Origin of the sequence: Heyndrickxia sp. MSNUG, assembly GCF_049532715.1 — a bacterium.
Taxonomy (GTDB): domain Bacteria; phylum Bacillota; class Bacilli; order Bacillales; family Cytobacillaceae; genus Mesobacillus.
On the sequence record NZ_CP150978.1, the window covers coordinates 761174 to 1222546 of the forward strand.

Sequence of the window (461373 nt, forward strand, 5' to 3'; positions counted from 1 at the left end):
TGCCTGAGGATACAGCGGTCGAAGCGGAAACTTCAAACGATTTGCAGCAGCTTTTAACATATTTGCCCGAGCAGTATCGCGCGATTTTGTATTTGCGCGAGATCGAGCAGTTCAGCTATCAGGAGATACAGGAAGCATTGGATCTTTCCGAAAATCAAGTGAAAGTGACGCTTCATCGGGCGAGAAAACGGCTGGGGGAAATCGCCGAAAAACAAGGTTGGAAGGTGGATGGACATGGAGTGGAATAAGGATCTGGAAAAGAAAATCCTTTATAAATACCGATTTACGTTAACAGTAAGGGTAATCAAGGTCATTGCTGCAACGCTGTTTTTCTTTTGGCTGTATATGCTATTGGTAAGCCTTATTTATGATGGAACGCAGCTAGGGGAAAAGCACGCTTTTTACAGCAAGGTGGCGATGGATTGGACCCAGCCGAACATGGAAGAGGACTTCGGCGGCTTAGATTCGATTGAAATTACACCCTTCCTGACGCAGAAAATTTCTTACCCTATTTACAAAAGGGTAGGAAAAGAAACCGTTCGTGCCGGTGAAATGAAGCAGGCAAAGTCATTGCTTAACACTTTTTCTAAAAGAAATATCGAATTTGCGGAACCGAAAACCGAGAAAGAATACAATTTCTATTTACCAGAGGATCCGAGGACAGGGAAAAGTCTTGAAGAAAATGAAGTTCCCGGTATATGGAACAGACTTGAAAAAGTGGATGAAGGGACGGTAGCGGAGCTCAGCTTTTCAACGAAAACGTTCATGAAGCCTGAGGAGCTTTACGAGATTTTGAAACCATACGATGTCGATGTGCTATGGATGCCATTGTATGCCGGCGAGCTGAAGGATTTTGAAACAAGCTGGGGCGGTGGAGGAGATTCCATTTCGTTATTTTACAATTTTGGTTTTACTGGCGGGAGAGAAACGAACAATGATTTCAATTCTCAAACGAAGCTCAGCTTTGAACCAGATCATCTTAATGAAAACAAAAAGCTGATGCTGAAGCAGATGAACGAGCTCCTCGAAAATGAATCAGAAAGCTATCGGGAAAACTTCCTCGGACTGGACCATTTAGAAGAACGCTATAACTATCTGATGAAAAATGGATTTCAAGTGTACGGAGCCGTCGTGACAGGCCCTGTGAAAGAGCTGCTGAAATTGAGGGATTTGGAACAGATCCAGGGGGCAGACCTGGGAAAAATGACTTATTGGAATTGGGAAGAATAAAATTATGGCGGAAGCAAGAGTCAACCGGGACTTTTGCTTCTTTTTTTGCGTTTGAAAATATACTAAAATAAGTATTTCTAGTAAAATGGAATTAGGGAAAACACATTTGTATTCCGGAAGATTTTTTACAAGAATGACAGCGCGGGCAAATAAAAGCGGGACTGCTAACGACTTAGTTAGTTTGGGAGATGAGTGGGATGTATAAAAAATTCGAGACGATTGAAGAGCTGAAGAGAGGCGTTTACCTTTGGCTACTGCCGGTTATTACGCTTGCTCTGATCATTAACAGCTTTTTGAATAATAATAGCCTTTTTGATACAATCGTCAATTCTACTCTTATTGTCTCGTTCTCAGCCAGCTGGATCATGGCGTGGATGAATCGCGGGGTCCGTTTTACCGAATATTTAAATGTGCTGTTAGTCAGCTTGTATCATGTCATTACCTTGTTTGAAGTAGTCCATAATGATATGTCGAAAACTGGTGGATCCCTCGGTGACTTCATTGTGTGGATGCCGCTGATCATCATGTTTTTCTTTTTGATACTCGGTACGAAAAAGGGATTTTACTTTTCAATTTTTATCTTCCTGACCACAATGGCGATCGGCCTTGCTTATGGCAGCCAGCTTTCACCGGAGGCAATCGATTCACTGACGCAATTCCATGCGGCGAATTTCGTCTATATCCTAGTACTTTACTATACTCAGAATGTGTTCCGTGCTTTTTCAGAGCGTGATTTCTTTAAAAAGCATGCATTTATCGATTCGTTGACAAGAGTCGCCAACAGGCACCAGATTGATATCTGGCTTGAAGAGAAGCTTGAGAACGCAGAAGAAAATGAGCATTCATTCTCGATCATCTTCTTTGATATCGACCATTTTAAAAAAGTGAATGACATCTTTGGCCATAAAATTGGCGATTGTGTCTTAAAGGAACTTTCCGCAATCGTTTCTGGCAAACTATCAGAAGACGATCTGTTTGGCCGCTGGGGCGGTGAGGAATTTATTCTGATCACGAATAGTAACGGGAAACAGGCTTTGGAAAAAGCAGAGCATTTCCGTAAATTAGTTGAAAAGCACCAATTCAAAGAAGCTGGGCAATTGACTGCAAGCTTTGGAGTCACTGATTTTCAGCCTGGCGACAACATAGACTCGCTGCTGAACCGAGCGGATGAAGGCTTGTATTTATCAAAAAATAGCGGCAGGAATAAAGTCAGCATGATTTAACCATTCTCGAATGTGAGGATGGTTTTTAATTGGATAAAAATTATTGATTAAACTCTATAGGAATTGTGGTAAGATAACTATGGTTATCAATCTTTAAAAATGGTTTTATATGTAATCGCTTACATGGTAACTGGGATATATAAAGTTCCAGTTTTAATAGAATATAAGGAGTAGTGCATCATGAAATATCGGTCTGCATTTGATATTATAGGTCCGGTGATGATCGGGCCTTCCAGTTCACATACAGCAGGCGCTGCCAGAATCGGGCGAGTGGCGCGGACATTATTCGAAAAACAGCCGGCGAAGGCAGTCATTTCCCTGTACGGTTCGTTTGCCAAAACATATAAAGGCCATGGAACAGACCTGGCGCTTGTCGCCGGAATCATGGATTTCGATACATTTGACGAACGGATTCCCGATGCGTTAAAAATTGCCGAACAAGTTGGTTTGGAAGTTGAATTTATCACAGAAGATGCCGTGACAGAACATCCGAACACGGTAAAAATAAACCTATTTGATGGCGAAGGCAAAGAGTTAGAAATTGTCGGGATATCAATTGGCGGCGGAACGATTGAGATCACAGAAATCAATTCGTTCAAGCTGAAGCTTTCCGGAGCTAATCCAGCGATCCTGGTTGTTCACCAGGATCGATTTGGACTGATTTCCGCTGTAACGAGCGTCCTGTCAAAATATGAAATCAATATTGGACATATGGAAGTCTCCAGGAAAGAACGCGGAGACGAGGCGGTCATGGTAATCGAAATGGACCATAAAATCGATGACGGCGTGTTTGCGGAATTGAGCTTCTTGCAGGGAGTTACGCAGGTTATTCGGTTGGTGGATTAAATCGGCTGTAGATTGTTCTATAGTGCCGGTTAGCTTAATAGTTTCAGAGTGGAGTATTATTCTCATAGTGTTAAAAGTAAAATTCAGGAGGACAAGCCATGTTTCGGAATGTAGCCGAGCTTGTTGAATTAGCAGAAAAGAATCAAGTGAAAATCGCCGAAATCATGATTCGGCAGGAGATAGAAGTTTCTGGCCGGTCGCGCGAGGACATTATTGCCCAGATGGACAACAATCTGTCTGTCATGGAACGAGCGGTTGAACGAGGCTTGAATGGAGTTAAATCTCATTCAGGTTTAACTGGCGGAGACGCAGTATTACTGCAAAAGTATATTGATAGCGGCAAATCGCTGGCTGGCAATCTATTATTGGATGCCGTCAGCAAGGCCGTCGCTACGAATGAAGTGAACGCTGCCATGGGAATCATTTGTGCAACACCAACGGCAGGCTCTGCCGGAGTTGTACCTGGAACATTGTTTGCCGTGAAGGATAAACTGAACCCAACTCGTATGGAAATGATCGAATTCTTGTTCACGACGGCAGCGTTCGGTTTTGTTGTCGCAAACAACGCTTCCATTTCCGGAGCAGCCGGTGGATGCCAGGCAGAAGTAGGTTCCGCTGCTGGAATGGCCGCAGCCGCAATCGTTGAAATGGCTGGCGGCACGCCGCAGCAATCATCTGAAGCCTTTGCAATTACATTGAAAAATATGCTTGGTTTAGTCTGTGACCCAGTTGCCGGATTAGTCGAAGTTCCATGTGTAAAGCGGAACGCAATGGGCGCATCCAACGCCATCACCGCTGCCGACATGGCACTGGCTGGCGTCACAAGCAGAATCCCATGCGACGAAGTCATCGGAGCCATGTACGCCATCGGCCAAACAATGCCATCCGCACTCCGCGAAACAGCAGAAGGCGGATTAGCAGCCACACCAACAGGCCGCCGCCTAGAAGAAGAAATCTTCGGCAAACCAAAAGCAAAACTAGTCGACTACCTAATAAAATAAAGAACTTTAACACAGTAAAGCGGTGGGGGTCTGACCCCCACCGCTTTACTGTGTTAAAGGGGATATTCTTTTCTTACTATTACTCATTTCTTCTTGCTCTTTACGTTAACGTCAATGATATAATTAATTTACTGATTATTCTGTGAAAAAGAGGTTTTCGCATCATGTATACAATTTCTGATTTGGCTGAGGAGTTTGGGGTGACGACGAGGACGATTCGGTATTATGAAGAGCTTGGTCTTTTGAAGCCTCAGCGTTCTGATGGAGGCCGCCGCTTATACACTGGCAAGGAATACACCCAATTAAAGCTCGTGCTGCGAGGGAAGCGCTTTGGTTTTTCGCTTGATGAAATCAAGGAGATGGTTCTTCTCTTTGACGAGGATCGAACAGGTGAGAAGCAGCTGCATCGTACGATTGAATACGGCAATGAGAAGCTGGCCGAAGTGAACGAAAGAATCGCTGAATTGGTGGAAATCAAAGAGGAGATTGAAAGACTGCTATCAGATTTTAATGGAAAACTCGATGGAATGAAAAGGGGGGTCAAGTAGATGAACTTTTATCAAGACGAACCGCAATTTCGCGCTTTGCTGAAGGAGTTGTTGGATGAGGAATTTTTTAAGTATGCGGACCGGGAACTCGAGGCGTTTGGTGAGAAGTGTGCCAATGAAATTGACCAGCGCGCCAGATTCACCGATCGTGAAGGCCAGCCAAAGCTGATTAAATTTGATGCTTATGGCGAAGACATTTCTGAGGTATGGGTGAATGAGGGCTACCGCCGGACCGTGGAGGAATCCTACAACACCGGGATTGTGGGCTTTGTTCACAAGGAAATTCCCGAGCTGGGCCGAAAAGGAAACTATATCTATTCCTACGCCCAAGGTTACCTGCTTTCCCAGACTGAGCCAGGCTTTTACTGCCCGGTAACACTGACGATGGCCACAGCTTACTTGCTTGATGAATATGCCTCACCAGAACTCAAAGAAAAATTCCTGCCGCACGTGCTATCAACTGGAGAGACCACACTCTTTGAAGGTGCGACCTTTCTGACAGAGAGGCAGGGCGGATCTGATGTTGGAGCGAACCTCGTGAAGGCAGTCAAGGCAAAGGACGGCTACAAGCTTTACGGTGAAAAATATTTTGCCTCCAATGCCGGTATGTGCGGAGTCGCGATGGTTTTAGCAAGAAAAGAAGGAGCCGCAGCCGGCACAAAAGGATTGACGCTGTTCGCAGTCCCATGGCGCAATGAAGACGGTTCGCTGAATGGCATCAAAATTCGCAGGCTCAAGGATAAGCTTGGTGTAAAGGCAGTCCCTTCTGCTGAAGTAGAATTCGAGGGCGCGCAAGCCTATGTGGTCGGCGATCCATCCAAAGGCTTTTATTACATGATGGAAGCACTGAACCTATCAAGGGTGTGCAACACAGTCGCATCACTCGGAATCATGAGGCGCGCCTACAGTGAGGCAAGTCAGTATGCTTTTAAGAGAGATGCATTTGGTAAGAAGCTGGCAGACTTTCCGATGGTTAAAGACTCGCTGGTAAAAATGGCTGTGAAACTCGAGGTGGAAACCCGAACCTTGTTTAAATATCTGCCGCTTTTTGAAAAAGTAATGAGAAACGAAGCGGGAGTTACTGAAAAAGACGTCGTCCTCAACAGGCTTTACATCGCTCTTCTAAAAAAAGAGACCGCAGAGCAGGCCGTCCATTTTGCGCATGAAGCGATTGAAATGCATGGTGGGAATGGCTATATTGAAGACTTTGTCACACCGCGTCTCCTCAGGGATGCCCAGGTACTGACCGTTTGGGAGGGGACCGCAAACATTCTTGGACTTGAAGTTCTGCGTCTATTAGAGAAATTCAACGCGGGAGAGCTATTTTTACAGGAAATGAAAACGCGTATATCAACCATACATGGTAAATTTGCTGAACAAGTCCACACCGGAATGGAGCAGCTGGCAAAGCTGTTAACTGCACTTGAACAGGCCACACCTGATCATAAGACATTTCATTCAAAAAGGGTTGCCGAGCTGATGGTGAATATTTTTGAAAGTGTTACGGCACTTGAGTATGCAGCCAGTGGAGATCAGCGGGCGCCGAAGGTGATGGAAGTGTATATCGAGCATACTTGGGAGACACCATACACGTTTAAACAAAATATGAAAACGGTAGACTATTTTACTGATCTCGTTCAAGTTACAAACTTAGAAAAAATAGGACTTTCATAATAGTTTTTAATTTTACTATTAGCAGGATCATTATTATGATTCTGCTTATTTTATTTTCGACAGGTTAGTAAAGTTATTCTCAGTATCTCACATGAATTTTGCTGAAACTGATAGAATAAGATAGTTTTATCATATACTGTGAAAAATCCGTCTGCTAAATTCCCCATAAACTGATTTTGTCTGTCGGTAAATGAAAAACGAATCTCCTTGTCCCACTATTATTTTCCGAATAGTATGTAATTACGGCCGTAATTAAGAGAATCAGGGAGTGGATAAATTGAAGAAGGTTTTAAAAACTAGTCTATCATCTGTAGTACTTGCTGGTACATTGTTCGCTGGTTTTCCTAGTGCTTATGTACCTAAGGAGATTGATGTTTTACATAAGGCGGAAGCCCAAAAAAGTCACTCTCAAACTTCACTGGATTTAGCAATTATCAATGATGATAAATTGATTGAATCATTTATCAAGCAAGGACTTCTATCAAAAGATGCCTCAGATGCCGAAAAGCAAAAATTCCTTAAAAACTATTTAGCCTTAAAGGGAAAAACAACTGAAAGCAAAGAGTCAGATCCTCTTGCAGCAAAAGTGAAAGCTTCCCAGGCTGAAAAACAAAAGAAATTTAAAGACTTCAACAATGGCTTGCTGAATGGCAAAGGGGAAAAGAAAGGCCATTTGAAGGGGAACCCTGACCCAGTAATTGAAACCGCTTACAATGGTGAAAAAAGAGAAGACAAAGTATTAGTGCTTGCTGTTGAGTATGCAGATTTTGCTCACAATAACATTAAAGCGGATGAAACGGACAATTACTATAAGGACTATCCTCTTTCACACTATGAAGATATGATTTTTGGGGAAAATGGGGTTGAGGGACCTAATGGTGAGGACCTTGTTTCCATGAAGCAATTTTATGAACAGCAATCAGGCGGAACCTATTCTGTTGATGGAAAAGCGTATGGCTGGCTGAAGGTACCAGGAACAGCTAAATTTTATGGTGCTGATAGGGCTACTGGTGGACATGATAATGTTACTCCAGGGGGATCCAAACAGTTAGTAGTTGACGCCTATAAAGCAGCACTGGCGGCAGGAGTCCCTGTAGACGATTATGACTTAGAAGATCCTCATGATTTGGATGGAGACGGAAACCTGCTAGAACCAGATGGACTTGTTGATCACCTAATGATTATCCACTCTGGGGTTGGACAGGAAGCTGGGGGCGGATCACTTGGTAACGATGCAATCTGGTCTCACAGATCAGCAAAATTTGTTGATTTAGACGGACTAGGATCTGGAAAGCCAGGGTTCTATGATTACACAATGATGCCAGAGGATGGCGCGACAGGCGTGTTTGCCCATGAATACGGTCATGACCTTGGTTATCCTGATGAATACGATACGATTTATTCGGGAACAGGTGAAGCTGTAGCTTATTGGTCGATTATGGCAAGCGGATCCTGGGCCGGCAAGATTCCGGGAACAGAACCAACAGGTTTCTCACCAATGGCAAAATCTTATTTCCAATCACAATTAAAAGGAAACTGGACGAATGATACAGTTGAAATTGATTGGGAAGATGTATCTACGAAGGGTACACAAGTATTGCTTGATCAAGCGAATTCGCCAAATGGGAAGAATGCGATTACAGCTAAAATAAATCTTCCACAAAAGAAAACATTCATCAATACACCTGCTACAGGCACCTATGAATACTGGGGAGGCCAGCAGGATGAAATCGATACCAATATGGTCACAACAGTTGACCTAACAGGTAAAAGTTCTGCAACATTAACATTTGATGCCTGGTATGATATCGAAGAACAATGGGATTTTGCTTTTGTTCAAGTTTCAGAAGATAATGGCGCTACATGGAAGTCTATAGGAAATGCAAATACACGTTCAGACGTTGTTCCAGAAGGGTATCCTACGATTCTAAATTCCATGCCAGGATTCACAGGGAATTCTAATGGATGGAAAGCACAATCATTTGATTTAGCTGCTTATGCAGGCAAAAAGGTTCAACTTCGCCTTCGTTATGCTACTGACTGGGGCACTTCAAATGCAGGATTCTACGCTGATAATATTAAAGTCGTTGCCGACGGAAAAACGATTGTGGAAGACGGTGCAGAGGGTACAACATCTTCATTTACTTTAAAGGGATTTGAAAAGTCAGATGGTAACAAGTACTCTGACCATTACTATCTATTGGAATGGCGTAACCATCAGGGAGTCGACACAGGCCTTGCAAATATCAAACGCGGTCAATCCCTAATGAGCTATGACGGCGGATTAGTAGTTTGGTATGTTGACCCAACGTTCACGGATAACTGGACAGGAGTACATCCAGGTGAAGGTTTCCTAGGCGTGGTCGATGCTCATCCAGAAACGAGTCTTGTATGGGATATTAATAATGGCGATGACATGCAAGCATCATCTCGCTACCATATTGCTGACGCTGCATTTGGCTTGAATCCAACCTCAGGTTTAGATTTAATTTATCCGACTCAAACCTTAAACTTGGATTCCCAAGAGAGAGTGACCCTATTCGACGACAGCAATAACTTCCTTAACACATTCATGCCAGATGCAGGCCGCAAGATTGGCAACTATGGCTTGAAGGTTCGTGTTAATGGCCAGGCTACAGATAAGTCTGTAGGCTCAATTGTAATCTATAAATAATACCAGAACCTCTTGTTGTAACTGTTTGTGAAACAGTTACACAGGAGGTTTTTTTGTATGCAGTTAAATATTAAAAACCGGGAAAAGGAATAAACTAACTGCTTGTATCTTTTCCCAGTCATAGGATATAAACTTTTAACAATGCAATTTATTAAAGTCTGCAAACACTTGAGTAGTGCTCCTGGAAGGCACTAAGTAACCAAGTGTTACCACTCCGAATAGAAGAGGGCTAAACCAAACCTTCACTTCCCAATATTAGAAACAATCGATTCAGCCAGTTCTTCTCTTATCCTTGCAATATGCTCCTCCATCAATTCCTTTGCTCTATCTGCATTTCCTGATGCTATGGCCAAATAAATTTCCTTATGTTCATCCATCGTATCTTCGTGGCGATCGGGATCTGTAAAACGATGTCTCCTGGTGGCCCTGATTGTATCTTTCATATGTTCGCTCAAGGTTTGGATCAAATCGATGAATATGGAATTATGGGTGGCCTCAACAATGGCAAGGTGAAAGTCAACGTCTGCGGTTAGGCCCAACTCGGTATTCTGTGCTGATAGAGCCATTATTTCAAGAGCTGATCGAAGCTTTTCCAAGTCTTGCGATGTGGCTCTTTTTGCAGCCAGGAACGCAGATTCTACTTCGATAGCACGCCTTAGTTCAAGCATTTCATAGACAAGATGGTTTTCTGCCTTGATGATAGCGGCCGTGATTTCCTCTTTTCGTGATTGGAAGTCAGAAGCTTTAATATAGCTGCCGCCGCCTTGCCGGATTTCAATAAGCCCACTTAGCTCCATGGTCCTTAATGCTTCCCTGATCGACGTCCGGCTGACTTTAAATTGCCCTGCCAATTCCCGTTCGGACGGCAATTTTTCACCCGGCTTCAAATCTCCCGCGAAAAAAAATTCCGTAATCTTATCCACGATCACTTGATATGTCTTTTTTTTCTCCTGATTCCCCATAGATTACCCCTAATTAAACGACCTAGAAATCTATCCTAAATGTAACAGACATAAAATCCATTAATCAAGACTGAAAAAACAATTAAATTAATTGTTGAATAGTTCAGATAATTTAGTATAATTACGATAATTGGTTGGACCAATCTTAAAAGAGGTACAACCAAATCTTTCAATTAAATCATGTGACAAACAGATGGATCGCAGAAAGAAGGAGAATTCGATGGAAGTAGCTAGTGTAGATCTGGTCAACGCATTAAGGGAGGTTCTTTCTGAAAGTCAGGTAACCGAAAACCAGACAGTAAGAGAATTGCATGGCAGGGATGAATCCTACCATGCGATTAGCCTTCCCGATATTGTTGTTTTTCCTGAAACGGCACAGCAAGTTAGTGAAATTGTAAAAGTGGCAAACATCCACAAAGTTCCGGTCGTTCCTTTTGGGTTAGGATCAAGCCTCGAGGGGCATGTCATACCGTACGATCAAGGGATTACGATCGATTTTTCATTAATGAATAAAATTCTTGAGGTACGTGAAAATGATTTTCTCGTAAAAGTCCAGCCTGGCGTAACCCGTTCCCAGCTGAACAAAGAACTGAAAAAGTATGGTTTGTTTTTCTCAGTGGACCCTGGAGCAGATGCCACTCTTGGCGGAATGGCGGCCACAAATGCCAGTGGAACGACATCGGTAAAATATGGAGTTATGCGTGACCAGGTACGTGATCTTGAAGTGGTTCTTGCTGATGGGTCGATCATACATACTGGCAATTTGGCCGCTAAATCGTCATCCGGATACCACCTTAACGGTCTATTCGTAGGCTCGGAGGGAACGCTGGGCTGCTTTACCGAATTGACGTTAAAAGTTTACGGAATTCCAGAGCATGTAATGGCAGCAAGAGCATCATTTCCGGCATTGGATGATGCGGTTGAGGCTGTAGTCTCCATTCTGCAGGCAGGTATTCCAATTGCCAGGGTGGAACTCGTCGATAAACCTTCAATGAAACAGGTGAACCATTTTAGTGACACAAACTATAAAGAAGGCCCTACTCTTTTTTTGGAGTTTCATGGGAATGAAGCAGGCCTCAAGCAGGATGTAGAGTTCACAAAAGAAATTGTTGCAGACCATCATTGCCTCGATATTGAATTTGAAACAGACAATGCTGCGAGGAACCGGTTATGGGAGGCCAGGCACAATCTAGCCTATGCCTATATTCACGGCTATCCTGGAAAAAAAATGATGGTGACGGATGTCTGCCTTCCTATTTCAGAGCTGTCTGGTGCCATTCGTCACGCAAGAGAAGCGGTTGATTCCCTTGGCCTTACCGGTGGAATCGTCGGGCATGTAGGAGATGGAAACTATCACGTACTCTTGATGATCAATATGAATGATCAAGAAGAGATTGATCGTGCTGAGCAGCTAAATGAAGAAATTGTCCTATACGCCCTGGAGCGTGGGGGGACATGCACTGGAGAGCATGGAGTCGGAATCGGCAAACAAAAGTATCAGCAAAAAGAGCATGGTGACGCACTGCTCGTTATGGAAAAAATCAAACAAGCTCTTGATCCACTTAATCTCTTTAATCCAAATAAAATTCTAAAGCCAAAAGAAAGAGTGTGATGAAATGAAAGTGATCGAAGCAGTCAGTACCATAGCCGGAAAATATTTTGCTGTATGGGTGATCTTAACATCTGTTATTGCCTTTTTGGTGCCAGAGCCATTTTTAGGATTGGGAGGATATATTACCATCTTGCTTGGCGTTGTCATGTTTGGAATGGGGCTTACGTTGAAGGCAGTTGATTTTAAAATTGTCTTTACCAAACCCATCCCAGTGTTGATTGGCGTGTGCGCCCAATTTATTATCATGCCAACTGTTGCTTTTCTCATTGCGAAACTAATGAATTTGCCAGCTGAATTAGCTGCTGGCCTGGTTTTGCTTGGCTGTGTACCAGGCGGAACAGCTTCTAACGTTATGGTGTACCTTGCAAAAGGAAATGTACCATTATCGATCGCCATGACTTCAGTATCGACACTATTGGCACCGATCATGACACCATTGCTTCTGCTTTTGCTTGCAGGCCAGTGGATGCCGGTTGATCCTGTTGCCATGTTTAAGTCAATTGTTCAAGTCATCATTCTTCCAATTATTTTAGGTTTAGCTATTAAGAAATTTTTCCCTGTGGCAGTTGAAAAAAGCTTAACCGTTTTACCGCTTATTTCTGTGGCAGCTATCATCACAATTGTTAGCGCGGTAGTTTCAGGCAATGCAGCTACCATTGCCGCATCCGGGTTCCTTATTTTTACAGCCGTAATGCTCCACAACGGATTCGGTCTTCTGCTAGGCTACTTTGCTGCAAAAATGGCTGGGCTAGATGAAGTGAACAGAAGAGCGATTTCGATTGAAGTGGGCATGCAAAACTCCGGGTTAGGCGTTGCGCTGGCGACTGCACATTTCGGTCCGCTCGCAGCCCTTCCAAGCGTCCTTGCTGCTGCATGGCACAATATTTCCGGACCAATCCTAGCGACTTACTGGTCAAAAAAGCCTGCGGTTAGCAGTGAAAAAGAGGTGCCAGTTCGCACTGTGAGTGCACGGCTGTAACCCAAGGTTAATCAAAAAATCCTACGCGAGTCGGCGTGGGTTTTTTTTCGGCCAAAATTAACAACCTTTGAAAATGAGCACTTTTATCATTTAGGATTTTTAGTGAAACGAAATTTTTTATCATAGGTAAAAGCCTTGAAAAATATAGCTTTTTACCAATCTGCCGAAAAAAATGAAAATTTTATCGTTGACACAATTTTTTTATTGCCCTAAAATGAGGAACATATTAAAAAACCAAATATAAAGTTTCGTTTTCTTATCCAGAGAGGTGGAGGGACTGGCCCTGTGAAACCTCGGCAGCGGATCTGCGTTTAGCAGACACCGTGCCAATTCCATCAGACTGATTTACAATCAGCCTGGCAGATGAGAAGCAAGCGGGTACATATATACCCTCTTCTTGTCTGTGTTTTTACATGGATAGGAAGAGGGTTTTTTGTTTTCAAAAAGGAGACAGGAGCTGAGGAGAGATTTGATTTTATAACCGAGTAATCCAATGAGTAAAGTGAGGAAAGGAAGTGTAAAGATGATTACATTCGAAAAAGTCAGTAAAAAATTCAAATCAAAGGATCGCGAAATCTCAGCGGTCAATGATGTTTCGCTATCAGTGAACAAAGGAGAAATCTTCGGAGTCATTGGTTTTAGCGGTGCCGGTAAAAGCACACTGCTGCGGCTGGTCAATCTGCTTGAACGGCCAACTGAAGGAAAAGTAATTGTAAACGGGCGGGAAATCAGTTCACTTTCGCAAAAAGAACTGCGGAAACAAAGACAGCAGATCGGAATGATTTTTCAAAACTTCAACCTGTTCAATTCAAGGACCGTGTTTGGCAACGTCGCTTATCCCTTAAAGCTTGCAGGCGCGTCGAAGGACGAAATCAAACAAAAGGTAAATGATCTGCTAAAGTTCGTCGGCCTGGCAGATAAAGCAAACCACTATCCAGAACAGCTTTCAGGCGGACAAAAGCAGCGCGTTGGAATCGCGAGGGCGCTGGCGACTTCCCCAGATATCCTGATTTGCGATGAAGCCACATCAGCACTCGACCCAGAAACAACAGGTGAAATCCTCAATCTGCTGAAGAAGGTCAATGCCGAATACAATGTGACGATTTTGCTGATTACCCATGAAATGCAAGTCATCCGGAAAATTTGTGATCGCGTTGCCGTGATGGAAAATGGCAGTGTCATTGAAGAGGGGACGGTGTTCGACCTGTTCACCACCCCGCAGACAAGTACAACACAGAATTTTATCAGCTCAGTATTGAACGATAACTTGTCCGCTCGTTTACATACAACTCTTTCAGAAAAACAAAGCCGGCTATACAGGTTGATTTTTAAAGGGGAAAGCACGAACAAACCGATCCTTTCAGATATCGCCAAAAAATACGATGTGCATGTCAATATACTTAATGGCAATATCAGCGAGCTTCAGGGAGTGCTGTTTGGAAATCTGATCGTTGAATTACAGGGTGAAAATTCAGAAGTTGATAGAGTGCTAGAAGAGCTGAAGGAGCATGTTGAAGTTAAGGAGGTTACACAGCATGAAGGTTGATTGGATTACATTTTGGCCCCGGATTGTCGAGGCAACCGGGGAAACCGTAACAATGGTTATATTCACACTGATTTTTTCAGCGATTATCGGGATTAATCTCGGGCTGCTGCTGTTCGTGACAAGGAGCGGCAACATCCTTGAAAACAAATGGGTGTTCCGGACGCTGAACGTTTTAATCAATATCGTCAGACCGATTCCATTCATCATTTTCCTGGTGGCGATTGGACCGCTGACCCGATTGGTTGTGGGTACCACGATTGGTACATGGGCAGCGATTTTTCCGATGACGATTGCAGCGTCGTTCGGGATTGCGAGGGTGGTTGAGAACAATCTTGTATCGATTGACCCTGGAATAATCGAAGCGGCAAAAGCGATGGGCGCAAGTCCCCGCCAGATCATCTTTGGCGTATTGATTCCTGAAGCGCTTGGTCCATTGATCCTTGGCATCACATTCATCACAGTCGGGCTGATCGATTTTTCCGCGATGGCCGGAACAGTTGGCGGCGGCGGACTCGGCGATCTGGCGATGACCTACGGCTATCAGCGATTTGATACATCAGTCATGCTTGTTACAGTCGTATTGCTGATCATCTTGGTCCAGGTTGCACAGTTTTTAGGAAACCATTTAGCTAGAATTTTCCTACGCCGCTAAGGTGAAGGGATTTTATAAAAATTATCTATGAAATGAGGAGAAAGAAATGAAAAAAGTATTGTTAACGATTTTTGCGGTATTGTTAGTAGCTGTTCTTGGAGCATGCAGCAAGGAATCATCTGCAGGGGAAACGAAGCATGTGAAAATCGGCGTGACAGGCTCCGACGGCCAAATGTGGGACATCATTAAGGAAAAAGCCGAAAAACAAGGCATCGAGATTGAACTCGTTGAGTTTTCTGATTACACATTACCGAACCAGGCATTGGCAAATGGCGACATTGATTTGAACGCTTTCCAACACATCGCCTTCTTAAACCAGTTCAAAGAAGAGCACAAATTGGACTTAACACCAATCGGGACAACCCAAATCGCGCCAATGGGCATTTACTCTGAAAAAGTAAAATCAGTCGAAGAAATCAAGGACGGTGCAGAAATTGCGATTCCAAATGATCCAACCAACCAGGCACGCGCATTAAAAGTTTTAGAGTTAGCTGGATTAATTGAATTGAAGGAAGACTTTAGCCTGTTTGGTGACCCAAGTGGCATTGAAAAGAACCCTAAGAACCTGAAAATCACGCCAATCAACGCCCAGCAAACACCGCGAGTTCTGAAAGACGTTGCTGCATCCGTCATCAACAACGGAGTAGCCGGCCAGGCAGGATTTGTTCCAACTGAAGATGCCATCTTCCTAGAAGACCCTAAACAGGAAGACGTAAAGCCATACATCAACATCATCGCCGCACGTACAGAAGACAAGGACAACAAGACCTTCAAGAAAATCGTTGAAATTTACCATGAAAAAGAAGTCGTTGAAGCGATCAAGAAGGATACAAACGGCGGATCACTTGTTGTGGATATTCCAATTGAAGAGTTGGAGGATGTTATTAAGTAAGGCTTGATTTGGTGTGGTAATTCAAGATTTCAACAGTAGAGGGAGATGGAGCGAATGTCAGAGCAAAGAGAAAGAATTGTTAAGAGTATTGAGGATTCAAAGAAGCTGTATATTGAAACAAGCCACCGAATCCATGCTAATCCGGAAATCGGTAACCAGGAGTTTTTCGCCTCGAAGCTGCTTACGGCGATTCTGGAGGAAGCAGGGTTTGAAGTGACAAGAGATGTGGCAGGTCACGAGACAGGCTTTGTTGCAAAAAAAGCATCTGGGAAGCCAGGACCAAAGGTAGCGTTTTTGGCTGAGTATGATGCTCTGCCAGGCCTGGGCCATGCATGCGGACATAACATCATCGGGACGACCAGTGTTGCAGCCGGCATTGCATTAGCAGAAGTAATAGAAGAAACTGGCGGCGAAGTAGTCGTATTCGGAACACCAGCAGAAGAAGGGGGTCCGAACGGCAGTGCAAAAGGCAGCTTCGTCAAGCACGGACTGTTAGAAGGAATTGATGCCGCATTAATGATTCACCCAAGTGGAAAAACTGGCCTGACCGGCCCAACGTTGGCAGTGGACCCACTCGACTTCCACTTCTACGGCCAGGCAGCCCATGCTTCCGGTTCACCGGAAAAAGGAATCAACGCACTCGATTCCGTGATTCTACTATATAATGGCATCAACGCACTCCGCCAGCAGTTGCCGGGAGATGTGAGAATCCATGGAATCATCACCCATGGAGGCGATGCACCGAATATCATACCGGATTACGCCTCAGCACGCTTTTTCATCCGCGCAGCCACATGGGCACGCTGTGAAGAAGTGTCCGCGAAAGTGCGGAAGATTGCTGAAGGAGCCGCTTTGGCAACAGGTGCTTCATATAAAATTGAGCGATTCCAAAACGAAGTGCATGACTTTGTATTGAATTCGACATTGGATACCATTTTAGGTGAAGAATTGGAGTTGCTTGGAGAGGTTGTTCATAAAGAGAAAGGAAAAGGGATTGGTTCTACGGATGCGGGCAATGTGAGCCATGTTACTCCGACCGCTCATCCGTATATTAAGATTGGTGCCGATGATCTGATTGCTCATACTCATGAATTTAGGGATGCTGCAGGATCTGCGCGAGGGGACCAGGCTTTAGTGACTGGGGCTAAGGCGTTGGCGTTGGCTGGGTATCGGTTGTTGGTGGATGGGGAATTGCTAACTCAGGTTAAGGGGGATTTTGAGAGAGCGAGAGAAAAGGAAGCCTTAGTCTAATAAGAAAGTAGAAACAGGTCTGAATGTATTCAGTCCTGTTTTTTTTGTCGAATTATAAGAAGTTTTGCCTAATAAAATTATTTATTTTGAATGTGTTGACACCCTTTATAAGAGATGGTATTTTTATCATATGTTCTATATAAAGAACGTGATTATTCTTTATTAAGACTTCGTGCGAATACATATAAATAGGCAATAAAAGCAAGGCAGGAGGAAAAAATGAGCGCAATTGCAGGAATCATTCACTTAACAAAAGAGCCGGTTCCATTTGAGCATGGCAGAAACATAATGAAGGAACTGGAAAAGTTTCCGGCCGATGATATCCAGGTATGGCATAAGCACAACGCCTTCATTGGAAACCATGCACAGTGGATCACCCCAGAATCCGTCGGCGAACAACAGCCATTCTACGATTCCGAAAGACAATGCGTCATCACAGCCGATGCCATCATCGATAACCGAGAAGAGCTATTTGAAAAGCTGCAAGTCGAGCGCTCAAACCAAAAAATCATGCCAGACAGCCAGCTCATTTTGCTAGCTTACTATAAATGGGGAGAAGAATCCCCCAAACACCTAGTAGGTGACTTCGCCTATATGATTTGGGACGAGCGGAATCAGAAGCTTTTTGGTGCGAGAGATTTCTCGGGATCACGGACTTTATATTATTACAAAGATCACGAGAGATTTGCGTTTTGTACTACTATTATGCCGCTGTTTACGCTGCCTGGGGTTAAGAAGGAATTGAATGAGCAGTGGATGGCTGAGTTTTTAGCGATACCTGTAAACTTCGAATCAGTTGATCCTTCTTCTACTACTTATAAACAAGTAGAACAATTAGCACCTTCTTATTCAATATCTGTTCATGAAGGTAGAGTTAAGTTGAAAAGATATTGTTACCTAATGGAAGATAACAATAAATTAAAGCTAAAATCCGACGAGGAATACGAAGAAGCTTTTCGTGATGTTTTCCAAAAGGCAGTCAAAGCAAGAATTAGAACACATCATAATGTAGGGGCTCATTTAAGTGGTGGACTGGATTCTGGGTCAGTTGTAAGCTTTGCATCAAAAGCATTGAAACAAGAAGGTAAAATGTTAAATACTTTTAGTTACGTTCCTGTTGATGGCTTTGAAGATTGGACCCATAAAAGCAGAATAGCCGATGAAAGCCCGTATATAAAAGCAACTGTAAACCATGTTGGAAACATTAATGATCAATATTTAAGTTTTGCAGATAGAAGTCCATTTACTGAAATTGATGACTGGCTTGATACTTTAGAAATGCCATATAAGTTCTTTGAGAATACTTTTTGGCTTAGAGGAATGTATGAACAAGCTCAACAGAAAAATATTGGCGTACTGTTAAATGGTCAAAGAGGTAATTGGACTATTTCATGGGGACCAGTATTAGATTATTATGCTAACCTCATAAAAAAAATAAAGTGGATTAGACTTTATCAAGAATTAAATCAATATAGCAATAACATTGGGGTTAATAAATCAAAAATTATGGCAGCGGCAAGAAAAAAGGCATTTCCCTATATATATGGTTTGATAAAAGCTGAAGAACCCTTTCATTTTCCAATGATAATTAATCCTGAATTTGCAAAACAAACAAACGTTTTCAATAAACTTCAAGATCAGGGCATCGATGTTTCACTTTCTAAACTTCCGACAGCCTATGAAGTAAGGGATAGACAGTTTAGACAGCTTTATTATTGGAGTATAACAGGGGCATACGGAGCAAAATTTTCCTTGCGGTATTCAGTATGGGACAGAGATCCAACCAATGATTTGCGTTTAATTAAGTTTTGTTTATCAGTACCAGAGGATCAATATGTGCGTCAGGGTTTAGATCGTTCGCTTGTCAGAAGGGCAACAAAAGAATATTTACCAGACAAAGTAAGATTGAACATGCGTTCAAGAGGTGTACAAGGAGCAGATGGAGTTCACCGAATGTCTAGTTATTGGAACACGTTTATTGGTGAACTTGAACAAATGAGTAATGATGCTATTATAGGCAATTACCTTAATCCCCAGGTAATTAAAGCGGCGATTATAAAAATTAAAGATAGTACTAATCCCGAGTATGCCTTTGACTTTGACTTTAGGATATTAATGCGGAGTTTAATAGTTTATCGCTTTTTAAAAAAACATCTTGAGAGGAGGTGAAAAAATGAAAAAACAATGGCTAAAACCTGAGTTAGAAGTACTTAATGTTAATATGACGATGGCTGGACCGGGAATTAGAACTCCGGATTCTACACAACCAGACGTTGATGAAGGTGTTCATTACAGCTAATTAGCAATGATGTTTAATGATTATTAGAACAACCGCCCTTATACATTTATTTCAGTATGAGGGCTTTTTTAAAATCTTTCTTTATTGGATTAATTGGAGTGAGTTAAATGATTGTAGCAAAAACAAACATGATTTACCATGCCTTTGGCCTAAAAATTAATAGCACTATTCCATTGCCAGAATTAGTTGCATTACATGAATCAATAGATATGGCAGAAGTGCAGATTGATATTGCTGACTTAACTGAATTGTGGATGAAAAAAGATGTCCAACAAGGGAGATTCCTTGTGGATGATCAGATGGTCATGTTTCAAATCCCTGAAACAGCCACATTTCTAATAGAAACTGGTAAAAAAATAATTGTGTCCCCTATGAAGGATGCTGATCATAATAAGATTCGCCTCTATATTCTTGGAACATGTATGGGTGTCTTACTAATGCAAAGAAAAGTCCTGACACTGCATGGAAGTGCTATTGCAATTGATGGAAAAGCTTATGCATTTATCGGACATTCTGGTGCAGGCAAGTCTACACTGGCTTCAACATTTATTAATAAAGGTTATCAACTGCTAAGTGATGATATTATTCCTCTATTACTGGATGAAGAAGGATGCCCTTATGTAATCCCTACCTACCCTCAGCAAAAATTATGGCAGGAAAGCCTTCAGAAATTCGGGTGGGATTCCTCTGCTTTTAGTCCGTTATTTGAAAGAGAAACAAAGTTCGCTATTCCAGTCCACTCCAGTTACTGGAAGGATCCATTACCTCTTGGGGGAGTATTTGAGATTACAAAAACAGAGGAAGATCATACGGAAATAAAACTAATTCAAAATCTGGATAGGTTTCACACCCTATATAACCAGACTTTTCGCCATACTTTAATCCCGCGTTTAGGATTAAGGGAGTGGCATTTTATTAAATCAGCAAGGGTTATTAATAAAATAAAAATGTACCAAGTACAACGTCCATCAAATGTTTTTACAGCACCTGAGCTATTAGAGAAAATTTTGAAAATAATCAATGAGGAGATGAACTAAATGTTGATAAAGGAAAAAATAATAATGGAAAGTAAAATCGCACAGATGCCGGGAAATATCGTTAGTGACATGGATGGAGAGAAAGTAATGCTTAATATTGATAATGGAAATTATTATAACCTTGGTGAAATGGGTGGGGTTATTTGGGAGATGATAAAAGAACCTAATTCTGTTGATAATTTAATTAATGAGCTTCTTCTAGAATATGAAGTTGAGAAAAAAGATTGTGAGAATCAAGTGATTTCATTTATTAACAAATTATATTCCGAAGGTTTAATTTCCGTTGTAAACAGGTGAGGTAAAATGTTAATTCCTCAGAAACTGGTAACGATATTTAATCTGAGCAGGATGGAAAAATTTCTTTTTTTAGAGGCCATATTGTTCTTAGCATTGGCGCGTTTCCTTAAAGTAATGCCTTTTAAAAGGGTAAAACGTACTTTAGGTAAGCATATGTGCGAATCTTCTTTTCAAGAAGATCCTTCTGTATCAGACACTATCAAATCAATATCTAGTGCAATTCATATTATGAGCAGATATACATTCTGGGAAAGCCAATGTTTAGTAAAAGCGATAGCAGGTATGAAGATGCTCCAAAGGCGCGGAATTGAAAGTACACTGTATCTAGGAACTGCAAAAGATGAGAACGGGAAAATGATTGCCCATGCATGGCTGCGCAGTGGATCCTATTACGTTAGCGGCGCTGAAGAAATGAGACGTTTTACCATAGTAAGCATGTTTGCAAATAAATAAGTTATAGAATAAGAGGAAATTACCATGGAAATGATGGTTGAAAAAAAGCACTTTTCAAAAGAATTAAAGCTACTGCTTTTTTTCCTGGAATCTAAATTTGAAGATAAGGATCTCTCAAAAGAGAAAGAGAGATTTAAAGATATTGATTGGGAACATTTTTTACAGTTAACACTTCATCATCGTGTTTATCCAATTCTTTATAAAAGGATAAAGAAATTAAATGGAGAATTTGTTCCAGCAAAGGTTTTAGGAACACTGCAGAAATATTATCAAAAAAATATTTTCCAAATGCTGATGCTAACGGGAGAATCTGAAAGCATATCCAGAATTTTTAGTGAGCAAAGAATTCGAACATTATTTTTAAAAGGTTCAATTCTCGGCGCGCATTTGTATGGAGATCTTTCTTTAAGGACATCTTCTGATATTGACATACTAATTCCAATTGAAGATTTAGAACGTGCTGAGTCGACGCTCTTAAACCTTGGTTATGTAAAGGATGATTACATACTGACTGTCTTGAATGATTGGAAATGGAGACATCACCATATCACTTTTATGCATCCGCAAAAGAACATAAAGCTGGAAATACATTGGAGACTAAACCCAGGTCCATCATGGAATCAGTCATTTGAAGATTTATGGGAAAGAAAGAAGGAAAGTTCAATCGCGGATTTTCCTTTATATGTGTTAGGCGAGGAAGATTTATTTTTATTTTTGGTTTCACATGGGGCACGCCATGGTTGGTCACGTCTTCGCTGGCTAGTAGATATCGACAGGTTGGTTATTCGAGATTTGGACTGGAGCTGCATTAAAAAACTTTTAAAAAAATATCAGCTTACTCAAGTTGGAGGGCAGGCTCTTCTTCTCTCTTCAGAATTGTTGAATTCTTATAGTCCACCCGAACTAAAGGAAATATCTAATTCGAAGAAATCAAAAAAAATGGCTGAAGGAGCCTTGTTTTACATTAAGCAATTGGTTAACCTCCATGTCGAACCTTTGCCAGAAGAAATCGCAAACTACCATAAAAGCCATTTGTTTTTATTAATGTCGTTTAAGCAAAAAGTATTATTTATTCTTAGTTTCTTATTTCCATATCCGGAAGATGCTCTAGCTTTACCATTGCCAAAGGCACTTCATTTTTTATATTTTCCTTTGAGACCGTTTCTTTGGGCGATAAGAAGAAAAAGGAAGCAGGCAATGTTACAGGAGGATGTTACATGAAACCTTTTTTGTATTATATTAAACAATTATTTAATTACTCAGGTAGCATTCTCTATTGGAATATCGTTGGAATGGCTTTGATTGGTTTTATAGAAGGTCTTAGTATACTGTTACTCGTACCATTACTTAGCTTAAGCGGGATAATGAATTTAGATTCCGGAGGCCATACATTAGAGAATTACCTCGGATTCTGGAATTTGATGCCTGAAGCATTAAGATTCCCATTTATCCTTCTTGCCTATGTATTATTAATCAGTGGACAAAATTTGGTTGACAGGAACTTAAATATAAGAAATGTAAAAATTGCGCATGGATTTATAGGGAAATTAAGAATAGATACCTATGAGGGATTATTAGGTGCTAATTGGGGTTTTTATACAAAGAATAGAAAGTCCGATCTGATCAATATTATGACTATTGAATTGGCAAGAGTTTCGGGAGGAGTTTACCAATTTATTCAGCTATTAACCACTATTATATTTAGTATGATTCAAATTGGCTTCGCCCTTTGGCTTTCTGCAAAAATGACATTATTCGTTCTTTTAAGCGGACTCATGTTATCATTTTTTTCACGAAAATTTATTAAACAATCGAAAGTGCTTGGTAAAAAAACCTCAATGCTGTCTCAGGAGTATTTAGCAGGAATAACTGATCAGTTAAATGGAATTAAGGATATTAAAAGCAATACATTAGAAGAGTCACGAATGAAGTGGCTTCAATCCATTGTTAATGGAATGAATTCTGAACAAGTAGAGTATATAAAAATTAAGGTTTCGTCTCAGCTATTCTATAAGGTTTCCTCTGCAATTTTAATAGCCACTTTTATTTTTTTCACTGTGAAAATGTTCAATACGCAGCCATCACAGTTTCTATTAATTCTAGTGATTTTCTCTCGTCTCTGGCCTAGGATTACTGGAATCCAATCCACTTTAGAGCAACTAGCAACAACAATGCCAGCATTTAAAGCATTAAACGATCTGCGGAGAGAATGTAATACAGCAAGAGAAATATTATCTGATTTTAACAAGTCGAATGTTCTTCCAATGGCTTTAAACAAGAGTATAGAATGCCAAGGTGTTTATTTTAAGTACGATCAATCAAAATCAAATTACGCCGTACGAAATATTAACTTGGAAATCCCTGCATATCAAATGACGGCAATAGTAGGTCGGTCAGGGGCAGGAAAGAGTACATTAATTGATATTATAATGGGTCTTCACTCACCTGAAAAAGGGGAAGTACTCGTTGACAACAAGCAAATTACAGACAAAATGTTAATCTCATTAAGAAAATCTATTAGTTATGTTCCACAGGAGCCCTTTTTGTTTAATACGAGCATAAAAGAAAACTTTAAAATGATTAACCCAGCAGTTACTTCGGAACAGATATGGGAGTCATTAGAATTCTCAGCTGCAGCTGATTTTGTTAGAAAGTTACCTAACGGACTTGATACTGAAATAGGAGATAGAGGGATTAAACTATCTGGTGGTGAAAGGCAGCGACTTGTACTGGCACGGGCAATCATTAAAAATCCTGCTATTCTAATTCTTGATGAAGCAACCAGTGCATTAGATAGTGAAAATGAATCAAAAATACAAAAAGTTTTAGAACAACTAAAAGGAAGGATGACAATAATCGTTATAGCCCATCGTTTGTCGACAATCCGGAATGCGGATCAAGTAATCGTACTGGAAGATGGAGAAGTCATCCAGAGTGGGAAGTTTGGCCAACTTGCGAATGATCCATCAGGAGTTTTTAATGGGCTATTAAAAAAACAGGCTGCGTTGATGTCCTCCTAAAAGGAAAATAAAAACCAAAAACGTATTGACATGTTCTTTATACAGAACTAAAATAGGTATATATTATTAGTGATTGAGAACGGATATTTTTTTTGTATCAAACGTTCTTTATCTAGAACAGATTAAAGTATAAGGTGGTTTTAATGAGCAATGAGTAATGCAAAAAAAGGAATTGCAAAAGAAATTAATCTTAAGGAAATCTTTTCTGTCATAAAAAAGCGCCTTTGGATCATTGCCATTATTACTGTCTTGGCTTCGATTGCTGGATATGTTTATGGGGAGAAAAACACGACTCTCTTATATCAATCTTCTGCTCGCATAATTATTGGTGAAAATGCGGATATGAATACCCTACAGGTAATTTTGAAGGATCCTGTTGTGTTAGAAAAAGTTGTTGAAAAGCTGGACCTCAATCGAAGTCCTGAATCATTGGCTAACCAGATTAGTGTGGGAATACTGGATAGTTCAAAGGTAGTAAACATAAATGTTATTGACACAAATGCCGTCAGAGCTGCTGATATTGCAAATACGACAGCTGAAGAGTTCAAAAATGAAATAAGTACACTGCTAAATTATAGTGATTTGAGAATCTATTCCCCGGCGAAGGTTAATCCCTATCCTATTAATGACAACGGAAATAAAACAGGTATTGTGGGATTAGTGTTCGGTTTATTTGCAGGAATTGGATTGGTTTTCTTCCTGGATTCTTTAGATGACACTGTTCGTTCCCAAAAGGATGTAGAGGATTTTTTAGATCTTCCAGTATTAGGAAGAATCGCGAAGATGAACAAAAAGAATATTAAAAAGCAAAGTATTCATCAGATCGAATTCCCTGGAGGTGGTACCGGTGTTTCAAAGTAAACGTAGAGCTGCAAGGAATCCGCAAAAAAGGAATTTAATAGTATATTCCAATCCTGATTCCATCATTTCTGAACAATTTAGGACCCTGCGTACCAATGTTCACTTTTTAACCGGAGGAAAGAAAAGTATTTTACTTTTGACATCCCCCAGCTCTGGTGAAGGGAAATCTACAGCGGCTGCAAATCTTGCTGTATCAATGGCACAGCAAAAAGAAAAGGTGCTTTTAATTGATGCAAATTTAAGGGATCCAGATGTTCATTTTATTTTTAAGATATCTAACAATATAGGGTTGGCCGATGTTCTAGCAGGACGTGTAGGATTGGAAGACACGGTATATCATACCGAAATAGGAAATTTATCCATTTTAACAAGTGGTCAGCTTGATTCTAATCCCGCTGAACTACTTGGTTCAGAGTCAATGCAGATATTATTTCAAAAAGCCTTACTAGAATACGATGTAATAATCATTGATTCACCACCTGTGCTGGAAGTAACAGATACGAAGTTACTGGCGAATAAGAGTGATGGTGTGATTTTAGTGATAAGTGAAGGAAGAACTGGATTAGAAAAAGCTACAGAAGCAAAAAAAGCACTTGAGTTCGCTAGATCAAAGATTTTTGGGGTTATTTTGAATGAAATGTAGAAGCAGGTATTTTTTTTAATCTTAATGTTCGTTATATAGAATTATTTGTGCGTTGTAAAGTGGTGATGTCTCCTAGCCGTTATCCAAGGAGGCACTCGGTCATGCTGTGGGTTGAAAAACCTTAGACGCGGTTGTCGTCGATAGTGTGATGTGAGGGGGGGTTAAATGCCCCGTTTTTTAATAAAGTTATTACTTATCTGTTTTTTTTAAAAGAACAAATAAGTAAAAACTTTATTTACAAGGAGATGTTAAAGATGAGGGACTTAGACAAATTCCCAAAATCAATAAAAAAGGCAGTCAGATATATCAAGCAGGATGCAAGCAAGGAGCAGCTGGAAGAAATAAGGAAGCTTGTTGATTCTGCCATTAAATTACGAAGTGTGAGGCTTGACTAAAGAGAGAAAGGAGGAAAAGTATGACCTACAGGCAAAGGCTTTCATTATTCATTATTATTGATTCAGCTATCGTTTTAACTGCAATTTTATTAAGTCATTTACTTGTTCGAGGCAATATGGATCTTTCTTCATTGTTATTAATGGTGAATTCAGTCGCCATTTTATTAAGCCATCATTTATATTCTTTTAAATTCAAACTTTACAAAAAGGCATGGGAGTATGCGAGTGTTGGAGAACTGATCATTATTTTAAAGACAGCTGCAGCAACAATTCTCACTGCGGCTTTTTTTCAGGGAATCCTGCTGAATGAATTGTTCTTTAGAAGGCTTTCTGTAACATGGCTGCTATTAGTTTTGTTAATAGGTGGCTCCCGATTTTGCTGGAGAATATATAGGGATTTGTATTTAACAAGATATGCCCAAAACAAAAGAACTCTAATCATCGGTGCGGGTTCTGCTGGAACAATGGTTGCAAGGCAATTAATGAAGAGCAATGAATCGGATCTTCAACCCGTCGGTTTTATCGATGATGATGTAAAAAAGCATCACCTTGATATTTTTGGCTTACCTGTAATAGGTGGTGTCAGCAAGATTGAAAGTATCGTAGATGATTTGCAAATTGAAAACATTGTAATTGCTATTCCTTCTTTAGGAATGAAGGAATTGAATATTATCTTTCAGGAATGTGCAAAAACCAGTGCGAAAACACAGATTCTCCCAATGCTAGAGGATTTAATGACAGGAAAGGTATCAGTGAACCAGTTCCGCGATGTACAGGTAGAAGATTTATTGGGAAGAGATCCAGTAGTCTTAAATAATGACATTATTTCAGAAGATATCACAAATAAAGTGGTGCTAGTTACTGGTGCTGGGGGTTCGATCGGTTCTGAAATCTGCCGGCAAATAGTCCAATTTAATCCTAAAAAATTAGTTTTATTAGGGCACGGCGAAAACAGTATCTATTCAATCGAGATGGAACTAAAGGAAAGATTCCGAAACTCTAATATAGAATTTATTCCTGTTATAGCTGAAATACAGGATGCAAAGAGAATGATGTCCGTGATGGAAACATTCCAGCCACATGTTGTCTACCATGCTGCAGCCCATAAGCATGTCCCATTAATGGAACGAAACCCAGAAGAAGCAGTGAAAAATAATATGATCGGGACGTTGAATGTTGCAAATGCGGCAAGCTGGCATAGGGTGAAAACATTTGTGATGATTTCTTCAGACAAAGCGGTCAATCCTACAAGCGTAATGGGCGCTACAAAGAGACTGGCAGAGATGATCGTACAGCACATGGATGGAACCAGCAATACAAAGTTTGTGGCTGTAAGATTTGGGAATGTACTAGGCAGCCGTGGAAGCGTTATTCCGCTGTTTAAGAAACAAATCGAAAAAGGTGGTCCAGTAACTGTGACTCATCCTGAAATGGTGCGTTATTTCATGACAATTCCTGAGGCATCAAGACTGGTGATCCAAGCAGGTGCTCTAGCACAGGGAGGAGAAATCTTCGTCCTCGATATGGGTGAACCCGTAAAGATAGTAGACCTGGCGAAAAACTTGATAAAGCTATCCGGTTATTCTATAGAAGAAATCGGAATCGAATTTACAGGAACCAGACCGGGAGAAAAGCTGTATGAAGAGCTTTTAAAGGATGATGAGGTAGGAGAGAATCAAATTCATCCGAAAATATATGTTGGTAAAACTTCAGAACTATATATATCCGAGATCGAGGAGATCATTGGCACATTCTCTAGTATGGCAAAAGAAGAGCTGCGAGATAGATTGCTTGCTTTGGCCAATAATAGAGTTGCCAGTTCTCCTTTAATATCAATTTCTGTTTAGGGGTGGAAGTAATATGAAAGTAAAAAAAGCGATTATCCCAGCAGCGGGCCTGGGAACGAGATTCCTGCCAGCGACCAAGGCTATGCCAAAAGAAATGCTGCCGATTGTTGATAAACCCACTATCCAATATATAGTTGAAGAAGCAATTGAGTCAGGAATTGAGGATATTATCATTGTTACCGGAAAAGGAAAAAGAGCGATTGAGGATCACTTTGATCATTCCTTTGAGCTAGAGCAAAATCTGTTTGAAAAAGGAAAATTTGAATTATTAAATGAAGTGCAAAAGTCTTCAAAGCTTGTTGATATCCATTATATCCGCCAAAAGGAACCAAAGGGATTAGGTCATGCGATCTGGTGTGCGCGTAAGTTTATTGGTAATGAGCCATTTGCAGTTCTTTTAGGAGATGACATCGTTCAAGCGGAAAAGCCATGTTTGAAGCAAATGATTGAGCAATATGAAAGGTATAATGCTTCAATTTTAGGTGTGCAAAAGGTAAACCCTGAGGAAGTTTCCAGATATGGCATTGTTGATGGGAATTGTATAGGTGACAGATTCTATAGTGTTAACAGTTTAGTAGAAAAACCAGCCATAGAAGAAGCTCCCTCGAACCTGGCTATAATGGGACGATATATTCTTAATCCACGGATATTTGATATACTCGATCGGCAAAAGCCTGGTGCTGGAGGAGAGATTCAGCTGACCGATGCCATTGCGGGATTGAATGAATATGAAGCGGTTTATGCCTATGATTTTGAAGGCATCAGGTATGATGTTGGTGAAAAAATGGGCTTTATTAAAACGACAATTGATTTCGCATTGCAGCGAGATGATTTGAAATCGGAGCTGCTGGATTATTTTTCTTCTATATTACATTTTGAAAAAGCAAGGCAGAGTTAAGAAGATGGCTGGATCAAAGCGGGTTTTACTTTGTGCGACAGTTGATTATCATTTCAGTGCTTTCCACTTACCGTATATGAAATGGTTCAAAGAACAAGGATGGGAGGTTCATGTTGCCGCAAAAGGGAATATGAATCTCCCTTTTGTTGATAAAAAATATGATTTACCGATTCAAAGATCACCTTTTAGTATGAAAAATGTTCAGGCATACAGGGAAATAAAATCAATTATTGATAAAAATGACTATCAAATCATCCATTGTCACACGCCTGTTGGAGGAGTTCTTGCCAGGCTGGCTTCAAGGGCAGCACGTAAAAAAGGAACAAAAGTGATCTACACTGCCCATGGGTTTCATTTCTGCAAAGGTTCACCGGCAATGAATTGGCTAATTTATTATCCTATTGAAAAATGGCTGGCAAGATATACTGACTGCCTGATTACGATTAATGAAGAAGACTATAACAGAGCTGTACAGCATCGTTTCAAGTCGGAACGAATTGAGCATGTCCATGGAGTCGGAGTGAGTACTGAAAGATTCAAGCCTGCAGAAAAGGAATATAAAAAGGAATTAAGAATCGCCTACGGATACAACGTTGGCGATTTTTTGATGTTTTATGCAGCTGAATTCAACAAAAACAAAAATCAGCAGCTTCTTATCAGGTCACTGGCTGTTATTAAAGAAGAGGTTCCAAACGCGAAGCTATTATTAGCAGGTAACGGACCATTGCTGCAGGAATGCCGGAAGTTGACACAAACTCTTGGTGTTGAGCATATGGTTCAATTCCTTGGGTTTCGAAATGATATCGAACAGTTACTGCAAATCTCTGATGTTGCAGTGGCATCCAGTAACCGGGAGGGACTGCCGGTTAATATAATGGAAGCTATGTCTTGCGGGCTTCCGATAATAGCAACGGAAAATAGGGGACACAGAGAATTAATTGCAGATGATCAGAATGGCTGGATCATCTCAGATATGAATTGTATGATGTTTGCTAAAAAGTTGAAGGTACTGGCAAAGGATTCAGGATTAAGAGCGGTTATGGGATCCAATGGACGCAGGATGATTATGAACAAATACAGTACAAGTAAAATTCTCGAAGAAAAGAGTGAGATTTACAAAACATATATGACTGAAGTGGAGGATGCACAGTGGGCGGTCCTATAAGAATTTTACATGTAGTGGTAAACATGAATCGCGGTGGTGCTGAGACACTGCTGATGAGTCTTTATCGCAATATCGATCGGTCCAAAATTCAATTTGACTTTTTGACTTGTAAAGAGGGGGTTTTTGACCAGGAAATCACCGAACTCGGCGGGAAAGTTCATCGGATTTCTTATGTTTCAGATGTGGGGCACTTTAAGTATGCACAATCTCTTGAAGAGTTTTTTAAATCTCCTCCAACCTATAAAATTGTCCACTCTCATTTAGATAAAATGAGTGGATTGGTATTAAAAATTGCTAAAAAAACAGGCATTCCAGTAAGGATATCTCATAGCCACAATACAAGCAGTGAAGGCGGAGCAGCTGCAAAACTCTATAAATGGTATATGGGGCAGTTCATTAACTCGTATGCTACTAATTATTTTGCTTGTTCCAGTTTGGCGGCGAACTGGCTTTTTTCAAAGAAAGCAGAGTCCGCTTTCATCTTGAAAAACGGGATTGATATTAATCAATTTATTCATTCTCCAAAGATAAGAAGAATGGTAAGAGATGAATTTAACCTGTCTCAAAATGCCGTTGTCTTTGGACATGTGGGAAGGTTTGCACATCAAAAAAATCATGAATTCCTGATTGAAATCTTTGCACAGTTCTGTAAAGACGAAGAAAATTCAGTTTTAATGCTTGTTGGCGATGGTCCATTAAGGAAAGAGGTTGAGAAGAAGATTCTAGACTTAAATATAGTTGAAAAGGTTAAGTTACTAGGAGTTAGAAATGATATTCCGCGCTTACTGCAAGCATTTGATTTTTTCCTTTTTCCTTCTCTTCATGAAGGGCTTCCGGTTTCGTTAATTGAAGCCCAGGGAGCAGGGTTACCTTGTTTAATATCTGATCACATATCTCGTGAAGTTGACATGGGGATGGGTTTGGTAGAATTTCTACCATTAAATAAACAACGAGTTTGGGTAGATCATATAAAGAATAGGCTATCTAGCAAAAATCAAAGAGATGTAGATTTAAACCCTCTCAAACAACAGGGATACTATATAAAAGAAGCAGCGAATCAGCTTGAAGATTTTTACTTATCGGTATAGGGGTGTAAGCAATGAAAGTACTAACGGTATTTACTCCTACTTATAACAGGGCTTACTGTTTGCATCAATGTTATGAGAGTCTGGTACGACAGACATGTAAAGATTTTATTTGGCTGATTGTTGATGATGGGTCCACAGACAATACAAAGGATTTAGTGTGGAAATGGCAGAACGAAAACTTAATAGAAATAAAGTATATCTGGCAGGAGAACCAGGGAATGCATGGTGCTCATAATACTGCGTATGAAGCCATTGAGACTGAGTTGAATGTTTGTATAGATTCTGATGATTATATGCCAGAAGATGCTGTGAAAAAGATTGTTACAATGTGGGAGGAAAATGGGAGTAAAGATGTAAGTGGAGTTATAGGTTTGGATTCTTATGCGGATGGGATGATAATTGGATCGCATTTTCCAAAAAACTTGAAAACATCGACACTCTATGATTTATATCATAAGCATGGAGTAACTGGAGATAAAAAATTAGTTTATCGAACGGAGCTAACCAGAAAGTTTCCTTATCCAACCTTTGAAAATGAAAAGTATGTGGGTCTTGCTTACAAATACCACATGCTTGACCAACAATTTGAAATGCTTCTAATGAATGAAGTATTATGTTGTGTTGAATATTTACCAGATGGCTCTTCGCTAAACATGTTAAAACAATACCGAAAAAACCCAAAGGGATTTGCCTTTTATCGAAAAGAACTCATGAAACTTCCATTCGCAAGCAAAATGTTTAAATATAGACAGGCGATTCATTATGTTTCTAGCAGCCTATTGAGTAAAAATATTCATTTTATTAAGGAAGCACCTAATAAGACATTAACAACAATGGCAATACCTTTTGGTGTTCTATTAGCCCTTTTTATTACCACTAAAACTAGAATGATTTAAGTGAAAGGAATAGAACATGGAACTTCTTTGGTTAAATCTAGTTATCGTGTTTTTCTTTTCTTTCTTTGCGAGGTATTTTGCTAAACCTGCAATCCATGCAGTCTCAATTCCTACTATTTCCTTAAATAAAATTTACGTACTTGGTTCACTTCTATCTTTAGCGTTAATATCAGGATTGCGATCTAATATTGGTGATACCTACTTTTATATGCATGCTTTTGAAGTGAATAACTTAACGTGGGAAAATGTTAAGTCTCAAGAGAATATTGGATTTTGGATTTTTCAGATGTTTTTAAAGAGATTATCAGACGACCCACAAATCTTGATTTTCACTACTGCTATTATCACGAATATTCTTATCGTGTTTGTTTTCATGAAATATTCTAGGCACTATGAGTTAAGCACTTATGTTTATATCACTGGCGGACTATATTTAGTCACAATGAACGGAATTCGGCAGAGTCTTACCGCAGCTATAGTTTTTATGGCTACCAAATTTATCATAAATGGTAATTTCTTAGCCTATGCTATCATAATTTTATTTGCCTCTACCTTTCATGAAAGCGCATTGATTCTTCTTCCTATATATTTCTTAGTGAGATATAAAGCCTGGTCTAAATCAACTTTAATGCTTCTGGTCATAGCTGTGGTTATTGTTGTGGGATTCGATAAATTCTCTTCAATTTTATTTTCTAGCTTAGAAAATACGCAATATGGCCATTACAAAGATTTTCAGGAAGGCGGAGCGAATGTAATTAGAGTAGCAGTTTTTGGAGCACCTTTATTTATTGCGTTTTTAGGTCGAGATAAGCTTAGAGAAATCTTTCCTGAGAGTGATTATATTGTGAATATGTCCCTTCTAGGGTTAGTATTTATGATTGTTTCAACACAGAATTGGATCTTTGCCAGATTTTCAATCTACTTTTCTTTATACCAATTAATCTTAATTGCATGGATAGTTAAATTGTTTAACCAAAAAGAACAGCGATTTGTATATCTAGGAATTCTCGTTTTTTATTTTCTTTTTTATTATTATGAAAGTGTTATTAGTTTAAATATTTACTATAAAAGCGAATATATTAATTTTAAATTATAGCTAATTGATGATGCTATTTTGACCGGGGGAGTGATATATGAAGAAAAAGGTGTTGATTGCTTCATTTGATCTGGCAATTGGCGGAGTGGAACGCAGTCTGATTGGATTGTTGAATAGTATTGATTATCAAAACTATGAAGTTGACCTTATGCTATTTAAGCATGAAGGTGAATTCTTTTCTCTTTTGCCAGAAGGTCCCAGGTTACTTCCAGAAGATCCAATCTACAGTACGTTCAGGAAATCTATTTCACAGATTGTTAAGGATGGCCAATATCCTATTGCGGCTACAAGGTTATTAGCTAAATTCAAAAGCAATTTTGAAGGAAAGTTGAAACGAGTGGAGGAACCGGGATATTTAACGATTCAGTATGGCTGGGAGTTCTCGCGACCATTTTTACCTCAATTAACGAAGGAATATGACCTCGCTATCGGATTTTTATGGCCGCATTATTTTATAGGAGAGAAAGTAAAAGCAAAAAGAAAAGTAGGCTGGATTCATACGGATTATTCAAATATTTTCATCGATAAGAGAACGGAGTATAAAATGTGGAAACAGTTGGATCAAATCGTCGCTGTTTCAGAGGAATGTTCAAACACATTTTTAGAAGTTTTCCCTGATTTAAAAAAGAAAACGATGGTCATCGAAAATATACTCTCACCTGAATTTGTAAAACAACAAGCTGAACTTGGAAGTGCTCTTGAAATGAAGAAATATCCTGGAAAAACAGTTATTGTGTCTGTTGGTCGGCTGTCTCATGCTAAAGGCTTTGATCAAGCCATTAGAGCATGTAGACAGTTAGTAGATAAAGGGTATGATATTGCCTGGTATATTGTAGGATACGGTTCACTGAAAACTGAACTATTACATCTTATAAAGGAGTTAAAACTTGAAGATTATTTCTTCCTTCTCGGTAAAAAAACGAATCCGTACCCCTACATAAAAGCATCTGATATTTATGTGCAGCCTTCAAGATATGAAGGGAAAGCAGTAACCATTCGAGAAGCGCAAATACTGGGGAAACCAGTGGTCATCACCAACTTTCCAACCGCAAAGAGTCAGGCGAATGATGGTAAGGATGCATTGATTACACCTCTTGGAGTAGATGGAATTGTAGCTGGTATCCAAAGATTATTAGAGAATCCACTATTAAAAGATACCTTGTCTAAAAACACAACAAAAATCGATTATGGAAATGAGCAGGAAATCCAGAAGCTGTACAGCTTAATCAACTGAAAAACGGAGGTGTAAAACATGCCAATCTTAGTAACTGGCGGTGCAGGCTACATCGGCAGCCATACCTGTGTTGAATTATTAAATGCGGGCTATGAAATTATAGTTCTAGATAATCTGTTAAATAGTAAGAGAGAGTCACTGAACAGGATAAGCGAAATCACAGGAAAGAGCTTTCCATTCTATAAGATAAACTTATTGAATGAGGGTGAAATTGAGCAAGTTTTTATTGAGAATGATATTGAAGCTGTCATTCACTTCGCTGGTCTTAAAGCCGTTGGAGAGTCTGTTCGATTACCACTCAGGTATTACCACAATAACATCACAGGTACAATCAATCTTCTAAATATAATGAAGAAATACGATGTTAATAGATTGGTTTTCAGTTCATCAGCTACAGTATATGGAATGCCGGAGAAGGTTCCGATTTCGGAAGAGTTCCCTTTGAAGGCGCTGAATCCTTATGGCCGGACAAAATTAATGATTGAGGAAATTTTAAAGGATCTATTTGAATCTGACCCAAACTGGAGCATTGCATTGTTGCGCTATTTCAACCCTATTGGAGCACATGAAAGTGGCACTATTGGTGAGGATCCAAATGGGATTCCAAATAATCTAATGCCTTTTATCACTCAAGTGGCGATCGGTAAAATGCCAGAGCTCAGTGTTTTTGGCAACGATTATCAAACTGCTGATGGAACTGGTGTAAGAGATTACATCCATGTTACGGACCTTGCGAAAGGACATTTGAAGGCTCTGGAAAAAGTGGCTTCCAGTCAGGAAATTGAAGCTTATAATCTTGGTACTGGAAAGGGATATAGTGTTCTTGAAATGGTAGAAGCATTTGAAGTAGCTACAGGAGTCCCCGTCCCATATAAAGTTGTCTCCCCAAGACCTGGAGATGCTGCGATCTGCTTTGCCGATGCATCTAAAGCCAAAAGAGAACTCCAATGGACTGCAGAAAAAAGTCTGCGAGATATGTGTGAGGATTCTTGGAGATGGCAATATAACAATCCAAATGGATTTGACAAAAACTTAATAGCAACAGGAACAGGCAATCCGCACTTATCAAAAAGTGGGGATTTTTTTAATACGAAAATTGAATGAGAAGAGGATTAGGTAATGGGTACGCAGGAAACGCCACAGCAAAGATTCAAGGAATTGCTGCAGGACATTTATGTAATTGGGCAAGAAGCTGAGCATATAGAAACAAATGAATTAATCCTAGAAATAAAAAAGAAGCTTTCAGCAGTGTTAGAGAATACGCATTAATAATAGTCGTTACTAGGGGTTGCATAAAAATGAAAAGACTCTTAGATTTATTTAGTTCCATTTCGCTTCTTATCATGTTATCGCCAATTATCATTTCTACTGCCATTTTTGTAAAAATGAAGTTAGGTTCGCCAGTAATCTTTAAGCAAAAAAGACCAGGATTACATGAGAAGCCCTTTTATCTTTATAAGTTTAGGACAATGACAGATGAACGAGATCGAAACGGAAATTTACTTTCGGATGAAACCCGCCTGACACCAGCTGGACAATTTTTAAGGAAATACAGCCTGGACGAATTGCCGCAGCTTATTAATGTGTTAAAAGGCGATCTCAGTTTAGTAGGTCCAAGACCACTTTTGATGGATTACCTTACGCTTTATTCAGAGGAACAGGCAAAGCGCCATCTCGTGAAGCCAGGGATTACAGGGCTCGCTCAAATAAGCGGGCGAAATACTCTCTCATGGGAAGAAAAATTCAAACTCGATGTTTGGTACGTTCAAAATCAATCATTTCTACTAGATCTAAAAATATTATGGCGAACATTTTATAAGGTCATCCAGTCCGAAGGGGTGACACAGCCAGGCAATGTGACGATGGAACCATTCAAAGGCTCAAACTCTATTGTAAAAGAGGGGCACGGATGAAAATTGCCATTATTGGTCAGGGTGGACATAGTAAAGTCATTAGAGATGTTATTCGAGCAATGGAAGGTGCAGAAATAGTTGGCTGCCTGGACGATAAATTTAAAACTGAATTTTATCATGAGCAAGTCTTTTATGGACCGGTGAATTCAGCTATAAGGTTCGCGAATGATTTTCCCGAAGTGAAATTTATTGTCGCAGTTGGAAATAATCAAGTAAGAAAGCAGATTGTTGATTGTTTGGGTTTACCTTCAACTTTCTATACAACATTGATCCACCCAACAGCTCATATAAGTCCGCACACTTCCATAGGTCCTGGAAGTGTCGTGATGCCATGTGCCGTGGTAAATTCAGATGCTCGAGTTGGAGCTCATGCAATCATTAATACATGCGCGGTTGTCGAGCATGATAGTGATATTGAAGATTTCGTCCATATCTCTCCGAATGCAACGCTCACAGGGAATGTAACGGTGAGGGAAGGCGCGCAAGTGGGAGCAAGTGCAACCATCATTCCTGGTATGGAGATAGGGAAGTGGGCAATAGTTGGAGCAGGAGCGACAGTGATCAACCATATTCCAGCAAATTGCACTGCAGTAGGTGTGCCTGCAATTGTGAAAATGAAAGAAGTTACTGGGGGTGTATAAATGGTAAATACAGCTGTTCAAAAAAGAATCTATCTCTCATCACCGCACATGAGTGGCAATGAACAAAAATATATTAATGAAGCTTTCGAAACAAATTGGATAGCCCCACTGGGTCCAAATGTTGATGCATTTGAAAAGGAAATAGCCGCTTATACAGGAGTCAATGAAGCTGCAGCCGTCAGTTCCGGAACGGCAGCGATTCATTTGGCTCTTTCTTTATTAGGAGTAGAAAAAGGCGATACAGTTTTTTGTTCAACGTTGACCTTTATCGCAAGCGCAAATCCAATTCTATATCTAGGTGCCGAACCGGTGTTTATCGACTCAGAGCCAGAGACGTGGAATATGTCGCCAATTGCACTGGAAAAAGCTTTGAGGGAGGCAGATTCAAATGGCAAACTTCCTAAAGCAGTGATTGTCGTTAATTTGTATGGCCAGAGCGCCAAGATGGATGAATTGACAGCTTTATGCGAGCAGTATGATGTTCCTATGATTGAGGATGCTGCGGAATCTCTTGGTTCCTCTTATAAAGGTAAACCAAGTGGCTCTTTTGGTCAATTTGGAATTTTTTCTTTCAACGGTAATAAGATTATTACCACTTCTGGTGGAGGAATGCTCGTTTCGAACGATGCAGCGTCAATCCATAAAGCCCGATTCCTGGCGACACAGGCGAGAGACCCAGCACCGCATTATCAGCATAGCAAAGTCGGTTACAACTACCGGATGAGCAATGTTTTAGCTGGAATTGGAAGAGCGCAATTGAAGGTATTAGAGGAACGAGTCGAAGCAAGAAGAGCTATTTTTGAGCGGTATCAGCTAGAATTATCAGGAATACCGTGTATTCAATTTATGCCGGAATTAAACGGAACTTATTCAAATCGATGGCTGACAGCAATGACGATTGATGAAAAAGAAGCGGTTATTTCAGTAAACCAACTAATAGAGTTTTTAGCTGCAGAAAACATTGAAGCGAGACCAGTCTGGAAGCCCCTTCATATGCAGCCATTATTCAAGACTGTTAAGTACTATTCGCATTACGAAAACGAAAGTGTTTCAGAGGAATTATTCGCCAATGGAATTTGCCTCCCATCTGGATCAAATATGGAGGAACTGGACCAAACAAGAGTAATCAATCGTATTAAAAATTTTATGACGGTAAAAGAGGTTGAAAGAAGAATAGTTTAATATCCAAAGGATAATGAGGTAACTTTCATGATTGGAAAAAATTTATCTGAACTGAGAAGAAGAAAGAAATTGAGCCTTTCTGAACTATCTGATCGATCCGGCATCTCCAAATCATATTTAAGCAACATAGAACGGGATGTACATAAAAATCCATCAATTCAGATCCTGGAGAAGATATCGGTTGTATTAGATGTTGACCTTAATGCATTGTTGATAAATGGTCATAGTACAGAAAAGGTACTCCAAGACAAAGAGCTTTATGAATTTGTAGAAGAATTGAAAAAAACAGGGATTAAAAAAGATAACATTCAAGAGTATAAACAACTAATTGATTTTATTAAGTGGCAAAATCAAAATGTAGGAGTCAAAAAATAAAATGGCCAGAAAACAAAAAATTCCTAAAATCATCCATTACTGTTGGTTTGGAAGAGGAGAAAAGCCCGAGATTGTTCAAAGGTGTATGAGTAGCTGGAAAAAACATTTGCATGATTATCAATTTGTTGAATGGAATGAAGATACTTTTGATATTAATGCGAACGATTATGTGAAAGAAGCGTACGAATCTGGAAAATACGCTTTTGTTAGCGATTATGCAAGAGTTTATGGGTTATATCGTTATGGCGGAATTTACCTGGATACAGACGTGGAAGTCTTTAAAAGCTTTAATGATTTACTGCATCATGAGTCATTTTGGGGTTTCGAACAAGAAAATTATATCGCCACTAGCACGATTGGAGCAGCAAAAGGAAATCCAATCATTGAGATTTTCTTAGATTCATATAGAGGAAAAAAATTCATTAAAAAAGATGGTAGCTATGATGATCTTACGAATGTAGCTATTGTAACGAAGCTTTTGAGCTCTCAAGGATTAATTATGAATGGAGAGTATCAAGAGTTAGCGGGTTTAGCAGCCTTTTACCCGCAGACTTATTTCTCTCCGTATGATTACATTAATTGTAGAAAGTTTATTTCTGATAACACTTATGCCATGCATCATTTTTATAAGAGTTGGTTATCTGCGAAAATAAGATTGAAGAGTAACTTGAAATCAATAGCGGCAAAGTTAATTGGAGGAGAGAATGTCGCGAAACTAAGAAAAGTTGTCTCAAGGAATTAGGTGAAAAAATTTGCACAGTTACGAAATAGATACTAAATTACCTAGGGTTACTATAATTATACCAGTCTATAATTCTGCAGAATTTATATCTGATTGTTTAGAAAGTGTGTTACAACAATCCTATAAAAATCTTGAAATAATAATTATTAATGATGGATCAACAGATAATAGTGAAAAGATAATTAAAACGTATATGAAAGATAAGAGAATAAAATACTTATCTCAATCTAATAGAGGTCCTGCTGAAGCCAGGAATGCTGGTATTAATTTTGCTAGTGGTGAATATTTAGTATTTATAGATGCAGATGATACAATTGAACAACTTTATATTGAATCCCTTCTAGTGAAAATTCATAATTCAAAATCTGATTTAGTTTGTAGTGGGTATATTGATTTATCAGAATATGGAATAAAAAAACATATAGACTTTGAAATTGGTGAAGAAACATCTGTTCATGATTTTGCGGAAATGGTGTGCCAGGGAACAGGTGGAGTACTTTGGAGTAAAATTTTTAAGAAAGAAATCATCATAAAACACGATCTTCAGTTAGATAAAGATTTATATATGTCAGAGGATTTAGTGTTCGTACTTAGATACGCTTCTCATTGTGAATCCTTTAGTATGATTAATGAATTTCTTTATAAATATAATAGACTTAACCAGAATAGTATTAGTTCAAATGTTTCTATTCATTATCTAGAAAATTACATAAACGTTTGTTCTAGAATAGAAAAAATACTAACAGAAATTAAATTAAGTGATGAAAAAATAACAGGGATAATTAACAAAAGAATGCAAGAAACATTATTACAACTTGTAATTAGAGAAAGTCTAAATTTAGATAAAATCGGATTGGATATAACCGTACAAAACATAAAAAGAATTTATAACAATCAAGTAATACAAATGCACATAGAGAATTATAGAACCCAAAAGATCATTTATAAGCCATTAATTATGTTAATAAAAAGACAAAACTTTAAATTAGGTATTTTTTATAGTTTTAGTTTGAATAAAATTATTAAATTTAAAAAAAATCTTTTAAATGGGTGGATATCTTATGAAACGAAAACTACTCTTCGTAATTGATTCATTAAACATAGGTGGAGCAGAAAAGAGTCTCGTTTCGCTGTTGAATTTATTAGATTATAAAAAATTCGATGTTGATTTGTTAATGTTTAGTACTGGCGGGGACCTGGTCCCCTATTTGCCACAGCAAGTAAATATTTTACCTGTACCGAATTATTTTTGTTATGTGACAAAAGGAAGGAATTATAAAAATGAAAAAATAAAATTACTCTACCCTAAAATAAAAACTTCATTTTTATTAAGAATGAATAATTATAAGAAAATGCCTTTACATACAGAACAGGTGGTCTTCAAAAGTATTTATAAAATTATTTCTCCTCTTACTAATATTTATGATGTTGCAATTGCATACAGTCAAGGAATGCCTACCTACTTTGTTGCAAATAAGGTAACAGCCTATAAGAAAATCGCATGGATAAATACCGATTATGAAAAGACTAAATATAATAAAGATTTAGATTATGAATCATACAAAAAAATCGATTCAATTGTTGCTGTTTCTCAAAATACCAAGGACTCAATTACTAACGTTAAATCTGAATACTTAAATAAGGTTCAAATTATTTTAGATGTGGTAAATCCTAAAATGATAGAAAGAATGGCCGAAGAAATTCAAGTAAATGAATTTAGTGAAGGTCAAATAAACATTTTAACTGTTGGTAGGCTAGTACCAGTAAAATCTTATGATTTAGCCATTGAAGTTGCCAAGCTATTAAAAAATAGTAATTATAAATTTAAATGGTTTTTTATCGGGGAAGGGCCAGAGAGAAAAACTTTGGAAAAGTTAATATCTTCGTATGACTTGAATGAACATATAGTTTTACTTGGGAAAAAGCTTAATCCGTATCCCTATATGAAAAATTGTGACATATACGTTCAGACATCTATTAAAGAAGGTTTTGGATTGACTGTATGTGAAGCAAAGATTTTAAAGAAACCTATAGTATGTACAAATTTCCCTACAGCAAGTGAAATTATTAGTCATAATAAAGATGGATTAATAGTGCAATACGATGCCGAGTCTATTTATAATGGAATAAAAAAATTCATAGATGATTTCAATTACAAACAAAAGATGTTAAGTAACCTCAAATTAGAACTTCCGTACAATTCGGTGGACCAAATTAAAAACTTTCATAATATAGTTGAATTATAAGGGTGGAACTAGATATGAAAAAAATTTTTGTGGAAATTTATCTGCAGTTTAACCTTGGTGATGATTTATTCTTAGATACAATTGCAAAACAGTTTCCTGAATGCGATTTTACAATTAATTATTTAGGCTCGCATTATGATAAATTCCTTAAGAATTATCCGAATGTAAAAAGGAGAAAATATAATATTTTTAATAAACTTGGGCAGAGATTAAAATTAACAGATTCGATAACAAACTATAATGAAGTAGCGAAAGAACATGATGCCTTATTATTTATTGGGGGCTCTATATTTAGAGAGGAAGAGTATCATAAACCTTTGTATAATGATAGGCTGAAATTGATTATGGAATTCAAGAAAAGTAATAAACCAGTTTATATACTGGGTGCTAATTTTGGACCGGTAAAAACTGAGGGCTTTATTAATGACTACAGAAACCTATTTCAACTCTGTACAGACGTATGCTTTAGGGATTTATATTCTTATGAATTATTTAAGGAACTCAAACAGGTTCGATATGCACCTGATATAATCTTTCAAGTAGATTTAACAAAATATAAGGACAAAACAGTGGAAAACCATGTAGGATTTTCAATAATTGATGTTAGACATAAACATGGTTTATCTAATTACTATGAGGAGTATATAAATAGTACAGTAAAGTCTATAACACTTTTAGTTAATAAAGGTTATAAATGTTCATTGATGTCATTCTGTGAAAAAGAGGGAGATCTTGATATTATATATACTATTTTGGATAAATTACATCCTAATATTTCAAGATGCGTAACTATATACAGCTATGACGGGAATTTAAAAGAAGCTATTAACTTAATAGCTTCTTTTAATTTGTTTATAGCTGCTAGATTTCACGCAAATATACTCTCGCTATTATTAGGCATCAAATTATTGCCGATAATTTACAGTTCAAAGACTATTAATATGTTAAGAGATATTAAATTCAATAATTGTAATGTGAAAATGGATAATCTGGAACTACAATACGATGAAAGTGTTCTTAGTAATTTAGATCAAAAAGTGTTAAACATTGGTGACATTATTAAAAATGCAGAGAAACAATTCACTAAATTGAAAGAATTTACCAAAAACGAAACCGGATATAGAGGAATAGTATGAAAAAAAAGGTACTATTTATGGTAATAAACATGAATGTAGGCGGAACTGAAAAAGCTTTATTAAATATGATAGATGTAATGCCAGAGGAGCAGTATGATATTACGATTTTGATGTTGGAACCCTATGGAGGGTTTTTAGGCTCTATTCCTGATGGGGTTAAAGTAGAATATGTAAATGGTTATTCACAAATGAAAGATATTCTTAATAACCCTCCAAAAATAGTTGTTATGAACTTTCTTAAGCAATGGAAACTATTACAAGCATTCTATTATCTTATTTTATTTCTAATTACATCAATCAGTAAGGAGAGGAGTTTGCTTTTTGCTTCCTTATTGCGTCATTACCCTATTAATCAAAATGAATACGATGTTGCAGTAGCTTATGCAGGCCCAATGGACTTCATAAGCTATTTTATTGTGAAAAAAATTAAGGCGAAGAAAAAGTATCAATGGATTCATTTTGATATTAGTAAAATTGGTTTCAATGTTAAGTTCGCATCTCAATTTTTTGTCAAATTCGATAAAGTTTTCGCTGTTTCAGAAGAAGGTAAGAAGGAGATAGTTAACTTAGTACCAACAGTAAAGAATAATACAGAAGTCTTTACAAATATTACGATTCCAGAAAAAATAATCAACCTGGCGAAAGAGGGGAATGGATTCCAGGATAATTTCAACGGATTAAGAATCTTAACCGTAGGACGGCTTAGCAAAGAAAAGGGGCAGGATTTGATCATACCAGTTTTAGCAAGGCTTAAACATGAAGGCTTTAATATACGCTGGTACTGTATTGGGGAAGGAAATGGCAGGAAAGAGTATGAAGCGATGATAAAGGAATATGATGTTGAGAATGACTTTATATTATTGGGGTCCCACTCCAATCCTTATCCTTTCATGCAGCAATGTGACTTATACGTTCAGCCATCCAGGCATGAAGGATACTGCCTGACAATGGCGGAAGCTAAATGCTTCAATATTCCAATTGTCAGTACTAAATTTGCTGGAGTTAGCGAACACATAGCACATGAGAAGACAGGATTAATTGTAGAGTGCAATTCTACTAGTATTTATCAGGCAGTTAAAGTTTTATTACAAGAATCAAGGTTGAAAGATGAACTTAGATTTAATCTTAAATCACTTAATATAGCTTCCCGCCTTAAGAAAATAGATTTATAACCGTTGATGAATTCCATTTTTAAGTCAGAGGTGTGAGTGAATGAAAAAAATTCTTTTTATGTTGAGCAGCATGAATATTGGGGGAGTTGAAAAATCATTGCTCTCCTTATTATCAAATATGGATAAAGAAAAGTACGATATAACCCTCCTATTGTTAGAAAAAAAAGGAGGATTTCTTCCATTTGTACCAGATTGGGTGAAGGTAAAAGAAGCATCTTGGTTCACTAAAGTCAAGCCGGTTATTTTGCATTCGCCACATAAGACGGTTCGTGAATATATTGTAAGAGGAAGCTTTCAAAGAATTCCCGGTTTCGTGACTATATATTTTATTTCAAAGAAATTTGATGATCGATACCTTTATTATAAATATGTAATGAAGAACATTCCGCCAGAATCAACAAAATATGATTTAGCAATAGCTTACCAGGGACCTACTGACCTGATTGATTTTTATATATCTAAAAAAGTCCAAGCAGAAAAAAAAATATCATGGATTCATTTTGATGTGTCCAAACATGAGATAAATAAAAAATTATATGAAAAATTATATTCCAAGTTCCATGAATTAGTTGTGATTTCGGATGAAGCAAAAAAACAGCTAGTACATCAAATCCCATCTACACAAGGTAAGACAAGAATCGTTCCTAACATTATCAATGCTGAATTGATTGAGGAGATGTCAAAAGAAACAATAACTTTTGATGATAAATATAATGGTTTGAAGATTATAACAGTTGGCAGGCTGTCTGAAGAGAAAGGGCAGGATTTAGCTGTAAGGGTGTTATCAAAGCTAAGAGAGAATGGTTTTAATGTTAGGTGGTACTGCATAGGGGAAGGGAGATACAGGGGAAAACTGGAGGCTTTAATTAAGGAGTTTGGACTGGAAGAAGACTTTATCCTCTTAGGTTCAAAAACCAACCCTTATCCTTACATGGCTCAAGCAGATATATACGTACAAACATCAAGGCATGAAGGGTTTTGCTTGACTTTAGCCGAAGCAAAATGTTTGGCTAAGCCAATAATTACTACCAACTTTATTGGTGCATATGAACAAATTGTCGATGGGGAAAATGGTTATATAGTAAATCTAAACGAAGAAGAAATTTATTTAAGGATAAAATTTCTAATAGAGCATGATGGGAAGAGAGTTAGTTTGATAAAAACGTTATCTAAAAACAGAAAAAAGAAGGAGCAACCTCAATTCTCTTTTTTCTAACAGAAGAATATTAAAGATTAAATAGTAGGATGAAGAGGAATAGCCTTTTGAAATAAAGTTTGTGAGGTAATCGATTCAAAGGTATAAGAAAGAAATCATTGTGGAGGTAGTGTGAATGAGATGGTAGCTGAAAGATGAGAACAGAACATTCAATAAAAAACATTTCCATAGGGATCCTGTCCCAAATAATTCTAGTTTTATTAGGCTTTATTACTCGCAAGATCTTTGTGGACAGCTTGGGTATTGAATATCTTGGGATAAATGGGTTACTGACAAATGTACTGTCCGTAATGGCTTTAGTGGAGAGTGGGATAGGGATAAGTATTGTTTATAATCTGTATAAGCCGCTCGCAGATGGTGATAAGCCAAAAATCATAGCTTTAGTTCAGGTTTACAAGAAAGCTTATGGGTTCCTTGCGTTGATAGTAACGCTCTTAAGTATTTTTTTATTCCCTTTTTTGGATTTACTTATGAAGGATGGAGGAAATATTAAGAATTTGGGATTGATATATTTCCTTTTTGTATCCAAAAATATCGTTTCCTATTTAAATGCACATAAATGGTCACTGATCAATGCTGATCAAAGGGGATATGTCCTTGCAAAAGTAAATCTATTGTTTCAGGTAACCACAATGATTGTAAGGATTATAATTTTAATAATCACAAACAGCTTTATACTATATCTGACAATAGAACTGGCATTGTATATTATTCAAACCATTTATAATGGAAAGGTAGTAAATAAAAGATATCCTTATATTAAAACTAATGAGATATATTCTCTGGATATTAAAACTAAAGAAAACTTGGTTAAAAATGTAAAAGCCATGTTTATGCATAATATAGGAGGATTTTTGGTCTTTGGGACAGATAATCTTTTAATTTCTTCATTTATTAGTGTAGCTACTGTTGGTTTGTATTCAAATTATGTAATGATTACCTCACAGTTATCTTCTTTGGTAAATCCAATACTGGGGGGGATTGGTGGAAGTGTAGGGAATCTGATCGCTACTGAAAACGGAGAGAAAAACTATTCGATTTTCAAGGTTTCATTTCTAGTGAACTTCTGGGTTTTTTCACTTAGTGTAATTTTTTTATATAACTTATTAGAGCCTTTTATTAACTGGTGGATAGGTGAGCAATATATTTTAAACCACCTATCATTTATTTTTATTTTGATTAACTTTTACTTAACAGGTATGCGTACAGCGATTGCAACCTTTAAAAATAAAGCAGGTTTGTTCACACAAGATAAATATGTGCCAATCTTTGAAGGCTTAATTAATTTAATTTCTTCATTAATCTTGGTTAAGTTTTATGGATTAGCAGGGATATTCATGGGAACTACTTTAAGTACTTTACTGACTATATTTTGGACACAACCAATTATAGTTTACAAGAATGTTTTTAAGGTAACTGTAAACTCTTATTTTATGAAGTATGCGTTTTATCTATTTTTAACACTGTTTGTTGGTTATATAACCACACTAGTCACCAATACTTTTACAAACGATGAAGGATTATTAGATTTAATATTAAAGGGATTGGTTTGTTTGATAGTGCCGAATCTGTTTTATTTCTCGATTTTTTATAAAACTGAAGAATTTATGTATATTTGGAAGATAGTTAGAAAACGGAAATCCAAACTAGCCCTTCAAAGTGAAACGTTATAGAATTAATTTCCTGAAAATGAAAAAGCAGCACTTTGGATTGCTGCTTTTAAATTTTTACTTAATTACCATTTTTATTTTATAACCAAGTCTATTGTAGGAGAACTTAATTGGAGAAAATAAAGACTTATAAAATTAATAGTAAAGCGTCTAGCCTCTTAGATTATATTAGATTCTTATTTGCTTTGATACTTTTCTTGTTTCATTTCTATGCTCCATTGCCATACTTAGTTTAGTTTTAACACCAAAGTGGACAAAGCTACAGTTGGGGATTTTCGGTGATGACTAAAAACTCCTAGATAATCTATCAACCACACTCCAGTTAAGAATGTTTTTTTAAAACAGTGTTTCTATGAGTATAGTGAGTATTATTTTGCCAATTTATAATCCAGGTGAGATTTCGTATAGCGTATATTTGGTACATATACCAGTAATGGTGTTAGTGCATTTATCATTTAAATCCATTGTATCCAAGTATCTATTATTTATATTAGTACCATTAGTTATTATTCCTATAGCTTATTTAAGTAATAAATTTATTGGAATTCTTTCTATAAACTTTGAGAAAAAATAATTATGAGGATGGAAAAGTATTCTTTTAAGGTGTCTAGTATTAGCAAAATAAAAAATAAAAAAATTTTTAATAATAATTAAGATGAAAATATTTTTTTGGAGGTTAAAATATGAAGGAAAGATTTTATGAATTAGATGCCCTGCGAGGGCTATCAGCACTCGCTGTACTTTTCTTTCATTATACATATTTCTATGAACAATCATACGGACATGTTAAAAATGATTATTTTCTAAGCTTTAAATACGGTAGTTATGGGGTCCACTTATTTTTTATGATAAGTGGTTTTGTTATTTTTATGACACTTATAAATACAAAAGGTCTAACAGACTTTATTTTCAAAAGGATCGCTCGACTTTATCCTGCATATGTTTTTTCAGTAACTTTAACATATACATTTATTGTTTTCATAGGTTTAGAGGGAATGAATATCAGTTTTAAGGATTATCTATTTAATCTAACTATGTTCCAAAGCGTCATTCCTGGAATAGGTATCAATTTAGTGGATGGATCATATTGGAGCTTAGGTATTGAGATAACATTTTAAATAATTAGTATGTTTTTTATCGCTGTAGGTTTAATAAGAAAACCAATACTTTTATCGACTTTATGGTTATTAAGCATTTATATAATAAAAATTCTCTATTTAAATGACCTAATTCACCCTGTTTTAGGGGACTTAGGCATAATAAATTACTCAAATTTATTCATTGCAGGCATACTGTTTTATCTCTTAAGGAATAACAATTTAGTAATTTACCATATCCTTCTTGGATTATCCTTGCTTTACCAATTTGCTTTTTCTAGTTTTTTTTCAGGGATAGTAATAAGTGTTTTTTATGGTGTATTCTACTTACTAATCAATAATAAACTTGGTTTCTTAAAAGGGGAAATTCTTAACTTTTTAGGCACGATATCATATAGTCTATATTTGGTTCACCAAAATATTGGATATATCATTATTGATTCTTTAGAGAATAATGGATTAACTCATGAAATCTATATAATAATACCGTTATTTCTATCTATTGCAATAGCCTCTGTAATAACTTTTTATATAGAGAAACCAATTCAAAAATCTCTTATAAAGAAATATAAATCTAAATCTAGATCAAATGACCATAAAACCATATTAAAGAGAAGTATAAAAATCGTTTAATATCAGTTTTGTTTGGGCAGTCACATATATACCAACTGGATAAATAATGAGAATTATACATACCTTGGTATGATTCTTTTTTCTTATTTAATAATAATATAGAAGGACGTTATTCATGCAATTAATATTAAGAAAATTATTTTTTATATTCCTTACCATTGGATATTTGTCATTAATATGGCTCCAATCAAGCCACTTCGATCCAGAAAGCTTATCTCCCATATCGAGCGCTATTAACAAAACTGTATATTTGCTAGTAGGTGCAAGCCTGGAATTAGCCCATATATTTGAATTCGGTATTCTATACTTATGTATCATACTGGTCTTCCTTAGCTTTGGAACATTGAGGAGATGGCAAGAAGTCATAGCTGTCACCATAGCTCTATCATATGGTCTAGTCGATGAAATCCATCAGCTATATATACCTTTTCGATCTTTTTCTTTAATCGATCTGTTGAAGGATGGTATTGGTGTGTTTGTTTTTTGGTGGGTTATCAACCGCAGCTATTACTATAAAAGGAATTCTCGAGTAGGGCAATGGTTAAGAAGTGTGAATAAAGTATCATGATAAATTATTTGTCGAAAATAAATTCTTTAAAAAGAACGAACGGTGTTTTATAATTCAAAAAGAATAGTAGTTTGAATTGTGCATTTAATACACTATTATTTTGGTTTTGTTGTTCTATATAATGAACAAGAGGGGGATAATAGATGAAAGAGAAAAATGTTAATAGTCGTCCAATCGTATTAAGCCATCAGCCAATTCAGTTTGAAACTTCGCAAAGTTGGAACAAAGGCCATGGACCAGTATCAGGTGATCCTGGAAAAAGTGATGGAGATAAATATCCACATGATCCCTATGACCCGAAAAAGGACCATCCAAATAAGCCATAAGAAATAAATTGAATAAAAGATTAATTAATATTATTGGAGTTAATCATGCATAAATATCTAAGTGAAATTGGAGAACATACTGTAGAGATTTCCATCCCATCGGAAATATCTAAGGAATGGCGAAAGTTTTTTGGAGAGGTTGATACAACTTCTGAAGCAAAAAACCTGAAAGTGTATATTTTTCCAGGCTACGGTACCTCTTTTAAAGATTACCACGTAGCAATCAAAAAAGCTGAAGACAAAATCACCTTCCAAAGATCCGACTACCTAATAGAATCCACCCCAGACTACACATCAGCAACCATCCACGTGCACGACGAACTGGCCTTAAAGCATGCACTGATGAACCTCTACAGTTCCTACATCGTCTATCACAACTGGGGCCTATTGATTCATTCGTCATGTGCAATTGAAAATGGCAAGGCTCATATTTTCGCTGGTCATTCAGGCGCAGGTAAGTCGACAGCTGCAGCCTTGTCCCACCCGCGTGAGTTGCTGTCAGATGAAGCAACAATTGTAAAAATCACTCCGGATGAAGTGACGGTGTTTGATTCGCCGTTTCGCAGTGAGCTGCTATCCACAGCTTATCAACAACCGTGTCCACTAGCAGGCATTCAACTTTTACACCAATCTGAAAAAAACAGACTGGAAAAGCTGCGCAAACCGGATGCACTTTTATCGCTTATGGATAAAGTTTTTTACTGGCACCATGACCCCGCTGAGACGCAGCGAATTATGGGGCTATTGCGGACATTGGTGGAGAAAGTCCCGGCATATGAGCTGCATTTTCGTAAAGATCCTACATTTTGGGAGCTGATTTCATAATGGTCCATTTTAAACAAAAAAATAGCTTTGAGGCGACCCATATTGAGGATGAGTGGATCATTCTGGATACAAATCAATTCACGGTTACAAGGCTTAATGAGCTTGGCGGCTTTTGCTGGCTGAAGCTTAGTGAGGCCCAGACGGCTGAATCTCTCAGAGAGGCGATTGATCAGGAATATGGTTCAACTTGTGAAAAAACTTCTATCGATAAGTTTTTATCCGATTTAATGACTTACGGGCTGATTGACCATGCTATTTGACGAGGCAACGATTTGTTTTTTGAAAAGTGCTGTTGAAAAGGACGGGTTTCTTGAGCTGCCGGCACAAGGGAATAGCATGTTTCCTTTAATCCAGAGAGGGGATGTCTGCAGGTTCATTCTATCCAACCCTGACTCTTTGGAAAAAGGAAACATTGTTTTATTCCATACAGAGCACGGCCAGCTGATTGCCCATCGATTTTTACGTAAGGAATTGATTGATGAAAACCAGCATTACATTTTAAAAGGGGATACGAACCTGGGCTGCGACGTTCCTGTTAAGGAAGGGCAGTTAATCGGGAAGCTTTCTTCTATTAAAAAGAAGGACCGTGAATTATCCGTTGAGAATTCCGCAGCGAACCTATGGGGAATGTTCATCCTGTCATTGCCATTCCTGTCTGGGATGCTAAGAAAGTACCTGAACTGGAAAAATCAAAAATTATGGAGCACCGTATGGCGAAAATTGACCAGCTTATAACCCTTGCAAATCAATATTTTTCAATGAAGGATATCCGCAAAACCTTTTCGATGCTGAAACCGTTTTTTCTTAAGCATTGGAAGGCGTATTCGGTACTCCTTTTTTTATTAGGGTTCGATATTTTTTTCACCTTGGCGTTTGCCTGGTTTTTCGGGAATATTACCGATGCGGCGATTCGCGGGGATTTCACCGAACTGAAAAAGCTGATTCCGATTGGAATTGGGCTTACCATCCTGAATATCATTTCAAATTTCTTTGATATTTATTTTGAAACGATTGCTTCCAACGGCTTGAAAAAGGATTTGAAAGAGCATTTATTCAAGCATATTCTTCGCCTGAGAGCAGGCGATGCCTCTAACATTCGTTCTGGCGACCTTCTTTCGTATTTCACCAATGATATTCATAGTATTGATGGTGTTACGGGAAGCAGTTTGATTAGTTTAATCCGTCTGCCAGTCACCTATATTGCGGTCCTCATTTATTTATTTCAAATCAATTGGGTTTTATGTATGATCAGCGTCCTGATTGCTCCAGTTGCGATTGTTGCTGGCGCTGGTTTTGGCTTGCTTCTGAAGCGTAATGGGCGGAAGCTTCACAGGTTAATTGCCGATATTAACAACACCTTGAATGAGACGTTCCAGGGAATTCAAGTTATCCGATCGTTCACACTCGAAAAGAAGATTTTTGAAAAATTCGCACGGCAAAATGATGACTATTTTAAATTAGAGCTGGAAAACGCAAAGCTTCAAGGCTGGTATTATTCAGGCGGATATCTAATCAGTTCTGTCGTTTTTCTGACCTGTCTTTCGCTTGGTGCGTATTTTGTCTATGAAAAAGAAATGACTATTGGTTCTTTGCTGATTTTTACAAATTTAGTAGGTTATCTTGTCAACCCTTTGACTGGGCTCGCGGGGCAGTGGGCCGGCTTTCAAAGATCAATTACTGCAATTGAGAGAATGATTGATTTGGTCGAAAAGCCTTTGGCCTCAACTGAACTGCCAACTTTCACTCCTGTAAAAAAGAATGTAAAATCAATTGAATTTAAAAATGTAACCTTTGGCTACGATGAAAACAAAACGATTTTTTCTAACTTAAATTTGCAAATACCTCCTGGCAAAATGATTGCCTTAGTTGGACCGAGCGGGGCAGGGAAAACGACGTTGTTCAACCTGCTGCAGGGTTTTTATCAGCCGCAGTCGGGAAAGATTTTAATAGATGGATTGTCATCAGATGAAATGACGCTGTCAGAATTAAGAAGCGCGATTGCTCATGTTCCTCAGGAGACCTTTCTATTTGCAGGAAGTATTCGTGACAATCTGTTAATGGCCCGGCCAGGGATTACAGAGTTGGAAATAATCGAGGCGGCAAAGCAGGCGTGCATTCATGATTTTATTATGGGGTTGGCTGAGGGATATGATTCTGAGATTGGCGAACGCGGGATTAAATTATCTGGCGGGCAGAAGCAGCGGATCGCGATTGCCAGGGCAATTTTAAAAGATGCGCCGATTCTTCTGCTGGACGAAGCGACTTCTGCATTGGATAGCAGTACTGAATCTATGGTGAAACAAGCGCTGGAACATTTGATGACAGGGAAAACAACCATTGTCATTGCCCACAGGTTATCCACAATTCAGAATGCTGACTTAATTGTCCTGCTGGATGAAGGAAGAATTGTTCAGACAGGTACCCATGAAGAACTGATTGCACAGGATGGCTTATACAGGAATTTGAATACAATCAAGCCGAAAAAATCAGAACATTTATATGTTGTATCAAAGTGATTGGAGTTTTGAGAAATGACAAATCAATTGCTGGAAGCACTGTATTTGAAAGAAACGGCTTTGCCCATTGATGAATCCTATTATAAAAAACACATAGATAATAAAGATTTCGATTCCATTGCTCCACAGCTCTACCATTTGTTAAAAGAACAAGATCGACTCGGTGAAGTACCAAACGTTTTCTATCTATATTTGAAAAAGCACTTCTTTCAAACAATGCTGCTTAACTTATTTGTAAAACACCAGATGACTCAAATTCTTCATTCCTTTGAAGAGAACGGTTTAGAAGTCATTCCACTTAAAGGAGTTTTTTTGGCAGAATCCTATTTTGGAAATATTGGCGCCAGACGGACTTCGGATATCGATTTGCTGATTAAGTACCGTGATCTTGAGCAGGCGATAGATATGATCAAGCAGCTTGGTTTCACAACAGAAGAGGAGAAAATCCCAGGCCATTTTCATTGCAGCTACAGTAAACAGCTGCCTGGATCGGAAATTCCTTTGGTTGTTGAACTGCATTGGGATTTGCTGAAGGAGTCGACTGCGAATTTTAATATTGAGGATTTTTGGCATGAAGCTAAACCGTATGGGAAAACGAGTTTTATCAAAGAGTTGAGCAGTTTCCATGTGTTTTACATGATTGTCCTTCATGGCTGGCGGCACAACCTCGACTCCTATAAATATTATTTGGATATTATCCATCTTATTCATTTTTTAAAAGATGAACTAGACTTTGCAAAATTAATGGAAACAGCTAAGGTCCATAAAACTCAAAGAAGAATAATCCGAACACTTACAGCGGTCTATCAGGAATTCCCGTTTTTGGATAAAATAAAGCCTTTTCCATATAAAGCGAATAAGCAATATTTGTATTTAAGCGAGAAGAAGGATGGGCTATCTTTTTACAAAAAATATGCCGATTATATCGACTATCAATATTTCAGCTACGATTCATCCAGCCACATGGTAAAGGAAATCCTGTCAACTATTCTTCCAGCAAAGAAATAGTATGATCAGGCCAGAGGATGGGAAAGTAATTATAAAAGGAAGGTGATTCATTTGGTCCTGTTATTCTATTATTTATCCCTCCTCAATCTTGCCGATGCATTCCTGACCGTAGTCGGAATTGAAAACTCGCTCATTACAGAGGCAAATCCGCTGATGGAGAGGTTATATTCTCTGGACCTTAGTCATTTTATTCTAATTAAGCTTAGTCTATCTCTTGCTTTATTGTTGTTTATCTTTTATAAAAAAGTGCCGGAATCTCAGATAGTAAAAGCTCTCACACTGTTTGCTGCCATATGTTATACCTTCGTATTTGGTCTCCATGGCTTCTGGCTGGTCCGATTAATCTGATCAGCCAGGGCTATATTTTTCTCCTCTAATATATACCTCAAAAAGTTCACTTCTTTTTACTATTTCCATAACAAATATCCCATTATTAAAGAGGCGTATAATTTCCTTATCTTTTATAAAAAGGAAGGCGCATTGCAAATGTTTCACACGCTCAAACATAAGCTGTTCTCCGGGATTACGGTCTCGGTTGTTGCGTTGCCATTGGCATCGGCTCTAGTATTTTTATATTTTAATGTATTAACGCGCTGGGGGTCAGACCCCCGGCAGGTTAATGCGTCAGTGTAATAAAGTGAAACTTCGAAATTGTTTCAAAAAAAGTTTGCCAATATTTTCCCTAACGGTTATAATTTGAAAGTACTTATCAAAGGAGGCAGTCGAAATGATTGACATTACTGTAAAAGCTCAAGCAATTTCATATGTTTCACCTTCGGCCTGCCTGTATTGTGTGTAGTTAAGCCTATTTTTGCCTAAAATAGCTGCGTCAACCACAGACTGCATGTCTGTGGTTTTTTTGTGCTTAAAAAAACGAATGTATGTTCTTGAGTGAAAGGGATGATTAAATAAATGATTTCTGTTGAAAATTTAAAAAAGGAATACAAGTTAGTTAAACGGGATCCTGGTCTTAAGGGAGCGGTCAAGTCGCTTTTTAACAGGAAGTATGAAACGAAGCATGCGGTGAAGGGGATTAATTTTACCATAGAGCAAGGTGAAACGGTTGGCTATATTGGTGCGAATGGCGCTGGAAAGTCAACGACTATCAAGATGCTGACAGGAATTCTGACACCGACATCTGGCAAAGTAACGGTTAACGGTCTGGTCCCTTACGAAAACCGCCAGAAGAACGCGGTCAACATTGGAGCGGTGTTTGGACAGAGGACGCAGCTGTTCTGGGATATTCCGGTGCGTGAATCTTACAATCTCTTGAAGCATATTTACGAGATTCCTGAACATGAGTATCAGGAGACAATTGGTATGTTCACAGAGGTATTGAATCTTGAGCCGTTGCTGGGTATCCCTGTCAGACAGCTTTCTCTTGGACAAAAAATGCGCTGTGAACTGGCTGCGGCTTTCCTTCACAGACCGTCTGTTGTCTATCTTGATGAGCCGACAATTGGGCTTGATATTGCGGTAAAAGTAAAGATACGAAAGTTTATCAAAGAAATGAACCAGCGCTGGGGCACAACAGTGCTGCTGACTACACATGACATGCAGGATATTGAGGAAATCTGTGAAAGGATCATCATCATAGATGGCGGCACGATTTTGTATGATGGTGGCCTGGATGAGATTAAAAAGCAGTTCGGACAAAAGCGGGTTATCCATTTTGAATTGGCTGATGCAGAAAAATTTGTGCTGCCAGCAACACTTGAAGGAGTGGTTTCTATTTTACCGAATGAAGAAGAAACGAAGGTCAGTCTTTCATTCGACCATGAAACGGTGAAAAGCTCGTTTGTCATTTCTGAAATGATGAGTGCATATGAAATTGGTGATTTGAATATTGCCGATCCTAAGATTGAGACGATTGTAGAGGAACTTTACAACAAGCAGGAACAGGGGGGAGAGCATGAGGAAGTATTGGCAAATAGCTAAGGGAAGAATGCAGGAGAGTACTGCCTATTCGGCCTGGTACTGGGCAGGTACGCTGTCATCTGTGATGCGGCTGCTGATCATTTACTTCTTTTGGCAGGCGGTTTACGCGAACCAGTCCACGATCGAAAACATAAATTTAGAAACGATGGTGACCTATATCGTCATTGCGATGCTGCTTCAAGGATTTGTCGGCGGGGTTGGAAATGAACTGGCGGCAAATATTAAGGACGGTCAGGTTGCCATTGAGTTGATGCGACCTTACGATATGATTTTTAAGATGTTTGCGGTCGATGTAGGCAGTAAAATTATGTACTTGATTCAGGGAACGATTCCGATGATTTTGATTGCCTATTTCTTTATGGATCTATCATTCCCTAAATCGCCGGAGACGATCATTTTATTTGTGCTCAGTGCGCTTGCTGGTATTTGGATTGGGACATTTTTTGATTTCCTTGTTGGGGTGCTTGCCTTCTGGACGGTCAATGTGTGGGGAGTTCGTGTGCTGAAGGAATCGTTGATCACGTTTTTCTCAGGGGCACTCGTGCCAATCACATTATTTCCGGACTGGCTGCGTACGATAACTGAATTTCTTCCGTTCCAGGCGATGGTGTATTTGCCTGTATCGATTTATTCCGGGTTGATTACAGGAACTGATGCCTATTTGGCCCTTGGAATTCAGTGTTTTTGGCTGGTGTCATTGTACGTGTTAGTAAGAGTAATCTGGACACAGGCAATTAAGCAGATTACGATTTTTGGAGGTTAGGAGGGGATCATATGCGTCGTTATACGAGATTATATTGGGAATTTGCGAAGAGTCATATGAAGGTGATGATGGAATACCGAATCGACTTTTTGATTGGGATCGCCTCGGTCATGCTTGAGCAGTTCGCCTCCATCTTTTTTGTAAAAGTGGTCTTTGACCACATTGAGCAAATCAATGGATGGAACTTTTACGAAATTCTGTTCATCTACGGAATCGCGGCAACAGGACGGTCAATCCACCAGATTTTCTTTGATAATTTATGGACGTTGGGCTGGCAGTATATCAGGCCGGGGAAACTTGACCGGTTGCTGATAAGGCCTGTGAATCCATTGTTTCACGTTGTGGCAGACCGGCTGCATCAGGATGGATTTGGTCAGCTGATTATCGGATTATTCATACTGGGAACAGCCATTCCGCAGCTTGATCTCGTCTGGGGAGCTGCGGAAATTGCGATGCTCGTCGTGATGGTCATTTCTTCAGGGCTGATCTTTGTAGCAATCAACTTGTTCTTTGCTACGTTCAGCTTCTGGATGATCGACAGCCTGCCAATCGTATGGGCAGTATTCAACATGAGCGACTTTGCGAGATACCCGCTGACGATTTATCACAAGGGCATCCGCATGTTCCTGACATGGATCATCCCATACGGCTTCACAGCATTTTATCCAGCAGCCTATTTCATCGATAAATCAGGCTACAAAGAATTCGCCCTGTGGACACCAGTCGCAGCCATCGTCTGCTGCGTCATCGCCTACGCCTTCTGGAACAAAGGCCTAAAAGCCTTCGCCAGCACAGGCAGCTAGGGTGAAGAGTTAGGTGCTTTAGCACACTACCGCGCCGGGGACGCATCACAGCAGTGGGGGTCTGACCCCCACTGCTTTAATGTGTTAAAGCTGGCCCTTTGTTTGTCGGGTGATAGATATAAATACGTTTTATATCGGATTGATGCTAAATTTTCTAATAGATATGATGTAGATATATTCTGAGGTTGATAGGGGTGTTCTGGATGTTGGAAAGGATGTCGGTTAGGGAGGTTTGGCAGATGATTGAAGGGGTTATGAAAGATAATCCGGAGCCGATTCGGGGATTAAATGTCATTTATCAGTATGAAATCACTGGTGAGGACAGCGGCACTTTTCAGCTGGTAATGGACAATGGCTCTGCAAGGGTAATTGAAGGAGCAATGGAATCTGCAGATTGTACCCTAAGGCTCTCAGATAAAAACTTCAAGAAGATGATTGAGAACAAGCTGAACGGAACGGCAGCCTTCATGACAGGGAAGTTGAGGGTCCAGGGTAGCATGGGACTTGCGCTGAAGCTTGAGACCATCCTTAATGAATATAATTTGAGTGAAACTGTATAAAAACAATGGATCAGGCCTTTAAGGATCTGGTCCGTTGTTTTTTTTTATATGTCATAAAAAGAATCTATGAATCTATAAAGAACTTCTATTGAAAAAGCTTTTCATTTTATGACAAATAGTAACAAAATATGACACACCCTGATATAATAAGGCTAGAAAAAAATGTTACTATTTTACTTAAGGAGATTATGAATGGAGCAATTTAAAAGAAATACAGCCTTGATTTATGAGGAAGTAAAAGCTGTTAAGGTTTTTTTATGGACTTTTTATATAATTTTATTACCCTATGACTTGGCCTACTATTATATCTTTCCACATTTTAGTCATGAGACAACTGGATTTCCTTCAGGCGGAATGGGATTCTTCTTTCACTTCCTTCTTTTTTCTCTACTACCGGTAGCCATTTATTTAGTTAACAAAGGCATGCCCGAAAAAATAAAATACATATATTTCTTTTCCTTTGTTCTTTTAGATATTATAAACAATATTATGATTTACTGGGGTACTAATAAAGAATTTAGCAGTGGACATATATTAGAAGTTTATTTTATATTATTCTCACCTATTTTTGTGAATAAGCGTTTCTTTTGGGTTATTACCCTTGGATTTTTCTTTAAGTACTTAATCACCGGCCTAATTTTCCAATCGGCTAAAGTACTTTTTGCCTTAGGATTAATATTTTTTATTGCAGTGATTGCTTGGATTTTGTTAACTCGTTTTCAATCCTATGTAAATGCCATCAATGAGATTAATGAGGACATGAGGCAAAAAGATAAACTAGCTATTATTGGACAAATGGCAACTGCTATTGCCCATGAGATAAAAAATCCGTTATCTTCTTTGAAAGGTTTCACTCAGTTGCAGCAGGAGAAAGATAAAGGTGATGATCAATATTATCCAATCATGCTTAATGAAATCGACAGGATTAATGCAATCGTTACAGACCTTTTAATCTTGGGAAAGCCCAATACAGCATTAAAGAGCCAAAGTAATTTGTTGGACATTATTCAGTATGTTATAAAAATAATGGAGCCTCACGCTCAGAGAAAAGATATAAATATCAAACTTGATGTCAGTGATTCTTGCGTTATTTTGTGTGATCAAAATCAATTGAAGCAGGTTTTTATTAATCTCATTAAGAATGCTATCGAAGCAATGCCCGGGGCAGGAACAGTAATCATTTGTTCTAACAACAAAAAGGGTTTTGTCGAGGTTACAGTAATAGATGAGGGATGTGGAATAGAGCAAGAGAAGCTAGCTAAGCTCGGAGAACCTTTCTATACAACCAAACAAAATGGCACAGGATTAGGTTTAATGGTTACTAAAAAAATTATTGAAGAGCATAACGGAGTTTTCAGTATAGAAAGTGAACTTGGTAAAGGGACTGTTGTTACTATATCACTACCTTTATCAAATTCCATGTAGAAACATCTTAGATTAATGAAATATTATCCATCAAATAAACCAAAAGGACTATTCTTAGAATAGTCCTTTTGGTTTATAATGGAGAAAAATGTCGATGATTGACGAATCGAAGGTAGGAAAATAGTAACGATTTAATTTAATTTAATTTAAATCTATTAAACCATTTTTTTTTTTGGCGATATGAAGGTAAACAACGTCTAAGGTAATTGACCAGAATCGGGGAATTAAGATGCAAAACATAATAAAAGATTCATCTTTAAACCATGAAGAAAAAAGGGCCATAAAGTGGTTTTTGGCTTTGTTTTATATGATTTTTCTTTCTTTTGAAAGTTTTTATTTTTATATTTATCCAAATTTTATTACTAAGCAGGAATTTCAACCCTTTGACAATACGAGATTTTATTATTACTTCTTAATTATTTTGTTAATGCCCATTGTAATAATTATGATGAAAAAAGGGCGGCTTTTTTGGGTAAAATACTTTTTCTTTATTACTTATACTATTCTAACTACGTTATATGATTCATTAACTTACTTTGGAAGTGGGTTAGAATATAAAAGTGGGAATATTGTGGAAGTTTTTTTAATCCTTTTTGCGCCTATTTTTGTAAATTCACTCTTCTTTTGGGCAGTATCTCTTGGAACAATGTTTAAATATGTTTTTATTGGTTTATTGTTACAAACCACTGCTGTAATATTTCCAGTTGCACTGATAGTAATACTGTCAATGTTAGGATTTATTATATTGAAACGCTTCAAAGGGTATGTTGAGGCAATAAAGACATCATATGATAACCAACTTTCAGGGATTGTAAAAGGTGTAATAGCTACTATCGAACTTAAAGATCCTTATACGAGAGGGCATAGCGAAAGGGTTGCGTTTTATGCAAACTCATTAGCAGCTTTGACTGGAAAATATTCATTAGATCAACTTAGAACTTTTACATATGCGTGCTTACTCCATGATATAGGAAAAGTAAACATACCAGATTCTATCCTAACGAAACCAGGCAAACTAACAAAGGATGAATATGAAGTAATAAAAACGCATCCTGTGGTAGGTGCTGAAGCTATTATCAAAGTAAGAGGACTCGGAGAAAGTATAGACGTTATAAAGTCCCATCATGAAAGATGGGATGGGAAAGGCTATCCAGAACAGCTAAAAGGAGATGAGATTCCCTTCTTAGCGAGAATTGTATCGGTCGCTGATGCATTTGATGCTATGACTTCATCGCGTTCTTACCGCTCGGCAATGCCTCTTGAAGAAGCATATAAAAGGATAATAGAAGGAAAAGGTACACAATTCGATCCCCATTTAGTGGAACTGTTTAAAGAGGTTTTTCCAGAATGGATTGCATTTCATATGAAATATAATTGGTCCGAAGCTCTCCCTATTCAAAATAACATTAGTTGTAGGGAGGTGATATTATGAAAATCCGTAAATTAAAAAAAGTAAAAACAACTTGCTGGTGGTGTGCATATTTACCTTAAATAATGGGAGGGGTGTTAGCGTATTGCTGCATCCCTATTTTACTAAATGGGTGATTATATGAATTTAAGCTATGCGACAAAAGTTTCCTTGCGTCCGTTGAACATAAAAAAAGATAAAAACCACTATATTGTTGAAGATATTGGTTCGGAAGAATTTTACGAGATGCCTATACCCTCTGTCGATGCAATTGAACTGATTAACCAATCTATCAATCTAGAAGAAATTGAATGTACTCTCAAGCTTAAATACCCAGAAGATGAAATCGACATACTGGAATTCGTCAACCAGTTAGTTGAGTTTGAATTGGTAAGCAAACTTGATGGAAAAGAGATTACTAGAAGCAATGGACCTAAGGGGGAATTAGGATATTCATGGATTCCTGTCAACCTCGGCAAATTCTTCTTTAATAAAATAACCGTCAAGCTATACATAGCTTTCCTTGCTGCCAGTGTTGGTCTGCTAATTTTAAAGCCGAATTTATTCCCACAATACAAAGATCTATTTGTCTTCGATCTCATGATTGTAAACGTTGCAGCATGGCTAATCATCACCTTCCTTCTTGTTATCCTTCATGAATTCGGGCATGTGCTGGCGGTCAGGTCGGAGGGGCTGCCTGCGAGGATTGAACTCGGTCATCGGCTATTCTTTGTTGTCCTTGAAACGGACATGTCTCAGGTGTGGAAACTGCCTGCGAAAAAGCGAAATAAGCTGTACCTTGCTGGTATGTATTTTGATATGGCCGTATTGTTCATCGTTTTAACAGCGCAGTTTTTCATGAGTGAAGAATCAATCCTGACAGGGTTGCTGAAATTAGTAGTACTGGATACTTTCATCCGTCTGGTGTACCAGGCAACGGTGTTTATGAAAACGGACTTATATTATGTGTTCGAAAACTGGACGGGCTGTTATAACCTAATGGAAAATGGCCAGAACTATTTAAGTAAATGGCTGCCATTCCTTAAAGTCAGCCGTACAGAAACTTTTGCAGGAGAAGAAAAGGTTGTTCACGGCTATGCTATTTTCTATCTGGCAGGAGTCCTCCTGACGGCTGCCATCACTGCCTATTACTACATCCCGCAACTTATTTTTTCCATAAATCACATCATGCTGCCTGGTCTAACAGAACCATTGAATAGCCTGCGTTTTTGGGATTCGGTTGTCTTTTTGCTGCAAATCATCCTGATGCTAGGTTTGCTCCTTTACTCATGGTCAAAAAAATACCGTTTAAGCAGTTAAAAAGACAGCCGGAGGGCTGTCTTTTGTATTAATTAAAATTCGTTACATAATCAATCAAAATATCTTTATAAGTCTCAATCGACTCAAGTTCCACAAACTCATCGTCCCCATGCCAGTTTCCGCCGCTAGGGCCAAATTCAATTGCAGGAATTCCATGAGCAGAGAAATGCTGGGTATCAGCAGCCCCATGCTGGCCAAACAGAACGGCTTCGCCACCAATATGCTTCTCCAGCACAGGTCTCAGCTGAGTAATAAACCGATTATCCTTCTCTGTTGCAACTGGAATGCCATGGAGTCCAACACGGACTTCCCCGCCTGAAATATTTTCGATTTGCTGAATAATGACATCTGGGTTTTGCCCAGGAAGATACCTAATATCCAGGGACATGACACAGCGGTCTGGCACTTTATTAAAAACCTCTCCGCCAGAGATGATGGCAAGATTAACAGATGGGAATGGGTAGAACTCCGAGTTTTCTTTTGTAAAGGGCAGTTCAAGAAGCTTTTCATAAACCTTATAAGCCTTTACAATCGCATTCTCACCTTCCCATGGCCGGCTACCGTGGGCGGATTTCCCGCTTATTTCCACTTCAAGCCGAAGAACCCCTTTTGCCTGGAGGGCAATCCCTAGCTGGGTCGGCTCTGAGCAAATGACAAAATCACCGCGATAGCCATTTTCGACTAAATATCCCGAACAATTAAAACCGCCGATTTCTTCATCCGAAACAATTTGAAGCTGGATTTTCATTCCAAGCTTGCGATCTTTCAATTCCTTCATCGCGGTCATCATGGCGGCGACGCCAGCCTTCATGTCCGCTGCACCACGGGCATACAAACGCCCATCTTTTTCAACGGGAATAAACTGTTCCTTTTTACCCGAAACGACATCCACATGTCCATTGAAAACAATTGTTGTATCCCCGGTGCCAATCTCGCACACGAGCATTTTATAACCGTTGTTTTCGATTAAATCAGGCTGAAGTCCATGTTCTATCAGCCACTGTTTGCAAAACTCCACAGCCTGATTGGCACCTTCCTTTGTAGAGCTGTCAATAAGCAGTAGTTCTTTTAGCAATTCCTTCATAATGCTCAACACTCCTAATATAAGTATCTATCATTACATTACCACTAGTGATTGGTTTAAACCTTATAAATAAATGGTAGGACTTTCTGAGGAAAAATGATAAATATATTATTCGCAAACTTTGACTTCATTCGAGGAGTTTTTACAAATATTAGGAATTAAGTCCTGATGCTTTACGCGATTTTTACAAAATTTTAAGAAAATTCAGGTCTATCAGTCCATATTCGCTCTCTGTGAATCCTACTATAATTAAATTCGTGTGCTACCAATTTATTCAATAAGGAGATGGATTTCTTGAGAAAGCCTTTGCGCAAGTTTGGAAAATCTGTTGTTGCGACAACAATGGCATTATCCGTTTTGGCAGGACCAGTTTCATGGAAAACAGTTGCGGCTGCTAAGCCTGACAAGGCAGGAAAGCATGAAGTGCAGCTGCGTATTCTCGGAACGACAGATATTCATACGCATTTATATAATTATGACTATTATAAGGATACAGAAACCCTTGAGTTTGGATTAGCAAAAACAGCTACATTGATTAAAAAAGCAAGAGAAGAAGAGGCAGGAAAGAATAACCTCCTTTTCGATAATGGGGATTTAATCCAGGGAAATCCGCTTGGCGATTATAAAGCAAAGGTGGACAAGCTTGAAGATGGTGAATTGCACCCTGTTTTCAAGGCTATGAAACTATTAGATTATGATGGGGCAACAGTTGGTAACCATGAATTTAACTATGGTTTAGACTATCTTGACGAAGTCCTGGATGATGCACCGATGCCATATGTGAACGCAAATGTTTACAAATATGATGGCGATGAGAATCCAGATAATGATGTTAACTATTTTAAGCCTTATAAAGTTTTTAATAAAAAAGTTACAGACGAGAGCGGCAAAACACAGGTTATTAAGATTGGTGTAGTTGGCGCTGTAACGCCGCAAATCGTCCAGTGGGACAAAGCGAATCTGGATGGCAAAGTTATTACGAAAGATATAGTTAAGTCAGTAGAGGCACAAATTCCTAAAATGAAGGAAGAAGGCGCTGACATTATTATTGCACTTGCACACTCGGGAATTGGCGACGAAAAGGTCGTTGAAATGGAAGAAAACGCAGCATACGACCTGACAAAGGTTGAAGGAATCGATGCGATCATTTCAGGGCATAACCATTTGAATTTCCCTGGCGCATTTGTTGGACTTCCAGGTGTAGACCAAGAAAACGGAACAATCAATGGTGTGCCTGTTGTTATGCCAGGCAACTGGGGTAACCAGCTAGGTGTCATGGACTTGACGATTGCCAAAGAAAAGGGCAAATGGAATGTCAAAAGTTCAAAATCTCAATTAAGAGCGATTTATGATAAAGCCAATAAGAAAAGTCTGGCAGAAGCAGATAAAGCTATCTTAGATGCTGTAAAAGAAGACCATGAAGGTACTGTTAATTATGTTCGTCAGCCTGTCGGAACAACTACAGCTGACATCCATAGCTATTTTGCACTGGTACAGGATGACCCATCAATCCAAATCGTAACAAACGCACAGAAATGGTATGTAGAAAAGCAGGTAAAAGGAACTCCTGATGAAAATCTGCCAATCCTTTCTGCAGGTGCACCTTTTAAGGCTGGCGGAAGGAATGGCGCAAGTTACTATACGTATGTACCTGAAGGAACGATTGCGATTAAAAACGTTGCAGACCTTTACCTTTATCCGAACACAGTTTCAACGATCAAAATTAAAGGTGCAGACGTAAAGGAATGGCTTGAAATGTCTGCAGGACAGTTCAACCAAATTAATGAGTCGGTTAGTGGAGAGCAAAATATCGTTAATAATGCTTTCCCTACTTACAACTATGATGTCATTGATGGCGTGACTTACGAAATCGATGTAACTGAACCAGCAAAATATGATATGGATGGCAACCTTAAAAATGCCGATGCAAACCGTATCAAGAATTTAAAGTATAATGGTGAACCGATCAATCTGGATCAGGAATTCCTGGTTGTAACTAACAACTATCGTGCAAATGGAAATTTCCCAGGTGTGAGAAATAAGTCAGCTGTAGAAATGTATCCAGATGAAAACCGTCAGGCCATCATCGATTATATTCGTGAAGTAGGAACAATCGATCCTTCTGCTGATGGAAACTGGAAATTCTCTTCTGTATTGAATGATGTGAACGTTACTTTCGATTCCGCTTTGGAAGCAGTAAATGCTATTGGTGAGGGCAGCAACATTGAATACGTAGGACCAAGCGCAAACAATTTTGGCAAGTATTCTATTAAACTGCCAGTTACAAAACCTTTTGAATTGCAGCTTTTAGGAATCAATGACTTCCACGGACAGCTTGATACGTACAATTCAAAAATCAATGCTGGTGGAATTGAATATCTTGCAGCATATTTGAAGCAGCGTGAAGCCCAAAACCCTAACACATTGATGCTGCATGCTGGGGATGCTGTTGGGGCAAGTTCACCTGTGTCAGCGTTATTGCAGGATGAACCGACAATTGACATCTTAAATAAACTTGGCTTTGATGTTGGTACTGTTGGAAACCATGAATTTGATGAGGGTGTAGATGAAATGATGCGCCTGATCAATGGCGGCAGCCACCCGAAAACAGTTGAAAAGTATGGTGTATTTGAAGGTGCAGACTTCCCTTATATAGCTGCTAACCTAGTTGATGCAGCTACAAACAAAAATATTCTGCAGCCATATCACATTGAAGAGGTAAATGGAGTACCGATTGGTTTCATCGGGATCGTTTTGTCCGATACGCCAAGTATCGTGATTCCAAGTGCTGTTAAAGATGTGAGATTTACAGATGAAACGGAAGCAATCAATAATTACGCGGCGGAATTAAAAGCAAAGGGCGTTGAAACCATTATCGTTTTAGCTCACAACCCTTCTTCATCAGCAGCGGATGGATCTAATGCTGCAGACGAACTTGTTGACATAGCTAAAAATGTAGATGACGAAGTTGACGTGCTTTTTGGCGGGCATAACCATGCATACACTAACACAACTGTAGATGGCAAATTGGTTGTACAATCTTATTCTTATGGCACTGCATTTTCTGATGTAGATCTTTTGATTAATCCAAAAACAAAGGATGTAATGACGAAGAAAGCGGAGATTGTCACTACATACCGTGACAAAATTACGCCTGATGCTGAAATCAAGGCATTGCTTGATAGCTATGTGGCAGATGTGGCACCTATCTTGAATGAAGTAATTGGAACAACTCCTGAGTATATCAGCCGTGACACAAACGCTGCTGGGGAATCGGCAATGGGGAACCTGGTTGCAGACGCAATGCGCGCGCAAACAGGCACTGACTTTGCCTTTATGAATTCTGGCGGAGTTCGTGCTGATATCGATGCAGGTCAAATCACGTGGAAGGAAGCTTTCACAGTACAGCCTTTCGGCAATGATCTTGTAAAAATGAATGTTACTGGAGCGCAGATTAAGACTTTGCTAGAACAACAATGGGGCAGCAAAGTTCGTATTATGCCTATTTCTGGCTTGAAGGTTTCATATGATGATGCAAGAGCTGCTGGAGACCGAATCGTATCAATCTTGAAAAATGACGGAACTCCTGTTGAAATGAATCAAACCTACTCTATAACAGTCAATAACTATATGGCTGGCGGCGGAGATGGATATGCAATCCTTGCAACGATCACTGACAAGACAATTGATGTAGTAGATTTAGATGCATTCGTAAACTATATCAAGGCAAAAGGTAGTGTGAATCCTCAAATAGAAGGCCGTGTAACAAAGTTAAATTAATAGATTGGCAGGAAGGGCGCAATTTGCGCTCTTCTTTTTTTTAACTTATGGCGAATGAAAATTACTATTTTTCGCTATTTTCCATTAATTTACTTATAGTCCATTCGAATCAAATTTAGCATTCCGAAAGAAAATTTCCCAATCAAGAAGTTTACTAAAATAGTTTTATTTACACTAATTTCAAATATTTGGTTGGGCATAAAGACCAATAAGTTGCATAAATATGGTAAACTTCAACTTTTCTATCTATTTTTACAGGTAATTGTTACTATATTTTAAAAATTTACAATATTTCAAAACCTTGCTAAAATTGCAATCAGATTCTTCAGAAAATATGAAAAATCGAAACTATTGAAATAGCAGGGGGAATTCTCTTGAAGAAGAAAAATTCATTAAAGGTTCTATCCAGCATGGCGGCAAGCGCTGTTTTTGCTTCCACATTATTTGCTGGTACGTTTGCAGGAACGACTGCGGCTCCAAAACATGCAGCTGCTTCAACAACGCCTGTATCCGCACCGATAGATTTAAATATTGTCGACCAGGATCGTTTGGCAAAAGCCTTGCAGGAAAGAGGATTGATTGCTAAAGGTGCTTCTCAAGCTGAAGTGACTAAGGCAGTACAAAAGTATATTAAGCAAAAGCAAGGCGAAAAGCCAGGACAAGCTGACAAGGCTTTAACTAAGGAGCAAAAAGAGTTTGATAATAAGGCGAAGGATTTCGTAACAAAGCAAAAGGACAAGCTTAAAAAACAGCTTGACAAGGGTCACGAAAACTTTAAAAAGGGAAAGCCGACTGGTGCAGTCAAAGTTGATTCTGCAAAGCAAGCTCCTTATAACGGTGATGTGCGTGAGGATGAGGTTCTAGTCCTTCTTGTAGAATATGCAGACTTCAAGCACAACAACATTGAACAGGAACCAGGATATATGTATTCTGATGACTTCAACAAAGAACATTATGAAAAAATGTTGTTTGGTGACGAAGATTTCACCCTTTTCAATGGTGAGAAAGTAAAAACGTTCAAACAATATTATGAAGAGCAATCCGGCGGAAGCTATACAGTGGACGGGAAGGTTTCTGACTGGCTGACAGTACCTGGAAACTACAGTGACTATGGCAGCGACAATCCTGAAGGTGGCCATGATAACAAACCAGGAACAAAAGGACCTCGCGGATTAGTAAAGGATGCTTTGAATGCAGCTGTAGCTTCAGGCATTAACTTGGCAGACTACGATAAGTTTGACCAGTATGACCTTGATGGGGACGGAGATCAAAACGAACCGGACGGCTTGGTCGACCACTTAATGATTCTGCACGCAGGTGTTGGACAGGAAGCTGGCGGCGGAGCACTTGGTGATGATGCGATCTGGTCACATCGCTGGAATTTGGGCGGGGTTTATTCTGTACCAAATACAAAGGCAAATGTTGACTATTGGAAAGAAGGAAGAATGGCTGCATTCGATTACACAATTGAGCCAGAAGACGGTGCAGTCGGCGTATTCGCTCACGAATTTGGACATGATCTAGGTCTTCCAGATGAGTATGACACTCAGTACACTGGCCAAGGTGACCCTGTTGCATCATGGTCCATCATGAGCGGCGGAAGCTGGAACGGCAATATCGCAGGAACGGAAGCACCAAGCTTCTCTCCGCAAAATAAAGAGTTCTTCCAAAAGACAATTGGCGGCAACTGGGCCAACATTACGGAAGTAAACTACGAAGACATTGATAAAAATGGTATGGCAGCAGTCATTGACCAGAGTGTTACGAAGTCCAAGAATGCAGGTATTGTAAAAGTTAACCTTCCTAAGAAGGAAGTGAAGGGAATCCAGCCTGAGTTTGGCAGCAAGTACTATTACAGCCAAAAAGGTGATGATCTTCATACTGCGTTGGAAACTCCTGAGTTCGATTTAACAAATGCAGCAAACGCTGAATTTAGTTACAAAGCGAACTATGAAGTAGAATTCGATTATGACTATGTATATGTCACTGCAGTTACTGCAGATGGCGAAGAAGTAGCAGTTGATAAAATCGGCGATACTAACGTTGCAGATGGAATGGATACTACTAAAGGCGAGTGGGCAGATGTGAAATATGATCTAAGCCAATTTGCCGGCAAAAAAGTAAAACTTGTATTTGAATATGTAACAGATGGCGGTTTGGCTCCTGAAGGCTTTGCAATGGACGAGTTGAAGCTGACAGTTGATGGAGAAGAAGCATTCGCTGATGGCGCTGAAGGCGATGCGGCTGTTTCGCTTGATGGTTTCACACAATCAAATGGAATCTTCTTAAAAGACCACTACTACTACCTAGAGTGGAGAAACTACGCTGGTTCTGATAAAGCACTTCTAGCTGGCCGCGGCGTTAAGTACAATACAGGAATGGTAGTCTGGTATGCGGATGACTCATTCACAGATAACTGGGTTGGTGTCCACCCGGGTGAAGGCTTCTTAGGACCAGTCGATTCACATCCAGAAGCGATCGTTGGAACACTAAATGGCCAACCATCAGTAAAACAAAGTACACGATATCAGGTAGCAGATGCTGCATTCTCAATGGATCAGACTCCTGCATGGTACATCGATTCTCCGTCACGTGGAATCTTTGACTACAAAGGACTGCCAGGTGTAACGCAATTTGATGATTCAAAATCTTACATGAACGAATTGATTCCAGATGCAGGACGCAAGGTTCCACAATTAGGCCTTAAGTTCCAGGTTATCGGCGAAGCGAAAGACAACTCAGCCGGTGCTGTCTGGATCCACAAATAAGAAATTACTAAGAAGGACATCGGGCTTTCGCCTAACAGGATCTCCTTTAAGAGTGATAAACTAAATAATTAAAAGACAGACCAAATAGCATTTTATTGGTCTGTCTTTTTTTTATTGATATGGCTCTTTTTAAGCTGAATGTTTTCGCTGTTTAAGCTGCTATTTTTATGTTTATAGTGAATGCCTAATGAAATAGGTTAAAAGGGCTTAAATGAGAAGTGTCGAATATACTTAGAAAAGCAAAATTTTCGGAGGTTCTCAAATGAAAAGAAATTTTGTCATTTTATCTATTTTCACTATTATTTTAATAACGATTACCGGATGTTCAAATGAAGTCCCTGAAGAGTTTGACTTAAACCAACTGACTAGAGTAGATGTTCAAATATTCACAGGTGAAAACAGCGACAATGAAACAATCATTACAGAGGAAGAAAACATTAAAGCTTTAAGAGGGTTATTTGCAAAAATAGAGTGGGAACAGAACGTAAAGTCTGAAATGGCTAGAAAAGAAGATGTGAAAGCCACTTTGTTCTTCACGACTGATAAAAATATGCCAGAAAGATTATTTGATTATTTTATATGGTTTAATCAAGGCGTGGCATCAGCAACGATTGTTGACAGAGAAAAGAAGGCTTTAGGAACCTTAGACAAAGAAGATGCCCAAAAACTAAAAAATATTCTGGTGGAAAATTAAAAGAGCAGGTATGCCTGCTCTTTTTGTTTGACTTAGTATGGTAATATATTTGGGATTTTAATATCAATTTAAACATACAATCTTTGAATCGACTATAAAGGTAAGTGAGGAAGAGCTAAATAAAGATCAATGTTTTATCCCGAAAACTAAAGCTGTAATCTCCATCACGGCTTTTAATTGCAAAACCTCACGGCAATACTGGACTTATGAATCCGTTTTAGCTAGTATCATTACTATGAAGATTTAAGTTGAAGGAGAAAATTATGTCAGACACTCAACAAATTATTGCTCAATTGAAACCGTTCCTCCAGCAGGCCTGGGAAAAAGCAGGCTTCCAAACGTTAACTTCTGTTCAGTCCACAACGCTTCCTTTAATAATAGAAGGAAAAGACGTGATTGCGGAATCGCCGACTGGTACTGGCAAAACGCTAGCATACCTGCTTCCGGTTTTAAATAAAATCGATCCGAAGATGCAGAATACACAGGCAGTCATTTTGGCTTCCTCGCAGGAGCTCGTCATGCAAATCCTTTCTGAAATCCAGAAGTGGGGAGAGGGCACCGAGCTTAAAGCGGCTACTCTTATTGGCGGAGCCAACCTGAAAAGGCAGATTGATAAGCTGAAGAAGAGCCCGCACATCATTGTCGGGACACCTGGCAGGACATATGAACTGATCAAGCAGAAAAAGCTGAAGATGCATAAAGTCCAGACGGTTGTTCTTGATGAAGGGGATCAGCTGCTGACTCCGGAGCACAGCGAAACAATAAATAACATCATCAAGGCTACACTGGCTGACCAGCGCCAGCTGCTTCTTTTTTCCGCGACTCTTCCACCGGCTGTTGAAAAGTCGGTTAAAAATTTGGCGAAAGATCCTGAAGTGATCAAGGTGAAAAAAGACGAAACGATCGAGGCTGCAAACGTGGACCACATCTACTTTGTCAGCGAGCAGCGCGACAAAATTAAAATTCTTGAAAAAATCGCCCGACTTAAAGGGGTAAAGGCACTTGTTTTTATAAAAGATATCGCCAACCTCACAATCGCAGCTGACAAGCTGAAATTCAAGGACATCCATGTCGGCCAGCTTCACAGTGACCTTGGGAAGCAGGACCGCCAGCGTTATATAAAGAAGTTCCGAGAAGGCGACAGTGAAATGCTTCTCGTCACGGATATCGCAGCTCGAGGACTCGATATTAAAGGCGTGACCCATGTTGTCCATTTTGACCTTCCAAGGGAACTGGACCAATACATCCATCGTTCAGGCAGGACTGGTCGTTTTGGAGCAGAAGGAACCGTCATCTCCATCGTCAACGAACGTGAAGAGCGCGATTTGAAGAAGTTCTGTAAAGCGCTCAATATTGAGCCAGTTTTAGCAGAATTTTATCAAGGTAAAATGGTTGAAGCTGCAAAATAATATTTCGTAAAGCTGCGGGGAAACCTGTGGCTTTTTTTATTGTGGGTTTAATGCTGCTTGGAGCGAAAACAATGGGCAAGTTTATCAAAGCCTTTTTAAAAAAGGACTTTCAATAAAAATTAAGAATATATATGTGTAGTTTAAATTGGAAAGGAACCTAAAAATGAATAATCCTCGTTTAAAAAGTTTAATGGAAGAGTGGCTTCCTGAAGCTACTATAGATGATATGCAAGCGAAAATGGAGAGCGGCGAGCTGACTTCGCATGATCTTGTGTTGATGTACCAGGCTAGGATTGCTGTTTTTGATAAAACGATCCATTCTGTCCTTGAATTGAATCCAGACGCATTACATATCGCGGCTGCGCTTGATTCGGAGCGCAAGCTGAAAGGAGCTAGAGGCCCTCTTCATGGAATTCCAGTGCTGCTGAAGGATAATATAGACACACACGATAAAATGCATACAAGTGCGGGCTCGCTGGCGCTGAAGGACTCGATTGCCCCTAAGGATTCTTTTGTAGCTGCAAAGCTTCGGGAAGCAGGAGCGGTCATCCTTGGCAAAACGAATATGACGGAATGGGCAAACTTCATGGCGAATGGGATGAAGAGCGGGTATAGTTCGCGAGGCGGCCAGGTTCTGAACCCTTATGGACATGGAAAATTTGATGTTGGCGGCTCGAGTGCAGGATCTGGCGCTTCCATTGCTGCGAACCTGGCTGCAGTTGCGGTTGGAACAGAAACGGACGGTTCGATTTTAAATCCGGCATCTCAAAATTCTCTTGTTGGAATCAAGCCGACTGTCGGTCTAGTCAGCAGGTCGGGAATCATTCCGATTGCCCATACACAGGATACAGCTGGTCCAATGGCACGAACTGTAAAAGATGCGGTTTACCTTTTAAAAGCAATTGCCGGACAGGATCCAGGAGACCCTGCGACCATGTTGGCATTGCCGGAATTCGAAAACAACGATCTCTTTCATAGTAAAGGGCTGAAGGGCGCTAAAATCGGGATTGCCCGTGAGGAGTATATTGGAAAATTATCAGAGGACCAGGAGCAAATTTTTCAAAAAGCGGTTGATAAGCTTGAAGAGCTTGGTGCTGAAGTAGTCGAAGTGGCGATTCCTGCATCAAAGGCGAAGTGGGGCTATAAAGTGCTTAGCTATGAGTTCAAGGCTGATTTAAATGCTTATCTAAGTAGGTTAACTCCTAACATTCCAGTCAGGACGCTTGCTGATGTGATTGCTTTCAATTATAAGCATGGCGAAAAAACGCTGAAGTACGGCCAGGAGATTTTGCTTGAATCTGAAGAGACAAGCGGAACGTTGACGGAGGCTGAATACCTGAATGAGCTTGAATATAACCTCTATATGTCCAGGGAGCAGGGTGTCGACTACGTATTGAAGGAGTACAATGTGGACGCGATTCTTTTTCCGATGGACGGTTCGACGATTCCTTCGAAAGCAGGGTACCCATCAGTCACTGTTCCCGCCGGATATACATCAGAAGGTGAGCCGGTCGGCATTACTTTTACAGGGACGGCCTTCAGCGAACCGTTGTTGATTAAGCTGGCCTATGCATACGAGCAGGCAACAATGGTACGGAGAGCACCTCAACTCAGAATAAACACCGAGGAAAAAATCCATACTACTTCTTGAATCCACCAAAAGGAGCGAGAGAGCATGGGTAAAACAAAGCTTGGCAATGCAAATGCACAGCGGAATAACAATAAGAAAAAAGGTAATAATACACCTGAAGAACTGGTCGAATTCACAACCGGTCAAAAAGAAAAGAAGATGAACAATCCAATCGATTAAAAGTGAAGTGTCCCGGCGGAATGCGGGGCACTTTTTTACATGCAAATAAAAACACCCTTGTCGTTTGCACAAGAGTGTTTCCAGTAGATGGTGAATGTAGAGATTATTTAGAAACTCCGTAGAAAATACCTTTTATTTCGTAGAGATTATCCAGGATATCGTAGAAAATAAATTATATTCCGTAGAAATTACCTTCCATTTCGTAGAGAACACTCTGTTTACAGCATTGAATGCCTGATTACAGCAGAATTCCCTGTCAAATCAATGCGCATTACTCTTCCCAAAGTTACTTCCCGTTACATCGGCGACATTCTCGATCGCAACTAGCGCATTTGGATCCAAATCATGGACGGTAGAACGCAGTGTGGACAGTTCAATACGGCTCACAATGGTATAGATGATCTTTTTAGGCTCGTTCGTGAAAACCCCTTCGCCATGAATATACGTCATCCCTCGTCCTAGTTCCCTTAATAATGCTTCAGCGATTTCCTCAGGAATATCTGAAATAATCGTCACTGATTTTAATTCCTCCATACCTTCCACAACAACATCGATCATTTTAAATGCTATAAAGTAGGTAATGATGGAGTACATGGCTGTCTCCCAGCTAAACACTAACAAGGCCGCTAAAATAAAGATGAAAAAGTTCATGATCATCACGATTTGTCCGACTGACACGGTACGATTTTTGCTTACGAGGATGGCGATAATTTCTGTCCCATCCAATGCGCCGCCAGCCCGGATCACAAGACCAACACCTGTACCCAGGATTACGGCACCAATAATCGTTGCTAAAAATAAATCATCGGTAACGCGGTCAAAATGGTGCAGGTAGGCAGTGGCCCCTGATAAAATCACAACTCCATATAAAGTGCGGAGCGTAAACTTCCAACCCATTCTCAAATAACCAATATAGAGGAACGGGATGTTGAAGATAATTAAAAAGATACTCATTGAAATGTCGGTTAATTCACCCGCAATAATAGATAGACCGATCACTCCTCCATCCAAAATTGCATTAGGTACGAGGAACATATCAAGCCCAAATGCCGCTACGATTGCCCCAATCGTAATCATGACCACCTGTTTAATTTCTTTTACCAATCGTTTTTTCTTTGTTGTTGCCAAAAAATCCAACTCTTTTCTTTATAAAATTTCAATCAAACCTTCAATATGTTAAATGGAAACCATGTATGTACACCATTAATTGTAACAAACTTTTATAATGAAAAAAAATAAAGAGGCCAACCATCCAGCTGTTCTGGTATTTTTAGATTATATAACCAGGATTACAAAAACAGGTATTTAGGGTAGTAACAATAATGTAAGATGATATGAATTTTGGAGGGACCATTTTGGCTAATGATACTCAAGTTAAAGATAGATCCAATAAAAAGCAAACTGTTTTAAATACACAGGACAAAGAACAAAAGAAAAATAAGAATTCAATTAACAATAAAGATCAGCACGTCAAGGAACACCAACAGGTACAAACGAAAAAAATACGTAATGAAGATGACACCGAAAAGAAAACTCGACAGCCACGCCCAAAAGGCAAGAAACAAAATGGTGTGGAGAAACAAGAGCAAGGGGATAAAAGAAATAAGCAGCAAATCCGCAATAACAAATCCTCAGAACGACCGAATGGAACAGGGGATAACCGGAAGCAAAGATCAAACGTCAATGATGATAAGCAATTAAATCAAAACGAAAATCAGAAGATCAACGCAGAATCTCAGCTCTCACAAGACAATAAAGCTCAAACAAATGACACGAAAAAACAAAGCAGCAACGCAGAAAAAGAAGCAAGCAATGATGAAAAAGCACAAGAGGTCAATCATAAGGAGCAGTCCGGCAAATTCGAGACCGCTTTTAACAGGATTCACAAGGCTTTAAGGGAGATGGTCAAGGAAACAGAAAGCGATGCGTTTGTTGAACTGTTATATTCAGGTCATAAAAACCATTCGCTCATCCGCAAATATAAGAGTGATTTGCACCAGTTCGCAAAGCTTCGTAATGCAATTGTCCATGAAAGAGTGAATGCGGATTTCTATATCGCCGAGCCGCATATCGAGGTCGTTGAACGCATCGAGGAGATTTGCCGGGAGTTTGAAAAGCCGCAGACGGCACTTTCTATTGCGACAAGTCCGGTATTCTACTATTATGAGGATGCTTATCTTAAAGATGTACTTAAAGTCATAAATAAGTTCGATTTTACAAGATTCCCTGTGTACGACAAGGATGATAAGTATGTTGCGCTTCTCACATCCACGGAAATCATCCAGTGGATGGCGAAACACTTCTCAAGTGAAGTCATCCATTTTGAAGATGTACGGATCAAAGAACTTTTAACAAAAGGGAAGAATTACTTCGTCACGTTCGTGACCGAGGATGCGTCACTCTATGAAATTGAAGAATTGTTTGAACGCTATCACACAAGAGGAAAAAAACTTCAGGCTGTCATCATTACGGAAACAGGTGACCGCCATGGCAAGCCGATCGGCGTCATTACACCATGGGATCTTTTAGACAGCGATACTGCAGAAGATTGATTAAAAATTACAATATTTTTTAAAATAACCCTTGCAAACCATTCGACATTATGTTTGCACCCCTATTATACGGGTATCTTTAAAAAGGACAACACGTCCATTAAAAAAGACTACTCGTCTAAAGGAGGCTTTTATTATGTATTATGAACATGAAAAACATCTAGTTGGAGTATACGATAACGAGCGTGAAGCAATCCAGGCTGTTGAGGACTTGAAAAGACAAGGGTACTCAACAGAAGACATCTCTGTTATTAGCAAAAACGATGATGAGGTTGATCACATCAATGAAGCTACCGGTACGAAGACAGAGGAAGGTCTTGCTGCGGGTGCAGCAACAGGCGGCATTTTAGGTGGCCTTACAGGGTTATTAGCCGGAATTGGCGCATTAGCGATTCCTGGTATCGGGCCAATCGTCGCTGCGGGACCAATCGCTGCAACACTTACAGGTGCGGCAGTAGGAGCAGGTGCTGGCGGTTTAGCTGGCGCACTGATCGGAATGGGAATCCCTGAAGATGAAGCAGACCGTTATGAAGGCTATGTAAAAGAAGGAAAAATCCTTGTTGTTGTTGAGCGCGACGAAAACCGTGTTGGCTTTAATGACACAACGAGAACTGGCGTGGTAGATCCAGTCGATGCACCTTTGACTTCGGACAATCCTGCTAACACACGATTAGACAACACTAGAGACTTTTAAGTATATGTCATAAAAGAAGGCTGCCAAGCATTTGGCAGCCTTTTGGCATTTTAATAGAATGATAGACTTCAGGTCTTATCATCCTCATTTCTTGTATCAAGTAAATCAATTCGACTAGCGTCTTCCATTTTAAATGAAGAAAAAATACCGTACATAAATGCTGCGCCAGCCATGCCGAGACAAATGACAAAACCGATGGTCATCACCCAAAGATAGCCCATAATGTGCATTCCTCCCTTATTAAAACTATATGCAGCATATTGATGATGCTTTCTCTTATGAAGGAAAAAAAGCTTGAGTGGCATTTTAAAGTATATTTTCCAAAAAATTTCTCATCCTAACATTCGAGGAGGAATGAATAATGGGAAAGAAAGTAATACTGGCAGTATTCCTGCTATTCTGGCTGGTCCCAGCCATATCGTTTGCACAGCAGGTACATACTGTCCAGCCAGGTGATACTATGTGGAAAATTTCAGTGCGATACCAAGTCGGACTTTCGGAAATCATTGCGGCGAACCCGCAAATTAACAACCCCAGCCTGATCTACCCAGGACAAAAAATCAATATACCAGGCTTAGGTGCCGGCACAGCGATATCAATCGATGATGATGTCATCAGACTGACAAACGCTGAACGTGCCAGGTTTGGCCTCAAACCGCTTGTGCCAGATGGGGAGTTATCAAGGGTAGCCAAATTTAAGTCAGCGGATATGAGAGATAAAAATTACTTTTCCCATACAAGTCCTACATACGGTGATCCGTCCAACATGATGAGGCACTTCGGCGTTTCCTACCGCAGTGCAGCCGAGAACATCGCTGCAGGACAAAGAACAGCAGGGGAAGTCGTCCAGTCATGGATGAACAGTCCTGCTCACCGGAAAAACATCCTGAACGGCACCTACACCCATATTGGAACCGGCTATGCACCAGGCGGAGATTACGGACATTATTGGACACAGCTGTTTATAACGAAGTGAAAGCTTTATTCATAACCCTGCTGCTTGAAATTGCAGGGTTGACTTTTATTTGGTCTAGGTCATTTGGGACTTATGAATTCTGCTTGGGATCATTGTTCCGAAAATTACCCGAAAAGTAATAATTCCTTAACTAGTAATAAAATCCCTACAACAAGTAATAAATTCAACCAAACAAGTAATAAACCAGAACAAACAAGTAATAAACCAGAACAAAAAAGTAATAAATTCAACCAAACAAGTAATAAACCCAACTCAATGGAGCAGAAGTCTTTTTTTGCTCGGACTTTTAAAGGGAAACCGCTCGATTTGCTGTAGAAATCTTTCTTTATAAAAAAAATGCCGGCCCAGATTAAAAATCTGGCCGGCATTTTCAATTTTGATGCTTAACATCTGTACTGGCAGTCAACCGATGAAACACCTCGTTCGCCTTTTTTCCATAAGCGGTACAGGGCTTTGCCATCGCTGTGTGCTCCTCCTGGATAATCCATCGGAAGCAGGGCGAAGAACAAGTAGTAAAACGAAAAATAGATAAATTGGAAAGCCATTATGTTGGGTTCGAATAAGTCGAACCAGATTAAAAGATTAAGCAAGAGCATACTTATCAGGTTAAAAAGTGAGCCTCCTAATAAAATGATGGTCTTTGATAATCGATTATCGAATGTTACATATTCAAATTCACAGTCTCCCGACCAAAAGTAGAATTGGTGTATATCGATTTTCCAAAAAGAAAAGAGTCTTTTCCCGCTGCCAAGTCTTACTCTAATTCCTTTCGCGCCGAAAATAGCTGCAAAAGTAATATGACCAAGTATATGAACGATAATTACCATCGGTAAAATCAAAAAGAATGACCAAAGAAATTTTATGATATCATGCAATCCAAACATGTGATGACCTCCTCTCGATACCTTCTATTTGATACCCGTTAAAACCTCTCTATAACAGCTAATATCTTCCTTTGCCCACAACCCTCTTCATAGCGCAGTTCCGCCAGTCCTGCCCGCATCTAAGCCTCAGGTCTTACTTGAAAATCAAGCTCAGGCACGTTATAGACTTTTCGCGATAAAGGTAAGATTAAACCATAAGAGATAAGGAGGAATTGAAAATGAAAAAATTCGGTTTAGTCGTTGCCGGCGGTATTGCTGCGATGGTGCTGATTTCGAACCTTGGACCGCTTGTGGGGCTGGCAGTCAGCTTGCTCGTGCTGTACTTTGCAGTGAAGCAATTTTTAAAGACAAATTCAACAGCCGGAAAAATTGGCTGGGGAATCGCAGGTTTCATCATCCTGATGGCGACAGCATCTAACGTACCAGCGATCCTGGGAATCGCAGCTGCATATGTCCTTTACCTTGTGTATAAAAACTGGGACAAAAAAGAGAAAGCAGTCTACGAAGAAAATGACCCTTTCGTAAATTTCGAAAAGCAATGGGCTCAGATGAAAAACAACTAAGTTTGACCAGTTACATGAATGGCTGAGCAGTATATTAAAAGCCGGCTTCACCAATTTAAAGGCTGTGTTAAAGGACAATGTTAATTTAACGGTTGTTGATTGGAGCGGAGGGCGCTTGACTCCTGGGGGATTAGCGGCCAAGGTGAGACCCCGCAGGAGCAAAGCGACGAGGAGGCTCACCTGACGCCCCCCGGAAAGCAAGCGCCTGGAGCGGAAATCAACAGACAAGTTTAACACAGACAATTTTTTTAAAAAAATGACCAATTAAAGGAGAGAAACTAAAATGGCAAATCTATTAACAAGAATCAAAAACACGGTAATGGCAGATCTTCACGAGGCACTAGACAAAAAAGAAAATCAAAATCCAATCGCGCTTCTGAACCAGTATCTTCGTGAATGTGAAGTGGAAACAGAAAAGGTGAGGAAACTCCTTGAGCGTCAAAGCCAACTGAAGGACCAGTTCACTCGCGAGCATCATCAGGCTCTTGAGATGGCGGAAAAGCGCAAGTACCAGGCAGAGATTGCGATGAGAGCAGGAGAAGCAGAGCTTCAAGGTTTTGCCAGCCAGGAGCAGGCTCAGTATGAGGAAAGAGCTGCAAGGCTGCAGGAGGCATTAATGAATGCAGCAAAGCAGCAGCTCGAGCTTGAGCGAAAATATGAAGATATGAAGCATAAGTTAAAAGATATGCATATCCGCAGGCTGGAATTGATGGGACGTGAAAATGTCACTCGCGCACACTACCGAATGGATCAAGTACTGGATAACAATTCTTACTCTGACAAAGCATATTCCCGATTTGCTGATATGGAGACGTATCTGGACAATCTTGAGGAAAAAATAAAAACCTCTCACTATCGCAATACGATTGACGGCAGGATCGCCCAGCTGGAAAAAGAATTTAAAAGTAAAGAAACACATTCTATTTAATAGGCAAAACATGGTATTCTAAAGAGGCGCAGGCATCTGCGCCTTTTGGATATCACCCCGAAAGGACTTCATCAAAAATTCCTCAAAAAATGCTTTCCGTTTTAAAAAAGGGGCTGGTTCAAGGTAATTCCAAAAACCTCTGAAGAAGTGTCAATACAGCCATGTAAAAGATTAAGAGGAAAGGAGGAAAGCAGTGTGTTAAACAAAGTGAAGAATGACTATATCAGCTGGATTGCCATTACTGGAGCGATTCTGCTATTGCTGGAAGTCTCGTTTTTTAATGAAGGCTTGATTTTCTCCCTTCTTGCAAGCGGGGCGATGATTTATTTTGGCCGCAGTTTGATGCCAAAGAAGTCGGGGAAGCTCCTGTTCTGGGGAGGAATATTCTTTTTCCTGAGCAGTGTCTTCAGCATGATGACCTTCAGGTTTTTCCTTTTGGCTGTGCTGATTTATCTTGCATACCAGTTTGCTCAGTCGAAAAAGAAGCCGGAGTTCATAACGCCGATTTTACAAGAGCCGGAAATCGAAAAGAAGAAGGAACTGATCATCGAAAAGCCGCCATTGTTTAAAAATCGTCTGTTTGGCCCTCAGGAGACGCCGTCCCATGTGTATGAGTGGAACGACGTCAACATTCAGACAGGTGTCGGTGACAGTGTAATAGATCTTAGCCTGACCGTTCTGCCAAAGGGTGAAACCGTCGTGTTCATACGTAAAATGATCGGGAATGTGAAAATCTTCGTCCCATATGATTTAGAAGTAACCGTTCGACATTCTGCAGTTGCTGGGTCAGCCGAGGTGTTTGAGCATCAGGAAGGCAGGGTGCTGAATCAAAGCCTGTTCCTCCAGACGCCAGGGTATGATGAGGCAGAGCAAAAGGTCAAAATCTTCACGTCGATGGTCATTGGGAATATCGAGGTGAAAAGAATATGACCTCAATCATGCGCCAGATTTTATGGGGATTGACCCTTGGAATTATTCTATTTGCAGCTTTGACTTTATCTTATTTGCTGGTGTTTCCAATCGCCAGGCTTTCTGATTTATGGAACCGTGAGCTGATGGACATTCCTTTCATCATTTTTTCCTTCAGTATTAGCGTCGTGCTCGGAATTGCATTTGGAATTGCGTCTGGGACTTACTGGCGCAGGCAATTTCAAGCCGTTGACAGCTGGCTGTTCGAGCTGGAGGAAGGTCAACAGCCGGAAGTTAAGCAAAACCAGGCTTTCGCGGAAATTTTATCGATATCCAAACGTGTTGAAAAGCTTTATAAGCAGATTTCTGAAAAGGCGATGCTCTCCCAGAAGCTCGCGACTGAAAAAGCGGAAGAGCAGGAATCGCGGATCCAGGAAATCATATCGCAGGAACGGAACCGCCTGGCCCGAGAGCTTCATGATTCGGTCAGCCAGCAGCTGTTTGCGGCATCGATGATGATGTCAGCGATCAATGAAACAAAAGCTCCTTCCGAGGACCGTGAAGCTAAGCAGCTGAAAATGGTCGAGGAAATGATCCATCAATCGCAGCTTGAAATGAGGGCATTGCTCCTGCACCTGCGTCCAGTAGCTCTGAAAGGGAAATGCCTGCAGGAAGGAATCGAGGAGCTTTTAATCGAATTAAAGCAAAAAGTCACGATGAATATAAAGTGGAAGGTAGAGCCATTTCCTTTGGATAAGGGAGTGGAAGACCACTTGTTCCGCATTTTGCAGGAGTCTGTCTCAAATACACTGCGCCATTCAAAGGCAGAGCAGCTTGAAGTGCTGCTGATTAAAAGAGACGACAAGGTAATCATGCGGGTTGTGGATGATGGACTTGGTTTTAAAGTGGAAGAAACGAAAGCAGGATCTTATGGCCTCCAGAATATGCATGAACGCGCCGGAGAAATCGGCGGAACACTGAAGATTGTCAGTGTTGAAAATAAAGGAACCAGGCTTGAAGTCAAGGTTCCAATTTTAGTGGTGGCGGGTGAGAAGCATGATTAAAGTGGTATTTGTTGATGATCATGAAATGGTAAGGATCGGAGTTTCATCGTATTTGTCGGCACAGCCTGATATTGAGGTTGTCGGCGAAGCAGGAAATGGCAAGGAGGGAGTCGAGCTGGCTCTTTCATTGAGACCGGATATTATCCTGATGGACCTGGTCATGAAGGAAATGGACGGAATTGAAGCGACAAGGCAGATTATCGAAAAGTGGCCGGAAGCGAAAGTCATCATCGTAACAAGCTTCCTTGATGATGAAAAAGTGTATCCAGCACTGGAAGCAGGCGCGACGAGCTATATGCTGAAAACCTCGAAGGCGAGTGAAATCGCGAACGCTGTAAGAGTTACATACTCGGGACAGCCGGTACTAGAGCCCGAAGTGACTGGGAAAATGATGATGAAAATGCGCCAAAAAAATACGCTGCTGCCGCATGAAGAGCTGACAGAGCGCGAGATGGAGGTTCTGAAGCTGATTGCCGAGGGTAAGACCAACCAGGAGATTGCTGACGAGCTATTTATAGCTTTAAAGACTGTTAAAACGCATGTCAGCAATATTTTGAGCAAGCTTCAGGTGCAGGACCGGACACAGGCCGTCATCTATGCTTTTAGGCATTCGCTTGTGAAATAAGAGTTTGGCTGATTTTCGATATGCGTTCTAAAGCTCATTGTTGTTTAGAATGAATAGTTTTAAAAGCTATCCTAAACAAAGAGGGAGTATGGTATGGAAGGACTCGTGGGTTTATTTGGTTTCTTTGGAATCATGGCATCAATAGGTGTTCCAATCGTCATGATCGCTTTATTTGTAATGCTGGTAACAAGTACTAAAAGGCAGGAAACGATTTTAAAGGACATTCTTGAAGAGCTGAAAAAGAAAGACCGAAATAAAGATTTCATCGAATAACGGCACAAAAAAGAGGCCGATTGGCCCCCCGGAATCTAAGTCACTTTTTTGTCGATTACGTCTAATTTCAAAAGCATTTCGCTTAAAGCTATGGATATGACTTCCCGTTCCTCAAATTCATTTGGGTAATGGGAAGCGCTATTTATATAGTCATGCTTTTCAGCTAACTTTTCCTTTATTTTTTTACACATCCAGAGCTGGTAATCTGAAAGTTCCACGTGTCTAAGCAATGCCACCCACTCCTTTGTTACTAGTCAATACCCGCGAAGGAAGATGCCTTAAACGCTAAAACCAAAAGATTATCTTAAATGGGAAAAATTGATATTTAATACGAGAAAACCCGAAACGACGGGCTTGGATAGACTTTAATCAAACGTTTGATTAAGGTCTTTTTTATTTGAAAATTTTGAAGGAGGACATTTTTTAGCAGCTATAAATAAAGACCACTCGCTGAGGGTTTTTATGAGAGTGAGTGGTCATAATAAGCCGTGTAATGACCACTCACTGAGGATTTTCACTGATGAGTGGTCATAATAAGCTGTGTAATGACCACACGCAGGAGATTTCAACTGATGAGTGATCATAATAAGGTGTGGAATGACCACTCGCTGGGGATTTTCACTGATGAATGGTCATAATAATTCGTGTAATGACCACTCGCTGGGGATTTCACCTGATGAAAGGTCATAAGAAACCGTGTAATGACCACTCGCAGGAGATTCCCACGGATGAATGGTCATTAAAAGCCATTAAAAAACGATCCCCTGAAAAATCACCCCGTATTTTTCTGTAACATCTGGCAACAATATCAACGTGATTTTCTACAAGAACACTTTTGAAAAAACTTGCTATACTATTAAATGAATAGTAAGATAAGAATGAATATTTAATGAACGGAGGTGAAGAGAGATGATCAAGACTGTTTTTGTACGCGGATTCTGGAATGAATTCCTTTATTTTTGCCGTGCAAAATTTGCTGTTGCAGCTGCCAACGGGATACGTATGCCCTTTTTTAGCAGTTCAATATCAAAACAAAACGGTAGGATCATCTCTTTTCCCGCTTAAAAACAAGCATCGGTGAATAGGGAGGGCACTATGCCCTCCTTTTGTATTCAGTGATATTTGGAGCCAGGAGCAGAGCAGTCTGCCCCTGGCTTTTTTGCGTCTTAACTGGTGCACGAATAGCGTTGGGGAGAGCGAGTGCTCAGGCGAAAGGAGAGGTCCATTAGGAGGAAAACATAATGATAACAGTAAGTGTTAACGATATAAGCAAAATGTATGGCGGAAATACAATTTTTCAGGATTTGAGTTTTGAAATAAATGAAAAAGACAGAGTGGGCCTAGTCGGCAGGAATGGCAGCGGGAAGACCACGCTGTTGCGGCTGATCGCGGGCATGGAAGAGCCAGACGGAGGCAAGATTCACTGGAAGAAAGGTCTAAGGATTGGCTATCTCGCACAGATTCCCGTATATGATTCCAAGATGACTGTCAGGGATGTTTTAAAAACTGCTTTTGATGAGCTAATAATCGTTCAACAGGATATGCAAAAGCTTGAAGAAGAAATGGCAGCTTCAGCGGAAGATTCGGCCATGCTTGAAAGGCTGCTGGCAAAATACGGTGCACTCCAGGAGAAATTTTCTCTTGGCGGCGGCTATGAAATGGATGCCTATGTTGATCGGATTGCTAATGGATTGAATATTGCCGGGCTGCTGGATTCCAATTTTAACAGCCTGAGCGGCGGCGAGAAAACAAAGGCTGGGTTAGCATTAAGCTTGCTGCGTAATCCTGATTTGCTTTTACTCGATGAGCCGACAAACCATTTAGATATCATGGCAGCTGAGTGGCTGGCTGAATTCCTTTCATCTTATGAAGGGACCGTATTCATCATCTCGCATGACCGTTACTTCCTGGATGAAACGGCGACGAAAATCCTCGATATGGAAGATGGGGAGATTGAGCTGTATCATGCTAATTATTCAGGCTTCCTTAAGGAAAAAGAAGAAAAATTACTGCGTGAATTCCAGGCGTATGAAGAACAGCAGAAGAAAATCAAGAAGATGAAGGAAGCGATCAAACGTCTGCGGGATTGGGCAAACCGGTCAAATCCTCCAAGTTCAGCATTGCATAAGCGAGCAACAAACATGGAAAGGGCACTGGCAAGGATGGAAAAGCTGGACCGTCCCATTTTAAACAGAAAGAAAATGAACTTCGAGCTCGAGACCGGTGCCCGAAGCGGGAAGGATGTTCTTGTCATCAAAGATGCCAGGAAAACATTCGGTACACGGGAACTATTCAGCGGTGTGAATCTCCAGCTGCAGTATCAAGACCGAGCTGCGATTGTTGGCGAAAATGGCTCCGGGAAAACAACGCTCCTGAAATTGATCCAGGGTGAGCTGAATCCTGACAGCGGGGTAGCAAGGCTGGGCAGTAATGTGAAAATCGGTTACCTTTCACAGCACATGGAGCTTTCCAGTAAGGATGGCAGTGTGCTGGACGCATTTAGAAACGAAGTGGTCATGAATGAGGGCGAGGCCCGGAATGTTCTAGCAGGCTTTTTATTTTACGGTCCGGCCGTTTTTAAAAAGGTATCACAGTTAAGCGGGGGAGAGCGGATGAGGCTGCGCCTTGCCCAGCTGATGCATCAGGACCTGAACTTTCTTGTTCTCGATGAACCGACGAACCACCTTGATATTGATTCACGAGAAGTGCTCGAGGAAGCGCTTGACGATTTCGAGGGCACGCTGCTCGCTGTATCGCACGACCGATTTTTCCTCAATAAGCTTTTCGATAAAATTTATTGGCTGGAAAGCGGTGAGGTGACGGAAATTGAAGGGAATTATGACAGGGCGAGAGTGAAGATGGCGGAGAAACGGAAAAGTCAGGCGTCACCCACTGTTCCGACTGCGCCAGCAAGGAAACACGACGTTAAGGTAGTGAAAAAAGAAGACGCTGCTTCAGTAGATGAGGACCTGCTCCTGAATCAAATCGAGGCACTTGAAAAAGAGATGGCTCTGCTCGAAAACAAGATGGCAATAGTTGCAGATCTAGAAATATTGCAGGAGCTTTACGCTCAAAAAGAAGAATTAGACCAAGGACGTGAGTCTCTGTATTTAAAGCTTGAAGGCATATCTTAGATCTGATGAAGAACTGCTCAATAGAGTGGTTCTTTTTTTATAATAAACTTATTTTCAGGAAGCTTCCCACATGAAAACAGACTTTCCTTAATATTGTCCGGACTTGTCTCATATGTTTATAAAAGTAAATGAGATAGAAGTGGGAGAGAAGCTATGAATACTTTTTTAAAGGGGATGGCAATCCTTGTAGTTGCTAACTTTCTTGGTGAAGTGGTGGAGTTCCTTGTTAATATGATTCTTGCCAGGGAGCTGGGGGGAAGCGGGATGGGGCACTATATGACCATTGTACCGACGATTTTCCTCATTATGATGCTTGCGAGCTTTGAATTGCCAGTTTCAATTTCTAAAATGGTGGCAGAAAAGGATGACTCCTATCACCGAAGCATGATTAGACACGCGATCCGGCTTGCAATTGTATTCACTGCCATTCTTTTTATTGCAGCTGCAGTGGCACTGCCAGTGATTCCTGTTTTCAAGGACTATCATCCGTTGCTGAAGTGGGTTGTGCTCGCGCTAATACCAGTGATGACAATCTCGGCGATTGCCAGAGGATTTTTTATGGGGAAACAGCAAATGGGCAAAATTGCAGTGTCCCATTTTCTGAGAAGAATCGTCCAGCTCGGTTTGTTAACATTTTTATTCCAATTCTTTGAGTTTGGTAGTGAAACAGCCTTGCTGGTTGCTTTTTGTACATTAGCTGGCAGTGAGCTCGTCGTCTTTCTTTATTTGCTGCACTTATTCATTCTTTCCTATCAAAGGATTAAAAGAGTTCCAGGAAAGCACTTAAGTGGCAGAGAGGTCAGGAAAAATCTTGTTGCTGTTTCGGTGCCTACAACAGGGCTGAGGATCTTTCACTCGCTGACACATGCGGTTCAGCCATTTTTAATCAAGGCCGCGGTCGTCAGTGCCGGACTTTCCCCGGAGATGGCGACAGAGCAGTTTGGAATGCTTGCCGGAGTAGCCATGACGATTGGATTCTTCCCAGCGTTCATTGCCCACTCATTTTTGATTATCCTGATTCCGACCGTGTCCAAGGCCTACGCGGAAAAAGAGTTCCATAAGCTGCAAAAACTGCTCCAGCAGGTGATGCTTCTGACTGTAATATATGGATTGCCTTCCGTAACAGCCTTCTACTTTTTGGCTGAACCTTTAACAAGTAAGTTCTTTCACTCACATGAGGCTGCGGTCTATGTCCAGCTGCTTGCCCCCTATTTCCTGTTTCATTACTTTACGATTCCAATGCAGGCGTATTTAATTGGGCTCGGATTGATAAAAGACGCCTTCATTCATTCTGTTTATGCAACGGCTGTCACCTTTTCGCTCATATATCTTTTAGGTTCCAGGCCGGAATGGCACATGGAGGGAGTCATCTTAGGGATGAATACAGGAAGCCTGGTCATCCTGTTCTTGCATTATTTAACGATTTGCAAAAAAATCGGGATCACGTGGAGGGCTAAGAGTACAATACGGTATCCGCGGTATTAGAGGCGGCTTTTTCTGGATAGTTTTGAAATATTTAAAAAAGGATTTTAATCAATCACTGTTTTTCTGAATAACATTATGACCTATTAAAAAAGGATTTTAATCAATCATGAAGAATGTAACAATATGAAAAACTGTCAGGAGGGATGAAGTGGAAAAGGTACTGCGCGGGCATCATCTCCTTTGTGTCCATGGATTCAGGGGGATGGGGTACAGTCCGGAGTTTGTTAAAAAGATGGAAAGCATCGTGAATGATATACGAGATCCTGAGCAGGATTTTCCCATAAAAGTTGTGGCGGCATTCGATGATGCCTGCATGTCGTGTCCGCACCGGGGGCTTGAAATTTGTGAAGCTGGTGAGGGATCGAATGAGCATGTATTATCAATGGACGGTAAAATCATCCGTCATTTAGGTCTGGAGCCTGGCAACAGCTATTTAAAATCCTCCCTTGTAAAGTTAACTGCTGAAAAGGTCGAACCAGAGGATCTCGATTACCTTTGCAAAAATTGCTCATGGCTGCAATATGGAGTATGCAAGGAAGGAATCACCGATTTGCGTAAAAATAACAAATGCCTGACCAGGGGGAGTTAATCCATTGCCGCTTGGTCAGGCATCTTTAAATTTATCATCAATTAAGGGATTGCTGCCATATAAAACAAGGCGGTCACCTGGCTCGATCTCGGTTTGATACGCTTTATTGCGAATATTAATGTCACCTCTTTTAATGAAGAGTAGAATAAGGTCATCTTCAATACCCACGATTTCATCAAACATTTTTCCGGCAAAGCGAGATTCTTCGCTGATAGAAATTTCCCTTACTTCATCATCGTCCTCCATCAGCAGAACATCCCGGATTGGCAAATCGGCCAGCTCATAAGTTTCCTCCATTTCACTCTTGAGCTTTTCAGACAATCTATTTTTTACGCCTGGTAAGCGAAGGGTGAATAAAATAACGAGCAGTGCTCCTGCTGTATAGGCTATTTCCATGGTATAAAAAGTATCTGATAACAATTGCGTGATAGCGGAAATGATAACCGCAAGTGAGAACGCTCCGAAAAGGATCAAAAAAGCACCTAGTCTTCTCCTGACTGGATGGTCGATGATCAGCTCGGATTCGCCAGTCGTAAACCCCGTGCCGGTAAGCATGGAGATCACCTGGAACCTGGCAACTTTCCGATCAAGTCCTGTGGCGACAAAAATCGAAGAATTGATTTCGATTACGGTAAAAACGATGAAAAGGTAAATGAAAATAAATAAAATACCCATACCTCTGTCTCCTTCAGGAACTTTTCTTTCATTCACTTTATTCTTTGTCACGGAGGTCTGATTTAAACAAAAATAGACCGGGGAGTTAAGTCCCCGGTAAGTTTATTGATGCTGTAAATTCTCGTTGTAATAATTTACTCCGTACATGGAGCCTTCGCTGACCATCTTGTTGTCCTCAACGTCAAGCGGGTCTGGGTTTCCTGCTTTTTCCACAGGTGTGATATCCGTCTTTCCTGATGGCATGATTTTATCCTTCATCTGAGTTGCCATATTTGTAAGTTTCGTTTTATTTTCAGGTTTCATCGCCATCCACAATGCCGCTGCTCCAACACCTAACATGACTGCAGATTTCATTGAGCCAGTTTGCATAGTATAGTCCCTCCTATTAATTACACTTGATTGAAAGTGCATAGAGGCCTAAAGCGATTTTGTCTGCCTCGTATGGTATTGTTTACCCGCTTTATCGAGTTCAAAAACATATTTCGATTGGTAGTATTTCCAAGTTCTTACCGCTGTTCTGTTTCAACATGTTCTTTTAAGGGAAAAGTATTATTTAATTATTACCAGAAATAAGAAAGGTCTGAAACCAATGGAGCACACGTTTAACGAGGGAAAATGGAAGTGGCATGATTTCCAAACCGGACAAGCTTCCGAGCTTAACGAGATCACTGCTAAATATCCTACATGCAATAACTGGTACACCAACATAAAAGAGAATCAAGCTAACTTTCTTCAGTTAAATACACAAACAAGGGGAGAAGAATATATTTGGGGCTCCTTGATTTATCGACAGGATATCGAAGAGAAGCATGAAAAAAATATCTTCCATTTTTATATCTCTAATGATTTCTTTATCACAATCGATTTTGACTTTTCGGTCCTAAAATGCAATCCTGAAAGTGTTCAAAATCAAATGGAGCAAGCCGAAAATGGTGTGGAAGGTTTTTTTATTTTGCTTGGAGAAATCCTCTTGAATTACTTAAAGAAAATTGATGAATATGAGGAGCAGCTGCATGATTTGCTCTGGAAAATGAAAGAACAGAACAATCTCGAGATATTAGAGAGAGTATACGAAAACCGTCATGAACTCTTGATTTGGAGGAATTTGTTAATTCCAATCACAGAGTTGAAGTATATTGCAGAAGAAGCTTATGGCAGTGATATTAATAGGATGTCCGAATTCAGCCGGGTCGCTACCCGGATTGAAAGAATTCAAATGCTTTTAAATGCATACCAGCAAGAAATTGATACAATGATCAACCTTGAGGAAGTCGTATCGACACACCGCGGGAATGAAATCATGAAGACGCTCACTGTCATGACGGTTTTATTTACACCGGTCATGGCCTGGGGAGCACTTTGGGGGATGAACTTTAAGGTCATGCCGGAGCTGGAATGGAAGCTGGGATACGCGATGGCTGCTGCTTTGATCCTTGTATCAACTGTTGGCCTTTACATTTATTTAAGAATGAAAGGCTGGATGGGAGATATCTTAAAAGGGAGGAAGAAGAATTCGTTTTTCAAATAACAAAAAATCGCCTTTTTTATAGGGCGATTTTTTATTGAAAACTATTCAGCCAGCTTTACAAGCATATGTGCAAGCTTGTGCTGCTCTTCTTCTGTGCCAACTTTCCACAGCTCTTTTAATAGCTGTTCCTCACGGTTGCGCGGTTCTACTTTATCAGCAAGATAGTCAGCGATTTTCTGCGCGGTGTTTGCGAGCTGTTCTTCATTTAATCCTGCCGTTTTACCAAGCTGGATTCGTTTGCTTAAATAGGATCTGAATTCATCGAAGTCACCCAGAATCTCATCAGCACGATCGCTGTCCATTCGATTAAGAGTCTCGTCCACCTTGCTAGTATCCACTTCGCCATCTTTATGGATCATATGATCTTTTTCCATGTGAAAAACCTCCTCGTAATTGATAGTTATTAAATATCCATTGCTTGAATTTGATAAACCTTGTGCAGCACATTGGGAAAAAGGATAGTTTTTTGCTTATCAGCTTAATGCTCATTTTTTTTGCAAGGAGGACTCCATTAAAAAAGGTGCGAGCCATCAGGCCAGCACCTTTTTTAAGTCCGACAAACGGACGATGGGAGGAGTATTCAGTTTTTGTTATTCAATTTGCTCACTGGGGTAAATCGAACTTAAATGTATCGATTTAAGACCAGCGTGCCTTGAGACAGCAACGCAAATCTTCCTCCACTTGCTAAGCCAATGACGTATTCCGAAGTCGCCGTAAAGTTCTCCACTTTAACCAGTCCCTTCTATGTTGATCTTGGCGTTGCTCAGGTCGTGCGGACAATTATGGAGTACGTATTCACTTACTGTTTAACCAAGTAAATCACTGGGGCCAATCGATTTTGAGTATATCGATTTAAGACCAGCGTGCCTTGGGACAGCAGCGCGAATCTTCCTCCGTTTGCTAAGCCAATGCCGTATTCCGAAGTCGCCGTAAAGTTCACCACTTTAACCAGTCCCTTCCGTTTTAGTAATTGGCCTATGCTCGGTTCATATGACCGATGATGAAGTCGTATTCGGTTATTGCATACTCAAAAACTCAACTGGTGTGAATCGATGTTACGTCCATCGATTAAAGACCAGCGTGCCTTGAGACAACAGCGCGAATCTTCCTCCATTTGCATAGCCAATGACATATTCCGAAGTCGCCGTAAAGTTCTCCACCTTAACCAGTCCCTTCTTTGTTTTGTATTGGCCTTGCACTATTTATATACCCGGGTGAAATGACTGAAAACTTAATAAACTCAATTAAAAAATGGTTTTTATACCTATTTATGGTAAAAAGTAAAAAGCAGCCCGGAAACGAGCTGCCTGAGTCATGCCTATTTATTAATCCCTGCTTGATAATACACCAAAGAAGCGAAGGATGTATAGGAAGAGATTGATGAAGTCCAGGTACAGGTTTAGAGCCATTAAAGGCACCTCTTCTGGGCTTACACCATAATGCTTCATCCTGTTGATATCAAATAATACATAACCGCTGAATACAAGAATTCCAATAAAAGAATATGCCAGCATTCCTGTCGAGCTAAGCGGCCAGAAAATATTGAAGAGGCTGATTGCGATTAAAGCTAGTAGAGCTGCCATCAGCATTCCGCCAAGGAAGCTAAGGTCGCGCTTTGTTTTTGAAGCGTACAAAGCAAGTCCGCCAAATACCACTGTCGTTGTTCCTAGCGCGTTGATGACTACATTTGCGCCAGAGGTAGCCACATAATGGGCGATGACTGGATACATCGTCATCCCGGAAATAAAGGTGAACGCGTATAAGAACGTATACGATACGGCTTTCTTTCTACGCAAGAAGAATATGCTGATCAGCATCACGACCTCGATAATAACAAGTGGGATGAATAGCGCCGGCGGTACAAACACACCAGCCATCGTGCCAATAAAAGCAATTGCCAGTGAAATCGCAAACGTGCGCATCACCGATGGCATTAATTTTTTTCTGAATAAGCGTACATTCAATGTCACCTCATAAAGTTTGTTTGATAATATATACGGTGACAGGCTCAGGAAGTTTCATTTATTCGTTTATTTTCTTTTAATAAATCGCGAATCTCGATCAAAAGCTCTTCCTTTAAGTCAGGTTTTAGCTCGACCTTTTGTTCCTCTTTCTTCTTTTTAAAACGTGTTATCAGCTTGATAAATAGAAAAATAGCAAAGGCAGTAATGAAAAAGTTTACGACAGATTGTAAAAATGCGCCGTATTTAATTACTTTGTATGATAGCTTCGAAAAGTCCTCGCCGAATGTTACCAATCCGACAATCGGCATAATGATATCATTCACCAGTGAAGAAACAATCTTGCCAAAAGCACCCCCGATAATGACCCCGACAGCCAGATCAAGAACATTGCCCTTCAAAGCAAACTTTTTAAAATCTTCCCACATGAAAAAGCAGACCCCCTAAATAAAAATATGTCACCACCTTATATTTTGCGAGAAACACCATCAAAAATCAATACCGTCAGGCTGATGGAAGGGAAGGAGAGAGAATAGAGAAAAGCTCTTCAACGCATCACCGCGCCGGGGGTCTGACCCCCGGCGCGGTGATGCTTTAAAGCAGTGGGGGTCTGACCCCCACCGCTTTAAAGTGTTACTGTATGAGGCGCATTTTCAGGGCTTTGACGGCTGCTTCGGTTCGGTTTTTGGCGTCTAGTTTTTGGATGATGGCTGAGATGTAGTCGCGGACGGTGTAGCTGCTGAGGTGGAGGGTGTCGGCTGCTTCGTTGATGGATGCTCCTTCGGCGATCAGCTTCAGTACTTCACGCTCACGCAATGTCAGGACGGCACGCTGCACGCCGAATAACTGGACCGCGTCTTCATAGTATTTGTTCAGCAGTTCACCGCCATATTGGCCGAACTTGATTAACGCCGTCAGCGTCTGGTTATTGACGGTAAACGCTGTGTTTTCGCCGCGGTCGAGCAGTGCCAGGCCAATCAGCTTATTTTCGGCAGGTACATAGATTGGCAGGACGACCAGCGACTTTAAACTATATTCTCGCACATATTTATCCGGCAATATCTCGGCCGCTTCTTCTATGAAAATAGGTTTAGAATGGCTGAAATGCTTCAAGTATTTTGTAAGCAGCGGAAACTCGGCTATGCTTTCCTTGATCTGCTGGACGGAGCCGGTAAAGATATTATGGCCATGGACACCGACGCCGCTATGTTCACCCGGCGAATAAATGAATAAAGCACAGCGCGAAAAAGGGAGGTAATCAACCAGTCCCTGGGTAATCATCTTTACTGCGTCTGTGGCGCTCTGAGACTGAAGCAGCCTCTGCTGGAACAGCAAGGTTGAATCCTTCCATTCAAGCTCATTTTCTAGGTGATTGAGTTTCATCTGCTTTAAGTACATCTTCCGCAGCGTTTCGATCTGCTCCGTTGTAATCGTTTCGGCCTGCTCCTTCACACTTATGACCAGTGTCTCCGTTAAAACAGGAATCGTAAGGACCTGACAATCTTCCATTCCTGGCGTCAGCAGACGCGACAAGGCCATGGAAAGATCGCCTGGACCATCAGCCTGCAACCCCTCGCACATCCCTATCAACTGTTCGTTGACCGCAAGCTCATCTGAACAAATAACTTTGCTGACCTTATATTGAGATTTTTCAGCGCTGATGATTGCCAGCCAATTGCTAGGAAACGTCCGCAAATGGAGGATCGTATGAAGCCATTTATCATCCTGGTATTCTAGCTGCTGAGTCCTCAAAACCTTATCGATTATTCTCATAAAAAAGATCTGAATCGCCTGGTGGTCAAGGAAACTAGTATCTTCTTTTTGTTTCAGGACCTTATGAAAAAGATTTTCAACAGCGCTGATTAAAAAGATCGCATCGAAATCATCGACAAATTCGGGATATTTTTTCTGCCATTTATGGACAAGTGCCAGGATGAATTCATTTGAGGATTGAAAAGAAGTACTGGATAAATTCTTAAAGCCAAAAGTAATCATTCCCTCAAATTCCAGGATGAGATCATTTTGCCATGCCTTTAAATCCTTTTTAAAGTTAGCCCACTCTTTAAGAAAGGGTTTCTCGTTTTCTTTTAAAAGTAATAACCCTTTCATAGCCAAATCTTCTATTTTATGTTCCATGGGAGGGTCCTCACTCTCTTAATCCAGGTAAAAGAATATTCGTTTCATAATGCAGATTTTTGTACGTTGATGTTTATATACCCGACAAATGACGGGGTTAACAAATTAGTTACGATATTTTCCGCGGTTATCGTTTTTATTTTTAGGGGATAAGGTATAGGAAATTGAATTAATTTTGAATTTTAAAAATATTTTAACGGAGGTGGCTTCCTTGAATGAAGCTGTCGTAATGGAAAGCAAGATTAATAAGAAAGTTTTTTGGACTTCACTTGCATCTGGAGTCCTGCTCCTTGGGCTGCTGCTTGTTTCTTTTGGCCTGTCAGGAGTAGCGTATGCAGTGCCGATTGCCGGTGTTGGCGATTTTTATGTTGAATTCGATAAGCTGCAGGGAGAAGGATACAAATTTTACCCGAAGATGGGCGAGACGAGCAGCTCTGATTCGGCACCGCAGGGAACAAATTTAATTGAAACCCTTACAATTGATAACCTGAAATTATACAAGGATTTTAAAGTAGGCAGTGATTGGATCCGCGTGAAAATCCAGGCGTCAAAGCCAGTGCAGATATCCGGTCTGCAGCATGATGCAGGTTTGATCGAGGCAAACGCAAAATTCCAGAACCTTGCACTGAAGGAAAATCACAGCGACGACTGGACAAAACAATTCGAACAGACTTCAAGTACCATCATTCTGGAAAATGCGAAGCTAAAAACACACTACTTATTTCAAGAAACAATCAATATGGCAGGGATGAAATTAACCGTCGAGAAAATCGATAAAAAATAATCGGGGTGACGAACGATGGTTTTTAAAAAGTGGAGGCATACTAGGCCTTTTATGGGAGCAATCTTAACCGTCCTAAGCGGGCTGATGATTTTATGGGTGCCGCTGAATCTATATTTGAGTACATTCCTGCCAGGATCCGTTGCAGTTATCGGGCTCCTGTTCGGAGGATTAATTACGCTGATGGGACTGATGTCTTTCTTTTTGCCTAGCGCCTCTAAAGCCTTGGGCATCATTGTCATATTCCTGTCGATTTTATCCGTAATCGGTGCCCTTGGCGGCTTCCTGTTCGGAACGATTTTCGGAATCATCGGCGGTTCGCTGTTAACAGCCTGGCGGGTTGTGCCGGCAACTCAGGTTAAAGCACCGGAAACAGACATAACTGAACAGGCAGTCAAAACAGGGTAAAGGAGAGACAAAATGAAGTTTTCCTGGCTGGTAAAAAATAAACTGATTTTATTTATCTTAATCATTCAGCTTGCCGCCCTGTCATTTTTTCCTTTTATCCAAAAAGCCGGTGCCTCCACCTATGATGCTGGTGGATTTATCATCCAGGCTGACAGAGTGGTCGGAGAAAATATGAAGGCCATGATTATAATGGGGGAGAAAGCAGGATCGGAAGCCGAACCGATGCTGCGGATCACCTATGATTCTGTTCAAATTTATGGAATGAAACTGACGAAACAGCTCCAAACAGCTGGCGGGACTGTCAGTATCACGATGAAAGCGAGCGGACCTGTTCACATTAACGGGATGCAGGTAGATACAAGTGCGATTTCATTTAAGGGTGCTTGTGTGCATGCAGCAAAATTGATGCCAAGCGCGGCGCTTGAAGATGTGACGATGGTCGCCCATTCCATGAATGCTGATAGCAGCAGCCTTGACCAACTTCAGCTGCAAACGATCAACGGGGATGGCGGAGTCCAGAAGCCTGGTAATTTGAAAATATTACAAGATTTGAGTTCCATGCCTTTTGAGCAGATGAAGAAAGAAATCGGGAAGATTACATCTGGTCAATTGCCGTTGACCTGTGATGGAGATTTATTAAAAGACGGAAAAGTTGCGGACGGAATTGGTGGTATAACGGATCCAGTACTTGACGGTGTGACCGACCCTATAAGTGAAGTGACCGATCCATTGGAGGATACGGTCGGGAAAATAACCGATCCTTTAAAAGATACTGTTGGAAAAATAACCGATCCTTTAAAGGATACTGTTGGTAAAGTGACCGATCCACTTAAGGATACAGTGGGCAAAGTGACCACTCCGGTCAAGGACACAGTCGGAAAGGTAGTAGATGGAGTAGTCAGCCCAGTAATAGGGGAAGCAGATAAGGTGACCGCACCTGTCAAAGAAACGGTCAAAACAACTGCTGAAACGGCAAAAGCAGTTACCCAGCCTGCCGTAGAACCAGTAAAGAAAACGGTGGATCAAACCGCTAAAACGGCCTGTGAAAAATTATCCGAAGCTAATGGACAACTGACGAAGGAGCTAAGCCTTGAATTGATTGACCAGGCTTTAAAAGAAAACAAAGCACTTAAGGAACTGTGCCCAGAAGACGCAGCGTTGACAAAGCAGCTGGAAAACTGGACCGAAGGCATGCTTGAATCACTCGGACTGCTATCGCTCTTGGGGGTAAAGCCAAGCGAAGAGGACCAGTTGAAAAAGATGAGAGAGGCCATCTTAAAAGAACCTGATGGGACTGTTATTTCATTTGATTAGGTCAAACACTTGTAGGTAATGCAAATAACAAAAATATATCTAAACAATGTTTGCGATAAAACAAGCCAATCTCGTGCTAATAAGGTGTAGCGCTCCGTTTCCAACTGGAAAAAATAATTGATAATTTCCAGTTGGCGGGATTTCGACAAATACTCGCGGAATGAAGTGGTTTTTTCGCGGAATGATCCCCTCTTTTCGCGGAATCCTGGAAACTTGAAGCAAAGCTATATCATAATAAACCGTATGAGCTAACAAAAATCTAAAAGAATTAAAGTTTGAAAAGTATGCAAAAGGCGCTATTAATAAAGGATGTTGATTAATGCTCTTTTGATTTTAGTGGAAGGCGATACGCCTGAAACAAAAATAAACAGCCTTGTTTAATAGTGCCAAACAAAAAAATAGAACGCAGAGGATCGAGGTCCTCTGCGTTCAATTTTTGTATAAAGACAAAAAGCAGCCTTAGTATTTAATTGCGAATGATCGATAGGTTTCGGTCTTTTCAGTTTCGTTTACTTCAATATGGTCTACGGTTGAGAACGGATTGCCTCTGCGTACTTCATCGATGAAACGTTCGAGGTTATCATTTTCACCGGAAGCGAGGATTTCCACGCCGCCCTCCTGCAGATTTTTAACCCAGCCTGTAATGCCAAATTGAATAGCTTTCATTTGTGTATAATACCGGTACCCCACACCCTGAACATCTCCTGACACAATGATTTGTAATTGAATCAAGACGCCGCCCCCAGATAAACGATTAGGTTAACAATATATCTAATATTTTTTTCACTCTTAGATAAGTTCATTATATCACAATGGGTGGTACCGTATAGAAAAAAAACAGCTGTATCCAGGTTTTATGGATACAGCTGTTTTGTAAAAATGATTAGAATGCCCAATCTCCGTTGCGAAACACTGCTTCAGCATTTCCATCGGCAGAGATGCCGTCGATATCCATTTTGTCGGAACCGATCATGAAGTCAACGTGAGTAATACTCTCGTTTAAGCCATTCTCTGCCAACTCTTCAGAAGACATCTTCTTGCCGCCTTCGATGCAGAAAGCATAGGCGCTGCCAATCGCAAAGTGGTTGGATGCATTTTCGTCAAAAAGAGTATTGAAGAATAGCACGTTTGATTGAGAGATAGGTGAGTTGAAAGGAACTAGTGCCACTTCACCAAGGTAATGCGAACCTTCATCTGTCGCCACTAGGTGCTTAAGGATTTCTTCGCCTTCCTCAGCTTCCACGCCAACGATTTTACCGTTTTCAAACGTCAGCTTGAAGCGGTCGATGATGTTGCCGCCGTAGCTAAGCGGCTTCGTGCTTGATACATAGCCGTTTACGCCAGTTTTTAACGGAACAGAGAAAACCTCTTCAGTTGGCATGTTTGCCATGAACTCATTGCCATGCTCGTTCACGCTGCCAGCACCAACCCAGATATGCTTCTCAGGCAGCTCAACAGTCAGGTCTGTGCCTGGAGCTTTATAATGCAGCTTTTTGTAGCGCTTGCTGTTCAGGTAATCAACTTTTTCGTGTAAGGATGCATCGTGGCCTTTCCATGCAGCAACAGGATCTTCCGTATTCACACGGACAGCTTTAAAGATCGCATCCCAAAGCTTTTGAACACGTGTTTCAGCCGGTTCCTCAGGGAAGACCATCTTTGCCCAGCCTTCTGAAGGAGCAGCAATGACTGTCCAGCTTACTTTATCGGACTGTATGTATTTACGATACTTGGAAAGTGCTGTACCGGCAGCTTTCTGGAAGTTGCCAATTCTCTCAGACTTCACACCTTTTAGGAGGTCTGGACTGGAAGAAACGATCGACATGAAGGCTGCGCCATTTTCAGCTAGTTCTTCCATTTCGCGTGCACGCCATTCTGGATACTCGTTGAAAGCCTGATCAGGTGCAAGCTCATATTTTGTTCTGGAAACGACATCATCATTCCAATTGACAACTACATTTTTAGCGCCCGCTTCGTATGCCTTTTTAACAACAACGCGCACAAACTCAGCTGAATCAAGAGTAGTATTGATCACAAGCGTCTGGTCCTTCTGGATGTTCACGCCAACCTTGACAGCAAGGTCCGCATATTTTTCTAAATTAGTATAAAAATCACTCATCTATTTCGCCCCTTTTCAGAATCTTCTTTTATATTGTAACGATTTTATAGGAAAAAAGAAACTTAAGACATTCGACTAGAACAGACAAGCTCACGTACTGTAAAAACGATCACGTTGTCATTGCATAGCTTCATGGTCTGCCAAACTGGAATCTAGCAGTCTGTTGAGTTAAAATGATACGGTATATAAAAGGGATTCAGGAGGATTTTTTACATGAAATACGATGTTGTCTTATTGAGATTATCAGCCATTTACGCATTGATTGGGGCATTCTTGGGATCCCATATGGCGGGGGCAGGGGACTATGCAATCCGTCCAGTCCACGCACATATATTGGTAGTCGGCTGGTTGAGCCTTTTCGCCTTTTCAAGCTATTACCGAGCTTACGAGGTGCCAAAAACTTCAAAGCTAGCAATCTTCCATGTTTGGACAGCCATCATTGGCAGTATCGGATTGACTGTCGGCATGTGGCTCTATAATGTAAAACCATTCCCGCTGCCGGAAACATTCACGATGGTGTTCTACATTGTCGGCGGATCTACACTCTTGCTGAGCTTTTTATTGTTTGTCTTCATGACATTCAAGTATAGTGATGCTAAAACGAAATAATAAAATTAAAACCATGCAGATGTTGAAATCCGCATGGTTTTTTTGTTCTTCGCAAGATATTATAAGGCTCAAGCTCCCAAAAAAGCACAGGACCAAAATCCTGCGCTCTCACTAAACCACTTTTTCAGAAGCTCTTTTATTTTCATACATCCTAAACATCACCCAATATAAGCCTGCACTAAAGAGTGCCAAAATACTCAGGATGATAAAAGTCCAGCCGTAGCCAATCCAGACTGTCAGCGGTATGCTGATTGGCGCGATCGTCCTGCCAATCGTGTACCGTAATGAGGCGGCTGCAAAGTATTGTCCCCGCATATGCTCAGGGGCGAGATTCGAAATGAAGGTTTGCTGCAGGCCTGCAGTCATCAATTCAGCTAATGTGAAAACGGCCATCGCCGCTATTAAACCCCAAATCCAGCTGGTAGCCCCAAACATTAGAATGGCCGCGGCGTAAACAATCGAAGACAGAACAAATACATTCCGTTCGCGAAAGCTTATCATCCATTTTGTTACGAAAACCGTGAAGAGGGCAACAAAAAGACCATTTTCAGAAAGGATCAGCCCGAAAGCCTGCTCTCCATTCACAGTGAAGACCTTGCTTCCGAGCTCGAACACCGTCTGACTATTGACAGTATCCTTTGTATAAACTGGGAACAACAGATCAAGCTGCATAAAGGTTTGCGCGGCCAAAATACCCGCTACGATAAACATCAGGAAAATTCTATCCTGGACAATGACCTTGTAATCGGCAAGCTGATTTTTCAGGAAGTCGTACCATTTTCCATCAGCGGCCTTTTCTTTTTGAGCGGATGCCGGTACTGTTTCTCTCGTCCACTTGGCGAGAACAAGAGCGAGCAGGATGGAAATAATTCCGACGGCCACCATTAATTCGAATCGGTATTTTACATAAAAAATAGCCCCGAGAATCGGGCCGACAACTACGGCGATATTAATGGATGTGTAAAAAATGGCGAAAACGCTGCTTCGGTCTTTCTCTGGGACCACATCTGCGACCATCGCCTGGCTTGCCGGCCAGTAAATGGATCCGAATACCCCGACAAGCGCAAAACAGATGAAGCCAAGCATCGGCGAGGTGTACCAGGGGGAAACGGCATAGGCAAAAACCAGGAAGGCGATGCCCTGGACGAATGCGGAAATGACCATCATCCGTTTGCGTCCAAACCTGTCAGCCGTGTAACCTCCAAGCAAATTCGCGAAAACCGAGAAAACCTGTGAAAAAATCAGCAGGAAGCCAGCCTTACCTTTTCCAAAGCTTTCGGCAAAATAAATCGTCAAAAACGGGAAAAACATCCAAAAAGTTATATTCATCAAAGCTTCGCCAAACAGGCGAACCTTTAAATTTTGATCCCAATCTCTCAATCTCATGATGTTTCTCCTTTTACCATCTAAATAAGTCCATCGATAATCATACTATTTAAGAGGAAGGATTTTCAAGCAACAACCGTATTAAAAAAAGCGGCACGAGGCCGCTTTTTCATTGATTAGGAAATTGCAAATTTTATCAGGTGTGGATAATTTAAGCAGGATTTGCTTAATCCAGCTCCAGCGCCTAGCCCCTCGAGTCGCTTGTCCAGTGTCGCCTCCTAGAAACTCCGAAACTTCAACTCCGCCGGCAGAAGCAAAAAACGCTTCTTTGTCGGAGTCTCCAGTTTCTGCGTTTCTGGGCAGTCGGCTATACATTTCGATTTCGGTCCGCCCAATGAAGTCAAAGACCAACTTCACTGGTCGGCCCTTCGACGGACAGGACGTCCTAGTGCCGACGTTGCCGCAGGACGCGGCGTTTTTAGTCGACCAGCGCTTGTCGGGGCTGAACAAGGCGCTTGCGCTTTTTGTTATTCTAATGCAAGATTATTCTTTATCCTCCAGCGCTGCCTTGAGAAGGTCGCCGAGGCTCGTTCCAAAATTGGATTCCGCGGGGCTGTATTTCTCCTTCAGCTTCCGTTCCTCGCGCTTCGAAACGCCTTTTTTCTTGTCTTCCGCCTTTTCAACGACATTACAGCGGCGGCATTGGAAGTAGGCGCCTGCCTTGCCATTATGGATTTCCATCCGTTTGTGGCATTGAGGGCAGCGGCGCTGTGACAGCTTCGGATCCTTGTGTTTGCGGAAGCTGCACTCAGGACTTGAACATACGAGGATTCTACCTTCTTTTGTTTTTCGTTCCTTCATGAACTCGCCGCATTCAGGACACTTCGAGCCTGTGAGGTTATGGGCGCGATAAGACTTGTCGCTCGTTTTGATTTCTGTTACAAGACGGGCTGTCTGTTCACGGATCCGCTGCTTGAATGCCTTAGGGTCCCCTTTGCCGCGGGCGATTTCCTCGAGCTCTTTTTCCCATTTTGCCGTGAGCTCAGGTGAAGTTAGTTCGTCGTTTACAAGGTCGATCAGCTGCTTGCCTTTTTTTGTAGGGTACAATCGGCCATTTTGACGTTCAACGACTTCAGATGAGATGATCCTCTCGATAATTTCAGCCCGTGTAGCAGGAGTTCCAAGTCCGAACTTCTCCATTTTTGCAAGAATATCTGATTCAGAAAGGCGAAGCGGGGGCTCAGTCATCTTTTTATTCATAGTTATCTGGCCAACTGAGTAGCTTTTTCCCTTTTCGAGATGGCCAAGGCTTTGTCTAGCTGCATTGTCATCATCGTCTTTACCAAGAACTTTTTTATAGCCAAGATCAAGGATATTCGTTTCGCGCGCGGATAACGCTTCATTCTCGACATCGAAACTGGCATGGATCGTCTCATATTGATATGCCGGGTAAAATAAAGCCAGGAAGCGGCGGACGATTAAATCGTACAGCTTTCTTTCATCTGGCGACAAATCAGCAAGGTGAAGCCGCTCCTCGGTCGGAATGATCGCGTGGTGATCGGTTACTTTTTCATTGTTGAACACACGCCTTGCCAGTACTTTTCCTTTTTGTGCAAGTGCAGGTTTCGCCTCATCTTTATAACCTGACATGATTCCCTGTAGGCGGTCAGCCATCGTTGCTTCCATGTCAGTCGTTAAATAGCGTGAATCTGTCCTTGGGTAGGTGACGAGCTTGTGCTGTTCATATAATCCCTGCAGGACATTGGAAGTTTTTTTCGCTGAGAACCCAAAGCGTTTATTGGCGTCACGCTGCAATTCAGTCAGGTCATATGGCAATGGCTGCGGTTCTGTTTTTTGCTTGCGGTCGATGGACTTCAAGACAGCTTTTTTATTCGTAAGCTTGTTGTGGATTTGCTCAGCTTTCTCCTGTGAAAAAATCCTCTTTTCACCGTTATGCTCCCATTCCGCAGTGAGGGAGCCGACCTTCGCCTGGATTGTCCAGTAATCCTTTGGCACGAACTTATTGATTTCGTCCTCACGTTCAAGGACCATAGCCAGAGTAGGGGTTTGAACACGTCCTGCTGATAGTGGATCCTTGTATTTCGTTGTCAGTGCGCGGGAGACGTTCAAGCCGATGAGCCAATCCGCTTCTGCACGGCAGACAGCCGATTCGTACAGATCCTCAAATTGCTTGCCTGGCTTCAAGTTTTTAAAACCATCCTTGATGGCACGGTCGGTCTGGGAAGAAATCCACAGTCGCTTGATCGGCTTGCGCCAATTGATGCGCTGAAGAATCCATCTGGCCACAAGCTCACCTTCACGCCCCGCATCCGTGGCGATGATGAACTCACCAACATCCTTACGGTCAGCAAGCATTTCAATCGCCTTGAATTGGTAGCTTGTCTGCTTAATGACCTTGAGTCCCATTTTATCCGGGATAATCGGCAGCTCCTCAAGCTTCCAAACCTTATACTTAGGGTCATAATTCTCAGGCATCTTCAATTCAATCAAGTGCCCCAGCGCCCACGTCACAATATATTGATTACCTTCAAAATAGCTTTTATGCGTTTTATTGCAGCCAAGAACACGAGCCAGCTCACGCGCCACACTCGGCTTCTCCGCAAGTACTAATGATTTCATAAAATGCTCCTTTCAAAACAAAACAAGATTCCTTATGCTTAACTTAGTATAATAGAAAAAACGCACCAATGCATTAACGCACTGGGGGTCAGACCCCCAGTGCAATACCGCGTTAAAGTGTTGGGGGTCTGACCCCCGGCGCGGTGGTGTGTTAAAGTGTTTGGGGAGGGTTGTTGTTTGGCTGATTATATTAAGGAGATTCGAAGGCTGATTGGGACGAGGCCGTTTATTTTGGCGGGCTCTGCTGTGCTGGTTTTCAATCTGCGGTATGAGGTTTTGCTGCAGCTGCGTGCTGATACTGGCAGGTGGGGGATTCCTGGCGGAGCGATGGAGCCTGGAGAGAGCTTTCAGGAGACGGCCCGCCGTGAGCTGTATGAGGAGACAGGCCTTCGTTTAAAGAATCTGAAGTTCCTGGATGTACTGGCGGGAGAGGAATATTATTTCCAATATCCGAATGGAGATGAAATATACAACGCGATTGCACTGTATGCTTCTGATGATTGGGAAGGGACCCTGCAGATGCTTGATGGGGAGAGCAAAGACCTCTGTTTTTTCCCGTTGGACAAACTTCCGCCGCTTCAGGGGAGACCTGAGCTGATTCTGAACAAAATCCGTGACTACGCCATTCTCCCGGAAATTAAAGAAATCAGCTTGGCACAAATCATCGCCGCAGCCGAAGTGCTTGAACTTCAAAGAAAATCATACATAATCGAGGCGGAATTAATCGGCACCACTGAGATTCCGCCATTAACAGAAACGTTTGAACAGCTGCAGAATTGCGGGGAAACCTTCATAGGCTATTACATAGATAACAAGCTTGCAGGTGCCGTTTCGTATAAAAGGGAAGCTGGGACACTTGATATACACCGGGTTATGGTCCATCCTGATTTTTTTCGAAGGGGAATTGCTGCCAAACTCATCAAACATATTGAGGCGCATGAAAAAAACACTTCTAAAACCATCGTTTCAACTGGAGCTGCAAATTTGCCGGCTGTTAGGCTTTATGAAAAACTTGGCTTCCATCGGACAGAGGATGCCATTGTCGGCAACGGAATTGTGATTGCCAATTTTATAAAACGTAATGACATTAGTTAGAAAGCTATTCGTCAAATGAATCTGCAATGAAATTCAGCAAACATACAGTGGATAAAGTGAGATTGAATTAGATAGAAGGTGCCATAGTGAATAATGAAAATCAAATGATCTTTGCAGTAAAAGGTGTAATTATAAATGCGGGGAAGGTATTGATTCTCAAAAGGTCTGAGGATGAAGAAGTAGGTGGCGGTTCCTGGGAAAATGTTGGAGGCAAGATCGAGTTTGGCGAGGAACTGGAAGCAGCATTGATGCGGGAGGTAAAGGAAGAAACCGGCCTCGATATTATAGTAGAAAGAATTTTATATGCCACGACTTTTAAAACAAATCCAAAAAGACAAATTGTCCTTCTTACATACCTATGCACTACTGATGGAACCGAAATCAGTTTATCAACGGAGCATATGGATTATTTATGGGCATCGGAAGATCAATTGAAAGTCAAGCTGCCACAAGAGATCCTAAGAGATTTCGAACGAAATGATGTATTCTCTGTATTTAAAATGTGATCAAAAGAGACCAGGCGAATGGCCTGGTCCATCCTGATTATTCTTTTACATATACAGCGGTACCAGTAGCGATGCACATCATCATGCCTTCTCGAAGCGTTTCAAAATCAAGGTCGACAGCAACGACAGCATTAGCCCCCAATCTGCGCGCTTTGTCTTCCATTTCACGGATAGCGATTTCGCGTCCCTCAGCTAACTTATTTTCATAAGCGGAGCTCCTGCCGCCAATCACATCGGTGACACTTGCTAAAAAGTCACGGACCACGTTCGCCCCCATAATCGCTTCACCAGAAACAATTCCTAAATATCGTTCAATCTCTTTTCCTTGCAAAGTCGGTGTTGTAGTGACAATCATCTTTAACTCCTCCTTCTTAAATAGGCTCTTTTCGTCTATATGCATCCCTGCGAAAATAACCTTTGGTACCTACTTATACGATCCCCCTTTAAAAAAGTTTCAAATATAATCTGCAGCAAAAAAAGAACCCGGCGATAGGCGCCAGGTTCGGTTCTGCTTAAACTTCTTCTTCCTCTACGCGGTTTTTAAAGGCTTCCTGGACGACCAGGAATTCTTCATCTTCCTGTGCTTCTGTCGCAGCGCGCTTTGCTTTTTCAGCACCTGCAGGGAAATTGCCTGGATGGCTTTTATTCTTATGGTTGAAATCTTTACCTCTGCCCATCTTAAAACCTCCTTTCTTGTCCCAAGTAGTTTTTCCTGATGCAAGCTGAAATATAAAAAATCAGTTCTTGGACTGCAGCATATACATTGTATAGATAGATATTTTCTTGAAAGGAGGGTGGCTGCAATGGATAAAAAAATCTACGCCAACGATTTGTCTCCAAGCCAAAATGTTTTTTGTGCGACTCATGGTGACAATGCCCCGCTTTTTACTGCAGAAGCAGTGATTAACCGGACAATTACCCAGATAAATTTAGAGGAGTATAAAGGCAAGTGGGTCATTTTATTTTTTTACCCTAACGATTTTACACCTGTTTGACAGACAGAACTGGCGGCGGTCGCCGCTGTTTATCCACATATAAAGGCTATGAACGCTGAATTGGTTTCAATCAGTACTGACAGCGTCCATTCGCACAAGGTATTTCTAGAAACCTCTCCACCCTTGAAAAATGTTACCTTTCCCATGGCCAGTGACAGGACACATATGATCAGCAGAGCCTACAGGGTACTTGATGAAACAACAGGGGAATCTTTCAGAGCATCGGTGTTTATTGACCCTGAGCAAATAATCAGAGCGAAGCTTGTATATCCTCGTAAAATTGGCCGTAATCTGCCAGAGCATGTTCGGCTGTTGCAGGCACTGCTTTATGTAAAACAAACAGGGAAGGGCGTACCGGCGAACTGGATGCTTGGCCAGCAGGGCTTCAATACGGATCAATCGAACATCGGGAATGGATCAGGGCCACCAGTAAATCAGCGCAGATACGGTGACATTTATTAGACTAAAACGGCCTATTAGAAAATCTAATAGGCCTTAAGATTTGCTTATAATTCAGTCGTTCTTGGATTTAATTTCGCGGTTTTATTTTTACCTTTGAGCATCTGTGGTGCCGAAACATTCTCCTTCTGCAAATACCCAGCATAAGATTTGTTCCACTTTTTAATAGTCAGAATGGAGAGGATAAGTGTTACTGCCAGGATACCAACAATGGCCGGCCAGAATGAGTTCGAAACAAATCCACCTGCATAAGCAAGTCCGATCGGTGAGAAAATGACATAGATGATCGCCACAAGTGCCAGCAGTACGACAGATAACGGTAATGAGTATTTCCACGGAATCATGTTAACGACAGCCTCTGAACGAAACGTATATGGTGTCGTTCTTGGCTTCCAGTAGCCGATGGCAATCATGATCACAACTTCAGCCACGAACAGGATTGCATAGATGTGAATGAAGTGGATCGGCACGGTAAAATTGAATAATTGCTGTGTACCCCAGATCAGCATGTAATACGTGATGACGTGGAAGATGATCACCACTTTTGCAGCAAGAGCCGGGACTCGTTTTGTGAAAATACCTACGAGTAAAATGGCGATAATTGGAATGTTGAAGAAGCCGGTAAATCTTCTGATCAAATCCCATAGACCTTCAGGGGCATTCATCAGTAATGGAGCAATACATAGAGAAACCACTGCCAGCAAGGTTCCGGAAATTTTACTTACAGAGATCAATTTCTGATCATCTGCATCAGGATTGAATCGTGCTTTATAAATATCGAGCGCAAACATGGTAGCAGCGCTGTTTAAAAGAGAGTTGAATGAGCTCAAAACCGCACCAAGCAGGACTGCCAGGAAGAAGCCGGACATCCAGGTTGGCAATACATCGGAGATCAAAGCCGGATAGGCCAGATCAACCGATTTCAGGTTGCTGCCGTACATATGGAAGGCAATGACGCCTGGGATCATCATTGCTAAAGGCACCAATAATTTATAAAATCCAGAAATGATGACGCCTTTTTGGCCTTCAGCAAGGTTTTTGGCCCCTAATGTCCGCTGGATAACATATTGATTTGATGCCCAATAGAATAGGTTGGCAAAAATCATTCCTGTAAAAATCGTTCCAAAAGGGACGGAGTCTTTTTCTGTTCCAATTGAGTTCAATTTTTCAGGGTGGACAGTTGCAATTTCCTTCATTCCACTGAACATATTTCCATCACCTAGTGCAATCAAGCCAAGAATCGGAACTAGCAGCCCGATGATGATCAAGCCGATCCCGTTTAATGTATCCGAAATGGCAACAGCTTTTAGTCCGCCGAAAATGGCATAAATAGCCCCGATAATACCGATAATCCAGATGATGATCCAAACGGAAGCCTCATAGGAAATACCGAAAAGTTCCGGGAAATTGAACAGCTGCAAAACAGCAAGAGCACCAGAATAGAGCATGGATGGTGCAGTAACGAAGATGTAACCTAACATGAATAAAAGAACAGTATACTGTCTGACGCCTTCGTCAAATCGCTTGCTCAAAAATTCAGGGAGCGTTGTGAAATTGCCGCCTAGATATTTAGGCAGCAAGTAGATGGCCATAATAATAATGGAGAACGCTGCAGTAACCTCCCAGGCCATGTTTGACAAATTTGTCCGATATGCCTGTCCATTCAATCCGACAAGCTGTTCAGCTGAAAGGTTTGTGAGCAGGAGAGAGCCGGCGATAAAACCGCCAGACAAACCTCGGCCTGCCAGGAAATACCCCGCAGAGTCACTAACCTCGCCCTTCGTCTTCACATACGAATACCACGCGACCAGCCCCATGAAAAAAGTGGCTGAAATCAATGTAAAGCCAATACCCCCAAAGTTCATTAACAGACACCCCTTGTTATGTAATGATAATATATGTTGTTTAATATCCTGCTCGCTAACTTGCTAAACCTTTAACGCGGTAAAATGTGAAACTCTAAACTTTATAATTAGGAAAAAATGGGAGAAAATAATATAATAATAGTAATAAGGTGAAATTGAAGGACTGGAGTGGTTCTGATGGATTTTTCATTTATTGTTTCAGAGGACAGGATTAAGCGGGCCTATAAAGATGGGGAATTTGATAACCTTCCTGGTTATGGAAAACCGCTGAATCTTGAGGATTTATCTGCAGTGCCAGAGGAATTAAGGATGGCCTACCAGCTGCTGAAGAATAGCGGATTCTCTCCTGAGGGAAATAAATTAAGGCAAGAAGTCATGACAATTGAAGATTTGATCCGCAAATGTGAAAATCCAGAAGAAAAAGAGCAGCTCAGCCAGCAATTAGGCCAGAAGCTCCTTAAGTACAACAAACTCATGTCAAGCAGAGGCGGCACCACCAACTCATCCGTATTCAAAAACTACGAACCCAAAATCCAAAACAAACTACTTTAACAAATTAACGCGCCGGGGGTCAGACCCCCGGCGCGTTAACGTTTTAAAGCACTGGGGGTCTGACCCCCAGTACGGTGGTGCGGTGATGTGTTTAGGTGCCGAGTGTTTTGATTTTTTCGGCTGCTGTTGCTGTTTGGTTTACGTAGGCTGCGATGGTTTGGTTGTCGTCGTTTAGTGTTTCGATGGTTGCGTTCATTTCTTCGAGTCCTGCTGTTGATTGTTCAATGATGGCTGCCAGTTCCCTTGTTGATGCTTCGACGTCGCCTGTCTGGTGTTTCACGTCACTTACAGTTAATTCGAACTGATCAAATTGATTGGTAAGCTCGCGCAGTGTACTGCTGACTTCAAAGAAGAAGCCAGAGACTTCGTCTGCCGCGGTTCTGCTTTGTGCAAGCTTTTCACTGCTGTCATTCATTTTCTCAAGGGCAGCTGAGTTTGTTTCATTAACAGCAGCAAGATTTTCAGTGATATGCAAGGCTGTTTCCTTTGTCATTTCAGCCAGTTTGCGAATTTCGTTGGCCACAACGGAGAAGCCTTTACCAGCCTCGCCAGCGCGTGCTGCTTCAATTGAAGCATTCAATGCAAGCAGATTTGTTTGCTCGGTGATATTTCGAATGTTAACGATGAAGCCGTTTGTTTCCTCAATTTTTTGTGTCAGCATGGAGAACGTTTGGCTAAGTTCAGAAATCGATCCGGCAAGCTCTTTCATGTCTCCCTGCAGTTCCCCGATCTTAAGCGAGCCGTTTTCAGATGCCTTCGCAGCCTGTAACGTATTATCAGAAAGCAGCACGGACATCTCGGACATTTCATCCATCCGTTGTCTCGTCATTTCTGCATTTTCAGAGATTTGACTGATTTGTTCTGTCTGAACCTGGCTTCCAGCTGAAATTTCGTTTACCGCTATTTTCATTTCTGTTTGAGATGATAAATGGGTTTGAATCTGGCCGTTTATTTTACCAAGACTTTCTGACACAATGAGAAGCTCATTATGCAGCAATGAACTATGCTCCTCTTTACGGGCTTTTTCCTTTTCCGAATCCGCCAAGAACGTCTCAAGCGACTTGTACGTGTTCCGGTTCAAGCGAATCAAAACGAATAACACTGCACCAAGCAGTATGTAGCAAAGCAAGATTGCAGCAAAGTTAGTGCTTAAGAAATCAACATTTTCAGTTGCCATGAGGGTGTTCATGACAACTGCAGCTAATCCTAAAGTAAAACCTATTACAAAAATTCTTGTATCGAAGTGGATGGCTGCAAAGACTGCCAGGAACAGAAGGACTAACAAGAATGCACCATTGCCGCCAAATTGGCCGATGTATATAAAATGATGAAGATAAATAACGGCCAGTGCTGCGTATGGAAAAAAAGATTCTTTCTTAAACAAAACTTGTAAAATGATATAACTTAGGACAAAAAATAGTAATTCACTTCCATAAACCATCGTTTTAAAAAATGGTTCTTTTTCAATAATGGTATATGCTGTTGTCGCCAGCAAAGATACGGAATAGGTGCTGAGCATCAAGGTGTTCTTCTTTCTCGTATCCTGCCTGCGGAGATTTTCAATAGCCTCCACAATGAATCCTCCTCTGAAGATAAGTGTCTTTACATATGTTATATCGGAATAAAGTTTCTTATTATTAATCTCATAGTTTAAAAATATTTTTAACGATTCATTTTGATAAAAACCTCTCTTACCTCTTAAAATTTCCGAGATTGTGTCGAAATAAATAGAGATACTTGATTACAGTCAAAAAGTTCGACATAGAAATAGATGCAAAGCAGACAGGGGAGTCGTAAATGGATAAGTCATCAATCATTGGTGTCATTTTAGCAATCATTGCGGTAGGAGTTGGGATGGTCTTCAAAGGAGTAAGCCCAAGTGCACTCGTGAATCCAGCAGCCATCTTGATTATCATTGTGGGAACAGTAGCAGCTGTCACAATAGCATTTCCAGCAAATGAACTAAAAAAAGTGCCAAAGCTTTTCGGGATTTTATTTAAGGAAAAAGAAACAGTGGATCTCCCGGCTTTGATCCGATTATTCTCTGAGTGGGCCCAGCTAGCCAGAAAAGAAGGTTTGCTGGCGCTTGAAGCCAAGACAAGCGAAGTAGATGACGAGTTCTTGAAGAATGGCTTATCACTTGCAGTCGATGGTCAAAGTGCAGATTACATCAGAGATGTGTTGACTGAAGAAGTGGAAGCTATGGAAGAGCGCCATTTATCAGGTGCAGCCATTTTCACCCAGGCTGGCACATATGCTCCTACACTTGGAGTACTTGGCGCAGTTGTAGGTTTGATTGCAGCATTAAGCCATATGGATAATACGGACGAGTTAGGAAGGGCGATCAGTGCGGCGTTCGTAGCGACATTGCTCGGTATTTTTACCGGGTATGTACTGTGGCATCCATTCGCAAATAAATTGAAGCGCAAATCGAAGCAGGAAGCAAAAGTGAAATACATGATGGTTGAAGGAATTCTATCAATCCTTGAAGGCGAAGCGCCAAGAGTGATCGAACAGAAGCTTGCCTCTTATCTGCCGGCAGGCGACCGAAAACGAATCCTTGAAGAAAGCAGTGTGGCGAAGGATGAGTAGGAGAAAGAAGAAGGAGCATCATGAGGACCATATGGATGAATCTTGGCTGATTCCTTATGCCGACTTGCTCACACTCCTGCTGGCGCTGTTTATCGTTTTGTTTGCGATGAGTTCTGTTGATGCCGTGAAATTCCAAATGCTATCAAAAGCATTTAACGATGTGTTCTCAGGAGGAACGGGCGTATTTGAATTCCAAAGCCCAATGCCAGAAGGACAGATGGAATCGCCTGATGAACGAAAAGAAGATGTAGAGAAGAATGATCAGCAGGCTGAGGCAGAGAAGGATCAAATGGAACTGCTGGCCTTACAGCAGAAGGTCAATTCATATATAGAGGATAAGAAGCTGAACGATAAGCTTAACACCTCTTTAACAGATGAGGGCCTGCTGTTGACAATTAGGGATAATGTCCTGTTTGAATCGGGAAGGGCAGAGGTCCGGTCCACCGATCTGAACATCGCGAACGAAATCGCTGATTTGCTGATTATGGAGCCTCCGCGGAATATCATCATCAGCGGACACACAGATAATGTCCCAATCAAAAATGCGCGTTATGAATCGAACTGGGAACTGAGCGTCATGCGTGCGGTAGAATTCATGAAAATCATCTTGAAAAATGAAAAGCTTGATCCGCGCTGGTTCAGTGCAAAGGGATTTGGCGAATTCCAGCCAGTGGCTACGAATGAAACAGCAGAAGGAAAAGCAAGGAACCGAAGGGTAGAGATTCTAATCCTGCCTCGAACAAGCAATAATCCAGAGTAATAGGAAGGCCGTCATCATTAATGGATGACGGCTTTTCGTTTGAAAATTTTTATTTTTATGCTATTTTCATAATTTTGGATTTTTGCTATGATTTAGGAATCTAACTTAAGAGGTAAATAATATGAATAAAAAACTTAAAAGCTACTACCGGCAATTCCACCCGATTGTCTGGGTTCTGCTAAGCGGAACAGTGCTGGCGAGGGGTTCAGCATTCGCCACACTCCCTTTCCTGGCTATTTATTTATCAAGGAATCTGGATTTACACCCAGTGCTGATCGGTTTAACCATTGGAATCAGTCCATTGTCCGGAGTGATTGGGGGATTTTTAGGAGGGCATTTGTCTGATCGCTTCGGACGCAAGCCCGTCATGATTGGTTCACTCTTCTCGATGTCGCTTATCTATTTTGGTTTTATGGTTGCGGAAACTCCGGCATGGTTCATTATTCTAAATGCTATGAATGGACTCTCCGGTTCATTTTTTGAGCCGTCAGGGCAGGCCCTGATTGCAGATTTGACGGAAAAAAGCAAGAGAATGAGAGCCTTCTCATTACGCTATACAGCCATAAACATTGGTGCTTCCGTCGGACCGCTGCTAGGCGCTTATCTTGCCGTTGTTTCAGCAAAGTCAGCCTTCATGGTCACAGGAATCATGTACTTCATTTATCTATTGATCTTTGCGGGAATGATGAAAAAGTACAATGTCGGCAATCCAATCAGTAAAGGGGCAGCCAAGGTTACCATTGCCAGCTCCTTAAGGATTATTGGAAAAGATAAAGCCCTGCTATATTTAGTGCTGGGGAGCATCATTATCAACTTCGGATATTCGCAAATTGAATCCAATGTTCCTCAGTATTTGGAATCTTCACTTGCAAACGGGGTCTTCGTTTATTCAGTAATGCTGTCGATAAATGCTGTTATGGTCGTGATTCTGCAAATGCCACTCAGCCATTTCGCAGAACGCTTCAAAACGATGCAGGTCATGATGGCTGGAGCCGTCTTCCTGTCTGTTGGGATGCTGACATTTGGATTTGTTTCTGGCTGGTACACTGGCATTCTGGCTATTTTGTTCGTAACAATAGGAGAAATACTGATCTTTCCTTCGAGCAGCTATCTCGTTGATCAACTGGCCACAGATGAATTGAGAGGGACATATTTTGGGGCAGCCCAGTTCCGCAAGCTCGGCCATTTTATCGGACCGATTGTGGGCGGATTCTTATTGAAGGAGGCTGGCGGCATTGTATTATTTCCGGTCATTGCCGTTGCAGTGCTAGGAAGCATCTTATTCTTTGTACAGGGGAACAAGGTATTTGTGAAAACTTCCCCAGCTATTGTAAAAAATTAATGTGAAAAAGCAGGATTCACTGGAATCCTGCTTTTTTGGTTTCTAAAAAAGAAATTGCTATTCAAATTAAAATTAATAAATCATTCAGCTTCCTGCTCAACGGGATCAGGCTGGCACATCTTATCCACAGTGAATCCAATTACAAGCATCATCGCGATTGGAATGGAGAAGTTTAAAATATGAACAATCGTCATGTCCATGTCCTCCTAATGAATTGATAAGTGTTGCATAGTATTTACATTATATTCTTTTTGTCACAAAATAGACATAATTGAATGTAAAAATTCAGAAAATTATAAAATATAGTTATTTTCCTCTGTACTCTTCTCATTTTTACAGGCAACACACTGGATAACTTCAACATTTCCCCACAATAATTTCAAGTTTCTCTCACAATTATTTGCTAGTTGTAAAATGGACCGTTTTTGAGGGAGAGCAGCCATGAAGTCTTACAAGCCGGCGGTCAAATTGCCATGGTTTTTTGTCTTGTTTTTGCCTTGGGACATGCAAATGAATCGGCTCTTGTACCTTTAAGACTGCGGAGGGCAAGGAGCCGTTCGAAAAGGAACAATCCATGAGAAAATATACATTTATAAAGTTGTGTATATTCTGACAAAGGTTTAAGATTTATATATTGGCTAGTATTTGGAAATAGCGAGGTGCGCATCATGAATGAAAAAGAGGCGCTGATTTTAAAACTGATTAAAGAAGATCCTTTTATCTCCCAAAGCGATTTAGCTGTGAAAGCAGGCTTATCACGTGCAGAGGCTGCAGGCTATATTTCTTCCTTTATTAAACAAGGGAAAATACTTGGGCGGGCCTATATCCTTCCTGAGAAACGTCAGGTATTGTGCGTAGGCGGTGCGAATATCGACAGGAAAATCTGGTCGAAAAACCAGCTCGAACTTGGCACCTCAAATCCTGCAGAGAGTTCTAAATCATGCGGCGGCGTTGCAAGGAATATCGGTGAAAATCTTGGAAGGCTCGGAAGCGATGTCAGTGTGCTGACCGTCGTAGGCGATGATTTTGAAGGTCACTGGCTCATGGAATACACGAAGGCATTTGCTGATGTCAGTCCATCGCAATCGCTTCAGGGGCATTCTACTGGAGCCTACACGGCAGTGCTGGATCATGAAGGGGAAATGGCCGTTGCACTGGCAGAAATGACAATCTATGATTCTATCACTACAGAATTCATTGAGAGTAAATGGGGCTATTTTGCTTCCTCTGATTTCATTATCCTTGATACCAATTTTTCCGCAGATGTCCTCAAGGCAATCATTTTGCGGTGCCGGAAAGAAAACATACCGCTCTGCATAACACCCGTTTCTTCGCCAAAAGCGAAAAAACTGCCAGAGGATCTATCCGGTGTGACCTGGCTGATCGCCAACAAGGAGGAAGCAGAAGCCATTGCTGGAGTCGGCATTGAAAATGAAGGCGACTTCTTTAAAGCAGCTGAGATGATTATACATAAGGGTGTCGAGAAGGTTGTCATTAGCAGGGGAGACAAGGGGCTCGTTTATTTTACATCAAGAGGTGAAGCGGGTGTGCTTATTCCACCGAACATACCCGTCATTGATGTGACCGGAGCCGGGGATTCCCTGGTAGCAGGAATTATTTATGCCCACCTAAATGGGATCCAGACAGAGGATGCATGCAAGGTTGGCATGGCCTGCTCGATACTAACACTGCAGACAATTGAAACAGTGAACCCCATATTAAATAACAAGCAATTGCTCGATACGTACAAACAAAACTTTAAATAAGAGGGATATAGAATGCTAGAGAAGTGGCTTGAATTTTCACATGAAGTACTCGAAGCTAAGGAAAAGGGCAAGCCGATTGTTGCGCTCGAGTCTACCATTATCTCCCATGGGATGCCTTATCCACAGAATATCCACACTGCGAGAGAAGTCGAGGCAATCATCCGGGAAAATGGAGCAGTTCCAGCAACAATTGCCATCCTTAATGGAAAAATAAAGATTGGCCTGTCGAATGAAGAGCTGGAATATTTGGGACAGAGCAAGGATGTTGAAAAAGCGAGCAGGCGTGACATTCCATACTTATTATCCTGCAAGAAAAATGGAGCGACCACAGTTGCGGCGACGATGATCTGCGCGGAGCTTGCCGAAATTGAAGTATTTGTCACAGGAGGAATTGGCGGAGTGCATCGCGAGGCAGAAGTGACGATGGATATTTCCGCTGATCTTCAGGAACTGGCAAACACGAATGTAGCCGTTGTCTGTGCCGGAGCGAAATCAATTCTGGACATTGGTTTGACACTTGAATATCTGGAAACATACGGAGTTCCAGTCGTGGGATTTGGAACGGACACATTGCCTGCATTTTATTCGATGACGAGTCCATTCAATGTGAATTTTCGCCTGGATACGACCAATGAAGTTGCAGATATGATCCGGACAAAATGGGAGATGGGGCTGAATGGGGGCGTCGTGGTGGCGAACCCGATTCCCGAAGAATATGCTCTTGAGGAAAGCCTCATTAATCGTGTCATAGAAAAGGCACTGGCAGAAGCGAAGGAAAATCAAATCGGCGGCAAACAAGTTACTCCGTTCCTGCTGGGAAAAGTAAAAGAATTAACAGAAGGAAAGAGTCTTGCAGCGAATATTGCCCTAGTTAAAAATAATGCCAGGGTGGGGGCGCTGATCGCTGTCAGCCTTGCAAAATAGATTAAAAAAAGAATCAGCCATCAGCTGGTTCTTTTTTTGATGAATAAGAAAGTATAAAATCCACTTCGAGAAATGTCCAGCTCCAGCGCCTAGCCCCTCAAGTCGCTTGGGTCCTGCCAGTGAAGTCAAAGAACGACTTCATTGGCAGGACCTCCAGCGCTTGTCGGGGCTGACCAAGGCGCTTGCGCTTTTCTTATGTCGCTGTTTTTTAAATGGGTTTTTTATGATGGAAATCAACTGCGATGAATTTGAGGCAGAATGATGTTAGTACATTAAATAATAAAAATTGGTCTAAATCGATAGGCGCAGTTGTATTTTATTAGTAACAAAAAGATGGATGGGGGGTGACTGAGTAACCAAAAGTAAAGTTATCATTTGTCGTTATTCATATGTTTCTTGAATTTCACAAAGTCTAAATAAAAGGAAAAATCCTCTTTGCTGATCCCGTTTTTTATCGCTTCATCCACAAGCAAGAGCCATTCCTGATCAATTGGAATACCACTCTTGTTAACCTGTTTCTCTTGCCCCGTTAAATATTCAACTGTAGTATCCAGGGTTTTGGCTAGACGAGTGAGAACTTGCATGGAGGGATTCTTCTGGATGCCTCTTTCAATATAACTAAGATAGGATTTCGACACATTTGCTTTTTCAGATAGCTCAGTGATCGAGTACTTTTTTCTTGTCCGCAAAATTTTAATTTTCTCGCCAACCATCATATTGTTATTCTCCTTAAATCAATTCATCAATTCATTATAACGAACAATCTAGTTCTTTTAAAAATACGTAAATGTATGGAAAACAGAGATAATTCTTTAAAACGAACGATTTGATTGATTTTTTGGGGTTATTCGGCATTTTTCAGACTTTTTCATAAATGATTCTATTGAACTATACTTTATTAAGAACAAATTCGTCGATTTGACTGACCCAGGAGGTTTTGAAGGGTATGTACAGGAAAAACTGTGATCGGTGCAAGCGTCCATCGTATAGCAGCAGTGAGGCAGGGGAATGGCTTTGCCCTGTTTGTGGTCACGATTTAACTAGATATCCCTTTTTTCAAGCAGTTTCTCTTGAAAAAGTGACCATTTTAAACCGGTGGAATAACGCTCCATATAAAAAAGAAACGACTATTAATGAGTCCGCCAATAATTTTTGGGGGTAAGAACAAAAAAACTGTTCAACAATTAGGGATAAAATATGACAAAAAAGCCTCTAAAAAAGCTTGAAATTTCTGAAAACTAACTAAAACAACACGTGTTTTTGTAATTCTGTGGAAAAAAAACGAAATAATCGATAAAAAGTAACCGACAAATACCTACATTATAAATAAAAAGAACCATATACAATGATATTGGGAGTTAAGGATATGATAAAAGGCACAGAAAAAGGCAAACTTGTTGAAAAACTGGGACGCAAAGTCACGGATCTAAGGTGCGAGGTACTATGATGGCCGGACTGCCTGGAATACAAATAGTATTTTGGGGGGAAGAAATTGATTAGTGAGAAGGCAATTTTCGAAGAACTGGATACAGAATGGATGCAGTTAATCATGGAAGCACTGGAAATGGGCTTGAAGAAAGAGGAAATCCGCGAGTTTTTAAAGAACTTCAATGGTCAATCTCCTTGCACTGAGCTTTAAAACCTACATATAAAAATAAAAAATTGATCAAGCAGCTCTTTTTGGAGGTGCTTTTTATTTTTTCTGCAATGTTAACCTTAAATAGTGAGTAGCCCTCCCTTTTACTACTCGGTCACTCCCGGCATATTTGCTAGCTGCTTGCGGAAAAGGTGGGTACCTTTTACACCGTTAAAAGAATGAAAAAAAATGGACAGCTTTTACAGGCTATCCATTTAAACTTATTTATTATGAAGTTTCCATTTATTAAATTCTAAAAACTCTCGGAACTGGTCTTTGGAAATTCCAGAATCCATCGCTTCTTTAACAAGCTTCACCCAATCAGAATCCATATTCTCTTTGTCTGGCTGTTCGTGGATTAAATAGTCAACAGGTATATGGAGGACAGCAGCAATTTTCTCTAAGAATTGAATGGACGGGTTTGTTTGAAGATTGCGCTCCAATGAGCTTAAATATGATTTCGCAACGCCAGCCTGTTCTGCCAGTTCTGATAGCGACATTTTCTTTTCCTGTCGAAGTCGTTTTACTCGTTCACCGATCAAAGTTATCCACACCTTATCAATTTATAGTTATATAATAACAAATCATTTAAAATAGTTCCATATTAAGAACAGCTTACAGAACAATTATAACCAATTTAGTTTTCCCATAGTGTAGATTATTGAAGTTTTTGCTGCGAACAACTTGGGAAAATTAGTGGAATATCCATTGTTTATTTTTATATCGACATTATACAAGATAATTTTAAGTCTGAGGATCGTGATAATGAATGTCCAATTTATTATAAGGTCCAGGGAGAACTCCTTCTTGTGAGCATTATTCCAGATTCAGGCTTTTCCCAATCTTCAATCACACTTTCAGCCCAAGTAGTCACAAAGAACCTTAACAGAACCATCTAATTAGAGCCTTTAGCACCGCATTTGTTCTCAAAACACAGAAAAAAAGGTAAAATGATAGCAATCAGTATAGGCATGGGGGAATAAGATGCAGAAAAAGTATTTATTGATATATGAAGAGATCTCGAGACTGATTCAAGATGGCCATTATCAGCCGAAAACCATCCTGCCATCAGAAAATGAATTCGCTGACAGCTATAAAACTTCGAGGGAGACAATTCGCAAAGCATTAAATTTGCTTGCGCAGAATGGATTCATCCAGAAGATTCGCGGAAAGGGCTCTCTGGTTCTGGATTTAAAAAGACATCAGTTCCCGATTTCCGGGCTTGTCAGCTTTAAAGAACTTGCCGGGAATCTGGGAGGCAAGGCTGAAACAAATGTTGAGGATTTTACATTGGAGCTGGCTGGACGGGAAATTGCCAAAGAACTGCATGTCGATGATGATGAGAAAGTGTGGAAGGTAACAAGAGTAAGGCTTATCGATGGCGAGAGGATCATCCTTGATAAGGACTTTCTTGTGGAGAGATTTGTGCCTGGACTAACAAAGGAAAACTGTCAAAATTCCATTTTTGAATATATCGAGAAGAAGCTTGAAAAAAAGATCAGCTTTGCCAAAAAGGAATTCACTGTTGAGGAACCAACCGAGGAAGACCGTAGGCAACTGGATATGGAAGGTTATCATGCCATCGTTGTAGTAAAGAATTATATTTACTTCGATGACGCTACACAATTCCAGTATACAGAATCCAGGCACCGTCCCGACAAATTCCGGTTCGTTGATTTCGCCCGGCGTATGGATACGAAATCGATATAATATGATATTTTATAAAAAGAACGGCTTCCCATTTGCGGGAAGCCGTTTGCTATTTTGCTTACTATTGCTTTGGATATTTTCCAACCACAGAGATATTACTATTTTTGCTTAATGCTTGGATATTTCCAACCACATGGATTTAACTATTTTTACTTAATGCTTCGGATATTTTCCAACCAAATGAATAGCGCTGATGATTCTTTTATTGATCCAGGCTCTGTTTTCCTGGGTATTTAGCTGCTCAAATACCATTTTTCGGCCATCTTCGGTTGTGACATAATGGCTTGGCAGTGTATTGAGGCTAATGGCGATGATATCATTCCTGCACTTTGAACAATTACAAAAAGTCTGGTAATCAGGACTCATCATCAAAACATTGACAAGAGTAGAAACCACTTCTTCCATTACGTTTACATAGTTTATATTCATGGTGCTCCTTCTCTCCCTATTGAAGTCCTACAATAAATTATAAAGGATTAAATAAATAATAAAATGAAATTTTAAATATTAAAATTAATATGGGTCTTTAGGATTACTTTTATCCTAGATAATGGATGTGCAAAAAGATGTTTTAGTAAGACAGAACAGGGAAACTTTAATAGTGGAGATAAAGTCATATATAAGGAGATGTTGACCATATGTCTAAAAAAATTGCCTGCTTAATAACCGAAATGTTTGAGGACTCTGAATATCTTGAGCCATCAAGGGCTTTTACAGAAGCTGGCCATGAAGTGATGACAATTGAAAAGGAAAAAGGGAAAACAGTCACTGGCAAGCAGAAAAAAGCAGAAGTCAAGATCGATGAATCTATCGACAATGTGAGCCCTGAAGACTTTGATGCGTTATTTATCCCGGGAGGATTCTCTCCGGACCAGCTCCGTGAAGATGAGCGCTTCGTCCAATTCGCCAAATCGTTCATGGATGCAAAGAAGCCTGTATTCGCCATCTGCCACGGCCCGCAGCTGCTTCTAACAGCAAAAACACTTGAAGGCAGAGACGCAACTGGCTATAAATCCATTCGAGTGGACATGGAATATGCTGGCGCGAAATATCAAGACAAAGAAGTGATCGTTTGTCAAAACCAGCTCGTCACTAGCAGAGAGCCAAAGGATATTCCAGCCTTCAATCGAGAAGCTTTAAATTTGTTAAAATAAACACTTAGCTGAAAACCCTTCTGCAGTTTGAGAAGGGTTTTTTTGTGAGTTGGAATTGGAAAAAACAGCTCGGAATTTCCAGTTCGCCAATATACTTTATTTTCGTCAAATAAATTGTGAACTTCGCCAGAAAAAATTTCGCCCCATCACTTGATTGAAATTCACTTACATATTTAAATGATTATATAACTAAATTTCTTCTGGAAAATTAACTGACTGCCATTACTCATCTCAATTTCTTATTAAACTACAAGATTTCAGTTGAAAATCATTTTTCTTCAAACAAATTCCAACTCATTACATAACCACGTGTGGAAATTAATATTCATTTTGCGAAAAACATTGTATAAGATAATATAGAATCAGATTGTATGAATCAGGGAGATGAAAGAATGATTGTTCTAAAATCGGCACGTGAAATCGAGAAGATGAAGGAAGCTGGCAAATTGCTCGCTTCAGTCCATAAAAAGCTTCGTACTTTCATTAAACCCGGTGTAACGACCTGGGAAATAGACGAATTCGTTGAAAATTATTTAAAGAAGCATGGAGCCACTCCGCAGCAAAAGGGCTACCGTGATTATAAATATGCAACATGTGCAAGCATCAATGATGAAGTGTGCCACGGCTTTCCGCGCAAAGAACCGTTAAAAGAAGGCGACATCGTCACAATTGATATGGTGGTGAACCTGAACGGTGCACTTTCGGATTCTGCCTGGAGCTATGCTGTTGGGGAGGTCAGCGAACAGGCACAAAGGCTGCTTGATGTGACGAAGGAAGCATTATACCGCGGGATTGCGGCCTCTGTTCCTGGAAACCGCATCGGTGATATCGGTCACGCCATCCAGTCGTATGTGGAAGCGGAAGGTTTTTCTGTCGTGCGTGAATTCATCGGACATGGAATCGGAACGGTCATTCATGAGAAGCCCGATATCCCACACTACGGATTACCCGGGAGAGGCCCGAGAATTAAAGAAGGCATGGTTTTCACAATCGAACCAATGATCAACATCGGGGAATGGAAAACGAAAATGGACAACAATCGCTGGACGGCTAGGACAATTGACGGAAAGCTGTCAGCTCAGTATGAACATACGATTGCGATCTTGAAGGATGGCCCGGTTATTTTAACAGAACAGGAAGATTAATATTGTAAAATAGAGCCGGCACCAGCTGAGGCTCTATTTTTTAATAGAGGTGAAAAAATTTTTCACCAATGCATAATAAACTTAAAAAAAATTTGATAAAATAAAGGTTGTTCAAAGGGGGCGAAAGAATGGCTGGAGAAATCAGTACCCAAAATGTCATTGTTAAAATAAAAGCAATCTACTCCTCACTGTCTTCCAGGGAAAAAGCTGTGGCCGATTACATATTGAAAAACCCGCAGGAAATTATCCACCTGTCGATCACCGAGTTCTCAGAGAACAGTTCGGTCGCTGAAGCAACCATATTCCGCTTCTGTAAACGGCTTGGATTCCGCGGCTATCAAGCGTTTAAAATTGCCCTTGCAAGCGAAGTGGTGGAGCCAATCAAGAATATCCATGAAGAAATCAAGGAAGAGGATGAGGTCCTCACTCTTGCGGAAAAAGTTTTCACCGGACACATTGAAGCCATCAAGGATACATTGAATCTGCTGGATGGTCAGGTACTTGAAACTATCGTGGAAACATTAAGCCGTGCAACAAGAATTGATTTTTACGGATCAGGAGGATCATCGGCAATCGCGATGGATGCCTATCACAAATTTTTGCGGACAGGCATCAACTGCCACGCTCACAGCGACGGCCACCAGCAAATCATTTCGGCTGCATTGCTTGGTCCTGGTCATGCCGCAATAGGAATTTCGCATAGCGGCAGCAATAAAGATGTCATAGAAGCATTAAGGATTGCAAAAGCTAATGGTGCAGCGACAATCGCCATTACCAATCACTATAAATCTCCTTTGACGAAGGAAGCGGACTATGTCTTATATACAACGTCACGAGAAACTTATTTTCGCTCGGAAGCCCTTGCATCAAGACTTGTGCAGCTTAGCTTGATCGATGTTCTGCATGTAGCCGTATCCGTCAGGAAGCAGGAGGAAACACTAGGCAATCTGCAGAAAATACGTGAAGCAATTTCGATTAAGAGATACTGATTAGTTTTTAATATGATGAAAAAATTTCGCAATTCCGTATACGAGGTACTAATTAGTTTTAAAACGATGAAAAAAATTTTCATATTTACCTATACATATGAAAAAATATTTGATACTATCTGGTTATAACGAAAAAGGAGTGCATCTACGTGAAACTTGGAATGGTTGGCCTTGGAAAAATGGGCTTTAATTTAGTACTGAATTTAATGGAAAACGGCCATGAAGTTGTGGCAAATGATATCAATCAGGAAGCAATGAAAAATATTGAAGCTAAAGGGGCAGAAATTGCCGCTGATTATAAAGCAATGGTGGAAATGCTGCCAACACCACGTGTCATCTGGCTGATGATTCCTGCTGGAGACCTGATCGACCAGGTAATTGAAAGCTTCATTCCACATCTAGAGGCTGGAGATGTTCTGATCGACGGCGGAAACTCAAACTACAAGGATACATTGCGACGTGCAGAAAAACTTTCAACATCAGGCATCCAGTTCATGGATGTTGGTACGAGCGGCGGCATGGAAGGTGCACGAAACGGTGCATGTACAATGATCGGCGGCGATGCTGAAGTGTTCGCACATGTAGAACCAATCTTTAAAGATATTTCAATCGAAAATGGCTACCTTTATACAGGCAAGGTCGGAAGCGGCCACTTCCTGAAAATGGTCCACAACGGAATCGAATACGGCATGATGCAGGCAATCGCTGAAGGCTTTGAGATTCTTGAAAAAAGCCCGTTCGATTACGATTATAAAGAAGTTTCACGCGTGTGGAACCACGGCTCCGTTATCCGTAGCTGGCTGATGGAACTAATGGAAAATGCATTCTCGAAAGAGCCTAAGCTAGAAAGCATAAAAGGCGTGATGCATTCATCTGGCGAAGGAAAATGGACAGTCGAAACAGCACTTGACCTGCAGACAGCTGCACCAGTCATCGCATTGTCATTAATGATGCGCTACCGTTCATTAGAAGACGATACATTCACAGGAAAAGTCGTTGCCGCATTAAGAAACGAATTCGGCGGACATGCTGTTGAACGAAAAGAAAACTAATATTAAGGTTCTCCTCGACAACGAGGGGAGCCTTTTTTCATATTTAAAGACTTTAATAAATACTTCTCGATTTCCTCACACATACCCCAATACGTTCATAAAATTATCCTTTTTTACAAGATGGCAACATTGCATTTTCCGTTATAGTGGAAATGAAGACACGGAATGAAGGGTGTTGTCCATGAAGACAAAATGGTATTTCTTTTTTCTGACGATGATTGCCGTTTCGGCGATTCTATATGCCTGGCTTGGAATTCAGGAGGTAAAACCGGTTAAGATTGGAATCCTGATGATTGGCGAAAACCGATATGAAAAGTTTACCGGCTTACAAGATGGTCTAGAGGATCTCGGGTACAGCCGTCCAGAAGTTCAGTATAGAGTGATGAATGCCAAAGATGATGAAGAGCGGCTAAGCAAACAAATAGATCAGCTTCTTATAGAAGAACCTGACTTGATCGTGACGCTTGGCGGAATTGAGACGCAGAGCTTAAAGAAAAAAATGGATCAGCAGCACAAACAAATTCCTGTCGTTTTTGCTGGCATTGCTGCACCAAAGGAACTCGGTCTGATTGAGGATTACAAGTCTCCTGGAGGACTTTTTACCGGAATCAACAACTACCATGAAAGCATTTCTGGCAAGCGGCTCGAAATGCTGACATCTCTCGTGCCGGAGATTGAAAAGGTTCATGTCCTATTTGACAGTAAAATTGAGGTCAGCAAGTTAAGCCTGCAGGAAACGAAGGCAGCGGCATTGACGTTAGGAGTCACAGTGGTTCCATGTGATGCCAGCTCTAAAGAATGTCTCAACACTTTATGGAAAAATGCAGGGAAGAAGGATGCAATCCTTATCTTGCCAAGCTTCAGAATTGAATCACTCACCGATCAGATCGTGAAGCTTACCGAGGAGAAGAAAATACCTTCTATGGGTCTGTATGATTTTGAAGCGGAAAATGGACTGCTTGCAAGCTACGGTGCCAGTTTTCATTCACAGGGATATCAGGCATCCAGATTTGTCAGCCTCATCTTGCAGGGAAACAAGCCCGCCGATTTGCCAGTTGAACTTCCAGATGGCATTCGCTTCGTGATCAATCAGCAAACAAAGGAATCCCTCGGTGTCACGTATAACCAGGATTTGCTGTATATCGCAGACTTGATTCACCCTGAAGCGCAGGGAGGGCGAAAGCGATGAAGAGTTTGCTGGAATTCATGCATTCACAAACCATCAGAAACAAGGTGCTTGTATTTGGGGTAGTGATGTCCACGATCCCGCTCTTGTTGATCAGCATTTACTACTATTCTTACGTAAAATCGGACCTCGAATCAAGGATTCTTGAAAAACAAAATTTGATGCTCGAAAACCTGTCGCGAGAAATAGAGTTTGACTTCAACCAGACATTCCAGCGGATTCATGTACTGGCGTCAATGAATCAATTAAAGAAGGAAAAGAGCGCTTTGTATGAATTGCTGCAGCAAAGCGATTCCGTCGAGGAAGTCATCGTGGCCGACGATAAAGGCTATGTGGAGAAAAGAGTTTCACGCTATGAACTCAATATTCCAGGGGAAAAAGAAAAGTGGTTCTCTGACGATATGTGGTTCAGTCTGCAAACGGATGATAAGGTTTACGGGCAGGTTGAGTTCAATCAATACGGCCAGCCGGTCATGAAGCTGGCGATTCCATTTTATGAAAATGATACGAAAAAAGCAATCGGGGTCGTAGTCCAGCTGCAAAAGATGATCGGCAAAATATCATCCATGCGCCAGGATAATTCATCCTATATCTACCTTGTCGATGAGAAGGGACGGATCATTGCCCATCAGGATTACAGCAAGCTTTGGCATAAACAGCCTTCTGGTGATGATGACGAAATTGGCGTGACGTCGAAGCTGGACGATTTGAACTGGGTGCTCGTGATGGAGCAGCCGAAGTCGACGGCTTTTGCCCCAATCTACCGGATGCTGCAGAATGGAATCGGTGCGGTTGCATTGCTGATTTTGACTGTCAGCCTGATCAGCGTCTGGGCTGGGCTATATTTTACAAGGCCGATTGAGTTGATTGATCGGGAAATGAACCGTCTCAAACAGGGACGCAACATACGTCCTCTTAAGATGAAAAGAAGCGATGAGCTCGGCAAGCTTGCGGATTCCTTTAACGATATGAGCAAGGAGCTGCTCGAGAAATCCAGGCAGCTTGAACAGGAAAAAGAACGGCTTGATGTCGTCGTGAACGGGATTGGAGCGGGCCTGGCACTGGTCACAAAAGAGTACCGCATTACCTGGATGAATCCAATTTTAAAAAGCTGGCTAAAAGATGAGCTCCTGACGCTGCCATGCTATGCGGTCATTGGCGGCGAGAGCACTCCATGCGTCAATTGTCCGATTACCTGTCCGGACCTGGGGAAAATGGCGGACGAAGTGATGAAATTCAAGGATGGAGCCAATGGTGAGCTGATTTTCAGGCACAGAGTATTTCCGCTCAACCATGCGATTGAAGAAGAAGGTGAATTCCTCGTTGTGCTTGAAGATATCACCGAACAAAAACAGATGGAAGAATCGATGATCCAAACGGATAAGCTCAGCGCGCTCGGCATCATGGCTTCAAGCTTTGCCCACGAGGTTAACAATCCGCTTGCGACCATTAATGTGTATGCAGAGGATTTGATCGACCGTCTCCAGGCTGATGATGAAGATCTGGATGAGGATGAAATGGAGCACTATCTCCGGAAAATAAAAGAAAATACAGAGCGCTGCAAGCGTATCACCGGGAACTTGCTTAATTTTTCCCGGAAGAATGATTGGACCGAGGACCAAATCAATGTAAAAGAAATGATTGAAAACAGCGTCAGCCTTGTTGAGCATCAGCTGAAAAAGCAGCGAATCCAGCTTGAGCTTATGATGGAAGAGGAATTGCCTGCTGTTACGGGTGACGGTTTGAAGTTGATGCAAGTGCTTGTCAACTTGATCAACAACGCGGTTGATGCAATGGAAAGCGAAGGAAGACTCCTTCTTTCTGTTTTCCATAAGGATCATGCCATTTCAATTAAGGTAACAGACAGCGGTCATGGGATTCCGCCGGAAGCAATGGATAAGCTGTTTGATCCATTTTTTACAACAAAGCCGATTGGCAAGGGGACAGGTCTTGGTTTATCGGTATGCTACGGCATCATCCAGCAGTTCGGCGGGAATATCCAGATTGACAGCAAGCCGGGGGAAGGGACGACAGTAGAAATCCAGCTGCCGGCAAAGGAATTCATGGAGGTGGGGGACGATGTCAGCAACCAGATTGCTAGTCGTTGATGATGAACAGGATTTGCTTGAGCTTTTGGTAAGACGGCTAAAACGCAAGGGATTTGAAGTAGACAGCGCCGGCACGGCTGAGGATGCGCTTGAGCTTGTGAAAAAGAACGATTATGACATCGGAGTCTATGATATCCGCCTTCCGAACATGGATGGAATTGAACTGTTAAAAGAAACAAAGAAACTCCAGCCTGACACTGAAGTTCTGATTTTAACTGGCCATGGAACGATCGATACGGCAATCGAAGCGATGAAGGTGGGCGCCTTTGACTATATTGCGAAACCTTACAATCTATCAGAGTTGGAGTTGACCATTGCCAAGGCCGTTGAAAATAAGAGGCTGAAAGAAAAGAATGACAGCATGAAGAAAATCATCGCCCAGCATAATGAATTCAATATTATCGGCGACAGTGCCAATTTTAAAGAAGTGCTGGAGATGACCAGAAGGATTGCCGACAGTGCCGTACCCGTGCTGATCGAAGGCGAGAGCGGGACCGGGAAGGAGCTGTTCGCCAAGGCACTGCATTATTGGAGCAGCCGTTCTGAAGAGCCGTTCGTCCCCGTTAATTCCGGTGCATTGCCTGAGCATTTGCTGGAAAGTGAATTGTTCGGTCATACCCGCGGCGCGTTCACCGGAGCAAGCCAGGATAAGAAGGGATTAGTTGAAGCAGCGAAAGGCGGCACGTTATTTTTAGACGAGCTCGGCGAAATGCCGCTGGCTCTTCAGGTGAAATTGCTGCGCTTCCTCGAGACAGGCGAGTTCCGCCGGGTGGGAGATGTCAGGGAACGGCATATCACCGTTCGGGTCGTCGCCGCAACGAATCGCGATATGGAGAAAGAGGTTGCCGAAGGGCGTTTCCGCGAAGATCTCTATTACCGGTTGAATGTCGTCAAGCTGACGATTCCGCCATTGCGCAAAAGAAAAGGGGATTTGCCTGCGCTGATTGATTATTTTATCGGCAAGACGAAGGACCCATTGCTGCGTCTTTCTTCAGATGCATTGGCAGCGCTCGAAAAATATGACTTTCCCGGAAATGTGCGCGAGCTGAGCCATCTAATTGAGCGCGGCGTGTTACTATCGAGAGGAAACTTGATTGAAGCGGAGGATTTTTTATTGCCGCATGTAAAAATTAGTCATGCTGCACCTGTCCAGACACAGCTCTGCTCGCTCGAGGAATTGGAGAAAATCCATATCGAGAATGCATTGCGACAGATGAATTGGAACAAGACAAAAGCAGCAGAGGTACTAGGAATCAGCGTTCGTAATTTGTATCGGAAAATTGATCAGTATGAGTTGAAGGAATAGTTTTGGGAGAGCGAACTAGAAAAACGATCAATATGGTTTGAAGGAATAGTTTAAGGTGAGCGAACTGGAAAAAAACGAGTAAAATTTCCAGTTCGCTATAATATTTCTTTTTTCGCTATAAAAAGTTTATTTTCGCTATAAAAAAATTTTTTTCGCTATAAAAATGGAAAAATCGCTATAATACTATAATTTTCGCTATAAAATTTTTCGAACAAAAAGAGGTAGTGTAAAATGAAAATAGAATTGTTATTTTGAAGCGAAAAAAATAAAGGAGTGACATGATTGATTGAAAAATACAGAGAATTTCCAAAAGAAATTACTATTTTGAAGACGATTTTGAGGCGATTTAGCTTAGATTTACAGCGCAAGACAGAATTTGAAAACAGATTATCCAGAAAGTTGGCTGGTTATAAAGGTGAAAAAGAGCTAGACTACCATCTTTCGCAATTTGACCATTCAAAATTTAAGATTTTACATGATTTACGAATTCCCCACAACAATACCCACTTCCAAATCGACTCCCTTCTTATATCAAACACATTCATGCTTTCCATTGATTCCAAAAACTACGCAGGCATACTAGATATAAATACAGAATTCAACTATTTGATCCAAACATTAAATGGCAATGAAAAAGTGTATCAGGATCCAATCCTGCAAACAAGAATCCAGGCTTCGCAACTTAAATCCTTTCTTATAAAAAATCAATTCTCCCCTCCGCCAATCGAATTCCTTGTTTCAGTCAGCAACTCGCAGGCTATGATTAGAAATCCTGACAACAATATGGAGGTGAGCAGGAGAGTATGCAAAACGCCAGCCGTTTCTTTTAAGATTCAATCTTTTAATGACAAGTACCAAAAGGAGTTTTTATCAACAAAAGAAAGCAAGAAGATCGTTAAACTGCTTTTGAAAAGCCATGAGCCTTATGTTCCTGATATTAGTACAATGAATTTGCCCATGGAACATATCAAAAAGGGAGTTCAATGTCCGGAATGTGCCCATATCGGCATGAGAAGGATTCATGGCAGCTGGGTCTGTAACCAATGCGGATATCTTTCTAAAAATGCCCATATTGCTACACTCAAGGATTACTTCATCATTTTCGGTCCCGCTATCACAAGCCGGCAATTTTGCGATTTCCTTAATATCTCTTCAATCCACCAAGCTAAAAGAATGCTTTCTACAATGGATTTGGAAAGCCACGGCTCAAAAAAAGGAAAGGTTTATATACCAAGCAAAGACTATGAACTATGGAATTAAACGAAATGCAACTCTCTTCAATATGGCCTTCCCGCACACCTGCAAAAATGTCACATGCCAAATCCCCCAACACCATGACAAAATGTCACATGCCAAGATTGCAACACCATGTCAAAATGTCACAAAACAAAGCGGCGGGTTTGGAGCAAAAAGCTCCAGCCGGCCGCTTTTTTTTGTTCACAGAAGTGTCACGATTCCAACATCCCCAACAGCCGCAAGGGATTGAGGGCTTTCTGAATCTGGAATAAGCGCATGCCAAAAAAGTTGGCACGCCCCTTGCATTATATAAAGGCAAATAAAAATAAAAGGATGTGGCACCATGCTATCCAATATTGGCGTACCTGGTTTGATTTTAATCCTGACACTGGCGTTAATCATCTTTGGTCCGAAGAAACTTCCGGAAATCGGAAGGGCATTCGGGCAGACGCTGAAGGAATTCAAGAAATCTACAAGGGAGCTGACAAGCGATATTACAGACGATATTGCAGACGATCTGAAGGAAATCAAAAAAGAATTATAAATGCATAAAGAGGTGACGAATCATGGGCCTATTTTCAAATGAGAAAAAAGTAGATTATGACAAAATAGTCGACAAGATGCTTCCAGATGCGAAGAAGGAATTGGATGAATCCCAGTATGATACCCAGCTTGGCTTGAATATGGCACGCGATGCCAGGAAGGTCATCAGCGGAAAACTCAAAATAGAGGATTTTCACAGAGTTTATTCCTCTTCACTTACACAGGAATTCGGTAACTACTATGCATCAGGAGCTCCTGAAGAGAAGAAAAAAGGTGACGGGCCGAAATGGGCGATGGTCATCGATCTGAAAAAATGCGTTGGCTGCGATACTTGTACTGTTAGCTGTAAAGCGGAAAACCGCACGCCGCCAGGCATTTCCTACAACGTCGTCATGGAATCGCTTGAAGGAGAATTCCCGAACATCAAGGCGGTGAACCTTCCAAGACCGTGCATGCAATGCGATAAGCCAGCATGCGCCCAGGTCTGCCCAACAAGAGCGACCTACAAAATGGAAAATGGCATTGTCGCCATCGATAATGACCGCTGCATCGGCTGCCGTTATTGCATCGTTGCGTGCCCATATGGAGCGCGTTCCTTCGATTTCGGCGAGAGCTATGAGCAGGAAATGGTTGGCTACAATGATGTAACAAGCCCAGAGTATGGGAAAGAACGCGGCAGCCGTGAAAAAGGCAAGACGCCAATCGGAACTGTCCGCAAGTGCAGCTTCTGCTTCCACCGCCTGCAAAGAGGCGAAGAGCCGGCATGCGTGGAAACCTGCATTGGCGATGCGCGCTTCTTTGGCGACATCAGCGATCCAAACAGTGTTGTGTCCAAACTGGCTGCAAGCCCAAGAGCTTTCCGCCTGAAGGAAGAGCTTGGAACGCATCCAAACGTTATTTACTTACGATAGGAGGGATTGAATATGTCTAATCTCGCTGTTAATTTAAATCACAAAAGTGCTGAAAAACCAGCAGCTATATCCAAAGCCTTTAAAATCTGGATCGCAGCGTTAATCGTTGCCTTGTTGACAGGCGGATACTTTATCGTTGAAAGGTTCATCACAGGACTCGCAGCTACGAATCTATCAAGCATCACTCCCTGGGGAGCGTGGATTGCTTTTTACATCTTCTTTGTAGGCTTGAGCGCGGGTTCATTCCTGCTATCAACTTTAATCTATGTGTTTGGAATGGAAGAATACGAGAGGGTAGGAAAGGCAGCATTGTTCACCGCAATTGTCTGTATGATCGTGGCATTGACCTTTGTCCTGATGGATCTTGGCCGGCCAGAACGCTTGATGAACGCAATCATCTACTGGAATGTCACTTCTCCGCTCGGGTGGGAAGTTCATTTTTACCTTGTGTACATTGCGCTATTAACCGCAGAGCTCTACATCGCAATGAGGGAAGACCTTGTACGCGCTGTTAAAAGTAATACATTAAAAGGCTTTGTTGCAAGACTGATCACTTTCAAGAATGCAACAATTGATGCTGCCACAAAGAAACGTGACCATATGTGGATGAAAATTCTCGGCACAATCGGGATACCGCTGGCAATCCTGGGTGTTCACGGCGGAACCGGAACGATTTTCGCAGTGGTAAAAGCACGTCCGGCATGGAATACCGCGTTATTCCCAATCATTTTCGTTGTCTCGGCAATGGTTTCCGGTACAGCCTTGCTTTTAGCGATGTATATCATCAAGAAAAAAGTCCAGAAGCAGCCGATTAATCAGGGAATGGTTGTTTCCTTAGCTAAATTGATGGTCGGCTTCCTGATCATTGACCTTGGTCTCCAATTCTATGAATATCTGATCGGCTGGTATGGTCTCGAGGCTGAACACCTGGACTCACTGGCAACGATGCTGACAAGTGACAAAGCGTGGTCCTTCTGGATCGTGCAAATGCTCCTCGGTGCAGTCGTACCGATCACAATTGTCTTCTGGAAAAAAACGAGTGAAAACATTAATGCGCTGCTGGCAGCGGCAATCCTGATTGTCATCGGAATCATTGGAGTCCGCTTCAATATCGTTGTACCGCCGCTTGTTGTGCCAGTGTTCCACGAACTGCCAGTGGGCAATTATGCGCCGACGATAAAAGAATGGATGGTCAGTGTCGGCGTGGTTGCGATGGGCCTATTAATCTATTCATTCGGCGAGCTGCTGCTGCCAATCGAAGAAACTTCTGACGAGGTGAGCCATAATGGAAAATAAACCAATGAAACGGCGCGGATTTTTAAAAGCTCTCGGTACCCTTGGAGCGGTCGCTTTTGTGGGGCCTGCTTTCGTAGGGCCAATCAAACAGGTGATGAATGGTGTCTGGATCGACGAAGCGCACGGTGCAGGTACAGACTACCAGGACTATACAGCAGAAAATGTTATTTTTACTTCGTGCCAGCAGTGTAACGCTACTTGCACGATTAAAACATATATCACAGCAGGAGCGGCAGGCGGAGCCTATTCATCGATTGTCCGCAAAATTGCCGGCAACCAATACAGCCCGATGAATATGGTTCCTTATGGACATATCAACTATGACACACCGGTAGCGCAGGCGGTAAAAGGAACTGGTGATGTTGCCAAGCTTGGACGCGGCTTCCGGGGCGGAAGGACTTGCCTGAAAGGTCAGGCAGGAATCCAGACAAATTATGATGCGTTCAGGGTTCAAAAGCCATTGAAGCGTGTAGGGGAACGAGGCAGCGGCGTGTGGAAAACGGTCAGCTGGGAAGAAGCCTATAAAGAAATCCTCGAAGGCAGCAAGGACCTTGGGACACCTGGCTTAAAAGAAATGTGGAAGTACGTACCTGAAGAAGCGGTCATGGCTGATTGGGATCAGCTTAAGGCTGGCAGCATGACAAAGGCTGCTTTTGATCAAAAGTATAAGGATGTCCTAATTGATACAAACCATCCTGACTTTGGGCCAAAGGCTAACCAGATTGCCATCATGGCGGGCCATAGACGTGATTTCATTTCACGCCTTGCAACGGGAAGCCTAGGAACGGCAAATTATTATGATCATGGAGGCGTCTGCGGGGTTCAGAGCGCAGTGGGGAATTCACGGTCTCATGATTCCGAAAAGCCGAAGAAGCGGATGATTCCTGACTATGATAATGCAGAAATGGTCATCATCTGGGGTGCAAACCCGATGGTAGCCAATCGCGGTCCAACGACATTTGCCCCGCAGATCACAAATGCGATTGAACGAGGCATGAAGGTGGTGGTCATTGATCCACGTCTAAGCAAGACAGCTGAAAAAGCGCATGTCTGGGTTCCTGTAAAACCGGGCGGAGATGGTGCCCTGGCAATGGCAATGGGCCGCTGGATCATTGAGAATAACCGTTATGATGTGACGTACCTGAGCAATCCTAACCAGCAAGCAGCAAACCTTGATGATGAGACAACTTGGAGCGATGCATCCTTCCTTGTGAATGTCGGCGACAAAAAACGCCCATTCGTCCGCGCGAAGGATCTCGGAATCGGCGGCGAAGAATTTGTGGTAATGGAGAACGGTCAGCCAGTTCCTCATACGAAAGCAAGGAACGGCGCGCTCGATGTCGAGGCAACGATTAAAGGTATTAAAGTAAAATCAGTTTTTAAAATCTATAAAGACAAAGTAATGGAAAAATCAATTGAGGAATACTCAAAGCTTGCAGATGTTCCGGTTGAGCAAATCATCCAGATTGCCCGTGAATTCACTTCACATGGAAAGAAAGTAGGCATCCATTCTTACCGTGGACCGGCAATGCATACAAACGGATACTACAATGTCCGTGCGATCAACATGCTAAACCATCTGGTTGGAAATCACGACTGGAAGGGCGGGGACACTGTATTAAGCGCGAAGTTCAAGACATTTGAAGGACGCTATGACTTGTTGACCGTTCCGAACGCTAATAAAGGCTGGGGCATTCCGATTACTCGGCAAAAAGTACCTTATGAAAAAACATCATTGTTCGCAAAGGACGGCTATCCGGCAAAACGTCCATGGTATCCGTTTGGGAATAACCTCATTCAGGATGTACTGCCAAGCTCAGCAGAAGGATATCCATACAAAATCCGTGCACTTCTGATTAATAGGACATCTCCGGTAATGAATTCGCCGCGCTCGGATATGCAGGCGAAATTCATCAAGGACCCCAAAGTCGTCGAGCTGGTCGTTTCTTCTGATACGATGATCGGAGAAACTTCAAAGTTCGCTGACTTTATCCTGCCAGATCTTGCATACCTGGAAAGCTGGAATACGGAAGATATTTTCCCGATTTTAAAATATAAGTTTGCTGGAGTCATCCAGCCTGTTACACGGGTAGTACCAGACGCTCGTCCAACCGAACAGGTATATATCGATCTTTTAAAACAAATGGGCCTCCCTGGAGTAGGGGAAAAAGCTTTTACTGATGGATCAGCACTTAACACGCCAGAAGATTACTACTTAAAACGAATCGCAAACATTGCTTATGACGGCAAAAAACCGGTTCAGGATGCAAACGCTGAAGAGTTGGCGATTTTTGAAAAAGCAAGACAGAAAGCGTTAGGGAAATACTTCGATATCCAAAAGTTGAAAAACGCTGTGAAACCAGAAGAATGGAAGAAAGTCGTATACGTATTGAACCGAGGCGGCCGTTTTGAAGCACCTGGCGACGAATATGTCGGCAATAAGCTAAAGTATCAATGGGCAAAGCAGGTTTATTTTTACGATGAAAAAGCAGCAGGCTTCAAGAGTGCCTATACAGGCAAGTTCTTCGAGGGCGTTCCGGTTGCAGAGGAAATCAAGAAATATGATGGCGAGGTTTACAAGCCAAACAAGCCGCTGCAATTCATCAACTGGAAATCAAGGAATATGGCAACGCACCGGACAGAAGGCAACACTTGGCTGCGTGAAATCAAGCCTGAAAATTATTTGTGGATCAATCCAATCGATGCCAGAAAGAAAGGGATCCAGACAGATGATGAAGTTTACATCGTTGCAAGCAGTGCCAAGGTAAAAGGCAGGGCACTCGTCACTCCAGGAATCAAGCCAGGGGTTGTAGGAGCAAATTTCAGCTTCGGGCATAGCGCATATGGCTCGAAGCCGGTGAAAGTGGATGGAAAAACAATCGAGCCGGCCGGAAAATATGGCCATACTGGCTATGAATTCAATCGACCGCTCCACGAAGAATCCGGCTTAGCAAAACAGAGAGGACTTGGATTTTCAGTGAATGCCTTAACGGAACGGGATGGCAGCTACTTCGAGGGTTTTCTCGCTGACCTTTTAGTAGGCGGCCCAGCACAGCAGGATGTATTTGTAGACGTGGAAAAGGTTTAATATCATGGCATTTACGCTGTACTGACTGTATAGAAAAGCTTATATCATCGGGGATTGGCTGACAGAGACATCCCCGAAATTTCTTGGAAAATGAAGGTGGAGACAATGATGGAAGAACGATATGGAAAGCTCGCGATCGCAAATATTTTAACCAGCATTTGGTTTGGGGATTGGAGCCGCTACGAAGATTTCATGAATGACGTCCCTGAAGACATGCAGGCAGAGCTTTCATTTCATTCATTTTACGAACGGGAGGAAGTGAAGCTCTGGCATGACAATCACTTTTTCATACCGGGAGACCATTTTGTCTCCCCTTACTTTTCCTCCTATCCAAAGGAAGGGGAGGATGAAGAAGCCCGCAAGCAGGATTTGCTTTGCCTTATTGGCCTTTATGAAAAAACAGGCTTCTACTTCCCGCTTGAACAGAACAGGCTGCCAGACCATTATGGCAGCATGACCGCATTCCTGAGCTCGATCTTACAGGCAGAAATCAAGGCAGATCAAGAGGGAGACCGCGAGTATTTGCAGCAGTTGGAAGAAATCGAAGCAGAAGTACTGAAGCGTTACATCCAGCCAAGCCTCAACCCTATGCTTAAAGCAGCTGGATTAAAGATAAAGCATCCATTTTTTAAGGAATTCCTCAGCTTTTATGCCGATTTGATGGGCGAGGATTGGCTGGAAGCAGCGTGACAACAAGTGGCTGACTCAAAAGGCCGTTGAATGTGACCTTTTAGTCAGTATTTTAATTTTCAAAAGTGAGTTAAAGGCGTGTAAATTATGAAAAATCTCGAGAACAACTTGGGGAGAAAAAAAGCCGCCGAGTTGTCATGAGAAGGGTTCCGAGAACAACTCAAGGAGAAAAAAAGCTTCCGAGTTGTTATACTACCCCCACTCGACGCACCTAGAAGAATGATGAAATAGCTGGCAGTTGGGCTTTTTCATCATTCTTCCGCAAAAATCAACTGATGCTCATCAGTTACAATAAAAGGGTGTCCCAAGATAATTTCGGGACACCCTCTTTTACATCCATTTTATTTACTTTGCTTAAACAAATCGATAAACGCATGATAAAACTCAATTCCCTGGTAAAGCAAAAAGCTTGAAGCCGTCAGTGAAAAGAAGCCGATCATCAGAAAACGAAACCACATGATTCATTCCTCCTTTGATTTTAAGTTTGCTTAAAATCTCAGAGGCTTGATCACATAATTGGATTGATAAAACACAGCCGTCAGAAAGGCGAAAAAGGCGGTAAAGGCATTTGCAGGAATACGTCTGCTGATATAGGGCTGTATAAAAAGGAGAGCAACAATAGTATAAAAAATGGTAAAGGTTTTTTTATCACTGGTATCTGGATCGGGAAGGTCTTCTGCAGCCTTATCCACTAGGAGGATTGCTTTCGTTTTTGTGCCAAATGCTTTAACCTTTTCAGCAGGAAGCGTTCCGTGGGTGAGTAAGAAAGTAAATAGCAGGAGCAGGCTCAGGGCTGAAGTTCTAAGCTTCTTCACGGTCTTCACTCCCTTGAAAAGTAATAAACCTATCTTATAACATTATATGAATAGTGGAAACTATAAAGTTTAGACATTTTCTGAGATATTTTTCATTCACATAAAAACAGGCACCTGATTTGGCGCCTGTCATCTATTATTGCTTTCTCAAATTGCCCAGTTCTTCTGCAATTGCCTGCAACTCGTTAGGGCTGAAATTATTCTTTTTCATAATCATCTCGTAGATCTCTACAAGTTCTTCATACATTTCGCCGTCAAAGTGCGATGACTTGATGGCGCCGATGTTCATGACATTAAGCTTTTCTTTAATTTTTTCAATCATGAATTCAACGTTTTCAGGTGTGTTTTTAGTTAAGTCCACTCCGTTCATCCTTTCAAGGGTTGTACATTCATCTTTCCATGTTCACTTAGAAAAGTCAATTACAAATCCCGCTCCTTGAAAGGCTTGGATTTATAATTAAGCGCTTAGCGTCATCGCATTTTCCTCTTATCCTTGATTGCATCCGAATAGCTCAATGTACAATTATAAAAAGATTGTTGTTTTATATGGATTGGTTGAAATCAACTTATTCAAAGCAATAAAGTTTATCAAAACAGCCTTAACAAAAAACGAATTTGCAAAAAAGTCCCCTTAGACTTGCATGAAGCAATGGCAATCGTGGAAAATGTTAGATAGGAAGCAGGCAAGACTGAATGTCTGCGTTAGGACAAAACTATTTAGGAGGAGAAGGATATGAGTTCGAGGAGATTTTGGATGGGTATGGTTTTAGGAGCGTTAGCAGGAGGGGCTGTAAGTCTTTTGGATAAATCGACCCGCGACGGTGTTAAAGAAGATTTCAGCAAAGTATCAAGCGGCGTAGCGTACGCGGTTAAAAACCCAAATGAATTATTTGAAGAGATCAAGGATGTAGCGAATAAAGTCCGGTCAACAGTGGAACAAGTAACAGAGGACGTTGCTTTTATTACAGAAAAAGTAGAGGAAATCAGGGATGTTCCACCACAGGTCACCGAGCTTGTAAAAGGGACAAAGGAAACGTTGCGGAAAATTGCATCATCTGACCAAAGTCCGTCGCATATAGATGGAAATGAACTTTAAACAAGCCCTTATTTAGATCACGGAAAGCATATGGTGAGGTGAATCAATGGTTGATTTATCATTTTTCAGGCAAATGTGGCACAGGATTCAGGAGGATGATGTTCCGGCACTTGCTGCCCAGCTTGCATACTTCTTATTGCTTTCCTTATTTCCATTATTGATCTTCCTGGTGACGCTGGTACCGTATCTGCCGATAACCGAGGTGGATATTCTTGCTTTTTTTGACGATTACGCCCCTGGAGAGACAATGGATTTAATCAGGAACAGCCTTGCGGATATTATGCAAAAGGACGGCAAGCTTTTATCTTTTGGTCTGATTGCGACCATATGGACTGCCTCCAATGGAATAAATGCCATTGTAACAGCCTTTAACAGAGCTTATCGAGTAAAAGAAACGAGATCGTTCATCGTAAGCCGATTAATGGCTGTCATACTGACCTTTGCGATGATATTTGTTTTTCTAGTTGCTTTGATTCTCCCTGTGTTTGGAAAAGAAATTGGCATTTGGCTCTTTGCGAATCTTGGCTTAAGGGAAGAGTTTATTCATGTATGGAATATGCTTCGCTGGCTGATCAGTGTCCTGATTCTTTTTATCGTTTTTCTGGGCTTGTACTGGATTGCACCTAACAAAAAGCTGACCTGCATCAGTGGCGTGCCTGGATCTGTCTTTGCGACAGCAGGCTGGGTGCTTGTTTCCATTGGGTTCTCTTACTACGTCAGCAATATTGCATCCTATACTGCTACTTATGGCAGCATTGGCGCCATCATTGTCCTGATGCTCTGGCTTTATTTTTCTGCTTATATCATTATCATCGGCGGAGAAATCAATGCTTATTTCAGTGAGAAGAAGGCTGGATGCTGATTGAAGCCTATCCGTCCGAATGAGTCCTGCATTCTGACAGGTTCAGGGCGAATTCCAAGAAACCTGTCCAAAAGAGGCTTGCATTCTGACAGGTTCAGGGCGAATTCCAAGAAACCTGTCCAAAAGAGGCTTGCATTCTGACAGGTTCAGGGCGAATTCCAAGAAACCTGTCCAAAAGAGGCTTGCATTCTGACAGGTTCAGGGCGAATTCCAAGAAACCTGTCCAAAAGAGGCTTGCATTCTGACAGGTTCAGGGCGAATTCCAAGAAACCTGTCCAAAAGAGGCTTGCATTCTGACAGGTTTGGGGCGAATTCCAAGAAACCTGTCCAAAAGAGGCTTGCATTCTGACAGGTTCAGGGCGAATTCCAAGAAACCTGTCCAAAAGAGGCTTGCATTCTGACAGGTTCAGGGCGAATTCCAAGAAACCTGTCCAAAAGAGGCTTGCATTCTGACAGGTTCAGGGCGAATTCCAAGAAACCTGTCCAAAAGAGGCTTGCATTCTGACAGGTTCAGGGCGAATTCCAAGAAACCTGTCCATAAGAGGCTTGCATTCTGACAGGTTTAGGACGAATTCAAGAAACCTGTCCAAATTACAGGGCAAGACAGTTGTTCTTAATACTTATCCCTATATCCTTAAATTTCCGCGGAATCTAAACCGTTTTTTGCGGAAGATAGAAGGGAGGCAAGTACCTCACTTCTATCAAGGGGGATTTTAAGGATGACCAAGAAAACGAAAAAAGACGGCGGCACAAAACAAAAAGGAAACAAAAGCAATCCTAAGCAGAAAACATCAGGTTCTGCGAATGGATCAAATGGATATCACTAAAAAAAATTCCCGCTGGCACATTTTGGCCGAGCGGGATTTTTTTATCTAGCGCAGCGCCTAGCCCTTCGAGTCTATTCGGGCCAAGGCGCTTGCGCTTTTCTTATTTCAATAACCGTAAGCTATTCAAAATAACCAGGATCGTGCTTCCTTCATGGCCAATTACACCATATGGCAAGTCGAGAAATTGCAGGAAGTTTGAGGCGATCAGCACCATGATGACGAGAATCGAGAAGACGACGTTCTGCTTGACGATTCTGTTCATGCGGCGGGATAGATTGATCGCTTCGGCAATTTTCGGCAAGTCGTTTTTCATCAACACTACATCCGCCGTTTCCAGCGCGACATCTGAACCTTCACCCATGGCGATTCCGACATTCGCAGTAGCGAGAGCAGGAGCATCATTGATGCCATCGCCAACCATCGCCACATTGCCAAATCGTTCTTTCAGCTTCTTCAATTCCTCTACTTTCGTTTCAGGCAGACATTCTGCGATATGCTCATCCACATGGCTCTCAGCGGCAATTGCTTTTGCGGTGTTCCTGCTGTCGCCAGTAAGCATGACCGTAAAGATTCCTTCTGATTTTAACAGGTCAATGGCATGTTTTGTTTCTTCGCGCACGATATCTTTTAAGGCCATCAATCCTGCAAGCTCACCGTTCCGTTCAATGAATACAATCGTTTTGCCTTCACCGGCAAGTTTCAATGAAACCCCATCAGCAAATGTTTCAGCAGCTGAGCGGCCGACAAAATCCGCTTTTCCAATTTTCCAGTCCTCGTTTTCATAATGGGCTTTTACACCCCATCCAGATACATCCTCAATGCTCTCTGGATGAATAAGCTCTTTGCCAAGTGTATCCTTGGCATACTTTACAATCGCATTCGCAAGCGGATGGTTTGAGTGGCTCTCGATGGAAGCGGCTTTTAACAGGACCTCATCGCGGTCGAGTCCATCAGCAACAATCAAGTCGGTTACTTCAGGCTTACCCTTAGTCAGCGTGCCAGTTTTATCAAAAGCAATCGCATTTAAATGGCTCAGGTTTTCCAGATGGACGCCGCCTTTAAATAAGATTCCGTGCTTGGCACCATTGGAAATGGCCGATAAAGTTGCCGGCATGATCGAAGCAACCAATGCACAAGGCGATGCGACAACCAGCAAAATCATGGCTCTATAAAAGGTTTCAGTCCAGCTCCATCCAAGCAGGAAGTGTGGAACAAACATCATCAGCACAACGACTGCGAGCACAACCTTCACATAGGTTCCTTCAAATTTTTCGATAAAAAGCTGGGAAGGGGACTTCTCACTCTGTGCGTTCTGTACAAGCTGAATGATTTTCTGGAACAATGTTTCATTATTTGGCTTCGTAATTTCTACCGTAAGCGAGCCTGTCAGGTTAACCGTTCCTGCGAATACATCGTCGCCCGCATCCTTGGAAACAGGAATGGATTCTCCGGTGATCGCGGCCTGGTCAATCGTTGTCTGCCCTTTAGCCACTTTGCCGTCGGAGGGAATTCTTTCTCCCGGCTTAACCAAAATCAAGTCACCTATTGCCAGCTTTGAGACATGTACTCTTTCCTCTGTACCGTTCGTAATCCGGAGCGCTTCCTCCGGCTGTAATTCCATTAGTGAGGAGATTTCCTTGTGGCTCTTGTTCATCGTGTACGTTTCCAGTGCGCCGCTCATGGCAAAAATAAAGATTAAAATGGCGCCTTCCGTCCAGTAGCCAATGATCGCAGAGCCAATCGCCGCGAAAATCATCAACATTTCCACATTCAATTCTTTTTCCTCGATTGTGGCTTCAATGCCTTCTTTGGCTTTCGCAAACCCGCCAATCACATAAGCGAGGATGAAAGCAGTAACGGAGGCTGTCTCTGAATCTCCTTTGCTGAGGATCCAGCCGAGAGCAATCAATAACCCGCTGATTATCGCGGCAACCAGTTCCGCGTGCGGCTTTACTTTTTCCATTAAACTAACTTCAGGAACAGATTTTTGCTTCATCAAGGCATTCGCTCCTTGAGCCATGTTTCTCTCCTCCTTTTCAACTCCTAATTGATACTAATAATCACAATCAATACCCTTAAAAAACACGAAAGCTGTCATCGGAATGATGACAGCGAAAAGCCAGAGCAAATGGTACATATAGTTTTCACTATTATGTTACCATACAATATATGATTTATAAAAGAATTATGCTATAGCCTAAGGAGACAAATTAATGACAACTAAAGACTTTTTCACCCACCCGCTGGGAATCGCAGTATCGGCAGCTGGGGCTACTCTCCTCTGGGGGAGTGCTTTTCCATTTATAAAATTAAGCTACAAGAGCCTTGATATCAGGCCGGAAGAGATGGGTGAACAGATGCTGTTTGCAGGATACCGCTTCCTGCTTGCCGGACTACTTATCCTTATTTTATTCCTGTTGCTGAAAAGGGATATGAAGTTCAGGCCGGATACGACTCTTCCATTATTAAAAATCGGATTGTTCCAGACCTTCCTGCAATATGTCCTGTTTTATATCGGACTCAGTTACTCAACTGGCATTCAAGGCTCCATTATCGCTGGGACGACTTCATTTTTTCAAATCCTCCTAGCCCATTTGCTTTATCCTGATGACAGGATGAACCGTTTAAAGGTCGCCGGGCTGATGATTGGCTTCACCGGTGTCGTTTTTGCCAACTGGCCGAATGGAGAGTATGAAATACACTTCGGGATTGGTGAAGTCTTATTGATGCTCGCGATGCTTGCAGGAGCCTATGGCAATATTCTTGCCAAGCAAGGCAGCGCAAAAATGGAAGTCATTTATATGACTGCCTATCAGATGATTCTGGGTTCGATTGGCCTTATTGCAATCGGCGGGTTTTCAGTAGGACTGGTGCCTTTCAGTTTTGATCTGAAATCGATAATGATGCTTGTATACCTGGCATTCCTGTCAGCAGCGGGCTTTATTTTATGGAATAACGTCATGAAATACAATCAGGTCGGAAAAGTTTCCTTATATTTATTTTTAGTGCCGGTATTCGGCGTGATCTTATCTTCGATACTGCTCGATGAACCACTGCATTATTTTGTTATTGCTGGATTGATCTTAGTTGTTGCGGGCATCGTGCTTGTGAACCGGCCAGTACGAAAAGCAGCAAAAAACAGCCTCCCTTCGAAATAGGGAGGCTGTTCTGTATGGTTAGGCTGATTTTGGTTCTTGTTGGGATGATCCTTCAGGCCGGACTGCTACAAGTGGGATGAAAATAAGCAGCAGCATCGTGCTGACGACATAGAAAAAGCTGATTCCTTCTAATAGTTCAATTGCTACACCACCGATGAATGGACCGCTGATGCTGCCAAAGCTGAAAAAGATTCCGCACATCAAGTTTCCTGCCGGCAAAAGCTGTTTAGGAAGCAAGTCAGCCATATAGCTGATGCCGAGTGAAAAAGTGGATCCAAGAAGCGTTCCTGCCAGGAAGAAGCAAACCAGCAAGCCTGTTGTGGAATCCTCCAAAAGCCCTGCAACGGTAAAACAGATGAATCCAGACAGTGTAATCGTAATTAATACCGTTCTCCTGCCAAGCTTGTCGCTGAGAATCCCCAGTGGCAGCTGGGAGAGAATCCCCCCTGTGGCAAAAGCGGGCAGCAGGATGGCAACAGCTTCTACTCCAATTCCAGACCTCATCGCATATACCGGGAAATTTCCGTTCAGGCTCGCCTCTAAAAAACCAAATGCGAAAGGCGGAAGAAACGCTACCCAGGCATATTTAAATACTTTTCCAAACCGTTTCATTGTCCCGAAAAAGGAAGTGCTCTCCAGATCGTGTTCCGGGTGCTCATTTTTCAGCAGCCAGACAATCATCCAGGCGGCAAGGCTGACAGCAGATGAAAGGGTGAACGGCAATGTTGTGCTCACTTCAATAAAACGGGTCATCAGAGGACCGGCTGCAAAACCGAGGCCGAAGAACAGTCCGTAAATCGATATATTCCTGCCGATCCTTTCTTTTGGCGTAAATGATGTGATCCAAGTCTGTGTGGCAAAATGAAGCATATGGTCGCCAATCCCGATGGCCAGCCTTAAAAGAAACCAAAACCAGAAAGACTTCCATAACGGGAACAAGGCAAGGGATACAGCCACTGCCAATCCGCCGATTAAAATGATGGGTTTGTAGCCAAATCGCCGGAGTGGCGCTTCCATTAATGGTGAAGCAATCAAAATACCTATATATAATCCCGTGGCATGCAAGCCATTCATTGATGACGATACGCCATCCTGTTCAAAAATAATCGCAATCAAGGGAAGCAGCATCCCCTGCGAGAACCCTGAAATAGCCACAATGATGACCAAAATCCAGAAACGAAGCTTTATGCTGATATTCATGTGGAATCTCCTGACTGATGATTTGTACTTCTATAGATGTTAATGCTATAAAATTTTATGTGCAATGTTTTTTTAGTTTAATTAAGGGAAAAAATAGTGTAATCTCTTTATGAGCAAATGCGGTAAATTTTTCTAAATTGAGTATTTCCGCTATGAATACATATAAAGGATGATAACGAGATGGAATTTAAAATGAAACCAGATGTAGGCTTTTACACGGAAGTTGGCTTTGGAAGGCTGGATGTTGCCGGTGATGACGAGTTTGGATTTAGACCATACCAGCTGCTTGTCTCTTCGGTTGCGGTATGCAGCGGCGGCGTTCTCCGCAAGGTTTTGGAAAAAATGAGAATGGAAATAAAGGATATACATATTACAGCCGAAGCAGAACGTATAGAAGAAGAAGCCAGCAGAGTGAGCAAAATCAAGGTGCATTTTCGCATTGAAGGAAACAATCTTGACGAAAAGAAAATCGAAAAAGCTATGGTTCTGACAAGGAAAAACTGTTCCATGGTCCAATCCGTGATTGGCAGTATCGAAGTGGAAGAAACGTTCGAAATCATTCGCGGCTAATTACTTAATGCGCTTTAGATTCATGAGCGGGAGAGAACTTCGCGAGTACAAGGAATTTAAAAAATGAATAGTGAGGATTAAATGATGGCAAATAAGATTTTTATGATTTTAACATTTATCGGTGTCCCGTTGTCTGTCATCGGGACATTGATGCATTGGCCTAGTATCATGTTATTTATCGTATACTGCTTGACCATTATCGCTTTGGCGAGCTTCATGGGAAGAGCGACAGAAAGTCTGGCAATCGTAACTGGCCCGCGTATCGGGGGATTGTTGAATGCTACTTTCGGAAACGCGGTAGAACTTATCATCTCTATTTTCGCCTTGAAAGCAGGTCTTGTAGGTGTGGTACTGGCTTCTCTTACAGGTTCTGTACTGGGCAACCTGCTGCTGGTAGCCGGCCTTTCCTTCTTTGTTGGAGGAATTAAGTACAAACGCCAGCATTTTAATGTATATGATGCTAGACACAACTCAGCACTTCTGATGTTTGCAGTAATCGTTGCATTCGTCATTCCAGAAGTATTCTCGATGGATATGAATGATACCGCCACACTGAACCTGAGTGTCGGTGTATCGATTATATTGATTGCTTTATATTTGGCGGCTCTTTTCTTTAAGCTTGTAACACACCGCGGGGTATACCAATCTAATTCTGAGAACGGGACTGCGCACCATGATGAAGAACCAGAATGGAGCAAAGGCAAGGCAATCATGATCCTACTAGCGGCAACAGTAGCGGTTGCCTATGTGGCAGAAAACCTGGTACACACGTTTGAAGCCGTGGGTGAGTCATTCGGCTGGTCGGAATTGTTCATCGGAGTTATCATTGTAGCGATTGTAGGTAACGCAGCAGAGCATGCATCAGCAATCATCATGGCATATAAAAATAAAATGGATGTTGCAGTTGAAATCGCAGTTGGTTCTACATTGCAAGTAGCCATGTTCGTGGCCCCGCTGCTCGTTCTTGTTTCTTTATTATTTGAAACGACAATGCCGCTTGTTTTCTCAATGCCTGAGATGATCTCAATGGCGGTATCAGTTCTGTTGATGATCAGTATTGCAAATGATGGGGAAACAAACTGGTTTGAGGGACTTACACTTCTAGGCGCATATGTTATAATGGGTATTGGATTTTACCTGCTTTAATATAATAGAATCAATGAACTCTGTTCTGAGAGGACAGGGTTCTTTTTTCGCTTTTTGACAGGTTCTTCAATCGTTATTTAGAAGGAGATTTAATCATGGCTTTTTTTTATCGCGCGCTATTTTTTATCATTGGGTTGACGATTCTTTCATTTGGGATATCGATGACCATTAAAGCAGGATTGGGTACAGGTGCCTGGGATGCTTTAAACGTTGGGCTTTCGGAAACAGTCGGACTTACACCTGGAAGCTGGGTCGTCATCGTCGGAATCATTTTGATTTTTGTGAATGCAGCCCTGGTAAAAAGAAGACCGGATGTTGCAGCCGTCATTACGCTGCTCATCACCGGAGTTTTAATCGATTTTTGGATTTTGCGAGTGTTTGACGAATTAATTGTGACAGGTTATGTAAAGCAATTTGCGGTATTTTTGCTTGGCATGGTAACCCTTAGTCTCGGCCTGGCCATTTACCTGCAAGCGAAATTCCCGCTGATTCCCATTGATAACTTCATGATGGCATTAAGGGAAAGATTTGGGCTCAACTTAATGGTTGCCAAAACGCTGGGTGAAGTCATTGCCTTATCGGCGGCTTTCATTTTTAAAGGACCGATTGGAATCGGCACTCTGATCGTCACATTCGCGATTGGTCCGCTCATTCAATTTTTCTTCCCGTTTTTTGAAAAATTGATGAACAAGCTGGTACTGTCAGATAGATAGATCGTACAGAAGATAAATTTTTAAACCTTGGATAAAGTTCTGCGACTCCGAAAACACTATAAACAAACGCAAAAGTTTCTTGTAGTGAAAGGAGTTCAACAGCATGAAAAAAACAGCAGCTATCCTTGTCTTGACGATGGTTTTCATGATGTCCATTTTAACACCTGGATTTGCTAAGGAAGATAAGGCGAATAAAGCTCCTCAGCCAAAACAGGCGGAAAAAGCGAAGTATACGATACCTAACTCTGTTACGAACATAACAAAGGATAACACCTATCCTAATCCGACAGAAGATTTGCCGTTTCTTCAGCCAAGCGATCTGACAAAGAGCTTGATTAAAACTTCAAAAGTGAAAATCGAAAACCCTGACTTAATCCGGATGCTTAATGAAACGACGATCAACAGCACACCGTTCGCCATTGGCTACCGGGCGATTGTTTACCTTGGCGAATGGCCTTTGACTTATGAATCAACGGAAACATCGCCAAACTGGGAATTTCAAAAAATCAATACGAATTATTTTGACAATCGAGGCGGCAATGCAATTTATCAAATTCATTATGTCCAGGAGCAGCAAAAGGTTATTAAAGGCGGATTAACCGCAAAAATTAAGAACGCGGAAGATGTCCAGAAAATGATGCTGTTACAAGCAGCAAAGAAAACAGGACTTCCGCTGGCATTCGAAACCATTGTCGGTGGAGGAACGAAGAAGGATCACATCTATAATATCCAGCCAAAGAGGCTCGGTTATCTGTATGCATATGCCCCTGCCATTAATGAAAAAGGTAAAGTCACATATGGTGAAGTCTATCTAATGTTAAAAGGCAGCAAAAAGTTCATCGTTGTCAAAAACGTCGTTACTCAAGGAATCGGTGCCTGGATACCGGTACAGGACCATGTAAGTTTCGGTTTTGTATCCAGTGAGAGACCGAGATAGCTATTAGAAAGATATCCTAAGCCTGATCCACTATAAAATGGATCAGGCTTTTTCTTTTCATATTACCGGTAATTTTTTCCTCTTGACAAAAGGTAGATATATCCTGTTTATTCGTTCTCTAATCCGGGAATTAGATAGGCATAACAAATAAAACAAATTATTCAAACCAAGGAGGAACTATATTATGTCACAGAATATTCTTTCGAACGAAAACAATTCAATGGACAACAATTCAAATTTCACATCTTCAACCGGCAAAAATTCAAATTTCAATTCTTCTACGGAAAATGCTTATTACGATACGACGACAGGCACAACAACTTACGCGAGTACAGCCAACAATGATTCCTACTCAAACAACTTTTCGGGCGGCGGATACTCAGGCAGCAATGCAATGGATTATTCAGGCGGCTCGAACAGCAAGCTGATGAAGGGCGTTCTGATTGGCGCGACAATCGGCGGCGTTTTGGCTATGCTTGATTCCAACACGCGTACTAAGCTGAAGGATACAGCAGTCAATGTAAAAGATACGTCAATGAATGTCATCAGCGAGGTGAAAAATAATCCTACTGATGTAAAAGAATCAATGATGAGCAGCTTTAAAGAAGCGTCCAGCATTTTGAAGGAAGCAATCAGTGATGCTCAAAACCTTTACCAGCGCTTGAATGAGGATGTTTTCAGCAAGATGGGTGATGTGAAATCATTATCCAATGAAGCATTAAACACAGCTTCAAAAGCTACTGAGGGGTTAAAGGATATTGGTTCAAAAGTTAAGGAAGCAGGCACAACAGCAATGGACAACCCTGTGTTGAACTCTGCAACGGATTCAACTTCATCCAGCAGTTCTTCAACAGTAAGCTCAACGAATAGTGCAGGTGCCTATGCAACAGGAATGGACAGCCAGCCTGCTGACACACCAGGATTAGGCAATACTTCCAACACATTTGCAGTATCACCTGAAAAACAGAATAACGACAACAATCGTTAATCTTGCCATCCCAAGCCAGTCCTGATCCCAGGGCTGGCTTTTTAGATGTTATTGCGTATATTATTCGTTCGACAAACCCGCAATCCCATTATTTTGCTTGTTTCTTATATTGGTCGAACGGGTAATTTACTTATACATACTTCAGAAAAGATACTTTGGGAGGATTACGATTATGGGGAAAGATTTCAAAACTCGCTCGAACAGGAGTAAATTTGATAGAGAAACAGCAACAGGGAAAATATCGATGGCCGCCTCGGCCCATCCTGTCGCTACTGATGCAGGAGAAAAAATCCTTAAGGAGGGCGGCAACGCAATCGATGCCGCCATTGCCATCCAATTTGGCTTGAACGTTGGGGAACCGATGATGACAGGAATCGGGGGCAGCGGATTTTTCATGGTGTACCATGCCGAGAGCAAGACCGTTAAAATATTTGATGGACACACAAGGGCACCATCAGCAGCACATTCAAAGCTATTTCTGGATGACAATGATGAAGTCATTCCTTTTCGCAAAAGATCAACACATGCTTCTGCGGTCGGGGTACCTGGTATTTTAAAAGCCATGGAAGAAGCAAGAAAAGAGTATGGAACAAAACCTCTTGCGGATTTGATCGAACCAGCGGCACAGGCAGCAGAAAAAGGAGTAGACGTTAACTGGGTCATGGACCAGTCATTGAAAAACTTCGAATACCGTCTTGGCGATCATGCCAGGGAACTTTTTATGCCAGGTGGGAAGGGCTTATGTGAAGGAGATGTCTACCAGAAGGAACATCTCGCAAAAACCTTCCGCATTCTTCAAAGGGATGGAATTGAATCCTTTTATGAGGGAGAAATTGCGGAAGCAATCGTCTCAACATTAAAAGATCTCGGAGGCATCATGGAGCTTTCAGATCTCAAGAGCTACAGAATATCAATCGACGAACCAGTATGGGGCACGTATAGAGGCCATAAAATTGCTTCTTGCAATATGCCAAGTGCAGGCGGAACAACAATGCTGCAAATTTTAAAGATACTGGAAGGCTTCGATTTAAGTCAGTACAATGCGAAGTCGTGGGAAAAATATTATCTGTTTACAGAAGCAATGAGAATTGCATTTTCTGATAAAATTGCCTTTTCCGGCGATCCGGAGTTTGGCGATATTCCGCTAAAAGGCATGTTGAATGAAGAATATCTTGCGAACCGCCGTGAGCTGATTAATTTTGAACGCAGGAATGACTCCGTTGATTTCGGAAATCCATGGGCCTATTCCGATGGAAAAGAAATTAACGTTGTAAGACAGCCGTTTGAGCCGGATAAGGAACGAAGTGAGACGACACACTTTACGGTTATGGACAAGTGGGGAAATATCGTGGCATGTACTTCAACAGTTGAACATCCATTCGGATCCGGAATCATGGTAAAAGATCATGGCTTTGTTTTAAATAATGAATTGACTGATTTTGATGCTGTACCTGGCGGGCTGAATGAAATACAGCCAGGAAAACGTCCGGTAAGCTGTAAAACACCAACAATCGTTTTCAAGGATGATGAGCCTGTTTTGACGCTTGGTTCGCCAGGCGGTCCAACAATTGTAGGATCGGTATTCCAAACGATCGTCAACGTGCTTGATTTCGGCATGGATCTAAAAGAAGCTATCGAGGAGCCGAGGATTTTCAACAGCTCTGGTCCTTTGATTGGCTGGGAAGCTGGAATCAGCATGGAAAGCAAAGGGAAGATGGAATCTATGGGCTTTGAATTTGCGGATGGCCCCTTCCCAATCGGCAACGTCCAGGCGATACAGATTGACCGTGAAAAAGGTTTACTGTATGGAGCAGCAGATTCAAGCCGTGAAGGTAAAGCAGCTGGACTGGATGACTAAAGTGATGAGCAGGCCTGTGACTTGGCCTGCTCATCTTATTTTTTAGATCGCCTTATAAAAGTGCAAGATAACATTACTCACTTCGATAACTATCAGTTAATATTGCAGAATAACGAATTTTTCGGTAGGATGTAAACGATGGTGAAAGGAGAGATCAGTTTGGGAAATCCGATTAAAGATAACAATACACAAGTAGTGTTTTTGAAACAGCGTTTAGATATGTTCGCTGATTTGCTTGACGCAATTGATCCGGAAGAAGCAGATTTAGAAGACATCGACCGCATGATCCAGATCGTTGAAGAAATGGATGCTAAGTGCCGCGAATTTAAAAATCGCGAGTAGTGAGGAGACCTTTTTGATGAGGTCTCTTTTTTTTGCGTGAAAAATCAATAATGGTGGAAATCCTGTACATTTTTTCCCTTTAAACGATTCCACTTTTCATCTTTAATTCAAAAGATGATAGGAGTATAATGGTAACGAGAAATTGTTATGAAATTTTCACATAGATAAAAGATTGACGAACATGGGAGCAGAGAGAGGGGTAGACAAATGAATATCGAAAAGTTTCAGGAAAGTATGTACCAGCTGATCGTAGAAACATCCACGAACCTTCCTAAGGATGTACGCAGGGCAATCAAGGCTGCGGCAGAACGCGAAAATGCAGGAACTCGTTCAGCAATGAGCCTTGCAACCATTACCAACAACATTAAAATGGCGGATGACAATGTATCGCCAATTTGCCAGGATACAGGACTTCCAACTTTTAAAATTAAGACACCTGTAGGAGCGAACCAGATCGAGATGAAAAAGGCGATCAAAAACGCGATTGCTCTTGCTACAAAAGACGGTAAATTGCGTCCTAACTCTGTTGACTCGCTTACTGGGGATAATAGCGGTGACAACCTTGGCGACGGAACTCCTGTCATTAAGTTCGAACAATGGGAAAAAGATTACATCGATGCCCGCCTGATTTTAAAAGGCGGCGGATGTGAAAATAAAAACATTCAATACAGCCTTCCAGCAGAGCTTGAAGGACTTGGGCGTGCCGGCCGCGATCTTGACGGAATCCGTAAATGCATCCTGCACTCCGTCTACCAGGCGCAGGGACAAGGCTGCAGTGCTGGTTTCATCGGTGTTGGCATTGGTGGCGACCGTTCATCCGGCTATGATCTTGCAAAAGAACAGTTATTCCGTTCCGTTGATGATGTGAACCCAAATGAAGATTTACACGAACTTGAAACATATATATTGAAAAACGCGAACGAACTTGGAATCGGTACGATGGGCTTTGGCGGCGAAACGACTCTGCTTGGCTGTAAAATTGGCGTCATGAATCGTATTCCTGCCAGCTTCTTCGTTTCCGTTGCCTATAATTGCTGGGCATACCGCCGTCTTGGTGTAGCCGTCCACCCCGAAACGGGAGAAATCCAGGAATGGATGTATCAGGAAGGCGAAAAAATCGACTTCGCACAGCCTGTTGCTGCAAAGGAAATCGCCGCAGCTGTTGAAGCACCAGCTGAGCCTGAAGTAATCACCTTGACTGCTCCAATTTCAGAAGAGCAAATCCGTCAGCTTAAGGTTGGGGATGTCGTTAAAATTACTGGCATGATGTATACAGGACGCGACGCGATTCATAAATATCTGTCAGACCATGATTCTCCAGTCGATTTGAACGGCCAGGTCATTTATCACTGCGGACCGGTGATGCTGAAGGATGATGAAGGCAACTGGCATGTGAAGGCTGCAGGACCGACGACAAGTATTCGTGAGGAGCCTTACCAGGGTGACATCATGAAGAAATTTGGCATCCGCGCTGTAATCGGAAAAGGCGGCATGGGCGCGAAGACACTCGCAGCACTTCAGGAACACGGCGGCGTTTATTTGAATGCAATCGGCGGGGCTGCTCAGTATTACGCTGACTGCATCAAGTCTGTCGAGGGTGTTGATTTGATGAACTTTGGAATTCCAGAAGCAATGTGGCATCTGAAGGTAGAAGGCTTTACAGCAGTCGTTACAATGGATTCACACGGCAACAGCCTGCATCGTGACGTTGAAAAATCATCACTTGAAAAATTGGCACAGTTTGCAGACAGAGTGTATAAATAAATCGAAAAAGGAGACTTGCTGATAAATGCAAGCCTCCTTTTACTTTTTCTTCTGTTTAGCAAGCTGATTCCGGTCCACATTACCCGGAGGTCTTTCCATCCATTCATTTTCAATCTGGATATTCCCTCCGTCCTCAGCAAAATTGGCCGTTTCCATCAAGAATCTCGCATAGGTCGAACCCAGATCATGCCGCGGACTGACAGCCATCGAGTCGCCAAAATTACGTACCTTTGCAGAAGACAAATTTGAAATATGGAAAAGCATTAACTTATCAGAGTATGGTGCATCTATGGAATCGGTAAGTTTGAACTGGCTTGGGATAGATACTGGCAAATCTTCTTTGTTCAAGATTTGAGATAGTATATTGTGCTGTTTAATATTAATCTTTTTTCCGCGCAAAAAATAATTCCGTACTTCTTTATTTTTCGCTACCTGGCTGAAACCCATGACCAAAATGGTCTTAATCGCGTTTACCTGGATATTCGAGAATAAGTGTGTGATTTCCAGCGCAGACAGAGGCCTTTTATCTCCAAAATAACCATTGAAATAGCTTTGCTTTTTTACAAAAGCTACCGATTTATGAGCGGGAATGAATGGTGTACGCAAATGCAGCCCCTTTTTAAGCATAACCTCGGTGACCTTGTTAGATAATTGAAGCGTTGAGATATTGAGGTTAGTAATATAATTCCTTAGCTCCATTTTTGAAAATGAAGGAAGTGCGACACTGTAATATAAAGCCCCGTATTTCACCATCATATCAAGGTAATTAATATAGAAGCTATCGGAAAACAATCGCGGCGCATCTTCATTTACATCATCTGCATACGAGAATCCCTGGGGTAAAGCAACCCCTTCCATTTCGAAAAATCCCTTAAGGTCAGACAGGATTTTTTTACTCAGATCATCCGCTGTTGTCAGGCATTCTTTTATTTCCTCATCATCGATATGCAGCAAAAAATGCTTGAACATGCAGATTGCCATCGAATTAGCAATGTAAACATTCCAAAGATTTCCCATTTCTCCGGAGGTCCAATCGATTTTTTGTTCTTCAGTCATGTTATTCTCCTTAGAATTCATATATGTAAATACTATTTGCTAAAAATAACTAATTATACTGATGAGAATTTTTTTCTCTCCCTGACAAACAATAAGAAAAACACCATGGGAGGAACATCATGAAACTGATTTATAAAATTATGCTTGCTGCCAATCTGCTTCTTTTAACAGCATTGCCAGCAGCTGTCCACGCAGAATATTCGAATTCTCCTTTGCATTGGGGGTTCAAAAAAGGCCGGAACGGCAGGCAAGCCGATGCAGGCAGAATGTTTGAAGTAATTATTGAAGAGCAAGGCGCTGTTTATAAAGGCGACAAAAATAAAAAAGACATTTATCTCACATTCGATAACGGCTATGAGAATGGCTACACGGAAAAAATCCTCGACACATTGAAAAAAGAAAAGGTGCCAGCAGCATTTTTCGTAACAGGTCACTATTTAGAAAGTGCCCCGGAGCTTGTAGAGCGAATGGTGTATGAAGGCCATATCGTTGGCAACCATTCATGGCACCATCCTGATATGACACAGATCAGCGATGAAAAGCTCAAAAAAGAATTGGAAATGGTCCGTGCTGAGACAGAAAAAATCACCGGCAAAAAGCATATGGCCTACTTGCGCCCGCCCCGCGGGATTTTCAGCGAAAGGACAATGGCTGTCGCAAAGGAGGCAGGCTATACGCATGTGTTCTGGTCGCTTGCATTTGTTGACTGGAACACAAATCAGCAGCGAGGCTGGGAATATTCGTATGACAAAATCATGAGCCAGATCCATCCTGGCGCCGTGCTCCTGCTTCACACCGTTTCAAAAGACAACGCAGACGCCCTTGGAAAAGTGATCAGAGATCTGAAGGAGCAGGGATATACCTTTAAAAGCCTAGATTATTTAATGGTAAGCCAGCATTTGAAGAATCCGATGCTGTATTAAATAAGCTGTCCCGACACTTGCTGCCGGGACTCTTTGTTTTCCCCTCTCTAAATAATCCGCAATACTTCGTAAAACTGCAGTGAAAATGCTATAATACGGGGAAAATACTTAAGGACGGTTTATGAATATGTGGGAAGAAACGGTGTCGATAACTGGTCCGTATCATTTTGATCTTGCTTTGAGCAGGATGGCATTGGATCCATTGAATGCTGTGGATATCGAAAAGCGCTCTGTTAAAGTGCCATTAGTGATTAATGACACGAAGGTTGTGGCAGAGGTTACAGGAACGGGAACGCTTGAAAAGCCTGAATTCCTTGTCCGCGCGACTCATGAAAAAGCAGAGACAATCCAGCGGCTGACGGAAATTTTTCAATGGAATACTGAATTGATACATATCCATGAACATTACCAGACAACAGAGCTGAAGGACCTATTCAATCAACATTATGGCACTCCGCTCGTACTGGAGTTCGATCCTTTTTCAAGCTTGATAAAAAGCATCATTCACCAGCAGCTTAATCTTAAATTTGCCTTTACATTAACCGAACGTTTTGTGAAGACGTTTGGAGAAGAACTGGATGGCGTCTGGTTTTATCCGACACCGGAAAAAGTGTCAAGTCTCACAGTTGAGCAGCTGCGTGAACTGCAATTCAGCGGGAGGAAAGCAGAGTATACCATTGGTATTGGCAAGCTTGTTGCGATAGGGCAGCTTGATTTTGAAAAATTAAAGTTGAAACCTGATGCGGAAATCGCACAGGAATTAATTAAAATTCGCGGCGTCGGGCCTTGGACGATTGAGAACTTTTTAATGTTCGCACTCGGACGTCCGAATTTATTTCCAATCGGTGATATCGGCATCCAAAACGCTTTGAAAAAATACTTTAACCTTGAGCAAAAGCCAACACCTGCCGAAATGGAAAAATACAAAGAGCCATGGGATCCTTATTTGAGCTATGCTTCGCTCTATTTATGGAGAAGCATTGAGTAATTGGAGTGAAGTTTTATGAAAAAAAGTTTTGAGAAAAAAGATCAGGTAAAAAAAGATTTTACGAAGAGCAAAGACAATGTGAAGAAGCCTCAGGCAAACAAAGGCATTGTGAAGAAAAACCATGCAAAACAAGATGATTCTGTTAAAATCCAGCTAAAGCAGACCTTTCCACTGACGATCAAGCGTCTTGGAATCAATGGCGAGGGTGTCGGATACTTTAAGCGCCAAGTCGTGTTTGTGCCTGGCGCGCTGCCTGGCGAAGAAGTAGTCGTTGAAGTGACAAAGGTGCATCCGAAGTTTTCTGAGGCGAGAATTAAAAAAATCCGCAAACCATCAGAGCACAGGATTAAGCCGCTTTGTCCGGTATATGATCAGTGCGGGGGCTGCCAACTTCAGCATTTGCAGTATGCTCAGCAGCTGAAGGAGAAACGGGATATTGTCATCCAGGCACTGGAGCGGCATACGAAGCTGAAGATAGAACAGCTTGAGATCAGGCCGACGATTGGGATGGAGAATCCTTGGGGTTACCGGAACAAGAGTCAGTTCCAGGTTGGCGAAAAAGACGGGAAGGTGCTCGCGGGCCTGTATGGATTGAACTCCCATAACCTCATCAATATCGAGCAATGTGCCGTTCAGCATCCAGCGACATCAAAAGCAACGGAAGTGGTAAAAGGGATTCTTCAGGAATTAAAGATTCCCATTTACAATGAGAAAAAGCGCCAGGGCTTAGTAAGGACGATCGTGGCAAGAACTGGTGTCCAGACAGGGGAGCTGCAAATCGTGCTGATCACGACGAAAAAAGAGCTGCCGAAAAAGGACACCATCATTCAGGAAATTAAGAAGCGCCTGCCAGAGGTCAATTCGATTGTCCAAAACGTCAATGGTGAAAGAACTTCAGTCATTTTCGGAAAAGAAACTGCTACTCTTGAAGGAAATGACTTTATTCAGGAAACACTGGGAGACCTGCAATTCGAGCTTTCAGCGAGAACTTTTTTCCAGCTTAACCCTGAGCAGACGGTAAAATTATATAATGAAGCAAAAGTGGCTGCTAAGCTGACAGGCAGAGAGAAGCTTGTGGATGCATACTGCGGAGTCGGGACGATTGGCTTGTGGATGGCTGGCCAGGCTGGTGAAGTAAGAGGAATGGATGTCATTCCTGAATCGATTGAGGATGCGAAGAAAAATGCAGAGAAGCATGGTGTAAAACATGCAAAGTTTGCTGTCGGCAAGGCTGAAGAACTGCTGCCAAAATGGCTCAAGGAAGGCTGGCGTCCGGACGTCATCGTCGTAGATCCGCCACGCACAGGCTGCGACCAGGAATTTTTAAAAACCGTCCTGAAAATCAAGCCAAAGACATTCGTCTACGTATCATGCAATCCATCAACGCTGGCAAAGGATATCGAGACTCTGGGCCATCAATATAAAGTAGAATACATCCAGCCAGTGGACATGTTCCCGCATACGTCACAAATTGAGAGCGTAACGAGACTGGTTTTAAAATAGAGGAGGAATTACCTTGTTAAGTGAAAAGCTGGTTAAAGGTTTAACAGAGCAAATGAATTATGAATTTTATTCTGCGCATGCTTACCTGGCAATGGCAGCATATTGTTCAGCTGAAAATTTGGATGGTTTCGCAAACTTCTTTTTGGTACAGGCAGAAGAGGAACGTTTCCATGCGATGAAGTTTTACAATTTTATCAATGATATGGGTGAGCGCGTCACGGTTGAAGGCTTCCATGCTCCTTCCAACGAGTTCTCTTCCGTGTTGGATGTTTTTGAAAAAGGCCTTCAGCATGAAAAAGAAGTGACCCGCCGCATCTATCAGTTGGCAGACATTGCCCTCGATGAGCGTGAGCACGCAACAATGACCTTTCTGAAATGGTTCATTGAAGAACAGGTAGAAGAAGAAGCGATGTTCGACGGGCTGATCCAGAAATTGCGCAGGATCGACCAGGACAGCAATGCCTTCTTCATGTTAGAGAGCGAGCTTGCACAGCGGACTTTTACAGCACCGGAGTAATCGTAATGAATTCAAAAGCAGGGTTTCCTAAAAAGGGAATCCTGTTTTTTTATGCGATTGATTTCGTTTAGCTGGCTTAACCTAGTGGTATACGTCCAATGAGGGGCATGACGGTAAGTGTGTTTATTGTGGCGTCTGCATGAAAGAGCAACCGGTTACAATTACATACATAATTTTGATTAACATGCTCCCACATCATGATCGGGAGGAATGAGCCAGTGAAGAAAGACGATATGAAACAGCCAGTGAACGACTCTTCAAAAGATCAGCAGCTTGAGCAATACAGGTCCGCACACGTTGGGGAAGCGTTGACAACGAATCAGGGTTTGCGTGTATCTGAAGACGAGCATTCCTTGAAAGCGGGGGTCCGCGGACCGACTTTGATGGAGGATTTTCATTTTAGGGAAAAAATGACGCATTTTGATCATGAGCGAATTCCTGAACGTATTGTACATGCCAGGGGATATGCGGCACATGGGTTTTTCCAGGTTTACGAACCAATGGCTGAATTCACGAAAGCGAAGTTCCTTCAGGATCCTAGTGTGAAAACGCCGGTATTTGTGCGCTTTTCAACAGTAGCAGGTTCACGAGGATCTGGTGATACAGTCCGGGATGTCCGCGGTTTTTCAACTAAATTTTATACAGAAGAAGGCAATTACGACCTTGTCGGAAACAATATCCCTGTATTCTTCATTCAGGATGCGATCAAGTTTCCAGACTTAATACATGCAGTCAAGCCAGAGCCGCATAATGAAATCCCGCAGGCGGCGTCAGCACATGATACATTTTGGGATTTTATTGCGAATAACACCGAATCTGCCCACATGATCATGTGGCACACTTCAGACAGGGCCATTCCCCGCAGCTACCGGATGATGGAAGGGTTCGGGGTGCATACATTCAGGTTCGTGAATGAGCAGGGCAAGGCCCGTTTTGTGAAATTCCACTGGAAACCGGTGCTTGGCGTTCATTCATTGGTATGGGATGAAGCGCAAAAAATAGCCGGGAAGGATCCGGATTTTCACCGCCGTGATCTTTTTGAAGCAATTGAAAAAGGGGATTATCCAGAGTATGAGCTGGGCGTTCAGATGATTGAGGAGGAAGATGAGTTCAAATTTGATTTTGATGTATTGGATCCTACAAAACTCTGGCCGGAAGAATTAGTCCCTGTCAAGATCATTGGGAAAATGACGCTGAATCAGAATCCAACGAATTACTTTGCTGAAACGGAGCAGGTGGCATTCCATCCGGGACATGTCGTACCGGGCATTGATTTTTCAAATGATCCGCTTCTTCAAGGACGATTGTTCTCCTATACCGATACACAGCTGAGCCGCCTTGGCGGACCGAATTTCCATGAGCTGCCGATTAACAGACCAGTTTGCCCGTTTCATAATAACCAGCGTGACGGCATGCATCGGATGACGATCGACCGCGGCCAGGTTGCTTATAATAAGAACTCGCTGCAGGGGAATTCTCCAAAGCCTGTGCCTGCAAGTGAAGGTGGATATGAACATTATCAGGAAAAAATGGAAGGCAGAAAGGTTCGCGAACGCAGCGACAGCTTCAAGGACCATTATTCCCAGGCCATTCTTTTCTGGAACAGCATGTCTGAGGTTGAGAAGCAGCACATAATTGACGCCTTCAGCTTTGAGGTTGGAAAAGTGATGAGCAAGGATATCCAGCAGCAGGTTGTTGACATGCTTGGCAATATCGACACATTCCTTGCAGAACAGGTTGCCATCAGTGTAGGGGCAAAGAAACCAGCGAGCAGCAAACCGATGGAAGTAACGCTTTCATCACCAGCGTTGAGCCAGATGAATACAGTTAAACTGCCGAATACGAGGAAGGTCGCCATTCTTGCCGACAATGGCTTTAACGGCGCTGAGGTAACGGGCTTGATGGAAATGCTGAAAAAGAGCGGCATTACAGCCGAAATCATCAGCAAAAACCTTGGAATGATCAAGAGCGATGACGGCAATGAGCTGGAGGTGAATCATACGCTGCTGACAAGCAGTTCAGTGCTATACGATGCCATTTATGTAGCTGGAGGACAGCAAAGCGTTGACAGCCTGATGCAGAAAAAGGAAGCAGTATCATTCATCGACGAGGCCTACAGCCACTTCAAAGCAGTCGGCGCAGGGAAGGAAGCAGCTGAAATGCTTGCGGCAGCAGGAATTACCCTTGAGAGCGGAGCACCGGGTGTGGTCGTGTTCAATAGCGGTAAAGAAGTAACAGGCGACAGCCAGAAGTTTATCGACGCCATCATCCAGCACCGCCACTGGAACCGGAAGATGTAGTCCCAGTCCAGTCCAGCCAAAAAGAAAAGGCAATAAGAACCAAAAAAAGAGAAACGGATCACATCTGTTTCTCTTTTTTCAAAATTCAACACTTTAAAGCGCTGGGGGTCAGACCCCCAGAACAGTAACGCGTTGAAGCGGCGGGGGTCTGACCCCCAGCGCGGTGATGCGGTGAAGGGGAGGGTTATTGATGAGGGTTATTGTTTTTGGGGCGCATAGTGCTGTTGGCGAATTTGTGATTAGTAAGCTTCGGGATAATGGATATAGATCCTGTGCGGTGGTTGGGAATGAAAATCAAATTGAACTGCTTAAAAAGCGAGGCGCAACGGATGTGGTTGTGTATGAAGAGAGCTCCCTCCAGAGCTTATTCCAGGGTTATGATGCAGCGATTTTCCTTACTGGCATCAGTCCGAAAGCGCAGACTGGCAAAACAGTGATGGTGGACCATCAATCCGTCATTGACACAGTTAAGGAAGCAGAAAGACAGGGTGTAGAGCGCTTTGTAATGATGAGTCCAATTAGCGCAAACGAGTCTGTCGGTGATGAAAGCCGGGAAATTGGAGCAAAGGAAATGCCGGATGAGTTTCTAAGGCAGTCGACCCTGACATATACTGTTGTGCAGCCCGGTGCATTGAATGATAAACCAGGAGCGGGAAAAATCTCTGCCGCCGTCACGCTCGAATCTAATACTCTTGAAATTCCAAAGGAGGATTTAGCCGAGGTGCTGGTTTCAGCGCTGGATTCCGAGAGTACCTTTAACAAAACGTTTGAGGTTGGTGAAGGAGATACAGCTATTCAAAAAGCACTTGCTTCAATATAAAAGCGGATAATCAACAGACAAGGGTAACGAAGTAGAATGTAAAAAAAGAGATGCTTACAACTGAAAGTAGTCATTTGAAAGGAGGATTTCAATGGACTTGACTGATTATCTAGTAATAGGATTGTTTGTTTTCATCGCATTGATCATCATCGTACCAATCCTGCTATTTATCTATCTATATTTTAAAGACGACAGGCAGAAGCAGCATTCCATTCTAAGGAATTTCCCTGTGATTGGGAAGGTCCGCTATTTTACCGAGCATATAGGACCGGAAATGAGGCAGTATCTGTTTAATGCTGACAACGAAGGCAAGCCGTTTTCGAGGAAGGAATATCAAGATGTCGTCAAAGCAGGGAAATATAAGGAAAGATTAATAGGGTTCGGTTCTCTTCGCGATTTTGATGCGGAAGGCTTTTACATTCGGAACACCCTTTTTCCAAAGCTGACGGATGAAATGAAGGTCGACAATGCAGATAAAATCAAAACGAGAGTGTATAAGATTGATAACGAATCCCTTTTTTCCCGAAAAGAACATAGCGAGGAAAAACTAGTAGATCCCTATTATCTGAAAGATGAAGACGTTGTCGTGCTAGGGGAAAAAACATGCCACCATCCCTTCAGGGTAAAAGGACTGGTCGGCCAGTCGGCAATGAGTTATGGTGCACTTGGCGAAAGAGCTATCCAGGCGCTTTCAAAGGGGCTCGGCCTTGCTGGAGGAACGTGGATGAATACCGGTGAAGGCGGTTTATCAGACCACCATCTCTCTGGAAATCCGGATATCATTATGCAAATCGGGCCGGATCTATTCGGCGTCCGTAAACCGAGTGGTGAATTTTCCTGGGAAGAATTCAAGCGAAAAAGCGAGCTTCCTCAAATAAAAGCATTCGAAATCAAGCTTGCCCAGGGTGCCAAGACACGCGGCGGGCATGTTGAGGGGGAAAAGGTAACGGAAGAAATCGCAAAGATACGTCTCGTTGAGGTCGGGAAGACGATCAACAGTCCAAACCGTTTCTACGAATTTGGTGATGTCCCATCGATGTTTAATTTTATCGAACAGCTTCGCGACATAGGAGGTAAGCCTGTTGGCATGAAGATTGTGGTCGGTGATTTGGATGCGCTTGAAAATATGATTTCTTATATGAAGGAAAGCGGAAAAGGCCCCGATTTCATTACCGTAGATGGAGGTGAAGGAGGAACAGGAGCAACTTATCAGGAACTGGCCGATTCAGTGGGACTGCCCATCCACTCCGCTCTGCCAATTGTAGATGAAATGCTAAAAGCTTATGGTGTCAGAGACAGGGTGAAGCTGATTGCGTCCGGGAAGTTGATCACTCCAGATAAAATTGCGATCGCACTCGCGATGGGGGCAGACCTTGTGAATATTGCGCGAGGCCTGATGATAAGCGTCGGCTGCATCATGGCCCAGGTATGCCACACGAATAAATGTCCGGCTGGAGTAGCGACGACCGATAAAAAGCTTCAGGACGGCCTGATTGTCGAAGAAAAACATTTCCGTGTCTGCAACTATATCATCTCAATTAGAGAAGGGCTGTACAATCTGGCTGCCGCTGCTGGCATAGACAGCCCAACCCAGTTCGAACGGAAACACATTGTCCATAAAGACAAACTAGGCAGGATATCCCCAGTTGAAGACATCCTCCATGCTGCAAGACGGACACAGCTGCAAAAAGAAGGATAAAAAAGTGCCTGCTCTTAATGGGGGCAGGCACCTTGCTTTTACTGGGTAAAATGACTATGAGAACTGCAAGTACTCAATCACATTCCCGAATGGATCGCGGAAGCTGATGAATTTTCCCGGAGGGCAGTCTGTAGGTACTCCGACAAGCAAATCAACCTTAGCAGCTTTTAGCTGTTCCAGTGCCTGTTCAATATCATCGGTTTTTAATGCCAGCACGACACCAGAAGGATGGCTGTCGGTTTTATATGGAACTTTATCCGATTCCTCCAGGACGAGAGGAAGGTCTCCATTAACGAGGGTGGCAATCTTCGGTCCATACTGTTTGTTTACTTCAAAGTTTAATACCTGGGTATAGAATTCAATGGCTTCCTGCATATTCGGGACATAAATACTGATGACACATACCTGGCTCATAATTCATCTCCTTAAAATTTGAATGTACAGTAATGAATTCTATTAAATGGAAAAAAATCCTTTATATTTTTAAGATTGGCCACCCTCTACTCCATAATCCGAAACCCCCTTGTCTTGCACATTCAAATTTCCGGGTCTAACACTCTCTCCGCTACAATAAGAATCAAAAAGGGGGAGGTTCCATGGTCAAAATTTACGGAATTACCTTTGTCATTTTCCTCATTCTTGATAGTGTCTGGCTGGCGATTATTTCTCCAGGGCTGTATCAGGACCAGATTGGCCATTTGCTTGCGGCACAGGTGAATTGGGCTGCGGCGGTTCTCTTTTATTTATTGTTCATTGGTGGCCTGGTGGTCTTTGCTGTAAAGCCTTCTTTGCAGCAGGATAGCTGGAAGTCTGCACTAAAGACTGGGGCGTTCTTCGGCCTTGTCTGCTATGCGACGTATGACTTAACAAACCAGGCAACGATGCGTGAGTGGCCTGTGATGATTACAGTAATCGATTTATTATGGGGAACGTTCATATGCGGAATGACCACAGCCATCAGCTTTTTCACGATAAAGAAGTTATCAAAATAAAGAAGCCTGCCCATTATCTTCAAATGGGCAGGCCTTTCTAATTATAAATTCAATTTCTTCGGAAACCACGGAATAAAAAGATTTGTTTCCTGCTTATACACTTGATAATCCGTGTTGCCAGCATATCTTTTATCTAAAAATGGAACGCCCGACACTTTTAGCAGCAATAAATTGATGAAGGCCGCGCTGAAAAATGCAGTCCAGCCGTTTTGCACCCCGAGGACAATCAGGAAGAGTCCCCACCACATGGCTGCTTCGCCGAAATAATTCGGATGCCTGCTGTATCTCCATAAGCCGGATTTCAAAATTTCTTCTTTATGCTTTTTCTGCTTTTTGAATCGTTCAAGCTGATAATCGCCAATGCTCTGGAAAAGGAAGCCAATCACCCAGACAATCATGCCGACAACAGCAAAGACATCCATTTCCGCAGATTCAGCCACATTTACCAGAACGATCGGATAAGCAAGCAGCAGCATAATCGCTCCCTGCATCATGAAGACACGGAAGAAGGCAATCACGGTCGCATTCTTTCCCCATTGCTTCCGGAAATTAGCGTAACGGAAATCCTCGCCTCTGCCAATGGATCTTATAAGCAGGTGAAGGAATAATCTTATTCCCCATAAAGACACTAGTGTCAAAATGATGGATTGTCTTAAGGTGTGTGGTCCATCTGTGGAAAAATAACTGACAAAGGCAATGATGACAAAACCCAGCCCCCAGCCGATATCGACAATCGAATTATCCTTTTTAATCTGGGCGATGACAAACATTGTTACCATGAAGGTAAAAATAGCACCGATATTCAGTACGTATAAATCCCACATTTTTATTTGCTCCTTTCGTATTTTGGTTTGTTAAAAAGCATGGCTACGCTGACTGAGCCTTTGCCTGCATGTGCGCCAATAACAGGTGAAACGTTTGATGTATACAAAGGATGTTTGCCAGTCAAAGTAAGCATTTCCCTTTCACATAGTGCTGCTTTTTCAGGATCGTTTGCATGAAGAACCACGTACTGATCAATTATTTGAGTTTTATCCAAATGTCCGATCATGCGGAACATTTTTTTAAGATTGGAATTACGGAAAAAAGTTTTACCGAAAAGCTTAGATTTGCCATGCTTATCCACAGAAACAATCGGCTTCATTTTTAAAAGCGTCGCTATTTTTCCCTGAAGCGGAGTGACTCTCCCTCCGCGGATCATATGCTTTAGAGTAGGGACGCTGACCAAGATCTCGGTCTTTGCCGTCAAATCCTCAGTTAGCTTGATGAGCTCATCTAGGGTTGCACCTTTTTCAAGCTCTTCCGCAACGCGATGGATCAGAAGTCCGTAAGCCCCAGATAGAGTTTTCGTATTCAACACAGTGATTTTTTCAGGGTTCACCTGTGAGGCTGCAAGTTTGCAAGATTCATAGGTCCCACTTAGTTCTTTGGATACGTGGATCGATAAAATATGGTCATACTGCCCAGCTAGCTGTTCATACGTACGGATGATTTGCTCCAATCCAGGCTGCGAAGTTTTAGGAGCTTCTTCAGCGATATCCAATCTGTCATAAAAATTCTCTGGCTTCAGCGTCACTTTATCTAAATACGGAGACTGGTCCATTTCGATGGTGGCTGGTAAAAGAAAAATCTGATGCTGGTCCATGAAATCCTCGGGAAGGTCACAGGCTGAATCGATTACTATAGCGATGGACGATTTTCGCTCATGAAGGCTTTCGTATTGACGTTGCATGTCCTCAACCTTCTGGAAGGTCACAGTCCCAAAGTACGTCAGCATCTCTACCACCGTATGAGGCTCATTTGTATGCAGATGAATCTTCATCAGCTGCTCATCGCCTGCAATCACAACGGAATTCCCGAGCCTGGCGGCAGATTCCTTTATTTTAGTTGTATCCGAGCATCCTTGAATCATAAATTCTGTGCAATAACGAAAGGCAAGCATACTCTCTTTTGAGAAGGAATGATCTTCGAGCGAAAGCGAATGGATATTGTTATGAACAATTTCCATATCATCTTGTGGATGAACTAGTCCTTCCAGAAAATAAACAAATCCTTTCGCCCCGGAATCGACAACTTTCCTGCCGCTGACAGCTTCCATTTTTCCCATTGTGCTTTCAAGAGACTGATAGACATGGGGCAGGGATTGGCAGATCAAGGAAAGAATGCTGGACTGTGCGCCCGTGGTTTGTTTCATCGCTTGGATCCATTCCCTCATGACCGTTAACACGGTGCCTTCTTCGGGGGCCATGACGGAATCATAGGTTTTGTCTGCAGCTGTTTCACACATCAAAATGAAGTCATGCGTGCTAGCAATTGTGCTATTCGACATACTATTTGCAATGTGGATAAAAAACTGAGAAAAAATCATCCCGGAATTTCCGCGTGAGCCTCTTAGAGCAGCCTGCTTCAATGATGTCATTGCTTCCGAGGCATCATCGCTGATATATGTATCCTGTAAAATCGTCCGCATCAAGTGTGACAGATTGCTGCCCGTATCACCATCAGGAACAGGGAAGACGTTGATCGTATTCAGTTCATCACGATGTTCAATCACTCTTCTGGATCCTGAAAAAATCATGTTCAAAAACATTTTGTGATCAAGCATATTCGTTTAGCCTCCAAGTTAGTTGTACATAACTTATACATATGTTATACAAAAGGAGGTTATTTGTAAAAAATGAATGTGCCGGCTGAGGTTGAATCTTTTCAAAGTCATGCGAAGCATAAATTTTTCTATTTCGAACAGATGTGAAATAATAGGTGTATGTTCGTTTACAGGGGGTATTGGCTTGACACGGAAAACCGCTTTGATTGCTGGCTCGACTGGTTTGATTGGAAGAGAATTGCTTCAAGATCTTTTAGATGGAAAAGAATATGATAATGTCGTTGCGATTGTAAGAAGGCCGCTGGGGATACAGCATCGAAAGCTTGAGGAGAAGATCGTGGATTTTGACAAACTTGGTGAAGATAACGATATTTTTGCCGTTGATGACGTGTTCTGCTGTCTAGGCACAACGATAAAAAAAGCGAAAACAAAAGAAGCGATGTGGAAAATTGATGTGGATTATCCAGTGGCTATTGCAAAATTGGCCAGTTCAAAGGGAGCAAAGAAATTTCTGCTGGTCAGCTCAATGAATGCCGATCCGCATTCCCAGATTTTCTATTCTAAAATGAAGGGCAGGCTGGAGGAGAAAATCAAAAAAATTCCGTTTGAGTCTGTAGCCATCTTCAGGCCATCGCTTCTTCTGGGAGAGCGTCAGGAATTCAGGCTCGGAGAAAGAACAGCTGCAGCCATTTTTACGAAGGTTTCCTTCCTTTTTGCCGGCCCGTTCAAAAAATATAAAGCGATAGAGGGTAAAACCGTTGCTTCGGCGATGTACAAGGCTGCTCAGCAGGCCAAATCCGGGATTACGGTTTACCCGTCAGAACAAATACAAGAATTAGGAAGCTGAATTAGATGATAAAAGTTCTTTTGTTTATAGGTATTCTTTTATTAATCGTATATTCTGTGCTGAATTATTATCCGTCGTTTGGCGGCCGGTACTCCAGGCAGAAAAGAGCGGAATATAGCAGATCTCCTCAATACAGAAACGGGAAGTTTGTTAATCAGGTGCCAACCTCATGGGACACCAGTTTTGGCTCCATGCTTTCGATGATGAAGGATTTTATAAAAGGGAATCCCGACAGGAAGCCTAAAACTCATATCCCTATGGTGACTTTCACTCATGATCCAACGACGGATGCAAAGATCACTTGGTTTGGGCACTCGGCCTTCCTCTTGGAAATCGAAGGGAAGTCCATTTTGTTTGACCCCATGTTCGGCAAAGCACCAACACCTTTTCCAATCAGGAATCAGCGCTACAGCGGCAAGCTGCCTTTCGAAATCGAGGAGCTGCCATTAATTGATGCGGTGTTCCTGACTCATGACCATTATGATCACCTCGATTATGGCTCAATCATGAAGCTGAAAGGGAAGGTAAAAAGGTTCTTTACACCTCTGGGAGTGGGCAGTCATTTGAAGCGCTGGGGGATCTCTCCGGAAATCATCAGCGAACATGATTGGTGGAGCGAATTTGAGTTTGATGGGATTCAGTTTGCCTGCACACCGGCCCGCCATTTTTCCGGCCGAGGGCTTACAAATCGAGACTCAACGCTATGGTGCTCATGGGTCATCATCGGCCAGAATACAAAAGTCTATTTTAGCGGCGATGGCGGCTACGGTCCTCATTTTAAGGAGATTGGCAAAAAATATGGATCTTTCGATGTGACCTTAATGGAATGCGGACAATACGACGCACGCTGGGCCGCCATCCATATGCTTCCGGAAGAAACGGTCCAGGCCCATCTCGATGTAAAAGGAAAAGTATTGATTCCTGTTCACTGGGGCGCCTTTACCTTATCGCTTCATTCCTGGCATGATCCGGTGGAGAGGGCTGTCAGGGCAGCAGAAGAATCTGGAGTGGAGATTGCTACACCAAGGATTGGGGAGACAGTCACTGTTGGCTCTAAAAGTTATCCCAATTCAGCCTGGTGGCACTTGGCAGGGGAGGTGGAGTGAATTTACGCTATCCTGTTATTTGTTATAGCCGGCCTGGCGGAAATTGGCGGCGGCTATCTTGTCTGGCTGTGGCTTCGTGAAGGGAAGCCATATTGGTATGGGCTTTTAGGCAGTGGAATCTTGGTTCTGTACGGAATCATACCCACGCTTCAAAAGTTTCCGACTTTCGGAAGAGTTTATGCTGCCTATGGAGGAGTTTTTATCATCCTGTCTGTACTCTGGGGTTGGGGAATTGATAAAAAATCTCCAGATTTATATGACTGGCTGGGAGCAGCAATATGTATTGTTGGTGTTTCAGTCATGCTGTGGGCACCGAGAAATTAGAAAAGCCATGTGAGCAATCACATGGCTTTTACGTACTTCAAAAATAAGAGAGAACATGCACTTCGAGAAAGGTCCAGCTCCTATCCCCTCGAGACGCTTCGGTCCTGCCAATGAAGTCAAAGAACGACTTCACTGTCAGGTCCTCCAGCGCTTGTCGGGGCTGACCAAGGCGCTTACGCTTTTCTAATTACCGTTGGCTGTATCAGCACATCCTCTTTATTTGGAAAGTTCTTTTCGATATGCTGCTCGCCCCAGGCACAAAGGGAGTCGAGAATCTCTTTTAATGTCCAGCCATATTCTGTAAGAGAGTATTCAACCTTTGGCGGGACCTGGTTGTAGACCTCACGAAGAATGACATTATCCTCCTCAAGCTCACGCAATTGCTGCGTGAGCATTTTTTGCGTGATTCCCGGCATTAATTTTTTCAGTTCACTTGTGCGCTTTTTTCCATGAATCAAATGGCAAAGGATGACGACCTTCCATTTGCCTCCGATTACCTCAAGCGCAGCCTCGACTGGAATATTGTATTTTTTCATGACGGCTTATGCCTCCTTTACTTTTATATAGTGCATAAGTGACGGTGATTCGTTACTTTTTAGTGCCTATCGTACTTTAAAGTGTGTACTTCCTTATTATAAAAAATTGATCCATAATAGGTTTCTGTTGGGAAGAGCCAGTTGATTAGGCCTATTATACAACTACCATACAAAAAGTTATATAGGGCACTTTTTGGTACCTATATTACCTGCAGGTATCTGCGGCACTTCAAAGTGCGTACTTCTCAACTTCCTCGGTATGCATCATAATAGCATTCATGTTGGCAAACGGTGAAAGGCGCCTTCACCAGCCATCTTGTAAAATTAGATTTTATCTTTAGGAGGATTGCTTATAATGAGTTCAAATATACAACAAACAAAAAGTAAGGGTGGAACGCTGTCGCTTTTAGCATTGGCAATCAGTGCGTTTGGCATTGGGACAACCGAATTTGTCCCTGTAGGATTACTTTCCACTATAGCAGATGATTTAAATATCTCGATTACATTAGCTGGATTATTGATTTCCGGCTATGCGATGGGCGTTGCGTTTGGAGCGCCGATCTTAACAGCATTAACCAATAAAATGAGCCGTAAAACATTGCTTATGGCGTTAATGGTCATTTTTATCATTGGTAATTCCATTGCCGCTGTATCCACAAGCTTTGGGCTGCTGCTGGCTGCAAGGATCATAACGGCTTTTTCACATGGTGTCTTCTTTTCAATCGGGTCAACAATCGCTGCAGACCTTGTTCCTGAGAATAAAAGGGCGAGTGCAATCGCCTTTATGTTCACCGGCTTGACTGTCGCAACGGTAACAGGTGTGCCGCTTGGAACGTTCATTGGCCAGATGTTTGGCTGGAGAGCTACATTCGGTGGTGTGGCATTGTTAGGGGCAGTGGGAATCATTGCGAGTGCCATTTTAATCCCAAAAAATATTAAAGATGCACCACCTTCAAAATTCAGTGATCAAATGAAGATTTTGCGTAATGGACCATTATTGCTGGCTTTTGCGATTACAGCGCTTGGATATGGCGGAACGTTTGTCGCATTCACTTATCTTACACCGATCCTTCAGGAGATCACCGGCTTCTCACCAAAAGTGGTGAGCGTCATCTTATTGGTATACGGAATTGCCGTTGCCATCGGAAATTCAATCGGCGGGAAAGCAGCGGATAAAAATCCGTTAAAAGCGTTATTGTGGATGTTTATCGTCCAGGCCATCATCCTTGTTGTGCTTACTTTTACCGCTCCGTTTAAAATTGTTGGAGTCGTGACGATTTTTTTGCTCGGGATGTTCGCGTTCATGAATGTACCTGGATTACAGGTGCTGGTCGTGAAATTGGCTGAACGATATGTGCCTGCAGCCGTCAATGTAGCATCCGCTTTGAATATCGCTGCCTTTAACCTCGGCATTGCCATCGGTGCTTTTGTCGGCGGAATCGTTGTTGATACAATTGGGTTGATCCATACACCATGGATTGGCGGTGCAATGGTATTGGGAGCAGTTCTTTTGACAATGTGGAGCATGGCAATTGAAAAAAAGAGAAAATAGGTTTGGAGAGATGGCTGCCCAAAAGTTGGGCAGTCATCTTTTTAAAAAAAATGGAGGCATTCCATGTTACATATTGGTCTGAAAAAATTCTTATTGATGGAGTGATAGGAACTCACGGACTGCAGTATAGGAATAGGCTAAAGTAAAATATATGTAAAGATGAAACGATTCTCTTTTAAACAGAATCGTTTTTTCTATGTCGTCTGTAACCCAGTCAGGAGTATTTTTGGTACTAGGCTTCCAGTTTGGTAGGTAAATTGTTCAGGTTGGGAAATTTCTTTCGAAAATAAACTGCATCAATAGAATCATTTTTCGCAAAATTTACATTTTCATCATATTTCGACAACTTTTTTACATTATGATTATCTTGGATTTATATTTGAGGAGGTAGTCAAAGTTGAAGAAATTGAGTTCTGTTTTACCAGCAATTATCTTATTATTTTCAACTCTTTCCCCGTCTTTCCTGACAAGTGCTCCCACGGTGGATGCAGCTGGAACCACTAATGTGGTGATCAGTGAAATAGCCTGGATGGGAACAAGCAAAAGCTACAGCGATGAATGGATTGAGCTTTACAATAATTCGGGAACCGATGTCATTCTAGATGGCTGGCAGCTGAATGCAGCGGACGGTGCTCCGGCTATTACGCTCAGTGGCACGATTCCAGCTAATGGCTATTTTTTACTCGAAAAAACGGATGATCAATCCGTATCGAATATTCCTGCTGACCTAATATACAGCGGTTCTCTGGGAAACGATGCCGAGGATCTTAAGCTGATCGATCCAAGTGGCGCGGTAATGGATGAAGTTGATACATGGTATGCAGGTGACAATACTGCAAAAGCCACAATGGAACGAATCGATCCGAATGTGGCAGGGATGTCCTCGACAAACTGGGCAAGTGCAACTGCAAGCTATGCTGATGGACTAGGAACTCCAAAGGCGTTCAACTCAACCGGTACGGATGGCAGCGGCTCAGTGGAAGATCCTGGCGGCGGTACAACGACACCTCCTCCAACAAATAATGTTTGTGATGATCGTACACAGCATATTAACAATGTCTCTGAAGCTGAAGGCGCAATGAATGTTTATTTTAACAAATGTGCATTCCCTCAATATGCTTCAGCTGGAAATGAAGCGAACTATAACGTGAATTTTGAAGATATTTTAATTAAGCGGCTTAACTCAGCAACAAAGAGCATCGATTTTGCTACATATGAAATCAATCTGCCGCGTGTGGTGGATACCTTGATCCAGAAAGCAGCCCAGGGAGTAGACGTTCGTGTCATCGCCGATTCAAAGGATGCAGCGGACCCGCATTATGCAGAGCGTTTTGAGACGATGCGTCTTCATCTGGAAAAGATGGTCCGTGGAAAGGATATGAAAATCGGAACAGCTGATGATATCGTCGTATTCTCTGATTCACCAATGTTTGCGGTAGAAGACAGCGCAAAAAGAACGAGCCTTGGACTTCCGGCAAGTGCTGATGATATTGCACAAGTTACGGTCACAGTTGGAACGACTGCTGAAACAGGCCGCCTATTCGTAAATGCGGAATCAAAAGCAGCAGGCAGCTATTTTGGCCCTGGGAACCAGATGCATAATAAATTTGCGGTTATTGATGACCGCTGGGTTTTCACGGGTACATGGAATTTTACCGTGACCGGGTTATATGGCACTGATGAAAATATGCAGCAGGGCATCCTTGATGGCAACCAGAATCAGATTGTGGAAATCAACTGGCCGCAGTTGGCTGGAATTTATGAAACGGAATTCAATGAGATGTGGGGAACAAGCGCGCTGAACCCTGATCCAGTAGTATCGAACTTCAGCAGCCGAAAAACGGATAACACTACACATGTGATTGATATTAATGGAAAAAAAGTTGAGATTTATTTCTCTGCAGGAGATAACGCAGTTGGCAAAATGGCAGATGTGATTCGCGACGAAGCGCAATTCAATACATACTTCACTATTTTCGCCTGGAGTGATCAGAAGATTGCTGATGAATTAAAGAACAAGTGGGAAGGGTCTTACAACGACCTGGAAGGAACATTAACTGGATTCGATGTGAAAGGCCTGTTTGATTCAGATTTCTTTAATCAATGGTGGTCTGCAAGTGTCGATATGACAGGAAGAACGGCTTCGCAAACGAGTGTTAACAATCCTAATACACGCTGGAAGAATCCTGCACCAGTGTACGCCGATGCAGAAGTGCGCAAGCTTCACAGCAAGACCATGCTGATTGACGTTGATACAAACAGTGATCCTACAACAATCGTCGGCTCAACAAACTGGAGCAACAACGGCAACAACGTCAACGACGAAAACATGCTCATCATCCATGATGCAGCCATCACCAACCAATTCGTCCAAGAATTCAACGCCCGCTACACCCAGGCAGGCGGAACCATCCAATAAATATAAAATTAAACATAAAATTAAAAATTAATGATAGGAGCCAGGCCCAAAGGGCCTGGCTCCTATCTGCTTTATCACACCACCGCGCCGGGGGTCGGATCCCCGGCGCATCAACGCATCACCGTACTGGGGGTCTGACCCCCAGTACGGTGATGCGTTAATTGATGTTAGTATTTCGCCTATTTAGCTTAGTGCTTCTGGTACTGGTGTGGCCGTACTCTTGCTTTTGTTGGCTTTTCTGCTCAACCAGCTGCGTTTGACGCTGCTTCTTGTGAAGATGCGGTAGACGGCTGGGATGAGCAGAAGGGTGATCAGGGTTGCAAAGCTCAAGCCGGCGATAATGGCCGTGGCCATTGGTGCCTGGTAATTGCCTGATCCTCCTGCGGCCAATGCTAATGGAAGCATGCCGCCTACTGTTGTCAAAGTGGTCATCAGGATAGGACGGATGCGGTTTTTGCCAGCTTCAACAAGTGCTTCCTGTACACTATAGCCTTCATTTCTAAGCTGGTTCGTGCGGTCAATCAGCAAGATTGCGTTGTTCAGGACGATTCCGATCAGCATGATGATGCCCATGCCTGACATCACGCTTAGTTCACGCTGCGTCAGGAACAATCCAAGAATAACTCCAACGATTGTCATTGGGATGACGGACATAACAATCAGCGGGTGTCCGAAGTGATTAAACTGGACAGCCATGACAAAGTATACGAGGAAGATGGATATAGCCAGTATCAAGATCATATCCTGCACCAATTCCTGCTGCGCCTCAAGGTCTCCAGCTGGAGAAATGCTATAGCCTGCAGGAACATCGTATCGATCCATCAGTTTCTGGACTTCGCGGTTGATCGCTCCGAGATCCTTTCCTTCAATATCAGCTGAAATCGAGACAAAGCGATCGCCATCTCTATGCGTGATTTGATTTGGGTTCTCTTCACTCTTCAGGGTAATGAACGACGATAATTTTTGTTCTCCACTTGAAGTAGGCACCTTCATGTTCAAAAGAGCCGAATTTGTGGCTGTCTTTTCGTCCCACTTCACTGTTAAAGGAACATTCTCCTCATCAATCTTCATTTCTCCTAACGGCATTTGTAAAAAGGCCTGCTCAATATATTGCTTGATTTGCATCTGGGATAAACCAGCTTTTTCCATTTCGGCTTCATTCAATTGTACGACCTGTTCAACTGAAGTTCGTTCAATTGAATTTTCGACACCGACAATCCCATCAATTTCTTTAAGCTCTTTTATGAATCCATCAGAAATGGATTGCAGTTCTTTAAAATCCTCACCAGTGATGTTCACCTGGACTGGGTACCCTCCGCCAGAGGACATCGCAGATTGGACGCTCTTAATCGGCAATTTTTCCTCAAGACTCCGCAAGGCTTTAAAGATTTCTTCATTCACCTCTTTTTGGTCCTTCGTAATATCGTCGCCTTTTGTCATGTTAATGATTGTGTACATCATGCTTCCATTATCCATGACATAATTGGTTTCGACGTCTGTGACCGCCTCCAGCGACCTGCTGATCTCTTTGACGATTTCTTCTTTGTCTTCAACTGTTAAACCGTTCTCCAGATTGACCATGATCTCAGCATAGCGGTTCATCATATCCGGCATGATGGTCATTGGGATTTTTGTCACCAGCAGCAGCGAGCCTGCGAACATGAGGAAAAATAACCCGATGACCGCAAAGCTGTAACGCTTTTTCTTGATTGTCCAAGAGACTGCACGGCTGTAAACACGAAGCAATGGGCCGTCCTTTTTGGCTTTGTCCTGCTTCTTCAGCTTTAAGAATTTCTCTGATAATGAAGGAATCAGGGTAAAAGCGACGATCACTGAGCTAATCAATGTAATGGCAACGACGGCGGACAGCATGATCATGAACTTGCCCATTTCGCCGCCAAGCAAGCCGATTGGAAGGAACACAACAATTGTTGTCAGCATGGATGCAATTACAGCTGCAGAAACTTCCTTTGTTCCTTCGATCACAGCATCAAAATTTGATAATCCAGTTTCTTTTTTTCGGTAAATGGATTCAAGAATAACAATCGATGAGTCCACCATCATCCCGATTCCAAGTCCAAGACCAATCAAAGTTAAAATGTTGAAGCTGTAGCCAAACATCCACATCGCTGCAAAAGTAAGCAATACAGATGTAGGAATCGACAAGCCCACAATCAATGTAGCGCGGATATTTTTCAAAAACAGCAGAAGGACGACAACCGCAATCGCTCCCCCGATCAGGATATTACTCGTCACTCCGTCGATCGATTCCTTTACGTAATCAGCTTGCGCCACCATTTCATTCAATTCAAAGCCTTTAACCAGATTATCTTCACGGATTTTCTTAATTTCAGCACGGACTGCTTCGGCCATCTCAATCTGAGTGGCATCCGATACACGGCCAACCTGGACGAAGACGAAATCCTTCGATCCATTTTTCCAAACAGAAGACGAGCTTTCAACTGGTTTTATTGAGACCTCTGCAAGATCAGCTAACTTAACAAAACCTGCCGCCGTCGGGATTTTTAGTTCTTTTACATCTTCAACCGAAGCCAGCTTTGTATCCCATCTTACTGAGGGTGAATTATTTTCATCACTTAACTGGCCAATAGTTGCTTCCGTATTTACCTGCTGGATGGCGTCGATTACTTGCTGGACATCCAGTCCCTTTTTCACAATCTCATCTCGGTTCAGTTCAATCGAAACCTCATGTTCAACAATCCCGCTTATAGAAACATCTCGAACTTCAGGTAAATCTTCTAACCTAGGTTCAAGAACATCCTTAGCAAAAGCAGTCATTTTCTCCATATCGGTACCAGAAACATCCATGAAAAATTCATAGCTCTGGCTTGTGCCATACTGCCCTGCTGCAACATCCTTCACTCCAGGAAGTTCAGCAGTAGAGGAATTGACGATCGATTCTACTTCCTTGAATAAGTCTTCCCCGCGTCCCCGCTCAAATGTCAGCTGGAAGGAGCTGCGGCCGATGCTGCTGGTCGTCTCGATATCTTCAACGCCCTCAAGACCAAGGATCTTTTTTTCGAGAGGGGTCGTTATGGTACGTTCAACTTCAATAGCAGGCATTTCACCGGCGTTGATTTCAACATATGCACCGTCCATTTCCATGGAAGGAAGCAGCTCCTTATCGAGTTTAAAAACTGCAAAGCTGCCAATCAACAAAACTAATACAACCATTAAACTGATCAAGATTTTTCTTTGCACAATAAATTTTAATAATCCCATAAAATCCTCCTGATATTATCGTGAAATAGGAATGTAAAAAAATTCTAATTTATGCATTCGAAACCCTGGAACGAAAATCAACAGGTATATAACAGAGCCAAGAATATGAATACCTACGCAAGTAATGGACCACAGGTTAAAATTAGATTTATTTAACATTCCTTTAAGATGTTTCCATTTTATCCCTAGAAAGGAAGTTTCATAATGAGCCAGAGACAGATTTTCGTATAAGACTTAAGGCTTAGAAGGAATAGGTATATAAATCGAGAATATATAGTCTTCCATAAAAAAAATTTGAGGTGATTTTATGTTTGACCAATCTCCGTTTGAGTGCCGGGTGGAGTGGGGAAGGCGAGGGGCGCGTGAAGCTGCAGAACGTGGGGACATTGTCATTGTTGTAGATGTCCTTAGTTTTTCCTCAACGGTTGTTTCAGCTTTGAATGTCGGGGCAGTAATCTATCCTTATCCTCCAGACCTTGATGGGAAAAGTTATGCCGAAAGCGTTGGTGCTGAATATATTTTAGGCAGGGCTGAAGCAGCACGGGCTGGGAAGCCTACATTGTCTCCAGTAACCTTCAACAATGACCATCGAAATAACAGTTATGTATTATCGTCGCTTAATGGTGCCTATTGTACCTGGATCGCTTCAAAGGTTCCGGCTCTGCTGATCGGCTCATTGCTCAATGCCTCAGCTGTCGCGTCGGCAGCTAATAAAATAAAACAAGTGTCAGGAGCGGCAATCACGGTCGTGCCAAGCGGTGAAATGTGGAATGATGTAAGGGAAAATGAAGACAGGCTGCGGCCTTCCATCGAGGATTACCTGGGAGCAGGAGCCATTCTCTCCAAATTGGAAGGTGAAAAATCGCCTGAAGCTCAAGTTTGTATTGCTGCCTTTAATGGGACGAAGGAAAAATTATCTCAGCTTATCTGGGATTGCGGCAGCGGACGAGAATTGCGCGAACGTGGTTATGAGAACGATGTCCTCCACTGCGCAAGACTGGATATAACAGAAGCAGTTCCTATTTTAGCAGATGCCCACTTCAAAGCATGGACCATTGATAAATAAAAGAACCTCTAAAATTCATAGGAATACAAGGAGTTTGGGATTATAATAGGTTTTAAAATCAGAACAGGAGTGGACAGCTTGGATCATAGTTTAATTGAAGCTCGTATATTCGAATGGTTCGACCATTTTCATACATATCCAGAGGTAAGCTGGAAGGAATTTAAAACAACAGAGAAGATAGCTGAAATCCTTGATGAGTTAGGAGTCCCGTATAAAAGGTTCGACGATGTGACAGGATTGGTGGCCGAGGTTGGAACAGGTGAGGAAGTCATTGCCGTCAGGGCTGATATTGATGCTTTGTGGCAGGAAGTGAATGGTGTATGGAAGGCAAACCATTCCTGCGGACATGACGCTAATATGTCGATGGTGCTCGGAGCAATGCTCTATATAATGGAAAAAAAGCCATCTAAGAGAATCCGGTTTATTTTCCAGCCAGCAGAAGAAAAGGGCAATGGAGCTATTTCGATGATCGAGCGCGGTGCCATTCAGGATGTCACCCATTTGTTCGGCGTCCATCTTCGTCCTGTGGAAGAACTCCCATTAGGCAAGGTTGCTCCGTCCATCCATCATGGCGCAGGCACCTTCCTTGAAGGCAAAGTTATCGGAGTCGATGCCCATGGGGCGAGGCCGCATCAAGGAAAAAATGCAATCGACGTAATCGTTGCCCTGCAGCAGATGTTGAAATCAATCTATGTTTCGCCATTCGAGCCTCATTCTGCTAAACTGACGAAAATCATCGCAGGCGGGGATAATTTAAATATCATACCAGGCAATGCTGAGTTTGCGATTGACGTGAGAGCCCAGAAAAATCATGTATTGCAGCAGCTGCAAGAATCAATAGAAGAAAAACTGTTAGGACTGCAAAAGCTTTACGGAGTCGAAATCTTATGGAACTGGCTCGATTTAGCTCCTGGTGCAGAAGTGTCATCTGAAGCAGAAGCGATTGCTGCTGAGGGAATTATTGAATCCATAGGAAAGGACTCTCTTGCAGCTCCTGTCGTTACATCAGGCAGTGATGATTTTCATTATTATACAGTGAAGCAGCCGGAATTGAAGGCAACAATGATTGGAGTAGGAGCAAATCTTGCACCAGGCCTCCACCACCCAAAAATGAGTTTTGATCATTCCGCTCTTAACATAGGAGCGAAGGTGCTGGCGGAAACGATTTTAAGAGCGTAGATCGGGAAAGAGGCAGAAACTGTTGGTGAATCCGAAGAACATCAGAAAATAATAAGAGCTTAACTCCGGGGACCATGCAGAAAATGAAGTGAATAAGTCGTGAAGCTGGTTAAGATCTTAATTCCCAGAGCAGAGGGGACCGAATGTACAGATCGGCCTAATAAAACGAGTATCTGGCTGTTGCAGTTGGAATCACCAAATAAGAAATAGTGCCTGGCAAAGCCGCCAGGCACTATTTTACGTTAATTTTTTTATATTAAAATTGTCCTCAAGCAAAGTCCAATTCTGCGGGAATGGATAGCCCAAAACCCAGTAGCTTACTCCTCGAAGGTTGTATTGTTTGATGGTATCAAATTTTGCCTGGGCACTTCGGGCATCCTCGAACCAGACTTCGTGTCCTCGGCCTTGTTCATCTGTATAGCGGAAGAAAGGCGATGCAGCAGCTGAATCATATTGAATCGCTGCGCCGTATTTGATCGCTCGGCTGACAGCTTCCTGAGGGCTGTATGTTTCTGCTTCCTGGCCTTCAACGTGAGGGATGACCCAGTCACGGGCGTACAGCTGGAAGCCCATCAGGATTTTGTTCCTTGGGATGACAGTAACAGCGTAGTCAAGTACACGGGTGATTTCGTTCAATGGTGAAACGGCACGCGGCGGTCCGAAGCGATAGCCCCATTCATACGTCATCAGCACGACGAAGTCTGCAATTCTGCCATGGGCTTGATAATCATGAGCTTCATATAACAGTCCCTTCTGGTCAGCGCTGATTTTTGGCGCTAGAGATGTTGACACGAAATACCCTTCCTTATGCAGGGCATTTACGGCTGCCTGAAGGAATGAATTGTAAAGCTCGCGGTCAGCAGCCAATACATTTTCGAAATCAATATTCAAACCGCGATAGCCTTTTTCACGCATGACGGAAAGAATATTGTCCAGAAGCTTCCCGCGGTGCTCTTCGCTAGCGAGTACTTCATGTGCAATGTTATGCCCTGTTTCGGTGGCGGTAAAATTGGTGATCGACATCATCGGCAATGCTCCTTTTGCAAGTCCTGTCTGGATGGCATCGGTGTCATCCTTCATATACAGGACGAGCGAACCGTCCGGCTGAATGACATAGGCAAAAGGCGCAATGTAGGTCAACAGGTCGGCCACTTCACCGACATACTCCACCGCTTTTTCATCGGAATGGTAGGTGAAGGCGTTCGATTCAATCGTTGGCTTCGGCCTCGGGATGATGAGGATCGTTCCTGGATACAGTACGTTTGGATTCTGAATTTGATTGGCCCTGATGATCGATTGAACCGTAACACCATAGCGCTGGCCAATCTGCCAGAGCGCCTCCCCAGATTGTACAGTGTGCCGGATTGCGGGAATCCGCAGCACGGTACCTGGATAAATTAGTGCTGGATTGGTGATCCCATTCGCCCTGACGATCGCGTCAGCCGTCGTGCCGTAACGCTTTGCGATTGACCAAAGCGCTTCTCCCGATCTGACCGTATGGTATACATCATATGATGGAATGATCAAGGCCTGGCCAACGACCAGTTGATTTGGGTTTTCCAATCCGTTGATTTCTGTAATTTGCGTGATGGTCACTTGATAACGGCTCGCAATCTGCCATAATGACTCTCCTCTTTGGACAACATGAATGAACATAATGAACCTCCCCTGGGAAAAAGTCCTACAATAAGGTATGAGGGAAAAATAAATTATATGTTGGGAGGAGCCCGTTTATTAGCGTTCTTTTCTTTAAAGGATGCAGCATTTTATAAAAGAAAAGGTATAAACAAATTGTTCAGTAATCATCTGGAGATAGACTCTTCTAAATTGCGCTGCATTTTTATAAAAATTAACAAGGACTCACAATTCCATATGGAGTAAAATAATGGAGAAGCAAGTGCCGTTATAACAAAATGTATAAGGAGTGGACACGATGGGAGCATGGGGAACAGAGCTGTGGGAAGATGATTTGGCATGTGATATCCAGGATGAATGGAACGATCTTCTTGATGAAGGGATGAGTCCGCGCAAAGCGGCGAAAATCATCTTGAAATCGTGGCTCGAGGAGTTTGACGATTATGATGATGACATGGAGCGTCAGCCTGATGAATCGATTCTATATATTTCACTTGCAGCCCTTCAAATGAGGCATAGATCATTGACGGTTGGGATTAAAAAGAAGGCAATCGAGCTGATTGATAAAGGGGCGGATCTTGAATTGTGGGAAGAAGGCGACAAGCAGGATTACGAGGAACGAAAGAAGTTTCTCTTTGAATTCAAGGAGAAGCTTCAACAGACACGGGCAAGGTTTTTTTGACAACTATATATCATTCCATTCATGCTCAAAATCAATAGGAATCAATAGAAATACCGATGGGTTATACACATCCTATTTGTACCAGCAAATATGGGTAAGCTGTACAGGAATGTGGATAAGTAAATGCATGAGGTAAAAAGGAGTTAAGTAACTCACCACGGCTTGTGGAAATGCCTCTGTCGAAAGGATTTATTAAGAATGTTATTGCTAAAAAGTATCATCCTTGGTTTTTCAGTATCAGCTCCCGTTGGGCCGATCGGGTTGCTTTGTATTCAAAGAGTCCTCTCCAGAGGGAAAACGGCAGGTATCCTGACAGGATTTGGAGCTGTGACGGCGAATATTATTTATGCGAGTATCGCCGCATTCGGTTTTTCGGTGGTATCGGCATTTTTGATTGAGCAACAGGTTCTATTAAAGCTGATCGGATCTGCGTTTTTATTTTACCTGGGGGTAAAGACATTTTTTAAAAAACCTGCCAGTAAAGCAGCAAATCTGCAGGGTGAAAGCCTTGTGGGCATGTATCTATCTACATTATTATTGATGATTACAAATCCGGTCACTATTCTCAATTTTACCGCGATGTTTGCCGGGCTGGGATTTGATCAGGGTTCAGATAAAGGTTTGACTGCTGTAACGCTGATTGGCGGCGTATTTTTTGGTGCGGCGTTATGGTGGGTAATGCTCAGCTTCATCGTCAGCTTTTTTAATAATAAGATCACTCCACATTTAGGTCTGGTCAATAAGATTGCTGGTTTGCTGATCATTGCACTGGGGATTTTAGCGTTTGTAAAATAAGGTCTTTAGTGGAGAAGCCATTAAAAATATAGGGGGGATGGGTGTGGGTCTTTGGGTAGGTGCTGCTGGAGTCTGTATGAATGAACACGGGGAAGTGCTGATGGTCCGGCAGGGAAAAGAAGAGGAAGAAAAGCTTTGGGCAATTCCTGCAGGTGGGACAGAGCTGAATGAAACTTCTGAAGAATGCTGCATAAGGGAAGTGTTTGAGGAAACGGGATATGAAGTCGAAATCGTCAAGCCATTATACATAAAAACAGGTAAGTCTTTTGGGGTTGATATTAAGCTCCAATATTTTGAAGTGATGATAACAGGTGGCGAATCGCGGATTCAGGATCCGGACGGACTGATCCATGAGGTAGCGTGGAAAAAAGTAGCTGGGATGGTAGAAGCGGATTTTGGTTTCCCGGAGGATCGGGAGTTTCTTCTAAATCTATTGAAAGAAAATGCCTTAAGGTAATAGAGGGATGAATATCCATTATAGCGACAGCCTCCCCGATGCTAGCGCTCTATTTTATTTTATATGAATTTGGCGTCTGGTATTGCTTTTAAAAACCTGCCGAGGGGTTAAATTAATATTCTCATAACTACTAAAAAAAGCTGCCAGGGTGGTCATGACCACCCTGGCAGCTTTTTTTAATGCCGTATGATATCAATGTGGAAAATTATTTATTATCATTATCCTTAATATGATTAACTTCTTCAAAGTCAGGACCGCCGTATAGCTGGTTAATTTCCTCGGTAAGCTTATCTAAAAATTCATCAGATAGTAAGGGTTCATTTTCTTTATACATGTTAATCCTCCTATTTATCTGGATTACTACTAGAATGCACACATGACACAATCATATTCAATTTACTAAGCCATGATAAAAATATTTACTTTTTAAAAACACAGGAGTATGATAATCAACGGTTTCAATTTTCTAAATCGCCGAAACCCATATGGTGCGGGGAAACCATTATTGGATTAGACGTAATCCAGGGGTGAATCCTTAATAGGAAGGGCTACTCAATGGCCCGAATCCGTCAGCTAACCTCGCAGGCGTTATATGAGAAGGAAGGTGGAGCTTGTAAGGCACAGGAATTATGATGTCTACAGGTCTATTAATAATGGCTTGGGGCATTTTTTTATGCCTTTTTAAACGGAAAAAAGAAGATTATTTATGAAAGCAACTGGGAAACATACCTTCATTAATACTAGGCGGTGACGATCGATGATTTCATCGATAAAAAGGTTTTTAATTGGCCGACCCTTGAAATCAACTGAATTAGGGGAACAGAAACTTAATAAAACAAAAGCATTGGCGATTCTTTCTTCAGACGCATTATCCTCAGTTGCATACGGTCCCGAACAAATTTTGATTGTTCTTTTTACAATCAGTGCAGCGGCATTTTGGTATTCGGTACCAATAGCGATCGGGGTTTTAATATTATTGACAGCACTTATTCTTTCATACAGGCAGATTATTTTTGCTTACCCACACGGTGGAGGAGCATATGTGGTTTCTAAAGAAAACCTAGGTGTTAATCCAGGGCTGATTGCAGGTGGTTCACTATTAGTAGATTACATATTGACAGTGGCTGTAAGTGTCTCCGCAGGTACGGATGCCTTAACATCTGCTTTTCCAGGATTGCATAATTACAATGTCCTTATTGCTATTATATTTGTTCTGTTTATTACTACTCTTAATCTTAGAGGAGTTACAGAATCAGCTAGCATCTTGGCTTATCCGGTCTATTTATTTGTGTTAGCATTATTCATCTTAATCGGTGCCGGTGTTTACAAAATCGTTACTGGAGATATTTCGGGAAATCTCCATGAACCTATCGGGACTCCAGTCGCCGGATTAACATTATTCTTGTTGTTAAAAGCATTTGCTTCTGGCAGTTCAGCATTAACAGGAGTAGAAGCCATTTCAAATGCGATCCCTAATTTCAAAGATCCTGCTCCAAAGAATGCAGCTAAAACTCTAACGGCTATGGGTGCGTTGCTTGCCTTGCTATTTTCGGGAATTGTATACCTGGCTTATTATTATGGTATTGCGCCAAATGAAAAGGTAACAGTTGTATCACAGATTGCCGAAGAAACATTTGGACGCAATGCAATGTATTACCTCATACAGGGAACAACTGCGTTAATCTTAATACTAGCCGCGAATACGGGATATACAGCTTTCCCATTACTGGCAGTGAATCTTGCAAAAGATAAATTTATTCCAAGGATGTTTACAGTCAGAGGCGATCGATTGGGATACTCCAATGGTATTATCATTCTGGCATTGGCTTCTATACTTTTAATTGTATTTTTTAAAGGGCAAACAGAACATTTAATTCCATTATATGCAGTTGGTGTATTCATTCCATTCACTTTGTCACAAACAGGAATGATGGTTAAATGGATTCGCGAAAAACCCGAGGGCTGGGTTACCAAATTAATCATTAATTCTACAGGTGCTGTCATTAGCTTTATTGTCATGCTTATGTTTTTCCTGACAAAGTTTGCTCAGGTATGGTCGGTATTAATCTTTTTGCCGCTCATCATCCTTATGTTCCATCGGATTAAAAAACATTATAACGCGGTAGGCGATCAACTAAGGATTACAACCTGTGAACCTGCTCTTGCAGTTGAAGGGAATGTCATTATTGTCCCTGTGGCAGGAATAACTCATGTAGTAGAAAACTCTCTAAACTATGCAAAATCTCTATCTGCAGATCAGATTATTGCTGTTTATGTTGCTTTTGAAAGAGATGAGGAAAAGAAGTTTGAAGAAAAATGGAATGAATGGCAGCCCGATATCAGACTGGTTACACTGCACTCCCATTACAGGAGTATTATAAATCCGCTGACGAAATTTGTTGATACTGTGCAACGTAAAGCGAGTGAAGCGAACTATGTGGTTACAGTAATTATACCACAATTTATTCCTAAGAAAGGCTGGCATAATATCCTTCATAACCAATCTAGTTTGCTAATCCGTTCATTCTTGCTTTATAGAAAAAACGTAATTGTCACCACTGTGCCTTATCATTTGAAAAAATAGTAAAGGTCTAAGGAGACAATAAAAAAGCTTGGACAGAAAAAATGTCCAAGCTTTTTTCATGTTTATCGTAAACAGAGTTAAACCAATTTTTCCAGATTCACGCGCTTGTGGATGGCGAGCATGACGGGGATGCCGATTGCCATCACTGTTAATTCGCCGGCAGCTGTTGTCAGCCAGGTGAACCAGAACGGCAATTGGAATGCAAGGTTCAATTCAATGGCGATCAGGAACATCGTGAAGGTGAAAACCAAAGTGTTCACGGCCATCCGTACGATAATGCTCTTAATATATTTTGCTGTGAAAATTGTAACGAGCAATGAAATCACAGACTGGCCAACTCCGAAAACAAGGTCATAAGCGACCATCGGAGAAAAGAGCAGGTTCGTTAAAAATACGCCTAATACGATTCCATAAAAATATTTCTTATTGAAAACAATCAAGTGGTTGAACATTTCTGATACACGGAATTGGACGTTCGTGAAGCCAAATGGCTGAATAATAGCAGAAACGGCAATATATAATGCTGCGAGGATACCGTTCCGGACAATCGTTCTCGTATTCATTCTTCATCTCTCCTAGTTTTTTAACGTGGGATGGTTACGAACCACGTTTGTTATGAAGTCAATTTAAAATTATATAGGATAAAAGACCTTATCACAATATAATTTTCGGGTTCGAAAATAATAAGAAAAGGAGTTTTCACAAATGGAAATTAGATCCTATTCTACGGCAGATGCCCCTGCATTACTGAAATTGTTCAAAGGAACGATTCTAAGTGTTAACCTCGGAGATTATACACAAGAGCAATGCGGAATCTGGGCTAATAGCTTTTCCAGTATAGAAAGTTTAGACAGCAGGCTAAAAAACAGTTTTGCATTGGCAGCTGAGGTGGATGGGGTATTGGCAGGTTTCGGGAACCTTAACTCCGAGAGGGAAATTGATCTCTTATACACACATAAAAACTATCAAGCGAGAGGCATTGGTTCAGCGATTTTAAAAAAACTGGAATCAGTTGCATGCTTGAAGGGATATGAGGAGCTGACTACAGAAGCCAGCATGACAGCCGTGAACTTTTTTCTTTCAAAAGGATACGTTGAGGTGAAAAAGCAAAACAAGCGGGTAAGAGGAATGGAGTTTATTAATTTTATTATGACGAAAAAACTTCAATAGCGGGATGAACGAACCTAGAACCACAGCTTGATCACAGAATGATTGTTTTGCAATAAAAATCCCTGTCAAAACTCTTGTTTAAGTCTGCCGCTTACTTGAGCAGGATTTTCAGAAAAACAGAGAAACAGACACAAAAACAGGATTGACCTCACTTCTTTTTTAGGTTATCATTATACCAATAGGGGTAATGGTATAAATGGTTCATCAAGACTAAATTTATCCCTGAATAATATCAGGAATGATTTTTAAATATAAGGAGGAATAATAATGAGTAAAAAAGTAGCAATTATCGCAAGTAATGGTGGCTTATTTGATGCTTATAAAGTATTTAATATCGCAACAGCGGCGGCTGCAACTGATCAGGAAGTAGCTGTGTTTTTTACATTTGAAGGCTTGAATTTAATCCATAAGGAAGCATACAAGCAGCTTCCGATGCCTGAAGGAAAAGAACATTTTGCAGAAGGTTTTGCCAAGGCCAACGTTCCTGCTATTCCAGAATTAGTTGAAATGGCTGTAGAAATGGGCGTTAAGTTCATTGGCTGCCAAATGACAATGGATGTAATGGGACTTGAAAAAGAAGCTTTTGTTGATGGAATTGAAGTAGGCGGAGCTGTAACATTCCTAGAGTTTGCAACAGATGCAGATGTTACTTTGACTTTCTAAGTTTTTAACTCTTTTTGTAATCTTTGTTGCTATTGTAACGAGAATAAAATGAGGTACCTTTGTTAAAACAGAACCAGAGTACCCATATCCTTTAAAATAGACCGAAAGAACAATCTCATGTGCGGCCTTTTCCCATATTCTATTGGGAAAAGGCCGTTTTATTTTTCTTGAAATGTTTTTACCCGAATGAACCCCTGTATGTATGAGATTTTACTGATTGCTGGCCAACGTAGCTTTCTCGGTTACATTCACCATCCAGGACACAATTGTCGTACTATCACGAACATTGTTTTCCTGAATTCCTTTTAATAAAGTCCCTACACTTTCTACATTAGAAGAATTCGAGAAAACCTGGAAAATGTCTTGCGGATTGGAGAAACGTTCCCCAGGGCATTCTATTAAACCGTCTGTTGTCAGCAAAAGATGGTTAATGCCATGCCGCAGTTCCTTTCTGCCCGTGCTGTAGCAGGGGACCGGCATCTCAAAAGTGTTCACCTGTCCAATCCACTCATAGAATTGCCTTTGATTTACTTGATGCTGACCGAAGGCGGCTAACTCAGGATGATGTAAATATAAAATACAGTCGCCAACCGAGAACCACCAGCAGTATCTGCCTTTCCTTGATGCAATCAAACAGGCGGTTTCTCCTTTAACTCTACTGCATTCAGCCATAAATTCTTTGCTGCGAAATAGGTTTAGCACCATTTTTTCCAGGCTTATGAATGCTTGCTCTGGCTGCAGAGATAAACAATCTTTTATCTCATTTTTTCGATGTTCAAAGGTTTTGACAACCAATTCTGCGCTTTCGGCGGAATTATGGGCATCCAAAAGAATGACAAACTCCCAATCTTGTTTTTCATCAATCCATAACAAGCAGGCGTCCTCATTCTTGTATTGACCTGCAGAGGAATTCCCTCCGTAACGGCCAACAACAACTTGGCCAAATGGTTCAATGCTTATGGTATCGACAAAAGTCTTCTGGCTTCCTACCCAGCTAAAATCATAAACTTTATTCATATCCATATAAAACCGCCTTTTGGTTCATGGGGTGCCAAACACCATAAACAGTATGGCTGACACGCTGATTGATAATCGAACCAGAAATTTGAATCACGCCAGCATGCTTGCTGCCAACAAAACAATCCTCCACTACAATCACGCCTTTTCAAAATATTTCTAAAATTATAATATAATGTAAGCTTAAAAGATATCATAATTATAAAAAAACTCCCTAAACCAGGGAGTTTTAAACACGTGATGTCAATGGTTCTTAATAAAATAAGCAGGGAGCTAAAATAATTATTTTAGCTCCCTGCTTATTTTTTATTTTATAAGACTATTAATTTTCGTTTTCATCATCCATTTCATCTTGCTGTTCGCCATCACTTGGGCCATTATCCTGGTCAACGCCATCCCCACATGCTGTAAGGCCGCCTAAAATCACACTTAGTGCCAACCCGCTTGCTAATAGTTTCTTTTTTAGTATCATGAATAACAGCTCCTTATTATTTGATTGTTGCTTAAAGAGTAACTACCCTTTATTTTGTGAAGACAAACTTACTTGAATTGTCGACCACATCTTGAACTATATTATTAGTCTATTTATCCGAACTTTGATTTGTTGGAATAAGATAGATTTTACTAAAGAGAGAAAACGGAGAGCTGAGATATGGAGGCTGGAATTTAATCATTACTCTTTATAACAACCAACCAATCATGCTTTAACTTACTAAAAGTAAGCAATATAAATTATAATATGATGGAAGAGTTAATAAGCTAGCTATCTCATGATGTTTACTAAAAAGAATCGGACAGGGCCGACAAAGGAGGGGTAAATCATGTTCCAAAGAGATATTAAAGATCATTGGACAGTACAATATGAAGAAAAGGATTTTCCGCATGTCCAAATGGGACTTGTTTTAAATCCACAGAGATGGCGGGAATTGGATCCATTTATCCTGATGGCAGAGGACTGGTTCAAGCGCGGGACATTTTCCGATCATCCACACCGTGGTTTTCAAACGATAACGTATGTGATAGACGGAAGGCTTGAACATATTGATAATCACGGCGGGCACAGCATTCTTGAGGCTGGGGATATTCAATATATGAATGCCGGGTCTGGAGCGAGACATGCAGAAGAGGCAGTTGATGACGACATTGCTCATACACTGCAGTTATGGCTGAACCTTCCTAAAGAGCTAAAGAGTACAAAAACCTCTTATCAGAATGTGTATTCTGAAACCGCCCCAATCGTCCAGTTTAAAGGCGGCTCCGTTAAGGTGTACTCAGGCGAAACCGCTGGGGTAAAAGGACCGCTTGAACCATTAGTGCCTTTTGCACTTGCTGAAATAAGCTTATCTGAAGGAGCTGACTTCACTTACGAGCTTCCAGAGGGGTACAATGCATTTCTATATGTTCTTTCTGGTGACCTTATGGCAGGTATCGGAGAAACCAGCCTGAAAAAATCAACAGCGGCGACGTTAACCTTCAACGATGGCGGTGATGGCTTAAGCGGATTACAGCTGAAGGCAAATAAACGCTCAAAAGTATTAGTTTATTCAGGGAAACCCATTAAGGAAGAGGTCGTTGCCTACGGACCTTTTGTAATGAATTCAATGGACGAAATCCGTCAGGCTTACCGTGATTACCAGGAAGGGAGATTCGGGGAAGAAGCGAAGTAGAGATTCTGGGAATTATGTAAAGTTTCTATTTCTTTTTTTCTGTCGAAAAAGTATGATAATAGTAGAATTAAAATCCGATAAAGGCAAACCCAGGGAAACCTGGGGACGCAAAGCTACAGGGGCTAATGTCAGACAGACAATGCCAGCCAGTTGCCGAAGATTCACATAGCAGTTGTGTGTGTGCTGTTCTTCGGGCAGCACTTTTTTATTTTTCATCGATTTTAATTCAAACTTTTAAAATGGAGGAAAAAAGATGAAGAGACTTTTAACAACAGCTGTTTTAACAGGGGTACTTACCTTTGGTACAGCTGTATCGGCAGATGAGGTAATGGAAACAACTGACCCGGGGACAACACCAGACCAGTTTTTATTTACCTTTGACCAATTGTTTGAGGAATTAAAGCTGTTAGTAACCTTTAATGATGAGAAAGAAGCTCAGCTGCTGCTTGATTTTGCCAGCGAGAGACTTGCAGAAGCAGCGGCGATGTCGGAAGAAGAGAAGGATGAGTTTGTTCAAGAAGCTTTAGATGATTATTTAGCAGCACTTGAGGAAGCACAGGAAAAAGTGACGGAAGTCATTGTGGAAGATAAGACCGATTCTGAAGGTGCAGATGAACTTACTGAAGAATTGGCAGATACTGCAGAAGTCGAGGATGACCTTGCTGAGAATGCAGAAGATGATCTAAAGGAAGAACTGGAAGAAGCTGTGGAAGAGGCTAAGGTTGTAGCGAATGTGGTCAAGGACCTTGATCAGGAAATGGTGACTCAGCTTCGTGAGCAGAATCTTGGATACGGCCAAATCGCACAGATTTTCTGGCTGTCAGAAGCCTCAGGCAAAACAGTTGAGGAAATCTCTGCTATTTATACAGAAGAAAAGGTTGGCTTTGGTCAAGCAGCCAAACAGCTTGGCGTTCATCCTTCGCAGATGAAAGGACTCGCATCTGGAAAGAAACAAGTCTCTGACGAGGAAGAAGCCGAAGATGTAGTGACGGAAGAAGGAACAGAGTCCGGTGAAGTTGGAGCTGAGGATGGGGATGCCGCGGTTGAAGAAGGCACTGAAACTGAATCAGAACAGCCAGAAGATGCTGGAACAGAAGGTGAAACTGCCGAAACAGCTTCCGTTGAACAAACGACTGTACAAGCAGTAGGAGTAAAAACAGTAAAGAGCACTGAGAAAAAGACTGCTGCCCAGCCGGCAACAGTTAAAGCAGATGAAAAGAAAGCTGCAGCAGCTAAGAAGGCAGAAGAGCAAAAAGCGGCAGCTGCCAAGAAAGCAGAAGAACAAAAGCAGGAAGCAGCTAAAAAAGCTGAAGAAGAGAAGAAACAGGAAGAAGCGAAAAAGGCTGAAGAAAAGAAACGTGAAGAGGCTAAGAAGAACGAGGAAAAGCAGCAAGAGGAAGCTAAGAAAGCTAAAGATAAGAAAAACGATAATTCTAAAGAAGATGATGATGATGGGCAAGGAGAAAAAAGCAGTGATGAAGGTACTGGCAAAGGCAATGATAAGAAGAACGGAAAGTAAAGTGGCCTGAGCCTATAAGGATCAAGGTTAAAAGGGACTGGAGTTTTACACTTCAGTTTGAGCCTCTCAATTTGACGAATTTAACGATGTCATGTATGATGTAGTTATAAATTTAAATAGTTCTCCTAAAGGGGAGTAGCTTTTACAACAAGGTCGTCATTACGGAGATTTCTCCCGGCTTTGTTGGCAACATTCATTCGTTGTTAGCAAGACCTTTGCCAAATTGGTGAAGGTCTTTATTTGTTTTAAAACCTTCACCGTCGTAGGTGAAGGTTTTTTTATTTCGGATAAGGCATTTTCACAATAAGCCACATAAATTTAGTATTGGAGTGTGACAATTATGAAGAAAAAACAACTGCGATTTAATGAATTGGTCAAAAAGAACAGGGAAGAGCTTTTAATGGACCAGCAAGTGCTGGAAAAGATTGAAAAGCGATTGGATGAGAAATACGCTAATTCGAAGAAATAGCTCATTAAATAAAATGGAGGATCACAGATGTTATTAAGAAAGTATATGTCATTGCTTGGCGTCGGGTCGGCACAAATTGACCTTATATTGGAGAAGGATGTTTTAAAGCCTGGAGAATCAGTGAATGGCCAATTTTTAATTAAAGGCGGAACGATTGACCAGCATCTTAAGCAAATTGACTGCACCCTCGTGATGGTAGATGAAAAAACTGGTGCAGAAGAAGTCATTGATACAACTGCCATTCAGGTTGAAACAAAGATAGGATCAGAAGAAGCAGATAAAGTTCCGTTTTCATTCAAGCTGCCCCTGGATGTTCCCGTCACAACCAAGGCAATCTCATATCACTTCAAAACAAAACTAACCTTCGAACAAGGCGTCGAAAGTTGGGACGAAGACATGATCAAAGTAGTAAAAGACAAATAATTTAACACATTAAAGCGCTGGGGGTCAGACCCCCAGTAAGGTAATGCGTTAAAGTGCCGGGGGGCAGGCCCTGTGAGAGGAGGGAATTGTATTGGTGAGGTATGGTGATTTAGCAAATAGTGTTGTTTATATGATGAAGGGTTCAAGGGTGGTGCTGTCGGAGAAGGATGAGAGGCTGCAGCTGATTGGTGAGGGCCGGAGCGCGTTTGCATTCAGGATTCGTGGAACGGATCTTGTATTGAAGGTTTTCTTTCCTCCATTTGAGAGGATTGCTGCTGAGGAAGCAGAGATTTATAAAGAACTCAAGGGCAATCCATTCTTTCCTGCGATGCATGAATCAGGCAAGAATTATCTCGTCATGGATTATGTTCAGGGAACGACACTCTTTAATTGTTTGGTAAAGGGGATCCCAATAGCTAGTGAACATATCAAGGAAGTAGACAACGCCTTGCAGCTGGCAAGAGAAAAAGGTCTGAACCCCTCTGACATCCACTTAAGGAATATCATCGTTACTCCAGAAGGCGATGTCCGGCTGATTGATGTGGCACGATTTCGACAGTCTAAAAAATGCTCTCAGTGGGATGACCTGAAAATAGCTTTTTACAAGTTTTACAGGCATAAGCGCTTTCCGAAAAAAGTACCGCAGTATGCAATGAATCTAGTTGCTTTCTTTTATAAAAAAGGGCTGCTTCCATCAATTAATTAATTAATTTTCATTTGCGTTTGTTGGAAGCTGCCTATCACCTTTTCCCCTGCCAGATGCATCTAAATCCTCTTATTCTCACCTGAAAATTGCCAAGCTATAATTAGAATTTGGATAAAATTTCAAAGACCCATCCTAAAACAATACATAAAATTATATTAGTTTCATTTTTTCTGGAAAATACAATCAGCTTTCTTCAAAATGTAATCCAAAAATTAATTATTATCGTTATATATTGAAGGGATCACAGCCGATTCCTTTTTTTTCTATAAAACTTAATCCGTTATAATAGTAGTAAATTGACGAAAAGGAGACCATTTATGAGGAATAGTCCCGACGGTGTTCTTTATGAAAGCATCCAGGCTAAAAATAAAGAAGCGCTTGAAACATTATATGATCGGTACGAAAAAATCCTCTTTTCATTTCTTTATAAAATGACCCAGGATTATGATTTAGCAGAGGAAGCTTTGCAGGAGGTCTTTTTAAAAATTTGGAGAGGGACTGGTGAATACGATGAAAGTAAAGGTAAATTTACTTCATGGCTGTTCACGATGGCACGAAATTCGGCAATAGATATTATTCGCAAGAAAAAAGTGAAACCATCCGTCCCTATAGATGATATAAATTATATGGTAAGTGATGATCAATCGGTAGAGGAAAAAGCCGAGTGGCATGAAGAAAAAGTGAGGGTCCAAGAAGCGGTTTCTAAACTTTCGGATGAACAAAGAGGCATGATTCAATTGATGTACTTTAAAGGTTATACCCAGCAAAAAATATCCGAAGATTATAATATCCCCCTTGGTACAGTAAAGAGCCGGATTCGTCTGGCATTGAAGAATTTAAAAAAATCACTTGTTTTTGAGCATGAAAGGAGGGGCTGAAAATGGAGAAAATGAATTGTGATCATCTAATCGATTACTTTAATCGTAGCTTAACAGAAGCAGAAAAAGAGCGGTTTGAGGTACATTTAGAGCGTTGCCCAGAATGTCGGGAAGAATTAAAAGAGTTAGTAGAAATTACAGGAGAACTTCCATATCTATCAGAACCAAAAACTCCTCCATCCAGTATGAAAAACAGGATTTTAGAAAATGTTTTTGAGACTGCAGAATCGGAAAATATTCAACTCACAAAAACAGAGCGGACAAACCTGACTGTGAACAAGCCTTCAGCAGTGCAAAAGAAATCCTGGTTGACTCCATTGCTTGCAGCTACATTGCTCCTTTCGCTGCTAGGGAACGGATACACATTAATGAAATTGAATGAAGAGAAACCTGGAAAAGAGTTAGCAGAGGCTGTAAACAATGTTCAATTGGAGCCAAGTGAAAATTTTCTCGGCTCAGGAGAGGCTTCGATTCTCACCTATAATGACGAGATGAGTGTCATTGTTCAAGCTGATAAGCTAAAAGCGATAGAAGGAAACGAAGTATATCAGGTATGGCTGATAGAAGACGGTAAACCTGTTCCCGCAGGCTCTTTTGTGCCAGACACTACTGGGAGTGGAGCTGCTTTTTATAAAATAAAGGCAGACAAAAATAAAAAATGGGATACGATAGCGATAACCTTGGAACCCCAGCCTGGAAATGAACTTCCGGAGGGACAAATCGTTTTGAGCTCAAAATTATAAGAAGGAATCCGACTGCTCTTAAAGCAGCCGGTTTTTTTTCTAAAAAAAGTGATCCAAATAAAAACTGTCTCCGTTAGGTAAGTGAAAAAACATTTAAAAGGAGATGTTCAATTATGAATTGGAAAAAATCTGTATTAGCTATCCCATTAAGTTTTTCTTTATTAATCCCAACGGTGGCAACCGTCAGTGCCCATGACGGAGAAAATCACGCACAAAGTCATCCGACAGTGACTTCTCCTGCTTCGGATTTAAGAGCAACACTGGATGCATTATTGTCTGAGCATGCTTATTTAGCGGTAATAACAATGCAAAAAGGGATTGATGGTGCAGAGGACTTTGAAGCAGCTGCTGGCGCTCTCAACCAAAACACTGAAGACTTATCTAATGCTGTTGCGTCAGTATATGGAGAGGAAGGCGGAAAGCAATTTAAAGAAATCTGGAGCAGTCATATTGGCTACTTTGTCAATTATGTGACCGCAACTGCGAAAAACGATCAGGCTGGAAAAGATCAGGCATTGGCAGATTTAGAGGAATATAAGGTGAAGCAAGCAGCATTTTTGGACACAGCAACAGAAAGCCGCCTGAAGGCCGCTGAGCTAGAAGAAGGATTACAGGTTCATATCGAACAATTGCTATGGGCATTTGATAATTACAAAGCGGGTGATTTTGAAAAGACATATGAAAATCTCCGCCACTCCATGCACCATATGTTCGGAACTGGCAAGGGCTTATCATGGGCCATTACAGATCAGTTTGCCGACAAATTTGAAAAAACGAGCGTAGATACCCCAGCTGCAGACCTTCGCGCGGATTTAAACTATCTTCTATCCGAGCATGCAGCTTTTGCAATTCTGGCGATGCAAAAAGGAATTAGCGGTGCAAAAGATTTTGAAGCATCTGCTGCAGCGTTAAACCAAAATACAGAGGATTTATCAAAAGCAGTTGCATCAATCTATGGAGAAGAGGCTGGAGGTCAATTTAAAGAAATTTGGGGCAGCCATATCGGATATTTCGTGGATTATGTAAAAGCGACGGGAGCAAAAGACGAAGCAGCAAAGAAACAAGCAATTGCTGAGTTGGAAGAATATAAGGTTGAACAGGCAAAATTCCTTGATGCCACAACTGAAGGCCGTTTAAAAGCAGCAGACCTGGAAGCTGGACTGCAGATGCATATTGATGAATTATTGAAGGCATTCAACAGCTACACAGAAAAGGATTATGCGACCACTTATGAAAACGTCCGTGAAGCATATGCCCATATGTTCGATGTAGGTGGTGGATTATCAGGTGCTATCGTTGATCAACACCCTGAAAAGTTTCAGGAAAAAATGCCAACTGATATGCCGAAAACAGGAATGGGAGGTGCGAGTGAGCAGGCTGGCGGTATTTCAAGTACAATGCAATGGCTGCTGATTGCCATGGTTTCACTCATCATTCTGTCAGCGGTAACTGTTCGTGCTACTAAAAGGAATCCTCAGGAATAAATGAAAGATGAGGGGTCCCCGCCCCTCTCTTCCATGGTTTTAGAAAGAGGTGATAAAGTTGAAATCGTGGTGGTCGATTATCATAATGATTGCCTTTTTGTCAGGCTGCAATGCTGCTAATGGCGAAACAATTAAGAAAGCTTCTGCCAGGAATGAGCTTAATAAGAGCCAGCAGGAAAAAGAGAAAGAAAGTGTTCCGTCTCAAATGGTTTCTGGGACTCAGCCTGCCAACAGCATTTCATCAAATGGCAAGGTGATAAGTGAGAGCATCAAGAGCATCGATCCCTACCGTCTTCAAATTCCTTCAATTGATGTAGATACATTAATCGAAAACGTAGGCTTATTGGACAATGGGCAAATGGGTGTACCGGAGTCCTTTGAAACGGTTGGCTGGTATGAGAGAGGACCAAAACCCGGAGAACGCGGAAATGCTGTCCTTGCGGGACATGTTGATAGTAAAAAAGGACCCGCTGTTTTCTTTTACCTAAAAAAACTAAAAGAAGGCGATGAGGTTATCATTTCCGATAAAAGAGGCAAGAGCCTGACATATAAAGTAAAGGGGGTCAAAAGTTATCCGACCGAGCTTTCCCCAGTAAATGAAATTTTTGACTACTCCTATCAAAGCAATTTAAACCTAATTACCTGTACAGGAATCTACGATCGCACAACAGGGAACCATTCAGAAAGACTGGTGGTATATACATCATTAAAATCGCGATTCCCATAAAAAGGTGCTTGCTTTATGAAGGTAAATAACCAACACATTCATGAAATAATAAAGCTGCTTATCCTGTAAGATAAGCAGCTTTATTATTTATCCAATGCAACGCGTTAAAGTACTGGGGGTCTGACCCCCAATGAGGTAATACGTTAAAGTGTGTTGGAACTTTATGTGAGTTTTTGTTAATACATAAATTACCAGCTGTTGGTTAGGATGCTGCCCCCTCTTTATTTCTATCCAAAAGCTATAATGTAGGGAGAATAATTCAAGGCAGGTGAAGAGCTTGAAGCTGAATATCAATGATATTCTTTCCAAAAGCATCCTGACTCCGGGGCGGGGACTGCTGAATGAGTATTCTCATTCACTCAACCCGTATGCTGGCTGTGCATTTGGCTGCAGTTATTGTTATGTGAGACAGCTTCCAGTTTCACTTTTCCGGGACGAGGAATGGGGCACATGGGTGGATATAAAAGCAAATGCAGCTGAATTGTTGCGAAAAGAACTCATCAAGGCAAAGAAAAAAGGCCCTGTAACCATTTTTATGTCTTCCGCAACAGATCCGTATCAGCCAATCGAGGCAAAAACCATGCTCACAAGAAGCCTGCTTGAGGTCATGCTTGAGGTTCAGCCCGACTTCCTGTTCGTCCAGACAAGGTCACCGCTAGTCAAGCGGGATCTCGACCTATTCAAACAATTCGGCAACAAAATTAGAATTTCGATGACGATAGAAACGGACAAAGAAGAAATCAGAAAAGCCTTTGCTCCATCGGCACCTCCGATTCCTGCGCGGATGAATGCGTTAAAGGAGATAACTGATGCTGGTGTGTTATCACAGGCAACCATTTCACCATTGTTACCTTGTACACGAGAATTTCCGAAAAAACTTAAACATTTGGCCAGCAGGGTTACACTTGATGATTTTTGGATGGGTGATGGGAGCGGAGGCAAGCGTACGGAGAAACTAGGGATTCACAAAATTTATGAGCAAGAGGGAATGGAAAAATGGTATAACCCTGCTGCACATAAAGTGGTTTTGAAAATGCTGAAGGATGAATTAGATGGAGACATACAGGTTCTGGTATCACAGAAAGGGTTTATGCCAGGTATAGATTGATCTGGATAGCGGGCGACAAACGAATTAGTAGAGGTTGCCACTCCATGTAACCTATATCAATCATGATGTTTATCAAGCTGCTAATCGCGCAATAAATGATTAGCAGCTATTTTATTATTTAGGGAATAATATTCCTGATGTTATCCAACCAAAGTAGTTCCGGATTTCACAACGTTTTTAATTTCTGAATATTTTAATCTTTACAAATAAATAATATGCTAGTAAAATGAAAAAAGTCTTATCAACAAAAATCGACAAATTTCTACATCAGGAGGAGTTTATGGACTTATTGCGTAAAAAACATATTGGAAATGACATGTCGAATGATTCACTCAAAAGAGTTTTAGGTGCCTTAGATTTAACAATGTTAGGCGTCGGGGCAATAATTGGGACCGGAGTGTTCGTACTGACAGGAGTAGCAGCTGCCAAGTACGCCGGGCCTGCCTTGATTCTTTCTTTTATAATTGCAGGATTGGCCTGCGTGTTTGCTGCATTATGTTATTCCGAATTCGCTTCGATGATTCCACAGTCAGGGAGTGCATACACATATAGCTATGTTGCTTTCGGTGAGGTATTTGCCTGGATATTAGGATGGGACTTAGTCCTCGAGTATGGACTGGCCTCATCTGCTGTAGCAAGCGGATGGTCGGGTTATTTCCAAAGTCTTTTATCTGGCTTTGGCGTCCATTTTCCAACGGCCCTGACGAGTGCGTTTGATCCGGCAAAGGGCACGGTCATCGACGTGCCAGCCATCATGATCGTTCTCTTGGTTACTTTCTTGCTTTCAAGAGGAGTAAAGGAATCTGCAAGGTTTAATGCAATCATGGTAGTCATTAAGGTAGCTGTGGTCCTGCTCTTCATTGCGATTGGAGTTTGGTACGTGGAGCCTGCTAACTGGAAACCTTTCATGCCTTTTGGAGTTTCAGGTGTTGTTAGTGGTGCTGCTGTTGTAGTGTTTGCTTACTTTGGTTTCGATGCTGTCTCCACAGCAGCCGAGGAAGTAAAAAATCCTCAAAGGAATCTCCCAATTGGGATCATCTCTGCTTTGGTGATTTGTACAATCCTTTATATCGCTGTGTCGTTAATCCTAACTGGGATGGTTCCCTTTAATATGTTAAACGTTAAGGACCCTGTGGCTTTTGCATTACAATTTATTGGCCAGGACTGGGCAGCTGGTTTTATCTCCCTTGGAGCGATTGTAGGTATAACTACAGTTCTTATCGTTATGATGTTTGGCCAATCGCGCCTGTTTTTTGCCGTAAGCAGGGATGGTCTTCTTCCAAAAGGATTATCAAGTGTCCATCCAAAAACCCAGGTTCCACTGGCAAGCACATGGGTTACAGGGATCTTGGTCGCTCTTCTTGCGGGATTTGTTCCTTTGGATAAGTTAGCAGAGCTGACTAGTATCGGGACATTGTTTGCCTTTGCGACTGTTTCCCTGGGAGTTGCTGTTCTCAGAAAAACACGGCCAGAATTAAAACGCGGCTTTAGAACTCCTTGGGTTCCAGTTATTCCTGCCCTGGCAGTCATCTTTTGTGTCTATCTCATGTTCCAGCTTTCTTCTTTTACATGGAAAGGCTTTTTCATCTGGCTGGTGGCAGGTTTAATTATTTACTTTACGTACGGGTATAGAAACAGCAAGCTGAATTGATTAGAAAAGAGAATGTAAATCCTATCTATAAAAATCCCTTAACTTTGACATTATGTGTACAAGGTTAGGGGATTTTAATTTTTACCATGCAAGGTTAAAAACTTGTCCTGATTTCTCAACCTGAGTTATGATGGATTATAACAATGTATTTATGAAATAGACCTTTGAATCATAGATTGTAAAATATCGTCTTGGAACATTTGGAGGAAAATCAATGAACAATGAATTGAAATTATTAGGGGAAGCAATTGTTGAAAGAAAACATGAAATAGCAAAAGCTGTCCATGAAGATCGATTATCCACTTCAGAATTAACTGAAGCTCAAAAACATGAGTTCAAAAAGATCGAAGGACAAATTCTGGAAGTTCGAGCTAATTTTATTGCTTTATTTGGTGAAGCTTTGGTGGACCATGAAGATAAAGAGAGAGGCCTCGCGAAGATTACCCAGTGGGGAAAAGAAACTGGGGAGTATATATATAGATTAGGAACCTCTTTAGATGAAGCGCTAAAGGATACAAGCTTTTACCGTGAACATATTTGGAGTGCGATCAAGGAAGCAGCAAAGGACATGTCAGCTTCGACTATTTTTGAAGTACTTAATGTCATTGATCCGCTTATGGACCATGCAATCTACAGCTTCAGCCTGACATTCGTCGAATCTCATCAAAAGAGCCTGGAGAACGCAAAAACTGCCTTGCTTGAACTATCTGTACCAGTTGTTCCTCTATTGCCGGGTGTAGGCGTGCTGCCGCTTGTTGGTAACGTTGATACGGAAAGAGCGCAGCTATTGATGGAAGAAACATTGGAACAGGCTGTTAAGCTGAAGCTTACACACCTGATTTTCGATGTATCAGGCGTAATGATTGTTGATACGATGGTAGCGGATCAGCTATTCAAAGTTATCAGCGCATTATCTCTAGTCGGCGTAAAGACAATCATGACTGGCATCCGTCCAGAGGTTGCCCATACAATGGTTACCCTAGGCCTGAACCTTGAAGGAATCACTGTAAAATCGAACCTTCACCAGGCATTCAAAGAAATCCAGACATTGAAAAACGCTTAATATATTTTTTATGAAAAAGCTGCTGCGCCAGCTTTTTTTCGTATTTAAATAAGACGCCTTTTAAGGCGTCTTATTTAAATCATGATGGTTATTTAGTTTTATGGGCAATCCGGAAATTAAGATCAAGCTGTATGCCCATAAGAGCCAGGACGCAAACAGTGGCTGTGAAACCGGCTGCAGATTTGGAAAAGCAACATCAAAATAAATAACACTGAATATGTCCAATATCATTCCTGGAAGAGCGATCAAGACTGCCGACGATAACCGTTTTGACAAAGGAATCATCCTAAAATGATAATAAGGAATGGTAGCTGCCAGAATGACTGGGACAGCTAACAGAAATGTAATTAAGGTTAGCCATGGATTATTTGCGTCTAAAAAATATTGCCCAAAGACCCTGAAAATCAGTGTGGCTGATACCCAAAGTAATATCCCCTATAAAATATTTTTCAAAAAATCCCACCCCCGAATTATGCTTTTAATACACTATTCTACAGTTCTTTTTTATCTACCTTCTTTCGAAAGGTTAAATTTCTAAGCATAAAAAAATATGAAAAAAAGAGGGAAATAAAGATTTTAAGAGAAAGAGTAGTCTATCTAAAATAAAATTGGTGGTCCCATGTGTAAATATCATCCTCGTAAAATCCATATAATTGGCTCAGTCGGAAGTGGCAAGACAACGCTTGGAAGGATACTTTCAAAGAAATTAAATGTGCCGCACTGCGAACTTGATAATGTGGTATGGAAAAGATTCGATACAGGTGATGTGAGAAGGAACGAAGCAGAAAGGGATGAATATTTATTTCATATTATCCAGTCTGATGGCTGGATCATTGAAGGTGTGCATTACGAGTGGGTGCAGCAAAGCTTTAAGAATGCAGATATGATCATTCTCCTGAACCCTGCTTATTCTACCAGGACGTATAGAATCATCAAAAGATTTATTTTACAAAAGCTAGGAATTGAAAAATCCAATTACAAGCCAACTTTTGCGATGTTCAGGAAAATGTTTGTCTGGAACCGCCATTTTGAAAATAAAAGCAAACCCGAAATCCTGAAGATCCTTAACGAGTATGAAGATAAGGTAGTGACTATAAACGACACTCGCAATCTTGAAAAAATTATAGACTGGAGTCCTGATGATGAACGCACTATGTATTCGCACTGCAGAGGAAAAAGACATTCCCCAATTATACGAGTTAATGCTTGGTTACATCGTCGATTTTTATCAAAAACCAAAGCCAAATGAGGCTGAGCTGAAGAAGCTGATTCAGCATCTAATGGACCATCCTGAGACAGGTGTGCAATTTGTGGCGGAAAAAGAGGGCAAATTAGTAGGCTTCGCTACATTGTATTTCACTTTTAGTACTTTGCAGGTAAAACGGGCAGCGATTTTGAACGATCTGTTCGTGACTACGGAAGCTAGAGGCCATAAAGCTGGGGAGCGCTTGTTTGAAGCCTGTTTAGGCTATATCAGGGAGAATGGTTTTGCGTATATGACCTGGGAAACAGCGAAAGACAATCTAATCGCCCAGGGCCTATACAACAAAATGGGTGGTAAGCTTTCGGAATGGCTGGTCTATGAAATTGAATAATCAAAACTACTAAAAATCCACAAAAAGGACCCGTATATGAACTGCACAAAAACGAAATGTGTGCAGCCCATGTATGGGTCCTTTTTATTGTTACTTTTCAACTCATCGAGTAACGGAGTATTTCATCAAAAGAGTCTGATACTAAATGAACTCTACAACATCTTCAATTGGCAGACGAGTTGTTTGGTGTCCAGGTACAGCAGCCTTCCCTAGCGCAATCAGGACGATGGGCATATAGCGGTCGTCAATGTTGAATTTTTCAATGAATTGCTGCTTGTTGAAGCCACCAATTGGAACGGTGTCATAGCCTCTTTCTTTGGCAATCAGCATCAGCTGCATTGAGACAAGTCCAGCATCGAATGAAGCAATATTTGCTCTCGCTTCGACCGGCGCTGCTGGGTAAAGCTTATTAGTGCCCTCAATCATCCGGCCCATGTTCGCTTCGTCCATAAAACCAGCCTCAAAGGCACTGCGATAAACTTTTTCCCCATTTCTGTACATTTCTTTATCTCCGAGAACAGCGATCACTGCAGAGGAGGTTTCCACCTGCTCCTGATTGTTGGCAATTGCCCTAAGTTCCTTTTTTGTTTCCTGGTCCTGGATGACGATAAACTTCCATGGCTGTAGATTGCTTGATGACGGCGCAAGAGTGGCCTCTTTTAAAATATCAATAATTTCCGGTCTGGGAATGTTGAATTCAGGGTCATACTTCCTGACAGAACGGCGTTCACGAATTAAAGCGGATAAGTTCTTCACTGATGTATTCATAGTATGTTCCTCCAAAAATGTAGTACAATTACTTTGATTAAGTAATAAGTAGGTTACTATTTGTAAGTTACATTGTCAAACTAGATGCTCATTCAATGCGAGTATTTAGGCAAGTGGATCATTGCCTTACAACGGTTTAAGTAAAATATCCTAAACTGGAGTGAAATAGTATGAAGACTGAAAAACAAAAAATGCTGGACGGGGAATTGTATAATGCCGGGGATTCAGAGCTGGTAAAAGAAAGGGAGAATGCCCGAAGGCTGACAAGGCTTTACAATCAAACGACCGAAACAGAATATGAAAAACGCACATATATACTCAAGGAGCTTTTAGGTTCTACAGGGTCGCAATTTTACATTGAACCAACCTTCAGATGCGATTACGGCTACAATATCCATATCGGGGAGAACTTTTACGCGAATTTTGATTGTGTGATTCTCGACGTATGTGAAGTGAAAATAGGGGAAAATTGCTTCATGGCGCCTGGTGTTCATATTTACACAGCTGCCCACCCCATCAATCCCTATGAACGGATTGCCGGCCCTGAATTCGGGAAGCCGGTAGTTATAGGAGACAATTGCTGGATTGGTGGCAGAGCAGTCATTAATCCAGGAGTGAAAATTGGAAATAATGTCGTGGTTGCATCCGGAGCAGTTGTCACGAAGGATGTACCAGATGACGTGGTTGTTGGCGGGAATCCGGCACGAATCATTAAAAAGATCGAACTGTAAACAAAAGTGCCTGGTCTCTCTTTTGAGAAATCAGGCACCTTTTTTCGTTATCTCACTTAGAAGGATATACCACTTCTTCGTCTGTTCAGGATTTTTACTATTGATAAAAATGTTCTTTTCCTTCAATTCAACATATAAATATGGCGAAGAACCTTTATGGATAAAAAGTAAGCTGCTGCCAAAGTTTTTACCCTGAATTGGCCTTTTGCCATCGTCGCTAGCCCAAATTTATGTTTTAACGTAGTAATCAATTAAAAGAGCAGTTAATAAAGAAAGAGCGGACAATATCAATAAGGCTGTACTCAAGACAGCCATTGTCAGCCATCCATAACCCATCCATACGGTAATCCAGCCCAAGCAACCAGCCACCCAAAAGGAAACCACTGCGATATATTTAATCTTCTTCAGATGAGAGTAATGTACATTAATGCCATAAAAACTTAAAGTTAATAAAAACATTGTACCTATAAATAGGAGAACGAGTTCCATGGAGCACCTTCTCTCACAATGATTACTTTCTTTTTTATGGAATATTTATAGAAAAAAAGATATGGAAAGCGAACGTTTTGTTCGTTCTTTTTACTTATTCAAACGATTGATTAAAAACAGTAATCTACCGGCGGAATCCCTGGCTATAACTGATAAAAAAGCTGCCTGTTAAAGGCAGCTTTTTACATATGCAGTCATTCAGCTTACATTCCGTTCACTATCGCCAATAGCGCGCAGGTGGCGTGACCGGATGAAGAAGATCGTCGTCATCACGATTGACAGCACACCAAACATCACGCTCATATTCTGAAGCCCGACGGCGTCTAAAAGGAAACCAGTCATCAGCAGCACAATCTGAAACACCACGCGATCCATCATGTTGCGGAAGGAAAAGAATCGGCCATGATAGTCTTTTGGGACTTTCGTCTGGAAAATAGTCGCTCCCGTCGGGAAAAAGCAGCCAACTGAAAATCCGAACAATGCGAAGGCGATGATCGTCAAAACAGGAAGGTTTGCGAAAAATAAGAGCAGCTGAGAAAGTCCAATCAATAAAGAACTTGCAAATAATATCTTGTATGGAGAGATAGTATGGCTGATTCGTTTAATAAAAAATGCTCCGCTCATGAAGGCGATTCCTTCGGCTGTATAGATCCATCCCTTGATAGCCGAGCTTTCCTGAAGTTCACTGATATTGATGACAATCAAATTGAATCCGCCTAAAAATAGGAGAGGGATTAACGTGAGAATCAATGTCATCATCACGATTGGAAGCTTTGAAATCACTGGGAATACATCCTTAAATCCGTGCTGCTTGCCAGCTGACTTGGATTTTAATAACAGCTTCTGTTCATCAAATTGCAGGAACCAGGTCAAGAAAAAAAGGACGAGATAAGCACCAAGTGATAGCAGATACACCATATTTAAAGGTATCGCAACTAAAAGTACTCCTGCTAAAGCTGTGCCGATTACGCGTGAAAGTGTAGCAACATTCATATGGACACCATTCAACTGAAGTAAATCCTTCTCATTCACCACAAGTGGAATTGCCGCCTGCAGTGCAGGGAAATAAAAAGCGGCGGATATTTGCAGGAGGATGAGGAAAACGAGCATCCACCATACGGAACCAGTATGAATCGCCACGAGCATAAAAAGGACGCTCACAGCCCTGACAAAACCAGATATCAGCATGACTTTCTTTTTGCTATGCTGGTCTGTCAGTCTGCCGGCCAAGGGTCCGACTGCAATCCCCGCAAGCAGCCCGGCTGCCAATAGCAGCGATTTTAAAAAGTCAGAAGGAATCTTTTCCTGCATAAATTCAAGATTCCCGATAATCCCGAGCCACAGTCCGAGTCCCGCAATAAACTCCCCGGTTAATAAAATCCAAACATTTTTGTTTCTCCACATGCCGATTTTGCCCCTTAGTTTTCTATAGTTTGTTTTTCTACCATACTACAATTATCGGATAATTGTAAAATTTCGTTTAGCTAAATATATGGTTTTATAGAATGATTCATTCGGAGTCATTCTGTGTTTGAATATCGGTATTTGAAAGAAAGACCGTGTTAAAAGGTCAATGCTGATTTTTGGCACGTGTTGATTTTCGCGGAAATCAATATCCATGTTAAACAAATAAATTGATCAAGAGCATCAATTCTTTGAATCCGTGCTTTATACATTTTTAACTGCAGAAAAGGATAAACTATTCGCATTCTACCTGGAACCAGCATTTACGGAAGGGGAAGAATGATGAAAAAGAAGCCAAGGGATATCAAGTTAAGCTATGAGTCGGACGGAAAAATGGATAATAAGAAAACCGAAGGCAAGAAGAAGGACGAAAGCGCGAATTTTTTTAATACCACCCCTGAAAGTGAATAAGAACGGAAAAGGAGAACACGGAAATGGCTGAAGAGCAAATCGTGCGTGCAACAGAGGATGACTTGCCTGTCATCGGAGAAATGTTTGGAGAATGTAAGGAATACCTTGAGGCGAGAGGAATATTGCAATGGGATGAAAAGTACCCGAATCATGAGTATTTTGAAAACGCGATGGAGGGGGAGGAATTGTTCGTTTTGAAAAAGGGCAGTGAAACGTTTGGGACAATGGTGCTAGATGAATGGCAGACACCGGAGTGGGAAAATGCCAGCTGGACGGAGATCGAAGGAAAGCCATTGATTCTCCATTCTTTCTGTGTAGATCCCTCTGCACAAGGAGGCGGCTATGGCAGCAAAATGCTCCAGTTTGCTGAGGATTTTGCTAGAGAAAATGGATATGCCGTGCTGCGTCTTGATACATACTCTGGAAACGAAGGGGCCGTCCGATTTTATGAGAATAGGAATTTCCGTAAGACGGGTGAAGTCCGATTATCTGGAAAACCAGAGGGGCATGAAGACTATATCTGCTTTGAAAAAGTGTTTTAATGATAGTGATGATCCAAAAAACCTGACCTCGGTAAAGACCCCGAGGTCAGGTTTTTTCACAATCTTACCATAACCTCTGTTCCATCCTGCAATTTTGCATCCACAAGCACGATTCCCTTATAGTGGTGTAATTCATCTATGATCTCATTTAAAAGCTGCTTGTTTAATAATGCGCTAAAGGGTGAAATCGGAATGTTTTTCTGCTCCAGATCCTGGTTAGCCCATTTATGCAATTGCTGATGTACTCTTTTTGAACTAAGGATAAAACAGCTGGCTTTGAGGACTGAGTAGGGTATGGGAATGCTTAAATTTACATGGTTAGAAGTTCTTATTTTTACTTTAATCATGGTGTTATTCGATTAAGACTTTAACGGTGTCACCGTTCGCAGATTTTATATCAACGATATTCCCATCAAGTTCATTTTCAATCGCATCAATCAGCAGATTGATATCAATGTCTTTGACATACTTTTCTGATTGAGGCATGCTCGCAGCAATGCTGTGTCCTGTTTTAAGGATAGCCTTAACGAGTTTGATCGGTACATTGACATTGACGTTGTCATTTTCTTTGGATACTACACGGACTTTTAATGTCTTATCCAGGTATTTATTAGGCTTTTGAGGGAGTATGGCTGCTTCTTTTTCTTTAAGGACCGAGATTAATTCTGCACCTTTTTCAGAATCGATTTTACCTTCCTGAACCATCGTTAAAACTTTTGAAATCTCTTCTTTCATTATAATTCCTCCTTATTCACCTTTTAAAAGTTTGATTGCTTCTTCAGGAGTGATTTCGCCTTTATCCAGCATAGCGACAATTTTCTTTTCATCTATTTCCGTTTTCTTTTGTGGATCATACCCGAGTGAACTGATGATATCGTTCAGCTTTCCACGTACAGTAGGATAGGAGATTCCCAGTTCCTTTTCCACTTCCTTAATATTTCCGCGGGATATGAGGAAGATCTCTACAAAATGAAGCTGTTCCTTGGATAGGGAAGCGAGTTTGGAGAGTTCAAATTCATTTTCAATGGTTGTTTCGCAATGATTGCATTTTAGCCTGGTTATTTTTAATGTTTGACTGCAAACGGGACAATTTGTGATGACTGGGTAGGACATAATTGCCTCCTTTCAATTGATTGTAATTGAATTATAAAACCTTTTGATTAAAAAAGTAAATATTATTTTTAATAAAATTAATAAATTTAATTTTTGTATTAAAAATGTTTATTTTTATTTGACGGAATGACATGTAGAATCCATTCCTAACTAGAAGGCTCTGTTAAACAAGGCTGTTGATTTTCGTTCCATGCGCTTCGCTTTCCGCGGGGCTGGCGCTGAGCCTCCTCGTCGCTGCGCTCCTGCGGGGTCTCACCTGACCAGCTGCGCCCGCAGGACACTGAATAGCTTCCTCGAATCCGCCCGCGCACGATGGAAATGCGTTAGCATTTTCGCAGGAGTCTACGCGCCTTCCACTACAATCAACAGGGTTTAAAAATCGACATTCTGCTTTAACAGAGCCAACAAAAAAAGCATGACATGGGTGCATCAGTGCCCAAGTCATGCTTTCTAATGATTAATTGCGCGGGTCTACATAATCTGGATAATCTGTAATAATCCCATCAACTTTCATATCAATCAGAAACTGCGCTGCTTCATGGCTTCGGACCGTCCATGATTGGATTTCCATGCCAAGATGATGAACCTTATCAACTAACTCCTTTGTAACGAGACCGTAGCTTGGATTAAAGTAATCCGCATACCTTGCGAATTCCTGTAGTGCGGATTCTGTTACATGAAGCTTTGAAGAGGTCAGAACCCCAATCGGAACCTCTGGAAGAAGAGAGTCCATCTTTTTCATCGATTCAAAATTGAAGGATTGGATGATGATTTTATTATTCTGCGGCTTGTCGAGATGGCGTTCCTTCAGTTCCTGAGCTACAGCTTCCTCGATCCCAGGATAAAGCTCAGGAGATTTCATTTCAATCAAGATTCCGACTTTTCCATGATAGCGATCCAGCACTTCATCAAAGGAAGGGATCTTCTCACCAGTAAATTGCGCTCCCTTAAAACTTCCGGCATCAAGGTTTCTCAATTCTTCGAATGTGAAATCCCCTACACGCCCGGTTCCATCAGTCGTCCGGTCAACGGTCGTATCATGGATAATCACTAATTCGCCGTCCTTGCTGCGCTGGACATCAAGTTCAATATAGTCTGCCTTCATTTCAACAGCTTTATCAAATGCAGCGATTGTGTTTTCTGGAGCGTAACCAGCTGCTCCGCGATGAGCGACAGTATCAAACTGCCTTAATTCACCCTTAGTCGGCTCCTCGGCAAATCCTTGCTGCAACGGACTCAACAAAAGGGTTAAAGCAAAACCTGTACCTATGAATGTTTTTTTCATTTCTCCATCTCCTCTGCATCCTTTAATTTATGTAACAATGCTAGATTAATAGAGAAATATTTAGCACGTATGTCATTTTTGTTTAGATAGAGTTATGTATTTTTAAGAATAATCAGTTATATATACTTAATTTTCTTTACAAACAATAAGCCGATCTCCCCAGCTTCATATCTCAATCCGCATAAATTTGCTGACATCCTTAAAGCCTATCTTGTTATATAGACGGATCGCTTTTTCATTAAAACAAAAGACATTCAAGCGAACATCATCATAGCCTAGATGTTTGAATTCCACGAGGCTCTGTTCTAATAAATCCTCAGCCACACCATGATTTCGGAATTCAGTTTTAACATACACATCGCTGATCCAGCCAATTTCTTTATGTGTAAACCAATCCAAACTGCGATCGACCAGTACCCAGCCAATCAAATCGTCGTCGGTCCTGGCAACGAGAAAATAGGCTCCGTTTTCCAAGGAATCTTGATAAGAAGCAATCATTTTTTCCTGATTGTTTTGTTCGTGAATACCAGTAGCTTCAGCCCTATTCTTACCAGCCAGGCTAAAAATTTCTTCGATTTCTGAGTCAGTTGCTTTGCCGTATTCCAGTTCCATCATGATCACCCTGATTTTAAAAATTAGAATATTAAGAGTTTATTTTCTATTTATCCATTCTGTACTATAGTACAATTTTAAATACCTAATATAATGCATTTTTAATGAAGAGAGGTATTTAAAATGAAAATCCTGATCTCCGGCTTCGAGCCATTTGGTAAAATGACAATTAATCCCACTGAAGAGCTTCTAAGAGAAGCAGAAAAATTTGCGATAGAGGGCGTTGAAGTTACAACGATTTTGCTGCCTGTTAATTATGATGAATGTGCGGAAAAATTGATTGCGAAAATGGATGAGCTCCAACCAGATATCGTGATATCCTGCGGACTTGCTGCCGGCAGGACTGCGATCACTCCTGAGCGTATTGGCATCAATGTGAAAGATACGGGTTCTGGTGACCCGTATCCGGACAATCGAGGGAATATCCCTGTCGATGAAATGATTGACAAGGATGGACCAGACGGATTGTTTTCTACACTTCCAATCAGGCAGATTGAGAAGAACCTAAAGGCAGAGCATATTCCTTCGGCAATATCGAATACGGCCGGCACGTTCATTTGCAATAACACACTATATGCCGTTTTGAATCATATCCGTAAAAATCAGCTGCCTATTAAGGCTGGCTTTATCCATTTTCCAGCTTCAACGGAAATGTCAGCCCGCAATCCTTCACTGCCGTCCCTGCCGCATGAGTTGATGGCAAGAGCATTGAATGTAATCGTAGAAACATGTGCCAGGGAAGCCGTTTTAGCAAGGAGCAAGTAATGACATATGAAATCATACCGTTAGGGGACCTGGCTGTTCGGATTTCATTTGAGGATTCAATAAAAGAGGAAACGAATGCCCGGATCCGTCAATTTATTTTAAAGCTGGAAAAAGAAAAAGTACCCGGCGTCATTGAATTGGTGCCTGCGTATACTTCGGTAACTGTTTATTATGAGCCTGAACGAATCACCTATGCAAATATTAAGCGAAAGTTGGAGGAGGTCTATCTTTCTCCTGCTGAATCTCAGCTGCCTGTACCAATAGTCTATGAGATCCCCGCCTTTTACGGGGGAGATATGGGTCCGGATTTAGCTTATGTGGCGAAGTATCATGGTTTGAGTGAGCAGGATGTAATCAATCTTCATGCAAACAGAGAATATTTAATCTACATGATGGGATTTATGCCGGGCTTTCCATATCTCGGAGGCATGCCGAAAAAATTAGCTGTGCCGAGACTTGAACAGCCCCGATTCAGTGTATTCCCTGGGTCTATAGGGATTGGAGGCAGCCAGACTGGCATTTACCCTTCTGATGCTCCTTCTGGATGGAGGATTCTCGGGGCCACACCTATTCGGTTATATGATCCGGAAGAGCATGAGCCGTTCCTTTTGAGTGCAGGCAATTACATAAAATTTGTGCCAATCAATCAGGAAGAATTTTTTACAATAAAAGAAATGGGAAACTCCTATCAGCTTAAGACATACACAAAGGGGTGATTACAATGCTTTCAGTAGATTTGAACTGTGATTTGGGCGAGAGCTATGGGTTATTCAAGATTGGCAATGATGAGGAAATTCTCAAACACATTACTTCTGCAAACATTGCTTGTGGGTTTCATGCTGGCGACCATAATGTGATGATGGAAACGGTAAAATTGGCGAAAGCACATGGCGTGAAAATAGGTGCACACCCAGGTTTTCCTGACCTTCATGGTTTTGGCAGGAGAGACATGCATTTGACCCAGCAGGAGATTTACAATCTTGTAGTCTATCAGATTGGTGCCCTTGAGGCAGTCGCAAGGGCATGCGGTACAAAAGTCTTTCATGTGAAGCCTCATGGCGCTTTGTATAATATGGCTGCCATGGATAAGCATGTCGCCGACGCTATCGCCGAGGCTGTGGTGGATGTTAATCCTCAATTAGTTTTATTTGGCCTGGCAGGAAGCCTGATGGTCAAGGCAGGTGAAGAAAAGGGCTTGGGAGTGGCACATGAAGTATTCGCAGACCGTAATTATCAGCCAGATGGCATGCTAACGCCAAGGTCACATGCCAATGCAATGATACATGATACAGAAAATGCGATCAAAAGAGTTATACGGATGATCACGGAAGGGAAGATCGCTGCTATTGATGGTACGGATTTAGAAATAACCGCAGATACAATCTGTGTCCACGGGGATGAACCCCAGACGCTTGAGTTCGTGGTGAAATTAAAGCAGGCGTTAATAAATGAGGAAATTACAGTCGGTAAAAGCTGGGATGCAAAATGACGGCTCTTCTTTTTAAGGTTCTGAAGCCGGGTCTTCAAACATCTGTACAGGATCTTGGAAGAACCGGGTATCAGCAATTCGGTATGAGTCCATCCGGAGCGATGGATACCTATTCCATGCAGATGGCTAATCTCCTGACTGGAAATCCGCTTGGAGAGGCTGTACTCGAAGCGGTAATGATTGGTCCAAGCCTCGAAGTCCTCACCAATGTTTCGATCGCCATTTGCGGCGGGAATTTAGAGCCAAAGGTGAATGGACAGGAAGTGTCGATGTGGAAAAGCTTTATATTAAAGGAAGGCGATATTCTTTCTTTTGGAAAGGTGAAAAGCGGCGGCAGGGCATATATTAGCTTTGCTGGCGGCATAGACGTTCCGCTTCTTTTAGGAAGCAAGTCAACATTCCTTAATGGCAGTCTTGGAGGATTGAACGGGCGGGCTTTGGAGGCAGGGGATATTGTTCATGGAAAACCTTATGTTTGCAAAAATAGATTTCTGCACAGAAGTTTTATCCCGGAATATAAGATGAAATTAACGATTCGTGTAATCCTTGGACCTCATTATGAAAAATTCACCCAGTCAGCCATCGATCTGTTTTTAGCCAGTGAATACAAAGTTTCCTCCAAATCCAATCGGATGGGCTACCGCCTCGAGGGTCCTAAGCTTGAGCATAAAGGCGGGTCAGATATCATTTCTGATGCAATCCCTCCTGGCGGTATCCAGGTTCCCGCAAGTGGCGAGCCGATAATCTTGTTGGCCGAACGCCAAACAACTGGAGGCTACCCAAGGATCGGTACGGTCATCTCAGTCGATCTTCCGGCACTTGCACAAGCGATGCCCGGAACAGTAATAGAATTCAAGGAAGTATCTATTGAAGAGGCACAACTGTTGTATTTACGCAGGAAGAAAGTTTTTAAGAATTTGTCTAAAATAGCTGGATGTAAGAGCTGAATAAACAAAGATAAATCGTATCTCGAAAGCCTGAATCCCCAAAGGATTCAGGTTTTTTGTAATGACTTCTGCGGTATAAAACTGTCGTCACTGGAAATAACTGATAAAATCAGTGTTTTACGGGGGAGATTGGTACATGTATTTATTATTGGTCATCGCAGTCTGGATCTTGTTTGCCTATAAATTCGTTGATTGGTCACAGTGGAAAAAGCAGTATTCGACCATTTTATTTTTTATGGTCATTAACCTGCTCTACAATACGATTTACTACAACCATACTTTATGGGCTTTCCGGGGAATTACAGCTGATTGGATTAATCACTCGATTATTAACCTGGCATTTACCTTCTTTATTTGCCCGGTCGGATTAATCATTTATCTGCAGAGATTTCCCTCATCAAACAGGACTCAGCTATTATATGTAGGAATATGGGTAACCTTTTATACCATTATTGAGGCATTGTTTGCGCACAGGGGCATGTATGTTTACGACCACGGCTGGAACAGCTGGCATAATATCTGGCTGAATTTGATCCTATTCGTTGTGCTGAGGATCCATTATAAAAATCCAGTAACAGGCTGGCTGATTTCACTCCCGCTAGCAGTCATTTTTTATTTATTTTTTCCTGTACCGCTGGAAAGCCTAAAGTAAAAGAGGTGGCACATTCATGTTAATCCAAAATGCACTTTCAGCACCTGTGTTTTTAGCATTATTGTTTTTAACCTACATAGCCATGTGGATTTATATCAGCAGGCATAATGTAAACCGTGATCGCAATAAAAAATAAAACGGTAGAGCAGGCTCGCAAATGTGCCTGCTTTTTACTTTCTGGTAGAATGTTTTAAGTACATAAAACAAAAGAGGAGGGTTCAAATGAATTTTCTTGAAAAAATAGAACCTCACTTATTATCAGATGATTTGCTCGTCCAGGAATTTGTAATGCATGCCTTAATGGAATATCCCAATATACCGGAAGACTGGACAGTTAGGCTGTTAAAAGAAGCCATCGCTAAAAAGGAAAAAGAGATCATTATTTTGGCCAATATCGATAGATTCCCTTTTAAAAGTGAAGCTATTGAGGTGCTGTTGAAGGGCGCAGAGGAGGCTGATCCTGAGGATCAATTTTTATACGCCAGGCTGATTCGAAACATTCCTTCAGATCTAAAACTGAAGCATCGAACTCAACTGGAGGAGTTTTTGCCAGAGAAGGAATTCGAGTACATTCAATTTTTAATGGATGGGGAAGAAGAAAAAGTTTGGGAAGAGTATGGTTCCGTTCTTGCTGATCTTGAAACAGACGATTCCTTTAATCAGGACCTATACAGCAAGGCAAAAGAGATTGTCGCGATAATGGTGAAACGTGGTTTTATCGAAGAGCATGAAATTGAATTTAGCTTTAAGGAACAAGAGGATGAAAAGTTTTTTAAGTTTAATGGTATTTTAGCTGTGTACATGGCAGGGCTTACGAAACAGGAGCAGTATATCCCATACTTTGCGGGTCTTCTGGACCGTGAAGATGATCTGTTACAGGAAGAAATATCAGACACACTATCACTGTTTCAAACAGATGCAGTTGTCGAACATGTCGCATCTAAGATTAACAATGATTCCATGTCGATCTATCCGATTTCCATACTTGGCAATACGAAAACGGCAGGTTCAATTGAAAAATTGAAAAGTTTATATTCATTAATTGATGATGAAGAAAATAAAGTATTGATCGTTGAAGCTCTTTGCCATCAGCTGTCAGAAGAAGGTCTACCGGTCGTGGAGGATGCTGTAAAAGCTGGATACTACTCATCGATCCTTGAGAGCGAGAGAATCCTTTATGGGTTCTACAAGGTTATGGGCATCGACCATCATAAGCTTGGTGAGTGGAAAAGGCTTGCGATTCAGCGTGATGAGGATTATCTGAACCGGAAAAAGGAATTGGAAGCACAGGAATTTCCTTTTATGCAGACACAGCCGGTAAAGGTGGAGCCGAAAGTTGGCCGCAATGATCCGTGCCCATGCGGCAGCGGCAAAAAGTATAAGAAGTGCTGTGGAAAATAAAACATTAAAAAACACGATGAATCCATTCATCGTGTTTTTTATATCCCAATATCCCCGCTAATCTCACGGGGAGATTCCACATATTTCACTGCAGGCTTGCCTTTTACAAAAATCAAAGTGTAGGCAAGCAACAATCCTAGAAGAAAAACGACTGAAAAGCCATAAAGGAAATGGTAGCTTGTATAGGAAGCCACTATGCCTAGTCCTGTTGATCCAATGGCCATGCCAAGATCCATGGATGAAAAATACATCGCATTTGCCGTTCCTTGTTTTTCCTTTGGAACGGAACTGACTGCCAATGCCTGAAGTGTAGGAGTGACCGTACCGTACGCGATTCCATAAAAAACAGCCGCTATCAGCAATGTTAACGTATTTTGAGTGAATGCTAAAAGCGATAGTCCGATAATCCCTGCAATCGTTGCAGGGTAGATAATCACCTTATGGCCGTACTTATCAAACATTCTGCCGGAAACAGGTCTCACCAGGATCATCATAATGGTTAAAACAAGGAAGAATAGTGAGATGGATGCGACGATATTCGCCTCTTTCCCTAGTTCCCTTAAGAAGCTGATCACTCCGCCAAGCGTAATGGAGAAAAATGCCGTTAAGATCGCTGGGGTAAAAGCTTTTCGGTCAAAGGCATGTTCCTTAAAGCTTACTTTTTGAACAGTATTTTTAACTGGGACGGCCTTTTTGGGGGCTTTGACAAAAAGATTCAGGACCAAAGTGCTGACCGTTAAAGCAATCGACAGGATGATTAATAGATTAAAGGTGAAAACCTGAAGAAGAGCCAATGCCAGCATGGGACCAAGGCTGGTGCCGACACTTGTTGCCAGACCATAGTAACCGATGCCCTCTCCTAATCGATGAGTTGGAATGATATTCGTTGCCATTGTAGAAAAAATAGTCGTGATGATTCCAAAGCCCATTCCATGAAAAACTCTTAGCAAAAGCAAAAATCCAACTGAGTCCTGCCCGAAGCTCAAACCGACTGAAATGGCGATAAAGACCAATGAGATCAGGCTCAGCTTCTTATTGTCTATTTTCTGCATGAGAGAACTTACAAAAGGACGTGTGGCAATCGCCGCAGCCATGAAAACAGTCGTCATCAAGCCGCCCTGTGCCGGGTTATTTTTCACGTCGGTGATGAAAGCGGGAAAGCCTGCTGTCAGAAGCTGCAGGCATAGAAAAAATAAAAAAGCCATTAGAACAATGGCTGTAAACTGTGCAGTCCATAACTTAGATGTCTGGTTCATGATTAGCCTTCTTTCTGTTTGTTTTCCTCCAAAAGCATTTCGATATTGTTCTCTAAAGAAAGTACTGTCTCTTTATAGATTGCCAGCTTTTCAGCTTGAATAGAGTCTGTGATTTTCGCAAAAACTTCCTCAAGATAGGGGGTTACTTCTTTGACTAATTGCGCCCCTTTTTGGGTGATCTTAATAAGAAAGGAACGGCGGTCTGAAGGATTTTGCACTCTCTCGATAAATTTGTTTTTTTCAAGAAGATCCAGTATTTTCGTCAATGTTGCCTGATCCTTGTCCGCTCTCTCTGACAATTCTTTTTGTGAGATGTCATTTGACTCACTTAAAGTCCTTAGCACACTCCATTGCTCAGTGGTGATGCTGAAAGGCTTTAGTTGAAGGTTGATGTACCTGGTCAGCTTCTTGCTGAGGCGAACCGATGCAGAGCCAATTGCTTTATCCATAGACATTTCCATAAAAAGTCCTCCTTAATTGCCTTAAGTAAGTATAACAGTATAAATTATTTGTGTAAATATAATTTGTATACAAACTAATTTTAGATTAAAAAATGACCTGGTCACTAACCAGGTCACAGCTTGTCGACAAAGTTACAGTTTATAGACCATTATCTTAAACCTGTTGATTGGAGTGGAAGGCGCGAAGACTCCTGCGGGATCAGCTGGACAGGTGAGACCCCGCAGGAGCAAAGCGACGAGGAGGCTCAGCGCCAGCCCCGCGGAAAGCGAAGCGCCTGGAACGGAAATCAACGGACCTATTTTACTTTCCAACCGAAATGAAAAAACTCTAGACAAGCTCGCTTTCATCGAGTTTGTCTAGAGTCTGAGACCTGGTCATAAACCAGGTCTGTAAGTAGCCATGCAATAAGAAAATCCCGCCTTAATCAATTACTCTTGCAACTTTATTGCCGCACTTTTTGCAATTACCTTCAAGAACAATCGTATCGCGGAAATCTTTAATGATGTATTTTTCAATCTGCACTGTATCCAGGCAATGCCCGCAGAATACATTCCGGATCAGCATCTGGCGGTAATCCGCAGGAATGGAAAGCCATTTTTTATTGGCTTCAATAGATCCTGAATCATTTGAATTCACCTTTTCATCACTTGAACGAGTATGAGACTTGTCCAAATTTTGAATGACTTCATGAATTCTTTCCGGAATAGGTGCATCTACCTCGATTTCCAGCCATTCTATCAGCATTTCTATTAATTCTGGGTCATCCTCTTCTTCAACGACGTCAAGAAGAAGCATGCGAAGGTCAAGAGGCTGGCTTCGGACCACTTCTATAAAATCAAATCTGCCAAATTCAGCAGCTAGGAGAAAATCACCATATAACTCATCTGCGAGTTCCTCGATGACTGTATCCCAGCCTTTTTGAGTATAAACAAGCAGTGAAAGCTTTTCATCGGTCGTGAGATAGCCGTTCTCGATCATCCATTCGACTTTTTCCATAATCACCTTTTGGGTCATGCCTTTAAAAGCACCGTATGATTCGGATTGATGAAGTTCAGAAGTGAAAATGCGTTTGTCATTTGAGCCGGCAAGAATTTTTCCAAGCAGCCCTTTTCCGCCGTACATAATAAGATCTTTGGCGGCAACCAATATTGTCATAATTTCATCCTCTGATAAGTGATTCATTGTATCTTTGTTTGCCATAAAAAAACTCCTATCTCTAAAAGATAAGCTTTATTAACATCATTACAACATAAATCATTGATTCAAGCCAGTCATTAAATTTTGGTGTTTAGGTTCTAAAAAAGATTAAACATTCTAATAATTCATTGCATACTAATTTTCTAGAACGTATAATAAAATTAAATCATAAGAATATTTTGGAAGGTGAAATTTGTATGGATTATGTAAAAAAGACAATGGAGGTTAACTTGGAGCAGCAAAAACTTATCTCCAGCCCTATCCGTGTAAAAATCATCTACTTGCTAGTCATGAAGGCGATGACAGCAAAACAGGTGGCAGATGAATTGGGTAAATCAGCAGGCAGCATCCATTACCATATTCAGCAGCTCTATAATGGAGGTATTTTAGAAATCGAGGAGACTAAGGAGAACAGAGGGATTATTGAAAAGTATTACCGTTCAAAGGCTACTCATTTCAATCTGAAGAATGAGGGTGTGACCCCTTCGACTGAACAAGTTGTCAATCAGGGAACTTATATATCGTTAACGGAGGAGGATCGCAAGGAGCTTAACGCAGATATTGACGCTTTATTTTTGAAGTATGTGAAGAAATCAGCGATGAAAGCAGATGTCGAAAAGACTTCATATGAAATGACCTTTACGCTCAAAAAGGAGAAACAGGAGGAGAGTTAATTGGATAGAGCAGTTAAGAAAAATTTGATACTTTTCCTTACTGGCAAGGTGACGGCTGTGCTTGGTTCTTCGATTTATGCCTTCGTAATCGGGCTATATATCCTTGCTGAAACAGGATCCAGCTTGAATTTTGCGTTTACGTTAGTTCTCGGCATTCTTCCACGCATTTTGCTTGCGCCAATTGCGGGTACGCTTAGCGATCGTCTTGATAGGAAAAAGCTGATTATTTCCTCGAACATAGCAAGTGCAGTCTGGCTATGTGGAGTCCTTGCCGTGTTTACCCTAGCAACCCAAGAATTATGGATTCTCTATGTTTCAACAGCAGGATTAAGTGTCATCAATACATTCTATACAATCGCAGTAACTTCATCTATCCACAACATGGTTGGACAGGACAATCTGCAAAAAGCCATGTCACTGAACCAGGCGGCCATCTCATTATCAGCCATCCTGGGCCCTGTCCTTGGCGGCGTCTTCTTTGGAATCTTTCAGATTAATCTCTTCATGGGCTTAAACATCATTACCTACATCATCTCAGCTATTGCCAGCATTCTGATCAAATACGATTTGTACGCGAATAAAGCGAGCCTTAAAAAACAAGTCAGCTTGTCAGAAGATTTAAAAAATGGAGTTTCCTATATTAGGTCTCAGCGGTTTCTTTTTCATTTGGTTGTCATCAGTGTCTGGCTGAATTTTTGGTTCGCCGTGTTTCCGGTTGCAATGCCTTATTTAGTATTGACGGTAAGAGGTATGTCTTCGACACATCTGGGAATCATTGAAGGGGCCTTTTCCGTTGGTATGATGGTGCTCGCACTAGTTCTCTCAGCAAGAAAGGAAATCAAAAGAAAAGAATTCTCCATTATGGGTGGAATCGTGTTACTGTCGTCCATTTTGATATTAATAGGAGTACCTGCATTTCCTTCTATTATAGAAATGGGCAATCAAATTATATTTATCTATTTGATTGCCCTGGTACTTTTCCTTGCCGCAGCCATTATGTTCATCAATATGCCAGTAACCGTACTCCTTCAAAAGAACACGCCAGATGAATATCGTGGCAGAGTGATGTCTCTCCTTGAAACAGGCTCAAGTGCAATGACTCCATTAGGTTTCATCCTGTTTGGCTTCCTGCTTGAAAAAATGCCTGTTTGGATTTTACTCGGTGTAAGCGGATTAAGCCTTGTTTCACTCGTCATGTACCTTTATAGGGAAAAAATGTTCCTGAAGCTGCTTCGGAAAGAAGTCCAGGACAAAACCGTAGCTGTAGAAGCATAAAAAAGAGGATGAGCGGAATAATGCTCATCCTCTTATTTACCATTCTTTAGGTTCATAATCCAGTTCGCTGAATAACTGTTTCTTCTCTTTCTTCGACAGGTCGCGCCATTGTCCAATCTGAAGATTGCCGAGTTGAATATTCATGATCCGGATGCGCTGCAGCCTGTATACTTCGTAGCCTAGTGCTTCACACATGCGGCGGATTTGCCTGTTCAATCCCTGGGTCAGCGTAATGTTGAATTCATATCTCGAAAGCTGGACTACTTTACAAGGCAGCGTTTTCGTTCCCAAAATCCGCACACCCTCTGACATAGCTTTAAGGAATTCAGGCGTGATTGGCTTGTCCACTGAAACGATGTATTCCTTTTCATGCCTGTTTTCGGCACGCAGGATTTCATTCACAATATCGCCGTCATTCGTCAGGAGGATCAAGCCTTCGGATTCCTTATCAAGTCGGCCGATATTAAAAATCCGCAGCGGGTGATTGACTAAATCGATAATATTTCCTTTTACATGTTTCTCGGTCGTACTCGTGATGCCCACAGGTTTATTCAGGGCTATATAAACGTAATTTTGAGCCATCCTGATTTGTTCGCCGTTCACTCTCACATCATCCCCGGGCTCTACCTGGGTGCCGATTTTCGCAACCTTCCCGTTAATTGTCACGCGGCCTTCTTCAACCAGCCGGTCCGCTCCACGTCTTGAAGTTTTTCCTGATTCACTAATGAATTTATTGATACGCAGGTTAATCCCATCCTTAAATCTGAATTATATATCCTTAAGAATATGCCACTCTGTGGTTAAATTCAAGCAATTGATGATACGGATGATATCTTGGCACCAAGGATGCATTTCGTGCCGTTCGTGCAGACCATCTAAGCAACCGACATCTTATAGTCCCTCATTAGCCCGTGCATGCATACCTTACTAAAAACAGAAGGTGTGTGCTGGGATGAATGACGAACGATTGGATGTAATTTCACTGCCAAAGGATGTGCGTCCTCATAATGAGTCCAATATCGAATGGTGGTACTTTTTTGCTCATCTTAAAGGCGACATGGGTGGGAGATATGCAGTAATGACCTCTTTTTTCCGTGTCGGCGAGCTTGAAATCGGCAAGGGGCATTATATAATCCATACATTGATTGATTTAAATAGGAAAAAACGATTCAATTTTTCTGGTATCGATTGGAAATTGAAAATGGGTATGCTGGCCATTTATCTTCCATTCCACCTGCTGCGCCACCCGACTGATTATAGAATGTGGAGGCTGTATAAATGTCTATTAAAGGGCGATATTCCTTCACCACATGCTTTTATTAAAAATACTAGTATCATAGAAAACCCGACTGTACTGAATTATGGCACCAATAAACTTACCTTCAAGGGGGAAAACGAGGAAGCTTTTGACGTTTTTTTAAAAGAAAGGGACTCAGAGGTGCAGCTTGAATTCACCCCTCTCAAGCCAGTTGGGTTAATTGGCGGCGATGGGAAACCGGATGATCTGTACTACTATTCTTTTACCCGTAACAAGGTCAAGGGAAGGATAAAAACTGACAATGGAACGGAGACGGTGAAGGGCCAAGGCTGGTTCGACCATCAATGGGGCAGGGATTATTCATTGGCAAAAGGGTCAGGATGGAATTGGTTTGGGGTCCAGCTAAGTGATGGCCGCGATTTGCTTTTAAATGAAATGACCTCGGGCAAACCTGATTCTTCGATGGCGAATATAGTAGAAAAGGATGGAACCATCCGCTTCACGAGGGATATAACGTTTAAGAAAATAAAATACTGGAAAAGTTTAAAAACCAATGGCAGATATCCAGTAGAATGGCAGATAAGTATACCGGAGTTTGCGATTGAACTTCACGTTGAAGCAGTCTTTCCAAACCAGGAGATGCCAATCTTAGGGCCTATCAAGGGAATCTGGGAGGGGGCATGCAGAGCAGAAGGCATTGAAATTCTTCCTAGTGGTAAAAGAAAAGGATTGGAAGGTATAGGTTTTATGGAACTGGTAGGATATGCTTAACGTTTAGAAGTCATACCCCAGCTCTAATTGATCTGGGGTTTTAACTATGGACCTTGATCTTCGCTGCCTGGTTTTTATGCAAAAAAATAATCCAGCTTAAAAGGATTAAATTTGTTTCAATTGGTCTAAATAAAGATAGGAAAGAGCTGGTAACTGAGGAGCTGGATTATTTGGTAAGGAAAATAGTGTTAAGGATAAGGGAAAGCATCTGGCTGTTGCCAGGGATTTATAGTATTTTTGCTTTTTTACTCGCGCTGATTGTCATCTATATCGATCATAATGAGCTGGCTGAAGGGATTGTTCCTTCATTCTTAATGACAAGTATTGATTTAGCCCAGACAATCCTGGGGTCGATTTCTGCTGCTCTATTGACCATGACGACGATTACTTTCTCAACCATCATGGTCGTTTTAACTACGTATTCATCACAGTTTTCTCCGAGGACACTCAATAACTTTGTTGAAGACCCTGTAACAATGAGAGTGCTGGGAATTTTCATGGGCGGCTTTGTCTATTCGACCCTGTCGCTCTTGTTCATGAGCGAGTCATGGTATGAAAACAATGTGATTTCGGCAACTGTCGGTGTCCTGCTTGCTTTTATCTGCCTGGCATTTTTTGCTTATTTCATCCATAACGTGGCAACCTCCATCCAGGTCAGCAAGCTAATCCGGGAAATCACGGATGGAGCGTTACATTCCATTCGCCGTCAGGAAAAGGCGCTTGAAAGTGAATACATAAATGTTATTGATGACCGTAAGGATGCAGGATTCGCTTACGATCATATCAAAGATGTCAAATGTAGGGGATATGGCTATGTCCAGCTTCTTGATTATGAAGGGCTGACGAGTTATGCAGCGGAGCGGGATTTGGGGATTGAGGCAAACTTTCTTATCGGTGATTTTTTGACAGAAGAAAGCATTGCGTTCAGAGTCCACCAAAATAAAGAAATCGAAGACAACCTGGAGGTTACTCTCAATCAATTCCTCAGGCTGGGAAAAGAACGGTCATCCATCCAGGATCCAGAGTTTGCTCTTCAGAAAATCGTCGAGGTTGCCTTAAGGGCGATTTCACCGGCAATCAATGACCCAAACACAGCAAGGAATTGTGTTTTGCATCTTGGCATGGCATTAGCCGATTTAATCCGTATTCGAGCGAATGGAAGGTATGTCGCTTACTATGATAATGATTCACAGCCACGAGTCATCAGGCTGCAAAAAAGAACAAAAGATATTCTTTACTTATCGTTTTACCAAATCGTGCACTATGGTAAGCAGGACTTCTCGATCTTGCTGGCGCTCATTGATTCGTTTCTATTGATTGGAAAAAATGCAGACGAGACAGGCAAGAAGATGATCTGGGAAATCTATATTTACACCCTCGAGAAATTTAATTCGGAGGAATTAAAAGAACTGGATAAAATCTATTTGAATGAAAAGAAGAGTGAACTTTCGACACTTCTTGGAAAAGCGCTATAAGGGCTTTTCCAAGAAGTGTTTTATTTTTCGTATTGATTTGTTTTAACTGGCTTGACTTTTTACGAGAAAGCTATGTAAATCAAATACAATAAAATTATAAAGCTGTATTTTTCCTGAATCATGACAAAAAAATCGAAAAGTCCCTTAATTAACCCATTATTATTAAAAATTCTAGTTCATTTGTAATATTCTCGTTGTACCCTTGCTATGTTATTTGATATGTTAATAATATACATCTGTGGAAAAGTATGATTGTTCCAAGATTATGCTTAAAGCTTTCATTTGCTCTTTCTCTTATAAGGTGATCATTTGCCTTTGAGGTGTTTTAGAGTATTTGGAAAAAATAGAGGCCAATATTAATTTGCAGCTGGGCACATGGGGGAAACTGTTAATGGGCAGTGATGGGAGAATTCATAAATACAATGCGTTTTATATTATTGTTTTTCTTCTGCTTGAAGAGTTGATTGATTGGGCTACTTCATTCTTTTTCCCCATTAGTGAAGGAATCGGTACTCTTATCGATATAAGTGTCACCTTTGTTTTTATGATTTTAATCATCCGCTTGTTTAGAGGGATGGAACATACAGCTGAGGAATTGCAGGACAATAAGAAAAGGCTGAAAAGTATTTTTGATACATTGGATGTGGCAATCTGGTCACATGATTTGAAGACAGATACGCTCCTGATTACATCGGGAATAGAGAAATTATACGGGTATTCTTCAGAAGAGTTTTATAAAGACAGCACTCTCTGGAAGAAGGTCATCCATCCTGAGGATCACCATATATTAGAGCAAAGGGAAACAGGTTTCTCGCAAGGAGAGGCAGTCACTAGTATTTACCGGATTATCCGCCCAGATGGTGAGGTCCGCTGGATTCAGGACAGGGGAATACCTGTGCTTGATGAAAACGGAGACTTTGTTGATTTTACAAGCGTACTATTCGATATTACCGACCGACAGGAAAGCGAAGGACGATACCGAAGCCTTGTCGAGATGTCGCCTGATTTGATTGCAGTTTACAGCAGGGGAAAACTTGATTACATCAATGGAGCGGGCTGCAAGCTCTTTAAAGCAGGAAGTCCTGCAGAGCTGGTAGGACAGCCGATTTCCAATTTAATTCCCGCCGAGGTGCTTTCCGAGATTAAAACTCGAGAATTGACGATTGATGAAAATTTCGAGGAGAAATTATGGTTCGAATTTAAGGCGACCCAGATGGATGGGAAAGAAATTGATGTAGAGATGTCTGCTATGCCGATTTTATATGAAGGCAGGATGGCAGAACAGATTGTAGGCCGCGATCTCACACAGCGTAAGAAAGCTGAAAAAACGATAAAATATATGGCTTATTATGATGTCCTCACCGGCCTTCCCAACAGAAATATGGTCAGGAAGCACCTGAACGCAGCTTTGAAAAATGGTGATCAAGAGCTAGCGGTATTATTTTTAGACCTTGACCGCTTCAAGATTATTAATGATACAAAGGGCCATCGTGTTGGTGACCTTTTATTGAAGGTAGTGGCTAGCAGGCTGAAAAATGCCGTGCAAGGCCAAGGGCTTGTTTCGCGGCAGGGCGGCGATGAATTTATTATTTTACTCAAAGGCCTTAATAAAGCTCAAGTGATTGAAGTCGCCGAACGGATCCTAGGGGAATTTTCGGAAGGAATACATGTCGAAAACCAGGAGTTCTTTGTTACACCGAGTATCGGGATCAGCATGGCTCCAGTGGACGGACAGGACGAGGAAACGCTGATCAAGCATGCAGATACAGCGATGTACCTTGCAAAAGAACGCGGTAAGAATAATTTTCAATTTTACACAAATCAGCTGCACGGGCTTTCTTCCCGAAAAATGGAGCTTGAGAACGGCTTAAGGAAAGCTCTGGAACAGGACCAGCTGGTGCTGCATTACCAGCCCCAGGTGAATTTGGAGACGGGGAAAATCATCGGCGTGGAGGCACTCGTCCGCTGGCAGCATCCGGAAAATGGAATCATTTCCCCCGGAGAGTTCATTCCGCTTGCTGAAGAAACAGGATTGATTGTACCGCTTGGAAAGTGGGTATTGCAGAAGGCTTCTGCTCAAAATAAGGAGTGGCATGATAAAGGCTACAGCTCGATCCCTATATCCGTGAATATCTCTGTGCGGCAGCTTCAGGAGGACAGGTTCATTGATACGGTAAAACAAATCCTTGATCAGACTGGATTGGATCCAAGCTATCTAGACCTTGAAATTACCGAAAGCATCATGCAGAACAGCGAAAATACAGCGATGATCCTGAATCAGTTAAAGGAGCTCGGCGTCACACTGGCAATCGATGATTTCGGGACAGGCTATTCTTCCTTAAGCTTATTGAAGCATCTGCCAATCGATAAAATTAAAATCGATAAATCCTTCGTTGATGACATTATCTATCACGCCAACCAGGGCGCAATGGTGAAGACAATCATTGACATGGGACACAACCTGCAATTTGATGTCATTGCTGAAGGTGTCGAGGAACAGGAACAAGTGGCATTTTTATTAAGAAATGGCTGTATGATCGGGCAGGGATATCATTTCAGCAGGCCGCTGCCTCCCGAAGAAATGGAAGATTTATTAAAAAAAAATATGGATCTTGAAGGCATTCTGCAATAGCAGGATGCTTTTTTTATTTCCGAGGGAATGCTCTGTTGGAGAAAAAAGGGTACAACTGCTGCACAATGCTCATACGGGAACGGAAATAAGTGGAATGATGCTCAACTGGTATTATAGCTAATCCAACTGGTATTAAACTTCGCTCACTAATAAGCAGGGGTTAGTCAGGAGTTCGAATGAAGAAGAAAGGTAGAAATGTATTCACCTGGAGAAAAAATGCTTTAACTGATGAAAAAAGAATCCAAACTTAAGCGAAAGCATACTCCATTTGAAACAGTGTGCTTTACTTTTTGTCTCTGTTAAAGCTGGATGTTGATTTTTAAGCCCTGTTGATTGCAGTGGAAGGCGCGTAGACTCCTGCGGGCGCAGCTGGACAGGTGAGACCCCGCAGGAGCGAAGCGACGAGGAGGCTCAGCGCCAGCCCCGCGGAAAGCGAAGCGCATGGAACGAAAATCAACAGTCTTGTTTAACAGAGCCTACTTTTTTATCAGTACTGACTCTAAGACACCTGCATTGCAAAACGGGAATATCCAACAGATAATCAGGCATGATAAAGACTAAAAGGAGTGGCGAACGTGAAAAAAGTCATCATGTCCGCAGCGCTGTTTTTTACAATAGTTTTACCTGCCGGGACCAATGCTGCGAGCCAGGCAGATTGTGCTGCATTAAAAAATATCTTTCAAACTGATGTGAAATCAGACGATGGTATTTGCAAGGTTGAAATAGTGCGGAAGAGTCCGAACGTGACACACATTGGGAGTAAATTATCACCTGAAACAATGGAGCTGGGATTCCATTTGGTACTCGAGAAAGTGAATGATAAGACTGCGGTCATCGGTGAATTCGCTTTGCTGCAGGAAGAAGTGAATCCAGTCATTGATGAACTGAGAAAAGGAAATATTGATATATCCGCATTGCACAATCATATGCTCTTCGAAGAACCCCGGATCATGTACTTGCACTTTCAAGGGACAGGCAATATGACACAGCAGGCAGAGGCAATCAAAAATGCGATTGCTAAAACTAGCAAATAATACTTAACAGCGGAAAGGCATTCCGCTTTTTTTTTCGGTCAATGAGCAAATAATAACCAGGGATGTTTACCTTAAGGGATATAAGGTTATTACACTTTAGTATGCTAAAGAAGGAGGCTTTTCGTATGAATCCAAAGTACAAACCCTTATTTGAAACGTATCATTTACCGAATGGAGTCAGTTTAAAGAACCGGATAATCATGGCGCCGATGACGAATTTTTCATCCAACGAGGATGGGAGCGTTACAGAATCGGAGGTTAACTATTATGCACGCCGTTCCAAAGGAGTCAGTATGGTCGTTACAGCATGTACATATGTAACACCAGATGGAAAGGGCTTTAAAGGTGAATTTGGCGCTGATACAGATGAAATGATTCCTAGCTTGCGGAAATTGGCTTCAGCCATCAAGGAGCAGGGGGCAAAAGCCATTCTGCAAATCTTCCATGGCGGGCGTGAATGCCCTCCTGAACTCGTTCCGAATGGGGAGATTGTCAGCGCAAGTGATGTACCTTCAGAGCGCGGGAATGCTAAGGCCCCTCGTCCGTTAAGCGGAGATGAAGTGGAAACGATCATTGCGGCTTTTGGTGAAACGACACGCCGTGCAATTGAGGCAGGCTTTGATGGAGTTGAAATTCATGGCGCTAACGGCTATCTGATTCAACAGTTCTTTTCACCGCATTCTAACCGCCGTGATGACAAATGGGGAGGCTCTCTTAAAAAGAGGCTTGCCTTTCCGCTAGCGGTTGTAGACGAGGTGAAAAAAGTGACCGCCAAATATGCAAAGGAGCCGTTCATCATCGGATACCGATTTTCTCCAGAGGAACCAGAAACACCAGGCATCACAATGGCTGATACTTTACTGCTGATTGATGCATTAGCGGATAAAAACCTTGACTACCTGCACGTTTCATTGAATGATTTCTGGTCAAAGCCAAAAAGAGGTATAGAGGATGAGAGGCCAAGAATGGAAATCATCCAGGAGCGAATTGGCCAGAAAGTTCCTGTTATCGGCGTCGGTTCGCTTTACAGTGCTGATGATGTATTAAAGGCATTTGATACAGGTGTCCCATTAATTGCTTTAGGAAGAGAACTGATTATCGATCCTGACTGGGTTGAAAAAATAGAAAGCGGCAGGGAAGCCGAAATTGAAACGGAAATCGATCTTGGAGCTCAAGCTCGCCTTGTTTTACCCGATCCGCTGTGGCAGGCAATCGTCAATACACCTGGGTGGTTTCCTGGAGTTAAATGATATGAAACAGAAAGATGCCTGCTCCAGTAATGGGGCAGGCATCGGATATTTTAGCCAAGATTCTTTTCATAGATTTTCACATTAGCGTAGATTGCAGACAGAGTCACTGCAGGAAACTTCGATGTGCTGGCCTTATCTAAAAGGTAGCCAAATAAATGGTCGCCTTCTGTTGACAGTGATTTTTCCATATCACGCTGAAGCGAGGATTTCATGCTATAGCCGATTTCATTCATCCTCGCAAAGGTAGCCTCTAGAACTTGATCGTCTAGCGGCGCATCTAAGCTTTTCATGATGCTGATCGTTTCTTGCAGCAAGCTTTTGATTGTTTCCACCCCTTGAGGCTGTTCCCGGATCGGTCCAATCGGGGACCTGAAGAGAGAGGTAATGCCGCTTAGCGAAGTGATGAATAAATATTTGTGCCACATTTCCTGCTCGATGTTATCTGAAAGGCGGAAGTTCGCATTTGTGCCATTGAAAGCAGCCTGAAGCTTCAGAATCCTTTCTGTTTTTTCACCGTTTCTTTCACCAAAAACAAGATCATGGATTGGACTTGTCTGAAGCACTCTGCCATTCTCGTCCAGAGTCGTTTCGATAAAGCATAATCCTCCCAGAACCTTCTCTGCACCAAATGCTTCGATCAAGGCATCAAGATGGGCAATTCCATTCAGCAAAGGCAGAATCATTGTTTCACTGCCGACATATGGACGAATGCCTTCCATCGCACCCGCTAAATGATAAGACTTGGTCGAGACTAGAATTACATCATAAGGCTCAGCATTTTCTCCCGCTAAAATAGTCTTTGGCTCAGGGATGTGCAAATTTCCATGAACGCTTTCTACAATAAGGCCATTTTCCTTGAGCTGCTGCCTGCGTTTTTCACGAACAAGGAACGTAACGTCCTCGCCTTTTTCCAAAAGACGTCCGCCAAAATACCCGCCGATTGCTCCGGCACCTACAATTAAAATTTTCATCTCCATTTCAACCTCCTATCGATGTAAAAGTGCACGCCTGATATTGCAGGCGTGCACTTTGTAAGCCTTAATATGTGAGGACCGCTGCAAGCAGCCCTCCTGCGGATATAAGGATAATGATTATTCTTGCGAAAAGGGGAAGCTGATCTTTCCCTTTGTTATTGACCTGAGCTTCCTTCTCATTGACCGATTTGCGGTAATTGGGACTGCAGCAGCCGCTCATTACTATGCAACCCTATTCCAGTTGGATACATCTTCATCAAGCTGGACATTATTTGCACGAGCTTTTTTAGCAGCATTGAAGAAGATGACTGTAATCGCTGCAGTGATAATTGCAGCTCCAATATTGGCAACAGTGAGTGATTGACCGAATCCAATCGGAGCGTTAATGATATACGAAGTGGTTGCCATTGTCATGAATATACCAGGAATCATGGCAATCCAGTAATTCTTCTTCGCGATGAACAGATACATAGCGCCTACCCAGAGGGCAATAACAGCTGTTGATTGGTTAGCCCATGAGAAGTATCTCCACAGGATTGTGAAATCTACCTTTGTCAAAGCGAAAGAGATTACGAATAACGGAAGCGCAATCCATAGGCGGCTTGTGAATTTCTTTTGTGAAAAATTGAAGTAATCAGCGATAATCATTCGCGCGCTTCGGAACGCAGTGTCGCCAGATGTGATAGGCAATACAATTACACCAAGTACTGCAAGCGTTCCGCCAACAGCGCCAAGCATCAATGTTGAAGCTTCGCTTACGATTGCGGCTGGTCCGCCGTTAGCAAGAAGGTCATTCAAGCCGTTGTAGCCATCGAATAAGCTCATCGCTGCAGCTGCCCAGATCATGGCGATGATTCCTTCAGCAATCATCATGCCGTAGAAAATCTTGCGGCCTTGCTTTTCGTTTTGCGTAGTACGAGAAATGATTGGTGTCTGTGTAGCATGGAAACCTGAAAGCGCGCCACAAGAAATTGTTAAGAACAATAGTGGGAAAATCGCTGCATTATCAGGGTGGAAATTTGTTAATGATAATTCAGGAATTGGTGCTCCGGTAATTACAAGCATTGCACCTACCCCAACTGCACTGATCAAGAGCAATGCACCGAAAACAGGGTATAAGCGCCCGATGATTTTATCCACAGGAAGAAGCGTAGCTAAAATGTAGTAAATAAAAATTGCACCAAGGATGATTCCCATTGTTACTTTTCCGTCCATTAAGTTATGAAGCAATCCTGCAGGCGCCGTTACGAAAACGGTTCCAACTAATAGCAGCAAAAGAATCGCAAAAGCGTTAACAACATGCTTCATGAATTTACCTAAAAATTTACCAGCAAGCTCTGGAAGGTGAGCGCCGCGGTTGCGGATGGAAATCATTCCAGTCAAGTAGTCATGGACAGCACCGGCAAATATTGCACCAAGCACAATCCAAATAAAAGCTACAGGACCGTAAAGCGCTCCCATAATTGGGCCAAAGATAGGACCTACACCAGCGATGTTAAGCAGCTGGATCAACGAGTTCTTAGAAGTGGACATTGGCACATAGTCAACGTCGTCTTTATGTGTGAAAGCGGGAGTTGAACGGCCTTCATTAACACCAAAAACCTTTTCAACAAACTTGCCATACGTGAAATAACCGATAATTAAAAGTACGATACCGCCTAAAAATGTAAACATATGAAACCTCCTTCATAATGTAATGAATGCGTTTACATAAATTATAAAAGAATTTATGTAATTGTGGACATTTTGTGAACAAGATGCATAAATGTAAGGATGAAACGCTTGAAATTTTGATTGAGATGCACAAATGATTGCACCAAAATCAAAAAAAGCATCCAAAAAGATGCTTTTCATTAAAGTCATAGCTAGTATCTTATAGGCTATAACTCAAGCTCCGTTCTCAAAGCTTTCACATAGTTCCGGCTAACCGAAAGCATTTCCTCGCGCCCTTCAATTTGCAACTGATAAGCACCGTTGAACCAGGGAGTTAAACGGTTTACATAATCAAGATTGACTAGATAGCTTTTATGGATCCGGAAAAACGAGTAGGGAAGGAGCCTGCTTTCAAGGTCCTTCAATGGAGTTTTCGTTTCATATTCATTTGTTCTCGTAATGATTTTTGAGAATTTTTCTTCCCTTGATATGTACAAAATTTCTTTAGGTTCAAGATAAAGAATTTCACCGTCGCCTTCAACAGCAAGTTTTCCAGCTTGCTTGCCAGGCTCTTTGTCCTTTTGAGTCAGGAAACGCTTCTCAATCCTTTCTACAGTTTCACTGAGCTGGACGTCATCATATGGCTTGAGCAAATAATCCACTGCCTCATATCTGAAAGCCTCTGCAGCGAATTGGGGATAAGCCGTTGCAAAGACAATCAACGGGACTTTTTTCAGCTCCAATAGCGATTTTGCAGCTTCCATTCCCGTCATTTTTGGCATCTCGACATCAAGGAAGACAACATCAGGCTGGAGCTGAAGAGCTTTCATAACTGCTGATTCTCCCGTTTCCGCCTCGCCGACAACCTGAATGGCAGGATAGGAGCTCAATAAATGCTTGAGCTCGTCCCTGCTGTATAATTCATCGTCTGCAATCAAAGTCCGAATTTGGTCCATCTAACATTCCTCCGCATGTGGAATCGAAAAAGAAATCTTTGTTCCAGTGCCAGGTTTACTTTCAATCTGAAGAGAAGCTTTTTCCCCAAACATTATTGTAAGCCTTCTATTTACGTTATATAGTGCGATTCCGCTTCCTATTTCGGAATCGATCATTTGCTTGCCTAATTGGACGACACGGTCCTGGCTCATGCCCTGGCCGTTGTCTTCAACTATCACCACTGTTGCAGCTGGCACTTTATGAATTGCGATATGGATGCGGCAATCCTGGTCCATATTCTTAATGCCGTGCTTTACCGCGTTTTCCACAATAGGCTGCAGAGTCAGAGGCGGAATTTTTATCAAAAGGGCTTCGTCAGCTATGTCATAAGTGACTTTCAGCTTTTCCACAAAGCGTGCTTCTTCGATGGCAAGGTATGCCTTAACATGCCGCAATTCCTGTTCTAGACTGGTAATTGTCACAGTAGTAGCATTCAGATTTTGCCTCAAAAAATGAGAAAGGGAAACAAGCAGCATCCGTGCTTTTACCGGATCAATCCTGACAAGAGATGTAATGACATTCATTGTGTTGAAAAGGAAATGAGGACTGATTTGCGCCTGCAGTGCTTTTACCTCGGCTTCCTTAGCAAGCTGATAAGCTTTATCCGCTTCAGCGATTTCGAGCTGGTTGCTGAGAAGATTGCTGAGTCCGGAAATTAGCTCCATTGCTACATTTGTTATTTCTTTTTCAGATTTAAAATAGAACTTTAAAGTGCCGATTGTTTCACCTCGTTGTTTTAGCGGAGCGATAACTGCTGCACCGAGTGGGCAATTTGTTTGCCGGCAATGGATGGTCTCGTCACTCGCGACAACTAGCTTCCCGCTTTTAAGAACATCTTTTGTGACCTGGGTCTGGATGGGACTTTCCGGACGATGATGATCATCACCGACGCCAATGTGGGCAAGGATTTCTGTTTGATTGGTCATCGATACTGCATTGGTCTGCACTTCGTTGTGTAAAATCTGGCAAACTGCTTTCGCTGAGTCAGGGTTGATGCCTTTCCGGAGATAGGCAAGAGTCTGGTCAGCGATCCGCAGCGTTTTTTGCGCCAGCAGCGCTCCGGCTTTTTCCTCTTCAGACATAACATTTTTTATGATCAAGAGGAAGAGGGCAGAACCGAGCCCATTCGCCAGAATCATCGGAACGCCGATGATTTCAACGAGTGTCTGGGCCTTATCAAATGGTTTTGCCAGCAGCAGGATGATAAGCATTTGCACGGTTTCGGCAATGGCGCCGACCATAAAAGCATTTGAAAGGCTGGCATATTTATTCTTTTTTTGGAATCTGCCAGCAATGATGCCTGCTACAATTGCGGCCAATCCGCAGGCGATAGCGGTAAAACCACCAAGGGTGAAACGGTGCAATCCGGCAATCAGTCCAGCGCCAATCCCAACTTTATAGCCGCCAAGCAAACCTGCAATGACAATCCCTATGACCCGGGAATTAGCAATGGCTTCATCTGATGCAAGATCAGCAGCCCAGCGATTGAATTGGAGCGATTCAGTATTGAAGCTCATGCCTGAATACGTACCAATGATTCCGAAAAATCCAAAGAAAATGATGGCGAAATATTGCTGTCGCCGATTAAGTGTTTCGTGATAGATCAATCCTCTGAAAAAGCGGAACCTTGTTAAGATGAAAGCAATTGTCACAATAATTCCGAGCCGTTCAAGCATGGTAATTAAAAGTTCAAGCATAACCGCACTCCTTGGGAGGTGGAATTTATTTAGTATCTTTGAACTAATTTTAAAGGAAAGAGAAATAAAGTAAAGGGTATGAACCGGAGTTTGAAATGTATAGTGGTATATAGATGAAAAACCTGTCCGCTAGTGAGGACAGGTTAATTAAGTGCACGTTTTTCTGCAAATATTGTTCCATCACTCTGCAGTTCTGCATAAAACGTATCCGTCAGTGTGTGGATTCCATTCTTCCTTAGTTCATTCAGCAGCCAGTCTTCACTTAAACTTAGTTCCTTGAGATTTTTTAGAACAATTTTTCCATCAACTACAAGTTCAGAAGGTAAATACTTGCGAGGCGTGATTGGAATAGCCGCATCTTTATTTATTACGTTTTCAAATTCCACTTTTTTTAAAACGCTGATCTGCCCGTTTGGCTCAAGAATGGCGTAATCAACTTCGGTAATTGAAAAAATATTTTTAATCCTGAGGAGCATAGTAAGGTCATCCATATTTAATTTATTGGACTTCATTGCTTTTTCAATGATTTTTCCTTGCTTGATAATAATTGTAGGTTCTCCGTCCAGTAATATACGGGCCTTTGCTGACTTCAGGGCTATGTACTCAATTGTTAGCGTTAAAAATGCCCACAAAGTCAAACCAGTGACACCGTCAATGAGTTTAATATCTCTATGTACCACCATGTCCCCAGCAATATTCCCCAGTGCGATACCTGTGATATAAGTAAAAAAAGTCATTTGGCTTAGCTGTTTTTTTCCTAATATTCGGGTTAAGAAGAATAGAACAGAAAAACAACCTAATAATGTTCTTAGCATTGTTGTTAAAATAGTTTCCATATAACTCCTCGCCATATATGTCATTTTAGTTAGGGTTTACAATTTCTCGCAAAAAAAATAATTTTTTTGAACGGATGAAACACTTTTGGTTAGGCCAACTAAATATTTTATTTTTAGTTTATAATGATAAAAAATAGAGCAGGCGGTGGCGTATGACTCTTGAAGAAATAATGGAGAAACTTGAAGAAATGGGTTCGGAACAAACGAAGAAGACGCTGTTGCGGCACGGGGCCCGGGAGCCTTTTTTTGGAGTGCGGGTTGGTGATCTGAAAAAACTGGTAAAGTATGTGAAAAAGGATCAGGAGCTTGGGCTGGCGCTCTATGATACCGGCCATTCAGATGCTATGTATTTAGCTGGACTATCTGTGCAACCAAAGTTGATGTCTAAAGAAATCTTGCAGGATTGGGCAGATAAAGCATATTGGTATATGCTTGCGGAGTATACGGTGGCTGGAGTTGCGGCTGAAAGTCCCTATGCCCGCGAACTGGCGATAGAGTGGATGCAATCGGAGGAAGAAATGATCGCAACATGCGGCTGGAGCACGTATTCGAATTATCTATCGATTACGCCTGATGAAAATCTGAATTTGGATGAAATCAGGAAACTGCTCCGCCAGGCAGAAACAACGATTCATCAAGAGAAGAACCGTGTCCGCTATGTGATGAATAACTTTGTTATATGTGTTGGCGCCTATGTCATTCCCCTGTATAAGGAGGCATTAGCAACGGCTGCCAAGATTGGCAAAGTTCATGTCGATGTTGGCAAGACAGCGTGCAAAGTGCCATTAGCCACGGACTATATCAAAAAAATTGAAGATCGGCACAAGATTGGCGCAAAGCGGAAGACTTGTATTTGCTAGGCGATTTTCGTAGGTGTTAAGAAGAGAAGCCCGGACTCCATGTGGATTTGCTGGAGGCCAGGCTTTTCTCTTTTTAGAAGATTTCAATATCACCGCTTGAAACATTGGCGTCTATCTTGTGCTTTCCGTTGCCATGCTTGCCGCTGAGGCGCTTGTCGCTTTCCTGCTTATCTTCGAGTGGGAAGTCGCAAGACAGATCACCGCTGCTCGTTTTTCCATTTAATGTGAATCCTGCATCATCGGGCAGATCGAGTTCGATGTCCCCTGAACTCACATTTAAGCTGACAGAATCCTTCAATTCATCCATCTGGATTTCCAATTCACCTGATGACACATCGGCATCAAGTTTTCCAGTGTAGTTCTGTACATTTACGCTCCCGGAACTTACCTCGAAAGTACCTGTTTCAGCTGATAATGAATTGATCTCAACCTCACCTGAGGAAATGCGCTGCTCCAGAGTTTGAACGTCCAGGTTTTTCAGCACCATGCTTCCTGATCCTACATCGACCGAAAGTTTATCGAGTTCCATGCGATCCTGGATGGAGCTTCCTTTAAATGTTACCTCGCCTGATCCCAAATTAATCTCCATATTCTTGTCATAATTCTCTGGGATATAAATAGTTAATGCCGTGTTGTCAAGCTCGAACCAGTTAAACCAGAAGAAACCTTTACGCTTGACTGAAACTTCAATGGCATCGCCACGCTTATTTACAGTAACAGTACCCTTGCCATTAAGCTCAGCAAGGACATCATTCCGGTCCTCAGGTACGATTGTCGTCGCAACACTTGAAATATCAATCGATATATTCTCGATGTCCCTTGAAACCTTAGCAGAATCCTCCGTCTTCGAAAGAGTAATCCCGTTCCCGTAAAATAAATAATTCATCGCGATATACGCACCCGTAATAATCAAAAAAATAACCAAAATCCGCTTTATCATTTTCGTTTCCCCTCTCAATCAATCCTCTATAAACAAGATAACGCAGATTCCAAATCCCACCAATGCCCCTCAGCATTAAATCCCCCTAAGACCAAAGGCTGATTTAACACACTAAAGCACTGGGGGTCAGACCCCCAGTGCGGTTATGCGTTAAAGTGCCGGGGGTCTGACCCCCGACGCGGTGGTGTGCTAAAGTGTTATGCTTTGGCTTCGAAGAGTTTGGCTATTTCAATGATTGTTTCTACGGATTTTTGCATGTTGTCGACTGAGATGTATTCGAATCGGCCGTGGAAGTTTTCGCCACCTGTGAAGATGTTTGGTGTAGGCAGTCCCATATAGCTTAGCTGGGAACCGTCTGTACCGCCGCGGATCGGCTTCACGATTGGCTTGATCCCGAGGTTTTCCATTGCTTCGTAAGCAATGTCGACGATTTCCTTCACTGGCTCGATTTTATCCTTCATATTGTAGTACTGGTCGTTCAATTCCAGGTGGACGTGTTGTTCACCGTATTTTTCCTTCAGTTCGCCCGCGATCTTCTCAAACAAATTCTTTCGTGCCTGAAAGCTGTCACGGTGGAAGTCGCGAATGATATATTGCAGTTTCGTTTCTTCCACGTCGCCATTAATGGAGCTTAGATGGAAGAAGCCTTCATATCCTTCCGTATGTTCTGGAGCTTCTTCTGCCGGCAACTTGCTATGGAATTCCATCGCGATTTTCGCAGAGTTGACCATTTTTCCTTTTGCTGTACCCGGGTGAACATTCTTTCCCTTGAACGTTAGCTTCGCACCTGCTGCGTTAAAACTTTCATACTCCAGTTCGCCAAGCGGGCCTCCATCAATCGTATAAGCGAATTTAGCATTAAACGCTGCCACATCAAATTTATGAGGTCCTCTGCCGATTTCTTCATCAGGTGTAAAAGCGACCCTGATCTTGCCATGCTTAATTTCTGGATGCTTAATCAAATAAGCCATCGCAGTCATGATTTCAGCAATGCCAGCTTTATTGTCTGCTCCAAGAAGGGTAGTGCCATCCGTTGTGATCAATGTGTGCCCTGTATATTGCGGAAGCTCCGGGAAATCCTCAGGTGACAGAACAATACCAAGCTCTTTATTCAGAACGATTGCATCGCCGTCAAAGTTTTCAATGACCTGTGGGTTGACGTTCTTTCCGGTAAAATCGGTCGCTGTATCAACGTGAGCAAGAAAGCCGATCGTCGGTACATCCTTATCTGTAGTGGCAGGAAGCGTCGCCATCACATAACCGTTCTCGTCAATCGTGACTTCCTCCATGCCAATCGTTTTCAATTCTTCCACAAGCATATTGGCAAGCGTTAGCTGGCCTTCTGTCGAAGGGCAGGTTTCACTGTTTTCATTGGATTGCGTATCTACTTTTACATAAGTCGTAAATCTTTCAATAATCTCGTTTTTCAATTCCCTTCATCTCCCATTCTTGAGTATATTTTCATATTATCATATATCGAATTGAACACAATTTGTATTGGGTTATAAAATTGTAATTGAAAATAATAAAATCAAATCCCTTTACATATATAAAGGTTAAGGCTACTATGAAAATAATTAAATATTCGTTGTACTACTAGGGGTGCCCTGTGCCGGGCTGAGAGAAAAACATCAGTTTTTTGACCCTTCGGACCTGATCTGGGTAATACCAGCGTAGGAAAGTAGTGAGAGATGTTTTTTTCCCTTACATTGCTTTTAAGCCAGGTCCTTTTATGGATCTGGCTTTTTTATTTGGCTGTTTTCTAAAAGAGTGTTGTTTTTAAAGCGAATTATTTGATAGCAAACCATTTAAAAATAAGTTGATTGGAGCGGAGCATGTATGAAAAAGAAATTAGAAATAACTATTGATGATGCTATTTTCTATATGGAGATGATTCGATCTGTATGGAGCCCATATTATGAACCTCAATACGGAAAACGGAAACCATACTTAAAAATATTAAAAGATCGTGAATCGATTGAATACAATCGGTTTATTAAAGTGTATAGGGTCATAAAACATATTTTATCAGATAGGGAGCAGTTTATCTTAGATCAAGTTTATGCACTAAACAACAGTAGAGCTCCACATAGAGAGATTGGCGAACAATTAGACGTGTCTCCTGAAAGAATCAGACAAATCATTAAAAAGGCTGAAAATACACTAGCAAGAGAGTTGTTGAAGAATACGGTAAGCGAATATAGGAAATGACAGATAACGATTTAAATCCAGCCTGCCGAGGAAGCTCACCGCCTTCGCAGTGGAAAGCAAGCATCCTGAAGTGAAAATCAACTTATTAAACACAAAAAAGTACTCAAAAACTGCATTTATTTTTAATCGGAACCAAGGTCAATGAAGAGGATCAAAGTCCTGTTGATTGCAGTGGGAAGCGAGATTTGCCTGGAACGGAAATCAACAGACAACTTAGCAGAACATATTTTCAAGGAGGTACTAAAAATGGAATTAAAAAATCAGGTAGTATTGGTGACTGGCGGGAGCCGGGGGTTAGGAGCAGAAACGGTAAAGGCTTTTGCAAGAGAGGGCGCGAGAGTCGTAATCAACTATTTTCAAAGCGAGCAAAAAGCAAGGCAGCTAGCAGAGGAAATCGGGGATACCGCATTTGCTGTCCATGCAGATGTTAGGAATTCAGAACAGGTTCAGAGCATGTTCAGAAAGGCAAAGGAGCACTTTGGCACACCGATTACGACCATTGTGAATAACGCGCTTATCAGTTTTAAATTTGATCCTGTTGCAAATAAGGATGCTTATTCAATTGGCTGGGAAGATTACCAGCTGCAGCTTGAAGGCTCCATCCGCGGTGCGTTGAATACCATTCAGGCTGGACTTCAGGATATGGAAAGCATGAAATTCGGGCGGATCATTAACATTGGTACAAATCTGTTCCAGAACCCGGTTGTACCTTATCACGACTATACGACAAGCAAGGCTGCCTTACTTGGTTTTACCAGAAATATGGCCAATGATCTTGGCAAATATGGCATCACAGTCAATATGGTGTCGGGCGGTTTGCTAAAAACAACCGACGCAAGCTCTGCTACTTCTGAGGAGGTTTTCAAGCTGATCCAATCATCGACTCCACTGAAAAAAGTAACGGACCCAGCTGAAGCGGCAGATGCCGTTGTGTTTTTTGCATCACCTTGGGGGCGTGCGGTTACTGGGCAGAACCTTGTCGTAGATGGCGGACTTGTTATGGACTAAGAGAATTCGTAACAAGAAGGAGAAGGTGATTTCCTAGTTGTAAATTTCATTGCACATAGGGGAGAGTTCACCGTAATCAAAGGGAGGAATTGACATGGAAAAATCAGAGATTGTCAGTATGCTAAACAAAGTACGCACCCAAAAACCGCTGATTCATAACATCACAAACGTGGTTGTCACCAATTTTACCGCGAATGGGTTACTTGCATTGGGGGCATCGCCTGTCATGGCGTATGCCGCTGAAGAAGTTGCCGAAATGGCAGCAATAGCAGGCAGCTTGGTGCTCAACATTGGAACTTTGAATTCGACAGTGGTTGAGTCAATGCTGATTGCTGGGAAAGCCGCGAATGAGCATGGTGTGCCTGTCATTCTTGATCCGGTCGGGGCAGGAGCCACAGCTTATCGTACTGAAACTGCACTTAAGCTGATGCAAGAATTGAAGATTTCAATCATCAGAGGAAATGCCGCCGAGATTGCAAATGTGGCAGGGGAAAAATGGGATATTCACGGAGTTGACGCTGGCGAGGCAGCTGGGGATGTAATCAGCCTTGCTGTTTCTGCCGAGAAAAAATTGAATACAGTCGTTGCGCTCACTGGAAAAGACGACATCATCACAGACGGAAAGGCAACAGTCATTGTCCATAACGGACATCCAATCCTTACTAAGGTAACCGGTACCGGCTGCCTGCTTACCTCAGTAATTGGTGCGTTTGCTGCCGTAGAAAAAAATCCGCTAATTGCAGCAGCAGCAGCAATCGTCACCTATGGGGTAGCAGCAGAAAGAGCAGCGGAAAAATCTGCAGATAAGGGAGCTGGCAGCTTCCAAGTTGAGTTTCTAGATCAACTGTACAAAGTAAACGAAGATGACATCCAAAACTATAGTTCTTTTACCGAAAGGGGGACAAATGAAGATGTTTAAAGCACTGACAATCGCAGGTTCAGACAGCGGTGGCGGGGCAGGAATCCAGGCTGACCTGAAAACCTTTCAGGAACTGAAGGTATTCGGCATGTCCGCGCTGACGGCAGTAACAGCCCAGAACACACTTGGCGTCCAGGGCGTTTTCCCGATGGAGGCGGAAGCTGTCGCAAAACAGATTCAATCAGTAGGGGAAGACATTGGAGTTGATGCATTGAAAACCGGGATGCTTTTCAATGCCGAAATAATCGAAGCTGTCTCTGAAAAAATCAAGCAGTTTCGCTGGGATAAAGTCGTTGTCGATCCAGTGATGATCGCGAAGGGCGGGGCACCTCTTCTTCAGCAGGAAGCTGTATCAGCAATGAAAGAGTATCTGCTGCCAGTTTGCTTAGTGGTTACCCCTAATCTTCCAGAGGCAGAAGTCCTAACAGGTATGTCGATTAAAAGCATCAATGACAAAAAGGAAGCTGCCAGAAGGATTCAGGCAAATGGAGCAAAATATGTTGTCATTAAGGGCGGCCATGATGAAAACACGAAAGAAGCTGTTGACTTGCTTTTTGACGGCTCAGAATTTGAATTGTTTTCGAGTCCAAGAATGAATACAAGGAATACACACGGAACAGGCTGTACATTTTCAGCAGCGATTGCTGCCCAGCTTGCGAAGGGAGCAGCTGTGTATGAGGCGGTATCTGTGGCAAAGGAATTTATTCAGGCCGCGATCACGGAGCCGTTGAGTATTGGCAATGGACATGGACCAACAAACCATTGGGCTTTTAATCTTAAAAATAAAGCAGAAAGCAGGCTGACGTAATGGCAAGAATAAGTCCGGAACATATGGAAAGCTTGCTTAAGGTTTATTTTATAGCTGGAAGTACGAACTGCCTGAAGGCTCCTGAAAGAGTTCTGACTGAAGCTATAGAAGGAGGGGTCACACTTTTTCAATTTCGCGAAAAGGGTGAGGGCTGCCTTCAAGGGAAAGAAAAGCTTGAACTGGGAAAAAGACTGCAATGGATTTGTAAGGAAAACGGCATTCCTTTTATTGTGAATGATGATATTGAATTGGCGATTGAACTGGATGCGGATGGAGTACACATCGGCCAGGAGGATGAAGATGCTGTCCTGGTCCGCAAAAGAATCGGCGATAAGATTCTTGGTGTATCCGTTCATAATCTTAAGGAAGCTGAAAAAGCCAGCCATGCTGGTGCGGACTATTTCGGTGTTGGACCGATTTTTCCGACGGAAACAAAGAAAGATGCGAAGGCGGTCCAGGGGACTGTCCTAATAGAGGAATTAAGAGACTTTACTATTCCGATTGTTGGGATAGGGGGAATCAATGCAGAAAATGCATCAGTTGTTATCAAAGCTGGAGGTGCTGGGGTTTCTGTCATCACCGCGATCAGCCATGCAGACAATATAAAGGAAGCAGCCTCCAGATTAAGAGGGGAAGTCCTAAACTAAAGCTCGATTTCAGGAGGTATATTAAATGGAGGCTTACATGAAAAGTACCCACAAGCTTACTTTGACATCGATGCTGATGGCTATTGGAACACTGACAAGCCACCTGTTGTTTATCCCGTTAGGAATTGTAAAGGTCTTTCCGGTGCAGCATTTTATTAACATCCTGTCTGCTGTTTTGTTAGGGCCGTACTACGCAGTTGCCCAGGCATTTGGAATTTCCCTATTAAGAAACCTGATGGGAACAGGTTCTGTATTTGCTTTTCCGGGAAGCATGATTGGCGCGTTATTGGCAGCTTATTTATTTAAAAAAACGAACAATATCCTTTTTGCCTTTGCTGGAGAGGTAGTTGGCACGGGGATTTTAGGAGCAATCGCCTGCTATCCAATCGCCACACTTTTTCTTGGAAAAGATGCTGCATTGTTCGGTCTTGTCCCGGCGTTTTTCATTAGTTCATTTGCGGGTGCTGCAATCGGCTTTGCGATGCTGAAAATTTTTATGAAGAATGCGGCAGGCAGATTGGAGATTAACAGTAAAACTTAAATGGTTTTATAATGGAAAAAAATTCATCCTGCTGTATTTGGCTGGAATTAAAGATTTTCCTGCTATATGATATTGATAGATCTATATTTCAGCTGAAAAGGGTGACATTTTTGAGTAGTGAAAACAAGTTAGGATTGGTAGTGGATGTGGAGACAACTGGATTGGGTCCCGATTCAGATGAAATTATTGAATTGGCATTGAAGCTGTTTTCTTTTAACGAAGAAACAGGAGAAATTATCGAAATCATTGATGAGGATTCCTATTTGCGGGAGCCTATGTCCAAATCGGCGCAAAATAATTATGAACGGGCTTATCGAATCCATGGCATTTCCTATGACATGGTAAGGGGAAAGACGTTTTATGATGAAAAAATCATGGAGTACTTCAATCGGACAGATGCAATCTTTGCACATAATGCCTCATTCGATCGCAGCTTTTTATTTAGGATGTATCCTGAAGTGAATGAGATGAGATGGTATTGTACAATGAAGAACGTGCAATGGAAAAACCACGGCTTCCCGAACAGCAAGCTTCTCACATTGCTTCAGGCGCATAATATCTCGAAATTCCAGACGCACCGGGCAATGGATGACATTACATATTTGACAGAACTGCTGAAACAGCAAAATCCAAATGGTGATTTTTACTTAAAAGAAGTCTTGGACTACGGGCCTATGAGGAAATACCAGCCTGCTCCTAAACAAAGACGACGGATGTTCTATTAATCGTCAACATAATATCTATCAGCCTTTCCAACCATTTATGGGGTAAGAAAGGCTTTTTTTCATTATGAGAAAATTTTCATATATTTCTAGACTGGAATTCATGGTAAAATGACGGAAGGAAATTTTATAAGAATAATAATTTTCTAAAAATAAGGTTTTGAATCAATCGGATTTGTGTATAGGAAAGGGGCTACATTCTTATCGTTGCTATTCTTATCGTAATAATTATCGGAAGATTCAACTATTAACCTGAAAGTATTTATTATGATTTCAATAACAATTTAGTCATCCGAAATATGGTGTAGAGGAGAGACAGCATGAAAACTTCACAGGGAAATGAACTGCAACGCGGGCTGGAGGAAAGGCATATTACACTTATGTCGTTAGGTGCGGCAATTGGTGTCGGACTATTTCTAGGTTCCGCAACGGCTATAAAGCTTGCTGGGCCCGGGATTTTGCTCGGATATGCTTTCAGCGGAATGATCATGTTCTTTATCATGAGGGCACTTGGGGAAATGGCGATTCAGAAGCCGGTCGCAGGGTCGTTCAGCAAATATGCAAGAGACTACCTGGGACCGCTGGCGGGTTATATCACCGGCTGGAACTATTGGTTCTTATGGATTGTTACCGGGATGGCGGAAATAACCGCTGTCGGCATTTATATGGAGTACTGGTTTCCGGAAACTCCACGCTGGATTTGGGCGCTTGCTGCCCTTATCATAATGGCTTCGGTCAACTTCATGGCTGTAAAAGCTTATGGGGAGCTGGAATTCTGGTTTGCGTTAATTAAGATCGTGACGATCCTGGCAATGATTGTTTCAGGAGCCGGCATGATTATTTGGGGAATTGGCAATGGTGGAATCGCTACAGGGATTCAAAATCTGTGGGAGAACGGCGGATTTTTCCCTAATGGAATTAAGGGAGTTCTTCTTTCCCTGCAAATGGTCATGTTTGCTTATTTAGGAATTGAGATGATAGGTGTCACTGCCGGGGAAGTGAAGAATCCCGAGAAATCACTAGCCAGGGCGATTGATTCCGTTTTCTGGCGCATCCTGATTTTCTATGTAGGGGCATTATTCGTGATTATGTCCATCTATCCTTGGGATGAAATTGGCTCGAAGGGAAGCCCATTTGTACTGACTTTTGAACAATTAGGTATTCCTGCCGCTGCGGGAATCATTAATTTCGTTGTGCTGACAGCTGCACTATCCTCATGCAACAGCGGGATTTTCAGCACGGGCCGAATGCTTTTCAACCTTGCAAATCATGATGAAGCACCGAAGAAATTCAGCAAGCTTACGAAGAATGGCGTACCTGGATTTGCGATTTTGGCATCAGCAGCTGCACTTCTGATCGGAGTAGTTTTGAATTACATCGTCCCGGCAAAAGTTTTTGCATGGGTGACAAGCATTGCAACATTTGGTGCTATCTGGACTTGGGCCATCATTCTCCTGTCCCAGATTCGTTATCGTAAAAGTTTGAAGAAAAATGAAGTGGAAAAACTAAAGTACAAGCTTCCATTATTCCCTTTCACTTCGTATCTTTCATTAGCCTTCCTGGCATTTGTCATCGTCCTGATGGCATTCAGCCCTGACACGAGAGTCGCATTGTTTATAGGGCCTCTGTGGTTGGGACTCCTGACTGCATTTTACTATGGAAAAGGGTTCCATAAGAGAGATAACGATATGAATGTAAAAAACGTAAGTTAAATATAATGTGCCTGCTCTCTGAATTGGAGAGCAGGCACATTTTGTTTATAAAACATAAAGATAAACACTAAGGAAATGGGCAAGGCTTCCGAGCATGATGAAAATGTGGAAGATTTCATGAAAACCAAGATATTTAGAACGCAGGAAGTCAGGCTTCAAAGCGTAAATCACTCCGCCAATTGTGTACAGAACTCCACCCGCAACAAGCCAGAAAATCCCGCCAGGACTCAAGACAGATGAAAGAGGAGAGACGACGAAGATGACCATCCATCCCATGACGATATAAATGGAGGTAGACAGCCATCGTGGACTTTTGAACCAAACCATCTTGAACAGGATGCCGCATAAAGCTGCAAAGGTGATGATGGCGAATAGGGTCCAGCCTGTCATTCCATTCAGGCTTATTAGGCAAAAGGGTGTATACGATCCGGCGATTAATACAAAAATCATTGAATGATCAATTCGTCGGAGGAACGCAATCACCCTATCTTTGCTTATAACCATATGATAGGTTGCTGATGCCGTGTATAGAAGAATCATACTAATGCCAAAAATGGTGACCGAGGTAATAGCCAGGGGTGAACCAGTAGTAAGCGAAGCCTTTATCACAAGCGCAAGCAGCCCGGCAAAAGACAGTAATGCTCCTGCCAAATGGGTAAGGCCATTAATTGGTTCCCGAATATAACAGTTCATTGAAAAACCTCCACACTTCATAATGTAGTTTTAATAACTACTTATAATGATATATGTGTAATGATATGTAGTCAATGTTTACGATGATTTTTTTTTGCGTTATAATAAAAGAAAAACATTGAGGGATAAACTTTGAGTAATATAGCAGAACTGCTCGCCGATCTTGGCCTTGAAAATAATATCGCGCTGGAGGATATACCCGGAATCGATTTGTATATGGACCAAGTCATCCAATTGTTTGAGAAGAGTTTTGGGAGCTCAACAAGGAATGATGAGGACAAAGTGCTGACAAAGACGATGATTAACAATTATGCGAAAGGGAAGCTATTCTTTCCTATTAAAAATAAAAAATATTCGAAAGAGCATCTGATCCTGATCAGCTTGATTTATCAGCTGAAAGGCGGACTGTCCATTCAGGATATAAAACTAACTCTTGGCGGTATCAACGATCGAGTAGAATCAGGGGAGATGCAGTTAGAACAATTTTATAAAAGTTATTTAAATCTTCATGAGAAAAACTTTGAGATTTTCAATGAGGATGTTCTGAAAACGGAACAAGATGTGAATGCCGAGGTCCAAAAGCTTGAGGCTGAAAAGCCAGAGGAGCTTGAAACAGTTTTATTAATCGCTTCGCTTGTCAATTTAAGCAATTTTTACAGAAAAACAGCGGAAAAGCTTGTTGACCAGCTTGCTGAAAAAAAGATTGATAAAGGATGAACTAATTTGTATATGACAGTAAAAGAAGCATCAGAATATTTAACGATGCCAGAACCACAAATTGAAAAACTGATTTTCCAAAGGAAAATCAGAGCGATTCATGATGGTGACCAATATTTGATTTACAAGGAACAATTCAACACACATATGGAACAGGTAGAAAAGTATAAAAAGCTGGTAGAGGAAATATTGAACGAACCAGTGCCTGAGGATATTGATATTAAGGATGAAGATTGATCTTTTAAAATTTAGCAGAAATGCATATAAAAAAAGCGAGAGGACATGCTCATTTTGTCCTTTCGCTTTTTTTGTTGAGTATTCTAATTCATTTTATTGCCATCATGTTTAATAGGCAATTGTACAATGACTTCAGTACCTTCATCTGGCTCGCTCTGGAATTTAATCGTTCCATTATGAGATTGTACGATTTTGAAGCTTACTGTCATCCCGAGGCCTGTGCCCTTTTCCTTGGAGGAGTAGAACGGCTCGCCGATTCTTTCCATGAATTCCTTTGAAATTCCGCAGCCGTCGTCTTTTACACGAACGGTAACGTGGTCATCCGTGCTTTGCAGTGAAATCAATACGACATCCTCAGCCGATGAAGCTTCAATCGCATTCTTCACGATATTAATGAACAGCTGCTTCAGCTGGTTAGGTTCACATTCTATTATTACCTGCTGGTCGTGATCCTCTAACTCTATTTGGATATTATGAAGACTTGCTTCTGTTTTTAACAGTGAAATTACATTGTACATAATCAGCTGTATATCGGCTTCAGTAAATTTGATTTGCTGAGGCTTGGCCAGCAGCAATAGCTCACCGACAATATGGTTGATCCTGTTCAGTTCATCAAGCATGATTTGATAATATAGCTGATGCTTTTCATCTTCCATTTGCAGCAGCTGGACCAGTCCCTTTAGAGAAGTAAGCGGATTGCGTATCTCATGGGCAACACTTGCAGATAGTTCACCGACTACTGACAATTTGTCCGTTCTCCGCAAACGCTCCTCCGTTTGCCGCAATTCTGTAACATCCCTTGAATTACAGATAATCCCTGCAAGCTGATCATTCACAATGATAGGAAGTGAAGTGCTTTGCAGCATGAGGGGATTCCCATTCTTATGAGGAATATTAAGCTCGAACATTTGCGGACTTTGATCCTTAATCACCTTTGCGATTCTGTCCAAAACTAATTGCCTGCTGTTTTCAGGAAGCAGCTCTCCAATACTCCTGCCAATAAAATCGTTAGCATTAAAACCTGTAATTTTCTGAAACTGAGGATTCAGATTTGTGATGGTCCCGTTCAGGTCCAGCATCGCAACGATATCAGGACTGTATTCAAACAAGGATCGGTATTGCTGTCTGCTTTCTTCAAGCAATGTCTCAACATTTTTCCGCTCAGTGATATCTCGACCAATGATCACGAGTCCTTGTCTGCTGCCGTCATCATTCCATAGAGGAACTTTGATCGTATCAAAGGTCTTATTGCTGCCATCTGGCTGTGGAAGGACTTCTTCGACACGGATAATCCCTCCGGCTTTCCAGGCTTCTTCATCAGATATCTCGCAATATCTTAATGAGTCAGCGAAAAAATCACTGTATTCTGCCAATTCTGAGTCCTTTTTGCCTTTATAATCCACATTTTCGAGGTCAAAAAGCTTGAGCCCAAAATTGTTTGCCTGGATCCATCGGCCTTCCCCGTCCTTGAAATTCACAAAATCAACCATGGAATTGATCAGCGTAGATAAGCGCTTTTCCTCTTCCCGTGAAGCATTCAATTCTTCCATCTTAGAAATGAAAAAATAGAAAAACCAGCCCGCCAGCACAACATAAAGAACTTCTTTCGTATGTCCGACAAGAGTGATAAAGGGTGAAGGGGCATATGATTCAAGCAGATAGTTTGTCCCGAAAATCCAAACGATGCTGAGTATGAAAAAGGTGGTCAAGTATTTCATTTTTTTCATGTTAGAACTCCTAAGTAAGCAATCATGCTTTCGCTAAAATAAGTAGAAGGATTACTTGTATATAGTAGCATAATTTAGTCGATTAAAGTTATTTTGTTAGACATCATGGTTTGATTTTATCTTCCCTAAAATCTGGCAGTACTATGCAAAAAGCAGAACCAATGAGGTTTGGTCCTGCTTTTTTAAAGGATAAGAAAGTATAAAATTCACTTTGAGAAATGTCCAGCTCCAGCGCCTAGCCCCTCGAGTCGCTTGTCTAGTTTCGCCTCCTAGAAACTCCGAAACTTCAACTCCGCCGGCAGAAGCAAAGAGCGCTTCTTTGTCGGAGCCTCCAGTTTCTGCGTTTCTGGACAGTCGGCTACACATTTCTGTTTCGGTCCGCCCAATGAAGTCAAAGAACGACTTCACCGGTCGGTCTTTCGACGGACACGATGTTCTAGTGCCGACGTTGCCACAGGACGTGGCGGTTTTAGTCGGCCAGCGCTTGTCGGGGCTGACCAAGGCGCTTGCGCTTTTCTTATGAATTGATTAAAAATCTCCATCCGTAGCAGAGAATGGAATGTTCAAACGGTTTTCCACTGTACGCAGGCGCTGATTCAGCCTATTCAAGCGGCGTGTATGTCTTTCGTCATTTTGATTCAGTCTTTGAATTTCGTCGTTAATACGGCCAATCTCCCTGTTCAGTCGGGTTATTTCCCTGTTTTGCCGGGCAAGTTCTTTGTTCTGTCTGTCTAATTCTGCTTTTTGCTGCTGAGACTGACGTTCAAGCTGATTAACCCTTCTTTCAAGCCCCTGCTGCCTATCATTTGGTTCCTGCTGCTGCCCGTAATAATGATAGTCATATTGAGTATAAGGGTCAAAATGCTGAGGGCTGTAATAATACTGATATGGATTCATGCTGGCACACTCCTTATTTTAAATCCGCCTCCAATGCAGACGAATAAATTCTTTATAAAATATGTAGGTAAACGCGGAGGGTGTGGGCTATTGCCCAGTGAGGGGTGAGACCTGAAATATAAGGAAGGGAAAATATGGAGAGTGAGAGAATGTATATGATAGGGGGTGAATGGAATGGGAATGTCCAATTTTTATAAAAATCTAAGAAACAGCTTTGGAGCGGAATTAATTTTCATGCCAAGTGCAGCGGGAATCGTGCGGAATGAAGCAGGAGAGATCTTGTTCCAAAACAAAGGAAATGGTGAGAAGTGGAGCCTGCCAGCAGGAGCAATCGAATTGGGAGAAGCTCCAGCCGAGGCGGTTGTGCGTGAAGTATGGGAAGAAACAGGCTTATTTGTAAAACCTATTAAACTTTTAGGTGTTTTTGGCGGCAAGGATTTTCGCTACGAATATCCTAACGGGCATAAGGTTGAATATGTCGTATTCGTTTTTGACTGTCAGGTTCAAGGTGGGGAACTTAATCCGATTGATAACGAAACCGCGGAGCTTCGTTATTTTAGTGCCGATAAAATGCCTGAGCTTGCGCTGCCATATCCAAAAAGTATCTTTATAGAGAAAGTCAATGAAAAAACAGAATTTCAGTGGAAAGATGAATGGGTGAGGAAGCTGCAGGAATAAGACGAGTATAATTAGGGAGACATATGCCATGGAATGTAAAGTTAGTAAAGGAACCATTCATTATGAGATTCAAGGAGAAGGTTTTCCTATTGTGATCCTTCACGCAATGGGCACTGACCATCGCTCAATGAAGGCATGGGTGGAACCTGTTTTTGACGACCTGGAAGGATTCCAAAGGGTGTATGTTGATTTGCCAGCCCATGGCGGAAGCGTGATTGATGAAAGTGTAACATCTACAGATGACATGCTTGAAAACCTTCTGGAATTTATTGATGCAGCAATGGAAAATCACGAGTTCTTGCTTATCGGCTCTTCCTTCGGCGGCTATTTGGCGCAAGGCATCCTTCATAAAAGAAGAAATCAGGCAAAGGGCATTTGTTTGCTGGCGCCAGCTTTGCATTTAAAAGAACGCACTCTTCCTGAACGAATTGTTTTTGAAAAAGACGAGGATTTTCTGGAAACCTTGAATTCCGATGTCAGAACGGCATTTGAAACACTTTTCATCTATCAACATAAAAAGAATTTTCATAGCTTTATGGACGAAATCCAGCCAGGCAGGCTATTGGCAAACAGGGAGTTCTTAAGTTCAGATTGGAAAACGAAGAGGTATTTTCTATCAGAAGAGCCTTTTTTTGATGTAAAAGCTTTGTCTCATCCAGCACTGTTCTTGCTTGGGAAACAGGATTATATTTGCGGATATAAAGATCATCAATATTTGGCTCAAAAGTTTTCGGATTCTACTTTGGCTGTTTTAGATAAGGCAGGACATATGCTTCAAATCGAAAAGCGCGAGGTAGTACAGCAGATGCTGAAAGATTGGCTGATTAGCTGCCATGAAAAAAAGAGCGCATAAAAATGCGCTCTAAATCTGATTCTTTTCTAAGGCAATTTTGGCATACCAGCCTCATCCTTTTCTAAGCTCTTCTAAAACGACCTGTGCCTCATAACCAGCAGAAAAATCGATAATGGCAGCTTCTTCGCCTTTCAATCCTTTTACAAGATTATCAATCAAAGAGTCTGTCAGGGAGTTGTCTGCATCTAATGGAACAATGTCCTCACCGATCTTTCCGCCTTCAAGCTGTCCCCAATTCAATACCGATAATGTTCCCTCAGTTCCATAAGCAGTGAACGCAATTTCTTCCTTTCCAGCAATCTGGCTCATGCCATCAATCAGCACTGGAGTTCCATCTGAAAGTTCTAATGTTGCCAAAATAGCATTCTCGCAAGCTTGGGGATCTTTCGGAAACTGCAGCTGAACGTCTTTAACTTTCACCTCACCAAAAATCTTCTGAATCTGCTGGATATAGTGAATGCCAACCTCAAGTACATAGCCGCCTTGTTCCTTGCTTGCCACCCATGCATTTTGCTGCCATGGACGCGGCCACTCTGGGAAATGCATCTTCAGATGGACTCTTCTCAGCTTCCCTACATAGTCAGTCTTGATCATTTTTTCAAAAGTCCTGGCTGCAGGACTGTAATTGAGCGGGAAATTCATGCCATGTACAACGCCGGCAGCTTGGGCCTGGTTTAAAAGGCTTTTCGCTTCTTCAAGAGAATTTGCCAGCGGTTTTTCACATAAAATATGTATTCCTTTTTTCAGCACATCCGAGGCGACTGCATGATGGAACTTCGGAGGCACTGCTACATACACCAGGTCCAGCTCCACTTTTTCAAGCATTTCTTTATGATCACAAAACGCAGGAATCCCGCCAAGCTGAGCAGCAACTTCCTTCGTTCTTTCCTCCAAAGTATCACATACAGCCGCAATCACCGTTTCCGGATGATTTTCAAATCCTTGAATCAAACGCTGACCAATTGCCCCAAGGCCAATAACTCCAACTTTTATCATAGGGAACCTCCAGATTAGTATCTTTTTTTTTATTATACAAATTATTGTGAAAATAAAGTAGTAGAGGAAGAATGATGACAAAATTTTTGGCAGCGTTTTTTCATTCAAAGAAACGCAAATGATGTTCATCCACCCCTAACTATATTAATATTCTAGTAGAACGGTCTATTTTTTACATACCTTGGAGGAACTTTCATGAATGAAGCCGTGATCCACTGGGGCGGAGCAATCTTAGGATTAATCATTGCCATCATCCTGATTTTTAAAAAAGTAAATCCAGTATACGCTCTGTTTGCTGGTGCGATTGTTGGTGGCCTTGCTGGAGGAGCATCGCTTGATGAAACTGTCAACATTGTAATTGAAGGAACGAACAGTGTGATGCCGGCGGTTGTCCGTGTATTGGCGGCAGGAGTTCTCGCAGGCATTTTGATTGAGTCGGGAGCTGCTGAAAAAATGGCGGAAACGATTGTTGGCAAGCTGGGCGATAAGAAAGCTATTTTAGCGATTGCGTTGGCATCAATGATCATCACAGCTGTGGGAGTGTTCGTTACGGTTACGGTTATCATTATCGCTCCGATTGCTCTATCCGTAGGAAGGAAGACTGGCCTATCAAAGCCTTCGATACTTATAGCGATCATTGGAGGAGCGAAGGCAGGAAACATCATCTCGCCAAATCCTAACACTATCGCTGTTGCCAAAGGATTTGACGTCGATCTATCACAAGTTATGCTGCATGGATTTTTACCGGCAACAGGAGGAATTATTGCTACGGTACTCATTGCAAGACTGCTTAGCAATAAAGGCACGAAGATAAGTGAATCGGATCAGCTGGAAAAGATTCATTCAAAGGATAAGCCCAGCTTTGGAAAAGCGATTGTTGCACCTGCTGCAGCAATCGGTCTGCTGGCAATCAATCCTGTAGGCAGCCTGTTGCACTTGGATGCACTAGCGTCTGTAAAAATCGATTCCATGATCATCCTGCCATTCGCAGGTATAGTCGGACTGATCGCTATGGGCAAGTTTGATAGGGTCATAGAATATACAACATCTGGCTTCAATAAAATGACAGGTGTGGCGATGATCCTGATTGGCGCTGGTTCGATCGCAGGAATCATCTCCCATTCAAACTTAAGCAGTGTAGTGGTCAACAGTATCGAGGCAGCTGGTATTTCAGGAACTCTGCTCGCTCCAATTGCAGGCATTTTAATGGGTGGAGCGACAGCAGCAACCTCCACAGGCACAATCGTTGCAGTAGGTACATTTGGCAATGCGATCATTGACATGGGGGTCGCTCCATTAAGCGCTGCTATAATGGTTCACGCAGGGGCAACCGTCCTCGACCATCTGCCGCATGGGAACTTCTTTCATGTATCAGCAGATGCAGTGAAAATGAATATAAGAGAACGAATGACATTACTTCCTTATGAGACAGCAGTGGGATTCATCATGACCATCATTGCAACAATCATGTATGGATTTATTCTATAAAAAAATGCCTTTCCGCTGTGGAAAGGCATTTTTCGGAATTAATACTATCCTGACTGATACATAAGGGCAACAACGCATCTATCTTCACCATTAGAGGTTCGCCAATTGGCGGGTGTTTCTTTACATATTAATCAATATCCGGCTGGAATCCGATTAATTTCGCTTTTTTATCCGCCTTAGGATCTGAATCTGGGAATGTGATGATAGAAGCAATGTATTCCCAGCGGAGGAAGAGGTGAGTGGTACACGTTTCCTCCACCTGTTTCTCAGAAGGAATCGCCGTCCCATCTTCCTTTTGAACCGGCGTGCGCTTATAGCATGGATTCTCGACCCATATTCCCATACTCTCCGCTTGCACCATTTTCACAAGATACCATTCATCCGGCTGATAGATTCCTGTCACATCGCCGATCATATCTTCGGGGAAATTCTTCAGCTTAACCTGTACCTTCTGATTTGCATATGCATCTAAAAACATAGCCATTCTCCTTTCACTTAAAACTCATCCCTTAACTACTTCCTTTCCTGAGCAAATTTTAAACATGAAAAAGGGGGGCTGACTCAAAAGGTTGTTGTATGCAACTTAGCAGTTCATGTCCGAGAACAACTGGAAGCGGAATAAGACCGACGAGTTGTCATGAGAAGGTGTCCGAGAACAACTCGAATCGAAAAAAGCCCGACGAGTTGTTATGAGGGAGTGTCCGAGAACAACTCAAAAAGAGTGCCCCAAAATACATCTGGGACACCCTCTCTTATAAAAATAATACTCTCAATTCCTCATCGTAATAGGTATCCCCGATTCGTAATGCTCGCTTTTCAAGCCCATACACTTCAAAGCCTAGTGAAGAGTAGAGTCTTTTCGCAGATTCATTGCTGGTCACGACCTGCAAGTGAATCTGTTCAATCCTGCCTAACTCCCGAGCCTGCTCAATAGCAATTTCCACTAATCGCTTTCCGACACCTTTTCCGCGGGCCTGTGCAGCCACATACATCGCAAAAATACTGGCACGGTGCTTCATCTTTCGCTTTCCATCCGGGAAAAGTGTCACGACCCCAATCAATGAACCATTTTCAAATGCCCCAAACGTGTAGACTATTGGAAGGCTTTCACGGTACTTATCCACTGAAGCCCCCATCTCTTCTTCATAACTAGATCCGAACGCTTCCGGATGCAGTTTCAGACTCTCCAGCCGGATTGTCTGGTAAATCTCCGCATCCTCAGCTAACAAACGCCTGATTTCCATCTGCTTCACCTCTGGGAAAAATAAACTGACTACACTAATTCAATTAATAGGACCAGATTTCCTTTTTAGCGAGCACATTAAGTAAAAAAGATTAAAAATGAGCTAAGAAATGAACAAAACAAACAAACATAGATGGAAAAGTAGATTAATAGGGGGGCATAAGCTACATATATGCATGGGGTTTGAGCTAAAGTAATTATTTCACCGGTTGGAGAACTTTTTTCAACGGTTGAGAGCAATATATCACCGGCTGGAGAACTTTTTTCAACGGTTGAAAGCAATATATCACCGGTTAGAGCCGTTACTCCTTTTTTCACCAGTTGGCCCCAACCAGCCTACAAAAATCATCCACACCATATCCCAAAATAAAACAACTCCCCAATAAAAAATCCCCGGACACAAAGTCCGGGGATGACAACTTATCCAGCAGTTATACACATATTAAAGCTTGAACGAGCTTTTCAGCGATACAATGCGGTTGAATACTAACTTGTCTTCTGTTGTGTGCTTTGGATCGACATTGAAGTAGCCGTGACGGAAGAATTGGAATTTGTCCTGTGGCTTGGCGTCCTTCATGTTTGGCTCGATGAAGCCATTTAAGATTTCCAATGATTTTTCATTCACGAAATCAAGGAATGATTTGTTTTCTGCTTCGTCAGCAGCTTCTTCTTCACTATCTAAAATTAACGGTTCATAAAGTCTGAACTCTGCTGGTACTGAATGCGTTGCATCAACCCAGTGAAGCGTTCCTTTAACCTTACGGCCGGTGAAGCCTGATCCACTTTTGGTTTCACGATCATATGTGCAGCGAAGTTCAACAACCTCACCATTTTCGTCCTTAATCACTTCTTCACACTTGATAAAATAAGCGTGCTTCAAGCGTACTTCATTGCCAGGGAAGAGGCGGAAGTATTTTGCTGGCGGATTTTCCATGAAATCGTCCTGCTCTACATAGATTTCACGTGAGAATGGAATTTTGCGCATGCCCATATCCGGGTTCTCAGGATTGATCTCTGCATCCAGCCACTCAACTTCTCCTTCTGGATAGTTCGTGATGACAACTTTCAAAGGTCGAAGAACGCCCATTGTACGAGGTGCCTTCAGCTTAAGGTCCTCACGCACAAAATGCTCAAGCATTTGCTCATCAACAGTTGAAAATCCTTTTGAGACACCAGCTGCTTTTACGAATTCCTGAATGGCTTCAGGTGTATAGCCGCGTCTTCTCAAACCAGAAATCGTTGGCAGGCGTGGGTCATCCCAGCCGTCTACGAATTTTTCCTCAACCAACTGCTTAAGCTTTCGCTTGCTCATTACGGTGTTTGTAATATTCAAACGGCCAAATTCGATTTGCTGAGGTGTTTCATTCATTTCACATTCTCTGACAACCCAGTCGTAAAGCGGACGCTGATCCTCGAACTCAGTTGTGCACAAGCTGTGGGTAACGCCCTCGATCGCATCCTCTAATGGATGAGCGAATGCGTACATTGGGTAGATGCACCACTTATCACCAGTATTATGGTGCGTTGCATGTGCAATTCGGTAAATAACAGGATCACGAAGATTGATGTTCGGCGAAGCCATATCAATCTTAGCGCGCAATACCTTTTCACCATTAGCAAATTCACCGTTACGCATACGTTCGAATAAATCAAGGTTCTCTTCTACAGAACGGCCGCGGTAAGGGCTCTCTTTTCCAGGTGCAGATAGAGTTCCGCGATATTCACGAATTTCATCTGCAGACAGGTCATCCACATATGCCAGGCCTTTTTTAATCAAGATTACTGCACGGTTGTACATTTCATCGAAATAGTCGGACGCGAAGAACAATCCGTCCCATTCAAAACCAAGCCAGGCCACATCTTCCTTAATAGAGTCAACGAATTCCTGGTCTTCCTTCAAGGGATTCGTGTCATCAAAGCGGAGATTTGTCTTTCCGCCAAATTCGTCAGCGAGGCCGAAGTTGATGATGATGGATTTTGCGTGCCCGATATGTAGGTAACCATTCGGCTCTGGAGGGAATCGAGTCACGACTTTATTACGCTTGCCGCTCTCCAAATCTTCTTTTATGATCGTTTTTATAAAATTAGAGTTCTCTTCCAATTCGTATCAGCCTTTCCATAGATCAGTCTCATTATGTTTATTTTAATGATTACTATAATATATTTCCACTGAACTCTATAGTAATAAGAAAAAAGCGGAAATACAAGAGGGTTTGCCATCTGGATTATTTAAATAAGGTGCCTCATGACAAGGCACCTTAAAATTACTTCGCTAAAACATTCCTAATGACTTCATTCGTCAGGTTAGGGACTATTTCAAGCGAATAATCCATCTCCATTCGTTCATATCGTTTATGTGCGTCAAGTCCATAAGGTCCAATATTGATAACAGGCACATTCAGCTCACGAATGTCCTGGTACTCCACGTGAAATTTCGTTCCCCAGCTAGGGTTGTTTCTTGAAGCTGCATCCAGTGCTTCATCATCATCGCTCAATGCTAAAAAACTCATGTCCGAAATATAAGGGAAGAAGCTGCGAATAACAATAGGTTCTTCATAATCAGGCTGGATCTTTTCTACAGCCATGTCCAAAGCTTCTATTAAATTACGCTCATCTTCTGTTTCACCCGTCACTTCGATTCGCGGAGAATAGAGCGATGAGTAGAACACGATGATAGCAGGACTTTGATCCGGCATCCATTTCCATGCCTCTTCGACGACTCTTGCTGCATACATCCTTAAATCAAGACTGGAATCTAGCAGTAAAGTCTCTTTGAACGACACCATATGTGCTGTATAGGCAGAGCCATTCGCCTTAATTAGTTCAGCTTCCATCTCTTCAAATGTCATCACCCTTGGCTGCCATGTCAGTTCCTTGCATGGCTCACAGCTGATTTTGCAAAAACGCTCATATCGGTCATAATACAGCTTCAAGGCATTTTCAAAGGCGATAGAAGCCTGATCCTTCAATTTTTCCAGCACATCCTTTGGTGTCCAGGAGTGAATGAAGAAATTGTAATAAACATAGGCAGCTAATGCTGTCTGCACAGTATAGTTCGGCTTAAGATCCATTTGCTTCAATGAAACGGGAGGCATTGTGATCTCACCAAAAGCTTCATTGCACAGGTCCGGATTGTAATCAATCTGCCTTGTCAATTCAGCTGCAACCAGGTTTGGATCCAATCCTTCAAAGGTTGAGCCAACGTGAGTTTCCGCTCCGGTTATGAAAAAAGAAGGGAGCAGCTTTCCAACTGTTCCTTTATAGATATAACGGTTCTTGTCTCCTTCATGGCGAGGAGCTACAAAATCGCTGTTAATCGCGGCGACATATTCAAAGCCTTGTTCTTGCTTCCAGGTATTAAGAATTTTAACGGCCGAAAGCACCCCGTTTGAGCTGTCCTCTTCATCACACTCGGATAAAAATACTAGATTGCCCCGAAGCTCCTCAGGATGTTCAGAATAGTATTTCAGCAAGTATAGATGGGAGGCAACACCGCTCTTCATGTCAAGCACCCCGCGGCCAAACATCCACTCACCGGAGTCAGCGTGTTCTTTTACTAGCGGAGGGAGATTTTCCTTTTTAAGTTCGACAAGCAGTTCATCCGGATGAAAAGCATGATCAGCGAGCTGGGTAAAATCATCAATGCCCACCGTATCATGATGGCCCATTAAAATGATTGTTTTATTGCTGTTTCCCTTTGTACCTTTTACAAAAGCCAGCACATTATAGCGCTCAAGCTCATCATTCTGTGTCTGTGATTTTATGACATGTGTTGGGTTTCCGATGAAATATGGAAAGGAAGAAATCATCGTATAGAGTGCCTGTGCGATTTCCTTTTCTCCTGTTGTATTGACAATGCTCCCGATGTTAACGAGTTGTTTTGTATAAAATAGGACTTCATCCCGGCAATCCAGCATCCAAAGCATCCCCTTTCAAATCGTCTAGGTTTTATTCCAAGCTAACGTAAATCTGTTGAAAATACAACTGAAAAAAAGAGACAGCAATGACTGTCTCTTTGTAACTCTAAATTTCAAATTTCCTGACCGACTCCTGAAGTTCTTCCGCCATATAGGAAAGGGAGGCAGCTGATGCAGCGATTTCCTGCATAGAAGCTAATTGCTCTTCAGTCGCAGCAGAAACCTCCTGGCTTTCAGCATTCACACTGGCAGTGATCTCTTCAATCCTGCTGACGAACTCGACCACTTGTTTAGCACCCTGGCCCATTTCCTCCATAGAAGCTGAAACCTCATGTATTTGAGCTGATACATTATCAACAAATTGCTGGATTTGGCGGAATGAAACGCCTGCAAGATCCACGATTTGAATCCCCTTTTCGACTTCTTCTGTTCCTTTATCCATTGATACTACTGCTGTATTTGTATCTGCCTGGATCGAAGCGATGAGCTGTCGGATACTTTCGGTGGACTTAGCCGATTGCTCTGCAAGCTTTCGTACCTCATCTGCTACAACCGCGAATCCTTTTCCGTGTTCCCCAGCGCGGGCAGCTTCAATTGCTGCATTTAGTGCAAGTAAATTCGTTTGTCCTGCAATTTCAGAAATGACATCGACGATTTGACTGATTTCGTTTGAACGAGTTCCAAGAGTATGAATTACCTGTCCAAGATCAGCGACTGTTTCATTGATGTTTTTCATTTGATGAACGGATTTCTGGATGGATTGTTCTCCTTCCGCAACGACGATATTAGCATCCTTAGCCGTATCGGCTACCTCCTGGGCATTTCTCATAATCTTGTCGATGCTATCGGACATTTCTTTTACAACTTCAGTACTTTGATGAACCATGTTTCTTTGGTTCTCTGTTCCAGATGCAACTTCCTGGATCGAGTTGGCGACCTGTTCAGTTGCGTGGTTGTTCTGTTCCGAGCTTGCGTTTAACTGCTCTGAAGAAGAGGCTAGCAAGTCCGATTTTTCTCCAACCTGCTGGATCAATTCCTTTAACGCTAGAATCATATTATTAAAGCTCGTACCTAACTTGCCAATTTCATCATATTTTTTTACCTCGAAGGACCTTGTCAAATCGCCATTTGCAACACGATCGGTAATATCTCCAAGTTCCTTTAGAGGGCGGGTTATGGATCTGACGATAAAATAAGACAGGAGTACTCCAATGAAGATAAAAATGGCTACGATCATTAAAGTAGCATATAAAATCGGCTGTGCCGCTTCGTCTACTTCCGTTAAATCCATCGAACCAATAATTTTCCACCCGGTGAGCTCGTTTGTGTAAAATTCCATTTCCTTGTCTATCCCTTTGTATATGTAAGAAAGATGCCCTTTTTGATTGGCATATACCTTGCTGACCCAATCACCCTCGGCTTTATCGCCTGGCTTTTGTGTAGGATGTACGATGTAACTTCTGTCTGTCCCCAGAATCGCAGGATATCCCCGTTCTCCGATACTGATGCCATCCGTAATTTCTTTCAGTTCATTTAAACTAATATCAATGCCAAAAACTCCAGAGCCATCACTTACGGCTTGAGCAACTGTAACGAGTAAGTCACCAGTAGCAGCATCGACGTAAGGGTTAGTTATGATCGCTTTTCCGTTACTTGCGAGCGCATCTTTGTACCAAGCCCTTTCACGCGGATCAAAACCTTGAGGCAATTCTTGCTTTGGAAATAATAACATCTCCCCTGAATCTGTTCCCATATATACATTAAGGGATTCTTCATGAAGGTACTTATATTGCTTGAATTTAGCAATTGTATTCTGCAATTCCTTTTCAGAATATGAATCTCTGTTTAAAGCCTCTGTAAAGTATGCAGCATCGAAAAGCTTTGGTTCGATTTTGCTGTATAAAAATTTATCCAGCAGCATGACATTTTTTTCTGAGCTTAATTGGATTTGTTTTTTAATTTCATCCTTCGCATTCTTAAAGGACATAAATCCTACCATCAGAGTTGGAATCAGGAGAATGGCAATAAAAGAAATAATGAGTTTACCCTTGATTGAAATAGATTTCTTTCCCTGTGTTTCAGAGTTTTCTTTATTTTTTCGTCCGAGTTTCATAGTAGTCCGTATTCCTCTCTTCATTTTGAAAATAACTTCTTACTCTTTATCGGACGCCCTAGAAATATATCTACTGGAAAAACAATACAGAAGTTTGCAAAGAGTACATACCACACTCATTCAAGGACAATCAATTTTTTGTTAGATTGAAAAAGAAAATATGGGTCGAATTTCATGATATTAGCGAAATGTAAACCTTTATCAAATTTAAACTTATAGGCGAGCTGGAAAATAACGATGATAAATAACAACTATTATCACTCATAAAAATAACTCCTTTGGAGATATTACTAGATGTATTTTTTAGGAGGGGTACCATGGACTTTACGTTTATCTGGCAAACTTTTGTAATGATAATGGCAGGGATTTTGCTATTAAGAGTTGCGGGCAGAAAATCGATTTCGCAAATGACACTTGCCCAAACCGTTGTGATGATTTCACTTGGAACGATTATTGTACAGCCAATTGTTCAGAGAAGTATGACAAAGGCGATCGGAGGGGCGGCGATCTTCGTTGCGACTATTTTGATACTGGAATATCTTGAGTTGAAGTTCAATTTCTTTGAAAAATTCATCACCGGCAAATCCAAAGTTGTGATTGAAAACGGCCAATTGAATGTAAAAACTCTTAAGAAACTTAGGCTGACTGTGGATCAATTAGAGATGCGGCTGAGAAATCAGGGAATATCGAAAATGGAGGATATTAAGTTCGCTACTATTGAGGCTAATGGCCTGCTTGGCTATGAATTGAAGGACGACGCCAAGCCGCTGACTGCAGGTGAGTTTAAGAAAGTGCTAAATGACTATCTTCCAGCATTGATCGTTAGTACTGAAAGGAAAAAGGAATCAGTACAGCCTGATTTTTTTGAAGAGCTTGGTAAATCAAATAAACAAAACAATCCCGATTACCTGCAATGAATTCCACCATATTTCCCTTTTAAATATCCTGCTGGCTGTGCTATTATTTAGAAATGCGAAATATAAAAATGAAATCTTCTCCGTGCAGAAGATTTTTTTCTTTTATAAAATAGAAAGCAGTTTGCAGCAAAGGGGAGATACACACTTGTCACAAATGAAGAAAGAACCATTATGGACTTCATCCTTCATAAAATTAATGGTAGGGAATCTTTTCGTTTTCATGTCATTTCAGATGCTGATTCCAACGTTGCCTCCATATATAAAATCAATCGGGGCAAGCGGGACGGAGATTGGCTTGGTTACGGCCTTGTTTTCGATCGGAGCGGTTTTGAGCAGGCCATTTATCGGTTTTATGCTTGAATACAAAGCCAGGAAACCACTTGTGCTAATAGGAGCGCTTATGCTCCTATTAATTACCTTTTTATATCCGCTTTCTCAGGTCGTCGTTATTTTTCTGGCCTTCAGATTGATTCATGGACTTGCCTGGGGCTGGTCAACAACGGTGAACGGAACAGCTGCGGTAGATGTGATACCGAACTCCCGCTTAGGGGAAGGCATGGGGTATTATGGTTTATCGATTACAATTGGGATGATTATTGCGCCGAGTCTTGGAATATTTTTGTTCCAGGTTACCTCGTTTACTAATCTTGTCTACATTTCAGGCGTATTAGGCGTTATCGCATTACTCCTCATGGCTTCAGTACGCTACCAGACACCAGATATCGTACTTAAAACAAAGAAAGAAGATCTAAAGTTTTCTTACCTGGGTTCACTGATTGATAAATCTGGCTGGTTCCCGGCCATGCTGACTTTGTTCATTAATCTTGGCTACGGAACGATTGTCACCTTTATTGTCATTTTTGGGGAAGAACGCGGAATCGATCAAATCTTCCTGTTTTACTTATGTAACGCGGTTCTTGCCTCACTGTCACGTCCAGTAGCGGGAAAATGGTTTGATCAGAAGGGGCCAATAGGTCTTGTCATTTTAACGATTTTCATCACATTCATCGGGATGTGGGTGTTGTCGTTCGCACATTCCAATTTCATGATTGGGCTAGCAGGAGTCCTTTTTGGAATCGGCTTTGGTTCATTGATCCCAACCTTACAATCTTGGACATTATCCCAAACGCCCGCAAACCGCAGGGGTGTTGCAAATGGGATGTTCTTTTCCTCGATTGACCTTGGTATTGGACTCAGCGGATTAGTTTTCGGCGTGCTTGCACAGTATGTCGAGATTGGTACACTATTCCAGATTTCCAGTGTGTTCATGGTAGCAGCACTTATCATGATTATTTTGAAAGGCCGGCGCACAAAGGAAGCTCGCCAGCCCAAAGAGGCTATCTCTTAAATATAATGTATGGGCAAGAAAGCCTGACCTGCTTACAGGGTCAGGCTTTCTTGCGTTTTAATATATGGTTGCTTATAGACGCTCTTATGATTTAAACTGGTAAAGAAATTTATCTTGGACGGATTGGTAAGTGAGGACAGATATGGAGAATCAGGATCAGACTTTTGAAGTGATGCGGGCATGTCTGCTAGCGGGTAAAATTATGCTTCAAAGCGGAGCGGAGACTTACAGGGTAGAGGACACGATGTCCAGGATGGCGTCAGCATTCGGAATCAGCAATACTCACAGCTATGTAACGCCCACCGGGATTATTTTTTCGGTGGAAGGGATAGGTCCTGAAAGGACTAAGCTTGTCCGCATTTTAGACAGAACAACGGATTTAAGGAAAGTGGCTATGGTTAACAGTATTTCAAGGAAAATCAGCAGTGGTGAAATAGGGCTTGTAGAGGCTTGCGGGCTCCTTGCAGAACTGGAAAAAGCCAATCTCTCCTACTCTTTTTATACACAGCTCGCTGCAGCAGCAATTGCGAGCGGCTGCTTCACGATCATGTTCAATGGCAGCTGGCTGGATTTTCTTCCTTCCATGGCAGCTGGAGGCATTGGCTACTTCCTTGTCGTTTATTTTCACCGGATCGTTCCGGTCAAATTTTTTGCGGAATTCCTATCTTCCTTTTTTATTGGAATGGTTTCCTTTTTCTTTATAAAATTCGGCCTTGGCCAGGAGCTTGATAAAATCATCATTGGTTCCGTTATGCCGCTTGTTCCTGGTTTGCTGATTACAAATGCAGTAAGGGATTTGATGGCTGGCCATTTAGTATCAGGATTGTCAAAAGGAGCAGAAGCCTTGCTGACTGCCTTTGCAATTGGCTCCGGAATTGCGGCCATTTTATCTTTCTTATAGGCAGGAGAATCAGCCATGACATATGTTGAACAACTAATAACTAGCTTTATCGCATCTGCGGCATTCGGGATTATTTTCAACGCGCCTAAAGAGTCTTTGTTAAAATGCGGGTTTTCAGGGATGATCGGCTGGATCGTATATTTTGCTCTTGATTACAATGGATTTGGAACGATTTTCGCCACGCTTATGGCCTCGTTTTTAATTGCTGTGATCAGCCAAGTCTTTGCGAAAGCATACCGAACCCCGGTCATTATTTTCAGCGTTGCCGGAATCATACCACTAGTGCCCGGAGGTCTAGCATATGACGCAATGAGGAATTTCGTGGAAAATAACTATAATATCGCTATTTCTCTTGCAGCTAAAGCCTCGATGATCTCTGGAGCGATCGCAGTCGGCCTGGTGTTTTCCGAAGTCATCAATCAAGTAATTCGGCGCTCCAACATAGGACCGACTAAGTAACTTTATACGTTAGGTAAAAGACTCAATATTAATTTGAGTCTTTTTTTGTGGAATAAATTAGTTGTTTGATCACGAGAAATCTTTCAAAGACATGAGTAATGTGTATCTGCTGAACTGGCTGAAAAAGATAGATGTTATGACCAAGCTCTTGGAAAATAGATGTCATGAACTGCAAATGAAATTGTATGGTTCGAAAATTGCAGAAATATGTATGAAGAACTCAATTGAAGTTTAATGAAGGTATTGTCCTAAAAATGCAGAATTAAATAATATGTATTTTTTTGTAAAAGGGATGAGAACATGGAAATTTTATTAATCAGGCATGGTGAATCTGAAGGGGATATATTGCATGTGCACGAGGGGCGTGCGGATCTGCTCCTGACTGACCGAGGGCGCAGGCAGGCTAGAGAAATGGCAAAAGTGGTAAAAGAGAAATATATGCCTGAAGCTATTTGGGCAAGTACATTAAAAAGAGCAAGGGAAACCGCAGAAATCCTCAGCCAGGAAACTGGAATCAAGGTAAAAGAAGATGATGATTTAAGAGAGTTCAATAATGGTGTTTTGGCAGGCTTGCCATATGCAGAGGCAAGAACCCGCTATCCAGAACCAGAAGGAGGCAGGAAGCCTCATGAAGCTATTGAAGATGGAGAGTCGGAACTTGAATTCCGTTTCCGTGCCGAAACAGTATTTTCAAAGATTCTTGCTGAAAGTGCAGGCAGGAAGAGAATTGCGATTGTTTCACACGGCGGGATGATTTCTAATTTGCTAAAAGCTTTTCTGAATCTTCCTGCGGTCTCAAACACCTATTTTTTGACTGGAGACACTGGCATTCATTTGCTGAAAGTGAACGGAAATCAAAAAGCGGTTTTATTTTTAAATGACTGCGGACATTTGGCAAAAGTAGATTCAGAGGTGCTCGTATCGCAAAATTAAAGTGAAACAGCCCAGATCCGATTAAAAAAGGATTTGGGCTGTTTTTTTGATAGGCAATCGTATGGATTTTGCTTTTACAAATTCTTGTTCTAAGGGATCAATCCCAGATCAGAGGGCGGTCAATTCCCATTGTTCTCATATAATCTAATAGCTGACCGGTGTGGATGGACTCGTGGTAAGCAATGCGCAATAACATATCACCAAGTGTCCTTACATAACCCACATCTGAGCGATCAATTTTTATATTCTCTAAATCGCTTGCACTGTTAGATTTAATGTAATGAAGAAATTCCTCACGATAAGGCTGTGCAAATTCAAGATCCTCTTCAACCGTTGTAAATTCTTTGGTGTCAAAAGGATTGGATAAATTAGTTAACGATGTACTGCCTCCTGAGATTAGAATCTGATGATAGATATATTCGCTTTCGAGTACATGCCTAATCATTTCGGCACAAGAAAGGGCATTTTCATCAGGTTTCCATTCTAACTTTTGTGGAGGTATTGCCTTCCAAACTTTTATACTCCTGCGTCTTACTTCTTCAAAATTAAGTATGATTAGATCTATTGCATTCATCTCGGCAACCGTCCCCTTCATTATTATTCACAGGTAGATTATACCAAATGTGAAAAGGGAAGGGTGTTTTTTAATCATCTCAAGATCCGAGTTTTTGAAACCAAAATGGTAAGAAAAGTGATCTTTATATTTTTACAATCGTCCGTCCGCGGTTTTCTCCTTTTAGGATCGAAGAAAGGACTTGCGGCAGCTCATTCAGGGTCACTTCATTTTGGATAGTATCTAACAGTCCCTCTGGTTTCAGGTCTGTTGCCATCCGCTGCCAAAGCAGCTTCCTTGTTTCCATTGGACAGTACACGGAATCGATCCCTAGCAGGTTGATTCCTCTGAGAATGAATGGGAAAACAGTCGCTGCGACATCTGTTCCACCAGTCAGCCCGCTGACTGCCACAGAGCCGTTATACTCAAGCTTGCTAAGGATTGCTGAGAGTGTTTTGCCGCCAACAGGGTCAACAGCAGCCGCCCAAAGCTGCTTATCGAGAGGCTTGATTTTTTCACCGGTCACCTCATCGCGGCCGATAATTTCTGCTGCTCCAATTCCCCTCAAATAATCATGTTCTGACTCTTTTCCTGTGCTCGCGACAACATGATATCCACGCTTTGCCAGCATGGCAACGGCAACGCTTCCTACCCCGCCGGTAGCTCCCGTAACGAGTACCTTGCCTTTATCTGGTGTCAGCCCATTTTCTTCAAGGCGGTGGACAGACAGAGCTGCCGTGAACCCTGCAGTACCATAAACCATCGATTCCCTTAAAGTAAGACCTTCTGGCAACGGAACGATCCAGTCCCCTGGAATTCTTGCATATTCACTATATCCACCAAAATGGGACACGCCGATTTCATAGCTTGTTGCGATGACCTCGTCACCTTCCATAAACCGCTTATCGTTGGAGCTGACAACTGTGCCAACCAGGTCGATGCCGGGTACGAAAGGATAGGATCTGACAATTTTTCCATTTGGTATGCTTGCAAGCCCGTCCTTATAGTTGACGCTTGAATAAGCAACTTTAATGACAACATCTCCTGCAGGCAGATCCTCCAGGTTAATGGTTTTAACCTCTGCCGAGAAATCCTCTTCCGTTTTATTGACGATAAAAGCTTTGAAATTGTCCATAATCTCCAACCCTTTCTGCTTTATTAGTATCAGTATAGGCAAAAACAAGCCCAACTTCTAATAACTCAACTTTAAAGTGCAATCCACAATACCATATCTATCAGCTGATCCCATATGATTTTTGTTGCACCTGAGTGAAATTATTACGAATTTGTGTCCTTCCTGCCCATTTCAGTTTAGGTGTGACGGACTTCACATATCTTTTATATGCCCTATTTTAAGATTTAATTAAAAGAAGAATCGTCATGGAGGTAAGTTGATAAATCAATTTTTCACTATTCACAAAGTGTTTACAAATTCACCCTTTTTTTACTGTTTTTCCATGTTAAGATAACTTTTGAAATCGGAGACGATTTACAGGGAGGTAGCAAAGTTGTACAAATTCGAGAGATCCTTTTACTCAAAAACAAGCATGTATTCCTTCGGTGTTGTGCTCATTTTATTTTTCTCAATGTGGGTTTCGACTTCCAAGTTTGTGCATATAGACATGGCGCTTCTGGGCTATGCGATTTCATCAGCGGTTTTTGCGATTGGACTGACAATCCGGATGAGCTTCTGGATGTGGCGGAAAGCCACAAACCGGGTGGCTGCACGAAGCGTCTCTAACCTTTTTAATAAAGAAAGATTGAAACGCAATTCAAAAGCAATTTTTATAACAGTAGTCGATAATATCATTTTGCAGAAATTCATTTTTCAGCGCGGTTTATACCGCGGAATCCAGCACTTCATGATCTCATGGGGCTGCATTATCAGCTTCGCGATTACCTTTGGACTTACGTTTGGATGGATGCGATTCGACCTGATTGACCCGGTAACCTACCAGATCATCGTGTTCGATGTTCCGACCATCACAATGGCAGCGCACGGAATTTTCGCGGAAATCGTTTATAACGGACTGAATATCGGAGCCATCATGGTACTGATTGGGGCAGCAATGGCGCTCTACAGACGAATTACCAACTACGATGTAAAAGTAACACAGCGTTTCGAGTTTGATATTCTACCATTGTTGATTCTTCTCTCAGTGACGGTAACAGGCTTGATTCTGACAATACTTTATACATTCCTGGATGGCTGGATGCATCACTATGTTTCTCTTATCCACCAGGTAACAGTCATCATCATGCTCGTTTACTTCCCGTTCGGGAAATTGTTCCACGTGCCGATTAGGCCGCTGGCAACAGCAGTTCCAATGAGTTATCAAGAGGTGGTAAAAGTGGATACGAAAGCATGTAAGAGCTGCGGACAGCCATACAGCAATGACGACCAGATTGCGGACGTACAGGCAATACTAAAGAGCCAGAACTTCGACCTTCAGCTTGCGGATGGAACGTACCTTTCAGATTACTGCACTGGATGCCGCCGCAGGATGCGTGCGATGAAACAAATGAATCTTGAAGCTCCAAAGGGCAATCCATACGGACCGGTTAGCACAAATAACGGAATTCACATATCAGGCTTCAGCAAAAAACGTTCGGATGAATTTTACGGAATTGACCAGGATTTAAAGGAGGAAACAGAAAATGAGCCAGTTTCTCGTTAAAGAAGGCGTGAAAAACCAGATTCGCAAAGGCGAAAAATTAGTCACAACACATTGCTGCTACTGTGGAATGCAATGCGGAATGCACATTCGTGTCGATGAAAAAACGAATAAGGTTATGGGTGTTGAACCGCGTTATGACTGGGTTTTGACTAGAGGGAAAATGTGTCCTAAAGGCGTCACTGCGTATCAGACAATTGACCACCCGGACCGCATCAAGCGTCCTTTAATCAAGAAAAATGGCAAATTCGTAGAATCCTCATGGGAAGAAGCGCTTGATTTAATTGAAAGAAAGTACAAAGAAATCCAGGGAACATACGGAAAGGATGCTCTTGCGGTATATGGCGGCGTATCCATGACAAATGAAAAATGCTACCTTGTCGGAAAGTACGCCCGTGTAGGACTTGGAACTCGTTATATTGATTATAATGGCCGCTATTGCATGAGTTCTGCAGCAGGCGGATTCAATAAGACGCTTGGCATTGACCGCGGATCATCAATTCCATGGACTGAGCTTGAGCATAGTGACTGCTTTTTCATGGCGGGCTCTAACACGGCCGAATGCCACCCTACAAGTATTCAATGGTTCTGGAAAGCAAAGGACAAAGGCGCGAAGCTTATTGTTGCCGATCCGCGTGAAACAGCTACAGCGAGAGTTGCAGATGTACACCTTGACCTGCTTCCAGGAACAGATTCAGCATTGGCTAACGGCATCATGCACCTTTTGATCAAGCATGATTATGTTGATCATGAGTACGTGCAGGAACGCTGCAATAATTTTGAAGAATTGAAAGAAATGACAGCGAAATTCACGCCTGAGTATACTTCGAAAATTACAGGTGTAGCGGTTGAGAAAATCATAAAGGCTGCACACATTTTCGGAAAATCGCCTCGTTCTGTGGTTATGTTCGCACGTGGAGCAGAGCAGCAGACAGCAGGTGTAGATAACGTAAGTCTTTACACATCGATGGCTCTTTTAAGAGGACAAATCGGCAAGTTCGCTTCTGGTGTTGCGACTTTTACTGGACAGGGAAACGGCCAGGGCGGACGCGAGCACGGGCAAAAAGCAGATTTGCTGCCAGGCTACCGTAAGCTGACAGATCCGAAGGCGGTTGAGTACATTTCTGGAGTTTGGGGCATCCAGCCTGAAGAAATGCCGCAGCCAGGGGTTTCGGCTTATGAAATGTTCCATCTAATGGAAGCTAAGACGATTCGCGGCTTGCATGTAATCTGTTCCAATCCGGTTGTGTCATCTCCGAATATTAATTATGTTCAAGAACAATTGGAAAACCTTGATTTCTTAGTCGTAAATGATTTCTTCCTCTCTGAAACAGCAGAACTTGCAGATGTTGTCCTTCCAGCGACAACATGGGCTGAGGACGAAGGAACGACTACAAATACAGAAGGCCGAATCATCCACATCCGTAAAGTAGTGGAGCCGATAGGCGAATCAAAACCAGACTGGGAGATTATGAGCCTGATTGCTGAACGCCTTGGTAAAGGCCAGCACTTTCAATATAATGAGCCAAGAGAAATTTTTGATGAACTTCGCCTCGCATCCAAGGGCGGCAAGGCCGATTACTATGGTGTCACATATGAGAAAATCGATGAGCAAGACGGCGTCTTCTGGCCTGCACCTGCTTTGGATCACCAGGGAACACCTTCTATGTTCAAAGAAAGGTTCGCAACGGAAGATGGCAAAGCCAATCTTGCGGTTTGTGATTTCAGAGGACCTGCAGAAGTGCAGTCAAAGGAATATCCTCTATGGCTGACTACAGGCCGTGTCGTATTCCACTACCTTTCAGGAAACCAGACAAGACGCGTCGACTTCCTGAAAGAACAATGCCCTGAGCCATTCGTGGAAATGCATCCAGAATTGGCAAGCGCCTACCAGATTGAAAATGGTGAAAGTGTCAAGCTAACTACACCGCGTGGCGACATGATCGCACCGGTTAAAATAACAAAAGCAATTCGCAAGGATACAATGTTTGTTCCATACCACTGGGGCAAGAAACTCTCAGTCAATCAATTGACCAGCCCGGCATTGGACCCGATCTCAAGGATGCCTGAATTTAAAGTTTGTGCTGTTAAGCTAGAAAAAATAAGTAAATAGGAGGACGGCTATAATGAACAAAATAATGTATCTCGAATTTGAACGCTGTATCGGATGCCGTGCCTGCCAGGCAGCCTGCCGTGAGTGCGGGGACCATGATGCGAAGGAACGGAACTATGTTGAATATGTTGATTTTACAGAATCCCGCCAGACATTCCCGATGCTGTGCATGCAATGTAAAGACCCAGCATGTGCCCGTGTCTGCCCGGCTAATGCCATCCAGATCACCGATGAAGGCGTAGTACTTTCAGCGATGGAAGAAAAGTGCATCGGCTGCCGCAACTGTACATTCGGCTGTCCGTTCGGAATACCTAAGTTCGATTTTGAAAAGAACAAAATGTACAAATGCGATATGTGCTATGACAGAACGCGCCATGATATCGCGCCAATGTGTGCATCTGTCTGCCCAAGTGACGCGATTCGCTTCATCGATTTCGATGAAATGCAGCAGCTTCGCAGAAAACGCACTCAAATGAACCTTGTGGAAGGCAAAAAACCTCAAGAGGGGAACAAATGGGATTACGTCCCTGAATTCTTCGGAGTTTATACAGATTCCCAGTCATAATGTTAATAAGAGCCGGCCGGAAAAGAGCGCTAAGTTCATTAGGGCCGGCTCATATTCTATACATTGGCTAAGAACTTAGCGAAAAACAAAATAATATAGCGAAAATCTAATTTTTATAGCGAAAATCAAAATAATATAGCGAAAATAATGATTTTATAGCGAAAACCAAATTTTTATAGCGAACTGGAAATTATCATGGATTTTTTCCAGTTGGGTTTCAATAAAACTCATATAAGGTAGGGAATAGTAACCCGACTTTCAAAAAAAGAGGTGCTTCACATGTTAAAAGGAAATGTACTGGCAGTGACGAGCGGTAAAGGCGGAGTGGGCAAATCATCGTTAGCGGTGAACTTGGCACTTGCGCTGCAAAAACTGGGCAAGTCAGTTGCCATAATTGATCTCGATATATACGGATTCAGTGTACCGAAAATCCTTAATATAGATTCAAAGCCAAAAACATTCAACGGTAAAATCATTCCGGTTGAGGCGGACGGAATTAAAGTCATGTCAATGGGCTTCCTTGTTAAAGATAATGAGCCGATTGTATGGCGCGGGCCCATGCTCGGCAAGATGATCCAGCATTTTACCGAAGATGTTCTTTGGGGAGAAATGGATTACTTCATTTTGGATATGCCTCCTGGCACAGGTGATGTGGCGCTTGATATGCATTTGATGATTCCGCAGAGCAAGGAGATCGTTGTGACGACCCCACATAAAGCAGCATCTTTTGTTGCTGAACGAGCTGGAGCAATGGCGATCAAGAGCAAGCATGAAGTGATTGGCGTTGTTGAAAACATGTCCTACTTTAAGCCGGAGGACAGCGAACAGAAGTATTTCATTTTTGGAAAAGGCGGCGGAGAAGAGCTTGCTGCACAGCTAGGGACGGAAATGCTCGCACAGCTGCCAATCCAGGAAGCCGATGAAAACAGTGAAACGCCAGCCATTGCTGCGGAAAATAGTCCTTTATTTAAGGAATATCTTAACCTGGCAGAAAGAATCAACTCGAAGTTTTAAAACTGCAATGAACTCTATGAGCAGGAGGATTTGGCCATGAATGATGATAAAAAGAAACAGTCTAATCATGAAGATGACAAGGATATGATTAAGCTGATTGAAAACCTGAACAGAAAAGATGATGTCCATTTAAATAGAAGGGCGTTCTTGAAAGCTTCCTTTGGTGCCACTGTTGCAATCGGTTTGGCAACGACACCATTTGGCATCTTCACCTTTTTGCGCGATGAAAACGGTGAGGTGAAAAGAGTCGAGATTACCGACATTGAAGATTTAGCGATTGGCGAGTCAAGGAACTTCAACTACCCAACGAAAAATGAGCCAGCAATTTTAGTCAGAACACCTGATGATAAATTCGTGGCTTACAACAATAAATGTACACACCTGCAATGCCCAGTTTTTTACGAGCATAAGGAAAATGTTTTGCTGTGCCCTTGCCACAAAGGCTATTTTAATGTGGATAGCGGCCAGCCAATGGCAGGACCGCCGCAGCGCGAACTGCCAAAAATCCTTCTTGAAATTAAGGATGGCAAGGTATTTGCTGTTGGGAGGGAATTAAGACATGAATAAAAAGAGAGCAGCTTTTTTATCGATTTTCCTGTTCCTAGCTGTCAATGTCGTTGCTCTTTCAAATGCAATCGAGGGATATTATGGGCATGAAGATGACCGAGTGTACATTGCCGTTGCTGTGGCGCTGGTTTCTACCTTGTTAGCTGCGGTGGCATTCTTTATTTGGAAAAAAGCAGAGTATAAGAAGTAAATGAAAAGCAGCGGGAAATGCCCCAGCTGCTTTTTATTTCGTTTTATTTAGTTCTCACAGATGATCCCGATTTAGCTAAACTGATTGGTTGGCACAACCCTTATATTTTCCCCTTCAAATTTCCTTTCGCCGAACAAGGTAATCAGAGTACAGCTGATGATGCGGAAAGGAGGGAATGAAATGTCGTATTCAGCAAGCAGGCCGGACCCAAGTTCCTCACCAGCGTTGTTCAATGCTTGGACATTTTGTCCTTCAAGAGTTTTAAGCTTCGCTTTCATTAAGAATGCTTTCCATTCCTCCCAGTTTTTTATCAAGTACGCTTTTTCACCATTTTCAAGGTAGCCAAGCTGGCAGCCCCTTTCGTCGATTGCCGCCTCATTTCCATAGCTAAGCTCGAGAATGATGTCTCTTAAAAACTGAAATTCCTCTAAATCTAGATACGGGTCTATTTGGAATTCGACTTCGCTTTCAGTGCCTTTAATGACAGCCAGTGATTTATTACCTCGATAAATAGAATAATTGCCGCCGCTCTTCTTTATATGTTCAGATTTTATATGTTCAATCGGAGTCCCCATAACCTTCAATGTGAGCATGTACATTCACCCTTTCATAACCATCATATAAACCAATTATAATAAGTTTGCCCTATCAACGGTGTGACAAACTTCATTCCAACCCCAGAAAATCCCCCACTAGTTCGAAAGATATAGATGGAAACAAACAAATCACCGCACCACCGCACCACCTCGTTGGGGGTCAGACCCCCAGCGCTTTAAAGTGTTAAATGGCAGTTAACTGGATGTTATATTAAAAAGGTTACAATATTCGTAAAGGTTGTAGCATAACTGAAAGGGAACTGAAATCTTGAATGAAAATTTGTTTGATAGAATACAATGATAAGGTTTGAAGACGCGTACCTTGAGGAAAAAGGAAATGTTAAGAAGATTACTTTAATGCCTGAAGGAGTCTGAGGGCTCTTTTTATTGATTCATATTATGATAAGGTCGGAGGATAACATGACATTTGAGGAGCAGCTAATCAAAAAGTCGTATTTTGAAACATATATGGGGTCTGAAGGACGGGTCCATCCGGTCCGGGTACTAGGAGAACTGTACCTTGCTGAACAAAAGAATGATATGCCCGATTTGTCCTACATTCGTTTTGCGCAGGGTGAGGTTTATTTTCATAATAAGGATTTCGAAGCAGCGATCTTTAAATGGGAAAACATAACGAATGAGCTGGAGCCATGGGCGAAGAAGAACATGGGTGACGCGTTTCTTGAGCTTGGCCTGCTGCCTTCAGCAGAGGATTTGTATCTTTCCATCCAAACGGAAAGCACAGTCCTGAAAATCGAAAGCGGCCTGCAGCTATTATCCCTTTACATAGAACAGGGAAGTTTAGATAAAGCTGTGGCTGTCGTTAAGCAAACTGTTGCGCTGGATCCAGACTATCCAGGAGTGACCGAGATCGCACGTGCTTTTTTTGAAGAGCACCAAGATTGGAATAATGCTGTTGAACTGGCTGTCAATGAAGGGGTTCGCACGGGTTCGCCACGCTGGTTCGATGTGTTGACACAGTATGTGGACCAAGGGAATACAAGCACATTCGAACCAGCATATTTCAATACGGCTTTATCTGTGTTATTCCAAGTAGATCGCAGCCGTTTTGAACAGCTTGCTGTTTCATTATGGCAAAGCTACAGAGGCCAGACAACCTATATGACATGGCTGCGAGAATTCAATCATCTGTTCAGTGGAATGGATGGGAATAGAAGGGATGGCTGGAATCAGCTATCGGCTGTATACCAGGATGCCTACTTTGAATTGATTAATGGCGATCGGCTAATCAAGGAAATTTCGCCTTTGATTCCAGATATGCTTACTAATTGGCTGAAAATCACCACTCCTGCTAATAGCCTTGTTTCAGCATCATCCATCATTGCCTGGAATGAGGTGTTTCCATCCACAATCAGCGGGTCTGCCATACATGATGCCGAGACGCTCATCTTGAATTCGCGTGAATATCATGAAGGCTATGAAGATAGCATGAAGCTGTTCACAACAATCATCAAGTGGGCTGAAGAGCATGAAATCGAAGTTGGCAATCGGATTAAGTGGATGGTGCAGGAACTGAACGAGTCCAATGTCCATAACCTGCTTGTAGCAGGTATTTCAGGAAACGGAAAGTCTTCGTTTGTTAATACGATCATCGGAGAAGACTTGATTACTGCACCTACAGCAGCGGTCATTCGTTTCAACGATCAGCAAAACACTGAAATCCTGGAGATTACGGACACAGTTGTACGTGAAATTACGGATGTAAATGATTTTCAAGAAGTGGCAGGCGTACGCCGCCAAACACATAAGAATGAAACAGTTATTGATTTTAAAGCCCAGTTCCCGTTCCTGCGTGAGCATGAACTCGCTTTGATCGACACACCGGGGGTCAACCGCAATAATTACGACAAGCATCCGTTGTTTAATTACCTGCGTTTTGCAGACAGCTTACTGTTTGTTCTTAATGCGAATGACCCATTCACAGATAAGGAAAGAGAGATCCTTTCGAAGATTTCGGAGTACTTCCCTAACCTGCCGATCCACTTCCTGTTGAATAAAATGGATGTTATCTACAGCCAGCAGGAAGCGATTGAAGTATTTGATAGTACCTGGTCTGAAATCAGTCAATATTACCCTGATGCTAAAATGTTTGCCTTCTCATCAAATTATGAAAAGCAGCAGCAGCTAAAGGATTTCTCTGATTTCCTCAAAACAAATCGAAACGCCATCAACTTTGAAGAAGAGCGAACGTCGAAATTACAATTCTTTGTCAGAAGGGCGATTACTTATTTGCTTGATAAGCGGATCGAAATCGAAAATAACCATATGGAATCCATCAGCTGGAATGAAGAAATGGTCGGTAAGCTGAACGGAGCCATCAATCAGCTGGGAGATATTGAAGAGGAAAAATCACGCTCAATCCAAAAATCGTTCCGTAAAATTAAGGACGACACCCGTGCTGAAATCATCGAGAAAATTCCAGAACTGCTCCGCGGCTGTACGGATTTAGTGACGGAAGAGAGTGATTTTGGAAGGCTGCATGATGAGATTGATAAAGAAATGAATATCCGAATCCAGGAGTATCTGGATAACACGGTGCTTCCTAAATTCCATGAATCTCTAGAAGGCTGGGTACAATTTTCAAAAGAAGAATTCGATCATAGCCAGTCGTATCTGAACGAAATGGCTGAAGGCTTCAATGCGATGTATGGGGATGAACGGATTAAGCTCGAATGTGATTTCAGAGTGCTCGATGACTGGCGCCGAGATGCTGACAGGATGACAAATGGTGTCCATTATGAAAAGGTCAATATCATGCACAGATCGACTCCTCAGCAGTTCTTTTTAAAGAGTGCTGGAAAGCTTCTTGGAGTGCTGCCGCAAAATAATACGATGCTGTACAACCGTTATAAAACTTATCTTGAAACCGAAGATTACTATGAAATCGCTGTTTCGATTGCCAATAAATTTCTTCAGCAATTCGAGATTTTCGAAAAATCGATTGAGCGCGATGTGAATTTATTCTTTAAGCAGCCTTTCATTGCTCTTGAGCAAGCTGTTGAAGAGGCACGTGCAGAAATTGAATATGGTAAAAATGAGCTTGAAAAAATGAGAGTGAACCCTGAGTTGTACCGTGATCCATTAACGCTGTATGAAGTAAAACTGCGTCAATATGAATGGATGACGGCAGCTGGCAGAAGGGAGTAACTAGGAAAAGGAAGATTCCTGATTTGGGGATCTTCTTTTTTTATCCAGTCAAAGACGAATAAAATTTAATTTTCGAAATAATATTGACAATATGAGTATAGGAGATTAAAGTAAGTTTATCGATTTGCTCCGTTAACTTAATAAAGAAATTCTCTTATCAAGAGTGGCAGAGGGACTGGCCCTGTGACGCCCGGCAACCGTTCCATATGGAATTGGTGCTAAATCCTGCAAAACATTTTTATGTTTTGAAAGATAAGAGAGGAAGAATCCGTCTGTTCTTTTACGTTGATGAAACCTCTCTTTTCTAGGGAGGTTTTTTTATATGGTTGGAAAAAAGCAAATCATTCTTAAAGGGGGAAAAGACATGAAAAGAAATGGTTTGAAAAAGGTATTTTTAACAGCTGTTACGGCAGCGCTTTTGCTGACTGGCTGCGGCGGCGGGGAAACAAAGAAAGCAAGCGGACCTGTTGAAGGCGTTCCTGACCGCTTTGCCAAAGGGGAAGAAGTGAAAATCAAGGTCATCCGCAAGATTGGCGGCGATGACCATACAGCTCAGTACTTAGCTGGTGCTAAAGCAGAGGGAGAAGCGCTTGGCTTCAAGGTCGATGTATTCACTGCAAATGGCGACACGGCAAAATTCCATGATGCGATCAACCAGGCGCTTCAGCAGGATTATGATGGCTTCCTCATTTCACACGGAGATGACGCAGCGACAGTGGATGATGTCAAAAAGCTTGTTGAAAAGGGAAAGAGTGTTGTTACATTTGACTCGATTGCTGACATTGCCCAGGTTAAAGGAGTCACTCTTACTTCCCAGGACGATGAAGCACTTGCAAAACTTGCTCTAGATCAGCTTGTAAAAGAACAAAATGGTGAAGGAAATATTGTATACCTATGGGTGGATGGTTTCCCGCCAATGGTGAGAAGAAATAAAGTTTATCAAGAAACATTGAAGGCTAATCCCGGCATTAAAGAGGTTGAGAGATTCGGAGTGGCAGCTGCCGATACAAGCGTCCAAACTCAAAACGCAGTAGCAGCGATGCTGAACAAACACCCTAAAGGTGAAATCGATGCGATTTTTGCAACTTGGGATGCATTCGCAATTGGTGCTGCCCGTGCGATTAAGGAAGCCGGACGCGATGAAATCAAAATCTATGGAATCGACGTCTCCAATGCGGATCTACAGGAAATCCAGGGAGAAGGAAGCTCATGGAAATATACTGCAGCAGTAGATCCTAAATTAATTGGCGCAGTAAACATGAGAATCCTAGCGAAAAAGCTAGCAGGGGAAGATACACCTCCAACTTATGACCTTGAAGCAGCCCTGATCTCACAGGAAAAACTTCAGGAGTCAAAAGAGGCGGTCAACATGGTCAATCTTGCAGAGATCATCACAGGCTGGGGACAATCAAATGCCTTCGAAGAAGATTGGATGAAGAAATTAAAGGAACACTACAAAAAATAAGCTGTTTTGCAAAAGTATAGTAAGTTTTAATGAAAAGTGACTGCACGTCCAACAGTTTATACTTATAAAAATAGCAAGCATATTTTTTTATTGGCGAACTGGAAATGAACGAAGAGAAAGTTAGTATAAGTAATACAATAGAAACCATCTCCAGCAGACACTCTCATTTTTAGAGTGTCTGCTTTACAGATTAATAGGGGAGGATGAATCCGGATGACTGCTAAGAAACTTGAGATGAAAAGCATTACAATTGATTTTCCAGGTGTGCGGGCTCTGGATCATGTGGATTTTACCGCAGAAACAGGGAAAATCCATGCTTTAATCGGGGCAAACGGAGCCGGTAAATCCACTTTGATGAAGGTACTATCCGGAGCTTATGATCATTATTCAGGCGAGATTTTCTTTAATAGAGCAAAATTAGACATCCATGTGCCTGGGGATGCACAATGTCATGGAATCCAGACTGTGTACCAGGAGGTCGATACCGCAATCATCCCTTCGCTGACTGTGGCTGAAAACATTATGCTGAACCAGACTGTACAGAGCATGGAAAATAAGCATTGGATCAATTGGAAGCTTCTGTTTAAAAAGGCGGAAGAAATCTTATCGGGCATAAATTTTCATATTCCTGTGAAAAAACTGGCCGGCGAGCTGACTCTTGCAGAAAAGCAGATTGTGCTGATTGCTAGGGCCATTTCCAGCAACTGTACCTTTTTAATTTTAGATGAACCGACAGCACCGTTAAGCCATTCAGAAACGGGGCAACTGTTCAGGATTGTCCGTGACCTCGCGAAAAGAGATGTCGGAATTGTGTTTATATCCCATAGGATGCCGGAAATTTTTGAACTGTGTGATGAACTGACTGTCATGCGGAACGGAGAGTTTGTTGTTAAAAAGAATACCTCTGATGTGAATGCGAACCAGGTTATTGAATATATGCTCGGACGGAAGCTTGAGGATCAATTTCCGCCAGGGAACGGCGTGATCGGAGAAATTCTTCTAGAAGCAGATGGCCTGACCGATGGAGAAAAAGTCAAGAACAACCGTCTTCATGTAAAAGCGGGAGAAATCGTTGGCGTCGCCGGCCTGGTTGGAGCGGGCAAAACTGAACTGTGTAAGGCTTTGTTTGGAGCTGTTCCTAATGTTACGGGTACAGTGAAGTTAAGAGGAAAGAATCTTAGGATAAACAGCCCGAATGCTGCTGTAAAGGCAGGGATTGCTCTTGTTCCAGAAGAGAGGCGGAAGGAAGGAGTCCTTGTATCGGAATCAGTCGCCTCTAACCTAACGGCTGTTAACCTGAAAAAATTCAGCAAATTCCTTAGCTTCATAGACAGGTCAGCAGAAAGAAAAACGGCTCAGGAATATATCGAGGCATTAGGAATCAAGACACCCTCAGTGTCGGCTAAGGTTGAAAACCTTTCAGGGGGCAACCAGCAAAAAGTGGCGATTGGCAGATGGCTGATCGCTGATGCAGAGGTTTACATATTTGATGAACCAACAAAAGGTGTGGACGTGGGTGCGAAGAGGGACATTTTTGAACTGATCGTTAAACTGGCTGAGCAGGGGAAAGGTGTTATTTATGCATCTTCTGAGCTGTCAGAAATTATTGGGTTCACCAATCGTGTTTATGTCCTCTATGATGGCGAGCCGGTCAAAGAGCTTGAAACGGCAAAGACAACCGAAGAAGAATTATTATTTTATTCAACAGGAGGCAGATAGGATGGACGCCAAAATCCCTTTGCAGCACAACACTCAGCCGAAAAAGACATTCGAATTGTTCCAATTCTTATATAAGTATGGGACCATCCTGACTATTTTTGTTCTCATCGCCGTTTTTGCGGCAGCGAATCCTTCTTTTATCAGTGGGGATAACTTGATCAATATTTTAAGATCGATTTCCATCGTCACAATCATAGCGATTGGCATCACCATTTCGCTTACAGTTGATGGTTTTGATTTATCTGCTGGTTCAGTGGCATCACTATCAAACGCAGTAGTAATCTCAATGTTCGTCTGGTTTTCGCAGAATACGCTCATTGCTATTTTATCAGCCATTGCCGCTGCGCTGATCGTCGGGGCAATCAATTCTTTCGCGATCGTCAAGCTGAAAATACCTGATATGCTGATGACGCTGGCGATGATGTTCGTTATTCAAGGAACGGCCCTTACCTATACGAAAGGTGCCACCGTTTCAGAAAATATGATTATGCCTGATGGCAGCTTTTCAACAGGAACAATCAGCGCTTTCTTTGCTAAAATTGGCCAGGTGCCCTGGATCATCCTCATCATGGCTGTAGCCGTTATCGTTGTACATATCTTCCTGACCTATACAAAACATGGCCGCTATATGTACGTGATAGGCGGCAATAAAGAGGCTGCGAGACTGTCAGGGATACCAGTAAACCGTTACAAAACAGCAGCATACCTTTTATCAGCATTGTTTGCTGCTATTGGGGGGATTGTTCTCGCATCCCGCGTAATGACATCAGAAATCAGTGCTGGATCTCCTTATTTAATGGACTCGGTAGCGGCAGCATTTATCGGATTCTCCGTACTGGGAGCAGGCAAACCTAATGCATTCGGTACCTTTATCGGCGCCGTGCTGATCGGCATTCTCCAAAATGGACTTGTGATGATGTCAGTTCCTTATTATGCGATGGATATTGTAAAGGGAGCCGTGCTTGCATTCGCCCTTGGCATCACTTATTACAAGCAAAAACACTGAGGTAAAACATTGATGTAAAACATTGATGTGTATCCATAAAAGAATGGATGGCCGTAATGAAAATTAAATGGAGGCAAGAGAGAAGAATTTTACCTTGATCTTTTTAGGCATGATGGCAAGGTTGAAAAAAATGGATGATCACCTGCACGTTGAACAGCTGAAGAAAATCTGAAAATACTTGTCTCCCTGGAACTAAAGATATCGAACTCACCTGGATATAGAGGGAATATCCAGGTTTTTTATTCAAAAAAAAAGATGAAACCATTGCGGTTTCATCTAATATCGATTCATTAAAATTAATCCTCAAAAAACGGCTTGTTTGCAAAATAGTACATCCATCCCATCATGATTCCGCCGCCAATCAGGTTGCCGATCGTGACAGGGATGAGATTATGGAGTACACCTGTAAAAGTAACGGACTCAGGCTGGTCAAGCACCATGCTGATCGCAAATGTACACATATTGGCGATGCTATGCTCATAGCCAGAAATGAAAAAGCAAAAGACGAAAAGCATCATCGCGAACATTTTGGGACCGTCACCCTTCATCGACATCGGCAGGAAAAACGCCAGGCATACGAGCCAGTTACAAAGGATCCCCCTGAAAAAGAGCTCCATTGTCGGAGCAAGTGTTTTCTTTTCTGCTACGCTTAACAGGAATCCATTTACCGACGGATCATCAAATAGTCCTGTCGTGTATATCAGAAAAGCAAAAGCGGCAGCCCCAATAATATTGCCAATATAACTGAATACCCACATCCTGGCCACCTGTGCCCATGCCATCTTCTTCCTTAGAGCTGCAAAAGTATAATAAAATGTATTCCCCGTAAACAAATCACCGCCGCCATATGCAATCAGAATGATCGCTGCACCGAAAGTAATCGCAGCCATTGGATAAGCAAACGGAGAATGCTCCGAGTAAAAAAAGTTCCCCGTCTTAAAAGCAACAATTACTCCAAACCCAATGAACATTGAAGCCAGGGCTGCCCTGGCTATATATCTTATTTTGCTTTGCTTAAAAATCTTATTCTTCTTTAAAGCCAGTTTCTCAACCTCTTGTAATGCTTGGACTTCCAAATGTAATCACCCGATCTGAATATTATTTTTAAGAGTATTAAATTTGACTGTTGATTTCCGCTACAGTCAACAGGGTTTTTTAAAAAATAACCTTCAAAATAGAAAGAGGCCTGGTTTTCTTTACATCTAAGATATTATTTTGCCGACAAAGTTTTTTCCTATGTATATGTTTAAGGTATTTGTTCCCCAAGAAGGAATGAATAAGCACAAAATATAAAAAAAGATAGATAAGCTGCTTGCTTATCTATCCTGTAATATTGGTTGTTTTGCTATATTAACATATGCGTTGCCTATGTTTTACGATGTTGAACAGTATAAGTCGCACCTAATAAAGACTTATTTAAAGATGCCAAATGGCTTGCCTACAGGAAGTGTCACTTTTCCAAAGTGAGTATTCAATACACTTGCTGCAGATCCATAGAAGCTTGCAATAGAAATCAGCAGTTCAGAAACAGCAGCTAATTTATGCATTGCTTCCGGCGCAATCCCTAATGAAGAAAGTGATAGGCCGATAAAGAGAAAATCAATCAGAACAAAAATGATAAACAGAACTTTATGTGTTTCCATAGCTCCAACTGTCATAAACAAACTGAAGATCAAGTACCCGACAAATGCGATTCCCAGTTGCTTCGGATCTGCAGCAGCGGATGCGGCTTCACCAAATACTCCATATTGAATCAGCCAGGATGTACCTACGCCAAGCCAGAATAAACCAAATGCGCCAAAGGCTGTCGTTCCAAACGTATTATTGTGCTTAGCATCCTGGATACTGGCGAATAATTGTGCGATTCCACCAAGGAAAATTGCCCAGGGCAGAACGAAAGAGACACCATCTGTCCATCCAAGCTTTGCAGAAGATGCCACAAGTGTCACCATTGCCAGTCCAAAGAGTCCAAGAGCAGAAGGATCAGCAGTCGTTATTTGAACTTGTTGTGTAGTTTTTGAATTATTCATGTTGTAACCTCCATTTAGACATACTTGCTAAATTTACATAAAAACAATCGTTTAAGCAATAGAAAAATTATCTAAATCAAATGATTACGTTTCCAAAAATAATTCACTTTAGCACATTAACGCACTGGGGGTCAGACCCCCAGTGCGTTAATGTGCTAAATAAAAAAACTGACTCGCAGATTTACTGGGAGTCAGGCTTTTATTCTAAAATGTATCCTTCACATATTGTGGATTGCGCTGCATGGAGCCGTAGAGGACGAGTCCGCTCACCAGCAATAGGCCGCTTGTTACGATAAATACAGAAGTGAATCCGTAGTAGCCTGCAAGAAAACCGCCTAGCACGGGACCTATAATGTTCCCGAAGAAACGGAGGCTTGTGTTGTAGCCGAGCACTTCGCCCTGCATCGCAATCGGTGCTTCCTGTCTGATATACGCAACCCTTACCGGGATAATTCCGCCAATTGTGATTCCGAGCAGGAAGCGAATCAGGACAAGCTGCCAAATATTCTCGACGAACCCACCTGGCAAATAAACAATTGCTGATAAAAACAGAAGAATGACAAGGATTTTTATATAGCCAACCTTATCAGCAATCTTTCCCCAATTTCGTGCCATCATTAAATTCCCCAGTCCAGCAGCTGAAAAGGCAATACCGGAGTAGAATGCAAGATTTACATGTCCATGTAATTCACCGACATAAAGAGATAGTATTGGCTGAATACTGAAATGGGCAATCTGGACAAGCATCGACATCAAAAGAACATTCACCATGATTGGATTTTTAAGAATATGCTGAAGTACTTCTTTGCGGCTGTAATTCGTCTTCGTCCCTTTTTTTATATCGATTCTGTGTTCCATGACTTTGAATACTAAAAGGCCGGACAGCAGGATAAAGATTGATGTGGATTGGAAGGTGGCAGCATATCCTAAGGAATCAGCCAGCACGCCGCCAATCATCGGCCCGAGCAGTGAGCCTGTTATGCTGCCAGTCTGTAATGTACCCAATACCTTGCCTGCATGTTCCTTAGGTGTCTGAGTTGAAATGAGCGCCTGGGAGACAGGGATGAATCCTGAAAACAAGCCCATGAACATTCTCAGTAAAAATAACTGCCAAACGGAATGTGCAAATCCAAGCAGGAAGATCGATAATCCCATCCCGAAAGCCATGAAGATGAGGATATTTTTTCGGCCAAACCGGTCACCCATTCTGCCAATGACCGGAGAGAATAGAAATGCAGTGACAAAGGTTATGCTGAATGTAATGCCAGACCAGTTCTGGACATACTTTTCCGTAAAATCACCGAACGTTTCAATATACAGTGAGAGAAAAGGCATAACCATTGTCATGCTGCCGGCGATAAAGAAATTCGCAAACCACATGATGATTAAGTTGCGTTTTGCCTTTTGCTGCTGGGTCATTCCATCAACACTTCTTTCTCGGTACGAATATTTCGCTTTTCTAAATATTATACCAAATTTTAGTGTGATTGAAAACCAAGCAAACAAGCAAGAATTTAATGATTAATTAAACCCACTCAAGTAATTCAATCCTGTTCCCAAACGGGTCCTGAACATAAATGCGATTGGCGCCAGGAAGATTGTCGTCTTCAATATACTCTACACCTGCTGCCGCTAAGTGCTGTTTCAACCCTTCAATATTATCTAATTCAAAGGCCGGATGTGCCTTTTGTGCAGGTACGAACGGTTCCTCAATGCCGATATGGATTTGGCAGCTGCCGTATTTGAACCATGCGCCGCCTCTTTTTTTCAGTACCGGCGGCTTCTCAATTTCTTCAAAACCTAGTATTTCTCCGAAAAATTTCCTTGCACTCTCTTCTGAACCCTTTGGGGCTGCCAGTTGAACGTGGTCTATTGCTTTAAATTTAAATTTCAAATGAATCCCTCCTTTTCTTTCATTTTAATTTAGTAGGTAAGATAAGGAAATTTCGAGATTTGAATAATTGCAAATAAGTTTTACTTATTGTTTTTTCTTAATCTCCACGGGTAATACAAGCCCGCATTGCCACATATAAATTACTAAAAGTTTTAGGCGCGTTTTTTATAAAAGAGGAGGCAACAAGGATGAAGAAAAGATTTTTTGCTATTCTGCTGATGGCAATGACTGCGTTAATAGTTTCTGCCTGCGGTACAAGCAAGACCAGCGATACGAGCGGCACAGGGTCAGAAGCGGGGAAAAAGGAACTCCGCGTCGTGACAGATGCGGCCTATGCACCGTTTGAATACATGGAAGGCGATAAAATCGTTGGGTTTGATATCGACTTTTTAAAAGCGGTTGCGGAAGAAGCAGGTTATAAACTGAAGATTGAACATGTCGGCTGGGATCCTATTTTTGTGGAAATTAAAAGCGAACGTGCTGATATTGCGATTTCATCCATAACAATCAATGATGACAGAAAGCAGACCTATGATTTCTCCTTGCCATACTTCTTATCAACCAATAAGATTTTGGTTCGCGAAGACAGTGATATTAAAAGTGCGGCTGATCTGAAGGGGAAAGTGGTTGCCGTCCAGAATGGCACAACTGGCCAGGAAGCAATGGATAAACTCCTGGGAAAAAATAATGAGGATATTAAAAAATTTGAAAACAACAACCTTGCCATCATGGAAATGATGAGTGGAGGAGCCGCTGCCGTCGTTGCAGATAACGGAGTGGTTGAGGTGTATGCGAAGAACAATCCGAAGGAAAAATTGAAGGTCATTGAAGACAGCGGCAGCTTTGAGGCTGAATTTTACGGCCTTCTGTTCCCGAAAGGAACCGAGCTGAAAGCGGATTTCGATAAAGCGATCGAAAAGGTATTCGAGAACGGCACATATGAGAAAATATATCAGGAATGGTTCGGGCAAAAGCCTAATATGGAAAAGCTGAAGGAAGCACAAAAAGCATCAAAATAACATGGGGAAACAAACAACCTGCCAAGATGCGTAACTCTTAAACTAGTGTTACGCATTTTTTTATAATCGAAGACTTATTAATAGAGGATCGATTAATCTATTTGAACGTGGAAATCGAGATAACGTGTTTTTAACATGTTTAAGTTATTTTTTAATTGCTGGATTCATTTTTTAATTGCTGCTAAAGATAATTTTTAACAAGCTGGCTTCATTTTTACTTGTTAATAATATTTGAATCTTTAAGAATTTATTTTTGAATTTGCATTCCAGTTTTGGGGGTCAAGATATGGATTTTCGTTTTGATATTATCCTTGAATATTCTCCTTATCTATTAAAAGGGACACTCGTAACCATTGGGCTTTCTCTGGCGGGGATTGCGATTGGGACAATCCTGGGCCTGTTTATCGGACTTGGCAAGATGCAGCGCCGGAAGCTGCTTGCGTGGCCGTTTGACTGGTACATCACCTTCTTCCGGGGAACGCCGTTATTTGTGCAAATTTTATTGATTCACTTTGGTGTAGTACCTATGTTTATTGGTGAAACGAATGGAATTATTGCGACGATCATCGCGCTTTCCCTGAACGCGGCTGCATACATTGCTGAAATTTTCAGGGCGGGTATCCAGTCGATTGACAAAGGACAGATGGAGGCAGCCCGTTCTCTCGGAATGAGCCATGTACAAGCGATGCGATACGTTATTTTGCCTCAGGCATTTAAAAGAATGATTCCGCCGCTTGGCAATGAATTCATTGTCCTGATTAAGGAATCCTCGCTAGCAGCAGTCATTGCCACCCCCGAAATCATGTACTGGGGACGTTCTATGGCCGGGCAGTATTACCGGGTCTGGGAGCCATATCTGACTGCAGCGGTTATATATCTCATACTGACACTTTCACTTAGCTTCCTGCTAAGTCATTTGGAAAGAAGGCTTGATACAGAATGATAAAAGTTGCAAACCTAAAGAAATCCTTTGGCCATAACAAGGTATTGAATGGGATTGATGTTGAAGTCAAGCCACAGGAAGTGGTGGTTGTCATAGGGCCTTCCGGATCCGGAAAGTCAACCTTTCTGCGCTGCATCAATTTGCTTGAAACAATAACCGACGGCCATGTGCTGATAGAAGGAAGGGACATCACCGATAAAGGCACGAATATTAATAAAGTGCGTGAGGATGTTGGGATGGTATTTCAGCATTTCAACTTATTCCCTCAAAAGACGGTAATAGAAAATATCATGCTTGCTCCTCTAAAGGTTCGCGGAATTGCGGAAGAGCATGCGAGAGCGAAAGGTATGGAGCTTTTGAAAAAGGTAGGCTTGGAGGACAAGGCAGATGCATATCCTGCTTCGCTTTCAGGAGGCCAGAAACAGCGGGTGGCCATTGCCAGGGCACTTGCGATGGAGCCGAAAATCATGCTGTTCGATGAGCCTACGTCAGCACTTGATCCAGAAATGGTCGGCGAAGTTCTCGAAGTGATCAAACAGCTCGCCCGCGAAGGAATGACAATGGTTGTTGTCACCCATGAAATGGGCTTTGCCAGGGAAGTGGGGGACCGGGTCATTTTTATGGACGGTGGCTTGATCATTGAAGAGGACAAACCAAAAGATCTCTTCGAAAACCCGCAGCATGAACGGACAAAAGCATTTTTGAGCAAGGTTTTATAAAGCATTCAGACGTTTGATTAACAGATTAATAGCTATAAAACGAGCCTGCATCACAGAGATGCAGGCTTGTTTTTACTAGTATGTCAGTAGTCAGCCATAAGAGGCAATTGCGCTATTCTGTTCAGCAGCAGCGTGAAACCTTGCCGTCTTTGCCGCTGTATCTTGACTCCTGTGCTTCACAGAAAAACTCTTTTCTTGTTTTAACAGGTTCTTCAGGATGATGGGCAGCCATGTGCTCGATATATTTTTCGTAGCTGGGCACGCCTACAAGCAGGCTGATGAACTGTTTCCTGTATTGAAAAAGGCTCTTAAGACGATTAAGCATAATGCTTTAAGTCACCTTCATTTCTTGGCACATAAGGATCCTCGTGAAGTTCTAGCTTCTGGTTGGTTAAAACTTTCATCCAGATTCGAACGGCTGAGATCAGGACAGTGATGACGACAATCATGAAGAAGGCGGTTAACCCGGCATCGACATAATCATTGATCAGCACCTGTTTCATCTGTGCTGGAGTAGTGGCAGGTGCAAGAACCTTTCCTCCATCCAAGGCTTCCTTAAATACTTTAGAGTGAGCAAGGAATCCAATCTTAGGATTTTCATGGAAAAGCTTCTGCCAGCCAGCTGTCATTGTTACGATTAAAATCCATGTAGTTGGGACGAGCGTAACCCAGACATACGCTTTTTTACCCATTTTGTATAATATAGTCGTTCCAAGTAATAGGGCAATTGCTGCGAGCATCTGATTCGCGATTCCAAACAGCGGCCAGAGGGTATTGATTCCGCCCAGAGGATCGATGACACCCTGGTATAAGAAATACCCCCAACCAAGAACACAAAGAGTGGTAGCAATAATGTTAGGAATCAAGGCATCGGTCCTGGCGAATGGCTTGTAAGCCGTTCCGATAATATCCTGGATCATAAATCTGCCAACACGAGTACCAGCATCAATGGTCGTTAAAATAAACAGGGCCTCAAAAAGGATTGCGAAGTGATACCAGAAAGCCATCAACGCTTTTCCGCCAATCACTTTAGAGAAAATCACGGCCATGCCAATTGCAAGAGTCGGCGCTCCGCCAGTACGTGATAGAACGCTTTCTTCTCCTACATCATTAGCGAGGTTTGTTATATCATCCGGAGTAATCGTGTATCCCCAGCTTGTAACTGTTTGGGCAGCCTGGATAGCGTCCGTTCCAATCACAGCAGGAGGACTGTTAATCGCAAAGTAAATCCCTGGTGTCAGGACGCAAGCTGCAATCATTGCCATGACGGCAACAAAGGATTCTGTCAGCATTGCACCGTAACCGATTGGCTGTGCATGAGATTCTGTTTCGATCATTTTTGGCGTTGTACCAGATGATACTAGCGCATGGAACCCGGATACAGCTCCGCAAGCAATGGTAATGAACAAGAAAGGAAACATATTTCCAGCAAATACCGGGCCTGTACCGTCAACGAACTGCGTTACTCCAGGCATAGATAGGTCCGGTGCTACAATAATAATTCCAAGAGCAAGACCTAAAATCGTACCTACCTTAAGGAATGTGCTCAAATAATCACGCGGTGCAAGCAGCATCCATACAGGCAAAACTGAAGCGATAAAACCATAAATGATCATCATAATTGCAATTGTTTCACCTTTAAAAGTGAACATGGCGGCTAATGATGGATTTTCCGCAACAGTCTGCCCAAGAAAAATGGACAAAAGGAGCAGTACAACTCCAATAGCAGAGGCTTCCCCAACTCTTCCTGGACGCATATACCTCATATAGAATCCCATGAATACTGCAATAGGAATCGTTGCAGCAATGGTAAACATACCCCAAGGACTTCCTGCGAGCGCTTTCACGACAACTAAAGCTAAGACAGCCAATAAGATGATCATGATTCCGAGAATCCCGATCATGGCAATAAAGCCTGTCACTTTTCCCATTTCATCTTTAATCATTTCACCTAACGATTTCCCATTTCGGCGCATAGACCCAAACAGGATGATAAAGTCCTGGACTGCACCAGCGAGAACAACCCCGACTACGATCCAAATGGTTCCTGGCAAATAGCCCATCTGCGCTGCCAGGATTGGACCTACAAGGGGGCCAGCTCCAGCGATGGCTGCAAAGTGGTGGCCAAAAAGCACCCATTTATTTGTGGGTACATAGTCTTTCCCATCATTATTAATTTCTGCGGGAGTTTTTCGGTTGTCATCAAGTTCAAATACTTTCCTTGCCATGAATCGGCTGTAAAATCGGTACGCAATGGCATATACACTGACTGCTGCCGTCAATAGCCAGATAGCATTAACGCTTTCTCCGCTGCTCAAAGCCATCATCGCAAAGCCAGCTGCACCAAGTGCGGAGACCAATCCCCAAATGATAATCGACCTAATCGCTTTCAACTTTATTCCCACCTTTTTATTTGGTATGTCCAAATTATATTTTATAATTCTAAATTTTTAAATAAGTAATTTTATTCAGATTATTATTCAGATATTTTTGGCGGTGAGAGTCCAGGTATTAGATGATTTGATTTGCAATTATGGAATTAATGGTTAAATGAAATTTTTTTTCATCAGAATGTTAGCGGAATAATAAAAGCGGGTAGTTTACTCCTACACTAACAAGTTAGCAAGCAAGCATTATTCATATCTACACTGAGCAACAGGAGAGGAGAAACTATGAAAGAAGCTCATATCACAAGTACAAAGGCAATCAGCAGGGTTAATAAAGAAAAAGTACGCGCAGCATCAGGATTAAAAAGAAGGCTGGGCACCCGGCACTTATCAATGATTGCCATCGGAGGCAGTATTGGAACTGGATTATTTGTAGCCAGCGGAGCATCTATATACCAGGCAGGCCCCGGCGGCGCGCTGCTTGCTTACGGGATAATCGGTTTCATGGTGTATTTGCTTATGACGAGCCTTGGTGAAATGGGGACTTATATGCCGGTAACAGGGTCATTCAGTACATATGCGACAAAATTTGTTGACCCGGCATTTGGTTTTGCGATTGGCTGGATTTACTGGTTCAGCTGGGCAATCACCCTGGCACTTGAGGTTTCCGCGGCAGCGATTTTAATGAAATACTGGCTTCCTGATACACCATCTTTTATCTGGAGCGCACTATTTTTAATAATTATCTTTGGACTTAATTTCCTATCAGTAAAACAATATGGTGAAGCTGAATACTGGTTCTCACTTATTAAAGTAGTGGCTATTATCGCCTTCATTATTACTGGATTACTAATGATTTTTGGAATCATGTCAGGAGATGTCGGAGGATTTAAAAACTTTACTACTGGTGATGCCCCATTTAACAATGGGATTCTCGGAATCATTGGGATTTTCATGGTGGCAGGTTTTTCGTTCCAGGGAACTGAAATTGTCGGGATTGTAGCTGGCGAAAGTAAAAATCCTAAGGAAAATGTTCCAAAAGCAATCAAGCAGGTTTTCTGGCGCATTTTGCTATTCTATATGCTATCAATCTTTGTGATCGCCATGATTATTCCGTTCACAGATTCAAGGCTGCTTGGCGGAGATATTGATAAAGTGGCAATGAGCCCGTTCACACTCGTATTTGAAAATGCAGGCATTGCATTTGCAGCTTCTATAATAAATGCTGTTATATTAACATCTGTATTATCTGCAGGAAATTCCGGTTTATATGCATCTACAAGAATGTTATGGGTGATGGCAAAAGAGGGACAGGCCCCCAAGTTCCTGAAACAGGTCAATAAAAATGGAATTCCGGTCAATGCATTGCTGGCTACAACGGCGTTCGGGCTGCTGGCATTCCTCAGCTCAATATTCGGTGAGGGGAAAGTATTCATGTGGCTCCTGAATTCATCAGGGCTTGCCGGTTTCCTGGCGTGGGTAGGCATAGCCGTCAGCCATTATCGTTTCCGTAAGGGCTACATCGCACAGGGAAGAGATATGAATCTATTAACCTATAAAGCAAAATGGTTCCCGTTAGGGCCTTTGTTCGCGGCGGCACTTTGTATTTTTATCATTCTTGGACAAAACTATCAAGCTTTTTCAGGGGACAGCATTGATTGGCAGGGGATTATGGTAACCTATATCGGAATACCGTTATTCCTCGCTTTGTGGTTCGGCTATAAAATCTCCAATAAAACCAAATGGGTTGGCTTAAAGGAGATGGATCTTACGCCGACTGGTATAACAACCGAAGTGAAGAAGTAACTTGAAAGCAGGGGCAGTCAGCCTCTGCTTTTTTTGTCGAAAAGTTCTAGTTGTTAAAACTAATATCATTAGTTACAATAAAACTAACGATATTAGTTAAATGGAGGATCTATTCATGAGAATGATAAAAGAAGGTTTTTTATATCAACTGACGTTTATGCCAAAACTGTTTCCAGTGAATTGTTATTTTATCGAAGAAGAGGATGGTTTGACTTTGATTGACGCGGCATTGTCTAATAGTGCAGAACCTATATTGCAGGCTGCAAAGGAAATTGGGAAGCCAATCACAAGAATAGTTCTGACTCACGCACATGGTGACCATATTGGTGCGCTTGATAAATTGAAAGAAAAGCTGCAAGTACCTGTTTATATTTCAAATAGAGATTCTCGCCTGCTAGCTGGAGATACATCATTGGATCCTTCAGAACCACAGCTGCCAATTCGCGGGGGAATACCTAAGAATATTAAAACGAAACCGGATACATTTTTACTAGATGGCGATAAAATTGGGTCGTTAACCGCCTTTTTAACTCCTGGTCATACACCTGGATCCATGTCATTCCTTGATGTAAGGACGAATGCAGTAATTGCGGGTGATGCCTTCCAGACTAGAGGAGGAACGGCCGTGTCAGGCATAACTGTTCCGTGGTTTCCATTCCCGGCAATGGCAACTTGGAACAAAGAAGCAGCGCTGGAAAGCGCCAGAATCATACAAGGACTAAAACCGAGCTTGCTTGCAGTGGGGCATGGGGAATTGCTTCGATCTCCTGCTGAACAGCTAGAAAAAGCGATCAAGAAAGCCATGGCGATTTTATCCAAATAAAAGGAGAGAAAGAACATGTCACCAAGACCGAAAGTAGCTCTGGATAAAACCGAAATTATCATGGCGGCAGCTGAGCTGGCAAATGAATTTGGAAGCGAGAACGTTACCCTTGCTTTGCTTGCGAAAAAGCTAAGGATAAAACCTCCTTCATTATATAACCACTTTGAGGGACTTCCGGGAATCAAAAGAGAGCTGGCGATTTTTTCATTAGAGAAGCTTTACCGTGGATTAGCCACAGCGGCAACAGGCAAGCATCCTGGAGAGGAGGCTGTGCTGGCGATCAGTGAATCCTATCTTTCTTTTGCAAGAACAAATCCTGGTTTGTACGAGTCGGCTTTATCTGCACCGGATCCTGCTGATACAGAAGTTTATTACGCAGGAAAGAAAATTGTTGACCTGGTCGTTTCGACCATCGAGCCATTTAAATTAAAGGAGGATTCTGCTATTCATGCTGTCAGAGGGTTAAGAAGCATTATGCATGGTTTTGCTTCCCTTGAACAGAAAGGTGGCTTTGGTCTATCGCTGGATTTAGACGAAAGTTATAAGCAGGCTGTCAAAGCTTTTTTGACTGGATTAAAAGATTAGGGTATAAGCAAATATTTTGTAAAATGCTTCATTAAATAACATGTTTCTTAAATATTCCTGCCAGTTTTGAAAAGTAGTCACATACATATATATAGATGCAACCTTTAGTAAGGACAGGAGGAGCGCTATGGATATATATGTGAGAAGGGGAGATTCCTTTTGGTACTACAGCAATGTTTTTAATGTCTCTCTTCAGCTGATCATAGATTCTAACCGCGATTTGGACCCTAATGCACTAATGGCTGGACAGAAGGTTAGAATTCCCGGCTATGCTGCAGTGGATTACAGAATCAGGGCAGGGGATACATTATGGGCAATTGCACAGAACAGGAAGCTGCAGGTCGATGCTTTGCTGCTGGCAAACCGGAATATCAATCCAAACGGGTTGTATATTGGACAGATGATCAAGATTCCTCTGCGGATTACCTGGAGGATTGTCCAGGGAAAGAAAAATTATGATTATGCTGCACTTACGAATGACTTGAATCGCTTGCAGAGTGTCTATCCATTTATGCAGCTGCCGTCCATAGGAAATTCCGTTTTAGGGAAAAAGATACCGGAAGCGTTAATAGGCAAAGGGAGCAAAAGAGTGCATTATAATGCTTCATTCCATGCGAATGAATGGATCACGACTCCGATTATCATGACTTTTTTAAACGATTACCTGCTTGCCGTAACGAATAAAACTTCGATCCGTGGGCTGTCCATGGCAAACTTCTATAACCAAACAACTCTGTCGATTGTGCCTATGGTTAATCCTGATGGCGTGAATCTGGTTTTGAATGGTCCGCCTGAAGAGGAGCCGTGGAATGATAGGGTTGTCGAGTTTAATAAAGGAAGCAGGGATTTTACAGGCTGGAAGGCGAATATCCGCGGCGTCGATTTGAACGACCAGTTCCCGGCAAAATGGGAGCTTGAAAGAGCACGCAACCCAAAACAGCCAGGTCCAAGGGATTATGGCGGTGAGCGACCATTGACCGAACCCGAAGCAATTGGAATGGCAGAGCTGACAAGAAGGCGTGATTTTTCACGTGTCATTGCTTTCCATACCCAGGGAGAAGAGATTTATTGGGGCTTTGATAACCTTGAGCCGCCTGAATCCGAAGCAATGGCCAATGAATTCGCACGAGTAAGCGGCTACAAGCCAGTGAAGACAATTGAGAGCTATGCAGGCTATAAAGACTGGTTCATCCAGGATTGGCGCCGCCCAGGCTTCACCGTGGAACTGGGTTCTGGAATCAATCCGCTGCCAATATCCCAGTTTGATGAGATTTATGAAAAAGCACTGGGTATCTTTTTGGCTGGACTTTATCTATAGAAGATTCCTGTAAAAAAAGCATCGGGATGTTTCCCGATGCTTTTTCAATGCTTATTTTTCAAAAATGCTGTTGGAAAGAAGTCGGAACAGATAGTCTGTATGATCGCGGAAGCCTGCTTCTAGACCGATCATCGTGACATCTTTATCCTTTTCTTTCACGATTACTGCTTTGCCGTGTGCTTCACCTTTTTTCGCGTCTTCTCTCCAATGACCTGCAACAAAGAAGTCTGAGCTATCTTCAAAGGTTGCAGCAACTTGATCATTATCAGTGTTGGTATACCAAACTGGGCGGTAAACGAAGCCGATATCATTCTGGCTGTAACCTGCTGTTACTCCGGAACCTTGATAATCAACCGTTACAATTCCGTTGCTGTTGGAACCGCCGACGTTAATCTGATCATCCGTCAGACCAAGTGTTTTTGTTGCTCTAGAAGCCCCGGCACCAACAGCGATATATTTGCCGCCAACCTTCAAGAAGGATTCAAGATTTGCTTTAAATTGATCGAGCTGAGCTGGGTTTTGGAAACCGAATTCCTTATTTGCTGTTGATAGGGTAGTCGAAATCAGGTTTTCTGTACCACTGTAAACAAACACATCGAATCCAGCTAAGCTTTTTTCAGCAACTTCAGCAGGAGTCACTTCACTAACGTTAAATCCGAGACGCTTAAGAGCGAGTTTTGTTCCTGAATGTGACTGAACTTTACCCATTCCGCCGTCTTTTAAGATGGCGACCTTTACGTCAGAAACGTCCACTGTATCTGCAGGTACCTTTGCCGTTCCAATCTGAAGTCCGGACTGTTTTACAGCAGCAGAAATCACATTTGCAGAAGCTTCAGTATAAAAATTGCCTGCAGTATCCCTTTTTACAGTGATGCCCTGCTGAAGCAATGTATTCACAAGATTTACAGCCTTTACAGAGCTATTTGGAATCAAGAATGGACCTTTTCCAGTTATTGACCCCTGGCTTTGTACCTGATTCACTTTTGCAGCGGTCATATTGAACTCATCTTCCACAGCAATCGCTTCGAATCCCCAAAGCTCTGGCAAGCTCCATGCTGAAATGTCATACATATAAGGTGTGTCTTCGGAGATATCTTCGCCATCCCAAAGCATTGTATTAGCCAGACCTGCCTTAGCCTGGTCCATTTTCACGACATATGTTCCTTTTGGATAGGACTTTCCGTCAGCAGTGAAGGATTTTGAAGCCTGAACAACCTCAATGTCGTTTTTCTGAAGGTGGGCAATCGCTTTTTGAGTGACAGTTGGATCTTCAGAATCTACAGGCAGTACATAAGCTGAAGGGAAGAAACCCTCATCATGGAACGGATGGTCAAAATTAATTCCGCGCTTGAACATTTCGATTTGGTCGGTAATCATGTCCTGCTTGTTATCAGTTGCATATTGAAGTGCACCCATGATTGCATCGTACATCCACTGAACACCGTCAAGGTCATTGGTAGGTGCCTCTAGCGTATGGCCATATGCTCCATGGTACATAGCGTACATCGGCGTGAAAATTGGCGGGTAATCATCCCAGCCTGCTGCGTCATCACGCTGAGGGACATAGACTCCCTCCATTGACTGATAGAGGCTGCCAGTAAATTTGTTCTTGTTTGACATGATTTGAGCTTCCATTGCCTCTGCCTGTTTAGAGGCCCATTTATTGTAAAGATCATATTCATAGTTTGGATTATGTGGAGGTGTACAAGGCTCAATCAACCCCTGCTTATTTGGTGCATAACCTTTAACATAGCCATGGGTATCAAGGAAGACCATTGGGTTCCATTCCTTGATTAACGCGACAGTTTCCTGCGTTTCTGGCTGCGATTGCGTGATGAAGTCACGATTCAAGTCAATGCCTTCTCCATTAAAACGAGTAGCATTAATACGACCATCAGGGTTCTGAACCACATTGAAAATTAAGATGTTGTTTTCCAAGATTTCTTTTGTCTTATCATCATTTTCAAGGGCAAAACGCTCGATCAGCTGCATCACTGCGTCACTGCCGACAAACTCTGTTCCGTGGATTGAACCATTAATCATGACCGGAACCTTGAAGTCAGGATTATTTTGAATCCACTCCTGAGCTTTTCCAGGATTCTTGAACATTTGTTTTCTTAAAGACTGGATTTTGCCAAACTTGCCCTGAGAATCTGGCGCTGCAATCGTGACGACATACAAAGGTTGTCCAGTAGATGATTGGCCCTTTACCTCAACCTTGATTCGGTTTGATTGCTTCTCTAGCTCCGCAAGCTTTACGCCAATTTCCGAGAATTTCATAAAGTCATAGTTTTCACTGTTGAACAGACTTCCATCTTGTTCTTCATTCACATTTACATTTTTCCAATTAAAAGATTCCGCCAGAGCAGGAGTCCATGGGGAAGCAGCGAGCAGACTTGCTGTCATTACCCCAGAAATGAGTTTTTTATGTTTCATTTATGTATTCCTCCGTATAATTAATATTGTATATTTATACATAATAATAATTAATTATTATTTCGACAATCGTACGAAATACCTAAAATTACGAAGCTCTAGAAAGTCTTATAAATAGTTGGATTCGATTATTTAAGGAATGAACCAAGAGATTTTAAATGGGAAGATAGTCACTTAGTGGGGAGAAATAAAAAAACAGGGCGGAGAGCCCTGTTTAAGATTGTGTTTGCGCCATTCTATTTTTACGATTGCGTTTCCATTGTCTTACTTTATACTGACGTTCAAGAGCAGCGACTGGCTTGGCCACAAGTGCATTCTTGAAGACAACAGGTGTTTGTTTTACCGAAAAAACGACGGTGTTGACCGCTTTTTTCTTTTCTTCAAAATCTGACATTAGCTGTTGCTGATGAATCGTAAGTTTATCGGTTTCATGCTTGATTGCATTTGTTTTAACCTGCATCTTGGTCGCTGTTTCCTGTAGGCTTTCAATTGAAGGTTTCGCCGCTTTAAAGGTTTTAAATGCAACAAATCCCAGATAGGCCAAGGAAGCCACAATGACAGCGATGCTGATATAGACAAGAATCATAAATTAAATGCCTCCTTAAAAAATACTCCTTAAAATGTATTTACCCATATAAGCGTAGTTTTAACAAAGAAATTTTTCATTCCTGATGAGATATATTGGTAAATGGTATAATGAACTGTAAATCTTATTGAAATTGGGGTTCTATATATGGATAAGTTTGTAGTTATTCTAAAGGAGAAACGAACAGGGCAGCTTGATGCCAATCTGTTGAACCTGCACATCGAACATCTTCGGCATTTAAGCCGGGAGGGTAAATTGATGATTGCCGGTCCATTTAAAAATAATGAACAGGGCATGCTGATTCTGATCTGCGAGGACATAGAAGAAGCGATTAGTCTTGTAGAAAGCGACCCATTTGTAAAAGAAAAATATTATAATACATATGAAATCAATGAGTTAATTGTTGCAAATGAGGAAAATAATTGGTTAATGGATAACCCGCAAACGACAGGGAATCTAGTTCACTAATGGCCGAAAAAAAGGACTTTCACAAATTGTGAAAGTCCTTTTCTTATTAAAAAAAACTCAATTATTTTGTTTCTGCTTCAATGATTACTTCTTCAATAATATCTTCAGCAGGAGCTTCTTCAGAAACTTCACCAGCAATTACAGCAGAGATCAAAGCAGCAACTTGTTTAGCAACTTCACTTGCATTAACACTAGCTTTAGCCTCAGCTTTATTAGCAGCAGAAGTGTTTACTTTTGTTGCTTCTTCAGTAGTAGTTTCTTCAACAGCAACTTCATCAGTTACTTCTTCAGAAGCAGTTTCATCAGCAACAACATCATCAGCAGGAGCTTCTTCAGAAACATCGCCAGCAAGTACAGCAGAAATCAAAGCAGCAACTTGTTTGGCAACTTCACTTGCATTAACACTCGCTTTAGCCTCAGCTTTATTAGCAGCAGAAGTGTTTAATTTAGCTTCTTCTTCAGTAGTAGTTTCTTCAACAGTCACTTCTTCAGAAGCAGTTTCGTCAGCAGTAACTTCATCGGTAACTACATCAGAAGCAGTTTCGTCAGCAACAGTTTCATCAACAGCAACTTCTTCAGTCACTTCGTCAGTAACAGTTTCATCAGCAACAACTTCTTCAGAAGCAGTTTCATCAGCAACAACCTCTTCAGTCATTTCATCAGTAGCTTCTTCTTCGGAAACTTCTACAGAATAATGAACAGCGGAGTGTTCATTAGCGTTCGCTTTAGCATTTGCACTTGCGTGGTAAGCTTTAGACTTCATTTTGTTCGCAATAGAAGGAGATACTTTTGTTTCTTCTTCAGAAGCAACTTCATCAGTCACAACATCTTCAGTAGTATCTTCATCAGTTACAACGTCGTCAGCAGCAACTTCATCAGTTACAACGTCTTCATTAGCAACTTCATCAGTTACAACGTCTTCATTAGCAACTTCATCAGTTGCAACATCTTCAGTAGCATCTTCTTCAGATACAACTTCGTCAGTTACTTCATCAGCAGGAGTTTCTTCAGAAACTTCTACAGCAAGAACAGCAGAGTTAGCAGCAGCGTGCAACTTAGCGTTTTCGCTTGAATTCTCGTAACCTTGAGAATTGATTTTGTTAGCAGCAGAAGGATTTACTTTTTCTTCTTCAGAAGCGTCTTCATCAGTCACAACGTCTTCAGAAGCGTCTTCGTCAGTCACAACGTCTTCAGTAACATCTTCATCAGTCACGACTTCTTCAGTAGCATCTTCGTCAGTCGCAACATCTTCAGTAGTATCTTCATCAGTCAAAACATCTTCAGTAGTATCTTCATCAGTCACAACGTCTTCAGTAGTAGCATCTTCAGAAGCTTCTACAGCAAGAACAGCAGAGTTAGCAGCAACGTGCAACTTAGCGTTTTCGCTTGAATTCTCGTAACCTTGAGAATTGATTTTGTTAGCAGCAGAAGGATTTACTTTTTCTTCATCAGTTTCTTCTTCTGTAGTTACAGCATCATCATCTTCAGTTTTTACAGTTGCATCTGAATCAAGATTGATGTCCTTAGAATCAGAGTCATTTTCATCTTCATCTTCAGTTTTCACAGTCGCGTCTTTCTCAAGATCGATGTCCTTAGAATCAGAGTCATTTTCATCTTCATCTTCATCTTCAGTTTTTACAGTTGCGTCTTTCTCAAGATCGATGTCTTTAAAATCAGAATCATCTTCTGTTTCTTCGTCATCTTCCTTTTTCATATCAGCAGCTGGATCAAGATCTTCATCTTCATCTTTCTTAGCTTTTGCGTCATCTTCAATGTCAGCTGTTTCTTTAGATTCAGTTTCAGCAGCTACTTCCTCTGTTGCAACTGGTTCAACTTCCACTACATCTTCGACAACTGGTTCTTGAACTACAACTTCTTCAGTAGTTGTTTCTTCAGCAGGTGTTTCTTCAGCAGGTGTTTGCTTGACTGGTGCGTGAACAGCTGCATTTGGTGCAGCATGTTTTTTAGCTGTTTCACTTGCATGTACGCTCGCCTGTGATTTTACTGCTTTTTCTTTCGTCTCAAGCTTAGGTTCTGCTTTTGGCTGAGCCTTTACAGCAGGCTTCGCAGGAACTGCAGGAGTTACTTTTACGGCAGCTTTCTTCGTGTTTACAGTTTTCACTTGCACTGGTTTAACGGAGTGAGATTGTTCTAGTTTCACTTTTTCTGGTCCAGCAGCTTGGGTAAAGTGCCCTCCTGTCAAGACTCCAATAGACAATACTCCAGCTAACATAAAAGATTTAACAACTTTAGTTCCATTCATATAATTATTCATTTTAATAATTCGCTCCCTTTTTAATATCGTTATCCGTGGCAAATAGCGTCGGTATACGGTAAAAAAACAGGAGCTGCAATCGGTGGCGGTGATGGAGGGGCATTGACCCACTGGCTTCTAAAAATAGAAGCTCGGGATGAAAATGGCTGGGTAAGAATCAGATTAAAATCTTGATTCCATACGAACCACTTATCAAAAAAGCTTGTGCTGGTACTTCCATTACTTGTCCGGTCACTTGAAGGCCCCCCTGAAGTCTTCGTACGTGATGGAGGATTAGGCAGGTTATCTTGTTTTGGATACCTCTCATTTTCAGAGGAAACAGGTTCATCTCTTTTTATTGGAGATGTTTGCACACTTGCATTAGCAGCAGGTTTCATATTCGATACCGGCTTTTTGGCAATATCCTGAGAAGATTCCACCTTATCCTTCAATCCGGGTGATTGAAGTTTTTTTTCTCTCACAACTTCATTTTCAATATGTATGGATTTCACAGCAGCTTTTTTGTCTTCCGTATTGCTGGGCTTAGGCTTTGATATATTTTTCACTAAGCCTCGCTTTTGTCCAGAAACATTAGTCGGCAAGAGCTTCTTGGCAGCCTTCTCGCTTCTATTTAAAGAGGCATTGGCTTTTCCAGTTGACTGATGAGCCTGAGGAGGTTTGACAACATCCTTTGCCTGAACAGGCTTTTCTATTACAGGCTTCCGTTCAGTCTGCGGTTTTTTTACATCAGGTTTTGCTGTAATCTTTTCAGCCGCTTTAGCCTTTTCAGCCTGGACTGGTAACGTTTCCTGTATGACAGACGCATGTTGTTCTCGCTTATCTGTATCTGGAGCTTTTTCAGCAAAAGCAAGGTCTGGTAAAAATATAGCCGTGCCAGCAATAAATCCAGTAATAATCAATTTTCGGAAGTGCATCCTTTCACCTCCTTTCAAAATGGGATTATTCATGAATAGCATTCTGAATTTTAAACCTTTTTTTGTCGGTTTTTGTTGAATATAAAAATAAACCCTTCTTTTCACCTAGTAGGACGGAAGAGAAGAGGGAAAACGACCTGAGACAAACTACCTTGTTTTTTGGCACTTTTAACAAAGAAAAGCAGGAAGTCTCAGACTACCTGTAAATAACATTTTAGTTAGTTTCATTTGAAAAGGTCTGATTTGGGGTCTAGAACGATTCAATTTCTCTTGCCCTTTTGTAAAAAAGTAGTAAAATGAACTTTATGCTTTAACCGTTTAAACGAAAGAAGGATGCACCATGAAAAATCTAAAAATCTATCTGATTCTTACGGGAATCATGTTTTTATGGGGAATGAACGTAACGGCCCTTAAGGTAATTGTCGGAAATTTTCCGCCAATCACGATCACATCACTGCGTGTCTTCACAGCCGGAATAACTGTATTTATCATTCTCTTTTTCTTAAAAAAAGTCAGACTTCCTTCCAGGAAGGAATTGATTTATATAATTGGCGGCGGCATGTTGAATGTTACGGGGCACCACTTGTTCCTGGGACTCGGCCTTAAAGAGACATCAGCTGTTAATGGCGGCCTCATTCTTGGCCTCGGTCCATTGCTGACTGCCCTCATGGCCATTCTTTTCCTTGGTAAAAAGCTGACTCATGTACGGGCACTTGGTTTTATCTTCGGAGGGATTGGTGTTTCATTGACAGTGCTCGCCGGAGGCACAGGTTTATCAGGGATGTCTTTAGGTGATTTTTATGTATTCCTTTCGATTCTGTCGCAGGCCATCAGTTTCATCATTATATCGAAGGCAGCAAGAACACTGGATCCACGCCTGTTAACTGGATATATGCTTGTGTTCGGTTCGATTCTGTTATTTTTCATCGGGCTCTGGAAGGAACCAGGAGGGTTATCGCATATTGGCAACGGCACAATTGGATTATGGAGTGTGTTCTTCGCATCAGCCATTTTTGCAACAGCGGTTGGGCACATGCTCTACAATTACGCGATTGGGATAACGGGGCCAGCTGAAGCGTCTATTTTCCTTAATTTAAATACATTTCTTTCGATTATATTCGCGGCAATTTTCCTTGGCGAACACATTACATCCTCACATTTGCTTGGTCTCGTCTTCATCGTTTCAGGCGTTATTTTCGGGTCCGGAGCACTAGAGGAATTAATGCTCAAAAGCAGGGCAAAGCGAAAAGCAGCTTAATAGATTGATTGAATGAATGCAGGGCGGATGCTCTGCATTTTTTTGTTGTTTAATGCAGGTAGTTGTTGTGATATAGGTTCAACCGTAGATAAAATAATCCCAACCGGCGATAAAACCGTTTCAACCGTAGAAAAAATTATTCCAACCGTAGAAAAAATCAATCCAACCGGTGAAAAACTGTCTCAACCGTTGAAAAAACTTTTCCAAATGGTGATCCAACCATCCAATTGTACAAGATTATAAAATTCACTATCTGAAAAAAGGCTTTAAACAAGTGAAAAAATGTCCTGAACAAGTAAAAAAGTCTCCAAAACAAATAAAAAACAATACAACAAGTGAAAAAGTTTTATAGAGGAAAGCATGTCGTAATCTCAACTGGTGATTTTTATTCAACAACAGAAAAATGTACAATTTCCTCCTGAATCTGTCCGGAATCTGGACACTTTTTAAAAAAAGCCCCTTATTATACAGGCACAATGCTATTGGCATGATTCTTGCTTTATATAAAATTAGTAATTTTATTAAAGTGGAGGTTATGCGGAATGAAAATGAGTGAAGTAAAAGCAATCGTTTCTGGCGGAGCGTCAGGACTGGGTGAAGCAACTGTAAGAAACATCATCAAGCAGGGCGGCAAGGCGGCAATCCTGGATTTATCGGAGGAAAGGGGACAAAAGCTTGTTGAAGAATTAGGCGAAAGTGCCGTTTTTGTAAAAACAGATGTATCGAGTGAACAAGATGTCTCAAACGCTGTCAGCAAGGCCATTGATTCCTTCGGTTCCATTAATACGGTGGTGAACTGCGCAGGTATTGGGATTGCGGCTAAGCTGCTGTCACGCAAGGGAGTCCATTCCTTGGACATGTTTTCTAAGGTGATTTCAATCAACCTGATTGGCACGTTCAATGTCATCCGCCTTGCATCCGAACAAATGACGAATAACGAGCCGAATGAAATAGGCGAAAGAGGTGTCATCATCAATACGGCTTCTGTGGCCGCTTTTGATGGCCAAATCGGCCAGGCAGCTTATAGTGCCTCAAAGGGCGGAGTTGTAGGAATGACATTGCCGATTGCCAGGGAGTTAGCTGCTTTTGGAATCCGTGTGATGACCATTGCGCCAGGTTTATTTCATACCCCAATGTTCGATTCCCTGCCTGCGGAGGCAAGAGATTCTCTCGGAAAAATGGTACCGTTCCCTCAGCGGCTAGGTTATCCTGAGGAATACGCACATCTCGCCGAAAGCATCATTACCAACCCTATGTTAAATGGTGAAACAATCCGCCTCGATGGTGCAATCAGGATGCAGCCAAAATAAATGAGATTAAGACTCTTTTCTGAAAAAGGAAAGAGTCTATTTTTGTTAAAAAGTAACCTTAGAAATAGATAAAAATTCAGCCTCCAAAGTGTACCTTGCAATCCGTAACCTTTATAATGGATATATCAGATTGAATTTTCAAAAATTTAAATAGAGAAGCCAGCGTTAAGGGGGGAGAATAAGATGATTGAATTCAGAGATATCGTAACTCCGGTCGATTGTACGATTACGGAAGAAACCACATTAGGAGAGGCAATGGAAATCATTAAACAAAATAAATGGAATCTGCTGCCGGTCACGGATCATCATCAGAACCTCCATGGTATTTTTACGAGGAGCGGGCTGTATCAAATGATTCTAGACGGGAATCCCCTGGAGTCACAGATAAAAGAATATATAAAAAAGGACGCTCGCTCAATACGGATCGATACTCCCTATCAGCAAATTGAACAAATTGTAAAAACGAGCAAGGTTGGTACAGGGGTTGTCCTTGATGAGAATAATAAGGTAATCGGATTGCTCACCAAAACGGAAATGGTACAGTCGCTGCTGAAATCCGCAAACACATTGAAGGAGCAGCTGGAAACGATTTTAAAGAATTCCAATATGGGTGTGTTGATGACAGACGAAAACCTGCGGATCATATATGCCAATGAAGCTCTTTCGAAAATTTGCGGCCGTCCAGTAGAGTCGATTCAAACCCAGTGCCTTGAAGACATGTTCCCAGGTCTGCCCATTGAAAACAATGTTCACCATCATTATGAAAAATACAAATCCATTATGCATATTTCAGCATATGAGACGGTTAACCACGGGCAAGGAAAAATTGTTTTATTCCAGGATATTTCCGAAATTGAACTAATGGCTGAAGAGCTTCAAACCGTCAAAAAATTGAAGCTGACCATCGAGACTACCCTAGAGCATGCCTACGATGGAATCCTTATGACAGATGAAAGGAATATCATCACGATGGTAAGCCCGCCGATGCTGGAGCTTTTCAGCCTGGAGAAAACGGATGTCTTAAATCAGGCAGTCGATCTCGTGCTTCCTCAGCTCAAGCTCGGCAATGTGTTCAAAACAGAAACAGCGGAAGTCAGTGATTTTCATGAATTGAAAGGGATTAAATATATCGTTCACCGAATCCCGATCAAGAAGGATGGACGGGTCATCGGAGCAATTGGAAAGGTGATGTTCCGCCAGTTAAATGAAGTGAGCGAGATGTTCAAAAGGCTGCAAAAGGCGGAAAGCAAGGCGAGCTTTTACCATCAGCAGCTGCAAAAATCGGAATCAGCTAGATTCACTTGGGAGCATATTTTCAGTGAAGACCCTTATATGGAAAAATTGAAGAAAAGTGCTGCAAAAGCAGCGAAAGGCAGATCAACCGTACTGATTAGGGGAGAGAGCGGGACAGGGAAGGAGTTGTTCGCGCATGCCATCCATAATAGCAGTGCCAGAAGCGATGGGAAGTTTGTCGTCGTGAACTGTGCGGCAATCCCTGAGGATTTGCTTGAATCTGAGTTCTTCGGCTATGAGGAAGGTGCTTTTACTGGGGCGAAGCAGCGCGGCAAAATCGGGAAGTTCGACCTTGCTAACGGCGGCACATTGTTTCTTGATGAAATTGGCGATATGTCACTGGCTCTCCAGGCAAAATTATTAAGAGTTCTGCAGGAGCGCGAATTTTACCGTGTTGGCGGGAATGCCCGTATTAAAGTGGATGTTAGAATCGTCGCAGCGACGAATCGGAACCTCGAGGAAATGGTGAAAGCAGGGGAATTTCGGGAGGACTTGTATTACAGGCTGAACGTCATCTCCCTGAACATTCCGCCGCTGCGAAATCGTGTCCATGATGTGGAGCATTTGACCACCAATTTAATGAAGGAATTGAATTCAATGCTTGGCACAAGCATAACCGGAATTTCGTCACAGGCTATGAAAGCATTGCTTCAGTACGAATGGCCGGGAAATGTCCGTGAGCTTAGAAACGTGCTCGAGCGGGCAATGACCTTTGCTGAGCATGGGAAAATCCAGGCGGAGGATCTTCCTGACTACTTAATTTCTCAAGTGGCAGAACCTGCTTTGCCAAGGGTAAGCCTTGCAGAAGACGCGGAACTTGGCGCTATCAGAAAGGCGTTAACCCAGGCGAACGGCAATAAGGCACAGGCAGCCAGGCTGCTCGGGATCAGCCGGTCTGGACTATATGAAAAAATAAAAAAATACCAGCTGTCAGTTTAGGGTGATTTTAAGTGCAATGGGATAAAAAATATCATACCTTGATGCCTCCATTCCTGCTCGGTGGCATTGGATTAATGTCCGTGTTACCTTCGCGTTTCTGGCCTTATATTCTATTATTTATCCCGATTATTTTTTGGACCGTCTACTATATTTGGAATCAACAAGATAAGAAATAGAATCACCAGCATATTTAAATAACAGTGTCCGAAGCAGGTGTCCATTTTCCGGACACCTGCATACTTCATCTACCTGAAGATTCCTTAATATGATCGCCTTTAATGTTTTTGGAAAATTGGCATAATTATTGCATATATAAAATTGGATACGCTTTCAATTTATACGCCAATTTTATCTAGGGGGAAATTCTGTATGGATATTGGGTCATATTTAGCGCAAAATGCAAGGAAAACGCCAGAAAAGCTTGCAATCGAGTGTGAAGGCAGAAAGTATACGTACAAGCAGTTTAATGAAGAAGTAAATAAACTGGCGCACGGGCTGCTCGGTCTTGGGATTCGCAAAGGCGAAAAGGTCGCTTTAATGATGAAGAACTCTGACAAGTTTGTGTTTGCCTTTTTTGCAGCGGCTAAAATTGGCGCTGTAATCGTACCAGTAAATTTCCGCCTGACGTCATCAGAAGTTCATTATATTCTCGAGCAGTCTGAAACGGTGCTTGTTATCTGTGACGAAGAATTCGAGGACACGATCACTTCAGCAAGAGAAGGAACGTGCATCGTCCATGTGATCACGACCGGAACTCCAACCACAGTAGGTCATCACTCATATGAGGGAGTATTGGCTGTCAGTTCGGAAAATCCGCCAATCGAAGTCAACGATCATGACGATCTTGAAATTTTATATACATCAGGAACAACCGGAAAACCGAAGGGAGCCCTTTTTGACCATAAGCGAGTCTTCAATGTAGGGCTGACGATGATGATCAGCATGGGCATCAACCAGGAGGAACGAATCCTTCATATCGCACCGCTGTTCCATTCAGCTCAGCTTAATCTGTTTCTTATATCAGGAGTCGTACTTGGGGCAACGCATATTATCCATCGTGATTTCCATCCGGTGAAAACGCTAGAGGCAATTCAGGAGCATAAGATCACCCATTTCTTCGGAGTCCCTGCAATGTATAACTTTATGCTGCAGGTACCGAATGCTGCCGATTATGACCTTTCTTCGATAAAAAGATGTGGATATGGCGCTGCACCGATGGCACCTGAGCTAGTACGAAAAAGCATTGAGTTGTTCCGTACAGACCAGTTCTATAATCTATGCGGCTTGACCGAGGCTGGTCCAGGCGGAATCCTGCTGAATCCCGAAGGACATAAAAATCATTTTGGAAAAGGCGGAAAGGCAGCATTCCTGACTGAAGCCAGAGTCGTCAATGAAGAAGGCAAGGAGATCAAGCCAGGTGCAGTCGGTGAATTTATCATCAAGGGCGAATCCATCATGAAGGAATATTACAAGAAGCCAGAGGAGACTGCAAAAACAATTAAAGAGGGCTGGCTTTATACGGGAGATCTGGCAACGATTGATGAAGAAGGCTTCATAACGCTTGTCGACCGGAAAAAAGACATGATTATTTCCGGCGGTGAAAATGTGTATTCTATCGAGGTTGAGGAGGTTCTTTATGAACACCCTGGCGTATTGGAAGCAGCGATTATCGGGCTCCCGGATGAAGTTTGGGGAGAAGCTGTCTGTGCAGTAATTGTGCCGAAACAAGGTGCGGCTGTGGATGAACAGGAACTGAAGAGCTTCTGCCGTCAAAAACTAGCAGGCTACAAGGTTCCTAGAAGGATATTTATTGAGGAAGCACTGCCAAGGAATGCTTCTGGAAAAATACTAAAGTACCAGCTGCGCTATAAATTAAATGAAGTAAAGCAGCAGTAAATGAACGAAAGGGGAGAGATAAAGAATGAAACACCCTTATTTAACGGATGACCACGAAATTTTTCGAAAGTCACTAAGGAAGTTTTTAGAGAAGGAAGCATATCCATTTTACGAACAGTGGGAGGAGGACAGGATGATTCCGCGCTCCTTCTGGACGAAAATGGGGGAACAAGGTTATCTTTGCCCGGATATTGATGAGCAGTATGGCGGGAGCGAGGTTGACTGGGGATTCGCAGTCGTCATCAATGAAGAGCTGGAGCGGGTGGGCTCGGGGCTTGTGGGCGTGGGCCTTCATAATGATATCGTCGTTCCTTACATTACCGCTTTCGGTACGGAAGAACAAAAAAAACGATGGCTGCCTAAATGCACAACAGGTGAAATCATTACAGCAATCGCGATGACGGAGCCAGGCACAGGGTCGGATCTGGCAAATATCCAGACTACGGCCATCCTTGATGGCGACCACTACATTTTAAACGGCCAAAAAACATTTATTACAAATGGAATCCAGTCAGATCTGATTGTAGTCGCCTGTAAAACCGATCCGAAAGCAAACCCGAAGCATAAGGGTGTGAGCCTGCTTGTGGTCGAACGTGATACACCTGGTTTTTCACGGGGAAGAAAGCTGAATAAAGTAGGGCTGCATTGCCAGGACACAGCTGAACTAATTTTTGAAGACTGCCGGGTGCCAAAGGAAAACCTGCTTGGTGAAGAGGGCAAAGGCTTTCTCTACTTGATGGAAAAACTGCAGCAGGAGCGCCTGCTTGTGGCAATTGCCGCTCAGACCGCGTCCGAGGTGATGCTGAAGCAGACGATTGAATACGTGAAAAGCCGTGAAGCTTTCGGCAAGCCGGTGAGCAAATTCCAAAACACCCAATTTAAAATCGTCGAAATGGCAACTGAAATAGAAATGAGCCGGGCCTTCCTAGACCAGTTGATCGCCGAGCATATCGAAGGAAAAGATGTCGTAACTAAAGTGTCGATGGCAAAATGGAAGCTGACCGACAGCGCACGAAAAATCGCGGCTGAATGCATGCAGCTTCATGGCGGCTACGGCTATATGGAAGAATACGAGATTGCCAGAAGGTTCCGCGATATTCCAGTAGCAAGCATTTATGCAGGGACGAATGAAATCATGAAGACGATCATTGCGAAGAATTTGGGGTTATAGGCCGGGAAAGTATAAACAGAACATTAGAACAATTCGAGAGCCAAAAACCTCTCAATAAGATCCATTAGAACACTGAGAGAGTCCAAACCCTTCAGTGATGTTCCAATAGGGCCCATTGGAACACTGAGAGAGTCAAAAACCCTTTAGTGATGTTCCAAAAGGGTCCATTGGAACAGCGGGGGAGTTAAAAACCCTTGAGAGATGTTCCAATAGGGTCCATTGGAACACTGAGAGAGTCCAAAACCCTTCAGTGATGTTCCAATAGGCTGCATTGGAACACTGAGAGAGTCAAGAACCCTTCCGTGATGTTCCAATAGGGTCCATTGGAACACTGAGAGAGTCCAAAACCCTTCCGTGATGTTCCAATAGGGTCCATTGGAACACTGAGAGAGTCAAGAACCCTTCCGTGATGTTCCAATAGGGTCCATTGGAACACTATGAGAGCGAAAAACCCTTCCGTGATTTTCCAATAACATTAATTGGAACACTGAAATAGCCTAAACCGGCTCAAGGATGTTCCAAAAAGGTTCATTGAAATCACCTAAGTCGCCAAAACCTAAAAAACAGATATCGACGAGCAGAAAGGAAGATTCATATATGCGTGAAGTTGTAATTGTAGAAGGTGTTCGAACCCCAGTTGGCAGAAGAAAAGGATTGTTGAAGGATATCCGTCCGGATGACCTGGCTGCAGAAGTACTGAAGGAGGTCGTCAAACGAGCGGGCATTGATGCTTCGCTTGTTGAAGATGTGATTCTTGGCTGCGTTACACAGGCAGGCGAGCAGGCAGGTGATATTGCAAGGGTGGCAGCATTGATTGCTGGCTTCCCGATTGAAGTGCCGGGTACGACAATTGATCGTCAGTGCGGATCGAGCCAGCAGGCTGTCCACTTTGCAGCACAGGCAATCCTGGCAGGTGACATGGATGTCGCCATCGCCGGCGGTGTGGAGAATATGTCCAGAGTGCCGATGGGATCGAATTATCAGGATGCGGTTCCTTTCAGCCCAAAACTGAAGGAGCGCTACGAAATTATCCATCAGGGGCTGTCTGCGGAGAGAATCGCCGAGAAATATGGATTTACCCGCACAGAGCTTGACGAGTTCTCAGCTGAAAGTCACAGACGAGCCCTGAAGGCACAGGCAGAAGGTTATTTTAAAAAAGAAATCATGCCGTTTGAGGTCACCCTTGAGAATGGTGAAAAAACCATGATGACCGAAGATTCAGGCCCGCGTGAAGGCACGACACCCGAGGTTCTCGGAGGCTTGAAGACGGTATTTAAAGAAGATGGGGTCATCCATGCAGGAAACTCGAGCCAAATCAGTGACGGTGCTGCAGTACTCCTGCTGATGAGTCGTGAAAAGGCGGAAGAGTTAGGAGTGAAACCGCGCTTCAAGGTACATACAAGAGTGGTTGTCGGCTCTGATCCGACCTTGATGCTGACAGGGCCTATTCCAGCAACGGAAAAAGCTTTGCAAAAAGCCGGGCTTAAGCTTGAGGATATTGATGTTTTTGAAGTGAATGAAGCTTTTGCTCCAGTACCGATGGCATGGCTTAAGGAAACGGGTGCGGATCCAGCCAAGCTGAATCCGAATGGAGGAGCAATTGCACTAGGACATCCGTTAGGAGCAAGCGGCGGACGCCTCATGATCTCCATGATGCACGAACTGGAAAGAACAGGTGGCCGCTATGGGCTGCAGACGATGTGTGAAGGCCATGGGATGGCGAACGCCACGATTATTGAAAGGCTGGATTAAAGCATACCTAAAGTCGTTTCATAATCGATTGTCTTCAGTCACCTAGTAATAGTTTCATAGAGTATCTCCAGCAGCATACACCCGGCTAATGCACAGTAAAGCAAAAAAACGACATTTTACCAGGAGGAATGAAAATGAGCACGACGATCGGCAAAATTTTTGACCTGACCGTAATGAAATTCCCGAACAAGGAAGCCCTCTATGATACCCGCAAAAATGTCCGCTTTACTTACAGTCAATGGAACGATGAAGTAAACCGGCTTGCGAATGCCCTTTTAAATGAAGGGGTGAAAAAAGGTGATCGAGTATCCACCTTCCTTTTCAATACTGAGGAGCTGGGTACAGCCTTCTTTGCCTGTGCAAAAATAGGCGCAGTCTTTAATCCTATCAATTTCCGGCTGATGGGTGAAGAGGTTGCTTACATCCTGAACGATGCTGCTCCAAAGGTCGTTCTTTTTGAAAAAGCAGTGGAACCGGTTATTGCTTCGATTGAAAATCGCTTCCCTCATATTGCTTTCTGGTTCATTGATGCCGAAACGCCCGAGTATGCGGCGAGCTACCATGAGAAAGTGCAGTCTGCGGAACCACAGCCGGTTGATATTGAAGTAAATGAAAATGACTTGTATGCAATCATGTACACAAGCGGGACGACAGGCAGGCCAAAGGGGGTCATGCACAAGCACCGGAATATGGTGGAACAAAGCCTCCTTGTGATTGGTTCAACTAAATTGGGGGCGAGGGATGTTGGTCTCGTGACTGCGCCCATGTTCCATTGCGCCGAGCTGCACTGCGCATTCCTTCCAAGGGTTCATGTCGGCGGGAGCAATGTGATCCTCCATCAATTTGCACCGAAAAAAGTGCTTGAATTGATTGATTCTGAAAAAGTGACAAAATTCTTTGCTGCGCCAACGATGTGGAATATGCTCCTCCAGGAAAAACTGGAGGACTATAATATCGAAAGTTTGAAGCTCGGCCTATACGGTGCAGCCCCAATGGCGCCATCGCTTGTCCATGCCTGCCATGACAAACTGGGAATTAAGCTGGTTCAGGCATACGGAATGACAGAAATGGGACCGGCAATTACCTTCCTTTCTGAAGATGAACAGCTTTCCAAGGCAGGTGCAGCAGGGCAGGCTTGTTTAAACCATGAAATCAGGATCGTCAGGCCAAATGAAGATGGTCCTTCAGATCCAGATGATATCCTGCCTCGAGGAGAAAGCGGTGAAATCATTGTCCAGGGCCCTTGCATGATGACAGGCTATTTTAACCGTGAAGAGGCTTCGGAAAAAGCGATGTATAAAGGCTGGTATCATTCTGGCGATATCGGTTACCTGGATGAAGAAGGTTATTTATGGGTCAAAGACAGGGTAGATGACATGATTATAAGCGGCGGAGAAAACATTTATCCGCGGGAGGTCGAGGATGTCCTTCATGCGCATGAAGGCGTCCTTGACGTGGCGATAGTAGGTCAGCCGGATGACCGGTGGGGTGAAAGCGTCACTGCCTTTGTTGTAAAAAAAGATCCTCAGGTCACGGAGGAGCAGCTTGACGAATGGTGCAAGAACAGCGACAGCCTGGCCAATTACAAACGTCCTAGGAAATATATATTCGTTGAGGCTCTGCCGCGCAATGCGAGCGGAAAAATCCAGAAGTTCATGCTCCGCAAGCAAATGGAAGAGCTGTTTTCTAATTGACAGTCAGCGTAAAAGAAAGGAATTTGCACCATGCTGAATGGGATTAAGATTATTGACTTCACTAATTATATACCTGGACCATTTGCTACGCTGAGGCTGGCTGAGTTAGGAGCGGAAGTCATAAAGGTGGAAGCCCCAGAAGGAGACCCTGCCAGGAATACAGGTAACGGTTACGTATTTACTGCTCACAACCGGGGAAAAAAAGCATTGTGATCAATTTGAAGCATGGAGAAGGAAGGCAAATAGCACTTGGTCTCCTTGCAGATGCAGATGCGGTCGTTGAGAGTTTCCGCCCTGGTGTGATGGAAAAGCTCGGGCTCGGATATGAGACGGTCAGCTATATAAATCCCGGCATTGTCTATTGCTCGATTACCGGCTACGGAAACAGCGGCCCGATGTCGCAGCTTGGCAGCCATGACTTAAATTACATGAGTTTAAGCGGTGCCCTTGCCCAGCTGAAGGATAGCAGCGCGAAGCCAATTCATCCATCAAATACATTTGCCGACTATATTGGCGGCATGGCAGCCAGCGAGCGAATCCTCGCTGGTCTGGTTGCCCGCGGATCAACAGGCCTGGGAAGCTATCACTGCATTTCGATTGCTGACAGCATGGCATCCTTGATGGCTAACCATGTTTTAATTGAAAGAGAAACGGGATACAAAAATGGCGTTTCTGTACTGAACGGAACTGTTATCGGTTATGGGGTGTATGAAACGAAAGATGGCCGATATATTAGCCTGGCTGCACTGGAACCGAAATTCTGGCGAAACTTCTGTCAGGCTGTAGGCAGGGAAGAGTGGCTGCCTGCCCATTATTCAAAACCGGACGAAACCAATCCAATATACAACGAACTTGTTAATTTGTTTAAAAGCAAATCCCTCTCAGAGTGGACTGAATTTGGGATGAAAGTGGACTGCTGTCTTGCCCCTGTTTTGGAGGCCGGCGAGCTGGCAAAATATCCTTATTTTAAGGAAAAGGACTTTATCTCCGCTGAGGGCCAAATAAAAATGCATGGAGATAAATTTGAAGTTTCATTAGCACAGCCGCCGCATAAAGGAGAACAGACTGAAGCTATTTTAAGAGAATCACTTGGAGTGACTGAACAGCAAATCAGAGATTGGCAGACAAAAGGTATCTTATAAAATTCACATTTTAAGAGAAGCGGAAGGGGAAATGTCGGTATGATGAATGTTCCACTGACAGTAGGATCACTATTGGAAAGAGCAGAGAAATTTTTCCCGAAAAAACAGGTAGTTTCACGGACCTTATCTGGAATCCATCGGTTTACTTACAAGGAAATTGGTGAACGCACTCGCAGGCTTGCCAGTGCGCTTGAAAAGCTGGGAGTCAGCAAAGGAGATAGGGTCGGCACATTTGCCTGGAATCATCACCGCCATCTGGAAGTCTACTTCGCTGCGCCGGGGATGGGTGCCGTACTGCATACAATCAACATACGCCTGTCACCGGAACATGTCTCTTATATTATCAATCATGCAGAAGACAAGGTTTTATTAATAGATGAAGATTTGCTGCCGCTGATTGAACGGAGCAAGGAGCAATTTAAAACCGTAGAGGCCTATATCATCATGACGGATAAGGATGAGCTTCCAGAAACAACGCTTGAGCCAGTCTATTCCTATGAAGCCCTGCTCCGTGAAGCCAGCCCGAATTTTGAATTCGTGAAGGATATCGATGAAAATGACCCGGCTGGAATGTGCTATACCTCGGCAACTACAGGGAATCCAAAGGGAGTAGTATACTCTCACAGAGGAATCGTCCTGCACAGCTTCGCATTTGGATTGGCGGATACCGCGGCGCTTTCGGAAACGGATGTCGTCCTTCCAGTTGTGCCGATGTTTCATGCCAATGCCTGGGGGCTGCCGTTCGCCGCGACCTGGTTCGGATCGACTCAGGTACTGCCTGGGCCGCTGTTTACGCCAAAGTTGCTGGCAGAGCTGATCGAACAGGAGAAAGTTACTTTTACAGCTGGTGTAACGACCATTTGGCTCGGGTTGCTGAACGAACTCGAAAATGGAAGCTATGACACTTCTTCGTTACGATCCATTGTCTGCGGAGGTTCAGCAGCGCCACGAGGAATGATCAAAGCTTTTGAAACGAAATATAAGATTCCGTTCCTTCACGCTTATGGCATGACCGAGACGACTCCGCTGGCGACTGTATCACGCCTGAAAAGCTATCAGGTCGGTTTGGACGAGGATGAAATCCTCGATATCCGCTCAAAGCAGGGTCTCCTTGTGCCGGGCCTGGAAATGAAAGTAATCGGCGGCAATGGAGAAGTCAAATGGGACGGAGAGGAAATGGGTGAACTCCTGCTTCGTGGGCCATGGATTGCTGATGAGTATTATAAGGATGATCGTTCCAATGACGCGTTCAAGGACGGATGGCTGTACACTGGCGACGTAGCAACCGTTGATGAAGAAGGCGTCATCAAGCTCGTTGACCGCACCAAGGACCTAATCAAGAGCGGCGGAGAATGGATTTCGTCAGTTGATTTAGAGAATGCATTGATGGCACATGAAGCCGTATTCGAAGCGAGCGTCGTAGCCGTGCCGCACCAGCAATGGCAGGAACGACCGATTGCCTGCGTCGTCTTGAAGGAACAGTATAAGAATCGCGTCGATAAACAAGAACTGCTCGATTTCATCACACCGCAATTTGCCAAGTGGTGGCTCCCAGATGATATCATCTTTATAGAAGAAATCCCGAAGACTTCAGTTGGTAAATTCCTGAAAAGAGCCTTGCGCGACCAGTTAAAGGACCACCTGGCGCAGAAATCATAATCATTAAGTGCCGGCCGCATTTTGCGGCCGGTTTTTTTGTGCTCTTGGTGAGTAGATTGGGAATAGAATCTTAGCCGATGCAAAAACGAAAATCCTAATGAAGCTAACCATCATGAAGTACAAAAAATATTCCAATCACTCCTACCTTGATAATTTTTCTAATAACATTACGCTTTGGTGGAAGTTGTTTTGTATAAAAAGACTTTATTAAATCAACATATTTAAAGAATGAAATGTTACGAAAACAGCCTTTATCAAAATTTAATCCTTGAATGTTAAGGGGAATTAATATATTATATGTTTAAACACTTAAACGTTTAAACATTTGAATGTTAGGGATAAATCAGGAGGTAATTCAATAATGAATAAAACAGTTTTGATCACTGGAGCAACAAGCGGTTTAGGATATGAATTTGTAAAGATGTTTGCTGCCGATGGGTATGATTTAGTGCTGGTAGCACGGAATAAATTGAAGATGGAAGAGATAAAGAGTCATTACTCAAATTCAAAAGTTACTGTTATTGAAAAAGACCTAAGCAATCAATATGCGGCCAAAGAAGTTTTTGAGGAAGTCAAAGCTGCTGGTATTACGATTAATACATTAGTGAATAATGCAGGTTTTGGGTTAATGGGTAAATTTGATGAACTGCAAATTAGCAAACAATCGGAAATGATCCAATTAAATATCACGGCACTTACTGAGTTGACATATTACTTTTTACCTGAAATGAGAAATAGTTCTAATGCAGCCAGAATTCTTAATGTTGCAAGTACTGCGGCTTTCCAGCCAGGCCCGTTGATGGCTGTTTACTATGCAACGAAAGCGTACGTTCTTTCATTTTCAGAAGCATTGGCTGAAGAGCTGACTGATACGAATGTAACGGTAACCACGCTTTGCCCGGGAGCCACAAAGACGAATTTTGCTTCCGTTGCCAATGTTGAAAAGACAAAAATGTTCAGCGGCGCGATGTCATCACAAGAAGTTGCTGAAGAAGGATATCGAGCACTTTTATCTGGAAAGCGGGTAGTCATCACTGGCAGCACGAACAAACTAGGAGCGTATGCAGCAAAATTCCTCCCAAGAAGCTTAGCAGCTAAAATAGCCAAATATGTTGCGAAAGAGGCATAACTGCGTTTTAATATTGGAAAAAGAAGAATAAAGGAGATCGTTCAATGGGGGAACAAGCAATCGAAGTTTTTCGTTCGTGTATACCGCTCTTTACTGCATTAAGTGATCCAGCCAGGCAGGATATCATATTGCTTTTGGCTGAACACGAGAGCTTAAGTGTTAACCACATTGCAGAGCATTCAACTTTATCGCGGCCGGCGATTTCCCATCATTTAAAAATCCTGCGTGAACAGAATATTGTGGCAATCGAACAAAAGGGCACACAGCGGTATTATTCTCTCTCTCTGGACAATTCGGTAGAGCTATTGAAAAAGTTGATACACACCGTGGAAAATGAATGTATGTAAATTTGAAAACCTGGAGCTTTGCTTCAGGTTATTTTATTTGCATAAAAATTTACTTTATTTTCTATATTATGGTTGAAAATTACTAATAATTATTTTATTATTTAGTTAAATAACTAAATATCTAAACTAAGTATTATACAAGGAGGCTTCATACTTTGAATGAGGCATTCAAAGCTTTATCAGACCCAACCAGAAGGAAGATTTTAGACCTTTTAAAGGAAAAAGATTTAACAGCAGGAGAAATTGCAGATCATTTCAATATTTCAAAACCAAGCATTTCCCAGCATCTTAAACTGCTGAAGCATGCGGGTCTGATCCAGGATGAAAAGCAGGGTCAGTTTATTATTTATTCACTGAATATTACGGTTTTTCAGGAGTTAATCAGCTGGGCATTCAGTTTTACCGATAAAAAGGGGGATCAATAATATGAGAAAGCATTTTTTACCTTTAACGTTGATTGGCTTGATGATGCTGGCCTGGATAATCGCCTACCCTAAGCTCCCGGACCAGGTTCCGATCCACTGGAATCTAACTGGTGAAGCAGATGGTTTTGCTGCCAAGATTAATGCAATGTTCTCCACACTGGGCATCATGGTGCTGATTTATGTCTCAATGGCTTTTCTGCCTAAAGTAGACCCGCGTAAATTAAATTACCAATATTTTTCAAAGAGTTATAACATGATGATGAATGTTCTTCTCAGTGTCTTTTTTGTTATCAATCTATTTATCATTTTTAATGCCGCGGGTTATGATGTGCCGATCGCAACCATGGGTCCTTTGGTCGTCGGGATCATCTTCATGGTTTTAGGGAATTACATGCCTCAGATCCGGTCTAATTTTTTCATAGGCATTCGCAATCCCTGGACACTTAGCAGTGATGAAGTCTGGAAAAAGACACACCGGGCTGCCTCTAAAATTTTCTTTTTCGGAGGCCTTGTAATGATAGCTGCCACATTTGTGCCTGCCTTTTGGAAGGAAACCGTCTTTTTCGCAGTTATCGCAATTACGGTGATCACCCCCTACCTGTATTCATATTTACTCTACAGAAAGAGTGGAGAAGACCGGTCCTGAAAAAAGGGCCGTTTTTTTTATCTTTCAATTCAAAAAATTCCCCAAACAAGGTATGATAAAAGATATGAAAATTCGATGGGCGAAATAATTATAGGTGTTATCTACTGGAGGGCTTTACTTCATGAAAGTTTTTTCTTTTATAAAACCATACCGTATTCCGATTGCAGCGGCACTTAGCTTAATGCTTATAGAGTTGTCGGTCGAGCTGTGGCAGCCGCTGTTAGTGGCGAAAATTATTGATGAAGGAATCGTTGAGAAGGATTTGGATACGATTATTAAATACGGAGGGGGCATGCTTGGACTTTCACTGCTGGCTTTTGCCTCAGGCATTACAAATTCATTTATCGCAGCTCACGCTGGCCAGAGCTTTGGATTTGATTTGAGGGAGAAGCTCTTTGGCAAGGTCCAGTCATTTTCTTTCACAAATTTCAGCCATTTCCCAGCATCTTCTTTGATCACGAGAATAACGAACGATGTCACACAGTTGCAGAATACCGTTTTCATGAGCCTGCGGATTGCAATGCGTGCCCCGCTTATGGTCGTTGGCGGAATTGTCATGGCTATGCTAGTCAATGTAAAATTGGCTCTCGCCTTCGCTGTCATTATGCCGCCGCTGTTAGTATTTCTCATCTGGATCATGACAAAGGCAGCTAAATTATTTAAAAATGTCCAGAAACGCCTTGATAAGGTGAATAGTGTCATGAGAGAAAACCTTGTAGGCATGAGGCTGATAAAGGCTTTCGACAGAGGTGACTATGAAGGCACAAGGTTTGAAAGTGCAAACAATGATCTCAGGGATAAAACGGTTTTTGCACTAAGAGTAATAGAAGCCACAATTCCGATCCTGCTCCTTTTCATGAATATGAGTATCATAGCCGTGCTTTGGTTTGGGAAAATAGAGGTACTGAAAGGAACGGTATCAGTTGGTGAGGTAGTCGCAATCGTGAACTATGCCGCCAGAATTACAACTGCCTTCTCCATGTTCTCTTGGATCATCATGGTGTTATCCCGTTCAAAAGCATCGGCTGAGCGTGTTGAGGAAGTATTAAACGAAGAAATTGATCTACAGGACAGTGCTGACAGTGCAGATGAAAATGAAATAACAAATGGGAACATACAATTCAGAAATGTGTCGTTCCAATTCCCAAATACGAACATTCCAATCCTGCAAAATCTCACGTTTACGATCGAATCGGGTGAAACGGTGGCAGTCCTGGGTGCCACAGGTGCTGGTAAAACTGCCATGTTCCAGCTTATTCCCCGCCTGTACGATGTGACAGAGGGAGAAGTCAGGATTGACGGGCGCAATATAAAAGAATGGAAGCTTAAAAGCCTCAGGGAGCAAATCGGTTATGTACCGCAGGAAGCGCTTTTGTTCACAGGCTCGATTAAGGAAAACCTTGCCTGGGGGAAAGAAGATGCGACGTATGATGAAATGGCCGAGGCTGCAAGTAATGCGCAAATCCATGAAACGATTGAAAAGCTTCCTAACAAATACGAAACGCTTTTAGGGCAAAAGGGAGTCAATCTTTCAGGCGGACAGAAGCAACGTTTGTCCATTGCCAGGGCACTGATCAAAAAACCAAAAATCCTGCTGCTTGATGACAGCACCAGTGCACTTGACTTAAAAACAGAAGCGAAGCTGCTAGACGCTGTCAGTAAATACAAATGCACGACTATTGTCATCACGCAGAAGATTAGTACGGCTAAAGAGGCTGACAAAATTCTTCTGCTCGAAGACGGCGCCTTAACCGCTGCTGGAGACCACCACTATTTACTGAAGCATTCCCAGCTTTATCGGGCAATTTACGAATCCCAGTTTGGGGAGGTGAAGGCAGAGTGTTAAAAAAGCAATCAAGCAATTTTAAGGAAGATGAAGGACAAAAAACGAGTAGTCTTGGCTCCACCGTCAAAAGGATCTGGTCCTATCTTGCTGATCACCGAAGCTTAATAATCCTGGTCCTTCTGATGGTTCTCGCAAGCTCTGGCCTTGGCCTCCTTGGACCATTTCTGATTGGCTGGGGCATTGATGAATATCTTGCAAAAGAAACAACAGAAGGGTTCATCTGGCTGCTAGTGGGACTCGCTGCTGTATATATATTGCTTTCTCAGAGTTTATGGCTGCAAAGCTACTGGATGATTGGGATAGCACAAAAGACAGTATATACAATGAGGAAGCAGCTTTTCAGACATTTTCATAAGCTGCCGATAGACTTTTTCAATAAACGTCAGCATGGGGAGCTGATGAGCAGGGTCACAAATGATATAGAAAACGTCAGCTCCACGCTCAATTCCTCTGTAATCCAAATTTTCTCCAGTTTGCTTACATTAGTCGGGACTCTTGTGGTCATGATTTGGCTGAGCCCGCTCCTAACGATAGTTACTATGGTAATCGTACCTGTCATGTTCTTGGGGATGAAATGGATTACAAACCGGACTGGCAAATTGTATAAAGAGCAGCAGCGCAGGCTCGGTGAAATGAACGGCTACATTGAAGAAACGATTTCCGGCCAAAAGATCATTAAATCCTTTTCGCAGGAAAATAAGGTTATTGAAGAGTTCAGGATAAAAAATAAGGAATTAAAGGAATCAGGATATTGGGCACAAACGTTTACCGGTTTCATACCTAAGTTGATGAATATGCTGAATAACCTGAGTTTTACTCTCGTGGCTGCTGTTGGAGGCTACTTTGCCTTGAAAGGTATGGTTTCGATTGGGACCATTGTCATTTTCACTGAATATGCAAGGCAGTTTACAAGGCCGCTGAATGATTTATCTAACCAATTCAATACATTGCTGTCAGCAGTAGCTGGTGCTGATAGGGTGTTTGATATCCTTGATACAGATGAGGAAGCAATCGATGAGAATGCAGCAGCTGATCTTCCGGGAATAAAAGGGGAAGTAGAATTCAAACAGGTAAGCTTCTCTTATGAAAAGGGAGGAGATACTGTTTCCAGCTTATCATTCAAGGCACAGCCAGGAGACAGCATTGCCTTAGTAGGGCCAACAGGAGCAGGGAAGTCCACCATCATTAATTTGATTTCTCGCTTTTACGAGCCAGATAGTGGTTCCATTCTAATCGATGGTCACGACAGTAGAAAAATAAAACGTGAAAGCCTTCGCCAGCAAATGGCTTTTGTTCTTCAGGATTCCTTTCTTTTTCAAGGGAGTATAAGGGAGAATATACGATACGGAAGGTTGGACGCCAGCGACGAAGAAGTCGAAAAAGCGGCCAAAGCTGCAAACGCACACTCTTTTATAACAAGGCTGCCAGAAGGATATGATACAGAATTAAAGCAGGACGATGCGGGGATTAGCCAGGGGCAGAAACAGCTGCTTTCCATCGCAAGAGCAATCCTTGCTGATCCATCCATCTTGATTTTGGATGAGGCAACGAGCAGCATCGATACCATCACAGAACTGAAAATCCAGGAAGCGCTGCAGCACTTGATGAAGGGAAGGACTACCTTCATCATTGCCCATAGATTGAATACAATCAAGAACGCAGACCAGATTATTGTTATTGAAAGTGGACAGATCATAGAAAAAGGCAGCCATGAGGAATTGCTAGGACATAAAGGTTTCTATCATGGCTTATATACAAGCCAGTTGGAAAAGAAAACATTAATAAATTTGTAGAGAAGGAGCCTTAGGGCTCCTTTTCTTTTAAAAGATAAGAAAGTATAAAATTCACTTCGAGAAATGTCCAGCTCCAGCGCCTAGCCCCTCGAGTCGCTTGTCTAGCTGCGGCTCCTAACTCCTCGAGACGCTTCGGTCCTGCCAATGAAGTCAAAGAACGACTTCACTGTCAGGCCCTCCAGCGCTTGTCGGAGTTAACCAGTCGCCTCCGCTTTTCGAATTGTCTAGTTTCGCCTCCTAGAAACTCCGAAACTTCAACTCCGCCGGCAGAAGCAAAAAGCGCTTCTTTGTCGGAGTCTCCAGTTTCTGCGTTTCTGGGCAGTCGGCTATACATTTCAATTTCGGTCCTGCCAATGAAGTCAAAGAACGACTTCACTGTCAGGCCCTTCGACGGACACGATGTCCTAGTGCCGACGTTGCCGCAGGACGTGGCGGTTTTAGTCGGCCAGCGCTTGTCGGGGCTGATTAAGGCGCTTGCGCTTTTCTTACGATAATCCTTGCGAAATCAAAGGTGGAAATGCGACAAATTTCCCGGGGAATAGAGGAATAGTGAAAAGTTTGTCGTATTTTTATAAAAACACCCCTTCGAATGGAGTAGATCAGATGCTTGCCGAGAAACTGCTGCTAGACTTATTGATCATTCTTATGCCAATTTTTATTAATAGCATCCTTTCGGAAAATAAAAAACTCGGACAATCTCCTTATTTATGCGGGTTTCTTCAAAGTGTTTCTGTTTTTCTTTGTCTGGTGTTTTCATACGAAGAAGGCGGACTGTATTGGGATTTACGGTATGTACCGTTAGTTCTTGGTTTTTTGTATGGAGGCCCTGTTGCCGGCGGTATGGTGCTGGCTACGTATCTGATCACAAGGACATTTTTAGGGGGAGAGATCCTTCTTGGGTATGCAAGTGGCTTTTTCGCAGTAATCGTCCCGGTAATCTTTATGAAAAAGTTTTGGAAGCATGAGGCAAAAACGAGAATAAGGACAGCGGTGTTTGTTGGGTTTTGGCCTGCGTTTGCGATGCTTACTATCCTGGTGATACATGTTTTTACAAATGGTGCTTCTCCGGAGAATACAAACAAGTTGATGATGAATGTCGCTATCTTTGGTGTGATTCAGGTTTTTGCAGTTTGGATTTCCGCTATTCTGAATGAATCCATAATCGAAAAAAATTTAATGAGAAAAGAAATATTGCGGGCTGAAAAACTGAACACCCTTGGCGAACTCGCGGCATCGATCGCCCATGAAATTCGCAATCCACTTACGGTCGTTAAAGGATTTCTACAGATGATGCATAAACAAGAAAAAGGAGATAATTATTATTATCTCAGCCTCGTGCTGACGGAGCTCGGACGTGCAGAAGCCATCATCAATGATTACCTGAATTTTGCCAAGCCCCAATTCGAAAAACTGGAAGATGCAGAATTGGCAAAAATTATCACAGAGGTATCCATTCTCCTTGAAGCCTTTGCCGCAAAGGAGAATGTCCAAATCAATGTGAAACTTGAATGGGAAGTGTTTGTGAAGACAGACCGGAATCAGTTGAAACAGGCACTTGTGAACATCATAAAGAATGCAGTAGAAGCAACAGATGAAGGTGGAGAAGTTTCCATCGATCAGAGAACAATCGGGGACGAATCATACATAACGATTACTGATAATGGAAAAGGAATGGACAGTGAGCAGATTGCCAGACTGGGAACCTTATTTTACACAACGAAAGATAAAGGAACAGGGCTTGGAACTTCAGTGTCTATAAAAATCATCGAAGCAATGGGCGGGATTATTTCATATAAAAGTGAGTTAGGTGCTGGAACTGAAGTCACGATTGTATTACCCTCATTCAAAAACACCTTATCTAATGATGAAAATGACATAAATAATGCAATTTAAAAAACATCCTAATGGATTTTTGATCCTAATAGGATGTTTTATGTAATAGAAAAAGCGAACCGGCTACGGTTCGCTTTCGAGTAACTTGCTACTCCACAAGATGTATATTATACGTCAATTATAAACTGTGCCGCGGTACAAAATTCCACTTGACCATTTTTAAACCTAAACGACGCAAGCCCTACCTCTCTTGCATCCTAACGGCTCCGAAGCCGATCCAGTGTGAATAAGTTGTTACCTAAAAATAAAAGCAGAACGCCATTAATTGTTTACATTGTTAATCGATGTGTTTCAAGTTACTTCTTTATTGGCGAAGCTAATTCATTATAGCTCATTTTCCAGCTGCTGTCAACTGTGATTTCTGTCATAAAATTGGCAGAATCGATATTTCTATTTTTTATTTAAGTTTTGCTGAGCTAATCTTACGAGTTCCCGAACCATATTGCCGCCAAGTTTGCCGCCGACTTTTCCAGCCTCGCGGGTGGTAAGGCCTCCGTTATAACCTTTGTTTAAAGGGATACCAACCTCTTTTGCTGTTTCGAATTTGGCATCCTCTGGTTTCATTGTGCCCGCTACCTGCGCTTTCAATTGATCCAAAGCCTGTCGTGCTTCCGGTACAAGAATCTTATTTCTTCTTGCCATGGTGTAATTCCTCCAAGTGAATCAGTTTCTTTATTTGGGTTTATTATGTGTATTTTAGAAACATATTTATTCACATTCCATGAATTTAAAGGGAAAATCACTAGGTTTATTATCTGAAAAGGGTGGGTAAATAAATTGCTGAAATTTTTATCCTTACAGTTATCAACAACATAAACGTTAGATTTTTAAGTGTTCCACAGCGTTATCCACATTATCCACATAAAAAATATAAATTAGAAATTAGGTCGCGAGGCATTGAAAAATATAGCTAGGGATAAAATTACTCACATTATGCACAGACATGTGGATAATTTGTCGGAACAGTGAAGGATACTTAAAAGTTTTATTGAACAATTAGTGAATTCAATTGTATAAAATGGTGATAAGGAGTATATTTAACTTATCGAAAGTTAGTGAAGTTTTTCACATGATTTCCCCTTCCTAGCTGATGAAACATTCCCCCTCTCCCTTAAATCAAAAGCAGGATCCCAATTGGGATCCTGCTTTTGATTTTTAAAGGGTTATTTCATTTTTCTTTTCGCACGTCCATCAGCAGCTTTTGAACGGGCCAACGCTTCAAGGTCGGCCTGGTCGGCAAGCTCACGATTGAATTCAACATCGATTCCATCTGATTTCATATTTTTAGGAACCTGTGGAAGTGATGCACTGTTTTTGCCACGTGATTTTTGTCCTCTGGAACGTCCCATTCGAAAAACCCCTTTCTAAATTGAAAAAGTACGGAAATGATTATTTCCGTACTTTTAGGTTTTGCCATATATGTGTTCTTAATGCCTAATATCTCTTTCCAGCTGAGTAGCCGGCAGCCCTGTCTGCCTTTTTGAATTCATGGCTGTATGTAACTTCCTGCATGCTTGATAAAGTACTTTTTGCTTTGTCCTTTTTCTTTTTATCCATTTTTGTCCACCCTTTCAAAATGTTTTACTTTAGCAGTATCTCCTTCTTGAAAAGGATTAAACGGATTTATTTGCCGAAAATATCGTTTAAAGCTGCCGATAAATGAGGGAAACGGAATACGTAGCCAGTACTTAGCAGTTTTTCTGGCCGTACCCGCTGGCCTTCTAACACAAGAATACTCATTTCTCCGAGAAGGAGTTTAAGCATTACAGAAGGGACTGGCATCCAATGTGGCTTGTTGATAACCTTTGCAAGGGTCTTACCGAATTGATTCATTTTAACTGGTTCAGGAGCGGAAAAATTAACCGGTCCTGCTAACTGTTTCTTTTCAATCGCAAACATAATGCCGCCGACAACGTCTTTAATATGGATCCAGGATAGCCATTGCTGGCCTGAACCGATTTTTCCGCCGCCAAATAATTTATATGGCAGAACCATTCGAGGCAGGGCACCGCCTTTTTTATCAAGAACAACGCCAAAACGGCAAAGTACAACACGTACTCCTGAATCACTGACCGCACTTGCCTCTGTTTCCCACCGAGCAACAGTTTCAGCAAGAAAATCATGTCCTTGAGCAGACTGCTCCGAAAACTCTTCAGTAAAAGAGGTGCCGTAGTAACCAACCGCGCTCGCATTGATAAGGACTTTCGGTTTCAGCTTTAATTTTTCGATGATCCGATTCATTTCAGATGTGGCCCGAAGCCGGCTTTCAAGTATTTCCCGTTTATATTCATCTGTCCATCTGCTGTTGATTGACGCACCGGCAAGGTTGACGATTGCATCGATCCCTTCTAGAGCCTTTTCGGGCTGGTCGCCGTCATTGAGCCATTGGACAAAATGAGGATTTGTGCTGGAATTAATATTGCCCCGAGTTAAAATGATCACTTCATGGCCATTGCGGATCAATTCATTGCTTAATGCTTTGCCAACAAGACCAGTACCTCCGGAAATCGCGATTTTCATTATTATTCCCCCTTAAGGTCCACTACTTTTATATATTACTTCCTATCGCATGATAAACCTTCTTTTAATGTGTTAAAGTTGGTATTAGGATTAGTGGAAGAAATTATTCTTGCTAAATAAGTGCTTGAGAGGAGAAACCGCATGCCAATTATTTCGAAAATCTCCGTTCAGAAACATAACAAAGACCGTTATAGTATTTTTACCGACAGTGGCCGCGGTGAAGAATATGCGTTCAGTGTAGATGAAGATGTTCTCATTAAATATCAATTAAAAAAAGGGATGGAGCTTGATGATTTTGCCGTAACAGAAATGCTTTTCCAGGATGATATCCGCAAGGCATATAATACGGCCATTAATTATCTGGCACATCGGATGAGATCCGAAGCCGAAGTGCGTGATCATCTGAAGAAAAAAGAAGTGGCAGAGCCTGTCATAAAAGAAGCCATTCACAAATTGCATGATTTGAAATTTTTAAATGACGAGGATTTTGCCCTTGCCTATGTCCGGACGCAAATCAATACAACGGATAAAGGAGCAGAGGTTATGAAAAAGGAATTAAAGGAAAAGGGAATACGTCCAGATATCATCTCCACAGTAGTGGATGAGGTTTCATTTGATGCTCAGCTTGAAAAAGCCATAAAGCTCAGTGAAAAATATGCCATGAAAAATAAGAAGGATTCTTCGAGGATTTTGAAGCAAAAATTGAACAAATGCTGCAAAGGAAAGGGTATGCCTTCCCGATCATCCGTGCAGCATTGGAGCAAACAGAAGTGGAAAAAGAAGAGGACAGTGAAATGGATGCGCTTCGCTATCAAGGAGAAAAACTCCATAACAAGCATGTGAAGCTTCCTGCCCGGGAATATAGACAAAAAATGAAAATGGCTTTATATCGGAAAGGGTTCCCGATGGAATTAATCGATGAATTCATAGAAGAGAAGGAAAATGAGGAATAAAAAAATCATGACAATTGTCATGATTTTTTTGATTCTATCACAATTTCATCCTTTTCAAGGTTATTCATGATAATGTCTGCAACTTCTGCAGCAGTCCTGAATCTAGAAGGATCATCTATATGATCGCTGCCTTCCCAGAATGGAGTATCCATTCCGCCCATATAAGCTGCAACAAAACGGATTCCTGTTCCCTCATATTCCTTCTGCATACTTTCGGTAAAGCCTCTCACAGCAAACTTGCTTGAGCAATACACAGCTTCATTCTTCTTGCCGCGCAGCCCTGCAGTGGATACGATGTTCAGTACAATACCTTCCTTTTTCAATTCTAAATATGGCAGGATGGCTTTTGTCATCTGGATCGTTCCAAATACATTGGTATGAAACATCCCCTCGATTTCCTGATCGGAGATTTCAGAGAAAGGACCAAAATAGCCAATCCCAGCGTTATTGACGAGACCGTAGAGATCGTGCTTCTTGCTAAGAAGAAGAGCCTTCTCTTTTACATCCTCCAGATTTCGGATATCAAGCTCAAGAGTGGTTGCACTTCCCCCTGATTCTTCAATTTGAACCTGAACGTCTTTTAGCTTATCTTCGGTTCTTCCGGTTAAGATCATATGGTAGTTTTGCTTGGCCAAAAGCAGAGAGAGTTCTTTTCCAAGGCCTGAGCCTGCTCCAGTCATGATGATTGCTTTCATGGTAGCCTCCTTAAAATAACATGCTATAATTTAGTTATATATCAAAAAATCGAATGTTAAAAGCAAGAACAATCAGGAGTGAAAGATATGAACAGAGAAAAACGTTACAGCGAGATGACAGAGTATGAATTGAACCAGGAAATCGCAAGCCTTCGTGATAAGGCTAGAAAGGCCGAGCAAATGGGAATGGGGAGCGAGCTAGCCGTATATGAACGCAAAATCGCCATGGCCAAATCCTATATGCTGAATCCAGATGATTTCAAACCAGGAGAAATATATCAGATTGAGGGAGATCCAGGCTCTTACTTCAAGATTGATTATATGAATGGAGTGTTTGCCTGGGGAGCACGCTTAAGTGGTGAAGGAAACGAAGAAGCGCTGCCCATTTCTCTTTTGGTAAAATTGGAGCAAAACCAGGAGTAACTCCTGGTTTTGCCTTTTTAATGATCCTTTATTGCTGCAGAAGTATCATCCTCACGGTGTGAAGAAGCATACATGCGTTCCTGCGGATGAGTATTGATCGTGCCGTCAGCCCTTTTTGAGGCATATTCTGCTTTTGCCCGCGGCTCACCTTCGAGCTTGTTGTTGTTCTGGTTAGGGAAGTTGGTTTCTTTATTTCGCATATTGGCCTCCGTGACGGGTATAATTACGTGTAAGCCCAAAAGCTGCACGCATCTATAGTATTGGATAAACATAAACGTTGCATAACTATAATAAAAATTGGCAAAGGGTGAGCACCATGCATGAATACCATGAACATTTAGCCAGGCTGCTTCTGGAAAAAAACAGAGATATCACTTATGAACAGGCATTGACATGGGTGGAACTATTATGGGGCGATTTTGAAGCAACCTATGCTAAAGCCGGCCATAATTACATGGGCAGTGAGATGACCGATAAGGTGGTCCGCCAGTGGATCGAGCATTACGGTTCCCAGCTGCATGAATTTGTCGCAAGGAATCCTAAATATAAACATTTATTACACCAGGAATCTGATCAGTCAAAACCACATTAAGGTGGTTTGAGGAAATAAGCATTGCATTTTTGCATTAATTGTACAATGGAACATTACGGGAATGAAAAAAACACATGCAATGTTCCAATAAGGGTCATTGGAACAACACAAGGATGAAAAATGGCTAATCCAATGTTCCAATAAGGGTCATTGGAACAATACAATGGTGAAAAACAGCCAATCCAATGTTCCAATAAGGGTCATTGGAACAATACAATGGTGAAAAACAGCCAATCCAATGTTCCAATAAGGGTCATTAGAACAATACAAGGGTGAAAACAGCAAATCCAATGCTCCAATAAGGGTTATTGGAACAATGCAGGGTTGAAAAACGGCCGACCCAATGTTCCAATAAGGGTTATTGGAACAATGCAGGGTTGAAAAACGGCCGACCCAATGTTCCAATAAGGTTTATTGGAACAATGCAGGGTTGAAAAACGGCCGACTTAATGTTCCAATAAGGGTCATTGGAACAACACAATGGCGAAAAACAGCCACCCCAATGTTCCAAACAGCTTCATAGGAACCACACAAGGTTGTAAAAAGGCCACTCCAATGATGCAATAAGGGCCATTGGAACACTTAAAGCGAAGGAAACCGCCACACATTATTGTTCCAGCCATTCGTCCAAACAAAAATCCCCGGAAGACTATCAGTCTGCCGGGGATTTTATTTTAAATTAGCCTTCACCAGGAATGAACTCTAGCTTCTTCCTCAGTTTCTCCTCACTGTAAATCCAGCCTGTATAGGAACTTAAGATTCCTAATTCTTTGCTGAGATTCACGACAGCTACAAATGGATAGTGTCCATTGCTGCGATAGCGCAAGTCGATGAATCTTACTTCGTAGTAATCATCATATTCATCACATTCCCACCGATAAACTGGTGAAAATGACAGGAAGGCTGAAAGGTTTTTATCTTTTTTAGCCGCTTTAAGAACTGGTGTTTCGGGAACAGGAACACGGTTAAATTGATCCAGGATCCTCACGTGGCTTTTTTGAGCACGGCCGACAAAGAACTGATGCTTGTTCATCACAGCCACTCTCCATTGGTTGAATCGCATCGTAGGGGCGATGATGATGTCAGTGGCATCGGGAACAATTTTGATAACCGCTTGTTTTACCCGGTGTTTAACAATAAAGCGGTATATATAGTAAAAAACAAGTATCGCGTAAATGGTCAGGAATGTGTAACCAGGGTTAGCACCAAAGGCCCATAGGAACAATCCGACAACATGAACCGCAAAAATAATTGGATCAAACGTATTAATTACTCCTAAAGCGACCCATTTCGACGAAAAAGGCCTTAGAGCCTGAGTTCCATATGCGTTAAATATGTCGACAAAAACATGAAGGAATACAGCGATAAATGTCCAAATCCATAAATGAAGCAAATTTGCTCCAGGATGGAAAGCGTATATAACCCCAGTGATCAGCAGCGGCCAAAGAAGCACTGCGGGGATTGAATGGGTTATTCCACGGTGGTTCCGTATATAAACTGCGTTATTCTTCAATTTCAATACTGTGTCTATATCTGGAATTTGTGAGCCGATGAGTGTCGCGATTAAGACACTGCTGGCAGTGACGGTGCTTTCACTGACTGCAGGATCGAGCGTCGCTAATCCGCCAAGCGCAAATCCCATGACGACGTGGGTTCCGGTATCCATCTAGCACCCTCCTAATAAAAGATTTTTTAGTTTGATGAAGGTATAGGTAGTTAAAAGTTCTTGTCACAATAGAAATTATAGTTTACTTTTAAAGGGCTATATTCAGCAGTCTGCCCTTTGCGATCAATATTTTTTCATAAAGGAGCTGTCTAGCATGATTCAAATGATTATCCAGTATGAGGTAAAACAAAGTCTGCTTGGCCAATATCGTGAGGCTATCGATAAAATTTCTGATATGCTCCCTGAGTTTGAGGCAGATATGTTTTCATACAGCCAGTCGGAACAACGGAATATGTTCATTGAATCATTCTATGTACCGACTGAGGCACATTACCATGCAATGAAAAAATTACGTCTTTCCCGGAGCCATTCTGTATTCGGCCGCCTTGAAGACTTTGTGCCTGGCGGGCTTGAACGGATTGGATTCATGGCCATAAAACAGAAACGATAATATTATATTCCCAAATTTCCGGAATGTTTAACACTTGGAGGAACAAAAGTGGCAAAAGACATCAAGAAAAGTGTAGATAAAATGGATAAAAAATCCTTTCAGGATGACTTGATAGGATGGTTTGCAAGTGAGCAGCGTGATTTGCCATGGAGAAAAGATAAGGATCCTTACAAAGTGTGGGTATCTGAAATCATGCTTCAACAAACGAGAGTAGATACCGTCATTCCATATTTTAATCGATTTTTGGAGCATTTTCCAACGGTTGAGGCGCTGGCAAATGCTGATGAAGAAAAGGTATTGAAAGCCTGGGAAGGACTTGGTTATTATTCCCGGGTACGCAATTTACAAACCGCTGTCAGGGAAGTACATGAAAAATATAGTGGTAAAGTTCCGAATTCACCTTCTGAGATTTCTTCATTAAAGGGAGTCGGCCCATATACGGCTGGAGCCATCCTAAGCATTGCCTACGGTTTGCCGGAACCAGCTGTTGATGGAAACGTTATGAGAGTATTGTCCCGTATTTTGCTGATTTGGGATGATATCGCTAAACCGTCCTCACGAAAAATTTTTGAAGAAGCTGTGAGAGAACTGATCTCTCACGAAAACCCCTCCTACTTCAATCAAGCCGTGATGGAGCTTGGGGCTCTTATTTGCACTCCTACATCTCCGTCATGCTTGCTATGTCCGGTCAGAGAACATTGCCAGGCATTTCATGGAGGTGTCCAGACTGAATTGCCGGTAAAAACAAAAAAGAAGAAACAGAGAAATGTACAGCTCGCTGCTGGGATTTTTACGAATGAAGAAGGGAAAATCATGATTCGCAAAAGACCTGAAACAGGCTTGCTTGCAAACCTATGGGAGTTTCCGACTGTCGAGCTGAGCCTTGATTTCCAGCGGCAGCGTGACCAGCTTGCAGAGCATTTTCAGGAACAATATGAAATATCGCCAAAAGTTCATAATTCTCTCGGGCAGATCGATCATGTATTTTCGCATTTGATATGGAATATCCAAGTGTACAGCGGAAGTTTTACAGGGGAAATCAAAGAAACGCCACAACTTAGACTAGTTTCCGAAAATGAAATCGAAGAATTTGCTTTCCCGGTGCCATACCAAAAGATGCTTAAGCAGTATCTGGAATACAAAAAGGCTGACAAACCATAGAGTTAGCAGCCTTTTTGTTTTTTTATCACACGTCCGGTTTTAATCAAAAGTTATGTTTTGGAATTAGTCAAAACTTTGCTTAGTGCCATGTGTATAATCAGCCTCATGACGATTCAAGCCGCCTCTTCGTTCAATTTCTTCAATGATTTCTCTGTGGATTGACTGGCCTTCAACATTTAAATAAGGAACCATTTGCTGAAGGGAATGGTGGAAGAAAGCAAGTTCACTTTCCTTCCAATCTGTTTTTGACATCATGGACAATTCGGTCATATCGCGGCCTACATACATTTGGATCATCCTTTCGAGTGTAATTAACCTATGGTTATTGTTTTCAGATTCGGAGATTTTTATCAAACAGATAGAGGACCTCGACATTGTCATATATTACTGAAAAAGCTAAAATGAAACAAAACAACGAAAGCTCGGCCACATTTATTGAGCGGCTAAGCAGGAGCATTTTGCTGCTATTTTACATAAGAGGTTTAAAATATAATAAAGAGAGGTATTTTTTATGACTCAAAAAGTTGCATTGATTACGGGAAGCAGCCGGGGAATCGGTAAAGCTTCAGCAATTAGATTGGCAAAAGAAGGCTATGACATTGTCGTCAATTATGCGCGCAGCAGAAAAGCCGCACAAGAAACTGCAGAGGAAATAGAAGCGCTTGGCAGAAAGGTGCTTGTTGTTAAAGCAAATGTCGGCGATGTGAGCAAGATTAAGACGATGTTCGAACAAATTGATGAGGAATTCGGCCGGCTTGATGTATTTGTGAATAATGCTGCATCAGGTGTGCTTAGGCCGGCAATGGAACTCGAGGAATCACATTGGGACTGGACAATGAATATCAACAGCAAGGCGCTATTGTTCTGTGCCCAGGAAGCTGCCAAGCTGATGGAGAGGAACGGCGGCGGTAAAATCGTCAGCATCAGTTCTTTAGGCTCGATTCGCTATTTGGAGAACTACACAACGGTAGGTGTATCGAAAGCAGCGCTTGAAGCATTGACTCGCTACCTGGCTGTTGAGCTTGCCCGTAAAAATATCATAGTCAATGCTGTTTCGGGCGGAGCGGTTGATACAGAAGCATTGACACACTTCCCAAACAGAGAAGAGCTGCTCGCTGAAGCGAGAGAGAAAACTCCTGCAGGCAGAATGGTCGAGATTGAAGACATGGTTAATGCTGTGATGTTCCTTTTAAAAGATGAATCCAGTATGATTCGCGGGCAGACAATCATTGTTGATGGGGGAATTTCATTATTAGTTTAAAAATGATTATTGGTTGAATTTGGTATAAAAAAATCGGATAGCTCACTCCACGGTTGGTTAAATTAATATTCGTGGAGGTGATAACAATGGCAAAACAACCTAATCAATCACAAGCTGGAACAAACATTCAGCAGGTGAGACAACAAAACGCTCAATCTGCACAAGGCGCACAAGGCCAATACGGCACTGAGTTCGCTAGCGAAACAAACGCTCAAGAAGTACGTCAACAAAACCAACAAGCAGAAGCTAAAAAAGGTCAAAACTCTGGCCAACAGAGCTAAGATCACCTATACGAAAGGCACTCTTTATTCGAAGAGTGCCTTTTCCATAGCCTAATAACTTCTCATGACCACTAGCTTTTGAAAAATTGAGTTGAGTTTTCTCGGAGGGCATCCCATGACCACTTACTTGTGAAAAATCGGATTGTGTTCAAAACTTAAATTGTCTTTTCCATCTCGAAACCTTCTCATAAAATCATTCGACAAATGTTCCGAATACTCTACATAACTAGTCAAAGGAAATCCCTCTGCCTGAACGAATACATTAGGAAGATAAATTTTTACAGGCGGTGGAAAAGCATGGATAAATTTAACGAATTGGTCTCTACACAGATGCAAACAATGGAGAAGCTTCTTTATCTGCAGTCTGAATTAGAACGGTGCCAGGAAATCGAAAAGCAGCTGGATGCTCTCAAGCAGAATGCTGAGCTGGAGGAGCTTCGCGTAGAAATTGACCGGAAGAAGCAGGAACTGAAAGAGATCCACCGGATGTTTGAAAAGCAGACAGAAGAAGTTATCCATACGTATCAGGAATTAGCGGTGACTTTTCGATAAAAACCACTCAGGAAGGTCTATTATTAATCAATCATTTCAGAAAAGTTCACTAATTTATAAAAATATATCAATTTTAGGGAGCCATCGCTGTAAATCGGTGGCTCTTTTGTTTTAAATTCTTCCATTAACCGTTATAATAATAAAAAATAGGAATCGTTCTTTGTTGCCTTTTGTCGTTTTTCAATTTTTTCTAGATAAATATACATTGATAGGTTGCAAAGTTTCCGGGAAAGGAAAGTAGGGGAGAAGAACATGGGCGTACCCATCGAAGGTGAATCTGTCCAAATCCATAGTTATAAGCACAATGGGCACATCCATCGAGTCTGGGAAGAAACCACCGTCTTAAAAGGAACACAGAATCTTGTGATCGGCGGGAATGACCGGACAGTCGTAACGGAGTCAGACGGAAGAACCTGGATTACTAGAGAGCCTGCAATCTGTTACTTCCACTCTCAACTGTGGTTCAACGTTATAGGCATGATTCGGGAAGATGGCGTGTACTATTATTGCAATATTAGTTCTCCATTTATTTTTGATGGGGAAGCGCTGAAATATATTGATTATGATCTCGATATTAAAGTTTTTCCTGATATGACATTTAACTTGCTTGATGAAGATGAATACGAGCGCCACCGAAAAGAAATGCAATATCCTGATGTGATTGACAAGATCCTGAAATACAATGTCGAAAAGCTGAAACGCTGGATCAGGCAGAGGAAAGGCCCATTTGCGCCTGACTTTATCGATACTTATTATGAACGGTATTTAACTTATCGCCGTTAACCAATCAGGATAGACAAAGCAGCCTGTTGATTTGTTTCAACAGGTTTTTGTTTCGCAGTTAAGGCTGGGTAAGGCTTCATAAGGGGGAACAAAATTGGGCAGCATCCGCAGATACTTAAAATTCGTAAAACCATATCGGCTGCAGATTATTGGAACAATCATTATTGGGATTCTTAAATTCGCAATCCCGCTGTTAATCCCATTGTTAATAAAATTTGTCCTGGATGATGTCATTGCAAACGACACATTAAGTAAAACAGAGAAAACGGACAAGCTTCTCTGGGTAATGGGCATCATGATCGTCGTTTTTGTTGTGCTTCGTCCGCCGATAGAATATTACCGCCAATATTTTGCCCAATGGACAGCAAGCAAAATTCTGTATGATATACGAGACCGGCTGTTTACGCACATGCAGCGCCTCAGCTTTAAGTATTATTCGAATACTAGGGCGGGTGAGATCATCTCGAGAATGATCAACGATGTTGAGCAAACGAAAACCTTTGTCGTGACCGGCTTGATGAACCTGTGGCTTGATGTTGCTACTATCGTGATAGCGGCTGCTATCATGTTCACGATGGACGTGAAATTGACCATTGTCTCCTTAATCCTGTTTCCTTTTTATGCTTTTTCCGTCAGGTACTTTTTTGGTAACCTGCGAAAGCTTACGAGGCAGCGTTCACAGGCACTTGCTGAGGTACAAAGCTACTTGCATGAACGGGTAGCAGGAATCTCTGTCATTAAGAGCTTCGCGATCGAGGATTTTGAGCAGACTCAGTTTGACCGTCAGAATAAAAACTTTTTAACAAAGGCTTTGGAGCACACAAGCTGGAATGCCAAAGCATTTGCAGTGGTCAATACGATCACGGATATCGCTCCGCTTCTCGTGATCGGTTTCTCAGGCTATCAGGTTCTCCAGGGGAGTCTGAGCATAGGGGAAATGGCTGCGTTCATCGCTTACATCGACAGGCTTTACAATCCGCTCCGCAGGCTGGTGAACTCTTCGACTACATTGACTCAGTCAATCGCTTCAATGGACCGTGTATTCGAATTCATGGATGAAAAATATGATATCAAGGATTCAGAAGATGCGATTGAGCTTAAAAAGGTCCATGGAGATATTTCTTTTAACGGCGTAAGCTTTGCCTATGATGAGGGCGAGGAAACGGTCCTTAAGAACATCAACATTGATGTGGAAAAAGGAGAGACGATTGCCCTTGTAGGAATGAGCGGCGGGGGGAAATCTTCCTTTGTCAGCCTCATTCCGAGGTTCTTTGATGTTACTGAAGGAGCAATCCTCCTTGATGGACAAGACATCCGTTCGTTTAAAGTCCGTTCTTTACGCGATAAAATAGGCATGGTTGCACAGGATAATATTTTATTCAGTGAATCGGTTAAATCAAATATCCTGCTGGGTAAACCACGAGCCAGCGAAGAGGAAGTAATTGAAGCGGCAAAGGCTGCAAATGCCCACGAATTTATTATGAATTTACCTGAAGGGTATGAGACAAAAGTAGGGGAAAGGGGCGTCAAGCTTTCCGGAGGTCAAAAACAGCGTGTGGCAATTGCCCGAGTCTTTCTGAAGAATCCGCCGATTTTAATCCTGGATGAAGCTACCTCTGCACTTGACCTTGAAAGTGAGCACCTTATTCAGGAAGCAATCGAGAAGCTTGCCAAGGATAGGACAACATTCATTGTCGCACACCGACTGTCCACGATCACACATGCCGACAGGATTGTACTGATCGAACATGGAGAAATCGTAGAGGTTGGCCGCCATGATGAGTTAATGGCAAAGCAGGGCGGTTACTACCGATTATTTCAGGTGCAGCAGCTGGAAAATTAAATATGAGTTGAAAAACGAAGCACATATTTGTGTTTCGTTTTTTTTATGGGAATGTAACCCAAAGGACTCATGTCACGTCAAATGGGAAAATAGAAAATGGTACCAATCACCTATTACGATTCATAATATTTATTATATTTAAATAATTAAGAAAAATCAGTGGACTAACTCATTGCATTTAATATAAAATGTTTAACACAGACAGCAGTAAATTTTATTCAGCAATAATATTTCGGTAATAGAAAGGAGTAGTAAAGTGGTACATGCTCCGGTTTTGGATGTAAAAAACTTAAGAACATCTTTTATCACATCGGATGGCGAAATTCCCGCTGTTGACGATGTCAGCTTCTCAGTGAATAAAGGAGAAATCCTTGGGATTGTGGGAGAGTCAGGCTGCGGCAAGAGCGTTACATCATTATCCATCATGAAACTGATTCCACAGCCTCCAGGGAAAATAGCCGGTGGGGAAATCCTCCTGAATGGTGAAGACCTTGTCCATGCATCGGAAAAAAGAATGCGTGAGATTCGGGGTAATGAAGTAGCAATGATTTTCCAGGAGCCTATGACTTCCTTAAATCCATTGTTCACGATTGGCGAGCAGCTGACAGAAGCATTGAAAATACATAAGAAACTCGGCAAAAAAGGAGCTTATCAGCAGGCGGTTGAAATGTTAAAGCTTGTAGGGCTCCCGAGAGCAGAGCAAATCATCAAGGAGTATCCTCACCAGCTTTCAGGAGGGATGAGGCAGAGGGTCATGATTGCCATGGCTCTAAGCTGCCATCCTAGAGTGCTGATTGCTGACGAACCGACTACAGCACTTGATGTCACAATTCAGGCGCAAATTTTGGCATTGATGAAGGATTTGAACGAAAAGCTTGATACAGCCATTATCATGATTACCCATGACTTAGGAGTCGTGGCAGAGGTTTGCCAGCGAGTGGTTGTCATGTATGCGGGCAAAATCGTTGAGGAAGGGCTTGTAGAGGATATCTTCAAGAATCCGAAGCATCCATATACACTTGGCCTGCTTAAATCGATTCCTGATATCCGTGAGAAAAAAGAGCGTTTGTACTCGATTCCAGGAAACGTTCCAAAACCTGGATCGATCAAGACTGGCTGCCGCTTTGCAGCCAGGTGCGAATTTGTCATGGACCGATGCTTGAGCGAGAATCCCGAACTCTATGAAACTGAAAGGCCGGGCCATTCTGTGCGCTGTCTTTTACATGAGAAGGAGGGAGTAGCTAATGGCAGAAGTACTGTTAAAAGTTGATAATTTAAAAAAATACTTCCCTATCACTGGAGGAGTCCTCGGCAAACAAACCGGGAGCGTAAAAGCTGTTGATGATATCAGCTTTTGGGTCAACAAAGGCGAAACACTCGGACTGGTTGGCGAGTCAGGATGCGGGAAATCAACAACAGGAAGAATGCTGATGCGCCTGACAGATCCAACTGAAGGTCAGGTTGTCTTTGAAGGAAAAGATCTAGTTACTCTTTCCGACAGTGATATGCGAAAAAACCGCAAGGATATGCAAATGGTATTCCAGGATCCCTTTGCTTCGCTAAATCCGAGGCATACAGTTGAAAAAATCCTTGAGGAACCACTGATTGTCCACGGCATTGGCACTAAACAGGAACGCAAGAAGATGGTGAGGGAGATGCTTGAGGTTGTCGGCCTCAGCAGCTATCACGCAAAGAGGTATCCTCACCAGTTCAGCGGCGGGCAGCGCCAGCGGATTGGGATTGCAAGGGCTTTGATGACAAGGCCGAAGTTGATCATTGCGGATGAACCTGTGTCAGCGCTTGATGTTTCGATTCAATCACAAGTGTTGAATCTACTGGAAGACCTGCAAAAGGAATTTCAGTTGACTTATATTTTCATAGCCCATGACCTGGGAGTGGTAAAGCACATCAGCGATAGAGTGGGCGTCATGTATTTGGGAAGGCTGGTTGAAATTACGGATGCTGATAAGCTGTACGAAAAACCGCTTCACCCATACACGAAAGCATTGCTTGCGGCTGTTCCAATTCCTGATCCTGAGATTAAGCGGGATCGAGAACTGCTGACTGGAGATATCCCAAGTCCGGCAAACCCGCCCAAGGGATGTGCCTTCCATACGAGATGCAAGGAATGTATGGAAGTTTGCAAGACTGATAGACCCGAATTAAGGGAGATTGAACCTGGTCATTTTGCTGCCTGCCATCTATATTCCTAGCAAGTAGGAATGTGTGTGGGCAAAACAGCATAGATGATATATATCATGGACTGGAACCAAAAATACTGGTCCGAAAAAACAAGGGGGAAAAATATGAAAAAGCGTTTTGGATTGATGTTTTTTGCTTTTATCCTGATCCTGAGCTTAGGTCTAGCCGGCTGTAACAATGAGTCTGGCGGCAAGAAAACTGGGGGGGAAGCTGGTTCTGATGGCGAATCATCGTCAGGCGGGACTCTCGTATTCGGCCGCGGCGGCGATTCAACTTCACTTGACCCAGCGATCACAACTGAAGGTGAAGCTTTTAAAGTAACAAAAAACATCTATGAAACTCTCATCGAATTTGGTGAGCAGGATACAGAAATCAAACCAGGTCTTGCTGAGAGCTGGGAAGAATCTCCAGATGGTCTAAAGCACACTTTGAAACTGCGCAAAGGTGTTAAATTCCACGATGGCACGGACTTCAACGCTGAAGCGGTAGTATTCAACTTTGAGCGCTGGAAAGCCGGTAACAAAGAGCAATTCTATTACTATAACTCACAATTCGGTGATGTAATCAAGGAAGTAAAAGCAGTTGATGAGTATACAGTAGAATTCACGTTAAACCGTATACTTGCTCCTTTCTATAAAAATCTTGCTATGTCTCCATTTGGAATCGCAAGTCCTGAAGCAGTCAAGAAGTATGGTGATAAATTCCTTGAAAACCCAGTTGGTACTGGACCATTCAAATTCAAGGAATGGAAACGTAATGACAAGGTTACATTGGTTAAGAACGAAAATTACTGGGAAAAGGGACTTCCAAAGCTTGATGAAGTTATTTTCCGTGTAATCCCTGAGAACTCAGCTCGTTTGAATGCATTGAATACAGGAGAAGTTGACATTATTGACGGCGTGAATTTCAGTGATGTCGAATCAATCGAAAAAAATCCTGATTTGCAGACATTCTACCGTCCTTCTTTGAACGTAGCGTATCTAGGATTGAACAACGAACGCGGACCGTTAAAAGACAAGAAGGTACGTCAGGCATTAAACTATGCTGTTGATAAGAAATCTTTGATCGACGCATTCTACGCTGGTGCAGCTGAACCGGCCAAGAACCCAATGCCAAAAACTGTGGCAGGCTACAATGATGATGTTGAAGGCTATGAATATAACCCTGAAAAAGCCAAGGAGCTTTTAAAAGAAGCTGGATTTGAAAATGGCTTTGAAATGGAACTATGGGCGATGCCTGTTGCAAGACCGTATATGCCAGATGGAAAGAAAGTTGCTGAAGCTCTTCAGGCTGACTTTGCTAAAATTGGCGTAAAAGCTAAGATTGTCTCTTATGAGTGGGCAACATACCTTGAAAAAGCCCGTGTTGGTGAAGCGGATTCATTCTTGCTTGGCTGGACTGGCGACAATGGTGACGCTGACAACTTCCTGTATGTACTTTTAGACCAGGACAACATTGACAGCAATAACTATGCACGTTACAGAAATCAAGAGGTACATGACCTGTTCATCAAAGCTCAGTCTACGAATGACCAGGCTGAACGTGAAAAACTTTATAAAGAAGCTCAATTGTTAATTAAAGAGGATGCTCCATGGATTCCACTAGTTCACTCAGAGCCTGCTCTTGCGGGAAGAGCGGACGTGGTTGGATTCAAGGCACACCCAACAGGTTCTGACCTGCTTGCAACTGTTGAATTCAAAAAATAATGCATCAGGAAAAGGGAGAACATGTGCATTCTCCCTTTTCTGCTGAAAAGCGGATTTGCGTTGGTCATCACTGACCTCCGCTTGTTAAAGACATATCACCATGAAAAGAGGTGGGAAGGTGTTTGCCTATTCTGTCAGAAGGATTTTATCTTTAGTTCCTGTACTGTTGGGTCTTTCACTTATTGTATTTTTTATGATCAGAGCAATCCCTGGCGATCCCGCCCAAGTCATTCTCGGGCAGCTTGCTACTAAGGAAGCGATTGCGGATTTAACAAAACAGCTTGGCCTTGACCAGGCGTGGTATATTCAATATTTCAACTATCTGGGCGACTTGCTGACCGGTGATCTAGGACAATCCCTAAGGACGAAGTCAGAAATCAACAGTGAAATTTGGCCTTACCTTGCTGCCACAATGGAATTATCATTCGTGGCGATGCTGATTGCCATCGTGATTGGAGTGAACGCGGGCATTATCAGCGCATGGTTCCAGAATTCATGGTTTGATTACGCAGCGATGGTCCTGGCTTTAATCGGGGTATCTATGCCGATCTTCTGGCTAGGTTTGATGGAGCAGTGGATGTTTGCTATTAATCTGGACTGGCTGCCGACATCGGGCAGGGAGGAAGTGCGAAATCCAGTTGAAGCGATTACGAATTTTTATCTTATCGATACGCTGATCCAAGGCCGTACTGACCAGCTCGTTGAGGTACTGAAGCACCTGGTGATGCCGGCTGTGGCTTTGGCTACCATTCCGATGGCCATCATTGCAAGAATTACACGTTCAACCATGCTTGAGGTGATGCGTTCGGATTTTATCAGGACAGCAAGGGCAAAAGGTTTGCGCATGTTCTGGGTTGTCTATAAGCACTCCCTTAAAAATGCTGTTATTCCTGTTTTGACTATTATCGGTTTACAGACAGGCCTTCTGCTTGGCGGTGCAATTTTAACGGAAACGATCTTTAGCTGGCCGGGTATTGGCAGATACATTTACGAAGCGATCAATTATCGAGACTATCCGGTAATCCAGTCAGGAATCTTAATCATTGCATTGCTCTTTGTGCTGATTAACCTTGTCGTTGATTTATTGTACGCAGCAATTGATCCAAGGATAAAATACCGTTGATGAAAGGGGAGATTTAGATGGAGATTTCGACTCAAAAACAAATGCAGCCGCATACCATACAGGTAGAAGAAAAAGTGGCGTCTCCCTGGGCAGAAGCATGGTATAGTTTCAAGAAGAATAAATTGGCTCTTGTGGGTACATTTATCGTTTTGTTTTTTATTTTGCTTGCCGTATTTGCCCCGCTGATCGCTTCAGAAGGAATCAATGATCAGAAAATGTCAATGCGCCTCCAGGCTCCTTCAGCTGAACACTGGTTTGGAACTGATGATTTTGGACGGGATATCCTTTCGCGGGTTATTTACGGGGCAAGAATATCCTTATGGGTAGGAACATTTTCCGTAATGGGCTCGATTATAGTTGGCTGTCTGCTCGGAATACTGGCAGGTTACTATGGAAGATGGGTAGATTCCATTATCTCCAGGATTTTCGATATTATGCTTGCCTTTCCAAGCATTCTGCTCGCGATTGCGATCGTAGCTGTGCTTGGACCATCCTTACGCAACGCGTTGATTGCAATTGCTATCATAAACATACCGACCTTCGGAAGGCTGATTCGTTCCAGGGTTCTCAGTGTAAAAGAAGAAGAATATATTATGGCCGCCAAGGCTGTCGGGATGAAAGACAGCAGGATTTTATTTCATCATATCCTGCCTAACAGCATGGCTCCCATCATCGTTCAAGGTACACTTGCGATTGCGACTGCAATCATTGAAGCTGCCGCACTGGGCTTTTTAGGTCTTGGGGCGGAAGCACCGAATCCTGAATGGGGCAAGATGCTTGCTGATGCAAAACAGTTCATGATCCAAGCACCATGGACAATGATCTTCCCTGGCTTGGCCATTATGCTGACGGTTCTAGGTTTTAACCTGATGGGTGATGGACTAAGGGATGCGTTGGATCCGAGGATGAAGAATTGACGATTATAGGGCAAATGAAAAAGCAGCTGATAAACCAGCTGCTTTTTAAATTTCTGTATTTTGTTCAATAATCACATTGTTATCGTCTTTATGGTAAGACTGAAAGCTTGTAATAAGTGTGTCGAGATGCTCCACATTCTCCCCATATTCCATGATAATGGAAACAAGCTGCATGACATGGTATAGCATTTGGCTGTTCGTTTCTGCAAGATCTTTTTTTTGCGCTAAAAACAGTTCGAACAGCTGTTTCTTGTTCAGGCAGACCTCGCCTTCCATGTAAGAGGCTTCAGCGCGGATTTTACCAGCAAACTTCAGCATGACTTGTTCATGGTGATTGATCAGGCAATCAAGCTGATGCTGGAGAACTTCCTGAAAATCGATAGGCATCTGGTTGAATTCATTTTCATAACGGTGCAGCCTTTTCAGGGTTTCCAAAGATTTTTTGGTGGTGTTGATCATTTGTCTGTAGATAACAAGCTTTCTGGATTTGCCGAGCTTATTATTTTTAAAATAATCCCGTTCTTCTCTGTACATCAGGTACAGCTGATCGAGTTTGATGATTCCTTCGCGCATTTTTTCAATATCTGCTTTCAAGAGCTGGTGCTCGGAAGCGTGGCGCGTGCTTAACCGAATCCATTTTGTGATTTCTTCTGATAAAATAGTGTTTTTGTAGTAAAGCTTATTTTCATATCTTGGCGGCAGGAAAACAAGATTCACTATAAAAGCTGAAACGACCCCCAGCATGATCGTTGAAAAACGAATCAGGGCAAATTGGATAAAGTCATCCCCGGGCGTTTCCATGATGGCTATCAGCGTAACCAGCGAAAGGGAAATGGTGTTTTCAAGCTTTAACTTCAAGTTAAGCGTGATGACCAGCACTGCAGCTAGGCCAATGATAAAATGACTGTTGCCGAACGCCATTACGAACACAACAGCAGTTGCTGCGCCGATCAAGTTACCTTGGACATGTTCAATGATAGAAAGATAAGAGCGATACACAGTTGGCTGCAAAGCGAAAATCGCCGCGATCCCTGCGAAGACAGGGGACGGAAGGTCAAAAATCTGTGACAAAAATAAAGCGAGTATGATGGCAATTCCCGTTTTTAAAATGCGGGCACCAAGTTTCATGTAGTGTGAATTCCTTTCATAAGAGATGATGATCGTACATCCCATTCGTTATACTTTAAACCATTTTGTTAAAAACTAAACAATAATGTACTATACAATGGTTGAGGCAGAAGTTCAAGCGACAAATTTACGAAATACAAGCCAATTTTAAATGTAAGTGGTTACAATTTAATTTGTTTAACTGGACTGTTTATTAACAGAGACATAAAATAAAAAACGGCCATAAAGGCCGTTTTTTTCAATTCAAGATTATTCAGTAGAGACGGCTGGATCTGCCTGCTCTTTAACCGGTACCACCTGAACGAAGTGATCTTCCGGATGCTCAAGTATAAGTGCAAGAGCGCTTGCCTCTTCTTTTTGTCCATGGCGTTCCAGCATGTCGACGTACTGGCTAAGCAATTCTTTTATATCTTGAATGCCTTTTGCGGAGAGTGTCTGGATGGATACCTTCGCACCTTTGGCGATCCGGCGGGAAATGGCTTCTTTCGTCAGTCCCATTTCCGGCTGGTGTCGTAAATATACAACACCTCCGGTCATACCTGCACAGATCCATGGCCCTGGATCCCCAAGGACAAGGCCGCGGCCGTTTGTCATGTATTCAAATGCGAAGCCTTTAATATTGGCGTTTGCACCTACATTGCCGTATTCCTTTTCAGGGATAGGCTTTTTGACAAGTCCGCCAATGATCATGTCTGCACCTGATAGCCGGATACCTGCACGCGCATCAGCATTACCCTGGGCTACAAGCAGGCCTTTTTGGGCTCCGTAGCCAAATCCTTTTCCAACGGAACCATTGTAGAATCCGCCATCCTTGCCAGGAGATTTGGCAATCAGAATTGTTCCCCCAAAGGAAGTCTTGCCCACACCGTCCTGGCTGCCGCCATCAATTTCAATGTTAATGCCATCTGTATTGTAAGCACCAAGCCCGTTGCCAAGGATAGATCCCTTGTACCTGAGCGATACTGGCTGAAGCTTTTTGTATGAGCCGTCCAGGCGTCCACGGACACGGTGGCAGGAAACTCTGCTTGCAAGTACTCGCTGTTCTGCAGTCACTCTAGAAAATTCTCTTGACTGGTGAAGCTCTTCATCAACAGCATCCAGATACTCTGCACCAGCCGCCACCTGAAGTTGGGCCGTTGCCATAGCAGATGATGCTTCTTTCTGGTAGGAGATCTGGCCGATTTCCAAAGGCTTCAGAAGGTAAGATAAATCCAGCAGATCTTTTCCTTTGATTTGTTCCAACAGTTCAGAGCGGCCAACTGCATCCTGTAAATTCTTGATTCCCGCAGAAGCTGCCAGAGCTTTCAGTTCATTGCCAAAAGCAGTGAACAGGTTCATGATACCCTGAACGGCAAGATCGAATTGGCGCGGTACGAAACGGCGTAATCCATGTTCCTTTGCCTGTGCCTCCGAATCGATTTGTGTGGCGATTCCAACATGGCAAGTATCAAGGTGGCAGCCGCGGCAAGTCGTACAGCCGATCGCAAGCATGGATAAGGTTCCGAAACCTACACGGTTTGCACCTAGAAGCATGTACTTGATGACATCCTGAGCGCTTTTAACACCGCCATCGGCCCAAAGCTCAACATTGTCACGCAATCCAGCTTCCAAAAGGGCATTATGTGCTGTTTTGATCCCAATTTCAGCCGGCAGTCCGACAAACTGAAGAGCGTGAATGCGGGCTGCTCCTGTGCCGCCGTCAAAGCCGCTCAGCGTAATGATGTCCGCTCCTGCCTTCGCAATTCCAACTGCAATTGTTCCGATATTTGGTACGACTGGCACCTTCACGGCTACACGAGCCTGGTCATTAGCTGTCTTAAGTTCGTGGATCATTTGTGCCAGGTCTTCGATTGAATAAATATCATGGTTGTTTGATGGTGAAATCAAATCTGAACCAATCGTTGCATTTCTCGCTTCAGCGATTTTTGCAGTAACCTTTGAACCAGGCAGGTGACCGCCTTCACCAGGCTTAGCGCCCTGGCCAATTTTAATTTCCAGAAGGTTCGAGGAGTTCAGCAATTCAGCATTTACTCCGAATCGCCCAGAAGCAACCTGCTGTCCTCGTGTACGAGGGTATTTGCCGAGCATATCCTTAATTTCCCCGCCTTCACCGTTCATGCTGATCATGTTCAAACGATCAGCACCTTCAGCATAAGCACGGAATGCGATTTCGTTTTGCGATCCGAAAGACATTGAGGCTATAACAAATGGAAGGCTATGCTCACCGACGCCGATTTCGACTTCAGCTGGCGAAACAGTTGAATCAGCCTTTTTCAGGGCAGTCAAATGACGGATGGTCGTCGGATTGCTTTCTTCCTGTTCGGTAATTTTCTCACGGTAAACACTGTAATCCCCTGTAGAAGCAACCTCACCGATTGCCTTCCAAATACGAGGGAAGAGGTGGAACGTTTTTCCGATACGTTCTTTTTCATTCTGGAATTCTTCCGCCCTGGCAATCGCATCCTCTTTCATTGCTGCAAAATCATATGCAAGTTCATTGGATCCGAAGAAGTTGACAATCGACAAGTAATCCGAGACTTCATCGTTCAGGCCGATTGCTGAAAATAAACGGCCATATCCGCGTAATTCATGGATGCCAATTGTTGAAATGACTTTTTCAAGTCCTTTAGTCAATGCACTGTATAGATTGACGAGTGGTGTGACTGATTCATCAAGCACAGTCATGAACATATAGTAAGGGCTGATCGCGTCAGCTCCAAGTCCAAGCGCAACGACAATATCATGCAAAGAACGAAGGGATGCTGAACGAAGCAAGAGAGAGCAATCGCGTCTCAATCCTTCTTTCACAAGTGCCTGGTCAATCGCAGACACAACAAGATGAGGGTCAAGCCATAATGAATTCTCCTGATGAGATGTTGCATCATCTAAAACGAGAAGTGTCTTGCCGCCTTTTACCGCAAGGACTGCTTCTGAAGTGAGCCGTTCCAGAGCTTCTTTTACACCTTCGTTATTACGGAAAACTGTTTCAAGATAGGCTGCTAATTTATCATCCTGGTAACAATGAATGACTTGATCCATGCTAGGCTGGGCTGTTTGTAATGAAACTTCGTAGCCGGCCTTTCCTTCTACAAGGAGAGGAGTCAGCAATTCAACCACTTTGCCTGTTTCAGTTTTGCCGAACAGGGATGGACGTTTCCCTAGTACCGTTCTTGTAGAGAAGTGTTCTGCTTCACGATCGCGGTCAATTGCAGGATTCGTAACAACAGCGACACTTTCCTTGATAAAATCAGCAATGTTTTTCCTTTCAGGATTTAAAGCTGCAAGGGGAGCGTCATGACCAAGGGAACGGATTGGTTCCGCACCTTTTTCGGCCATCTGTTCGACAAGCTGGACATGGTCTCTTTCCCAGCCAAATGCTTTGTATTGCCCATTGTGTATTTTATCCGGATAAGTCATTGTCACAGTTTTTGCAAGCTTAGGACTTTCCAGACGATGGCGCGATTCGCCGAAAGAAAGACGCTGTGAAAAACGCTTGTAAACCTCACCCTGGAACTGAGAATGCTCGTAAACTTCAATGCTGTCGCCATTCCACTTCAAACCTACTTTTTCACCAGGAGCTAATGGCTTAGGATCGCCTGTATATTCAGTCGATGGAATGATGCCTGGTTCGGATGAAAATAAATAAGAACTCTTCGTTTCAACCATCCAAAGCGGACGAAGGCCAAGAGCATCAACACTGAAAACTGCTTCGTCACCAAAGCGCGAAATGATTCCAGCTGGTCCCTGTGCAAAGTGACCCCACGCCTCGCGGATATACGTATATAAATCTTGAAGATGTTCTGGATAGGCCTTTATTTCATTGATGATTGGCGGGAACATCATGTCCATAGCTTCAAACAATGAGTAGCCGTCCCGGCAGATAAACGTTTCAAGAGTTCTGCTTAGATCCTGTGAATCACTGCCGTCTTTAACAAGAGGTACATTGACCATGCGAGCTTCATCACGGAGCCTGGCGATGGTGTTGATTTCACCATTATGTCCGAGGATGCTGAACGGTTGTACACGGAAAAAGCTTGATAGAGTGTTAGTTGAGTAGCGATTATGACCTAGAGTCATGGTTGAGGCTACAAGCGGGCTTGCCAGATCATGATAGTATTTCGGCAGGATGTCTCCAGCGCCCATAACCTTATAAACAGCATGGTATTGGCTTAAAGAGGCCACATGCACCTGTTCGTTTTTCTCAAAATCTACAATCATGTTAAACAATTTGCTGGAAAGCTCTCTGTCTATCTGTTCAGCCAGAAAAGCAAACTGCCAGAATACAGGGTTTTCCTGGATGGCGATTGGTCCAAGTGCTTCTGAATTTGTTACGTCTACTGATGAAAAGACAAGCTTCATGCCTTGAGCCGCAATTTTTGCTTCAAGCTCATCCTGAATTGACTTTGCCTGGTCAGTCCGTGAAATAAAAACATGTCCGACAACAAAGTGATTATCGTCAACCACACTAGGGTCTACTCCAGCGTTAGAAAGCTTTTCCTTCCAGATTGAGCGAGGGATATCGATATGGATTCCTACACCATCACCTTCGCCATTAATAAAACCTGCACGGTGGTTCATGGTAACGAGTCCGTCAATACAGTGAAAAATGTTCTCGCGCGTAGGCACTTTCTTTTTTTCTATGCTGGCAACAATCCCACATGCATCATGTTCGTGTCGTGAAAAATCCTTAAATAGAGAAGGGGTCCAATGTAAAGTCATAAATTTCGGCTTGTAAAAGGGGGATCCTTTTAGCCGGTTCACCTCCTGAAAAATAATCTATGGTTAGATAGTTTGATAGCTTGGTACATGAGGGTAAAACAGTTAAGACGGGTTTTTAAAGCAGGGATTAAGCGGCCATTTGATTGGCGAGTTTCAAGAATAGTTAAAAACAATCATATCATAAGAATTTTCAGAAATCAATTATTTATACAAAACTTTGGATAGCGGTAAATATAGGATGGACAATAAAATTATTAAGCAACCCTTATAATGTAACCGTTTTCATTTAAAAGTAAAAAAATAACAGAAGCCAACTCAGCTCCTGTTATGTATAAGAAATTGTATATTTATTCATTCGCCATTGTATAAAAGGCCTGATCAACTGCATGGAGAGTTGCTTCGATATCTTCTTGAGTATGAGCAATCGTCACAAACCAGGCTTCATATTTAGAAGGCGCAAGGTTGATTCCCTGTTCGAGCATCAGGTTAAAGAAGCGTGCAAACATTTCGCCGTCCGTGTTCTCGGCTTGTTCATAGTTCTCAATTTTAACATCTGTGAAGTATATAGTTAACGCGCCCTTCAAGCGGTTGATTGTGATTGGGATTCCATGCTTGCATGCAAATTCAGAAATACCCTCCTCAAGCAAACCGCCAAGCTGATCAAGGTATTCATATACACCGTCCTGCTTAAGAACTTCAAGACAGGCAATTCCTGACAATATGGAAGCTGGATTGCCTGCCATCGTACCAGCCTGATATGCAGGTCCAAGCGGGGCAACCTTTTCCATGATTTCAGCCCTGCCGCCGTAAGCGCCAATTGGCAATCCGCCGCCGATGATTTTTCCCATTGCTGTCAAATCAGGAGTAATTCCAAGAAGGTCCTGGGCGCCTCCATACATAAAGCGGAAGGCAGTGATGACCTCATCAAAAACAATAAGTGCTCCAGCCTTATGAGTAAGTTCCTTCACTTCTTCCAAAAAGCCTGTCTTCGGTTCAACAATCCCGAAGTTGCCAACAATCGGCTCCACAAGGACAGCTGCGATTTGGTCTCCCCATTTTTCAAGAGCTTCCCTGAACGGTTCGATATCATTAAACGGTACAGTGATGACTTCCTGGGCAATGCTTTTTGGAACGCCGGCTGAATCAGGAGTCCCAAGTGTAGACGGACCCGAGCCTGCCGCTACAAGGACAAGGTCGGAATGTCCATGATAGCATCCTGCGAATTTGATGATTTTATCGCGTCCCGTATAGGCGCGGGCAACACGGATTGTTGTCATCACAGCCTCTGTGCCGGAATTGACGAAACGTACCTTATCAAGAGCAGGCATTGCTTCTTTGAGCATTTTTGCAAACTTGACTTCATGAGGGGTAGGAGTTCCGTATAATACTCCAGTTTCTGCTGCCCTTTTAATCGCTTCCGTTATGTGGGGATGAGCATGTCCGGTAATGATCGGACCATATGCGGCCAAGTAATCGATATATTGATTGCCGTCGACATCCCAGAAATATGCCCCCTGTGCACGCTCCATTACAACTGGTGCGCCGCCGCCTACCGCCTTGAAAGAGCGAGAAGGACTATTTACTCCACCTACAATGTGTTCGAGCGCTTCATTATATATTCGTTCTGAATTCGTTCTTTGCATGGTAAAACCTCCTATATGTATCTGCTTCTTTATTTTATCATTAATTATCATTTTTACAGATTGTTTCACTTGTCAAAAAACAGGAACCCTATCTCTGGATAAAAAATTTCAGGCGTAGCATTTGTTTTACTTCAGCAGATTGGCTAAACTGTTTGAGGGAATAAAGGAGGAAATAAATATGAACGCCATTGAAGTGAACGGGCTGCGTAAGGAATTCAAGGCTTATTCAAGCCGATCCGGATTGTCAGGGGCCTTTCGTGACCTTTTTACACGTAACTATAAAATTGTCCCGGCTGTGAATGATATCAGCTTTAACGTCAAGCAGGGTGAGATGGTTGGGTATATTGGAGAAAACGGGGCAGGGAAATCAACGACTATCAAAATGCTGACCGGCATTCTCACACCAACTTCCGGCGGGATCATCGTGAATGGGATGAACCCGCACAAGGAACGGGAAAAATTTGTCCAGACCATCGGAGTCGTATTCGGGCAGAGGTCGCAGCTCTGGTGGGATATCGCTGTCCAGGAATCCTTCCGCCTTTTGAAAAAGGTTTATAAGGTATCTGATGCCCACTATAACGAGCATATGGACCATGTCATCAAGACTTTGGATATCGAACCGCTGCTGGACAAGCCGGTAAGGAAGCTGTCACTTGGGCAAAGGATGCGATGTGAGCTCGCCGCAGCGCTGATTCATAATCCGCCGCTGCTTTTCCTGGATGAGCCTACTATAGGACTTGATGTATTAGTGAAGCTGAAGATCAGGGAGTTTTTAAAAGAAATAAATGAAAAATACAATACTACGATTTTGCTTACAACCCATGACCTCACCGATATCGAGGCACTCTGTGAGCGAGTAATCATGCTGGATGAAGGAAATATCATTTACGATGGTGCCCTGAAAAGCTTGAAAGAAAAATGGGGTGAAGGAAAGGAAGTCAGCTTTGAGTTCCTTGAAAAAGCTGATATTTACCGACTTGAAGCATTGACGAACGATCTTGGAGTCAAATGGGAACTGGATGAAAAGGACCAGGTCTTCACCGCCAGTACCGGTGATGATGAAGAGGTGGTTTCGCAGGTAATCGCCCGTACCGTGGCTGCTTATAAGATAAGGGATGTTAAAATCAATGAGCCATCCACTGAAGAAATCATCCGCAATATTTATGATAAAGGGATGGCGTAATATGGATAAGTACCTTGAAATGATCCGCATCCGCTTTTTGATGATGCTTGCATACAGGACCAATTATTACACGGGGATTTTAATATACAGCATTAACATCGGGGCTTATTACTTTCTTTGGAATGCCATTTACGGCGGAAAAAGTGAAATAGAGGGCTTGTCCGCTGTGCAGATGACGACCTATGTTGCAGTTGCCTGGATGGCAAGGGCTTTTTACTTTAACAACATCGACCGTGAAATGGCGACGGAAATCAAGGAAGGCAAAGTGGCGGTCGAGCTCATCAGGCCATACAGTTACTTGGGAATGAAAACAATGCAAGGCCTTGGGGAAGGGATCTTCAGGCTGTTTTTCTTCTCGGTGCCAGGGATGATGATTGTCGCGCTTATTTTTCCGCTTGAATTCTCGGCAAATCTCACTTCCTGGGGATTGTTCGCGATTTCGATCATATTAAGCTTCTTTATAAACACACAGTTAAATTTGCTGACTGGGATTACCACATTCTTCTTATATAATAATACAGGCTTAATCCGAGCCAAGCGGGTTCTGATCGACCTTTTCTCTGGACTGCTGCTTCCAATCAGCTTTTTTCCCGGCTGGGCTCAGGAAATCATGAAGTTTCTTCCCTTCCAGGGGATCAGCTATATTCCAAGCATGATCTTTACTAATGGATTCAGCGGCAGTCAGGCAATTGAAGGCCTTATGCTGCAGGCGGTGTGGGTGTTAATTCTGATTATCCCGGTCCAGGTTTTATGGATCATTGCAAAAAAACAGCTGATTATACAAGGAGGGTGACGTGTGTTTTATGTAAGAATGTTTTTTCAGTATGTCGCCCAATATATGAAAACCAGGCTTGAATATCGAGCGGATTTGTTTGTCGAGATTTTTTCTGACCTGTTATTTCAGGCAGTGAACTTAATTTTTATCATTGTGGTGTTCGACCATACCCAATTTCTCAACGGCTGGAGCAAGGATGAAATTATCTTTATTTATGGATTCTTTCTTGTGCCATTTGCGCTCTTTTCGTCTTTTTTCAATATTTGGGACTTTAATGAACGATATATCGTAAAAGGGGAGCTGGACAGGATCCTAACCAGGCCGATCCACAGCCTTTTTCAGGTGATTCTTGAGCGGATGGAGCTTGAATCATTGTTTGGAGCTATTACCGGTTTGGCAGTCATGTTTTATGCTGGTGGGCGTTTGAACCTTGAGTTCCACTGGTACGATCCAATCCTCTTTATCGTACTCGTACTTGGCGGAGTTCTTGTATATGCGGGTATCTTTGTAATGATTGCCTGCATCAGCTTCTGGGCTGATGCGCGGACTTCGATCATGCCGATGATGTATAATATCGGCAATTACGGACGCTATCCGGTGGATATTTACAATAAGGCGATCCGCTTCGTATTGACCTGGATTTTGCCATTCGCCTTTGTTGGAGTTTACCCTGCTGCCTACTTCCTTGGGCGGGAGGAGTGGTTCGGCTACTCTTTTTTCACGCCTGTGATCGGGATGATCTTTTTTAGTTTATCTGTTGTGATTTGGAACGAGGGCGTGAAGAGATATAGGGGAGCAGGAAATTAAATAGCCGCAGCATATTGTACATGCTGCGGTCAGCTTGTCGACAAAGATACAGTCTCAAATCAGGTATTGAAAACCTGTTGATTGCAGTGGAAGGCGCGCAGACTCCTGCGGGCTTAGCTGGACAGGTGAGACCCCGCAGGAGCGAAGCGACGAGGAGGCTCAGCGCCAGCCCCGCGGAAAGCGAAGCGCCTGGAACGGAAATCAACAGACCTGTTTACTACCACCCATTATGAAAAAACTGTAGACAAGCTTGCTATAATCAAGTTTGTCTACAGTCTAGCCGCAGCATTTTTAGATGCAGCGGTTTTTTATTTTACAGGTGGTAAAAAATCTGGTTCAGTCCTTTTTCCCGATGAATGGACTTGCTTGCATACTCTCATATCCCAGAGCGTATAGTTGAAGTGAGAGATGCAGGAAAAGAGGATGGGATATGCATTTTTATCTATCAATGATCATTATCATTTTATCAATCATCTTAAGTCTTAAGACATTGTTTGTTCCGCAAAAGATTAAAGGCAAACAAGTCTCCCTTGAAAACTTCCTTACTCTGGCTCTTATTTATGCGACGGTGATGGCTGGATTTGGTTTGCTTTATTATTTGCTGGATTTAAGGGGCTTGTGGGTGCTGGCAGACGGCAGCATGCGTCTTAGTGTTTCGTCATATGAAAGAATGGCCACCAGCATGTACTTTAGCGCCATCACATTATTCTCAGTCGGGTACGGGGATATTTCCCCGATTGGGATCGGCAGGATTATTGCCGTATTAGAAGCGTTGATTGGCTATACAATTCCTGCAGCTTTTGTGACGAGAGCTGTGTTTGATCATAAGAAGGCATAGTCACTGTTGAGTATATCTATCCCATTTGTATTCCTGACAAAAATTAGATAGGCTATAGTAAATAGCAATTTTTTGGAGGGAAACAGAATGTCGTTAGTATTAGGGGAAAAGGCTCCGCATTTCGAATTGCCAGCCAGCAATGGTGAAAATGTAAAGCTATCTGATTTTAAAGGCAAGAATGTCGTGCTTTACTTTTACCCAAAAGATATGACTCCTGGCTGTACAACTGAAGCCTGTGACTTCAGGGATCACCACGAAAGCTTTGAAGGGTTGAATGCTGTCATTCTTGGCGTCAGTCCGGATCCAGTTGGCAGACATGAAAAGTTTATTGAAAAACACGGACTGCCTTTCTTGCTTTTAGCGGATGAAAATCACATAACTGCCGAGGATTATGGTGTCTGGACGTTAAAGAAAAACTTCGGCAAGGAATACATGGGCATTGAGCGTTCCACGTTCATTATTGATAAAGAGGGAAACCTTTCTAAGGAATGGCGAAAAGTGAAAGTGAAAGGCCATGTAGAAGAAGCTCTTGAATTTATAAAAGAAAACCTTTAGTTAAAAGGACAGCCGATTGCCAGGCTGTTTTTTTGCTTATTTGACCATAGAAGGAAACTGTATTACGATATGACTGTGCAGTCAAAAATGGTACTGTGACCAGTCAGTCACATGAATTAAGTGAAATGGGAGGCTTTAAGGTGAAGGAAAAGGAAAAAGCGATCATCGAAGCGGCCATCAAGCTTTATGCAACAAAAGGATTCTCATCAACCTCCATTCAGGAAATTGTGACTGAGAGTGGGATTTCCAAAGGAGCTTTTTATTTATATTTCAAATCTAAGGATGCTTTGCTTATTGCCATTCTTGAATATTACTTTGATCATATTGAGAAAAATTTAGCTGCCTTTGAACATGAAAATCTGCCTCCTAGAGAAAAGTTCGCTAAGCAGCTGACGGCTTTATTCAATACGATGCTTGAGCATAAAGAATTTATCATCATGCAATCAAGGGAACAGGCAATCCCTTTGAATGATGAAGTAAAAGCACTCATGTTCCGTAAATATCATGAAGGCCATATGTTTTACCAAGAAAGTCTTCGAGCCATATATGGTAAAAAAGCAGAGCAGCATCTCTGGGATTTGTCGTTAATGTTAGAAGGTTTGTTCAACTCTTACATAAAGCTATTGTTTTTCAATCAGGAGAGCTTTCAAAATGAGGAATTGGCCGAGTATATCTTGAGAAGGATGGACTCCTTAGTCGAGGGATTAACAAGTGAGCAGCCAGTAGCGACTGAAGAGAAGATGAAAGATCTCTTCAAAAAGACAAAGGCATTTTTCCTGGCTGGAAATGGTGATGTTAAGAGCGTGATAGAAAAAATGATGCAAGTCATTTCGGACATAGATAACAATGAGGATTTAAAAGTATCAATAGAGGTCCTCGAGGGTGAAATCGATAAGGAAACACCCAGACTTCCTGTGATTCAGGGAATGCTGTCCAATTTTAAGGATCAGGCAGCACTAGAACGTTATTGTAAAGAAATTGCTAAGTACTATAATTTGAAATTTTAATTTTCACCGCCTATTTTTCTCAACACAGGCTATTGTCCATTCATTTTGCTCCAAACTGAATATCATTGTATTAGGGCATACCTCCTCAAACAACTTTAAGCGAGCTGAATAGCTCGCCTTTTTTTATTGTTTAGGAAATTATAAAATCTTTAAGGTGTGGATAAATCAACCCGGATTCGCTTAATCCAGCTCCAGCGCCTAGCCCCTCGAGTCGCTTCGGTCCGACCAATGAAGTCAAAGAACGACTTCACTGGTCGGCCCTCCAGCGCTTGTCGGGGCTGACCAAGGCGCTTACGCTTTTTGTACTGCGTATTTCTAGTTTTCTAGGCTTAGAAGTTGTTATGAAGATTGAAAATTAATACAATTAAGAAATACAACTATAGATTCGAAGGGTTGGATCAAATTGAAAATTTATTCATCTATACTGCCTGCAGAGGAATTGCAGACTGAAGTGAAAATGGAATTTCCTCACGTGAACTTTGAATTTCAAAAGGGAATAAAGGAAGATCTATTTTTAAATGCGGAAGTATTTATTACATATGGGGAAGATTTAACGGAGGAACTAGTTTTAAAAGCTGATAAATTAAAATGGATCATGGTGATGTCAGCTGGTTTGGAAAAAATGCCGTTCGATGCCTGTAAACAGATGGGGATTTTAGTAACAAATGCACGCGGAATTCATAAAATCCCGATTGCTGAATTTACAATCGGCATGATGCTGCAGCATGTAAAGCACATGAAGACACTATGGGAAAACGAAAGTAACCAAGTATGGGAACGTAAACTGCCGATGGGGGAATTGTTCAGCAAAACATTGCTCATTCTAGGTATAGGGGCAATCGGTGGAGAAGTTGCCAGGTTGGCAAAAGCGTTCCAAATGAAAACGATTGGAGTTAACCGCAGCGGTGAAAAGGCAGAATGGGCTGATGAAATTTATATGATGAAGGATATTAAAAAGGCGTTGCCAGAAGCGGATTTCATTGTTTCCGTACTGCCAAGCACAAATGAGACAAAGCATCTCCTCGATGAAAGCCATTTTGATCTAATGAAGGATTCAGCCGTGTTCATAAATATTGGTCGCGGAGATTTAGTGGAAGAAGAAGTAATATTGGCTGCCCTCCGAGATAGAAAGATTGCGCATGCATATTTAGATGTTTTTTATACTGAACCGTTGGCAGAAGAGCATCCGTTTTGGAGTATGGATAATGTTACGGTAACTCCGCATATTTCAAGTTTAACGAAAAACTATATGCCTAGATCTTTTGAAATTTTTAAACATAATCTGCATACATATATTAAAAAGCGTGCGGACTATATCAATGTAATCGACATGGACAGGGGGTACTAGGAATGAAGATTTATACTAAAACAGGTGATAAAGGAACAACCTCGCTGATTTACGGAACACGTGTCAGCAAAAACGATGCAAGGGTTGAAGCATATGGTACTTGCGATGAAACCAATTCGATGATCGGCCTCGCGCTTAGTTATTTGAATGGTGAGTATTTTAGCGGAAAGGAAGAATTGCAGTCAATCTTCCATAAAATCCAGACCGTCTTATTCCATGTTGGTGCAGAGCTTGCTACGCCTGCAGGCAAGGAAGTGAAATGGAAACTGGAACAAAAGGATATCGAAGAATTAGAACAGACGATTGATTTATGGGATGCAGCATTGCCGCAATTAACCAACTTCATTCTTCCAGGGGGAAATCAAGCTGGAGCTGCCCTTCATGTAGCAAGAACAATTGCCAGAAGAGCTGAGCGTCAGGCGGTTGAAATTGGTGATGAAGTAAATCCGCTTGTCCTTTCTTACTTGAACCGGCTGTCAGACTTTTTATTTGTAGCTGCAAGATATGTTAATATGCACCTTGGTTCAAAGGAACAGACATTGCACGAAGGAAATTGATAAAATCTTGATTCTATAGGTTGTTATATTGACAAAAGTGGAATTAAATTAGTACACTAATTATAAATATTATAAAATAAGAATAATAATCTTAAGAAAAGTGAGGTGCATGGCGGTGGTACAGAGCCAGTTAAAAGAAGCCTTGGATACCTTGAAGGATACAGGAGTCCGTATTACTCCGCAACGTCATGCGATACTCGAATATTTAATAAACTCAATGTCGCACCCTACAGCAGACGAAATTTATAAGGCGCTGGAAGGAAAGTTCCCAAACATGAGCGTCGCGACAGTTTATAACAATTTGAGAGTATTCCGTGAAGTTGGACTAGTGAAGGAACTGACCTATGGAGATGCCTCAAGCCGTTTCGATTATGTGACTAGCCATCATTATCATGTGATATGCGAAAAATGTGATAAGATCGTTGATTTTCATTACCCTGGCCTCAACGAAGTGGAACAATTGGCTTCGCATGTGACAGGATTTAATGTCGGCAACCATAGAATGGAAATTTACGGAACTTGCCCGGATTGCTCAGCTAAAGAAGCGCATTAATTAACACTGGTGGCGAAAGCTATCAGTTTTCTTTTTTAGGTTCTTTTTTTCAAAATTCATTGATTCATTTGCAATTTTTGAAGGAGTCTTTCAGAAAAAGAACAAAACTATATAAGAAAAACTCGGCAGATGCGCCGAGTTTATTTTTGTTTTGTGCTGTTATCATAGCGAATAGTTACTGACACAGGCATTAATGCTTTTCTTGTTTCCGATTATATTTCTCATCAAAATCCTTGCCTTCTAAATTTGGGTCAAGGGTTAAAGGTTCGTTGCAATACATGCACATATCTACCCTGCCAAGAACTTTTGTCTGCTTGCCGCAATTCGGACAGACAACCTGAACAGTTTTGGTGGAAAGCATCCCAATCCAAAAATAAACGGCTGTGCTCGCGATAATGAAAAGCAGTCCCACTAACATGAAGATTGTCATGACAACTGGAGAATTACGAAAGAAGATACCGCCGTACATAACAATGAAGCCGATGAAGATCAGGCTTAGTGCAAAAGTTCTAATTTTATTTATTTTACTAGAATATTTAGCCATCAATTTCCCTCCCTAAAAACTAACTATATCATATCATTTTCGGCATGATAACACATAACCACTCTTAAATGATTGTCGAAAAATGTCTAGAGAATTTGCAGGAGATTTTATATAATTGTCGAACATATATGCTAACAAACAAATGGAGGAGTTTATTATGGAGGATATCCTTCGTTCTATATATCAAGAACGCGCAAGCCATCCTAATACAATTGGAGTGGTGATGGTCGAGAAAAGGCAAAAAGCCATTCCAACCACCGATACATTTGATGTTATTCTGCTTATTATTGTTAAAGAAAATGATGATCCTGTGTTCGTTAAACAATATTCTTATGGCGACAAGAAAGCTGCTATGCACATTGTGACGGAAAAGCAAATACATGATTGGCTCTTGATTGGAAATAACAAAAGAATATTTGACTGGCTTTATAACGGTAAAATCATTTTTGATCGAAATGAGCGTATTGCCAATCTAAAACATGAATTAAGAGAATTTCCTTTCTTCGGCAGAAAAATTAAGATGGGAATCGAATTTTCTAAATTAATAAGAAGATATACAGACGGTAAAGCTTTTTTTGACAATTACCATTTTCTCGATGCTTATAACCATGTGGTTCATTCCTTGCACCATTTAGCAAGGCTTGCTGTAATCGAAAACGGATTTCATCCTGAGGTGACCGTCTGGCATCAAGTCAAACAAATTGAACCGGAAATTTATAAGTTATATGAAGAGCTTGTCTGCAGTGAAGAAACAATTGAAAAAAGATTGGAGCTTTTATTTCTTGCAAGTGAATTCCTTATTCATAAAAGAACAAAAATAGGCACCCAGCACCTTCTTGAAGTGCTGCAGGAAAATGAATACTGGTCTTTTAATGAGATGATGACGCATTCTGAGCTGGTTCCGTATTCTGTTGATCTTGGAATACTTGTTGAGTATTTGATTGAAAAGAAAATCATTGCTGTTGTCAACGTTGAAACGAAGGGGCAAGGCATTTACCACAGATATTATCAGGTCCAGGAAAAATTATCGTGAAAAAATAAAAAAGCTGTTGACCTTTTAAAAAATACTTGGTATATTAATAACCGTCGCTGCGAAACACAGAAAAAACATTTTCGCGGCAGACGGTTGAAAACAGAAAAAAGCGTTTTTCAAGCCAAAACATTTTCGAAAAAAAGTGTTGACACAAAAAACGCCGAATGGTATATTAGTAAAGTCGCTTCAGGGCGACGCGCTAACTAACTTGCTCTTTGAAAACTAAACAAACAAGCGTCAACAAACAATATTATAGTGACTTCTATTATATAGAAGATCACTAGCCAACGTTTTAACTTTATGAGCTAACTCATAACTCTTTTTTGGAGAGTTTGATCCTGGCTCAGGACGAACGCTGGCGGCGTGCCTAATACATGCAAGTCGAGCGGATCTTCATTAGCTTGCTTTTGAAGATCAGCGGCGGACGGGTGAGTAACACGTGGGCAACCTGCCTGTAAGACTGGGATAACTTCGGGAAACCGGAGCTAATACCGGATAATCCTTTTCCTCTCATGAGGAAAAGCTGAAAGACGGTTTCGGCTGTCACTTACAGATGGGCCCGCGGCGCATTAGCTAGTTGGTGAGGTAACGGCTCACCAAGGCGACGATGCGTAGCCGACCTGAGAGGGTGATCGGCCACACTGGGACTGAGACACGGCCCAGACTCCTACGGGAGGCAGCAGTAGGGAATCTTCCGCAATGGACGAAAGTCTGACGGAGCAACGCCGCGTGAGCGATGAAGGCCTTCGGGTCGTAAAGCTCTGTTGTCAGGGAAGAACAAGTATCGGAGTAACTGCCGGTACCTTGACGGTACCTGACCAGAAAGCCACGGCTAACTACGTGCCAGCAGCCGCGGTAATACGTAGGTGGCAAGCGTTGTCCGGAATTATTGGGCGTAAAGCGCGCGCAGGCGGTTCCTTAAGTCTGATGTGAAAGCCCCCGGCTCAACCGGGGAGGGTCATTGGAAACTGGGGAACTTGAGTGCAGAAGAGGAGAGCGGAATTCCACGTGTAGCGGTGAAATGCGTAGAGATGTGGAGGAACACCAGTGGCGAAGGCGGCTCTCTGGTCTGTAACTGACGCTGAGGCGCGAAAGCGTGGGGAGCGAACAGGATTAGATACCCTGGTAGTCCACGCCGTAAACGATGAGTGCTAAGTGTTAGAGGGTTTCCGCCCTTTAGTGCTGCAGCAAACGCATTAAGCACTCCGCCTGGGGAGTACGGCCGCAAGGCTGAAACTCAAAGGAATTGACGGGGGCCCGCACAAGCGGTGGAGCATGTGGTTTAATTCGAAGCAACGCGAAGAACCTTACCAGGTCTTGACATCCTCTGACAACCCTAGAGATAGGGCGTTCCCCTTCGGGGGACAGAGTGACAGGTGGTGCATGGTTGTCGTCAGCTCGTGTCGTGAGATGTTGGGTTAAGTCCCGCAACGAGCGCAACCCTTGATCTTAGTTGCCAGCATTAAGTTGGGCACTCTAAGGTGACTGCCGGTGACAAACCGGAGGAAGGTGGGGATGACGTCAAATCATCATGCCCCTTATGACCTGGGCTACACACGTGCTACAATGGATGGAACAAAGGGCAGCGAAGCCGCGAGGTGAAGCCAATCCCATAAAACCATTCTCAGTTCGGATTGCAGGCTGCAACTCGCCTGCATGAAGCCGGAATCGCTAGTAATCGCGGATCAGCATGCCGCGGTGAATACGTTCCCGGGCCTTGTACACACCGCCCGTCACACCACGAGAGTTTGTAACACCCGAAGTCGGTGGGGTAACCTTTTGGAGCCAGCCGCCTAAGGTGGGACAGATGATTGGGGTGAAGTCGTAACAAGGTAGCCGTATCGGAAGGTGCGGCTGGATCACCTCCTTTCTAAGGATATTGCCTATTGGCAATCGGAACTCAGATCTTTTGATCTGATGAATACGAATCTTAGGATTCGTACAGTTGACCGCTTGTTTGTTTAGTTTTGAGGGAGCAATCTTTACTGTGAGGATCAGACCGTAAGGTAGGATTCGAAACAATTCTCTCAAAACTTTTTTGTTCCTTGAAAACTAGATAATCGTAAGTAAGAAGAACCAAGAAAAACCGAGTGATCGCCATTTTAGTTTTTCTCTCTATTTAATAGAGAATCAACCACGACAATTTATTGTCAAACGGTTAAGTTAGAAAGGGCGCACGGTGGATGCCTTGGCACTAGGAGCCGATGAAGGACGGGACTAACACCGATATGCTTCGGGGAGCTGTAAGTAAGCTTTGATCCGGAGATTTCCGAATGGGGAAACCCACTGTTCGTAATGGAACAGTATCTTTACCTGAATACATAGGGTATTGAAGGCAGACCCGGGGAACTGAAACATCTAAGTACCCGGAGGAAGAGAAAGCAAACGCGATTCCCTGAGTAGCGGCGAGCGAAACGGGACATAGCCCAAACCAAGAGGCTTGCCTCTTGGGGTTGTAGGACACTCAACATGGAGTTACAAAGGAACGGGGTAGATGAAGTGGTCTGGAAAGGCCCGTCAGAGAAGGTAAAAACCCTGTAGTTGAAACTTCGTTCCCTCCTGAGTGGATCCTGAGTACGGCGGGACACGAGAAATCCCGTCGGAAGCTGGGAGGACCATCTCCCAAGGCTAAATACTCCCTAGTGACCGATAGTGAACCAGTACCGTGAGGGAAAGGTGAAAAGCACCCCGGAAGGGGAGTGAAATAGATCCTGAAACCGTGTGCCTACAAGTAGTCAGAGCCCGTTAATGGGTGATGGCGTGCCTTTTGTAGAATGAACCGGCGAGTTACGATCCCATGCAAGGTTAAGTTGAGAAGACGGAGCCGCAGCGAAAGCGAGTCTGAATAGGGCGAATGAGTATGTGGTCGTAGACCCGAAACCAGGTGATCTACCCATGTCCAGGGTGAAGGTTGGGTAACACCAACTGGAGGCCCGAACCCACGCACGTTGAAAAGTGCGGGGATGAGGTGTGGGTAGCGGAGAAATTCCAATCGAACTTGGAGATAGCTGGTTCTCTCCGAAATAGCTTTAGGGCTAGCCTCACGTTGTAAGAGTCTTGGAGGTAGAGCACTGTTTGGACTAGGGGCCCTCATCGGGTTACCGAATTCAGACAAACTCCGAATGCCAAAGACTTATCCGTGGGAGTCAGACTGCGAGTGATAAGATCCGTAGTCAAAAGGGAAACAGCCCAGACCACCAGCTAAGGTCCCAAAGTATACGTTAAGTGGAAAAGGATGTGGAGTTGCTTAGACAACCAGGATGTTGGCTTAGAAGCAGCCACCATTTAAAGAGTGCGTAATAGCTCACTGGTCGAGTGACTCTGCGCCGAAAATGTACCGGGGCTAAACGTATCACCGAAGCTGTGGATTGACATCTTTGATGTCAGTGGTAGGAGAGCGTTCTAAGGGCGTTGAAGCTAGACCGTAAGGACTGGTGGAGCGCTTAGAAGTGAGAATGCCGGTATGAGTAGCGAAAGATGGGTGAGAATCCCATCCACCGAATGCCTAAGGTTTCCTGAGGAAGGCTCGTCCTCTCAGGGTTAGTCGGGACCTAAGCCGAGGCCGAAAGGCGTAGGCGATGGACAACAGGTTGATATTCCTGTACCACCTCTTTATCGTTTGAGCAATGGGGGGACGCAGTAGGATAGGGTAAGCGCGCTGTTGGATATGCGCGTCTAAGCAGTAAGGCTGCAAGTGAGGCAAATCCCGCTTGCGTGAAGGCTGAGCTGTGACAGCGAGGGAAATATAGTACCGAAGTTCCTGATTTCACACTGCCAAGAAAAGCCTCTAGCGAGATAAAAGGTGCCCGTACCGCAAACCGACACAGGTAGGCGAGGAGAGAATCCTAAGGTGAGCGAGAGAACTCTCGTTAAGGAACTCGGCAAAATGACCCCGTAACTTCGGGAGAAGGGGTGCTCATTTGGGTGAATAGCCTAGATGAGCCGCAGTGAATAGGCCCAGGCGACTGTTTAGCAAAAACACAGGTCTCTGCGAAGCCGCAAGGCGAAGTATAGGGGCTGACGCCTGCCCGGTGCTGGAAGGTTAAGAGGAGGGGTTAGCGCAAGCGAAGCTCTGAATCGAAGCCCCAGTAAACGGCGGCCGTAACTATAACGGTCCTAAGGTAGCGAAATTCCTTGTCGGGTAAGTTCCGACCCGCACGAAAGGCGTAACGATCTGGGCACTGTCTCAACGAGAGACTCGGTGAAATTATAGTACCTGTGAAGATGCAGGTTACCCGCGACAGGACGGAAAGACCCCGTGGAGCTTTACTGTAGCCTGATATTGAATTTTGGTACAGCTTGTACAGGATAGGTAGGAGCCTGAGAAACCGGAGCGCCAGCTTCGGTGGAGGCGTCGGTGGGATACTACCCTGGCTGTATTGAAATTCTAACCCACGCCCCCGATCGGGGCGGGAGACAGTGTCAGGTGGGCAGTTTGACTGGGGCGGTCGCCTCCTAAAGAGTAACGGAGGCGCCCAAAGGTTCCCTCAGAATGGTTGGAAATCATTCGCAGAGTGTAAAGGCACAAGGGAGCTTGACTGCGAGACCTACAAGTCGAGCAGGGACGAAAGTCGGGCTTAGTGATCCGGTGGTTCCGCATGGAAGGGCCATCGCTCAACGGATAAAAGCTACCCCGGGGATAACAGGCTTATCTCCCCCAAGAGTCCACATCGACGGGGAGGTTTGGCACCTCGATGTCGGCTCATCGCATCCTGGGGCTGTAGTCGGTCCCAAGGGTTGGGCTGTTCGCCCATTAAAGCGGTACGCGAGCTGGGTTCAGAACGTCGTGAGACAGTTCGGTCCCTATCCGTCGTGGGCGCAGGAAATTTGAGAGGAGCTGTCCTTAGTACGAGAGGACCGGGATGGACGCACCGCTGGTGTACCAGTTGTCTTGCCAAAGGCATCGCTGGGTAGCTATGTGCGGACGGGATAAGTGCTGAAAGCATCTAAGCATGAAGCCCCCCTCAAGATGAGATTTCCCATAGCGCAAGCTAGTAAGAACCCTGAAAGATGATCAGGTTGATAGGTCAGAGGTGGAAGCGCGGTGACGTGTGGAGCTGACTGATACTAATCGTTCGAGGACTTAACCAAATTTAGATTACTCGTTCTTCTAATTCTTCTTATACATTATCTAGTTTTGAGGGAATGAAAAATTTCTCTTGCAAAATGCATAAAAGACAGTATAATAGATATTGTCTTTGAAAAAATGTCTGGTGGCGATGGCGAGAAGGTCACACCCGTTCCCATACCGAACACGGAAGTTAAGCTTCTCAGCGCCGATGGTAGTTGGGGGTTTCCCCCTGTGAGAGTAGGACGCCGCCGGGCAGGATGCATTCTTGAATCCTAGTTATGCTTTCTTAGATAAGGATCGTGAATCCAAGTCCCAGAAGTAATTATTATTCCGCAGTAGCTCAGTGGTAGAGCACTCGGCTGTTAACCGAGCGGTCGTAGGTTCGAATCCTACCTGCGGAGCCATTTGGAGAGCTGTCCGAGAGGTCGAAGGAGCACGATTGGAAATCGTGTAGACGGTTACCGCTGTCTCAAGGGTTCGAATCCCTTGCTCTCCGCCATATAAACTTTATATCTGGCCCCTTGGTCAAGCGGTTAAGACACCGCCCTTTCACGGCGGTAACACGGGTTCGAATCCCGTAGGGGTCACCAAGAATTATTTAAGCTTACAAAAACAGCACTTTCAATATGGAGGATTAGCTCAGCTGGGAGAGCATCTGCCTTACAAGCAGAGGGTCGGCGGTTCGATCCCGTCATCCTCCACCATAACAATTTAATGGTTAATTATTATCGTCGCGGGGTGGAGCAGCCCGGTAGCTCGTCGGGCTCATAACCCGAAGGTCGCAGGTTCAAATCCTGCCCCCGCAATTTGGTCCCGTGGTGTAGCGGTTAACATGCCTGCCTGTCACGCAGGAGATCGCCGGTTCGATCCCGGTCGGGACCGCCATTTGTGGCTCAGTAGCTCAGTCGGTAGAGCAAAGGACTGAAAATCCTTGTGTCGGCGGTTCGATTCCGTCCTGAGCCACCATTTATAAAAACACTTGTTTTTACAGGAAACATGATTAAATGGGTTTTTCACAAATCAAAATCATGTTATAATGGAGGGGTAGCGAAGTGGCTAAACGCGGCGGACTGTAAATCCGCTCCCTCAGGGTTCGGCGGTTCGAATCCGTCCCCCTCCACCATTTTTCTTTAGGGGTATAGTTTAAAGGTAGAACGAAGGTCTCCAAAACCTTTGGTGTGGGTTCGATTCCTACTACCCCTGCCAATTTTATAATGGCGATTGTGGCGAAGTGGTTAACGCACCTGATTGTGGTTCAGGCATTCGTGGGTTCGATTCCCATCAGTCGCCCCATTATAATTCACAAATGTAATAATAAGAGCATACAATATATTGGGCTATAGCCAAGCGGTAAGGCATCGCACTTTGACTGCGACATGCGTTGGTTCGAATCCAGCTAGCCCAGCCATTTTTGCGGAAGTAGTTCAGTGGTAGAATACAACCTTGCCAAGGTTGGGGTCGCGGGTTCGAATCCCGTCTTCCGCTCCAATAAGTATGGCGGCATAGCCAAGTGGTAAGGCAAAGGTCTGCAAAACCTTTATTCACCGGTTCAAATCCGGTTGCCGCCTCCATTAGATTACTAATGGTAGTTGTAAAGTAAGTCATCTTAATATGCCGGTGTGGCGGAATTGGCAGACGCGCACGACTCAAAATCGTGTTCCTTCTGGAGTGTCGGTTCGACCCCGACCACCGGTACCACTTTTATTATTAAACAGGGATTCCTGTTTTCTTTATTTCATTTAATATGTATGCGGGTGTAGTTTAGTGGTAAAACCTCAGCCTTCCAAGCTGATGATGAGGGTTCGATTCCCTTCACCCGCTCCATACATACGTAACTAACGCAGCATTTCGTTTTCAGAAAACGAAGTGTTGCGTTTTTTTCTGTTCGCTGAAATGGATTGTAACAAAAAATATATATTGGGTGCTTTCTCGTATTTCCCTATGAGGGGATAAAAACGTTAAGAAAAGATTCAATGACTGTAGTCTCCTTTCGAAGGAGTTCGAGTAAATAAACTTGATAAAAAAAAGGATGCCTCAGCATCCCACAATTTTATACGTACCTGATCCCCCGTGAATTTGGATGAACATGTTCATTAGTGATTCTGTCATTTTTTCTTTGCTTTCCTGTGGTTCTGATGGCCTTAAGTAAACGATTTGCAGAGCGTTCGTGGTTACCAGCGTTACCGCGGTCCTTTCTGAGTCAACGAATGGGCTGCCAAATGGTCCTTGATCATCTGCGGAAACAATTAAATTACTTACATTGTTTATTCTGCCATTTAGGCCTGCGTATTCTTCTGTTTCTATACCTATTCTTATCTGGACATTGCCGCTGAGCTTATCACAGTCATAAACACCAATAGGGACCTGGTATTCAAGTGAGAAGAAGTTGTTTAAGTCTATCGCGCTATGTACGGGTTGAAGATAGTTTTGTTTGGCAATCCTGCGATAAAGGGCTTCAGCGGAATGTCTATAGCGGTTTGGATCTTTTCCTGTGCTTTTGAAAATACTTCGCCATTCCTTAATACCATCCAGCTCCGTCACATTTTTTTCTAAGAGATCAAAGTAAATGGATTCCTGGAAAAGCTGAAGCCTGCCTTTTAGCATTTGCGGAGAATCCCCTACCTGAATATCTTTATATTCTATAACCCCGACCGAAAACCCGGGTATGAGATCACAAATCGTACTGGATACCTTAATTTCCATTGATTCCACCTCCAAAACTGCTTTAAAATAGTTTATCATAAAAGTGATGTGCATTTAAAATCGGGACCTTCATAATGAATTCTTTAAAAAGATGTGTTTATATAGATAGGCCGTTTGAAAAATAAAATCTACAAAGAAAGGAGGTACATTTCAATGGACATTAACGAAATTAAGCAAGACATCATTGAATATAGCAAAACAATTGGTATAGATAAAATCGGTTTTGCAGCACCATCGACTTTCGAGGAAATGAAAATACGATTATACAGACAGCAGGAACTTCAATATCAATCTGGCTTTGAAGAAAAAGATATTGAAAAGAGAACGGAGCCCTCGCTGATCTTTGAAAAGCCCAAATCCATCATTTCGATTGCGCTGACTTACCCGTCGAAGATGAGAACAACGGTTGTCAGCAAGAAGGGGCAGAGAAGAGGCATTTTCTGCAGGGCATCATGGGGAACGGATTACCACTCTATTTTGAGAGATAGGCTGAAAAAACTTGAAGAGTATATTGCTAAGAAGGTTTCAGGTGCTAGATTCAAATCAATGGTCGATACAGGCGAACTGGTGGACAGGGCTGTCGCTGAGCGTGCAGGAATTGGCTGGAGCGGAAAGAACTGTTCCATCATCACCCCTGAATTCGGTTCATATGTGTATCTTGGTGAAATGATCACTAATATTCCGTTTGAACCCGATTCGCCTATGGAGGATAGATGCGGCAGCTGTAATAAATGTGTGGAGGTTTGTCCGACTGGTGCTCTTGTCCAGGGGGGACAGCTTGATGCTCAGAAGTGCATTGCGTTTGTCACACAGACGAAGGGTTTCCTTGCAGATGGGTTTCGTGATAAACTTGGCAACCGTTTATATGGCTGTGATACATGTCAGACTGTGTGTCCGGAAAATAAGGGTAAGGATTTTCACTTCCACACAGAAATGGAGCCTGATCCGGAAATTGCCAAACCGCTGTTAAAGCCATTATTGACAATCAGCAATCGTGACTTTAAGGAGAAGTTCGGATATGTATCAGGGTCGTGGAGAGGCAAGAAGCCAATCCAGCGAAATGCGATTATTGCATTGGCGCATTATAAGGATGAAACTGCTATTCCGGATCTAATCATGGTATTGAAGGAGGACCAGCGTCCTGTCCTAAGGGGGACGGCTGCATGGGCTCTGGGCAAAATTGGCGGACACGAAGCGTTTACTGCACTCTCAGCAGCATTAGAAGCTGAAAAGGATGCTGATGTTCTTGCCGAGATAGGTAAAGGGCTGGAGTTCTTTAAGGATGGCTCAGAAAACAGTATATCAATCTAAAGAGGAATGGGTTTGTAATAAATCCAATCCTCTTTTCTTTTTACTTGATGTGCAGGTAAATGTCTTTAAAGCAGGATTGTAGCAAAGCGACAATCTTTATAAATAAGTTTTTATATGCTTGAAATCCTGAGTCTCTTCATAAATATGAAAGATGAAGGGAGAGATGAACATGCGTGAACAACTGCAGGAGCTGCTTGAACAGCGTGTCCTTCAATGTGTCTCAATGCCACGGAATCTTTTGCATGAATGCCCGGCAATCGAGATAAAGAAGCAAAGCTGCTTAAGAAGATCTGCTGAAATAGTAAAAGCGAAAGCAAAGGGCAGTATTGAAAGAAAGTTAGAGGGAAAGGAAACTGCAAAGGTATTATACGATGTCCATTTCCAATACTTAATCAAGCAGAAGGGCCATTTTTATATGGAAGAGGAAGTGGAGAAGAGGCAGGCCGAGTTTTATAAAGGCGTGCTGGTTAAAGATGAGAAGTTGAAGGAATCTGAACCTGATGGAGATGAGGGCGCAGCCATGCCAGTTTTTGCAGAGGAGTCATCACATAATAGGGCAGGATATCAATATGACCGGTTAAAAGCTGTGCAATATGCCGAGAGATGGTGGAATGACTTTAATCCTGCGTATAAAAAGTTCGAGGTCGACTGTACAAATTATATTTCACAATGCCTTCATACTGGTGGAGCTCCGATGAGGGGTTATCCAAACCGCAGCAACGGCTGGTGGATGCAAAACAATAATTGGAGCTTCAGCTGGACTGTAGCCAATGCGATGCGCTGGTATCTTCCTGCCTCAAAGTTCGGATTGAGGGCGAGAGAGGTGAGCAGTGCTGAGCAGCTTAAGCTTGGAGATGTAATCTGTTATGATTTCCAGGGTGATGGCCGCTTCGACCATACGACGATTGTCACAGGGCATGATGCTAACGGGATGCCGCTTGTAAATGCCCATACGTATAATAGCAGGATGAGGTACTGGGCGTACGAGGATTCAACAGCTTATACTCCAAATATCAAATATAGATTCTTTACAATAGCAGATGATCAGTGACAACCTTGGTATATGGACTTATGATGCCTAAGGTTCTTTTAAACAAAGCTGTTGATTTTCGTTCCAGGCGCTTCGCTTTCCGCGGGGCTGGCGCTGAGCTCCTCGTCGCTTCGCTCCTGCGGGGTCTCACCTGTCCAGCTGCGCCCGCAGGAGTCTACGCGCCTTCCACTACAATCAATAGGGTTTAACAGAGCCGTAAACTCAAAAGTTACCCTATCTATCCAAACTGCGCTTTTCTTTGTCTCCCCGCAGTGTAGTGGTATAATAGCTGTTAGAGTTTTAGATAGAGGTGAAAGTCATGGCATTGCATGTAGTATTATACCAGCCCCTGATTCCAGCGAACACAGGAAATATCGCTCGCACATGTGCGGGAACGGATACAGAACTGCATTTAATTAAGCCGTTGGGTTTTTCGACGGATGACAAGATGCTGAAGCGTGCGGGATTGGATTATTGGGAGCACGTTAAAATACATTATCACGAATCGCTTGAAGATTTTTATGAGAAGAATCAAGGCGGAGAATTTTTTTATGTAACGAAATTTGGAAAAAAGGCACACTCGGATTTTGATTATAGTGTGGCAGAAAAGGATTTCTTCTTTATTTTTGGCCGTGAAACAACTGGCCTTCCAAAAGAAGTAATTGAAGAGAATATGGAAAGATGCCTGAGGCTGCCAATGAATGAAAACATCCGCTCTTTAAATCTTTCAAACACTGCGGCTATTTTGATTTATGAGGCGTTGCGACAGCAGGATTATCGAGATTTGCGGAAATATTAAGGAGACCATATTAATGGGTCTCCTTTTTGGCATTACATATAAAAAAACTACAAGGAGTTGAAGGCAATGAACAATGTAATTGAAACTATTCTGCAGCACCGTTCGGTCAGACGATTTGAGGACAAGCCTTTGGATCGGGAGCAAATCGAAATGATCGTGAAAAGTGCGCAAGCATCCTCCACTTCAAGCTTTATTCAGGCATATTCAATTATTGGTGTATCAGATAAGCAAAAAAAGCAGCGGCTAGCAGAACTCGCTGGCAATCAGTCGTATGTAGCAGAAAATGGCCATTTCTTTGTTTTTTGTGCTGACCTTTACCGGCATAAGATGATTGGGGATCTTGAAAATGCTGATCTTTCGGATTCTCTTGAGAGCACTGAAAAGTTCATGGTAGCACTGATCGATACCGCTCTTGCTGCACAGAATGCTGCGATTGCAGCCGAATCAATGGGCCTTGGCATTTGCTATATTGGCGGGATTCGGAATGATCTCGAGGCAGTTAAAAAAGTATTGAAGACTCCCGAGTATGTCGTGCCTTTATTTGGTCTCGCTGTAGGCTATCCTGATCAAGAAACAGATCTAAAACCAAGGCTGCCTCTGGAACATGTCTATATGGAAAATGAGTATGAGCAGGATCAAAATGTGTTGGAGCAGCAGCTGAAGGAGTACAACAAAACGACATCCGACTATTATCTTGAGAGAACAGGCGGCAAACGTGCAGATACCTGGACTGGCCAGATGGCCATGATGCTTGGCAGAAAATCAAGGATGTATATGAAGGAGTTTGTTGAGGACCAGCACTTGAACAAGAAATAAGACAATTTAAGTGATGTAATTGGCAGCGAGTTATTTTATAAACAATCGATAGCCTAAGATCTACATTTGATTTCAAGATTTATGAAATTGCTTTACCAATGAAATAAAGCAAACAAGGCTTTAAAGCAGGGAAATTCAAAACTAAATATGACAATGAACTTAGCAAAATAAAAAAGCTGCCATTCGGCAGCTTTTTATTTTTTATTGATGCCCGGCTTATCATCGTACCCTGCAGTGAAGATGGCAGATAAGAATGCAACAGTAACGCCAATTATTATAAGTAGTTTCATGTATGTAAGCCTCCCTTTTGTTTAATTTGTCCATATAGATTTTATTATAGCCTATAAGTTTGAAACTGTGAAGGAATGGCTGATTTTTTACCAGTCGAAATAAAAAAGGACAATCATTGAGCTTGAACCTTTACGCATGTTCAAATTGTTTGCTGCATAGAATTTATTAATCGTCTCTTGATAACGCTACATGGGGAGGTCCATATGGATATTTTAAAAAAGATTGAGTTGTACCGCCAGGATGAAGAGAAGCTGAAGTGGGAAGGGACGTTCAGGGAATACCTTGAAATCGTAAAGGAACAGCCATGGGTTGCTCAATCGGCACATTCGCGTGTGTATAATATGATCAAAGACGCTGGAATTGAAAAAGAAAAAGGAAAGAAACGATATTCATTCTTTAATTCACAGCTGTTTGGCCTTGAGGAACCATTGGAGCGGCTCGTTGAGGAATATTTTCATCCTGCAGCAAAAAGGCTGGATGTCAGGAAAAGGATCCTTCTGCTGATGGGACCTGTAAGTGGTGGTAAATCCACTCTCGTCACCATGCTGAAAAGAGGGCTGGAGGCATATTCGCATACAGACAGAGGAGCAATCTATGCGATAAAAGGCTGCCCTATGCATGAGGACCCGCTGCATATGATTCCCCACCATCTGCGCAAGGATTTCTATGATGAATACGGCATTCGTATTGAAGGTAATCTGTCTCCGCTTAATATGATGAGATTAGAGCAGGAGTATGGCGGCAGAATAGAGGATGTAATTGTTGAAAGAATTTTCTTCTCAGAAGATAAGAGGACGGGGATCGGGACCTTCAGTCCATCCGATCCAAAATCACAGGATATTGCAGACTTGACAGGAAGCATCGACTTTTCAACTATTGCTGAGTATGGATCGGAATCAGACCCAAGAGCTTACCGTTTTGATGGCGAGTTGAACAAAGCGAACCGGGGTATGATGGAATTCCAGGAAATGCTCAAGTGTGATGAAAAATTCCTCTGGCATTTGCTGAGTTTGACCCAGGAAGGGAATTTTAAAGCGGGCAGGTTCGCGCTGATCAGTGCCGACGAGCTTATCGTCGCACACACGAATGAAACAGAATACCGTTCGTTCATATCAAATAAAAAGAACGAAGCATTGCATTCTCGTATCATCGTAATGCCGATTCCGTATAATTTGAAGGTCTCTGAGGAAGAAAAAATCTATGACAAAATGATTCGTGAAAGTGATGTGAACGACGTCCATATTGCTCCTCATACATTAAGAGTTGCTGCGATGTTCACAATCCTTACCCGCCTGAAGGATCCGAAGAAAGGCGATATCGACTTGATCAAAAAAATGCGTCTGTATGACGGCGAGAATGTTGAAGGCTATAATAGCGCAGATGTCGAAGAGCTGAAGAAGGAACATCAGGATGAAGGCATGAGCGGGATCGATCCTCGCTATGTAATTAATCGTATTTCTTCAACGATCATAAGGAAAGAGATCAAGACCATCAATGCATTGGATGTACTTAGATCCCTTAAGGAAGGCCTGGATCAGCATCCATCTATCACTTCAGAGGTGAGGGAACGATATCTGAACTATATCTCACTTGCCCGCAAAGAGTACGACGATATTGCCAAAAAAGAGGTTCAAAAGGCATTCGTGTACTCTTACGAGGAATCGGCTAAAACGCTTATGGATAACTACCTGGATAACGTTGAAGCTTACTGCAATAAAGCAAAAATGCGTGATCAGCTAACAGGAGAGGAAATAAACCCAGATGAAAAGCTGATGCGCTCGATTGAAGAGCAAATTGGCATATCTGAAAATGCGAAGAAGGCATTCCGTGAAGAGATTTTAATTCGAATTTCAGCATATGCACGGAAAGGAAAGAGGTTTGATTACAATTCACATGACCGTCTCAGAGAAGCAATCCAGAAAAAACTGTTTGCAGATCTCAAGGATGTTGTTAAAATCACGACATCAACCAAGACGCCGGATGAGCTGCAGTTGAAGAAAATCAACAATGTAGTCGCCAGGCTGATTGACGAGCATGGATACAATTCTACATCAGCCAACGAGTTGCTGCGTTATGTAGGAAGCCTGTTAAATAGATAATAGTCCTTTAGAGCCTGCAGATGTTTTTGCAGGTTTTCTTAAGTTTATGCTCTGTTAAAGGTCAATGTTGTTTTAAGTCTGTTGTTTGGAGTGAAGGCAATTGACTCCTGGGGGACTAGCGTTTCACGCGAGACCTAGGTGAAATGATTCTTGTGATGAATCATTTGCACCCCGCAGGAGCGTCAGCGGCGAGGAGGCTCGGCGAACGCCCCACGGAAAGCAAGCGCCTGTAGCGGAAATCACCAGTTAAGGTTTATAGAGCCAAGTTTATAAATGTGCAAAGGAGGGAATAGTACAGTCAAGAGGTGATTAGAATGAATAAAAATGAATTGCCGAAAAACTATGTCCCTAAAAACAGTTCAATGGCCCGTAATGAAGAAGAAATGGAAAATCTCGGGAAACAGATGGAAAACCGGCGCACGGGTCAAGATCTGAAGGAAGACTATGACAAAGCTCCAGACCCGGTTCAATTTAATAAGGATAAAGAGTAACCTTTGCTGCAAAGCGAAGGTTATTTTTTATGTATCTATTTAAGGTCAATGTTGTTTAAAACTATCATTCTAGTATAGTATCGGCATTTAGTTTGGGGAATTGCAGCCGCCGGAGAGTTAGTGGGAGAGAGAAAACCATGCACAATCTTTGAAGATGAAATTTCCCAATGAACTTTTAGAAGGACATCAGGTTTTAAAAGACGTGAACAGAAAATGGGCTTGTCCACCTCTAGAGAAATAGAGAATTGTCAAAATTATTTGTAAATTATTTTCGCTTTCTGCATAAGATAGAGTAATTACAACTCCCTTTGAGCTAATGGCCATCGGGATATTGTATGAAAGTCATAACATTTCTGTTACAGTCAATTGGATAATTTAAAGGAGGGGTTGAAAATGACCGATGAGAGTAGTCACCAGTTTGTGATTTCCCAGGAAGATTGGTCCCTCCACCGCAAAGGACATGATGACCAGCAGCGCCATCAGGAAAAGGTGCAGGAAGCAATCCGCAATAATCTACCCGATTTGATCACAGAAGAAAGCATTGTCATGTCCAACGGCAGGGATGTCGTAAAGATACCGATTAGGTCACTGGATGAGTATAAAATTCGTTATAACTATGATAAGAACAAACATGTCGGCCAGGGGAACGGCGACACGAAGATTGGGGATGTCGTCGCTCGCGATGGTTCTGGACAGCAGCAAGGCCCAGGAAAAGGGCAGGGTGCTGGAGACCAGGCTGGCGAGGATTATTATGAAGCAGAAGTTTCAATGATGGAAATTGAAGAAGCGTTGTTTAAACAATTGGAGCTCCCGAACCTTAAGCGTAAGGAGCAGCAGGAACACCTTGTGGAAAACATCGAGTTCAACGATATCAGGAAAACAGGGTTAATGGGCAACATTGATAAGAAACGAACGATGATGACCGCTTATAAACGAAATGCGATGACTGGAAAGCCAGCATTTCATCCTATTTACAAGGAAGATTTGAAGTTCAAGACATGGAATGAAATCGTGAAACCGGATTCCAAAGCTGTGGTCCTTGCGATGATGGATACGAGCGGATCGATGGGACTATGGGAGAAATATATGGCCAGAAGCTTTTTCTTCTGGATGACACGTTTTCTCCGTTCCAAATATGAAACCGTGGAAATTGAATTCATTGCCCACCATACTGAGGCAAAGGTAGTATCAGAGGAAGACTTTTTCTCCAAAGGTGAAAGTGGCGGAACAATCTGTTCATCCGCCTACCGTAAAGCGTTAGAACTTATTGATGATAAATATAATCCAAGCAAGTTCAATATTTACCCATTCCATTTTTCTGATGGTGATAACCTGACCTCCGACAATGCCCGCTGTGTAAAGTTAGTTGAAGAACTGATGAAGGTCTCCAATATGTTTGGTTACGGAGAAGTCAATCAGTACAACCGCCACTCGACCCTTATGTCCGCATATAAAAACATTAAAGATGAAAACTTCCGTTACTTTATCCTCAAGCAAAAAGCCGATGTATTCCATGCGATGAAGAGCTTCTTCAAAAAAGAAGAAAATAAGCTGTATGCATAAAGAGAGCCAGCCGTGCAGGCTGGCTTCACTCATGCATTCTTTTCCTTTTTTGTATTAATCCCAAATAAGGTATAAAGCGGGCAGAACTTAATAATGGAAGTCAGGACTAAAACAAATCCAATAATTCCAACATATTTCAGACTGCCATCTAAAAAGAAAAATAAAGAAATAAGGATTAACCCCAGTACGATTCGAATAACTTGGTCAATTTTCCCCACGTTAGCTTTCAATAAAAACACCCCTATTTTAACTTAATAGGATAAGTTAAATATAGCTGTTGCGGGCGAATTCTCCTGTGACTTTTCACACTTTCGAAAATAATTATTATCTACGGCATCCGAGTGGCTATCAGTCAGTTGAAAATCGGATCCTCATCGATCTAGTTTCACAATCTCCGCATCCTTGTTCGACCTGCCTAAAATTAAATCTTTTAAAATAACTGACCCGAGCATACTGTATACTGTTCCACTTCCGCCATAACCTAGTAAATAGTAGATCCTGTCTTTAGTCGGATGTTTTCCGATAAAAGGTAGATTGTCGACAGATTCCCCAAAAACTGCTCCCCAGGCATAAGCTACCTTAATATCTAACTCAGGAAACAATTTTTCAACTTCCATTCGTATGCGTTGAGCTCGGTTATTGATCCAATCCTCATTCTGTGGTGTTTCGGGTTTGTCCTCATCCAGCCCGCCTGCAATGATTCGGTTGTCTTGAGTTGTTCTTAAATAAAGATATGGCCTTTTTGTTTCCCAAATCAGGTTCCGATCTTTCCATGCAGAAAGGTCTTCAATAGGTTCAGTTGCCATAGCATAGGATCTATTGAGGTCGGCTCTTGTTTCAGAAAGAAACGGCGGCTTCTCATATCCAGTTGCGAATAGAATATTATTTGAATGAAACCGGCCAATAGAAGTGCTGATTTCTATGCCATCTTGGGTTTCGATGATTTCGTCTGCATTCACATTCTCGAAAATATCTACACGATCGTGTTCAATTAGGTAACGAATGATGCCGCGGCTAAATAGGAATGGATTCACTTCTGCATCACCATGTGTAATGATTGCAGCTGGTTTTGAAAACGGAGTATGATCTTCTAGATCCTTTTTCGTTAAGTATTCAGCATTAAAACCATGTTTTCTTAAAGTGTCATATTCTTTTTTCAACTTGTTGACATCCGCTTTATTACTAGCATAATACAAGCTTTTTCTTCTTATAAAATCGCTGTTGATTGGAATTTGTTTTGAGACATCTTCAAGCTGATCAACAGCATTTCTGCAAATCGTATAAAAACGTACTGCTTTTTCTTCGCCAATCTGATTAACCAGTTCATAAAGCATGATATCGTTTGAGTATTGTAATAAGCCGGTATTGGCCAGTGTGCTGCCACGGCCGACTTTCCCCTTATCAATGATCGCCACCTTCAGCCCTTCATTTGCCAACGTATAAGCGCATAACGAACCGGACATGCCCCCGCCCAGGATCACTGCGTCGTAATGATCAGAAATGTCGCTTCTTTTTATGTCTATCTCGTTTTCTTCCGTTGTCTGCCAGAATAACTTTCCGTTATGTAAGTCCACTTATAAGCCTCCAATTAAAATATATGGTTAATTTTACCCATAACAAAAGACTTAAAAACATGGTTCTGGATAAACGATCCTGCTTCTTTATGCTGAGAAAAAACAAAAAGAAGCACCGCTATCAGCAGCACTTCTTAATTCTATAAAACAATAAAGCTATTACTTTATAACTATAACGCCAATCGCCTGGCTCCCCATCTGGACCCATGCTTGTTCAAAAGCGATTCGCGGAACGGCCTTATAGCCTGTATCTGCAAGTGGATCATTTATATAAACAGATTGTCCATCATATCCAACAATCAAGACACTATGTTCACTATAAGTAATTTTGACTTTTCCAGTGTTCGTATCCCAGACAGTAAATTCGGATTCTGGCAGAGGTGCGAATGTTGAATTAGTAATAACCCAAACCGGTGATCCGCTGTCAATCAAGCTGTATACAGAGTCAATTGTTTGTCCGGTCACATCGTTTATTTTTCCGGGAAGGTATTTCTCTGCGAGCTTGGCTACTGGACCATGATAAACGCCATATCCTGATTTGCTGAAAGTATAAATATCACCAACGAATCCATCATATGGATTACTGCGTACATAGTTTGCATCGCGGAAAGGAAGCTTATGTATTTGCTTTGCCAGAGTCAGTTTATCGGCTGCGATTCCTTGTGATTGAATTAGCATCGTTAAGCTGGTGACCTCACAGCCTCGCTCTAATTCAGGCAGCTGGCTGATGTGGGGCACGCCATCTATGATCATCTTGTTTTCATGGACCAGATCTTTTTTGTTTTTAAGATCGGCTCCAGTTGATGCAGAGCTATCGGCGGCTTCCTCTATTCGATTATCTGCAACTGTTTTCTTTATGACTTTTGCATCGGTACGTGTGATTTTTGGAAGTGCGTCAACTTTCGTTTCAGCTGAGGTATTTTCAATGGACCGGATTTTCTCAGAGCTTAAAAAAGTGATGAAAAATATTGCGCCAATTGCCATAGTTCTGATGAAGATCTTTTTATTCAAAATAATTGCTCCTAACTAATCGCATTTATATCCTGACAGCATTCCATTCTCTTGTACACAATTTTAAACAAGATTCGACATGTATTCAATAGAATAGTAGTTTCTTGCTGCAAATCTACTAACACAAGCCCGAGAAAGAGTTGAATGTATAAGCTTAAATCATTGCTGACATTAATCTTTGTCATTGGGTCTCTTAACCTTAATTGCTGATTTCCGCTCCAATCAACAGGCTTAAAAACAACATTGAGTTTTAAAGAGCGTTAGCATGAAAAATATTTGAAAGAAAAGAACATTTTTTGCGGAAAGTTGGGAAAACTACATCTGTTATAAGCCGATGGTTTTTAAAAATCGCTCTTTTATGTTAGGGTGTTAAAGTGCAAAAAGGTCCAATTGTAATAGAAGGGAGTTTTTGGATGAAGAAGGATTCATCTGTATTTTACATATCAGCTGGCATTTTGTTGCTGCTGGTGTTGTTTGGTGTATTTGTTCCGGATAGCCTGGAAAAAATCACCGCCAATATTCAGGTATTTATTACTGATTCATTCGGCTGGTATTATTTAATTCTTGTTTCACTTATTGTGATAGTGTGTCTTTATTTCTTGATCAGTCCTTTAGGGAGAATCCGGCTGGGCAGCCAGGATGATCGCCCGGAATTTTCAACAATGTCATGGTACGCTATGCTATTCAGTGCAGGAATGGGAATCGGCCTTGTTTTTTGGGGGACGGCTGAGCCAATCAGCCATTATAAAGTTTCTACCCCAACAGGAGTGGAACCAGGTACAGACCAGGCGATTCGTGACGCAATGAGATATACTTTTTTCCATTGGGGCATACATGCTTGGGCCATTTATGGAATAGTAGCATTGGTGCTTGCCTATTTTAACTTCAGGCATGGCAAGCCTGGATTGATTAGTGCGACACTTAGTCCTATTTTTGGTGACCGTGTTAATGGACCTGCAGGTAAAGTAGTCGATATCATTTCGGTTGTCGCAACTGTCATCGGTGTAGCTACAACTTTGGGATTTGGAGCTGTACAAATAAATGGAGGACTATCCTACCTTTATGGAATACCTGCAAGTTTCTTGACCCAGTTAATCATTGTCCTTGTAGTGACAGTTTTATTTATGATGTCAGCATGGTCTGGACTGGGGAAGGGAATTAAGATTTTAAGCAATGTGAATATGATGCTGGCAGGCATTTTGCTTTTATTCATGTTAATCCTGGGACCAACACAATTTATCTTAAATTTGTTCACAAATACGATTGGCAGCTACCTTCAAAATTTACCCGCTATGAGCTTCCGAATTTCTCCATTAAATGAAGAGGTGCGTTCTTGGATAAATGGCTGGACAATCTTTTATTGGGCATGGTGGATTGCATGGGCGCCATTTGTAGGGATTTTTATAGCTCGAGTTTCTAAAGGGAGAACAATAAGGGAGTTTGTGTTTGGAGTTTTGCTCGTTCCAGCACTGATCGGTTTCCTATGGTTTACAACTTTTGGCGGTTCAGCGATCATGCTTGAGCATGAGGGAGCTGCAAAAATTTCGAAATTGGCTACAGAGGAATCACTTTTTGGTGTATTGGCTAATTATCCTTTGAGTTCAGTTATGTCGATTTTGGCAATGGTACTGATTGGGACCTTTTTCATTACTTCAGCGGACTCAGGAACATTTGTTTTAGGAATGATGACCACAAACGGATCGCTGACTCCAGGCAATAAGATAAAATTCACTTGGGGAATAATCCTAGCAGCCATTTCTTTAGTCCTGCTTTACTCTGGAGGACTGCAGGCGCTGCAAAATACGATGATAGTCGCTGCATTGCCATTCTCTGTCATTATGGGTTTGATGGCGATCAGCTTAATAAAAGCTCTAAATAAAGAAGCAAAGGAACTTGGCATCGGAAAGATTCCTAAGCGTAAGCCACAATAGTAAATGAACGATATATTCAAAAGTATGGGCATCTTCCATCTAAATGGAGGATGCCTTTCTTTTGTTTGTAAAGGTTATTTTTCAATAAGGTTCTGTTAAAGTTGAATGTTGATTTTTAAACCCTGTTGATTGTAGTGGAAGGCGCGCAGACTCCTCCGAAAATGCTACCGCATTTCCATCGTGCGTGAGCAGATTCGAGGAAGCAAATCAATGGCCTGCGGGCGCTGCTGGTCAGGGGAGACCCCGCAGGAGCGAAGCGACGAGGAGGCTCAGCGCCAGTCCCGCGGAAAGCGAAGTGCCTGGAACGAAAATCAACAGCCTTGTATAGCAGAGCCTTCAATAAAAAAATCATTCTATTTTGGATAATAAAATAGGAAGAGATTGTGAGTTGTTTGGTAAGAATGTAATATGTATCATTTTACAAATGTAAATTAATGGCTATGGATGAACATTTTGTTCTTATTAAATATGCAAATGTTTTCATTCGGTTTTTTTGTTAAAATAGGATTATCAATTATGTCGTTGGCAAAGGTGATCAGAAATGGAAAAAGAAAAGCTTTTAAAGATAATCGAGGCTGCTAAGCTTTATTATTTATTAGATTACAATCAAAATGATATTGCCAAGGAGCTTGGTGTCTCAAGGCCTACAGTATCAAGATTCCTTCAGCTGGCAAAGCAGGAGGGGATCGTCGATATTAAAATCATGGATCCGACAGAGGATGTAGAAAATTTGTCCTCACAGCTTGAACAAAAGTTCGGGTTAAAAAAGGCGATTGTCACTCATATTCCGCAATACGAAGACAGTGTGATTAAAACATATTTAGGGGAAAAAGCAGCTAGCTTCCTAAATGAAGTGGTTGACCATGATGATATTATCGGAGTAACGTGGGGAACGACGCTTTATCATGTAGCTCTGGAGTTAAAACAGAAGGCATTGAAGAACGTGAAAGTTGTCCAGTTAAAGGGTGGAGTCAGCCACTCTGAAACAAACACATACGCAAATGAAATCCTGTATTTATTCGGTAAAGCCTTCAACAGTGCCCCTCACCATCTGCCTTTGCCGGCAATCGTCGACCATGTAGTTGTTAAACAGGCGATGGAGGCTGACAGGCATATAAAACGGATCCTGGAAATGGGCAAGCAGGCCAACATCGCTGTATATACAATTGGCCCGATTAAATCAGAATCAATCTTGTTCCAATTAGGCTATTTTACAGAGGAAGATCTCAAGGTCATTGAATCTAGGGCAGTTGGGGATATCTGCTCAAGATTTTTTGATAAAGACGGGAATGTCTGCAATGAGAATTTGAATGCCAGGACATTAGGCATTGAACTTGAAGAATTAAAAAAGAAAAAGTATTCCATACTGGTTGCAGGCGGGGCTCAAAAAATTGAAGGAATTTATGGTGCTTTAAAAGGAAAATTCACAAACGTACTTGTTACGGATCAATTCACCGCTAAATTCTTATTAGATAAGTAAAGAACAGACCACTACCTGCTAGGCTCCCTGCCTAGCGGGTATTTTTAGTAGTTTGATGAAGCTTATTGCAAAGTTTACAGAACATCTGCAGTATTAAGTTTAATATAAACAAATACAAAAGATTTAGTGGAATTTTTTTCAGTTGAATTGTAAAAGGTTAATCACTGTTTCTGCGCATGACCCAGCAATAGATGGGCTGAAATAAATACAAAATGGGAATGAAGGAGCTAAAGGGAGAGTGCCAATAGGTACTCTCCTTTTTAATTAGTAATTAATTGAAAATTTTTTATATTCAAGAAACATTCACAATTCTCTGGAGTTTTTTAAAATTCTTTTCGACAAGATTAGGTGGAAATCGAAGAAGTTACCTAAAAAATCCCTAGAGGATAGTTCGAATTTATTAAAAGAGGCACTTTTTATGTCAAATGCTGCGAAAATAGGGCGAACGGTTCTGATTTTAGAAGCTGATTTGTTTTGCTAAAATGAGAAAATGTTATTCAATATACAGCGAAAACAGCATAGGAGCTGATCCGATGGACCAAAAAACTTGTGAGAAGAAGGCTGAAAAGCCAGTACGTTCTTACATAGATGAAAGCGAAGAGAACGAGCAGGAAGAGCTATATTACAAGCTCTGGGAAGATGACCGAAATTAATAATTAGTAACAGCTTCGGTGCTGAAAATAGGACCTGAAGATTATATGAAGAATAAAGAAAATCCTAAATTAAATCAATCAAACGAGTATGAGGAGGCAGCTATGACAAAGAAACAATGTATTGCCATGCTATTAGCAGGTGGAAGGGGCTCACGCCTAGGGGAGCTGACACAATATATTGCCAAGCCAGCGGTTCCGTATGGAGGGAAATACCGGATTGTTGATTTTACATTAAGCAATTGCCGCAATTCAGGAATAGACACGATAGGTGTACTGACTCAATATCATCCTCATGTACTGCAGAACTATATTGGTAACGGGAAGCACTGGGATTTAGACCAGAAAAATAGCGGGGTTACTCTTTTACCGCCATACCAATGTGAGCTTGGCGAGCGCTGGTATGAGGGCACAGCCCATGCTATATATCAAAATATCCGTTTTATTGAAAGCTATGATCCTGAGTATGTCCTTGTCATCTCAGGCGACCATATTTATAAAATGGATTACCAAAAAATGCTCAACCAGCATATAGCGACAGCTGCGGATGCTACAATTTCTGTCATTAACGTACCTTGGAGTGAAGCAGACAGGTTCGGAATCATGAATGTAGACCGCAGCTCTAATAGGATTGAAGAGTTTGAGGAAAAACCGAAAACACCGAAATCCAACCTTGCTTCCATGGGAATCTATATCTTTAACTGGCAGGTATTAAAAAGTTATTTGCTAAAAGAAGAACAAAACATGGCTTCTTCTAAGGATTTTGGCAAAGACATCATCCCAGTGATGCTCGAAGAAGAGAGGAAGCTTTATGCTTACCACTTCAATGGATATTGGAAAGATGTCGGCACCATTGAAAGCTATTGGGAGGCTAATATGGATTTGCTGTCGACTGATACGAATCCAATCCTTCAGCATCCAGAATGGCCAATTTATACTGCGGATTCCTTGCAGCCGCCGATGTACTTAGATGAAGGCGCGGAGCTGCAGCAATCATTGATCAGTGAAGGCTGTCAAATAGAAGGCCATGTTGAGAATTCAGTCCTGTTTTATGGAGTAAAGGTTGGCAAAGGGGCGGTCATAAGAAATTCAGTAATCCTGCCGAATACTGTGATAGAAGAAAATGCGACTGTGAACAGAGCAGTCATCGGAAGCAGCACTGTCATTGAGCGGGGAGTGAAAATAGGTACTGCTCATACCTTTGGTGATATCTCTTTGGTAGGGGATAATAAAAGGATTGAAAAAGATATTGAAGCCGAAGCCAAACTGAACATTGTTTAACCATTCAGGCATTCCGTCATGGCGGAGTGTCTTTATTTTTTCGATGGTAAGATATAATAAGAGATAGAAAATAGATAAAAGGCCGTGATTTCAATGTGTTTGATCTTATTTGCTTATAAGGTACACCCAAAGTATAAGCTGATTGTTGCCGCTAACCGTGATGAAGCTTATGGCCGTCCAACTGCTGCTGCTCATTTTTGGGAGGACAGACCTGACATTCTTGCGGGCAGAGATTTGGAGAAAATGGGGACGTGGATGGGAGTGACAAGTGCAGGGAGGTTTGCGGCATTGACCAATTATCGGAATCCCAGTGAATCCACTGTGGGAAAGCGGACCCGCGGTGAGCTTGTGGCCGATTTTTTAATAGTTGGTGGACGAGTGGAAGAGTATTTAAAGAATGCAGCCTCAAGCCGAAATGACTATCCTGGGTACAATCTTTTGGCCGGTGATGTTCATGAGCTATTCTACTATTCTAATGTAGGAGACTCTTTGAAGAAAATCGAACCAGGTGTCCATGGAGTAAGCAATCATTTATTAAATACGGCTTGGCCAAAAGTTGAACAAGGGAAGGAAGGTCTCGCGAGAATCATTGCGGACGACCACCCTGATATGGTCAATGAATTATTCTCTCACCTTGAAAGTTCCGACCCAGCACCGGATCACTTACTGCCTTCTACAGGAGTTCCGATTGAATGGGAACGTTTGCTGTCACCTATATTTATCAAGAGTGAAGGCTATGGGACAAGAAGCTCAACTGTGATTCTGATGAATGACGAGGAGATTTTCTTCAAGGAAAGGGTATACACTGGCGGGAATAGGACCGACCAGGAATTTAAAATAAAGCTGTAAAGCCACCTATCATTAAATAAGCTGACCTAAAAAGACAACCCACACAAGGGTTGTCTTTTTGAATCAGGAAATTGGATGTCCTGCTGCTGCGGCCTTAAATTCGGCTGTTAAATTATCTATTATTTTTTGGACTGGCAAAATCTCCTTGATTTCACTTACTCTCGCCCCTGCGAATACGAGACCGTTCTCGACATCACCTGCAACTGAGGTGAGAAGGGAGTCAAGGGTACAAAATCGGTAGGAACAATTTTTTAGGCAGTCCCGGCACTTTGTGATTCTTAACTTATCGGAAGTGGTAATTAGTTCGGTGAATTTATTGGCAATCGCTCTGCCTTGCAAACCAACTGTTGTTTTAACGAGCATCGTATCTTCCTCAGTTGCTGCTACATATTTTTCTTTAAAGGGTTGAGGAGCATCGCATTCTGTACTTGCGACAAATCTTGTACCCATCTGTACACCTGATGCACCCATCGATAAAGCTTTTGCGATATCCTCGCCAGTCATGATTCCTCCAGCAGCAATTACCGGTATGGACACAGATTCAACGATTTCTGGAAGGATATCGAAAAGCGGCTTGTCCGTTCCAAGATGGCCACCCGCTTCAAACCCTTCAACAACAACCGCAGCAGCTCCCAGGCGTTCAGAGATTTTTGCTAATTTAGCAGAAGAGACAATGGAGATGACGGGAATACCCGCCTGCTTTCCCCATGCATACATATCCCTCGAAATGCCTGCGCCAGAAATGATAAAATCAACTTTTTCTTCAAGAGCGGCTTTCATTTTTTCGGCAAAATCATTCATGGCAAACAACACATTTACGCCAATATAGCCACGGTCCTTGATCAGGCGCCTTGCTTCCCTGATATGTGAGCGCATTTCTTCAACTGTGATACCTGTACCGGAGATAATGCCGATACCGCCAGCGTTTGCAACAGCAGATGCTAATTTGCTGAGTGAAATCCCTACGCCCATTCCCCCTTGCATGATTGGCACCTTTGGAACCATATGACCGATTTTAAGTTGTGGAAACTCCATGTTATAACCCCTTTCGTCTTATATTCACTAGAAGTTTAACATGGTTAATTTTAAAAAGATGTGATTTTTAGCACCAGATAATAATATCTGATATAAATATTTAGTCATGAATGAAAAAAACGCGGAAGCCTTGGCCGCCCCGCGTTCTCCTATCATATGATATTAAAAATCAAAGTTATCTGGATCCGGACCAACACGCTCGTCTTTATTCAAGCTATTCAAACGATCCATATCTTCCGAAGAAAGTTCGAAATTGAAAACATCTGCGTTTTCCACGATTCGATGCTCTTTAATAGATTTTGGAATCGTCACGACTCCATTTTGCAGATCCCAGCGCAGGATGACCTGGGCAGGAGACTTTCCATGACTTTCAGCAATCTCAACGATTGTTGGTTCTGATAGAAGTTCACCCTGCTTTAAAGGAGACCAGGCTTCCATCTGGATGCCTTCAGCTTTGCAGAATTCAAGCAGCTCTGTTTGAGCGAGATGAGGGTGGTATTCCACCTGATTTACCATAGGCTTGATTTGAGCATCAGCCATTAAATCTTTTAAATGGTGAACATGGAAGTTGCTGACTCCGATGGCACGAACACGGCCGTCTTTGTAGAGCTTTTCAAGTGCCTTCCATGTATCCTTATATTTGCCCTCTACAGGCCAGTGGATTAAATACAGATCAAGATATTCTAGACCCAGCTTCTCCATGCTTGTTTCGAAAGCCTTAAGAGTAGATTCATAACCCTGATCAGCATTCCAGACTTTAGTTGTGACGAATAGTTCCTCACGAGGTACGCCAGCTTCCTTAAGCGCCTGTCCAACACCCTCTTCATTCTGGTAAACAGCCGCTGTATCAATGCTTTTATAACCATTCTTGATTGCAGCCTTCACTGAATCAACAACCTCTGATCCTTCCTTCACCTTGAACACGCCAAGCCCGAACCATGGCATTTTGACACCATTATGTAATGTAGTTGTATCCTGGAGACTTTTTGGCATAAATGATTCCTCCTTTAAATTTTGAAATGCTTTATTATTTTCTCATATTTTTTTGCTAGGACAAATAATTCGACTCGGAGTCTTGATTGCCGGGAGCATGATCAAAGTAAATGTAATTGCCTGGGAATTCGAAACTGTAGAAAGAGTGTTTCCTGGCGTTGCAATTTTTATAAAAAGGAAAAGAACTTGAGACCCTTTTCGATACTTGTGAATCAGTAAATGAAGAAAAAATCTCAGCTAGCTCAACTGTTTTTTCTTTTATCAAGAAATGCTTTTGTAGTCCATACCGAACTAAGCAGAATCAGCTCAAATCCATTCGTTGCAGCATCGCTTTCAATAGGTATGGGCAATGCGCTGCCGATGCCCATAATGATTACGCCAATGGCCATGAACTTCCATTTCAATTTTTTCCATAGAATCAGGCCAGCGAGCAGCAGTGCAATCGTAACCACAATAATCATTATTGGCGGACCTTGAGCTGCTGAGGGCTCATAGCTTAAGACGCCGTATTGATGAGCAGGATCAATAACTATACCAATCGTATTTTGGATCAGTTCTGCAATGATCATGAAAGCTGTTAAAAAAGTGGCTATTACAAAAGCTGCTCGTCCACTTAACCACTTTATATCTGTCTCACTGGCTGCTGACCAGGAGAAGAGGATGAGAGCTGGGGTAATAAGGGCATGTAACCAGTATCGCAAAAGGTTCAAATTCTTTAAAAAAGGCCCTTTTCCAATACTTTCACCAAAAGCAAGCACGCTATTATCATAGATTAAACCAAATGTAACGAGGAGAAGAACATTTTTTAGAGATAATAATCCATATCGAACAGCTAATTTTATTCCCAAAAGGAATAAAAACAAATAAGAGAGGGAATATAAAGCGTGTATTAAAGGGTCCATACTAATAGATGCCTCCTGGCAGGATTCAATTTATTACCTTTTCCCTTCCTCTATAATCAAAAATATTTGTCCATGTTATTAACATTTGCAACAAATATAAGGAATTAAGGTAATTCTTAAAAATTACTAATAGATTTTAGCAGGCTTCATCATATATGATGGTTGTAGATAGGATTGATGAATGATGTAAGCCTATTCAAGCCATATTTTGACGAAGAACAGGAGAAATTATGACGACACAAAATAACATTGCATGGGTAACAGACAGTACAGCTTCACTTTCTGAGGATTTTATTAAAAATAATCATATATATGTTGTGCCGTTAAGCATTATCTTTGGTGAAGAAGCTTATTTAGAAGGTGTGGATATCACAGCTGAAGATTTTTATCCAAAACTTGCAGCTTCAAAAGTGCTCCCTAAAACGTCACAGCCTGCGATTGGTGAATTTGTCGAGCTTTACAAAAAGCTAAAAGAGCAGTACAAGCACGCTATTGCGATTCATGCTTCTAGCGCACTAACTGGGACATATCAATCTTCCGTTGCAGCTTCAAGCATGGTTGATTATAAAGTGGAAGTAATAGACTCTAAAATTGGTTCATTCCCTTTAGGCAACATGGTCGAAAGAGGAATTGCCATGCAAAAAGAAGGAAAGTCGTATGAGGAGATTGTTTCCTATCTGCGGACACTCCCTGATAAAGCGAATCTTTATATGGCACCTGGAAGCCTGGAACAGCTTCATAAGGGCGGACGCCTATCCACAACACAGGTCATTATCGGAAGTCTGATCAAGTTAAAGCTAATCGTCAGGTTCGAGGAGGGCAAGGTTGTTCTTTTTGATAAAATTCGTACCGAAAAGAAGGTCAAAGAAAGACTGTTCCAAATTTTTGAAGAACATGCTCATAGTGTTAAGGAAGCAAGTGTTATTCATGGCAATGTAAGAGAGTTGGCAGAAGAATGGCGTAAGGAATTGCAGCAGCGCTTCCCGCACGTTTCTTTTACTACCATGAATTTCAGTCCAGTGGCTGGAACACATACTGGTCAAGGAACCATTGGGCTTGCATGGATCAATGAATAGAATAAAAGAGAAGGAAATCAGCTTATAATGGGCTGATTTCTTTTTTTAAAAGATAAGAGAGTATAAAATTTACTTCGAGAAATGTCCAGCTCCAGCGCCTAGCCCCTCGAGACGCTTCGGTCCTGCCAATGAAGTCAAAGAGCGACTTCACTGTCAGGCCCTCCAGCGCTTGTCGGGGCTGGCCAAGGCGCTTTCGCTTTTCTTACCTTCAGCACATGTGTAAACTTAACTTATTCAAATACGTTGAAGGATCAGGGGGAAGAGAAGTGTTGAAAATTGGCATTATCGGATTAGGTGACATAGCGCAGAAGGCGTACCTGCCAGTATTTGCGGAAAAAGGGGACATAGAGTTCCATCTGTTTACGAGGGATTTATCAAAGCTTGATTCACTTGCAAAAAAGTATCGGTTTCCTCATATCCATACGAGCCTTGATGAGCTAATAGCAAGCGGGATTAAAGGTGCTTTTGTGCATAGCGCGACAGAAACGCATTACGAAATCGTTAAAAAGCTGCTTTTGGCTGGTATACATGTGTATGTCGATAAACCGATTGCTTATGAATTTGAACAGGCAAAGGAAATGACGGAGCTAGCAGAAGAAAATGGATTGATTTTAATGACCGGCTTCAATCGGAGATACGCGCCAGTCTACAAACAGCTTGCAGAGCTTAAGGATCCTAATATGATAATCATGCAAAAAAACAGAAGAGCCCTCCCAGGAGAAATACGTAATTTCGTGTTTGATGATTTTATCCATGTTGTTGATACATTAAGATTCTTATTTCCATATAAGATCAAGCAGGTGAACGTGACTGGCAAGAAAAACGGCGCCTTTTTACACCATGTCGTCATTCAGTTAATAGCAGCTGAAGGAATTGCAATTGGCATAATGAATCGTGACAGCGGTGTCGTCGAGGAAAAAGTGGAAGTGTTCCATTCGAATGAAAAAAGAACTGCCCTGAATGTGTCAGAACTGATGATTCAAGAGAACCGAAATGAAACAAGAAAAGGGGGAAATGACTGGGAGCCAACCCTTCATAAGCGAGGTTTTGAACAAATCATTTTTGATTTCCTGCAGGCTGTCAATAATAATTCATCCACTCTTATCCCAGCTAGGGACAGCCTTGAAACTCATGAAATTTGCGAGAAGATTGTAACGGAAATTGAGAAGCTGTAATACCGAAAGCCCCGTCCTCTTTGAATAAGAAACGGGGCTTTTGATTTATACGTATATAAAGTAACCAACAAACAAGACTCCGAGTACATACATGATTGGATGAACGTCCCGCTGTTTGCCCATGCCAAGCATCATCAGCGGATAAAGGATGAATCCAAGCGCGATGCCGGTTGCGACACTGAATGTCAATGGCATCATAATGATCGTAACGAATGATGGAATGATCACCGCAAGATTGCTCCAGTTGATTTTGCTGATTTCAGTAGCCATAAGTGCTCCAACAATAATTAGAGCAGGTGCTGTCACTTCCGGAGTGATGACAGATAAAATAGGTGAAAATAAAAGTGCTACAGCGAAACATGCTGAGATGATGACGGATGTGAAGCCTGTCCTTCCGCCGACTGCAATACCAGCTGAAGACTCTACGAAAGATGCCGTTGTCGATGTACCTAAAACAGATCCGGCAACCGCTGAAGCTGCATCGGCAAGAAGTGCACGTCCAGCATTAGGAATTTTATTATCTTTCATCAATCCGGCCTGACTCGCTACAGCGATCAGCGCGCCAGCCGTGTCAAAGAATGCTACAAACAGGAAAGTGAAAATAACAGCCAATACATCTGGTGAGAAAATGTCGCCAAGATGATGGAAGACGACACCAAAGGTTGGAGATATGTCAGGAACCTTGCCAACGATGGCGCCAGGTTTATCAATCAATCCTGTCAGAATTCCAACAATTGTCGAAATCACCATTCCATAAAAAATACCGCCGCTTACCCCGCGCACCATCAAAATGACGCTGACAATGAAGCCGAATAAGGCAAGCAGAACTGATCCCGTAGTCAAGTTGCCGATTGAAACAAACGTTGCGTCACTGCCGACAATGATGCCAGCATTTTTCAGTCCGATAAAAGCAACGAAAAATCCGATACCAGCAGCAATTGCATGCTTTAAATCCTGAGGGATGACATTGATGATTTTTTCGCGGATTTTTAATAGACTAAGAATCACGAATAATACGCCTGCGATGAAGACCCCGGTTAAAGCAATCTCCCATTTCACACCCATTCCAATGCTGACAGTGAAGGTGAAAAATGAATTCAAGCCCATGCTAGGAGCAATCCCGATTGGGAAGTTCGCCAGCAGCCCGATCAGCAATGAGCCGATTATTGCTGATAATGCAGTCGCTGTAAATACAGCACCTTTATCCATACCTGCCTGGCTCAGGATCATCGGATTGACCACGAGGATATACGCCATCGATAAGAATGTCGTAATCCCTGCTAGTGTTTCTTTTTTATACGTTGTTTTTCGTTCTGCGAACTGAAAAAAGTTTTTCATATGCTGTCCTCCTGGTTGATTTCTTCGCTGAAAATAAAAAACCCCGGCAGGTTATGCTGCCGGAGTACCACAAAGGACAAATAATGCCAAATAGAAATAGCAAATATTTTAGTCCCTTGTAGTCACGCAATTTACGGTAGCATGGTAGAAACGTTCAAGCCATATTCTTGAACATATACAAGGAATAACTATTTAGATTTAAATAATACTAGAGATAGTATCAGCATTTCTCAGACAGGTCAATTGGATTTCATAATGTTGTTCTATTTAATTTTTTCAGATTATTAATTTAGGATTTGTTAAGTTGCGGGATTTCGACTAAAAGTAGCGGAATACCACTTCACCGCGTTACCGTGCCGGGGGTCAGACCCCCAGTACTTCACCGCGTCACATTGCTGGGGGTCAGACCCCCAACGCTTTAAAGCGTTGCTTTAGTTTTTGACAGATTTTTGTCGGTAATATGTGAAGAATAATTGAACTAAAGAGCAAAAGGCCCCAGTTTGGTTTTTAAATTACTATAATGATAGTGTAATACAAACGGAGGTGCCGATAATGAACGTGACAACGATTATTGAACTGGAAAATCGTGAAGTAGAGAAGATGACTGGCGCAAAATTAGTATTTACCCAGGAACAGATCGATACAAATATCGTGGAGACATGTGTTGATTGTTTTAAATATGAGGGTACGGATGAATGCATCGATACAGATGATGCTATGCAGAAGGTTTTCAATACATTGAAGCAAGAAGGACTTATTCCCGAAACGGTTGAAGATTTCTCATATGAAATGCCATCATGCGAAAGATTGAAACAAGATGTATACAATGAGCAGGATATGCCTCAAAAAGTAGTTCTGAGCTTTATTTTATAAAGAAGTTCTCTATTGAACTTCTTTTTTTATCTCCTTTCATTAAAACGTGATTTTTATCAAAGATGGAACAACTGGATGTTTATATAATGAAGATGACATTTATGAAAACGCTTACAAAAAAGGAGGTGATTGGCAGTGGTAAAGGGTGCGGAAATTACGATTATCACCGGGCATTTTGGCAGCGGCAAAACAGAGATTACTTTAAATTTGGCGATGGAGGCCAGGTCAGAACACCCGAAGGTCGCTGTGGCGGATCTGGATATTGTGAATCCATATTACAGGTCCAGGGATGCAAGAGCGATTTTGAAGGAAAATGACATTGAATTGATCGCTCCTGCAGAAAGGCTGGCAGCAGCCGATTTGCCGATTATTCCCGCTGACATTTTCAGAATCATTTATGACCCAGCATATAAACTCTATGTCGATGCCGGCGGAGATAAGGACGGAGCAACTGCTTTAGGCCAATTTTACAACGATTGGAGAGACATGGAGCCTGAGATGCTGTTCATCCTGAATGCTAACAGACCTTATGTCAGCACTTTAGATGGGGCGATGGAGACACTGCTGAACATCGAAAAGGCTTCCAGGTTAAAAGTTGCAGGAATCATCAATAATTCCAATGTCGGAAGTGAGACAACGATTGCGGATGTGCATAAGGGATTGGAATTGTGCAAGATGTTGGCAAGGGAACTGGACATCCCCATCATAAACACTATATTATCGCCCCACTTAAGGAAGGAAGAAGAATACGTTTTGGCAGGATACCCAGTGAAAGTAATTTCGAGATATTTAAAATTGCCATGGGAAAGGTAAAGGAGGCAAACGCCGTGGAGCAAAAAGTTGTTTTTGACGAGAAGACTTGCAAATCATGTCAGCTATGTGTAAAAGCTTGTCCCACTAATGTGATTTATCTTGCGGATTATCTGAACGAAAAAGGATACCGGCCAGCAGTCGTGACTGATCAGGAAAGCTGCATTAGCTGCGGAAAGTGCGCTCAAATATGCCCGGATTCGGTTATCACAGTCTACAGGCCTGAAAAAATAAGAAAAACGGTTTAGCAAAGGAGACATGGATGATGGGAAAAGTACTGATGAAGGGAAATGAGGTTATTGCGGAAGCTGCTGTTCATGCAGGCTGCAAGTATTTTTTCGGGTACCCGATCACCCCTCAGAGTGAGCTTGTTGCTTATATGGCAAGAAGGCTTCCAGAAGTAGGCGGAATATTTCTGCAGGCCGAAAGCGAAGTGGCCGCGATCAATATGGTGTATGGCGCTGCTGGAACAGGCGTGCGAGTTATGACTTCTTCATCAAGCCCAGGTTTTAGCTTGAAGCAGGAAGGGATTTCTTATCTCGTTGGAGCAGAGCTGCCGGCCCTTATTGTAAACGTTGTGCGAGGAGGACCTGGACTTGGCAATATCCAGCCAGCGCAATCTGATTACTTCCAGGTGACGAAAGGCGGCGGCCATGGCGACTATCATACACCAGTGTTGGCTCCATCAACACTCCAGGAAATCATTGACCTGACTGATGCAGCTTTTGAAATCGCAGATAAATACAGGACTCCAGTCATTCTTCCTGGAGACGGCATGCTCGGGCAAATGATGGAACCAGTCGAATTCAAGGAACTTACAGAAAGAATGCCTGAACAAAAGGGATGGGCAACGACAGGTACTCGAGGGGATGGCAGGCCAAGAATCATCACATCGCTTGAATTAAATGCGGAAGCCCTTGAAAAACGCAATGAGCATCTGCAGAAAAAATTCGCGTTGATCAAACAGAACGAAGTTCGTTATGAAACCTATGAAATCGAGGATGCAGATTATATCATCACGGCCTACGGAACGGCTGCACGAATTGCGATGAATGCAATCAGGAAAGCGAGGATGGATGGGGTTAAAGTGGGATTGATCCGCCCGATTACATTATGGCCATTTCCAGAACAGCCATTCATTGAAACGCGAAACAGGGTGAAGGGGTATCTATCTGTCGAAATGAGTGCCGGCCAGATGATTGAAGATGTAAGACTTGCTGTTGAGGGCAGGGCACCAGTTTCATTTTTTGGCCGTACGGGCGGAGTCGTTCCCACCCAAGAGGAGATTTACGAACAAATCATCAAACTCACCGGGGGTGTAGTGGCATGACAATGAAGCCGGTTTTTGAAAAAACAAAAGGCCTTACTGAAACACAAACACACTACTGTCCCGGCTGTACACATGGCATTATTCACAGAATGGTAGGTGAAGTGCTCGAGGAGTTGGGCATTCTCGAGGATACAGTGGGTGTTGCTTCAGTCGGATGTTCGGTTCTATCCTATGAATATTTCAATTGTGATATGACCCAGGCTGCACATGGCCGGGCTCCTGCTGTGGCAACTGGAATCAAACGCGTGCTTCCTGACAGGTTTGTTTTCACCTATCAGGGAGATGGTGACCTGGCCTCCATTGGCATTGCGGAAGCCGTTCATGCTGCAGCAAGAGGTGAAAACATAACGATCATCTTTGTCAACAATGCAATTTACGGCATGACAGGAGGCCAAATGGCACCAACAACCTTGATTGGCCAAAAAACAGCAACGAGTCCTTTTGGCAGAGAGGCCGGTCTCCAGGGGCTGCCGATCCGAGTCAGCGAGATGCTGGCAACTCTGGATGGAACAGCTTATATTGAACGTGTTTCAACACACGACGTCCCAAACATCATCAAAGCTAAAAAAGCGATCCGGAAAGCGTTTGAGACTCAAAAGCGAGGCCTTGGATTTTCAATGGTCGAGGTGCTGTCAAGCTGTCCGACGAACTGGGGACTGGACCCGAATGAATCTCTAGATTGGATTAAAGACAACATGGTTCCTGCCTATCCTCTGGGAATATACAAAAACACCAAAGAGGAGGTGGGGGAGTGATGGAAGAAATCTTGATTGCAGGCTTCGGCGGGCAGGGAGTAATGTCAATGGGGCAGCTGATTGCCTATGCAGGAATGAATGAAGGGAAATATGTATCATGGCTTCCATCATACGGACCTGAACAGCGGGGCGGCACGGCGAACTGTGCGGTTGTAGTCAGCGATGAAAAAGTCGGATCGCCGCTAGTATCCCATCCGACGGCAGCAATTGTCCTGAATAATCCCTCATATGAAAAATTTGAACCTAAGGTCCGGAAAGGAGGGCTTTTAATCGTCAATGCTTCACTTATTTCCAAGTCATCGGGTCGAACCGATATTACAGTATTAAATATAAAAGCAACCGATTTAGCCAATGAACTTGGGAATTTGAAAGTGGCAAATATGATCCTGCTTGGTGCCTTCCTGGAAGAAACAGGAATTCTATCAGATAATTCGATTATAGAAGCCCTAAAAAAAGTTCTGTCTCCTGAGAAACATTCATTACTGGACATTAATCAGCGAGCCCTCATGCTTGGAAGGTCATTAACGGTAATGAAAAAATAAATAAAACGCTGCCAATCACTTGGCAGCGTTTTTTCAGGACTCTAGTAAATGAAGAATCAAGGGTACTGCAGCTTGAAGTGTAGGTGCTTTTTCATCGGCACTCGTTTCTTCAGAACCAATGAAGACGGTCTTGCAGCCTGCTTTCTTGCCGGCCTCGATATCCCGTTCATGGTCACCAACCATTACGCTGCCTGGCAGGGCAATGTTATGTCTGCCGGCAAGGTCGAGCAACATGCCAGCATTCGGTTTTCGGCATTCACAGCCTGCCTTTGGTTTATGAGGGCAGTAGGCTACTTCCCTGATATGGCCGCCATGCTCTTTAATCATTTCGTTCATGCGATCATGAATCTCATGGAGTCGCTGTTCCTTCAGGAAGCCAAGACCGACACCGCCCTGGTTTGTCACTACGAAAATTTCATAGCCAGCTTTGCTGAGCTCAGCAACCGCTTCAGCGGCACCCTCAAGGAGATAGAGTTCCTCTGGCCGATTCACAAACTTAACACGATCTGATAATACCTCATTCAGGACACCATCCCTGTCCAAGAAAATGGCTTTTTTCATCTTTTTCCTCCTCTATATCTTAAGGTTTCCTCACGCTCTCCGCTTTCTGATGCCTAGATACATATCGGTTGCCCGTAATCCAAAAGCGCCATGGATAATCTCTTGCTTCCCCGGAATTATCAATCCCGATTCTTTTTCCAGAGGAAATGCTGCCTGGCAGCTGGCCTTTTGCGATAAAAAGCGGTTTCCTGATTAAGGGATGCCCGTAATCAGACATATTTATTCCAAGTGCTTTTGTTAGCTTGCCCGGGCCGTTGGTGAGATTCACTGAATCAGGCATATCTCTCCGTTTGATCATTAAATCTACGCCCTCCAAAGGTTCTACCGCCCTTATTAAGACTGCCTCTGGATTCCCGGCTCCACCGCTTACAATGTTAAAAAGGCAATGGGTGTGCATGACATATGTATAAGCGAGCCCTGATTCATGGAACATGATTTCTGTCCGTTTTGTCCTCCTGTTATTGTAGCTATGGGCAGCCTGGTCCATAGGCCCGATATAAGCCTCCGTTTCGACGATCATTCCCGCAGCCATTCCATCTTTCGTTTCCTTCACAAGCTTGCACCCCAGCAAAGCCTCTGCAAGGTTAAGCGTTGGCTGCTGGAAGAATTCTGATTCTACAGGGATAAATGACTGACTGTTAACTTCCATATAGCCTCCTTGAATCTCTTATTTAAAAATCCATAACTTGTCGTATAGTACGAAACCTTTCATTTTTTATATACCCTGAGTATTCTAAAGACATTCTTTTTTTTAAAAGCTGTGTTTAGAAAATCAAGGCTCTATTATAGTCCTTGTTTGATTTTAAGTACCTAACGCCCCGCGGAAAGCGAGTGCAGGGAGCGGAAATCAACAGACAAGTTTAACGAAGCCAAAATCAAAAATAAAAGCTTACATCATTAAATAAAATTAGAAACAAACCATTCGAAAAGAGCTATACTATATAAATAGCTATAAAAAATAAGATAGTTTATAGTTAGTATATAGTCCGTGAATTTCATATTTAAAACCACTTTATACATATAAGGAGAGTAACAAAATACATGTGGAAAAAATGGGTATGGACAGCAGCCATTGCTGTGATTATTCTTTTCCTTGTTCCATACAGCCTTCCGCTAATCTTTGCTTTTTTAACGGCGGTTATGCTTGAAGGAATGGTTCAATGGATCATCAAAAGATTTTCTTTTAAAAGACTTCAGGCTGTTATAGCGGTCTTTATTGGCTATGTCTTGCTCCTGGGTGTGATTGGGTATAACCTCATATCCATTATTGCCCATCAGGCAGTATCACTATCTCAGCGCACTCCTACATTTGTGAAGGATTTTTACCGTACAGCCATATTGCCCTTAATGGGGAAATGGGAATTTTACTCGAAGAATTTCCCGCATGAAGTAATATTGCAAATCGAGGATACGATTGAAAAAAATGTGAATTCTCTCGACTCTTTTTTACAGCAATTAATTAATGGCACAATCAATTTATTGACGGCCATTCCAGGGTTCCTGATCGAATTTCTTGTTTATCTGATTGCGCTTTTCCTCTTCAGTCTTGAATTGCCGAAGTTAAAGTTGAAGCTTGAGTCACATTTGAAGGAGCAGACCCGACAGAAAGTATTCCTCGTTGGAGGCCAACTAGCCAAGGCCGGGGTAGGCTTTTTGAAGGCTCAGGTGATCCTCAGCCTTGTTACCTTTATCATGGCGATGACAGGTTTAAGTATCCTTGGTGTGAAATATACTGTCCTTCTTTCCTTGTTAATTGTGATTGTGGATATATTGCCGATTCTCGGGACTGGGTCAGTCCTTGTTCCATGGGCTGTGATCGCCATTTTGCAGGACAACAATTTCCTGGGAATTGGGCTGATTATTTTGTTTTTCGTGATTACAATTGTCCGCAGGGTCATTGAGCCGAAAATCTATTCTTCAAATCTGGGAATATCGCCGCTCGCTTCTCTGGTCAGTATGTATATCGGGCTGAAGCTACTTGGAATTGCAGGCGTTTTTATAGGCCCTATCTTCGTGATTATTTTCGATACATTACGAAAAGCAAATATCATTCAAATGAATTTTAAGATTTAAATCATGCTCCTTTTTTGGATAGCAATTCATGAAAAAGCATAAATTATGAATGTTATCAAGAAGGAGGAAAGAATGAATGAACGTAGGCCGCGCAAAAGAAATCGTCGAATCAGCCGATGTAATCAATGTGACATATGAAGGTACACCCGTCATCATTCAGCATATCGATGAAAAAGCGAAAATGGCTCGGGTTTACTCAAAATCTGAACCGGACATGGAAAGAAATGTTCCTATCCTAAATCTAATTGAGGAATAAGTATAATTAAGCTAAATGATAGATAATGTTTTAAAATTGGCAATAAAAAAGCTCGGAGATCGACTTCCGAGCTTTTTGCTGTTTAACCAAGGAAGAACTAAGTATGGAGGTTTAAATTTGAAAGCGGCAGTGTAATGACAAATTGGGTACCTTCATCCAGCTTGCTTTGAACCTCGATTGTTCCGCCCATTTCGTGGATGATTTTGTATACAACCATCACGCCTAATCCGGTTCCTTTTTCGGCTTTGGTAGAATAGTAAGGTTCTCCAAGCTTGGCCAGCTGCTTGGGTGACATGCCACATCCAGTATCTTTAATCACAATTGTGACTAATTCATTTTCTTTTTCCCGTGTGCTGATCAGCAAGTCTCCGCCTTCAGGCATAGCCTCAATACCGTTTTTGATAATATTAAGAATGCATTGATGGAATTTAGGCGCTTCACCAGAAACATAAAGGCCTGTCATTAAATCTTTTTTTATTTTCACTGAAAAATGATTAGCGTATGGAACGATCAATTCCAATGCTTTTTCTATTTCATCTGTGACAGAAATCGTAGAAGTGATCCTTGATTGGGGTTTTGCGAATGACAAATAATCTTTGATGATCGTTTCCGCGCGGTCAAGTTCGTCGATTGCAGTGTTCAGATAGAACAACCTTTTGTCCTCAGATATCGATGGATCTTTCAGCATCTGCAAAAATCCACGTGTTACCGTCAGCGGATTCCTGACCTCATGGCTCACACTGGCGGCGAGATGGGAGACGACCTCGATTTTATCTGATTTAATCATGGCTTTATGCAGATAATTATTTTGTTTTGTAATTTCTATGAAGTATGTGACGATAAAGATTCCTGCTGTGAGGGTGATTCCATAAATGAAGATGAACCAAAGTTCTGAGGGATCATTAAAGATGGCAGCTTTCATCAAAAAAATCAAGATTGTATAAGAAACAGCAATGCCAACTACTGTGCAGAGCTTTTTAGCTAGCGGATACTCCTTGAATAAAACGGAAATATAGGAAACGAAAACGGTAATCGTAAGCGTATTGAAGAAGCTTATCCAAATGCCGCTTCCTCCGATTGGGATCCTCACAGCAAAAGTAATAAGGAATAAAACAACACTTACTACGGGCCCACCGTATAACCCCCCAAGCACGAGAGGGATCAATCGGAGATCAAAAATGAAATTCTTCGTTGCGATGAGAGAAAAGGACATACAGAAAACAATTTGGATTCCCGCTATAAGGATAACCAATGGCTTCCCATACTTTTTGGAAAAAGCTGACAAGTGCTCAGCGATGAAGTATTGGGCAGCGAAGGTGGAAATCAGAATAAAGATAAGATTTAGTACGAGAACTGTTAATAAATCCATGATAAAAATCTCCAGTCTAAAAATTGCTAGTCCACTTTCTGGCTTGGAAGATAAAGAACTTCAATAATTGACAAATTATTCGATATATTACCTTAACTTTAACACATACCTATATAAAGTATGAGTATATTTTTTAGCTTAAGTAAGTATTTATCTCGAAATTTAAGGAATAAAAAGGAATATGAAATTGATGAAAATTGTCAACAAGCATCTCTGATGTTGATATATAATCAAAATAAAACCTTCAATAAATACGGCCGACTGTCAGGCCGTTTTTTTAGTAGTTCATCCTCCAGCAAAACTCTTTAATTCGGTTGAAGATTCATGTTGGGGAGCAGAGGGGTGTAGGAAAAGTGGCGTTAGAAAAATATCAAAAATTATTGTTCGATAAAATAAAGAAACAAATTTCTCAATGGTTCGATACCGATCCTAATGAAATGGTTGAATATGAAGAAGTCTATCGTTTTCTGCATTCCATTAAAGGCACATCCGGTACCGTACAGCTTGGGGGATTGCTGATTGTAGCGTCAAAGCTGCTTGCCCAGCTTGAATCACGAGAGGATCATCCGTGGATTAAGAATGAACTAAGGGAATTTCTCTTTGAACTGATCCGTCTCAGCTACGATTACGAACATTTTAATGAAACAGCTGTTGAAAAAGACGAGCCGTGCTGTGGAAGTGTACCTTTAATCCAAATTATTGATGATGATGTGTCCATGCTGATTCTATTAAAAGAAGCATTGGAGGAACAAGGCTGGATGGCAATTACGAATACAGAGCCTGAAAAGGCAGTCTCTCAATATTATGACCTGCAGCCGGATTGTCTCGTACTGGACGTCGATTTGCCTTCCAAAAATGGCTTTCAATTATTAGAAGATATTCAGCAGCATAACCATAAGCAATTCATCCCAAAGGTAATCACGAGTTTACAAAATGATCGTAAAACAAGAATGAATGCTTATGAAATGGGCGCTGATGATTTTATAGAAAAGCCGATTGATATTGAGGAGTTCATTGTCAGGATCAGCCGCCAATTGCAAAGAAAGCAAATATTTGATCAATCGGTACTGATTGATGAATTAACGCAGGTTTACAACCGCCGGTTTTTATTTGACCTTTTAGAACGGAACATAAAAGAGTACGAGCGGACTGGTATTCCATTTTCGGTATCGCTTCTGGATCTGGATTATTTTAAGAATATTAATGATCGCTACGGGCATCTCACAGGCGATAAGGTCCTCGAAGTTTTTGCATCATTCCTCAAGGAAAACATCCGGAGTACCGACATTGTCTTCAGGTATGGCGGGGAAGAGTTTGTCATCTTGTTTCCACGGACAACTGCCGAAGAATCAAAAGAAGTTGTAAAACGGATTCTGGAGGAATTTTCAAAGGTTACCTTTAATGAACATGGTGATTCATTCACTTTAAGTTTTTCCGCAGGGATCTACATGGTGAATAATCGTGAGGAAGGAAGTCTGGAAATCCTGAAGATGGCGGATCAAGCTTTATATGAAGCGAAGGAAAATGGACGAGCATGTGTGAAAAGCGCAAATGAATCAGCTCAGCCTGAACATAAAATTCTCAATGTCTCTGTGATAGATGATGACGCGATTATCAGGACTCTGCTTGTAAGGGTATTGGAAAATTTGGATACCAGCAAGGTTATACTGAATATAGAATCCTATGAAAACGGCGAGAAATTCTTTGGAGCTGGCCGTCTTGCTGAAAAGGGGAAGCATTTTCTTGTGCTTGATGGCGTGATGCCGGTCATGGATGGAATAGAAGTCCTGACAAGAGTCAGGGAATCTGAACATGCAGACAGGGCGCATGTCCTGATGCTAACTGGAAGAAAGACTGAATACGATATTGCCCGGGCTCTAAAGCTTGGAGCTGATGATTATGTTACGAAGCCATTCAGCATCACCGAGCTTCAGGCAAGAATTCAAAGGCTGATTCAAAGGATGTTTTAAATGATAACAGATGAAATTGAATTTCTTGTTGCAGCCTTTGTCCTGTTATCAGGCATTCTACTCCTTTTGCTGGTGTATTTAATTGGCAGAAAGGCTTTGGAAAACAGGCAACGGCGGAGGATCGAGCTTTTTAAAACAAGAATAAATGATAAAATGCTCCATTCAGTACTCACTGGTGAGTTCCTGCGTTCTTTGCAGGCAGATACTAAAGTAAAGAAGCTGGCTCTTGAAGAACTACTTAGTCATTATGCTGAAATCCTTGAGGGTACGGAAGAAAAAAATAATCTTAATCAACTGGCAGAAAGCAGGCTGACTGCATACTATCGCAAAAACCTGAGCAGCTTTAGGTGGAGTTCGCGGATGAATGCTCTTTTTCACATAGAAGCCTTTCAAATGGAAGGGCTTAAGGAAGACATCATCAGCATGCTGAACCGGATGCGTATAACGAAAGAAGAGAAAATCAGAGTCCTGACCATTTTAGCTCAGCTTCAATCTGCAGAGATGTTTGATTTGTTGACCGAGAATTACAAGGATCTTTCTTACCTGGAGTACAGGAATATCCTGTCCCGGCTAAATAGAGATGGCTTTGATCAGTTTGTGCTTGGCTACCATTCCTGCCAGTCAGAGCTTAAGTTTGCGATCCTGGATCTTGCTGGCTTGAGAAAGGAATTAAACTATTTAAACTTCGCAGAGACGGTTTATTCGGTTAGTTCCGGAGAAGAAAGAGTCAGGGCATTAAAAGCAATTGTTTCAATAGGGCATGTGAGAAACCTGAATCAGTACCTTCACTTATTTCAATCCGGAAACTGGGAGGAACGGATGCTTGCTGCCAGGTTGGCAGGGGTGTTGAAAGCTGAAAAAACATTGCCTGATCTGGTAATGCTTCTTCAGGATTCATCCTGGTGGGTTCGTTCACAGGCAGGCCAATCAATTACAATGTTTCCTCAAGGGAAAAAAGTCCTGGAGGAGGTTATGTCTGACAGCAATGATTCGTTTGCCAGGGACATGGCATGGGAATGGATCAACAAAGGAGTTTATCAGACATGATTCTTTTGCAGAGTCTCAGTATTTATTTTGCTTGGTTTATCATGGTATACATGCTTGTCGTTATCACATTTTATTCAGCTGTCATGCTGATTTCGGTCATTCAGTTAAGAAGAGAATACAAGCTTGATCGGGATAAGTCATATAGCGACTATACGGAAGATATCTATACAAAACCGGTGTCGATCATTGTTCCTGCTTATAATGAGGAAGCTGGTATCGTTCACAGTATCCGTTCCCTTCTTAGCATCAATTATCCTGTCTTCGAGATAGTAGTGGTGAATGATGGGTCCTTGGATGGCACGATGGAGAGAATGATTGATCACTATGATATGAAAGAGATTCAAAAAGTAATTCGTAAACAAGTAGAATCAAAACCTATTAAAAAGGTCTATCAGTCCCAGGTTCTCCCATCGCTGTTTCTGATTGATAAGGATAATGGAGGAAAGGCAGATGCGCTAAATGCTGGGCTGAACTTTTCCCATTATCCATATGTCTGTTCACTTGATGGGGATTCCGTCCTCGAAAGAGATGCATTTTTAAAGGTGATGAAGCCAATCATTGATTCAAATGAAGAAGTTATCGCCTCAGGAGGAAGCATTCGGATTGCAAATGGATGTGAAATCAGGAATGGCGAGGTCCTGAAAATTGGTTTATCAAATAATCCGCTTGTCATCATGCAGGTAATTGAGTATTTGCGTGCCTTTTTAATGGGCAGGATCGGACTTAGCAGGCATAATTTGCTGTTGATCATTTCTGGTGCCTTTGGTGTGTTTTCGAAACACTGGGTCGTCCAGGCAGGAGGCTATAGGACCGATACGGTAGGAGAGGATATGGAGCTTGTCGTCCGCATCCACCGGCTGCTAAAAGAAACCGGAACAAAAAAACGAATTGTGTATGTACCTGATCCAGTCTGCTGGACGGAAGTTCCTGAGAGCATGAAGTATTTGCGAAGGCAAAGGCGGCGATGGCATAGGGGACTCTTCGAGAGTCTCTGGATTCACCGGAAACTGATGCTGAACCCTAAGTATCGTCAGATTGGCTTTATTTCATTTCCATATTTCTGGATTGTTGAATTTTTCGGGCCAATCGTCGAGCTATCCGGCTACTTGTACATTTTATTCTCATTGTTTGCAGGTGGAATTTATCTTGAGTTTGCGATATTAATATTTTTATTATCCTGTTTGTATGGCTCACTATTTTCTGCTTTTGCCATCCTGCTGGAGGAATGGAGCCTTAGAAAATACCCTAAGATATCTGATTTGCTTAAGTTGTTCTTTTACTCGCTTACAGAAACGCTATGGTATCGTCCGCTGACTGTTTTTTGGCGCTGCCAGGGTATATGGCAGATGATCAGAGGAGAAAGCGGCTGGGGAGAAATGAAAAGAAAAGGTGTATCTCAATGAAGTCTATATTCGTAAATAAACCTCAGCTGATTGTTCTCATCCTTGTATCCTTGGTAGTAGCTGTTGTTTCCAGCCCATTTTGGCTCTGGTACTTAAAGCCGGAGAAAACCATGGACCTTTTGATTGTCGATAAAACCGTCCCGGATAAAAGCTTTCGTGAGCATAAAGGCCTTACCTGGATTTTGAACAATGAGAAATATAGGAAAAGCAACGGCAGCCCATATTCAGCCGAAGATGATTATATTGGCTTTGAACATAAAAAAGCAAAATCGTATACCGCCGGAAAGCTGCCAGATGATTTAGATTCATACAAGGTTGTGTATCTTGCCGACCTATATGGAGTATATGAAGAAGAGTTTCACGGTCTTAATGAGTCAGGCAACAGGTCGAAAAAACTGTATGGAGGTCTCCAGCAGGAGGATGTAACCACGCTGGAGAATGCTCTGCTCGAAGGAAACAAGACGCTGATCGCAGAATTCAACACTTTTGGGAGCCCGACAGAGGAAGCTGTCAGGAAGCAGATGACCAATCTGTTGAATGTAAAATGGAGCGGATGGACTGGCCGTTATTTTTCCAAATTGGATGGTAAAGAAGTTCCGCAGTGGATCATTGATCAATATAAAGTACAAACTGGAGGCTGGAATTTTACCGGTGCTGGATTTGTATTCGTCAATGAAGAAGACTTCGTCGTTGTAATTGGCAAAGAGGATATTGATGGTGAAGGATTGGAATTTTTGCTAACCCAGAAAGGTGAAAAGACCTTCAACTCAGACTTGAATTCGAAATACACGTATTGGTTCGATATTATTGAACCAATAGATGAAGCCGAGGTTCTTGCAAATTATCAGCTTCCAGTCAAGGCGCAGGCTACGGAATTATTGGCGTCTTACGGGATTCCTCTGCGGTTTCCGGCTGTCATCCACCATAAGAATAAGCTGTACTCTTCCTATTATTTTGCAGGAGATTATGCAGATGAAGCCGAAGTGCCGGAGATTTATCAAACAGCTGGCTTATCAACATGGAGGAAGATAACGGGCGGGAGGAACTCTTTTTATTGGAGCATGTATGTACCAATGATGAAGGAAATCTTAGCTGAGGGGCTTCATAAGCAACAAAAGAATAAGGGGCCAGAGATTGCAGTGGCCGAAAAGGTTCAATATAATAGCAAAACCCATTCAGATTCCATTCAAATCCAAAAAGATGGTCAATGGGAAAGAATCCTTATAAAAGGTGTCAATATCGGGATGGGAAAACCAGGAGCATTCCCAGGGGAAGCTGCCATCACGAAGGAGGAGTACCTCCGCTGGTTTAAACTGATTGGCGGAATGAATGCGAATGCAATCAGGATATATACACTGCATCCCCCAGCGTTTTATGAGGCTTTATATGAATATAACCAGATGGCAGAAAAGCCTATATACCTGTTTCATGGTGCCTGGGTGAACGAAGAGAACTTTGTTGGTTCCCAGGATGCTTTTTCTCTTAATGTCATGGATGATTTCAAGCGGGAATTGAAGCAGATGTTGGACATTGTCCATGGTAACGCAGATATTAAACCAATTCCCGGACATGCATCAGGGGTGTATCAATATGATATTTCACCATATGTATTAGGATTTATCATTGGAACTGAGTGGGACCCTGGAGCCGTGCTTAATACAAACATTGTTCATAAAGGAATGAATCAACTATCAGGCCGATATTTTACAACAAAGGATGCTGAGCCTTTCGAAGTATGGCTGGCAGGGATGATGGAATTCACAGCCGCCTATGAAACAAAACAATACGGCTGGCAGCATACGCTCAGCTTTACGAACTGGGTTACGACGGATTTACTTGATCACCCTAGTGAGCCTCTGGAAACAGAAGATATCGTATCAGTGAATCCTAACCATATTGAAAAAACGAAGAGCTTTAAGGCAGGAATGTTCGCCTCCTATCATATTTACCCATATTATCCAGACTTTTTGAACTATGAAAAAAAATACCTTGAATACAAGGATGAGAAAGGAAACCCAAATCATTATGCAGGGTATTTGCACGAATTAATCAGTGCACATACAATGCCAGTCCTTGTTGCTGAGTTTGGGGTACCATCTTCAAGGGGACTGACTCACCGGAATATGTCCGGAATGAATCAGGGATTTTTGACCGAGAAGCAGCAGGGAGAAATGGATAGCAAAATGTTTAATTCGATTGTCGAGGAAGGCTATGCAGGCGGAATCGTGTTCGCCTGGCAGGATGAATGGTTTAAAAGGACTTGGAACACGATGGATTATGATAATCCTCATCGCCGTCCGTACTGGGCCAACCGCCAGACGAATGAGCAGAATTTTGGACTGATGAGCTTCGATCCAGGGAAGCGGAGTTCAAGTATATTTGTAGATGGACATACAGAAGATTGGGATAAAAAAGCAATCCAGCCAATAGCAAAGTCTTCAAAAGGTGACTTGAGGAAATTATTTGCAGCTTCTGATGCAGCACACTTGTATCTCCGTCTTGATTTTTCCCAACCCCTAGACTGGAAAAAGCAAAGCAATTATGTGTTCCTGGATACCATTCCTGAACAAGGGCAGCAACAATTGAAGCTTAAAAATGGAATCAACTTAAAGGCGGATTTTGGCGTGGATTTTGTAATCGAGCTGGCAGGACCTGATCATTCCAGATTACTCGTAGACAGCTACTACGACCCTTATTATTTTCAATATGGGAAAACGCTGAAAATGATACCTGAACAAAAATATGCAGAGCGGAACAACAATGGAATCTTCCATCCCATCATGCTGACGCTAAACAAAGAAATGACACTGCCGGGAGAGAATAGGAAAATTCCTTTTGAATCCTATGAAACGGGCATTTTAAAATTTGGAACAGCTAATCCTTCTGATGAAAAATTTAATTCGCTTACCGATATTAGTATTAGCGACGATCGAAAAACTGTTGAAATTCGCATCCCATGGCAGCTGTTGAATGTTAAGGACCCAAGTACCAGGGAAATCATGGGCAATCTTTATAAAACTGGACTTACAGGAAGTGAAAAGATTGAAGAGATTCATTTAACGGCTGCAGCAATCGAGGGAGGCAACATCACTTCTATTCTTCCAAACAATGATTCAGGGATACTAAAAAATAGTGTTCCTTACATTTGGGAGGAATGGGAGCAGCCGCAGTTTTACGAAAGGGCGAAGAATTCATACGGCATCATGAAAGAAACTTTCAAGAATGCCCGCAGCAAGGGGGATAACCAGTGAAACGGATTTTGCTGGCAGAGGATGATGAAATTTTAAGAATGCTGATCATTGATACTCTTGAAGAGGAAGAATATCAGGTTGTGGAAGCGGAGGATGGCCAGGCTGCACTGGAATTTTTAGAGCAGAGCCTTTATGATCTGGTAATCATCGACTATATGATGCCTGCTTATTCAGGGATTGAAGTGATTGAGAAAGTAAGGCAGGGGGGCATGAATAAGACCGTTCCCATTTTAATGCTTTCAGCAAAAAGCCAGCTGTTAGAACAAGAAAAAGCAATCGGGGCGGGAGCGGATTATTTTTTTGCGAAACCCTTCAGCCCTGTTGAATTACTGAATAAAGTGAGAGACGTCCTGCATGAATAAGAAATTGTTTAAGAAGAACAGCCTTGTACAGCGGTTTATTTTCTTGATGAGTGTATTTATCGCCGCTTTTTTGATTCTGGCTGTAATTTTGCTTTATTCCTTTTATGATCTCAATAAAACCTATACATCCAAAAACAGTGAGCTTGAGAAAAAAGAGCGTATTGTCCAGAAAATCAGTGAAGACTTTAACATGGTATTCATGGGTGTCCGGGGTTATATTGCTTACGGGAATAAGGAGTTGAAAAAAGAAGCACTCGCGAAGGAGCCAGAAATACGCGAACGTACACGGCAGTTTAAGGAAATGGCAGTGGATGATCAGGATCGGGAATTCCTCAATCAAATTGAATTATTTACAGATTATTATTTTGTCACTACTTTACCTAAAGCAATAGAAGATTATGAGAATGGAAATTACGAAGCTGTTGTAGAAAGAGCTAATACTGGAGCCACTTATAAGGTTGATAGTATGAAGAAAGAGATACGTGACTATATAAGCGAAAAGGACAAACAGATAGATGAGAATTTTCAGGAATTGTCAAAAATGCAATCCTATGTACAAATCGGTTTTGTTTCCTTCATTCTCGTATTTTTGATTGTCTTGCTCCGGATCACCAGGATCATGTTCAGTGAAATTGCCCGGCCGCTGGCAAGCTTTGCCTTTGCTGCAAATGAGATTGCCAGCGGAAGGGATGCCGTCATTGAAATGGATTCCGAGCGTAATGATGAGCTTGGAGTCCTCTCTGTTGCTTTTAATAGAATGGTAGCGAGCATTCAGGAGAATGAGCAAAATCTCCTGGCACAGAATGAAGAGCTGCTGGCCCAGCAGGATGAGCTGCATGCCCAGCAGCTCGAGCTAGAGGAAGCACTCGAAATTGTGAAGGGAAATGAATCAAGACTCAACAGCCGAAATGAACTCGTAAACAAAATAGCCAATTCTCTTGATAAGCAGGAAGTATTGGAAAGTGTTGTCATGAACATGTGCCCGATCATCGGCGCTGAAAAAGGAATCATTGCGTTCATTGATGATGATTCATATGCATCCTATGGCATCTCACCAGATGGTGTAAAGCAATTCAGAAGCAATTTACTATTCAGCGGGATTGTTGAAAGACTTCAGATGGATCGAAAGCCTTTTATTTTGAAAAGAGATTCAAGGCAAGATGAAAAAGGATTCCACACAAATATGCTAAATGCGCATGACCTGTACCTCCCAATTTTTTTATCTGGTAAAAAGCTCATAGCAGTAATGGCGTTCAGCCGTTCAGATACTCCTTTTGAATTAAGGAAAATGGAAGAGTACGAGGCTCTTGCCAAAAACATCGGGATTGCTTTAGATAAAATCAGTCTGTACCAAAAATCTGAAGAAGCAAGGCGATTGAACCAGGATATTCTCGATACAATACAGGAAGGCGTCCAGCTGATCAATACAGATGGTACCATCCTTCAGGTCAATAAGCAGTTTTGTGAAATGTTTGGCTGTCCTGACCGTCTTCAGAAAATGGGAGGCTGTTCATGGGAAGAATGGACTGGATTGCTTTCAAGCCATATTGAAGAATCAGAAGAATTTATCGATTTTTTAAGAAAAGAAGTATCCAGTCTGGATCGTTTTTCTTTTTCTGACCGGCATTATGTTTACAAAAGCAATAGCGGGCTTGTGTACAAGGTATACTGTGAAGGATTATTCCATGGGAATGCAAAACTAGGAACAATCTTTGTCCATCGGAATATTACGAAAGAGTTCGAGGTCGACAGGATTAAATCCGAATTCGTCAGCACCGTCAGCCATGAGCTGAGGACACCGCTTGCAAGCATCCTTGGTTTTACCGAGCTGATCATGACGAGGGAATTAAAGCCTGATCGCCAGAAGAAATATTTAACAACTATCTACAACGAAGCAGGGCGGCTGACTGCCTTAATCAATGATTTTCTTGATATCCAGAGGATGGAGGCAGGAAAGCAATGCTATGAAAGCAAGGAAATACAATTGCTTCCAATCATCAAAAAGGTGATGGATCTCCAAAAGGTGCATTCAGATAAGCATGAACTGATCCTCGACTTTGCCGGTGGCAGCGACAGGGTCATCGGTGACAGAGAGAAAATGGAGCAAGCCATTACTAACCTTGTTCATAATGCGATCAAATATTCTCCTGATGGAGGAGAAGTGAGGGTCGCTGTGTACGAAAAAAATGGTCTGGTGAATATAGAGATTAAAGATGAAGGGCTTGGGGTTCCGCCGGAATCGATGGATAAGTTGTTTGAAAAATTCTTCCGAGTGGATAATTCCGACCGCAGGTCCATAGGCGGCACAGGTCTGGGCCTTGCAATCGTCAAGGAAATCATCCAGGTTCATGGCGGTGAAATAAAAGTCGACTCAGAATATGGGAAGGGAAGTACCTTTACCGTATCATTGCCAGTTCAGGCAGCGATTTTATCTTCAATAGAGATTTAAAATAAAAGCGGCCGAGTGCCGCTTTTTTTCTTATCTGAAAGGCGTACTTCTGGATGGCCTAAAGATAGGGGAGCGTAAGTAAGTCTGATTCTAGAGTCCAATAAATATTTTAACAGGAATGGAACATTTAAGTTTTTCATAAATATGATTATATTAATCTTTTGGAGGAAGGAGAAAAATAATTCCGAGTTGACGCATAGGAATACATGTATTATATTGTTCAATATGATACTTATAGGAGGGAAAACCCGTGACAACTGGACTTGTTATTTTAAATATTGCCATTATGCTTGTCATCATCGCCGGTCTTTTTTACATGCAAAAGAAACATGTATCTTTTTCAAAACGCGTTTTCATTGCACTTGGAATCGGAGTTGTGTTTGGCTTTGCCTTACAGTTTATTTATGGAGCTGGCTCCGAGGTTATTGCAAAAAGTGCTGATTGGTTCAGCCTTGTTGGCAGCGGTTATGTGAAATTCTTGCAAATGGTTGTAATGCCGCTAGTGTTCATTTCAATTCTTGCTGCTTTTACAAAATTGAAGCTCACAAATAATATCGGAAAAATCAGCACGCTGATCCTTGGTTTGCTTGTTGGTACAACAGCAGTGGCCGCTGCTGTAGGTATTGCGGCAGCCGTAGGCTTCGATCTTGAAGCTGTTCAGATTACACAGGGCGATGCCGAACAGGCCCGTGCAGATCAGCTTGAGCAGACATATGGTGGAATTGAAGGCCGCACGATGCCACAGCAGATTCTCGATCTTCTTCCGGCCAATCCGTTCCTGGACTTCACAGGTGCACGTCCGACTTCAACCATCTCGGTCGTGATTTTCGCAGCATTCTTGGGAATTGCCTACCTTGGTGTGAGAAGAAAATCTCCTGAACAGGCTGAACTTTTCGCTAAAATTGTAGATGCATTCTACGCTGTTATCATGAGGGTTGTTACACTGATCTTGCGCCTGACTCCTTATGGGGTCCTTGCAATCATGACAAAAACAGTAGCATTAAGTGATTTCGATGCCATTCTTAAACTTGGAAAATTTGTTGTTGCTTCATATGTGGCACTCGCAATCATGTTCATTATCCACTTGCTGCTGCTGACAATTGCCGGACTGAACCCGGTAACTTATATTAAAAAGGCATTCCCGGTACTCGCATTCGCTTTTACATCAAGAACAAGCGCAGGCGCCTTGCCTTTGAACATTAAAACGCAAAGATCTCTTGGAGTGCCAGAAGGGATTGCCAACTTTGCTGGTTCATTCGGTTTATCGATCGGCCAAAACGGCTGCGCCGGTATTTATCCAGCGATGCTTGCCGTTATGATTGCGCCGACAGTGGGTATTGATCCACTGACCCCATCATTCATTGTAACGGTAATCGCGATTGTAGCCATCAGCTCGTTCGGGGTTGCTGGAGTTGGAGGAGGAGCAACGTTTGCCGCATTGCTTGTGCTTTCTGCACTGAATCTTCCGGTTGCGCTTGCAGGCTTGCTGATATCAATCGAACCATTGATTGACATGGGTCGTACGGCAGTCAACGTCAGCGGATCGATGACATCCGGTATTCTGACCAGCAGAATCACAAAAGAAATCGATCCATCTGTATATGGGGATATGAATGCAAAGATTGAGGCAGAAGCTTAAATGGAAACAGGTATATAAAAGTAGCCAGCCAAATTAAATTGGCTGGCTTTTTCATGGTATTTTTTACATTACACTCAAGTATCACAAACAAACTGTAATCTCCTATTAAGCAAAAAACTCTAATCCTCGCAACAGCTAAATTAGCTGTTCCCGCTTAATAACACATAAAGAGGTCATCAACCCTACACAGATGATGGTCAAGAGTGAATAAGTGAATTTCTCCATCCCAATCACCTTCATTCCAGATAAAATTACTAGTCCATCTATCGCAAATATCAGGACACCTACATTGACCGAGACGAATTTATTGATTAACTGAGCCAGCAAATCGGTTCCGCCAGTACTTGTTTCATGTCGGAGCATTAGTCCAATCCCACAGCCTACAAGTACACCGCCTATAATTGCACTTGGCAGGACACCTAGATCCAGTCCTTTTTCAGCCGGAGCGAACAGATCAATGAACAAACTGGATACCATTAAACCATGAAGGCTGTGAAAAAAATACTTTCTTTCCAGAAACCAGGCTAATAAATAGAGAGGAATACTTAATATTATGATTGTCAATCCAGTGGGCCAGCCATAAAAATAATGGATGATCAATCCGAGTCCAATCATTCCCCCATCCAGTAGATGATGCGGCACCAAAAATCCATTGACACCAATACCCAATAATAAGCTGCCGACCAATACAGCTAAAATCTTTCCTAACATTCGGATCACCTGCCTTGTCCATCTTCCATTAGTTATTTTTATGAAAAAAGACAAGCATTAGAACAATCTATAAAAAAAGAACCCTGTTAAATGGGAGTTCACTGCTTGTCGACAAAGATACAGGTCACAGATCAGTTATTAAAAACCTGTTGACCTTCGTTCCAGGCGCGTAGACTCCTCCGAAAATGCTAACGCATTTCCAGCGTGCGTGGGCAAATTCGAGGAAGCAAATCAGTGTCCTGCGGTCATAGCTGGGCAGGTGAGACCCCGCAGGAGCGAAGCGACGAGGAGGCTCAGCGCCAGCCCCGCGGAAAGCGAAGCTCCTGGAACGGAAATCAACAGACATGTTTTACTTTCCAACCAATAAAAAACTGTAGACAAGCTCGCTTTTATCGAGTTTGTCTACAGTCTGAGAACCTGCTTAAATGCGGGTTCAATTATTAATGAGGTAAAAAAGCGAGCTGATAGAAGAACAGCACTGCAAAGATATAAAGCAAAGGATGAACCTCGCGCCATCTTCCTTTTACTACTTTTAGCAAAGGATAAGAGATGAAGCCAAGGGCAATTCCCGTTGCGATGCTGGAAGTCAGCGGCATGCTCAAAATGATCAGGAAAGCCGGGAAAGCTTCATCCAGCTCGTTCCAGTTAATCTTTGAGATGCTGCCCATCATTAAGCTGCCGACAATAATCAGTGCTGGAGCAGTGATGGCAGCCAAGCCGGAGACTGCTCCAACAAGAGGGCCAAAGAATGCTGCAACAATGAATAAAACTGCTACTGTCAATGAAGTCAGCCCTGTGCGTCCGCCCGCAGCTACACCTGATGAAGATTCAATGTAAGCTGTTGTTGGGCTTGTACCGAACATTGCACCTACAGCTGTAGCGACTGAGTCGGAGAGCAAAGCCTCTCTTGCTCTTGGCATTGAATCGCCTTTCATCAGACCTGCCTGGTGGGCAACTCCGATCATCGTTCCTGTTGTATCAAAAATAGTGACAAGAATGAAGGAAAAGACAACTGCATATAAGCTGTTATGGACAACATCCATTAAGGCTGTCCAAGGGTTCAGCACAATCATGCCTTCAGGAAGTGAAGGGAGAGACATGAAACCTTGGTCGAAATTCAATTGACCTGTAAGGAAGGCGATAATTCCTGTAATCACCATACCAAAGAATAGCGCACCATTGATATTGAGCATCAAAAGCACAAGTGTAATCGCAAGACCCGCCAATGCAAGCAATGCAGATGGTGAGTGCAGATCACCAAGAGCAACCAGGTTTGTCGGATGATCCGCAACAATTCCAGTTAAGCGAAGACCGATAAAGGCGATGAAAAGACCAATTCCTGCAGTGATGCCGTGCTTTAAATTAACTGGGATCGCTTCAATTAATTTTTCCCTGAAAGATGTGAGGGAAAGGATGACGAATAGTAAACCCGCGATAAAAACAGCAGCAAATGCTGTTTCATACGTAATGTTTTGATGATTGCCAACGACAGAATAGGCAAAGTAAGCGTTCAGCCCCATCCCGGGAGCAATGGCAATCGGATAATTAGCAAACAAAGCCATCCATAGAGTACCGATCACAGCAGCAATAATGGTTGCTGTAAAAACCTGTTCAAAAGGGACACCGGCATCAGCCAGGATGATTGGATTAACGACAACGATATAGACCATCGTGAAAAATGTGGTTATACCGGCCAGCATTTCTGTTTTTACATTCGTGTTGTTCTCTTTCAATTTAAACATTAAAGTTCCTCCAAAAATACGAACGATTTTAAACACAAATAATATAATATTCGTTTTTAACAGAGTTTACAAGAGGCAATTTTAAAAAGAAGCTGCCAATACATTAAATATAGAAAATAAACAAAATAAAAAAAGACTCAAATGAGCCTTTTCAATAGTATTCCCCATCTAATAGAAAAACATTGTTATGCGGACTTCTCATATTCTTTCATAAAAAAATCTTTAGACAGCCACAATCCAGCTACATACATTGCCAGTGCAAAATAAGCAGGGAGCAGGTGGAAAAAATTGATATACCCAATATATAAATGCGTAAGGATCCCCGTTGTGAATGCGGGAATGCCGCCAAAAAGAAATGTTCTCCACATCCAGGAAGCCCCTTCATGAAATCCCCATAACCCCAGCATCAACACCAGTAAGCCGACACTTAAAAGCGCGCTGCCAAAACCGGCACGGTCATGGGCTATGACGGGTATAAGTTTTTCGTTTAGTTCATTCATTTGCCCCGGTGTCATGCAAATATATTGTAGATCGGTATCCACAAAGACATTCGTTGCTCCGATTGACGATATGACAGCTCCACCAACGACAAAAGAAAATCCGAGCATGACAAACAGCAGCTGTCCATATACTGCTTTTTTCCAAAAGCAATGGTTTTTACGGTTTTTAGAAGTTGGTGGTTGATGAGCTATACGGGTTCTCCTGTAACCGACAATGAAAAGCGGAAAGAGAATGAGCCAGAATAAGCCATGAAGCCAATCGAAATATCCAAAACCGATGAAAAGCAAGATTCCAAGGAAACCGATGATGGCCGCTATATTAAAAGCTTTTCTTGACCAGTGAATTCCATAACGAATGCCATGTCTCGCCAGCTGCATATAAATAAATCCTCCAGAAATCATTGTTCCAGCGAGAGTCATACGATCGTGAGACATGAATTTGTAGAGATTAGGATTCAATGCCATTAATTCCAGCCTGCTCATTTGCATGAACGCTTCATCATAAAAAAGGATCACCTTCGTTAAACTGAAAAATAACGCAATCGTACCTCCAAGGAGGATGAACAATCCAAAAAGCCAAAACCAGATCCATCCGGGAACTTCTTCATTTGCTAATTGCCTGGTATCGAGCAAAGCTTCATGGATTCTTTTAGGCAGTCCCGGTCCTGTGGCGACATAGCCTCCTGTCAGAAAGATCAGTTCTGCTCCTCCTGTTAAAAGCGCAAGGCCGTCAGACGGTTCTAAAATCCCGCCAGAGGTGATTAACGGGAGATCAATCTCTTTTTTTAGCAGTGTGAGAGCATCAAGCATGCCATCTGTCTGTTTTAAGGGAACATTTCTTTTTCCATCTTCTAAATAAACAGCCTCATCAATCACGATTCCGCTTGCAAAGGTACTTAACGCCTTAAGCTTAGGCACGCTTTTAGCTGTCTGATTATGCTTAATGGCAATAAGAACAGGTTTGTTACCTAAAATTCGTTTTAAACAAGCTAATTCCTGTATGCTTTCAATGAGTTCCAGTCCAATAACAAATATATCTCCCGAATCAGCCAAGTTTTCAGTGGCAGCCTCCAGTTCGCCTAGCCTGATCAAAATTGGATGTTGAAGCTTTCGCAGCTTGTTCAACCTGCTGACGGTATCCTCTAACCCCATCGACTCTGTTTTTTCGGGTAAAACAAGGGCAGAATCTTTTGGAGAAATAAATGTCGCTGCATCAGGTAAAAATGGCAAGGATGTTACCGGTCCGATTTCAATGAATCCAAAGCCTAGATGAGGAAATGCTTGGATTCCAGAAAGCTGGGGATCTATTATTCCACTTAGTCCAACCGGGCTTCGAAATTGAAAACCGAACAAGTTCTTTGTTAATTTTTCTGAGGGAGCCATATGGCCAAGAAATTCAATAATATGGGTCCCGCCCGGAATATTGGCAATCATGGACATTCCTTTATGGATGAATTCTCGGCCTGAATTACCAGGCAAACGTGTCAGCCAGGGCTTAAACATTGGATGATAAGACCAATCAGGCAAAATTTCCACCCCTTTTATTTGCGAATTCCTTTTATTAAGTGAATGAAGGTCATCTTCTATTTTAGCGTAAACATTTCTGTTTCGATTAGGTTATTAGCAAAAAGGTAAAAGAAATAATTTTTTATGTTGTTAGTGCAATGTTAAAATTCATTGTGATTTTGGCACTATGTTGGTTTCAGCTGTAATGAACAAGCAATATGATAAAGATTTTTCCATAAGAAGAAGACTGTTGCAAAGACTTGAATAAAAAGGACAACATCAAGAAAAAATAGAGGGGAAATTGATTGATTGTGGAGGTATGGGAACATGGATGCTAAAAGAGTGAAACAAATCCTGTCATCATCTGGTGAAATTGATGTTGTTTATAATGGTGCTTCGGTTTGGATTGACCAGCTGAACGAAGATGGAAGGACTGCTACTGTTCATCTGCGAGGACCTTTAGAGGAAAGGTCAACAGTGGAAATTTCAGAGCTTAAGGAAAGGTGAAACCCATCAATACTGCCGCCGGGATGCAAAATTGTATACGGCGGTTTTTTAATATGGCACAATATTAATGATACCTATAGAGGTTTATTGCCTCATGTTTAGAGGTACTTCTTTAAAAGAGAGGAGAGATACGCATGTTCCATTATACAGTTGAAGTGGATAAGTCTTTGAATGAGGCGGTTTCAGCACTCGAAGCCAGCCTGAAGAATGAAAAGTTTGGTGTCCTATGGTCTCTTAATATGAAGGAAACGCTTGCTGGCAAGGGTGTAGAACTTGACGGTGATTACATGATCCTGGAGGTCTGCAATCCGCATGAAGCGAAACGGGTCCTTGAGAAAAGCCCGCTTGTGAGCTATTTCCTTCCATGTAAAATTGTAGTATACAGAGAGAATGGTTCAACAAAGGTTGGCCTTCCGAAACCTACTGAATTGATTAAACTTGTTGAAAATGAAGAGCTGCAGGCGATTGCTGCGGACATTGAGAAAAGATTGATTGGTGCAATTGACAGCATCTAATAAAGCATTAAAAAGCCCAAAGAGTTGATCCTTGGGCTTTTCCTATATTAAAAAATAGCATTTAAGATAAAGTAAGATATAGCCGCAACCGTTGCGGAAATTGGCAGAGTGATAACCCAGGTAATGATCATGCGCTGGGCAGTTGTCCATTTAACACCCTTTACTCTGTGTGCAGTACCTACCCCAAGGATCCCAGAAGAAATTACGTGGGTTGTACTAACCGGCAAGTGGATAAATGTAGCTCCGAAAATAACCATGGCACCTGTTAAATCTGCTGCTACTCCATTCACAGGACGGATTTTCATGATGTTGCCGCCAACAGTTTTAATGATTTTCCAGCCGCCGACTGAAGTACCAAGACCCATAGCGATCGCACATGACAATTGAACCCAGAATGGTATGTCATCTGTAGAATGGAATCCATTTGCGATCAATGCCATGGTGATGATTCCCATCGCTTTTTGAGCATCATTCGTTCCGTGTGTGAATGATTGTAATGCCGCTGTTGCAATCTGGAAATATCGAAAATTCCTGTTTGTCTTGGCAAGATTATTATTTTTAAAGACTACCTTGAAAATGCTGTAAATAATGTAACCAATTACAAATGCAAGAAGCGGTGAAAAAATCAAAGCCTGAATAATCTTCATGAAACCTGTGTAGTTAAGGGCATCAAGTCCTGCTGCAGCAATAGCCGCACCAGCAATTGAACCAATGATGGCATGTGATGAGCTGCTTGGGATGCCATAATACCAAGTTAAAAGATTCCAGAAAATAGCGGCGATTAACGCTGCAAGGATTACGAGTGAACCATTTTGTAAAGTGAATGGATCCACAATGTCTTTAGTAATTGTTTTTGCTACTCCCGTAAAAGTCATTGCACCAACAAAGTTCATGATAGCCGCCATCAGAATGGCATGGCGAGGCTTCAAAGCCTTTGTGGATACTGAGGTGGCGATGGCATTAGCGGTGTCGTGAAAACCGTTGATAAAGTCAAATGCCAAGGCAAAGATGACAATTAACGCTGTTATGATAAATACTACATCCATTTTTCAGGCTCCTTACGCGTTTTTCATGACAATGCTCTCAAGGGTGTTTGCAACATCCTGGCAGCTGTCTGCGATTTCTTCAAGACCTTCATAAATTTCTTTGTATTGAATAATTCGGATTGGGTCTTTTTCAACTGAAAATAGATGCTTAATTGATTGGCGTAGTACACCATCACATTTAGATTCAAGATCCTTAATTCGGATTGCATGTTCTCTGATCTGCTTTAATTTTTTTGTTGTCAGCAGCTGTACTGCTTGTTCGATTTCAAATGAAGCACTCTTGATCGCTGCAACGAACTGTAGCATGAAGTCGTCTGCTTTTGTAATTGAGTACATATCGAATAGGTTAGCGCAGTGCTCCATACCATCAAGAACATCATCCATGCTCATTGAAAGGGCAAGGATATCTTCTCTTTCAATAGGTGTAATGAAGGCGTTGTTCAACTCCATGATGACTTCATGCATCATGCTGTCACCTTTCGTTTCCATATCCTTCATTTTTTCAGTGAAAATCTTTAAATCGCTTGCATTGTTAAGCTTGAAATCAGCAAAATATTCACTGCTTTCCTTTAAATTCACTGAGATGTCCGTAAGCAAGACTGCGAATTTGTCTTTTTTCCTGAAAACCATAGTGTAACCCCCACATTTATCCAAATAAAATATATTTTAGAGCGAAATTAATTTTATACGATAGATGTCGAAATATGAAGATGTTTGATTAAAAATTTACAAAATCTTAATATTAGACACGTTTATATTTTTACAATTTACAGACAGTTAATACTTCTTACCTTTTTTGGAGGGAATGTAAACGATTTCATGTGGTTAAGCCTATTTTTAAAAAAATGGGCTTATTCGCTGTTTAGGACAAAATTTTGCCGGGAAATGACCCAATATCAGCAATGAAAATAAAGAAAACCTCGGCCCAAAAGCCGTTCATATAGATCAGAGGCTGCCTCGGTGGGCAGCCTCTTTATTGTACTAAAAGACCTCCAAGGGATAAAATAGGTGGAAGGAGGGAGATCAATCATGGCTACTATTTTTGATAAAGTGGTTTTACATAATGGAGTGGAAATTCCGGCTCTCGGTCTAGGTGTGTATAAAGTAGAAGAGGGAAGCCAGATTGATGAAACGATCAAGAATGCATTACATATAGGGTATCGTCTCATTGATACAGCCTCGTTTTACATGAATGAGGAGGGAGTTGGAAGGGCAATTCGTGCCAGCGGTATACCTAGAGAAGAATTGTTTATTACAACAAAGGTATGGAACGCTGACCAGGGTTATGAGTCAACTTTGAAGGCTTTCGAGACGAGTATGGAAAAGCTTGGACTGGATTATCTTGACCTCTATCTCGTTCATTGGCCGGTGAAGGGCAAATATATTGAAACATGGCGTGCTTTAGAGAAATTATATAGAGAGGGGAGAGTAAGAGCAATCGGGGTAAGTAATTTTAAGATACACCATCTTGAAGAGTTACTTTTGCATAGCGAAGAGAAGCCAGTAGTCAATCAGGTTGAACTGCACCCATTGCTGTCGCAGGAAGATCTACGTGAATTTTGCCAGCTGCATGGCATCAAGGTTGAGGCATGGTCACCACTTTCAAGAGGAAGGTTCCTGGATGAGCCAACTTTAAAGAAAATAGCTGATAATCATAATAAATCTACCGCCCAGGTAATATTAAGATGGCATCTCCAAAATCAAATCATTGCTATTCCAAAATCGGTCACTCCCTCAAGGCTAAAAGAAAATGCTGATATTTTTGATTTTGAATTAACTCAAACAGAGATGGAAATGATTAACGCTCTAAATCAAAATCAGCGTTTTGGTGCAGATCCTGACCATATTGATTTTTAGTTTTAATAAATAAGCATTTTTTTCACGGGCTGAATTTAATAAGCCCGTTTTTTATTTTCAAATTTGGACACATTAAAAATAAGAGTTGAAACTATTGCATGGACAAAATGCTTTCCGGAGCAAATTTTACACCTTCAGGTTTTAACTTTAGTTATAGGTGGTAATGTAGGTGTACAAGCAGCAGCAACAAGGTTGGACGCCAGTTCATTCCTAGAATCACTGCTTGGAAGACTGCAGAAAAAAACTTGGTTTAAAAACATCGGTAAAGAGGTAAGTTAAGATTAGAGCAAGCTGAAAAGCTCCCGGGAAGCAAACACTTTCAGTGCAGCCTAATTTTAATAATCACTGCAGTTGAACTCTTTGAAAAGGGTGTAAAATCCCTTAGCACTTCTACTACTTGATAACATTACATCTACAATTTTAAGGAGGAAAAACAAATGATGAGTTTTCTTTGGGCATTAATTATTGGTGGTATTATTGGATGGTTAGCAGGATTAATTCTTGGAAGAGACATTCCAGGTGGAGTAATTGGTAACATTATCGCAGGTTTTATTGGTGCTTGGATTGGACAAGCGATCCTTGGAGATTGGGGTCCTGTAGTTGCTGACTTTGCGATTATCCCAGCATTGATTGGTGCAATTGCATTAGTATTCATTGTCAGCCTAGTAATGCGCAGCATGCGTAGAGCTGACCGTCATTAATCAGAAAAAATCCTTCCGATTGTTCGGAAGGATTTTTTTTTGGGGGAAAGTACTTTGAAATCAAAAACGGGGCCGGAAATATTTTCCGGCCCCGTTTTTTAGATATCATAAGGATTTATATTAAAGAAAATGGGCGGCTGGTCGATAAAAGGTGCATGGCATATGATTTTTTCCTGTGTAAATGGATGGACCAATTCTAGTTTGACTGCATGCAATGCCTGCCGATTAAATTCTGTGCTGCCTTCATATAAGGAATCTCCAGCAAGCGGATGGCCGAGATGACTGAAATGCACACGGATTTGATGAGTCCTGCCAGTATCGAGAGAACATTGCAGCAGAGTTAAGTCTTTTTGTTTAAATCGATCTAAAACTTTAAAATGTGTTATGGCTTTTTGGCCAGTTTCTGACACTCTTCTTCTAGTTGGATGGTGCCGGTCACGGCCAATCGGCTTATCGATTGTTCCTTTATTTTGACGGATGATTCCGTCTGCAAGGGCAAGATAGGTTCTTTTGATATGACGATCATCAAGCATTTTATCAAGTATGGCACTAATTAAAGCATTTTTGGCAAATAGAACAGCTCCAGTCGTGTCACGATCTAGTCTATGCACATGACGAGGCCGGCCAGGTTCGCCATTTGCCTGCATATGAAAAGCTGCTGCATTGGTAAGTGTCCCTTTCTGTTCGGGTTCATTTGGATGGGTATCCATTCCGGCTGGTTTATTGAAAACAATCAAATGGTCATCTTCAAAAATAATCTCAACATTATGGTAGTCCGGCACCACAGTCATCTCTTCTTCAACAAAGAGGTTAAGCTGCAAACGTTCCCCTTTTACTAAAGGGAGTGTCCAATCGGGACTTTTGCCATTGATGCGAACCTTTTTTTCCATGCGATATGTATGGACTAATTTCTTTGGAGCTTGCCAAAAATCTTTGAAAAGGGATTCGAGAGTAAACTTTTCCCACTCAGCTGGAAGGATGATTTCAAACCAATCACCTTTTTTGTTTGATTGAATCATATAATTCTCCTGACATGTATATTTATTATTTAGGCTCTTTTAAACAAGGCTGTTGATTTCCATTCCAGGCGCTTCGCTTTCCGCGGGGTCTCACCTGTCCAGCTGAGCCCGCAGGACCGCCCACGCACGATGGAAATGCGTTAGCAAATTCGAGGAGTCTACGCGCCTTCCACTACAATCAACAGGGTTTAGAAATCAATATTCAGCTTTAACAGAGACATTACTTAAAGTGTTTCCATTCCACTGTGATTTTGTCAACTTTTACCGCCATCATGGTCATAATTACCATCCTTTTACAGAGGACAGATATGTTATTCTAAATGTATATATTACGAACAGATTACAAAGGGTTATAAAAAGGTGGGTCCAGCATTGAAAATTGTTTTTGCGTCTACACCCGGACAAGAAGAGAAAATTTTGGAACTGGCCAGGTATTTTTACACTGATATTTTTCCGTTATATTTCAATGATGAAGATATACAGGAATTTGAACGTCTTGAAGTATTACATACAAGACCTGAGCAATTCGAGAGATTCAGTACACTTGGAGATGCTTTTAAAGTCATTACAAGCATGAACACGTTAATCTCTATTTTGGAGTCTGGCCATATTCCTGAAAAATATCAATCCATGTTCCGCAGAAATGTGCAAACGTTGACAGATTATGGAATATGTTTTCCGTTCAATTACAATCAGTTCTCAGACACAAAGCATGTCCATTTAGAGTATTTAAGCGCCTATACGAAACCTGCTAACCGTCTGCTTTTGTAAGGGCCTCATCTCTCGGGAAATTTCATGCAAACAAACGAAACGCCTGCTTGACGAAGCAGGCGTTTTTTCTGTTGGCCGGATGCCGGCACCTAGAGAAGGGCGCTGGGGTCAGCTTTTTATTTACTATTCTCATTAAACCATTGTTCAAATACAGGCTCATCCTGGTAGCCGACAATGCGGTTCACTTCTTTGCCATCCTTGTATTGGACGATGGTCGGCGTGGATTTAATACCGTAATCATTCCACCCTTGTTCAAATTCAAGCAGATTGTATTGGACGAGGTTCACATCCATTTCCTTAGCTAGAGGAGATACAATAGGTGTTGTTCGTACACAGTGCGGGCAAGTAGGACTGTAAAAGTATACAGTTGCATCTTCACCATTTTTTAAGGCTTTTTCAAGCTCGTCCGGTGTAATGATATTTTGATAATTGGGATCTTCCAGCTGTTTTACTGTCTCAGGGTGCAGAGCTTCTTTGCCAAATGGATTGCCCTCTGCCTTTTCCTCATTTTGTGCTTTTGTCACAAAAAATAAAGCTGCGAACAAACCAACAATGATGACTAAAAATATGATTACCTTTTTCAAATCATTCTGCCTCCTTAGTCTTCTTCCAGATGATCATGCTTAATGTAAATATAATGATAAAAGCCGAAAGTGCGAGGAATGGGATTGTAATAAAACCAAACCAGTTTATATATTGGCCCGTACATGGAACCCTGCCGCAAGTAACCGCATTGTCGGCCATGAACGGAACCTTTTGCAGCGAGTAGTGGTAAATAGAAATCATTGCACCAACTGCTGACATAGCCATCGTATACAAGGTAATTCGATAATCCTTTTTAACAACGGCTATTCCGAGTATCAAAGCAAATGGATACATCAATATTCGCTGGTACCAGCAAAGCAGGCAAGGTTCATACTGGCGGATTTCTGAAAAATACAGACTGCCGAAAATGGCTAGGATCGAGGTAGCCCATGCTGCAAACAAAAATGTCTCCCTTGAGTCCTTTTTAACTTGTCCCATGCTAATCTTTCCCCCTAAAAAAACATATTCTCTATTTAAGCTTCATATAAAAAAACACGCAATCATCCCATTACATCTTAAAAAATATAATACACTATTTCAATTAACTTTGTGTGAATTAAGTTACAAGCAAAATAATCAAACTGCAGATTTTTAAATGAACAAAAAGGATAAGCTAAATTACAAGTAATAAATTGAGCAGATTAAGGGTATAGGGATAGGTAATTATTTTTTATTAGGCTCTGGCTGACTGTTGATATTAAAACCCTGTTGATTGTAGTGGAAGGCACGTAGACTCCTGCGGGCGCAGCTGGTCAGGTGAGACCCCGCAGGAGCGAAGCGACGAGGAGGCTCAGCGCCAGCCCCGCGGAAAGCGAAGCGCCTGGAACGAAAATCAACAGCCTTATTTAAAGAGCCTTTTATTAAGGGCATGTTTATAAAATGTTGATTGAAGAAATGGAAGGTGTGTAAGACCCTATGACGACGGAACTGGACTTATCGAAATTTGAAAAGAAAATGAACATTCGCAATACAAATTTTGAAGATATTGATGAAATCATAAAAATGCAGAATAGCTGCTTTCCTGGAATGGAACCATGGAAGCGTGACCAGTTGGAAAGTCACCTGGATATTTTTCCTGAAGGGCAATTTGTTGCGGAATATGATGGGAAAATCGTTGGCTCCTGTTCAAGCCTGATTATAAATTTTGATGAATATGATGACCGCCATACGTGGGATGATGTTACAGACAACGGCTATATTACAAACCATAACCCAAATGGATACAATCTTTATGGAATCGAAGTGATGACTCATCCTGATTTCCGCAGGATGAAGGTTGGATACCGATTGTATGAAGCAAGGAAAGATCTTGTAAGACAATTGAATCTGAAAAGTATCATTATTGGAGGGAGAATTCCCAATTACCATCTGCATGCAGAAGAAATGTCACCAAGGGAATATGTAAGACAGGTTGCAACTCATAAGCTTTACGATCCTGTGCTATCTTTCCAGCTAAGAAACGACTTCACTCTTATGAGGATCAATCCGAATTATCTTCCTGATGACCTTCAGTCCAATAAGTACGCAACCTTGATGGAATGGAATAATGTCGACTACCAGCCGAAGTCAAAGCGTTTCTTCAAAACAAGTAACCCAGTCCGCATTTGTGTCGTTCAATATATGATGAGGCAAATCCAGTCATTCGAAGATTTCGCGCATCAGGTAGAATACTTTACAGATGTGGCCTCAGATGCTGACTCTGATTTTGCTGTATTCCCTGAACTGTTCACGGCACAGCTCATGAGCTTCCTGGATGAAAAAACACCATCACTTGCAGTCCGCAAGCTGACCGAATATACAGAGCAGTATATCGAATTGTTTACTGATCTGGCCGTTCGCTACAATGTGAATATTATTGGAGGATCACACTTCGTAAAAGAAGATGATGATGAGATTTACAACATTTCCTATCTGTTCCGCCGGGATGGAACAATTGAAAAACAGTATAAGCTTCATATTACTCCAAACGAACGCAGATGGTGGGGAATCAGCCGCGGAGACGAGGTAAAAGTATTTGATACAGATTGCGGAAAAATTGCAATCCAAATCTGCTATGACATTGAATTCCCAGAGCTTGCGAGGATTGCAACTGAAATGGGCGCTAAAATTCTTTTTACCCCTTTCTGTACAGAGGACCGGCAGGGTTATTTAAGAGTTCGTTACTGTTCGCAGGCACGGGCAGTCGAGAACCAGATTTATACCGTTATCTCAGGTACTGTAGGGAATCTGCCGCAAACGGAAAATATGGATATCCAATATGCACAGTCAGGCATATTCGCTCCATCAGATTTCGAATTCGCACGTGACGGCATCGTAGGTGAAACGAACCCGAACATTGAAATGGTGATGATCGGCGATGTCGACCTTGAAGTATTGCGCCGCCAGCGCCAGGACGGTACGGTTCGCCAGTTAAAAGATCGCAGACACGATATTTACCGGATTCATTATAAAAAGTAGTAAAAAGAAAGCCTGCCGTTCGGCGGGCTTTTGTTATGGAAAGGGGAGAATAGGAAATGCAGTTATAAATATGATTGGTCTTCAACGCCATTTTGCAATAAAAAACAACAAAATAATCATTAAGCCTTTATATATATGAAAGGGAAATGCTTTTACGATATCGAACTAACAATAGAGGTAATTTAGATAAAAATTATCTAAATAAGCCAATATTGTTTTATAATTAGCTGTAAGATTTTAAATCTTTACTTCAGGAGGGCATTCAATGGATTGGAAAATGAAAGCCGAAAGATGGCTAGGGTTTGCTGGATTGGACCCGGAACTTAAAGCAGAATTAGAATCAATTAAAGAGAATGGCCAGCATTTAGAAGAAGTTTTTTACAAGAATCTCGAATTCGGAACAGGCGGCATGCGCGGGGAAATCGGCGCAGGAACGAACCGAATGAATTTATATACGGTCAGAAAAGCCTCAGCTGGCCTGGCTGCGTACATAGAACAACACGGATCTGAAGCAAAACAGCGCGGTGTCGCGATCGCCTATGATTCCCGTCACAAATCACCTGAGTTTGCGATGGAGGCTGCGAAAACACTTGCGTCTCGCGGCATTCAGACATATGTTTTCGAAGAATTAAGGCCGACTCCTGAGTTATCATTTGCTGTCCGCCACCTGCATGCATATGCAGGTATTGTGATCACTGCAAGCCACAATCCTCCTGAATATAATGGCTATAAAGTATATGGCTATGACGGAGGCCAGCTCCCGCCTGAAAGCGCTGATGAGGTCATCGCAAAGGTGAATGAAATTGAGAATGAGTTGTCAATTGAAGTGATGGACGAGCAGGAACTGAGGGAAAAGGGCTTGATCAAAATGATCGGACCCGAAGTGGACCGTGCTTATCTTGAGAAATTGATGACAATTTCTGAAAATCCAACATTAGCGGATGAGGCTGATGTAAAGGTAGTTTTCACACCATTACATGGTACAGCCAATATGCCCGTTCGCAATATACTGACAAACTTGAAATACCAGAACGTCACCGTCGTAGCAGAACAAGAGCTGCCTGATCCTGAATTCTCGACTGTCAAGAGCCCCAATCCGGAAGAACATGCTGCATTTGAGCTGGCAATCCGTGAGGGGAAGAAAATTGATGCAGATGTATTGATTGCAACAGATCCAGATGCTGACCGCCTTGGCATTGCCGTCAAGAATCCAGATGGAGATTACGTTGTGTTAACAGGTAACCAAACAGGCTCACTGCTTCTTCATTATATTTTGACTCAGAAGAAGGAAAAAGGGACGATGCCGGCAAATGGCGTTGTGTTAAAGACCATTGTTACCTCTGAACTTGGCCGCAATATCGCTTCATCATTTGGAGTAGAAACAATCGATGTCCTGACTGGATTTAAATTCATTGCTGAAAAAATTAAAGCATATGAGGAATCAGGTGAGTACAGGTTCTTATTTGGGTATGAGGAAAGCTATGGTTATTTAATTGGTGACTTTGCACGCGATAAGGATGCTGTGCAGGCGGCAATGCTTGCTGTTGAAGTATGCGCATATTATAAAAAGAAGGGCATGTCATTGTATGAAGCTCTTCAAAGTGTCTTTGAAGAGTATGGCTATTATCAGGAAGGTTTGCGTTCCCTTACTTTAAAAGGAAAAGAAGGAGCAGAGCTGATCCAAAAAACGCTTGGTGTCTTCCGTTCGGAGCCGATCAAGAATCTTGGTGAATTGAAAGTCACTGCTGTGGAAGATTATTTAACAGGAGTAAGAATGGATGCGAACAATGTGGAAGAAAAAATTGAGCTTCCATCATCAAATGTCATTAAGTACTATCTAGAGGATGGTTCATGGATGTGCCTTCGCCCATCAGGAACCGAACCAAAAATTAAATTTTACTTTGGCGTAAACGACAAGAGCCTTGCTGAAAGCAAACAAAAACTGCAAAAAATTGAGCAAGACTTCATGGATTTGGTTGAGTTAAAAATGGAAGCAGCTAAGAATTTATAAGCTTTTCGTCTTCGCAAACTTCATAGCTTATTCATAAGCGTATAACACCTAGGGTTTCTGCAGATAGAAAGGAAGTAGTAAAATGTTAAAAGATCAGGTAGCAATCGTAACAGGAGCATCAAGAGGGATTGGAAAAGAGATAGCCATCAAATTGGCTGAGCAGGGAGTAAAACTTGCTCTTGCTGGCAGCTCTGAAGATATTATCCAAACAGCTGAGGAATTGAAGCAGAAGGGCTTTCATGACGTAATCGCAGTGCAGACGGATGTCAGCGAAGAACAGCAGGTTCAGAACCTGGCAGAAAAAACGCTTCAAAAGTTTGGCCAGATTGACATTCTTGTAAATAATGCGGGCATCGGCTTTTTCAAAATGGCTGAAGAGGTGGAAGTCGAAGAATGGAAGAAGCTCTTTGAAGTGAATGTACAGGGGGTATTCCTTGGTGCGAAAGCGGTATTGCCGCATATGAAGGAACGTAAATCAGGTACGATCATTACAATTTCTTCAGATGTCGGCCGATATACAATCCCGAACGGAAGTGCCTACACTGCAACTAAATATGCGGTACAGGGCTTCAGCGGTTCGCTTGCCCAGGAAGTGAGAGAGTACGGAATCCGCGTCGGGACAATTAACCCGGGCATGGTTGATACGTATTTTGCCAACTCTGAACAAGGGCTTCCTGAAAAGCATGACTGGCTAAAAGTAGAGGATATCGCTAACGCTGTAGTGTATATGGCATCGGCCCCTAAACACATGCTGATTGATGAAATTGTTATTCATCCGCTAGTCCAGAAATATCCGATTGCTTAATATAAATTGAGGTCCGAAGAGATTTTTTCTCTTCGGATTTTTTTTTAAGCTCAAAGCGAGTAACTGGGGCGAAAATCAACAGACAAGAGTAATACAGCCAAAAATAAAATATCATTAACTAATTATTCTCTATAAAATTAGCTCTGTTAAAGCTGAAATGTTGTTTTTAAACCCTGTTGATTGTAGTGGAAGGAGCGAAGCGACGAGGAGGCTCAGCGCCAGCCCCGCGGAAAGCGAAGCTCCTGGAACGAAAATCAACAGCCTTGTTTAACAAAGCCATAAAAAAAGCTGATTACTACTTTTGGCTGAGGAGATTTCAGACTTTTTTCGAAAGCGTAATTTTTCCAAAAAAGATATAATGGAAAAAATGGGGGGATCTTGATGGTTGAAAGGAAGAATTCTGAAATCAGTATTTTGAAGGAAATTGCTGAATTACTGAATGAGGGAACTGAAATCAATCGAGTTTTAACAGAGGTTTTAGCAAAGCTTTTACATATTACAGGGCTTGAAACAGGTTGGATTTTTCTGATAGATGAACAAGGCAGCTACCAGCTGGCTGCGAAGGCTGAACTTCCACCAGCCCTTTCATTGAACAAATATGAACCGATGTGCCATGGCGGCTGCTGGTGTGTGGATCGATATAATGACGGCCGTTTGAATAAAGCCACGAACATATTTGAATGCAAGAGGATAGAGGATGCAATTATCAATAATAGTGGTGAGACGAATGGACTGACACATCATGCAACGGTACCTTTAAGAGCAGGAGATGAAAAGTTTGGGGTCCTCAATGTAGGTTCGCCAAATAAGACTCATTTTAAAGTCGAGGAGCTTGCATTGCTCGAGGCAATCGCGTTCCAAATTGGTACCGCAATTAAAAGAATAAAGCTGACTCAGCAAGAACATGATTTGGCTCTGGCAGCTGAACGAAACCGGCTGGCGAGGGATCTCCATGACTCAGTTAATCAGCTGTTGTTTTCGCTTAGTCTGACAGCGAGGGCCGGAGCTGAAATGTCGGACACTGATCAAGTGAAGGAAACATTTGCTTATATTCAGGATTTAGCCCAGGAAGCTCAAGGTGAAATGAGGGCGCTTATTTGGCAGCTTCGTCCACGGGGGCTAGAAAATGGAATCATTTGCGCGCTCGCTGGTTATTCAGAAATGCTTGGGCTTCCCCTTGAAACCGAAGTCTCGGGCGTATCGAGCCTGCCCGGAAAAGTGGAGGAAACACTATGGAGAATTGGCCAGGAGGCTCTTGCGAATTGCAAGAAGCATGCACAGGCGGAAAAAGTAGAGCTTAAATTAGAAATCAAAAACGAGCTGGTGACAATGACTATAAATGACGATGGCTGTGGTTTCAACTTTAATCCGAACAAAGAAATTCCTTCCCTCGGCTTAAAAAGCATGAAGACAAGAGCAGCAGCATTGGGCGGGAAACTCGAGCTTTTAAGCAAGATGGATGAAGGTACGTCTATCATCGTTACCATTCCAGTATAAAGTTTTATTATCTTAAATATAGAAATAAAGGAGGAACGGAGTATGGCAATTAGAGTTCTGACCGCAGATGACCATCATGTTGTCCGACGGGGATTAGTCTTTTTCCTAAAGACTCAGGAAATGATAGAGGTCGTGGGTGAGGCCGCAAATGGAAAGGAAGCAGTCGAGCTTGCGCGAAAATTGAATCCTGATCTAATTCTGATGGATTTGGTCATGCCAGAAATGGATGGCATCCAGGCGACGAAAATGATTAAATCAGAATTACCGGAGATAAAAATCATGATGCTGACTAGCTTTTCCGACCAGGAGCATGTCATTCCAGCTGTGGAAGCTGGGGCGTCAGGCTATCAATTAAAGGATATTCAGCCTGACGAACTCGTTTCGTCCATCAAGAGAATCATGAATGGGGAGGACCAGCTTCATCCAAAAGCCACATCCCTTGTAATGAAACATTTATCAAGCAATAACAGGCAGGAAAGAAAACCGTTAGATAATCTTACTAAGCGTGAGCTGGAGGTGCTAAAGGAAATTGCCAGCGGAAAAAGCAATAAAGAAATTGCCTCTTCCTTGTTCATTACCGAGAAAACAGTGAAAACACATGTATCCAATGTTCTGGCAAAGCTTGGACTTGCCGACCGCACTCAGGCTGCATTATATGCAGTAAGAAACCAGTTGGTCGATCATCAGCCACCTTCAGCCTGAATTCGAATTCATGGAATGGAAAGTTTTACAGTCAAAAGGGTCGAATAAAACAAAGCAAACACGGCACCTTAATATAGGTGACCGTGTTTTTTTGGTGGAATTCTCATTTTAAATCAAGCCGTTAACAGCGGTTTCCAGGAAGTCATCGCCGGCGGCTTCATTTGCGTGGTCGATGTATCTAAGCAGAGAATACAGGCGTTTTTCAATGACAGAATAGTCTTTTTCAAAATTGTAAGCGTGGAGAAAATGTTCGATCTTTTTGGCCAGGAATTGGTCCTCTGTCCTGACCATCAGGATAAGCAAGTTATCCCATTGTGATCTATGCGTGTAATATAAGGCGCGATCATAATCCGATTTAGTCATATCCGTTCCTCCTTGTAAGGAGTTGATAATATTATATGGAGTTAAAGCGGGAACTTGCTCAGAAAATGTTGGTCGTCCCTGTTTACAGGGTTTTTCAAGTTTTACCTGTATAAACTAATCCCTTTTAGCAGCGGTATAAACAGGGTATTTTTTCCTCTGGCCTTTCTGTACATATTCAACTTGCTACTGATGGAAAATAAAATATCCCATGAAAAGGAGCATGTTTAATGAAAAAATATCTCGCACCTATGTTTGCCACACTGGTTATTCTGCTAAGCATGAATAATCTTGATGTCAGTGCCCAAAGACCTGATTACGAAAAATACGGACGAATTGCCACTGCTGTCATCAAAGAGGACTTTCCTGGTGAAGAAGTCCGGGATTATCAATATATGGGCAGGAAACAATTGAGTGATGGCCAAGTTGTCGATTCCTTTCAATTCAAAGTAACGGCCGATGGCCAGCCTTTAATTGCCACTGTACAAATCACACATGATTTGAAAAACAAAAGGCTGCTGAACCTTACCGTGACCGAACAAGCACAGCAGTAAAGTTTTTGCAAACCCGATAACCCGTTCATCTTTCTCCCTTTTTGCTCATACATTGTGGTAAGAAGTGAAAGGGGGAGAGATGGTGTCAGAAGATCAAAAGTCATTGGAATATGCCATTTCTGAGATAACCGAAATCGCCAAGGGATTCGGTCTTGATTTTTATCCGATGCGATATGAAATATGTCCTGCAGAAATCATCTATACATTTGGTGCATATGGTATGCCTACAAGATTTTCGCATTGGAGCTTTGGAAAACAATTTCATAAAATGAAACTTCACTATGACCTCGGGCTATCGAAGATCTATGAACTTGTCATCAATTCAAATCCTTGTTATGCCTTTTTACTTGATTCTAATTCCTTGATTCAAAACAAGCTCATTGTTGCGCATGTTTTGGCGCATTGCGATTTTTTCAAAAATAATGTCCGATTCCAAAATACGAAGCGTGATATGGTTGAAAGTATGGCTGCTACTGCTGACCGGATTAGAAGGTATGAAATCGAGCATGGGAAGCAAGCTGTAGAATCCTTCCTGGACGCGGTGCTTGCCATTGAGGAGCACATCGACCCATCATTGATGAGGCCTAAGCTCTCATGGTCTGCTGAGGATGAATCAGAGGATGATCCTTCACCGCCCGCGACACCGTATGATGATTTATGGGGACTTGAAACAAAGAAGTCCAATGAAAAAGAGGCTCCAAAGAAAAAGAAGTTTCCACCGCGTCCCGAAAAGGATTTATTATTATTTATTGAAAGCTACAGCCCCTATTTGGCTGATTGGCAGCGTGACATCTTAACAATGATGCGTGAAGAAATGCTGTACTTTTGGCCGCAGCTTGAAACGAAAATCATGAATGAAGGCTGGGCTTCGTTCTGGCATCAAAGAATTCTCAGGGAAATGGATTTGACGAGCGGTGAAGCGATTGAATTCGCCAAGCTGAATGCAGGTGTTGTCCAGCCTTCGAAGACAGGGATTAATCCTTATTACCTTGGGATAAAAATATTCGAGGACATTGAGGAACGCTACAATAATCCTACAGAAGAAATGAAACGGCACGGAGTAAAACCTGGTTCAGGCCGTGAAAAAATGTTTGAGGTCAGAGAGATTGAGTCGGATATCTCCTTTTTGCGCAACTATCTGACAAAAGATCTGGTCATGCGGGAAGATATGTATCTTTTCCAAAAACAAGGAAGGGAATACAAAGTAGTCGACAAAGCATGGGAGCAGGTTCGTGACCAGCTCGTCAGCATGAGAGTAAATGGAGGGTTTCCTTATTTGTCCGTTACCGACGGCGACTACCTGAAAAATGGGGAGCTTTATATCCAGCACGGCTATGAGGGTATTGAACTGGATATTAAATACCTGGAAAAGGTGCTTCCATATATACACCAGTTATGGGGCCGTAAATGCCACATTGAAACGATTGTCGAGGGAAGGGCGATGCTGTACACATATGATGGCAAAGGCATCCACCGAAAATATTTATAGATACAATCAAACCGCTGATTTCAGCGGTTTTTTATTATGGCTCCATAATGAAGGAATCGTTTAACCTGCTTACAGAAATATTTTTATATTTCTTAGTGTAAAACCAATACTAAAAAGGTATTTATAACAACAGGTGAAGAAGTTTATAATATGGTGCTTCTGCCGTCATTAAAGACGCTAGGGATCAATTGGTAATCAAATTTGAAGCATTAAAAATAAGTTGAACCTTTTTTAGCATTGAGTCATAATTATATATATGAGCATATATTCATATAAAGGTAGAGAGAGAGGCGATTATTTATGGGGCATCATCATTCACATGGCAACAGTAATGGCCATAGTCACGGCCACAGCCACAGCCATACTAACAATAAAAAAGCACTATTCTGGTCTTTCCTGTTAATTGCTTCATTTATGGTTGTTGAGGTCATCGGTGGGTTTTTGACGAACAGCCTTGCGCTGCTTTCGGATGCAGGCCACATGCTGAGTGATGCGGCAGCCTTAGGTTTAAGTTTATTCGCGATGAAGCTCGGCGAACGGAAAGCGACACATTCGAAGACATTCGGCTATAAAAGATTTGAGATCATTGCTGCTGCTTTAAACGGACTGACTTTGATTTTGATCTCCATCTATATTTTTTATGAAGCCTATCATCGGCTCCTGAATCCTCCAGAGGTACAAAGCATGGGCATGCTGACGATTTCGGTCATTGGCCTCATTGTTAATATCATCGCTGCATGGATTCTGATGCGCGGTGACAAGGATGAAAATTTAAACGTAAGAAGTGCGTTCCTACATGTGCTTGGTGATATGCTAGGTTCTGTTGGAGCCATTACAGCCGCTTTACTCATCTATTTCTTCGGCTGGGGGCTGGCTGATCCAATCGCAAGTATCGCCGTGGCAGTTCTAATTATCATAAGCGGGTGGAGGGTAACAAAAGAGTCTTTCCACGTCCTGATGGAGGGCACACCTGCACAAATCAAGGTAAACGATGTAAAGGATGCGCTGATGAAAATCCCGAACGTAGCAGATGTTCATGATATCCATGTCTGGTCGATTACTTCAGGTGTAGCCATGCTAAGCGGCCACATCGCCGTTGCAGGGGAAGGGCTTCATGATCGAGTCCTTCATCAAGCACAGGAACTGCTGCACGACGACTTTGGCATCGAACACAGCACATTACAGGTTGAAGGGGAAGAGAACGGCTGTCCATGCGCGCATGAACCATGCAATTAATAGAAATAATGCCAGCCAATCAATGATGGCTGGCATGTTCTATGCTTTTTTTTAACAGTTCGATTACATGCTCGTCGTCATGTGTATAAAATAGGGTCGTTCCTTCTCTCCTGAATTTGACCAGCCTAAGGTTTTTTAAGAAACGAAGCTGATGGGAAACAGTTGACTGCAGCAGAGAGAGCTTTTCTGCAATTTCATTCACTGAATGCTCACCATGGAATAGAAGGTGTAAAATTCTAAGGCGGGTAGGGTCGGAGAGTGCTTTGAAAGTTTGGGAAACCATAAATAATGTTTCTTCATCAAGTTCATATACAGGAAATTCTTTTTTCTCATTTTCCAACAGAATCAGCCTCCTCTCTTCATTATAGCGTATCACTCAACATAAAAAATCACAGCCTGATCACTCTGCCGTGATTTTTTAGGTTGAGTTTTTTTATTGTAAAGCGTACAGTCCAACGGCTCATTTGTTTGCTGGTAAAGGATAAACCATGATTCTCTCATCTCAGCATTCAATTGACTAAAAAATTACCAAGAGGATGGAAAATAAAACAGGTAGTAAGTGAATGGGAGATGAGCACCCTAGAAGTAAAATATAAACCTATCGTGGTAAACTGGATGTTGGGAAGATTAAGGATCTGAAAATAAAGAGAAAACAATGGGAGTGAAGAGCTTGGAAGAAGAAAAATCTCTTGAGTCAAAATACATCCAGCAGCACCTGGCGAATGAACGGACATATCTTGCTTGGGTCAGGACTTCCATTGCCATTATAGGAATCGGATTTCTGGCATCGAGCCTGCATTTTAACAATATACGTATAGTCAGCGAGATTGCTGATACTATAGCAGTGTTTGTCAGCGTCTTTTCTTTGATAGCTGGTATAATCATCTTGATTTTTGCGACAATCCATTATTTTGCAGTGAGAAAGAACATCAACAGTCAAACATTCGCTTCAGCCAATAAACTTATAAAGGTCTCAACAACAATCATCTTCCTGATTTTTATGTTGCTTGGCTTTTATCTAATCAGCATAATGTTCTAAATAAGGCAATTCATAAAAAGTTGCTTTCCACTACTAAAAGCAAAAATCGGATTCTGTATTTTTAGGGTTTTCCAAAAGTAAATCTTTCGGAAACACCTTGGATTTCAAGGTATGGTTACTCATCAAACAATAATCAGCAAATTGCAGCAAAAAAAAGCGAATTCAAATTAGAAGAATCGCTGTATCAATTTCCCGTGCTATTCTTCTTAGGCTTTATATGGGTTACCAGCCCGTCGTATTTAGTTATATAAAGTTCAAGATCAGGCTGTGTGTCAAGACAGTGTGCTTGAAGCAGCTGGTAATAGTTGACCCTGTTTAATGGATCATATGGAAGCATGGGAAATTGTTTATTTTCTTTTACATATAGGTCGACAGCTTTTTGTACATGATCGATTGTAATCGCGATTTCTTTTTCGTTTTCCTCAAAAATGTCATATGTTTCCTTCGACATGTAAAACTTCCGCGCTGGGATTCCTTTCATGATTGTTGCAAGCTGTTCAAAATCAATACTGTGATCGTCTTTTACCAGGATTGTCCGATACACACCTTGTGGCAATTGATCTGAAAAGACACGAACGGCCTTTCGTACATCTTCAGCCGTAACTTCAATAACTGGCCAAACTTTGCCATCCTCATTGTAAGCATCTTTTAAATTGCGATTCCTTGAAAAGACATTCTTATACAGAAAAACTCCTGAAGCACCTCCTAATACACCCATAACAGTAAATATAGGATAATACCCGAAACCCCAGTCTAATGACATTCCAATCATATAGCCGCAAAAACATGAACTGAGAAAAGCGATCCACAACTTGAAATGGGCGTTTGGCATTTTCATAAATGAACTCTTAAAGGAAGGCCGTTTCGGGGTTTTGTTGTGATCCAGTTTCATCATGATTCCTCCTCCCATATGATTTAGGATGCCTTTCTTTAAAGAATGGATTTGTTAAATCAGTACATGCAGGAAAGCCGAAATAACCTGTTCAAATCCCTTAATATTGCATAGATACTGTCGATAAAATAAGTGTGGCTATAGCATCTGGAGTAAGGTAGCAGAGTGGCAAGCATGCAGTGATTTAAATTTCTTATTCCCTGCTTCTATTATAATAAATTCAGGATAATTCTGGAATGATAAGTGGTTATGAAATTCAATTCATATTCACTGTTTTAGTACGATATTCTGGAAAAATATTCATGGATTAAGCCGATTTTTACTGCTACTACTGTATAATGATTATAAATAGACCAGAAAAATTTCTTAAAGAAACGAGGGGCAGGATGGATATTCCCCGCATATACATATTCGATTTTAATAACGTCGCCTTGACTGTTGTCTTTTCAATAATCACTAGCATTATCGCTGTTGAATTCAGCAGGCAAGTCAAAAGGCAAACAGATAGAAAAAGACGAAATATGGTCTTTTATTCGTTACTGCTGGCACTGACATTTTGGCTAACTCATTTATTCGTGATTATTTCTGCTGGCGTGCCTTTTTCTACAAGTAATTTTTATTTGTACTTTATTTTATTCTTTGGCATATGCGGTCTCGGATCATATGCTGCCCTGAATTTGGCACAAAGGGATATTGCGAACACTTCACAATATATTTTCACCAGTTTGTTAATAGGGACAAGTATCATAGTTGCAGATTACGGGGCTTTCTCGATTATTTTTAAGCATTCGATTGATGTTCAACCTATGCTGCTTGCTTTTTCGTATTTGTTCATTTTAGTAACGGCTTTTTCGTTACTCAGGTTTTTAATGCAAATCACAAATGAGGATATATATGAGTTTGTGAGAAAGTATAAATATACTGGCTGTGTGTTTGGAGGAATGGCACTGGCTGGTATTCCATATATTTTGCTGACTTCCATTGTTGCTGCACCAGAGGGGACGGGAAAATACGCATTTATAGCTCCTTTTATTTTTATGGCGGCAGCGAACTTGCTATTTATGCTCGTTCCAGATGTATTTGGAGAAAGGCTGATCATGAAAAATGTCCAGTCACATTTATCATTGTTCAACCACAATCCCGATGCGGTTTTTAGGGTTGACCTAAAAGGCAATATTCTTAATGTCAATAAAGAAGCAACTGACCTGACAGGATATTCCGCCAGTGAGCTGGCCGGGGTTCATTTTATCCAGTTGATTGACCGTAGTGAAGAAGAGATGAAGATTAAACAATATTTTATGAAGGTCCTGAGTGGAGAAACGAAAGTGATTGAAACATCACTTAAGAGAGGGGACCTTACGTCTGCAAATGTGAGAATTACAGCCGTAAGAATAATTGTAAAGGATAAGGTCGTTGGCGTTTTCGGGATCGTCAGAGATATAACGGAAAAGAATAGGGCAGACAAGCTGATCGAATATCTTGCATACCATGATGAACTCACCAATTTGCCCAACAGGCGCAATTTGGAAAAGGTAATGTCAGGGCTATTTATTAAGGGTGACAACTTTTCGTTAATTTATCTTGATTTTGACCGTTTTAAAAGAATTAATGATACATTCGGGCATTCTTTTGGAGATAAAATTTTAATGCAAATTGGAAAGAAGCTTACGGAAGTGATACCTGAAAACTGTTTGATCGCAAGGATTGGCGGAGATGAATTTGCAGTCCTGGCTCCTGGACCTTGTAAACCAGAGGAGATTGCCTCAAAGATTGTAAAAGCATTTCAGTCACCGATTTTTGCGGAAGGAATAGAGTTTCTTATTACAGCAAGCATTGGAATCTCAAATTTTCCTGATGACGCCAATGAGCTTGATTTGATCTTGAAATATGCCGATATGGCGATGTATAAAGCGAAGGAAAACGGCTCAAATCATTTTCAGTTTTTCGATAAGAGCATGATTGACCAAAGTTTGAATAAATTTGAACTTGAAAATGACTTGCGGAATGCAATCAATAATAATGTACTGACCGTTTTCTACCAGCCCAAATATAACGCGTCGACAAATGAAATTACCGGTGCGGAAGCGCTGGCAAGGTGGAAGCATCACCACCATGGAATGATTCCTCCAGGCGTTTTCATACCGATTGCTGAAGAGGCCAATTTAATTGTTCCTCTCGAGAGGCTGATTATCCGGAAAGTGTTCGAACAGCTGGTAAAGTGGGGAGAAGTTGGGTATGAAGTGCCCAGGACTTCAATCAATATCTCAATTATTCATTTTTATCAAGAAGATTTTGTTACATTCATGGAGCAAGCCCTCAAGGAGTTTAACCTCAAGGGAGATATGATCGAAATTGAAGTAACTGAAAGCATCATGATTAAAAAAGAGGACAGCATTAATGCCCAGCTCCAGGCTCTAAGGCGGATTGGCATCGAAGTAAGTATTGATGACTTCGGCACAGGTTACAGTTCATTAAGTTATTTAAGTAAACTCTCTGTTGACCGCTTGAAAATTGACCAAAGCTTTATTTCCGATTCACAGGAGAACCGGGAGATTATCTCGACAATCGTCTCTATGGCGAATAATCTGAAGCTGAAGGTGATTGCAGAGGGAGTCGAAACCAAATCGCAGATTGATTTGCTGAAGTCGCTTGGCTGCCTTGAGGTTCAGGGATATTTCTATTCACCTCCGCTGCCGTCAACAGAATATGAAACAATGATGAATAAGTCCCCCCAGCTTCATGTAATTGATTAAGCAGGCTTTGACTGTGTGTTTTGATTATGTTACCATACAAATTATGAAAAAGTCCTCTAGGGTTCCGCAGCTTGCTGGCCTGGTCCGAGAGAGGGCGCACAGGAATACCTGTGTACACGGAGGGATAAAAACCCGGGAGATATCCTCAGATATCTCCCGGGTTTTTTCATTGAAAAGGAGAGTTGTAAATGGCTTGGGTGTTTTTAATCATCGCAGGTGTTTTTGAGGTCGTTTGGGCAATCGGTTTAAAATATACAGAGGGATTCACAAAGGTGCTCCCATCGGTCATTACCTTGCTCGGAATGGCTATTAGCTTTTATTTTTTGTCGATGGCTGTTAAAACGCTGCCCATCGGTACTGCATATGCTATTTGGACAGGAATTGGCGCTGCCGGAGCAGTCATTCTTGGAATTGTCCTGTTTGGGGAACCAAAAGGCCTGTTAAGACTTATGTTTGTAGCCTTCATTTTAATAGGAATCATCGGGCTAAAAGCAACATCCGGAAGCAACTAGTCACTTCTGATTCTTATTGCAAACAAGAAGGAAAGACCTCTAAAGACACTGAAGAGGCTTATGGCTTTACGTTTACCAGGGTGCTGGAGCATACTTTCGGTTATTCCTTGATAAGAATGCTGAAAAGTTATTGATGAAGATCGATCTACAATGACGTTCATTTATGTCTAAAATTCAAACAACGCCCTTGATTGTTCCCAGTTTTGTAACATATCGATGTGTCTTATGGTGATAAAATGTTCTTAAGTCAGTATAAAGGGGGCATGAACGATGACAGCGGAAGGGAATATTTCTGAGATCTTTAATCTCTTAAAGGATATTGGACATTCAATTGATTCATTGAATAAAAGAGCTGAAAAAATTGAAAAAAGACTTGAGCGGCTTGAAAAAGTGGATAGCATTGAACATCGTGTCACATCGAACCAGATTGATATCACAGACATAAAAGATGCGCTTGAGCGTATGGAAGAAATGCAATCCGCAAAGATAGAAAATGCATTGCAAGAACTATTGGCAAAGGCCGAAGTGAAGAATAACGCAGAATTCAGCACAATCCATAAGCGTCTCGACTCTCATCTGCTTAAGTTAGGCAGGGTGGAGGAAGAAATGTTAATGGTACAACAAGAGAAATGCTAAATGATTGCAGCATTTAAATGCATGCGTGGGAGAAAAGTTAAAATAAAGAAGCAGCAACCAAGGTGGAATAAAGTCTTCCTAAGGAAAAAGACTTCTTTAAAAGATAATATTATGAGGAATATTTTAAAGGGACTGCTAAATTGGGCAGTCTCTTTGTTTTTTCAATCCATTGAAACTAGAAATACAATTCCCCATAAATAAAATACACAACACAAAATATTCATAAATGGTCTAAACCTTTATTTATATATATTTCAAGGTTCAGTTAGGAGATCACGGTCAGTCGTTCACAAAATAGTTGTCTTTGTTCGATTGGGACGAATCCCTTTAGCGTTATGATTAGGGTGTAATCCTCCAGTACCTTTTTAGGCAGTTTAATAGAGTATCCAATCTACCCGAGGTGATTCAATTGAAGTACGACTTAGTATTGCTTCATGCCCCTAGTGTTTTTGATTTTCGGAAGAATACTCTGCTGGCTGGCCCAATCAGCGACGTTGTCCCATCATCACCAGTTTTTGAAATGTATCCTATTGGGTTGACAAGCATTGCAGAGTATCTTGAACGGCATGGCATGCGGGTAAAAATTATTAATATCGCAAACCGGATGCTGATGGATGGGAATTTTGATGTGGAAAAGAAGCTGAAAAAACTCAGGACAAGGGCTACTGGCATCGATTTGCACTGGCTGCCCCATGCCCATGGAAGTATCGAATTAGCGAAAATAGTTAAAAAGCTGCATCCGGATACCCCGGTGATTTTGGGAGGGCTTTCCGCAACTTATTACCATAAAGAGCTGATTGAATATCCTTTTATTGATTTTATAATGAGAGGAGATTCAACAGAGAAATTAATGCTCCTTCTGATAAACAGCCTGAAAAAGGGCACTCCCCAGCTTGGAGGCATCCCAAACCTAACCTGGAAGAAGGATGGAAAGCCCACATATAATTCTTTAAGCCATGTGCCTGACAGTTTGGATGAATTTGATATACCAGGTTACCGATACACAATTAAATCGGTATTTAAATATAAAAACTTTCTTGATCCACTTCCATATAAAGGCTGGCTTCAATATCCAAATACAGCGATCTTGACAGCAAAGGGCTGTACCCAGGGATGCCTGATTTGCGGAGGCTCCAAACAATCGTACAAGGATAATTGCAATCGGAAAGTTCTTGCTAAACGGTCACCGGAGAAGCTTGTAGAAGATATTCTTTTCATCCAGCGCTTTAGCAGGGCACCTATTTTTATCCTGCATGATATCCGCCAGAACGGTAAGGACTATGTCGACGAGTTCTTTGAACGGTTAGGAAAAATCAAACTTAAGAATGAATTGGTATTTGAGTTATTCCAATATGCGAATGAGGAATTCTTCGAGAAGATAGAGAAGGTTATCCCTAAATACAGCATAGAACTCACGTTAGAAACACATGATGAAAAAATCCGCCGCTACAATGGCAAATTTAATTGTACGAATGCCAAGGTTATTGAAACACTGCAGTCAGCTTTAAAGCATAGCTGCAAAAAAATAGATATCTTTTTCATGGTCGGCATTCCCCATCAGGATTACCAAAATGCGCTCAGTAATGTTGATTTTTGTGAGAAGATTCACATCGCGTGCGGACAGGATTTAAGGCTTTCTTACTTTGTCGCACCTCTAGCACCCTTCCTTGATCCGGCAAGCCCGGCATTCGAAAATCCCGAAAAATATGGATACAAGAAATTTTGCCACAGTATTGAAGATCATCGAAAAGCAATAACCCAGCCATCCTGGAAATACATGCTCAGCTTTGAAACTGATTATATGAGCAGAAATGACATCGTCAACTCAACTTATGAGTCAGCCAAAAAACTGAATGCTTTTAAGCTGAAGTATGGACTGGTTGATCAAAAGACATATGATGAAGTCCACGAGAAAATCCTCAAGTCACTTGAATATATAAAAAAAATCGATGAGATAATCATTCTTCCGGAGAGCGAAAAGGAACAGCAGCTCGCATTGCTGAGCAAAGAGATGGAAGAGGTAAATAAATACAGCATTTGCGGCAAGCATGAATTAAAGTGGGAAGTCAAGAAACACTATGCAAATATATTCTCGCTTACATCCATCGGAATCGAGCTATTGATTGATGACATTTTTCTAAATATAAAGCAGCGCTTTAATGCATACAGCAAGTGGATGACAGAAGCAAGTAAAAACAGGACATGAGAAAAAAGTATAGCTTGCTCATATTTCAAAAGATACCCCATTGAAACTCCCCAATGGGTATTTGTTTTGTGAAAGTTCTTTTGATTGTATAAATTAAATGTTTAAAGATACCTGTAATGTGAAAAATGTAAAAGAACATTTAACTAGTATATAAAGAAATCAAAAAAAGCAGGTGAATGAATGGCTTCAGTGGTCGAATTTTTTAAGAGAGGCAATAAATCATCCGGGATTGCGGCACTAGGAAATACATTTCTTGCAGTAGTGAAAGGAATAGCGGCAGGTGTTAGCGGGAGTGGAACGATGCTTGCTACGACTCTGCATTCAGTCGCAGACGCATTGAACCAATTCTTTGTTTTTATTGGAAGCTCTATTTCTGAAAAAGAGGCAACAAAACGTTTCCCAATGGGATTTGGAAGAGTCGTGAACTTATTTGTGCTCATTGCCGTAATCATCATTTCAATAATGGCATACGAGACCATTCTCAAAGGTTGGGAGCTGATTCAGCACCCGAAAGCCTCAACCAGCCTCTGGCTTAATGTTGCGATAATGGGATTGGCGGTACTTGTGGATGGATCCATTCTGTTAAAGGCAATGAAGGAAATTGCACATGAAACGCGGACAGAAGGAAACGGAACCGGGCTGATCGCTAATGCTTTTAAGAATGTCAATCGCGCAGCACCTCCGACCAGGCTGGTATTTTACGAAGATTTGATTGCTACGTTTGGAGCGCTGCTGGCTCTAGCATCAATCGTACTGGCAGACGTTACAGGCTATTATTTTCTCGATGGACTAGGGACACTGTTGATTGGGCTATTGCTGGTAGGCATTGCTTTAAAGATTGGGTATGAGAATACAATCGGCCTTATAGGTGTAGCTGCCCCAAAAGATCTGGAAGACAGAATCGCAAAAACCATCCTTTCAGATAGAGATGTAGTCGATATCAACAAATTAAGGATTATCCAGGAAGGCAGACAATATCACGTCGAAAGCTATCTAGAGCTTCGTAAAGGTCTTACCCTTGCAGATGCAGATGATATTAAATTCAGGGTCAGGGATAAGGTCCTGGCCGATCCGGATGTGGATGATGTCGTGATGGGTATTATCGAAGCAGATGATGTCCAAACCTGGAAGCTTGAGAATTAGGAACTAATACAAAAACCCGGCAGATATATTCTGCCGGGTTTTCGTTAACAGATAAGAAAGTATAAAATGCACTTCGAGAAATGTCCAGCTCCAGCGCCTAGCCCCTCGAGTCGCTTCGGTCCGCCCAATGAAGTCAAAGAACGACTTCACCGGTCGGACCTCCAACGCTTGTCGGGGCTGAACAAGGCGCTTGCGCTTTTCTTATGATAACACTTCTGTCTGATTCAATAAAAAGTTTTCGGCTGGTTTTTCAGATTCCTGCTGCTTGGTTACTTCGATATATTTAATATGATGCTCTTCCATCTCTATGATTTTAAAAAAGTAAGAGCTATAGCTGACAATGTCACCCTGTTTCACTTCATAGTTCTCGGTAAGCATCCAGCCGCCGATCGTATCAACATCTTCATCGTTAATATCAAGGCCAAGGAGGTCATTAACCTCGCCCACTAGGACTTTGGCATCTATGAGATAATGGCTTTCCTTGATCATACGGACCATCGGAATCTCATCCATATCGAACTCGTCGCGGATTTCACCGACGATTTCTTCTAGAATATCCTCAACTGTGACAAGTCCGGAAGTACCACCATACTCATCCATTAAGATGGCCATATGAATTCGTTCCTTCTGCATTTTGACAAGCAAATCATGGATTGGAATGCTGTCAATAACCCTGATGATCGGACGAATATATGAATCTAGCGTTTTCTTGCTACGGCCTTCTTCATCAATCAAGTCCGTCATTACTTCTTTTATATTGACTAACCCAACGATGTGGTCCTTGTCACCATCAATGATTGGATAGCGTGTGAATTTTTCTTCCTTTACAACCTGAAGGAAAGTCTCCAATGTGTCTTCTTTAGACAGAGAGATAATTTCGGTACGTGGTACCATGATTTCTTTGGCGATCCGGTTGTCGAATTCGAAGATTTTGTTTACATACTTAAACTCTGACTGGTTGATTTCACCACTTTTTAAGCTTTCAGAAAGGATGATGCGAAGTTCCTCTTCAGAATGTGCCAATTCATGCTCGGAAGCAGGCTTTAATCCAACAAGGCCTGTAGCCAGTCGTGCCGATCCGTTCAATGCCCAGATGAAAGGGTACATTATTTTATAGAACAAGATCAGTGGACGAGCTGTATTAAGTGAAACCCACTCTGCTTTTTGAATCGCCAGCGTCTTCGGTGCCAATTCTCCGACTACCACATGAAGAAATGTGATAATGGCAAATGATATTCCTACTGCCAAAACGTGGCTGAATGATTCTGGAATATCCAGGCTGCGAAACACTGGGCGAAGCATTGAAGCAATTGTCGGTTCACCAAGCCAGCCTATTCCTAGAGCTGTAACTGTAATTCCAAGCTGGCAAGCGGATAAATACTCATCCAGATTTGAAATTACCTTTTTTGCAGCTATGGCCTTTTTGTTGCCTTCTTCTATTAATTGATCAATTCTGGAACTTCTCACTTTAACAATCGCAAATTCTGATACGACGAAAAATGCCGTTAAAGCAATTAAAATGGCTATCATAACCAAGTTAAATATGTCCAAATAAATTCCCTTAACCCGCAAATTTACGGGTAAGGAGTCACCTCCTGATAATCTGAAAATTAAGCCTGTAAAACAAGCTCCATTTATTAATGTCATGACTAAATTGTTCAAGAATTAAACGACCCATTCCGTGCGGCTGCTACAGCCAGGGCCTTGATCCTGTTATACTGTTGCTTCCGCGCTCTTGGCTGTTATTTTCTTGATACGATAGATTGCCCCATCATACCACCTCAGCTTTTTAAATTTAAAATTAATTATACCATATTGAGTAGAGGTAAAGGTGAAAATTAATACGTTTGATAATAATGTATGAAACTTTCACATAAAGTATGAAGTTTACGGTTAATTATATTGGAAAATTCAGATTTTTACAAACCAGACAAGTAAAGGCTTTTGCAGAAAATTTCCCAATGGTAAAAATATCCTAATTAACAGGAATTTAACATTTAGTATTTGTAACTTATAAAAATATTCAGTAAAATCTAAGAAAGGAGGCTGTCTATGAGTATTCTTGTATCAAGTTTGGAAAATAAATTGAATACACTTGTAAAACCTAATGAAAATATTTGGGTCGAACCAGCAATGGATTTTATTTGCAAGCGTTCACCTGAGGGTCTTATTAAGTATGTTTCTCCTTCTGTTGCAACCATGCTTGGATACGATCCTTCCGAATTAATCGGCAGACTATATACCTTATTTGTCCATGCGGATGATTACAAAAGAATATCGAACGTCGACATGCCTGAAGGTGAGGGTATTTGCTGCCTTACGTATCGCATAAAGAGGAAAGACGGAGTGTATATCTGGGTGAATTCACAAATTTCTGTAATCAGGCACCCGGAAACCAATCAACCTTTCGAATTAATTTCTGTAACAAGTGATGTTTCTGCAAAAATTAAAGCGGAACATTTTATTCTTGAATATGAAAAATTGAATGTAGTTGGTCAGCTCGCTGCCGGCATCGCACATGAAATAAAAAATCCTTTAACAAGCTTGAAGGGTTTTATCCAGCTTATGAAGGCTGAGTCTAAAATGAACCATAACTATTTAGCAATAATGGAAGATGAAATTAAAAGGATCGAGGCAGTTTCAAAAGAATTAATGATGATGGCTAAACCTCATAACTCCGATTTTAGTTCATTTGATGTAAATTGCCTGGCTGATCATGCAATCACCTTGCTAATGGCTGAAGCAGCGAAAAAATGCGTTGAGATTACAAAACGCTCAAATCTTAGTGATGCTTTGCTTCTTTGTGATGGGAACAAAATGAAACAGGTATTTATAAATTTACTGATGAACGCAATTGATGCAATGGATACACCTGGTGAGATTATCGTTGAATTAACAAAAGTGGAGGATACAATTCTTATATCAATAATGGACCAAGGGAAGGGCATCCCGCCTGAACACTTGGACAAGCTCGGCAAACCATTTTTCACTACAAAAGAAAATGGAAACGGACTTGGATTGATGATCTGCTATAAAATCGTAGAAGAACATGGTGGGAAAATTACAGTAGATTCCAATTGCAATGGAACAACTTTCATTCTGCATCTGCCTGTGACTTAAGATTACCTGAAAGTGAGTATCCGTTTAACTGGCGTCACCGGATTAATCTGCCCAATTTCTGCTGCCACTCTCTTGATAAAAGTCCGTATACAATCAGATCATGGTACCTCCCTTTGAGGAACTCGCCATCACGGATAATACCCTCCTTTTTAAACCCGAATTTTTCGGGGATTGCCTGGCTTTTAAAATTGTTTCTTCCGCACCGTACCTCTATCCGGTTAAGGCCGAGCTTAAAAAAGGCATAGCTTATGACTGCTTGAATACCCCTTGCTATGATACCCTTTCCCTGCATTTTTTCTATCAGATAATACCCAATGCTTGCCTGTGAATTGAACCAGTCCACACCTTGCAGGCTAATGCACCCTGCGAGAACACCTCTGTATCTAATGGCTAAATGAAACCCTTGCTTCTGTTGAAATTGTTTTTGCCACTTATCGATAGCCAAATGAAATTGTTCTACAGCAAGCATATTGTCTACCCAGGGAAGCCAAGTCCGTAAATAATCCCGGTTAGATTCCACCAGCCAAAATAGCTCGTCAGCATGATAACTCTGAAGGAGGTGTAACTCAATCTCCCTGTCTACTTTTATAGATAACATATTAATAGCCTCCTTTTGGTACAATTATCCATTTTATCCCGGGGTGTTTAAACTCTGATTCCTGAGGGAATAAAACCTTACATTGTTTTTTACACTTTTTTCTGGGAGGAAGAATATGAAGCTAACAACAAAGATATTAATCGGTCTTGGACTGGGTGCTCTGACCGGATTAATTCTCAACATCTTTTCACCAGAGCTGTTCTCAGTTTTGGATAAATTTTTATTTACGCCGCTAGGCAAGATTTTCATAAATTTAATCAGCATGCTTGTTGTGCCGATTGTCTTATTCTCAATCATTTTGGGAACAGCTGGGTTAGGGGATCCTAAAAAACTTGGCAGGATTGGTTTGAAAACAGTATCTTACTTCCTTGTCACAACTGCGATTGCGATTGTGATTGGAATTTCCTTGTCTTACCTTATTAAACCTGGCTTGATGGGTGAGTTTGATACAAGTGGAGCAGAATTTAAGGCTGAAAAGGCCCCATCTGTCAGCGACACCTTCTTAAATCTTATTCCGACAAATCCGTTTGAAGCCTTAACTTCAGGAAATATGCTTCAAGTTATCGTCTTTGCTTTATTCATTGGATTAGCTTTAACAGCGCTTGGCAATAAAACGAAAGGGATCTTAAATCTTGTGGAGCAAGGTAATGAGATCATGATGTATTTAGTAGGGCTGGTCATGAAATTTGCTCCTTATGGAACATTTGGCTTAATTGCAACCGCAATTGGCAGCCAGGGAGTCGATGCTATTAAAGCGATGGGCGTATATATGCTTGTAGTAGTCCTTGCACTAATCATTCATGCTCTATTAACTTATGGATCAAGTGTATATTTCCTTGCGGGTAAAAACCCTTTCTGGTTCTTCAAAGGTTTCTCTCCAGCGATGGGTGTAGCTTTCAGTACTTCAAGCAGTAATGCTACGCTTCCAGTATCTATGGAAACAGCTCAGAAGAATCTTCGTGTTCCCGAATCAGTCAGCAGCTTCGTCCAGCCGCTAGGTGCGACGATCAATATGGATGGTACGGCAATCATGCAGGGGGTTGCAACAATTTTTATTGCACAGGTATATGGGGTTGACCTATCACTTGCAGAACTTGCAACAGTTGTTATAACGGCAGTCCTTGCAAGTATTGGAACAGCAGGTGTTCCAGGAGTAGGGTTGATCATGCTTGCGATGGTTCTGCAGTCTGTCGGATTGCCTGTTGAGGGTATTGGATTGATTCTCGGAATTGACCGCCTGCTTGATATGGCACGTACAGCTGTCAACATTACAGGTGACGCAGCATGCGCAGTCATTGTGGCTGAATCTGAAAAGAAACATGCAGTTAAGAGTGAGAAACTTAGAGTGAAAAGTATGAATGAAAAACGGTCATTAGAGTATACAGAATAACATTGAAAGCCCGTCACTTCTATATGAAGGACGGGCTTTTTGAATGGCTGTGTTTATTGCTTTGGATGACTGTTGGAACTCAGTAGTGTAAATCAATATTAGAACGTACAAGCCTGAGATTTGAATTTTAGTATTGGACTTCACTAACATGTTCGATTATTTAAAATTAGATTTCAATTGGAGTGAGTGGCAGCAAAATGATAAAAGATGTTTTTTCAGGTTCTGATGAACATGCAAGGATCCCTTTATGCTTTTCAATAATTTCCCTGCAGACGAAAAGACCCAAGCCGGTTCCAAGGGTTTTTGTTGTGACAAAAGGTTCGAATATCGTCTTCAGCAAATTGTCAGGAATCACTGGCCCGTTATTGGCAATTTCTAATTTTATATGAGTGTCATTCACGAAAAATCCCTTGATTTCAATTTTTGGATCATCCCGGTATTGGCTTAAAACATCAATGGCGTTGAAGATAATGTTGATGAGTACCTGTCTGATTTCATCCGCATAACCGAATAATTCCATGTCATCTGAGACATTCTTGACAATCCGGACATTCGTATCAAGGATACTTGGATAAAGGAAATTTAATACTTCATCGATCATTTTGTTCAAGGAGAATAGACTCTTCTCTTTTCCAATCAGTTCTTTTTTCGATAAAAGCAGAAATTGGGAAATGCGGAAATTCAATTGCTCTAATTCACTAGATATGATATCCAGATACTTCATTTCGGGATGATCTGATTTTAAAAGCTGGATGAATCCCTGAATTGAAGTTAATGGGTTTCGAAATTCATGAATAAAACTCGAGGTCATTTGTCCAAGCAATGTCAATCTGTCCTTATGTGTTGAATCAATGAATTGGTTTTTTTCCTCGATGATTTTATTTTTTTGTTCATTGTAATAGGATACTGCGTAATATAGGAAAGTATCAAAGCAATAGTTGATTCTATCAATTGTGCCTTGGAGTTCTTCCCATTCCATATTCAGTTTGTGCAAATGCTTGTAAATAACAGAACGCCCGGAGTTCACGTTAAATACAAAATCTCCAATATTGATATCAGAGCGTACTCGTTCCTCTCCGACGGTAAACGCTATTTTTTGAAGATGTTCATCAAGCTCTTCATTCGTTTTAGTAAAGACTGACAAAATAATAGCGTACATTTCTTCAGCATTCTTATTTATTTTTTGCTTATATGGATCGTCTTCAGATACGATTATATTTTCATTCCAATCAGCAATCAGAATTTCTTTTTCACTAGTCAGGAAGCTAAGCAATCTGTTTTGTGTTATTGGCAGCATTTTTTTAAGTCCCCCAGTTTAACTTTTCCGTTTCTAAAACATTCGTTGAAGAATCGCAAATCCCTTTGTCGAAAATTAAGAAGATGCGGAGAAACACGTCGAACAGGCAAAAATGTGACAAAAGACCGAGTTTTTTATCAGATGTCAGGGAGTTTTGTCTGTGTAGATATTCGACATTCTCGCGCTAGTTTATCTGGTTTAACCGAATTTTACTAAAAGATTTTACTTGTTATTAACCATTAGAAATAGTATATTCATAGGTGAGAAATTAAATATGACCACAAGGGGAGCTGCAAATTGCAGCTGAGAGTGAGCGGCCGAGTTCTTACCCTTTGAACCTGTTAGTTAATGCTAGCGTAGGAATGTGGATGCGATAGGAAAGCAATCATGGGAATCCTATATCGATCCCCTGATTGCTTTTTTTGTTTCTGAAGCAGAAAAGGCGTGTTGGAAACGGACCTCATTCTGAAAAGAAGGAGGAACAAAGATGAAACAAAAACAAACTTTATTTTTAGTGGAAGTTGCCGTATTTTCCGCTCTGGCTTATTTGCTGGATCTATTTTCAGGATTTTTATTTTCAAGGATTTGGCCACAAGGAGGATCTGTATCCATTGCGATGGTACCTGTTTTCCTAATGGCATTCCGCTGGGGAATTAAAGGCGGAGTTCTTACAGGCTTTTTATTTGGACTTTTACAATTCATTCTTGGAATGTCACAAATTTACCATCCGGTACAAGGAATACTTGATTATCTCGTTGCCTTTGCGCTGCTGGGATTGGCAGGTTTATTCGCGGCTCAAGTAAAAGCCAGCATGCAAGACGGGAAAAAGAATAAATGGATGGCTTTTGTCATAGCAGGCACCTTTATTGGCAGTGCGCTTCGCTTTATTTCGCACTTTCTTTCAGGCTGGATTTTCTTCGGAAGCTATGCACCTAAAGGACAGTCAGCGTGGCTATATTCCTTTATTTACAATGGCACATATATGCTGCCAAGCATGATTTTAAGTGCCGTTGTAGTCATTCTTGTTATTAGCGCAGCACCTTCAAGAATGGTTCAATTTGCAGATGTAAGCAAAAAAACAATGTAACAAAGTAAGGAGAGCTGGAAAGCTCTTCTTTTTTGTATCCCTATATATACCTATAAAGGTATATAATCTTATTAAGGGATGAAATTCAACAACTGTAAAAAAATTTGTCAATCATATGAAGATTTCACTAAAAACATCTATTAAAGCCTTTTTTGTGATTTACGTCACAGTGATGAATCCACCTTATTGATTAAATAAAGATAATCATTCTCAATTAAATGCTATTTACCATTCCACTTGAACAATTTTAGTGTTAAAATTAATTAACAAAGAGAATCATTCTCAATTAACTTTATTATAAAACTTTCAATATACAAAAAAAGGTGATGGCGATGCTTGGAAAACTTAAGGCTGGTGAAAAGGGCCGGATCTTGAATATTGCTGGTGCTGACAAATTTGTCAGGAGAAGATTACTGGATTTAGGAATTGCGGATGGTGCTGAAGTATGCGTGAAGTGCATTATGCCTTTTGGTGGTCCGGTTATGGTAGAGTCCTGCGGCCAATGCATTGGAATCCGCAGGAAAGAGGCACTTAGAATCGAAGTGGAGCGAGTATGATGAACATTGCGCTCATTGGGAATCCCAATACAGGCAAAACTTCACTATTTAATAATTTAACAGGTTCATATGAATATGTTGGCAACTGGAGCGGTGTAACCGTTGAGAAAAAAATAGGTTTATTTAAAAATAGCAAAGATCAGCTGATTGATCTTCCAGGTGTCTACACACTTAATCCGCTCTCGAAGGATGAAGGAGTCGTCACGAATTTTTTTCTGAACGAACCGATTCAAAAATTGCTTAATATCCTGGATGCTTCACAGTTAAGGAGAAATCTCCACCTCACCCTCCAGCTTATGGAATATGGCGCTCCTGTCATTATTGGGTTGAATATGCTGGATGTTGCTAAAAACCGCGGCATAAAAATTGATATTGATAAACTTTCTGAAGCCCTTGGCGTGACAGTAGCTCCAGTAGTGGCAAGGACCGGAAAAGGATGCGATGAGCTCGCTGAAATGGTGACAGGCAAATTTGTCCGTAGCGGAAAGGCAAACCTCGTATACTATGGAAAAGCCATCGAGGATGGAATCCTTAAAATGGCCGCCATGTTGGACGGGCGGACAAATCTTCCCGTACGCTGGCTGGCACTGCAGTTGTTCGAAGGTAACCAGTATGTGAAAAGTTATCTGGAAAATGAACTGGCTATAGAAGGGTTGGATGCCCTTATCGACTCTGTTTCAGCCTCTCATGCAAGGACTTCAGGTGACAGTCAAGCACTTGACCAGGTCATTCATCGAAAAAGAAGTGAAACAATAGACAATATTGTTTCAGCTTCAAGCTCAAAGAATGATCATCTGAAAGTTCCGTTGACCGAGAAGGTTGATATGGTCGTAACGAATAAATTTCTGGGTATACCAATCTTTTTATTGTTGATGTATGTCATGTTCATGCTGACCTTTGATTGGCTGGGCTTCCCATTGTCAGATGTATTGGATTCACTTTTATCAGGTCCGGTAACATCCGGAATTTCGGCTGCACTAGCCGCGGCAGGAGCTGCACCTTTCATCAAGGACCTAATTCTTGATGGCATTGTTGCGGGGGTAGGAGGAGTACTTGTATTTGTCCCGCAAATCTTCATTTTATTTTTCTTTATATCGCTGCTTGAAGACTCAGGGTATATGGCCCGCGTAGCACTTGTTATGGATCGCCTGATGGAATCAGTAGGCCTGAATGGAAAAGCATTTATTCCTATGATGATAGGATTTGGCTGCAATGTACCTGGAATTATGGCAGCAAGGACAATCGAGACGCCAAAGGAGAGATTGATGACGATTCTTTTGACGCCATTGATGTCCTGTTCAGCCCGCCTGCCTGTATATGCTTTGTTCGTGGGAGCATTTTTCGTAGAGCAAAAGGCATTGGTCGTATTAAGTTTGTATGTTTTAGGTGTCGTGGTCGCACTGGTACTCGCTAAGGTGTTCTCAAAGACGCTGTTAAAGGGTGAAACTTCGGTTTTTGTCATAGAATTGCCGCCATACCGCCTGCCCCAGGCACGAGCTCTCTGGAGGAGCACATGGGATAAGGGGAAGGGTTTCGTGAAAAAAGCTGGTACATTCATCTTTGCAGGCTCTGTGCTCATTTGGCTGCTGGCATATGCAGGTCCCGATGGCTTGAATGTCAGTATGGAGAGCAGTTATTTGGCCGCAATTGGCAGCATTTTTGCACCACTATTTGGACCGATCGGCTTTGGAACCTGGCAAGCAAGCGCGTCCTTGATTACAGGCTTTCTTGCAAAAGAAGCAATCATTTCGACCATGAATATCATTTATTTTGTTCCAGATGAAGCAAGCTTGCAGGGCTTGCTGGCTGTCCATTATACTCCGCTGGCAGCTTACAGTTTCATGGTCTTCATCCTGCTGTATATCCCTTGTCTGGCAACAACAGCTACCATTTACAAGGAAACTGGTTCGAAGAGATGGACAGCCTTTTCAATCGGCTATGCACTCTTTATCGCTTATCTATTATCATTGGCCATTTACCAAGGCGGCAAGATGATAGGCCTTAGCTAAGAAGGGGGAAACAGAAGTGTTAGTGAACATTATAATTGGTGGAGCCATTTTCAGTTATGCCGGCTGGGCATTCTACCGCTTCATCCAAAAATCAAAAGAAGGCAAATGCGCAGCATGCTCGATTCAAAGTTCATGCACCAGCAATTGTAGCGTCGTGCCGGAAAAAAAGCTAAATGATCGATCAGGAATGCGCATCAACGCATTCCTTTTTTTTATGGGATTATTTCATGTATAAACTTTCTATTCGACAAGGGCAAGTTGCGCAATTAAACAGCCAAGTCTATTACTCCCTTAAGATTAGTAAATCAATTTGCAAGCCTTGGAAATAAAACCAATAAGGGTATAATGACTTCAATTAAAATACTTTTCGTTTTCAGTAAAAAATATTTTGAAATTCAACAAATCAAGTGTAAAATTACACTAAAAGAACTTAAGGGAATGAAGCTGATGACGAGAGATGAAATCATCCAAAGGGTTTCTGAAAAAGTAAGGGTGCTTAGAGCGGAAGTTGGCTATACCCAGGATAAAATGGCTGAGATTATAGGCCTTTCTAAAAAGACACTTGTCCAAATTGAAAAGGGCAGGGCTCAGGCTGGCTGGTCTACAGTCGTGACAATTTGCGCTCTGTTCAGGGAGACAGAGACAATCCAATTTTTATTTGGCAATGAACCTTTAGAAGTGCTGGAAACCATTGCACATGAGGGTACAGATTATCGGAAGGAAAAAACGCTTGGCGGCAAAGTTTGGTGGCGGGAAGTTGAACGGGCTGGCGGTTTTGTAATGCAGCAAAACATACTCAGCCAGCATTTCAGAATTTTGGATCAAGATGATTTCCGTATTTTCAGCAGTTTTGAGGAACAGGAAACGAAAGAACGCCTCATGGAACTTTCTTCAGAACTTAAATAAAGGCTCTGTTAAAACTGAATTTTGATATTTAACCTCTGTTGATTGTAGTGGAAGGCGCGTAGACTCCTGCGGGCGCAGCGCCAACCCCGCGGAAAGCGAAGCGCCTTGAACGAAAATCAACAGCCTTGTTTAACAGAGCTTATATATAAGTAGTGAAAAAAGCCGGATGACTGTGCATCCGGCTTTTTAGTATACGTTATTTTGCGATCATTACATGGCAAGGTGCATTATTGGCAACCTTCTGGCTGACACCGCCAAGCAGTTTGCGTTTAAGGCCTCCGCTGCCTGACTGGCCGATGATGACCAAATCAGCCTTAATCTCATTTGCATAGTCACATATGCTCTCGGCAGGATTTCCTTCAAGAACCGTATAGTCAGGATCTATATTAAGTGAAATAAGTTCCGTTTTAGCATTGTCAAAAGCTTGTTCGGAGCTATTGGTAATAATGGCATGCTCTGATTTATCGATCGAACCCTGCTCAAACGCAAGAGGAGGAACCTGAATGCCATCTGCAGGAAAATTATTGATAGGCAGAGGTTCAACTGGCCGTTCGGCAGACTCCACCGTTTCCGTTCTCATTTTCTCCTCAAAAACATGGGCAACAAATAATTGGCCGTCCGACAGCTTTCCCATCAGTTCCTTTGCCAGCTGCAAGGCTTTTTTGCTGCCAGTGGAATCATCATAAGCGAGCAGCACTCTCTTTATTTCTGCCATATCTATCACCCTCCAAAAAAATTTAGCTTCTTCCTGTTTTATACCCTTATTTAAAAGAAAAAATCATGCAGCCAAAATTTTCAGCGGGACCCTCAAAAACTCTCACAAACTGGCGAAATTTGTAATAAAAGATTTGTAGTTCTTTATTATTAAAAAAGTAGGGAAGAGAAGTGACATGAATGGTTTTTGATACACAGAAGTCCATCCATCCGACTATTCGCAAATGTCTTCAGCATCTTGAGATCATCAAAGCGGATGATAAGACGAAGCAACTCGTTTACATGTATATGGAAACACTTCTTCGAGAACGGGATAGCGAATTAGCAGTACACCAGGAAATGGAAGAAGAACTGCCGATTCAAAGCCAATAGGAACCAATCGACCTATATGATCGATTGGTTTTTTTATGTTTTTTTAATGCCTGTTTTTTAAAACATTGAAAGTTAAATGGATAGAATAAAAGCGGCAACGCATGCCAAAAACAACCTTTTAAACGCAGCTATGGCAAAATTCTACCGTTCGAGAAAAATCTCTTCGTTGAAAGGCCAGTTTGGCTTTGTGATTACAAACCATCCATAAAAATACTCTCATTGTGTCTTTTTTCGCTGATATCAGGCAATATGTGTTAATTCCTTTTAAAACTGGGTAAAAGAAAGTGTCATATTTATAAACTATTTTTAAAAGGTTGGGGTGCTCAGTGAGCAAAAATTCAATAGCAACAAGTTTTCTTAGAGGCTGGAAACGGCTACATATGAATCAAGTGCTGGTTTTGTCCGTTTCGACAGCTGTTTTGGCTTTTTTAAGCTTTTTTCATGTTTTTTCAGAGGGTGCTGATATCAGTGCTCTAAATGATGACTTGGCTCAGCCTACAATCATCTATGATGCAAACGGAGAAGTGGCAAGTAAGATTTCAGCATTAAAAAATGAAGGGGTTAAGATTGAAGAAGTTCCTGATCATGTGAAAAATGCTGTAGTCGCAATTGAAGATCACCGATTTTATGAGCATGATGGAGTAGACCTTGTTGGTATTTCAAGAGCTTTTGTCAAAAATATAAAAGCTGGTTCAGTGGTTGAAGGCGGCAGTACGATCACTCAGCAGTTAACAAAAAATGCTTTATTGTCTACCGAAAAGACGTATAAACGAAAGCTTGAGGAGTTTTTCCTTGCGAGGGAAATCGAGAAGCAATATTCAAAAGATGAAATCATGCAAATGTACTTAAACCGCATTTATTTTGGGAATGGTTCTTGGGGGATAAAGCGGGCAGCGATGGGGTATTTCGGTAAAGATGTAAAGGAATTAAGCATCAGCGAAGCAGCTACCATTGCAGGTTTAATCAAGGCTCCATCGTCTTTGGATCCTTATAAAAACTATGATAAGGCAATGGAAAGAAGAGATGTGGTGCTTCAGATGATGAAGACCAATGGATTCATAACCGATAAGGAGTACAAAAAGGCAGTGGCCGAGAAGGTTGTGCTAAATGAGGATGGCGGAGATCCGTTGCGCGGTCAATATCCATATTACTTAGATCACGTCATCGATGAAGCAATTTCAAAATATGGTCTTACCCAGGAGGATATCTTAACTGGAGGACTGCAAATTTATACTGAGCTGGATGTAACAATGCAATCAGCTGTAGAAGCTACTTATGCCAAGGATGAAATTTTCCCTAAAGGGACTGATAACCAGATCGTCCAAAGCGGCGCTGCTTTAATCGATCCTAAATCAGGTGGTATCCGTGCCCTGGTTGGCGGCCGAGGTGAACATGTATTCCGTGGATACAATCGGGCAACCCAATTAAAAGCACAGCCTGGTTCAGCAATGAAACCTCTGGCAGTATATGCCCCGGCAATTGAAGAAGGCTGGGATGTAACAGATATGCTTAAAGATGAAGAATTAGATTTACAAGACTATAAACCTGAAAACTATAATGGTGAATATAAAGGCGAAGTGCCAATGTATGAAGCATTAAAGGATTCCCTTAACGTTCCTGCTGTATGGCTATTAAATGAAATAGGAATCGTTAATGGAATGAAGTCGGTTAATAAGTTTGGCATCAAACTTGATCCACAAAAGGACCGTCAGCTGGGTCTCGCGCTGGGCGGACTAAATACTGGTGTCTCACCAGTAGACATGGCAGATGCCTATTCAGCATTTGCAAATTCAGGTGAGCGTCATGAAGCGCATGCCATTACGAAAATAACGGATAAAGAAGGCAATACTATCGCTGAATGGAAAGGTAAGAAAAGCCAGGCGATTTCTAAAGAAACAGCCCAAAAAATGACGACCATGCTGTTAGGCGTCGTCGAAGAAGGAACTGGTAAAGGCGCAAAAATTCCAGGCCGTGAATTAGCAGGAAAAACAGGTTCTACCCAAGTACCTATTGAGGGCATTGATGGTACAAAGGATCAATGGTTTGTTGGTTATACACCACAGCTAGTTGGGGCTGTTTGGGTGGGATATGACAAAACCGACAAAAATCATTACTTAACCACGACAAGCAGTGAAGGAGCGGCGCTTGTTTTCAAGGACTTTATGTCTGAGGCTTTGAAAGATACCAAGGCAGTTTCATTCAATGTACCTGATATATCGAAGTATGTTGAGGAACAGAAAAAAGCAAAGCGGGCAAAAACCGTAAAAGAACTTGAAGAAAGAATGAAGAAAGAATCTGAAAAACTAAAGAAGCAGTGGGAAAAAGCGAAAGAAAAGGTAAAAGGAAAGAAAGAAGATGAGTCTGAAACGAAAGAAAAGAAAAAAGATACCACTGACACCACCCAGACTGGAGGCAGTGGAGGCGGAGACGACAGTGGCAATACAGGAGATACTGGAGGTACAGGAGGAGATACCGGTGGAACTGGAGGCACTGGCGACACAGGAGGAGATACCGGTGGAACTGGAGGCACAGGTGACACAGGAGGAGATACCGGTGGAACTGGAGGCACAGGAGGAGATACCGGTGGAACTGGAGGCACGGGTGACACAGGAGGAGATACCGGTGGAACTGGAGGCACGGGAGACACGGGTGGAGATACCGGTGGAACTGGAGGCACGGGAGACACGGGTGGAGATACCGGTGGAACTGGAGGCACAGGTGACACAGGAGGAGATACCGGTGGAACTGGAGGCACAGGTGACACAGGAGGAGATACCGGCGGAACTGGAGGCACTGGCGACACTGGTGGAACCGGGAATGGAAATTAAGGAAATACTAAAGATGATGGCAGCACCTCATGATAGATTTAGAGATAGCAGTCATGATCAGTCTCTTTGGTTAAATAGATAGTTTCCAATAAAGTGCAGGCGTGAATTCAAAAGAGAATTCACGCCTGTTTTTTATCCTGTCACCTTCAAAGGCAGGCATTTAAGAGGTCATATTAGTGATCAGTTTTTCTAGTTTTTGTAATTCCAGGTAACCAAGAAACCGTATTGGTGACCGCATTTTCCTAATTCTTGTAATTTCACATATCCAAGAGACCGTATTGGTTACCGAATCCACCTATTTTTTGGGATATCGCATTTCCAAGAGGTCGTATTGGTGATCATATTCACCTAATTTTTGGAATTGAACATATCCAAGAGGTCATATTGATGATCTTTTTTTCCTGTTTTTGGGATTTAGCGTATCCAAGAAGTCATATTGGTGGTCAGTTTTTCTATTTTTTGTAATTCCATGTAACCAAGAGGCCATCTCGATACCCTGTTGTTTATCCAATTTTTATGCCAAGCCATCAAAAGTCCTTATTGGTGGTGTTCATTTAGAAGAAAATAAAAAAGACTGCAGGCAAACTCATTTTCATCCGAGTTTGTCTACAGTCTGACTTGCTTGTATAAATGCAGCTTTATTAAATGGATATTATAGCATTCGCATTAAAAATCCAATTACAACGATAGCACCGACTACCATTAAAATAGTTCTTACCATGAAATTTCACCTCTATATCTCTAAAATATAATTTATTATTAAATCTGAAATGACTCAGAAGACTCTAGAAGCTGTTTACGGTTAACCCGCAATAGAGAAGCTTCGTTTGTGAGCAATTTCGTCAATTGATCTAATTGCGGTTCTACATCTGTGCCTTCCATAATAATTTTTAAAGTTGTGTTTGGTTCAACTGTCAACAGGAAGGAAACAAGCTTTGATAAAGAGGTAGCTTCCACTGCTTTTTGACGGCTGTATAAATAAGTAGTGCCATTTAATTTTTTAGCTGCCTGATAAATTTCCAGCATCTTTTTCATTGTGAACCTTTTTTGTACCATAACATTTGAAGACATGATTTCTTTCATATATATAAACTCCTTTATCGCGCGTTTTTATTTTATTAGGTTAATAGAATATTACCCCGTCCTTTAGAATTGAAAACCTTTATTAAGCAGATTGGGCTAAGTTGGCAACAGAGCAGTCAATCAGTCAGGAATCAATTTGCAGTTTCTCCCGTCTGTATTATGATGGAATAAATACATATTTTAATTGTTAAGAGGTGTGGATGGAATGTTGACGCTTATTAAAAATGGCGAAATTTTTGCTCCTGAATACTTAGGTAAAAAGGATCTTTTAATCGTAAATAATAAAATAGGCTACATTGAAGATGAAATCCCGGTACCTGAAAGGTTCGTGGATATTAAAGTGATTGAAGCGGCAGGTATGTATATCGTTCCAGGCTTCATTGATTCCCACGTACATATAATGGGGGGCGGCGGAGAAGGCAGCTATAGGACGAGGACACCTGAACTTCAATTGACGGATGCCACCCTTTCCGGCATCACAACACTTGTCGGTGTTATTGGCACAGACGGAACTACGAGGACGATGCCAAGTTTGATAGCAAAAGCTCGTGCTCTTGAAGAAGAAGGGATCACCTGTTATGTCCACACAGGTTCCTATCAGGTACCGGTCAAGACGCTGACGGACAAAATAGAAGATGACCTTATCCTGATTGATAAAATTATCGGTGTTGGAGAAATCGCGATTGCAGATCATCGTTCTTCCCAGCCGACTTACGAAGAAATAGCGAAGATTGCATCTGCAGCAAGAATTGGCGGCATGCTTTCTGGTAAGGCTGGAATAGTGAATGTACATGTTGGTGACAGCTACGACCATCTTAAGGTAATTGAAGAGGTTGTTGATAAGACGGATATTCCAATCCGCCAATTCCATCCAACCCACATTAATCGGAATCCGCATTTATTTGAAACAGGGATTGAATATGCCAAAAAGGGCGGCTATGTAGATTTCACGACCAGCTCTATACCAAAATTTTTAGAAGAAGGCGAAGTTAAATGCAGCCTTGGTCTGAGAAAAATGCTTGAGCAGGGTGTTGATATATCGCAAATCACCTTCACATCAGATGGCCAGGCAAGTCTGCCTGATTTTAATAAAGACGGCGACTTGATTGGACTTAAGATTGGAAAAGTATTTTCCCTTTATCAAGAAGTAAAAGATGCAGTACAACAAGAAGGCATCGAGATTAGTACAGCATTACGAGTCATCACGCAAAACCCTGCAGCGATCCTTAAACTTCAGCAAAAAGGGAAAGTTGAAGCAGGGAAGGATGCTGATCTTGTCTTGCTTAATAAGACAGATTTATCGATACAGTCTGTCATGGCCCTGGGGAAAATGATGGTGGAGAATGGGAAGCCTGTTGTAAAAGGGACATTTGAGGATTAAGTAACTAGGGCTAAGGTCAAATGAGACTCAGTCTTAGGATGGAGAATCAAACGGTCAAGAGATGCTTATTTTTTCCATTAAATCTCTTTATTATAGAGATAACAAATGAAAATAAGGGGTATACGAAATGAAAAAATTTGCGGAGATTTTCCGGAACAGGAGTTTTACAAAATTATTCCTGGCCAATTTCACTTCCCAGATGGGAAGTACGATCGGGTTAACCGCGTTTATGTTTTTCCTGCTTGACCGTTTTAGCACTCAGCCAGTATACGCTACAATTACAGAGCTGATGTATTCCTTGCCCATGCTTGCTGTTTTCTTTTTAATTGGTGTCCTCGCAGACCGGATGGACCGGCAAAAAATCGCGGTGTACTGCGACTGGATCAGTGCCGGATTATCCTTGTTGCTGATTGCGTCCATTTTTATAGGATGGATGCCGTTTGTTTTCGGGGTCTTATTTTTGAGAAGTGCGATACAAAAATTCTTTTTTCCAGCAGAACATGGGATGGTGCAAGGGATTCTGCAAAAGGATGACTATACGACAGCTGCTGGCTTGAACCAGTTAGTGATGAGCCTGTTCATGTTGTTTGGAAATGGCCTTGGAATTCTCGCATATTGGTCAATTGGAATCTATGGAGCGATAATGGTGGATGCCATTTCATTCATAGTAAGCGCCCTGTTAATCCATGCTACAGCTGTTCCAAAGGAAGCCCGTCTGCCCAATGGTGCGCATAAACTAAGTGATTTGAATATTAAGCTGGTTTTTAAAGATTTCCAAAAGGGCTTCAAGTACGTTCTAAGCAGCAAATTGCTGTCTGCTTTGATTATCGGATTTTTCATTTTTGGTATCGTCAATGGCGGATTCTCCGTCATGCCGATTTTTATCCTTAAATATAAGCTTGCACCAGATACTTATGAAGAATATTCGATTGTCATCGGTTTTGTTTTTGGAATTGGCGTTCTGATCGGCAGTTTTATTGCCTCACTGCTTGCACAGAAAATGAAGCTTTACCATTTGATATCGGTTGGATTGATTGTGGCAGGAAGCTTTACCGCATTTGCTTCCCTGCCAAACAATATTGTGCTTTACCTGGCGCTTCTGTTTGTTTCTGCGCTCGCGCTTCCGCTTATCAATATTGGAATTGGCGGGTGGCTTCCGAGCATCATTGATCCAAAGATGATGGGCAGGGTTCAGGGGCTGATCAGCCCACTCAACATGCTGTCGCATTCCTTGACGCTTGCTTTTATTGCATACAGCTTCCCTGCTATCCTCTCGATTGAAATGCTTTATTGGATTGTTGGTGGCTGCCTCGCGATTGTCGGCGTGTTTTACATGATTGTTTTGCCAAAGTTTGCAGAAGAAAATCAAACGACCGTAAAAGAATCTGCCATACAGCAAGGTTCATTATAGAGTTTGAAGGAAAGTCCTGCCGGGACTTTCCTTTTTACTGAGGTGAGGTTCTTTTCTTACAAGGATATTAGTCCCTCAAAAAGAGGTCGAAAAGGAAGAACGATTATTGAAAAACAAAACTGCATAAGAAACTTTGAAAATGTTTTGAACGATTCGTTACATTGAACGTCTAATAGGCAGATAATCTTTTAGAGAGAGAATTTTCGGGGTGCGGGAAAGAGAGGCTTGCTTGATGGATGAGAATGAGTTAATCAGTTTTGCTAAAAAGGGAGACCACCGTGCCTTTGCCATCCTTTTCCGGGAACATTACCCCCTGCTGGTAAAATATCTGATGAAAATTACGATGAATCCTGACCTCGCAGAAGAGTTTGCACAGGGAACGATGGCCAAATGTGTGGAAAAGATTCATTTATTCAATGGGAAATCAAAGTTTTCATCATGGCTGATCAGCATAGCGACAAATCTATATATTGATCAGCATCGCAAGAAAAAGCGGGAGAGAGAATGGAATGAAGGGGAATCTGCGACTCGTAAGCTGCAGTGGTACATGGAATCCAGAAATGAGGAATGGACAGATGCTCTGGCTGCCCTAGCAAAGCTAACGGAGGAAATGAGAATTCCTCTGATTTTAAAACATTATTATGGTTATTCTTATGATGAAATTGGAGAAATCCTGAATATCGCTTCAGGTACTGCGAAGTCAAGAGTCCATCATGGGCTTTTAGCAGTAAGGAAGGAGCTGAAATTAGATGACAGATCGAAACAGGATCTCGCCAAACGATGACCGATTGGACAATGAATTTTTTGAAACCATCAGCCAGCTCAACGAAGGACTTGAAAAATTAGATTCTCTGGATAC

431 protein-coding genes, 15 tRNA genes, 3 rRNA genes, 2 pseudogenes and 10 riboswitches (2 of these 461 only partly in view) are annotated in these 461373 nt (G+C 42.0%); of the genes and pseudogenes, 328 read left to right on the forward strand and 123 right to left on the reverse strand.

The genetic code is table 11. The annotated features are described in order from the left end of the window. The 8 genes from AABM38_RS03775 to AABM38_RS03810 all read left to right on the forward strand — a co-directional run. On the forward strand, positions 1 to 248 hold the 3' portion of the coding sequence (locus AABM38_RS03775; protein ID WP_423409204.1) for a sigma-70 family RNA polymerase sigma factor. 298 nt of this gene lie to the left of the window's left edge; 248 of the gene's 546 nt are visible here — the last part of the coding sequence; its start codon lies beyond the left edge, outside the window; the stop codon is at positions 246 to 248. Then, positions 235 to 1230 (forward strand): anti-sigma factor, encoded by a 996-nt coding sequence (locus tag AABM38_RS03780; RefSeq protein WP_423409205.1) that lies wholly within the window; start codon positions 235 to 237, stop codon positions 1228 to 1230. The genes AABM38_RS03775 and AABM38_RS03780 overlap by 14 nt, the downstream gene beginning before the upstream one ends. A 197-nt stretch (positions 1231 to 1427) precedes the next feature. Then, positions 1428 to 2453, forward strand: coding sequence for a GGDEF domain-containing protein (locus AABM38_RS03785; RefSeq protein ID WP_423409206.1), 1026 nt, complete (start codon positions 1428 to 1430; stop codon positions 2451 to 2453). Positions 2454 to 2633: 180 nt separating this feature from the next. Continuing rightward, positions 2634 to 3299 (forward strand): L-serine ammonia-lyase, iron-sulfur-dependent subunit beta, encoded by a 666-nt coding sequence (gene sdaAB / locus AABM38_RS03790; RefSeq protein WP_423409207.1) that lies wholly within the window; start codon positions 2634 to 2636, stop codon positions 3297 to 3299. Positions 3300 to 3397: 98 nt separating this feature from the next. Then, positions 3398 to 4300 (forward strand): L-serine ammonia-lyase, iron-sulfur-dependent, subunit alpha, encoded by a 903-nt coding sequence (gene sdaAA / locus AABM38_RS03795; protein WP_423409208.1) that lies wholly within the window; start codon positions 3398 to 3400, stop codon positions 4298 to 4300. A gap of 164 nt (positions 4301 to 4464) precedes the next feature. Further along, complete coding sequence (locus AABM38_RS03800) at positions 4465 to 4848, forward strand: MerR family transcriptional regulator (RefSeq protein WP_423409209.1); 384 nt, start codon at positions 4465 to 4467, stop codon at positions 4846 to 4848. Further along, positions 4849 to 6522 carry an acyl-CoA dehydrogenase family protein gene (locus AABM38_RS03805; protein WP_423409210.1) on the forward strand — a complete coding sequence of 558 codons (1674 nt, stop codon included), beginning with the start codon at positions 4849 to 4851 and terminating at the stop codon, positions 6520 to 6522. Positions 6523 to 6790: 268 nt separating this feature from the next. Continuing rightward, entirely contained in the window at positions 6791 to 9196 is a 2406-nt protein-coding gene (locus tag AABM38_RS03810; protein WP_423409211.1) for an immune inhibitor A domain-containing protein, read from the forward strand. A gap of 242 nt (positions 9197 to 9438) precedes the next feature. On the opposite strand, the gene AABM38_RS03815 is transcribed toward AABM38_RS03810, so the two are convergent. Continuing rightward, complete coding sequence (locus tag AABM38_RS03815) at positions 9439 to 10158, reverse strand: FadR/GntR family transcriptional regulator (protein ID WP_423409212.1); 720 nt, start codon at positions 10156 to 10158, stop codon at positions 9439 to 9441. A 220-nt stretch (positions 10159 to 10378) separates the two neighbouring features. Between AABM38_RS03815 and AABM38_RS03820 the strand changes: the two genes are divergently transcribed. The 45 genes from AABM38_RS03820 to AABM38_RS04040 all read left to right on the forward strand — a co-directional run bounded on the left by AABM38_RS03820 (position 10379) and on the right by AABM38_RS04040 (position 53933). Beyond that, positions 10379 to 11770: an FAD-binding oxidoreductase gene (locus tag AABM38_RS03820; protein ID WP_423409213.1), complete on the forward strand. Its 1392-nt coding sequence runs from the start codon at positions 10379 to 10381 to the stop codon at positions 11768 to 11770. A gap of 4 nt (positions 11771 to 11774) precedes the next feature. Next, positions 11775 to 12749 carry a bile acid:sodium symporter family protein gene (locus AABM38_RS03825; protein WP_423409214.1) on the forward strand — a complete coding sequence of 325 codons (975 nt, stop codon included), beginning with the start codon at positions 11775 to 11777 and terminating at the stop codon, positions 12747 to 12749. Between the two features lie 253 nt (positions 12750 to 13002). Then, positions 13003 to 13119: riboswitch (SAM riboswitch) on the forward strand. Between the two features lie 153 nt (positions 13120 to 13272). Then, the gene (locus tag AABM38_RS03830) at positions 13273 to 14295 is read left to right on the forward strand and encodes a methionine ABC transporter ATP-binding protein (RefSeq protein WP_423409215.1); all 1023 of its coding nucleotides are present in this window, start codon (positions 13273 to 13275) and stop codon (positions 14293 to 14295) included. Then, positions 14285 to 14947 carry a methionine ABC transporter permease gene (locus AABM38_RS03835; RefSeq protein WP_423409216.1) on the forward strand — a complete coding sequence of 221 codons (663 nt, stop codon included), beginning with the start codon at positions 14285 to 14287 and terminating at the stop codon, positions 14945 to 14947. Before AABM38_RS03830 ends, AABM38_RS03835 begins: the two co-directional genes overlap by 11 nt. A 46-nt stretch (positions 14948 to 14993) precedes the next feature. Further along, complete coding sequence (locus AABM38_RS03840; protein ID WP_423409217.1) at positions 14994 to 15839, forward strand: MetQ/NlpA family ABC transporter substrate-binding protein; 846 nt, start codon at positions 14994 to 14996, stop codon at positions 15837 to 15839. A gap of 45 nt (positions 15840 to 15884) precedes the next feature. Next, entirely contained in the window at positions 15885 to 17090 is a 1206-nt protein-coding gene (locus tag AABM38_RS03845) for a M20 family metallopeptidase (protein WP_423409218.1), read from the forward strand. Between the two features lie 219 nt (positions 17091 to 17309). Continuing rightward, positions 17310 to 19259 carry an asparagine synthase-related protein gene (locus AABM38_RS03850; RefSeq protein ID WP_423409219.1) on the forward strand — a complete coding sequence of 650 codons (1950 nt, stop codon included), beginning with the start codon at positions 17310 to 17312 and terminating at the stop codon, positions 19257 to 19259. Positions 19260 to 19263: 4 nt separating this feature from the next. After that, on the forward strand, positions 19264 to 19389 hold the full coding sequence (locus AABM38_RS03855) for a paeninodin family lasso peptide (RefSeq protein ID WP_423409220.1): 126 nt from the start codon (positions 19264 to 19266) through the stop codon (positions 19387 to 19389). 107 nt (positions 19390 to 19496) lie between these two features. Continuing rightward, positions 19497 to 20426, forward strand: coding sequence for an aldolase (locus AABM38_RS03860; RefSeq protein ID WP_423409221.1), 930 nt, complete (start codon positions 19497 to 19499; stop codon positions 20424 to 20426). Beyond that, positions 20427 to 20723, forward strand: a complete 297-nt coding sequence (locus AABM38_RS03865) for a lasso peptide biosynthesis PqqD family chaperone (RefSeq protein WP_423409222.1) — start codon at positions 20427 to 20429, stop codon at positions 20721 to 20723. Positions 20724 to 20729: 6 nt separating this feature from the next. Next, positions 20730 to 21176, forward strand: a complete 447-nt coding sequence (locus AABM38_RS03870; protein WP_423409223.1) for a lasso peptide biosynthesis B2 protein — start codon at positions 20730 to 20732, stop codon at positions 21174 to 21176. 18 nt (positions 21177 to 21194) lie between these two features. Continuing rightward, positions 21195 to 22397 (forward strand): nucleotidyltransferase domain-containing protein, encoded by a 1203-nt coding sequence (locus tag AABM38_RS03875; protein WP_423410644.1) that lies wholly within the window; start codon positions 21195 to 21197, stop codon positions 22395 to 22397. After that, a complete protein-coding gene (locus AABM38_RS03880; protein ID WP_423409224.1) occupies positions 22394 to 24196 on the forward strand; it encodes an ABC transporter ATP-binding protein in 1803 nt (600 codons plus the stop codon). Before AABM38_RS03875 ends, AABM38_RS03880 begins: the two co-directional genes overlap by 4 nt. Before the next feature lie 150 nt (positions 24197 to 24346). Then, positions 24347 to 25057 (forward strand): YveK family protein, encoded by a 711-nt coding sequence (locus AABM38_RS03885; protein WP_423409225.1) that lies wholly within the window; start codon positions 24347 to 24349, stop codon positions 25055 to 25057. Further along, on the forward strand, positions 25044 to 25700 hold the full coding sequence (locus AABM38_RS03890) for a CpsD/CapB family tyrosine-protein kinase (RefSeq protein ID WP_423409226.1): 657 nt from the start codon (positions 25044 to 25046) through the stop codon (positions 25698 to 25700). Before AABM38_RS03885 ends, AABM38_RS03890 begins: the two co-directional genes overlap by 14 nt. Positions 25701 to 25954: 254 nt before the next feature. Continuing rightward, positions 25955 to 26095 carry a hypothetical protein gene (locus AABM38_RS03895; RefSeq protein WP_423409227.1) on the forward strand — a complete coding sequence of 47 codons (141 nt, stop codon included), beginning with the start codon at positions 25955 to 25957 and terminating at the stop codon, positions 26093 to 26095. A 20-nt stretch (positions 26096 to 26115) separates the two neighbouring features. Next, entirely contained in the window at positions 26116 to 27942 is a 1827-nt protein-coding gene (locus AABM38_RS03900) for a polysaccharide biosynthesis protein (RefSeq protein WP_423409228.1), read from the forward strand. Between the two features lie 13 nt (positions 27943 to 27955). After that, a complete protein-coding gene (gene galU, locus AABM38_RS03905; protein WP_423409229.1) occupies positions 27956 to 28840 on the forward strand; it encodes a UTP--glucose-1-phosphate uridylyltransferase GalU in 885 nt (294 codons plus the stop codon). A 4-nt stretch (positions 28841 to 28844) separates the two neighbouring features. After that, the gene (locus AABM38_RS03910) at positions 28845 to 30005 is read left to right on the forward strand and encodes a glycosyltransferase family 4 protein (protein WP_423409230.1); all 1161 of its coding nucleotides are present in this window, start codon (positions 28845 to 28847) and stop codon (positions 30003 to 30005) included. Next, positions 29990 to 31093 (forward strand): glycosyltransferase family 1 protein, encoded by a 1104-nt coding sequence (locus AABM38_RS03915; protein WP_423409231.1) that lies wholly within the window; start codon positions 29990 to 29992, stop codon positions 31091 to 31093. Before AABM38_RS03910 ends, AABM38_RS03915 begins: the two co-directional genes overlap by 16 nt. An 11-nt stretch (positions 31094 to 31104) precedes the next feature. After that, positions 31105 to 31989 (forward strand): glycosyltransferase family 2 protein, encoded by an 885-nt coding sequence (locus AABM38_RS03920; RefSeq protein ID WP_423409232.1) that lies wholly within the window; start codon positions 31105 to 31107, stop codon positions 31987 to 31989. A gap of 16 nt (positions 31990 to 32005) precedes the next feature. After that, positions 32006 to 33085: an EpsG family protein gene (locus AABM38_RS03925; protein WP_423409233.1), complete on the forward strand. Its 1080-nt coding sequence runs from the start codon at positions 32006 to 32008 to the stop codon at positions 33083 to 33085. A gap of 37 nt (positions 33086 to 33122) precedes the next feature. After that, positions 33123 to 34319: a glycosyltransferase gene (locus tag AABM38_RS03930; RefSeq protein ID WP_423409234.1), complete on the forward strand. Its 1197-nt coding sequence runs from the start codon at positions 33123 to 33125 to the stop codon at positions 34317 to 34319. Positions 34320 to 34337: 18 nt separating this feature from the next. After that, positions 34338 to 35423 carry a UDP-glucose 4-epimerase GalE gene (galE, locus tag AABM38_RS03935; protein ID WP_423409235.1) on the forward strand — a complete coding sequence of 362 codons (1086 nt, stop codon included), beginning with the start codon at positions 34338 to 34340 and terminating at the stop codon, positions 35421 to 35423. A gap of 15 nt (positions 35424 to 35438) precedes the next feature. Beyond that, complete coding sequence (locus AABM38_RS03940) at positions 35439 to 35588, forward strand: hypothetical protein (RefSeq protein WP_423409236.1); 150 nt, start codon at positions 35439 to 35441, stop codon at positions 35586 to 35588. A 29-nt stretch (positions 35589 to 35617) separates the two neighbouring features. Continuing rightward, positions 35618 to 36232: a sugar transferase gene (locus AABM38_RS03945; protein WP_423409237.1), complete on the forward strand. Its 615-nt coding sequence runs from the start codon at positions 35618 to 35620 to the stop codon at positions 36230 to 36232. Then, positions 36229 to 36873 (forward strand): acetyltransferase, encoded by a 645-nt coding sequence (locus AABM38_RS03950; RefSeq protein WP_423409238.1) that lies wholly within the window; start codon positions 36229 to 36231, stop codon positions 36871 to 36873. The genes AABM38_RS03945 and AABM38_RS03950 overlap by 4 nt, the downstream gene beginning before the upstream one ends. Beyond that, on the forward strand, positions 36874 to 38055 hold the full coding sequence (locus AABM38_RS03955; protein WP_423409239.1) for a DegT/DnrJ/EryC1/StrS family aminotransferase: 1182 nt from the start codon (positions 36874 to 36876) through the stop codon (positions 38053 to 38055). It begins immediately after the preceding gene. Positions 38056 to 38082: 27 nt separating this feature from the next. Beyond that, on the forward strand, positions 38083 to 38430 hold the full coding sequence (locus AABM38_RS03960) for a helix-turn-helix domain-containing protein (protein WP_423409240.1): 348 nt from the start codon (positions 38083 to 38085) through the stop codon (positions 38428 to 38430). A 1-nt stretch (position 38431) separates the two neighbouring features. Then, the gene (locus AABM38_RS03965) at positions 38432 to 39172 is read left to right on the forward strand and encodes a glycosyltransferase family 32 protein (RefSeq protein WP_423409241.1); all 741 of its coding nucleotides are present in this window, start codon (positions 38432 to 38434) and stop codon (positions 39170 to 39172) included. Positions 39173 to 39182: 10 nt separating this feature from the next. Beyond that, entirely contained in the window at positions 39183 to 40262 is a 1080-nt protein-coding gene (locus AABM38_RS03970) for a glycosyltransferase family 2 protein (protein ID WP_423409242.1), read from the forward strand. Continuing rightward, positions 40234 to 41418, forward strand: coding sequence for a glycosyltransferase (locus AABM38_RS03975; protein ID WP_423409243.1), 1185 nt, complete (start codon positions 40234 to 40236; stop codon positions 41416 to 41418). The genes AABM38_RS03970 and AABM38_RS03975 overlap by 29 nt, the downstream gene beginning before the upstream one ends. A 14-nt stretch (positions 41419 to 41432) precedes the next feature. Further along, positions 41433 to 42554 carry a polysaccharide pyruvyl transferase family protein gene (locus tag AABM38_RS03980; RefSeq protein ID WP_423409244.1) on the forward strand — a complete coding sequence of 374 codons (1122 nt, stop codon included), beginning with the start codon at positions 41433 to 41435 and terminating at the stop codon, positions 42552 to 42554. Further along, on the forward strand, positions 42551 to 43726 hold the full coding sequence (locus AABM38_RS03985) for a glycosyltransferase (protein WP_423409245.1): 1176 nt from the start codon (positions 42551 to 42553) through the stop codon (positions 43724 to 43726). The genes AABM38_RS03980 and AABM38_RS03985 overlap by 4 nt, the downstream gene beginning before the upstream one ends. Positions 43727 to 43766: 40 nt before the next feature. After that, positions 43767 to 44942, forward strand: a complete 1176-nt coding sequence (locus tag AABM38_RS03990) for a glycosyltransferase (RefSeq protein WP_423409246.1) — start codon at positions 43767 to 43769, stop codon at positions 44940 to 44942. Between the two features lie 134 nt (positions 44943 to 45076). Beyond that, complete coding sequence (locus AABM38_RS03995; protein WP_423409247.1) at positions 45077 to 46615, forward strand: lipopolysaccharide biosynthesis protein; 1539 nt, start codon at positions 45077 to 45079, stop codon at positions 46613 to 46615. A gap of 680 nt (positions 46616 to 47295) precedes the next feature. Then, positions 47296 to 47730, forward strand: a complete 435-nt coding sequence (locus tag AABM38_RS04000; protein WP_423409248.1) for an acyltransferase family protein — start codon at positions 47296 to 47298, stop codon at positions 47728 to 47730. 727 nt (positions 47731 to 48457) lie between these two features. Beyond that, positions 48458 to 48910, forward strand: coding sequence for a VanZ family protein (locus AABM38_RS04005; protein WP_423409249.1), 453 nt, complete (start codon positions 48458 to 48460; stop codon positions 48908 to 48910). 143 nt (positions 48911 to 49053) lie between these two features. Then, positions 49054 to 49236, forward strand: coding sequence for a hypothetical protein (locus tag AABM38_RS04010; protein ID WP_423409250.1), 183 nt, complete (start codon positions 49054 to 49056; stop codon positions 49234 to 49236). A 45-nt stretch (positions 49237 to 49281) separates the two neighbouring features. After that, complete coding sequence (locus AABM38_RS04015) at positions 49282 to 50061, forward strand: hypothetical protein (RefSeq protein WP_423409251.1); 780 nt, start codon at positions 49282 to 49284, stop codon at positions 50059 to 50061. After that, positions 50061 to 50321 carry a PqqD family protein gene (locus tag AABM38_RS04020; RefSeq protein WP_423409252.1) on the forward strand — a complete coding sequence of 87 codons (261 nt, stop codon included), beginning with the start codon at positions 50061 to 50063 and terminating at the stop codon, positions 50319 to 50321. The genes AABM38_RS04015 and AABM38_RS04020 overlap by 1 nt, the downstream gene beginning before the upstream one ends. After that, positions 50311 to 50796: a S24/S26 family peptidase gene (locus tag AABM38_RS04025; protein WP_423409253.1), complete on the forward strand. Its 486-nt coding sequence runs from the start codon at positions 50311 to 50313 to the stop codon at positions 50794 to 50796. The genes AABM38_RS04020 and AABM38_RS04025 overlap by 11 nt, the downstream gene beginning before the upstream one ends. After that, positions 50682 to 52577 (forward strand): ABC transporter ATP-binding protein, encoded by a 1896-nt coding sequence (locus tag AABM38_RS04030; RefSeq protein ID WP_423409254.1) that lies wholly within the window; start codon positions 50682 to 50684, stop codon positions 52575 to 52577. Before AABM38_RS04025 ends, AABM38_RS04030 begins: the two co-directional genes overlap by 115 nt. Before the next feature lie 15 nt (positions 52578 to 52592). Further along, on the forward strand, positions 52593 to 53585 hold the full coding sequence (locus AABM38_RS04035; RefSeq protein WP_423409255.1) for a nucleotidyltransferase family protein: 993 nt from the start codon (positions 52593 to 52595) through the stop codon (positions 53583 to 53585). Between the two features lie 51 nt (positions 53586 to 53636). Then, complete coding sequence (locus AABM38_RS04040; protein ID WP_423409256.1) at positions 53637 to 53933, forward strand: DUF5658 family protein; 297 nt, start codon at positions 53637 to 53639, stop codon at positions 53931 to 53933. Here the strand turns inward: AABM38_RS04040 and AABM38_RS04045 are convergent, their stop codons facing one another. Then, positions 53934 to 54092 (reverse strand): hypothetical protein, encoded by a 159-nt coding sequence (locus AABM38_RS04045; protein ID WP_423409257.1) that lies wholly within the window; start codon positions 54090 to 54092, stop codon positions 53934 to 53936. Between the two features lie 405 nt (positions 54093 to 54497). Here AABM38_RS04045 and AABM38_RS04050 point away from each other — a divergent pair, with 405 nt between their 5' ends. From AABM38_RS04050 to AABM38_RS04080, 7 genes are all read left to right on the forward strand, one after another. Further along, positions 54498 to 55523 carry an ABC transporter ATP-binding protein gene (locus tag AABM38_RS04050; protein ID WP_423409258.1) on the forward strand — a complete coding sequence of 342 codons (1026 nt, stop codon included), beginning with the start codon at positions 54498 to 54500 and terminating at the stop codon, positions 55521 to 55523. Further along, a complete protein-coding gene (locus AABM38_RS04055) occupies positions 55498 to 56286 on the forward strand; it encodes an ABC transporter permease (RefSeq protein ID WP_423409259.1) in 789 nt (262 codons plus the stop codon). The genes AABM38_RS04050 and AABM38_RS04055 overlap by 26 nt, the downstream gene beginning before the upstream one ends. An 11-nt stretch (positions 56287 to 56297) precedes the next feature. Continuing rightward, positions 56298 to 57089 carry an ABC transporter permease gene (locus tag AABM38_RS04060; protein WP_423409260.1) on the forward strand — a complete coding sequence of 264 codons (792 nt, stop codon included), beginning with the start codon at positions 56298 to 56300 and terminating at the stop codon, positions 57087 to 57089. 203 nt (positions 57090 to 57292) lie between these two features. Continuing rightward, complete coding sequence (locus AABM38_RS04065; RefSeq protein ID WP_423409261.1) at positions 57293 to 57649, forward strand: SCP2 sterol-binding domain-containing protein; 357 nt, start codon at positions 57293 to 57295, stop codon at positions 57647 to 57649. Between the two features lie 192 nt (positions 57650 to 57841). Continuing rightward, a complete protein-coding gene (locus AABM38_RS04070; protein ID WP_335375324.1) occupies positions 57842 to 59074 on the forward strand; it encodes an ATP-binding protein in 1233 nt (410 codons plus the stop codon). Positions 59075 to 59303: 229 nt separating this feature from the next. Then, the gene (locus AABM38_RS04075) at positions 59304 to 60506 is read left to right on the forward strand and encodes an HD-GYP domain-containing protein (protein ID WP_423409262.1); all 1203 of its coding nucleotides are present in this window, start codon (positions 59304 to 59306) and stop codon (positions 60504 to 60506) included. 117 nt (positions 60507 to 60623) lie between these two features. Further along, the gene (locus AABM38_RS04080) at positions 60624 to 61802 is read left to right on the forward strand and encodes a hypothetical protein (RefSeq protein WP_423409263.1); all 1179 of its coding nucleotides are present in this window, start codon (positions 60624 to 60626) and stop codon (positions 61800 to 61802) included. A gap of 28 nt (positions 61803 to 61830) precedes the next feature. On the opposite strand, the gene AABM38_RS04085 is transcribed toward AABM38_RS04080, so the two are convergent. Continuing rightward, on the reverse strand, positions 61831 to 62889 hold the full coding sequence (locus AABM38_RS04085) for a M20 family metallopeptidase (protein WP_423410645.1): 1059 nt from the start codon (positions 62887 to 62889) through the stop codon (positions 61831 to 61833). A gap of 282 nt (positions 62890 to 63171) precedes the next feature. Here AABM38_RS04085 and AABM38_RS04090 point away from each other — a divergent pair, with 282 nt between their 5' ends. From AABM38_RS04090 to AABM38_RS04115, 6 genes are all read left to right on the forward strand, one after another. After that, positions 63172 to 66666 (forward strand): bifunctional 2',3'-cyclic-nucleotide 2'-phosphodiesterase/3'-nucleotidase, encoded by a 3495-nt coding sequence (locus AABM38_RS04090; protein ID WP_423409264.1) that lies wholly within the window; start codon positions 63172 to 63174, stop codon positions 66664 to 66666. Between the two features lie 410 nt (positions 66667 to 67076). Continuing rightward, complete coding sequence (locus AABM38_RS04095) at positions 67077 to 69434, forward strand: immune inhibitor A domain-containing protein (protein ID WP_423410646.1); 2358 nt, start codon at positions 67077 to 67079, stop codon at positions 69432 to 69434. 262 nt (positions 69435 to 69696) lie between these two features. Next, positions 69697 to 70128 carry a hypothetical protein gene (locus AABM38_RS04100; RefSeq protein WP_423409265.1) on the forward strand — a complete coding sequence of 144 codons (432 nt, stop codon included), beginning with the start codon at positions 69697 to 69699 and terminating at the stop codon, positions 70126 to 70128. Between the two features lie 263 nt (positions 70129 to 70391). Then, positions 70392 to 71537, forward strand: a complete 1146-nt coding sequence (locus tag AABM38_RS04105; protein WP_423409266.1) for a DEAD/DEAH box helicase — start codon at positions 70392 to 70394, stop codon at positions 71535 to 71537. Positions 71538 to 71700: 163 nt separating this feature from the next. Next, positions 71701 to 73188: an amidase family protein gene (locus tag AABM38_RS04110; RefSeq protein ID WP_423409267.1), complete on the forward strand. Its 1488-nt coding sequence runs from the start codon at positions 71701 to 71703 to the stop codon at positions 73186 to 73188. Positions 73189 to 73212: 24 nt separating this feature from the next. Further along, positions 73213 to 73347 carry a hypothetical protein gene (locus tag AABM38_RS04115; protein ID WP_335375317.1) on the forward strand — a complete coding sequence of 45 codons (135 nt, stop codon included), beginning with the start codon at positions 73213 to 73215 and terminating at the stop codon, positions 73345 to 73347. A 261-nt stretch (positions 73348 to 73608) separates the two neighbouring features. Here the strand turns inward: AABM38_RS04115 and AABM38_RS04120 are convergent, their stop codons facing one another. Continuing rightward, positions 73609 to 74475 (reverse strand): YitT family protein, encoded by an 867-nt coding sequence (locus AABM38_RS04120; RefSeq protein WP_423409268.1) that lies wholly within the window; start codon positions 74473 to 74475, stop codon positions 73609 to 73611. 227 nt (positions 74476 to 74702) lie between these two features. On the opposite strand from AABM38_RS04120, the gene AABM38_RS04125 reads away from it, so the two are divergent. Beyond that, complete coding sequence (locus AABM38_RS04125; protein WP_423409269.1) at positions 74703 to 75899, forward strand: CBS domain-containing protein; 1197 nt, start codon at positions 74703 to 74705, stop codon at positions 75897 to 75899. A gap of 136 nt (positions 75900 to 76035) precedes the next feature. Next, entirely contained in the window at positions 76036 to 76593 is a 558-nt protein-coding gene (locus AABM38_RS04130) for a general stress protein (RefSeq protein ID WP_423409270.1), read from the forward strand. Positions 76594 to 76661: 68 nt separating this feature from the next. Here AABM38_RS04130 and AABM38_RS04135 read toward each other — a convergent pair whose 3' ends face one another. Then, complete coding sequence (locus AABM38_RS04135) at positions 76662 to 76814, reverse strand: hypothetical protein (protein WP_423409271.1); 153 nt, start codon at positions 76812 to 76814, stop codon at positions 76662 to 76664. A 140-nt stretch (positions 76815 to 76954) separates the two neighbouring features. On the opposite strand from AABM38_RS04135, the gene safA reads away from it, so the two are divergent. Further along, on the forward strand, positions 76955 to 77569 hold the full coding sequence (gene safA, locus AABM38_RS04140) for a SafA/ExsA family spore coat assembly protein (protein ID WP_423409272.1): 615 nt from the start codon (positions 76955 to 76957) through the stop codon (positions 77567 to 77569). A gap of 383 nt (positions 77570 to 77952) precedes the next feature. On the opposite strand, the gene AABM38_RS04145 is transcribed toward safA, so the two are convergent. Then, positions 77953 to 78453, reverse strand: coding sequence for a hypothetical protein (locus AABM38_RS04145; RefSeq protein WP_423409273.1), 501 nt, complete (start codon positions 78451 to 78453; stop codon positions 77953 to 77955). Between the two features lie 218 nt (positions 78454 to 78671). Between AABM38_RS04145 and AABM38_RS04150 the strand changes: the two genes are divergently transcribed. The 6 genes from AABM38_RS04150 (at position 78672) to AABM38_RS04175 (ending at position 82815) form a co-directional block, all read left to right on the forward strand. Then, positions 78672 to 79016: a flagellar basal body rod protein gene (locus tag AABM38_RS04150; protein WP_423409274.1), complete on the forward strand. Its 345-nt coding sequence runs from the start codon at positions 78672 to 78674 to the stop codon at positions 79014 to 79016. A gap of 283 nt (positions 79017 to 79299) precedes the next feature. Next, positions 79300 to 79944: a PspA/IM30 family protein gene (locus AABM38_RS04155; protein ID WP_423409275.1), complete on the forward strand. Its 645-nt coding sequence runs from the start codon at positions 79300 to 79302 to the stop codon at positions 79942 to 79944. 195 nt (positions 79945 to 80139) lie between these two features. Next, a complete protein-coding gene (gene liaF, locus AABM38_RS04160) occupies positions 80140 to 80874 on the forward strand; it encodes a cell wall-active antibiotics response protein LiaF (RefSeq protein WP_423409276.1) in 735 nt (244 codons plus the stop codon). Then, positions 80871 to 81917: a sensor histidine kinase gene (locus tag AABM38_RS04165; RefSeq protein WP_423409277.1), complete on the forward strand. Its 1047-nt coding sequence runs from the start codon at positions 80871 to 80873 to the stop codon at positions 81915 to 81917. Before liaF ends, AABM38_RS04165 begins: the two co-directional genes overlap by 4 nt. Next, positions 81910 to 82542: a response regulator transcription factor gene (locus tag AABM38_RS04170; RefSeq protein ID WP_335375306.1), complete on the forward strand. Its 633-nt coding sequence runs from the start codon at positions 81910 to 81912 to the stop codon at positions 82540 to 82542. The genes AABM38_RS04165 and AABM38_RS04170 overlap by 8 nt, the downstream gene beginning before the upstream one ends. Before the next feature lie 93 nt (positions 82543 to 82635). Beyond that, positions 82636 to 82815 (forward strand): hypothetical protein, encoded by a 180-nt coding sequence (locus AABM38_RS04175; RefSeq protein WP_423409278.1) that lies wholly within the window; start codon positions 82636 to 82638, stop codon positions 82813 to 82815. A 35-nt stretch (positions 82816 to 82850) separates the two neighbouring features. Here AABM38_RS04175 and AABM38_RS04180 read toward each other — a convergent pair whose 3' ends face one another. Further along, a complete protein-coding gene (locus tag AABM38_RS04180; protein WP_335375304.1) occupies positions 82851 to 83045 on the reverse strand; it encodes a hypothetical protein in 195 nt (64 codons plus the stop codon). A 679-nt stretch (positions 83046 to 83724) separates the two neighbouring features. Here AABM38_RS04180 and AABM38_RS04185 point away from each other — a divergent pair. The 4 genes from AABM38_RS04185 to AABM38_RS04200 all read left to right on the forward strand — a co-directional run bounded on the left by AABM38_RS04185 (position 83725) and on the right by AABM38_RS04200 (position 88023). Beyond that, the gene (locus AABM38_RS04185) at positions 83725 to 83880 is read left to right on the forward strand and encodes an RAxF-45 family protein (RefSeq protein ID WP_335375303.1); all 156 of its coding nucleotides are present in this window, start codon (positions 83725 to 83727) and stop codon (positions 83878 to 83880) included. 176 nt (positions 83881 to 84056) lie between these two features. Then, positions 84057 to 85949, forward strand: a complete 1893-nt coding sequence (gene abc-f / locus AABM38_RS04190) for a ribosomal protection-like ABC-F family protein (RefSeq protein ID WP_423409279.1) — start codon at positions 84057 to 84059, stop codon at positions 85947 to 85949. 153 nt (positions 85950 to 86102) lie between these two features. Next, positions 86103 to 87434 (forward strand): polysaccharide biosynthesis protein, encoded by a 1332-nt coding sequence (locus tag AABM38_RS04195; RefSeq protein WP_423409280.1) that lies wholly within the window; start codon positions 86103 to 86105, stop codon positions 87432 to 87434. Positions 87435 to 87636: 202 nt separating this feature from the next. Then, positions 87637 to 88023 carry a DUF1284 domain-containing protein gene (locus AABM38_RS04200; RefSeq protein ID WP_423410647.1) on the forward strand — a complete coding sequence of 129 codons (387 nt, stop codon included), beginning with the start codon at positions 87637 to 87639 and terminating at the stop codon, positions 88021 to 88023. A gap of 15 nt (positions 88024 to 88038) precedes the next feature. Here AABM38_RS04200 and AABM38_RS04205 read toward each other — a convergent pair whose 3' ends face one another. Both AABM38_RS04205 and AABM38_RS04210 read right to left on the reverse strand, forming a co-directional pair. Further along, positions 88039 to 88698, reverse strand: a complete 660-nt coding sequence (locus AABM38_RS04205) for a TrkA C-terminal domain-containing protein (protein ID WP_423409281.1) — start codon at positions 88696 to 88698, stop codon at positions 88039 to 88041. 102 nt (positions 88699 to 88800) lie between these two features. Then, positions 88801 to 89067: a hypothetical protein gene (locus tag AABM38_RS04210; protein ID WP_423409282.1), complete on the reverse strand. Its 267-nt coding sequence runs from the start codon at positions 89065 to 89067 to the stop codon at positions 88801 to 88803. Positions 89068 to 89287: 220 nt separating this feature from the next. Here AABM38_RS04210 and AABM38_RS04215 point away from each other — a divergent pair, with 220 nt between their 5' ends. Next, on the forward strand, positions 89288 to 90226 hold the full coding sequence (locus AABM38_RS04215) for a magnesium transporter CorA family protein (protein WP_423409283.1): 939 nt from the start codon (positions 89288 to 89290) through the stop codon (positions 90224 to 90226). A 41-nt stretch (positions 90227 to 90267) separates the two neighbouring features. Here the strand turns inward: AABM38_RS04215 and AABM38_RS04220 are convergent, their stop codons facing one another. The 4 genes from AABM38_RS04220 to AABM38_RS04235 form a co-directional block, all read right to left on the reverse strand. Continuing rightward, on the reverse strand, positions 90268 to 90600 hold the full coding sequence (locus tag AABM38_RS04220) for a DUF3243 domain-containing protein (protein ID WP_423409284.1): 333 nt from the start codon (positions 90598 to 90600) through the stop codon (positions 90268 to 90270). A gap of 951 nt (positions 90601 to 91551) precedes the next feature. Then, positions 91552 to 92160 carry a Bax inhibitor-1/YccA family protein gene (locus AABM38_RS04225; protein ID WP_423410648.1) on the reverse strand — a complete coding sequence of 203 codons (609 nt, stop codon included), beginning with the start codon at positions 92158 to 92160 and terminating at the stop codon, positions 91552 to 91554. A gap of 74 nt (positions 92161 to 92234) precedes the next feature. Then, entirely contained in the window at positions 92235 to 92615 is a 381-nt protein-coding gene (mscL, locus tag AABM38_RS04230) for a large conductance mechanosensitive channel protein MscL (RefSeq protein WP_423409285.1), read from the reverse strand. 205 nt (positions 92616 to 92820) lie between these two features. Then, on the reverse strand, positions 92821 to 94323 hold the full coding sequence (locus AABM38_RS04235) for a LuxR C-terminal-related transcriptional regulator (RefSeq protein WP_423409286.1): 1503 nt from the start codon (positions 94321 to 94323) through the stop codon (positions 92821 to 92823). A gap of 211 nt (positions 94324 to 94534) precedes the next feature. On the opposite strand from AABM38_RS04235, the gene AABM38_RS04240 reads away from it, so the two are divergent. Genes AABM38_RS04240 through AABM38_RS04250 form a run of 3 tightly spaced genes read left to right on the forward strand, consistent with a single transcriptional unit; the run spans position 94535 to position 96826 of the window. Then, positions 94535 to 95107 carry a DUF6230 family protein gene (locus AABM38_RS04240; protein WP_335375292.1) on the forward strand — a complete coding sequence of 191 codons (573 nt, stop codon included), beginning with the start codon at positions 94535 to 94537 and terminating at the stop codon, positions 95105 to 95107. A 15-nt stretch (positions 95108 to 95122) separates the two neighbouring features. Then, positions 95123 to 95512 (forward strand): DUF6114 domain-containing protein, encoded by a 390-nt coding sequence (locus AABM38_RS04245; protein ID WP_423409287.1) that lies wholly within the window; start codon positions 95123 to 95125, stop codon positions 95510 to 95512. Positions 95513 to 95524: 12 nt separating this feature from the next. Next, entirely contained in the window at positions 95525 to 96826 is a 1302-nt protein-coding gene (locus tag AABM38_RS04250) for a hypothetical protein (RefSeq protein WP_423409288.1), read from the forward strand. 459 nt (positions 96827 to 97285) lie between these two features. Here the strand turns inward: AABM38_RS04250 and AABM38_RS04255 are convergent, their stop codons facing one another. After that, positions 97286 to 97558 (reverse strand): acylphosphatase, encoded by a 273-nt coding sequence (locus tag AABM38_RS04255; protein WP_335375289.1) that lies wholly within the window; start codon positions 97556 to 97558, stop codon positions 97286 to 97288. 151 nt (positions 97559 to 97709) lie between these two features. Further along, positions 97710 to 98942 carry an aminopeptidase gene (locus tag AABM38_RS04260; RefSeq protein WP_423409289.1) on the reverse strand — a complete coding sequence of 411 codons (1233 nt, stop codon included), beginning with the start codon at positions 98940 to 98942 and terminating at the stop codon, positions 97710 to 97712. A gap of 213 nt (positions 98943 to 99155) precedes the next feature. Between AABM38_RS04260 and AABM38_RS04265 the strand changes: the two genes are divergently transcribed. Beyond that, positions 99156 to 99551 (forward strand): hypothetical protein, encoded by a 396-nt coding sequence (locus tag AABM38_RS04265; RefSeq protein WP_335375287.1) that lies wholly within the window; start codon positions 99156 to 99158, stop codon positions 99549 to 99551. Positions 99552 to 99662: 111 nt separating this feature from the next. On the opposite strand, the gene AABM38_RS04270 is transcribed toward AABM38_RS04265, so the two are convergent. From AABM38_RS04270 to AABM38_RS04280, 3 genes are all read right to left on the reverse strand, one after another. Then, positions 99663 to 100937 (reverse strand): MDR family MFS transporter, encoded by a 1275-nt coding sequence (locus tag AABM38_RS04270; protein ID WP_423409290.1) that lies wholly within the window; start codon positions 100935 to 100937, stop codon positions 99663 to 99665. An 81-nt stretch (positions 100938 to 101018) separates the two neighbouring features. Continuing rightward, positions 101019 to 101294, reverse strand: coding sequence for a hypothetical protein (locus AABM38_RS04275; RefSeq protein ID WP_423409291.1), 276 nt, complete (start codon positions 101292 to 101294; stop codon positions 101019 to 101021). Positions 101295 to 101420: 126 nt separating this feature from the next. After that, positions 101421 to 103517, reverse strand: a complete 2097-nt coding sequence (locus AABM38_RS04280) for a DNA topoisomerase III (RefSeq protein ID WP_423409292.1) — start codon at positions 103515 to 103517, stop codon at positions 101421 to 101423. 177 nt (positions 103518 to 103694) lie between these two features. Between AABM38_RS04280 and AABM38_RS04285 the strand changes: the two are divergent. From AABM38_RS04285 to AABM38_RS04295, 3 genes and pseudogenes are all read left to right on the forward strand, one after another. Beyond that, a pseudogene (locus AABM38_RS04285) lies at positions 103695 to 104126 on the forward strand (NUDIX hydrolase); the annotation flags it as partial. A 69-nt stretch (positions 104127 to 104195) separates the two neighbouring features. Next, positions 104196 to 104612 carry a GNAT family N-acetyltransferase gene (locus tag AABM38_RS04290; RefSeq protein WP_423410649.1) on the forward strand — a complete coding sequence of 139 codons (417 nt, stop codon included), beginning with the start codon at positions 104196 to 104198 and terminating at the stop codon, positions 104610 to 104612. An 86-nt stretch (positions 104613 to 104698) separates the two neighbouring features. Then, positions 104699 to 105118: an NUDIX hydrolase gene (locus AABM38_RS04295; protein WP_423409293.1), complete on the forward strand. Its 420-nt coding sequence runs from the start codon at positions 104699 to 104701 to the stop codon at positions 105116 to 105118. A gap of 37 nt (positions 105119 to 105155) precedes the next feature. Here the strand turns inward: AABM38_RS04295 and AABM38_RS04300 are convergent, their stop codons facing one another. Continuing rightward, a complete protein-coding gene (locus AABM38_RS04300) occupies positions 105156 to 105473 on the reverse strand; it encodes a YbjQ family protein (RefSeq protein ID WP_423409294.1) in 318 nt (105 codons plus the stop codon). Positions 105474 to 105630: 157 nt separating this feature from the next. Continuing rightward, positions 105631 to 105795, reverse strand: a complete 165-nt coding sequence (locus AABM38_RS04305) for a hypothetical protein (RefSeq protein WP_423409295.1) — start codon at positions 105793 to 105795, stop codon at positions 105631 to 105633. Between the two features lie 126 nt (positions 105796 to 105921). Between AABM38_RS04305 and AABM38_RS04310 the strand changes: the two genes are divergently transcribed. Continuing rightward, complete coding sequence (locus AABM38_RS04310; protein ID WP_423409296.1) at positions 105922 to 106575, forward strand: peroxiredoxin; 654 nt, start codon at positions 105922 to 105924, stop codon at positions 106573 to 106575. A 44-nt stretch (positions 106576 to 106619) separates the two neighbouring features. Here the strand turns inward: AABM38_RS04310 and AABM38_RS04315 are convergent, their stop codons facing one another. Beyond that, positions 106620 to 108437, reverse strand: a complete 1818-nt coding sequence (locus AABM38_RS04315; protein ID WP_423409297.1) for a solute:sodium symporter family transporter — start codon at positions 108435 to 108437, stop codon at positions 106620 to 106622. Positions 108438 to 108614: 177 nt separating this feature from the next. On the opposite strand from AABM38_RS04315, the gene AABM38_RS04320 reads away from it, so the two are divergent. Next, positions 108615 to 108989 (forward strand): DUF1992 domain-containing protein, encoded by a 375-nt coding sequence (locus AABM38_RS04320; protein WP_423409298.1) that lies wholly within the window; start codon positions 108615 to 108617, stop codon positions 108987 to 108989. Between the two features lie 91 nt (positions 108990 to 109080). Here AABM38_RS04320 and AABM38_RS04325 read toward each other — a convergent pair whose 3' ends face one another. Further along, entirely contained in the window at positions 109081 to 110562 is a 1482-nt protein-coding gene (locus tag AABM38_RS04325) for a methyl-accepting chemotaxis protein (RefSeq protein ID WP_423409299.1), read from the reverse strand. A 224-nt stretch (positions 110563 to 110786) separates the two neighbouring features. Between AABM38_RS04325 and motA the strand changes: the two genes are divergently transcribed. The 5 genes from motA to AABM38_RS04350 all read left to right on the forward strand — a co-directional run bounded on the left by motA (position 110787) and on the right by AABM38_RS04350 (position 116373). Next, on the forward strand, positions 110787 to 111581 hold the full coding sequence (gene motA / locus AABM38_RS04330; protein WP_423409300.1) for a flagellar motor stator protein MotA: 795 nt from the start codon (positions 110787 to 110789) through the stop codon (positions 111579 to 111581). Next, positions 111574 to 112341 carry a flagellar motor protein MotB gene (motB, locus tag AABM38_RS04335; RefSeq protein WP_423409301.1) on the forward strand — a complete coding sequence of 256 codons (768 nt, stop codon included), beginning with the start codon at positions 111574 to 111576 and terminating at the stop codon, positions 112339 to 112341. The genes motA and motB overlap by 8 nt, the downstream gene beginning before the upstream one ends. Before the next feature lie 121 nt (positions 112342 to 112462). Further along, the gene (locus AABM38_RS04340; RefSeq protein WP_423409302.1) at positions 112463 to 113683 is read left to right on the forward strand and encodes an MDR family MFS transporter; all 1221 of its coding nucleotides are present in this window, start codon (positions 112463 to 112465) and stop codon (positions 113681 to 113683) included. Positions 113684 to 114351: 668 nt separating this feature from the next. Continuing rightward, complete coding sequence (locus AABM38_RS04345; RefSeq protein WP_423409303.1) at positions 114352 to 115449, forward strand: carbohydrate kinase; 1098 nt, start codon at positions 114352 to 114354, stop codon at positions 115447 to 115449. A 12-nt stretch (positions 115450 to 115461) separates the two neighbouring features. After that, positions 115462 to 116373: a pseudouridine-5'-phosphate glycosidase gene (locus AABM38_RS04350; RefSeq protein WP_423409304.1), complete on the forward strand. Its 912-nt coding sequence runs from the start codon at positions 115462 to 115464 to the stop codon at positions 116371 to 116373. Positions 116374 to 116744: 371 nt separating this feature from the next. On the opposite strand, the gene AABM38_RS04355 is transcribed toward AABM38_RS04350, so the two are convergent. Beyond that, positions 116745 to 117089, reverse strand: a complete 345-nt coding sequence (locus AABM38_RS04355) for a helix-turn-helix domain-containing protein (RefSeq protein ID WP_423409305.1) — start codon at positions 117087 to 117089, stop codon at positions 116745 to 116747. Positions 117090 to 117750: 661 nt separating this feature from the next. Next, positions 117751 to 117836, forward strand: a riboswitch (cyclic di-GMP riboswitch). 29 nt (positions 117837 to 117865) lie between these two features. Between AABM38_RS04355 and AABM38_RS04360 the strand changes: the two genes are divergently transcribed. After that, positions 117866 to 118012 (forward strand): anti-repressor SinI family protein, encoded by a 147-nt coding sequence (locus AABM38_RS04360; RefSeq protein WP_423409306.1) that lies wholly within the window; start codon positions 117866 to 117868, stop codon positions 118010 to 118012. 218 nt (positions 118013 to 118230) lie between these two features. Here the strand turns inward: AABM38_RS04360 and AABM38_RS04365 are convergent, their stop codons facing one another. Continuing rightward, a complete protein-coding gene (locus AABM38_RS04365; RefSeq protein WP_423409307.1) occupies positions 118231 to 118551 on the reverse strand; it encodes a helix-turn-helix domain-containing protein in 321 nt (106 codons plus the stop codon). A 442-nt stretch (positions 118552 to 118993) separates the two neighbouring features. Here AABM38_RS04365 and treR point away from each other — a divergent pair, with 442 nt between their 5' ends. Then, positions 118994 to 119719 (forward strand): trehalose operon repressor, encoded by a 726-nt coding sequence (treR, locus tag AABM38_RS04370; protein ID WP_423409308.1) that lies wholly within the window; start codon positions 118994 to 118996, stop codon positions 119717 to 119719. A 153-nt stretch (positions 119720 to 119872) separates the two neighbouring features. Here treR and AABM38_RS04375 read toward each other — a convergent pair whose 3' ends face one another. Then, positions 119873 to 120148 carry a late competence development ComFB family protein gene (locus tag AABM38_RS04375; protein ID WP_335375267.1) on the reverse strand — a complete coding sequence of 92 codons (276 nt, stop codon included), beginning with the start codon at positions 120146 to 120148 and terminating at the stop codon, positions 119873 to 119875. 209 nt (positions 120149 to 120357) lie between these two features. Here AABM38_RS04375 and AABM38_RS04380 point away from each other — a divergent pair, with 209 nt between their 5' ends. The 13 genes from AABM38_RS04380 to AABM38_RS04440 all read left to right on the forward strand — a co-directional run bounded on the left by AABM38_RS04380 (position 120358) and on the right by AABM38_RS04440 (position 136423). Continuing rightward, a complete protein-coding gene (locus AABM38_RS04380) occupies positions 120358 to 120873 on the forward strand; it encodes a type 1 glutamine amidotransferase domain-containing protein (protein ID WP_423409309.1) in 516 nt (171 codons plus the stop codon). A gap of 392 nt (positions 120874 to 121265) precedes the next feature. Further along, a complete protein-coding gene (map, locus tag AABM38_RS04385; RefSeq protein ID WP_423409310.1) occupies positions 121266 to 122018 on the forward strand; it encodes a type I methionyl aminopeptidase in 753 nt (250 codons plus the stop codon). A 128-nt stretch (positions 122019 to 122146) separates the two neighbouring features. After that, positions 122147 to 123007 carry a MurR/RpiR family transcriptional regulator gene (locus AABM38_RS04390; protein WP_423409311.1) on the forward strand — a complete coding sequence of 287 codons (861 nt, stop codon included), beginning with the start codon at positions 122147 to 122149 and terminating at the stop codon, positions 123005 to 123007. A 149-nt stretch (positions 123008 to 123156) separates the two neighbouring features. Then, positions 123157 to 124059 (forward strand): phosphogluconate dehydrogenase (NAD(+)-dependent, decarboxylating), encoded by a 903-nt coding sequence (gene gnd / locus AABM38_RS04395; protein WP_423409312.1) that lies wholly within the window; start codon positions 123157 to 123159, stop codon positions 124057 to 124059. A gap of 181 nt (positions 124060 to 124240) precedes the next feature. Further along, the gene (locus tag AABM38_RS04400) at positions 124241 to 125248 is read left to right on the forward strand and encodes an ABC transporter substrate-binding protein (protein ID WP_423409313.1); all 1008 of its coding nucleotides are present in this window, start codon (positions 124241 to 124243) and stop codon (positions 125246 to 125248) included. Then, positions 125245 to 127353 carry an ATP-binding protein gene (locus AABM38_RS04405; protein WP_423409314.1) on the forward strand — a complete coding sequence of 703 codons (2109 nt, stop codon included), beginning with the start codon at positions 125245 to 125247 and terminating at the stop codon, positions 127351 to 127353. Before AABM38_RS04400 ends, AABM38_RS04405 begins: the two co-directional genes overlap by 4 nt. Beyond that, positions 127325 to 128659, forward strand: a complete 1335-nt coding sequence (locus AABM38_RS04410) for a sigma-54-dependent transcriptional regulator (RefSeq protein ID WP_423409315.1) — start codon at positions 127325 to 127327, stop codon at positions 128657 to 128659. Before AABM38_RS04405 ends, AABM38_RS04410 begins: the two co-directional genes overlap by 29 nt. Before the next feature lie 282 nt (positions 128660 to 128941). Further along, a complete protein-coding gene (locus AABM38_RS04415; protein WP_423409316.1) occupies positions 128942 to 129919 on the forward strand; it encodes an NERD domain-containing protein in 978 nt (325 codons plus the stop codon). A gap of 319 nt (positions 129920 to 130238) precedes the next feature. Beyond that, the gene (gene tatA, locus AABM38_RS04420) at positions 130239 to 130439 is read left to right on the forward strand and encodes a twin-arginine translocase TatA/TatE family subunit (protein WP_335429580.1); all 201 of its coding nucleotides are present in this window, start codon (positions 130239 to 130241) and stop codon (positions 130437 to 130439) included. Positions 130440 to 130461: 22 nt separating this feature from the next. Continuing rightward, positions 130462 to 131349: a 4Fe-4S dicluster domain-containing protein gene (locus AABM38_RS04425; RefSeq protein ID WP_423409317.1), complete on the forward strand. Its 888-nt coding sequence runs from the start codon at positions 130462 to 130464 to the stop codon at positions 131347 to 131349. Positions 131350 to 131361: 12 nt separating this feature from the next. Next, positions 131362 to 132645, forward strand: coding sequence for an NrfD/PsrC family molybdoenzyme membrane anchor subunit (gene nrfD / locus AABM38_RS04430; protein WP_423409318.1), 1284 nt, complete (start codon positions 131362 to 131364; stop codon positions 132643 to 132645). Then, complete coding sequence (locus AABM38_RS04435) at positions 132635 to 135733, forward strand: molybdopterin-dependent oxidoreductase (protein ID WP_423409319.1); 3099 nt, start codon at positions 132635 to 132637, stop codon at positions 135731 to 135733. The genes nrfD and AABM38_RS04435 overlap by 11 nt, the downstream gene beginning before the upstream one ends. 105 nt (positions 135734 to 135838) lie before the next feature. Further along, the gene (locus AABM38_RS04440) at positions 135839 to 136423 is read left to right on the forward strand and encodes a molecular chaperone TorD family protein (RefSeq protein ID WP_423409320.1); all 585 of its coding nucleotides are present in this window, start codon (positions 135839 to 135841) and stop codon (positions 136421 to 136423) included. 488 nt (positions 136424 to 136911) lie between these two features. On the opposite strand, the gene AABM38_RS04445 is transcribed toward AABM38_RS04440, so the two are convergent. Together AABM38_RS04445 and AABM38_RS04450 are read right to left on the reverse strand one after the other, a co-directional pair. Next, a complete protein-coding gene (locus AABM38_RS04445; RefSeq protein WP_423409321.1) occupies positions 136912 to 137238 on the reverse strand; it encodes a hypothetical protein in 327 nt (108 codons plus the stop codon). Between the two features lie 136 nt (positions 137239 to 137374). After that, a complete protein-coding gene (locus tag AABM38_RS04450) occupies positions 137375 to 137560 on the reverse strand; it encodes a DUF1128 domain-containing protein (RefSeq protein WP_423410650.1) in 186 nt (61 codons plus the stop codon). A gap of 411 nt (positions 137561 to 137971) precedes the next feature. On the opposite strand from AABM38_RS04450, the gene AABM38_RS04455 reads away from it, so the two are divergent. Beyond that, positions 137972 to 138334, forward strand: a complete 363-nt coding sequence (locus AABM38_RS04455) for a YtxH domain-containing protein (protein WP_423409322.1) — start codon at positions 137972 to 137974, stop codon at positions 138332 to 138334. 46 nt (positions 138335 to 138380) lie between these two features. Further along, complete coding sequence (locus tag AABM38_RS04460) at positions 138381 to 139196, forward strand: YihY/virulence factor BrkB family protein (protein WP_423409323.1); 816 nt, start codon at positions 138381 to 138383, stop codon at positions 139194 to 139196. Positions 139197 to 140123: 927 nt separating this feature from the next. On the opposite strand, the gene AABM38_RS04465 is transcribed toward AABM38_RS04460, so the two are convergent. Beyond that, entirely contained in the window at positions 140124 to 142043 is a 1920-nt protein-coding gene (locus AABM38_RS04465) for a heavy metal translocating P-type ATPase (RefSeq protein ID WP_423409324.1), read from the reverse strand. A 193-nt stretch (positions 142044 to 142236) separates the two neighbouring features. On the opposite strand from AABM38_RS04465, the gene AABM38_RS04470 reads away from it, so the two are divergent. Next, positions 142237 to 143181: a DMT family transporter gene (locus tag AABM38_RS04470; RefSeq protein ID WP_423409325.1), complete on the forward strand. Its 945-nt coding sequence runs from the start codon at positions 142237 to 142239 to the stop codon at positions 143179 to 143181. Between the two features lie 18 nt (positions 143182 to 143199). On the opposite strand, the gene AABM38_RS04475 is transcribed toward AABM38_RS04470, so the two are convergent. Further along, positions 143200 to 144381, reverse strand: a complete 1182-nt coding sequence (locus AABM38_RS04475) for an MFS transporter (protein ID WP_423409326.1) — start codon at positions 144379 to 144381, stop codon at positions 143200 to 143202. A gap of 180 nt (positions 144382 to 144561) precedes the next feature. Between AABM38_RS04475 and AABM38_RS04480 the strand changes: the two genes are divergently transcribed. The 8 genes from AABM38_RS04480 (at position 144562) to AABM38_RS04515 (ending at position 152699) form a co-directional block, all read left to right on the forward strand. Beyond that, positions 144562 to 144951: an OsmC family protein gene (locus tag AABM38_RS04480; RefSeq protein WP_423409327.1), complete on the forward strand. Its 390-nt coding sequence runs from the start codon at positions 144562 to 144564 to the stop codon at positions 144949 to 144951. Positions 144952 to 145035: 84 nt separating this feature from the next. After that, a complete protein-coding gene (gene cax / locus AABM38_RS04485; RefSeq protein ID WP_423410651.1) occupies positions 145036 to 146097 on the forward strand; it encodes a calcium/proton exchanger in 1062 nt (353 codons plus the stop codon). Positions 146098 to 146192: 95 nt separating this feature from the next. Further along, the gene (locus AABM38_RS04490; protein WP_423409328.1) at positions 146193 to 146810 is read left to right on the forward strand and encodes a YczE/YyaS/YitT family protein; all 618 of its coding nucleotides are present in this window, start codon (positions 146193 to 146195) and stop codon (positions 146808 to 146810) included. 103 nt (positions 146811 to 146913) lie between these two features. After that, complete coding sequence (locus AABM38_RS04495) at positions 146914 to 147747, forward strand: YfkD family protein (RefSeq protein ID WP_423409329.1); 834 nt, start codon at positions 146914 to 146916, stop codon at positions 147745 to 147747. Positions 147748 to 147931: 184 nt separating this feature from the next. Continuing rightward, positions 147932 to 148735 carry a YtxH domain-containing protein gene (locus AABM38_RS04500; protein ID WP_423409330.1) on the forward strand — a complete coding sequence of 268 codons (804 nt, stop codon included), beginning with the start codon at positions 147932 to 147934 and terminating at the stop codon, positions 148733 to 148735. A 172-nt stretch (positions 148736 to 148907) separates the two neighbouring features. Next, the gene (gene ggt, locus AABM38_RS04505; RefSeq protein ID WP_423409331.1) at positions 148908 to 150593 is read left to right on the forward strand and encodes a gamma-glutamyltransferase; all 1686 of its coding nucleotides are present in this window, start codon (positions 148908 to 148910) and stop codon (positions 150591 to 150593) included. Positions 150594 to 150731: 138 nt separating this feature from the next. Then, complete coding sequence (locus AABM38_RS04510; RefSeq protein WP_423409332.1) at positions 150732 to 150935, forward strand: SE1561 family protein; 204 nt, start codon at positions 150732 to 150734, stop codon at positions 150933 to 150935. A gap of 207 nt (positions 150936 to 151142) precedes the next feature. Further along, on the forward strand, positions 151143 to 152699 hold the full coding sequence (locus AABM38_RS04515; RefSeq protein WP_423409333.1) for a fumarate hydratase: 1557 nt from the start codon (positions 151143 to 151145) through the stop codon (positions 152697 to 152699). 39 nt (positions 152700 to 152738) lie between these two features. On the opposite strand, the gene AABM38_RS04520 is transcribed toward AABM38_RS04515, so the two are convergent. Then, complete coding sequence (locus AABM38_RS04520) at positions 152739 to 153755, reverse strand: DUF3231 family protein (RefSeq protein ID WP_423409334.1); 1017 nt, start codon at positions 153753 to 153755, stop codon at positions 152739 to 152741. A 119-nt stretch (positions 153756 to 153874) separates the two neighbouring features. On the opposite strand from AABM38_RS04520, the gene pdaA reads away from it, so the two are divergent. The 7 genes from pdaA to AABM38_RS04555 all read left to right on the forward strand — a co-directional run bounded on the left by pdaA (position 153875) and on the right by AABM38_RS04555 (position 162505). Next, entirely contained in the window at positions 153875 to 154678 is an 804-nt protein-coding gene (gene pdaA / locus AABM38_RS04525; protein WP_423409335.1) for a delta-lactam-biosynthetic de-N-acetylase, read from the forward strand. 127 nt (positions 154679 to 154805) lie between these two features. After that, positions 154806 to 155666, forward strand: coding sequence for a DNA-3-methyladenine glycosylase family protein (locus AABM38_RS04530; protein ID WP_423410652.1), 861 nt, complete (start codon positions 154806 to 154808; stop codon positions 155664 to 155666). Between the two features lie 15 nt (positions 155667 to 155681). Next, complete coding sequence (rlmD, locus tag AABM38_RS04535) at positions 155682 to 157169, forward strand: 23S rRNA (uracil(1939)-C(5))-methyltransferase RlmD (RefSeq protein WP_423409336.1); 1488 nt, start codon at positions 155682 to 155684, stop codon at positions 157167 to 157169. A gap of 13 nt (positions 157170 to 157182) precedes the next feature. Further along, a complete protein-coding gene (locus AABM38_RS04540; protein WP_207501855.1) occupies positions 157183 to 157686 on the forward strand; it encodes a ferritin in 504 nt (167 codons plus the stop codon). A 233-nt stretch (positions 157687 to 157919) separates the two neighbouring features. Continuing rightward, a complete protein-coding gene (locus tag AABM38_RS04545; RefSeq protein WP_423410653.1) occupies positions 157920 to 159986 on the forward strand; it encodes a catalase in 2067 nt (688 codons plus the stop codon). A gap of 190 nt (positions 159987 to 160176) precedes the next feature. Beyond that, positions 160177 to 160806, forward strand: coding sequence for an NAD(P)H-binding protein (locus AABM38_RS04550; protein ID WP_423409337.1), 630 nt, complete (start codon positions 160177 to 160179; stop codon positions 160804 to 160806). Between the two features lie 91 nt (positions 160807 to 160897). Beyond that, a complete protein-coding gene (locus AABM38_RS04555) occupies positions 160898 to 162505 on the forward strand; it encodes an FMN-binding glutamate synthase family protein (RefSeq protein WP_423409338.1) in 1608 nt (535 codons plus the stop codon). A 54-nt stretch (positions 162506 to 162559) separates the two neighbouring features. Here the strand turns inward: AABM38_RS04555 and AABM38_RS04560 are convergent, their stop codons facing one another. Further along, positions 162560 to 162919 (reverse strand): VOC family protein, encoded by a 360-nt coding sequence (locus AABM38_RS04560; RefSeq protein WP_423409339.1) that lies wholly within the window; start codon positions 162917 to 162919, stop codon positions 162560 to 162562. A 182-nt stretch (positions 162920 to 163101) separates the two neighbouring features. Here AABM38_RS04560 and AABM38_RS04565 point away from each other — a divergent pair, with 182 nt between their 5' ends. Next, positions 163102 to 163497: a DUF2177 family protein gene (locus AABM38_RS04565; protein ID WP_423409340.1), complete on the forward strand. Its 396-nt coding sequence runs from the start codon at positions 163102 to 163104 to the stop codon at positions 163495 to 163497. 41 nt (positions 163498 to 163538) lie between these two features. Here AABM38_RS04565 and AABM38_RS04570 read toward each other — a convergent pair whose 3' ends face one another. Both AABM38_RS04570 and AABM38_RS04575 read right to left on the reverse strand, forming a co-directional pair. Further along, on the reverse strand, positions 163539 to 164321 hold the full coding sequence (locus AABM38_RS04570; RefSeq protein WP_423409341.1) for a DUF1295 domain-containing protein: 783 nt from the start codon (positions 164319 to 164321) through the stop codon (positions 163539 to 163541). 2 nt (positions 164322 to 164323) lie between these two features. After that, entirely contained in the window at positions 164324 to 166102 is a 1779-nt protein-coding gene (locus AABM38_RS04575; protein ID WP_423409342.1) for a DegV family protein, read from the reverse strand. A 184-nt stretch (positions 166103 to 166286) separates the two neighbouring features. Here AABM38_RS04575 and AABM38_RS04580 point away from each other — a divergent pair, with 184 nt between their 5' ends. The 3 genes from AABM38_RS04580 (at position 166287) to AABM38_RS04590 (ending at position 168379) form a co-directional block, all read left to right on the forward strand. After that, complete coding sequence (locus AABM38_RS04580) at positions 166287 to 166949, forward strand: oxidoreductase (protein ID WP_423409343.1); 663 nt, start codon at positions 166287 to 166289, stop codon at positions 166947 to 166949. Positions 166950 to 167140: 191 nt separating this feature from the next. Continuing rightward, complete coding sequence (locus AABM38_RS04585; protein WP_423410654.1) at positions 167141 to 168055, forward strand: MBL fold metallo-hydrolase; 915 nt, start codon at positions 167141 to 167143, stop codon at positions 168053 to 168055. After that, positions 168056 to 168379, forward strand: coding sequence for a YnfA family protein (locus AABM38_RS04590; RefSeq protein ID WP_423410655.1), 324 nt, complete (start codon positions 168056 to 168058; stop codon positions 168377 to 168379). 173 nt (positions 168380 to 168552) lie between these two features. On the opposite strand, the gene AABM38_RS04595 is transcribed toward AABM38_RS04590, so the two are convergent. Continuing rightward, entirely contained in the window at positions 168553 to 168915 is a 363-nt protein-coding gene (locus AABM38_RS04595; RefSeq protein WP_423409344.1) for a winged helix-turn-helix transcriptional regulator, read from the reverse strand. A gap of 355 nt (positions 168916 to 169270) precedes the next feature. Between AABM38_RS04595 and AABM38_RS04600 the strand changes: the two genes are divergently transcribed. Then, the gene (locus AABM38_RS04600; RefSeq protein ID WP_423409345.1) at positions 169271 to 170467 is read left to right on the forward strand and encodes an MFS transporter; all 1197 of its coding nucleotides are present in this window, start codon (positions 169271 to 169273) and stop codon (positions 170465 to 170467) included. Between the two features lie 397 nt (positions 170468 to 170864). Further along, on the forward strand, positions 170865 to 172886 hold the full coding sequence (locus tag AABM38_RS04605) for a phospholipase D-like domain-containing protein (protein ID WP_423409346.1): 2022 nt from the start codon (positions 170865 to 170867) through the stop codon (positions 172884 to 172886). A gap of 183 nt (positions 172887 to 173069) precedes the next feature. On the opposite strand, the gene AABM38_RS04610 is transcribed toward AABM38_RS04605, so the two are convergent. Then, positions 173070 to 176129, reverse strand: coding sequence for an efflux RND transporter permease subunit (locus AABM38_RS04610; protein WP_423409347.1), 3060 nt, complete (start codon positions 176127 to 176129; stop codon positions 173070 to 173072). A gap of 307 nt (positions 176130 to 176436) precedes the next feature. On the opposite strand from AABM38_RS04610, the gene AABM38_RS04615 reads away from it, so the two are divergent. Further along, positions 176437 to 177195: a 2-phosphosulfolactate phosphatase gene (locus AABM38_RS04615; RefSeq protein ID WP_423409348.1), complete on the forward strand. Its 759-nt coding sequence runs from the start codon at positions 176437 to 176439 to the stop codon at positions 177193 to 177195. A gap of 78 nt (positions 177196 to 177273) precedes the next feature. Beyond that, the gene (locus AABM38_RS04620; RefSeq protein ID WP_423409349.1) at positions 177274 to 178374 is read left to right on the forward strand and encodes an amidohydrolase; all 1101 of its coding nucleotides are present in this window, start codon (positions 177274 to 177276) and stop codon (positions 178372 to 178374) included. Between the two features lie 237 nt (positions 178375 to 178611). Here AABM38_RS04620 and AABM38_RS04625 read toward each other — a convergent pair whose 3' ends face one another. Next, on the reverse strand, positions 178612 to 180030 hold the full coding sequence (locus tag AABM38_RS04625; protein ID WP_423409350.1) for a LysM peptidoglycan-binding domain-containing protein: 1419 nt from the start codon (positions 180028 to 180030) through the stop codon (positions 178612 to 178614). A gap of 277 nt (positions 180031 to 180307) precedes the next feature. Between AABM38_RS04625 and AABM38_RS04630 the strand changes: the two genes are divergently transcribed. The 3 genes from AABM38_RS04630 to AABM38_RS04640 all read left to right on the forward strand — a co-directional run bounded on the left by AABM38_RS04630 (position 180308) and on the right by AABM38_RS04640 (position 181943). Further along, the gene (locus AABM38_RS04630; protein WP_423409351.1) at positions 180308 to 180691 is read left to right on the forward strand and encodes a MarR family transcriptional regulator; all 384 of its coding nucleotides are present in this window, start codon (positions 180308 to 180310) and stop codon (positions 180689 to 180691) included. 198 nt (positions 180692 to 180889) lie between these two features. Continuing rightward, on the forward strand, positions 180890 to 181486 hold the full coding sequence (locus AABM38_RS04635; RefSeq protein WP_423409352.1) for a LysE family translocator: 597 nt from the start codon (positions 180890 to 180892) through the stop codon (positions 181484 to 181486). A gap of 37 nt (positions 181487 to 181523) precedes the next feature. Then, positions 181524 to 181943: an NUDIX hydrolase gene (locus tag AABM38_RS04640; protein ID WP_423409353.1), complete on the forward strand. Its 420-nt coding sequence runs from the start codon at positions 181524 to 181526 to the stop codon at positions 181941 to 181943. Positions 181944 to 182148: 205 nt separating this feature from the next. On the opposite strand, the gene AABM38_RS04645 is transcribed toward AABM38_RS04640, so the two are convergent. Beyond that, positions 182149 to 182277, reverse strand: coding sequence for a bacitracin ABC transporter ATP-binding protein (locus tag AABM38_RS04645; RefSeq protein ID WP_423409354.1), 129 nt, complete (start codon positions 182275 to 182277; stop codon positions 182149 to 182151). 128 nt (positions 182278 to 182405) lie between these two features. Beyond that, positions 182406 to 182547: riboswitch (cyclic di-AMP (ydaO/yuaA leader) on the forward strand. A gap of 153 nt (positions 182548 to 182700) precedes the next feature. Between AABM38_RS04645 and AABM38_RS04650 the strand changes: the two genes are divergently transcribed. Then, positions 182701 to 184527, forward strand: coding sequence for an APC family permease (locus AABM38_RS04650; protein WP_423409355.1), 1827 nt, complete (start codon positions 182701 to 182703; stop codon positions 184525 to 184527). A 77-nt stretch (positions 184528 to 184604) separates the two neighbouring features. Here AABM38_RS04650 and AABM38_RS04655 read toward each other — a convergent pair whose 3' ends face one another. Next, on the reverse strand, positions 184605 to 185090 hold the full coding sequence (locus AABM38_RS04655) for a QueT transporter family protein (RefSeq protein ID WP_423409356.1): 486 nt from the start codon (positions 185088 to 185090) through the stop codon (positions 184605 to 184607). Positions 185091 to 185096: 6 nt separating this feature from the next. Further along, positions 185097 to 185141, reverse strand: a riboswitch (PreQ1 riboswitch). A 91-nt stretch (positions 185142 to 185232) separates the two neighbouring features. Between AABM38_RS04655 and AABM38_RS04660 the strand changes: the two genes are divergently transcribed. Together AABM38_RS04660 and AABM38_RS04665 are read left to right on the forward strand one after the other, a co-directional pair. After that, positions 185233 to 185697: a GNAT family N-acetyltransferase gene (locus tag AABM38_RS04660; RefSeq protein ID WP_423409357.1), complete on the forward strand. Its 465-nt coding sequence runs from the start codon at positions 185233 to 185235 to the stop codon at positions 185695 to 185697. 267 nt (positions 185698 to 185964) lie between these two features. After that, positions 185965 to 186360: a DsrE/DsrF/DrsH-like family protein gene (locus AABM38_RS04665; protein WP_423409358.1), complete on the forward strand. Its 396-nt coding sequence runs from the start codon at positions 185965 to 185967 to the stop codon at positions 186358 to 186360. A gap of 210 nt (positions 186361 to 186570) precedes the next feature. On the opposite strand, the gene AABM38_RS04670 is transcribed toward AABM38_RS04665, so the two are convergent. The 3 genes from AABM38_RS04670 to AABM38_RS04680 all read right to left on the reverse strand — a co-directional run bounded on the left by AABM38_RS04670 (position 186571) and on the right by AABM38_RS04680 (position 187849). Then, the gene (locus AABM38_RS04670) at positions 186571 to 187377 is read right to left on the reverse strand and encodes a protein phosphatase 2C domain-containing protein (protein WP_423410656.1); all 807 of its coding nucleotides are present in this window, start codon (positions 187375 to 187377) and stop codon (positions 186571 to 186573) included. After that, positions 187370 to 187510, reverse strand: coding sequence for a hypothetical protein (locus AABM38_RS04675; RefSeq protein ID WP_423409359.1), 141 nt, complete (start codon positions 187508 to 187510; stop codon positions 187370 to 187372). The genes AABM38_RS04670 and AABM38_RS04675 overlap by 8 nt, the downstream gene beginning before the upstream one ends. A gap of 189 nt (positions 187511 to 187699) precedes the next feature. Beyond that, on the reverse strand, positions 187700 to 187849 hold the full coding sequence (locus AABM38_RS04680) for a hypothetical protein (RefSeq protein ID WP_335375220.1): 150 nt from the start codon (positions 187847 to 187849) through the stop codon (positions 187700 to 187702). 349 nt (positions 187850 to 188198) lie between these two features. Here AABM38_RS04680 and AABM38_RS04685 point away from each other — a divergent pair, with 349 nt between their 5' ends. The 12 genes from AABM38_RS04685 to AABM38_RS04740 all read left to right on the forward strand — a co-directional run bounded on the left by AABM38_RS04685 (position 188199) and on the right by AABM38_RS04740 (position 199815). Beyond that, positions 188199 to 189044, forward strand: coding sequence for a pirin family protein (locus AABM38_RS04685; protein WP_423409360.1), 846 nt, complete (start codon positions 188199 to 188201; stop codon positions 189042 to 189044). A gap of 72 nt (positions 189045 to 189116) precedes the next feature. Then, positions 189117 to 189202, forward strand: a riboswitch (cyclic di-GMP riboswitch). A gap of 95 nt (positions 189203 to 189297) precedes the next feature. Further along, positions 189298 to 190563, forward strand: a complete 1266-nt coding sequence (locus tag AABM38_RS04690) for a DUF5667 domain-containing protein (RefSeq protein ID WP_423409361.1) — start codon at positions 189298 to 189300, stop codon at positions 190561 to 190563. Positions 190564 to 190903: 340 nt separating this feature from the next. Then, on the forward strand, positions 190904 to 191032 hold the full coding sequence (locus AABM38_RS04695; protein ID WP_335375217.1) for an FbpB family small basic protein: 129 nt from the start codon (positions 190904 to 190906) through the stop codon (positions 191030 to 191032). Positions 191033 to 191059: 27 nt separating this feature from the next. Continuing rightward, positions 191060 to 191455: a sporulation protein gene (locus AABM38_RS04700; protein ID WP_423409362.1), complete on the forward strand. Its 396-nt coding sequence runs from the start codon at positions 191060 to 191062 to the stop codon at positions 191453 to 191455. A 94-nt stretch (positions 191456 to 191549) separates the two neighbouring features. After that, entirely contained in the window at positions 191550 to 192161 is a 612-nt protein-coding gene (locus tag AABM38_RS04705) for a protein kinase family protein (protein ID WP_423410657.1), read from the forward strand. Positions 192162 to 192478: 317 nt separating this feature from the next. Beyond that, complete coding sequence (locus tag AABM38_RS04710; protein ID WP_423409363.1) at positions 192479 to 193039, forward strand: RNA polymerase sigma factor; 561 nt, start codon at positions 192479 to 192481, stop codon at positions 193037 to 193039. A gap of 2 nt (positions 193040 to 193041) precedes the next feature. Then, positions 193042 to 193782 (forward strand): anti-sigma factor domain-containing protein, encoded by a 741-nt coding sequence (locus AABM38_RS04715; protein WP_423409364.1) that lies wholly within the window; start codon positions 193042 to 193044, stop codon positions 193780 to 193782. Between the two features lie 113 nt (positions 193783 to 193895). Beyond that, positions 193896 to 195266 (forward strand): copper amine oxidase, encoded by a 1371-nt coding sequence (locus AABM38_RS04720; RefSeq protein WP_423409365.1) that lies wholly within the window; start codon positions 193896 to 193898, stop codon positions 195264 to 195266. Between the two features lie 58 nt (positions 195267 to 195324). Then, the gene (locus AABM38_RS04725; protein WP_423409366.1) at positions 195325 to 195993 is read left to right on the forward strand and encodes a class F sortase; all 669 of its coding nucleotides are present in this window, start codon (positions 195325 to 195327) and stop codon (positions 195991 to 195993) included. 277 nt (positions 195994 to 196270) lie between these two features. Next, positions 196271 to 197101, forward strand: a complete 831-nt coding sequence (locus AABM38_RS04730) for an SPL family radical SAM protein (RefSeq protein ID WP_423409367.1) — start codon at positions 196271 to 196273, stop codon at positions 197099 to 197101. A 280-nt stretch (positions 197102 to 197381) separates the two neighbouring features. Further along, positions 197382 to 198752: an amino acid permease gene (locus tag AABM38_RS04735; protein WP_423409368.1), complete on the forward strand. Its 1371-nt coding sequence runs from the start codon at positions 197382 to 197384 to the stop codon at positions 198750 to 198752. A gap of 214 nt (positions 198753 to 198966) precedes the next feature. Next, on the forward strand, positions 198967 to 199815 hold the full coding sequence (locus AABM38_RS04740) for an STAS domain-containing protein (RefSeq protein WP_423409369.1): 849 nt from the start codon (positions 198967 to 198969) through the stop codon (positions 199813 to 199815). 60 nt (positions 199816 to 199875) lie between these two features. Here AABM38_RS04740 and AABM38_RS04745 read toward each other — a convergent pair whose 3' ends face one another. After that, positions 199876 to 200247: a DUF5367 family protein gene (locus tag AABM38_RS04745; protein WP_423410658.1), complete on the reverse strand. Its 372-nt coding sequence runs from the start codon at positions 200245 to 200247 to the stop codon at positions 199876 to 199878. 187 nt (positions 200248 to 200434) lie between these two features. Between AABM38_RS04745 and AABM38_RS04750 the strand changes: the two genes are divergently transcribed. Beyond that, positions 200435 to 201064 (forward strand): shikimate kinase, encoded by a 630-nt coding sequence (locus AABM38_RS04750; RefSeq protein ID WP_423409370.1) that lies wholly within the window; start codon positions 200435 to 200437, stop codon positions 201062 to 201064. Next, positions 200958 to 201410, forward strand: coding sequence for a GNAT family N-acetyltransferase (locus tag AABM38_RS04755; RefSeq protein ID WP_423410659.1), 453 nt, complete (start codon positions 200958 to 200960; stop codon positions 201408 to 201410). The genes AABM38_RS04750 and AABM38_RS04755 overlap by 107 nt, the downstream gene beginning before the upstream one ends. A gap of 141 nt (positions 201411 to 201551) precedes the next feature. On the opposite strand, the gene AABM38_RS04760 is transcribed toward AABM38_RS04755, so the two are convergent. Then, on the reverse strand, positions 201552 to 202178 hold the full coding sequence (locus AABM38_RS04760) for a nitroreductase family protein (RefSeq protein ID WP_423409371.1): 627 nt from the start codon (positions 202176 to 202178) through the stop codon (positions 201552 to 201554). A 170-nt stretch (positions 202179 to 202348) separates the two neighbouring features. On the opposite strand from AABM38_RS04760, the gene AABM38_RS04765 reads away from it, so the two are divergent. After that, positions 202349 to 202909 carry a sugar O-acetyltransferase gene (locus tag AABM38_RS04765; RefSeq protein WP_423409372.1) on the forward strand — a complete coding sequence of 187 codons (561 nt, stop codon included), beginning with the start codon at positions 202349 to 202351 and terminating at the stop codon, positions 202907 to 202909. 228 nt (positions 202910 to 203137) lie between these two features. Here the strand turns inward: AABM38_RS04765 and AABM38_RS04770 are convergent, their stop codons facing one another. Both AABM38_RS04770 and AABM38_RS04775 read right to left on the reverse strand, forming a co-directional pair. Then, positions 203138 to 203266 (reverse strand): hypothetical protein, encoded by a 129-nt coding sequence (locus AABM38_RS04770; RefSeq protein ID WP_423409373.1) that lies wholly within the window; start codon positions 203264 to 203266, stop codon positions 203138 to 203140. Between the two features lie 330 nt (positions 203267 to 203596). Beyond that, positions 203597 to 204802: an MFS transporter gene (locus AABM38_RS04775; RefSeq protein WP_423409374.1), complete on the reverse strand. Its 1206-nt coding sequence runs from the start codon at positions 204800 to 204802 to the stop codon at positions 203597 to 203599. A 339-nt stretch (positions 204803 to 205141) separates the two neighbouring features. Here AABM38_RS04775 and AABM38_RS04780 point away from each other — a divergent pair, with 339 nt between their 5' ends. Continuing rightward, complete coding sequence (locus AABM38_RS04780; protein WP_423409375.1) at positions 205142 to 205273, forward strand: hypothetical protein; 132 nt, start codon at positions 205142 to 205144, stop codon at positions 205271 to 205273. Between the two features lie 23 nt (positions 205274 to 205296). Further along, positions 205297 to 205815, forward strand: a complete 519-nt coding sequence (locus AABM38_RS04785) for a GNAT family N-acetyltransferase (protein ID WP_423409376.1) — start codon at positions 205297 to 205299, stop codon at positions 205813 to 205815. Between the two features lie 56 nt (positions 205816 to 205871). Here the strand turns inward: AABM38_RS04785 and AABM38_RS04790 are convergent, their stop codons facing one another. From AABM38_RS04790 to AABM38_RS04810, 5 genes are all read right to left on the reverse strand, one after another. After that, entirely contained in the window at positions 205872 to 206048 is a 177-nt protein-coding gene (locus tag AABM38_RS04790; RefSeq protein WP_423409377.1) for a hypothetical protein, read from the reverse strand. A gap of 118 nt (positions 206049 to 206166) precedes the next feature. Continuing rightward, the gene (locus tag AABM38_RS04795) at positions 206167 to 206550 is read right to left on the reverse strand and encodes an SHOCT-like domain-containing protein (protein ID WP_423409378.1); all 384 of its coding nucleotides are present in this window, start codon (positions 206548 to 206550) and stop codon (positions 206167 to 206169) included. A gap of 12 nt (positions 206551 to 206562) precedes the next feature. Continuing rightward, entirely contained in the window at positions 206563 to 206928 is a 366-nt protein-coding gene (locus AABM38_RS04800; RefSeq protein WP_335375197.1) for a DUF2089 domain-containing protein, read from the reverse strand. Positions 206929 to 207385: 457 nt separating this feature from the next. After that, positions 207386 to 208213 carry a glycerophosphodiester phosphodiesterase gene (locus AABM38_RS04805; protein ID WP_423409379.1) on the reverse strand — a complete coding sequence of 276 codons (828 nt, stop codon included), beginning with the start codon at positions 208211 to 208213 and terminating at the stop codon, positions 207386 to 207388. 165 nt (positions 208214 to 208378) lie between these two features. Beyond that, positions 208379 to 208828 (reverse strand): GNAT family N-acetyltransferase, encoded by a 450-nt coding sequence (locus AABM38_RS04810; RefSeq protein WP_423409380.1) that lies wholly within the window; start codon positions 208826 to 208828, stop codon positions 208379 to 208381. A gap of 120 nt (positions 208829 to 208948) precedes the next feature. Between AABM38_RS04810 and AABM38_RS04815 the strand changes: the two genes are divergently transcribed. From AABM38_RS04815 to AABM38_RS04840, 6 genes are all read left to right on the forward strand, one after another. Then, entirely contained in the window at positions 208949 to 209590 is a 642-nt protein-coding gene (locus tag AABM38_RS04815) for a pyroglutamyl-peptidase I (RefSeq protein ID WP_423409381.1), read from the forward strand. Then, the gene (gene pxpB, locus AABM38_RS04820; protein ID WP_423409382.1) at positions 209590 to 210306 is read left to right on the forward strand and encodes a 5-oxoprolinase subunit PxpB; all 717 of its coding nucleotides are present in this window, start codon (positions 209590 to 209592) and stop codon (positions 210304 to 210306) included. Before AABM38_RS04815 ends, pxpB begins: the two co-directional genes overlap by 1 nt. A 5-nt stretch (positions 210307 to 210311) precedes the next feature. Next, positions 210312 to 211079, forward strand: a complete 768-nt coding sequence (locus AABM38_RS04825; RefSeq protein ID WP_423409383.1) for a LamB/YcsF family protein — start codon at positions 210312 to 210314, stop codon at positions 211077 to 211079. Then, positions 211076 to 212026, forward strand: a complete 951-nt coding sequence (locus AABM38_RS04830) for a biotin-dependent carboxyltransferase family protein (RefSeq protein ID WP_423409384.1) — start codon at positions 211076 to 211078, stop codon at positions 212024 to 212026. Before AABM38_RS04825 ends, AABM38_RS04830 begins: the two co-directional genes overlap by 4 nt. Before the next feature lie 136 nt (positions 212027 to 212162). Further along, positions 212163 to 212678 carry a CBO0543 family protein gene (locus tag AABM38_RS04835; protein WP_423409385.1) on the forward strand — a complete coding sequence of 172 codons (516 nt, stop codon included), beginning with the start codon at positions 212163 to 212165 and terminating at the stop codon, positions 212676 to 212678. Positions 212679 to 212900: 222 nt separating this feature from the next. Next, positions 212901 to 214079: a YecA family protein gene (locus tag AABM38_RS04840; protein WP_423409386.1), complete on the forward strand. Its 1179-nt coding sequence runs from the start codon at positions 212901 to 212903 to the stop codon at positions 214077 to 214079. 38 nt (positions 214080 to 214117) lie between these two features. On the opposite strand, the gene AABM38_RS04845 is transcribed toward AABM38_RS04840, so the two are convergent. From AABM38_RS04845 to AABM38_RS04855, 3 genes are all read right to left on the reverse strand, one after another. Next, positions 214118 to 215335 (reverse strand): MFS transporter, encoded by a 1218-nt coding sequence (locus AABM38_RS04845; protein WP_423409387.1) that lies wholly within the window; start codon positions 215333 to 215335, stop codon positions 214118 to 214120. A 2-nt stretch (positions 215336 to 215337) separates the two neighbouring features. After that, entirely contained in the window at positions 215338 to 215796 is a 459-nt protein-coding gene (locus AABM38_RS04850; protein ID WP_423409388.1) for a MarR family winged helix-turn-helix transcriptional regulator, read from the reverse strand. 421 nt (positions 215797 to 216217) lie between these two features. Then, positions 216218 to 216997, reverse strand: a complete 780-nt coding sequence (locus tag AABM38_RS04855) for an RQC-minor-1 family DNA-binding protein (RefSeq protein ID WP_423409389.1) — start codon at positions 216995 to 216997, stop codon at positions 216218 to 216220. 194 nt (positions 216998 to 217191) lie between these two features. On the opposite strand from AABM38_RS04855, the gene AABM38_RS04860 reads away from it, so the two are divergent. Both AABM38_RS04860 and AABM38_RS04865 read left to right on the forward strand, forming a co-directional pair. Further along, positions 217192 to 217668 carry an ArsR/SmtB family transcription factor gene (locus AABM38_RS04860; protein WP_423409390.1) on the forward strand — a complete coding sequence of 159 codons (477 nt, stop codon included), beginning with the start codon at positions 217192 to 217194 and terminating at the stop codon, positions 217666 to 217668. Next, positions 217669 to 218943 carry an MFS transporter gene (locus tag AABM38_RS04865; protein ID WP_423409391.1) on the forward strand — a complete coding sequence of 425 codons (1275 nt, stop codon included), beginning with the start codon at positions 217669 to 217671 and terminating at the stop codon, positions 218941 to 218943. A 36-nt stretch (positions 218944 to 218979) separates the two neighbouring features. Here the strand turns inward: AABM38_RS04865 and rluF are convergent, their stop codons facing one another. Further along, positions 218980 to 219687, reverse strand: coding sequence for a 23S rRNA pseudouridine(2604) synthase RluF (rluF, locus tag AABM38_RS04870; RefSeq protein WP_423410660.1), 708 nt, complete (start codon positions 219685 to 219687; stop codon positions 218980 to 218982). A gap of 208 nt (positions 219688 to 219895) precedes the next feature. On the opposite strand from rluF, the gene AABM38_RS04875 reads away from it, so the two are divergent. The 5 genes from AABM38_RS04875 (at position 219896) to AABM38_RS04895 (ending at position 227363) form a co-directional block, all read left to right on the forward strand. Then, a complete protein-coding gene (locus AABM38_RS04875; RefSeq protein ID WP_423409392.1) occupies positions 219896 to 220972 on the forward strand; it encodes a lipocalin family protein in 1077 nt (358 codons plus the stop codon). A 170-nt stretch (positions 220973 to 221142) separates the two neighbouring features. After that, a complete protein-coding gene (locus tag AABM38_RS04880) occupies positions 221143 to 222447 on the forward strand; it encodes a DUF2254 domain-containing protein (RefSeq protein ID WP_423409393.1) in 1305 nt (434 codons plus the stop codon). Between the two features lie 334 nt (positions 222448 to 222781). Further along, on the forward strand, positions 222782 to 225079 hold the full coding sequence (locus AABM38_RS04885) for an EAL domain-containing protein (RefSeq protein WP_423409394.1): 2298 nt from the start codon (positions 222782 to 222784) through the stop codon (positions 225077 to 225079). Between the two features lie 575 nt (positions 225080 to 225654). Next, complete coding sequence (locus AABM38_RS04890; protein ID WP_423409395.1) at positions 225655 to 226113, forward strand: DUF1259 domain-containing protein; 459 nt, start codon at positions 225655 to 225657, stop codon at positions 226111 to 226113. 125 nt (positions 226114 to 226238) lie between these two features. Next, positions 226239 to 227363, forward strand: a complete 1125-nt coding sequence (locus AABM38_RS04895) for an NADH-dependent flavin oxidoreductase (protein WP_423409396.1) — start codon at positions 226239 to 226241, stop codon at positions 227361 to 227363. A 50-nt stretch (positions 227364 to 227413) separates the two neighbouring features. Here the strand turns inward: AABM38_RS04895 and AABM38_RS04900 are convergent, their stop codons facing one another. The 5 genes from AABM38_RS04900 to AABM38_RS04920 all read right to left on the reverse strand — a co-directional run bounded on the left by AABM38_RS04900 (position 227414) and on the right by AABM38_RS04920 (position 233519). Further along, positions 227414 to 228334, reverse strand: a complete 921-nt coding sequence (locus tag AABM38_RS04900) for a ketopantoate reductase family protein (protein WP_423410661.1) — start codon at positions 228332 to 228334, stop codon at positions 227414 to 227416. A gap of 225 nt (positions 228335 to 228559) precedes the next feature. Next, complete coding sequence (locus tag AABM38_RS04905) at positions 228560 to 230011, reverse strand: carbon starvation protein A (RefSeq protein WP_423409397.1); 1452 nt, start codon at positions 230009 to 230011, stop codon at positions 228560 to 228562. 206 nt (positions 230012 to 230217) lie between these two features. After that, positions 230218 to 230946 (reverse strand): LytR/AlgR family response regulator transcription factor, encoded by a 729-nt coding sequence (locus AABM38_RS04910; RefSeq protein ID WP_423409398.1) that lies wholly within the window; start codon positions 230944 to 230946, stop codon positions 230218 to 230220. Continuing rightward, complete coding sequence (locus AABM38_RS04915; protein ID WP_423409399.1) at positions 230947 to 232683, reverse strand: LytS/YhcK type 5TM receptor domain-containing protein; 1737 nt, start codon at positions 232681 to 232683, stop codon at positions 230947 to 230949. A gap of 143 nt (positions 232684 to 232826) precedes the next feature. Next, positions 232827 to 233519, reverse strand: a complete 693-nt coding sequence (locus AABM38_RS04920; RefSeq protein ID WP_423409400.1) for a YetF domain-containing protein — start codon at positions 233517 to 233519, stop codon at positions 232827 to 232829. A gap of 152 nt (positions 233520 to 233671) precedes the next feature. Between AABM38_RS04920 and AABM38_RS04925 the strand changes: the two genes are divergently transcribed. Continuing rightward, a complete protein-coding gene (locus AABM38_RS04925; protein WP_423409401.1) occupies positions 233672 to 234379 on the forward strand; it encodes a DNA alkylation repair protein in 708 nt (235 codons plus the stop codon). Between the two features lie 73 nt (positions 234380 to 234452). Here the strand turns inward: AABM38_RS04925 and liaG are convergent, their stop codons facing one another. Further along, the gene (gene liaG / locus AABM38_RS04930; protein WP_423409402.1) at positions 234453 to 235319 is read right to left on the reverse strand and encodes a LiaG family protein; all 867 of its coding nucleotides are present in this window, start codon (positions 235317 to 235319) and stop codon (positions 234453 to 234455) included. A gap of 197 nt (positions 235320 to 235516) precedes the next feature. Then, positions 235517 to 236749, reverse strand: coding sequence for a peptidase T (gene pepT, locus AABM38_RS04935; protein WP_423409403.1), 1233 nt, complete (start codon positions 236747 to 236749; stop codon positions 235517 to 235519). A gap of 158 nt (positions 236750 to 236907) precedes the next feature. Next, positions 236908 to 237016, forward strand: a riboswitch (TPP riboswitch). A 142-nt stretch (positions 237017 to 237158) separates the two neighbouring features. On the opposite strand from pepT, the gene AABM38_RS04940 reads away from it, so the two are divergent. From AABM38_RS04940 to alaP, 8 genes are all read left to right on the forward strand, one after another. Beyond that, positions 237159 to 237530 (forward strand): sigma factor-like helix-turn-helix DNA-binding protein, encoded by a 372-nt coding sequence (locus AABM38_RS04940; protein ID WP_423409404.1) that lies wholly within the window; start codon positions 237159 to 237161, stop codon positions 237528 to 237530. A gap of 246 nt (positions 237531 to 237776) precedes the next feature. Next, positions 237777 to 238538 carry a 3-oxoacyl-ACP reductase gene (locus AABM38_RS04945; RefSeq protein ID WP_335375171.1) on the forward strand — a complete coding sequence of 254 codons (762 nt, stop codon included), beginning with the start codon at positions 237777 to 237779 and terminating at the stop codon, positions 238536 to 238538. A gap of 94 nt (positions 238539 to 238632) precedes the next feature. Next, positions 238633 to 239457: a hydroxyethylthiazole kinase gene (thiM, locus tag AABM38_RS04950; protein WP_423409405.1), complete on the forward strand. Its 825-nt coding sequence runs from the start codon at positions 238633 to 238635 to the stop codon at positions 239455 to 239457. Continuing rightward, the gene (gene thiD, locus AABM38_RS04955) at positions 239444 to 240265 is read left to right on the forward strand and encodes a bifunctional hydroxymethylpyrimidine kinase/phosphomethylpyrimidine kinase (protein WP_423409406.1); all 822 of its coding nucleotides are present in this window, start codon (positions 239444 to 239446) and stop codon (positions 240263 to 240265) included. Before thiM ends, thiD begins: the two co-directional genes overlap by 14 nt. Continuing rightward, on the forward strand, positions 240265 to 240912 hold the full coding sequence (gene thiE / locus AABM38_RS04960) for a thiamine phosphate synthase (protein WP_423409407.1): 648 nt from the start codon (positions 240265 to 240267) through the stop codon (positions 240910 to 240912). The genes thiD and thiE overlap by 1 nt, the downstream gene beginning before the upstream one ends. Positions 240913 to 240949: 37 nt before the next feature. Next, the gene (thiW, locus tag AABM38_RS04965) at positions 240950 to 241453 is read left to right on the forward strand and encodes an energy coupling factor transporter S component ThiW (protein ID WP_423410662.1); all 504 of its coding nucleotides are present in this window, start codon (positions 240950 to 240952) and stop codon (positions 241451 to 241453) included. Positions 241454 to 241563: 110 nt separating this feature from the next. Further along, entirely contained in the window at positions 241564 to 242178 is a 615-nt protein-coding gene (locus tag AABM38_RS04970) for an exonuclease domain-containing protein (RefSeq protein WP_423409408.1), read from the forward strand. Positions 242179 to 242495: 317 nt separating this feature from the next. Beyond that, a complete protein-coding gene (gene alaP, locus AABM38_RS04975; protein ID WP_423409409.1) occupies positions 242496 to 243887 on the forward strand; it encodes an alanine permease AlaP in 1392 nt (463 codons plus the stop codon). Positions 243888 to 243932: 45 nt separating this feature from the next. On the opposite strand, the gene trhA is transcribed toward alaP, so the two are convergent. Next, positions 243933 to 244580, reverse strand: coding sequence for a PAQR family membrane homeostasis protein TrhA (trhA, locus tag AABM38_RS04980; RefSeq protein ID WP_423409410.1), 648 nt, complete (start codon positions 244578 to 244580; stop codon positions 243933 to 243935). Between the two features lie 132 nt (positions 244581 to 244712). Here trhA and AABM38_RS04985 point away from each other — a divergent pair, with 132 nt between their 5' ends. Continuing rightward, a complete protein-coding gene (locus AABM38_RS04985; protein WP_423409411.1) occupies positions 244713 to 245297 on the forward strand; it encodes a DUF1836 domain-containing protein in 585 nt (194 codons plus the stop codon). 12 nt (positions 245298 to 245309) lie between these two features. Beyond that, positions 245310 to 245534 carry an excisionase family DNA-binding protein gene (locus AABM38_RS04990; protein ID WP_423410663.1) on the forward strand — a complete coding sequence of 75 codons (225 nt, stop codon included), beginning with the start codon at positions 245310 to 245312 and terminating at the stop codon, positions 245532 to 245534. Positions 245535 to 245617: 83 nt separating this feature from the next. Here the strand turns inward: AABM38_RS04990 and AABM38_RS04995 are convergent, their stop codons facing one another. After that, a complete protein-coding gene (locus AABM38_RS04995; RefSeq protein ID WP_423409412.1) occupies positions 245618 to 247261 on the reverse strand; it encodes a PAS domain-containing sensor histidine kinase in 1644 nt (547 codons plus the stop codon). A 528-nt stretch (positions 247262 to 247789) separates the two neighbouring features. Next, complete coding sequence (locus AABM38_RS05000; RefSeq protein ID WP_423409413.1) at positions 247790 to 248158, reverse strand: hypothetical protein; 369 nt, start codon at positions 248156 to 248158, stop codon at positions 247790 to 247792. Positions 248159 to 248332: 174 nt separating this feature from the next. Between AABM38_RS05000 and AABM38_RS05005 the strand changes: the two genes are divergently transcribed. Continuing rightward, entirely contained in the window at positions 248333 to 248836 is a 504-nt protein-coding gene (locus tag AABM38_RS05005) for an NUDIX hydrolase (RefSeq protein WP_423409414.1), read from the forward strand. A 28-nt stretch (positions 248837 to 248864) separates the two neighbouring features. Continuing rightward, positions 248865 to 249689, forward strand: a complete 825-nt coding sequence (locus AABM38_RS05010; protein ID WP_423409415.1) for an alpha/beta fold hydrolase — start codon at positions 248865 to 248867, stop codon at positions 249687 to 249689. Positions 249690 to 249740: 51 nt separating this feature from the next. Here the strand turns inward: AABM38_RS05010 and AABM38_RS05015 are convergent, their stop codons facing one another. Then, positions 249741 to 250685 carry a Gfo/Idh/MocA family protein gene (locus AABM38_RS05015; RefSeq protein ID WP_423409416.1) on the reverse strand — a complete coding sequence of 315 codons (945 nt, stop codon included), beginning with the start codon at positions 250683 to 250685 and terminating at the stop codon, positions 249741 to 249743. Between the two features lie 195 nt (positions 250686 to 250880). Here AABM38_RS05015 and AABM38_RS05020 point away from each other — a divergent pair, with 195 nt between their 5' ends. After that, positions 250881 to 252173 (forward strand): GntP family permease, encoded by a 1293-nt coding sequence (locus AABM38_RS05020; protein ID WP_423409417.1) that lies wholly within the window; start codon positions 250881 to 250883, stop codon positions 252171 to 252173. A 127-nt stretch (positions 252174 to 252300) separates the two neighbouring features. On the opposite strand, the gene AABM38_RS05025 is transcribed toward AABM38_RS05020, so the two are convergent. The 6 genes from AABM38_RS05025 to AABM38_RS05050 form a co-directional block, all read right to left on the reverse strand. Further along, positions 252301 to 252651: a hypothetical protein gene (locus AABM38_RS05025; protein WP_423409418.1), complete on the reverse strand. Its 351-nt coding sequence runs from the start codon at positions 252649 to 252651 to the stop codon at positions 252301 to 252303. Positions 252652 to 252925: 274 nt separating this feature from the next. Then, on the reverse strand, positions 252926 to 253417 hold the full coding sequence (locus AABM38_RS05030; protein WP_423409419.1) for a GNAT family N-acetyltransferase: 492 nt from the start codon (positions 253415 to 253417) through the stop codon (positions 252926 to 252928). A 77-nt stretch (positions 253418 to 253494) separates the two neighbouring features. After that, on the reverse strand, positions 253495 to 253734 hold the full coding sequence (locus AABM38_RS05035) for a hypothetical protein (RefSeq protein ID WP_423409420.1): 240 nt from the start codon (positions 253732 to 253734) through the stop codon (positions 253495 to 253497). Between the two features lie 124 nt (positions 253735 to 253858). Then, on the reverse strand, positions 253859 to 255517 hold the full coding sequence (locus tag AABM38_RS05040) for a glutamine--tRNA ligase/YqeY domain fusion protein (protein WP_423409421.1): 1659 nt from the start codon (positions 255515 to 255517) through the stop codon (positions 253859 to 253861). A gap of 163 nt (positions 255518 to 255680) precedes the next feature. Next, entirely contained in the window at positions 255681 to 257333 is a 1653-nt protein-coding gene (locus AABM38_RS05045) for a M20/M25/M40 family metallo-hydrolase (RefSeq protein WP_423409422.1), read from the reverse strand. A gap of 106 nt (positions 257334 to 257439) precedes the next feature. After that, positions 257440 to 259470 carry a methyl-accepting chemotaxis protein gene (locus tag AABM38_RS05050; protein WP_423409423.1) on the reverse strand — a complete coding sequence of 677 codons (2031 nt, stop codon included), beginning with the start codon at positions 259468 to 259470 and terminating at the stop codon, positions 257440 to 257442. Between the two features lie 293 nt (positions 259471 to 259763). Here AABM38_RS05050 and AABM38_RS05055 point away from each other — a divergent pair, with 293 nt between their 5' ends. The 5 genes from AABM38_RS05055 to AABM38_RS05075 all read left to right on the forward strand — a co-directional run bounded on the left by AABM38_RS05055 (position 259764) and on the right by AABM38_RS05075 (position 264004). Further along, positions 259764 to 260363 (forward strand): DUF421 domain-containing protein, encoded by a 600-nt coding sequence (locus AABM38_RS05055; protein ID WP_423409424.1) that lies wholly within the window; start codon positions 259764 to 259766, stop codon positions 260361 to 260363. 154 nt (positions 260364 to 260517) lie between these two features. After that, entirely contained in the window at positions 260518 to 261711 is a 1194-nt protein-coding gene (locus AABM38_RS05060) for an MFS transporter (protein ID WP_423410664.1), read from the forward strand. Between the two features lie 142 nt (positions 261712 to 261853). Then, on the forward strand, positions 261854 to 262612 hold the full coding sequence (locus AABM38_RS05065; protein WP_423409425.1) for a threonine/serine exporter family protein: 759 nt from the start codon (positions 261854 to 261856) through the stop codon (positions 262610 to 262612). 15 nt (positions 262613 to 262627) lie between these two features. Further along, positions 262628 to 263071: a threonine/serine exporter family protein gene (locus tag AABM38_RS05070; protein ID WP_423409426.1), complete on the forward strand. Its 444-nt coding sequence runs from the start codon at positions 262628 to 262630 to the stop codon at positions 263069 to 263071. Positions 263072 to 263371: 300 nt separating this feature from the next. After that, entirely contained in the window at positions 263372 to 264004 is a 633-nt protein-coding gene (locus tag AABM38_RS05075; RefSeq protein ID WP_423409427.1) for a histidine phosphatase family protein, read from the forward strand. Between the two features lie 97 nt (positions 264005 to 264101). Here the strand turns inward: AABM38_RS05075 and AABM38_RS05080 are convergent, their stop codons facing one another. Both AABM38_RS05080 and AABM38_RS05085 read right to left on the reverse strand, forming a co-directional pair. Continuing rightward, entirely contained in the window at positions 264102 to 264578 is a 477-nt protein-coding gene (locus AABM38_RS05080; RefSeq protein ID WP_423409428.1) for a DinB family protein, read from the reverse strand. Between the two features lie 124 nt (positions 264579 to 264702). Beyond that, complete coding sequence (locus AABM38_RS05085) at positions 264703 to 265692, reverse strand: NADPH:quinone oxidoreductase family protein (RefSeq protein ID WP_423409429.1); 990 nt, start codon at positions 265690 to 265692, stop codon at positions 264703 to 264705. 373 nt (positions 265693 to 266065) lie between these two features. Here AABM38_RS05085 and AABM38_RS05090 point away from each other — a divergent pair, with 373 nt between their 5' ends. From AABM38_RS05090 to AABM38_RS05115, 6 genes are all read left to right on the forward strand, one after another. Then, on the forward strand, positions 266066 to 267235 hold the full coding sequence (locus tag AABM38_RS05090; protein WP_423409430.1) for an MFS transporter: 1170 nt from the start codon (positions 266066 to 266068) through the stop codon (positions 267233 to 267235). Then, a complete protein-coding gene (fdhF, locus tag AABM38_RS05095) occupies positions 267216 to 269345 on the forward strand; it encodes a formate dehydrogenase subunit alpha (protein WP_423409431.1) in 2130 nt (709 codons plus the stop codon). The genes AABM38_RS05090 and fdhF overlap by 20 nt, the downstream gene beginning before the upstream one ends. Positions 269346 to 269358: 13 nt before the next feature. Further along, on the forward strand, positions 269359 to 269910 hold the full coding sequence (locus AABM38_RS05100; protein WP_207501954.1) for a 4Fe-4S dicluster domain-containing protein: 552 nt from the start codon (positions 269359 to 269361) through the stop codon (positions 269908 to 269910). 279 nt (positions 269911 to 270189) lie between these two features. Continuing rightward, entirely contained in the window at positions 270190 to 270924 is a 735-nt protein-coding gene (locus tag AABM38_RS05105) for an Mrp/NBP35 family ATP-binding protein (protein ID WP_423409432.1), read from the forward strand. Positions 270925 to 270960: 36 nt separating this feature from the next. Next, entirely contained in the window at positions 270961 to 271491 is a 531-nt protein-coding gene (locus AABM38_RS05110; protein ID WP_335377120.1) for a ubiquinol-cytochrome c reductase iron-sulfur subunit, read from the forward strand. Continuing rightward, the gene (locus AABM38_RS05115) at positions 271484 to 271681 is read left to right on the forward strand and encodes a hypothetical protein (RefSeq protein ID WP_423409433.1); all 198 of its coding nucleotides are present in this window, start codon (positions 271484 to 271486) and stop codon (positions 271679 to 271681) included. The genes AABM38_RS05110 and AABM38_RS05115 overlap by 8 nt, the downstream gene beginning before the upstream one ends. Before the next feature lie 71 nt (positions 271682 to 271752). Here AABM38_RS05115 and AABM38_RS05120 read toward each other — a convergent pair whose 3' ends face one another. Next, complete coding sequence (locus tag AABM38_RS05120) at positions 271753 to 272274, reverse strand: hypothetical protein (RefSeq protein ID WP_423409434.1); 522 nt, start codon at positions 272272 to 272274, stop codon at positions 271753 to 271755. A 423-nt stretch (positions 272275 to 272697) separates the two neighbouring features. Here AABM38_RS05120 and AABM38_RS05125 point away from each other — a divergent pair, with 423 nt between their 5' ends. The 4 genes from AABM38_RS05125 to AABM38_RS05140 all read left to right on the forward strand — a co-directional run bounded on the left by AABM38_RS05125 (position 272698) and on the right by AABM38_RS05140 (position 279635). After that, positions 272698 to 275445, forward strand: a complete 2748-nt coding sequence (locus AABM38_RS05125) for a dynamin family protein (protein ID WP_423409435.1) — start codon at positions 272698 to 272700, stop codon at positions 275443 to 275445. Positions 275446 to 275596: 151 nt separating this feature from the next. Continuing rightward, positions 275597 to 275704: riboswitch (SAM riboswitch) on the forward strand. 105 nt (positions 275705 to 275809) lie between these two features. After that, positions 275810 to 276910 carry a sugar ABC transporter substrate-binding protein gene (locus AABM38_RS05130; RefSeq protein ID WP_423410665.1) on the forward strand — a complete coding sequence of 367 codons (1101 nt, stop codon included), beginning with the start codon at positions 275810 to 275812 and terminating at the stop codon, positions 276908 to 276910. Positions 276911 to 277123: 213 nt separating this feature from the next. Further along, positions 277124 to 278629, forward strand: coding sequence for a sugar ABC transporter ATP-binding protein (locus AABM38_RS05135; RefSeq protein ID WP_423409436.1), 1506 nt, complete (start codon positions 277124 to 277126; stop codon positions 278627 to 278629). A gap of 1 nt (position 278630) precedes the next feature. After that, positions 278631 to 279635 carry an ABC transporter permease gene (locus AABM38_RS05140; RefSeq protein WP_423409437.1) on the forward strand — a complete coding sequence of 335 codons (1005 nt, stop codon included), beginning with the start codon at positions 278631 to 278633 and terminating at the stop codon, positions 279633 to 279635. A 296-nt stretch (positions 279636 to 279931) separates the two neighbouring features. On the opposite strand, the gene AABM38_RS05145 is transcribed toward AABM38_RS05140, so the two are convergent. The 4 genes from AABM38_RS05145 to AABM38_RS05160 all read right to left on the reverse strand — a co-directional run bounded on the left by AABM38_RS05145 (position 279932) and on the right by AABM38_RS05160 (position 283559). After that, complete coding sequence (locus tag AABM38_RS05145) at positions 279932 to 280711, reverse strand: formate/nitrite transporter family protein (protein ID WP_423409438.1); 780 nt, start codon at positions 280709 to 280711, stop codon at positions 279932 to 279934. Between the two features lie 336 nt (positions 280712 to 281047). After that, a complete protein-coding gene (locus AABM38_RS05150) occupies positions 281048 to 281665 on the reverse strand; it encodes an acetate uptake transporter (RefSeq protein ID WP_423409439.1) in 618 nt (205 codons plus the stop codon). A 204-nt stretch (positions 281666 to 281869) separates the two neighbouring features. After that, the gene (locus AABM38_RS05155; RefSeq protein WP_423409440.1) at positions 281870 to 283084 is read right to left on the reverse strand and encodes an MFS transporter; all 1215 of its coding nucleotides are present in this window, start codon (positions 283082 to 283084) and stop codon (positions 281870 to 281872) included. 106 nt (positions 283085 to 283190) lie between these two features. Continuing rightward, positions 283191 to 283559, reverse strand: a complete 369-nt coding sequence (locus AABM38_RS05160; protein ID WP_423409441.1) for a VOC family protein — start codon at positions 283557 to 283559, stop codon at positions 283191 to 283193. A gap of 188 nt (positions 283560 to 283747) precedes the next feature. Between AABM38_RS05160 and AABM38_RS05165 the strand changes: the two genes are divergently transcribed. The 3 genes from AABM38_RS05165 to AABM38_RS05175 all read left to right on the forward strand — a co-directional run bounded on the left by AABM38_RS05165 (position 283748) and on the right by AABM38_RS05175 (position 286240). Then, positions 283748 to 284578 carry a transporter substrate-binding domain-containing protein gene (locus AABM38_RS05165; protein WP_423409442.1) on the forward strand — a complete coding sequence of 277 codons (831 nt, stop codon included), beginning with the start codon at positions 283748 to 283750 and terminating at the stop codon, positions 284576 to 284578. A 286-nt stretch (positions 284579 to 284864) separates the two neighbouring features. Further along, positions 284865 to 285521 carry an amino acid ABC transporter permease gene (locus AABM38_RS05170; RefSeq protein WP_423409443.1) on the forward strand — a complete coding sequence of 219 codons (657 nt, stop codon included), beginning with the start codon at positions 284865 to 284867 and terminating at the stop codon, positions 285519 to 285521. Beyond that, positions 285518 to 286240: an amino acid ABC transporter ATP-binding protein gene (locus tag AABM38_RS05175; RefSeq protein WP_423409444.1), complete on the forward strand. Its 723-nt coding sequence runs from the start codon at positions 285518 to 285520 to the stop codon at positions 286238 to 286240. The genes AABM38_RS05170 and AABM38_RS05175 overlap by 4 nt, the downstream gene beginning before the upstream one ends. Before the next feature lie 121 nt (positions 286241 to 286361). Here the strand turns inward: AABM38_RS05175 and AABM38_RS05180 are convergent, their stop codons facing one another. Next, positions 286362 to 286565: a YbdD/YjiX family protein gene (locus tag AABM38_RS05180; protein ID WP_423409445.1), complete on the reverse strand. Its 204-nt coding sequence runs from the start codon at positions 286563 to 286565 to the stop codon at positions 286362 to 286364. Beyond that, entirely contained in the window at positions 286558 to 288633 is a 2076-nt protein-coding gene (locus AABM38_RS05185; protein ID WP_423409446.1) for a carbon starvation CstA family protein, read from the reverse strand. The genes AABM38_RS05180 and AABM38_RS05185 overlap by 8 nt, the downstream gene beginning before the upstream one ends. Positions 288634 to 288912: 279 nt before the next feature. On the opposite strand from AABM38_RS05185, the gene AABM38_RS05190 reads away from it, so the two are divergent. The 4 genes from AABM38_RS05190 (at position 288913) to AABM38_RS05205 (ending at position 293159) form a co-directional block, all read left to right on the forward strand. Further along, complete coding sequence (locus tag AABM38_RS05190) at positions 288913 to 290433, forward strand: amino acid permease (protein WP_423409447.1); 1521 nt, start codon at positions 288913 to 288915, stop codon at positions 290431 to 290433. A 115-nt stretch (positions 290434 to 290548) separates the two neighbouring features. Then, the gene (locus AABM38_RS05195) at positions 290549 to 291256 is read left to right on the forward strand and encodes an MBL fold metallo-hydrolase (protein ID WP_423409448.1); all 708 of its coding nucleotides are present in this window, start codon (positions 290549 to 290551) and stop codon (positions 291254 to 291256) included. Positions 291257 to 291271: 15 nt separating this feature from the next. Further along, positions 291272 to 291841: a TetR/AcrR family transcriptional regulator gene (locus AABM38_RS05200; RefSeq protein WP_423409449.1), complete on the forward strand. Its 570-nt coding sequence runs from the start codon at positions 291272 to 291274 to the stop codon at positions 291839 to 291841. A gap of 127 nt (positions 291842 to 291968) precedes the next feature. Next, the gene (locus AABM38_RS05205) at positions 291969 to 293159 is read left to right on the forward strand and encodes a M14 family metallopeptidase (RefSeq protein WP_423409450.1); all 1191 of its coding nucleotides are present in this window, start codon (positions 291969 to 291971) and stop codon (positions 293157 to 293159) included. A gap of 51 nt (positions 293160 to 293210) precedes the next feature. Here AABM38_RS05205 and AABM38_RS05210 read toward each other — a convergent pair whose 3' ends face one another. Both AABM38_RS05210 and AABM38_RS05215 read right to left on the reverse strand, forming a co-directional pair. Further along, positions 293211 to 295595, reverse strand: coding sequence for a M14 family zinc carboxypeptidase (locus tag AABM38_RS05210; protein WP_423409451.1), 2385 nt, complete (start codon positions 295593 to 295595; stop codon positions 293211 to 293213). Positions 295596 to 295809: 214 nt separating this feature from the next. After that, positions 295810 to 296181, reverse strand: a complete 372-nt coding sequence (locus AABM38_RS05215) for a DUF948 domain-containing protein (protein ID WP_423409452.1) — start codon at positions 296179 to 296181, stop codon at positions 295810 to 295812. A gap of 147 nt (positions 296182 to 296328) precedes the next feature. On the opposite strand from AABM38_RS05215, the gene AABM38_RS05220 reads away from it, so the two are divergent. Next, positions 296329 to 296649 carry a YciI family protein gene (locus tag AABM38_RS05220; protein ID WP_423409453.1) on the forward strand — a complete coding sequence of 107 codons (321 nt, stop codon included), beginning with the start codon at positions 296329 to 296331 and terminating at the stop codon, positions 296647 to 296649. Positions 296650 to 296710: 61 nt separating this feature from the next. Here the strand turns inward: AABM38_RS05220 and AABM38_RS05225 are convergent, their stop codons facing one another. Together AABM38_RS05225 and AABM38_RS05230 are read right to left on the reverse strand one after the other, a co-directional pair. Next, positions 296711 to 298924, reverse strand: a complete 2214-nt coding sequence (locus AABM38_RS05225; RefSeq protein WP_423409454.1) for a hypothetical protein — start codon at positions 298922 to 298924, stop codon at positions 296711 to 296713. A gap of 29 nt (positions 298925 to 298953) precedes the next feature. Then, positions 298954 to 299838 (reverse strand): hypothetical protein, encoded by an 885-nt coding sequence (locus AABM38_RS05230; RefSeq protein WP_423409455.1) that lies wholly within the window; start codon positions 299836 to 299838, stop codon positions 298954 to 298956. A 340-nt stretch (positions 299839 to 300178) separates the two neighbouring features. Here AABM38_RS05230 and AABM38_RS05235 point away from each other — a divergent pair, with 340 nt between their 5' ends. From AABM38_RS05235 to AABM38_RS05310, 16 genes and pseudogenes are all read left to right on the forward strand, one after another. Further along, on the forward strand, positions 300179 to 301096 hold the full coding sequence (locus tag AABM38_RS05235; RefSeq protein ID WP_423409456.1) for a DMT family transporter: 918 nt from the start codon (positions 300179 to 300181) through the stop codon (positions 301094 to 301096). Between the two features lie 542 nt (positions 301097 to 301638). After that, a complete protein-coding gene (locus AABM38_RS05240) occupies positions 301639 to 302406 on the forward strand; it encodes a 3-hydroxyacyl-CoA dehydrogenase (RefSeq protein WP_423409457.1) in 768 nt (255 codons plus the stop codon). A 183-nt stretch (positions 302407 to 302589) separates the two neighbouring features. After that, positions 302590 to 304638, forward strand: a complete 2049-nt coding sequence (locus tag AABM38_RS05245) for a sigma 54-interacting transcriptional regulator (protein WP_423409458.1) — start codon at positions 302590 to 302592, stop codon at positions 304636 to 304638. A 369-nt stretch (positions 304639 to 305007) separates the two neighbouring features. Further along, positions 305008 to 306534: a long-chain-fatty-acid--CoA ligase gene (locus AABM38_RS05250; protein WP_423409459.1), complete on the forward strand. Its 1527-nt coding sequence runs from the start codon at positions 305008 to 305010 to the stop codon at positions 306532 to 306534. A 25-nt stretch (positions 306535 to 306559) separates the two neighbouring features. Further along, a complete protein-coding gene (locus AABM38_RS05255) occupies positions 306560 to 307705 on the forward strand; it encodes an acyl-CoA dehydrogenase family protein (RefSeq protein WP_423409460.1) in 1146 nt (381 codons plus the stop codon). A 597-nt stretch (positions 307706 to 308302) separates the two neighbouring features. Beyond that, the gene (locus tag AABM38_RS05260; protein ID WP_423409461.1) at positions 308303 to 309457 is read left to right on the forward strand and encodes a thiolase family protein; all 1155 of its coding nucleotides are present in this window, start codon (positions 308303 to 308305) and stop codon (positions 309455 to 309457) included. A gap of 134 nt (positions 309458 to 309591) precedes the next feature. After that, the gene (locus tag AABM38_RS05265) at positions 309592 to 311151 is read left to right on the forward strand and encodes a fatty acid--CoA ligase (protein ID WP_423409462.1); all 1560 of its coding nucleotides are present in this window, start codon (positions 309592 to 309594) and stop codon (positions 311149 to 311151) included. A gap of 30 nt (positions 311152 to 311181) precedes the next feature. Then, positions 311182 to 312293: pseudogene (locus tag AABM38_RS05270) on the forward strand (CaiB/BaiF CoA transferase family protein). Between the two features lie 39 nt (positions 312294 to 312332). Beyond that, positions 312333 to 313952 (forward strand): long-chain fatty acid--CoA ligase, encoded by a 1620-nt coding sequence (locus tag AABM38_RS05275; protein ID WP_423409463.1) that lies wholly within the window; start codon positions 312333 to 312335, stop codon positions 313950 to 313952. 361 nt (positions 313953 to 314313) lie between these two features. Next, positions 314314 to 315081, forward strand: coding sequence for an SDR family NAD(P)-dependent oxidoreductase (locus AABM38_RS05280; RefSeq protein ID WP_423409464.1), 768 nt, complete (start codon positions 314314 to 314316; stop codon positions 315079 to 315081). Between the two features lie 44 nt (positions 315082 to 315125). Then, positions 315126 to 315428 carry a metalloregulator ArsR/SmtB family transcription factor gene (locus tag AABM38_RS05285; RefSeq protein WP_335377154.1) on the forward strand — a complete coding sequence of 101 codons (303 nt, stop codon included), beginning with the start codon at positions 315126 to 315128 and terminating at the stop codon, positions 315426 to 315428. A gap of 155 nt (positions 315429 to 315583) precedes the next feature. After that, entirely contained in the window at positions 315584 to 315853 is a 270-nt protein-coding gene (locus AABM38_RS05290) for an autorepressor SdpR family transcription factor (RefSeq protein WP_423409465.1), read from the forward strand. A gap of 1 nt (position 315854) precedes the next feature. Further along, entirely contained in the window at positions 315855 to 316499 is a 645-nt protein-coding gene (locus tag AABM38_RS05295; RefSeq protein WP_423409466.1) for an SdpI family protein, read from the forward strand. A gap of 121 nt (positions 316500 to 316620) precedes the next feature. Continuing rightward, on the forward strand, positions 316621 to 318345 hold the full coding sequence (locus AABM38_RS05300; RefSeq protein ID WP_423409467.1) for an ABC transporter ATP-binding protein: 1725 nt from the start codon (positions 316621 to 316623) through the stop codon (positions 318343 to 318345). Continuing rightward, positions 318339 to 320138, forward strand: a complete 1800-nt coding sequence (locus AABM38_RS05305; protein WP_423409468.1) for an ABC transporter ATP-binding protein — start codon at positions 318339 to 318341, stop codon at positions 320136 to 320138. The genes AABM38_RS05300 and AABM38_RS05305 overlap by 7 nt, the downstream gene beginning before the upstream one ends. Positions 320139 to 320741: 603 nt before the next feature. Then, the gene (locus tag AABM38_RS05310; RefSeq protein ID WP_423409469.1) at positions 320742 to 322031 is read left to right on the forward strand and encodes an ATP-binding protein; all 1290 of its coding nucleotides are present in this window, start codon (positions 320742 to 320744) and stop codon (positions 322029 to 322031) included. 390 nt (positions 322032 to 322421) lie between these two features. Here the strand turns inward: AABM38_RS05310 and AABM38_RS05315 are convergent, their stop codons facing one another. The 4 genes from AABM38_RS05315 to AABM38_RS05330 form a co-directional block, all read right to left on the reverse strand. Next, positions 322422 to 322673, reverse strand: coding sequence for a small, acid-soluble spore protein, alpha/beta type (locus AABM38_RS05315; protein ID WP_423409470.1), 252 nt, complete (start codon positions 322671 to 322673; stop codon positions 322422 to 322424). Positions 322674 to 323194: 521 nt separating this feature from the next. After that, positions 323195 to 323380 carry a YfhD family protein gene (locus AABM38_RS05320; protein ID WP_335377159.1) on the reverse strand — a complete coding sequence of 62 codons (186 nt, stop codon included), beginning with the start codon at positions 323378 to 323380 and terminating at the stop codon, positions 323195 to 323197. Positions 323381 to 323465: 85 nt separating this feature from the next. Continuing rightward, positions 323466 to 323588, reverse strand: coding sequence for a YfhE family protein (locus AABM38_RS05325; protein WP_423409471.1), 123 nt, complete (start codon positions 323586 to 323588; stop codon positions 323466 to 323468). Positions 323589 to 323654: 66 nt separating this feature from the next. Then, a complete protein-coding gene (locus AABM38_RS05330) occupies positions 323655 to 324551 on the reverse strand; it encodes a TIGR01777 family oxidoreductase (RefSeq protein ID WP_423409472.1) in 897 nt (298 codons plus the stop codon). A gap of 141 nt (positions 324552 to 324692) precedes the next feature. On the opposite strand from AABM38_RS05330, the gene AABM38_RS05335 reads away from it, so the two are divergent. Together AABM38_RS05335 and AABM38_RS05340 are read left to right on the forward strand one after the other, a co-directional pair. Next, positions 324693 to 325394, forward strand: coding sequence for a RecX family transcriptional regulator (locus AABM38_RS05335; RefSeq protein ID WP_423409473.1), 702 nt, complete (start codon positions 324693 to 324695; stop codon positions 325392 to 325394). Next, on the forward strand, positions 325346 to 325504 hold the full coding sequence (locus tag AABM38_RS05340; protein WP_423409474.1) for a hypothetical protein: 159 nt from the start codon (positions 325346 to 325348) through the stop codon (positions 325502 to 325504). The genes AABM38_RS05335 and AABM38_RS05340 overlap by 49 nt, the downstream gene beginning before the upstream one ends. A 17-nt stretch (positions 325505 to 325521) precedes the next feature. On the opposite strand, the gene AABM38_RS05345 is transcribed toward AABM38_RS05340, so the two are convergent. Beyond that, positions 325522 to 326199, reverse strand: a complete 678-nt coding sequence (locus tag AABM38_RS05345; RefSeq protein WP_423409475.1) for an SDR family NAD(P)-dependent oxidoreductase — start codon at positions 326197 to 326199, stop codon at positions 325522 to 325524. A gap of 87 nt (positions 326200 to 326286) precedes the next feature. Between AABM38_RS05345 and AABM38_RS05350 the strand changes: the two genes are divergently transcribed. Beyond that, positions 326287 to 326622 carry a YfhH family protein gene (locus AABM38_RS05350; protein WP_423409476.1) on the forward strand — a complete coding sequence of 112 codons (336 nt, stop codon included), beginning with the start codon at positions 326287 to 326289 and terminating at the stop codon, positions 326620 to 326622. 17 nt (positions 326623 to 326639) lie between these two features. Here AABM38_RS05350 and AABM38_RS05355 read toward each other — a convergent pair whose 3' ends face one another. Then, a complete protein-coding gene (locus AABM38_RS05355) occupies positions 326640 to 326822 on the reverse strand; it encodes a small, acid-soluble spore protein K (RefSeq protein ID WP_423409477.1) in 183 nt (60 codons plus the stop codon). Positions 326823 to 326938: 116 nt separating this feature from the next. Here AABM38_RS05355 and AABM38_RS05360 point away from each other — a divergent pair, with 116 nt between their 5' ends. Next, positions 326939 to 327214, forward strand: a complete 276-nt coding sequence (locus AABM38_RS05360; protein ID WP_423409478.1) for a YfhJ family protein — start codon at positions 326939 to 326941, stop codon at positions 327212 to 327214. A gap of 679 nt (positions 327215 to 327893) precedes the next feature. On the opposite strand, the gene AABM38_RS05365 is transcribed toward AABM38_RS05360, so the two are convergent. After that, complete coding sequence (locus AABM38_RS05365; protein WP_423409479.1) at positions 327894 to 328880, reverse strand: metal-dependent hydrolase; 987 nt, start codon at positions 328878 to 328880, stop codon at positions 327894 to 327896. A gap of 154 nt (positions 328881 to 329034) precedes the next feature. Here AABM38_RS05365 and AABM38_RS05370 point away from each other — a divergent pair, with 154 nt between their 5' ends. Both AABM38_RS05370 and mutY read left to right on the forward strand, forming a co-directional pair. Then, positions 329035 to 329331: a hypothetical protein gene (locus tag AABM38_RS05370; protein WP_335377168.1), complete on the forward strand. Its 297-nt coding sequence runs from the start codon at positions 329035 to 329037 to the stop codon at positions 329329 to 329331. Between the two features lie 81 nt (positions 329332 to 329412). After that, the gene (mutY, locus tag AABM38_RS05375) at positions 329413 to 330492 is read left to right on the forward strand and encodes an A/G-specific adenine glycosylase (protein ID WP_423410666.1); all 1080 of its coding nucleotides are present in this window, start codon (positions 329413 to 329415) and stop codon (positions 330490 to 330492) included. A 63-nt stretch (positions 330493 to 330555) separates the two neighbouring features. On the opposite strand, the gene AABM38_RS05380 is transcribed toward mutY, so the two are convergent. Continuing rightward, positions 330556 to 330780, reverse strand: a complete 225-nt coding sequence (locus AABM38_RS05380) for a hypothetical protein (protein ID WP_423409480.1) — start codon at positions 330778 to 330780, stop codon at positions 330556 to 330558. 223 nt (positions 330781 to 331003) lie between these two features. Between AABM38_RS05380 and fabL the strand changes: the two genes are divergently transcribed. The 10 genes from fabL (at position 331004) to AABM38_RS05430 (ending at position 341160) form a co-directional block, all read left to right on the forward strand. Further along, positions 331004 to 331753 (forward strand): enoyl-[acyl-carrier-protein] reductase FabL, encoded by a 750-nt coding sequence (gene fabL / locus AABM38_RS05385; protein WP_423409481.1) that lies wholly within the window; start codon positions 331004 to 331006, stop codon positions 331751 to 331753. 86 nt (positions 331754 to 331839) lie between these two features. Beyond that, complete coding sequence (locus AABM38_RS05390) at positions 331840 to 332034, forward strand: gamma-type small acid-soluble spore protein (RefSeq protein WP_423409482.1); 195 nt, start codon at positions 331840 to 331842, stop codon at positions 332032 to 332034. 297 nt (positions 332035 to 332331) lie between these two features. Next, entirely contained in the window at positions 332332 to 332586 is a 255-nt protein-coding gene (locus tag AABM38_RS05395; protein WP_335377172.1) for a YgaB family protein, read from the forward strand. A gap of 252 nt (positions 332587 to 332838) precedes the next feature. Continuing rightward, a complete protein-coding gene (gene ntdP / locus AABM38_RS05400; protein WP_335377173.1) occupies positions 332839 to 333369 on the forward strand; it encodes a nucleoside tri-diphosphate phosphatase in 531 nt (176 codons plus the stop codon). A gap of 94 nt (positions 333370 to 333463) precedes the next feature. Next, the gene (locus AABM38_RS05405) at positions 333464 to 335212 is read left to right on the forward strand and encodes an ABC transporter ATP-binding protein (protein ID WP_423409483.1); all 1749 of its coding nucleotides are present in this window, start codon (positions 333464 to 333466) and stop codon (positions 335210 to 335212) included. 256 nt (positions 335213 to 335468) lie between these two features. Beyond that, positions 335469 to 336482, forward strand: a complete 1014-nt coding sequence (locus AABM38_RS05410; RefSeq protein ID WP_423409484.1) for an ABC transporter ATP-binding protein — start codon at positions 335469 to 335471, stop codon at positions 336480 to 336482. Beyond that, positions 336457 to 337425 carry an ABC transporter ATP-binding protein gene (locus AABM38_RS05415; RefSeq protein WP_423409485.1) on the forward strand — a complete coding sequence of 323 codons (969 nt, stop codon included), beginning with the start codon at positions 336457 to 336459 and terminating at the stop codon, positions 337423 to 337425. The genes AABM38_RS05410 and AABM38_RS05415 overlap by 26 nt, the downstream gene beginning before the upstream one ends. A 93-nt stretch (positions 337426 to 337518) precedes the next feature. Next, entirely contained in the window at positions 337519 to 339120 is a 1602-nt protein-coding gene (locus AABM38_RS05420; protein WP_423409486.1) for an ABC transporter substrate-binding protein, read from the forward strand. A gap of 118 nt (positions 339121 to 339238) precedes the next feature. Beyond that, the gene (locus AABM38_RS05425; protein WP_423409487.1) at positions 339239 to 340243 is read left to right on the forward strand and encodes an ABC transporter permease; all 1005 of its coding nucleotides are present in this window, start codon (positions 339239 to 339241) and stop codon (positions 340241 to 340243) included. Between the two features lie 17 nt (positions 340244 to 340260). Next, on the forward strand, positions 340261 to 341160 hold the full coding sequence (locus AABM38_RS05430; protein WP_423409488.1) for an ABC transporter permease: 900 nt from the start codon (positions 340261 to 340263) through the stop codon (positions 341158 to 341160). Positions 341161 to 341205: 45 nt separating this feature from the next. Here the strand turns inward: AABM38_RS05430 and AABM38_RS05435 are convergent, their stop codons facing one another. From AABM38_RS05435 to AABM38_RS05445, 3 genes are all read right to left on the reverse strand, one after another. Beyond that, positions 341206 to 342288 carry an FUSC family protein gene (locus AABM38_RS05435; protein ID WP_423409489.1) on the reverse strand — a complete coding sequence of 361 codons (1083 nt, stop codon included), beginning with the start codon at positions 342286 to 342288 and terminating at the stop codon, positions 341206 to 341208. Between the two features lie 249 nt (positions 342289 to 342537). Continuing rightward, on the reverse strand, positions 342538 to 347007 hold the full coding sequence (locus AABM38_RS05440) for a glutamate synthase-related protein (protein ID WP_423409490.1): 4470 nt from the start codon (positions 347005 to 347007) through the stop codon (positions 342538 to 342540). Between the two features lie 347 nt (positions 347008 to 347354). After that, positions 347355 to 348650: a glutamate-1-semialdehyde 2,1-aminomutase gene (locus AABM38_RS05445; protein ID WP_423409491.1), complete on the reverse strand. Its 1296-nt coding sequence runs from the start codon at positions 348648 to 348650 to the stop codon at positions 347355 to 347357. Positions 348651 to 348828: 178 nt separating this feature from the next. On the opposite strand from AABM38_RS05445, the gene AABM38_RS05450 reads away from it, so the two are divergent. The 9 genes from AABM38_RS05450 to perR all read left to right on the forward strand — a co-directional run bounded on the left by AABM38_RS05450 (position 348829) and on the right by perR (position 356273). Beyond that, positions 348829 to 349833, forward strand: coding sequence for an ABC transporter ATP-binding protein (locus AABM38_RS05450; RefSeq protein ID WP_423409492.1), 1005 nt, complete (start codon positions 348829 to 348831; stop codon positions 349831 to 349833). 1 nt (position 349834) lies between these two features. Beyond that, positions 349835 to 350626, forward strand: coding sequence for an ABC transporter permease (locus AABM38_RS05455; RefSeq protein ID WP_423409493.1), 792 nt, complete (start codon positions 349835 to 349837; stop codon positions 350624 to 350626). Between the two features lie 3 nt (positions 350627 to 350629). Continuing rightward, positions 350630 to 351415, forward strand: coding sequence for an ABC transporter permease (locus AABM38_RS05460; protein ID WP_423409494.1), 786 nt, complete (start codon positions 350630 to 350632; stop codon positions 351413 to 351415). 430 nt (positions 351416 to 351845) lie between these two features. After that, positions 351846 to 352253: a potassium channel family protein gene (locus AABM38_RS05465; protein WP_423409495.1), complete on the forward strand. Its 408-nt coding sequence runs from the start codon at positions 351846 to 351848 to the stop codon at positions 352251 to 352253. A gap of 87 nt (positions 352254 to 352340) precedes the next feature. Further along, positions 352341 to 352808, forward strand: coding sequence for a thioredoxin-dependent thiol peroxidase (gene bcp / locus AABM38_RS05470; protein WP_423409496.1), 468 nt, complete (start codon positions 352341 to 352343; stop codon positions 352806 to 352808). 140 nt (positions 352809 to 352948) lie between these two features. Then, positions 352949 to 353815: a TetR/AcrR family transcriptional regulator gene (locus tag AABM38_RS05475; protein WP_423409497.1), complete on the forward strand. Its 867-nt coding sequence runs from the start codon at positions 352949 to 352951 to the stop codon at positions 353813 to 353815. Between the two features lie 403 nt (positions 353816 to 354218). Beyond that, positions 354219 to 355163: a D-2-hydroxyacid dehydrogenase gene (locus AABM38_RS05480; RefSeq protein ID WP_423409498.1), complete on the forward strand. Its 945-nt coding sequence runs from the start codon at positions 354219 to 354221 to the stop codon at positions 355161 to 355163. A 2-nt stretch (positions 355164 to 355165) separates the two neighbouring features. Further along, positions 355166 to 355720: a cob(I)yrinic acid a,c-diamide adenosyltransferase gene (locus AABM38_RS05485; protein WP_423409499.1), complete on the forward strand. Its 555-nt coding sequence runs from the start codon at positions 355166 to 355168 to the stop codon at positions 355718 to 355720. A 109-nt stretch (positions 355721 to 355829) separates the two neighbouring features. Next, on the forward strand, positions 355830 to 356273 hold the full coding sequence (perR, locus tag AABM38_RS05490) for a peroxide-responsive transcriptional repressor PerR (RefSeq protein WP_423409500.1): 444 nt from the start codon (positions 355830 to 355832) through the stop codon (positions 356271 to 356273). A gap of 190 nt (positions 356274 to 356463) precedes the next feature. On the opposite strand, the gene AABM38_RS05495 is transcribed toward perR, so the two are convergent. Next, complete coding sequence (locus tag AABM38_RS05495) at positions 356464 to 356817, reverse strand: YgzB family protein (protein ID WP_423409501.1); 354 nt, start codon at positions 356815 to 356817, stop codon at positions 356464 to 356466. Positions 356818 to 356974: 157 nt separating this feature from the next. Here AABM38_RS05495 and AABM38_RS05500 point away from each other — a divergent pair, with 157 nt between their 5' ends. From AABM38_RS05500 to AABM38_RS05590, 19 genes are all read left to right on the forward strand, one after another. After that, a complete protein-coding gene (locus AABM38_RS05500; RefSeq protein ID WP_423409502.1) occupies positions 356975 to 357850 on the forward strand; it encodes a nucleotidyltransferase-like protein in 876 nt (291 codons plus the stop codon). Positions 357851 to 358170: 320 nt separating this feature from the next. Next, positions 358171 to 359720 (forward strand): 16S ribosomal RNA (locus AABM38_RS05505). A 286-nt stretch (positions 359721 to 360006) separates the two neighbouring features. After that, positions 360007 to 362941 (forward strand): 23S ribosomal RNA (locus AABM38_RS05510). Positions 362942 to 363059: 118 nt separating this feature from the next. Beyond that, positions 363060 to 363175, forward strand: a 5S ribosomal RNA gene (gene rrf, locus AABM38_RS05515). The 16S, 23S and 5S rRNA genes sit together here with 15 tRNA genes alongside, the layout of an rRNA operon. Positions 363176 to 363250: 75 nt before the next feature. After that, positions 363251 to 363325 (forward strand) — tRNA-Asn (locus AABM38_RS05520). 3 nt (positions 363326 to 363328) lie between these two features. Beyond that, a tRNA-Ser gene (locus AABM38_RS05525) sits at positions 363329 to 363420 on the forward strand. A 16-nt stretch (positions 363421 to 363436) separates the two neighbouring features. Then, positions 363437 to 363511 (forward strand) — tRNA-Glu (locus AABM38_RS05530). 38 nt (positions 363512 to 363549) lie between these two features. Further along, a tRNA-Val gene (locus AABM38_RS05535) sits at positions 363550 to 363625 on the forward strand. A 28-nt stretch (positions 363626 to 363653) separates the two neighbouring features. Beyond that, positions 363654 to 363727, forward strand: a tRNA-Met gene (locus AABM38_RS05540). 3 nt (positions 363728 to 363730) lie between these two features. Continuing rightward, a tRNA-Asp gene (locus AABM38_RS05545) sits at positions 363731 to 363806 on the forward strand. Between the two features lie 5 nt (positions 363807 to 363811). Continuing rightward, positions 363812 to 363887 (forward strand) — tRNA-Phe (locus AABM38_RS05550). A 72-nt stretch (positions 363888 to 363959) separates the two neighbouring features. Then, positions 363960 to 364044: transfer RNA gene (locus tag AABM38_RS05555), tRNA-Tyr, on the forward strand. Positions 364045 to 364053: 9 nt separating this feature from the next. Further along, positions 364054 to 364127 (forward strand) — tRNA-Trp (locus AABM38_RS05560). Between the two features lie 11 nt (positions 364128 to 364138). Then, positions 364139 to 364214: transfer RNA gene (locus AABM38_RS05565), tRNA-His, on the forward strand. 40 nt (positions 364215 to 364254) lie between these two features. Continuing rightward, a tRNA-Gln gene (locus AABM38_RS05570) sits at positions 364255 to 364329 on the forward strand. A gap of 5 nt (positions 364330 to 364334) precedes the next feature. Further along, a tRNA-Gly gene (locus AABM38_RS05575) sits at positions 364335 to 364409 on the forward strand. Between the two features lie 8 nt (positions 364410 to 364417). Next, positions 364418 to 364492: transfer RNA gene (locus tag AABM38_RS05580), tRNA-Cys, on the forward strand. Between the two features lie 42 nt (positions 364493 to 364534). Then, a tRNA-Leu gene (locus AABM38_RS05585) sits at positions 364535 to 364619 on the forward strand. Positions 364620 to 364671: 52 nt separating this feature from the next. Beyond that, positions 364672 to 364745 (forward strand) — tRNA-Gly (locus AABM38_RS05590). Positions 364746 to 364955: 210 nt separating this feature from the next. Here AABM38_RS05590 and AABM38_RS05595 read toward each other — a convergent pair. Further along, positions 364956 to 365624, reverse strand: coding sequence for a B3/4 domain-containing protein (locus AABM38_RS05595; RefSeq protein WP_423409503.1), 669 nt, complete (start codon positions 365622 to 365624; stop codon positions 364956 to 364958). 153 nt (positions 365625 to 365777) lie between these two features. Here AABM38_RS05595 and queG point away from each other — a divergent pair, with 153 nt between their 5' ends. From queG to yhbH, 7 genes are all read left to right on the forward strand, one after another. Next, positions 365778 to 366935: a tRNA epoxyqueuosine(34) reductase QueG gene (gene queG / locus AABM38_RS05600; RefSeq protein ID WP_423409504.1), complete on the forward strand. Its 1158-nt coding sequence runs from the start codon at positions 365778 to 365780 to the stop codon at positions 366933 to 366935. Between the two features lie 169 nt (positions 366936 to 367104). Continuing rightward, positions 367105 to 367986 carry an amidase domain-containing protein gene (locus tag AABM38_RS05605; protein WP_423409505.1) on the forward strand — a complete coding sequence of 294 codons (882 nt, stop codon included), beginning with the start codon at positions 367105 to 367107 and terminating at the stop codon, positions 367984 to 367986. 298 nt (positions 367987 to 368284) lie between these two features. Beyond that, a complete protein-coding gene (trmL, locus tag AABM38_RS05610; protein WP_423409506.1) occupies positions 368285 to 368764 on the forward strand; it encodes a tRNA (uridine(34)/cytosine(34)/5-carboxymethylaminomethyluridine(34)-2'-O)-methyltransferase TrmL in 480 nt (159 codons plus the stop codon). 66 nt (positions 368765 to 368830) lie between these two features. Continuing rightward, a complete protein-coding gene (nfsA, locus tag AABM38_RS05615) occupies positions 368831 to 369580 on the forward strand; it encodes an oxygen-insensitive NADPH nitroreductase (RefSeq protein WP_423409507.1) in 750 nt (249 codons plus the stop codon). A gap of 494 nt (positions 369581 to 370074) precedes the next feature. Then, positions 370075 to 371970, forward strand: a complete 1896-nt coding sequence (locus AABM38_RS05620) for a PrkA family serine protein kinase (protein ID WP_335378706.1) — start codon at positions 370075 to 370077, stop codon at positions 371968 to 371970. Between the two features lie 314 nt (positions 371971 to 372284). Continuing rightward, positions 372285 to 372461: a hypothetical protein gene (locus AABM38_RS05625; protein ID WP_423409508.1), complete on the forward strand. Its 177-nt coding sequence runs from the start codon at positions 372285 to 372287 to the stop codon at positions 372459 to 372461. A gap of 393 nt (positions 372462 to 372854) precedes the next feature. Continuing rightward, positions 372855 to 374024, forward strand: a complete 1170-nt coding sequence (yhbH, locus tag AABM38_RS05630) for a sporulation protein YhbH (RefSeq protein ID WP_423409509.1) — start codon at positions 372855 to 372857, stop codon at positions 374022 to 374024. A 29-nt stretch (positions 374025 to 374053) separates the two neighbouring features. Here yhbH and AABM38_RS05635 read toward each other — a convergent pair whose 3' ends face one another. From AABM38_RS05635 to AABM38_RS05645, 3 genes are all read right to left on the reverse strand, one after another. Beyond that, complete coding sequence (locus AABM38_RS05635; protein WP_423409510.1) at positions 374054 to 374263, reverse strand: YgaP family membrane protein; 210 nt, start codon at positions 374261 to 374263, stop codon at positions 374054 to 374056. A 132-nt stretch (positions 374264 to 374395) separates the two neighbouring features. Continuing rightward, positions 374396 to 375598: an NAD(P)/FAD-dependent oxidoreductase gene (locus AABM38_RS05640; protein ID WP_423409511.1), complete on the reverse strand. Its 1203-nt coding sequence runs from the start codon at positions 375596 to 375598 to the stop codon at positions 374396 to 374398. Positions 375599 to 375757: 159 nt separating this feature from the next. Further along, complete coding sequence (locus tag AABM38_RS05645) at positions 375758 to 376609, reverse strand: C39 family peptidase (protein WP_423409512.1); 852 nt, start codon at positions 376607 to 376609, stop codon at positions 375758 to 375760. Between the two features lie 413 nt (positions 376610 to 377022). Here AABM38_RS05645 and AABM38_RS05650 point away from each other — a divergent pair, with 413 nt between their 5' ends. The 4 genes from AABM38_RS05650 (at position 377023) to AABM38_RS05665 (ending at position 382800) form a co-directional block, all read left to right on the forward strand. Next, positions 377023 to 378540, forward strand: coding sequence for a glycine betaine uptake BCCT transporter (locus AABM38_RS05650; protein ID WP_423409513.1), 1518 nt, complete (start codon positions 377023 to 377025; stop codon positions 378538 to 378540). A 541-nt stretch (positions 378541 to 379081) separates the two neighbouring features. Then, positions 379082 to 380020 (forward strand): sugar-binding transcriptional regulator, encoded by a 939-nt coding sequence (locus tag AABM38_RS05655; RefSeq protein WP_423409514.1) that lies wholly within the window; start codon positions 379082 to 379084, stop codon positions 380018 to 380020. A gap of 755 nt (positions 380021 to 380775) precedes the next feature. Further along, positions 380776 to 381951: a glucose-1-phosphate adenylyltransferase gene (locus tag AABM38_RS05660; RefSeq protein WP_423409515.1), complete on the forward strand. Its 1176-nt coding sequence runs from the start codon at positions 380776 to 380778 to the stop codon at positions 381949 to 381951. 93 nt (positions 381952 to 382044) lie between these two features. Continuing rightward, the gene (locus AABM38_RS05665; RefSeq protein ID WP_423409516.1) at positions 382045 to 382800 is read left to right on the forward strand and encodes an NRDE family protein; all 756 of its coding nucleotides are present in this window, start codon (positions 382045 to 382047) and stop codon (positions 382798 to 382800) included. Between the two features lie 63 nt (positions 382801 to 382863). Here AABM38_RS05665 and AABM38_RS05670 read toward each other — a convergent pair whose 3' ends face one another. The 3 genes from AABM38_RS05670 to AABM38_RS05680 form a co-directional block, all read right to left on the reverse strand. Beyond that, a complete protein-coding gene (locus AABM38_RS05670; protein ID WP_423409517.1) occupies positions 382864 to 383835 on the reverse strand; it encodes an NAD(P)H-dependent flavin oxidoreductase in 972 nt (323 codons plus the stop codon). A gap of 162 nt (positions 383836 to 383997) precedes the next feature. After that, entirely contained in the window at positions 383998 to 384828 is an 831-nt protein-coding gene (locus AABM38_RS05675; RefSeq protein WP_423409518.1) for an aldo/keto reductase, read from the reverse strand. 242 nt (positions 384829 to 385070) lie between these two features. Further along, entirely contained in the window at positions 385071 to 385730 is a 660-nt protein-coding gene (locus AABM38_RS05680) for a hypothetical protein (RefSeq protein WP_423409519.1), read from the reverse strand. 230 nt (positions 385731 to 385960) lie between these two features. On the opposite strand from AABM38_RS05680, the gene AABM38_RS05685 reads away from it, so the two are divergent. Then, on the forward strand, positions 385961 to 386806 hold the full coding sequence (locus tag AABM38_RS05685) for a DegV family protein (RefSeq protein ID WP_423409520.1): 846 nt from the start codon (positions 385961 to 385963) through the stop codon (positions 386804 to 386806). 266 nt (positions 386807 to 387072) lie between these two features. Further along, positions 387073 to 387981: a Gfo/Idh/MocA family protein gene (locus tag AABM38_RS05690; RefSeq protein ID WP_423409521.1), complete on the forward strand. Its 909-nt coding sequence runs from the start codon at positions 387073 to 387075 to the stop codon at positions 387979 to 387981. Between the two features lie 45 nt (positions 387982 to 388026). Here AABM38_RS05690 and AABM38_RS05695 read toward each other — a convergent pair whose 3' ends face one another. Beyond that, positions 388027 to 389319: an NCS2 family permease gene (locus AABM38_RS05695; protein ID WP_423409522.1), complete on the reverse strand. Its 1293-nt coding sequence runs from the start codon at positions 389317 to 389319 to the stop codon at positions 388027 to 388029. 99 nt (positions 389320 to 389418) lie between these two features. Then, positions 389419 to 389520, reverse strand: a riboswitch (purine riboswitch). Positions 389521 to 389871: 351 nt separating this feature from the next. Between AABM38_RS05695 and AABM38_RS05700 the strand changes: the two genes are divergently transcribed. The 6 genes from AABM38_RS05700 to AABM38_RS05725 all read left to right on the forward strand — a co-directional run bounded on the left by AABM38_RS05700 (position 389872) and on the right by AABM38_RS05725 (position 393629). Continuing rightward, positions 389872 to 390192, forward strand: coding sequence for a hypothetical protein (locus AABM38_RS05700; RefSeq protein ID WP_423409523.1), 321 nt, complete (start codon positions 389872 to 389874; stop codon positions 390190 to 390192). A gap of 129 nt (positions 390193 to 390321) precedes the next feature. Further along, positions 390322 to 391005: a hypothetical protein gene (locus tag AABM38_RS05705; protein WP_423409524.1), complete on the forward strand. Its 684-nt coding sequence runs from the start codon at positions 390322 to 390324 to the stop codon at positions 391003 to 391005. A 14-nt stretch (positions 391006 to 391019) separates the two neighbouring features. Next, positions 391020 to 391250, forward strand: a complete 231-nt coding sequence (locus AABM38_RS05710; protein ID WP_423409525.1) for a 4Fe-4S binding protein — start codon at positions 391020 to 391022, stop codon at positions 391248 to 391250. A gap of 14 nt (positions 391251 to 391264) precedes the next feature. Further along, positions 391265 to 392332 (forward strand): 3-methyl-2-oxobutanoate dehydrogenase subunit VorB, encoded by a 1068-nt coding sequence (locus AABM38_RS05715; RefSeq protein WP_423409526.1) that lies wholly within the window; start codon positions 391265 to 391267, stop codon positions 392330 to 392332. Further along, a complete protein-coding gene (locus tag AABM38_RS05720; RefSeq protein ID WP_423409527.1) occupies positions 392329 to 393087 on the forward strand; it encodes a thiamine pyrophosphate-dependent enzyme in 759 nt (252 codons plus the stop codon). Before AABM38_RS05715 ends, AABM38_RS05720 begins: the two co-directional genes overlap by 4 nt. Further along, positions 393087 to 393629: a 2-oxoacid:acceptor oxidoreductase family protein gene (locus tag AABM38_RS05725; protein WP_423410667.1), complete on the forward strand. Its 543-nt coding sequence runs from the start codon at positions 393087 to 393089 to the stop codon at positions 393627 to 393629. The genes AABM38_RS05720 and AABM38_RS05725 overlap by 1 nt, the downstream gene beginning before the upstream one ends. A 33-nt stretch (positions 393630 to 393662) precedes the next feature. On the opposite strand, the gene AABM38_RS05730 is transcribed toward AABM38_RS05725, so the two are convergent. Then, positions 393663 to 394190, reverse strand: coding sequence for a D-glycero-alpha-D-manno-heptose-1,7-bisphosphate 7-phosphatase (locus AABM38_RS05730; protein ID WP_423409528.1), 528 nt, complete (start codon positions 394188 to 394190; stop codon positions 393663 to 393665). A gap of 19 nt (positions 394191 to 394209) precedes the next feature. Next, positions 394210 to 394839 carry a DNA-3-methyladenine glycosylase gene (locus tag AABM38_RS05735; protein WP_423409529.1) on the reverse strand — a complete coding sequence of 210 codons (630 nt, stop codon included), beginning with the start codon at positions 394837 to 394839 and terminating at the stop codon, positions 394210 to 394212. A gap of 392 nt (positions 394840 to 395231) precedes the next feature. On the opposite strand from AABM38_RS05735, the gene ytvI reads away from it, so the two are divergent. Then, entirely contained in the window at positions 395232 to 396263 is a 1032-nt protein-coding gene (gene ytvI / locus AABM38_RS05740) for a sporulation integral membrane protein YtvI (protein ID WP_423409530.1), read from the forward strand. A 76-nt stretch (positions 396264 to 396339) separates the two neighbouring features. Next, the gene (locus AABM38_RS05745) at positions 396340 to 396519 is read left to right on the forward strand and encodes an H-type small acid-soluble spore protein (protein ID WP_423409531.1); all 180 of its coding nucleotides are present in this window, start codon (positions 396340 to 396342) and stop codon (positions 396517 to 396519) included. 97 nt (positions 396520 to 396616) lie between these two features. Here AABM38_RS05745 and AABM38_RS05750 read toward each other — a convergent pair whose 3' ends face one another. Next, a complete protein-coding gene (locus AABM38_RS05750; RefSeq protein ID WP_423409532.1) occupies positions 396617 to 397888 on the reverse strand; it encodes an ATP-binding protein in 1272 nt (423 codons plus the stop codon). A 353-nt stretch (positions 397889 to 398241) separates the two neighbouring features. Here AABM38_RS05750 and AABM38_RS05755 point away from each other — a divergent pair, with 353 nt between their 5' ends. From AABM38_RS05755 to AABM38_RS05785, 7 genes are all read left to right on the forward strand, one after another. Beyond that, positions 398242 to 399858, forward strand: coding sequence for a GGDEF domain-containing response regulator (locus AABM38_RS05755; RefSeq protein WP_423409533.1), 1617 nt, complete (start codon positions 398242 to 398244; stop codon positions 399856 to 399858). Next, positions 399859 to 400905 carry a HEAT repeat domain-containing protein gene (locus AABM38_RS05760; protein ID WP_423409534.1) on the forward strand — a complete coding sequence of 349 codons (1047 nt, stop codon included), beginning with the start codon at positions 399859 to 399861 and terminating at the stop codon, positions 400903 to 400905. It begins immediately after the preceding gene. Next, positions 400902 to 402308, forward strand: a complete 1407-nt coding sequence (locus tag AABM38_RS05765) for a glycosyltransferase family 2 protein (protein WP_423409535.1) — start codon at positions 400902 to 400904, stop codon at positions 402306 to 402308. The genes AABM38_RS05760 and AABM38_RS05765 overlap by 4 nt, the downstream gene beginning before the upstream one ends. Next, complete coding sequence (locus tag AABM38_RS05770) at positions 402305 to 405559, forward strand: hypothetical protein (protein WP_423409536.1); 3255 nt, start codon at positions 402305 to 402307, stop codon at positions 405557 to 405559. Before AABM38_RS05765 ends, AABM38_RS05770 begins: the two co-directional genes overlap by 4 nt. Next, positions 405556 to 405921 carry a response regulator transcription factor gene (locus AABM38_RS05775; protein ID WP_423409537.1) on the forward strand — a complete coding sequence of 122 codons (366 nt, stop codon included), beginning with the start codon at positions 405556 to 405558 and terminating at the stop codon, positions 405919 to 405921. The genes AABM38_RS05770 and AABM38_RS05775 overlap by 4 nt, the downstream gene beginning before the upstream one ends. Further along, positions 405914 to 408370, forward strand: a complete 2457-nt coding sequence (locus tag AABM38_RS05780; RefSeq protein ID WP_423409538.1) for an ATP-binding protein — start codon at positions 405914 to 405916, stop codon at positions 408368 to 408370. The genes AABM38_RS05775 and AABM38_RS05780 overlap by 8 nt, the downstream gene beginning before the upstream one ends. A gap of 286 nt (positions 408371 to 408656) precedes the next feature. After that, positions 408657 to 410009 (forward strand): L-cystine transporter, encoded by a 1353-nt coding sequence (locus AABM38_RS05785; RefSeq protein WP_423410668.1) that lies wholly within the window; start codon positions 408657 to 408659, stop codon positions 410007 to 410009. A gap of 135 nt (positions 410010 to 410144) precedes the next feature. On the opposite strand, the gene AABM38_RS05790 is transcribed toward AABM38_RS05785, so the two are convergent. The 3 genes from AABM38_RS05790 to AABM38_RS05800 form a co-directional block, all read right to left on the reverse strand. Next, entirely contained in the window at positions 410145 to 410720 is a 576-nt protein-coding gene (locus AABM38_RS05790; RefSeq protein WP_423409539.1) for a YitT family protein, read from the reverse strand. 440 nt (positions 410721 to 411160) lie between these two features. Further along, entirely contained in the window at positions 411161 to 412462 is a 1302-nt protein-coding gene (locus AABM38_RS05795; protein ID WP_423409540.1) for an NCS2 family permease, read from the reverse strand. 185 nt (positions 412463 to 412647) lie between these two features. After that, positions 412648 to 414489 (reverse strand): dihydroorotate dehydrogenase, encoded by a 1842-nt coding sequence (locus AABM38_RS05800; protein ID WP_423409541.1) that lies wholly within the window; start codon positions 414487 to 414489, stop codon positions 412648 to 412650. Positions 414490 to 414795: 306 nt separating this feature from the next. Here AABM38_RS05800 and AABM38_RS05805 point away from each other — a divergent pair, with 306 nt between their 5' ends. Continuing rightward, positions 414796 to 414975, forward strand: coding sequence for an H-type small acid-soluble spore protein (locus AABM38_RS05805; RefSeq protein ID WP_423409542.1), 180 nt, complete (start codon positions 414796 to 414798; stop codon positions 414973 to 414975). Positions 414976 to 415109: 134 nt separating this feature from the next. After that, positions 415110 to 415490: a DUF302 domain-containing protein gene (locus AABM38_RS05810; protein ID WP_423409543.1), complete on the forward strand. Its 381-nt coding sequence runs from the start codon at positions 415110 to 415112 to the stop codon at positions 415488 to 415490. Positions 415491 to 415537: 47 nt separating this feature from the next. Here the strand turns inward: AABM38_RS05810 and AABM38_RS05815 are convergent, their stop codons facing one another. Together AABM38_RS05815 and AABM38_RS05820 are read right to left on the reverse strand one after the other, a co-directional pair. Continuing rightward, positions 415538 to 416536 carry an inorganic phosphate transporter gene (locus AABM38_RS05815; RefSeq protein ID WP_423409544.1) on the reverse strand — a complete coding sequence of 333 codons (999 nt, stop codon included), beginning with the start codon at positions 416534 to 416536 and terminating at the stop codon, positions 415538 to 415540. A gap of 12 nt (positions 416537 to 416548) precedes the next feature. Continuing rightward, positions 416549 to 417166, reverse strand: a complete 618-nt coding sequence (locus AABM38_RS05820) for a DUF47 domain-containing protein (RefSeq protein WP_423409545.1) — start codon at positions 417164 to 417166, stop codon at positions 416549 to 416551. Positions 417167 to 417565: 399 nt separating this feature from the next. Here AABM38_RS05820 and AABM38_RS05825 point away from each other — a divergent pair, with 399 nt between their 5' ends. Together AABM38_RS05825 and AABM38_RS05830 are read left to right on the forward strand one after the other, a co-directional pair. Further along, on the forward strand, positions 417566 to 418393 hold the full coding sequence (locus tag AABM38_RS05825) for an aldo/keto reductase (protein WP_423409546.1): 828 nt from the start codon (positions 417566 to 417568) through the stop codon (positions 418391 to 418393). A 440-nt stretch (positions 418394 to 418833) separates the two neighbouring features. After that, complete coding sequence (locus AABM38_RS05830; protein WP_423410669.1) at positions 418834 to 419094, forward strand: GlsB/YeaQ/YmgE family stress response membrane protein; 261 nt, start codon at positions 418834 to 418836, stop codon at positions 419092 to 419094. Positions 419095 to 419192: 98 nt separating this feature from the next. On the opposite strand, the gene AABM38_RS05835 is transcribed toward AABM38_RS05830, so the two are convergent. Further along, a complete protein-coding gene (locus AABM38_RS05835; RefSeq protein WP_423409547.1) occupies positions 419193 to 420113 on the reverse strand; it encodes an RluA family pseudouridine synthase in 921 nt (306 codons plus the stop codon). A 372-nt stretch (positions 420114 to 420485) separates the two neighbouring features. Here AABM38_RS05835 and AABM38_RS05840 point away from each other — a divergent pair, with 372 nt between their 5' ends. After that, on the forward strand, positions 420486 to 420884 hold the full coding sequence (locus tag AABM38_RS05840; protein ID WP_423409548.1) for a YhcU family protein: 399 nt from the start codon (positions 420486 to 420488) through the stop codon (positions 420882 to 420884). Between the two features lie 116 nt (positions 420885 to 421000). Here AABM38_RS05840 and AABM38_RS05845 read toward each other — a convergent pair whose 3' ends face one another. Further along, positions 421001 to 421468 (reverse strand): thioredoxin family protein, encoded by a 468-nt coding sequence (locus AABM38_RS05845; protein ID WP_423409549.1) that lies wholly within the window; start codon positions 421466 to 421468, stop codon positions 421001 to 421003. A gap of 1 nt (position 421469) precedes the next feature. Then, positions 421470 to 421907, reverse strand: coding sequence for a disulfide oxidoreductase (locus tag AABM38_RS05850; RefSeq protein WP_423409550.1), 438 nt, complete (start codon positions 421905 to 421907; stop codon positions 421470 to 421472). A gap of 477 nt (positions 421908 to 422384) precedes the next feature. On the opposite strand from AABM38_RS05850, the gene AABM38_RS05855 reads away from it, so the two are divergent. The 5 genes from AABM38_RS05855 (at position 422385) to AABM38_RS05875 (ending at position 428941) form a co-directional block, all read left to right on the forward strand. Continuing rightward, on the forward strand, positions 422385 to 423926 hold the full coding sequence (locus AABM38_RS05855; protein ID WP_423409551.1) for a GNAT family N-acetyltransferase: 1542 nt from the start codon (positions 422385 to 422387) through the stop codon (positions 423924 to 423926). 265 nt (positions 423927 to 424191) lie between these two features. Next, complete coding sequence (locus tag AABM38_RS05860; protein WP_423409552.1) at positions 424192 to 425937, forward strand: phospho-sugar mutase; 1746 nt, start codon at positions 424192 to 424194, stop codon at positions 425935 to 425937. Between the two features lie 82 nt (positions 425938 to 426019). Next, positions 426020 to 426742: an SDR family oxidoreductase gene (locus AABM38_RS05865; protein WP_423409553.1), complete on the forward strand. Its 723-nt coding sequence runs from the start codon at positions 426020 to 426022 to the stop codon at positions 426740 to 426742. A gap of 381 nt (positions 426743 to 427123) precedes the next feature. After that, positions 427124 to 428239 carry a GAF domain-containing sensor histidine kinase gene (locus AABM38_RS05870; protein WP_423409554.1) on the forward strand — a complete coding sequence of 372 codons (1116 nt, stop codon included), beginning with the start codon at positions 427124 to 427126 and terminating at the stop codon, positions 428237 to 428239. A 42-nt stretch (positions 428240 to 428281) separates the two neighbouring features. After that, positions 428282 to 428941, forward strand: coding sequence for a response regulator (locus AABM38_RS05875; protein ID WP_423409555.1), 660 nt, complete (start codon positions 428282 to 428284; stop codon positions 428939 to 428941). Between the two features lie 108 nt (positions 428942 to 429049). Here the strand turns inward: AABM38_RS05875 and AABM38_RS05880 are convergent, their stop codons facing one another. Continuing rightward, positions 429050 to 429304: a YhdB family protein gene (locus tag AABM38_RS05880; protein ID WP_207499067.1), complete on the reverse strand. Its 255-nt coding sequence runs from the start codon at positions 429302 to 429304 to the stop codon at positions 429050 to 429052. A 227-nt stretch (positions 429305 to 429531) separates the two neighbouring features. Between AABM38_RS05880 and AABM38_RS05885 the strand changes: the two genes are divergently transcribed. The 3 genes from AABM38_RS05885 (at position 429532) to AABM38_RS05895 (ending at position 432580) form a co-directional block, all read left to right on the forward strand. After that, a complete protein-coding gene (locus tag AABM38_RS05885) occupies positions 429532 to 429855 on the forward strand; it encodes a DUF3889 domain-containing protein (RefSeq protein ID WP_423409556.1) in 324 nt (107 codons plus the stop codon). A 79-nt stretch (positions 429856 to 429934) separates the two neighbouring features. After that, entirely contained in the window at positions 429935 to 431344 is a 1410-nt protein-coding gene (locus tag AABM38_RS05890) for a SpoVR family protein (protein ID WP_423409557.1), read from the forward strand. A 300-nt stretch (positions 431345 to 431644) separates the two neighbouring features. Continuing rightward, entirely contained in the window at positions 431645 to 432580 is a 936-nt protein-coding gene (locus tag AABM38_RS05895) for a cation diffusion facilitator family transporter (protein ID WP_423409558.1), read from the forward strand. Positions 432581 to 432599: 19 nt separating this feature from the next. Here the strand turns inward: AABM38_RS05895 and AABM38_RS05900 are convergent, their stop codons facing one another. Next, a complete protein-coding gene (locus AABM38_RS05900) occupies positions 432600 to 432863 on the reverse strand; it encodes a metalloregulator ArsR/SmtB family transcription factor (protein ID WP_335378723.1) in 264 nt (87 codons plus the stop codon). Between the two features lie 387 nt (positions 432864 to 433250). Here AABM38_RS05900 and AABM38_RS05905 point away from each other — a divergent pair, with 387 nt between their 5' ends. Further along, positions 433251 to 433619, forward strand: coding sequence for a YidH family protein (locus AABM38_RS05905; RefSeq protein ID WP_423409559.1), 369 nt, complete (start codon positions 433251 to 433253; stop codon positions 433617 to 433619). Between the two features lie 184 nt (positions 433620 to 433803). Here the strand turns inward: AABM38_RS05905 and AABM38_RS05910 are convergent, their stop codons facing one another. Next, positions 433804 to 434514 carry a DUF3939 domain-containing protein gene (locus AABM38_RS05910; RefSeq protein WP_423409560.1) on the reverse strand — a complete coding sequence of 237 codons (711 nt, stop codon included), beginning with the start codon at positions 434512 to 434514 and terminating at the stop codon, positions 433804 to 433806. A gap of 383 nt (positions 434515 to 434897) precedes the next feature. Between AABM38_RS05910 and AABM38_RS05915 the strand changes: the two genes are divergently transcribed. From AABM38_RS05915 to AABM38_RS05935, 5 genes are all read left to right on the forward strand, one after another. After that, positions 434898 to 437264 carry an EAL domain-containing protein gene (locus AABM38_RS05915; RefSeq protein WP_423409561.1) on the forward strand — a complete coding sequence of 789 codons (2367 nt, stop codon included), beginning with the start codon at positions 434898 to 434900 and terminating at the stop codon, positions 437262 to 437264. Between the two features lie 45 nt (positions 437265 to 437309). Then, positions 437310 to 437405: riboswitch (guanidine-I (ykkC/yxkD leader) on the forward strand. A 47-nt stretch (positions 437406 to 437452) separates the two neighbouring features. Next, positions 437453 to 437776 (forward strand): quaternary ammonium compound efflux SMR transporter SugE, encoded by a 324-nt coding sequence (sugE, locus tag AABM38_RS05920; protein WP_423409562.1) that lies wholly within the window; start codon positions 437453 to 437455, stop codon positions 437774 to 437776. 270 nt (positions 437777 to 438046) lie between these two features. Further along, entirely contained in the window at positions 438047 to 438412 is a 366-nt protein-coding gene (locus tag AABM38_RS05925) for a hypothetical protein (RefSeq protein WP_423409563.1), read from the forward strand. A 409-nt stretch (positions 438413 to 438821) separates the two neighbouring features. After that, positions 438822 to 440618 (forward strand): TIGR04190 family B12-binding domain/radical SAM domain protein, encoded by a 1797-nt coding sequence (locus AABM38_RS05930; RefSeq protein WP_423409564.1) that lies wholly within the window; start codon positions 438822 to 438824, stop codon positions 440616 to 440618. 180 nt (positions 440619 to 440798) lie between these two features. Then, positions 440799 to 441761: a cation diffusion facilitator family transporter gene (locus AABM38_RS05935; RefSeq protein ID WP_423409565.1), complete on the forward strand. Its 963-nt coding sequence runs from the start codon at positions 440799 to 440801 to the stop codon at positions 441759 to 441761. Positions 441762 to 441962: 201 nt separating this feature from the next. Here AABM38_RS05935 and AABM38_RS05940 read toward each other — a convergent pair whose 3' ends face one another. After that, a complete protein-coding gene (locus AABM38_RS05940) occupies positions 441963 to 443312 on the reverse strand; it encodes a hemolysin family protein (RefSeq protein WP_423409566.1) in 1350 nt (449 codons plus the stop codon). Between the two features lie 501 nt (positions 443313 to 443813). On the opposite strand from AABM38_RS05940, the gene AABM38_RS05945 reads away from it, so the two are divergent. Then, entirely contained in the window at positions 443814 to 444881 is a 1068-nt protein-coding gene (locus AABM38_RS05945; protein WP_423409567.1) for an ATP-binding protein, read from the forward strand. 34 nt (positions 444882 to 444915) lie between these two features. Here AABM38_RS05945 and AABM38_RS05950 read toward each other — a convergent pair whose 3' ends face one another. After that, on the reverse strand, positions 444916 to 445479 hold the full coding sequence (locus tag AABM38_RS05950) for a GNAT family N-acetyltransferase (protein ID WP_423409568.1): 564 nt from the start codon (positions 445477 to 445479) through the stop codon (positions 444916 to 444918). A gap of 115 nt (positions 445480 to 445594) precedes the next feature. Between AABM38_RS05950 and AABM38_RS05955 the strand changes: the two genes are divergently transcribed. Beyond that, positions 445595 to 446869, forward strand: a complete 1275-nt coding sequence (locus tag AABM38_RS05955; RefSeq protein ID WP_423409569.1) for a dicarboxylate/amino acid:cation symporter — start codon at positions 445595 to 445597, stop codon at positions 446867 to 446869. Between the two features lie 166 nt (positions 446870 to 447035). Here AABM38_RS05955 and AABM38_RS05960 read toward each other — a convergent pair whose 3' ends face one another. Continuing rightward, complete coding sequence (locus tag AABM38_RS05960) at positions 447036 to 448166, reverse strand: histidine kinase N-terminal domain-containing protein (RefSeq protein WP_423409570.1); 1131 nt, start codon at positions 448164 to 448166, stop codon at positions 447036 to 447038. Positions 448167 to 448439: 273 nt separating this feature from the next. After that, positions 448440 to 448546, forward strand: a riboswitch (TPP riboswitch). A 107-nt stretch (positions 448547 to 448653) separates the two neighbouring features. Here AABM38_RS05960 and thiT point away from each other — a divergent pair. From thiT to AABM38_RS05985, 5 genes are all read left to right on the forward strand, one after another. Further along, positions 448654 to 449253 carry an energy-coupled thiamine transporter ThiT gene (gene thiT, locus AABM38_RS05965; RefSeq protein WP_423409571.1) on the forward strand — a complete coding sequence of 200 codons (600 nt, stop codon included), beginning with the start codon at positions 448654 to 448656 and terminating at the stop codon, positions 449251 to 449253. 332 nt (positions 449254 to 449585) lie between these two features. Beyond that, a complete protein-coding gene (locus AABM38_RS05970; RefSeq protein ID WP_335378643.1) occupies positions 449586 to 449810 on the forward strand; it encodes a FeoA family protein in 225 nt (74 codons plus the stop codon). Next, positions 449807 to 451819 (forward strand): ferrous iron transport protein B, encoded by a 2013-nt coding sequence (feoB, locus tag AABM38_RS05975; RefSeq protein WP_423409572.1) that lies wholly within the window; start codon positions 449807 to 449809, stop codon positions 451817 to 451819. The genes AABM38_RS05970 and feoB overlap by 4 nt, the downstream gene beginning before the upstream one ends. Before the next feature lie 16 nt (positions 451820 to 451835). Further along, complete coding sequence (locus AABM38_RS05980) at positions 451836 to 452054, forward strand: FeoB-associated Cys-rich membrane protein (protein WP_423409573.1); 219 nt, start codon at positions 451836 to 451838, stop codon at positions 452052 to 452054. A 212-nt stretch (positions 452055 to 452266) separates the two neighbouring features. Beyond that, the gene (locus tag AABM38_RS05985; protein WP_423409574.1) at positions 452267 to 452725 is read left to right on the forward strand and encodes a helix-turn-helix transcriptional regulator; all 459 of its coding nucleotides are present in this window, start codon (positions 452267 to 452269) and stop codon (positions 452723 to 452725) included. Positions 452726 to 452921: 196 nt separating this feature from the next. Here AABM38_RS05985 and AABM38_RS05990 read toward each other — a convergent pair whose 3' ends face one another. Then, positions 452922 to 453440 (reverse strand): universal stress protein, encoded by a 519-nt coding sequence (locus AABM38_RS05990; protein ID WP_423409575.1) that lies wholly within the window; start codon positions 453438 to 453440, stop codon positions 452922 to 452924. Positions 453441 to 453619: 179 nt separating this feature from the next. Here AABM38_RS05990 and AABM38_RS05995 point away from each other — a divergent pair, with 179 nt between their 5' ends. Together AABM38_RS05995 and AABM38_RS06000 are read left to right on the forward strand one after the other, a co-directional pair. Then, positions 453620 to 453811 (forward strand): hypothetical protein, encoded by a 192-nt coding sequence (locus tag AABM38_RS05995; RefSeq protein WP_423409576.1) that lies wholly within the window; start codon positions 453620 to 453622, stop codon positions 453809 to 453811. 380 nt (positions 453812 to 454191) lie between these two features. Beyond that, positions 454192 to 456639, forward strand: a complete 2448-nt coding sequence (locus tag AABM38_RS06000) for a transglycosylase domain-containing protein (RefSeq protein ID WP_423409577.1) — start codon at positions 454192 to 454194, stop codon at positions 456637 to 456639. Between the two features lie 759 nt (positions 456640 to 457398). On the opposite strand, the gene AABM38_RS06005 is transcribed toward AABM38_RS06000, so the two are convergent. Then, positions 457399 to 457722 (reverse strand): HPr family phosphocarrier protein, encoded by a 324-nt coding sequence (locus tag AABM38_RS06005; protein WP_423409578.1) that lies wholly within the window; start codon positions 457720 to 457722, stop codon positions 457399 to 457401. A gap of 205 nt (positions 457723 to 457927) precedes the next feature. Here AABM38_RS06005 and iadA point away from each other — a divergent pair, with 205 nt between their 5' ends. The 4 genes from iadA to AABM38_RS06025 all read left to right on the forward strand — a co-directional run. Further along, the gene (gene iadA, locus AABM38_RS06010) at positions 457928 to 459103 is read left to right on the forward strand and encodes a beta-aspartyl-peptidase (protein WP_423409579.1); all 1176 of its coding nucleotides are present in this window, start codon (positions 457928 to 457930) and stop codon (positions 459101 to 459103) included. A 127-nt stretch (positions 459104 to 459230) separates the two neighbouring features. After that, entirely contained in the window at positions 459231 to 460514 is a 1284-nt protein-coding gene (locus tag AABM38_RS06015; RefSeq protein ID WP_423409580.1) for an MFS transporter, read from the forward strand. A 232-nt stretch (positions 460515 to 460746) separates the two neighbouring features. Beyond that, positions 460747 to 461298, forward strand: a complete 552-nt coding sequence (gene sigY, locus AABM38_RS06020; RefSeq protein ID WP_423409581.1) for an RNA polymerase sigma factor SigY — start codon at positions 460747 to 460749, stop codon at positions 461296 to 461298. Further along, positions 461264 to 461373 carry the start of a YxlC family protein gene (locus tag AABM38_RS06025; protein ID WP_423409582.1) on the forward strand. The gene runs 238 nt beyond the window's last position, so the window shows 110 of its 348 coding nt (coding positions 1-110); its start codon is at positions 461264 to 461266; its stop codon lies off the right edge, out of view. The genes sigY and AABM38_RS06025 overlap by 35 nt, the downstream gene beginning before the upstream one ends.

Excerpts from the sequence above, each read along its gene's own strand:
- AABM38_RS03780 (WP_423409205.1), top strand. The coding sequence starts at position 235 with ATGGAGTGGAATAAGGATCTGGAAAAGAAAATCCTTTATAAATACCGA.
- AABM38_RS03785 (WP_423409206.1), top strand. The coding sequence starts at position 1,428 with ATGTATAAAAAATTCGAGACGATTGAAGAGCTGAAGAGAGGCGTTTAC.
- sdaAB (WP_423409207.1), top strand. The coding sequence starts at position 2,634 with ATGAAATATCGGTCTGCATTTGATATTATAGGTCCGGTGATGATCGGG.
- sdaAA (WP_423409208.1), top strand. The coding sequence starts at position 3,398 with ATGTTTCGGAATGTAGCCGAGCTTGTTGAATTAGCAGAAAAGAATCAA.
- AABM38_RS03800 (WP_423409209.1), top strand. The coding sequence starts at position 4,465 with ATGTATACAATTTCTGATTTGGCTGAGGAGTTTGGGGTGACGACGAGG.
- AABM38_RS03805 (WP_423409210.1), top strand. The coding sequence starts at position 4,849 with ATGAACTTTTATCAAGACGAACCGCAATTTCGCGCTTTGCTGAAGGAG.
- AABM38_RS03815 (WP_423409212.1), bottom strand. The coding sequence starts at position 10,158 with ATGGGGAATCAGGAGAAAAAAAAGACATATCAAGTGATCGTGGATAAG.
- AABM38_RS03820 (WP_423409213.1), top strand. The coding sequence starts at position 10,379 with ATGGAAGTAGCTAGTGTAGATCTGGTCAACGCATTAAGGGAGGTTCTT.
- AABM38_RS03825 (WP_423409214.1), top strand. The coding sequence starts at position 11,775 with ATGAAAGTGATCGAAGCAGTCAGTACCATAGCCGGAAAATATTTTGCT.
- AABM38_RS03830 (WP_423409215.1), top strand. The coding sequence starts at position 13,273 with ATGATTACATTCGAAAAAGTCAGTAAAAAATTCAAATCAAAGGATCGC.
- AABM38_RS03835 (WP_423409216.1), top strand. The coding sequence starts at position 14,285 with ATGAAGGTTGATTGGATTACATTTTGGCCCCGGATTGTCGAGGCAACC.
- AABM38_RS03840 (WP_423409217.1), top strand. The coding sequence starts at position 14,994 with ATGAAAAAAGTATTGTTAACGATTTTTGCGGTATTGTTAGTAGCTGTT.
- AABM38_RS03845 (WP_423409218.1), top strand. The coding sequence starts at position 15,885 with ATGGAGCGAATGTCAGAGCAAAGAGAAAGAATTGTTAAGAGTATTGAG.
- AABM38_RS03850 (WP_423409219.1), top strand. The coding sequence starts at position 17,310 with ATGAGCGCAATTGCAGGAATCATTCACTTAACAAAAGAGCCGGTTCCA.
- AABM38_RS03855 (WP_423409220.1), top strand. The coding sequence starts at position 19,264 with ATGAAAAAACAATGGCTAAAACCTGAGTTAGAAGTACTTAATGTTAAT.
- AABM38_RS03860 (WP_423409221.1), top strand. The coding sequence starts at position 19,497 with ATGATTGTAGCAAAAACAAACATGATTTACCATGCCTTTGGCCTAAAA.
- AABM38_RS03865 (WP_423409222.1), top strand. The coding sequence starts at position 20,427 with ATGTTGATAAAGGAAAAAATAATAATGGAAAGTAAAATCGCACAGATG.
- AABM38_RS03870 (WP_423409223.1), top strand. The coding sequence starts at position 20,730 with ATGTTAATTCCTCAGAAACTGGTAACGATATTTAATCTGAGCAGGATG.
- AABM38_RS03880 (WP_423409224.1), top strand. The coding sequence starts at position 22,394 with ATGAAACCTTTTTTGTATTATATTAAACAATTATTTAATTACTCAGGT.
- AABM38_RS03885 (WP_423409225.1), top strand. The coding sequence starts at position 24,347 with ATGAGTAATGCAAAAAAAGGAATTGCAAAAGAAATTAATCTTAAGGAA.
- AABM38_RS03895 (WP_423409227.1), top strand. The coding sequence starts at position 25,955 with ATGAGGGACTTAGACAAATTCCCAAAATCAATAAAAAAGGCAGTCAGA.
- AABM38_RS03900 (WP_423409228.1), top strand. The coding sequence starts at position 26,116 with ATGACCTACAGGCAAAGGCTTTCATTATTCATTATTATTGATTCAGCT.
- galU (WP_423409229.1), top strand. The coding sequence starts at position 27,956 with ATGAAAGTAAAAAAAGCGATTATCCCAGCAGCGGGCCTGGGAACGAGA.
- AABM38_RS03910 (WP_423409230.1), top strand. The coding sequence starts at position 28,845 with ATGGCTGGATCAAAGCGGGTTTTACTTTGTGCGACAGTTGATTATCAT.
- AABM38_RS03920 (WP_423409232.1), top strand. The coding sequence starts at position 31,105 with ATGAAAGTACTAACGGTATTTACTCCTACTTATAACAGGGCTTACTGT.
- AABM38_RS03925 (WP_423409233.1), top strand. The coding sequence starts at position 32,006 with ATGGAACTTCTTTGGTTAAATCTAGTTATCGTGTTTTTCTTTTCTTTC.
- AABM38_RS03930 (WP_423409234.1), top strand. The coding sequence starts at position 33,123 with ATGAAGAAAAAGGTGTTGATTGCTTCATTTGATCTGGCAATTGGCGGA.
- galE (WP_423409235.1), top strand. The coding sequence starts at position 34,338 with ATGCCAATCTTAGTAACTGGCGGTGCAGGCTACATCGGCAGCCATACC.
- AABM38_RS03940 (WP_423409236.1), top strand. The coding sequence starts at position 35,439 with ATGGGTACGCAGGAAACGCCACAGCAAAGATTCAAGGAATTGCTGCAG.
- AABM38_RS03945 (WP_423409237.1), top strand. The coding sequence starts at position 35,618 with ATGAAAAGACTCTTAGATTTATTTAGTTCCATTTCGCTTCTTATCATG.
- AABM38_RS03950 (WP_423409238.1), top strand. The coding sequence starts at position 36,229 with ATGAAAATTGCCATTATTGGTCAGGGTGGACATAGTAAAGTCATTAGA.
- AABM38_RS03955 (WP_423409239.1), top strand. The coding sequence starts at position 36,874 with ATGGTAAATACAGCTGTTCAAAAAAGAATCTATCTCTCATCACCGCAC.
- AABM38_RS03960 (WP_423409240.1), top strand. The coding sequence starts at position 38,083 with ATGATTGGAAAAAATTTATCTGAACTGAGAAGAAGAAAGAAATTGAGC.
- AABM38_RS03965 (WP_423409241.1), top strand. The coding sequence starts at position 38,432 with ATGGCCAGAAAACAAAAAATTCCTAAAATCATCCATTACTGTTGGTTT.
- AABM38_RS03975 (WP_423409243.1), top strand. The coding sequence starts at position 40,234 with ATGAAACGAAAACTACTCTTCGTAATTGATTCATTAAACATAGGTGGA.
- AABM38_RS03980 (WP_423409244.1), top strand. The coding sequence starts at position 41,433 with ATGAAAAAAATTTTTGTGGAAATTTATCTGCAGTTTAACCTTGGTGAT.
- AABM38_RS03985 (WP_423409245.1), top strand. The coding sequence starts at position 42,551 with ATGAAAAAAAAGGTACTATTTATGGTAATAAACATGAATGTAGGCGGA.
- AABM38_RS03990 (WP_423409246.1), top strand. The coding sequence starts at position 43,767 with ATGAAAAAAATTCTTTTTATGTTGAGCAGCATGAATATTGGGGGAGTT.
- AABM38_RS03995 (WP_423409247.1), top strand. The coding sequence starts at position 45,077 with ATGAGAACAGAACATTCAATAAAAAACATTTCCATAGGGATCCTGTCC.
- AABM38_RS04000 (WP_423409248.1), top strand. The coding sequence starts at position 47,296 with ATGAAGGAAAGATTTTATGAATTAGATGCCCTGCGAGGGCTATCAGCA.
- AABM38_RS04005 (WP_423409249.1), top strand. The coding sequence starts at position 48,458 with ATGCAATTAATATTAAGAAAATTATTTTTTATATTCCTTACCATTGGA.
- AABM38_RS04010 (WP_423409250.1), top strand. The coding sequence starts at position 49,054 with ATGAAAGAGAAAAATGTTAATAGTCGTCCAATCGTATTAAGCCATCAG.
- AABM38_RS04015 (WP_423409251.1), top strand. The coding sequence starts at position 49,282 with ATGCATAAATATCTAAGTGAAATTGGAGAACATACTGTAGAGATTTCC.
- AABM38_RS04020 (WP_423409252.1), top strand. The coding sequence starts at position 50,061 with ATGGTCCATTTTAAACAAAAAAATAGCTTTGAGGCGACCCATATTGAG.
- AABM38_RS04025 (WP_423409253.1), top strand. The coding sequence starts at position 50,311 with ATGCTATTTGACGAGGCAACGATTTGTTTTTTGAAAAGTGCTGTTGAA.
- AABM38_RS04030 (WP_423409254.1), top strand. The coding sequence starts at position 50,682 with ATGGGGAATGTTCATCCTGTCATTGCCATTCCTGTCTGGGATGCTAAG.
- AABM38_RS04035 (WP_423409255.1), top strand. The coding sequence starts at position 52,593 with ATGACAAATCAATTGCTGGAAGCACTGTATTTGAAAGAAACGGCTTTG.
- AABM38_RS04045 (WP_423409257.1), bottom strand. The coding sequence starts at position 54,092 with ATGTTTGAGCGTGTGAAACATTTGCAATGCGCCTTCCTTTTTATAAAA.
- AABM38_RS04050 (WP_423409258.1), top strand. The coding sequence starts at position 54,498 with ATGATTTCTGTTGAAAATTTAAAAAAGGAATACAAGTTAGTTAAACGG.
- AABM38_RS04055 (WP_423409259.1), top strand. The coding sequence starts at position 55,498 with ATGAGGAAGTATTGGCAAATAGCTAAGGGAAGAATGCAGGAGAGTACT.
- AABM38_RS04060 (WP_423409260.1), top strand. The coding sequence starts at position 56,298 with ATGCGTCGTTATACGAGATTATATTGGGAATTTGCGAAGAGTCATATG.
- AABM38_RS04065 (WP_423409261.1), top strand. The coding sequence starts at position 57,293 with ATGTTGGAAAGGATGTCGGTTAGGGAGGTTTGGCAGATGATTGAAGGG.
- AABM38_RS04070 (WP_335375324.1), top strand. The coding sequence starts at position 57,842 with ATGGAGCAATTTAAAAGAAATACAGCCTTGATTTATGAGGAAGTAAAA.
- AABM38_RS04075 (WP_423409262.1), top strand. The coding sequence starts at position 59,304 with ATGCAAAACATAATAAAAGATTCATCTTTAAACCATGAAGAAAAAAGG.
- AABM38_RS04080 (WP_423409263.1), top strand. The coding sequence starts at position 60,624 with ATGAATTTAAGCTATGCGACAAAAGTTTCCTTGCGTCCGTTGAACATA.
- AABM38_RS04090 (WP_423409264.1), top strand. The coding sequence starts at position 63,172 with ATGGATTTCTTGAGAAAGCCTTTGCGCAAGTTTGGAAAATCTGTTGTT.
- AABM38_RS04095 (WP_423410646.1), top strand. The coding sequence starts at position 67,077 with ATGGCGGCAAGCGCTGTTTTTGCTTCCACATTATTTGCTGGTACGTTT.
- AABM38_RS04100 (WP_423409265.1), top strand. The coding sequence starts at position 69,697 with ATGAAAAGAAATTTTGTCATTTTATCTATTTTCACTATTATTTTAATA.
- AABM38_RS04105 (WP_423409266.1), top strand. The coding sequence starts at position 70,392 with ATGTCAGACACTCAACAAATTATTGCTCAATTGAAACCGTTCCTCCAG.
- AABM38_RS04110 (WP_423409267.1), top strand. The coding sequence starts at position 71,701 with ATGAATAATCCTCGTTTAAAAAGTTTAATGGAAGAGTGGCTTCCTGAA.
- AABM38_RS04115 (WP_335375317.1), top strand. The coding sequence starts at position 73,213 with ATGGGTAAAACAAAGCTTGGCAATGCAAATGCACAGCGGAATAACAAT.
- AABM38_RS04130 (WP_423409270.1), top strand. The coding sequence starts at position 76,036 with ATGTATTATGAACATGAAAAACATCTAGTTGGAGTATACGATAACGAG.
- AABM38_RS04135 (WP_423409271.1), bottom strand. The coding sequence starts at position 76,814 with ATGGGCTATCTTTGGGTGATGACCATCGGTTTTGTCATTTGTCTCGGC.
- safA (WP_423409272.1), top strand. The coding sequence starts at position 76,955 with ATGGGAAAGAAAGTAATACTGGCAGTATTCCTGCTATTCTGGCTGGTC.
- AABM38_RS04145 (WP_423409273.1), bottom strand. The coding sequence starts at position 78,453 with ATGTTTGGATTGCATGATATCATAAAATTTCTTTGGTCATTCTTTTTG.
- AABM38_RS04150 (WP_423409274.1), top strand. The coding sequence starts at position 78,672 with ATGAAAAAATTCGGTTTAGTCGTTGCCGGCGGTATTGCTGCGATGGTG.
- AABM38_RS04155 (WP_423409275.1), top strand. The coding sequence starts at position 79,300 with ATGGCAAATCTATTAACAAGAATCAAAAACACGGTAATGGCAGATCTT.
- AABM38_RS04165 (WP_423409277.1), top strand. The coding sequence starts at position 80,871 with ATGACCTCAATCATGCGCCAGATTTTATGGGGATTGACCCTTGGAATT.
- AABM38_RS04170 (WP_335375306.1), top strand. The coding sequence starts at position 81,910 with ATGATTAAAGTGGTATTTGTTGATGATCATGAAATGGTAAGGATCGGA.
- AABM38_RS04175 (WP_423409278.1), top strand. The coding sequence starts at position 82,636 with ATGGAAGGACTCGTGGGTTTATTTGGTTTCTTTGGAATCATGGCATCA.
- AABM38_RS04185 (WP_335375303.1), top strand. The coding sequence starts at position 83,725 with ATGATCAAGACTGTTTTTGTACGCGGATTCTGGAATGAATTCCTTTAT.
- abc-f (WP_423409279.1), top strand. The coding sequence starts at position 84,057 with ATGATAACAGTAAGTGTTAACGATATAAGCAAAATGTATGGCGGAAAT.
- AABM38_RS04195 (WP_423409280.1), top strand. The coding sequence starts at position 86,103 with ATGAATACTTTTTTAAAGGGGATGGCAATCCTTGTAGTTGCTAACTTT.
- AABM38_RS04200 (WP_423410647.1), top strand. The coding sequence starts at position 87,637 with ATGGGGTACAGTCCGGAGTTTGTTAAAAAGATGGAAAGCATCGTGAAT.
- AABM38_RS04205 (WP_423409281.1), bottom strand. The coding sequence starts at position 88,698 with ATGGGTATTTTATTTATTTTCATTTACCTTTTCATCGTTTTTACCGTA.
- AABM38_RS04210 (WP_423409282.1), bottom strand. The coding sequence starts at position 89,067 with ATGCAAACTGGCTCAATGAAATCTGCAGTCATGTTAGGTGTTGGAGCA.
- AABM38_RS04215 (WP_423409283.1), top strand. The coding sequence starts at position 89,288 with ATGGAGCACACGTTTAACGAGGGAAAATGGAAGTGGCATGATTTCCAA.
- AABM38_RS04220 (WP_423409284.1), bottom strand. The coding sequence starts at position 90,600 with ATGGAAAAAGATCATATGATCCATAAAGATGGCGAAGTGGATACTAGC.
- AABM38_RS04225 (WP_423410648.1), bottom strand. The coding sequence starts at position 92,160 with ATGCCATCGGTGATGCGCACGTTTGCGATTTCACTGGCAATTGCTTTT.
- mscL (WP_423409285.1), bottom strand. The coding sequence starts at position 92,615 with ATGTGGGAAGATTTTAAAAAGTTTGCTTTGAAGGGCAATGTTCTTGAT.
- AABM38_RS04235 (WP_423409286.1), bottom strand. The coding sequence starts at position 94,323 with ATGGAACATAAAATAGAAGATTTGGCTATGAAAGGGTTATTACTTTTA.
- AABM38_RS04245 (WP_423409287.1), top strand. The coding sequence starts at position 95,123 with ATGGTTTTTAAAAAGTGGAGGCATACTAGGCCTTTTATGGGAGCAATC.
- AABM38_RS04250 (WP_423409288.1), top strand. The coding sequence starts at position 95,525 with ATGAAGTTTTCCTGGCTGGTAAAAAATAAACTGATTTTATTTATCTTA.
- AABM38_RS04260 (WP_423409289.1), bottom strand. The coding sequence starts at position 98,942 with ATGAGTGATTTTTATACTAATTTAGAAAAATATGCGGACCTTGCTGTC.
- AABM38_RS04265 (WP_335375287.1), top strand. The coding sequence starts at position 99,156 with ATGAAATACGATGTTGTCTTATTGAGATTATCAGCCATTTACGCATTG.
- AABM38_RS04270 (WP_423409290.1), bottom strand. The coding sequence starts at position 100,937 with ATGAGATTGAGAGATTGGGATCAAAATTTAAAGGTTCGCCTGTTTGGC.
- AABM38_RS04280 (WP_423409292.1), bottom strand. The coding sequence starts at position 103,517 with ATGAAATCATTAGTACTTGCGGAGAAGCCGAGTGTGGCGCGTGAGCTG.
- AABM38_RS04300 (WP_423409294.1), bottom strand. The coding sequence starts at position 105,473 with ATGATTGTCACTACAACACCGACTTTGCAAGGAAAAGAGATTGAACGA.
- AABM38_RS04305 (WP_423409295.1), bottom strand. The coding sequence starts at position 105,795 with ATGGGCAGAGGTAAAGATTTCAACCATAAGAATAAAAGCCATCCAGGC.
- AABM38_RS04315 (WP_423409297.1), bottom strand. The coding sequence starts at position 108,437 with ATGAACTTTGGGGGTATTGGCTTTACATTGATTTCAGCCACTTTTTTC.
- AABM38_RS04320 (WP_423409298.1), top strand. The coding sequence starts at position 108,615 with ATGGATTTTTCATTTATTGTTTCAGAGGACAGGATTAAGCGGGCCTAT.
- motA (WP_423409300.1), top strand. The coding sequence starts at position 110,787 with ATGGATAAGTCATCAATCATTGGTGTCATTTTAGCAATCATTGCGGTA.
- motB (WP_423409301.1), top strand. The coding sequence starts at position 111,574 with ATGAGTAGGAGAAAGAAGAAGGAGCATCATGAGGACCATATGGATGAA.
- AABM38_RS04340 (WP_423409302.1), top strand. The coding sequence starts at position 112,463 with ATGAATAAAAAACTTAAAAGCTACTACCGGCAATTCCACCCGATTGTC.
- AABM38_RS04345 (WP_423409303.1), top strand. The coding sequence starts at position 114,352 with ATGAATGAAAAAGAGGCGCTGATTTTAAAACTGATTAAAGAAGATCCT.
- AABM38_RS04350 (WP_423409304.1), top strand. The coding sequence starts at position 115,462 with ATGCTAGAGAAGTGGCTTGAATTTTCACATGAAGTACTCGAAGCTAAG.
- AABM38_RS04355 (WP_423409305.1), bottom strand. The coding sequence starts at position 117,089 with ATGATGGTTGGCGAGAAAATTAAAATTTTGCGGACAAGAAAAAAGTAC.
- treR (WP_423409308.1), top strand. The coding sequence starts at position 118,994 with ATGCAGAAAAAGTATTTATTGATATATGAAGAGATCTCGAGACTGATT.
- AABM38_RS04375 (WP_335375267.1), bottom strand. The coding sequence starts at position 120,148 with ATGAATATAAACTATGTAAACGTAATGGAAGAAGTGGTTTCTACTCTT.
- AABM38_RS04380 (WP_423409309.1), top strand. The coding sequence starts at position 120,358 with ATGTCTAAAAAAATTGCCTGCTTAATAACCGAAATGTTTGAGGACTCT.
- map (WP_423409310.1), top strand. The coding sequence starts at position 121,266 with ATGATTGTTCTAAAATCGGCACGTGAAATCGAGAAGATGAAGGAAGCT.
- AABM38_RS04390 (WP_423409311.1), top strand. The coding sequence starts at position 122,147 with ATGGCTGGAGAAATCAGTACCCAAAATGTCATTGTTAAAATAAAAGCA.
- AABM38_RS04400 (WP_423409313.1), top strand. The coding sequence starts at position 124,241 with ATGAAGACAAAATGGTATTTCTTTTTTCTGACGATGATTGCCGTTTCG.
- AABM38_RS04405 (WP_423409314.1), top strand. The coding sequence starts at position 125,245 with ATGAAGAGTTTGCTGGAATTCATGCATTCACAAACCATCAGAAACAAG.
- AABM38_RS04410 (WP_423409315.1), top strand. The coding sequence starts at position 127,325 with ATGTCAGCAACCAGATTGCTAGTCGTTGATGATGAACAGGATTTGCTT.
- tatA (WP_335429580.1), top strand. The coding sequence starts at position 130,239 with ATGCTATCCAATATTGGCGTACCTGGTTTGATTTTAATCCTGACACTG.
- AABM38_RS04425 (WP_423409317.1), top strand. The coding sequence starts at position 130,462 with ATGGGCCTATTTTCAAATGAGAAAAAAGTAGATTATGACAAAATAGTC.
- nrfD (WP_423409318.1), top strand. The coding sequence starts at position 131,362 with ATGTCTAATCTCGCTGTTAATTTAAATCACAAAAGTGCTGAAAAACCA.
- AABM38_RS04435 (WP_423409319.1), top strand. The coding sequence starts at position 132,635 with ATGGAAAATAAACCAATGAAACGGCGCGGATTTTTAAAAGCTCTCGGT.
- AABM38_RS04440 (WP_423409320.1), top strand. The coding sequence starts at position 135,839 with ATGATGGAAGAACGATATGGAAAGCTCGCGATCGCAAATATTTTAACC.
- AABM38_RS04450 (WP_423410650.1), bottom strand. The coding sequence starts at position 137,560 with ATGATTGAAAAAATTAAAGAAAAGCTTAATGTCATGAACATCGGCGCC.
- AABM38_RS04455 (WP_423409322.1), top strand. The coding sequence starts at position 137,972 with ATGAGTTCGAGGAGATTTTGGATGGGTATGGTTTTAGGAGCGTTAGCA.
- AABM38_RS04460 (WP_423409323.1), top strand. The coding sequence starts at position 138,381 with ATGGTTGATTTATCATTTTTCAGGCAAATGTGGCACAGGATTCAGGAG.
- AABM38_RS04465 (WP_423409324.1), bottom strand. The coding sequence starts at position 142,043 with ATGGCTCAAGGAGCGAATGCCTTGATGAAGCAAAAATCTGTTCCTGAA.
- AABM38_RS04470 (WP_423409325.1), top strand. The coding sequence starts at position 142,237 with ATGACAACTAAAGACTTTTTCACCCACCCGCTGGGAATCGCAGTATCG.
- AABM38_RS04475 (WP_423409326.1), bottom strand. The coding sequence starts at position 144,381 with ATGAATATCAGCATAAAGCTTCGTTTCTGGATTTTGGTCATCATTGTG.
- AABM38_RS04480 (WP_423409327.1), top strand. The coding sequence starts at position 144,562 with ATGGAATTTAAAATGAAACCAGATGTAGGCTTTTACACGGAAGTTGGC.
- cax (WP_423410651.1), top strand. The coding sequence starts at position 145,036 with ATGGCAAATAAGATTTTTATGATTTTAACATTTATCGGTGTCCCGTTG.
- AABM38_RS04490 (WP_423409328.1), top strand. The coding sequence starts at position 146,193 with ATGGCTTTTTTTTATCGCGCGCTATTTTTTATCATTGGGTTGACGATT.
- AABM38_RS04495 (WP_423409329.1), top strand. The coding sequence starts at position 146,914 with ATGAAAAAAACAGCAGCTATCCTTGTCTTGACGATGGTTTTCATGATG.
- AABM38_RS04500 (WP_423409330.1), top strand. The coding sequence starts at position 147,932 with ATGTCACAGAATATTCTTTCGAACGAAAACAATTCAATGGACAACAAT.
- ggt (WP_423409331.1), top strand. The coding sequence starts at position 148,908 with ATGGGGAAAGATTTCAAAACTCGCTCGAACAGGAGTAAATTTGATAGA.
- AABM38_RS04510 (WP_423409332.1), top strand. The coding sequence starts at position 150,732 with ATGGTGAAAGGAGAGATCAGTTTGGGAAATCCGATTAAAGATAACAAT.
- AABM38_RS04515 (WP_423409333.1), top strand. The coding sequence starts at position 151,143 with ATGAATATCGAAAAGTTTCAGGAAAGTATGTACCAGCTGATCGTAGAA.
- AABM38_RS04520 (WP_423409334.1), bottom strand. The coding sequence starts at position 153,755 with ATGACTGAAGAACAAAAAATCGATTGGACCTCCGGAGAAATGGGAAAT.
- pdaA (WP_423409335.1), top strand. The coding sequence starts at position 153,875 with ATGAAACTGATTTATAAAATTATGCTTGCTGCCAATCTGCTTCTTTTA.
- AABM38_RS04530 (WP_423410652.1), top strand. The coding sequence starts at position 154,806 with ATGTGGGAAGAAACGGTGTCGATAACTGGTCCGTATCATTTTGATCTT.
- rlmD (WP_423409336.1), top strand. The coding sequence starts at position 155,682 with ATGAAAAAAAGTTTTGAGAAAAAAGATCAGGTAAAAAAAGATTTTACG.
- AABM38_RS04545 (WP_423410653.1), top strand. The coding sequence starts at position 157,920 with ATGAAACAGCCAGTGAACGACTCTTCAAAAGATCAGCAGCTTGAGCAA.
- AABM38_RS04550 (WP_423409337.1), top strand. The coding sequence starts at position 160,177 with ATGAGGGTTATTGTTTTTGGGGCGCATAGTGCTGTTGGCGAATTTGTG.
- AABM38_RS04555 (WP_423409338.1), top strand. The coding sequence starts at position 160,898 with ATGGACTTGACTGATTATCTAGTAATAGGATTGTTTGTTTTCATCGCA.
- AABM38_RS04560 (WP_423409339.1), bottom strand. The coding sequence starts at position 162,919 with ATGAGCCAGGTATGTGTCATCAGTATTTATGTCCCGAATATGCAGGAA.
- AABM38_RS04565 (WP_423409340.1), top strand. The coding sequence starts at position 163,102 with ATGGTCAAAATTTACGGAATTACCTTTGTCATTTTCCTCATTCTTGAT.
- AABM38_RS04570 (WP_423409341.1), bottom strand. The coding sequence starts at position 164,321 with ATGTGGGATTTATACGTACTGAATATCGGTGCTATTTTTACCTTCATG.
- AABM38_RS04575 (WP_423409342.1), bottom strand. The coding sequence starts at position 166,102 with ATGCTTGATCACAAAATGTTTTTGAACATGATTTTTTCAGGATCCAGA.
- AABM38_RS04585 (WP_423410654.1), top strand. The coding sequence starts at position 167,141 with ATGCTTTCGATGATGAAGGATTTTATAAAAGGGAATCCCGACAGGAAG.
- AABM38_RS04595 (WP_423409344.1), bottom strand. The coding sequence starts at position 168,915 with ATGAAAAAATACAATATTCCAGTCGAGGCTGCGCTTGAGGTAATCGGA.
- AABM38_RS04600 (WP_423409345.1), top strand. The coding sequence starts at position 169,271 with ATGAGTTCAAATATACAACAAACAAAAAGTAAGGGTGGAACGCTGTCG.
- AABM38_RS04610 (WP_423409347.1), bottom strand. The coding sequence starts at position 176,129 with ATGGGATTATTAAAATTTATTGTGCAAAGAAAAATCTTGATCAGTTTA.
- AABM38_RS04615 (WP_423409348.1), top strand. The coding sequence starts at position 176,437 with ATGTTTGACCAATCTCCGTTTGAGTGCCGGGTGGAGTGGGGAAGGCGA.
- AABM38_RS04625 (WP_423409350.1), bottom strand. The coding sequence starts at position 180,030 with ATGTTCATTCATGTTGTCCAAAGAGGAGAGTCATTATGGCAGATTGCG.
- AABM38_RS04630 (WP_423409351.1), top strand. The coding sequence starts at position 180,308 with ATGGGAGCATGGGGAACAGAGCTGTGGGAAGATGATTTGGCATGTGAT.
- AABM38_RS04635 (WP_423409352.1), top strand. The coding sequence starts at position 180,890 with ATGTTATTGCTAAAAAGTATCATCCTTGGTTTTTCAGTATCAGCTCCC.
- AABM38_RS04640 (WP_423409353.1), top strand. The coding sequence starts at position 181,524 with ATGGGTGTGGGTCTTTGGGTAGGTGCTGCTGGAGTCTGTATGAATGAA.
- AABM38_RS04645 (WP_423409354.1), bottom strand. The coding sequence starts at position 182,277 with ATGTATAAAGAAAATGAACCCTTACTATCTGATGAATTTTTAGATAAG.
- AABM38_RS04650 (WP_423409355.1), top strand. The coding sequence starts at position 182,701 with ATGATTTCATCGATAAAAAGGTTTTTAATTGGCCGACCCTTGAAATCA.
- AABM38_RS04655 (WP_423409356.1), bottom strand. The coding sequence starts at position 185,090 with ATGAATACGAGAACGATTGTCCGGAACGGTATCCTCGCAGCATTATAT.
- AABM38_RS04660 (WP_423409357.1), top strand. The coding sequence starts at position 185,233 with ATGGAAATTAGATCCTATTCTACGGCAGATGCCCCTGCATTACTGAAA.
- AABM38_RS04665 (WP_423409358.1), top strand. The coding sequence starts at position 185,965 with ATGAGTAAAAAAGTAGCAATTATCGCAAGTAATGGTGGCTTATTTGAT.
- AABM38_RS04670 (WP_423410656.1), bottom strand. The coding sequence starts at position 187,377 with ATGAATAAAGTTTATGATTTTAGCTGGGTAGGAAGCCAGAAGACTTTT.
- AABM38_RS04680 (WP_335375220.1), bottom strand. The coding sequence starts at position 187,849 with ATGATACTAAAAAAGAAACTATTAGCAAGCGGGTTGGCACTAAGTGTG.
- AABM38_RS04685 (WP_423409360.1), top strand. The coding sequence starts at position 188,199 with ATGTTCCAAAGAGATATTAAAGATCATTGGACAGTACAATATGAAGAA.
- AABM38_RS04690 (WP_423409361.1), top strand. The coding sequence starts at position 189,298 with ATGAAGAGACTTTTAACAACAGCTGTTTTAACAGGGGTACTTACCTTT.
- AABM38_RS04695 (WP_335375217.1), top strand. The coding sequence starts at position 190,904 with ATGAAGAAAAAACAACTGCGATTTAATGAATTGGTCAAAAAGAACAGG.
- AABM38_RS04700 (WP_423409362.1), top strand. The coding sequence starts at position 191,060 with ATGTTATTAAGAAAGTATATGTCATTGCTTGGCGTCGGGTCGGCACAA.
- AABM38_RS04710 (WP_423409363.1), top strand. The coding sequence starts at position 192,479 with ATGAGGAATAGTCCCGACGGTGTTCTTTATGAAAGCATCCAGGCTAAA.
- AABM38_RS04715 (WP_423409364.1), top strand. The coding sequence starts at position 193,042 with ATGGAGAAAATGAATTGTGATCATCTAATCGATTACTTTAATCGTAGC.
- AABM38_RS04720 (WP_423409365.1), top strand. The coding sequence starts at position 193,896 with ATGAATTGGAAAAAATCTGTATTAGCTATCCCATTAAGTTTTTCTTTA.
- AABM38_RS04735 (WP_423409368.1), top strand. The coding sequence starts at position 197,382 with ATGGACTTATTGCGTAAAAAACATATTGGAAATGACATGTCGAATGAT.
- AABM38_RS04740 (WP_423409369.1), top strand. The coding sequence starts at position 198,967 with ATGAACAATGAATTGAAATTATTAGGGGAAGCAATTGTTGAAAGAAAA.
- AABM38_RS04750 (WP_423409370.1), top strand. The coding sequence starts at position 200,435 with ATGTGTAAATATCATCCTCGTAAAATCCATATAATTGGCTCAGTCGGA.
- AABM38_RS04755 (WP_423410659.1), top strand. The coding sequence starts at position 200,958 with ATGAACGCACTATGTATTCGCACTGCAGAGGAAAAAGACATTCCCCAA.
- AABM38_RS04760 (WP_423409371.1), bottom strand. The coding sequence starts at position 202,178 with ATGAATACATCAGTGAAGAACTTATCCGCTTTAATTCGTGAACGCCGT.
- AABM38_RS04765 (WP_423409372.1), top strand. The coding sequence starts at position 202,349 with ATGAAGACTGAAAAACAAAAAATGCTGGACGGGGAATTGTATAATGCC.
- AABM38_RS04775 (WP_423409374.1), bottom strand. The coding sequence starts at position 204,802 with ATGTGGAGAAACAAAAATGTTTGGATTTTATTAACCGGGGAGTTTATT.
- AABM38_RS04780 (WP_423409375.1), top strand. The coding sequence starts at position 205,142 with ATGATGAAAAAGAAGCCAAGGGATATCAAGTTAAGCTATGAGTCGGAC.
- AABM38_RS04785 (WP_423409376.1), top strand. The coding sequence starts at position 205,297 with ATGGCTGAAGAGCAAATCGTGCGTGCAACAGAGGATGACTTGCCTGTC.
- AABM38_RS04795 (WP_423409378.1), bottom strand. The coding sequence starts at position 206,550 with ATGAAAGAAGAGATTTCAAAAGTTTTAACGATGGTTCAGGAAGGTAAA.
- AABM38_RS04800 (WP_335375197.1), bottom strand. The coding sequence starts at position 206,928 with ATGTCCTACCCAGTCATCACAAATTGTCCCGTTTGCAGTCAAACATTA.
- AABM38_RS04805 (WP_423409379.1), bottom strand. The coding sequence starts at position 208,213 with ATGAAAAAAACATTCATAGGTACAGGTTTTGCTTTAACCCTTTTGTTG.
- AABM38_RS04810 (WP_423409380.1), bottom strand. The coding sequence starts at position 208,828 with ATGATGGAACTGGAATACGGCAAAGCAACTGACTCAGAAATCGAAGAA.
- AABM38_RS04815 (WP_423409381.1), top strand. The coding sequence starts at position 208,949 with ATGAAAATCCTGATCTCCGGCTTCGAGCCATTTGGTAAAATGACAATT.
- pxpB (WP_423409382.1), top strand. The coding sequence starts at position 209,590 with ATGACATATGAAATCATACCGTTAGGGGACCTGGCTGTTCGGATTTCA.
- AABM38_RS04825 (WP_423409383.1), top strand. The coding sequence starts at position 210,312 with ATGCTTTCAGTAGATTTGAACTGTGATTTGGGCGAGAGCTATGGGTTA.
- AABM38_RS04830 (WP_423409384.1), top strand. The coding sequence starts at position 211,076 with ATGACGGCTCTTCTTTTTAAGGTTCTGAAGCCGGGTCTTCAAACATCT.
- AABM38_RS04835 (WP_423409385.1), top strand. The coding sequence starts at position 212,163 with ATGTATTTATTATTGGTCATCGCAGTCTGGATCTTGTTTGCCTATAAA.
- AABM38_RS04840 (WP_423409386.1), top strand. The coding sequence starts at position 212,901 with ATGAATTTTCTTGAAAAAATAGAACCTCACTTATTATCAGATGATTTG.
- AABM38_RS04845 (WP_423409387.1), bottom strand. The coding sequence starts at position 215,335 with ATGAACCAGACATCTAAGTTATGGACTGCACAGTTTACAGCCATTGTT.
- AABM38_RS04850 (WP_423409388.1), bottom strand. The coding sequence starts at position 215,796 with ATGGAAATGTCTATGGATAAAGCAATTGGCTCTGCATCGGTTCGCCTC.
- AABM38_RS04855 (WP_423409389.1), bottom strand. The coding sequence starts at position 216,997 with ATGGCAAACAAAGATACAATGAATCACTTATCAGAGGATGAAATTATG.
- AABM38_RS04860 (WP_423409390.1), top strand. The coding sequence starts at position 217,192 with ATGGATTATGTAAAAAAGACAATGGAGGTTAACTTGGAGCAGCAAAAA.
- AABM38_RS04875 (WP_423409392.1), top strand. The coding sequence starts at position 219,896 with ATGAATGACGAACGATTGGATGTAATTTCACTGCCAAAGGATGTGCGT.
- AABM38_RS04895 (WP_423409396.1), top strand. The coding sequence starts at position 226,239 with ATGAATCCAAAGTACAAACCCTTATTTGAAACGTATCATTTACCGAAT.
- AABM38_RS04900 (WP_423410661.1), bottom strand. The coding sequence starts at position 228,334 with ATGAAAATTTTAATTGTAGGTGCCGGAGCAATCGGCGGGTATTTTGGC.
- AABM38_RS04905 (WP_423409397.1), bottom strand. The coding sequence starts at position 230,011 with ATGTTTACATTTTTAGGCGGTATCGTACTTTTAATTATCGGTTATTTC.
- AABM38_RS04910 (WP_423409398.1), bottom strand. The coding sequence starts at position 230,946 with ATGGACCAAATTCGGACTTTGATTGCAGACGATGAATTATACAGCAGG.
- AABM38_RS04915 (WP_423409399.1), bottom strand. The coding sequence starts at position 232,683 with ATGCTTGAACTTTTAATTACCATGCTTGAACGGCTCGGAATTATTGTG.
- AABM38_RS04920 (WP_423409400.1), bottom strand. The coding sequence starts at position 233,519 with ATGGAAACTATTTTAACAACAATGCTAAGAACATTATTAGGTTGTTTT.
- AABM38_RS04925 (WP_423409401.1), top strand. The coding sequence starts at position 233,672 with ATGACTCTTGAAGAAATAATGGAGAAACTTGAAGAAATGGGTTCGGAA.
- liaG (WP_423409402.1), bottom strand. The coding sequence starts at position 235,319 with ATGATAAAGCGGATTTTGGTTATTTTTTTGATTATTACGGGTGCGTAT.
- AABM38_RS04940 (WP_423409404.1), top strand. The coding sequence starts at position 237,159 with ATGAAAAAGAAATTAGAAATAACTATTGATGATGCTATTTTCTATATG.
- AABM38_RS04945 (WP_335375171.1), top strand. The coding sequence starts at position 237,777 with ATGGAATTAAAAAATCAGGTAGTATTGGTGACTGGCGGGAGCCGGGGG.
- thiM (WP_423409405.1), top strand. The coding sequence starts at position 238,633 with ATGGAAAAATCAGAGATTGTCAGTATGCTAAACAAAGTACGCACCCAA.
- thiD (WP_423409406.1), top strand. The coding sequence starts at position 239,444 with ATGAAGATGTTTAAAGCACTGACAATCGCAGGTTCAGACAGCGGTGGC.
- thiE (WP_423409407.1), top strand. The coding sequence starts at position 240,265 with ATGGCAAGAATAAGTCCGGAACATATGGAAAGCTTGCTTAAGGTTTAT.
- thiW (WP_423410662.1), top strand. The coding sequence starts at position 240,950 with ATGAAAAGTACCCACAAGCTTACTTTGACATCGATGCTGATGGCTATT.
- alaP (WP_423409409.1), top strand. The coding sequence starts at position 242,496 with ATGAAAACTTCACAGGGAAATGAACTGCAACGCGGGCTGGAGGAAAGG.
- trhA (WP_423409410.1), bottom strand. The coding sequence starts at position 244,580 with ATGAACTGTTATATTCGGGAACCAATTAATGGCCTTACCCATTTGGCA.
- AABM38_RS04990 (WP_423410663.1), top strand. The coding sequence starts at position 245,310 with ATGACAGTAAAAGAAGCATCAGAATATTTAACGATGCCAGAACCACAA.
- AABM38_RS04995 (WP_423409412.1), bottom strand. The coding sequence starts at position 247,261 with ATGAAAAAAATGAAATACTTGACCACCTTTTTCATACTCAGCATCGTT.
- AABM38_RS05000 (WP_423409413.1), bottom strand. The coding sequence starts at position 248,158 with ATGAATCCATATCAGTATTATTACAGCCCTCAGCATTTTGACCCTTAT.
- AABM38_RS05005 (WP_423409414.1), top strand. The coding sequence starts at position 248,333 with ATGGGAATGTCCAATTTTTATAAAAATCTAAGAAACAGCTTTGGAGCG.
- AABM38_RS05010 (WP_423409415.1), top strand. The coding sequence starts at position 248,865 with ATGGAATGTAAAGTTAGTAAAGGAACCATTCATTATGAGATTCAAGGA.
- AABM38_RS05015 (WP_423409416.1), bottom strand. The coding sequence starts at position 250,685 with ATGATAAAAGTTGGAGTTATTGGCCTTGGGGCAATTGGTCAGCGTTTG.
- AABM38_RS05020 (WP_423409417.1), top strand. The coding sequence starts at position 250,881 with ATGAATGAAGCCGTGATCCACTGGGGCGGAGCAATCTTAGGATTAATC.
- AABM38_RS05025 (WP_423409418.1), bottom strand. The coding sequence starts at position 252,651 with ATGTTTTTAGATGCATATGCAAATCAGAAGGTACAGGTTAAGCTGAAG.
- AABM38_RS05030 (WP_423409419.1), bottom strand. The coding sequence starts at position 253,417 with ATGGAAATCAGGCGTTTGTTAGCTGAGGATGCGGAGATTTACCAGACA.
- AABM38_RS05045 (WP_423409422.1), bottom strand. The coding sequence starts at position 257,333 with ATGCTGGATTGCCGGGATGAAGTCCTATTTTATACAAAACAACTCGTT.
- AABM38_RS05050 (WP_423409423.1), bottom strand. The coding sequence starts at position 259,470 with ATGAAGAGAGGAATACGGACTACTATGAAACTCGGACGAAAAAATAAA.
- AABM38_RS05055 (WP_423409424.1), top strand. The coding sequence starts at position 259,764 with ATGGACTTTACGTTTATCTGGCAAACTTTTGTAATGATAATGGCAGGG.
- AABM38_RS05060 (WP_423410664.1), top strand. The coding sequence starts at position 260,518 with ATGAAGAAAGAACCATTATGGACTTCATCCTTCATAAAATTAATGGTA.
- AABM38_RS05065 (WP_423409425.1), top strand. The coding sequence starts at position 261,854 with ATGGAGAATCAGGATCAGACTTTTGAAGTGATGCGGGCATGTCTGCTA.
- AABM38_RS05070 (WP_423409426.1), top strand. The coding sequence starts at position 262,628 with ATGACATATGTTGAACAACTAATAACTAGCTTTATCGCATCTGCGGCA.
- AABM38_RS05075 (WP_423409427.1), top strand. The coding sequence starts at position 263,372 with ATGGAAATTTTATTAATCAGGCATGGTGAATCTGAAGGGGATATATTG.
- AABM38_RS05080 (WP_423409428.1), bottom strand. The coding sequence starts at position 264,578 with ATGAATGCAATAGATCTAATCATACTTAATTTTGAAGAAGTAAGACGC.
- AABM38_RS05085 (WP_423409429.1), bottom strand. The coding sequence starts at position 265,692 with ATGGACAATTTCAAAGCTTTTATCGTCAATAAAACGGAAGAGGATTTC.
- fdhF (WP_423409431.1), top strand. The coding sequence starts at position 267,216 with ATGAGCCAGTTTCTCGTTAAAGAAGGCGTGAAAAACCAGATTCGCAAA.
- AABM38_RS05100 (WP_207501954.1), top strand. The coding sequence starts at position 269,359 with ATGAACAAAATAATGTATCTCGAATTTGAACGCTGTATCGGATGCCGT.
- AABM38_RS05105 (WP_423409432.1), top strand. The coding sequence starts at position 270,190 with ATGTTAAAAGGAAATGTACTGGCAGTGACGAGCGGTAAAGGCGGAGTG.
- AABM38_RS05110 (WP_335377120.1), top strand. The coding sequence starts at position 270,961 with ATGAATGATGATAAAAAGAAACAGTCTAATCATGAAGATGACAAGGAT.
- AABM38_RS05115 (WP_423409433.1), top strand. The coding sequence starts at position 271,484 with ATGAATAAAAAGAGAGCAGCTTTTTTATCGATTTTCCTGTTCCTAGCT.
- AABM38_RS05120 (WP_423409434.1), bottom strand. The coding sequence starts at position 272,274 with ATGCTCACATTGAAGGTTATGGGGACTCCGATTGAACATATAAAATCT.
- AABM38_RS05125 (WP_423409435.1), top strand. The coding sequence starts at position 272,698 with ATGACATTTGAGGAGCAGCTAATCAAAAAGTCGTATTTTGAAACATAT.
- AABM38_RS05130 (WP_423410665.1), top strand. The coding sequence starts at position 275,810 with ATGAAAAGAAATGGTTTGAAAAAGGTATTTTTAACAGCTGTTACGGCA.
- AABM38_RS05135 (WP_423409436.1), top strand. The coding sequence starts at position 277,124 with ATGACTGCTAAGAAACTTGAGATGAAAAGCATTACAATTGATTTTCCA.
- AABM38_RS05140 (WP_423409437.1), top strand. The coding sequence starts at position 278,631 with ATGGACGCCAAAATCCCTTTGCAGCACAACACTCAGCCGAAAAAGACA.
- AABM38_RS05150 (WP_423409439.1), bottom strand. The coding sequence starts at position 281,665 with ATGAATAATTCAAAAACTACACAACAAGTTCAAATAACGACTGCTGAT.
- AABM38_RS05155 (WP_423409440.1), bottom strand. The coding sequence starts at position 283,084 with ATGACCCAGCAGCAAAAGGCAAAACGCAACTTAATCATCATGTGGTTT.
- AABM38_RS05165 (WP_423409442.1), top strand. The coding sequence starts at position 283,748 with ATGAAGAAAAGATTTTTTGCTATTCTGCTGATGGCAATGACTGCGTTA.
- AABM38_RS05170 (WP_423409443.1), top strand. The coding sequence starts at position 284,865 with ATGGATTTTCGTTTTGATATTATCCTTGAATATTCTCCTTATCTATTA.
- AABM38_RS05175 (WP_423409444.1), top strand. The coding sequence starts at position 285,518 with ATGATAAAAGTTGCAAACCTAAAGAAATCCTTTGGCCATAACAAGGTA.
- AABM38_RS05180 (WP_423409445.1), bottom strand. The coding sequence starts at position 286,565 with ATGCTTAATCGTCTTAAGAGCCTTTTTCAATACAGGAAACAGTTCATC.
- AABM38_RS05190 (WP_423409447.1), top strand. The coding sequence starts at position 288,913 with ATGAAAGAAGCTCATATCACAAGTACAAAGGCAATCAGCAGGGTTAAT.
- AABM38_RS05195 (WP_423409448.1), top strand. The coding sequence starts at position 290,549 with ATGAGAATGATAAAAGAAGGTTTTTTATATCAACTGACGTTTATGCCA.
- AABM38_RS05200 (WP_423409449.1), top strand. The coding sequence starts at position 291,272 with ATGTCACCAAGACCGAAAGTAGCTCTGGATAAAACCGAAATTATCATG.
- AABM38_RS05205 (WP_423409450.1), top strand. The coding sequence starts at position 291,969 with ATGGATATATATGTGAGAAGGGGAGATTCCTTTTGGTACTACAGCAAT.
- AABM38_RS05210 (WP_423409451.1), bottom strand. The coding sequence starts at position 295,595 with ATGAAACATAAAAAACTCATTTCTGGGGTAATGACAGCAAGTCTGCTC.
- AABM38_RS05215 (WP_423409452.1), bottom strand. The coding sequence starts at position 296,181 with ATGATTCTTGTCTATATCAGCATCGCTGTCATTGTGGCTTCCTTGGCC.
- AABM38_RS05220 (WP_423409453.1), top strand. The coding sequence starts at position 296,329 with ATGGATAAGTTTGTAGTTATTCTAAAGGAGAAACGAACAGGGCAGCTT.
- AABM38_RS05225 (WP_423409454.1), bottom strand. The coding sequence starts at position 298,924 with ATGAATAATTATATGAATGGAACTAAAGTTGTTAAATCTTTTATGTTA.
- AABM38_RS05230 (WP_423409455.1), bottom strand. The coding sequence starts at position 299,838 with ATGCACTTCCGAAAATTGATTATTACTGGATTTATTGCTGGCACGGCT.
- AABM38_RS05235 (WP_423409456.1), top strand. The coding sequence starts at position 300,179 with ATGAAAAATCTAAAAATCTATCTGATTCTTACGGGAATCATGTTTTTA.
- AABM38_RS05240 (WP_423409457.1), top strand. The coding sequence starts at position 301,639 with ATGAAAATGAGTGAAGTAAAAGCAATCGTTTCTGGCGGAGCGTCAGGA.
- AABM38_RS05245 (WP_423409458.1), top strand. The coding sequence starts at position 302,590 with ATGATTGAATTCAGAGATATCGTAACTCCGGTCGATTGTACGATTACG.
- AABM38_RS05250 (WP_423409459.1), top strand. The coding sequence starts at position 305,008 with ATGGATATTGGGTCATATTTAGCGCAAAATGCAAGGAAAACGCCAGAA.
- AABM38_RS05255 (WP_423409460.1), top strand. The coding sequence starts at position 306,560 with ATGAAACACCCTTATTTAACGGATGACCACGAAATTTTTCGAAAGTCA.
- AABM38_RS05260 (WP_423409461.1), top strand. The coding sequence starts at position 308,303 with ATGCGTGAAGTTGTAATTGTAGAAGGTGTTCGAACCCCAGTTGGCAGA.
- AABM38_RS05265 (WP_423409462.1), top strand. The coding sequence starts at position 309,592 with ATGAGCACGACGATCGGCAAAATTTTTGACCTGACCGTAATGAAATTC.
- AABM38_RS05275 (WP_423409463.1), top strand. The coding sequence starts at position 312,333 with ATGATGAATGTTCCACTGACAGTAGGATCACTATTGGAAAGAGCAGAG.
- AABM38_RS05280 (WP_423409464.1), top strand. The coding sequence starts at position 314,314 with ATGAATAAAACAGTTTTGATCACTGGAGCAACAAGCGGTTTAGGATAT.
- AABM38_RS05285 (WP_335377154.1), top strand. The coding sequence starts at position 315,126 with ATGGGGGAACAAGCAATCGAAGTTTTTCGTTCGTGTATACCGCTCTTT.
- AABM38_RS05295 (WP_423409466.1), top strand. The coding sequence starts at position 315,855 with ATGAGAAAGCATTTTTTACCTTTAACGTTGATTGGCTTGATGATGCTG.
- AABM38_RS05300 (WP_423409467.1), top strand. The coding sequence starts at position 316,621 with ATGAAAGTTTTTTCTTTTATAAAACCATACCGTATTCCGATTGCAGCG.
- AABM38_RS05310 (WP_423409469.1), top strand. The coding sequence starts at position 320,742 with ATGCTTGCCGAGAAACTGCTGCTAGACTTATTGATCATTCTTATGCCA.
- AABM38_RS05315 (WP_423409470.1), bottom strand. The coding sequence starts at position 322,673 with ATGGCAAGAAGAAATAAGATTCTTGTACCGGAAGCACGACAGGCTTTG.
- AABM38_RS05320 (WP_335377159.1), bottom strand. The coding sequence starts at position 323,380 with ATGGGACGTTCCAGAGGACAAAAATCACGTGGCAAAAACAGTGCATCA.
- AABM38_RS05325 (WP_423409471.1), bottom strand. The coding sequence starts at position 323,588 with ATGGATAAAAAGAAAAAGGACAAAGCAAAAAGTACTTTATCAAGCATG.
- AABM38_RS05330 (WP_423409472.1), bottom strand. The coding sequence starts at position 324,551 with ATGAAAATCGCGATTTCCGGAGGTACTGGTCTTGTTGGCAAAGCATTA.
- AABM38_RS05335 (WP_423409473.1), top strand. The coding sequence starts at position 324,693 with ATGCCAATTATTTCGAAAATCTCCGTTCAGAAACATAACAAAGACCGT.
- AABM38_RS05340 (WP_423409474.1), top strand. The coding sequence starts at position 325,346 with ATGGATGCGCTTCGCTATCAAGGAGAAAAACTCCATAACAAGCATGTG.
- AABM38_RS05345 (WP_423409475.1), bottom strand. The coding sequence starts at position 326,199 with ATGAAAGCAATCATCATGACTGGAGCAGGCTCAGGCCTTGGAAAAGAA.
- AABM38_RS05350 (WP_423409476.1), top strand. The coding sequence starts at position 326,287 with ATGAACAGAGAAAAACGTTACAGCGAGATGACAGAGTATGAATTGAAC.
- AABM38_RS05355 (WP_423409477.1), bottom strand. The coding sequence starts at position 326,822 with ATGCGAAATAAAGAAACCAACTTCCCTAACCAGAACAACAACAAGCTC.
- AABM38_RS05360 (WP_423409478.1), top strand. The coding sequence starts at position 326,939 with ATGCATGAATACCATGAACATTTAGCCAGGCTGCTTCTGGAAAAAAAC.
- AABM38_RS05365 (WP_423409479.1), bottom strand. The coding sequence starts at position 328,880 with ATGGATACCGGAACCCACGTCGTCATGGGATTTGCGCTTGGCGGATTA.
- AABM38_RS05370 (WP_335377168.1), top strand. The coding sequence starts at position 329,035 with ATGATTCAAATGATTATCCAGTATGAGGTAAAACAAAGTCTGCTTGGC.
- mutY (WP_423410666.1), top strand. The coding sequence starts at position 329,413 with ATGGATAAAAAATCCTTTCAGGATGACTTGATAGGATGGTTTGCAAGT.
- AABM38_RS05380 (WP_423409480.1), bottom strand. The coding sequence starts at position 330,780 with ATGTATGTAGGCCGCGATATGACCGAATTGTCCATGATGTCAAAAACA.
- fabL (WP_423409481.1), top strand. The coding sequence starts at position 331,004 with ATGACTCAAAAAGTTGCATTGATTACGGGAAGCAGCCGGGGAATCGGT.
- AABM38_RS05390 (WP_423409482.1), top strand. The coding sequence starts at position 331,840 with ATGGCAAAACAACCTAATCAATCACAAGCTGGAACAAACATTCAGCAG.
- AABM38_RS05395 (WP_335377172.1), top strand. The coding sequence starts at position 332,332 with ATGGATAAATTTAACGAATTGGTCTCTACACAGATGCAAACAATGGAG.
- ntdP (WP_335377173.1), top strand. The coding sequence starts at position 332,839 with ATGGGCGTACCCATCGAAGGTGAATCTGTCCAAATCCATAGTTATAAG.
- AABM38_RS05415 (WP_423409485.1), top strand. The coding sequence starts at position 336,457 with ATGGCAGAAGTACTGTTAAAAGTTGATAATTTAAAAAAATACTTCCCT.
- AABM38_RS05420 (WP_423409486.1), top strand. The coding sequence starts at position 337,519 with ATGAAAAAGCGTTTTGGATTGATGTTTTTTGCTTTTATCCTGATCCTG.
- AABM38_RS05430 (WP_423409488.1), top strand. The coding sequence starts at position 340,261 with ATGGAGATTTCGACTCAAAAACAAATGCAGCCGCATACCATACAGGTA.
- AABM38_RS05435 (WP_423409489.1), bottom strand. The coding sequence starts at position 342,288 with ATGAAACTTGGTGCCCGCATTTTAAAAACGGGAATTGCCATCATACTC.
- AABM38_RS05440 (WP_423409490.1), bottom strand. The coding sequence starts at position 347,007 with ATGACTTTACATTGGACCCCTTCTCTATTTAAGGATTTTTCACGACAC.
- AABM38_RS05445 (WP_423409491.1), bottom strand. The coding sequence starts at position 348,650 with ATGCAAAGAACGAATTCAGAACGAATATATAATGAAGCGCTCGAACAC.
- AABM38_RS05450 (WP_423409492.1), top strand. The coding sequence starts at position 348,829 with ATGAACGCCATTGAAGTGAACGGGCTGCGTAAGGAATTCAAGGCTTAT.
- AABM38_RS05455 (WP_423409493.1), top strand. The coding sequence starts at position 349,835 with ATGGATAAGTACCTTGAAATGATCCGCATCCGCTTTTTGATGATGCTT.
- AABM38_RS05465 (WP_423409495.1), top strand. The coding sequence starts at position 351,846 with ATGCATTTTTATCTATCAATGATCATTATCATTTTATCAATCATCTTA.
- bcp (WP_423409496.1), top strand. The coding sequence starts at position 352,341 with ATGTCGTTAGTATTAGGGGAAAAGGCTCCGCATTTCGAATTGCCAGCC.
- AABM38_RS05485 (WP_423409499.1), top strand. The coding sequence starts at position 355,166 with ATGAAGATTTATACTAAAACAGGTGATAAAGGAACAACCTCGCTGATT.
- perR (WP_423409500.1), top strand. The coding sequence starts at position 355,830 with ATGGCGGTGGTACAGAGCCAGTTAAAAGAAGCCTTGGATACCTTGAAG.
- AABM38_RS05495 (WP_423409501.1), bottom strand. The coding sequence starts at position 356,817 with ATGGCTAAATATTCTAGTAAAATAAATAAAATTAGAACTTTTGCACTA.
- AABM38_RS05500 (WP_423409502.1), top strand. The coding sequence starts at position 356,975 with ATGGAGGATATCCTTCGTTCTATATATCAAGAACGCGCAAGCCATCCT.
- AABM38_RS05595 (WP_423409503.1), bottom strand. The coding sequence starts at position 365,624 with ATGGAAATTAAGGTATCCAGTACGATTTGTGATCTCATACCCGGGTTT.
- queG (WP_423409504.1), top strand. The coding sequence starts at position 365,778 with ATGGACATTAACGAAATTAAGCAAGACATCATTGAATATAGCAAAACA.
- AABM38_RS05605 (WP_423409505.1), top strand. The coding sequence starts at position 367,105 with ATGCGTGAACAACTGCAGGAGCTGCTTGAACAGCGTGTCCTTCAATGT.
- trmL (WP_423409506.1), top strand. The coding sequence starts at position 368,285 with ATGGCATTGCATGTAGTATTATACCAGCCCCTGATTCCAGCGAACACA.
- nfsA (WP_423409507.1), top strand. The coding sequence starts at position 368,831 with ATGAACAATGTAATTGAAACTATTCTGCAGCACCGTTCGGTCAGACGA.
- AABM38_RS05620 (WP_335378706.1), top strand. The coding sequence starts at position 370,075 with ATGGATATTTTAAAAAAGATTGAGTTGTACCGCCAGGATGAAGAGAAG.
- AABM38_RS05625 (WP_423409508.1), top strand. The coding sequence starts at position 372,285 with ATGAATAAAAATGAATTGCCGAAAAACTATGTCCCTAAAAACAGTTCA.
- yhbH (WP_423409509.1), top strand. The coding sequence starts at position 372,855 with ATGACCGATGAGAGTAGTCACCAGTTTGTGATTTCCCAGGAAGATTGG.
- AABM38_RS05650 (WP_423409513.1), top strand. The coding sequence starts at position 377,023 with ATGAAGAAGGATTCATCTGTATTTTACATATCAGCTGGCATTTTGTTG.
- AABM38_RS05655 (WP_423409514.1), top strand. The coding sequence starts at position 379,082 with ATGGAAAAAGAAAAGCTTTTAAAGATAATCGAGGCTGCTAAGCTTTAT.
- AABM38_RS05660 (WP_423409515.1), top strand. The coding sequence starts at position 380,776 with ATGACAAAGAAACAATGTATTGCCATGCTATTAGCAGGTGGAAGGGGC.
- AABM38_RS05665 (WP_423409516.1), top strand. The coding sequence starts at position 382,045 with ATGTGTTTGATCTTATTTGCTTATAAGGTACACCCAAAGTATAAGCTG.
- AABM38_RS05670 (WP_423409517.1), bottom strand. The coding sequence starts at position 383,835 with ATGGAGTTTCCACAACTTAAAATCGGTCATATGGTTCCAAAGGTGCCA.
- AABM38_RS05675 (WP_423409518.1), bottom strand. The coding sequence starts at position 384,828 with ATGCCAAAAAGTCTCCAGGATACAACTACATTACATAATGGTGTCAAA.
- AABM38_RS05680 (WP_423409519.1), bottom strand. The coding sequence starts at position 385,730 with ATGGACCCTTTAATACACGCTTTATATTCCCTCTCTTATTTGTTTTTA.
- AABM38_RS05685 (WP_423409520.1), top strand. The coding sequence starts at position 385,961 with ATGACGACACAAAATAACATTGCATGGGTAACAGACAGTACAGCTTCA.
- AABM38_RS05695 (WP_423409522.1), bottom strand. The coding sequence starts at position 389,319 with ATGAAAAACTTTTTTCAGTTCGCAGAACGAAAAACAACGTATAAAAAA.
- AABM38_RS05700 (WP_423409523.1), top strand. The coding sequence starts at position 389,872 with ATGAACGTGACAACGATTATTGAACTGGAAAATCGTGAAGTAGAGAAG.
- AABM38_RS05715 (WP_423409526.1), top strand. The coding sequence starts at position 391,265 with ATGATGGGAAAAGTACTGATGAAGGGAAATGAGGTTATTGCGGAAGCT.
- AABM38_RS05720 (WP_423409527.1), top strand. The coding sequence starts at position 392,329 with ATGACAATGAAGCCGGTTTTTGAAAAAACAAAAGGCCTTACTGAAACA.
- AABM38_RS05725 (WP_423410667.1), top strand. The coding sequence starts at position 393,087 with ATGGAAGAAATCTTGATTGCAGGCTTCGGCGGGCAGGGAGTAATGTCA.
- AABM38_RS05730 (WP_423409528.1), bottom strand. The coding sequence starts at position 394,190 with ATGAAAAAAGCCATTTTCTTGGACAGGGATGGTGTCCTGAATGAGGTA.
- AABM38_RS05735 (WP_423409529.1), bottom strand. The coding sequence starts at position 394,839 with ATGGAAGTTAACAGTCAGTCATTTATCCCTGTAGAATCAGAATTCTTC.
- ytvI (WP_423409530.1), top strand. The coding sequence starts at position 395,232 with ATGTGGAAAAAATGGGTATGGACAGCAGCCATTGCTGTGATTATTCTT.
- AABM38_RS05745 (WP_423409531.1), top strand. The coding sequence starts at position 396,340 with ATGAACGTAGGCCGCGCAAAAGAAATCGTCGAATCAGCCGATGTAATC.
- AABM38_RS05750 (WP_423409532.1), bottom strand. The coding sequence starts at position 397,888 with ATGGATTTATTAACAGTTCTCGTACTAAATCTTATCTTTATTCTGATT.
- AABM38_RS05760 (WP_423409534.1), top strand. The coding sequence starts at position 399,859 with ATGATAACAGATGAAATTGAATTTCTTGTTGCAGCCTTTGTCCTGTTA.
- AABM38_RS05765 (WP_423409535.1), top strand. The coding sequence starts at position 400,902 with ATGATTCTTTTGCAGAGTCTCAGTATTTATTTTGCTTGGTTTATCATG.
- AABM38_RS05770 (WP_423409536.1), top strand. The coding sequence starts at position 402,305 with ATGAAGTCTATATTCGTAAATAAACCTCAGCTGATTGTTCTCATCCTT.
- AABM38_RS05780 (WP_423409538.1), top strand. The coding sequence starts at position 405,914 with ATGAATAAGAAATTGTTTAAGAAGAACAGCCTTGTACAGCGGTTTATT.
- AABM38_RS05785 (WP_423410668.1), top strand. The coding sequence starts at position 408,657 with ATGCTTGTCATCATCGCCGGTCTTTTTTACATGCAAAAGAAACATGTA.
- AABM38_RS05790 (WP_423409539.1), bottom strand. The coding sequence starts at position 410,720 with ATGTTAGGAAAGATTTTAGCTGTATTGGTCGGCAGCTTATTATTGGGT.
- AABM38_RS05795 (WP_423409540.1), bottom strand. The coding sequence starts at position 412,462 with ATGTTTAAATTGAAAGAGAACAACACGAATGTAAAAACAGAAATGCTG.
- AABM38_RS05805 (WP_423409542.1), top strand. The coding sequence starts at position 414,796 with ATGGATGCTAAAAGAGTGAAACAAATCCTGTCATCATCTGGTGAAATT.
- AABM38_RS05810 (WP_423409543.1), top strand. The coding sequence starts at position 415,110 with ATGTTCCATTATACAGTTGAAGTGGATAAGTCTTTGAATGAGGCGGTT.
- AABM38_RS05815 (WP_423409544.1), bottom strand. The coding sequence starts at position 416,536 with ATGGATGTAGTATTTATCATAACAGCGTTAATTGTCATCTTTGCCTTG.
- AABM38_RS05820 (WP_423409545.1), bottom strand. The coding sequence starts at position 417,166 with ATGGTTTTCAGGAAAAAAGACAAATTCGCAGTCTTGCTTACGGACATC.
- AABM38_RS05825 (WP_423409546.1), top strand. The coding sequence starts at position 417,566 with ATGGCTACTATTTTTGATAAAGTGGTTTTACATAATGGAGTGGAAATT.
- AABM38_RS05830 (WP_423410669.1), top strand. The coding sequence starts at position 418,834 with ATGAGTTTTCTTTGGGCATTAATTATTGGTGGTATTATTGGATGGTTA.
- AABM38_RS05835 (WP_423409547.1), bottom strand. The coding sequence starts at position 420,113 with ATGATTCAATCAAACAAAAAAGGTGATTGGTTTGAAATCATCCTTCCA.
- AABM38_RS05850 (WP_423409550.1), bottom strand. The coding sequence starts at position 421,907 with ATGGGACAAGTTAAAAAGGACTCAAGGGAGACATTTTTGTTTGCAGCA.
- AABM38_RS05855 (WP_423409551.1), top strand. The coding sequence starts at position 422,385 with ATGACGACGGAACTGGACTTATCGAAATTTGAAAAGAAAATGAACATT.
- AABM38_RS05860 (WP_423409552.1), top strand. The coding sequence starts at position 424,192 with ATGGATTGGAAAATGAAAGCCGAAAGATGGCTAGGGTTTGCTGGATTG.
- AABM38_RS05865 (WP_423409553.1), top strand. The coding sequence starts at position 426,020 with ATGTTAAAAGATCAGGTAGCAATCGTAACAGGAGCATCAAGAGGGATT.
- AABM38_RS05870 (WP_423409554.1), top strand. The coding sequence starts at position 427,124 with ATGGTTGAAAGGAAGAATTCTGAAATCAGTATTTTGAAGGAAATTGCT.
- AABM38_RS05875 (WP_423409555.1), top strand. The coding sequence starts at position 428,282 with ATGGCAATTAGAGTTCTGACCGCAGATGACCATCATGTTGTCCGACGG.
- AABM38_RS05880 (WP_207499067.1), bottom strand. The coding sequence starts at position 429,304 with ATGACTAAATCGGATTATGATCGCGCCTTATATTACACGCATAGATCA.
- AABM38_RS05885 (WP_423409556.1), top strand. The coding sequence starts at position 429,532 with ATGAAAAAATATCTCGCACCTATGTTTGCCACACTGGTTATTCTGCTA.
- AABM38_RS05890 (WP_423409557.1), top strand. The coding sequence starts at position 429,935 with ATGGTGTCAGAAGATCAAAAGTCATTGGAATATGCCATTTCTGAGATA.
- AABM38_RS05895 (WP_423409558.1), top strand. The coding sequence starts at position 431,645 with ATGGGGCATCATCATTCACATGGCAACAGTAATGGCCATAGTCACGGC.
- AABM38_RS05900 (WP_335378723.1), bottom strand. The coding sequence starts at position 432,863 with ATGGTTTCCCAAACTTTCAAAGCACTCTCCGACCCTACCCGCCTTAGA.
- AABM38_RS05910 (WP_423409560.1), bottom strand. The coding sequence starts at position 434,514 with ATGATGAAACTGGATCACAACAAAACCCCGAAACGGCCTTCCTTTAAG.
- AABM38_RS05915 (WP_423409561.1), top strand. The coding sequence starts at position 434,898 with ATGGATATTCCCCGCATATACATATTCGATTTTAATAACGTCGCCTTG.
- sugE (WP_423409562.1), top strand. The coding sequence starts at position 437,453 with ATGGCTTGGGTGTTTTTAATCATCGCAGGTGTTTTTGAGGTCGTTTGG.
- AABM38_RS05925 (WP_423409563.1), top strand. The coding sequence starts at position 438,047 with ATGACAGCGGAAGGGAATATTTCTGAGATCTTTAATCTCTTAAAGGAT.
- AABM38_RS05935 (WP_423409565.1), top strand. The coding sequence starts at position 440,799 with ATGGCTTCAGTGGTCGAATTTTTTAAGAGAGGCAATAAATCATCCGGG.
- AABM38_RS05945 (WP_423409567.1), top strand. The coding sequence starts at position 443,814 with ATGAGTATTCTTGTATCAAGTTTGGAAAATAAATTGAATACACTTGTA.
- AABM38_RS05950 (WP_423409568.1), bottom strand. The coding sequence starts at position 445,479 with ATGTTATCTATAAAAGTAGACAGGGAGATTGAGTTACACCTCCTTCAG.
- AABM38_RS05955 (WP_423409569.1), top strand. The coding sequence starts at position 445,595 with ATGAAGCTAACAACAAAGATATTAATCGGTCTTGGACTGGGTGCTCTG.
- AABM38_RS05960 (WP_423409570.1), bottom strand. The coding sequence starts at position 448,166 with ATGCTGCCAATAACACAAAACAGATTGCTTAGCTTCCTGACTAGTGAA.
- thiT (WP_423409571.1), top strand. The coding sequence starts at position 448,654 with ATGAAACAAAAACAAACTTTATTTTTAGTGGAAGTTGCCGTATTTTCC.
- AABM38_RS05970 (WP_335378643.1), top strand. The coding sequence starts at position 449,586 with ATGCTTGGAAAACTTAAGGCTGGTGAAAAGGGCCGGATCTTGAATATT.
- feoB (WP_423409572.1), top strand. The coding sequence starts at position 449,807 with ATGATGAACATTGCGCTCATTGGGAATCCCAATACAGGCAAAACTTCA.
- AABM38_RS05985 (WP_423409574.1), top strand. The coding sequence starts at position 452,267 with ATGACGAGAGATGAAATCATCCAAAGGGTTTCTGAAAAAGTAAGGGTG.
- AABM38_RS05990 (WP_423409575.1), bottom strand. The coding sequence starts at position 453,440 with ATGGCAGAAATAAAGAGAGTGCTGCTCGCTTATGATGATTCCACTGGC.
- AABM38_RS05995 (WP_423409576.1), top strand. The coding sequence starts at position 453,620 with ATGGTTTTTGATACACAGAAGTCCATCCATCCGACTATTCGCAAATGT.
- AABM38_RS06000 (WP_423409577.1), top strand. The coding sequence starts at position 454,192 with ATGAATCAAGTGCTGGTTTTGTCCGTTTCGACAGCTGTTTTGGCTTTT.
- AABM38_RS06005 (WP_423409578.1), bottom strand. The coding sequence starts at position 457,722 with ATGAAAGAAATCATGTCTTCAAATGTTATGGTACAAAAAAGGTTCACA.
- iadA (WP_423409579.1), top strand. The coding sequence starts at position 457,928 with ATGTTGACGCTTATTAAAAATGGCGAAATTTTTGCTCCTGAATACTTA.
- AABM38_RS06015 (WP_423409580.1), top strand. The coding sequence starts at position 459,231 with ATGAAAAAATTTGCGGAGATTTTCCGGAACAGGAGTTTTACAAAATTA.
- sigY (WP_423409581.1), top strand. The coding sequence starts at position 460,747 with ATGGATGAGAATGAGTTAATCAGTTTTGCTAAAAAGGGAGACCACCGT.